This window comes from Pedobacter sp. UYP24 (assembly GCF_054057295.1).
On record NZ_JBSRZD010000002.1, the window covers coordinates 346,029 to 797,908 of the forward strand.

At 38.2% G+C, this 451,880-nt stretch carries 402 protein-coding genes, 2 tRNA genes, 4 pseudogenes and 3 riboswitches (1 of these 411 only partly in view); of the genes and pseudogenes, 170 read left to right on the top strand and 238 right to left on the bottom strand.

Features of this window, described 5'->3' with window-relative positions:
* The 8 genes from ACVWYN_RS06220 to ACVWYN_RS06255 all read right to left on the bottom strand — a co-directional run.
* Positions 1-187 carry the 5' end (the start) of an acyltransferase gene (locus tag ACVWYN_RS06220; protein WP_457287968.1) on the bottom strand. Its footprint begins 389 nt before the window's first position, so the window shows 187 of its 576 coding nt (coding positions 1-187); the start codon lies at positions 185-187; the stop codon falls past the left edge of the window.
* 2 nt (positions 188-189) lie between these two features.
* Positions 190-1,149, bottom strand: a complete 960-nt coding sequence (locus ACVWYN_RS06225; RefSeq protein ID WP_457287969.1) for a glycosyltransferase family 2 protein — start codon at positions 1,147-1,149, stop codon at positions 190-192.
* Positions 1,150-1,162: 13 nt separating this feature from the next.
* Positions 1,163-2,683 (bottom strand): lipopolysaccharide biosynthesis protein, encoded by a 1,521-nt coding sequence (locus tag ACVWYN_RS06230; RefSeq protein WP_457287970.1) that lies wholly within the window; start codon positions 2,681-2,683, stop codon positions 1,163-1,165.
* Positions 2,684-2,750: 67 nt separating this feature from the next.
* Complete coding sequence (locus ACVWYN_RS06235; RefSeq protein WP_457287971.1) at positions 2,751-3,971, bottom strand: glycosyltransferase; 1,221 nt, start codon at positions 3,969-3,971, stop codon at positions 2,751-2,753.
* Positions 3,971-5,413, bottom strand: a complete 1,443-nt coding sequence (locus ACVWYN_RS06240) for an O-antigen ligase family protein (protein ID WP_457287972.1) — start codon at positions 5,411-5,413, stop codon at positions 3,971-3,973. The genes ACVWYN_RS06235 and ACVWYN_RS06240 overlap by 1 nt, the downstream gene beginning before the upstream one ends.
* A 160-nt stretch (positions 5,414-5,573) precedes the next feature.
* On the bottom strand, positions 5,574-6,755 hold the full coding sequence (locus ACVWYN_RS06245) for a glycosyltransferase (protein ID WP_457287973.1): 1,182 nt from the start codon (positions 6,753-6,755) through the stop codon (positions 5,574-5,576).
* 2 nt (positions 6,756-6,757) lie between these two features.
* Complete coding sequence (locus ACVWYN_RS06250) at positions 6,758-8,911, bottom strand: GumC family protein (RefSeq protein WP_457287974.1); 2,154 nt, start codon at positions 8,909-8,911, stop codon at positions 6,758-6,760.
* A complete protein-coding gene (locus tag ACVWYN_RS06255; RefSeq protein ID WP_457287975.1) occupies positions 8,911-9,615 on the bottom strand; it encodes a TolC family protein in 705 nt (234 codons plus the stop codon). The genes ACVWYN_RS06250 and ACVWYN_RS06255 overlap by 1 nt, the downstream gene beginning before the upstream one ends.
* Positions 9,616-9,691: 76 nt before the next feature.
* Here ACVWYN_RS06255 and ACVWYN_RS06260 point away from each other — a divergent pair, with 76 nt between their 5' ends.
* The 4 genes from ACVWYN_RS06260 (at position 9,692) to ACVWYN_RS06275 (ending at position 19,968) form a co-directional block, all read left to right on the top strand.
* Positions 9,692-10,312, top strand: a complete 621-nt coding sequence (locus ACVWYN_RS06260; RefSeq protein ID WP_457287976.1) for an acyltransferase — start codon at positions 9,692-9,694, stop codon at positions 10,310-10,312.
* Positions 10,313-10,593: 281 nt separating this feature from the next.
* On the top strand, positions 10,594-16,902 hold the full coding sequence (locus ACVWYN_RS06265) for an Ig-like domain-containing protein (protein WP_457287977.1): 6,309 nt from the start codon (positions 10,594-10,596) through the stop codon (positions 16,900-16,902).
* Position 16,903: 1 nt separating this feature from the next.
* Positions 16,904-17,833 carry a PorP/SprF family type IX secretion system membrane protein gene (locus ACVWYN_RS06270; protein WP_457287978.1) on the top strand — a complete coding sequence of 310 codons (930 nt, stop codon included), beginning with the start codon at positions 16,904-16,906 and terminating at the stop codon, positions 17,831-17,833.
* Positions 17,834-17,835: 2 nt separating this feature from the next.
* The gene (locus ACVWYN_RS06275; RefSeq protein WP_457287979.1) at positions 17,836-19,968 is read left to right on the top strand and encodes an OmpA family protein; all 2,133 of its coding nucleotides are present in this window, start codon (positions 17,836-17,838) and stop codon (positions 19,966-19,968) included.
* Positions 19,969-19,975: 7 nt separating this feature from the next.
* Here the strand turns inward: ACVWYN_RS06275 and ACVWYN_RS06280 are convergent, their stop codons facing one another.
* The 15 genes from ACVWYN_RS06280 to ACVWYN_RS06350 all read right to left on the bottom strand — a co-directional run bounded on the left by ACVWYN_RS06280 (position 19,976) and on the right by ACVWYN_RS06350 (position 32,364).
* On the bottom strand, positions 19,976-21,058 hold the full coding sequence (locus tag ACVWYN_RS06280) for a sugar transferase (RefSeq protein WP_457287980.1): 1,083 nt from the start codon (positions 21,056-21,058) through the stop codon (positions 19,976-19,978).
* Positions 21,039-21,428, bottom strand: coding sequence for a response regulator (locus ACVWYN_RS06285; RefSeq protein ID WP_457287981.1), 390 nt, complete (start codon positions 21,426-21,428; stop codon positions 21,039-21,041). Before ACVWYN_RS06285 ends, ACVWYN_RS06280 begins: the two co-directional genes overlap by 20 nt.
* 163 nt (positions 21,429-21,591) lie before the next feature.
* Complete coding sequence (locus ACVWYN_RS06290; protein WP_457287982.1) at positions 21,592-22,071, bottom strand: membrane lipoprotein lipid attachment site-containing protein; 480 nt, start codon at positions 22,069-22,071, stop codon at positions 21,592-21,594.
* A 55-nt stretch (positions 22,072-22,126) separates the two neighbouring features.
* Positions 22,127-22,312 carry a hypothetical protein gene (locus ACVWYN_RS06295; RefSeq protein WP_457287983.1) on the bottom strand — a complete coding sequence of 62 codons (186 nt, stop codon included), beginning with the start codon at positions 22,310-22,312 and terminating at the stop codon, positions 22,127-22,129.
* Between the two features lie 107 nt (positions 22,313-22,419).
* Positions 22,420-23,745 (bottom strand): OmpA family protein, encoded by a 1,326-nt coding sequence (locus ACVWYN_RS06300; protein WP_457288368.1) that lies wholly within the window; start codon positions 23,743-23,745, stop codon positions 22,420-22,422.
* A gap of 211 nt (positions 23,746-23,956) precedes the next feature.
* A complete protein-coding gene (locus ACVWYN_RS06305; RefSeq protein WP_457287984.1) occupies positions 23,957-25,345 on the bottom strand; it encodes an MBL fold metallo-hydrolase in 1,389 nt (462 codons plus the stop codon).
* A gap of 59 nt (positions 25,346-25,404) precedes the next feature.
* On the bottom strand, positions 25,405-26,229 hold the full coding sequence (locus ACVWYN_RS06310) for an NAD-dependent epimerase/dehydratase family protein (RefSeq protein WP_457287985.1): 825 nt from the start codon (positions 26,227-26,229) through the stop codon (positions 25,405-25,407).
* A gap of 10 nt (positions 26,230-26,239) precedes the next feature.
* Positions 26,240-27,232, bottom strand: a complete 993-nt coding sequence (locus ACVWYN_RS06315) for a TerC/Alx family metal homeostasis membrane protein (protein WP_457287986.1) — start codon at positions 27,230-27,232, stop codon at positions 26,240-26,242.
* Between the two features lie 48 nt (positions 27,233-27,280).
* On the bottom strand, positions 27,281-28,243 hold the full coding sequence (locus ACVWYN_RS06320; RefSeq protein ID WP_457287987.1) for a hypothetical protein: 963 nt from the start codon (positions 28,241-28,243) through the stop codon (positions 27,281-27,283).
* A 9-nt stretch (positions 28,244-28,252) separates the two neighbouring features.
* Entirely contained in the window at positions 28,253-29,350 is a 1,098-nt protein-coding gene (locus ACVWYN_RS06325) for a toxic anion resistance protein (RefSeq protein WP_457287988.1), read from the bottom strand.
* A gap of 27 nt (positions 29,351-29,377) precedes the next feature.
* A complete protein-coding gene (locus tag ACVWYN_RS06330; protein ID WP_457287989.1) occupies positions 29,378-29,992 on the bottom strand; it encodes a TerD family protein in 615 nt (204 codons plus the stop codon).
* Positions 29,993-29,998: 6 nt separating this feature from the next.
* Positions 29,999-30,553, bottom strand: a complete 555-nt coding sequence (locus ACVWYN_RS06335) for a TerD family protein (RefSeq protein ID WP_457287990.1) — start codon at positions 30,551-30,553, stop codon at positions 29,999-30,001.
* A gap of 1 nt (position 30,554) precedes the next feature.
* Positions 30,555-31,391, bottom strand: coding sequence for a phosphoribosyltransferase family protein (locus ACVWYN_RS06340; RefSeq protein ID WP_457287991.1), 837 nt, complete (start codon positions 31,389-31,391; stop codon positions 30,555-30,557).
* Positions 31,388-32,104 carry an HAD family hydrolase gene (locus ACVWYN_RS06345; protein WP_457287992.1) on the bottom strand — a complete coding sequence of 239 codons (717 nt, stop codon included), beginning with the start codon at positions 32,102-32,104 and terminating at the stop codon, positions 31,388-31,390. Before ACVWYN_RS06345 ends, ACVWYN_RS06340 begins: the two co-directional genes overlap by 4 nt.
* Before the next feature lie 47 nt (positions 32,105-32,151).
* Positions 32,152-32,364, bottom strand: coding sequence for a heavy-metal-associated domain-containing protein (locus tag ACVWYN_RS06350; RefSeq protein ID WP_457287993.1), 213 nt, complete (start codon positions 32,362-32,364; stop codon positions 32,152-32,154).
* Positions 32,365-32,403: 39 nt separating this feature from the next.
* Here ACVWYN_RS06350 and ACVWYN_RS06355 point away from each other — a divergent pair, with 39 nt between their 5' ends.
* Positions 32,404-33,612, top strand: coding sequence for a multidrug effflux MFS transporter (locus ACVWYN_RS06355; RefSeq protein WP_457287994.1), 1,209 nt, complete (start codon positions 32,404-32,406; stop codon positions 33,610-33,612).
* 50 nt (positions 33,613-33,662) lie between these two features.
* Here the strand turns inward: ACVWYN_RS06355 and ACVWYN_RS06360 are convergent, their stop codons facing one another.
* The 11 genes from ACVWYN_RS06360 to ACVWYN_RS06410 form a co-directional block, all read right to left on the bottom strand.
* A complete protein-coding gene (locus ACVWYN_RS06360; protein WP_457287995.1) occupies positions 33,663-34,175 on the bottom strand; it encodes a hypothetical protein in 513 nt (170 codons plus the stop codon).
* Between the two features lie 47 nt (positions 34,176-34,222).
* Complete coding sequence (locus ACVWYN_RS06365) at positions 34,223-35,155, bottom strand: DMT family transporter (protein ID WP_457287996.1); 933 nt, start codon at positions 35,153-35,155, stop codon at positions 34,223-34,225.
* 26 nt (positions 35,156-35,181) lie between these two features.
* Complete coding sequence (locus ACVWYN_RS06370; protein WP_457287997.1) at positions 35,182-36,117, bottom strand: ROK family protein; 936 nt, start codon at positions 36,115-36,117, stop codon at positions 35,182-35,184.
* Positions 36,092-38,734, bottom strand: a complete 2,643-nt coding sequence (locus tag ACVWYN_RS06375) for a glycosyl hydrolase-related protein (protein ID WP_457287998.1) — start codon at positions 38,732-38,734, stop codon at positions 36,092-36,094. Before ACVWYN_RS06375 ends, ACVWYN_RS06370 begins: the two co-directional genes overlap by 26 nt.
* A 20-nt stretch (positions 38,735-38,754) precedes the next feature.
* The gene (locus ACVWYN_RS06380; protein WP_457287999.1) at positions 38,755-39,675 is read right to left on the bottom strand and encodes an SIS domain-containing protein; all 921 of its coding nucleotides are present in this window, start codon (positions 39,673-39,675) and stop codon (positions 38,755-38,757) included.
* Between the two features lie 105 nt (positions 39,676-39,780).
* A complete protein-coding gene (locus ACVWYN_RS06385; RefSeq protein ID WP_457288000.1) occupies positions 39,781-40,779 on the bottom strand; it encodes a hypothetical protein in 999 nt (332 codons plus the stop codon).
* 528 nt (positions 40,780-41,307) lie between these two features.
* On the bottom strand, positions 41,308-41,889 hold the full coding sequence (locus ACVWYN_RS06390; RefSeq protein WP_457288001.1) for a DUF6580 family putative transport protein: 582 nt from the start codon (positions 41,887-41,889) through the stop codon (positions 41,308-41,310).
* 54 nt (positions 41,890-41,943) lie between these two features.
* The gene (locus ACVWYN_RS06395) at positions 41,944-43,047 is read right to left on the bottom strand and encodes a cell surface protein (RefSeq protein WP_457288002.1); all 1,104 of its coding nucleotides are present in this window, start codon (positions 43,045-43,047) and stop codon (positions 41,944-41,946) included.
* 8 nt (positions 43,048-43,055) lie between these two features.
* Positions 43,056-44,174 carry a YncE family protein gene (locus ACVWYN_RS06400; protein WP_457288003.1) on the bottom strand — a complete coding sequence of 373 codons (1,119 nt, stop codon included), beginning with the start codon at positions 44,172-44,174 and terminating at the stop codon, positions 43,056-43,058.
* A 16-nt stretch (positions 44,175-44,190) separates the two neighbouring features.
* Complete coding sequence (locus tag ACVWYN_RS06405) at positions 44,191-45,333, bottom strand: YncE family protein (RefSeq protein WP_457288004.1); 1,143 nt, start codon at positions 45,331-45,333, stop codon at positions 44,191-44,193.
* Between the two features lies 1 nt (position 45,334).
* Positions 45,335-47,392 (bottom strand): TonB-dependent receptor, encoded by a 2,058-nt coding sequence (locus ACVWYN_RS06410; protein ID WP_457288005.1) that lies wholly within the window; start codon positions 47,390-47,392, stop codon positions 45,335-45,337.
* 98 nt (positions 47,393-47,490) lie between these two features.
* Positions 47,491-47,676, bottom strand: a riboswitch (cobalamin riboswitch).
* Positions 47,677-48,095: 419 nt separating this feature from the next.
* On the opposite strand from ACVWYN_RS06410, the gene ACVWYN_RS06415 reads away from it, so the two are divergent.
* Together ACVWYN_RS06415 and ACVWYN_RS06420 are read left to right on the top strand one after the other, a co-directional pair.
* A complete protein-coding gene (locus ACVWYN_RS06415; protein WP_457288006.1) occupies positions 48,096-50,543 on the top strand; it encodes a penicillin-binding protein 1A in 2,448 nt (815 codons plus the stop codon).
* A 56-nt stretch (positions 50,544-50,599) separates the two neighbouring features.
* A complete protein-coding gene (locus ACVWYN_RS06420) occupies positions 50,600-53,767 on the top strand; it encodes a basic secretory protein-like protein (RefSeq protein ID WP_457288007.1) in 3,168 nt (1,055 codons plus the stop codon).
* Between the two features lie 9 nt (positions 53,768-53,776).
* On the opposite strand, the gene ACVWYN_RS06425 is transcribed toward ACVWYN_RS06420, so the two are convergent.
* Positions 53,777-54,127 carry a GIY-YIG nuclease family protein gene (locus ACVWYN_RS06425; RefSeq protein WP_457288008.1) on the bottom strand — a complete coding sequence of 117 codons (351 nt, stop codon included), beginning with the start codon at positions 54,125-54,127 and terminating at the stop codon, positions 53,777-53,779.
* Positions 54,128-54,262: 135 nt separating this feature from the next.
* Here ACVWYN_RS06425 and ACVWYN_RS06430 point away from each other — a divergent pair, with 135 nt between their 5' ends.
* Genes ACVWYN_RS06430 through bioD form a run of 3 tightly spaced genes read left to right on the top strand, consistent with a single transcriptional unit; the run spans position 54,263 to position 56,804 of the window.
* Positions 54,263-55,039: an XRE family transcriptional regulator gene (locus ACVWYN_RS06430; protein WP_457288009.1), complete on the top strand. Its 777-nt coding sequence runs from the start codon at positions 54,263-54,265 to the stop codon at positions 55,037-55,039.
* 11 nt (positions 55,040-55,050) lie between these two features.
* The gene (locus ACVWYN_RS06435; RefSeq protein ID WP_457288010.1) at positions 55,051-56,178 is read left to right on the top strand and encodes an aminotransferase class I/II-fold pyridoxal phosphate-dependent enzyme; all 1,128 of its coding nucleotides are present in this window, start codon (positions 55,051-55,053) and stop codon (positions 56,176-56,178) included.
* A gap of 2 nt (positions 56,179-56,180) precedes the next feature.
* A complete protein-coding gene (bioD, locus tag ACVWYN_RS06440; RefSeq protein WP_457288011.1) occupies positions 56,181-56,804 on the top strand; it encodes a dethiobiotin synthase in 624 nt (207 codons plus the stop codon).
* 48 nt (positions 56,805-56,852) lie between these two features.
* Here the strand turns inward: bioD and rplT are convergent, their stop codons facing one another.
* The 8 genes from rplT to ACVWYN_RS06480 form a co-directional block, all read right to left on the bottom strand.
* Positions 56,853-57,197: a 50S ribosomal protein L20 gene (gene rplT / locus ACVWYN_RS06445; RefSeq protein WP_457288012.1), complete on the bottom strand. Its 345-nt coding sequence runs from the start codon at positions 57,195-57,197 to the stop codon at positions 56,853-56,855.
* A gap of 74 nt (positions 57,198-57,271) precedes the next feature.
* Positions 57,272-57,472 (bottom strand): 50S ribosomal protein L35, encoded by a 201-nt coding sequence (gene rpmI, locus ACVWYN_RS06450; RefSeq protein WP_410886921.1) that lies wholly within the window; start codon positions 57,470-57,472, stop codon positions 57,272-57,274.
* A gap of 27 nt (positions 57,473-57,499) precedes the next feature.
* Positions 57,500-58,069, bottom strand: a complete 570-nt coding sequence (infC, locus tag ACVWYN_RS06455; RefSeq protein WP_457288013.1) for a translation initiation factor IF-3 — start codon at positions 58,067-58,069, stop codon at positions 57,500-57,502.
* A 12-nt stretch (positions 58,070-58,081) separates the two neighbouring features.
* Entirely contained in the window at positions 58,082-60,007 is a 1,926-nt protein-coding gene (gene thrS / locus ACVWYN_RS06460; protein ID WP_457288014.1) for a threonine--tRNA ligase, read from the bottom strand.
* 73 nt (positions 60,008-60,080) lie between these two features.
* Positions 60,081-60,818: a (Fe-S)-binding protein gene (locus ACVWYN_RS06465; protein ID WP_457288015.1), complete on the bottom strand. Its 738-nt coding sequence runs from the start codon at positions 60,816-60,818 to the stop codon at positions 60,081-60,083.
* Positions 60,815-62,116: an MFS transporter gene (locus tag ACVWYN_RS06470; RefSeq protein ID WP_457288016.1), complete on the bottom strand. Its 1,302-nt coding sequence runs from the start codon at positions 62,114-62,116 to the stop codon at positions 60,815-60,817. Before ACVWYN_RS06470 ends, ACVWYN_RS06465 begins: the two co-directional genes overlap by 4 nt.
* Before the next feature lie 3 nt (positions 62,117-62,119).
* Positions 62,120-62,830, bottom strand: a complete 711-nt coding sequence (locus tag ACVWYN_RS06475; RefSeq protein ID WP_457288017.1) for a head GIN domain-containing protein — start codon at positions 62,828-62,830, stop codon at positions 62,120-62,122.
* A gap of 3 nt (positions 62,831-62,833) precedes the next feature.
* Positions 62,834-64,726 (bottom strand): RecQ family ATP-dependent DNA helicase, encoded by a 1,893-nt coding sequence (locus tag ACVWYN_RS06480; RefSeq protein WP_457288018.1) that lies wholly within the window; start codon positions 64,724-64,726, stop codon positions 62,834-62,836.
* A gap of 75 nt (positions 64,727-64,801) precedes the next feature.
* Here ACVWYN_RS06480 and ACVWYN_RS06485 point away from each other — a divergent pair, with 75 nt between their 5' ends.
* Positions 64,802-68,038, top strand: coding sequence for an amidohydrolase family protein (locus ACVWYN_RS06485; protein ID WP_457288019.1), 3,237 nt, complete (start codon positions 64,802-64,804; stop codon positions 68,036-68,038).
* On the opposite strand, the gene ACVWYN_RS06490 is transcribed toward ACVWYN_RS06485, so the two are convergent.
* Together ACVWYN_RS06490 and ACVWYN_RS06495 are read right to left on the bottom strand one after the other, a co-directional pair.
* Positions 68,035-68,166, bottom strand: coding sequence for a hypothetical protein (locus ACVWYN_RS06490; protein WP_457288020.1), 132 nt, complete (start codon positions 68,164-68,166; stop codon positions 68,035-68,037). The two genes, ACVWYN_RS06485 and ACVWYN_RS06490, sit on opposite strands and share 4 nt — an antisense overlap.
* Positions 68,167-69,154: 988 nt before the next feature.
* Positions 69,155-70,331: pseudogene (locus tag ACVWYN_RS06495) on the bottom strand (IS3 family transposase).
* 777 nt (positions 70,332-71,108) lie between these two features.
* On the opposite strand from ACVWYN_RS06495, the pseudogene ACVWYN_RS06500 reads away from it, so the two are divergent.
* Positions 71,109-71,684: pseudogene (locus tag ACVWYN_RS06500) on the top strand (recombinase family protein).
* Positions 71,685-71,834: 150 nt separating this feature from the next.
* Here the strand turns inward: ACVWYN_RS06500 and ACVWYN_RS06505 are convergent.
* Complete coding sequence (locus tag ACVWYN_RS06505; protein ID WP_457288021.1) at positions 71,835-72,650, bottom strand: abortive infection family protein; 816 nt, start codon at positions 72,648-72,650, stop codon at positions 71,835-71,837.
* Between the two features lie 346 nt (positions 72,651-72,996).
* Entirely contained in the window at positions 72,997-73,617 is a 621-nt protein-coding gene (locus ACVWYN_RS06510) for a hypothetical protein (protein ID WP_457288022.1), read from the bottom strand.
* Between the two features lie 478 nt (positions 73,618-74,095).
* Between ACVWYN_RS06510 and ACVWYN_RS06515 the strand changes: the two genes are divergently transcribed.
* On the top strand, positions 74,096-75,334 hold the full coding sequence (locus ACVWYN_RS06515) for a hypothetical protein (protein ID WP_457288023.1): 1,239 nt from the start codon (positions 74,096-74,098) through the stop codon (positions 75,332-75,334).
* Between the two features lie 1,245 nt (positions 75,335-76,579).
* On the opposite strand, the gene ACVWYN_RS06520 is transcribed toward ACVWYN_RS06515, so the two are convergent.
* Entirely contained in the window at positions 76,580-77,809 is a 1,230-nt protein-coding gene (locus ACVWYN_RS06520; protein ID WP_457288024.1) for an NAD(P)/FAD-dependent oxidoreductase, read from the bottom strand.
* A gap of 17 nt (positions 77,810-77,826) precedes the next feature.
* Here ACVWYN_RS06520 and ACVWYN_RS06525 point away from each other — a divergent pair, with 17 nt between their 5' ends.
* Together ACVWYN_RS06525 and purE are read left to right on the top strand one after the other, a co-directional pair.
* Positions 77,827-78,966: a 5-(carboxyamino)imidazole ribonucleotide synthase gene (locus tag ACVWYN_RS06525; RefSeq protein ID WP_457288025.1), complete on the top strand. Its 1,140-nt coding sequence runs from the start codon at positions 77,827-77,829 to the stop codon at positions 78,964-78,966.
* On the top strand, positions 78,966-79,454 hold the full coding sequence (gene purE, locus ACVWYN_RS06530; RefSeq protein WP_457288026.1) for a 5-(carboxyamino)imidazole ribonucleotide mutase: 489 nt from the start codon (positions 78,966-78,968) through the stop codon (positions 79,452-79,454). The genes ACVWYN_RS06525 and purE overlap by 1 nt, the downstream gene beginning before the upstream one ends.
* A 10-nt stretch (positions 79,455-79,464) precedes the next feature.
* Here purE and ACVWYN_RS06535 read toward each other — a convergent pair whose 3' ends face one another.
* Positions 79,465-80,028 carry a YqgE/AlgH family protein gene (locus ACVWYN_RS06535; protein WP_457288027.1) on the bottom strand — a complete coding sequence of 188 codons (564 nt, stop codon included), beginning with the start codon at positions 80,026-80,028 and terminating at the stop codon, positions 79,465-79,467.
* A gap of 48 nt (positions 80,029-80,076) precedes the next feature.
* On the opposite strand from ACVWYN_RS06535, the gene pdxH reads away from it, so the two are divergent.
* The 4 genes from pdxH (at position 80,077) to queG (ending at position 83,719) form a co-directional block, all read left to right on the top strand.
* Entirely contained in the window at positions 80,077-80,727 is a 651-nt protein-coding gene (gene pdxH / locus ACVWYN_RS06540; protein ID WP_457288369.1) for a pyridoxamine 5'-phosphate oxidase, read from the top strand.
* 7 nt (positions 80,728-80,734) lie between these two features.
* A complete protein-coding gene (locus tag ACVWYN_RS06545; RefSeq protein WP_457288370.1) occupies positions 80,735-81,622 on the top strand; it encodes a 3-hydroxyacyl-CoA dehydrogenase family protein in 888 nt (295 codons plus the stop codon).
* Positions 81,623-81,651: 29 nt separating this feature from the next.
* Positions 81,652-82,674: a Holliday junction branch migration DNA helicase RuvB gene (ruvB, locus tag ACVWYN_RS06550; protein ID WP_457288028.1), complete on the top strand. Its 1,023-nt coding sequence runs from the start codon at positions 81,652-81,654 to the stop codon at positions 82,672-82,674.
* A gap of 115 nt (positions 82,675-82,789) precedes the next feature.
* Positions 82,790-83,719, top strand: a complete 930-nt coding sequence (queG, locus tag ACVWYN_RS06555; RefSeq protein ID WP_457288029.1) for a tRNA epoxyqueuosine(34) reductase QueG — start codon at positions 82,790-82,792, stop codon at positions 83,717-83,719.
* A 2-nt stretch (positions 83,720-83,721) separates the two neighbouring features.
* Here queG and ACVWYN_RS06560 read toward each other — a convergent pair whose 3' ends face one another.
* Both ACVWYN_RS06560 and ACVWYN_RS06565 read right to left on the bottom strand, forming a co-directional pair.
* On the bottom strand, positions 83,722-85,581 hold the full coding sequence (locus tag ACVWYN_RS06560) for a M1 family metallopeptidase (protein ID WP_457288030.1): 1,860 nt from the start codon (positions 85,579-85,581) through the stop codon (positions 83,722-83,724).
* A gap of 23 nt (positions 85,582-85,604) precedes the next feature.
* The gene (locus tag ACVWYN_RS06565; protein ID WP_457288031.1) at positions 85,605-86,612 is read right to left on the bottom strand and encodes an exonuclease domain-containing protein; all 1,008 of its coding nucleotides are present in this window, start codon (positions 86,610-86,612) and stop codon (positions 85,605-85,607) included.
* A gap of 235 nt (positions 86,613-86,847) precedes the next feature.
* On the opposite strand from ACVWYN_RS06565, the gene ACVWYN_RS06570 reads away from it, so the two are divergent.
* Both ACVWYN_RS06570 and ACVWYN_RS06575 read left to right on the top strand, forming a co-directional pair.
* Entirely contained in the window at positions 86,848-88,689 is a 1,842-nt protein-coding gene (locus ACVWYN_RS06570; protein WP_457288032.1) for a DUF3857 domain-containing protein, read from the top strand.
* Between the two features lie 197 nt (positions 88,690-88,886).
* A complete protein-coding gene (locus tag ACVWYN_RS06575) occupies positions 88,887-90,857 on the top strand; it encodes a DUF3857 domain-containing protein (RefSeq protein WP_457288033.1) in 1,971 nt (656 codons plus the stop codon).
* Here ACVWYN_RS06575 and ACVWYN_RS06580 read toward each other — a convergent pair whose 3' ends face one another.
* From ACVWYN_RS06580 to ACVWYN_RS06605, 6 genes are all read right to left on the bottom strand, one after another.
* Positions 90,858-91,367, bottom strand: a complete 510-nt coding sequence (locus tag ACVWYN_RS06580) for a C40 family peptidase (RefSeq protein ID WP_457288034.1) — start codon at positions 91,365-91,367, stop codon at positions 90,858-90,860.
* A gap of 4 nt (positions 91,368-91,371) precedes the next feature.
* Complete coding sequence (gene mutS, locus ACVWYN_RS06585; RefSeq protein ID WP_457288035.1) at positions 91,372-93,981, bottom strand: DNA mismatch repair protein MutS; 2,610 nt, start codon at positions 93,979-93,981, stop codon at positions 91,372-91,374.
* 86 nt (positions 93,982-94,067) lie between these two features.
* The gene (locus tag ACVWYN_RS06590; RefSeq protein ID WP_457288036.1) at positions 94,068-94,793 is read right to left on the bottom strand and encodes a menaquinone biosynthetic enzyme MqnA/MqnD family protein; all 726 of its coding nucleotides are present in this window, start codon (positions 94,791-94,793) and stop codon (positions 94,068-94,070) included.
* A gap of 5 nt (positions 94,794-94,798) precedes the next feature.
* Positions 94,799-95,410, bottom strand: coding sequence for a histidine phosphatase family protein (locus ACVWYN_RS06595; protein ID WP_457288037.1), 612 nt, complete (start codon positions 95,408-95,410; stop codon positions 94,799-94,801).
* Positions 95,411-96,604, bottom strand: coding sequence for an aminofutalosine synthase MqnE (gene mqnE, locus ACVWYN_RS06600; RefSeq protein ID WP_457288038.1), 1,194 nt, complete (start codon positions 96,602-96,604; stop codon positions 95,411-95,413).
* A 105-nt stretch (positions 96,605-96,709) separates the two neighbouring features.
* Positions 96,710-97,198, bottom strand: coding sequence for a hypothetical protein (locus tag ACVWYN_RS06605; protein WP_457288039.1), 489 nt, complete (start codon positions 97,196-97,198; stop codon positions 96,710-96,712).
* Between the two features lie 116 nt (positions 97,199-97,314).
* Here ACVWYN_RS06605 and ACVWYN_RS06610 point away from each other — a divergent pair, with 116 nt between their 5' ends.
* The 4 genes from ACVWYN_RS06610 to ACVWYN_RS06625 all read left to right on the top strand — a co-directional run bounded on the left by ACVWYN_RS06610 (position 97,315) and on the right by ACVWYN_RS06625 (position 102,564).
* A complete protein-coding gene (locus ACVWYN_RS06610) occupies positions 97,315-98,433 on the top strand; it encodes a trans-sulfuration enzyme family protein (protein WP_457288040.1) in 1,119 nt (372 codons plus the stop codon).
* Between the two features lie 167 nt (positions 98,434-98,600).
* A riboswitch (SAM riboswitch) is annotated at positions 98,601-98,714 on the top strand.
* A 214-nt stretch (positions 98,715-98,928) separates the two neighbouring features.
* The gene (locus tag ACVWYN_RS06615; RefSeq protein WP_457288041.1) at positions 98,929-100,233 is read left to right on the top strand and encodes an O-acetylhomoserine aminocarboxypropyltransferase/cysteine synthase family protein; all 1,305 of its coding nucleotides are present in this window, start codon (positions 98,929-98,931) and stop codon (positions 100,231-100,233) included.
* 23 nt (positions 100,234-100,256) lie between these two features.
* Positions 100,257-101,315, top strand: coding sequence for a homoserine O-acetyltransferase family protein (locus tag ACVWYN_RS06620; protein ID WP_457288042.1), 1,059 nt, complete (start codon positions 100,257-100,259; stop codon positions 101,313-101,315).
* Positions 101,316-101,322: 7 nt separating this feature from the next.
* Positions 101,323-102,564 carry a homoserine dehydrogenase gene (locus ACVWYN_RS06625; protein WP_457288043.1) on the top strand — a complete coding sequence of 414 codons (1,242 nt, stop codon included), beginning with the start codon at positions 101,323-101,325 and terminating at the stop codon, positions 102,562-102,564.
* 65 nt (positions 102,565-102,629) lie between these two features.
* On the opposite strand, the gene ACVWYN_RS06630 is transcribed toward ACVWYN_RS06625, so the two are convergent.
* Genes ACVWYN_RS06630 through ACVWYN_RS06640 form a run of 3 tightly spaced genes read right to left on the bottom strand, consistent with a single transcriptional unit; the run spans position 102,630 to position 107,913 of the window.
* Positions 102,630-103,928 (bottom strand): dihydrolipoamide acetyltransferase family protein, encoded by a 1,299-nt coding sequence (locus ACVWYN_RS06630; protein WP_457288044.1) that lies wholly within the window; start codon positions 103,926-103,928, stop codon positions 102,630-102,632.
* 50 nt (positions 103,929-103,978) lie between these two features.
* A complete protein-coding gene (locus tag ACVWYN_RS06635; RefSeq protein ID WP_457288045.1) occupies positions 103,979-105,226 on the bottom strand; it encodes a competence/damage-inducible protein A in 1,248 nt (415 codons plus the stop codon).
* Between the two features lie 8 nt (positions 105,227-105,234).
* Complete coding sequence (locus ACVWYN_RS06640) at positions 105,235-107,913, bottom strand: putative LPS assembly protein LptD (RefSeq protein WP_457288046.1); 2,679 nt, start codon at positions 107,911-107,913, stop codon at positions 105,235-105,237.
* Positions 107,914-107,996: 83 nt separating this feature from the next.
* Between ACVWYN_RS06640 and ACVWYN_RS06645 the strand changes: the two genes are divergently transcribed.
* Genes ACVWYN_RS06645 through ACVWYN_RS06655 form a run of 3 tightly spaced genes read left to right on the top strand, consistent with a single transcriptional unit; the run spans position 107,997 to position 110,687 of the window.
* Positions 107,997-108,875, top strand: coding sequence for an N-acetylmuramoyl-L-alanine amidase family protein (locus ACVWYN_RS06645; RefSeq protein ID WP_457288047.1), 879 nt, complete (start codon positions 107,997-107,999; stop codon positions 108,873-108,875).
* A gap of 11 nt (positions 108,876-108,886) precedes the next feature.
* A complete protein-coding gene (locus tag ACVWYN_RS06650; protein ID WP_457288048.1) occupies positions 108,887-109,732 on the top strand; it encodes an N-acetylmuramoyl-L-alanine amidase family protein in 846 nt (281 codons plus the stop codon).
* 1 nt (position 109,733) lies between these two features.
* Positions 109,734-110,687, top strand: a complete 954-nt coding sequence (locus ACVWYN_RS06655; protein ID WP_457288049.1) for an MlaD family protein — start codon at positions 109,734-109,736, stop codon at positions 110,685-110,687.
* Here the strand turns inward: ACVWYN_RS06655 and ACVWYN_RS06660 are convergent, their stop codons facing one another.
* The 4 genes from ACVWYN_RS06660 to ACVWYN_RS06675 are packed head-to-tail and all read right to left on the bottom strand — an operon-like array spanning position 110,688 to position 113,957.
* Positions 110,688-111,599, bottom strand: coding sequence for a ribonuclease Z (locus ACVWYN_RS06660; protein ID WP_457288050.1), 912 nt, complete (start codon positions 111,597-111,599; stop codon positions 110,688-110,690).
* Positions 111,600-111,986 carry an STAS domain-containing protein gene (locus ACVWYN_RS06665; RefSeq protein ID WP_457288051.1) on the bottom strand — a complete coding sequence of 129 codons (387 nt, stop codon included), beginning with the start codon at positions 111,984-111,986 and terminating at the stop codon, positions 111,600-111,602.
* Between the two features lie 15 nt (positions 111,987-112,001).
* Positions 112,002-112,958, bottom strand: coding sequence for a phosphoribosylaminoimidazolesuccinocarboxamide synthase (locus tag ACVWYN_RS06670; RefSeq protein ID WP_457288052.1), 957 nt, complete (start codon positions 112,956-112,958; stop codon positions 112,002-112,004).
* Between the two features lie 27 nt (positions 112,959-112,985).
* Positions 112,986-113,957, bottom strand: a complete 972-nt coding sequence (locus ACVWYN_RS06675; RefSeq protein WP_457288053.1) for a PhoH family protein — start codon at positions 113,955-113,957, stop codon at positions 112,986-112,988.
* A 101-nt stretch (positions 113,958-114,058) separates the two neighbouring features.
* Here ACVWYN_RS06675 and ACVWYN_RS06680 point away from each other — a divergent pair, with 101 nt between their 5' ends.
* Positions 114,059-114,838 (top strand): SAM hydrolase/SAM-dependent halogenase family protein, encoded by a 780-nt coding sequence (locus tag ACVWYN_RS06680; protein ID WP_457288054.1) that lies wholly within the window; start codon positions 114,059-114,061, stop codon positions 114,836-114,838.
* Positions 114,839-114,887: 49 nt separating this feature from the next.
* Positions 114,888-115,415 (top strand): hypothetical protein, encoded by a 528-nt coding sequence (locus ACVWYN_RS06685; RefSeq protein ID WP_457288055.1) that lies wholly within the window; start codon positions 114,888-114,890, stop codon positions 115,413-115,415.
* 58 nt (positions 115,416-115,473) lie between these two features.
* On the opposite strand, the gene ACVWYN_RS06690 is transcribed toward ACVWYN_RS06685, so the two are convergent.
* From ACVWYN_RS06690 to rpsO, 6 genes are all read right to left on the bottom strand, one after another.
* A complete protein-coding gene (locus ACVWYN_RS06690) occupies positions 115,474-116,424 on the bottom strand; it encodes a D-2-hydroxyacid dehydrogenase (RefSeq protein ID WP_457288056.1) in 951 nt (316 codons plus the stop codon).
* An 11-nt stretch (positions 116,425-116,435) separates the two neighbouring features.
* Complete coding sequence (gene serC, locus ACVWYN_RS06695; RefSeq protein ID WP_457288057.1) at positions 116,436-117,500, bottom strand: 3-phosphoserine/phosphohydroxythreonine transaminase; 1,065 nt, start codon at positions 117,498-117,500, stop codon at positions 116,436-116,438.
* A 49-nt stretch (positions 117,501-117,549) separates the two neighbouring features.
* A complete protein-coding gene (locus tag ACVWYN_RS06700) occupies positions 117,550-119,946 on the bottom strand; it encodes a carboxypeptidase-like regulatory domain-containing protein (protein ID WP_457288058.1) in 2,397 nt (798 codons plus the stop codon).
* 4 nt (positions 119,947-119,950) lie between these two features.
* Positions 119,951-120,625, bottom strand: a complete 675-nt coding sequence (gene rpe, locus ACVWYN_RS06705; protein ID WP_457288059.1) for a ribulose-phosphate 3-epimerase — start codon at positions 120,623-120,625, stop codon at positions 119,951-119,953.
* 124 nt (positions 120,626-120,749) lie between these two features.
* The gene (pnp, locus tag ACVWYN_RS06710) at positions 120,750-122,891 is read right to left on the bottom strand and encodes a polyribonucleotide nucleotidyltransferase (protein WP_457288060.1); all 2,142 of its coding nucleotides are present in this window, start codon (positions 122,889-122,891) and stop codon (positions 120,750-120,752) included.
* Positions 122,892-123,008: 117 nt separating this feature from the next.
* A complete protein-coding gene (rpsO, locus tag ACVWYN_RS06715; protein WP_457288061.1) occupies positions 123,009-123,311 on the bottom strand; it encodes a 30S ribosomal protein S15 in 303 nt (100 codons plus the stop codon).
* A gap of 127 nt (positions 123,312-123,438) precedes the next feature.
* Here rpsO and ACVWYN_RS06720 point away from each other — a divergent pair, with 127 nt between their 5' ends.
* Positions 123,439-123,858 (top strand): acyl-CoA thioesterase, encoded by a 420-nt coding sequence (locus ACVWYN_RS06720; RefSeq protein ID WP_457288062.1) that lies wholly within the window; start codon positions 123,439-123,441, stop codon positions 123,856-123,858.
* Between the two features lie 8 nt (positions 123,859-123,866).
* Here the strand turns inward: ACVWYN_RS06720 and ACVWYN_RS06725 are convergent, their stop codons facing one another.
* The gene (locus ACVWYN_RS06725) at positions 123,867-125,420 is read right to left on the bottom strand and encodes a CotH kinase family protein (protein ID WP_457288063.1); all 1,554 of its coding nucleotides are present in this window, start codon (positions 125,418-125,420) and stop codon (positions 123,867-123,869) included.
* Positions 125,421-125,522: 102 nt separating this feature from the next.
* On the opposite strand from ACVWYN_RS06725, the gene ACVWYN_RS06730 reads away from it, so the two are divergent.
* The gene (locus tag ACVWYN_RS06730; protein WP_457288064.1) at positions 125,523-126,950 is read left to right on the top strand and encodes an MATE family efflux transporter; all 1,428 of its coding nucleotides are present in this window, start codon (positions 125,523-125,525) and stop codon (positions 126,948-126,950) included.
* On the opposite strand, the gene ACVWYN_RS06735 is transcribed toward ACVWYN_RS06730, so the two are convergent.
* Positions 126,940-127,347, bottom strand: coding sequence for a DUF983 domain-containing protein (locus ACVWYN_RS06735; protein WP_457288065.1), 408 nt, complete (start codon positions 127,345-127,347; stop codon positions 126,940-126,942). The two genes, ACVWYN_RS06730 and ACVWYN_RS06735, sit on opposite strands and share 11 nt — an antisense overlap.
* A 116-nt stretch (positions 127,348-127,463) precedes the next feature.
* Positions 127,464-128,045, bottom strand: coding sequence for a Crp/Fnr family transcriptional regulator (locus ACVWYN_RS06740; protein WP_457288066.1), 582 nt, complete (start codon positions 128,043-128,045; stop codon positions 127,464-127,466).
* 126 nt (positions 128,046-128,171) lie between these two features.
* On the opposite strand from ACVWYN_RS06740, the gene ACVWYN_RS06745 reads away from it, so the two are divergent.
* A complete protein-coding gene (locus tag ACVWYN_RS06745; RefSeq protein ID WP_457288067.1) occupies positions 128,172-128,927 on the top strand; it encodes a DUF3575 domain-containing protein in 756 nt (251 codons plus the stop codon).
* A gap of 14 nt (positions 128,928-128,941) precedes the next feature.
* Here ACVWYN_RS06745 and ACVWYN_RS06750 read toward each other — a convergent pair whose 3' ends face one another.
* A complete protein-coding gene (locus ACVWYN_RS06750) occupies positions 128,942-129,928 on the bottom strand; it encodes a D-alanine--D-alanine ligase (RefSeq protein WP_457288068.1) in 987 nt (328 codons plus the stop codon).
* Positions 129,929-130,029: 101 nt separating this feature from the next.
* Between ACVWYN_RS06750 and ACVWYN_RS06755 the strand changes: the two genes are divergently transcribed.
* From ACVWYN_RS06755 to ACVWYN_RS06775, 5 genes are all read left to right on the top strand, one after another.
* A complete protein-coding gene (locus tag ACVWYN_RS06755; RefSeq protein WP_457288069.1) occupies positions 130,030-130,800 on the top strand; it encodes a PASTA domain-containing protein in 771 nt (256 codons plus the stop codon).
* Positions 130,801-130,815: 15 nt separating this feature from the next.
* Positions 130,816-131,871 (top strand): endolytic transglycosylase MltG, encoded by a 1,056-nt coding sequence (mltG, locus tag ACVWYN_RS06760; protein ID WP_457288070.1) that lies wholly within the window; start codon positions 130,816-130,818, stop codon positions 131,869-131,871.
* Between the two features lies 1 nt (position 131,872).
* Positions 131,873-132,277, top strand: coding sequence for an acyl-CoA thioesterase (locus tag ACVWYN_RS06765; protein ID WP_457288071.1), 405 nt, complete (start codon positions 131,873-131,875; stop codon positions 132,275-132,277).
* Between the two features lie 9 nt (positions 132,278-132,286).
* Positions 132,287-133,282, top strand: a complete 996-nt coding sequence (locus ACVWYN_RS06770) for a YihY/virulence factor BrkB family protein (protein WP_457288072.1) — start codon at positions 132,287-132,289, stop codon at positions 133,280-133,282.
* A 98-nt stretch (positions 133,283-133,380) separates the two neighbouring features.
* Positions 133,381-133,467: transfer RNA gene (locus ACVWYN_RS06775), tRNA-Ser, on the top strand.
* A 333-nt stretch (positions 133,468-133,800) separates the two neighbouring features.
* Here the strand turns inward: ACVWYN_RS06775 and ACVWYN_RS06780 are convergent.
* The 4 genes and pseudogenes from ACVWYN_RS06780 to ACVWYN_RS06795 form a co-directional block, all read right to left on the bottom strand.
* Positions 133,801-133,950: pseudogene (locus ACVWYN_RS06780) on the bottom strand (DUF4411 family protein); the annotation flags it as partial.
* Between the two features lie 125 nt (positions 133,951-134,075).
* Positions 134,076-134,855, bottom strand: coding sequence for a DUF3800 domain-containing protein (locus tag ACVWYN_RS06785; protein ID WP_457288073.1), 780 nt, complete (start codon positions 134,853-134,855; stop codon positions 134,076-134,078).
* Positions 134,856-135,423: 568 nt separating this feature from the next.
* Positions 135,424-136,314, bottom strand: coding sequence for a sigma-54 interaction domain-containing protein (locus tag ACVWYN_RS06790; RefSeq protein ID WP_457288074.1), 891 nt, complete (start codon positions 136,312-136,314; stop codon positions 135,424-135,426).
* Positions 136,315-136,395: 81 nt separating this feature from the next.
* A complete protein-coding gene (locus tag ACVWYN_RS06795) occupies positions 136,396-136,749 on the bottom strand; it encodes a hypothetical protein (protein WP_457288075.1) in 354 nt (117 codons plus the stop codon).
* A gap of 91 nt (positions 136,750-136,840) precedes the next feature.
* Here ACVWYN_RS06795 and ACVWYN_RS06800 point away from each other — a divergent pair, with 91 nt between their 5' ends.
* From ACVWYN_RS06800 to ACVWYN_RS06815, 4 genes are all read left to right on the top strand, one after another.
* Positions 136,841-137,410, top strand: coding sequence for an OmpA family protein (locus tag ACVWYN_RS06800; protein ID WP_457288076.1), 570 nt, complete (start codon positions 136,841-136,843; stop codon positions 137,408-137,410).
* Positions 137,411-137,426: 16 nt separating this feature from the next.
* On the top strand, positions 137,427-137,942 hold the full coding sequence (locus ACVWYN_RS06805) for a PRC-barrel domain-containing protein (RefSeq protein WP_457288077.1): 516 nt from the start codon (positions 137,427-137,429) through the stop codon (positions 137,940-137,942).
* Between the two features lies 1 nt (position 137,943).
* Entirely contained in the window at positions 137,944-138,183 is a 240-nt protein-coding gene (locus tag ACVWYN_RS06810) for a hypothetical protein (protein WP_457288078.1), read from the top strand.
* Positions 138,184-139,274: 1,091 nt separating this feature from the next.
* Positions 139,275-140,450: a hypothetical protein gene (locus ACVWYN_RS06815; protein WP_457288079.1), complete on the top strand. Its 1,176-nt coding sequence runs from the start codon at positions 139,275-139,277 to the stop codon at positions 140,448-140,450.
* On the opposite strand, the gene ACVWYN_RS06820 is transcribed toward ACVWYN_RS06815, so the two are convergent.
* Entirely contained in the window at positions 140,409-143,651 is a 3,243-nt protein-coding gene (locus tag ACVWYN_RS06820) for a glycosyl hydrolase (protein ID WP_457288080.1), read from the bottom strand. The two genes, ACVWYN_RS06815 and ACVWYN_RS06820, sit on opposite strands and share 42 nt — an antisense overlap.
* Before the next feature lie 194 nt (positions 143,652-143,845).
* Here ACVWYN_RS06820 and ACVWYN_RS06825 point away from each other — a divergent pair, with 194 nt between their 5' ends.
* On the top strand, positions 143,846-146,683 hold the full coding sequence (locus ACVWYN_RS06825; protein ID WP_457288081.1) for an outer membrane beta-barrel protein: 2,838 nt from the start codon (positions 143,846-143,848) through the stop codon (positions 146,681-146,683).
* Between the two features lie 13 nt (positions 146,684-146,696).
* Here the strand turns inward: ACVWYN_RS06825 and ACVWYN_RS06830 are convergent, their stop codons facing one another.
* The 4 genes from ACVWYN_RS06830 to ACVWYN_RS06845 form a co-directional block, all read right to left on the bottom strand.
* Positions 146,697-148,778 (bottom strand): glycoside hydrolase domain-containing protein, encoded by a 2,082-nt coding sequence (locus ACVWYN_RS06830; protein WP_457288082.1) that lies wholly within the window; start codon positions 148,776-148,778, stop codon positions 146,697-146,699.
* Positions 148,778-149,770, bottom strand: a complete 993-nt coding sequence (locus ACVWYN_RS06835; RefSeq protein ID WP_457288083.1) for a glycoside hydrolase family 5 protein — start codon at positions 149,768-149,770, stop codon at positions 148,778-148,780. Before ACVWYN_RS06835 ends, ACVWYN_RS06830 begins: the two co-directional genes overlap by 1 nt.
* Position 149,771: 1 nt before the next feature.
* Positions 149,772-150,776, bottom strand: coding sequence for a hypothetical protein (locus ACVWYN_RS06840; RefSeq protein WP_457288084.1), 1,005 nt, complete (start codon positions 150,774-150,776; stop codon positions 149,772-149,774).
* Positions 150,777-150,874: 98 nt separating this feature from the next.
* Positions 150,875-151,477: a sterol desaturase family protein gene (locus tag ACVWYN_RS06845; protein WP_457288085.1), complete on the bottom strand. Its 603-nt coding sequence runs from the start codon at positions 151,475-151,477 to the stop codon at positions 150,875-150,877.
* Positions 151,478-151,622: 145 nt separating this feature from the next.
* Between ACVWYN_RS06845 and ACVWYN_RS06850 the strand changes: the two genes are divergently transcribed.
* Entirely contained in the window at positions 151,623-152,339 is a 717-nt protein-coding gene (locus tag ACVWYN_RS06850) for a pirin family protein (protein ID WP_457288086.1), read from the top strand.
* 1 nt (position 152,340) lies between these two features.
* The gene (locus ACVWYN_RS06855) at positions 152,341-152,643 is read left to right on the top strand and encodes a hypothetical protein (protein WP_457288087.1); all 303 of its coding nucleotides are present in this window, start codon (positions 152,341-152,343) and stop codon (positions 152,641-152,643) included.
* Between the two features lie 182 nt (positions 152,644-152,825).
* On the opposite strand, the gene ACVWYN_RS06860 is transcribed toward ACVWYN_RS06855, so the two are convergent.
* From ACVWYN_RS06860 to ACVWYN_RS06870, 3 genes are all read right to left on the bottom strand, one after another.
* Complete coding sequence (locus ACVWYN_RS06860) at positions 152,826-155,291, bottom strand: glutaminase domain-containing protein (RefSeq protein ID WP_457288088.1); 2,466 nt, start codon at positions 155,289-155,291, stop codon at positions 152,826-152,828.
* A gap of 103 nt (positions 155,292-155,394) precedes the next feature.
* Positions 155,395-156,546 carry a DUF5013 domain-containing protein gene (locus ACVWYN_RS06865; RefSeq protein ID WP_457288089.1) on the bottom strand — a complete coding sequence of 384 codons (1,152 nt, stop codon included), beginning with the start codon at positions 156,544-156,546 and terminating at the stop codon, positions 155,395-155,397.
* 261 nt (positions 156,547-156,807) lie between these two features.
* Positions 156,808-157,836: a PKD domain-containing protein gene (locus ACVWYN_RS06870; RefSeq protein ID WP_457288090.1), complete on the bottom strand. Its 1,029-nt coding sequence runs from the start codon at positions 157,834-157,836 to the stop codon at positions 156,808-156,810.
* Positions 157,837-158,323: 487 nt separating this feature from the next.
* Here ACVWYN_RS06870 and ACVWYN_RS06875 point away from each other — a divergent pair, with 487 nt between their 5' ends.
* Positions 158,324-161,491, top strand: coding sequence for a VCBS repeat-containing protein (locus ACVWYN_RS06875; RefSeq protein ID WP_457288091.1), 3,168 nt, complete (start codon positions 158,324-158,326; stop codon positions 161,489-161,491).
* A 72-nt stretch (positions 161,492-161,563) separates the two neighbouring features.
* Here ACVWYN_RS06875 and ACVWYN_RS06880 read toward each other — a convergent pair whose 3' ends face one another.
* The 11 genes from ACVWYN_RS06880 to ACVWYN_RS06930 form a co-directional block, all read right to left on the bottom strand.
* Entirely contained in the window at positions 161,564-162,592 is a 1,029-nt protein-coding gene (locus ACVWYN_RS06880) for a PKD domain-containing protein (RefSeq protein WP_457288092.1), read from the bottom strand.
* A 38-nt stretch (positions 162,593-162,630) separates the two neighbouring features.
* Positions 162,631-164,103 carry a hypothetical protein gene (locus ACVWYN_RS06885; protein WP_457288093.1) on the bottom strand — a complete coding sequence of 491 codons (1,473 nt, stop codon included), beginning with the start codon at positions 164,101-164,103 and terminating at the stop codon, positions 162,631-162,633.
* Positions 164,104-164,186: 83 nt separating this feature from the next.
* Positions 164,187-165,998: a DUF4983 domain-containing protein gene (locus ACVWYN_RS06890; RefSeq protein WP_457288094.1), complete on the bottom strand. Its 1,812-nt coding sequence runs from the start codon at positions 165,996-165,998 to the stop codon at positions 164,187-164,189.
* A gap of 50 nt (positions 165,999-166,048) precedes the next feature.
* The gene (locus ACVWYN_RS06895) at positions 166,049-167,662 is read right to left on the bottom strand and encodes a DUF5008 domain-containing protein (protein WP_457288095.1); all 1,614 of its coding nucleotides are present in this window, start codon (positions 167,660-167,662) and stop codon (positions 166,049-166,051) included.
* 73 nt (positions 167,663-167,735) lie between these two features.
* Positions 167,736-168,512 carry a hypothetical protein gene (locus ACVWYN_RS06900; protein WP_457288096.1) on the bottom strand — a complete coding sequence of 259 codons (777 nt, stop codon included), beginning with the start codon at positions 168,510-168,512 and terminating at the stop codon, positions 167,736-167,738.
* An 18-nt stretch (positions 168,513-168,530) separates the two neighbouring features.
* Complete coding sequence (locus ACVWYN_RS06905) at positions 168,531-170,150, bottom strand: RagB/SusD family nutrient uptake outer membrane protein (RefSeq protein WP_457288097.1); 1,620 nt, start codon at positions 170,148-170,150, stop codon at positions 168,531-168,533.
* Positions 170,151-170,174: 24 nt separating this feature from the next.
* Positions 170,175-173,339 carry a SusC/RagA family TonB-linked outer membrane protein gene (locus tag ACVWYN_RS06910; protein ID WP_457288098.1) on the bottom strand — a complete coding sequence of 1,055 codons (3,165 nt, stop codon included), beginning with the start codon at positions 173,337-173,339 and terminating at the stop codon, positions 170,175-170,177.
* A gap of 25 nt (positions 173,340-173,364) precedes the next feature.
* Positions 173,365-174,474 (bottom strand): DUF5007 domain-containing protein, encoded by a 1,110-nt coding sequence (locus tag ACVWYN_RS06915; RefSeq protein WP_457288099.1) that lies wholly within the window; start codon positions 174,472-174,474, stop codon positions 173,365-173,367.
* Between the two features lie 47 nt (positions 174,475-174,521).
* On the bottom strand, positions 174,522-175,742 hold the full coding sequence (locus ACVWYN_RS06920; RefSeq protein WP_457288100.1) for a hypothetical protein: 1,221 nt from the start codon (positions 175,740-175,742) through the stop codon (positions 174,522-174,524).
* A gap of 16 nt (positions 175,743-175,758) precedes the next feature.
* Positions 175,759-177,309 carry a RagB/SusD family nutrient uptake outer membrane protein gene (locus ACVWYN_RS06925; RefSeq protein ID WP_457288101.1) on the bottom strand — a complete coding sequence of 517 codons (1,551 nt, stop codon included), beginning with the start codon at positions 177,307-177,309 and terminating at the stop codon, positions 175,759-175,761.
* 48 nt (positions 177,310-177,357) lie between these two features.
* Positions 177,358-180,375: a SusC/RagA family TonB-linked outer membrane protein gene (locus ACVWYN_RS06930; protein WP_457288102.1), complete on the bottom strand. Its 3,018-nt coding sequence runs from the start codon at positions 180,373-180,375 to the stop codon at positions 177,358-177,360.
* Positions 180,376-181,032: 657 nt separating this feature from the next.
* Here ACVWYN_RS06930 and ACVWYN_RS06935 point away from each other — a divergent pair.
* The 4 genes from ACVWYN_RS06935 to pgl are packed head-to-tail and all read left to right on the top strand — an operon-like array spanning position 181,033 to position 185,466.
* The gene (locus ACVWYN_RS06935) at positions 181,033-181,794 is read left to right on the top strand and encodes an ROK family protein (RefSeq protein WP_457288103.1); all 762 of its coding nucleotides are present in this window, start codon (positions 181,033-181,035) and stop codon (positions 181,792-181,794) included.
* Between the two features lie 3 nt (positions 181,795-181,797).
* Positions 181,798-183,210, top strand: coding sequence for an NADP-dependent phosphogluconate dehydrogenase (gene gndA / locus ACVWYN_RS06940; RefSeq protein ID WP_457288104.1), 1,413 nt, complete (start codon positions 181,798-181,800; stop codon positions 183,208-183,210).
* 18 nt (positions 183,211-183,228) lie between these two features.
* Positions 183,229-184,740: a glucose-6-phosphate dehydrogenase gene (gene zwf, locus ACVWYN_RS06945; protein WP_457288105.1), complete on the top strand. Its 1,512-nt coding sequence runs from the start codon at positions 183,229-183,231 to the stop codon at positions 184,738-184,740.
* Positions 184,741-185,466: a 6-phosphogluconolactonase gene (gene pgl, locus ACVWYN_RS06950; protein WP_457288106.1), complete on the top strand. Its 726-nt coding sequence runs from the start codon at positions 184,741-184,743 to the stop codon at positions 185,464-185,466.
* A 407-nt stretch (positions 185,467-185,873) separates the two neighbouring features.
* On the opposite strand, the gene ACVWYN_RS06955 is transcribed toward pgl, so the two are convergent.
* Entirely contained in the window at positions 185,874-186,413 is a 540-nt protein-coding gene (locus ACVWYN_RS06955) for a DUF4833 domain-containing protein (protein WP_457288107.1), read from the bottom strand.
* A gap of 151 nt (positions 186,414-186,564) precedes the next feature.
* Here ACVWYN_RS06955 and ACVWYN_RS06960 point away from each other — a divergent pair, with 151 nt between their 5' ends.
* Genes ACVWYN_RS06960 through ACVWYN_RS06990 form a run of 7 tightly spaced genes read left to right on the top strand, consistent with a single transcriptional unit; the run spans position 186,565 to position 191,936 of the window.
* A complete protein-coding gene (locus ACVWYN_RS06960) occupies positions 186,565-187,692 on the top strand; it encodes an NAD(P)/FAD-dependent oxidoreductase (RefSeq protein WP_457288108.1) in 1,128 nt (375 codons plus the stop codon).
* Positions 187,692-188,405 (top strand): methyltransferase domain-containing protein, encoded by a 714-nt coding sequence (locus ACVWYN_RS06965; protein ID WP_457288109.1) that lies wholly within the window; start codon positions 187,692-187,694, stop codon positions 188,403-188,405. The genes ACVWYN_RS06960 and ACVWYN_RS06965 overlap by 1 nt, the downstream gene beginning before the upstream one ends.
* Positions 188,402-189,466 (top strand): type III polyketide synthase, encoded by a 1,065-nt coding sequence (locus ACVWYN_RS06970; protein ID WP_457288110.1) that lies wholly within the window; start codon positions 188,402-188,404, stop codon positions 189,464-189,466. Before ACVWYN_RS06965 ends, ACVWYN_RS06970 begins: the two co-directional genes overlap by 4 nt.
* A 51-nt stretch (positions 189,467-189,517) precedes the next feature.
* Positions 189,518-189,964 (top strand): 3-hydroxyacyl-ACP dehydratase FabZ family protein, encoded by a 447-nt coding sequence (locus ACVWYN_RS06975; RefSeq protein WP_457288111.1) that lies wholly within the window; start codon positions 189,518-189,520, stop codon positions 189,962-189,964.
* Entirely contained in the window at positions 189,957-191,228 is a 1,272-nt protein-coding gene (locus tag ACVWYN_RS06980; protein ID WP_457288112.1) for a beta-ketoacyl-[acyl-carrier-protein] synthase family protein, read from the top strand. The genes ACVWYN_RS06975 and ACVWYN_RS06980 overlap by 8 nt, the downstream gene beginning before the upstream one ends.
* Entirely contained in the window at positions 191,221-191,475 is a 255-nt protein-coding gene (locus ACVWYN_RS06985; protein WP_457288113.1) for an acyl carrier protein, read from the top strand. Before ACVWYN_RS06980 ends, ACVWYN_RS06985 begins: the two co-directional genes overlap by 8 nt.
* A complete protein-coding gene (locus tag ACVWYN_RS06990; RefSeq protein WP_457288114.1) occupies positions 191,472-191,936 on the top strand; it encodes a 4'-phosphopantetheinyl transferase family protein in 465 nt (154 codons plus the stop codon). The genes ACVWYN_RS06985 and ACVWYN_RS06990 overlap by 4 nt, the downstream gene beginning before the upstream one ends.
* Here ACVWYN_RS06990 and ACVWYN_RS06995 read toward each other — a convergent pair.
* The 3 genes from ACVWYN_RS06995 to ACVWYN_RS07005 form a co-directional block, all read right to left on the bottom strand.
* Positions 191,927-192,823 carry a Ppx/GppA phosphatase family protein gene (locus tag ACVWYN_RS06995; RefSeq protein WP_457288115.1) on the bottom strand — a complete coding sequence of 299 codons (897 nt, stop codon included), beginning with the start codon at positions 192,821-192,823 and terminating at the stop codon, positions 191,927-191,929. The two genes, ACVWYN_RS06990 and ACVWYN_RS06995, sit on opposite strands and share 10 nt — an antisense overlap.
* A gap of 5 nt (positions 192,824-192,828) precedes the next feature.
* Positions 192,829-194,886 (bottom strand): polyphosphate kinase 1, encoded by a 2,058-nt coding sequence (gene ppk1 / locus ACVWYN_RS07000; RefSeq protein ID WP_457288116.1) that lies wholly within the window; start codon positions 194,884-194,886, stop codon positions 192,829-192,831.
* Positions 194,887-194,988: 102 nt separating this feature from the next.
* Positions 194,989-195,573, bottom strand: a complete 585-nt coding sequence (locus tag ACVWYN_RS07005) for a hypothetical protein (RefSeq protein ID WP_457288117.1) — start codon at positions 195,571-195,573, stop codon at positions 194,989-194,991.
* Between the two features lie 91 nt (positions 195,574-195,664).
* Between ACVWYN_RS07005 and ACVWYN_RS07010 the strand changes: the two genes are divergently transcribed.
* Together ACVWYN_RS07010 and ACVWYN_RS07015 are read left to right on the top strand one after the other, a co-directional pair.
* Entirely contained in the window at positions 195,665-196,156 is a 492-nt protein-coding gene (locus ACVWYN_RS07010) for a YajQ family cyclic di-GMP-binding protein (RefSeq protein ID WP_457288118.1), read from the top strand.
* Positions 196,156-196,605, top strand: a complete 450-nt coding sequence (locus ACVWYN_RS07015; protein WP_457288119.1) for a GNAT family N-acetyltransferase — start codon at positions 196,156-196,158, stop codon at positions 196,603-196,605. The genes ACVWYN_RS07010 and ACVWYN_RS07015 overlap by 1 nt, the downstream gene beginning before the upstream one ends.
* On the opposite strand, the gene ACVWYN_RS07020 is transcribed toward ACVWYN_RS07015, so the two are convergent.
* A complete protein-coding gene (locus ACVWYN_RS07020) occupies positions 196,602-197,915 on the bottom strand; it encodes a nicotinamide mononucleotide adenylyltransferase (protein WP_457288120.1) in 1,314 nt (437 codons plus the stop codon). The two genes, ACVWYN_RS07015 and ACVWYN_RS07020, sit on opposite strands and share 4 nt — an antisense overlap.
* Before the next feature lie 59 nt (positions 197,916-197,974).
* On the opposite strand from ACVWYN_RS07020, the gene ACVWYN_RS07025 reads away from it, so the two are divergent.
* Entirely contained in the window at positions 197,975-199,693 is a 1,719-nt protein-coding gene (locus ACVWYN_RS07025; RefSeq protein WP_457288121.1) for an ABC transporter ATP-binding protein, read from the top strand.
* 4 nt (positions 199,694-199,697) lie between these two features.
* On the opposite strand, the gene ACVWYN_RS07030 is transcribed toward ACVWYN_RS07025, so the two are convergent.
* A complete protein-coding gene (locus ACVWYN_RS07030; protein ID WP_457288122.1) occupies positions 199,698-200,636 on the bottom strand; it encodes a mechanosensitive ion channel family protein in 939 nt (312 codons plus the stop codon).
* Positions 200,637-200,747: 111 nt separating this feature from the next.
* Here ACVWYN_RS07030 and rnr point away from each other — a divergent pair, with 111 nt between their 5' ends.
* Both rnr and ACVWYN_RS07040 read left to right on the top strand, forming a co-directional pair.
* Positions 200,748-202,880 carry a ribonuclease R gene (gene rnr / locus ACVWYN_RS07035; RefSeq protein WP_457288123.1) on the top strand — a complete coding sequence of 711 codons (2,133 nt, stop codon included), beginning with the start codon at positions 200,748-200,750 and terminating at the stop codon, positions 202,878-202,880.
* Between the two features lie 12 nt (positions 202,881-202,892).
* Positions 202,893-203,861, top strand: a complete 969-nt coding sequence (locus ACVWYN_RS07040) for a polyprenyl synthetase family protein (protein ID WP_457288124.1) — start codon at positions 202,893-202,895, stop codon at positions 203,859-203,861.
* A gap of 69 nt (positions 203,862-203,930) precedes the next feature.
* Here ACVWYN_RS07040 and rpmA read toward each other — a convergent pair whose 3' ends face one another.
* The 4 genes from rpmA to ACVWYN_RS07060 all read right to left on the bottom strand — a co-directional run bounded on the left by rpmA (position 203,931) and on the right by ACVWYN_RS07060 (position 206,733).
* Positions 203,931-204,368 carry a 50S ribosomal protein L27 gene (gene rpmA / locus ACVWYN_RS07045; protein WP_457288125.1) on the bottom strand — a complete coding sequence of 146 codons (438 nt, stop codon included), beginning with the start codon at positions 204,366-204,368 and terminating at the stop codon, positions 203,931-203,933.
* 49 nt (positions 204,369-204,417) lie between these two features.
* Complete coding sequence (gene rplU / locus ACVWYN_RS07050; RefSeq protein WP_457288126.1) at positions 204,418-204,729, bottom strand: 50S ribosomal protein L21; 312 nt, start codon at positions 204,727-204,729, stop codon at positions 204,418-204,420.
* An 86-nt stretch (positions 204,730-204,815) separates the two neighbouring features.
* Entirely contained in the window at positions 204,816-205,322 is a 507-nt protein-coding gene (locus ACVWYN_RS07055; protein WP_457288127.1) for a hypothetical protein, read from the bottom strand.
* A 25-nt stretch (positions 205,323-205,347) separates the two neighbouring features.
* Positions 205,348-206,733, bottom strand: coding sequence for a dicarboxylate/amino acid:cation symporter (locus ACVWYN_RS07060; RefSeq protein WP_457288128.1), 1,386 nt, complete (start codon positions 206,731-206,733; stop codon positions 205,348-205,350).
* A 143-nt stretch (positions 206,734-206,876) separates the two neighbouring features.
* Between ACVWYN_RS07060 and ACVWYN_RS07065 the strand changes: the two genes are divergently transcribed.
* The gene (locus ACVWYN_RS07065) at positions 206,877-207,374 is read left to right on the top strand and encodes an RNA polymerase sigma factor (RefSeq protein WP_457288129.1); all 498 of its coding nucleotides are present in this window, start codon (positions 206,877-206,879) and stop codon (positions 207,372-207,374) included.
* The gene (locus tag ACVWYN_RS07070; RefSeq protein WP_457288130.1) at positions 207,361-207,960 is read left to right on the top strand and encodes a hypothetical protein; all 600 of its coding nucleotides are present in this window, start codon (positions 207,361-207,363) and stop codon (positions 207,958-207,960) included. Before ACVWYN_RS07065 ends, ACVWYN_RS07070 begins: the two co-directional genes overlap by 14 nt.
* On the opposite strand, the gene ACVWYN_RS07075 is transcribed toward ACVWYN_RS07070, so the two are convergent.
* The 6 genes from ACVWYN_RS07075 to ACVWYN_RS07100 form a co-directional block, all read right to left on the bottom strand.
* A complete protein-coding gene (locus ACVWYN_RS07075) occupies positions 207,961-208,575 on the bottom strand; it encodes a hypothetical protein (protein ID WP_457288131.1) in 615 nt (204 codons plus the stop codon). It lies immediately after the preceding gene.
* Between the two features lie 8 nt (positions 208,576-208,583).
* Positions 208,584-210,491, bottom strand: coding sequence for a beta-N-acetylhexosaminidase (locus ACVWYN_RS07080; protein WP_457288132.1), 1,908 nt, complete (start codon positions 210,489-210,491; stop codon positions 208,584-208,586).
* 59 nt (positions 210,492-210,550) lie between these two features.
* Positions 210,551-211,513, bottom strand: a complete 963-nt coding sequence (gene trxB / locus ACVWYN_RS07085) for a thioredoxin-disulfide reductase (protein WP_457288133.1) — start codon at positions 211,511-211,513, stop codon at positions 210,551-210,553.
* 100 nt (positions 211,514-211,613) lie between these two features.
* On the bottom strand, positions 211,614-213,242 hold the full coding sequence (locus ACVWYN_RS07090; RefSeq protein ID WP_457288134.1) for an acyl-CoA carboxylase subunit beta: 1,629 nt from the start codon (positions 213,240-213,242) through the stop codon (positions 211,614-211,616).
* 93 nt (positions 213,243-213,335) lie between these two features.
* Positions 213,336-214,586: a beta-ketoacyl-ACP synthase II gene (gene fabF, locus ACVWYN_RS07095; protein ID WP_457288135.1), complete on the bottom strand. Its 1,251-nt coding sequence runs from the start codon at positions 214,584-214,586 to the stop codon at positions 213,336-213,338.
* Positions 214,587-214,701: 115 nt separating this feature from the next.
* Complete coding sequence (locus ACVWYN_RS07100; RefSeq protein ID WP_457288136.1) at positions 214,702-216,807, bottom strand: family 43 glycosylhydrolase; 2,106 nt, start codon at positions 216,805-216,807, stop codon at positions 214,702-214,704.
* Positions 216,808-216,913: 106 nt separating this feature from the next.
* Between ACVWYN_RS07100 and ACVWYN_RS07105 the strand changes: the two genes are divergently transcribed.
* On the top strand, positions 216,914-217,897 hold the full coding sequence (locus tag ACVWYN_RS07105; RefSeq protein WP_457288137.1) for a glycoside hydrolase family 43 protein: 984 nt from the start codon (positions 216,914-216,916) through the stop codon (positions 217,895-217,897).
* An 11-nt stretch (positions 217,898-217,908) separates the two neighbouring features.
* Here the strand turns inward: ACVWYN_RS07105 and ACVWYN_RS07110 are convergent, their stop codons facing one another.
* A complete protein-coding gene (locus ACVWYN_RS07110) occupies positions 217,909-219,168 on the bottom strand; it encodes a prephenate dehydrogenase/arogenate dehydrogenase family protein (RefSeq protein ID WP_457288138.1) in 1,260 nt (419 codons plus the stop codon).
* 308 nt (positions 219,169-219,476) lie between these two features.
* Here ACVWYN_RS07110 and ACVWYN_RS07115 point away from each other — a divergent pair, with 308 nt between their 5' ends.
* Together ACVWYN_RS07115 and ACVWYN_RS07120 are read left to right on the top strand one after the other, a co-directional pair.
* Positions 219,477-219,791 carry a hypothetical protein gene (locus ACVWYN_RS07115; RefSeq protein WP_457288139.1) on the top strand — a complete coding sequence of 105 codons (315 nt, stop codon included), beginning with the start codon at positions 219,477-219,479 and terminating at the stop codon, positions 219,789-219,791.
* A gap of 393 nt (positions 219,792-220,184) precedes the next feature.
* On the top strand, positions 220,185-220,892 hold the full coding sequence (locus ACVWYN_RS07120; protein ID WP_457288140.1) for a hypothetical protein: 708 nt from the start codon (positions 220,185-220,187) through the stop codon (positions 220,890-220,892).
* A gap of 1 nt (position 220,893) precedes the next feature.
* Here the strand turns inward: ACVWYN_RS07120 and ACVWYN_RS07125 are convergent, their stop codons facing one another.
* Together ACVWYN_RS07125 and guaB are read right to left on the bottom strand one after the other, a co-directional pair.
* Positions 220,894-221,478: an LOG family protein gene (locus ACVWYN_RS07125; protein WP_457288141.1), complete on the bottom strand. Its 585-nt coding sequence runs from the start codon at positions 221,476-221,478 to the stop codon at positions 220,894-220,896.
* A gap of 3 nt (positions 221,479-221,481) precedes the next feature.
* Entirely contained in the window at positions 221,482-222,951 is a 1,470-nt protein-coding gene (guaB, locus tag ACVWYN_RS07130) for an IMP dehydrogenase (RefSeq protein ID WP_457288142.1), read from the bottom strand.
* Between the two features lie 179 nt (positions 222,952-223,130).
* Between guaB and ACVWYN_RS07135 the strand changes: the two genes are divergently transcribed.
* Both ACVWYN_RS07135 and ACVWYN_RS07140 read left to right on the top strand, forming a co-directional pair.
* Complete coding sequence (locus tag ACVWYN_RS07135) at positions 223,131-225,134, top strand: DUF3857 domain-containing protein (protein WP_457288143.1); 2,004 nt, start codon at positions 223,131-223,133, stop codon at positions 225,132-225,134.
* Positions 225,135-225,139: 5 nt separating this feature from the next.
* A complete protein-coding gene (locus tag ACVWYN_RS07140) occupies positions 225,140-227,035 on the top strand; it encodes a DUF3857 domain-containing protein (protein ID WP_457288144.1) in 1,896 nt (631 codons plus the stop codon).
* A 10-nt stretch (positions 227,036-227,045) separates the two neighbouring features.
* Here ACVWYN_RS07140 and ACVWYN_RS07145 read toward each other — a convergent pair whose 3' ends face one another.
* Both ACVWYN_RS07145 and ACVWYN_RS07150 read right to left on the bottom strand, forming a co-directional pair.
* A complete protein-coding gene (locus ACVWYN_RS07145; protein WP_457288145.1) occupies positions 227,046-228,320 on the bottom strand; it encodes a M16 family metallopeptidase in 1,275 nt (424 codons plus the stop codon).
* Entirely contained in the window at positions 228,313-229,557 is a 1,245-nt protein-coding gene (locus ACVWYN_RS07150; RefSeq protein ID WP_457288146.1) for a M16 family metallopeptidase, read from the bottom strand. Before ACVWYN_RS07150 ends, ACVWYN_RS07145 begins: the two co-directional genes overlap by 8 nt.
* A 127-nt stretch (positions 229,558-229,684) precedes the next feature.
* Here ACVWYN_RS07150 and mqnC point away from each other — a divergent pair, with 127 nt between their 5' ends.
* Positions 229,685-230,809 (top strand): cyclic dehypoxanthinyl futalosine synthase, encoded by a 1,125-nt coding sequence (gene mqnC / locus ACVWYN_RS07155; protein WP_457288147.1) that lies wholly within the window; start codon positions 229,685-229,687, stop codon positions 230,807-230,809.
* An 82-nt stretch (positions 230,810-230,891) separates the two neighbouring features.
* Here mqnC and ACVWYN_RS07160 read toward each other — a convergent pair whose 3' ends face one another.
* On the bottom strand, positions 230,892-231,764 hold the full coding sequence (locus ACVWYN_RS07160; RefSeq protein ID WP_457288148.1) for a ferritin-like domain-containing protein: 873 nt from the start codon (positions 231,762-231,764) through the stop codon (positions 230,892-230,894).
* 10 nt (positions 231,765-231,774) lie between these two features.
* Complete coding sequence (locus ACVWYN_RS07165; RefSeq protein ID WP_457288149.1) at positions 231,775-232,485, bottom strand: ferritin-like domain-containing protein; 711 nt, start codon at positions 232,483-232,485, stop codon at positions 231,775-231,777.
* A 173-nt stretch (positions 232,486-232,658) separates the two neighbouring features.
* Here ACVWYN_RS07165 and ACVWYN_RS07170 point away from each other — a divergent pair, with 173 nt between their 5' ends.
* The 4 genes from ACVWYN_RS07170 (at position 232,659) to ACVWYN_RS07185 (ending at position 238,202) form a co-directional block, all read left to right on the top strand.
* Positions 232,659-233,441, top strand: coding sequence for a LytR/AlgR family response regulator transcription factor (locus ACVWYN_RS07170; RefSeq protein ID WP_457288150.1), 783 nt, complete (start codon positions 232,659-232,661; stop codon positions 233,439-233,441).
* Positions 233,431-236,376 (top strand): sensor histidine kinase, encoded by a 2,946-nt coding sequence (locus tag ACVWYN_RS07175; RefSeq protein ID WP_457288151.1) that lies wholly within the window; start codon positions 233,431-233,433, stop codon positions 236,374-236,376. Before ACVWYN_RS07170 ends, ACVWYN_RS07175 begins: the two co-directional genes overlap by 11 nt.
* A 447-nt stretch (positions 236,377-236,823) precedes the next feature.
* Entirely contained in the window at positions 236,824-237,012 is a 189-nt protein-coding gene (locus ACVWYN_RS07180) for a hypothetical protein (protein WP_457288152.1), read from the top strand.
* 68 nt (positions 237,013-237,080) lie between these two features.
* Positions 237,081-238,202, top strand: a complete 1,122-nt coding sequence (locus ACVWYN_RS07185; RefSeq protein WP_457288153.1) for a GNAT family N-acetyltransferase — start codon at positions 237,081-237,083, stop codon at positions 238,200-238,202.
* 4 nt (positions 238,203-238,206) lie between these two features.
* Here ACVWYN_RS07185 and ACVWYN_RS07190 read toward each other — a convergent pair whose 3' ends face one another.
* The 6 genes from ACVWYN_RS07190 to ACVWYN_RS07215 form a co-directional block, all read right to left on the bottom strand.
* The gene (locus tag ACVWYN_RS07190) at positions 238,207-238,536 is read right to left on the bottom strand and encodes a helix-turn-helix domain-containing protein (RefSeq protein ID WP_457288154.1); all 330 of its coding nucleotides are present in this window, start codon (positions 238,534-238,536) and stop codon (positions 238,207-238,209) included.
* Positions 238,537-238,562: 26 nt separating this feature from the next.
* Complete coding sequence (locus ACVWYN_RS07195; RefSeq protein WP_457288155.1) at positions 238,563-239,921, bottom strand: UDP-N-acetylmuramate--L-alanine ligase; 1,359 nt, start codon at positions 239,919-239,921, stop codon at positions 238,563-238,565.
* Positions 239,922-239,923: 2 nt separating this feature from the next.
* A complete protein-coding gene (prmA, locus tag ACVWYN_RS07200; RefSeq protein WP_457288156.1) occupies positions 239,924-240,763 on the bottom strand; it encodes a 50S ribosomal protein L11 methyltransferase in 840 nt (279 codons plus the stop codon).
* On the bottom strand, positions 240,763-241,524 hold the full coding sequence (tpiA, locus tag ACVWYN_RS07205) for a triose-phosphate isomerase (protein WP_457288157.1): 762 nt from the start codon (positions 241,522-241,524) through the stop codon (positions 240,763-240,765). Before tpiA ends, prmA begins: the two co-directional genes overlap by 1 nt.
* A 39-nt stretch (positions 241,525-241,563) precedes the next feature.
* Entirely contained in the window at positions 241,564-242,730 is a 1,167-nt protein-coding gene (locus tag ACVWYN_RS07210; RefSeq protein WP_457288158.1) for a GlmU family protein, read from the bottom strand.
* Positions 242,731-242,803: 73 nt separating this feature from the next.
* A complete protein-coding gene (locus tag ACVWYN_RS07215; RefSeq protein ID WP_457288159.1) occupies positions 242,804-243,052 on the bottom strand; it encodes a type B 50S ribosomal protein L31 in 249 nt (82 codons plus the stop codon).
* 494 nt (positions 243,053-243,546) lie between these two features.
* Between ACVWYN_RS07215 and ACVWYN_RS07220 the strand changes: the two genes are divergently transcribed.
* The 6 genes from ACVWYN_RS07220 to ACVWYN_RS07245 all read left to right on the top strand — a co-directional run bounded on the left by ACVWYN_RS07220 (position 243,547) and on the right by ACVWYN_RS07245 (position 249,657).
* Positions 243,547-244,758, top strand: coding sequence for an IscS subfamily cysteine desulfurase (locus tag ACVWYN_RS07220; protein ID WP_457288160.1), 1,212 nt, complete (start codon positions 243,547-243,549; stop codon positions 244,756-244,758).
* Positions 244,759-244,773: 15 nt separating this feature from the next.
* Positions 244,774-245,187, top strand: coding sequence for a Fe-S cluster assembly scaffold IscU (iscU, locus tag ACVWYN_RS07225; RefSeq protein ID WP_457288161.1), 414 nt, complete (start codon positions 244,774-244,776; stop codon positions 245,185-245,187).
* Positions 245,188-245,202: 15 nt separating this feature from the next.
* A complete protein-coding gene (locus tag ACVWYN_RS07230) occupies positions 245,203-245,529 on the top strand; it encodes a HesB/IscA family protein (protein WP_457288162.1) in 327 nt (108 codons plus the stop codon).
* A 93-nt stretch (positions 245,530-245,622) separates the two neighbouring features.
* A complete protein-coding gene (locus ACVWYN_RS07235; protein WP_457288163.1) occupies positions 245,623-247,536 on the top strand; it encodes an AMP-dependent synthetase/ligase in 1,914 nt (637 codons plus the stop codon).
* 97 nt (positions 247,537-247,633) lie between these two features.
* Positions 247,634-249,355, top strand: coding sequence for a lysine--tRNA ligase (gene lysS, locus ACVWYN_RS07240; protein ID WP_457288164.1), 1,722 nt, complete (start codon positions 247,634-247,636; stop codon positions 249,353-249,355).
* Positions 249,356-249,441: 86 nt separating this feature from the next.
* Complete coding sequence (locus tag ACVWYN_RS07245) at positions 249,442-249,657, top strand: hypothetical protein (RefSeq protein WP_457288165.1); 216 nt, start codon at positions 249,442-249,444, stop codon at positions 249,655-249,657.
* A 33-nt stretch (positions 249,658-249,690) separates the two neighbouring features.
* Here ACVWYN_RS07245 and ACVWYN_RS07250 read toward each other — a convergent pair whose 3' ends face one another.
* Positions 249,691-250,227 carry a DUF2892 domain-containing protein gene (locus ACVWYN_RS07250; protein ID WP_457288166.1) on the bottom strand — a complete coding sequence of 179 codons (537 nt, stop codon included), beginning with the start codon at positions 250,225-250,227 and terminating at the stop codon, positions 249,691-249,693.
* Between the two features lie 125 nt (positions 250,228-250,352).
* Between ACVWYN_RS07250 and ACVWYN_RS07255 the strand changes: the two genes are divergently transcribed.
* On the top strand, positions 250,353-250,826 hold the full coding sequence (locus ACVWYN_RS07255) for a thioredoxin family protein (protein WP_457288167.1): 474 nt from the start codon (positions 250,353-250,355) through the stop codon (positions 250,824-250,826).
* Entirely contained in the window at positions 250,826-251,503 is a 678-nt protein-coding gene (gene ung / locus ACVWYN_RS07260; protein WP_457288168.1) for a uracil-DNA glycosylase, read from the top strand. Before ACVWYN_RS07255 ends, ung begins: the two co-directional genes overlap by 1 nt.
* Here the strand turns inward: ung and ACVWYN_RS07265 are convergent.
* The gene (locus tag ACVWYN_RS07265) at positions 251,500-251,970 is read right to left on the bottom strand and encodes an Lrp/AsnC family transcriptional regulator (RefSeq protein WP_457288169.1); all 471 of its coding nucleotides are present in this window, start codon (positions 251,968-251,970) and stop codon (positions 251,500-251,502) included. The two genes, ung and ACVWYN_RS07265, sit on opposite strands and share 4 nt — an antisense overlap.
* Before the next feature lie 136 nt (positions 251,971-252,106).
* On the opposite strand from ACVWYN_RS07265, the gene ACVWYN_RS07270 reads away from it, so the two are divergent.
* The 3 genes from ACVWYN_RS07270 to smpB are packed head-to-tail and all read left to right on the top strand — an operon-like array spanning position 252,107 to position 255,105.
* Positions 252,107-252,760 (top strand): metal-dependent transcriptional regulator, encoded by a 654-nt coding sequence (locus ACVWYN_RS07270; RefSeq protein WP_457288170.1) that lies wholly within the window; start codon positions 252,107-252,109, stop codon positions 252,758-252,760.
* Positions 252,760-254,637, top strand: a complete 1,878-nt coding sequence (locus tag ACVWYN_RS07275; RefSeq protein WP_457288171.1) for an Nramp family divalent metal transporter — start codon at positions 252,760-252,762, stop codon at positions 254,635-254,637. The genes ACVWYN_RS07270 and ACVWYN_RS07275 overlap by 1 nt, the downstream gene beginning before the upstream one ends.
* 18 nt (positions 254,638-254,655) lie before the next feature.
* On the top strand, positions 254,656-255,105 hold the full coding sequence (gene smpB, locus ACVWYN_RS07280; RefSeq protein ID WP_457288172.1) for an SsrA-binding protein SmpB: 450 nt from the start codon (positions 254,656-254,658) through the stop codon (positions 255,103-255,105).
* A gap of 4 nt (positions 255,106-255,109) precedes the next feature.
* On the opposite strand, the gene ACVWYN_RS07285 is transcribed toward smpB, so the two are convergent.
* The 3 genes from ACVWYN_RS07285 to ACVWYN_RS07295 form a co-directional block, all read right to left on the bottom strand.
* Positions 255,110-255,766: a protein-L-isoaspartate(D-aspartate) O-methyltransferase gene (locus tag ACVWYN_RS07285; protein WP_457288173.1), complete on the bottom strand. Its 657-nt coding sequence runs from the start codon at positions 255,764-255,766 to the stop codon at positions 255,110-255,112.
* Between the two features lie 96 nt (positions 255,767-255,862).
* Positions 255,863-258,343 carry a replication restart helicase PriA gene (gene priA / locus ACVWYN_RS07290; RefSeq protein WP_457288174.1) on the bottom strand — a complete coding sequence of 827 codons (2,481 nt, stop codon included), beginning with the start codon at positions 258,341-258,343 and terminating at the stop codon, positions 255,863-255,865.
* Positions 258,336-258,722 carry a DUF423 domain-containing protein gene (locus ACVWYN_RS07295; protein WP_457288175.1) on the bottom strand — a complete coding sequence of 129 codons (387 nt, stop codon included), beginning with the start codon at positions 258,720-258,722 and terminating at the stop codon, positions 258,336-258,338. Before ACVWYN_RS07295 ends, priA begins: the two co-directional genes overlap by 8 nt.
* 92 nt (positions 258,723-258,814) lie before the next feature.
* Here ACVWYN_RS07295 and ACVWYN_RS07300 point away from each other — a divergent pair, with 92 nt between their 5' ends.
* Positions 258,815-260,395, top strand: a complete 1,581-nt coding sequence (locus ACVWYN_RS07300; RefSeq protein WP_457288176.1) for a hypothetical protein — start codon at positions 258,815-258,817, stop codon at positions 260,393-260,395.
* A gap of 41 nt (positions 260,396-260,436) precedes the next feature.
* Positions 260,437-261,852: a DUF5723 family protein gene (locus ACVWYN_RS07305; RefSeq protein ID WP_457288177.1), complete on the top strand. Its 1,416-nt coding sequence runs from the start codon at positions 260,437-260,439 to the stop codon at positions 261,850-261,852.
* Here ACVWYN_RS07305 and tsaB read toward each other — a convergent pair whose 3' ends face one another.
* From tsaB to ACVWYN_RS07340, 7 genes are all read right to left on the bottom strand, one after another.
* Positions 261,853-262,539: a tRNA (adenosine(37)-N6)-threonylcarbamoyltransferase complex dimerization subunit type 1 TsaB gene (gene tsaB, locus ACVWYN_RS07310; RefSeq protein ID WP_457288178.1), complete on the bottom strand. Its 687-nt coding sequence runs from the start codon at positions 262,537-262,539 to the stop codon at positions 261,853-261,855.
* Positions 262,540-262,559: 20 nt separating this feature from the next.
* Complete coding sequence (gene yidD / locus ACVWYN_RS07315) at positions 262,560-262,790, bottom strand: membrane protein insertion efficiency factor YidD (RefSeq protein ID WP_457288179.1); 231 nt, start codon at positions 262,788-262,790, stop codon at positions 262,560-262,562.
* Complete coding sequence (gene rnpA, locus ACVWYN_RS07320; RefSeq protein ID WP_457288180.1) at positions 262,777-263,172, bottom strand: ribonuclease P protein component; 396 nt, start codon at positions 263,170-263,172, stop codon at positions 262,777-262,779. Before rnpA ends, yidD begins: the two co-directional genes overlap by 14 nt.
* A gap of 62 nt (positions 263,173-263,234) precedes the next feature.
* Positions 263,235-263,393: a 50S ribosomal protein L34 gene (rpmH, locus tag ACVWYN_RS07325; RefSeq protein ID WP_457288181.1), complete on the bottom strand. Its 159-nt coding sequence runs from the start codon at positions 263,391-263,393 to the stop codon at positions 263,235-263,237.
* A gap of 88 nt (positions 263,394-263,481) precedes the next feature.
* The gene (locus ACVWYN_RS07330) at positions 263,482-264,222 is read right to left on the bottom strand and encodes a LytR/AlgR family response regulator transcription factor (protein WP_457288182.1); all 741 of its coding nucleotides are present in this window, start codon (positions 264,220-264,222) and stop codon (positions 263,482-263,484) included.
* Positions 264,200-265,261 carry a sensor histidine kinase gene (locus ACVWYN_RS07335; protein WP_457288183.1) on the bottom strand — a complete coding sequence of 354 codons (1,062 nt, stop codon included), beginning with the start codon at positions 265,259-265,261 and terminating at the stop codon, positions 264,200-264,202. The genes ACVWYN_RS07330 and ACVWYN_RS07335 overlap by 23 nt, the downstream gene beginning before the upstream one ends.
* 11 nt (positions 265,262-265,272) lie before the next feature.
* Entirely contained in the window at positions 265,273-266,043 is a 771-nt protein-coding gene (locus ACVWYN_RS07340) for a LiaF transmembrane domain-containing protein (protein ID WP_457288184.1), read from the bottom strand.
* Between the two features lie 189 nt (positions 266,044-266,232).
* Between ACVWYN_RS07340 and ACVWYN_RS07345 the strand changes: the two genes are divergently transcribed.
* Positions 266,233-267,096: a ChaN family lipoprotein gene (locus ACVWYN_RS07345; RefSeq protein ID WP_457288185.1), complete on the top strand. Its 864-nt coding sequence runs from the start codon at positions 266,233-266,235 to the stop codon at positions 267,094-267,096.
* Here ACVWYN_RS07345 and mscL read toward each other — a convergent pair.
* Positions 267,093-267,527: a large conductance mechanosensitive channel protein MscL gene (gene mscL, locus ACVWYN_RS07350; protein WP_457288186.1), complete on the bottom strand. Its 435-nt coding sequence runs from the start codon at positions 267,525-267,527 to the stop codon at positions 267,093-267,095. The genes ACVWYN_RS07345 and mscL overlap by 4 nt on opposite strands.
* A gap of 156 nt (positions 267,528-267,683) precedes the next feature.
* Between mscL and ACVWYN_RS07355 the strand changes: the two genes are divergently transcribed.
* Positions 267,684-268,082, top strand: coding sequence for a hypothetical protein (locus ACVWYN_RS07355; protein WP_457288187.1), 399 nt, complete (start codon positions 267,684-267,686; stop codon positions 268,080-268,082).
* Positions 268,083-268,092: 10 nt separating this feature from the next.
* Here the strand turns inward: ACVWYN_RS07355 and ACVWYN_RS07360 are convergent, their stop codons facing one another.
* Entirely contained in the window at positions 268,093-269,379 is a 1,287-nt protein-coding gene (locus tag ACVWYN_RS07360) for an SGNH/GDSL hydrolase family protein (RefSeq protein WP_457288188.1), read from the bottom strand.
* 318 nt (positions 269,380-269,697) lie between these two features.
* Here ACVWYN_RS07360 and ACVWYN_RS07365 point away from each other — a divergent pair, with 318 nt between their 5' ends.
* Positions 269,698-270,699: a phosphotransferase enzyme family protein gene (locus tag ACVWYN_RS07365; RefSeq protein ID WP_457288189.1), complete on the top strand. Its 1,002-nt coding sequence runs from the start codon at positions 269,698-269,700 to the stop codon at positions 270,697-270,699.
* Positions 270,700-270,735: 36 nt separating this feature from the next.
* Here the strand turns inward: ACVWYN_RS07365 and moeB are convergent, their stop codons facing one another.
* From moeB to thiS, 7 genes are read right to left on the bottom strand one after another with little or no spacing between them, the layout of a single operon-like run.
* Entirely contained in the window at positions 270,736-271,782 is a 1,047-nt protein-coding gene (gene moeB, locus ACVWYN_RS07370) for a molybdopterin-synthase adenylyltransferase MoeB (RefSeq protein WP_457288190.1), read from the bottom strand.
* A complete protein-coding gene (gene thiH / locus ACVWYN_RS07375; protein WP_457288191.1) occupies positions 271,776-272,900 on the bottom strand; it encodes a 2-iminoacetate synthase ThiH in 1,125 nt (374 codons plus the stop codon). Before thiH ends, moeB begins: the two co-directional genes overlap by 7 nt.
* A complete protein-coding gene (locus ACVWYN_RS07380; RefSeq protein WP_457288192.1) occupies positions 272,893-273,660 on the bottom strand; it encodes a thiazole synthase in 768 nt (255 codons plus the stop codon). Before ACVWYN_RS07380 ends, thiH begins: the two co-directional genes overlap by 8 nt.
* Positions 273,661-273,671: 11 nt before the next feature.
* Positions 273,672-274,319 (bottom strand): thiamine phosphate synthase, encoded by a 648-nt coding sequence (locus ACVWYN_RS07385; RefSeq protein WP_457288193.1) that lies wholly within the window; start codon positions 274,317-274,319, stop codon positions 273,672-273,674.
* Positions 274,320-274,329: 10 nt separating this feature from the next.
* Positions 274,330-274,932 carry a thiamine phosphate synthase gene (locus tag ACVWYN_RS07390; protein WP_457288194.1) on the bottom strand — a complete coding sequence of 201 codons (603 nt, stop codon included), beginning with the start codon at positions 274,930-274,932 and terminating at the stop codon, positions 274,330-274,332.
* A gap of 1 nt (position 274,933) precedes the next feature.
* Positions 274,934-276,817, bottom strand: coding sequence for a phosphomethylpyrimidine synthase ThiC (thiC, locus tag ACVWYN_RS07395; protein WP_457288195.1), 1,884 nt, complete (start codon positions 276,815-276,817; stop codon positions 274,934-274,936).
* Between the two features lie 16 nt (positions 276,818-276,833).
* Positions 276,834-277,037: a sulfur carrier protein ThiS gene (gene thiS / locus ACVWYN_RS07400; protein ID WP_457288196.1), complete on the bottom strand. Its 204-nt coding sequence runs from the start codon at positions 277,035-277,037 to the stop codon at positions 276,834-276,836.
* A 56-nt stretch (positions 277,038-277,093) separates the two neighbouring features.
* Positions 277,094-277,182: riboswitch (TPP riboswitch) on the bottom strand.
* Positions 277,183-277,374: 192 nt separating this feature from the next.
* Here thiS and ACVWYN_RS07405 point away from each other — a divergent pair.
* Entirely contained in the window at positions 277,375-277,920 is a 546-nt protein-coding gene (locus tag ACVWYN_RS07405) for a hypothetical protein (RefSeq protein WP_457288197.1), read from the top strand.
* 282 nt (positions 277,921-278,202) lie between these two features.
* Here the strand turns inward: ACVWYN_RS07405 and ACVWYN_RS07410 are convergent, their stop codons facing one another.
* The 5 genes from ACVWYN_RS07410 to ACVWYN_RS07430 all read right to left on the bottom strand — a co-directional run bounded on the left by ACVWYN_RS07410 (position 278,203) and on the right by ACVWYN_RS07430 (position 281,339).
* Complete coding sequence (locus ACVWYN_RS07410; RefSeq protein ID WP_457288198.1) at positions 278,203-278,871, bottom strand: hypothetical protein; 669 nt, start codon at positions 278,869-278,871, stop codon at positions 278,203-278,205.
* A gap of 2 nt (positions 278,872-278,873) precedes the next feature.
* Positions 278,874-279,707 carry a carboxypeptidase-like regulatory domain-containing protein gene (locus ACVWYN_RS07415; RefSeq protein WP_457288199.1) on the bottom strand — a complete coding sequence of 278 codons (834 nt, stop codon included), beginning with the start codon at positions 279,705-279,707 and terminating at the stop codon, positions 278,874-278,876.
* 85 nt (positions 279,708-279,792) lie between these two features.
* On the bottom strand, positions 279,793-280,074 hold the full coding sequence (locus ACVWYN_RS07420) for a Txe/YoeB family addiction module toxin (RefSeq protein WP_457288200.1): 282 nt from the start codon (positions 280,072-280,074) through the stop codon (positions 279,793-279,795).
* Positions 280,056-280,304, bottom strand: a complete 249-nt coding sequence (locus ACVWYN_RS07425; protein WP_457288201.1) for a DUF2683 family protein — start codon at positions 280,302-280,304, stop codon at positions 280,056-280,058. Before ACVWYN_RS07425 ends, ACVWYN_RS07420 begins: the two co-directional genes overlap by 19 nt.
* Positions 280,305-280,457: 153 nt before the next feature.
* Entirely contained in the window at positions 280,458-281,339 is an 882-nt protein-coding gene (locus tag ACVWYN_RS07430; RefSeq protein WP_457288202.1) for a hypothetical protein, read from the bottom strand.
* Positions 281,340-282,039: 700 nt separating this feature from the next.
* On the opposite strand from ACVWYN_RS07430, the gene ACVWYN_RS07435 reads away from it, so the two are divergent.
* From ACVWYN_RS07435 to ACVWYN_RS07465, 7 genes are all read left to right on the top strand, one after another.
* Positions 282,040-282,210, top strand: coding sequence for a hypothetical protein (locus ACVWYN_RS07435; RefSeq protein ID WP_457288203.1), 171 nt, complete (start codon positions 282,040-282,042; stop codon positions 282,208-282,210).
* Between the two features lie 206 nt (positions 282,211-282,416).
* On the top strand, positions 282,417-282,782 hold the full coding sequence (locus tag ACVWYN_RS07440; protein WP_457288204.1) for a BlaI/MecI/CopY family transcriptional regulator: 366 nt from the start codon (positions 282,417-282,419) through the stop codon (positions 282,780-282,782).
* A gap of 1 nt (position 282,783) precedes the next feature.
* Complete coding sequence (locus ACVWYN_RS07445) at positions 282,784-284,631, top strand: M56 family metallopeptidase (protein WP_457288205.1); 1,848 nt, start codon at positions 282,784-282,786, stop codon at positions 284,629-284,631.
* 6 nt (positions 284,632-284,637) lie between these two features.
* Positions 284,638-285,915 (top strand): carboxypeptidase-like regulatory domain-containing protein, encoded by a 1,278-nt coding sequence (locus ACVWYN_RS07450; protein ID WP_457288206.1) that lies wholly within the window; start codon positions 284,638-284,640, stop codon positions 285,913-285,915.
* 102 nt (positions 285,916-286,017) lie between these two features.
* Positions 286,018-287,214: a metallophosphoesterase gene (locus tag ACVWYN_RS07455; protein ID WP_457288207.1), complete on the top strand. Its 1,197-nt coding sequence runs from the start codon at positions 286,018-286,020 to the stop codon at positions 287,212-287,214.
* A gap of 48 nt (positions 287,215-287,262) precedes the next feature.
* Complete coding sequence (locus tag ACVWYN_RS07460) at positions 287,263-287,997, top strand: CDP-alcohol phosphatidyltransferase family protein (protein ID WP_457288208.1); 735 nt, start codon at positions 287,263-287,265, stop codon at positions 287,995-287,997.
* A 14-nt stretch (positions 287,998-288,011) separates the two neighbouring features.
* Positions 288,012-288,440: a GtrA family protein gene (locus tag ACVWYN_RS07465; RefSeq protein ID WP_457288209.1), complete on the top strand. Its 429-nt coding sequence runs from the start codon at positions 288,012-288,014 to the stop codon at positions 288,438-288,440.
* Positions 288,441-288,470: 30 nt separating this feature from the next.
* Here the strand turns inward: ACVWYN_RS07465 and ACVWYN_RS07470 are convergent, their stop codons facing one another.
* Genes ACVWYN_RS07470 through ACVWYN_RS07485 form a run of 4 tightly spaced genes read right to left on the bottom strand, consistent with a single transcriptional unit; the run spans position 288,471 to position 297,461 of the window.
* On the bottom strand, positions 288,471-290,468 hold the full coding sequence (locus tag ACVWYN_RS07470) for a sialate O-acetylesterase (protein WP_457288210.1): 1,998 nt from the start codon (positions 290,466-290,468) through the stop codon (positions 288,471-288,473).
* Positions 290,469-290,497: 29 nt separating this feature from the next.
* Positions 290,498-292,714 carry an alpha-galactosidase gene (locus ACVWYN_RS07475; protein WP_457288211.1) on the bottom strand — a complete coding sequence of 739 codons (2,217 nt, stop codon included), beginning with the start codon at positions 292,712-292,714 and terminating at the stop codon, positions 290,498-290,500.
* Positions 292,715-292,770: 56 nt separating this feature from the next.
* Positions 292,771-296,091 carry a DUF5107 domain-containing protein gene (locus ACVWYN_RS07480; RefSeq protein WP_457288212.1) on the bottom strand — a complete coding sequence of 1,107 codons (3,321 nt, stop codon included), beginning with the start codon at positions 296,089-296,091 and terminating at the stop codon, positions 292,771-292,773.
* A 17-nt stretch (positions 296,092-296,108) separates the two neighbouring features.
* Positions 296,109-297,461, bottom strand: a complete 1,353-nt coding sequence (locus ACVWYN_RS07485; protein ID WP_457288213.1) for a sugar porter family MFS transporter — start codon at positions 297,459-297,461, stop codon at positions 296,109-296,111.
* Positions 297,462-297,596: 135 nt separating this feature from the next.
* Between ACVWYN_RS07485 and ACVWYN_RS07490 the strand changes: the two genes are divergently transcribed.
* Positions 297,597-298,496 (top strand): AraC family transcriptional regulator, encoded by a 900-nt coding sequence (locus tag ACVWYN_RS07490; protein WP_457288214.1) that lies wholly within the window; start codon positions 297,597-297,599, stop codon positions 298,494-298,496.
* Position 298,497: 1 nt separating this feature from the next.
* On the opposite strand, the gene ACVWYN_RS07495 is transcribed toward ACVWYN_RS07490, so the two are convergent.
* From ACVWYN_RS07495 to ACVWYN_RS07525, 7 genes are all read right to left on the bottom strand, one after another.
* Positions 298,498-300,582: a hypothetical protein gene (locus ACVWYN_RS07495; protein WP_457288215.1), complete on the bottom strand. Its 2,085-nt coding sequence runs from the start codon at positions 300,580-300,582 to the stop codon at positions 298,498-298,500.
* A gap of 73 nt (positions 300,583-300,655) precedes the next feature.
* Positions 300,656-301,645, bottom strand: a complete 990-nt coding sequence (locus ACVWYN_RS07500; RefSeq protein WP_457288216.1) for a transglutaminase family protein — start codon at positions 301,643-301,645, stop codon at positions 300,656-300,658.
* Between the two features lie 10 nt (positions 301,646-301,655).
* The gene (locus ACVWYN_RS07505) at positions 301,656-302,591 is read right to left on the bottom strand and encodes an alpha-E domain-containing protein (RefSeq protein WP_457288217.1); all 936 of its coding nucleotides are present in this window, start codon (positions 302,589-302,591) and stop codon (positions 301,656-301,658) included.
* A 9-nt stretch (positions 302,592-302,600) separates the two neighbouring features.
* Positions 302,601-304,049 (bottom strand): circularly permuted type 2 ATP-grasp protein, encoded by a 1,449-nt coding sequence (locus tag ACVWYN_RS07510; RefSeq protein ID WP_457288218.1) that lies wholly within the window; start codon positions 304,047-304,049, stop codon positions 302,601-302,603.
* A gap of 119 nt (positions 304,050-304,168) precedes the next feature.
* Positions 304,169-304,639, bottom strand: a complete 471-nt coding sequence (locus tag ACVWYN_RS07515; RefSeq protein ID WP_457288219.1) for an FKBP-type peptidyl-prolyl cis-trans isomerase — start codon at positions 304,637-304,639, stop codon at positions 304,169-304,171.
* A 78-nt stretch (positions 304,640-304,717) separates the two neighbouring features.
* Complete coding sequence (locus ACVWYN_RS07520; RefSeq protein WP_457288220.1) at positions 304,718-305,554, bottom strand: SGNH/GDSL hydrolase family protein; 837 nt, start codon at positions 305,552-305,554, stop codon at positions 304,718-304,720.
* 149 nt (positions 305,555-305,703) lie between these two features.
* Positions 305,704-307,188, bottom strand: a complete 1,485-nt coding sequence (locus tag ACVWYN_RS07525; RefSeq protein ID WP_457288221.1) for a gluconokinase — start codon at positions 307,186-307,188, stop codon at positions 305,704-305,706.
* 164 nt (positions 307,189-307,352) lie between these two features.
* Between ACVWYN_RS07525 and ACVWYN_RS07530 the strand changes: the two genes are divergently transcribed.
* From ACVWYN_RS07530 to ACVWYN_RS07560, 7 genes are all read left to right on the top strand, one after another.
* Positions 307,353-307,724, top strand: a complete 372-nt coding sequence (locus ACVWYN_RS07530; protein ID WP_457288222.1) for a response regulator — start codon at positions 307,353-307,355, stop codon at positions 307,722-307,724.
* 193 nt (positions 307,725-307,917) lie between these two features.
* A complete protein-coding gene (locus tag ACVWYN_RS07535) occupies positions 307,918-308,604 on the top strand; it encodes a phosphatase PAP2 family protein (protein WP_457288223.1) in 687 nt (228 codons plus the stop codon).
* Positions 308,605-308,617: 13 nt separating this feature from the next.
* Positions 308,618-310,150 carry an ArnT family glycosyltransferase gene (locus tag ACVWYN_RS07540; RefSeq protein ID WP_457288224.1) on the top strand — a complete coding sequence of 511 codons (1,533 nt, stop codon included), beginning with the start codon at positions 308,618-308,620 and terminating at the stop codon, positions 310,148-310,150.
* A 77-nt stretch (positions 310,151-310,227) separates the two neighbouring features.
* Positions 310,228-312,948 carry a PAS domain S-box protein gene (locus ACVWYN_RS07545; RefSeq protein WP_457288225.1) on the top strand — a complete coding sequence of 907 codons (2,721 nt, stop codon included), beginning with the start codon at positions 310,228-310,230 and terminating at the stop codon, positions 312,946-312,948.
* On the top strand, positions 312,945-313,355 hold the full coding sequence (locus ACVWYN_RS07550; protein WP_457288226.1) for a response regulator: 411 nt from the start codon (positions 312,945-312,947) through the stop codon (positions 313,353-313,355). Before ACVWYN_RS07545 ends, ACVWYN_RS07550 begins: the two co-directional genes overlap by 4 nt.
* 141 nt (positions 313,356-313,496) lie before the next feature.
* Positions 313,497-314,597: a GDSL-type esterase/lipase family protein gene (locus tag ACVWYN_RS07555; protein ID WP_457288227.1), complete on the top strand. Its 1,101-nt coding sequence runs from the start codon at positions 313,497-313,499 to the stop codon at positions 314,595-314,597.
* Positions 314,598-314,991: 394 nt separating this feature from the next.
* Positions 314,992-316,533 carry a serine hydrolase domain-containing protein gene (locus ACVWYN_RS07560; RefSeq protein WP_457288228.1) on the top strand — a complete coding sequence of 514 codons (1,542 nt, stop codon included), beginning with the start codon at positions 314,992-314,994 and terminating at the stop codon, positions 316,531-316,533.
* On the opposite strand, the gene ACVWYN_RS07565 is transcribed toward ACVWYN_RS07560, so the two are convergent.
* The 3 genes from ACVWYN_RS07565 to ACVWYN_RS07575 form a co-directional block, all read right to left on the bottom strand.
* Positions 316,528-318,216 (bottom strand): two-component regulator propeller domain-containing protein, encoded by a 1,689-nt coding sequence (locus tag ACVWYN_RS07565; protein WP_457288229.1) that lies wholly within the window; start codon positions 318,214-318,216, stop codon positions 316,528-316,530. The two genes, ACVWYN_RS07560 and ACVWYN_RS07565, sit on opposite strands and share 6 nt — an antisense overlap.
* 202 nt (positions 318,217-318,418) lie before the next feature.
* Entirely contained in the window at positions 318,419-319,288 is an 870-nt protein-coding gene (locus tag ACVWYN_RS07570; RefSeq protein WP_457288230.1) for a Fic family protein, read from the bottom strand.
* A 26-nt stretch (positions 319,289-319,314) separates the two neighbouring features.
* Positions 319,315-320,550, bottom strand: a complete 1,236-nt coding sequence (locus ACVWYN_RS07575; RefSeq protein ID WP_457288231.1) for an endo-beta-N-acetylglucosaminidase H — start codon at positions 320,548-320,550, stop codon at positions 319,315-319,317.
* A gap of 306 nt (positions 320,551-320,856) precedes the next feature.
* On the opposite strand from ACVWYN_RS07575, the gene ACVWYN_RS07580 reads away from it, so the two are divergent.
* The 3 genes from ACVWYN_RS07580 (at position 320,857) to ACVWYN_RS07590 (ending at position 322,439) form a co-directional block, all read left to right on the top strand.
* Entirely contained in the window at positions 320,857-321,345 is a 489-nt protein-coding gene (locus ACVWYN_RS07580; protein ID WP_457288232.1) for an alpha/beta hydrolase family protein, read from the top strand.
* Positions 321,346-321,421: 76 nt separating this feature from the next.
* The gene (locus ACVWYN_RS07585; protein WP_457288233.1) at positions 321,422-321,940 is read left to right on the top strand and encodes a hypothetical protein; all 519 of its coding nucleotides are present in this window, start codon (positions 321,422-321,424) and stop codon (positions 321,938-321,940) included.
* 223 nt (positions 321,941-322,163) lie between these two features.
* On the top strand, positions 322,164-322,439 hold the full coding sequence (locus ACVWYN_RS07590; RefSeq protein WP_457288234.1) for a hypothetical protein: 276 nt from the start codon (positions 322,164-322,166) through the stop codon (positions 322,437-322,439).
* Positions 322,440-322,519: 80 nt separating this feature from the next.
* On the opposite strand, the gene ACVWYN_RS07595 is transcribed toward ACVWYN_RS07590, so the two are convergent.
* Entirely contained in the window at positions 322,520-323,050 is a 531-nt protein-coding gene (locus ACVWYN_RS07595) for a hypothetical protein (RefSeq protein WP_457288235.1), read from the bottom strand.
* Between the two features lie 596 nt (positions 323,051-323,646).
* Here ACVWYN_RS07595 and yhhA point away from each other — a divergent pair.
* The 4 genes from yhhA to ACVWYN_RS07615 are packed head-to-tail and all read left to right on the top strand — an operon-like array spanning position 323,647 to position 326,410.
* Positions 323,647-323,838 carry a YhhA family cyclophane-containing RiPP gene (yhhA, locus tag ACVWYN_RS07600; RefSeq protein ID WP_457288236.1) on the top strand — a complete coding sequence of 64 codons (192 nt, stop codon included), beginning with the start codon at positions 323,647-323,649 and terminating at the stop codon, positions 323,836-323,838.
* A 10-nt stretch (positions 323,839-323,848) separates the two neighbouring features.
* On the top strand, positions 323,849-324,997 hold the full coding sequence (gene yhhB / locus ACVWYN_RS07605) for a cyclophane-forming radical SAM/SPASM peptide maturase YhhB (protein ID WP_457288237.1): 1,149 nt from the start codon (positions 323,849-323,851) through the stop codon (positions 324,995-324,997).
* On the top strand, positions 324,990-325,577 hold the full coding sequence (gene yhhC / locus ACVWYN_RS07610; protein ID WP_457288238.1) for a cyclophane-containing peptide 2OG-Fe(II) oxygenase YhhC: 588 nt from the start codon (positions 324,990-324,992) through the stop codon (positions 325,575-325,577). Before yhhB ends, yhhC begins: the two co-directional genes overlap by 8 nt.
* 8 nt (positions 325,578-325,585) lie before the next feature.
* Complete coding sequence (locus ACVWYN_RS07615; RefSeq protein ID WP_457288239.1) at positions 325,586-326,410, top strand: aKG-HExxH-type peptide beta-hydroxylase; 825 nt, start codon at positions 325,586-325,588, stop codon at positions 326,408-326,410.
* Here ACVWYN_RS07615 and ACVWYN_RS07620 read toward each other — a convergent pair.
* The 11 genes from ACVWYN_RS07620 to ACVWYN_RS07670 all read right to left on the bottom strand — a co-directional run bounded on the left by ACVWYN_RS07620 (position 326,364) and on the right by ACVWYN_RS07670 (position 336,781).
* Entirely contained in the window at positions 326,364-327,125 is a 762-nt protein-coding gene (locus tag ACVWYN_RS07620; protein ID WP_457288240.1) for a hypothetical protein, read from the bottom strand. The two genes, ACVWYN_RS07615 and ACVWYN_RS07620, sit on opposite strands and share 47 nt — an antisense overlap.
* Positions 327,118-328,518 carry an AAA family ATPase gene (locus ACVWYN_RS07625; RefSeq protein ID WP_457288241.1) on the bottom strand — a complete coding sequence of 467 codons (1,401 nt, stop codon included), beginning with the start codon at positions 328,516-328,518 and terminating at the stop codon, positions 327,118-327,120. Before ACVWYN_RS07625 ends, ACVWYN_RS07620 begins: the two co-directional genes overlap by 8 nt.
* A gap of 503 nt (positions 328,519-329,021) precedes the next feature.
* A tRNA-Leu gene (locus ACVWYN_RS07630) sits at positions 329,022-329,101 on the bottom strand.
* Between the two features lie 44 nt (positions 329,102-329,145).
* The gene (locus tag ACVWYN_RS07635; protein WP_457288242.1) at positions 329,146-329,445 is read right to left on the bottom strand and encodes a DUF3817 domain-containing protein; all 300 of its coding nucleotides are present in this window, start codon (positions 329,443-329,445) and stop codon (positions 329,146-329,148) included.
* A 23-nt stretch (positions 329,446-329,468) separates the two neighbouring features.
* Positions 329,469-330,002 (bottom strand): Fe-S protein assembly co-chaperone HscB, encoded by a 534-nt coding sequence (gene hscB / locus ACVWYN_RS07640; protein WP_457288243.1) that lies wholly within the window; start codon positions 330,000-330,002, stop codon positions 329,469-329,471.
* Between the two features lie 2 nt (positions 330,003-330,004).
* On the bottom strand, positions 330,005-331,336 hold the full coding sequence (gene rseP, locus ACVWYN_RS07645; RefSeq protein WP_457288244.1) for an RIP metalloprotease RseP: 1,332 nt from the start codon (positions 331,334-331,336) through the stop codon (positions 330,005-330,007).
* A gap of 29 nt (positions 331,337-331,365) precedes the next feature.
* A complete protein-coding gene (locus tag ACVWYN_RS07650) occupies positions 331,366-332,526 on the bottom strand; it encodes a 1-deoxy-D-xylulose-5-phosphate reductoisomerase (RefSeq protein WP_457288245.1) in 1,161 nt (386 codons plus the stop codon).
* Positions 332,523-334,022: a GH3 auxin-responsive promoter family protein gene (locus ACVWYN_RS07655; protein WP_457288246.1), complete on the bottom strand. Its 1,500-nt coding sequence runs from the start codon at positions 334,020-334,022 to the stop codon at positions 332,523-332,525. Before ACVWYN_RS07655 ends, ACVWYN_RS07650 begins: the two co-directional genes overlap by 4 nt.
* A gap of 6 nt (positions 334,023-334,028) precedes the next feature.
* Positions 334,029-334,856 carry a hypothetical protein gene (locus ACVWYN_RS07660; RefSeq protein ID WP_457288247.1) on the bottom strand — a complete coding sequence of 276 codons (828 nt, stop codon included), beginning with the start codon at positions 334,854-334,856 and terminating at the stop codon, positions 334,029-334,031.
* Positions 334,853-335,821: a glycosyltransferase gene (locus tag ACVWYN_RS07665; protein ID WP_457288248.1), complete on the bottom strand. Its 969-nt coding sequence runs from the start codon at positions 335,819-335,821 to the stop codon at positions 334,853-334,855. The genes ACVWYN_RS07660 and ACVWYN_RS07665 overlap by 4 nt, the downstream gene beginning before the upstream one ends.
* 3 nt (positions 335,822-335,824) lie before the next feature.
* Positions 335,825-336,781: a glycosyltransferase family 2 protein gene (locus ACVWYN_RS07670; protein ID WP_457288371.1), complete on the bottom strand. Its 957-nt coding sequence runs from the start codon at positions 336,779-336,781 to the stop codon at positions 335,825-335,827.
* 84 nt (positions 336,782-336,865) lie between these two features.
* Here ACVWYN_RS07670 and ACVWYN_RS07675 point away from each other — a divergent pair, with 84 nt between their 5' ends.
* Positions 336,866-337,651, top strand: coding sequence for a 3-keto-disaccharide hydrolase (locus tag ACVWYN_RS07675; protein WP_457288249.1), 786 nt, complete (start codon positions 336,866-336,868; stop codon positions 337,649-337,651).
* Between the two features lie 73 nt (positions 337,652-337,724).
* On the opposite strand, the gene ACVWYN_RS07680 is transcribed toward ACVWYN_RS07675, so the two are convergent.
* From ACVWYN_RS07680 to ACVWYN_RS07700, 5 genes are read right to left on the bottom strand one after another with little or no spacing between them, the layout of a single operon-like run.
* Entirely contained in the window at positions 337,725-338,264 is a 540-nt protein-coding gene (locus ACVWYN_RS07680; protein WP_457288250.1) for a DUF4199 domain-containing protein, read from the bottom strand.
* A gap of 14 nt (positions 338,265-338,278) precedes the next feature.
* The gene (locus ACVWYN_RS07685; protein WP_457288251.1) at positions 338,279-338,950 is read right to left on the bottom strand and encodes a hypothetical protein; all 672 of its coding nucleotides are present in this window, start codon (positions 338,948-338,950) and stop codon (positions 338,279-338,281) included.
* On the bottom strand, positions 338,943-340,202 hold the full coding sequence (locus ACVWYN_RS07690; RefSeq protein ID WP_457288252.1) for a dihydroorotase: 1,260 nt from the start codon (positions 340,200-340,202) through the stop codon (positions 338,943-338,945). The genes ACVWYN_RS07685 and ACVWYN_RS07690 overlap by 8 nt, the downstream gene beginning before the upstream one ends.
* The gene (locus tag ACVWYN_RS07695) at positions 340,199-342,241 is read right to left on the bottom strand and encodes a BatA domain-containing protein (protein WP_457288253.1); all 2,043 of its coding nucleotides are present in this window, start codon (positions 342,239-342,241) and stop codon (positions 340,199-340,201) included. The genes ACVWYN_RS07690 and ACVWYN_RS07695 overlap by 4 nt, the downstream gene beginning before the upstream one ends.
* A gap of 21 nt (positions 342,242-342,262) precedes the next feature.
* Entirely contained in the window at positions 342,263-343,840 is a 1,578-nt protein-coding gene (locus tag ACVWYN_RS07700) for a L,D-transpeptidase family protein (RefSeq protein ID WP_457288254.1), read from the bottom strand.
* 449 nt (positions 343,841-344,289) lie between these two features.
* On the opposite strand from ACVWYN_RS07700, the gene hisG reads away from it, so the two are divergent.
* From hisG to ACVWYN_RS07750, 10 genes are all read left to right on the top strand, one after another.
* A complete protein-coding gene (gene hisG / locus ACVWYN_RS07705) occupies positions 344,290-345,141 on the top strand; it encodes an ATP phosphoribosyltransferase (RefSeq protein WP_457288255.1) in 852 nt (283 codons plus the stop codon).
* A gap of 4 nt (positions 345,142-345,145) precedes the next feature.
* Positions 345,146-346,444, top strand: coding sequence for a histidinol dehydrogenase (gene hisD, locus ACVWYN_RS07710; RefSeq protein ID WP_457288256.1), 1,299 nt, complete (start codon positions 345,146-345,148; stop codon positions 346,442-346,444).
* Positions 346,434-347,486, top strand: coding sequence for a histidinol-phosphate transaminase (hisC, locus tag ACVWYN_RS07715; protein WP_457288257.1), 1,053 nt, complete (start codon positions 346,434-346,436; stop codon positions 347,484-347,486). Before hisD ends, hisC begins: the two co-directional genes overlap by 11 nt.
* A gap of 3 nt (positions 347,487-347,489) precedes the next feature.
* Positions 347,490-348,623 (top strand): bifunctional histidinol-phosphatase/imidazoleglycerol-phosphate dehydratase HisB, encoded by a 1,134-nt coding sequence (gene hisB, locus ACVWYN_RS07720; RefSeq protein ID WP_457288258.1) that lies wholly within the window; start codon positions 347,490-347,492, stop codon positions 348,621-348,623.
* Positions 348,623-349,216, top strand: coding sequence for an imidazole glycerol phosphate synthase subunit HisH (hisH, locus tag ACVWYN_RS07725; protein ID WP_457288259.1), 594 nt, complete (start codon positions 348,623-348,625; stop codon positions 349,214-349,216). The genes hisB and hisH overlap by 1 nt, the downstream gene beginning before the upstream one ends.
* 1 nt (position 349,217) lies before the next feature.
* A complete protein-coding gene (gene hisA / locus ACVWYN_RS07730; RefSeq protein ID WP_457288260.1) occupies positions 349,218-349,967 on the top strand; it encodes a 1-(5-phosphoribosyl)-5-[(5-phosphoribosylamino)methylideneamino]imidazole-4-carboxamide isomerase in 750 nt (249 codons plus the stop codon).
* Positions 349,968-349,971: 4 nt separating this feature from the next.
* The gene (hisF, locus tag ACVWYN_RS07735) at positions 349,972-350,727 is read left to right on the top strand and encodes an imidazole glycerol phosphate synthase subunit HisF (RefSeq protein ID WP_457288261.1); all 756 of its coding nucleotides are present in this window, start codon (positions 349,972-349,974) and stop codon (positions 350,725-350,727) included.
* Complete coding sequence (gene hisIE / locus ACVWYN_RS07740; RefSeq protein WP_457288262.1) at positions 350,724-351,320, top strand: bifunctional phosphoribosyl-AMP cyclohydrolase/phosphoribosyl-ATP diphosphatase HisIE; 597 nt, start codon at positions 350,724-350,726, stop codon at positions 351,318-351,320. The genes hisF and hisIE overlap by 4 nt, the downstream gene beginning before the upstream one ends.
* Positions 351,321-352,220: a WD40 repeat domain-containing protein gene (locus tag ACVWYN_RS07745; RefSeq protein WP_457288263.1), complete on the top strand. Its 900-nt coding sequence runs from the start codon at positions 351,321-351,323 to the stop codon at positions 352,218-352,220. It abuts the gene before it with no gap.
* 76 nt (positions 352,221-352,296) lie between these two features.
* On the top strand, positions 352,297-352,773 hold the full coding sequence (locus tag ACVWYN_RS07750) for an OsmC family protein (protein ID WP_457288264.1): 477 nt from the start codon (positions 352,297-352,299) through the stop codon (positions 352,771-352,773).
* Positions 352,774-352,779: 6 nt separating this feature from the next.
* On the opposite strand, the gene ACVWYN_RS07755 is transcribed toward ACVWYN_RS07750, so the two are convergent.
* Together ACVWYN_RS07755 and ACVWYN_RS07760 are read right to left on the bottom strand one after the other, a co-directional pair.
* The gene (locus tag ACVWYN_RS07755) at positions 352,780-358,503 is read right to left on the bottom strand and encodes an alpha-2-macroglobulin family protein (protein WP_457288265.1); all 5,724 of its coding nucleotides are present in this window, start codon (positions 358,501-358,503) and stop codon (positions 352,780-352,782) included.
* A gap of 32 nt (positions 358,504-358,535) precedes the next feature.
* Positions 358,536-359,315: a C40 family peptidase gene (locus ACVWYN_RS07760; protein ID WP_457288266.1), complete on the bottom strand. Its 780-nt coding sequence runs from the start codon at positions 359,313-359,315 to the stop codon at positions 358,536-358,538.
* Between the two features lie 82 nt (positions 359,316-359,397).
* On the opposite strand from ACVWYN_RS07760, the gene ACVWYN_RS07765 reads away from it, so the two are divergent.
* Complete coding sequence (locus ACVWYN_RS07765; RefSeq protein WP_457288267.1) at positions 359,398-359,850, top strand: universal stress protein; 453 nt, start codon at positions 359,398-359,400, stop codon at positions 359,848-359,850.
* Between the two features lie 52 nt (positions 359,851-359,902).
* Here the strand turns inward: ACVWYN_RS07765 and ACVWYN_RS07770 are convergent, their stop codons facing one another.
* Positions 359,903-360,253: a 4Fe-4S binding protein gene (locus ACVWYN_RS07770; protein WP_457288268.1), complete on the bottom strand. Its 351-nt coding sequence runs from the start codon at positions 360,251-360,253 to the stop codon at positions 359,903-359,905.
* A gap of 77 nt (positions 360,254-360,330) precedes the next feature.
* Between ACVWYN_RS07770 and ACVWYN_RS07775 the strand changes: the two genes are divergently transcribed.
* From ACVWYN_RS07775 to ACVWYN_RS07805, 7 genes are all read left to right on the top strand, one after another.
* Entirely contained in the window at positions 360,331-361,350 is a 1,020-nt protein-coding gene (locus tag ACVWYN_RS07775) for an acyl-CoA reductase (RefSeq protein ID WP_457288269.1), read from the top strand.
* A 98-nt stretch (positions 361,351-361,448) separates the two neighbouring features.
* Positions 361,449-363,338: a T9SS type B sorting domain-containing protein gene (locus tag ACVWYN_RS07780; RefSeq protein WP_457288270.1), complete on the top strand. Its 1,890-nt coding sequence runs from the start codon at positions 361,449-361,451 to the stop codon at positions 363,336-363,338.
* A gap of 49 nt (positions 363,339-363,387) precedes the next feature.
* On the top strand, positions 363,388-363,591 hold the full coding sequence (locus ACVWYN_RS07785) for a fructose-6-phosphate aldolase (protein ID WP_457288271.1): 204 nt from the start codon (positions 363,388-363,390) through the stop codon (positions 363,589-363,591).
* Between the two features lie 2 nt (positions 363,592-363,593).
* Positions 363,594-364,274 carry a cell division ATP-binding protein FtsE gene (locus tag ACVWYN_RS07790; protein WP_457288272.1) on the top strand — a complete coding sequence of 227 codons (681 nt, stop codon included), beginning with the start codon at positions 363,594-363,596 and terminating at the stop codon, positions 364,272-364,274.
* 128 nt (positions 364,275-364,402) lie between these two features.
* A complete protein-coding gene (locus ACVWYN_RS07795) occupies positions 364,403-365,002 on the top strand; it encodes a nucleotide exchange factor GrpE (RefSeq protein WP_457288273.1) in 600 nt (199 codons plus the stop codon).
* A 2-nt stretch (positions 365,003-365,004) separates the two neighbouring features.
* Complete coding sequence (gene dnaJ, locus ACVWYN_RS07800; RefSeq protein ID WP_457288274.1) at positions 365,005-366,177, top strand: molecular chaperone DnaJ; 1,173 nt, start codon at positions 365,005-365,007, stop codon at positions 366,175-366,177.
* 101 nt (positions 366,178-366,278) lie between these two features.
* Positions 366,279-367,193, top strand: a complete 915-nt coding sequence (locus ACVWYN_RS07805) for a Ppx/GppA phosphatase family protein (protein WP_457288275.1) — start codon at positions 366,279-366,281, stop codon at positions 367,191-367,193.
* On the opposite strand, the gene ACVWYN_RS07810 is transcribed toward ACVWYN_RS07805, so the two are convergent.
* From ACVWYN_RS07810 to ACVWYN_RS07870, 13 genes are all read right to left on the bottom strand, one after another.
* Positions 367,182-367,751 carry a Maf family nucleotide pyrophosphatase gene (locus ACVWYN_RS07810; RefSeq protein ID WP_457288276.1) on the bottom strand — a complete coding sequence of 190 codons (570 nt, stop codon included), beginning with the start codon at positions 367,749-367,751 and terminating at the stop codon, positions 367,182-367,184. The two genes, ACVWYN_RS07805 and ACVWYN_RS07810, sit on opposite strands and share 12 nt — an antisense overlap.
* Positions 367,752-367,811: 60 nt before the next feature.
* Positions 367,812-368,228, bottom strand: coding sequence for a hypothetical protein (locus ACVWYN_RS07815; RefSeq protein ID WP_457288277.1), 417 nt, complete (start codon positions 368,226-368,228; stop codon positions 367,812-367,814).
* Positions 368,229-368,338: 110 nt separating this feature from the next.
* The gene (locus ACVWYN_RS07820) at positions 368,339-368,866 is read right to left on the bottom strand and encodes a KdsC family phosphatase (RefSeq protein ID WP_457288278.1); all 528 of its coding nucleotides are present in this window, start codon (positions 368,864-368,866) and stop codon (positions 368,339-368,341) included.
* Positions 368,867-368,868: 2 nt separating this feature from the next.
* Entirely contained in the window at positions 368,869-369,111 is a 243-nt protein-coding gene (gene iscX / locus ACVWYN_RS07825) for a Fe-S cluster assembly protein IscX (protein WP_457288279.1), read from the bottom strand.
* Positions 369,112-369,135: 24 nt separating this feature from the next.
* Positions 369,136-369,468: a 2Fe-2S iron-sulfur cluster-binding protein gene (locus ACVWYN_RS07830; protein ID WP_457288280.1), complete on the bottom strand. Its 333-nt coding sequence runs from the start codon at positions 369,466-369,468 to the stop codon at positions 369,136-369,138.
* A gap of 41 nt (positions 369,469-369,509) precedes the next feature.
* Positions 369,510-370,271 (bottom strand): Rossmann-like and DUF2520 domain-containing protein, encoded by a 762-nt coding sequence (locus tag ACVWYN_RS07835; protein ID WP_457288281.1) that lies wholly within the window; start codon positions 370,269-370,271, stop codon positions 369,510-369,512.
* On the bottom strand, positions 370,271-372,739 hold the full coding sequence (gene ccsA / locus ACVWYN_RS07840; protein ID WP_457288282.1) for a cytochrome c biogenesis protein CcsA: 2,469 nt from the start codon (positions 372,737-372,739) through the stop codon (positions 370,271-370,273). The genes ACVWYN_RS07835 and ccsA (ACVWYN_RS07840) overlap by 1 nt, the downstream gene beginning before the upstream one ends.
* Positions 372,740-372,744: 5 nt before the next feature.
* Positions 372,745-373,155 carry a cytochrome c maturation protein CcmE domain-containing protein gene (locus ACVWYN_RS07845; protein WP_457288283.1) on the bottom strand — a complete coding sequence of 137 codons (411 nt, stop codon included), beginning with the start codon at positions 373,153-373,155 and terminating at the stop codon, positions 372,745-372,747.
* 109 nt (positions 373,156-373,264) lie between these two features.
* Positions 373,265-373,933, bottom strand: a complete 669-nt coding sequence (gene msrA, locus ACVWYN_RS07850) for a peptide-methionine (S)-S-oxide reductase MsrA (protein WP_457288284.1) — start codon at positions 373,931-373,933, stop codon at positions 373,265-373,267.
* 117 nt (positions 373,934-374,050) lie between these two features.
* On the bottom strand, positions 374,051-375,472 hold the full coding sequence (locus ACVWYN_RS07855; protein WP_457288285.1) for a Glu/Leu/Phe/Val family dehydrogenase: 1,422 nt from the start codon (positions 375,470-375,472) through the stop codon (positions 374,051-374,053).
* A gap of 165 nt (positions 375,473-375,637) precedes the next feature.
* Positions 375,638-375,841: a CcmD family protein gene (locus ACVWYN_RS07860; RefSeq protein ID WP_457288286.1), complete on the bottom strand. Its 204-nt coding sequence runs from the start codon at positions 375,839-375,841 to the stop codon at positions 375,638-375,640.
* A 9-nt stretch (positions 375,842-375,850) separates the two neighbouring features.
* Positions 375,851-376,501, bottom strand: coding sequence for a cytochrome c biogenesis protein CcsA (ccsA, locus tag ACVWYN_RS07865; protein WP_457288287.1), 651 nt, complete (start codon positions 376,499-376,501; stop codon positions 375,851-375,853).
* Between the two features lie 67 nt (positions 376,502-376,568).
* Positions 376,569-377,231 carry a heme exporter protein CcmB gene (locus ACVWYN_RS07870; protein ID WP_457288288.1) on the bottom strand — a complete coding sequence of 221 codons (663 nt, stop codon included), beginning with the start codon at positions 377,229-377,231 and terminating at the stop codon, positions 376,569-376,571.
* Positions 377,232-377,324: 93 nt separating this feature from the next.
* On the opposite strand from ACVWYN_RS07870, the gene ACVWYN_RS07875 reads away from it, so the two are divergent.
* A complete protein-coding gene (locus tag ACVWYN_RS07875) occupies positions 377,325-377,810 on the top strand; it encodes a methylated-DNA--[protein]-cysteine S-methyltransferase (protein ID WP_457288289.1) in 486 nt (161 codons plus the stop codon).
* A gap of 2 nt (positions 377,811-377,812) precedes the next feature.
* Positions 377,813-378,328: a DUF421 domain-containing protein gene (locus tag ACVWYN_RS07880; protein WP_457288290.1), complete on the top strand. Its 516-nt coding sequence runs from the start codon at positions 377,813-377,815 to the stop codon at positions 378,326-378,328.
* Here the strand turns inward: ACVWYN_RS07880 and ACVWYN_RS07885 are convergent.
* Genes ACVWYN_RS07885 through ACVWYN_RS07900 form a run of 4 tightly spaced genes read right to left on the bottom strand, consistent with a single transcriptional unit; the run spans position 378,325 to position 380,673 of the window.
* Positions 378,325-378,720, bottom strand: a complete 396-nt coding sequence (locus ACVWYN_RS07885) for a hypothetical protein (RefSeq protein ID WP_457288291.1) — start codon at positions 378,718-378,720, stop codon at positions 378,325-378,327. The genes ACVWYN_RS07880 and ACVWYN_RS07885 overlap by 4 nt on opposite strands.
* Before the next feature lie 3 nt (positions 378,721-378,723).
* Positions 378,724-379,059 carry a gliding motility protein GldC gene (gldC, locus tag ACVWYN_RS07890; protein ID WP_457288292.1) on the bottom strand — a complete coding sequence of 112 codons (336 nt, stop codon included), beginning with the start codon at positions 379,057-379,059 and terminating at the stop codon, positions 378,724-378,726.
* On the bottom strand, positions 379,060-379,341 hold the full coding sequence (locus ACVWYN_RS07895; RefSeq protein ID WP_457288293.1) for a hypothetical protein: 282 nt from the start codon (positions 379,339-379,341) through the stop codon (positions 379,060-379,062).
* 9 nt (positions 379,342-379,350) lie between these two features.
* Positions 379,351-380,673, bottom strand: a complete 1,323-nt coding sequence (locus ACVWYN_RS07900) for a DEAD/DEAH box helicase (RefSeq protein ID WP_457288294.1) — start codon at positions 380,671-380,673, stop codon at positions 379,351-379,353.
* Positions 380,674-380,869: 196 nt separating this feature from the next.
* Here ACVWYN_RS07900 and ACVWYN_RS07905 point away from each other — a divergent pair, with 196 nt between their 5' ends.
* From ACVWYN_RS07905 to ACVWYN_RS07920, 4 genes are read left to right on the top strand one after another with little or no spacing between them, the layout of a single operon-like run.
* Positions 380,870-382,204, top strand: a complete 1,335-nt coding sequence (locus ACVWYN_RS07905; RefSeq protein ID WP_457288295.1) for a dihydroorotase — start codon at positions 380,870-380,872, stop codon at positions 382,202-382,204.
* Positions 382,204-383,271: a DUF3810 domain-containing protein gene (locus ACVWYN_RS07910; protein WP_457288296.1), complete on the top strand. Its 1,068-nt coding sequence runs from the start codon at positions 382,204-382,206 to the stop codon at positions 383,269-383,271. The genes ACVWYN_RS07905 and ACVWYN_RS07910 overlap by 1 nt, the downstream gene beginning before the upstream one ends.
* Before the next feature lie 12 nt (positions 383,272-383,283).
* Complete coding sequence (hscA, locus tag ACVWYN_RS07915) at positions 383,284-385,143, top strand: Fe-S protein assembly chaperone HscA (protein WP_457288297.1); 1,860 nt, start codon at positions 383,284-383,286, stop codon at positions 385,141-385,143.
* A gap of 2 nt (positions 385,144-385,145) precedes the next feature.
* The gene (locus tag ACVWYN_RS07920) at positions 385,146-386,012 is read left to right on the top strand and encodes a zinc dependent phospholipase C family protein (protein ID WP_457288298.1); all 867 of its coding nucleotides are present in this window, start codon (positions 385,146-385,148) and stop codon (positions 386,010-386,012) included.
* Here ACVWYN_RS07920 and ACVWYN_RS07925 read toward each other — a convergent pair.
* The 6 genes from ACVWYN_RS07925 to ACVWYN_RS07950 all read right to left on the bottom strand — a co-directional run bounded on the left by ACVWYN_RS07925 (position 386,009) and on the right by ACVWYN_RS07950 (position 391,579).
* Positions 386,009-386,674: a DedA family protein gene (locus tag ACVWYN_RS07925; RefSeq protein ID WP_457288299.1), complete on the bottom strand. Its 666-nt coding sequence runs from the start codon at positions 386,672-386,674 to the stop codon at positions 386,009-386,011. The two genes, ACVWYN_RS07920 and ACVWYN_RS07925, sit on opposite strands and share 4 nt — an antisense overlap.
* Before the next feature lie 73 nt (positions 386,675-386,747).
* The gene (locus ACVWYN_RS07930) at positions 386,748-387,401 is read right to left on the bottom strand and encodes a DUF4397 domain-containing protein (RefSeq protein WP_457288300.1); all 654 of its coding nucleotides are present in this window, start codon (positions 387,399-387,401) and stop codon (positions 386,748-386,750) included.
* Positions 387,402-387,491: 90 nt separating this feature from the next.
* Entirely contained in the window at positions 387,492-388,616 is a 1,125-nt protein-coding gene (gene dnaN, locus ACVWYN_RS07935; RefSeq protein WP_457288301.1) for a DNA polymerase III subunit beta, read from the bottom strand.
* A 34-nt stretch (positions 388,617-388,650) separates the two neighbouring features.
* The gene (gene gldG / locus ACVWYN_RS07940; RefSeq protein WP_457288302.1) at positions 388,651-390,333 is read right to left on the bottom strand and encodes a gliding motility-associated ABC transporter substrate-binding protein GldG; all 1,683 of its coding nucleotides are present in this window, start codon (positions 390,331-390,333) and stop codon (positions 388,651-388,653) included.
* Positions 390,327-391,055 (bottom strand): gliding motility-associated ABC transporter permease subunit GldF, encoded by a 729-nt coding sequence (gene gldF / locus ACVWYN_RS07945; protein ID WP_457288303.1) that lies wholly within the window; start codon positions 391,053-391,055, stop codon positions 390,327-390,329. Before gldF ends, gldG begins: the two co-directional genes overlap by 7 nt.
* Before the next feature lie 8 nt (positions 391,056-391,063).
* Positions 391,064-391,579 (bottom strand): hypothetical protein, encoded by a 516-nt coding sequence (locus tag ACVWYN_RS07950; RefSeq protein ID WP_457288304.1) that lies wholly within the window; start codon positions 391,577-391,579, stop codon positions 391,064-391,066.
* A 180-nt stretch (positions 391,580-391,759) separates the two neighbouring features.
* Between ACVWYN_RS07950 and ACVWYN_RS07955 the strand changes: the two genes are divergently transcribed.
* Together ACVWYN_RS07955 and ACVWYN_RS07960 are read left to right on the top strand one after the other, a co-directional pair.
* Positions 391,760-392,617 (top strand): SDR family oxidoreductase, encoded by an 858-nt coding sequence (locus ACVWYN_RS07955; RefSeq protein ID WP_457288305.1) that lies wholly within the window; start codon positions 391,760-391,762, stop codon positions 392,615-392,617.
* A gap of 64 nt (positions 392,618-392,681) precedes the next feature.
* The gene (locus tag ACVWYN_RS07960; protein WP_457288306.1) at positions 392,682-393,263 is read left to right on the top strand and encodes a Crp/Fnr family transcriptional regulator; all 582 of its coding nucleotides are present in this window, start codon (positions 392,682-392,684) and stop codon (positions 393,261-393,263) included.
* Between the two features lie 61 nt (positions 393,264-393,324).
* Here the strand turns inward: ACVWYN_RS07960 and ACVWYN_RS07965 are convergent, their stop codons facing one another.
* From ACVWYN_RS07965 to ACVWYN_RS07975, 3 genes are all read right to left on the bottom strand, one after another.
* The gene (locus tag ACVWYN_RS07965; RefSeq protein ID WP_457288307.1) at positions 393,325-393,882 is read right to left on the bottom strand and encodes an outer membrane beta-barrel protein; all 558 of its coding nucleotides are present in this window, start codon (positions 393,880-393,882) and stop codon (positions 393,325-393,327) included.
* A 169-nt stretch (positions 393,883-394,051) separates the two neighbouring features.
* Positions 394,052-394,759 carry an ATP-binding cassette domain-containing protein gene (locus tag ACVWYN_RS07970; RefSeq protein WP_457288308.1) on the bottom strand — a complete coding sequence of 236 codons (708 nt, stop codon included), beginning with the start codon at positions 394,757-394,759 and terminating at the stop codon, positions 394,052-394,054.
* On the bottom strand, positions 394,749-395,000 hold the full coding sequence (locus tag ACVWYN_RS07975; protein WP_457288309.1) for a hypothetical protein: 252 nt from the start codon (positions 394,998-395,000) through the stop codon (positions 394,749-394,751). The genes ACVWYN_RS07970 and ACVWYN_RS07975 overlap by 11 nt, the downstream gene beginning before the upstream one ends.
* Positions 395,001-395,094: 94 nt before the next feature.
* Between ACVWYN_RS07975 and ACVWYN_RS07980 the strand changes: the two genes are divergently transcribed.
* The 9 genes from ACVWYN_RS07980 to ACVWYN_RS08020 all read left to right on the top strand — a co-directional run bounded on the left by ACVWYN_RS07980 (position 395,095) and on the right by ACVWYN_RS08020 (position 407,274).
* Entirely contained in the window at positions 395,095-396,729 is a 1,635-nt protein-coding gene (locus tag ACVWYN_RS07980; protein ID WP_457288310.1) for a glycine--tRNA ligase, read from the top strand.
* Positions 396,730-397,176: 447 nt separating this feature from the next.
* Complete coding sequence (locus ACVWYN_RS07985; protein WP_457288311.1) at positions 397,177-397,818, top strand: DUF6266 family protein; 642 nt, start codon at positions 397,177-397,179, stop codon at positions 397,816-397,818.
* Between the two features lie 77 nt (positions 397,819-397,895).
* Positions 397,896-398,579 carry a CAP domain-containing protein gene (locus tag ACVWYN_RS07990; RefSeq protein ID WP_457288312.1) on the top strand — a complete coding sequence of 228 codons (684 nt, stop codon included), beginning with the start codon at positions 397,896-397,898 and terminating at the stop codon, positions 398,577-398,579.
* Positions 398,580-398,661: 82 nt separating this feature from the next.
* Positions 398,662-399,147 (top strand): GtrA family protein, encoded by a 486-nt coding sequence (locus tag ACVWYN_RS07995; RefSeq protein WP_457288313.1) that lies wholly within the window; start codon positions 398,662-398,664, stop codon positions 399,145-399,147.
* Positions 399,148-399,409: 262 nt separating this feature from the next.
* Positions 399,410-402,649, top strand: coding sequence for a TonB-dependent receptor (locus tag ACVWYN_RS08000; protein ID WP_457288314.1), 3,240 nt, complete (start codon positions 399,410-399,412; stop codon positions 402,647-402,649).
* 293 nt (positions 402,650-402,942) lie between these two features.
* Positions 402,943-404,073 (top strand): BamA/TamA family outer membrane protein, encoded by a 1,131-nt coding sequence (locus ACVWYN_RS08005; RefSeq protein ID WP_457288315.1) that lies wholly within the window; start codon positions 402,943-402,945, stop codon positions 404,071-404,073.
* A 108-nt stretch (positions 404,074-404,181) separates the two neighbouring features.
* Positions 404,182-405,969 (top strand): aromatic amino acid hydroxylase, encoded by a 1,788-nt coding sequence (locus ACVWYN_RS08010; RefSeq protein ID WP_457288316.1) that lies wholly within the window; start codon positions 404,182-404,184, stop codon positions 405,967-405,969.
* A complete protein-coding gene (locus tag ACVWYN_RS08015; protein ID WP_457288317.1) occupies positions 405,966-406,667 on the top strand; it encodes an SDR family oxidoreductase in 702 nt (233 codons plus the stop codon). Before ACVWYN_RS08010 ends, ACVWYN_RS08015 begins: the two co-directional genes overlap by 4 nt.
* A 58-nt stretch (positions 406,668-406,725) precedes the next feature.
* Entirely contained in the window at positions 406,726-407,274 is a 549-nt protein-coding gene (locus ACVWYN_RS08020; RefSeq protein WP_457288318.1) for a C40 family peptidase, read from the top strand.
* A 15-nt stretch (positions 407,275-407,289) separates the two neighbouring features.
* On the opposite strand, the gene ACVWYN_RS08025 is transcribed toward ACVWYN_RS08020, so the two are convergent.
* Complete coding sequence (locus ACVWYN_RS08025) at positions 407,290-408,177, bottom strand: flavin reductase family protein (RefSeq protein ID WP_457288319.1); 888 nt, start codon at positions 408,175-408,177, stop codon at positions 407,290-407,292.
* Between the two features lie 17 nt (positions 408,178-408,194).
* On the bottom strand, positions 408,195-409,190 hold the full coding sequence (locus ACVWYN_RS08030) for a fumarylacetoacetate hydrolase family protein (protein WP_457288320.1): 996 nt from the start codon (positions 409,188-409,190) through the stop codon (positions 408,195-408,197).
* Between the two features lie 328 nt (positions 409,191-409,518).
* Here ACVWYN_RS08030 and ACVWYN_RS08035 point away from each other — a divergent pair, with 328 nt between their 5' ends.
* The 4 genes from ACVWYN_RS08035 (at position 409,519) to ACVWYN_RS08050 (ending at position 412,891) form a co-directional block, all read left to right on the top strand.
* Entirely contained in the window at positions 409,519-410,427 is a 909-nt protein-coding gene (locus tag ACVWYN_RS08035; RefSeq protein ID WP_457288321.1) for a homogentisate 1,2-dioxygenase, read from the top strand.
* Positions 410,397-410,672, top strand: coding sequence for a homogentisate 1,2-dioxygenase domain-containing protein (locus tag ACVWYN_RS08040; RefSeq protein ID WP_457288372.1), 276 nt, complete (start codon positions 410,397-410,399; stop codon positions 410,670-410,672). Before ACVWYN_RS08035 ends, ACVWYN_RS08040 begins: the two co-directional genes overlap by 31 nt.
* Positions 410,673-410,702: 30 nt before the next feature.
* Positions 410,703-411,833: a 4-hydroxyphenylpyruvate dioxygenase gene (gene hppD / locus ACVWYN_RS08045; RefSeq protein ID WP_457288322.1), complete on the top strand. Its 1,131-nt coding sequence runs from the start codon at positions 410,703-410,705 to the stop codon at positions 411,831-411,833.
* Positions 411,834-411,970: 137 nt separating this feature from the next.
* Entirely contained in the window at positions 411,971-412,891 is a 921-nt protein-coding gene (locus ACVWYN_RS08050) for a YihY/virulence factor BrkB family protein (protein ID WP_457288323.1), read from the top strand.
* Here the strand turns inward: ACVWYN_RS08050 and ACVWYN_RS08055 are convergent.
* Both ACVWYN_RS08055 and ACVWYN_RS08060 read right to left on the bottom strand, forming a co-directional pair.
* A complete protein-coding gene (locus ACVWYN_RS08055; protein WP_457288324.1) occupies positions 412,888-413,169 on the bottom strand; it encodes a hypothetical protein in 282 nt (93 codons plus the stop codon). The genes ACVWYN_RS08050 and ACVWYN_RS08055 overlap by 4 nt on opposite strands.
* Positions 413,170-413,278: 109 nt before the next feature.
* Positions 413,279-413,866, bottom strand: coding sequence for a porin family protein (locus tag ACVWYN_RS08060; protein ID WP_457288325.1), 588 nt, complete (start codon positions 413,864-413,866; stop codon positions 413,279-413,281).
* Between the two features lie 148 nt (positions 413,867-414,014).
* Between ACVWYN_RS08060 and ACVWYN_RS08065 the strand changes: the two genes are divergently transcribed.
* Complete coding sequence (locus tag ACVWYN_RS08065) at positions 414,015-415,781, top strand: histidine kinase N-terminal 7TM domain-containing protein (RefSeq protein WP_457288326.1); 1,767 nt, start codon at positions 414,015-414,017, stop codon at positions 415,779-415,781.
* A 2-nt stretch (positions 415,782-415,783) separates the two neighbouring features.
* On the opposite strand, the gene ACVWYN_RS08070 is transcribed toward ACVWYN_RS08065, so the two are convergent.
* Entirely contained in the window at positions 415,784-416,083 is a 300-nt protein-coding gene (locus ACVWYN_RS08070) for a hypothetical protein (RefSeq protein ID WP_457288327.1), read from the bottom strand.
* 183 nt (positions 416,084-416,266) lie between these two features.
* Between ACVWYN_RS08070 and ACVWYN_RS08075 the strand changes: the two genes are divergently transcribed.
* Positions 416,267-417,412 (top strand): tetratricopeptide repeat protein, encoded by a 1,146-nt coding sequence (locus ACVWYN_RS08075; protein ID WP_457288328.1) that lies wholly within the window; start codon positions 416,267-416,269, stop codon positions 417,410-417,412.
* Here the strand turns inward: ACVWYN_RS08075 and ACVWYN_RS08080 are convergent, their stop codons facing one another.
* Together ACVWYN_RS08080 and ACVWYN_RS08085 are read right to left on the bottom strand one after the other, a co-directional pair.
* Complete coding sequence (locus ACVWYN_RS08080) at positions 417,413-417,997, bottom strand: riboflavin synthase (RefSeq protein WP_457288329.1); 585 nt, start codon at positions 417,995-417,997, stop codon at positions 417,413-417,415.
* Positions 417,998-418,104: 107 nt separating this feature from the next.
* Positions 418,105-419,130: a threonine aldolase family protein gene (locus tag ACVWYN_RS08085; protein ID WP_457288330.1), complete on the bottom strand. Its 1,026-nt coding sequence runs from the start codon at positions 419,128-419,130 to the stop codon at positions 418,105-418,107.
* A gap of 358 nt (positions 419,131-419,488) precedes the next feature.
* On the opposite strand from ACVWYN_RS08085, the gene ACVWYN_RS08090 reads away from it, so the two are divergent.
* Positions 419,489-420,346 (top strand): N-acetylglucosamine kinase, encoded by an 858-nt coding sequence (locus ACVWYN_RS08090; protein WP_457288331.1) that lies wholly within the window; start codon positions 419,489-419,491, stop codon positions 420,344-420,346.
* A gap of 57 nt (positions 420,347-420,403) precedes the next feature.
* On the opposite strand, the gene ACVWYN_RS08095 is transcribed toward ACVWYN_RS08090, so the two are convergent.
* A complete protein-coding gene (locus ACVWYN_RS08095; RefSeq protein ID WP_457288332.1) occupies positions 420,404-421,093 on the bottom strand; it encodes an NUDIX hydrolase in 690 nt (229 codons plus the stop codon).
* Between the two features lie 325 nt (positions 421,094-421,418).
* Here ACVWYN_RS08095 and pfkA point away from each other — a divergent pair, with 325 nt between their 5' ends.
* From pfkA to gap, 3 genes are read left to right on the top strand one after another with little or no spacing between them, the layout of a single operon-like run.
* A complete protein-coding gene (gene pfkA / locus ACVWYN_RS08100; protein ID WP_457288333.1) occupies positions 421,419-422,405 on the top strand; it encodes a 6-phosphofructokinase in 987 nt (328 codons plus the stop codon).
* Positions 422,406-422,410: 5 nt separating this feature from the next.
* Positions 422,411-423,253: a hypothetical protein gene (locus ACVWYN_RS08105; RefSeq protein WP_457288334.1), complete on the top strand. Its 843-nt coding sequence runs from the start codon at positions 422,411-422,413 to the stop codon at positions 423,251-423,253.
* A 4-nt stretch (positions 423,254-423,257) separates the two neighbouring features.
* A complete protein-coding gene (gap, locus tag ACVWYN_RS08110; RefSeq protein ID WP_457288335.1) occupies positions 423,258-424,256 on the top strand; it encodes a type I glyceraldehyde-3-phosphate dehydrogenase in 999 nt (332 codons plus the stop codon).
* 165 nt (positions 424,257-424,421) lie between these two features.
* Here gap and lspA read toward each other — a convergent pair whose 3' ends face one another.
* Positions 424,422-424,925, bottom strand: a complete 504-nt coding sequence (gene lspA, locus ACVWYN_RS08115) for a signal peptidase II (protein ID WP_457288336.1) — start codon at positions 424,923-424,925, stop codon at positions 424,422-424,424.
* Positions 424,926-425,100: 175 nt separating this feature from the next.
* On the opposite strand from lspA, the gene ACVWYN_RS08120 reads away from it, so the two are divergent.
* The 3 genes from ACVWYN_RS08120 (at position 425,101) to ACVWYN_RS08130 (ending at position 429,453) form a co-directional block, all read left to right on the top strand.
* Positions 425,101-427,737 carry an outer membrane beta-barrel protein gene (locus tag ACVWYN_RS08120; RefSeq protein WP_457288337.1) on the top strand — a complete coding sequence of 879 codons (2,637 nt, stop codon included), beginning with the start codon at positions 425,101-425,103 and terminating at the stop codon, positions 427,735-427,737.
* Positions 427,738-427,755: 18 nt separating this feature from the next.
* Positions 427,756-428,544 (top strand): hypothetical protein, encoded by a 789-nt coding sequence (locus tag ACVWYN_RS08125; protein ID WP_457288338.1) that lies wholly within the window; start codon positions 427,756-427,758, stop codon positions 428,542-428,544.
* A 99-nt stretch (positions 428,545-428,643) separates the two neighbouring features.
* Positions 428,644-429,453 carry a hypothetical protein gene (locus tag ACVWYN_RS08130; RefSeq protein WP_457288339.1) on the top strand — a complete coding sequence of 270 codons (810 nt, stop codon included), beginning with the start codon at positions 428,644-428,646 and terminating at the stop codon, positions 429,451-429,453.
* 33 nt (positions 429,454-429,486) lie between these two features.
* On the opposite strand, the gene ACVWYN_RS08135 is transcribed toward ACVWYN_RS08130, so the two are convergent.
* From ACVWYN_RS08135 to ACVWYN_RS08150, 4 genes are read right to left on the bottom strand one after another with little or no spacing between them, the layout of a single operon-like run.
* On the bottom strand, positions 429,487-431,433 hold the full coding sequence (locus ACVWYN_RS08135) for a heavy metal translocating P-type ATPase (RefSeq protein WP_457288340.1): 1,947 nt from the start codon (positions 431,431-431,433) through the stop codon (positions 429,487-429,489).
* Complete coding sequence (locus ACVWYN_RS08140) at positions 431,420-431,884, bottom strand: VOC family protein (protein ID WP_457288341.1); 465 nt, start codon at positions 431,882-431,884, stop codon at positions 431,420-431,422. Before ACVWYN_RS08140 ends, ACVWYN_RS08135 begins: the two co-directional genes overlap by 14 nt.
* Before the next feature lie 17 nt (positions 431,885-431,901).
* The gene (locus tag ACVWYN_RS08145) at positions 431,902-432,531 is read right to left on the bottom strand and encodes a class I SAM-dependent DNA methyltransferase (protein WP_457288342.1); all 630 of its coding nucleotides are present in this window, start codon (positions 432,529-432,531) and stop codon (positions 431,902-431,904) included.
* Between the two features lie 45 nt (positions 432,532-432,576).
* The gene (locus ACVWYN_RS08150) at positions 432,577-433,584 is read right to left on the bottom strand and encodes an LLM class flavin-dependent oxidoreductase (RefSeq protein ID WP_457288343.1); all 1,008 of its coding nucleotides are present in this window, start codon (positions 433,582-433,584) and stop codon (positions 432,577-432,579) included.
* A 113-nt stretch (positions 433,585-433,697) separates the two neighbouring features.
* On the opposite strand from ACVWYN_RS08150, the gene ACVWYN_RS08155 reads away from it, so the two are divergent.
* Entirely contained in the window at positions 433,698-435,212 is a 1,515-nt protein-coding gene (locus tag ACVWYN_RS08155; RefSeq protein WP_457288344.1) for a family 43 glycosylhydrolase, read from the top strand.
* Between the two features lie 15 nt (positions 435,213-435,227).
* Here the strand turns inward: ACVWYN_RS08155 and ACVWYN_RS08160 are convergent, their stop codons facing one another.
* The 7 genes from ACVWYN_RS08160 to ACVWYN_RS08190 all read right to left on the bottom strand — a co-directional run bounded on the left by ACVWYN_RS08160 (position 435,228) and on the right by ACVWYN_RS08190 (position 443,605).
* Positions 435,228-435,761 carry a hypothetical protein gene (locus ACVWYN_RS08160; protein WP_457288345.1) on the bottom strand — a complete coding sequence of 178 codons (534 nt, stop codon included), beginning with the start codon at positions 435,759-435,761 and terminating at the stop codon, positions 435,228-435,230.
* Between the two features lie 9 nt (positions 435,762-435,770).
* On the bottom strand, positions 435,771-437,678 hold the full coding sequence (gene glgB / locus ACVWYN_RS08165; RefSeq protein WP_457288346.1) for a 1,4-alpha-glucan branching protein GlgB: 1,908 nt from the start codon (positions 437,676-437,678) through the stop codon (positions 435,771-435,773).
* Positions 437,678-440,146, bottom strand: coding sequence for a glycoside hydrolase family 31 protein (locus tag ACVWYN_RS08170; protein WP_457288347.1), 2,469 nt, complete (start codon positions 440,144-440,146; stop codon positions 437,678-437,680). Before ACVWYN_RS08170 ends, glgB begins: the two co-directional genes overlap by 1 nt.
* A 330-nt stretch (positions 440,147-440,476) precedes the next feature.
* Positions 440,477-441,130, bottom strand: a complete 654-nt coding sequence (locus tag ACVWYN_RS08175) for a hypothetical protein (RefSeq protein WP_457288348.1) — start codon at positions 441,128-441,130, stop codon at positions 440,477-440,479.
* 410 nt (positions 441,131-441,540) lie between these two features.
* Positions 441,541-442,194: a hypothetical protein gene (locus ACVWYN_RS08180; protein WP_457288349.1), complete on the bottom strand. Its 654-nt coding sequence runs from the start codon at positions 442,192-442,194 to the stop codon at positions 441,541-441,543.
* Positions 442,195-442,279: 85 nt separating this feature from the next.
* On the bottom strand, positions 442,280-442,549 hold the full coding sequence (locus tag ACVWYN_RS08185) for a hypothetical protein (protein ID WP_457288350.1): 270 nt from the start codon (positions 442,547-442,549) through the stop codon (positions 442,280-442,282).
* Positions 442,550-443,245: 696 nt separating this feature from the next.
* Positions 443,246-443,605 (bottom strand): ORF6N domain-containing protein, encoded by a 360-nt coding sequence (locus tag ACVWYN_RS08190; RefSeq protein ID WP_457288351.1) that lies wholly within the window; start codon positions 443,603-443,605, stop codon positions 443,246-443,248.
* A 334-nt stretch (positions 443,606-443,939) separates the two neighbouring features.
* Between ACVWYN_RS08190 and ACVWYN_RS08195 the strand changes: the two are divergent.
* Positions 443,940-444,722 (top strand): annotated as a pseudogene (locus ACVWYN_RS08195) (IS5 family transposase); the annotation flags it as partial.
* Between the two features lie 108 nt (positions 444,723-444,830).
* On the opposite strand, the gene ACVWYN_RS08200 reads toward ACVWYN_RS08195, so the two are convergent.
* The 3 genes from ACVWYN_RS08200 to ACVWYN_RS08210 form a co-directional block, all read right to left on the bottom strand.
* Positions 444,831-445,454 carry a hypothetical protein gene (locus ACVWYN_RS08200; RefSeq protein WP_457288352.1) on the bottom strand — a complete coding sequence of 208 codons (624 nt, stop codon included), beginning with the start codon at positions 445,452-445,454 and terminating at the stop codon, positions 444,831-444,833.
* 334 nt (positions 445,455-445,788) lie between these two features.
* Positions 445,789-446,229: a hypothetical protein gene (locus ACVWYN_RS08205; protein ID WP_457288353.1), complete on the bottom strand. Its 441-nt coding sequence runs from the start codon at positions 446,227-446,229 to the stop codon at positions 445,789-445,791.
* A gap of 30 nt (positions 446,230-446,259) precedes the next feature.
* Positions 446,260-446,541 (bottom strand): hypothetical protein, encoded by a 282-nt coding sequence (locus tag ACVWYN_RS08210; RefSeq protein ID WP_457288354.1) that lies wholly within the window; start codon positions 446,539-446,541, stop codon positions 446,260-446,262.
* Positions 446,542-447,312: 771 nt separating this feature from the next.
* On the opposite strand from ACVWYN_RS08210, the gene ACVWYN_RS08215 reads away from it, so the two are divergent.
* The 4 genes from ACVWYN_RS08215 to ACVWYN_RS08230 all read left to right on the top strand — a co-directional run bounded on the left by ACVWYN_RS08215 (position 447,313) and on the right by ACVWYN_RS08230 (position 448,667).
* Positions 447,313-447,477 carry a hypothetical protein gene (locus tag ACVWYN_RS08215; protein WP_457288355.1) on the top strand — a complete coding sequence of 55 codons (165 nt, stop codon included), beginning with the start codon at positions 447,313-447,315 and terminating at the stop codon, positions 447,475-447,477.
* Between the two features lie 3 nt (positions 447,478-447,480).
* A complete protein-coding gene (locus ACVWYN_RS08220; RefSeq protein ID WP_457288356.1) occupies positions 447,481-447,963 on the top strand; it encodes a hypothetical protein in 483 nt (160 codons plus the stop codon).
* Between the two features lie 221 nt (positions 447,964-448,184).
* Positions 448,185-448,388: a hypothetical protein gene (locus tag ACVWYN_RS08225; protein WP_457288357.1), complete on the top strand. Its 204-nt coding sequence runs from the start codon at positions 448,185-448,187 to the stop codon at positions 448,386-448,388.
* Between the two features lie 90 nt (positions 448,389-448,478).
* Positions 448,479-448,667, top strand: coding sequence for a hypothetical protein (locus tag ACVWYN_RS08230; RefSeq protein ID WP_457288358.1), 189 nt, complete (start codon positions 448,479-448,481; stop codon positions 448,665-448,667).
* A 191-nt stretch (positions 448,668-448,858) separates the two neighbouring features.
* On the opposite strand, the gene ACVWYN_RS08235 is transcribed toward ACVWYN_RS08230, so the two are convergent.
* Together ACVWYN_RS08235 and ACVWYN_RS08240 are read right to left on the bottom strand one after the other, a co-directional pair.
* Positions 448,859-449,326: a nucleotidyltransferase gene (locus ACVWYN_RS08235; protein WP_457288359.1), complete on the bottom strand. Its 468-nt coding sequence runs from the start codon at positions 449,324-449,326 to the stop codon at positions 448,859-448,861.
* Positions 449,323-449,754 carry a hypothetical protein gene (locus tag ACVWYN_RS08240; protein WP_457288360.1) on the bottom strand — a complete coding sequence of 144 codons (432 nt, stop codon included), beginning with the start codon at positions 449,752-449,754 and terminating at the stop codon, positions 449,323-449,325. Before ACVWYN_RS08240 ends, ACVWYN_RS08235 begins: the two co-directional genes overlap by 4 nt.
* Positions 449,755-450,196: 442 nt before the next feature.
* Here ACVWYN_RS08240 and ACVWYN_RS08245 point away from each other — a divergent pair, with 442 nt between their 5' ends.
* Together ACVWYN_RS08245 and ACVWYN_RS08250 are read left to right on the top strand one after the other, a co-directional pair.
* Complete coding sequence (locus ACVWYN_RS08245) at positions 450,197-450,349, top strand: hypothetical protein (protein WP_457288361.1); 153 nt, start codon at positions 450,197-450,199, stop codon at positions 450,347-450,349.
* 173 nt (positions 450,350-450,522) lie between these two features.
* The gene (locus tag ACVWYN_RS08250; protein ID WP_457288362.1) at positions 450,523-450,792 is read left to right on the top strand and encodes a hypothetical protein; all 270 of its coding nucleotides are present in this window, start codon (positions 450,523-450,525) and stop codon (positions 450,790-450,792) included.
* A gap of 241 nt (positions 450,793-451,033) precedes the next feature.
* On the opposite strand, the gene ACVWYN_RS08255 is transcribed toward ACVWYN_RS08250, so the two are convergent.
* A complete protein-coding gene (locus ACVWYN_RS08255) occupies positions 451,034-451,525 on the bottom strand; it encodes a hypothetical protein (protein ID WP_457288363.1) in 492 nt (163 codons plus the stop codon).
* Positions 451,526-451,880 lie beyond the last annotated feature (355 nt).

Below are 451,880 nucleotides of genomic sequence, written 5' to 3' on the forward strand. Positions count from 1 at the left end.
ATCTACGCATTTCAACATTACTGCTTATTACTACGGTTGATTTGTTAGATACAGTTATACTTGGATATAATCCTATCCTAAAATCCTCCGCAATATGAATAGATGATCCATTTGGAAACACTCTGAATAAACCTAACTTCTTTAGAAGTATCTTTAAAACTCTCTTTAACCGAAACAAAATACCCATAATTAGTTTATAAGACGTTGTGCCTTAAATAGCAATTTGACCATAAGTAAAGAATGTTCTCTGAACTTTTTTAACACATTATAGCTTGCCCGACCATATATCGAAGGCAATATTATATTAAGATCTGCTAATACTTCGAGCGTTTTAACTATTTCTCCCATCCGAATTAATGAAAGAATGATTGAATGAATTTTTTTTTCAAATTTTTTGATGCTGCTGCGTGTATTCAAAATATTCCGATCAAAGTTTTTAACAAGTACATTAGCTTCCGCAATGAACATCTTCACACCATCATTAGAATAGTTATTATCATGTTTACGATAGTAAAAAAGATGCTCATTTATACCGTAAAAAATGGCTTTTGCTTTAGCCATTCGAAACCAATAGTCATAATCATCACAACCTTGAATTATTTTCCTTTCATCCCAAGGGCCAATTTCTTCGATTAATGATCGCTTTACCATAATAGACAACGTTGCAATATAATTCTCCTCCAATTGCTTCAAATACATCTCTTTACTGTTAAAAGCACCATATATAGTCCTATATTCAGTCAATTCTTCTAGGTTATTGTTAAAAAAAAACCACCCTCCGGAAAATATAACATTAAGGCTTGGGTTCGAAATCGAAACTTCAATTTGTTGTTCAAGCTTTCTCGCTTGCCATAAATCATCATGATCGAGAAATGCGACCCAGCTTCCAGAAGAAAGTTTATATCCATTATTCCTTGTAGCTCCTATACCCTGATTCTTCTGCTTTGAAAGCTTAATCCTAGGCTCAGTTTTAGAGATATCATCAACAATTGCAAAGGTATCATCAGACGATCCATCGTCGATTATAATCAACTCCCAATTTTGATAGGTTTGATCGATAACACTTCTGATAGACTCAACAATATGAACTCTCGAATTATATGCAGGCATCACTATAGATACCTTTGGGTTTTTTAAACTAATCTCCATTTCTTAAAATAGATTATCCCGCTCCTTTAGTAAACAATTTAGATTTTACATCTTTAATAAAACTCCAGTTATACCAAACCATAGGAATAGCAACTAGAATTGAAAATATCATTGAATATAACATTAAATAGAACCAACTTGAAATTTGTGAAAATATGTTTCTGAAAAGAAAAAATATAACTACATCAAAAATAGAGCAGAATAAAATGGGTTTCAATAATGAGATTAAATATTCTTTAATTGAAATTTTCATAAACTTACTAGTGAGATATGGCACATACCAAACTGAAGTTAGTAGTCCGGCAATTATAGTCCCAAACAAAACACCTTTCAAGCCCATCAATTTAGTTAGATATATGGATATACCGAGATTTAAAATTGCCTCCAAAATTGACATAAAAGAAAGTTGTTTGGCGATACCTGCACCGTTTAAACACATTGAACTAACATGTATAAAAGTTAGCTGAACAAGATAAAGGTAGCATATAAGAAAAACGAAATCTTGACCAGCGAAGAAGTTCTTACCTATCCAGAGATTTATAAATGGCGCCGTCATTATTGCTATAATCCAAAATGCTGTAGTAGACAAGGAAAGTGTAAGCCCCATTAATTTGTCATGTATCTTTCTAAAAGGATTAATCTCTGCTCCCTTTGAAAGCTCAACCATACCCGGAAAAGAATTGTCTGTAATTTTCCAGATCAATTGAGAGCTCATTTCTGGTAATTTCGAGGTAAGTGCGTAGACAGACACCGCTGATAATGACACTATAGAACCAATAACTACCCTGTCTGTTTGAAATACAATTTGCACAGCTACTCCAATAATAAATAAATAAAAGCCATACGAAAACATTTCCTTTAGCAAAGAAAATTCAAAGTCTTTTGTTGTGAATTTAACATATCCATAGTGTTTATTGAAGAAATATAAGGTCAGAATAGAATTAAATAAGAACACTAATACCTGAGCAAAAACAAAACTCCACAATTCATATCCAAGGTAAACGAAAAGTACAGTAAACAGTATGTTACTTATGTTTAAGGCAAATGACAAACTATTAGAAAGGAATTGCTTTTGATGAGCAAAGAAAATGCCTGACACGGCCCTTAATAAAAATTGAAAACCGACAAGGAACGACAAGGAAATAATTATGTAATGTACACTTTTACTGAACCCAGCAGGTATATCAAATATTTCAGCTGCAAAAGGCGCAAAGACACTTCCAATTACGACTACAATTAAGCCCATCAGCGCATATACAATGAACGAGGTAGATATAATCTTCTGAATTCTATTTTTTGATTCCTCGCTGTCCTCACGAGTTCCAGCAAGAAATCGCTCTACACCTGCTGTTAAACCAAAATCAAACATACCGAGATAAGTGGTTATTTGAAATATAATGATCGATAAACCATAAATAGAAGAGTTAAGGTGGTGAAGTATAAACGGTGTTGTTGCCAGATTTAACAGAATAGCACTGATTGTAAATACTTGAGAAGATATAGCTCCTATAAAGGCAGATTTAGTTCTGTTCATAATGTTTTAATCACAAATTGATCTTATTTTGGTAAAAGTCAATTACGTCATTAAATATCAATAAAATTTACTTTTCGACGCTATTTATTACTTTATAATTTTTTAGAATAGCAGAATATATTTCCCCAACGCTTGCTGCCCAAGTATGAGTGGCTGCAAATTGACGACGTTCTAAAGATTTTGAATGACTATCTTCATCCAAAGCTTGCTGGATCAGATTAACATATTGCATCTTTGTTTCTGCCAAATAAACATGGTCAGCAAAAACACTCATACTTTCTGTTTTTGTAGCGACTACGGGTTTACCAACCGCAAGATACTCGTCGATTTTTCTCGGATAATTTCCAACAGTTACTTCATTAATCTTTTGAGGATTTATACAAATATTAAATGAATTAATGTACGCGGGAAGTTGTTCAGGCATTTTGCTACCCAAAAAATGAACGTTTGATATATCGTGTAGCGCGCTGCCTAAAAATTCATCATCTTCTGGTCCTACTAGTACGATACTAAAATTTGGCAAGTGTTTTGAAATGTATCCAATTAGCTCAAGATCCAACCGTAATGATTGAAGAGCACCAACATATCCTATTATTGGTTTCTGAATAGTAAGAAGATCATCCGGAATAAAATTATTACTGACATTTTGAAACATATTTAATTCGCATCCTTGGCCTACATAATAAGAAAAAGGATTATAACGTTTACAATATTCTTTTAGATATAAAGAATTAGCAACGCATAAATCACTTTTTGCAATTAATTTAGGTTCTAAATCCTTCCCGTGATGCTTCCAATAATCTACTCCTAATAGATAATCTCGGGAATAATAAATACTTATGTCTGGTTTTAAATAATCTTTTAAATAAAAACTTCTGAAAATATCATTATCGTTGAACAAGATATAATCCTTAAATCCAATCCTTTTTAATGCTTTAAAAATAGATTTTGCAATCAATTTATTGTTTCGCTTATTTAGAAAATCGAATATCAATTTAACTTTAATCCAGTTAATTGACTCTATAATTACATCTGGATAATAAACCCAAAGATTGGGGTAAACCAATTCTAAACTCTCATTCTTTCCATCCAAAATATCTATTCGTTTCGCAATACTGGGATCAGATTTTCTTCTTAATTTTGTGATTCTATCTAGAGGAGAATTCACATAGAGCACCTTATTATTCTTACTAAATTCAAGAGCAATATTTTTACAATTACTACCTATTTCAGTATCCCATGGCTGTAATCCGACAACAATAATATGCTTACCTGTTATTAAACTCATTATTTCATATTATCGTTAACTAATTTCTTTCGACGATCAAGATAGTAAGTAACATGCAATAATGCTACAAATAAACTAAAATAAACACTGTGAGGAAACTGTACAATTGCTTCCTGCGGATAATTCCCAATATTTAAAGCGAAAATAACAAGAATCATTGCCAGACAATAATTTTTCAGCTCAGGGTCATGTATACGATAATAATTTCTGATCCCGTTGGCTAATATTACAAACATCAAGGTACAAAACAATAAAATGCCAAACCATCCTGTTTCTACTGCTACTCTAACATAACCACTATCAGGCGGAAACTTGGCAAGGTAAGAGTCAGGAGAAAAACGTTCTCCCCAAGTTCCGGTAGAACCTAGTCCACCTCCAAAAGGATGTTGCTGAATATAAGGTTGAATTCTTTTCTGATTAATTTTCCTAACATTAAACGATGCGTCCTCACTTGGCCTAAACGCCGATTGAAAACGCATAATCATAGGAGTATAAATCGGTGCAAAGATCAATCCAACAAGAAATAAAAAGGCTATTGACGAAAATATTAAAACTTTGTAATTTAATTTTAAAATAGCAAATAAAAACAGCGCTGCAGGATACAAAACATAAGCAGCTCTTGTTCCTGAATAAAGCATATTTACCAAAAAGAATATTACAAGAGCACCGAGGATCACCTTCATATACATTTTCTCTACATTGAGTATTAAAACTGTACAGAGGATAGAACAGGTAACCATATTGTAAGAAAATGCTACTGGATCTGAGAAAATGGAAAACTTTCGCCAATGTCCCATAATCAAGTATAAAGTAGAAAGATTAGGGTCTGAAGCCAACCATTGTTCTTCAAACCTAAAAAACCCAATATGTTCTTGTTTGAATGAGTACAAAGCAGCAAAAAAAGCCAGACCAATCCATACCTTTATGATTAGTCTAATAAATTCAATAGAATTAATTTGTCTAAGAAAAACAAAATACATAAGCATCACTACTGCTACAGACCTTATAGTATAGACCCAGGCTAACTGTGATTCAGCTGTAATATTAAAAAATTGTAGCAAATTGTATCCTACCCAAATCAAAACCAGCAAAGAAGTATAATTTTTTAATATTTTCCAATTTGGATTTATCTTTTGAGTTATACAAAATCCAATAATTAGCAGTAATTGTAGTCCATCCATCAAGGTTCCCACAGGAAAGTTAACCCCTAACCTGCTGGTGAACATAATAAGATAACTAGAAATCAATAATACTAAAATACCAAATTTAGGATAAACAATAACGCAAAATGCAAGCGGTAGTGCTACTAGGACAATTCCCGCCATCAACACCACTGAGAAACCGTATTTGCTAATTCCAAAAACAAACAAAATTGCCACTATCGATAAAACTAGTAAAAGTTTAAACGGTGATATTTTATCAGTTGATATCATGATATTCATTTCTCTATGCTTAAAGAAAAACTATCCTTATAAAGAAATAATAAGCTGAGCATGCGGATACAAGAAGTGCTAAATAGTAGCAAATTTTAGGGAGTAACTTCTCAAAATTTTCAATTCTACGTCTATCTTTCTTAGCGGGCTCAATCTTCATATACTATGGTTAAACTTCATCAATACCTTTATCTTGGTAATGGGTGGTCGCTACAGAATTCTTGTTGGCATTCCGGCTTTTCAATAATGATATTACCTGCAAATAAATAAATTTTGGAACTCCAAAGAGAGATCTATATGCACTTTTATTTGCGTTTGAATAGGCTAGTGATAAATAGAACCCTAAAATAAACAACAAGAAACTAGTTAACCAAATTACAAATATTGAAAAAAATGTAAACAAACTAATTGCCATAAATAAACCCGAGATCAAAATAAAAATAAATAATGGAGGCCTTAATAAAACTATCCCAAACAAAAATTGATTTTTATTCAAGTTCCTCATTCCATAGTAAGTGATTTTAAACCCGTTAGAAAAATATTTAAACCACGTATTGATCCATCGACTTCTTTGTTGGACTAGTTGGTCTGATTTTGAAGTTTTTTCATCAAAAACTATGGCATTTTCAGCAAATGCTATTCTATTACCACTACCAACTAACCATGATTGCAGAACCTTGTCAAACCCTGCTCCTGATACGGAGTTTTCTGCCAGAAATTGCTTGTATATTGGGTATGTAAAAGCCATTCCAGAGCCAGCGAGTGTAGCAGAAGAACCAAGCTCAAATAATAATTTACCATCATAAAAGTGATAATATATATCTCTTACAGAATCTAGTTCGGCTATATTGGTATTAATATTCTTTGCTTTTCTAACACCTTGCACAGCAATATATCCACAATTAAAAAAATAGTTTAGTTCTTTAAGATAGTTTGAATGAACCAAATTGTCGCTATCGATGATAGTTATATTATTATGTATGCGAGCGAAGTGGTTCAATGCATATTGATGAGATTTTGTATTGCTAGCTAAAACTATTTCTGGTCTAAGCAATATTATTCTCGAATCACTAAAATTCAAATCTGTCACGTCGCAATTATCTGCTACTATATATACCAAATAGTTATGATATTCCATTTTTATAATAGAATCAACAACTGCCTTCAGTGTATGAGTTTGTTGATATGCAGTTACAATAATTGCATAATCACTTTCTTCATCCTTTGACAAATCTTTAACTAAATCTGTTTTTGAAGTGAGTCGCCATGCTACAAAAAGAACAATGGGCAAAACCAAACTATAACCGAATAAAGCTTGTATAATAAACCAAATATATTCCAAGTAAATCATTGCTAATTTGAAGGTAGTTTATTAAAAACCCACCCTAAAAACAATCCAGTTCCCTTCAAATAAGTCAAGGCATTTTTTTCCTTTCTAAAAATAGTACTCCCATAATTAAATACAGCGATTATACCATCTGCGAAAGTAGACCATTCTTTTGATTGATTTAAGACATCTAAAGCAGAAGACTCTATTAATATGACATCATAGAATCCCCGTAACTGATCAAGCTTAATCTTAATTTGCTCAAAGCTGGTAATTTCTACCAAAGAAGAGTCTCCACCCCTATTTTTAAGTATAGAAAGCGAAGAATCACTTTGTGTTTGCTCAATAGAAATTAACCCGGTTAAGTAATCTTCTAAATAACCTAGTGAGGTACCAACCTGATTACTAATATTAGGGTTATTAAAATTACCATCAATTACTAGAACCCGCTTACCTGTCTTAATCCATGCAAAGGCAAGGCTCAGTGTAAGGAATGTTTTACCCTGATCTGCATTTAAACTGGAAATCAGCAAGATTTTCCCACTCAAGTCATTTTCTATCTCATACCTTATAGACCTTAATTGATTCTTTAATTTTAAAATCGACTCAGAATGATCTTTGTCAGTCCAAATCTGTCTTAAATCAATTGAAGATTCATCGGCTTTACGAATAATCCCCAATACCGGTAATTGAGTTTTGTTAGCCAATTGCTCACCTGAAAGAATTCTTCTATCCATTAAAAACACAACAAATAAAGCAATAAAAACAAAAATTGAGCTGATAATGCCACTCAAAATGACCAACAACATTTTCTTAGAGGGCTGAGGAAGTCCAGGCATTCCTGCTTGAATCATACTAATTTTAATAGGTATTGTTGACTCTAAACTGGACTGATTATACTTATTTAATATTTCGATATACTCCTTAGTTGCAATATTAATTTCCATTTCATAAGACTGTACCTCTGCTTCACGGGGAACAAGTTGATCAAATTGATTATTCAACTTACTAAGTTGTTGTTCTAACGCATTAATACTGTACCTATAAAGATCTAGCTTAATCTGAAGGTCTATCTTTTGCTGAACCAGCGCTTCTTTGGCCGCAAGCGGGTTGGATATATATTGATCTGAAGATTGCCCTATTTCATAACTCAACTTTAATTCAAGAGAATCTATGGAAACTTTATATTTATCTTCGAAATCACTCTTATAATAATGATCATACATTGCACTTAGCTCTTGCTTTGTACCAGTAATATCTTGATTGATTTTAGAGATTGTCGATTCCAGATATTTACGTTCATCCGGTGTGAACTTTCTATCAATTTCATTTAATGCACCAGCATATGAAGATGTATTTTGCACAGCCTCTTGTTTTTTTGCATCATAAGCATTAATACTTGTATAAAGCTGCTTAGATTGTTCATCCAAATTCAAAACTCTGTTCCTAATTTTGTACTCTTTTAACGCCGCCATTTTGTTGGCTAATGTATCACTCTTCTCTTTAAGCAATACACCTACAAATTCAGTGGCCTTAATCTTATTGGTTCTTACCAACGTTGAATAATATGAGATGAATTCTTGCACCAAGGTATTGACCACCATAGCGGATAATGTAGGATCTTCTGATTGAAACTGAATTGTAATAAAATCACTCGCGCCAGCTCTAAAAATAGTAAGTTTATCACTAATACTTTCACTATCATAATGCATAGACTTCAACACATTATAAATACCATTTTGATCTTTATCCCACAAATTTAAGGCGCTTTTTTTTGCAAAAAGCTCTCTATAAACCGCTATAGCATGGGCTCTAGCACTAGGATTTAGATCTCGAACAGCACCACTCGGCGTCCTGAATGGCTTTTCTGAAGTCAAATCATGTAATATTAATGTATAGGACACCTGATCGAGCATTTTTTTTATGCGCATTGTTGCCATTAGATTACTGAATTGCTGATTGATTTGATCATTCGGCAAAACACCAATTTGTCCTAGTGATTGTTGTTGATATTGTTGAGTTTCATCGACAATCCCAGTTGCCATATCCGCTTGAGATATATAAGTATCGGGCATATTCCTAACTAAGAAATAAGTAACAATTACTGTTAGTATCGGCACAACAATCAGTGCCAACAAATACTTTCTAAGGATATATATAAATTTCTTTATTTCGTCCATTACTTTATTTCCTCGAGTTTTTTAACTGTTAACTCTTCTAGTGCAGCCTTGGCCGTCAAATAGGTAGTTTCTGCCTGCAATTTAGATGCAAAAGTTTGATTGTAACTTATTGAGGCTGCATTATAATCTGCCAGCTTGACCTCTGCCTTCTGGAAAGCCAATTTAATAACTTTCAAATTATTCTCCGCATCTAATAGTGCGTCTGTTAGTGGCCTTAATGATTTTTGAGATTGCAGATATGCAAAATAACGAGTTTTGACTTCCGCCTCTAAACTTAAATCGTACTCTTCTTTACTATAGATAGCAACTTCTACTTGCTTTTTTGCTTTTTTTACAGTTGCAGGTTTGGAGAATAAAGATGCAGGATTAAACGATACACCAAATTGATATCCAGTTAAAACATCTTGAGTAGTGACTGTAACTAAATTAGTATTGGTTTGATTAGACCTTACAACATATTGAAAAGAAAATGGTTCAAGCCATGATGTTTTAGCAATACTAAGATCATTTTTCGCCGCTTCTACCTGGCTATTAAGCGATTTCACCCTTGGATAATTTTCCTTCGCTGTTGCAATGAGTTTTTCCATAAATAAATAAGATATCTCTGGGAGAATCGCAGGCTGTTGGGCCATTAGGAAATATCCATTTACACATAATACTAACGTTAAAGATAACGATAATAAGATTTTCTTATAGGATTTCATAAATTGAAGTAGTAATCGTCAAATATATATTTGTTGTAGAAAATATACTAATATTGTAGTTCATATACTTATTAACATGACTGGAGTAATCAACATTATTAAAGGCAATCCTACATTTAAAAAGATAGTACATAGATTATTGATTCCAAAGAATGAAGCACGCCCAAGAATTTGGGTAAAATGGTTCTTGAATCCGTTCTTCCATAATCGAGGGTCAGGAAGTAAAATAAGGTTTAATGTCAGATTGGATGTTCTGCCTTTTAATAAATTTACTCTGGGTTCGAATTCTGTGATTGAAGATTTTTGCACAATAAATAATGGTGTAGGAAATGTTTTTATTGGGAATGATTCATTAATAGGTATCGGAAATACAATAATTGGACCAGTCCACATCGGAAATAATATCATTATCGCACAAAATGTTGTAGTGAGTGGGCTTAATCATATTTATCTTGAAATAGACATACCGATTTCTAAACAACCTATTGTTTCAAAACAAATAATAATCGAAGATGATTGCTGGATTGCAGCTAATTCAGTGATTACTGCAGGGGTGACAATTGGAAAGCACTCAATAGTAGCAGCCGGATCAGTAGTTACAAAAGACGTCCCTCCCTATTCTGTAGTTGCTGGAAATCCTGCAACGCTCCTTAAAGCCTACAATTTTGAAACGAAAACTTGGGAAAGGATTTATTAATGGGGATTATTCTCAATAAAACGAGACTTAATTCCACGGCTTGATGTTAACTATAACAACATCTTGGTGAAAACATTATGAATATTCTGTATTTTTGAGTCTCTTAAAGTAATTAGAAATAAAAAATAGCTTTTAATGTTTGGTGGCTCTATTTTTGGTTAATATAGTATGCATATTAAAGCATTATCTCAAAACTACATATGATTAAACTTATACGTTATCTTGTACTTGTTCTAATATTACAATTTACGACTCTATCTGTTTTTGCCCAATTTCCTTATATGGAGAGTTTTAGAGCCGCAACTGCTCCTGGAGTTACTTTTGGTGGCGCACCTTCGGCGTTTTTAACTGCCTCTGGAAGCTCTGTTACAGGCGGCAATCCAATTGATCCCGTTGGACAGGGCTATTTACGCCTAACTAATAACATTAAAAATCAAAAAGGATATGTATTTAGCAATTCTAACTTTCCATCTAATAACGGCTTAAGAGTTGAGTTTGAATACTATATTTATGGTGGAACAGGTGCAGATGGCATTAGTTTTTTTCTTTTTGATGCAACAGCTGATCCTTTTACTATTGGCGGGTTTGGTGGATCACTCGGATACGCGCAGATTAATACTACTAACCCCATCTCACCTGGAGTTAGTAAAGGTTACCTGGCAATTGGTCTTGATGAGTTTGGTAATTTCTCTAATCCAAATGAAGGTAGGCAAGGTGGAACCGGTCAGTTTCCAGGATCAGTTACTTTGAGAGGAAAAGGAGATGGTTCCTCATTAACTCAAGATAATTATAAATTTTTAACTACATCTTTAGTTTCTAACTCAGGATTTTCGTTGGTTGGGGATGGAATTCAAAGACAATCGTTATCAAGTTCACCTGGATATAGAAAGGTTTTGATGGAAATGGAACCGAACCCAGCAGGTGGTTACAACATCACTGTCAAGATAACTAGAGGGGGCCAAACATTAACAACTGCTACTGTTATTAGTAATTATTATTACCCTGAGGCCGCTCCAGCCAACTTAAGATATGGTTTTGCATCTTCTACTGGAGACCAAACAAATTACCATGAGGTTAGGAACGTAGCGATTGAAGTTTACAATTCTAACTCACTGTTACCAGTAGTAGCAACAAATGATGTTTTTGCAGCATGTACAGGTAATATAGCCACGTTCGATGTATCTCTAAATGACCGAACAGACAATGCCGGAGCTGTGTTGATTAATAGCCAAATAGATTTAAATCCAAATATCAATGGCATACAAAATACCTTTCCTGTTAACGGAAAAGGCACTTTTGCCGTTGCGCAGAACGGAAATATAATTTTTACCCCTTCAGCAATATTTACTGGACCTGTAACAGCTAACTATACTATTAAAGATAGCTATGGTAAAGAATCAAATTCAGCGTCAATTACACTAAACTATTCAGATCCTACTGTTTATCCGGTTGCTGGACCAGATAAAATAGCAAATATCTCAACTAATCCTGCAAGTAGTTCCCTTGAAGGAAGTGAGCATGTTGGTTATACTGGCTCGTGGACGCAAGTTTCAGGCCCAAGTAATGCAACTTTCACGAACCCAACGAATAAAAACACATTTATCAATAACTTAATTGGTGGAATCTATGTTTTCCGTTGGACCATTCGAAACTCAAGTGGTTGCGAATCAAGCGATGATGTACAAATTACAGTTAATAACAGACCTGTCGCCGTTAATGAAAATATTAGCACCAACCTAAACACAGACATTACTATTCCTGTTTTAGACAACGATACTGATCTTGATGGAAATACTACTATTGATAAGGGCTCTCTAATAATAAAAACACAGCCTCAAAATGGCACATTGGTAGTAGATTTGGTAACAGGAAAAGTGATATATAGACCTAATAATGGGTATACTGGTTCTGACTCTTTTACCTATACCATCAAAGATAATTATGGTGCTGAGTCCAATATTGCTACCGTTGTGATTGGAGTAAGTTTGAAGCCTATTGGATTTAACGATAATGCCAACACCATTACGAATGCACCTATAACTATTAACGTACTTGCAAATGATCCAGATAAAAATGGTGCTACAGTAATTTCTGATACGAGTCCCTCACATGGTTCCATTATCATTAACAATGACGGGACTATTGTATACACACCAGCAACTGGATTTAGTGGCCGTGATGTATTTACTTATAAACTTAAAAATTCAGGCAATATTGAATCCGATCCAATTACAGTCACTGTAAGTGTTAAACCACTTGGTACGGTTGACTCTGGTACAACACTTACCAACCAACCTTTAACGATTGTGGTTAAAAACAATGATTTAAGTAGCGTTGGCACTTCTGTAATTGTAACTACAAATCCATTAAATGGTATAGTTACAACCAATTTAAATGGAGTTGTTTTATTTACCCCAAATCCTGGTTATTCAGGTAAGGATTCATTTACTTACTTTTTAAGGACTGCAGATGGCCTAGACTCTGATCCTATACTTGTGAGCTTAAATGTTAAACCAATTGGGACAAACGACAATATTATTACACCAATTAATGTTTCCGCAAGTGTAATAGTAAAGGATAACGATTTAAGTAAAGTGGGTACCACAGTTGGTATCAATACAAATCCGGTTAATGGAAATGTGATAGTCAATGCCAACAACGTCGCTGTTTATACGCCAAACTCAGGATTTTCAGGGCAGGATAGTTTTACCTATTTGCTTAAAACAACAGATGGAGTAAACTCTGATCCAATAACCGTAAATATCTCTATTAAACCTGTTGGGTCTCCTGATGAAGTAACCACGCCTACCAACACCGCGATACCAATAGCAGTGAAAGACAATGATGTGAGCAAGACCAACACTACTGTCATATTAAACAATCCACCGCTAAACGGAACGTTTTCCGTAAATGCATCTGGCGTGGTCACGTACACACCTAACGATGGTTTTTCAGGAAAAGATAATTTCAATTATATCTTAAGGACACTTGATGGATTTGAATCAGAACCGATAGCTGTAGTGGTAAACATTAAACCAGCAGGTACAACAGATAATGTTGGTGCTGTAAACACCATTCCAGTTAATATAGATGTGAAAATAAATGATGTCAGCAAAACGAACACCGTAGTTCAAATAAATAGTAACCCGACGAAAGGTTCTGTTACAGTAAATGCTTCTAACATCATCACATTCACTCCAAATCCAGGTTATACAGGAAATGATACTTTTACTTATGTACTAAAAACACCAGATGGATTAATTTCAGATCCAATTGTTGTAAACTTATCATCCAAGCCTGCTGGATCTCCAGATGTGATAAGCATTCCAGCAAACACGATTGTCACGATTCCTGTAAAAGACAATGACCAGAGTAAAATAGGAACAACTGTGGTTTTACAAGGTGTACCCGCCAATGGAACATTGACATTAAATGCTTCTGGAGATCCAGTTTATTCGCCAACAAGTACATTCGCCGGCATTATTCAATTTAATTATGTTTTAAGGGATGCAAATGGAACGGATTCAGATCCTATTCTGGTAACGGTAAATGTTAAACCAGTTGGAACCTCAGACAATATCTTTACCCCTGTTAATACCCCTGTAGCGATACCAGTGAAAGATAATGACCTCACTAAAATTGGAACAACTGTTATAGCAAATACTACCCCAACACATGGTACAATAGCTGTTAGTCCTGCAGGAGTTATAACTTACACCCCTGCAACAAATTATTCTGGTTCTGATAGTTTTACCTATCTATTGAAAACAGCTGATGGTACAAATTCAGATCCGATCACTGTTAATATAAGCACAAAACCACTTGGCAGCAACGATGAGGTAACAACGCTTTTAAATACACCAATAACTATACCTGTTAAGGCTAATGATCTTAGTCAGGCAGGGTCTACTGTAATATTAGGTGCTCAACCTTCTAACGGTACAGCATCTGTTAATGCAGGAGGAGATGTTTTATTTACTCCTGCAAATGGATTCTCTGGCAAGGTTATGTTTACCTATACTTTAAAAACAGCAGACAATTTTGATTCTGACCCAATAACAGTGTTAGTCAATGTTAAGCCAACAGGTATTACGGATAACATAGGAAATGTAACCGGAACAACCCCTATAGATGTTAAAAATAATGATCCAGCAAAACTGAATACTACAGTGGTAATTGCTACACCTCCTACCCAGGGAACGGTTGTGGTTGGTCCAAATGGAATAGTAACTTATACACCAAATTCAGGTTTTACGGGTACAGACTCATTTACGTACAAACTTAGGACTCCTGATGGTCTAGAATCTGATCCAATAACTGTAAACTTAACTTCCAAACCAAGTGGATCTCCTGATATCGCTAATACTACAGCAAATGTACCGGTTACTATCCCAGTAAAAGATAACGATCAAAGTAGTCCTGGAGCAACAGTGGTATTGGCAAGTAATCCAACTAATGGAACTGTAGTATTAAATAGTTCTGGTACACCTATATACACGCCTGCAAGTGCGTTTTCTGGAAAAGATACCTTCACCTATAAATTGCGTGACGTAAATGGTGTAGAGTCTGACCCTATTGTAGTCACTGTAAATGTTAAGCCTGTTGGGAGTACCGATAACGCTATAACAGTTTTAAATACAGCTGTAACGATTGTTGTTAAAGACAACGATTTGAGCAAAGCTGGGACAACGCCAATTTTAGTTTCAAATCCTGGACATGGTACAGTTGCTATAGATGCTTCAGGAAATGCTGTTTACGTACCTACAACAGGCTACCTGGGAACAGACATATTCACCTATAAACTAAGGACTAGTGATGGTATTGAGTCTGATCCAATTACAGTAAATGTTACAATCAGCGCAATAGTTCCTGCTCCAAACCTTACTATAACTGTCCCTACTAGTGCTCCTAATGTAATCGGTATACCTATTCCGACTGGAGGATCATATACAATCGTTACTCCACCTACTCATGGTACCATAACAACAGATCCGGTTACTGGTCGTCCTATTTACACACCTACTCCAGGGTATTCCGGACCAGATTCATTTGTTTATACGATAAAAGATCCTCAGGGTAATAGCTCAACTCCTGGCACAGTAACCATTACAGTTACTAAACCTGCAAAAGTGGGTCTTGCGAAAGCTTTAATATCTAATACTAGAAACGCTGACGGCAGTTACAAACTATCCTACTTATTTAGTGTAGTAAACTATGGCGATATAGCAATCAAAAATCTAAGCATCACCGACGATCTTGCTACAGCTTTCCCAGGAAAAGCTTTTACCATTACTAAACTGGCTGCCTCTGGAACACTAAGGGTGAATACCACATTTAATGGCGGAACAGTAAAAGAAATGTTGCTTGTTACAAGTACACTTAGCCCCAACTTTAAAGAACAAGTTGAACTTGATGTAATAATTGCAGCTGGACAAACTGGTGGAACGTTTAATAACACAGCCACAGCAACTGGTTTATCTACTGGCGATGGATCATCTACTACAGATGTTTCTACCAATGGTTTAACCCCTGACCCTATTACAGCAGGCGATGTTACACCTTCTACTCCAACTACAGCTACGATATTGATAGCACCATCAATTAATTTACCTGTAATAAAGGATAAACCAATTGTGGTTCCAATTTCCATTCCTACTGGAGGATCATATATAATTGGCACACCTCCAAAACATGGTACAATCACAACTGATCCTATTACTGGTCTCCCTATCTATACGCCGAATGTAGGATACAGTGGCCCGGACGATTTTACCTACATCATTAGAGATGCAAATGGGAATGAGTCTCTTCCAGCTACTGTAAATGCAACAATTTCTTCACCTGCAAAAATTGGTTTGGCTAAAGCGCTGATAAGTACAATTAGAAACTCTGATGGCACTTATAATTTGATCTATCGCTTTACTTTGGTCAATTACGGGGACGTAGCGATAAAAAATATAAGCTTAGGCGATAATTTAAGCTTGGCCTTTTCAGGTGCCACATATCAAATTATAAGCGTTACAACTTCTCCAACCAGTGGATTATTTATAAACCAAGGCTATAATGGAAATACTGCTTTAAACATGTTGTTATCTACAAGTTCAATGGCTCCAACGTCTAAACAAACGGTAGATATGGAGGTAAAAATTATCCTTGAAAAAGATGGTACTTATCTAAACTTTGCTACAACACAGGGTGCTTCTGCAAGCGACGGTACGGTAGTGAATGACCAATCTACAAATGGTTTCAATCCGGATCCAGTTGTTGCAGGTGACATTTCACCATCTGAACTTACCAGTGTAACCTTAACAAAAGGATTATTTAAAATCCCTGGGGGGTTCTCTCCTAACGGTGATGGTATTAACGATTTCTTCGTAATAGAGAATGCTTTAGGTAAGGCAATCAACCTGGAAGTATTTAATAGATGGGGCAACAGAGTTTACCATTCTAAAGACTATCAAAACAATTGGGATGGTAAAACAACAGAAGGTATTTACGTTGGTAACGAAGTTCCGGTTGGTACTTATTATTACGTGATCACTATAGATGGAGCAGATAGAAAAGTGGGTGTTCTTACAATCAACAGATAACATGAAACGAATACATAAAATCATACTTACTACCTGCCTTTTAGTTTCTTTCTTCGGAGCAAAAGCGCAGCAGGATGCCATGTACACCCAGTACATGTTCAATACGCTGGCAATTAACCCTGCGTATGCAGGAAGCAGGAACGTAACATCTGCAACTGCCCTATTTAGAAACCAGTGGACAGGTATTGATGGCGCACCTAAAACTGGCACACTTACTTTGGATGCTCCTATTTTAGACAAAAGGATTGGTGTTGGTTTACAGCTTTTTTCTGATAAACTGGGTGTAACTCAGACTACAGGTGCAGTGATTAGTGGTGCCTACAGGATCAGAATGGATCAGGGAACATTAGCGTTCGGACTTCAGGGTAACATTAATCAATTTCGTGCAGATTATAATAGCGTTAATTTGACCACGAATAACTTTGACCCCGCATTTGCCTATAATGTGAATAAGGTACTATTTAATTTTGGAACAGGTGTTTATTATAACTCTGATAAGTTTTTTATTGGCCTGTCTGTACAAGATCTTGTTAAGAACAGGCTTACTGATTATTCTTCCAATAATTCTGATTTCAGAAATACCCAGGCCATGCACGTTTTCTTCTCCAGCGGTTATGTGTTCGCATTAAGTGATGATTATAAGTTCAAACCTTCCTTTCTTATTAAAGGTGTAAAAGGTGCGCCAATTGAAGGAGATCTGAATGCCACACTGTGGATTAAAGATATTATAGGTATTGGTGCCCAATACCGTACCAGCGCTGATGTTGCAGGACTTATAGAAATTCAGGCTTCCCCTCAAATCAGGATTGGTTATAGCTATGATTATAGCACAACAGCATTAAGAAACTTTAATTCTGGTAGTCATGAAATTATGCTGAGGTACGAATTTGGCTTTAGTAGTGGTAAAATTTTATCTCCAAGATACTTCTAACTATGAGGAATTGCATAATCTATAAAGCGCTCACGCTTTCATTATTTTTAATTATAGCCATTGGCCCGGCTTTTTCTCAGACAAAGAAAGAAGCAGATCTAACTAAGGCTTCGGCAGAATTTAACGCCCTTCGTTATGTTTCTGCAATCAAAGAATTAAGCCCAATAGTAAATACGGATACCACGAATGTGAAGGCGCAAGAAATGATAGCTTATAGCTATAAGATGATTAAAAACTATGTGGAGGCTATGTATTGGTATGAAAAATTGACCAAACAAAGCAATCCTAAGCCAGACTGGTTTCTTTTCTACGCAGAAGCTCTTGCTAACAATCAGCAATATGAGAGATCTGAGGCAGCTTATAGAAAGTATTACACGTTAATTCCGACGGATAAACGTGCTGCTGCTTTTGCAAGTTCTAATCTTGGCCTGCTTAGCAAAAACATTGGAAACTGGAAAGTGGGTTTTACAAACTTGAACTCTCAGGGTTCTGATTACTCTCCTATTTATTATAAGGATGGTTTGTTATTTAGCAGCAATAGATCTACAAAAAAAATCGCTAGAAGGATTTTTCAGTGGGACAATACCCCATTCTCTAAATTGTATACCATTCCAACTCTTAAATCTATAAAGGTTGTTGATCCTGATAGCATTATGGCTATTGCTCAAAGTAGCAACAGTAAAAATTATCGCTTTAATGATGATGATACTGCCCCTACTAGTAATGACACTAAAACAATAGGAAATTACAGTACTTCCCTGGAACGTGACACCCTTGGTTTGATTCTTGAGAAAGATCTTAATCTGTCGTTATTAAAAGGGGCGCTTAACTCAAAATATCATGATGGTTCTGCAGCAGTATTCCCAGATGGTTCCATCATCTTTACGCGTAACAATTATTACAAAGGCACTACACGCACCAGCAAAGATGGGGTTAACAAATTAAAGATGTATACGGTATCAGGTAATGATTTAGGTAAAATCACCGAATTTCCATATAACGGAGATGAATTCTCTACCGGTCACCCTACTTTAAGTAAAGATGGAAACATATTGATATTTGCATCTGACCGACCTGGTAGTTATGGTGGTTCTGATTTGTATTACTGCGTAAAGTCTGGCAACGGTCAATGGACCAGACCTATAAATCTTGGTAAGAAGATCAATACTGAAGGCAACGAACTTTTTCCATTTTTAGATAATAATGATGATCTATTCTTTGCTTCTACAGGTCATGTTGGTTTAGGCGGACTTGATGTATTTGAAGTACAGTTAAAAGAAATGAAACCGGTTGGCGACGTTAAAAACATGGGTGCTCCAATTAATACTTCTAAGGATGATTTTGGCTTGATCAGAGCTACGGATGGAAAATCTGGATATTTGAGTTCCAACAGAAGAGGTAATGATGACATTTATAATTTTAAAAAATCGTCTAACGTCATCTTGCTTAAAGGAACGATCATGGATGGTAGAACCAAACTTCCTTTGGCTGGTAGTAGGTTGTTGATGCGCCATCTGGATGGAACTGACACCATACGTACAAATGCAAAAGCAGAGTTTTCCAGGGAATTACCAAGAGAAATGGACTATGAATTGATTGGACAAAAATTAGGGTATGTAAACCAGATTGGCTTCGTATCGTCTATTGGAATAGATAAAGATACTGTGATCAGAAAAGACATCTACCTGTTTAAAACTGAGAACATACAACAATATGTACTGAACAATTGCGATTCACTTAAACGTGTATTTGCAGTCCAAAACATTTACTACGATTTGGATAGGTCTGAGATTAGATCTGATGCCAGACCCGCACTTGATGAGCTGGTTGCATTAATGAATAAATACCCTGAAATAACTGTAATCACTTCAAGCCACTGCGATAGTCGTGCCTCTGAAGCTTACAACAGGAGCTTATCTTTAAGAAGAGCAGAATCATCTAAAGCCTATTTGGTTATGAGGGGTATCTCTTCTTCTCGTGTCAAAGTAGAATATTATGGTAAGACCCGATTAGTTAACAGATGCTACGATGGTGTGCCTTGTCCGGAAGAGTTACAACAATTGAATAGACGTACTGAGTTTGATGTTATTTTGAATGGTGTAAACATCACCAGACAGAATTGCAACGACAAATAGTGTTTTATTAAACCTTCTCCTTTTGTACTGCTGCCGGTAAGGTTTTCATTAAAATCTTAAGATCTAACCAGAAGGAATGGTTTTGGGCATAGAAATTATCTAAACGCTTACGCTCCCGCTCAGACATATCTGCTTTACCTCTTCTACTTACTTGCCATAGACCTGTTAAGCCTGCTGGTCCGAGAAAACGCATGGTCCACTCGTTGGAAGTAAGCATTTCTGCTTCATATAAAGGCAGTGGCCGATTACCAACTAAAGACATATCGCCTTTTAATACATTCAGCAACTGAGGCAATTCATCAATACTATAAGTTCTAATGAATTGTCCGAATTTGGTTACACGAGGGTCATTCTTAAGTTTAACAAATACGCTCTTTTCTGCATCCTCACCTTTATATTGATTGAGCTCGCTGAAGTTATTCAGCTCGGCGCTTGCTCCTATTCGCATGGAACGGAACTTATAAAAATCGAACACACGGTAACCGGTGCCTACACGTTTACTTTTAAAAAACACCGGGCCTCTTGACTCTACAGCGATAATAGCAGCTACAACGAGAAATAGCGGAGACAAAACTAGCAAAGCTGATCCTGAAACTACGATATCAAATGCGCGTTTAAACGTTGGAATTTTGTAACTATAATCAATTTGGGAAAGATCTGCAAGTTGCGGTTTGATCAGCTTAAACTTAACCAGGAAAACAATCCGCTCACAAAGATCCTTTACTGGAATAGGTGAAATGTAAAGATCATTTACTTTGTGTTGCATGGCGAGCTTCCTCACCTCTTGCTTTTTTTCTTTTGATAGTAATACGATAACCAATCCTTTCAATAAAGCATTTGCTTTCAGCATTCGTACAAATTCAAAACACCTGAGTTCCTCATCTACTTCAAGTAGGATAACATCAGGCAAACTAAACAGCGATTGTTCTTTTAAATAACTTTCCAACGAATTGACATTTGATTCTGAATGAACCATGAAAGTCGAATTTAACTGTGGTAGCAGTTCATGTTCAAACGTTGGTGAAGAAATGAGTAATGCTATAGAATGTTGATTGTTCTGCATGTTGTAGTTAGTTTCCAATGGACTCATATTTTTTGAAAACATTTGAAATAGCTTCTTTTAGCTGCACAGGATTGAATGGTTTGGGTATATAGGCATCAAGTGTAAAAGACATTTGAGAAACTCGTTCTTCCAAATTAGTGGCTCCTGATAAAATTATACAGGGCGTATCTCTGTAGAAACCACTGATCTTTAAGTTATGAATAAATGAACTTCCATCAAAGTAGGGCATCTCCAAATCTGACAGTATGAGTGCAGGAGAATTCCCCTCCTCTAACCATGTAAGTGCTTCTACGCCACTGTTTTTTATCACCAGATCATAATCATTAGACAGAACAAAATTCAACAGCTTTAGTATGCTTACTTCATCATCCACAACTAATATTTGCTTCTTAGCCATTTGAAATTTTTATTAGTCTTTTAGGGAACCATTTAATACCTAACGAACATACGAAATATTTCAACAATTCGTTTTGATAATTTAGAAATCATGCACTTTTGGCAAAAAAATAGAGCCATTTATTTTACTAAATGACTCTATACGAGAAATAAGGTAATTGAAATTAGTTTTGGGGTTGAACTCTACCTGATTTTCTGTCTTTATCACGACCAATCAGATAACCTGCTCCTGCTCCTACAAGACCTCCTACAATAGCGCCCCTACCATGTTTTTTATCGATTAACGCGCCACCTATTGCTCCTGCTCCAGCTCCTATTACTGTACCTTTTGCAGCGGAACTCCATCCTTTTTTCTTAGTTGTAATTTGAGTTTCACTATAATGTCTCGGTGCGGGTGCAGCGTCATTACGCTCTGCAAGCAATAATGTGCGTTTTTCTTCTCTTACTCTCGCAACTTCTTTTACTCTTGCAGCAACTTTTTCGTCTTCTACTTTAAGTGCTTCTACTCTTCTAAAACTATCTAATTTTAAACTGTCTTTAACAGCAACAACAGCCTGTTGTTTAACTAACTCCTGCTCTTTTGCATTATTACTACATGCTGATAGCATGATTGCGATCCCTAATACTGAAAATATCTTTTTCATGGTTTTTAGTTTATTGTGTACTATTTATAGTATAGAAAAAATGATGCCAAACTTGCTATTTCCCATCTAATGGTGAATATGCTTTATGATTGCTATTGCCTGAAATCTGGTCATTGTCATTGTTATAGCCTCCAGACTGCTCTTCGGATGATTGATCGGCATCCAAACCTAAATTTAAACATTCGTCTATCTTAATTTCCGGATGCTTAATTAGGTTATCTTTTGTCCTTTGCTTTGCCATGATCGTTTCTTTACTTCATTAACAAACCAATTACTTATTGGTTTGGCTTAAAAAAAAGAAGGCCACCATAAATGGCAGCCTTCTTCAATCGATATTATTTTTTACTACTAGAACAATGAGAACTCAACCCTACGGTTTTGTTGACGTCCTTCTGCAGTTTTGTTAGAAGCTATAGGTTGGTTTGGACCATATCCTGTTGCTTCAATTCTTGATGCATTTGCTCCTTGTGAAACCAGGTATGCTTTAACCGATTCTGCTCTATCTTTAGATAAACGAAGATTTAAAGCCATTGAACCCGTGTTATCAGTGTGACCAGCTAATTTTAAGCTAAAGTTTTTCTCTACCAATAATGCAGCTACTCTGTTTAAAGTTGCGTAAGAAGTAGAACGAATAGTTGCTTTTCCTAAATCAAACTCCAAGTTTCTGATGGCTTCATCAACAACTTTACGGTCTGCTTCTGTAATTACAATCTTTTCTCTTATTACTTGAGCAGGTGCTTTTAATGGGCATCCAGATCCATCAACTACAGTTCCAGCAGTTGTACCAGCACATTTATCAAATTTATTAGCTACTCCATCTGCATCATCATCTCCCAATTCCTGGGCATATTTTGCAGCTGCTGCTTCTCTATCTCTTCTAGCTGCATCTTCTGATGCCGCCAACGCTCTTCTTAGTTCTGCACTTTCTGCTGCACTTGCTTCACGTAATGCTGCAATTGCACTATAGTTTTGCAATTGGGAAGTTCCTTTACGCCCTAAAGCAATTTCTACTCCTGCATGTGCATAAGAGAACCTGTCATTAGCTCCTCCAATTACACCATCAAAGTTTTGTGCTTTCATAAAGTTTACAGTATAACCAAGGTCAATGTTGATGCCTTTAGATACACCTAATTTAAAACCGGCACCAACTGGCACAAACCAGTTCTGCTGATATGGAGTGTTAGCTGCATTTACTGTAGCATTAGTGTTTGCGCTTGACGACATATATCCTGCACCTATCTTAGCGTAAGGTGAAAGGATATTCCTTTTTTGATTAAGACTTAAGTTAGCAACAGTAAAAACTCCTGTTACAGCTGCAGACCATTCAATCTTTGATGTAAATGTAGCAGAACTTCCTGGGGTTGCATTCGGTCTTCCACCTCTAACTTTACCTGCAAGAAAGTCTGCCTGTAAGCCGAATCCCGGAACAATTTGTTTCTTAATGTAACCTCCGTATCCCCATTCTTCATAAGGAGTACTAAAGTCACCATTAGTTCTGTTATTAAATGGTGTGTAATGGGTTAACATACCACCATTAAGTCCGATAGACCAAGTACGGAAATCCTTTTTTGAAAACCTGTCTGCTGAACTTACGCTATCTTGTTGCGCAAATAGTTGCGACGACAATCCAACCAGGGAAAGTAAAAGTGCCGCTTTTGTAAATTTTGATTTCATCATTTTTATAGTTAGATATTATCTATTCAGTATATGATCTGAACAAAATAGTATGAGTAATAATCCTGCCAAACGCGATTATCCAACTATTTAATAAAAATAATATCTAATTATCAACACTTTAGTGTTGTTTTATGAAATGAATTGAGAATTGATGTATCTAAAATTAGCTTATTTTACCTGTCTACTATTTACTACAATTGACCAAATACTAAAGCTCGAATACTTGTCCGCGTTCAGGAATACTAACTTCATATCCCTCTTCTACCAAAGCTTCTTTTAGCAACTTCATGCTGTTGATTTCTCCATGAACTAAGAATACCTGAGTAATCTTTTTTTGATCTTGTTGCTTAACGGTATTAACCAAATCATTATGATCTCCATGACCACTCAACAAATCTGTTTGTTTGATACTTGCATAAACCATAAGTTCACGATTCCTCAGTCTAACTATAGGATCTCCCCTCAAAAGTCTATTACCTAATGTTCCTTTTGCACAATAGCCTATAAATAATATAGTACAGTAGTAGTTTTGAATATTATAATACAAATGATCCTGTATCCTACCCCCTTCCAGCATTCCTGCTGAAGATATAATGATACATGGCTCGTGGTAATTGGAAACCGACAGACTCTCTTTTTTATCTTGAACATAAGTCAACTCATCAAACTCGAACTCATCTCCTTTCTTCTTATAAAACTCCTGAGATTCTTCATTCAGTAAAGATTGATGCTTGCGATAGATGTCGGTAGCAAAACTGGCCAGCGGACTATCCACAAATATTTTGACAGGCGGCAACAAACCTTCGCTAAAGATTTTATTTAAACTGTAAACTAGCGATTGGGTACGCCCAATACTAAAGGCAGGAATAATAAGTCTACCAGGAAATTTTACGCAAACCTCATTTATGGTTTCTACCAATTTATCCTGCAAGGTGACATCTGTAGTATGCACCCTGCCCCCATAAGTTGATTCTGTTACCAGGTAATCTACCTGAGGAATTTGACCTGGATTAACAAGCACGGGATAATTCTGCCTGCCAATATCTCCTGTAAAGGCAATTTTCTTTGTTCCAACTGCTTCTTTTACGGTTAGTACTACAGCTGCAGCGCCAAGTAAATGACCAACTGGAATAAATTCTACCGAAACTTGCTCGTTAATACGAAAGTCTTTATGAAATGCAATTGTCACAAAACGCTCCATGGTTTCCATTACATGCTTTTGCAGGTATAATGGTTGCGGACCGGAAGTTCTGCGGTGTTTCCCCTTGGCGTGTTTATGTTGTTTACTGATAAAAATATTTACTGAATCCAGTAGCAGCAATTCGGCTAAATCCGCTGTTGGTGGCGTAGAAAGAACCTGACCTTCAAAACCCAAACGTACCAAGGTAGGGAGATTGCCAGAATGATCTATATGTGCATGAGTGAGAATAACAAGATCTATTGATGTGGGATCGAAAGGAAAATATTGATTTTCTTCCTGAAAGGTTTCCTTTTCATAATCTAAGCCGCAGTCTATCAGAATTCTATAATCTTCAAGCTCCAGCAGGTGCATACTTCCTGTTACTTGCTGTGCTGCCCCCCAAATCGTTAATTTCATAGCTTGTATTGTCGTATTGTAAAGCAAGTTAATATTTTAATCACTAGCTCAATCTCATTTTACAACTTATCCGCAGTCAAAAAATCAGACCATTTGTTTACCAGATACTTATAATTAAGCTGCCCTGTTACCAGGTTACCGTTAATTTTCTTCCATTTAGTTAGTTCCTCTAAAAAATCCGGTTTTAGCATGCCGCTGATTTCCGACACCAATGTGTAAAATTCTTTTCTTGAAGGATGATCTGGCGAACAGGCATTAAAAGTGAAGCCATATGAACCTGTATTAATGACATGAAGGCTCAGGGCTACGCAATCATCCAAATGTAGAAGGTTAACGGGCGCAAGTCCGTTCGTAATGTCTTTCTTATCGGCAAAAAACTTAGCCAGGTTCCTACCCGGACCAATTAATCCACCAAACCGCAGCAAAGTAACTTTGAACCCATTATAGCTTTGGATAATTTGCTCTGCTGCTACAATCGCTTTGCCAGACTCAGTGTCTGGATTTAAAGGGTCTGATTCATCAACTTCTCTATTCACATCACCATAAACTGAAGTAGAACTGATCATTAGTACGTTTTTAATACCTGCCTCTTCTACAGTCGCTGCTATTCTTTTGATCTTTTGTGGATATTCACTTTGCAAGGCAGCACTTCTTTGTGGTGGCAACGAAATAATCAGGGTATCACATTTAAAGAATTCTGGATCGAACTGCTCCTGCTCTGCTCCAAAATTTACTATATACCCATTAATACCAGCTTCTTCCAGAGTATTTAGTTTATCTCTACTAGTCGTTGAACCTTTAACAACCTGACCTAAATCTACCAGTTTTTTGCCTAGTGCCATTCCGTACCAGCCGCAACCTAGTATACTAATTGTGTCGTTCATCAACAATTATTTATTTATTTTCCGCTGTCTTGGGAACAAAAAGCAATGATGCAATTACCGCCAGAATTAATACCCCACCAACAATAGAAAGAGATAATGGTGAGGAAATTTCATAAATCGGCGCAATCACCATTTTAATACCGATAAAAGATAAAATTACTGCTAAACCATATTTCAAAAGGCTAAACATATGTATAAAATTCGCCAGCAGGAAGTATAATGCCCTGAGTCCAAGTATTGCAAAAATATTAGAGGTATAAAGAATCAATGGATCATCTGGTGCAATCGCAAAAATAGCAGGTATAGAATCCACAGCAAATAATATGTCGGTAAATTCAATAACGGCAACTACTACCAATAATGGGGTGGCTATTTTAATACCATTCTCAATGGTGAAGAAGTTACCTCCATCAAATTCCTTACTAACTTTAAATAATTTATATATCAATCTCGCACCAGCACTTTTACTAAAATCCTTTTCTTCGTCTTCGTCATCACTATCAATTCCAGATTTTATTCCAGCATAGATTAGGAATAAACCGAATATCATCATTACAATATTAATGCGCACCAAATGGCCAAGCACCATCATTTCAGGCAGGTAAGTTAGGTCAATTAAGCCTACACCTGCAAAAATAAATATTGCTCTAAAAATTAATGCGCCAATAATCCCCCAAAACAAAACCTTGTGATGCAACTCTTTAGGGACATTAAAAAAGCCGAAGACCAGAATAAACACAAAAAGATTATCTACTGAAAGCGCCTTCTCAATCCAATATGCCGACTGAAATTGAGTGAATTTCTCAAAACCAGACACATAATAAATCACACCACTAAATGCCATGGATAGCGAGATCCAAACTGCTGACCATATCGCCGCTTCTTTACTACTTACCGCATGTACTTTCTTGTTAAATACACCAAGATCCAGCAGTAGCATCACAAACACCAATACGGCAAATCCAACTATTACTCCAGGGTGGTTGATTAAATTATTATCCATTTATATTTTTGTTCTACTCGTTTGTATCTTAATTTTTGTCTAAAAATGCTAAAAAAGATCGGTTTTAAGCATCGCTTTTAAAATATTGGCCTGAACATCGTAATTGTTAAGGTGATCCATAAAGTTGATATCAGATATTTTATGGTAGTTCTCTTTAAGCAGGGCTACGATCTCCAGCGGTATATTTGTTTTTAATACCGCAGCACTGCTAGACAGCGTATCGTTCTTATAAGAAAGCTCTTGTATGATCCTTCCCTTTTCAGACCGGTTATTTGTAAAGTTAATTCCCTCAAGTTCTTTCAGTTCACAGAAAAGGAAAAGGTTCCTGCTGGGAAAGAAAAGAAAGTATTTTTCTTGATCAAGAAACTGATAAACCTCAATAATTAGCTGCCCAGATTTCAAACCGCAATAAAATGCAGTGCGAAAATCATATTTACACAACTGACCCATCAGCTTCTTTTGTATACTTGCATGGGTATTGACGTACATGTCTTTAGGTGCGAAATCAATCAGCTGACCCAACTGAGCAGAACTGATGTCATAATAGAAGTCTCCCGCGTAGCGGGAACTAAAGGAGTTGATGTGGTTAGAAAAAGGAAATTCTTCTGTTTGATCTGAAAGCACCTGGAACAACTTCCTGAGCGACAAGTTAATCTTGAGCGACTGCTGCTGCTTATCCAGGTTAAAATTCTTCTCATTAAATATCGAGCTGCCCACTTTTTCAATCAACTCTTTGTTGAGGCTAACCTCGTCGTAAATCAGGCTAACATTCTTTTCATTATTTTTCTTGATCTTCTTTAAAAGCTCGATCAAGCTGGCTGTAAATTGAATATGGAAAATCTCCAGTTTATCAATGTCCAGATCTTCATTGTTCTCGAACATCTGGTGGATCACCTGGCTGCGTAAAAATATCTTATAAAGCGCTTCTTCTTCAAAGAACACAGAGAGCAGCTGTAATCGGCTGATCTCTGTGCGTGATGCCTTTAATATATTTGCACGGCGTTCATCCATCTGTTAAAATTAATTAACGCGGGTAACGTTCTTTTTCAGTTCTGTTTCAAGGGTTTTAAGTTCGCCATCCAGTACCCTTCTGCTTTGCGCGCCAGCTTCATGGATCTGTTTAACCTCATTCAAGGTTTCAATTAGCGATTGTGTAGTCATCTTCAAAGTCTCAATTGAAACTACTGTTTTCTCATTTTCCCTGGCTACATCGATGCTATTTTGTTTCAGCATATCTGCATTCTTCTGCAAAATGGTATTCGTAGTATCCGATATCTTTTTCTGCATTTCTACATTGGCCTTTTGCCTTTGTAGTGCCACAGCAAGTGTTAACTGGTTCTTCCACACAGGAATTGTGGTGGATACTATGGATTGTGCCTTTTCTGCAATCGAAGTATTGTTATTTTGAACCACACGAATCTGTGCAAGTGATTGGATCATAATAAATCTAACAATCTTCATATCAGCCAATCGTTTGTCCAGCCTGCTTAGAAAATCCCGCAAGTCGGCAATCTCATAATCCTGGTAATCTGCGGGTCTGCCTTCCATTTCGGCAAGCTTTAAGCCAAGTTCATTATACTTAAGCTGACCTGAAATAATCAATTCTTCCATATCATGAATATAGCCCACATTACTATCAAACATCGTTTGTAATGAGCTGTTGTCTTTTATGGAATTTAAGCGGCCTGCTTTAACTTTGTTTGTGATCTTATCAACGTTATTGATTACCACATCATATTTTTGAAAAAGCTTCTTAACATCAACAAACAAATTCTTTAAAAAAGGGATCTTAGAAAGAAAACCTTTAATGCCAGTTTGTTCTAGCTCACCAACATCAATATAATTTAACTCCGTTAACAATTCATTAATCAAACCACCTACTTCACCACTATTGTAAGTACGCACTGATGAAAGAAAATCATTACTATATTTCTCCATAGAGTTCTGTGCATCAGATCCATAGTTCAATATAGAATTAACATCAGAAGGTTCTAGTGATTTCCCGATCTCTTTGTATTTAGTTTCCTCTTCCGGAGTAATTACCGTAAGATTTACATTTCCGTCCTTATCCAGTTTAACCGGAGTAATGGATTGGGTTTCATTTTGGTTGGTTTCCATAGTTTTATTTTGATCAGGAATTAGATCTTACAGATAAGTTTGTGTTACAGTTTTAACAGTTTCTTCCAATTTTTTGTCCTTGGTTGGCTCGCCAATTGCGTTAAATTTCCACTCGTCATTCTTTTTATAAAACACACCCAGTACCATCGAAACATGACCAGCAAAACCTGATCCATTGGCAATGTCGTATGTTGCGAACACTTCATTTACACGTTTTGGAGTTCCCTCATAAATCCTGATGGATGCAAAGGGAATAGTACCAAAATCCTGACCTCTAAAGCTATTCAATACAAATGCAACATAGTTTACACTACTGCTTAACCTCGAAAAATCTAGGGTGATCACCTCATTATCAAGACCATCATCACCACCCATATCACCCGTCAAGTCATCACCGCTATGTTTTATAGCTCCATCTTTAGAACCAAGGTTCCCAAAATAGACTACTTCTGTTAAATTTTTTGCTTCGCCATACAATGCACAGCTGGCATCAAGATCTACCGCTTCTTTTGTTTTACCAAAGCCAAATAAACCCTTCTTTTCTATAGCACCCCAGTTGATGCCTACACAAATGTTCTGAAGTTTACTTCCGTTTGTTTTCTCCAGACTGATGCGCTGTCCTTTTTGAAGATTAATTGCCATAATGTCTTATTGATATTTGTTTAAATAATCCTGAAGGCCACCCTTCATACCTACCCCAACTGCCTCAAACTTCCATTTCCCTTCGCGCTTATAAATTCTGCCAAATTCTACAGCAGTTTCAATAGAAAAATCTTCTTCCAGTTCATATTTCAATAGCACTTCGTTGGTAACCGAATCAAAAATACGCACATAAGAATTTCTAACCTGTCCAAAATTCTGTCTCCTGCTTTCTGCCTCATGGATGGTTACCACAACGCAGATTTCAGAAACGCGACCATCAGTTTTCGTCAAATCAACTTTGATCTGTTCATCATCTCCATCCCCGTCTCCGGTAAGGTTATCTCCAGTATGCTCCACAGCACCATCCGGGGATTTTAGGTTATTATAGAATACCAGATGCTCGTCAGACACCAGTTTTTTATTTTGATCCAACATGAAAACGGATGCGTCTAAATCGAATGCACTTCCAGTAGTTGAACTATTGGTATCCCAACCCAAACCTATGGTAAATTTAGGTGCATCTATGTTTTCGCGTTGCCCCTTTTGTAAGTTAATGGCCATGTTATATTAATTTATAGTTTTTATTAATAATATAGTTTTTTAAAAAATCAAAGTTCTCGTTATAGCTCTCTATCAAATGATAACTATTACCCAGGGAGAGGTTATATAAATCCTGTGCAAATTCATCATTCTGGCGACCCAGAAAGATTTTAAAGCTATTGAAATCGCAATTTAATATATATTTAACAATCCTGGTATTAAAACAGAAATTACCACTTTCAATCACCGCATCCAGATCAAACACACTTTTAATGCAGTGGTAATTTAAAAAATTCTCTATCTTCGGATGTATCTCGCTGTTCACAAGTTCTGCAAAATAAAGCATAAAAATATTGTTTTTCAGGCCATACTCTTTAGCCATTTTAAGGATCATTTTTTCGTGACTTCCGGTAATCTTAATATCATCCAGAAAGAAGAGTACTTTATCCTTCAGGAAATCCTTATCAATATGAAAAGAATCATTTCCAATCAACTTTAACCGGTCTTCTGCATTCAATTCACCATAGTCTTCTTTGTAAGTAATGGTCCGGTGGATTTTTGCTTCTTGTACCACCAGTCGGTTATTTTCTGCAAGCCAGTGGTTTAACTGATACACAAAATAGTTCTTCATGGCAAATGTGGCAGTTGGAATAAAGCAATAAGGACTGGATATCACCACAATTTGCTCATTAAGATTACTATCTTCCATGAAATCCTTGATGAATCCATTTGCCAGGTCTTTTCCAAATGATTTCGCTACTAAATCATCGCCAAATTTAAATCTGCTGTAATCGTCGGCATCGAAGCCAAAATTATTAGGGTTATCTATTTTATGGAGGGAATAGGTATAAGGTATCATAAAATAAGTTGACTTATGGTGAGATGATTCGAATTGATGATCAATGTTTTGATGCCTAATTTTTCTGCGCCTTTATGATCGGCTTCCACATTATCGCCCACATGTATAATCTCATGAAGTTTAATTTCGCGGTGCTTTTGGCGATCAATTGAATCCAGCATCAGCTGGAAAAACTGAGGATTTGGTTTAGACATCCTTACTTCGTCAGAATAAAGTTGAAAGTCCAGTAGATCAGCAATCCCCAGCTGATCTAATATTTTACGAAGGGTTCTTCCTTTAATAAAGCCAGTATTGCTGAGCAAGCTTGTGGTACTAACGCCATTTTCCCGAATTTGCTTTAGCACATTTAAACTATTGGAACAGTAAACATCAGGTAAATGATCCAGAACGAGATCTTCCATATCCTGGTAAAGTTGATCTACGTCAACATCAGAAAATACGGTAGCAAAACCGTTAATGATACTGATTACCATGAGGTACATTTCTTCTGCATCAATATTCTTTCCGGTCTTTTCATTAATGCTGTTCACCATCAAATCAACTTTCCTGAATACTGCGGTAACCTCTTCTAGAGATTTATCCGTATAATTAAATTTGCTATGAAAATACCTGGCCCGCTCCTTTTTAAAGGTAGGATTAGACTTGATTAAGGTTAGCCAAAGGTCAAAAGAATAGTGTTTATAAACCGGCATTATTTGAGCGTGCTTTTTCAATTATTGAAATCTCATCTATAGAGAAACCATATTCTTTACGTGCAAGATTATATTTTTTCTGCGTGATATCCTACCTGGTCTAACAGCATAATCACTTCTTTTGGATTTAAAGGTTCTTCAGTTTCAATGCTAAGCATCCGGTCAGGATCTTGAAGATCCACTTTCCAGGTATCAATAGTGCCTAAAGCATCTAAATATGGAGTTACTGTTGCGATACATGCATCGCATTTAATGTTTGTTTTAAATTTGAAAGTATGCATAGTGTAAAGCTAACGATTTCAAATCCTATCTTTGTGCTAATGACAAATAAAAAGTATCTCTCACTGATCCTTGTACTAGGCTCTTTGACCGCTCTTGCCCCTTTTTCAATTGACATGTACCTGCCTGGCTTCCCTGCAATTGCGAAGGACCTTGACACCAGTGTTGCTAAAGTAGCGCTATCGCTTTCCAGTTTTTTTATTGGCATATCTGCCGGACAGCTGTTGTATGGCCCACTCCTGGATCGTTTTGGTAGAAAAAAACCATTGTACGCAGGTTTGGTAATTTACATTATTGCTTCTGCAGGCTGCATGTTTGCCAGTACAATAGATGCATTAATTACATTGAGATTTATACAAGCTATAGGTAGTTGTGCGGCAACTGTAGCGGCAGTGGCGATGGTTAGAGATCTTTTCCCAGTAAAAGACAGCGCAAAAGTATTTGCACTCCTGATGCTTGTGCTGGGAGTCTCACCTATGATCGCGCCAACACTAGGCGGTTACATCACTGCAACCTTCGGCTGGCACACCATCTTTCTTATTCTGCTGGGGATAGGGGTATTTAACCTGATTGGAAGTTGGCTATGGCTTCCAGAGGTTTATAAACCAGATACATCGATGTCTTTAAAACCTAAACCCATTTTAAAGAACTTCATTGCAGTAATCCGTGAGCCTCAGTTTTACACTTATGCCTTTACAGGAGCTTTTGCATTTGCAGGTCTCTTTGCTTACATATCAGGATCACCACTGCTTTTTATGGATATTTTTAAGGTTAATGAAGAAACTTATGGGTGGATATTTGCCCTGCTTTCCATAGGCTTTATCGGATCCAGTCAGGTAAACACCTTACTACTAAGGAAATTCAAAAGCGAACAAATTATTATTTACGCCATGATTGCACAGGTAATCACTATTGTTTTTTTCCTTATCGGTGGTATTAATGGTTGGTTTGGTTTAGCTACCACGATATTCCTGTTGTTTGAGTTTTTATGTTGCCTTGGATTTGTTAGTCCGAATGCTTCGGCCCTGACACTCGCCCCATTTTCTAAAAATGCCGGCAGTGCTTCTGCACTAATGGGTGCCATACAAATGGGTCTTGGCGCACTGGCATCTGTAGGTATCGGATTATTTGATGTAAAATCAATCGTGCCCATGCTGGTCATTATGACTACCTGCTCTATTATTGCCTGCGCGATATTATTGATTGGCGGAAGAAAAATAAAGCAACTTAATGTATTGAATAACGGCTAATCTAAATGTAGAATAATACTCGCTCAGATACTTTATCACAATGAGGGGTATTATTCTTTTATCATAAGTTCATAATCTCCCATAGCGGTATCAACATCAGTCATATCGCGCGATTCCGTTACATAAAAGGATGCTGGTTTGCCAATACCGGCACCAATCGACTCGCCGTGCGGTACATTTTTAAGCATAGTAAAAAAACTGACTTGCGGGTCATTGTATTTTACCTTTAATGCTACAAAATCTGCTGCTGATACTTGGTTCTTCTTTACTTTTTCATTAAGCTCGTCCTTTAAGCATAATGCAATTACCAGATATAACGGCTTAGTTAGCGGCCCACCGCCTATCATATAAAAATCCTCGTTATCCGGATGTGTGCCAAATTCTTGAAAACCAATGCGGTTTACAGTTACGCTCATTATTTTATGCGGACCATAACCGTCGAGAGGGGTGTACAATACTTTACACTTTGTTTCACCCTCCGGCACTTCAAGGTCATGGCTACCAGGCGATAAACGGATGATGAGTTTTTTATCTTCGAGGCGCTGCATTAACTCCGCTGTCATCTCAAAAGGCTCTAGCCACAAGACCTTCTTCGGGTTATTTTCTAACATTATTCTGATTTTATTAATGACTTTGATTGACTTTCGGCTTCCTTCTTCTCGTAAGATAACGTTAAAGCCGCGGCAATGGCCAGTACAATACCAATAGATTCGATTAAATTTAATGACTCGGATAAAAATATAATCGCTAAAACAATAGTAAATACCGGCTGCAATGAGCCGGCAATTGTGGTAACTTTAGATGCCTTGCCCTTTGCACTATAGGCAGCAAAGCTTGCCAGTACACCCAATCCATTTAACATGCCGGCAATAGTACCTAAGGCCAGTGTTTTACCTGAAAAATTCAACTGTACGTTGCCACTAATAAAGAATAAGATGGTAAGAACTGTAGAAGAAACGATAAAACTAATGTATGACCATTCTGCAGAAACATAATTGGTAGTCACTTTTTGTGCCGCGCTAAACAGGCCCCAGAACACGAGCGCTAACATAGAGTATATTAACCAGGTATTAAATCCAATAGTCTTAAAAAAAGCACCAGGGTCTTTGAAAAGAAGCATCTCGCCGGATAACATAACTACGGCCGGTATTGCCAAAAGAATACCGATGACATTAACTATATTTATTTTCTCTTTCATAAATAATATAGCTACAAAAATGGTCACCAATGGATAAAGGTTGGTAACCGGTATAACAATTGCTGCCAAACCGCCACTGCTAAAGGCCTTATATACTGCAATATTTCCGGCAATAGCCAGTAAGCCGGCTATCAACCCCCAAATTATACCTTTTACATCGGGCTTAACTCCCCAAACTTTTTTAAGAACGAACGGAAGCGTAAACAACATACCTATGGTAAAAAGAAAATGGTTGGTAAAAGGGTTAACGTTGTCTGATATCAGTTTGGCAACCACTCCCCATATTCCCCAGAATAATGCCGCAGTTATTGAGTAATAAATCCATGCGTTTTGTTTAAATTTCATGTTCGGTGATATTTGTAGGTGTTAATTCAATTAAATAAAGCCGCGCTGCCCAAAATACCCGCCTCTTCCTCTAATAAGGAGATTGTTAGCCTGGTAGCATATTTCTTGTAAGGGCCCAGCAAGCCGGGGTTATAAAGCTTGTCCAAATCGTTTTTTAACCCTTTAGCAAGGCCGCCGCCTAGTATGACAACATCAGGAGCATAAATATTAACATAGTTATCAATACCCGTTTTTAGATACCCTATTAAATTATTTACAAGCCGCCCTGCATCATTATTTATTGTACGCTCTTTAAAAATATTTTCTGCAGTGAGCGGTATTTTGCTATACCTGGTTTCCCACAATATGTTTTTAGCGGCAGCGCAAAGCCCTGTTCCTGAAACCAACGCCTCTAAGCAACCATGTCGGCCACAATAACAATCGGTTTGAGCATCAGTTATGCTGATGTGACCAGCCATGTGCGCATAGGGCTGCGGCTCGTTTAATTTACCGTCGGCAACAAAGCCAATTCCAAGCCCAGTACCCAATGTCATGACTAAAACACGATCATCATTTTTACCTGCGCCATATAACGCTTCGCCTAAAGCCACCACTCGTGCATCGTTATCCAATTTACATGGTATTTTAAACTTGTCCTCAATAATTTTTTTCATTGGATAGTCTTCCATAAAGTCGATAAATCCATACGTTGAATCAATCACCCCGTTAGCAAAAATAAATCCAGGTATACCCAAACCAATTCCTGTAATCGTCTTCTTGCTTTTAAAGGCGGTGGTTGTAAATTGGTCTACAGCTTCTTTAAGCTGGTTATAAAAACGATGCTCATCCTTAGTTTCGGTAGGATAAATGAGTGTCTGAATAACCTTACCGCTTAACAGGTCAACCAAACCCACCTTAGTGCGCGTACCGCCAATATCAATTCCTATAGTAAGGTTTTTATTCATAGATTTTTTTCTGCTCATTTACCCGAAAGGTTTTGATCTGCTGCGGTTTTAAATCTGTTCGTAACAACCCAGCTGATGGCCGGAGCTGTTGTATATTCGTTTCAATGTGGGTTGTTTGCCACGCATTCCTAATACCTCCTGCAGTGCTAATGGCGACCTTTGTATCAAATGAATTAAGATTCCATAACCTTACAATAGTTCCCTTGCCAATCCCTTCTTCGGCCGGCTTCACAGCCCATAACAAAACACCGGGATCACTTACTTGTAATAGTGAATAAGAAACCCCGGTTTCAACAGCATCTCCACCGCTCACCTGACCCGTGCTTAATGGATTTTGGGTATCTAGAGAAAATTTCATCGCATCAACGGCAGAAAATGATTTTTGATGAGTAGTAAGGGCGAAATGATAACGAAAGTGGTTTTGGCCGAACTGATTTTTGATCCCCAAAATGCCATTATCTTCTTTTTTTGTATCAATTCTTCCGCCGGCCAGGGCATTGAGTTGGGCAGATTTTGTCCAAAGCGAATCTACAGTACTTTGGCCCAGCTTAAAAAAGCTACAGTCCATATTAGCAAGTGTTACACCATAATGATTGTTGCTCAAGTCGGCAAAATGATTAAACGTTTGCCAATCGTAACGGGCATTTTGATCGGCATAATTACCGCCATCTTTCTCCTTTTTCACTGTAAGGATGGCGCCCACCTCTTCGTGGCGTGTAACCTGGTCTTTCAGATCAAAGGAAAAGGCCCATGATTTATTATCAGCGAAATTGGTATCAATGCTATTTTCAATATCAATCCGCCTACTATTAGCAAACAACGTTAATCTTACGGTATGTAAAACCGGCACAGTCGAGATAGCCTTCAAAGTAACAGAAACCGGTCCTGCGTTTTCTATCTGTAAGGTTTGCCCGTCATTTAAATCTGTTACACCAAGGTCGTTAAGGTATTTCCCATTTGTTAATTTAACCAACTGCTTATTGGATGCTTTCTTATCATAAATTTCTGTAATAACACCACTCCGTTTTAGACGAATCTTATAATAGGAATTACTGATATACTCGCCATTAACAACGGCAGCCGGAAGTTCGGGTAAAGGCTGGCGCTGATGCAATTCATAGATTTTGTAACCAACAGAGGGCACACCTGTTGCCAATATGCGGATGTATTTTTGATTATTTTTGACGATGAACTGGCTTTTAACCTCGGTATGAGTTGCCAGATCAATTACGTTTACCGACCCTGAACCGCTGAAAGCAAAATCTGCAAAATCACTTCTTGTCCAACCCAGCGGATTAAAAACAAAAAATCTTTGCAACTTACCTGCCTTCAGCTGTTTGCCTAGTGCGCTGATGGATTTGGCATACAAAGAATCTACATATCCGGTTATATTGTTTTTTAATTCAACCTGCCAAGCTGCTCTTGCTTTAGTGGGCACGGGGCCATCGGCTGTCCAGTTATGCTCCCAATACAGGCCGAGTGCGTCCCAGGCCAAATCTCTGGCAGCAAGCAATTCATGACCAAATGCTGCATCTTTTTTTGTAACGATGGCTGCCAAGGCTTCTGCTGACCGCAATTTTTCAACTGCTCGTCTTACCTCCGCTGTGGTTTCATTCATGGATGCGCAAAGCAAATCCCATTCATTGCCAAAACTGACTGATTGTTTAGGGATTACGGTATAAGAACGCTCAATATCCTGAAAAAAATCTTCTTCATTAGATACACGGACTACGGTTGCGAAATTAGTTTTGTTTTGTGCCGCCCTTATAAACGGGCCCGAAACGAAGGTCTGCAGGTCATCGTGTCCAAAACCAAAAGCCCCGGCGACATTATATGGATATTTAGACCCGGAAGAAACTGTATCACAAAATGCAAACAAGTTGTTTATCACGCCGCCAATCTGCTTGGCAGTGTCTGAAGCTGGCCCCTTGATTTGCACACGGCATTCTGCATAACCGCCAAAAGAGCCTTTTTGTGCATACCATTTTGTCAATACAGATTGACCATCCATACCCTGGGCCCGATATAACTGATATTTCCTATTTGTCATACTTTCTTGCGATAGCTGACTACCGTAGCCCCCTACGCTTTTCCAGCTATATTTAGCCCCAGACCCCGCCCATAAAGAAGCAAGGCCAAGCGGCAGGGTATTGTTTTCCATCGCCGATGCCATAGTAAATTTCAAATCATACCGACGCTCTAGCTGCCCTGCATAATACATACCTCTTATTACCGCTTCTGCAGACTGGGCACCATATGTATTAACCACGCAATTGAGCTGGCTGCTGATATGCCCGGAGCGAAGGGCTGCCATTAACTGATTAAATTGGCTTGGCGAGCGATACTTAGCGTATGTTTTTAGCCAATAACTACCGTCGCAATTGAATCGATCCTGATAATTATCCGGATCTTTTTCGGTTGCTTTGATCCGCGCAAGATGAAAGTCAAGCATTTTAACAAAGGCGGAGTCATATTGCTCAACGTTACCTTCCCACATATAATCGGTATGATCATCATTAGCGATATACAGGCGTTTAACTGTCTGGGCATTTGCAAACAGGATATGCAAAGGCGTTGTTATTAATAAGATCAGTAAAAATTTTCTAATGTTGATGTTAAATTTATTGGTATGCATATATTATGATAATAAACCTATTAAAGTACTTCTGTAACCTTGCCGCCAACTGTAAAAGTATCCTCGATCTTGAGATGTTGTGCAAGATAATATGCCAAAAAGTTGAAGGGTATAATGTTATGTATAACAGAATAATATTCTTCGGCTTCGGGTTCTTCAACTACAAAAACATTTGCACCCGAAGCTGATATTTTATCTAACAGCTTTATACTCCGCTCATATGAACTCCCTTTTGAAATGATCTGGATAACAATAGAGTTCTTAGCTGTTTCTTTAGGCCCATGATCATATTGCGCCATTGCAAGCCCGTGAAAATTAATCTTTGTACTTTCACTCAAAATTAACGCAGCCTGCAACGCCGTAGCGATATTAGGGCCACTCCCTGTGATATATATGCCGTGGATTGCCTGTTTATTAAGAATACTAAAAATTTCATCAGCCATTTTTTTTCCGTAAGATTCATAAGCATGAAATTTTCTGACCAACAGATCCACCGCCGACCCGGCAGGAAGCCCAAAACCCTTAAACAGCACCAACAAGGTATTTAAATAAGTTTTGGATGAGGAAAACTGTTCATCTCCGGCTTGTATAGAAATCACCTGTGCGACGTTATCGTTTGTAGCTAAAGGACTTTCTAGGTAATTGACAATGGCGGTATACTTTTGAAACCGCCCGCTGCACCATAGTGCTTCTGAGCTTCTACCAGACTGTGACAAAATTACTCCGTCTGTGAGCAAACCTACGCTTAAAGGATAATTATAAAACTCAGACGCCAGTTCTGGGTAAATATGGAGCCCCATAAACTTAAATGCAAGCGGAGCGAAATAAGAGGAACCCATCCCTAAATACGGGACGTTAAGTGGCAATTTATATTCGGGGCTTTCATTCCAAAAACCCAATGCTTTTTCAGGCATTTCACTTATCTCAAAATATTGTTGCATATAAATAATTTAGTGTGTTCTTTATGCTTTTCTATTAAAAAACATCTGTTTATGTTTATTGATTATTTACTTCACAAAATCGCTTTTCTCAATTTTGCTGGCCAGTTAGTCTACAGGCTTTTTATTCTTCCATAATTTAAAATCGTCCCAGTATATCTGTAGAGTACTATTATGTGATTTAACAAATGAAACCACCTCTTTTGACGTGTACAACTTCATAGGATTATATCCTGTTAAGCCATTCGGTTTAGGGTCATTGGTGTTTTGTGTGAAATTCTTCACATCAAATACTACCTGCTTTTTACCATCTTCTGGTGTAATTGCCATGTAAAATCGGCCGGTATTCTTATCTCCCTCTTTGAAATAATAATCCATCGTAAACCACTTACCAATAGGCACCTTCACGTTCATATCATCCGCTTTCCACACTTGTTTTTGGCCCGGGTTTTCAGCGTTTAAAATAAAATACAGGTCGTCCTCACCGGCAATGTGTTTACCAATACCTAATGTAACCCTGAAACCATATTTTTCTGTTGCAACCCACCATTCATTATTCCAAAACTCAGATATGGTAAGCCAATTTATTTTATCTGGATATTTACGGAGCAAGCTAAAGTCGTCAGTTAAAAAAACCTTTACAGATTGGTAAAACTCTTTATAACCGGGTCTTATGCTATAAATATCAGCTTGTACACGCGCCTTTTGCTGATGCTCACTGGCAAGCCAAGAATCGTTTAACCAAAAATGAAGCACATGATTCGACGGATTACCGGGTTCGGCAATAATATCAACATAGCGTTTACTGATGTCTCCACCTGTATATTCTATTCTAAAATCTGCGCTCTGCTCCTTTTCAAGATCATTGACCCAATCATTTTTTTTCCTTAGCGACATGTCTTTACCGACAATGTCACTATTATTCCCTACCGCGATAACTTTACTGCCATTTTCAAAACTGGACTGAAATATCAGTCCGGTAGTATTGCGTCTATTTACAAACCCGTTGTCAGACACATTTTTTTTAGTAGAGCAAGCGGCTAACAGGGCCAGGATGGTGATTGCGCATTTCTTAGCTATTACAGCCGATCGATAATTGATTAACATTCGATATTGATTTTATTAGTTACCTATGGTAAATATCAGCAAATATTATGGGATCAAAACCCAACTCGCCAAAAGACACCTACATAATTGGTATTATAACTTAAACTCCTAAGAAAGCCATTAAGAGTACATCGCCAAGAAAAAAAATCCAGGTCGGAGAGGATCTGGCATGATATACGAATGCATGATTAATAGTTCTGGTACTATTTTACTCCTTAAGCTACAAAGTTTATGAGCTCGATTTTATTTCGGCTGGTATCTGGCTTCGGCCTAGGTAGTACCTGCCTTCGTCCTGGGTAGTACCGTCGGTTATCAATTCGGTATCCGTTGGCTATCCGTTCGGTATCCTTGGTATATCCCAAGGACGAATATATAACCTTCGATGGCAATTTAACAAATATAAAATATACGAAGCCGGGAGCCTTATATACCAAATCCAGGATAGATAACCCACGCTTAGCTACATGCCCCTCTAAAAAAAAACCGCCTCATGATATGAGACGGCCTGTTTTAATTGATGTAAAATAACTATGAAATCACTTTACCCGAAAGGCTAAAGAGTGGGTACTTGGCTTTTAGCATTTCGAATGAACCAAACATCAAAACACCATATATTAAGGACCCATATACAAAGTTTAATTCAAATGGGATAGCTGCAACCAGGCAAGCCAAATAACCTGCTAAAGTAGGTTCATATAAACCAGGAATATACATTGCACTAATGTCTGATACGATCCAATGGATTAATATCATGACAACATTTGCCAATACAAAGTTTTGTACGTTTACTCTTTTTAACATTACTTTACCGATAAACACCATCAGTATAAAGGCGATGTAAGTCCAGTACCATCCGCCATAAAAGAATCCGTATCCCGATGTTTTTGCAATAAAAACATCACTTAATAATAAGATCAGCAAAGGAAAACCAAATGCTTTGATGTTATTATTGAAATAAGCCCCACCAAATAACGCTATGGCGCCTATTGCAGAAAAATTAGCGATGTCTTTAAAATTATCACTAAAAGGTGCAGCGACACGGATTATGCTGACCAGTATTATAATCAACAAAAGGATTAGTGTACGGGGGTTAAATTTTGACTCAGACATTTTTAATGATTTATTTGCAAAGTTATGTTATTTCTAGCTATTAAAAAATTGGTGCTATTTGATCAAACTTAAATCTGCAATACCGGTAACTTCAGTACTTAGCTCACCAAAAAAGGCTAGATCTGCCATAATACCGGTCTGCACTTTTATGAAATCAATACCTTTCAAGACAACTTTTCTACCGTCTTTGTCAATGGCATTGGCAATATCTACCTTATCACCACCTGCTTTGTTATCTGCATAACCAAATCCTAGCGCCGCAGACACACTACCTTTGATACCTGTAGATGGAAGTAAAGTTCCCGTCCTTGTAAATTCATTGGATGTTATCCACAATGGGTAATGGTTCAGCTTATGGAAGCTTTGCTTAACTACACCACTACCTCCCTTATTGTCTTTCCAGGCTACACTTAATGATGGTGGTGTTGGACGGGTATAGGTTACTGAATAATTACGGATATATCCTTCTTTACCAAACTCACTGCCGGTAAGCTCATACCAGGTATCATCAGGTTTTCCATTACCGTTCTCATCCTGCATTACCCATACAACCCCTGGCTCAGAGAAATTGGCAAAGGCATTACCATAAACGATGATGTCATCATCGTCTGCTTTATTAATTACAGTATGGTCAAAACCGTATACCACATAACCGCCAAATGCGCCTAGACAAACACCGGGTGTGGCCTGCTTACCAACAATGGAGCTTCCACTTAACTCATTACCCCAGGTGGCTTCATTCATAAATTGACCCGCAGCAGGAGCAAATTCGAATAGTGTGGTCACAAATCTATTGCTTGCGCTTGAAACTGGAATTTCAGGTACCGCAACCTGCAGTACATATTGAAATTTGAAAACGCCTGCAGTGTTTGTGGCTTTATAATCAATGGTGTAGGTGCCAGATTTTGGTGCGGTAAACTCCAATAAACCTGTATTGCTTTTTACTTCTCCATTTACCTTCCATTCCTGGTCTATTTGATTACCCAGTTTATTATCAGCTTTAAGTGTTATTTTCTCATTTACCTTTGCACTAATAGCAGCAGTTTCGTTAGCCATTTTTATTGATGGGGAAACCACTACTTCTTCGTTGTCTTTTTTACATGCACCGAAGAGTGTAATGGTAAGTATTGCAATAAGGATTTGATTTTTGACCGTCATGTTGTTGTTTATTTGTTATAGCTATAATTAAAAACTGCAGATTGTGGCGCAATTCCAGTAGCAAATTCGAACTTTTTAACCCCGTTTGCGGAGAAACAGAAAAACCTTCCGTCACCTGTATAATCAGTGGCGTCCGCTACATATACGTCGTTATTTAATGGATTTATTGTAACACCATAGATACTTGAAGGATTTGTTGTATCGGTAATAAAATTATTACCAATTAATCCGGTGCTGATATTAAAAGTCTTCAAAGTAGCAGGATAATCATTTCCAATAACATATCCAGCATTGCCATTTATTGCTATAGCAGCGAGAGAATAGTTATAGCTTTGAATTTTAGTATCTGTTAAACTGCTTAATTTGTCAAGTGATGGTGTCAAAGCCGGGTTTCCATATGCACCTTGAACAATTGTAAAAAGATCTCCGCTAGTTGCGGCAGCTACTCTTACAGGATTAAAGTTTACAGGAATATCTTTTATTTTTGTAAACGAATTCAAATCAACGACTGAAACGGACGAATTATTATCACTGATAAAAAATGGATGATTTGAATTGGCAACATAGAGCTTACCGTTTACAATAGCCAATCCTTCAAGAGCACCTCCTACTTTTAATCTTGATTCAATGATAAGTGTAGCTGTATCAATTTTACTTATGTAACCATCATAACTGGAAACATATGCTTTGTTCTTATAAAATTCAACAAAACGAGGAAAATAATCTGAAGTTCCATTATAAAAAGGAATTCTCTTTACAGATTTACCCGTCGCGATATTGATTACTTCTAAATAGGAATCACCTGAAACGTTATCAGCGCCCGTTACAGTACAATACATTTTGCTTCCGTATTGCTTTAAATTATTTGCATTACTTCCTAAATTAATCCCGTTTTGTTGTTTGAAATAGTCTTTTATGAAAGTCTTTTTGGTAATGTCATAATAGGTAAGTGAACTATTGTTTACGGTACCATAAGCCCCTTCGCACAATACATAAACCCCTTGTGTTGATGTTGGAACACGGTCTATTAACTCTTGTAATTTTTCCTTTTTGCACGCGCTAAATAACGCTGTGCCGATAAGCAGGGTTGCTGCAAGTTTACTGTAGTTTGTAACTGTTTTATTCATGTTGTTTAATTTATTTCTATTTATATACAAATGCGAATTGGGCGGGGATGTCTCCTGTTTCTACAGACCACCTTTTCTTGCCTGAAGCGTCAAAGCAATAAAGCCTTCCTGGTGTAACATAGTCTGAGGCGTCGGTAACGAAAACATCTTTGGTTATTGGGTGAACGGCAATTCCGTATGGCACTTTGATCTCTTTATCAGTACCATCTGTAATAAATTTTCTACTCAGCAATGTTTCATCTTTAACATTAAGCATCGAATAGCTAACCGTTGTTTTTCCCGTGGTACTATTAAATTCTGAACTATAGACATAAGCCAGATCTCCATCTATTACCAGGTTGTCAGCGGCAATATCAAATACCTTTTTTATCTGTGCAGTCTGGGTGTTAATTACGTAAAGTTTTGATGGGATATCCAAATAATCCCCTCTTGAGGTTACGTATAAGTCGCCATATTGATCTGCTTTTAGCCTATGCAAGTTAATCCCTGTTTCTATTCTGCTTGTCTCTTTTAAAGTAGTTAGATCAACCACTGAAATTGTGTGTTCGTAGTTGGATGGTGTGTAACCTCCTGAATTTGCAACGTATAGCTTATTACCAACTACAGCCATTTCTTCTGGCTGCCGACCTACTTCTACTCTTCGGGTTTCTTTTAAAGTTGCGGTATCAATTTCTGCTACAATACCATTGGGTGCATTAGGGTCGCCCACTTGTCCGAAGTAGGCACTCACATATGCCTTACCGTTACTAAAGGTAATGTATCGGCAATTTAGCAGATCGATCTGTTGAATGCGTTTTCCTGTCTTAACACTCATTACTTCTATCTTATTAGAGCCATTTACCACTACGTATAACTTTGAGCCATATATACCAATATCATTCCCTACGTCGCCTAATCCTTTGGTCACCTCTGGATTAATTTGGTTGTAAATATTCCTTCTAAAATTTCCTGTAGTAAAATCTACATAATCTATTGAGGCCTTATTCATGAACATATTGCCTTCATTAACCAGGTAAAGTCCCTTAATTGAGGCGGCTGGCTCTGCGGGGAATAGTGTTTTTACTACCTCTTCCGGGCTGGGCACTAAGTCTTTGCGACAAGCGCTTAATCCTATTGCAAAAACAAGTAAAAGATAAAATGACTGTACTTTAAAATTCATATTAGTAGGCTACATTTAAGGTGAAACGATAGGAACGTCCTGGCATTGGGAAGTTGGCGATCACGTCATAATATTGATTAAATAGGTTATTGACCTCTGCAGTTAATTTAACTTCGCTGCTGTTTAAATGAGAAGCGAAGCGCATAGAAATATCATGGGTATACCAGGGCTCCACATAGTTGGCCACAATATTTGCTTTTTGGTTGTACCGCTCTCCTGTATAAATAAAGCTGTAATTCAGCGACAGCTTATCTACAACCACACCGGCAACCAAAGAACCACTGTGCCTCGGAATATAAGGTAGCTGTCGCCGGTAGCTAACTGCAGCTATTGGCGTAACATCTTTTGCATCCTGGTAGGTATAATTTATTCCGCTAGTAAGCGTCACCTGGTTTGCTTGCCATGTAGTTTGGACATTAATATCCAACCCCTTGATGTTTACATTACCTATGTTCTCAATACTCCAGCGCTGTGCATTATTGCCGGGAACAGCTACAATCTTGTCTTTCACTTTATTAAAATAGACGTCTGACTGGATAGACAATTGCTTTATTGTCTTATCGAACGTTCGGATATAAGTCATTCCTACATCATACTGCCTCGAATACTCTGGCCGCAGGTATGTCCGTCCAAAATCAGTGTAATAAAGATCATTAAAAGTGGGCAATCTGTAGGCTGTCTTATAGAAAGACCTCAGTCTAAATTCTTTACCGGAAAATGGCTGCCATGAAAGCATAAATGCGGGAGTAACTTTTTGACTCCTACCTGCCGGACTTCCATCTTTAACATGGTCCTGGACCATAGTACCAACGAGATTACCTTGTAAATCTAACCGATTGAGGTTAATGTGTGTTGCAAATGCAGTCAAAAAAGTGTTCCTAATGGGATAAGGGAATCTGTAGATATTAGCATACAATTTATTGAACTGATAGTCTGTAGCAAGCGCTATTGTCCATATTTTACTGATGCTATATTGGTGTGCCAAGGAAATATAAGCCTCCTGCTGCTTGTAAGTATTATCGAGAAAACCGCTCAATGAAACACTTTCCGGATCTAAGTAACGGTTGTAGTCATAGCCTATTTTAGCCGTAGCAAGCAGGGTATATCTTTCGGATATTTGCTTTTGGTAGGTAGATTGCAAGAAAGCATTTTTATTCCATGCCCTTTGCAGATAATTAAACTTGTTGCTTACAATCGCTCCCGGCAAACCCATTTCGTCTGCATATAAATACACTCTTGCTGATAGTGCACTGCTGTCTTTCCATGTGCCTTTTAATCCCATTTCTAATCGCATACGTTCAACATCACCATTGTTTCTGGTGGCTGTGGTATCAAAAACACCATTGGTATACCTGAATTTATATCGGCCATTTGCCTTCGTGTATTCTGAACTGATACTTGTTGATATGGTTTGTGATAGTCTATTTTGTAGAAGTATGGATGGGTTAAAGAGACCAAATGATCCTGACTTTATGGAAGCACTGATGTTCATGTTCGTATCATCAGTAAAAACAGGGTCTTTAGCTTTTAGATAAATGGTACTAGCCGATGTAAATGCTTTGGCCGATTGGAATATAGTACTTTTCTGACCACTGTACAGCTCGATCTCATCAATATTATCGAGGGAAAACTTACCAAGGTCAACCTGTCCGTTTTGTGCATTACCAAGTTCCACTCCGTCGTAAAATACGCCGGTATGATTAGTACCCAAACTCCTTATGTCAATTGTTTTTAGGCCACCAATACCTCCGTAGTCTTTGATTTGCACACCGGAAAAGTATTTCATGGCATCGGCTACAGATAGGCTGTTCAATTTTTGCAAGTCATTGCCGGAAAGGATCTGCAGAGGAGTGGAAGAAGTTTGCCTTTTACCTATTTTCTTATACCTAATTGCTACTTCTTTCAGTTCAATCTTCTGTTTTACAGAATCAGTGCTTAGCTCCGGACTTGAATCCTGGGCGCTTAATTTTAATGGCATAAGGATGCCTGTCCACAAAATGGCTATAGAAAAACTAATGATACAATTAGCGCCAAATAAAACGCTGTTGTTTTTTGTCATTTTGTTGTGAGTTTATCAACCCACAGCAAACAGTTAGATCAAGGAAATGAAATACAATAAATAAGCACTCACTCCAAGCTTCAATCCCCGAAAGCTATGAAATCATCATGCAAATGGCAGGTCTTCTGACTTACTTCCGGTGATCCTGCCTTCCCCTTCCTGCGGAAAAGTGGCGTGATTTGAATACCGTTATGAAGCTTACAGCTGCGGGACAGTTACGGAGTTACACCGTATTCCCTTTTAATCCCGATGAAACACCAGGAACCAAAAGCGGTGCAAATGTATTCAATTTATGCGACTTTAAACTCATTTCATCATACCAATAGGTACAATAAACTAGTAATGAATACAATAACATAAATAATTTAACATATAAGGGATTGTTAATGATTCATCAACGATAATTCCTATTTTGTGGACTTCAAAATAGTTAGGTTTCTTTTGTTGACGTGGTGCCGTTTAAGGATGCTGTTTATAACAATGATAAGCAACAATATAAAGCTATCTGTTAACCTTTTAGAAAAGGACTGGCAAAACAATATACAAGTATGAATTACTGGGTAAACTTAAAAAAACCTGTTTTTGCTAATTTTATATTTAAATATTTAGCTTAAAATTTTAGGAAATTATTTACGTTTATTTGCATTGCACTTTTAACACTATTTAACACAAACAGTTTAACGTTTTTTTGATCTTTATACCCATGTTTAAAGAAATCCGTAATAAATATATTCGTTACATCACCATATTCATTTATTCTATAATAATTTTCTTTTGTGCACTACAGGTCAACTTCTTATGGCTATTTGGCTACTCTCCTTCTTATAATGATATAAAACTACCTACACAACGTGTTGGATCAGAACTTTACACATCCGATGGGAAACTGATTGGTCGCTATTATAAAGAGAATCGCACCCCAGTAAATTTTGAAGAAATAACCCCAAGCGTTATAAATGCACTAGTTGCCACCGAGGATGTTCGTTTTTACAAGCACATGGGGATAGATTTCCGCTCCTTATTATCCAGCGGAATATCTACTGCCACAGGCGATAAACGGGGTGCCAGCACGATTACCCAGCAACTTGCCAAAAACCTTTACCGCACACGCTACAATAAGTCACAGGGTTTTTTAAGTCGCATACCCGTAGTGCGTACTATTGTTGCAAAACTGAAAGAATGGTCTACCGCTGTTAAGCTGGAATCTAATTATTCCAAGAACGATATCATAACCATGTACCTGAATACTGTTTCATTTGGTAACAATGCCTATGGAATTAAGACAGCTTCCCGTACCTATTTCGATAAAGAACCTGCTGATTTGGATGTACCTGAATCTGCTTTACTTGTAGGTATGCTAAAGGGAACAACTACATACAACCCCATTAAAAACCCTGAAAAGGCTTTGGAACGGAGAAATGTAGCGCTGTCTCAGATGAACAAATACAACTACATCAATGCTGCGCAACTTGATACTTTTAAGAATACTCCTATTACCTTAAAACAAGGAAGAGTGGATGCAGGGAGCGACGGTGATTCTTATTTGAGGGCCGCAGTAGATAAATACCTGGAAAAATGGTGTACAGATAACAATTATGACCTTTATGAGGATGGGTTAAAAATATATACCACCATTGATTCTAAACTGCAAAAATATGCTGAAGAAGCTGTGGCCGATCAGATGAAATCTTTGCAGCGCAGGTTCTATAGTGTTTGGGGCAATGAAGACCCATGGCAAGATTCTGAAAAGAAAAAAGTAGACTACCCAAACAGGGCTAAGAAGAATCTGCCAATTTACACGCTATTGGAGAAAAAGTTTAAAGACCATCCTGATTCTGTCGAAGCTTATTTCAACAAGAAAAAGAAGATGAAGATTTTTACCTGGAAGGGTGATAGAGATACCTTATTCTCTACAATGGACTCTATCCGTTATTACGGAAAGATCTTGAATACAGGAATGATGACACTGGATCCATTTAGTGGAAAGGTAAAAGTGTGGGTTGGTGGAATCGATCACAAATTCTTTAAATACGACCATGTTAACCAATCTAAACGTCAGGCTGGGTCTACATTTAAACCTTTTGCTTATCTGGCCGCACTTGAAAAGGGAATGAGTCCTTGTACCACATTTGTAGATAAACCTGTTCGAATTCCTTATCAGGAAAATGGGAAAACTGCATACTGGGAGCCTAAAAATGCCGATTGGAATAACAGTTACCGTGAAATGTCTCTTCGCTGGGCCATGGCTAAATCTGTAAATACAATAACTGCTCAGGTTACTGAAGCAGTAGGGCCAGAAAATGTAGTAAAATGGGCGCATAGTTGTGGAATAGATAGTCACCTTGCAGTTGTTCCTTCCGTAAGTTTGGGCCCCAATGATGTATCGGTTTATGAGATGGTGAAAGCTTACGGTACATTCTTAAACGGTGGAATGAAGACCGATCCTATCTTGGTAGAGAAGATCACAGACTTGGATGATAACATCATTGAAGAATTTAAAGCGAAGGCAACTCGCGTTCTTTCTGAGGAGATGTCATGGCTTATGCTTTATATGTTTAGAGGCGGCATGGATGAACCCGGCGGCACGTCTCGCGCACTATGGGAATGGGATCTTTGGAAAAAGAACAACCAGATTGGCGGAAAAACAGGTACCTCCTCTGATTATGTTGATGCTTGGTATATGGGTATTACAAAAGATTTGGTTACCGGTGTATGGGTTGGGTGTGATGAGAGAACGGCACATTTTAAAAATGGCGAAACCGGCGAAGGATCAAGAACCGCATTACCCATCTTTGCTAAGTTTATGGAAAAGGTTTATAAAGACCCCAATACGGGCTATACCATGGGGCCTTTTCCTAAGGCAAAAGTTAAGATCACGGTAGACATCAATTGTCCTAGTCCAGAGTATGCCGTTGATACTACATCTACAGATAGTCTGGCTGTGGATTCTACTGTATTTGAGGTGCCACCTCTTGAGGATCAGCAAACCATCCCTAAAGAAGAAGTTCAGCCGCAAAAACCTGAAGAAAATAAACCAGTAGAACCTGTTAAACAACCAGTGCCCGAAGCACAGCTGACTAAGAAAGAGGAACGCGAACTAAAACGCAAACAACGCCAGGAAGAGAAAGAAAAGAAGAAAAATGGTGAGTAGTAATGACTGTTCTGCAGGATTTTACGTAGATTTAATACGCTATAAAATAACTAAATATGATAATGACCTCTAAGTTCATGAGAAGATTTATTCCAATACTGATCCTTATATTTATATCTGTGGTTTCCGTTCAAGCTCAGTATTTTGGTCAGAATAAGGTGCGGTACAAGAATGAGAAATTTAAAGTGCTACAAACTCCTCATTTTGAGATCTACTATTATCTAAAGAATGAAAAGTTAGTTAGAAAACTAGCTGAAGATGCAGAAACATGGTATAAAATGCATCAAGAAGTTTTCAGGGATACTTTTTTAAGAAAAAATCCAATTATCCTTTATAGTAATCATCCTGATTTTCAGCAAACCACTGCATTGCAGGGCGAAATTGGAATAGGTACTGGTGGTGTTACAGAAGCCCTTAAGAATAGGGTTATCATGCCGGTAATGGAGCTTAACAATCAGACAAGACATGTATTGGGACATGAGTTAGTTCACGCCTTTCAATACCATATTTTACTAGAAAAAGATTCTGTTCGTATGGAGAACATCGGGCAGATTCCACTATGGATGATTGAGGGTATGGCAGAGTACTTATCCGTTGGTAAAACTGATGCATTTACTTCTATGTGGATGCGGGATGCCATGCTAAACAGAGACATCCCTTCTCTAAAAGACCTTACCAATTCAAACAAATATTTCCCCTATCGTTATGGACAGGCATTCTGGACTTTTGTGGGTTCCGTATACGGTGATACAACTATTGTTCCTTTATTTAAGGCAACAGCTAGGTTTGGTTATGAAAATGGCTTGAAATATACTTTTGGTTACGACGACAATACTTTATCAGGTTTATGGAAAAATGCTATTGAATCTCATTATCGTCCGATGTTAAAGGCAGATAGTTCACAGGTTAAAATTAGTGGCACCAAAATCGTAGATAATAAGAATGCCGGCAATATGAACGTTGCGCCTTCGATTAGTCCAGATGGCCAGTATCTCGCATTTCTTTCTGAAAAAGACCTTTTCGGCATTGATCTATTCCTTGCTGAGGCAAAGACAGGTAAAATTATTAGAAAACTAAGCAGTCAAATCTCCAATTCGCATATAGACGACTTTAACTTCTTAGAATCTGCAGGAACATGGTCGCCAGACAGTAAGCAATTTGCATTTAGTATTTTCAGCAAGGGTAAAAATGAGTTAATGATCATCGACGTAGCCAGTGGTAAACAATTGCTGAGTACTGATATGGGCCATGTTGAACAGTTCGGGAACTTAACATGGTCTCCAAATGGACAGGACATTGCATTTTCAGGAATGATAGAAGGTCAAAGTGATATTTTCTCTTATAACCTGAAAGACAAAAAAATAACACAGATAACTAATGATAATTTTTCAGACTATGCTCCGAATTATTCTAAAGACGGAAAGCTCATCGCTTTCTCTACGGATAGGGTATCTAGACTTAAAAATGGAACAAATGCAGTTCATCCAATCAACCTGAGCATATACAATATTGAAACTAAATCCATTTCAGATGTGCCAGTTTTTCCTGGTGCGAATAACCTGAATGCTCAGTTTTCTGGGGATAGTAAATCTTTATTTTTCTTATCTAACCGCGATGGATTCAGAAACTTATACCAATACAATTTGGCTGATAACTCAGTCAAGCAATTAACAGATTACTTTACAGGAATAAGCGGTATAACTGAGTTCTCCCCTGCCCTAACAGTTTCTAACAACGATGATATAATTTATAGTTATTACAGGTCTCAACGCTATACCCTCTATAACTCCGCTGTTAGCAATTTCAGATCTAAACCAGTAGACGCCAATGCTGTTAATTTTGATGCTGCGATTTTACCTCCAAAAGAGAGTACAGGTGTTGATGTGGTAAATTCCAATCTTGGTAATTTTGAAAGGTTTGAAAAAACCAGTGCAGATTCTATGCGCCTCGTACCTTACCGACCAAAATTTACTTTAGACTATTTGGCAAATAGTGGCGTAGGTGTCTCTACCAGTCGCTTTGGAACAGGAGTTCAAGGTGGTGTTGTTGGTATGTTTAGTGATATTCTTGGGAGGAACCAAATTATCGCAAATCTTTCCGTAAACGGAGAAATTTATGACTTTGGTGGCTTAATAGGTTATATTAACCAGCAAAAAAGAATTAACTGGGGAATTGCGCTTTCGCATCTCCCATACGTTACTGGTTATAGGGAAATTGTTGCAGATCAACTAAGTTATACAGATGGAACCAAGGTGGATGTAATTAACGACAGGACCAATTTGATTAGAACTTTTGAAGATCAGATTCAACTTTTCGGCTCTTATCCTTTCAATAAAGTACATCGATTTGAAGCCGGTGGTGCGCTTTCTTATTATAGTTATCGTGTAGACCGCATAAGTAATTATTATGATTATAATGGGCGCTACATCACTTCAGAAAAGAAAAAGATAAACACGAAAGATGCGACTACTGAATTTCGTACGCCGTTAAACGCTTTCAATATTTTTCAGGTGAATGCTTCATTTGTGGGCGACAATTCCATTAGTGGAATGACCTCACCTCTTGACGGTTTCCGTTATAGGATTGGAGCTGAGCAATATTTTGGAGATTATAAGTTCTCTGCAGTTACTGTAGATGCAAGAAAATATGTTCGTTTGAAACCAATAACGCTTGCCGCTAGAACCTATAATTATCTTCGAATTGGTAAGGATGGTGAAAATCTTTATCCACTTTATGTAGGATACCCATACTTTATTCGTGGTTATGAGGCAAATTCCCTTTACAATAGCAATTCCGGGTCGGGCTTTAACATCAATCAGTTATCTGGTAGTAAGATAGCAGTATTTAACTTTGAAGTGAGATTGCCTTTTACAGGGCCTAAAAAGCTAGCTCAAATCCCTTCTAAGTTCTTATTCAGTGACCTTAATTTGTTTTTTGATGCAGGATTAGCATGGAGTCAGGGATCAAAAGTTGTATTTAAAAGTCAGCCAACCTACAATACTGTAAACGTAAAGGATGAGAGTGGTAACGACGTTTTGGATAGCGGTGGAAATCCAGTAACTACACAATCAACTAATGAACGTGTACCAGCAATGAGCGTTGGTATATCACTGAGGGTAAATGTATTTGGTTATTTTGTAATAGAGCCTTATTACGCAATTCCATTTCAGCGTAAGGATGTTAAAGCAGGGGTATTTGGATTGACCTTTGCACCGGGTTGGTAAAATGCAAGATTAAGACATGATGGTAAAAGGCAAGTTAACTTGGTTAACAAGCTTTTTTGCCGACATGATGTGTTCAAAATCTAATCCTATCGTTAGGTCTATCCAGTCAGGATTGCAAGACCTTACTACACGTTCTTTTTGGGTTCTGGTATAACGGCTAATGAGTTTGAACCTACTTAATGCCTGTGCTTCAGTTTTAAATTCTTCAAAGTAAACCAAACGTGTTAGCTGCTGTCCACTATCGAAAAAAAGACAAGGCATCTGTTTGTAAAAATCTAAAGTCTTGATTAAATCAGAGCTCATACCAACGTGTAAGCTTGTGCGGTTCCTATCGGTAACAATGTAAACGAATTTCTTCATAGCCATTAGCAGTTATATGTGATAAACTAATTAAATTAGTTACTTATTGGATATTTAAATAAATATTACTAACTTTATTGGCACAATAATACTAACTATTTTAGTAAAAACAAATTTATTTTAAACTTTTATTTTATGTCAAATATTTCCTCCAATCTAAAGTACTTAAGAAAGAAAAAAGGCCATACACAGCAGCAATTCGCTGATGCCATGCAAATTAAAAGATCATTGATCGGTGCTTATGAAGAAGACAGGGCAGAGCCTAAATATGACTTACTAAAAAGAATAGCAGAATATTTCGACTTAACTATTGATGAATTCATCAATGAAAACATCAACGACACTTGGAAACCTAAACCTAAAAGCCAGGGCTCCAATCTTCGCATCCTAAGCATTACCGTTGACAAAGACGATAATGAAAATATTGAAATGGTTCCTGTTAAAGCGAGTGCGGGTTATTTGAATGGTTTTTCAGATCCTCAGTATGTACAGGACCTTCCAAAATTTCAACTACCCCTACCTTTCTTAAAGAATGGCACTTTCAGAGCTTTTGAAATAATCGGAGATTCTATGCTCCCTATTCAATCAGGCAGTATTATACTTGGTGAATACCTTGATAACTGGAATGACATTAAAGCAGGCGAAACTTATGTGATCATTAGCAAGAATGAGGGTGTTGTTTATAAAAGGGCAGGCAATCGTTTTAAAGAAAATAAAGAGCTTAAGCTAATCTCAGATAATAAGGTTTATGATTCCTATACAGTCTCGTCTGATGATATACTAGAAATATGGAAAGCAAAAGCTTATATATCTTCTATACTTCCTGACCCAATGCCTGAGCCAACTATTGAAACCTTGACCACCATGATGTCTCAGATGCAGAAATCTATCTCACAGCTTAATAAAAATTAAACTGCTTTCGTATGAACACAGCTGAAAAGTTCATAAAGCTAAAATTAGATGAACGTATAGAGAATGGTTCAATCAGGAAACTATCTACAAGCATACTACCATTAGATTTTTGCTCAAACGATTACCTTGGTTTTGCAAGATCCGATGAATTGAAGCAACACATTAATAATACACTACAAAGTTTTGCTGTTCATCAAAATGGATCAGGAGGCTCTAGGCTATTAAGCGGCAATCATCATTTTACCGAAGAAACAGAGCATTTAATCGCCCAATTTCATAATGCGGAAAGTGGCCTGATCTTCAATTCAGGCTATGATGCCAATATTGGTTTATTGTCTAGCATCGCTCAACGTGGCGACACGATAATCACTGACGAGTTTATTCATGCCAGCTTAATAGATGGCGCGAGACTAACTTATGCGAACCGTTTTACTTTTCGGCACAATGATACTATACAATTAGAAGCTAAGCTAAAGGTAGCTAAAGGGAATATTTATGTAGTCATTGAAAGTGTATATTCTATGGATGGCGACATTGCTCCTCTAAATGAAATCGTTCGGCTTTGTAAATTCTACCATGCAAATCTTATTGTAGATGAAGCTCATGCGCTAGGTATTATCGGTAACTACGGAAAAGGTTTAGTGCCATCCTTAGGCTTGGAAAAACAAGTCTTCGCAAGAATAATAACGTTTGGCAAGGCTCTTGGTTGCCATGGTGCAATTGTATTGGGCAGCATTAACCTTCGCCAATACCTCATAAACTTCGCAAGGTCTTTTATCTATACCACCGCCGCACCTCTACATAACATCGTAGCTATAAAATGCGCGTATCAGCGATTAACTGAAACTAATTATCTACCACTTATATTCGATAAGATCGCACTATACAACCAACAAATAAATGAGCATAACCTTTCCGAAAAAACGCCAACAGAAAGCACTATTAAAACTTTCCTATTCAACAGTAATAAACACGCCAAAGCTGCTGCAAACACCCTACAGAACAAAGGATATGACATTAGGGCAATCTTAAGTCCCACTGTACCTGAAGGCAAGGAACGCCTTAGAATTTGTTTACATTTGTTCAATTCAGATCAGCACATCATTGATTTGGTAAAAGAACTAAAAAACCTACAATAAACATGTCTAGCAAATACTTTGTTACAGGAATTGGAACAGGAATCGGCAAAACTATAGTCAGCGCAATTATTACCCAAAAACTTAAGGCAGACTATTGGAAGCCTATTCAGTCGGGAGATTTGGATCAAAGTGATAGTTTGATGGTCAGCAACCTGGTAAGTAATACTAAAACTAAAATCCATGAGGAAAGATTTCGGCTATCCCTTCCATTATCCCCTCATTTATCAGCAAAAATTGACGGTGTTGACCTTAAAATAGCCGACTTCCAAATTCCTATTACAGAAAATAACATCGTTATCGAAGGTGCAGGCGGTTTGATGGTACCGCTTAATGACAAAGAGCTGATGCTGGATTTAATAAAGGCACTAAACACAAAGGTGATAGTAGTTTCTAAAAATTATTTAGGAAGCATCAACCATACCTTACTTACTATTCAGATTCTAAAGTTCAACCAAATACCTGTAGAAGGAATTATATTCAATGGTGAAGAGAATTCGCATACCGAGCAATACATTGAACAGTATAGCAAACTTCCAATACTTGGTAGAATTCCTGAACTTACTAACCTAAATCAAGATACTATTAATAGCGCTGGCCGCTTTTTAAATCTAAATATCAGTCAATAAAAAAAGGGAAGCATAAACTTCCCTTTTCTTATTCACAATTTCTGATATTTATTTTACTGCATCAATTACCGCTTTAAAAGCGTCTGGATGGTTCATTGCTAAATCAGCTAAAACTTTACGGTTTAAACCGATATTTTTAGTGGCAAGCTTACCAATTAATTGAGAGTAAGATATACCGTGCTGACGTGCTCCTGCATTAATACGCTGAATCCACAATCCACGAAATTCTCTTTTCTTAACTTTACGGTCACGGTATGCATATTGCAAACCTTTTTCTACCGTATTTTTAGCAATGGTGAAAACCTTGCTTCTTGATCCCCAATAGCCTTTGGCTAAATTAAGAACTTTTTTCCTTCTTCTTCTCGAAGCTACTGCGTTTACCGAACGTGGCATGTTTTAATTGTTTTTGATAAAAGGTGTTGCGTATCACAGCAAACTTACTACCTGTTACCTGGTTAAAAATTTAATTATTTACCGATTGCAAGCATACGTTTAACGTTGCCCGTGTCAGCTGCTGACACCATTGAGGTGTGACCTAAATTACGCTTACGTTTAGTAGACATCTTTGTTAAAATGTGACTTTTGTATGCGTTCTTTCTAGCGATTTTACCTGTTCCAGTAAGCGAAAAACGCTTTTTAGCACTGGAATTGGTTTTCATTTTTGGCATAACCTTGTTTATTTATTTAATTTATTACTATTTCTTAACAACTTTCGGCGCAAGCGTTAAAAACATGCGCTTTCCTTCTAATTTAGGCAACAACTCTACCTTACCTATATCTTCAAGTGCTTGAGCAAATTTAAGTAACAAGATCTCGCCTTGCTCCTTATAAACAATTGCCCTTCCCTTAAAATGAACATAAGCCCTCACCTTCTCACCGTTTTCCAGGAAACTAACTGCATGTTTTAGTTTAAACTGAAAATCATGATCATTTGTATTAGGACCGAATCTAATCTCTTTAATAACAGTTTGCTTCGCATTGGACTTAATCTCCTTTTGCTTTTTCTTTTGCTCGTAAACAAACTTACTGTAGTCTATTATCCTGCAAACAGGAGGAACAGCATTTGGTGATATTTCAACCAGATCAAGTTCCAATTCATCGGCAAGGGTTAAAGCTTTTGCCAAAGGATAAATCCCCGGTTCAACATTATCACCAGCCAACCTTACCTCTTGGGCTCTGATAAACTGATTAATATTATGTTCTGCTTCTTTCTTCTTAAAAGGAGGACGTGGTCCCCTATTAAATCCTGGTCTGCCTAATGCCAAATTTGTATCCTGTTAAACTGTTATTTCTTTAATTAATAATTCACTAAATTCTTGCAACGTCATTGATCCTAAATCCCCCTCACCATGCTTTCTTACAGACAATTGACCATCGGCCATTTCTTTCTCACCTATAATCAGCATATAAGGAATTTTTTTAACCTCTGCGTCCCTAATCTTCCTTCCAATTTTCTCATCTCGAAAGTCAATCAGCCCGCGAATATCGGAATTATTTAGTTCATCTGAAACTTTTTTCGCATAATCTTCATACTTCTCAGAGATTGGAAGAATAATAAACTGCTCTGGCGACAACCATAAAGGGAAGTTACCGGCGCAATGTTCTATCAGTACTGCAATAAATCTTTCTAAAGATCCAAACGGAGCCCTATGAATCATTACCGGTCTGTGCTTCTGATTGTCACTTCCTGTGTATTCCAGTTCAAAGCGCTCAGGCAGGTTATAATCAACTTGAATCGTTCCAAGCTGCCATTTTCTACCCAAAGCATCTTTAACCATAAAGTCTAGCTTCGGACCGTAAAATGCGGCCTCACCATACTCTACAATGGTTGGTAACCCTTTTTCGGCAGCTGCTTCAATAATTGCTGATTCTGCTAAAAGCCAATTTTCATCACTTCCAATATATTTTGAGCTTTTCTCTTTATCTCTCAAAGACACCTGAGCAGTGTAATTATCAAAGCCCAGCGATTTGAAAACATATAGTACCAAGTCAATAACTTTTTTAAACTCCTCTTTAACCTGATCTGGTCGGCAGAATAAATGTGCATCATCCTGAGTAAAACCCCTTACTCTTGTCAATCCATGCAACTCACCGCTTTGTTCATAACGGTATACCGTTCCAAATTCAGCAAAGCGCAAAGGAAGATCTTTATAAGACCTTGGTTTAACTTTATAGATCTCGCAGTGATGCGGGCAATTCATTGGTTTAAGAAAAAATTCCTCTCCTTCTTGTGGAGTCTTTATCGGCTGAAAGCTATCCTTACCATACTTCTCATAGTGTCCAGAGGTAATGTATAAATTCTTATGTCCGATATGAGGAGTTATTACCTGCTCATAACCAGCTTTTCCTTGAGCCTTTGTTAAAAACTGCACCAGACGTTCACGCAAGGCAGCCCCTTTAGGCAACCAAAGTGGTAAGCCCATACCTACTTTCTCAGAGAAAGCAAACAATTCCAGTTCTTTACCAAGCTTCCTGTGATCTCTTTTTTTAGCTTCTTCAATCATATGAAGATACTCAGTCAACTCACTTGCCTTAGGGAAAGTAACACCATAAATACGTGTTAGCTGTTTTCTAGTCTCATCTCCTCTCCAGTATGCACCGGCAACATTCATCAGCTTTACAGCCTTGATGAAACCAGTGTTAGGGATATGGGGGCCGCGACACAAGTCAGTAAATTCACCCTGACTGTAGAACGTAATTTTACCATCTTCCAGACCTTCTAAAAGGTCTAATTTATACTCATCTCCTTTTTCATTGAAATATGCTATCGCATCTGATTTGGATACAGCCTTACGCTCAAATAATTCCTTCTTTTTGGCCAATTCCAGCATCTTAGTCTCAATTGCCTTGAAGTCGTCAGAAGAGAATTCTCGTTCGCCAAAATCTACATCGTAGTAAAACCCAGTCTCTATTGCTGGCCCAATACCGAACTTAGTACCAGGATATAAAGCTTCGAGAGCTTCAGCCATAATGTGAGCTGATGAATGCCAGAAAGTCGATTTACCTGCAGTATCATTCCAGGTTAACAACTTAACAGAAGAATCCGAATCAATTGGTCTTGAAGAATCCCATACCTCACCGTTAACTTCAGCGGCCAAAACATTTCGGGCCAGGCCCTCTGATATGGATAATGCAATTTGATGGGCAGTTGTGCCCTTTTCATACTGACGACTGGAGCCGTCAGGTAATGTAATATTAATCATCTACAACTATGATTTAAGAGTTAAAAAAATTATAATAAGATCACCTACAATGTGATCATCAATCCAAAGTTAACTAATATTCTGTACTTTCCAGCCAGCCATTTGCTAGCACATCTGCTAAGTGCATGGTTTTTAGGGGTATATTGTTCTTATCGATATACCCTTGTATATGCATTAAACAAGATAGATCTGTTGAGATAACGTATTCAGCTCCCTGCTCAAGTGCATTATTTACTTTTTGTTCTGCCATAGCCGATGAGATCGAGTCGAATTTAACGGCAAATGTGCCACCAAAACCACAGCACATATCTGTATCCCTCATTTCTACCATTTCCAAGCCATGAACTTTAGACAGCAACAATCTTGGTTCTTCCTTAATCTTACATTCGCGCAATCCGCTGCAGGAATCATGGTAAACAGCTTTCCCTTCAAGCTCCGCTCCAAAATAATCCTTCTTAAGAACATTAACCAGAAAATCCGATAACTCGAAAATATTACCCTGAATATTTCTGCATTTGTTATGAACAATCGTATTGGTAAATAAATCGTTAAAACCATTTTTTACCATTCCAACACATGACGCAGATGGTGCTACAATATAATCCGTTTCTGAAAAATCACTCAGAAATTTATTCCCAGTTTCTTTAGCCTGTTCCCAGTAACCAGCATTATAAGCGGGCTGTCCGCAACAAGTCTGCTCTGTATTATAAAAAACCTCACAGCCAGCCTTTTCAAGCAACTTTATTGTGTTAAATGCGGTTTCAGGATATAATTGATCAACAAAACATGGTACAAATAATTCTACTCTCATCTAATCTTCACTAATTTCTTTTCAACACCTCTAAGCAGCAGCAAAAATATCAATCCAATTATAAAAAACCCAGCTAAAATAACAATTGAATTGCGCATGTTGCCTGTCAATTCTTCAATCAGGGCAAAAGTAAACAAACCTATCACTATTGCTAGTTTTTCTGTAACATCATAAAAACTGAAGAATGAAGCAGAATCTGCAGTATCTTCAGGCAAATATTTGGAGTAAGTAGATCTGGATAAAGACTGGATACCACCCATAATCAAACCAACAAGTGCAGCTAAACCATAAAATTGGAACTCGTTAACCACAAAATAGCCACAAACACAAGCTATTATCCAAACAATAACAACGTACACAAGAACTTTAATGTTTCCCACCCTTTTTGCGAAATAAGACATCGCCATGGCTCCAAGAATAGCCACCAACTGAATAATTAGGATTACCGCAATTAATTTTGCCGTTCCCAGGTGCAATGTCTTCTCTCCAAAACCAGCCGCTGCAAGCATAATAGTTTGTACGGCCATAGAGTAAAAGAAAAATGCCAGCAGATAAAGTTTCATAAACTTCATACTTTTCAATTGCTTCCATACTTTAGCCAGTTCCTGAAAACCGCTTTTAGCTACGCTTTTACCTTCTCCCTTAAAATTCGGACTTCCTTTAGGTAAACTCTTAAAAGGAATCTGTGCAAAAGCGATCCACCATACCCCTACCAGTAAAAAAGAGAGACGAGCTGGAAATGATGCATCTGTGATGCCAAATAATTCTGGCTTCAAAACAAACACAAAGCAGATCAGTTGTAAAACTACACTACCAACATAACCATAAGCATAACCCTTGGCGCTAACAGTATCCTGGTTTTCTGGGCTGGCTATCTCTGGAAGATAAGAATTATTAAATAAAACACCTCCAATATAACCCATTGCTGCAATTACAAAGCAAATGATACCCCATTCCAGCGTTTCCAATTTAAAAAAGTACAATCCTATACACGCTATACCACCTACGTAAGTAAAGCCTTTCATAAATATCTTCTTATTCCCTCTATAGTCTGCAATAGATGATAATATAGGAAGGGCAATGGCCATTAATAAATAAGCAAATGACAAGGCATAATTAGACAATGCTGTATTGGTAAATGTTTTACCAAAAAAAACTACCTGATCACCATGTTCCTTTGTCGTAGTAATAATTGTATAGTAAGCAGGAAATATGGTAGAGGTAATAACCAGGTTGTAAGCAGAATTAGCCCAATCAAAGAAAGCCCATGACCTTATAATCTTTTTATCGTTCTTCATTGGTTAATTAACTTTCTCTAATTTAGCAGCACCGGTTTTCTTTTCATCTATACTGCTTGGGCTACCTTTATAATAGATTTCGCTGGACCCTTCGGTCTTAACTTTCAATTCGTTAAGCACATTGATGTTCGCTTTACCTGTTCCGGTGATGTGGATATCATAAACACCTGATGTAAAATCAAATGCTTCAACTTCGGCAGATCCTGTGGTTGTCAGTTTATGGGTTCCGGCTTGTCCGGATAATTTCAATTTCCCAACACCATCTATGGTTGTAATCAGGTTTGCTGCATTCAGCGTTATTGAAGCATTACTTGCCCCTGCTAAACCAAGCGAAACATCTTTGGCATATATAGCACCCTCACTTCTTATATCTACTGCTCCTGCCGCGCTTAATTTTTTTAATTCACCTATGCCTGCATAGATCACAATAGAATCAGTTCCACAATACTGGCCCTTCTTCATGCTCAAAGTTAGTTCAGACCCACTTACATTAGCTTTAATGTAATCCATTAAATTAGAATCAGCCTCAATTTTAATGGCGTAGGTGCTGTCTTGTTTTAGAACCAGCTTAATGGCCCCACTTACATCAATCTCATTAAAAGGCTTTACCGTAAGTGCTTTAGCAATATGATGACCTGAATCTTCGATACATCCTGAAGAACAACCTGCCAGTAAAACTGGGATGAAAAGTACAATGGCGAATATTTTTTTCATAGATTAAAGGTAATAATTTTTACTGTCTGTTTTAATTTTCCCTGCATCAAGCAGCACTCTTATTCTGTCTAAACGTTCCTGCTCTGTTCCTGCGGCAATTTGCGTAACCAGATCATCAAGCGCGTATGGCTGCGTTTGTAGTAATGTTGCTATTTCAAAATCAATCCGATCTTCCAGTTGTTCATAGTCATCAGCCTTTTTTTCTGCCAAACAGACATCGCATACACCACATTTCTCTGATCCGGCCTCATCAAAATAACTCAATAACTGAATGCTTCTACATTCATTATTTGCAGCATAGGCCAAAACTGCCTTGATTTGATCGGCCTGTACTTTCTTTCTCAACTCAATATATTTGGTATCAATGTCAAGATGTAGAAGGTCAACTCTCGCTCGTAAATATTGTATTTGGGGCTGATCTGTTTGCGGAAGATAGGATAACAAACCTTGTTCCTCAAAAAAGTTCAGGTGTCTTACCACATCCTTAAAAGACATGCTCGTTTTCTTCGCAATATCTGATTCCTGTATTTTAACATAAACATCAAATGCACCGCCATAAGAGCGAAGTATGGCTTTAATTAACTTATCATAACCAGCATTCTCAATCTGGAAACGATATACATCTTCATGTCCGACAAGAAACATAACCCTCGACTGCAGAAAAATATTCTCAGATAAGGTTAGATATCCATCATGTTCTAAAAACTTAAGCGCAGCCATCGCTTTAACAACACCAATATTAAATCGTTTACAAAAATCAGCAAGATCGAAATCAAAGTTCAATCCCTCCCCTGCATTATAAGCAAGTTGAAAAAAGCTTCCTAAATCATGGTAAACCTTTTTTATTTCCTCAACAGAGGGAAAGCTGTTGCTGTACTTGGCTTCCAGTGCCAGCTGATCAGATTTATTAGCCAGCAATACCGCATAAGACTTATTGCCGTCCCTACCAGCCCTGCCAGCTTCCTGGTAATAGGCCTCCAGACTTTCCGGCAGATCCAAATGCACCACAAAACGAACATCAGCTTTATCGATACCCATACCAAAGGCATTCGTAGCCACCATTACTTGTATTTTATTAGCCATCCAGTCAGCCTGCTTGGTAAACCGTTCGTCCCTTTCTATCCCCGCATGATAAAAATCGGCGGCTATTCCATTTCGTTTTAAAAACAAGGCCACTTCAGATGTTTCCCTTCTATTCCGAACGTACACCAGTCCGCTCCCCTTAACATTTTTAACAACCTTTATTAGCCTTCTATATTTGTCCTCGTCAGTAAGCACTACATAACTTAAATTTTTACGCGCAAAGCTTTTCACAAATACTTTTACCTCTTTGAGCTGCAGCTTATCTGCAATATCGTCTCTAACCCTTCTGGTAGCAGTGGCTGTAAGTGCCAAAATTGGCACATCAGGATGTATCTCCCTGAGCTCATTAATCTTTAAGTAAGGGGGCCTGAAATCATAGCCCCATTGAGATACACAGTGCGCCTCATCAACCGCAATTAGGTTTACATTCATGTAAGATATCCTTACCCTCACCAACTCAGAAAGTAGACGTTCGGGCGAAAGGTATAAAAACTTGATCTTTCCGTATACACAATTATCTAACAGGATATCAATTTCTCGCTTGCCCATACCGGAATAAATGGCTACTGCTTCAATTCCTTTGGCCTTTAGGTGCTCAACCTGATCCTTCATTAAAGCAATAAGTGGTGATACCACGATACAGATCCCTTCCTTAGCCAGGGCTGGTAATTGGAAACAAAGTGACTTACCTCCACCTGTAGGCATTAGGGCCAATGTATCGTTTCCATTTAATACTGAATGAATAATTTCATCCTGAAGTGGCCTGAAATTATCAAATCCCCAATAACGTTTTAATAGTTCGGCTTCATTCATAAACTGGTAGCGCCCAAAACTATAAAAATGAACCGATATTATTGTAAATTGCAGGCCGATAACTAACTTATTTATATGAGAAAATTTTTACTGTTAGCAGCACTTTTTTTATCTCAAATCTCTTTTGCTCAGGAAAAAATCTGGGATGTAGAAAAATATAAAGGACCTACCAAAAGCTTTACTATTAATACGGATGAGGGAACATGGATGAACCTTGACGTTAGTGCCGATGGAAAGGACATCGTATTCGATCTGCTTGGCGATATCTACACGATGCCTATTACGGGTGGAAACGCTACGCTTTTGAGTGGAGGTATTGCATTTGATGTACAGCCACGATTTAGTCCAAACGGTAAATACATATCATACACCAGCGATAAAAGCGGTGCTGATAATATCTGGATTATGAACCGGGATGGCTCCAATAAAAAACAGATTACCAAAGAAACCTTCCGTCTGCTAAATAATGCAACCTGGATGCCTAAGAGCGACTATATAATTGCCCGCAAGCATTTCACTGGTACGCGCTCCCTTGGCGCTGGAGAGATGTGGATGTACAGTATCTACGGCGGTAGTGGTGTACAGCTTACTCAAAGAAAAAATGACCAACAAGATGCAGGTGAACCGAATGTATCTCCTGATGGCAAGTATCTTTATTTTAGTGAAGATGTTTCTCCAGGCCCAAATTTCGAATATAGCAAGGACCCAAATGGCATGATCTATGCCATTAGACAGCTTGACCTGACCACTGGAAAACTAAACAACCTAATTGCTCAGGCTGGGGGTGCCGCTCGCCCCCAAATCTCCCCTGATGGCAAATTAATGGCTTATGTAAAACGGGTAAGGCTAAAATCGGTATTGTATGTTCAAAATATCGCTACCGCCGAAGAATGGCCTTTAACTGAAGACCTTTCCCACGATCAGCAAGAAACCTGGGCTATCTTTGGCGTTTATCCGAATTTTGCATGGACTCCAGACAATCTCAATATCGTTTTCTACGCAAAAGGCAAGATCAAAAAAATTGAACTGGCCTCTATGGTTACTGCAGATATACCTTTCAGCGTAAGCAGTAAACAGACCATACAAGAATCGCTTCATTTCCCCCACCAGGTATTTGAACAAGAATTTACTTCTAAAATGATCAGGCAGCTTACTACTTCTCCAGATGGAAAATTCGTGGTGTTCAACGCAGCAGGCTTATTATATAAAAAAGAATTACCTAACGGTAAACCTGAGCGCGTTACGGCAGGATTCGACTTTGAATTTGAACCGGATATTAGTCCGGATGGTAAATCTGTCATCTATTCGGCCTGGAGTGATGAGTTTAAAGGTGCCATAAAAAAAGCCGATCTTAAAACAGGAAAAACGGTAACACTTACAGACGAAAAAGGATTTTATTACTCTCCTTCTTATTCTTCTAAAGGAGATAGAATTGTATTTAGAAAGGGGTCTGGAAACGATGTTTTAGGATATACATATGGAAGAGGAACGGGTATTTTCACGATGTCTGCCAATGGTGGTGCTAAAACACTAATATCAGAAAACGGGATTAAACCTCAGTTTAATTCAGATGATAGCCGTATTTATTTCCAGGGAAATGAGGATGGGAAAAAGGCTTTTAAAAGCATGGACCTGAACGGTGGGGACCAGCGCACCCACTATACCTCCACCTATGCGACACAGTTTTGCCCAAGTCCGGATGGCAAGTGGATGGCATTTACTGAACTATTCAATGTATATATAACCCCAATGATTTCTGCAGGAACTGCGTTAGACTTATCTTCCGGCAACAGTTCTATCCCTTTAACTAGAGTTACAAAGGATGCCGGCACTTACCTGCATTGGAGTGGCGATAGCAATAAACTTTTCTGGACACTTGGCGAACAGTATTTCAGCAGAGAAATAAAGAACACTTTTAACTTTATTGAAGGTGCGCCGCAAAACATCCCGGCTCCAGACAGTACTGGAATTGCCATGGGCCTGACCCTTAAAACAGATGTACCAACTGGGTTAACGGCTTTAAAGGGTGCTCGTATCATTACCATGAAAGGTGATGATGTAATTGAAGAAGGAACGATCTTAATAGAAAACAATAAGATAATATCGGTTGGAAAGGCATCAGAGCTTATCATACCTACAAGTGCCAGGGTGATAGACGTTACCGGCAAAACGATTATGCCAGGTATGGTCGATGTTCATGCCCACTTGCGGACTAGTCCGGATGGTATTTCCCCGCAGCAGGACTGGTCTTACATGGCCAATCTCGCCTTTGGCGTAACTACATCTCATGACCCTTCCAGTAATACGGAAATGGTGTTTAGTCAATCGGAAATGATTAAAGCCGGCCGTATGGTTGGCCCGCGCCTATACTCTACCGGTTCCATATTATACGGTGCAGATGGCGACTTCAAGGTAGTTATCAACAGCCTGGACGATGCCCTATCTCATTTACGTCGCCTAAAAGCAGTTGGCGCATTTTCTGTTAAATCTTATAATCAGCCACGCAGGGATCAACGCCAGCAGATACTAGAAGCTGCAAGAATTCTTAAAATGGAAGTTGTACCAGAAGGGGGTTCTACATTTTTCACCAACATGAACATGGTTGCAGACGGCCATACAGGTATCGAGCATAGCATCCCTGTTGCTCCTGTGTATAAAGATGTGGTGTCATTCTGGAACAAGACAAATGTTGCCTACACACCAACCCTTATTGTAAGCTACGGAAGTCAGTGGGGAGAAAACTATTGGTACGATCGCACAAACGTTTGGGAAAACGAAAGATTGATGGCCTTTACCCCCCGCTCAATCATTGATTCCCGCTCAAGGCGAAGAACTACTTCAGAGTATGGAGATTATGGCCATATAGAAGTATCAAAAGCAGTCAAGCAAATTGCAGACGGCGGCACAAAAGTAAATCTTGGTGCTCATGGGCAAATACAAGGTCTTGGTGCACACTGGGAGCTTTGGATGCTGGTACAGGGTGGGATGACTTCTCTGCAGGCCATTAGAGCAGCTACCTTAAACGGCGCAACTTACCTTGGCATGAACAAAGAGATCGGCTCTTTGGAGGCCGGTAAACTGGCCGATTTAGTTATTATGGATGCTAATCCACTAGAGGACATCAGAAACTCTGAGAAAATTAAATATGTAATGATCAATGGCCGCCTATACGATAGCTTATCGATGAATGAAATTGGTGGTCGCGAAAAGCTAAGAGGCAAACTATGGTTTGAAAGCGGTAAAGGGATGATCTATAATTTTCCGGCTGGTGAATCTGAGACTTGGACCTATACCATTCCTCATTGCGATTAGCCATTTAAAATCATATCTTCTTTCATCTTAGCATAATCGGCTTCCCAAACATCCATTTTATCTGCAACTGGAATTGGATTAAGTATTTTCGGCAATCCATCCTTTGTAGCTTCGTATCGTTTTAACATTTCGATTATTAAAATTCCACCGTATCTTGATAATATCGAGCCTAGTGATTAAATCGAGCCTACGGGGTTAGACATACCTTCGTTCTTTAAGACAACATGTTATTTGGAAAACCAATAGCAATTTACGTATGCAAACGCTTAAAAGAGCACTAACAAAAAGAGACAAAATATGCTACTTTTTGACAAGAGATCTAACAAGGTGCCAACGGGGAGACTAGCTAACTCTAGCTTTTGTCAAGAATGTCATGAAAAAGAGATTTAAGCAAAAGAGCTAAAATTGATACAATCAATACGAAACCAAATATTCTGATCGATCTATAAAGACGTTTCTTTTCAAAACCGTACTTACGATTGTTATTCACAATTATAATTCCCGTAAAAAGGGCCGATGCGAAAAAAATTATCATATTATTGCTCATTGCATTCTAAAGTTACGGCAATTTCCTCTGGTTCCTATATTATACTGATGAGACCGATCAAATTTCATCTAGACATCTGAGTCCGCTACAGTCTTGGAGTTGAGATTCATACAGGCAAACCCAGACAATTACATCTGTTTAGCTAACTTGTGGAACTATAAAGGCAGCTTCCCGGACCTTTGGTTCATGGAACCGTTAAACAATCGGCTTTCTGCCTCTTTACGAAACACCAGTTTGGTAAAGAGTACTAAGAGTATCTTATGGACAGGAAAAATTTGATGCTAGGTACCAAAGCACCAGAGTTTGTACAAAACGATATGTCAGTAAACCCTATCAGCCTTTCCTCCTTTAAGGACAAATATGTATTGTTTAATTCTGGGCATCTTGGTGTGGCCCCTGCAAACCAGAAAGCTTTAAACTTGGAAAATTTTAATGATATAAAGGTAATAATTTTAGTATCTTAGGAATATCACTAGGCGCTGCTCCTATTACACTCGTTTAAAAATAAGGAGCAGGTAATCTAACCGTTCACAGTTGTCTGGAATTGCAACAATAAAATGGACACTCAGTTAAGCTGCAATATTTTGTTTATTTAATTTTTTACCAAATTCCTCTGGGGACAAATATCCGAGCGCTGAGTGCTGCCTTTTACGGTTGTACCAAGTCTCTATGTATTCAAAAACAACGATTGCTGCCTGCTCTTTGTGAGTGAACTTGTGCTGATATACGCACTCAGCTTTAAGTGTCTTAAAGAAGCTTTCAGCTACGGCGTTGTCCCAACAATTTCCTTTTCTGCTCATGCTTCTGATGATTAGTGGATTGTTTTCCAGCACAGACCTGAACTCATTGCAGGCATACTGTATTCCACGATCAGAATGAAAGATCAGTTCCTGAGTGATTGGCCTTGTCTTTTGTGCCATTTTGAATGCAGGTATCACCGTGTCCATTGCTTTCATAGTAACACTTAATGCCCAACCTATTATTTTTCTATCACCAAGATCAATAACCGTGGTCAGGTATAACCAGCCTTGCCGGGTCTTGATATAGGTAATATCAGTACCCATACTGCACCCAGCACACCTGGTTTAAAATCACGGTCCAGTATATTTTCCGGTACGGGAAATTTGTGTGTAGAATCTTTAGTTACCTTGAATTTTTTCTTCACAATACTCCTTAGTTTTGCCTTTGTCATCATCCTGGCCACTCTGACCCTTGATACTTTGATATTCTTTTTATGGAGTTCACGTGTAATCCGGGGACTGCCATAAGTCTTTTTACTGTTTACGAATGCTTCAAGTATTGCTATGTCAAGCTTCTGGTTTTCAACACTTCTGTTAGAAGGAACACCCTTCATCCAGGCGTAATAACCACCTCTGCTTACTCTAAATACTGAACACATCTTCTCGACTGGAAATAATTCTGTATGACCCTTTATGAACCTGAATATTTGTTGTCGCTCTTGGAGAAGATGCCCACAGCCTTTTTTAGTATGTCGCGCTCCATTTGTGTATCACGCAATTCTTTTCTTAGCCTTGCAAGCTCCTGTTCGGTTTCACTCAATATAACCTTCCCATTTCCAGGAAAGCTACTCCCTTGTTTTGCTGAATATTCTTTCCTCCAGCGGTATAATATTTGAGGCGTAATATCTAATTCCTTGGCTAAGGCCGGTAGATCAGATCTTGTGTTGCTCAGTTCAACGCTCATTAGCTTAAACTCCTTCGGATACGACTTTCTTTCTCGTGACATAATTTCTGTTAAGATATAATAAAACCCTTAACTGAGTGTCCAATCAAAGGTAGCAACTCCAGTCTGGCAAAAATAGAAATCTTGGTTTTTTGAGACTGACTCCACCCTTTATATTTTTAATTATTCCCTCGTTTTTTAAGATGTACTCATTAATTAGAATGTACCACCTTTACGGAAAAAAGAGAATTTCGCTTTTGAGACAATTCTTGGCTTGTGCCTGGTCCTTGTATCCTCCGTTATTCCACCGTTTTTTAATAAATTAAATTTTAAACAGTGAACTTGGTATTAGATAACACAGGACAAAAATTCTAACTTGAAATTCCTTTACAGAATTATTGAATCAAAAGAATTAATACCGTTGATATAACAATTCCTAAAACAAGTACTATCTTCCATTTTGGAAGTCGATTTATTGCAGGGGTATTTATAACAATACCCAAAACAACCATAATAAAGATAACTAGGGCTAATAGCAAAAGCACAGATTGACTCATTTTTCTTTGATTATTAAGCAATATAACGATAATGTATCAGAAACTAAATAATTATGGTGAATGTTACGATCAATCTATAACCACAAGGACGTAGTATAATATCATTATTCCCTCCTTATTAGATAATTTTTCTTGAGCATAAACCGATGCCTTTAAACAAATCAAACCTATCTCATTTAAGCTTAGAATATTTTTTCTCTTTTTGCCGATTATCATAAACCCATTCCATTAATCAAAATGTTTTTTCTATTTTTGATAATGAGTTTTTGATAATAAAAATAACATGAAAATAGGCTACGCAAGAGTAAGTACTGCAGACCAAAATTTAGATCTTCAATTCAATGCGCTGACAGATTATGCATCTACGAAAATATACTAGGAAAAGATTTCGGGAAAAAATACAGACAGACCCGAACTAAAAAATCTTTTGACGACGCTTCGTATGGGTGATCAGGTAGTCGTTTGGAAATTGGATCGTCTTGGACGTTCTCTTCGTGACCTGGTAGATCTGGTCGCGGTGTTCGATGAAAAAGGAGTTAATTTCGTTAGCCTGCATGATCACATTGATACTACAACGGCTACAGGTAGATTTACATTTAATATTTTTGCTTCATTAGCGGAGTTTGAAAGGGAAATTATCAGGGAACGTACTAAAGCGGGGCTTGTTGCAGCAAGAGCTAGAGGTAAAAAGGGAGGCCGTCCTTCAGGCTTATCCCCTGAAAAGCTTCAGTTGGCAATGACTGCTTTGGATCTTCATGATACTGGCAAATATTCAATTTTAGAAATATCTAAAAGGCTACAGATACCAATCGCCACCTGTTACCGATACATTAAAATTGTAAAAGAGATCAAGGTTTAAGCAATCTTAAAAAACGAAGCTTAATTTTGGGAATTAAGGTATAGGCTGCACTTTTATAGTATGTCGACCGCTTTCCTTCTTCTCTTTTAGCTGTAGATCTAATGGATCAAGTACGGCAAAGAAAAATACTATCTCATTTAAAAAAGGAAGTTAAAATTGCCCCCAATCCAAATCTACTTCTTCAACTTCCTTACTCTTATTCTTTGCTTCCATTGCTTGAATAAACTTAACCATAGAGGTAATATTACTGAATATCAGAACGCTTTCATCATAATTTAGTATTTGATTATCGTGTGCATAACTCCGATTATTACGGATGTCGTTAAAAGCATCCATAATTTGAAAACTAAATTGCACTATTTTCTCTGCCATTGCAGATTCTAGAAAACCCTTTTCCCTAATGGCTTTTATATATTTCCCAAACAGCGCGTTAACCGTTTCATCCTTAGTTAATGTAATCTTGTGAAGTTCACAAAGTTCCTTCAGGAACTTGATTGTGTAGGTGTGTAACCTGTCGAGCGCAGCTTCGGGCTCATTTTTTTCTATACTCTCTCGTATCAGTTTCGCTAGTGAATGAAAGTCTTTATCTTCGTTTGTAGCCTGGATGGCGTCGATATGTTCAATAACATTTCCGCCACTTATTAGACGGTCAAAGATTTTGGTATACAAGCTATAATAATTAAGGTCTCTTAATTTACCTTGTTGGTTATTGAAATTAACCAATTCTTCAAACATAGCTTTTAGCAAAAGTCCAACTGTATAGTCTGATTCTAGTTCAATAAATTTGAGTAAACGTTGCCCCTTTGATCCTGAGTTGTTCTCTGAATATTTCGGATCATCAGCATTCATTCCAGTGACATCGTATATGAAATCGCTAAAGCTAGGGTTTGAAAAGTTAAGAACATACCCAGCCTGAACAAGGTTATCCTTAATGATTTTCTTTTCCTGGTACGACAAGTTTGCCATGCGCAAATATACAAATAGTTATATACTCAAGCAATTACTCAAATTAGTCTTAAAGCGACTTCAAGCTTTAATGTCTTACACGAAGTATGGCAAAGAGACGAAAAGCTTTTTAGAAACTAAACTTATTGTTTCAGAGTAATCCATCACTCAGTCTCAGAAAAGGAATGAATCAATCCTAATTTTTTTCTTTTAGCTGTAAATCTAAGCGTATTAATTACGGCAAAGAGAAAAGTCTCTAAGAAAACGAGGGAATAATGAGAATATTTTTTTTTTTAAAGGCCCTGTTCTAGAAAAATAGATTCGACTAGCTACTCGTTATAGCTTCGAAAGGATTGCTTTGTATGGTTTATTTGTCATAGTTTGTTATTATTTCTTCCATATTATCCCAAATTTTTAATAGGGTATTTATATTCTCTGAAGCCCTTTTATAATCATTTTTTCCTTCAGAAGTCAGGTCATATTTATTCTGATTCTTAGTCACCAATCTATTTTTTGATAACCAATTAAGTGAGGATTGTATTTCTTGATGCGTTGGCACTGCATGATTAATTCCATCGGCAATCATAGAAATACCGCGGAAATCCGTTGGTGCAGTTTTTGAAGCGATAGCTACTGCCAAATAGATCCAAGAAATTGTTCTTTCCTCTTTCAAATTTTGAAGTGTGTAAATTTTAATTTTTTTTGGGACCCTATTTCTATGAATGAAACCTGAGATTTTCTTATCAGGTGCTAACTGGTTATATCTGTTTTTGATATATGGTCGCGCCCCATCTCCAGGGGAAAAATCAGTTTTTAAATATTCAACATCTTTTTCGTCCAATTTATTTACCGTCCCATCTTCCTCAACATAAACATATTCAAACCCCGTTTCTTTTGGTCTTAATGGGATGAAGTATCTTAAATAAACAAAAAGAGCAACAATCGCTATAAAGATTAAAGTACAGATTATGATATTGCTTGTTGTCATTTTTTTTGCTTTACAAATGTATATGCGTTATAGTATAGTGCAAGGGTTCCATTTCAATTCACCAAATCTATCATTAGATTTCAATTGTTGAAAATATCCGAGAGCTTTTATCAAACTAATGTGCTTAGTCATCTATAAAAACTAAAGTTGATACTAAGGTCAATTTATTCAAAAGAAGCAAAGGTTTACAAAGATGGTACATTATCAAAAAACGGTGGAATAATGGATGATACAAGGATCAGGCACAGGCTAGGAATTGTCTCAAAAGCGAAGATTCGCTTTTTGCGTTGACGCTGGTACAGGCTAATTAATGAGTACCATCTTTACAAAAGAAGGTATTATTGATAAATTGAATTTACAACGGTTTATTCATTGGAATTCCAATAAGCTACCACTACTTTAACGAACTTTAACCTCAAAGGCTTTTTTAAGTTAACTCTGATTGTCTATTTTTATCACTATTATCCACATAAGGTTTATGAAACATTTATACATATTGCTATGTCTATTATTGACGCATCAGATGATATTTGCGCAGCAATATATTAGTGACAGTAAAACTGGTTGCAAAGTATGGGACGCGGCTTATGCTTCAGATCATAGTATTTCCTGGGAAGGGAAATGTAAAAACGGATTAGCTACTGGAAATGGGGAGTTAACCCGGTTTGTTAAAGGTATTCAAGTTGTACGGTATAAAGGCGGGATGAATAAAGGAGTTCAAAACGGTTATGGTACTTCCCATTTTAACAATGGCGCCAGTAAAAAGGGATATTTTATTGATGGGGAGATAGTAGGACTGGACAGCGTTTACTTACGAAAACTAAAAAAAAATCAAATCAAGCTCGTAGATAGCACCCATATATTTGACAATTTTCTTCCTGACAAATCTCTATTTTACTATACACTCTCTCCAAAGGCAGCAGTAAATGGTGCGTTGGTGCTATTGCCAAGCACTTGGGAAAGACCAGAGAGCGTATTAAATAACAATAAAAAATTATGTCAACTCGCTTCAGACGATGGATTAATCATTATTGTGCCTTCAACCAATATGCACATTTGCCTGGATCAACCAGTTATCGTTTTTTTAAATAAAGTATTTGCTGATGCGATTTCGCGCTACCAGATCCCCAAAAACAAATTTGTAATAGGCGGCTATTCTTTGGGCGGTATTGTAAGCTTACGTTATGCGGAGCTAGCCTATGAAGATAACAAATCAACTGCAATTGTTCCTAGAGCAGTATATAGCGTAGATGGCCCGGTAGACTTTGCTAATATGTATGATCAGTTTGAAAGAGAGGTTGAAAAGAATGTATCGGCAACGGCGGTTAATGAAGCAAAATACTACCTAGACGGAATGCAAAAATATTTTGGTGGCTCTCCTTCGCAACATCCTGAAAAATATATCTATTACTCGATTTACTCCCGCTCCGAAAAGCAGGGAGGAAATGCAAAGTATTTGAAATCTGTCCCATTACGAATCTATTCAGATCCTGATGTGGATTGGGCGATAAAAAACAGGCAACGTGATCTATATGACATGAATGCACCGGATCAAACAGCATTAATTATTGAGCTAAATTTACAAGGCAACAAACAAGCAGAATTCATTAATGCATTGGGCAAAGGGTACCGTTTAGATGGTACAAGGCATCCACATTCCTGGAGTTTAGTTGATCCAGACAACTGTCTAGCTTGGATTAACAAAAGTTTGAAATAATATTTATCATTAAACGGTGTAATAATGATAATGCCTTTAGATTTTCTTGTAGGATAAACGGCAAGATACCGCTAAAGAAAAAAAGGCAAAACATTCATAAAGTTCACATCATGTAACACCACTGTCGAAGGTACACGTCAGGATAATACCAATATAGCTCCATTCCTCACAGGGGTGTTATAGCACTCAAACCACTTTTACAGGTACTTTGGAGGGGAAAAGGGTACCTCTAGTGCTCCAAGATACCTAGTAGCCTGCACGAAAGGCGCTCTAAGCGATGTAGGTGCTATGGTAAATATTAGAGAAATAATTATACCATTGTCTTGGAATCCTTCGCTGTTTAAAGGCAGCTCAAATGTAGATTAGTCGTGGTTTCATCTTGCATGAGGCACCTTGAGCTACAAAACCCGCGGCTAAAGCGCAAATAACGCATAAGTAAACCCGGAATGAAAGTGGATTTGGACAACTCAAAACTTGCCACCATTATTATCGGCAGCTGCAAAGATTTAATACGATGAGCAGGCGTTATTGAAATCGCCGATGTTCGATATTCTGCTACAAACCAACCTCTTTTGGCAACGAAATACAGTTAAAATTCTGAAAACTATATAGGTTAACTCAAGCGCTAATTATAGTACTTAAACAAGCGATAAATTCGGTACACAATGAGCCTTTTTAGGGATATCAAAAATGTGACCAAAGCACTGTAAATCAATGAGTTTAATTCGAGAAAATCCATTAATTTATTTGGAAATTCATACTATTTTACCTACCTTTGTACTTATAGTTAAACGAGCTTTTAATAAGCTTCAATGGTGCCAATTTATAGGGGATTCCGAACAATTGGTTTACATCTGGAATACCCTGCCAATGCTGATCAGCTAAAAATAATAGGCGTTGTTCCGGTTTCAATTTTTTAATTAGTCGACTAGTTAAATTTAAACTGCATGCTGCGATAGCAGGCAGCAATAGTTCCTTGACGTATTAAAAGCCGCTAAGGCTTTGCAGTAAAATCGTTTTTACAAAATATCTGGCACCTACCTTTCTCTTAAAAGGCTTACTAATTTGTTATAGGTTGGTTAGTCCTTGGTTAGTGGTTGATTAGTCCTTGATAGGTCCTCGATAAGTCCACAGACTAATCAAGGACTAATGTAGCACCTATCAACGCACAGTCAATTATTACCCAAGAAAGAATACGCCGCGAACGCACCTCAATAGATCACAAAAAAATAAAAGAAATTAAAATTAGATATTTTGTGCAATAACGAAGCCGCTTGCCCAGGCCCATTGAAAATTATACCCTCCAAGCCAACCGGTAACATCAACACATTCCCCGCCAAAATAAAGTCCGGGAATCCGTTTACATTCCATTGTTTTTGAAGACAGTTCATTGGTATCGATCCCGCCGCGCATCACTTCAGCTTTATCATAACCCTTGTCCCCTGCGGGCTTCACTTTAAATAGATGGATAACTTCCGATATATGATCAAGCTCAGCACGAGTGAGTGAGGCTACAGTCTTATCGGTCGGTAAAAATTTACTCAAAGCTTCAGTAAATTTCTTTGCGTAATGTCGGTTAAGCACAGTACTCAACATATTTTTACCATTGGTACTGCGCTCATCTTCTATAAGCTGTAAAATATCTTTCCCCGGAAGCAGATCTATATTAAAAACTTCTCCGGGTTTCCAATAAGAGGAAATTTGCAGAATTGCAGGACCACTTAAACCCCAATGTGTAAATAAAATATTTTCTTCAAATGAGATGCGATCGTTGCTCACCTGGCAAAATACCGTATTGCCAGAGAGTTGAGTGTACCACTCTTCGTCTTTGCCCGTAATGGTTAACGGCACTAAGGCTGGTGCAGTTTCTATGATATTTAGTTGTTGCTTTCGTGCAAAACGCAGGGCGAAGTCCGTTGCTCCCATTTTAGGAATTGGTAAACCACCTGTAGCGATTACCAGCTTTGGGGCCTTTAACATCTTAGTTTTTCCTTGAATCTGAAATTGCACCTGAAAAGCATCAGCTAAAATCTCAATATCAGATACCTCTGTATTGCACATTATTTGCTGACCTAAATCTTCACATAAATTTGTAAAAACCTCCACAACGTCTTTAGCATTTTTGCCATCTGGAAAAAGCTGTCCGAGTGTTTTCTCTTTACCTTCAATCCCGTAGGTTTCAAAAAAACTAATGGTATCTTCCACAGTCCATTGTTTGAAAGCAGATTTGAGGAAGTGTCTATTGTTGGAGATAAACTGTTCATCTGTTGCCATCAGATTAGTGTAGTTGCACCTGCCGCCACCTGAGATGAGAATTTTAGCACCAGGCTTATCACCTTTCTCCAGTAAAATTACCTTTTTACCAAGATAACCGGCCTGTACTGCACACATCAATCCACAAGCCCCGGCACCAATAATTATAGCATCTGCATCCATCAATCCGTTAATATTGTTATTTTTGTGCAAAATAAGCATAACTTTTTCATATAGATATGGCAAAACAAATAAGCGATTTAAAATTAGGAATACTGGGTGGTGGACAATTAGGCCGTATGTTGATTCAGGAGGCTATTAATTACAATCTCAATACTTTAGTTTTAGATCCAGATCCAGATGCTCCATGTAAACATATCGCCAATTATTTTGAATGCGGATCGATCACTGACTTTGATACTGTTTACAATTTTGGCAAAAAAGCCGATATCATCACCATTGAAATAGAGAAAGTAAATATTGAAGCACTAGATCAACTAGAGAAAGAAGGTAAACAGGTTTATCCGCAGGCTAGGGTAATTAGACTGATCCAGGATAAGGGTGTTCAAAAACAATTTTTTAAAGAAAATGACATTCCTACTGCCCCCTTTCAATTGGTAAATACAAAGGAAGACATCCGCAACAGTAATTTTTCTTTCCCCTATATACTAAAACAGCGCAAAGATGGTTACGATGGCAAAGGAGTATTGAAGATGAATAATATTGCCGATATTGACCAGGCTTTTGATGCACCATGTCTTATTGAAGAATTGATAGATTTTGAAAAGGAAATTGCTGTAATCGTATCCAGAAATTCAAAAGGAGAAGTAAAAACCTTCCCAATGGTTGAAATGGAATTCAATGCAGAAGCAAACTTGGTTGAGTTTCTGATCTCTCCTTCTACTTATCCCGAAGCTATTCAAGAAAAAGCAGAAGAAATAGCAAAACAAATCGCTTCATGTTTAAACATTACCGGCTTACTGGCCGTAGAAATGTTTATCACCAAAAGTGGAGAGATTCTGGTTAATGAACTGGCGCCCAGACCTCATAACAGCGGTCACCATACGATTGAGGGTAATTATGTTTCTCAGTTTGAGCAACATTTGCGTTCAATATTTAACTTGCCTCTGGGCGATACCAGAGCTATTAACAATGCCGTTATGATCAATTTATTGGGTGAAAAAGGACATAATGGTGTAGCTAAGTATGCCGGACTGGAAAAGGTAATGGCCATTGATGGCGTTTACGTTCATCTCTATGGTAAGAAATATACCAAGCCATTCCGCAAAATGGGCCACATCACTGTAGTTGATCAGAACAGGGAAAGTGCTATTGAAAAAGCAAACTATATTAAAAACACCTTAAAAGTTATATCATAATGGCTATAAAAGTTGGCATTATCATGGGCAGCAAGTCTGACCTACCCGTTATGCAGGATGCTGCAGATATTTTTAAAGATTTTGGTGTTGAGTTCGAGATGACTGTAGTCTCCGCCCACCGTACTCCTGAAAGGATGTTTGATTATGCAAAGAAAGCTGCTTCACGCGGTTTAAAGGTAATTATTGCTGGTGCGGGTGGCGCAGCCCACCTTCCGGGCATGGTAGCATCTATTACAGTCCTACCGGTAATTGGTGTACCTGTAAAGTCGTCAAATTCTATTGATGGATGGGATTCCATTCTTTCGATCCTTCAAATGCCAAATGGCATTCCTGTTGCTACTGTAGCATTAAATGCAGCTAAAAACGCAGGTTTACTTGCAGTACAAATTTTATCAACGGCAGATTCGTCTCTTGCAGATAAAATGCAAGCTTACAAAGATGATTTGCGCAAAAAAGTGGAAGAAACCGCAGCTGAACTCGAAGGTTAATAGCTGGGTTTTAGTTTAAACTTGGGTTTTGAGGAAAGTTACTAACGTGGGCATACTTTGGCCCAAGATTGATAATCACTTCTCTCCAAACCTCCTCTTCATTTGATGAGAATACCACATCGGGATGGTATTGATTGGACACGATCCAGGTATTTTCCTGAATTTCATTGTGGAGCTGTTCTTTCCCCCAGCCGGAATATCCAATGAAGAACTTGATTTCACTGGGGTCAATGCTATTGTTATTGATCAACACTTTTAGCGCTTCGAAATTACCTCCCCAATAAATTCCCTTGGCTATTTCCTGTCCGTCATTTATTTTATCATAGCATCTGTGTATAAAATGCACCGTATCCGTTGCTACCGGTCCGCCTATATATACTGGAAAATCGGCATTTGGCATTTCGGGTATGAGATCTTTAAGTAACAAAACACCCGGATGGTTGAGTATAAAACCAACTGTGCCTTCTTCCTCAAAATCGCTGATTAAAATAACTGAGCGTTTAAAATTTGGATCCATTAAGAATGGCTCTGATATTAACAATTTACCCAATGATGGTTCCAGTTGGCTTAACATGTTAAGAATTTAAGATTGAAATTAAATAAAGTAACCCTATTTTTGTTTATGGAGCTTACTAAAGAAAACTTACAAAACTTACGCCAAGATTACCGCGCTGCATCGCTCTCTGAGGCGGATGTTGATGGAAATCCTATTTTTCAGTTTAAAAAGTGGTTCTCTGAAGCGGTGGATTCGCACCTGTTTGAGCCTAACGTAATGACGCTGGCAACGGCCGACCATTATGGCAAGCCTTCTGCGAGAATTGTACTACTTAAGGGTTTTGATGAGGATGGCTTTGTATTCTTTACCAATTATGAAAGTAAAAAGGGCAAAGAATTACTGGAAAATCCACAAGCTGCAATCGTATTTTTTTGGGCAGAACTGGAACGTCAGGTGCGCATTGAGGGTATAGTAAGCAAAGTAGCCGACGAAGTTTCTTTAGATTATTTTCATTCGCGGCCAAAAGGCAGTCAGATTGGCGCCATAGCCTCTCCACAAAGCAGTGTGATTGCAGACCGCTCTGTTCTCGAAAAGAAAGTTGAAGATCTTATTATTGAATATGCAGATCAAGAAATACCAAGACCTGCCAATTGGGGCGGATATTTATTAGAACCGACCCTTATTGAGTTTTGGCAGGGAAGGAGCAGTAGGCTGCACGATAGAATTGTGTATCAACTGGTGGATGGCACCTGGGAAATCAATAGATTAGCACCTTAAACTTATTATCATGAAAATTGCTGTTATAGGTTCAGGAACTATGGGAAACGGTATTGCCCATACTTTTGCACAGTTTGGATATCAGGTAAATTTGATAGATGTTAACCAGATTGCTTTAGAAAAGGCTTTGAATATGATAGCCAAAAATCTGGACAGGCAGGTAGCCAAAGGCACCATTACAGAAAGTGATAAGGCAATAACTTTACAACATATCACTATATCGGCAGATCTTAAAATCGGCGTAGCCGAGGCAGACCTGGTTGTGGAAGCTGCTACGGAAAGTCTGGAACTGAAATTAAAAATCTTTAAAGACCTGGATAGTTTCGCTAAGCCTGATGCGATACTCGCGAGTAACACTTCTTCAATTTCTATTACTAAAATTGCCTCAGTTACGAATCGGGGTGATAAAGTTATTGGAATGCATTTTATGAACCCTGTTCCTATTATGAAATTAGTAGAGGTAATAAGGGGATATGCTACTAGTGATGATGTGACAGCGGCAGTGATGAGCCTGGCAAAAAAACTGGAAAAGGTTCCTGTTGAAGTGAATGATTATCCGGGATTTGTTGCCAATAGAATCTTAATGCCCATGATCAATGAAGCGATTTACACCTTATATGAAAACGTGGCAGGTGTTCTGGAAATTGATACCGTAATGAAACTTGGAATGGCTCATCCTATGGGACCGTTACAACTGGCAGATTTTATCGGACTTGATGTTTGTCTGGCGATTTTGCAGGTATTACATGACGGTTTTGGGAACCCAAAATATGCGCCCTGTCCGCTGTTGGTAAATATGGTTACGGCAGGCAAAAAAGGAGTAAAAACGGGAGAAGGATTTTACGACTATAGTGCCGGAATTAAAGATGCTGTTGTAGCTGCCAAGTTTTTATAATTGTAATTTTTAACAGTACTTTTGGAAGAATGAACGAAAATCTTGATCCATCATCAGAAAGCTTATCTCCCATTGAAAGAGACATAGAGAAAGTGCTTAGGCCGCAGGCTTTCGAAGACTTTACTGGTCAAGAAAAGGTGATGGAGAACTTAAAGATTTTTGTTCAGGCAGCCAAACTGAGAGGTGAACCACTGGATCACGTTTTACTCCATGGCCCTCCTGGACTGGGTAAAACTACGCTCTCCTATATTATTGCCAATGAGATGAATGTTGGCATAAAAGTAACTTCAGGACCAGTGCTGGACAAACCAGGGGATCTTGCGGGTTTACTCACAAATTTGGATACAGGAGATATACTTTTTATCGACGAGATACACAGGCTTAGTCCGCTGGTTGAAGAATATTTGTACTCTGCAATGGAGGATTTTAAGATAGATATTATGCTGGAAAGTGGCCCCAATGCCCGTTCTGTACAGATAACGCTTAATCCTTTTACATTAGTAGGTGCTACAACAAGATCAGGACTATTAACGGCTCCGCTTAGGGCTAGATTTGGGATCAATTCCAGACTCGCATATTACGATGCAAAGTTACTAACTACTATAGTTTTACGTTCCTCTCAAATTTTGAAGACGCCAATTACTGATGAAGGTGCATATGAGATTGCAAGAAGATCGAGAGGAACACCAAGAATTGCAAATGCATTACTAAGACGCACCAGGGATTTTGCGCAAATAAAAGGAACTGGAGAAATAGATACGGAGATTGCTCGCTATGCACTCAATGCGCTTAATGTTGATGAACATGGCCTAGATGAGATGGATAACAAGATTCTAATTACCATAATAGATAAATTTAAGGGTGGTCCCGTTGGTTTAAAAACTATTGCAACCGCCGTTGGAGATGATGAAGGAACAATTGAAGAAGTATACGAACCCTTCCTAATACAGGAAGGATTCTTAATGCGCACATCAAGGGGAAGGGAAGCTACCGAAGCCGCATATAAGCATCTGAAAAGAAATTATCCCACCCAAACTGGCAAGCTATTTTAGTTATCCAGGCAAAGGATGATTATTTTCTTATGATAAACCAATAAACCAACAGAATTAGTACGATGAGGTTGTATTAAATGTTTTGTTCCTAAAGTTTATCTTTGCAATAGAGATCATGAATAAGCAGCACTACAGCAAACTAATTAAAGATGAAGCACAAAGACTTGGCTTTATGCAATGCGGTATCGCAAAGGCTGATTTTTTAGAAGAAGAAGCACCTCGACTGGAACAATGGCTTAAAAATAGTTACCATGGCAAAATGGCTTACATGGAGAACAATTTTGACAAAAGGCTGGATCCTAGGTTGTTGGTTGATGGCGCAAAATCTGTTATTTCTCTAAGTCTCAATTACTTTCCAAATGAAATACAATCAGACCCAGATACACCTAAGATTTCTAAATATGCTTATGGCAATGACTATCATTTAGTGATTAAAGATAAACTTTTCCAACTGCTGGCGTTTATTGAACAGGAAATTGGTGAGGTAGCTGGCCGAGCATTTGTTGACTCTGCTCCCGTTTTAGACAGGGCATGGGCAAAGCGATCTGGTCTGGGTTGGATTGGCAAGAATAGCAATCTGATTAACAAGAAGAGTGGATCATTCTTTTTTCTAGCAGAACTGATTATTGATTTAGAATTGGAATATGATTCTCCCTTTTTTTCAGACCATTGTGGCACTTGCACTAAATGTATAGACTCATGCCCAACCGATGCAATCCTATCTCCAGCCGTAATAGATGCCACGAAATGTATTTCTTATCTGACTATTGAACTAAAAGAAGAAATACCAGAACAATTTAACGACAAGATGGACAACTGGATGTTTGGCTGCGATATATGCCAGGATGTTTGTCCCTGGAATAAGTTTTCAGTACCGCATCAAGTCCCTGAATTTGAGCCCAATGATTCATTAATTAAAATGAAAAGGAAAGATTGGGAAGATATAACAGAAGACGTATTTAGCAGAATATTTAAAAACTCTGCAGTAAAACGGACAAAATTTAAAGGCCTTACCAGGAATATAGATTTTATAAAGAAGGTTTAAAACTATAAGGTAAATGTATTGTCTGATTTGTCCTTATCAGGTGTATGAGGATCGCCCATAACAATCTTGATCAACTTTTTATCTGTTACTAGATTAATCTGAATGGTCAGATCACCTTTTTCCCAGACACCAATATTGCGATGTAATTTTTCAGTTGATCCATCAGCGAAAGAAAAATTAAGATCTATGGGGAGGGGCTTATTACTTTTATTCTGTATAGTAATTTGATAACCAGCAACTGTTTTAATTGTTGCCGTGATGCCCATATCTGTAATACCATCATCAAAAAACCAGCGCTTCCAGAACCAGTTGAGATTTTTACCAGAACCTTCATTCATGCTATAAAAAAAATCATAAGGGATAGGGTGCTTACCCTGCCATTGATCAATATAGTGATGAAGTGCTTTATGGAATAAATCGTCACCCAGATAATCCCACACATATAAATAGCCCATACCGGGTTTAGGATATGGATTTGTAAAAGTTGCTGCACCTTTGAGATCAGTGGTAAAAGTCATAATAGGCGTATCCTCCTTTTTACCGGAAGATGAAGCAGTTTGCTGCACTCCATAGGTATCCACCATGTTGGTATCTATACGTGGTCCGTTCAACCATTCGCCAATGGTTGCCCAGCCTTCGTCCATCCATGAATATTTGGTTTCATTGATCCCCATATAAAAAGGAAACATGGTATGGAATATTTCATGTACAGTTAGTGTTATTGCATCTTCCCTATTTTTAACTGGATTATCATTAACCATCATTGGATATTCCATTTGATCTAAACCGTCAAAAACTGTAATATGAGGATAAGGAAATGGCCATTTCGGAAAATCATAACTCATGGCATGAACAGATTTTTTAGCAAAATCAATCACATCATAATAATCCTTATGAGCGGGATTAAATGCTGCGTCAACACGTGTTCTCCTCCCCGATTTAGCGTCTACAATAAGGCTAGTTGATTTCCATAGGTAATGATTACTAGTCGCAAATACAAAATCTGTCACGTTTCTTGCATGAAACTTAAATACGTTCTGCGATTTTCCTGAGGTCACTAAATTTTGCTCCAAGTCTTCAGCGGTAATAACATTTACAACAGCGTCGGATTTTTCAGCTTGCAGAAGTCGGTCGTATATTTTGGGCTGTAGTACTACACTTCCGTTTAAAAGATCACCAGTTGCCCATACCATGTAGTTTTTTGGAACAGAGATTTCCGCAGTAAAATCACAAAAATCATTATAGAACTCCTCTTCCCCCGTGTAAGGATATTTATTCCAACCATCCACATCATCGTATACTGCTATGCGAGGGAAAAAGTAAGCAATAAAGTGAGCGCCTTTATCTACTTCTCCAGTTCTGAGATGAGAGCCTTTGTTTAAAGTATAGGAATAGTTTAATGAGACTTTTAAAGACTTACCTGGGGCTAGAGGCTGTACGTCCAGGTACATATTAGTTCCTTCAATTGTGTAATTGGAAGATTCGTAAACCCTACCCGATATTTTTAAAGAGGTAATTGATACACCATCGCCAAGATCTGCTGCTGCAATCTTACTTTTCTTAATTGCAGATTTAGTGTACAAATTTGGATATAGCTTAAACCAGATTTGCTTTAGTGTATCAGGACTATGATTTTCATAAACTATTTCCTCCGTTCCCTTAACGAGGCGAGTATTGGGATTAAAATCTGTTTTTAATATATAGCTAGCTTTATTTTGCCAATAATTTTTACCAGGTTTTCCAGAAACATCGCGAGTTTGATTCTTATAGGCTGGCTGCATTGATTGCAACATTGGAAGTTCCTGCGCTAAAAGTTGGCAACTAAAAAGAACTAAACCTAAAACTCCAAGGTATCTTTTCATTTAAGATCTCTATAAATAAAATACTATTTGCCGAATTTCATCTTTAACTGATCCAACATATCATTGGTAACGGCAGCGGCAGGTTTCTCTTTTTTAGGTAAGAAATGCGGCCTCGGTTGATTATTTACCGGAACAGCCTTATTCACATCAACAGGAACATCAGCCTGAGGATCTGCAACAGCTTTTTGTTTTTCATTCTGCTGCTTTAGCAATTTGTTTTGTTCCTTTTTTTTGTTCCAGCGTTCCCATACCTCGGTCAGCTTCTTTTTAGTGTACAAAGGAAAATCTCCTTGTTTCATCCAGGCATAATAGCTTGGCTCCAGGTCAAAAACCTGCTCTACGGTTTTACCTTTGTGCTTTCCGAAATTGAATATTTCCTGGTCCTGTTCATTAAATACCATTCTTCCGGCAAAATCTACCGGCTTATTCATATTGGTAAACAGATGAAGCGCATCTACGCTATTCTGGACTGGTTTACTAATATTGCCTTGCTTATCTTCAAAATCTACATCCTGGTAACGCTCCAATTGTGCAAGTAAAACATGGTAAGTTGCGGTAATATCTGCTTCTGCAGAGTGCGCATTGATGATGTCTTTATCGCAATAAAACTTATAAGCAGCACGTAAAGTACGCTGTTCCATTTGATGGAAAATGTTTTGAACATCAACAAATTTCCTATCATTCATATTAAAATCTACTCCCACTCTCAAGAACTCTTCAAGTATAACAGGTATATCAAACCTGTTGGAGTTATATCCCGCCAAATCTGCATCACCAATAAAATCTGCAATATCCTGCGCTACCATTTTAAACGTAGGTTCGTTAGCTATGTGCTCATCATAAATTCCATGTATCAGCGAAGACTGCAAAGGAATTGGCATTTCAGGATTAATCCTTAAGGTTTTAATAACCTCAGTACCATCAGGCATCGCCTTAAGAATTGCGATCTCAACTATCCTGTCAGCACCAACGTTAACACCAGTTGTTTCAAGATCAAAAAAAGCGAGAGGACGTATTAAATTTAATTTCATATTTAGGATTTTGTAGCCTTTCAAAAGTCGTAAAAATGATTCATTAATCATTAAATATGTTTTTTTATTTCAATACAAGAGTTATCTTGCGACAAGCAAACTTATAGTTAACCTCTATATGAAAAACTTTAATGCATCATTACAAAGTGGGCCTTATCTACAAAAATGCTTTGTGAGGAAATGTCTCTTACTAATTGTCTGCATTTTTATACTGGATAACGCCCAGGCTCAAAATATGCCAGAGCTAAATACTGACTTGATATCGTCTAATTTAAAGCAACGTGCTAACGCAGTGGTAAGAAGCGAAGTGACTATGGTAGATATGAGGGCGCCGGATAACGTTATATTAACGGTTAAGCAGGTAATTACAGTACTAAATAAAAATGCGGACAGGGCTGTGACTTTGGCTTTAAATTATGATAAAAATACAATTATTAAGAGTGTAAAGGGACAAATTCTAAATCCCTCAGGCGAACAAATGGGAAAATTTACACTCAGTAATTTCATCGACCAAAGTGCAGTGAGTGATTTCTCTTTATATGAAGACTCCAGAGTTAAATATTACACACCAAATATCAACTCCTATCCTTATACAATTGTCTATGACTATGAAATAAGATTTAAACAAAATCTGAATATCCCAGTGTGGTATGCTACACCAGACTTAAATGTTGCCGTGGAAAAAAGCACTTACACTTTTATAAACAGAAGTGACGACAGTGTTAGAATAAAACAATACAACTATAAAGGACAGCCAAAAATTGTTGAAAAGAATAAAGTAATAAGTCGGACCTGGGAAATTACAAACATCGCTGCATTGCGTACTGAACCATATGCCAGACAAAAAGATTATCTAACCTATGTGAAGATTGCACCAGAGAAGTTTACATATTATGGTCATTCAGGAACCTATAAGAATTGGGGAGAGCTTGGGAAATGGATATATGACGATTTAATTAAAGACCGGCAACAGCTCAGCGAAAAAACAGTTCAGCAAATTAGAAACCTGGTTAACGACGCGGCAAGCGAGAAAGAAAAAGTAAAAAGAATTTACAAATACGTTCAAAAGAAGACGAGATACATCAGTGTACAAGTGGGTATTGGTGGGTATCAGCCTTTTCCGGCTTCAGATGTTGACCAGTTATCTTATGGAGATTGTAAAGCATTAGTTAACTATGTTCAGAGTCTATTAAAGGCGGCCGATATAAACAGCTATTATTGCATAGTTAATGCCGGGGAGATTAAACAAAGCTTAGATCCCGAATTTGCCAGCATGGACCAGGCAAACCATATTATTTTATGTGTTCCACTTAAAAATGACACCACATGGCTGGAATGCACAAGTCAGGATATTCCTTTCGGTTATCTTGGTTCATTTACGGACGACAGACTGGTTCTTGCCTGTACCCCAGATGGAGGAAAATTGCTTAGAACACCTATTTTAAGTACTGAGAATAATCAACTTAATAGAGTTGCAGAATTAAGATTGAATAATGAGGGTAATATAACCGGTTCACTTAAAACCACTTTTTCAGGCTCCCAGTATGAGAACTATCAAGGCTTAATTAATAAACCATATACGGAACAAATTAAATTATTAAAAGACGAATACGACATCGACAACATAAATTTTACTGATTTAAAGTTGATACAGATTAAAGACGAAAAGCCAATTACAACTGAATCTGTTAGTTTCACGATTCAAAAATACGCGTCACAATCAAACAACCATGTTTATTTGTTCCCAAATGTTTTCAATAAGATATCATCTATTCCAGAACTGAGAGGTAGACAGTCGCCAATATATATAAACCGTGGATTTACAGATGAGGATATTTTAATTTACCAGCTTCCAGAAAGTTACAAGATCGAATTGAAACCTGAGAATAGAGAAGTTAGCTCTATTTTTGGTTCATATCATGTCTCCATTGAAATTAAGGACAAGAATTTAATATACAAGAGAAAAATGGTTTTAAAGAGCGGCCTATATCCTGCCTCAAATTATGAAGATTTAGCCAACTTTATTAATACAATTAGCGGGGCAGATAATAGTAAAATTATATTTAAAACAGACTAACTTAAAAATATAATCCCCAAAGTAATTCCAATGATCATGATTAAATACATCAAGATTTCTGTTGTAGCAAACCTCTTATACTTTGACCAAAAAGACCTACCTTTTTCTTCCATTTCACAAATATCGCAAAATAACCTATCAAAAAGTATGATAACCTCTGCTTTAATGAAACTAACTTAATCTATTTTTCGCTTCCCATGAGACATTTTTTTTCAGCATTACTAGTAATATTATTCTTTTCTTCTGAACCAATAGCTGCTCAGGACTTTGAATTTGGCAAAATAACAAGTGAAGATATTTCCTTGTCAAATAAGAAACTAGATAGCAATGCTAACGCAATGGTAATAAAGGAATACGGAACTGCCTTCATCAATTATTCCATGAGCACCTATTTTGTTGATTATTATTACCATGTTAAAATTAAGATTTTTAACAAAAATGGCTTCAATAAGGGCAATATAGAGATCCCATTAAGTTTTCATACAGATTTGGACGATGAAGTGAAGGAATTAAAGGCAGTTACCTTTACCAATGTAAACGGAGTAATAACAAAAATAGAATTGAACAAGAGCAATGTTTTTACTGACAAGGTTAATAAATATTATAAGCTAATGAAGTTTACCATGCCTAATTTGGGTGAGGGAAGTATTATTGAATACAGCTATAAAATGGCGATACCAAGAATTCAAAACTTTCATAGTTGGGATTTTCAATCTGACATACCTAAACTTCATAGTGAATACCAGGCCCGTATACCTGCCATGTTTGATTATAATGCGTCGCTAAGGGGTGGCAGGAAATTAACTTCTCAAACAAATGTTTTAGAAAAGGGATGTTTTATGATTGGCACAACAGGAATGGATTGTTCTAAGATTACCTACATCATGAAAGATGTTCCGGCTTTATTAGAAGAAGATTATATGACATCTCCATCTAACTATAGAGCGTCAATACGTTATGAACTGGCTGTTTATGAGACACCATTAGGAGAAAAAATCAACCTTAGAAAAGACTGGTCTGACATTGAAAAAGAATTAAATGTTGAAAAATCATTTGGAGCGCAAATAAGAAAACAGGATATATTTAAAGACCTACTTCCGGGAATTATCGGTAACTCAGCCGACGAACTTAGTAAAGCGAAAGCCATTTACTACTATATCAGTAAAAACATCAAAGCAAATGGTTTTAACGGCATATATAGTATGTCTACAATTAAGACTGCCTTAGAACATCATACAGGAAATATTGGCGATATAAACCTTGCTTTAATTGCTGGGCTCAAAGCTGCCGGCCTAGATGCAGAAGCTGTTCTAATATCTACAAGGGATAACGGCATTGTAAACGAACTTTTTCCTGTATTGAACAATTATAATTACTTAATTGTAAAACTTAATATAGGAGATGAGGTATATCTGCTAGATGGTTCTGATCCTTACCTTCCCTTTGGTCTGATACCATTATACTGTATTAATGGAAAGGCGAGAGTTATTGGTCAGAAAAAATCATACTGGTATGATGTTAAAGCAAATCAAAGAAAATCTACAATTTATCAGCTTACTGGCGAAATAAATCAGGAAGGAAAGTTAGAGGGTAGTCTAGTCATCTACTCATTAGGCTATGACGCACTAAATAAAAGGAAAGAAATACTTTCTGCCAGTTCAATAGAAGATTACGTTGAAAAATTAGATGAACGAATGACCCAGATTACCATTCTAAACCATAAGATTGATAATATAGATTCACTCGATAATTCATTAATCGAAACCTACGAAATTTCCATGAAGTTGTTTGAGGGGGCCAAAGTAGAACAACTCTTTTTTAATCCCTATTTCATAAGTCACATCACGAAAAACCCATTCAATTTAAACGAAAGATCTTACCCTGTAGATTTTGGGACTACAAGTAGTGAAAAAGTAATAATGAGAATAAAATTACCTGAAAAATTTGAGCTGGCAGAAAAGCCAAAAAACACAAGTGTATCTATGGAAGAAAATGGTGGAAAATATAGTTGTATAGCATCGTTTGAGAACAACACACTAGAATTTAACCAAAGTCTGCAATTTGGAAGGTCGGTTTACCTATCTGAGGAATACCTTGCATTGAAAGAATTTTTTAACCACATCATCCAATCGCAAAAATCAGATTTGATATTTAAGAAGCGCAAATAGCTAATTTTTAAAAATTCCAGCCTTAACCATAGCCTTTTGATATACAGGTAAATTCAAATCATCTACTACCACTCCTCTAGTGGTTGATGCATGAACAAAATAATTGTTATTGAGAAATACGCCAACGTGATCCACCTCTTTACCCCCAAAGGAAAAGAAAATAAGATCTCCTTCTTTTAGTTGCCCCAGACTCTTCTCCTTAATGGTCTCTGCCTGGTCTCTTGATCTGCGGGGCAAATCAACTCCATAAATATCTCTCTCCAACAAAAGTGCAAAACCTGAGCAGTCAATACCAGATTTATCCAGGCCACCAAGGCGGTATTTAACACCCGCCCAATCCGTAATAAAACGATATAAATTTTTAGTTTTAAGATTTGCCATTGCATTTGCAATATTTGCGGCAGAGGCAGTGGTATGAATAGCAGGCCTTCTGGAACTACAGGCAGACACGATGACCAACATTAGAAATAAGACAGGTAGTCGGCATGTTCTTGTTAAAGAATGGTTCATAGGCTTACTGTTTAATAATCCGTTGGATCTCGTCAAGTTTAATCAATGCTTCAACAGGCGTAAGTATATTTACATCTAGGTTATTAATGGAGTCTCTGATCTTCACCAAAACTGGATCTTCTACTGCAAACATTTGCAATTGGTAAGCTTGGTTTTGAACTTTTTTAATGCTATCCTTAATACTCTGACCCTCGGTTCTGTCAATCTCCAGTTTCTTTAAAATCTCGTTGGCACGGTTGATAAGCTTTGGAGGCATGCCAGCCATTTTTGCCACATGAATACCAAAACTATGCTCACTTCCACCAGGCACAAGCTTTCTTAAAAAGACCACTCGATTACCAACTTCTTTAATAGAAACATTGAAATTTTTAATACGTCCCATTGTATTAGCCAATTCATTGAGCTCGTGATAATGGGTAGCAAACAGGGTTTTAGGTTTGGCCGTTGGGTGCTGGTGGAGGAATTCTGCAATGGCCCAGGCAATAGAAATACCATCGTATGTACTGGTACCTCGACCGATCTCATCTAAAAGAATTAAGCTATTATCTGATATATTATTCAGAATACTTGCTGTTTCATTCATCTCTACCATAAAGGTACTTTCACCCGATGAAAGGTTATCTGACGCACCTACTCTGGTAAATATTTTATCAACCAAGCCGATGGATGCCGTTTTTGCAGGCACAAAACAGCCCATTTGAGCCATTAGGACAATTAAGCCTGTTTGCCTTAGTATAGCTGATTTACCTGACATGTTTGGCCCGGTAATGATGATAATCTGCTGGTTTTCGTTATCCAAAAATACATCATTGGTAATATACTCCTCACCTATTGGCAAACGCCGCTCTATAACAGGGTGTCTTCCTCCTTTAATATCCAGAGTTTTAAGGTTGTTAACTTCCGGTTTTATATAATGATTTTTAATAGCCAGCTGTGCAAAACATAACAATACATCCAACTGTGCTATTAAGAAAGCATTGAGTTGAATTTGTTTGATATAGGCAGAAACTTGATACATTAACTCATTGTATAACCTAATTTCAATAACCTGAATTTTCTCTTCTGCTCCAAGTATCTGCTCCTCATATTCTTTTAATTCAGGAGTAATATATCTTTCTGCACTAACCAGTGTTTGCTTTCTAATCCAATCTGCAGGAACTTTATCTTTATGCGTGTGTGTCACCTCCAGATAGTAACCAAAAACATTGTTAAATGCTACTTTCAGGGAGGGTATACCTGTGGATGCGGCTTCACGCTTTTGGATTTCTACTAAATAATCCTTACCGCCAAAAGCAATTTTACGGAGGCGGTCCAGATCCTCATCTATACCGTCTGCTATAACGTTTCCTTTTATTAACAAAGCTGGTGGGTCTTGCTGCAGTTCTCTTTCTAGCTTTTCCCGAATGGTTAAACAAGGATTAAGCTGGTCAGCAAGCACTGTTAGAAAAGGATTTTTCGTATCCTCTGCTAATTTTTTAACCGACTCTATATGATATAGTGCCTTCTTCAACTGACTAAGTTCACGGGGACCAACTTTCTGAAGACCAACTTTAGATATGAGCCTTTCCAGATCACCTATCTGCTTAATGTGGCTTAAAAAACCATCCAATAGCTCTTCTTCCTTAACAAGATACTCTACCATCCCTAATCGCTCTTTTATTGGCTTCAACTCCTTCAAAGGCATAATGATCCATTTATAGAGCAAACGGGCACCCATTGGGGTTGAGGTTTGATCTAGAACCTGAAATAGAGTAATGGCATTATCGTGAGGAGAGCTAACCAGTTCCAGGTTACGGATGGTAAACCTATCCAACCATACATAGGTATCTTCTTCCAACCTTGCAATCGAGCTGATGTGTTTAAGGTTGCGGTGCTCTGTATCATTTAAGTAATGTAAAACCACGCCCGCAGCAACAATTCCAGTTTGCAATTTATCTACACCGAAACCTTTTAAAGAATTGACCTCAAAATGCTTAATTAGAATCTCATTTGCATAATCATTTGTAAAAGCCCAGTCGTCCAAATGAAAGGTATAAAACTTGTCGCCAAATTGCTCAACAAACTCTTTGCGTTTACTTTTCTGATAAACCACTTCATTTGGTTTAAAACCCTGAAGCAGCTTATCGATGTACTCTGCATCCCCTTGGGCAACGAGGAACTCCCCTGTTGAGATGTCTACGAAAGAAACGCCAACAACATTTTTATCAAAATAAACGGCTGCCAGATAGTTATTGGACTTCTGGCTAAGAATATTATCGCTATACGCTACACCCGGAGTGACTAACTCTGTGACACCTCTTTTAACTATGGTTTTGGTAGCTTTTGGATCTTCCAGCTGATCGCAGATGGCAACACGCTGCCCAGCGCGGACAAGCTTGGAAAGATAAATATCTAGAGAATGATGTGGGAATCCTGCCAGCTCTAATGCACCATTTGGGCCAGTACCCCTCCTTGTCAGCACAATTCCCAAAATTTGCGAAGTTTTTATCGCATCTTCTCCAAAAGTTTCATAAAAATCACCAACTCTAAATAACAACAATGCGCCAGGATACTTTGCCTTGATGACATTGTATTGCTGCATTAAGGGTGTTTCCTTATAAGTATCTTTAGCCAAAGTATATCTGTTTACAAAATCGTAAATATACTACCTTGATCTGTAGGCTTTATGATTTGTGGAAAAGTTAAAAATTGTGAATAGGTCTAAAGTTTTGAAATGTACGACAAAAACAGCTGTAATGCCTCCTTCTTTTTATCAGTAAGTTCGAAATCTAGCTTATTAAACAGATAATCTTCCAAATCAAAACCTTGGTATACTGGCAGTTCTTTTAGTAATTCTTTGCGATAAGATAGCCCTAGTGCCAATGCTTTGTTAAACTCTGATATGAATTCATCAGGAATTGTCCTATTGGCAACCCATGCGGCATATACGAAAGGAAGACCAGTAAAATTCATCCATTCTTCACCCATATCATATGCAAAACTGTAGGAATCCTTTTTACCAAAAGTACGGTCTCCAATCAAAACGATTGCATCAGTTAACGTATCAATATCCGTAATATAATCAACATCATTTTGCCAGTAGAATTTCAGAAGAACTTTGGCCAGATTATTAGACGTTCGGGAATGACTGTCCAGCCTTAGTGTCTTAATTTCATGGACAGGCACATTGCTAAAAATAAAAACAGAATTAACGGCACCGACAGAGCCTATACAATAACTGGCAACAATATTTGCATTAGGAACGTTAGGTATTGCAGCAACGGGAATCAGACCTATATCCACTTGACCATCAATCAATTTCGCAGCACAATCAGAAGGGATATCCAAACTCAGTTCTATTTTACTGGCAATATCCGAATGTGATATACCATAAATGAAAGGCTTGGTGTTGGTGTAAGCAACAGCAGAAATTTTAAACTTATCCAAAAGAATTATTTTAAATGATCGGTGTTGTTGAATTCTACAATTTGAAAAAGACCATTTATAAAATTGACTTTGTAAAGCGTTGTATTGAGGTGAGGGAAATCGCCCATTTCTGACAATGGCTTATTAGTTAAAAGACATAACAGCAATCGCATTGCCCGCCCGTGCATACAAACTAACAACAGCTTTTCATCAGCTTTGCTGGAAATGATATCTATAGCTTCTTTAAGCCTTAAAAGGACTTGATTCGGGCTTTCACCGCCTTCAAAAGAAGCATCGTAATCTCCGCCCTGCCACTTGTCCATTATATTCTTGAAAGCAGTAATGGCATTTGCATCGTTGGGTTTTCCTTCCCAAATGCCCCATGCCAACTCATCCAAACCGGCCAGTTGTTCCCATGGGATACCAGCGTCAATAAAACCTTTAACGGTTTGATGTGTGCGAACCAGCTTAGAGGTGTATACCTTATCAAAAAGAACGTCTTTGTACTTGGCATAAAATGACTCAGCCTGTGTTCTACCCGCATCGTTTAAATCACTGTTAATACCCCTACCCTGTACTATTCCCTGTTTATTTAAATCTGTTTCACCATGCCTGATGATGTATATTTGTTTATCCATTTAGTTAATAACCGGCAACTTATAAAATTGAGGCTTTATGTCCTCATCAAAAACAACATCAGTAAAATCTGTTACCACATTGTATAAAGTATCACGTTCAATTGGCTTACGCCTCACTTGTTTAATCAGTGCAACAAGCTCCTTGGTACTCATCGCAGGATTTTGTTCTTCAGCTCCAGCCATCGAATAAATCTTGGTGGTATCGTCCAGCGTACCGTCTATGTCATCGACACCAAAATTTAAAGAAAGCTGTGCAGTTTGCCTGCTAATCATTGCCCAGTAAGCCTTGATATGGTCAAAATTATCCAGGTAAATGCGCGATATTGCATAATTTCGAAGATCTTCTATAACTGAGACCTCTGAAACATTTTCCATCTGGTTATTTTGATTCCTGAATTTAAGCGGTATAAACGTTTGAAAACCTCCTGTACGATCTTGAAGTTGGCGTAGCTGCTCCATATGATCTACCCGATGCTCAAACTTTTCGATGTGCCCATAAAGCATGGTGGCATTAGAACGCATTCCCAATTTATGCCACTCCTCATGAATTTGAAGCCATTGTTCTCCTGTGCATTTATCTTTTGCAATAACCTCTCGTACCTCAGGATGAAATATCTCTGCCCCGCCACCAGGAATAGATTCCAATCCTGCCTCTTTCATTAATCTCATACCAGTGGCATAATCAATTTTGGCTTTCTTAAAAATATAGTGGTACTCAACCGGAGTTAATGCCTTTACGTGTAATTCAGGGCGGTGTTTTTTTATCGCTGAAAATAACGTCGAATAAAATGCCACATCGTATTGCGGCAAAACTCCCCCTACAATGTGAACTTCTGTAACAGGATCTCCATCATATTTCCTCACTACGTCAAGCATTTCCTCAAGCGTTAATGCCCACCCTTCATCCTTTTGTTTAATTAAACGGGAATAGGAACAAAACTTACAATCGTATACACAAAGGTTGGTTGGTTCAAGATGAAAGTTCTTATTGAAATAAGTCTTATCGCCGTGTCTCTGCTCTCTTATGTAGTTCGCCAGAGTACCCAAATAACCGAGTTCTGCACTTTGATATAGATAAACTCCTTCGTTAAATGTAATTCTTTGCTGGCTTAATACTTTCTGCGCAATTAATCTATGTTGCTCAGGTATATCCTGATCAGTGATAATTACCGCTAATTTTGAAGTAGTTTCCATTAGTTATTGATATGGAACAAAAGTAAGATAAAAACGACTAACATAGTTCTATACCAAAAAAAAGGCGCCTTATAGACGCCCTCTTTACTTAAATTTTACATTAGCTTACTTTACTGCTTTTGTAAAGTTCAATACGATGTAAGCAGGAGATGTACCGTATTCTACAGGAGATTTAATTACAAGATTGTCCCCGTTCCCTGATGAAAGCATTAGACGATAGCCTGTTGTTACATTTTTAGCTTTATCCCCTTCAAAAATCTTTTTAAACTGGAAAGTTTGATCTGATGGAGAAGCTGACCAGTAAATAGACTGTGTTTTGGCTACACATTTACCACCACCAGGCAATGTGTATGTCCCATTACCACTATTTGTTAGGCTCCATGTACTTCCGATAAAACAAGTGTAAGATCCTTCATCAAACAAAGATTTTACGGCAGATTGAGGCACCCCTTCAAATGTAATGTCATTTAAAACCCAGTTACCGGTAATCTTACCTCTTGATACGTTGGTACTGGCTGCTCCCTTGGGTGAGCAACTTTGTAAAACCATCAATGAACTACATAAAATGGCTGCTATTAGGAATATTCTTTTCATATGAATGTTATTTTGCTATTCAATTACATAAATCTTGCCAAAACTTAAACGTAATATTCTATACCTTTATCATTACTTTATTTTAAACACAAATTTTAGCATTTAACATCTATATAATGAAGACTGAAACTCTAGCTATACACGCCGGAAACCTATTTAAAGCGAGCACAAATGATGTAATAAAACCGATCAGCTTGTCAACTACGTTTTTAAGAGATGAGGATGGTGGCTATTCTGGTGGACATGTTTACAGCAGGGTTAGTAATCCAAACAGATCGAATCTTGAGAAAACTCTTGCTGAATTGGAAAAGGGTGTGGATGCTTGTGCATTTTCTTCAGGCAACACGGCTGGCATGAGTCTTTTTCAAGCATTAAAGCCAGGCAGTCATATTATCGCACCCGACGATATGTACTGGGGATTTAAGAAACAATTGCAATCTATTTTTGCAGAAACACTGGAGTTCGATTTTATAGATCAAACAAATTTAGAGCTGATCAAATCTTATATTAAGCTTAATACTGTTTTAATTTGGACTGAGACCCCATCAAACCCGTTACTTAAAATAACAGATATTGAAGCTATTGCTGCAATTGCAAATGAAAACAATTTGGTATTGGCATGCGACAGTACGTTTGCTTCTCCATGCCTCCAAAATCCAATATTACTAGGTGCAGATATTGTAATGCATTCATCAACAAAATACATTGGAGGGCATAGCGATGTTTTAGGGGGTGTATTAATTACAGCCAAACAAGATGATCTGTGGCAGGCAGTACGCAATGTACAACAGATTGGCGGCGCTGTTCCCTCACCTTTCGATTGCTTTTTATTATTAAGAAGCATTAAAACCATGCCCTACCGAATGCGAGCACATAGTGAAAATGGGTTTGCGCTCGCTGAGTTTTTGGAAGCACATGATGCAGTGGAAAAAGTCTTTTATCCCGGCTTACCTTCTCACCCACAATACGAGATTGCAAGAAAACAGATGACTGCTTTCGGCGGAATGCTTTCCATTCTGGTTAAAGGTGGTGCTGATGAAGCCCGACGCGTAGTGAATGCCGTTAAAATATTTTCCCAGGCAACCAGCTTAGGGGGAGTGGAGAGCTTGATAGAACACCGTGCATCGGTAGAAGGGCCGGATACCAAAACCCCACAGAATTTAATTCGGATATCAGTAGGCCTGGAGCATATTGACGATCTAATTATGGATATTGACCAAGCTTTGCAGCAATAAACAGTGTAAATCTGTATAGATTAAGCTCGTGTTAAATAAATTATATTTTTAAAAATCAATTAGTTACAAAATATTCAGAATTATATTTTGGTTTTTGCAAACTACCCCATTACATTTGTACTAATATCTAGCGATAGCTAGAAAAGTCAATCCTATTTTACAGGTTTGATTTATAAAGAAGTGGCGAGAGACAGGCTCTATGACCCACTGGCAACCCTCCCAAAATGGAGAAGGTGCCAATTCCTGACCGAGAAGCATGGTGCTTATTGGAAAGATAAATTGGAACGAAATGAAAAATGAAAAATTCTCACCAGAGCAAATGAATTTTTTTATACCTCAGTGCGTATTGTGTATGTGCTGTTGCATATTATAATTTATAAATCTTCCATTTGCATTTCTCTATTCATTAGGAAGGCCCATAAAAAGGGTACGGAAAATATTGCGCTCCTCGGCGGGGTAAAATTCAGTTCTATCAATTCATTTAAATAAGAAAACATGTCAACTTCCTATAAATTCGAAACATTACAATTACATGCAGGTCAGGAAATCGATCCTACAACAGGATCAAGGGCGGTTCCTATTTACCAAACTACTTCATTTGGATTTAAAAATTCTGAGCACGGTGCAAACCTGTTTGCATTAAAAGAATTTGGAAATATTTACACACGCATCATGAATCCAACTACTGATGTGTTTGAAAAAAGGGTTGCTGCCTTAGAAGGAGGTGTTGCCGCTCTGGCGGTTGGCTCAGGACAAGCAGCCCAGTTTATTGCTTTAAACAACATTTTACAGGCTGGGGATAATTTTGTCTCTTCTTCTCATCTTTACGGGGGTTCTTACAATCAATTTAAAGTTGCCTTTAAACGCCTGGGAATAGAGGTAAGATTTGCCAACGGCGATGATGAGGACGATTTCGAAAGAAAGATAGATGCCAACACAAAGGCCATTTATTTGGAAACTATTGGAAACCCTGCTTTTAGCGTTGTTGATTTCGAAAAATTAGCCGCAATTGCCAATAAGCATGATCTGCCATTGATTGTAGACAATACTTTCGGCGCTGCAGGATACTTGTTTAGACCATTGGAACATGGTGCCCACATCGTTGTTCAATCCGCCACAAAATGGATTGGTGGACACGGAACCAGTATTGGTGGAGTAATTGTTGACGGCGGAAATTACAATTGGGGTAATGGAAAATTCCCTCAATTCAGTGAACCTTCTGAAGGTTACCACGGACTAGTTTTTAGTGATGTTTTTGGAGCCGCTGGGCCATTCGGCAATATCCAGTTCATCATTCGTGCAAGAGTTGAGGGATTAAGAGATTTTGGTCCTGCCATTTCACCATTTAATTCCTTTCAATTAATTCAGGGTCTGGAAACATTATCACTCAGAGTTCAGCGCCATGTAGATAATTCTTTGGAATTGGCCAAATGGCTGGAAGACCATGAGGCAGTAAAAAAAGTTAACTATCCGGGATTAAAAAGCAGTCCATATCATGAGAATGCCAAAAAATATCTTAAAAATGGATTTGGCGCAGTGTTGTCATTTGAACTAAACGGCGATCTCGAAAATGCTACCAAGCTGGTAGACAGCCTTAAGCTGATCAGCCACCTCGCAAACATGGGTGATGCGAAAACGCTGATTATCCAACCAGCGGCTACTACGCATCAGCAACTAAGTGCATCTGAACAATTAGCTGCTGGCGTAACTCCAAGTTTACTGAGAATATCTGTCGGAATTGAACATATAGATGACATCAAGGCTGATCTTGAACAGGCATTTGCCGCTATTTTTCACTAATATCCATTATCCCAATTAATTGAATGAGTACTATTTCTACCTATTTCCACAATGATATTTTCGAATTTGAAAGCGGCAAAACACTTGCAGGCCTTCAAATAGCTTATCAGACTTGGGGTAAATTAAATGCAGATAAGGACAACGTAATTTGGGTATGCCATGCTTTAACAGCTAATGCTGACGTATTAGACTGGTGGAAAGGTCTTTTTGGAGAGAATGATTTATTTAATCCAGCCGAACACTATATAATTTGTGCCAATGTATTGGGATCACATTATGGTACCAGCAATCCTTTGAGTACTAACGCGACTACTGGTTTACCTCACTATCTTGCTTTTCCGGAATTTACCATAAGAGACCTTGTGGCAGCTCACCGTTTGTTGGCCGTACACCTGGAAATTAAGAATATCAAAGTATTGATTGGTGGTTCATTAGGTGGCCAGCAGGCACTTGAATGGTCAATCATTGAAAATAGCAGAATAGAAAATTTAATATTACTAGCAACCAATGCTGTTCATTCACCCTGGGGCATCGCTTTCAATGAGAGTCAGCGTTTGGCAATTTCAACAGATAGGACTTTTTATTCACAACAACCCAAAGGGGGATTAAAAGGTCTTAAAACTGCCAGAAGTATCGCGCTTCTTTCCTATAGAACCTACGAAGCTTATGCTACGACCCAATTGGAAAGTGTGAATGAAAAGACAATGAATTTCAGAGCATCTTCATATCAAAACTATCAGGGCGAAAAGCTTTGCAATCGATTTAATGCTTATAGCTACTGGTTCTTAACAAAAGCTATGGATAGCCATAATGTAGGTAGGGGAAGAAAGAGTGTCAATGATGCATTAAAACTGGTAAATGCGAATACCCTGGTAATTGGGATTGAGAATGACGTGCTGTTTCCGCTCTCAGAGCAGGATTTTATAGGCAAGACCATTCAAAATGCTTCATTTAAGAGTATCATGTCTTCTTACGGGCATGATGGCTTTTTGATTGAAACAGATATGTTAACCAACATCATTGGCAATTTTCTAAAAGAAACTTCCAATAAAAAAATAATTAAACTACATAAAACAGCATAACACGTAGATGAGCAAAAAACTTAAAATAGGTCTGTTTGGTTTTGGGGTAGTTGGACAAGGATTGCATGATATCATTCGTGGCCAGGACCTCAACCTTGAAATCGTCAAGATCGCTATTAAGAATCCGGAAAAAACGAGGTCTCTTGATGCGCAGCTGTTTACCACGGATCACAACGAGATACTTGACAATCCCGAGATCAACACCATTGTGGAACTAATAGATGATGCCGCTGTCGCTTTCAACATTGTAAAGAAAGCATTAACAACTGGAAAGAACGTTGTATCTGCCAATAAGAAAATGATTGCTACACACCTGAGTGAACTGGTGGCCTTGCAAGAAGAGTATGGATCATCGTTGCTTTACGAAGGCGCAGTGTGTGGAAGTATCCCAATTATCAGAAATCTGGAAGAATACTACGACAATGAGTTGTTACATGGCATTAGCGGAATATTTAATGGTTCTTCCAATTATATTTTATCGAAAATATTTAATGAGAACCTGGAATACGGCCTAGCGCTTAAACAAGCTCAGGATCTGGGCTTCGCTGAAAGCAATCCAATACTTGATGTTGGAGGCTATGACCCGAAATTTAAACTGGCAATTGCAACAGCGCATGCTTACGGTCTTTTTATTGATCCTGATAAGATATTGAATATTGGAATACAGAATCTGAATGAAAATGACATCAGGTACGCAAGGGAAAAAAACTTTAAAATTAAATTAGTTCCCACAGCCAGAAAAATAAGCACCAAGCAAGTGGTTACTTATGTACTTCCAAAATTTGTAAAAGCTGATGATTTTCTCTTCAACGTAGAAAATGAATACAATGGAGTAACAGTACAGGCTGCGTTTGCAGACAAGCAGTTTTTCTTCGGAAAAGGTGCAGGTGGACATCCAACGGGAGCCGCGGTGCTTTCAGATATAGCTGCTTTAAGATATGACTATCGCTATGAGTATAAAAAATATCACCAGCAAAATGGGCTAATCCATACAGATAATGTCAACATTGAAGTTTACTTACGTTATGAGCATGAATACACGTTAGAAAAGCTAAAAATTGATCAAATCGTGGAACGCTTTTCAAGAAATGATTATAAATATGTAATTGGAAATGTAAGTTTGAAAAACCTACTTGCAAACCGGGAGTTGCTTGAACAAAAAGACGTGTTCATAGCACATACAGGAAGATATACTTATACAGAACATCAGATTAACGTGATTTCTGAAGAAGAGGTATTATTTAATTAGTTGTTTTTGTTTTGATAGCAAGCGGGTCTCAAATTGAGGCCCGCTTCATTTTACATATATCTATATTAGATTTCCCTGTTGATATCCCAATTCTCCAGATAATCTGCCACTCTTTTTACAAATGATCCACCCAGCGCCCCATCTACAACCCTATGATCATAAGATAAGGAAAGAAACATCATGTGTCTGATGGCAATCACATCTCCAAATTCTGTTTCCAAAACAGCAGGCTTCTTTTTAATGGCCCCTACAGCGAGTATGGCTACCTGAGGTTGGTTAATTATGGGTGTACCCATAATATTTCCAAACGAACCGACATTTGTTAAGGTAAAAGTTCCATTTTGGGTTTCATCTGGCTTTAATTTTGAATTCCTGGCGCGACTTGCAAGATCGTTAACTGACTTTGTTAAACCAACAAGGTTAAATTGATCTGCATTCCTAATAACAGGAACAATTAAGTTCCCGTTTGGAAGCGCAGCTGCCATACCAATATTTATGTCCCGCTTTTTAATAATTTGAGTTCCATTTACTGATACATTGATCATTGGAAAATCCCGGATAGCCTTAGCAACAGCCTCAATAAAAATAGGCGTAAAAGTGATCTTTTCATTTTCACGTTTCTCAAAAACTGTTTTTACCTTATCCCTCCACAGTACCATGTTGGTAACGTCAGCTTCTACAAATGATGTCACATGTGGCGATGTATTTACACTCATTACCATATGTTCAGAAATAAGTTTACGCATCCTATCCATTTCTATAATCTCATCTTCCCCACCAACATTGATTAAAGGTTTAGCTGTCACCGACTCAATTTTTTCAACAGGCCTGTTTAAAGTATTTACGGACGGGGCCTCTATTGAGTTTGGTGTCCCATTATTTTTAGAGATATGATTTAAAAGATCATCTTTAGTAAGGCGACCTTCCGCCCCGGTTCCGGATATTTTATCTAACTCGGCAACTGATATCTTTTCCTGGGTAGCGATATTTTTAACTAGCGGAGAATAAAAGCGATCGGATACAGGTAGCTGTTCAATACCAGGTATATTAGCCGATACCACACTTGCTTGTTGAATAAACTGAAACGGTTCAATAACATCAGGCTTCAATGTATCATCACCGCCTTCTGTTTCAATAATTGCAATTACATCACCAACCTGTGCCACATCATCCTCTTTAAATAATTGTTTAACAAGCTTTCCAGCAACAGGAGAAGGAACTTCAGAATCTACCTTATCCGTAGCGATCTCTAAAACAGTATCATCAAGTTTGATTTGATCTCCAACCTGCTTAGTCCATTTTATAACAGTCGCTTCCGCAACACTTTCCCCCATTTTAGGTAACAATAATTCGTAATGAGCCATTTTTTATTCTATAATTGGTGTTGGATGCAAAAGTAAAGTATTTTGAAGACTTAAACCTCATCGGCTTTAAGTTCATTAAGCAGCATCATCAAGGCTGACGAAGCAGACCGTTCAATATTTTGCATGCGCTTGTTGCCAAATTTAAACTCCTTTGCAATAGTTCTGCTTTTGCCAGCTACTGCAATCCATACAGTACCAACAGTCTTGCCCGGCATTTCGCCACCTGGCCCTGCTATACCAGTTACCGCAATTGCATAGTCAGTCTTAAATCTACTTAATGCTCCTTTAACCATTTCGGTTACAGTTTGTTCACTTACTGCTCCATAGTTTTCAATTGTCTTTAAAGATACGCCCAGACTAGATTCCTTTAACTCATTAGCATAAACTATTGCACCGCCTTTATAAACAGCTGATGAACCCGGATGCTTTGTAATCAGGTGAGCAATGTAACCTCCTGTGCAGCTTTCTGCAGTGGAAAGCGTTAAGCCTTTAGCTTCCATTACATTTAAAACGGCCTTTTCTAAAGCAATATCATCTTCTATAACTACATAAGGCTTGATCAGGGAAATGATCTTTTGTGCATACAATTCTACCTCCTGCTTCAATAACGCTTCATTTTCCCCTGTTCCGCTTAACCTTAATCTAACTTGGCCTAGCTTAGGAAGATAGGCTAATTTGATATACTCGGGTAAGCCATCTTCTACTGGTTCAATCTCAGCTGCCAAAAAAGACTCTCCAATATTAGCAGTCAAAATTGTTTTATGCACTATATAAGGGAGTTTTAATATTTTTTTTAATCTTGGAAGTATCTCTTCTTCCATCAGGTACATCATCTCAAAAGGTACACCAGGCATAGAAATGATGATATTATCATTTTGCTCAAACCACATGCAGGGAGCTGTACCATTTTTATTTTGTATAACGATACAACCGTTGGGCACATCAGCTTGCTTCCTATTGGATTCAATCATTGGTCTGCCCAGTCGTCCAAAAATTCCTTCAATATGCACTAAGGTTTCTTCGTCTCGTCTAAAGCCCATATTAAAATATTTAGCCAATGTAGTCTTGGTAATATCGTCTTTAGTCGGACCTAAACCACCAGTTATAAAAATTACCCTGGCACGCTTTTCTGCATACCCGAGTGCTTCTATAATGTGATTTGCATCATCAGAAACGGAAGTAATCTGCTTTACTTTTAGACCAATCAAGTTTAGCTGTTGGGCCATCCAGGCTGAATTTGTATCAACGATCTGGCCGATCAGGATCTCATCGCCGATGGTAATTATTTCTGCTAGCATATAAGTTATTAGAAACGGGTATAGTAATTTTTTCTCTTGCTTAGTTTTAAGTCCTGCAAAACCGCTGCCTTAACCTTAATGTCAACAGAATAGAATTGGTAGGCACCAAAAGGAATCCAGCTAACACTCATATCCCAGCAATGGAGGTCGCGGTAAATTGCTAATGAAGTCTGTGAAAAAGTACTAGCTTTGAAATCCCATCCAGAGTTAAACTGTACCTTCCAATTCCTGGTAATATTTGCATCGCCATTGAAGTTTAAGGTATTAGTAACACTGCTGGTTGTACCAGTGCGGTCGGTTGAATAATTAAAAGTGTAGCCAAAGGCGAAATTCCAGGGAATATTAAAGTCTACAAAGGCATTAGGATCTCTGCTTACCTTTGCCAGATCATCAGATTGCTCTTTAGTCATGGCACCTTTCTTAGTAAGATCGGTCCGAAGATCAGCTTCATTCAGATTCTTTCTTTTGAGGGCTTCTGGATTCAGGCTATAATCAAAGGAGAATCCAAAGCTGGTAAGCCTTGGTAGTTTACCATTTTGCCAGGTATACTTATCTTCCAAAAACCTGATAGGCAAACCATTTGGCCCTTTTACTACTTTATTATTTAAATCGAGACTATCCCTAACCTGATATGGATCTAAGGTTCCATAATAGTTGATCCCTAATTTATCCGTGAATTGAGACCTTCCATTAAAACCCAGTGTGGAAAGCTTGTAGCTCTTTGCCAGCAAATTGTAACTTCCACTAATTCCAAGCCCCTGTATAATTGGTAATTTCTTTTCTCCCTTACCTGTGGTATCTTTAGGAGATACAATTTTTGCCTCAACTGTATTGTCTACTCCAAATGAAATTGTAGCATTCCTACCTAAACCAGGCCCTCCATAAGCTGACCCTTCAAAAATTGAGTAAAGGATAGGTTTTCCATCAGGCCCAAGGGCTGAACTTCCGTCTGAATATTTTGCTTGCTTATAATATCCGCGTTTAAGGTCAGAAAAATCGGGGGTATATGTCAAACTAGCCCTAGGTGTCATCACATGCCTTAATGCTTTAAAATTCCCGAACTTAGTGAATTGAGCGGTACTGTAAATCTTTGTAGAAAGACCCATACCTACATTATATTCACCATTCCTTTTAAAACCAGGTATCGTATCAGTAATAACAACATCAGAACTATTTACAACCCTTAAATAGGTTTTCTCAATAGATTGAAAATACCAGCGTTCCTGATAAGAGGTATTTGCAGTAAAATTAAAGAAAAGAGCAGTAAAAGCCAAACTAACCGGTATTTGATGATTAATCCCATTCTTAAATTTCTTCAAGCTCTCCCGTTTAAACAATAAATCTTCCCTTGAGGTAATGGTATTACTTGCCTGCATAGAATAACCTACAGTTAGTTTTTGATACCATTTTTGTTCTCCCAATCTACTTTTAGAATCAAAAGGACTAAAAGTGGGAACTGATAAACTTATGTTAGGCAAAGTCAAACTCACAGAGCGCGTTTCCGTTTCCTGATAGCCGGAAAAATCTGTACCCAAGGTTATTCCATTATCGAAAACGCGCCCGTAGGCAATACTTGATCTTAAAGTGTTTTTTGCGAACTGATTAACATCGTAGCTGCTGCCTCCCGCCGTATTCTGATTGTAGGAACTTGTTCCCGCATCAACCAATGCCGAAAGAGTTGTACCCGGCTTAGCATTTGCATTCTGACTGTGCGTCCATTGTATGTTAAAATCCTTTTTTGGTGAGTATGCAGGCGTACCTTCCAGACCGTACCTGGCATTTGAATAACGTAGGTTAACGTTACCTGTATACTTATATCTTTTTACGTAATTGGAAAGCAATGAAGCGTCATAAGATCCACGGGTATATATCGTACCCGTCATTTTAGCATCCCAATAATCATTCAATCCCAAATAATAACCTCCATCACGCAGAAAAAATCCCCTGGTGTAATCTTCTCCCGGACTAGGAAGAATAAATCCAGACGTCTTTTTATTTGGCTTTGGGAAAAATGCAAATGGAAGTCCCAGAGGCAATGGGATATCTTCAATCTTTAAATAAACAGGTCCGGTAATAATTTGGTGCTCAGTTACAATACCTTTGGTGATATAAATACCAAAGTGCGGATGCGGCAAATTACAAGTACTATAGGTTTGACCTTTACTATGTATTTCGTCATCAGGTTGCTTCTTGGCTTTACCTCCTGAAAAGAACCCTCCCTCCTGCTCGGTAAAAACACCAAATATGTTACCTGCACCAGTTTTAATATTATAACGTAGAGAATCTGCCTTAGAGGTACCCTGACCTTCCATTTTCAATATAGGTCTACCAACATATTTCCCTTTGGAGTTGGTTCTGCCACGGGCAAAAACAAGGTTCGACTTTGTATTAAATTCGATATAGTCTGCATCTAGCTCAAAACCCTGATATATCACCCTGGCTTCCCCATATAGGTAAACAATATCTTTTTCTTTATTAACTCGGGTAGAATCTTTCGCTTTATATTCAACCTTTTCTGATGCTATCGTATCTTTTGGCTTACTTTGTGCGTTACTTGTTTGTGGTCTTGGCAGTATTGGTGTTTGCGTTTGCCTTCTTATACGATTACTTGGGTCTTGGCGGGCAGCAAATTTAGAACGAGCAGATACATTATTACCGGTAGAAACCAATAATAAAACTAAGTTCAAAAAAATGATATTCAGTAAAAGTTTCAAATTCGTGTGTGAATGTTATTTTTGCATTTGTGTTTAATCCAAAACGTTCAAAATTAATGAAAAATATACCATTGCTCAGGCCAAATGTAATTTTGATAGTATTTATTTCCATACTGATCAATACTATATCTAGTTATCAAGCCTTTACGCAAGAATATAAAATAAAAACTATTGTAATAGATGCCGGTCACGGCGGTCGTGACGGTAGCACCAGAGGCTTGTATTCCACAGAAAAAGACGTCGCCTTGAAGACGGCCCTTCATCTTGGCGCAGCTATTGAGGCTAACCTCAAAGATGTGAAAGTAATTTACACCCGCTCAGACGATACTTTTATCCCTCTTTATGAGCGCATTGCGATTGCCAACAATGCTAAGGCTGATCTTTTTATCTCCATACACTGTAATGATATGCCGCTTATAAGATCTACAGTTGTAACAGGCTACAAAAGGAACAGCAAAGGTAAAAAGATACCAAAAACTAGCAGTGTATACAGAAAAAGCACAAGCACCAGAGGTGTAGAAACATTTGTTTCTGGTATGGGCAGGGTAAACGAGCAGGACGAAGCAATAAAAAGAGAGAATGCTTCTATATTCCTGGAAGATAACTACAAGGAAAATTATGAAGGTTTTGACCCTAACAATCCTGAAAACTTTATCATCCTTTCCTTAATGAAAAATACTTTTAGAGCTCAAAGCTTAAGACTAGCTAAGTTAGTTCAAGATCAATATATCAATAATGGACGTATTGACCGGGGTGTTCAGGAAAAAAGCCTCGCTGTGTTAGCTCGCGCTGGAATGCCCGCTATTCTTACTGAGATTGGTTTTATCAGCAACCCTGAAGAAGAGAACTATATGAATTCGGAAGCAGGACAAAATGAAATCATAAACTGTTTATTAGAAGCTATTAAAAACTATAAAAAAGTTATAGAAGGATAATTGATTGTGGCATGATTAAAATAAAGAGCGTATTTCCAATCTTATTTATTCTAGTAACATTCCCATTTTTTTCATTCTCGCAAGGCTATAAGGTCCGCACTATAGTAATAGATGCTGGTCATGGAGGCAATAAACCCGGAGCACGCGGAAGCATTTCCCTTGAAAAAAATGTAGCACTGGAAGTTGCACTAAGGCTTGGGAAAAAGTTTGAGAAGGATATGCCTGAATTAAAAATACTCTATACCCGAAAAACGGATGTAGATGTTGACTTTTATAAAAGAGCAGCCCTGGCCAATGAAAATAATGCCGATATTTTCATTTCAATACATTGCAACTCCATGCCAGACAACAGGGTAATAACTGGTTACACCAAAACAAAAAGCGGCAAAAAAATCCCTCAATATGCATTTACTAAAAATAAAACAACAAGGGGCACTGAGACTTTTGTCGCCGGCTCCCACCGTTTGAACGAGCAGGATGCCGCAATAAGAGAAAACGAGGACATTAAACTGGAAAAGAACTACAAACAGAATTATAATGGTTATGATCCAAACGATCCCGAAACATTTATTATACTATCTTTGTTTAAGAATGTGTTCCGGGATAAAAGTTTGAAATTGGCGCGTCTTATACAGAAAAATTATACCAATGACAACAACCGGGTTAACAGAGGGGTTAAGGAACAAGGCCTGTTGATCCTTCAGAGGTGCGGAATGCCTGCAATTCTTACTGAGATTGGATTTATTTCCAATCCCGATGAAGAGCAGTATTTAAACTCTGAAAACGGTCAGGATGAAATTGTGAACTCCATTTTTAAAGCTATAAAAAGCTATAGACAAGAAACTGAAACAAATTAGAATGAAGATTGCAAACGAAACCAAAGTAGGCATTTTAGCTGCCTTTTCTATCGCCCTTTTAATCATTGGGTATAACTTTTTGAAAGGTAACGCCATATTTTCCAGCGAGACAATTCTATATGCAAAGTATTCGCATGTTGACGGTTTAGGCGTTTCAAAGCCGGTTCTTATTAATGGCTTTCAAATAGGTCGTGTAGATAAATTACAACTTCAGCCGGATGGATCTATTGTTGCCACACTTAAAATAAAAGGCAAATATGAGATCCCTAAAAATAGCATTGCAAAACTAGAAAGTACTGACCTTTTGGGAAGTAAAGCAATTGTAATGGCACTAGGAACAGGGAGTAATTTTGCTCAGGACGGTGATACCTTAAATGCAAATGTTGCCAAAGGTCTTTTGGAGACAGTAGAGCCGGTACAGAAAAAAGCCGAATTAATTATCGCTAAGATGGATTCCATCCTAACAAGTGTTAATACCATCCTAAATCCAAACTTCCAAAAGAACGTGGACAAGAGCTTTAATAGCATAGCATCTACCCTGGCATCATTAGAAGCTACTTCTAAGAAAGTAGATAATCTTGTTGGATCAGAAGGCTCAAGAATCTCCTCGATCCTATCCAATGTAGAAGCCATTTCCAACAATTTAAAACAAAACAATCAAAAGATCAATTCTATACTAAATAACGTTAGCACCATCACAGACCAGGTAGCAGCCGCTAACTTTAAAAAAACGATCGATAACGCCAATAAAGCCGTAGCAGATCTTCAAACAATTGTATCTAAAGTTAACAACGGCCAGGGCACGCTTGGTCAATTGGTAAATGACACCAAGATGTACGACAACCTCAACAATGCATCTAAAAATCTTGATAACTTAATGATCGATTTAAAAGAAAACCCTAAACGTTACGTACACTTCTCCGTATTTGGTGGAGGTAACAAGAAAGACAAATAGTTAGATTTCGTAGGTAATGCCTTCCAGGGCAAGTTCAGTATTTTCAAACAGGGTTCTGGCCTCTTCCAGCAAAGGAAGAAGTGCCTTGTAACGAGAAGAAAAGTGACCAATTAGCAGTTTCTTCGCATGTGTAATTTGAGCAACCTGAGCGGCCTGTAAAGCAGTAGTATGATGAGTTTGATTTGCTCTGTCCAACATTTCATTTAAAAATGTCGCTTCGTGGTAAAGTAGATCACAATTTTGAATACTATTAAAATACCGATCGTCAAATAAAGTATCAGAACAATAAGCATATACTTTTGGTTGAGTTGGATCGGTTGTATAATCTTTGTTTAATATCACTTTCCCGCCTGGCAGATTAAGATCTGCACCTCTTTTTAATAACGGATAGTATTCAATTCCTATATTTTCTTCCTCAAGCTTTTCAACAATGAGCTTACGCATCCTGGGCTTTTGGCTAAACTTAAAACCTGTACAGGGTATCCGGTGATTGAGCACAACAGTTTCAACCCTCAGATCGGCATTTTCATAAATTAATACCGATTCAATTGCTTCAATAGCAGTAAATTCAATTGGATACCTTAAAACTGTTTCTGAGTGTTTAAACTGCAAAGCCAATATTTCCTGCAAAGCGTAAGGCGCAAATATCTTAATCGGTTTAATCCTACCATTTAAATGCAAACTAGACAGTAAACCTATCAAGCCAAAATAATGGTCGCCATGCAAATGGCTAATAAAAATGTAATCTATTTTATTTGCTTTAAAACCAAATCTGATCAGTTGCTGCTGAGTACCCTCTCCACAATCAATCAGGTAAAACTTCTCATTGCAGTTGAGTAATTGAGAGGTAGGATTTCTATTGTAAACCGGGGTTGCAGAACTGCTACCCAGTATCGTAACCTCAAGCTTCATTTAATCCCTCTCTACTCCACCCAACAGTTCTTTCTCTATCTCGTCCATAAAGATCAGATCGGTGGCCTCATCCACCTTTGAAACAATAGTAAGCGATTGGTCCAGACTAGACATTTCCAATATCTTAGCTAGCACCGAATTTATACCTGTAACGATAAAAAGACCATTTGCGTTCTTACAAAGTCTGTTACCTACCAGTAAACTACTCAGATCCTGAGAGTCTTCACATTGCTTTACCGATGAAAGATCAAGCACAATATTACAGTACCCTTCTGCATTCAATAATATAAATTCAGATTTAAGCTTAGGGGTATTATCATTGGTAAATTTTGACTCCTTAAGCTTTATAACAACGTATTTTTCGTGTTTGTCTACTGAAAATTTCATAATATCAAGTATTAGTTATGAAAGCGAAAGTAACGAATTAATCACGTTAATAACGTTATTCTCTATTCTCTTTAAAACATCGGCAGACTCGTTTTTAACAAACTTGTCACCCGTAATCTGTTCATAAAGCTCAATATAACGTTCTGATATTGACTCCACTCTTACTTTATCCATAACCGGAACTGCCTGCCCGTCTTTACCCTGAAAACCGTTCTCAATCAACCATTTTCTAACAAATTCCTTAGACAATTGCTTTTGAGGTTCATCTGCATCCTGTCTTTCTTCATATCCATCGGCATAGAAATACCTAGAAGAATCTGGGGTATGTATCTCGTCAATCAAATAGATATCCTCACCAACCTTACCAAATTCATACTTGGTGTCAACTAGTATTAAACCTCGCTCAGCAGCCATTTCTGTCCCTCTTTTAAACAAAGCCTGGGTATAGTTTTCAAGCTGAGTATAATCAAGGATGGAAACTATCCCTTTCGCCATAATATCTTCCTTTGAAATATCCTCATCATGACCAATAGAAGCCTTTGTTGTTGGCGTTATAATCGGTTCAGGTAGCTTATCATTTTCTTTTAAGCCATCTGGTAAGGAAACACCACAAACGCTTCTTCGTCCTGCGCTGTACTCTCTCCAGGCATGTCCTGCAAGATATCCTCTGATCACCATCTCTACCTTAAAAGGCTCGCAAATCCTACCAATGGTCACCATCTCATCTGGAACATCCAAAACCCAGTTAGGCACGATATCTTTGGTGGAAGCCAGGAACTTAGCTGCAATCTGATTCAACACCTGTCCTTTAAATGGAATAGCTACGGGCAAAACCACATCAAATGCAGAGATCCTGTCTGTAACTACCATGGCCATATACTGGTCATTAATGGTGTATACATCCCTTACTTTACCTTTATAAAAATTAGATTGCTTGGGAAAGCTAAAATGTGTTTCTTTTATCGCTGTCATGTTAGTAGCAAAAGTTTTAATATTATATTATTGTATATCTCCGTAGGCCTTCAATATCCTTTTTACCAGTTTATGTCTCACCACATCTTCTCCGGTAAGGTAAATGATTTCGATGCCTGGTATATCGTCCAGTATCCGTAAGGCATTGTGCAGGCCAGACATTTGTTTTCTGGGAAGATCTATCTGGGTAACATCGCCGGTTATAATCATCTTTGCTGAAGGCCCCATTCTGGTCAGAAACATTTTTAACTGTAAATCGGTTGAATTTTGCGCCTCATCCAAAATCACATAACAATTATCTAAAGTCCTTCCACGCATAAATGCCAGCGGTGCAATTTCAATAGTCCTGTTTTCAATGTATAGCTTCAACTTTTCAGCAGGAATCATATCATCTAGTGCGTCATATAATGGGCGCAAATAAGGGTCCACCTTTTCTTTAAGGTCTCCCGGAAGAAAGCCAAGATTCTCACCGGCCTCAACAGCTGGTCGAGTTAAAATGATTCTTTTTATTTCTTTGTTTTTTAAGGCACGTACAGCAAGCGCAACTGCTGTATAGGTTTTACCCGTACCAGCCGGACCAATGGCAAATAAAACATCATTCTTAGTAATGCTATCCACCATTCTGCGTTGATTGGCTGTGCGGGCTTTAATCATCAATCCGTTTGTACCGAATACGATAACTTCACCACCCCCCCCCTGTCCTGCAGGCTTATCTGCAGTCCCAACATCCGCAACAGTCTTCGCCTTTTTGGCACTCAATATATCTTCTACATCATTGGCCGTAAGCGCACTATATTTTTCCAGGTGATTGGTAATCTGGTTGTATCTGTGTTCGAATAAACTAAGCTCCTGTTCCTCGCCAAGTACCTTAACCTCATTACCCCTTGCTACAATCTTCAATTTTGGAAAAGCATTTTTAATGATCTCGTAATGCTCGTTGTTAGCACCCCAAAATTGTACCGGATCTACCGATTCTAATGTTAGTTTTAGTTCGTTCAAAATATTGTTTTTTTTAAGAAGAGTATATTTTGATATAAAAGTTGAATATTTGTAAGCGGCTGACCGCATACGCAAGATTAAGAATAAATATTCAATTTTTAATGGCCATTATTACATTAACAACAGATTTAGGCTCGAAAGATTTCTATCAGGCTGCCCTTAAAGGCAGTATCCTGACCATTTTACCTACAGCCAACATTGTTGATGTAACACACGAAGTACCATCCTTTAATATCTCTTATGCTGCATTTGTATTAAAGAATGTCTATCCGTATTTTCCCAAAGGCACCGTACACCTGATTGGCATTGATTCTGTATTTAGTGAGCGTACTAAATACCTGGCTTTGAAATACAAAGATCATTTCTTTGTAGGTGCTGATAATGGAATCTTTTCCCTGCTTTTTGATGGTGAGCCGGAAGAAATTGTTGAACTTAATATCATGCAAGACCTGAAGTACCTTCATTTCCCGCTTGTGGATATTTTTGTCAAGGCTGCAGTTCATCTTTCTAAAGGTGCGAAATTAAAGGAGATAGGCGTACCTACTGAAAGTGTAGAACAACGTATGCTCCTCAACCCAGTTATAGAAAGAGACATCATCCGCGGAAGCGTGATCTACATCGATACGTTCTGTAATGTAATCACTAACATTACCAAAGATCTCTTTACCAAAATACAACGTAACAGAGATTTCACTCTGTACTTTAGAAAAAGCGAAACCATTACCCAGCTAAGCTGGCATTATAATGAAGTCCAGGAAGGCGAAAAGCTTTGTTTATTTGGTATCAGCAACCATCTTGAAATTGCGATTAACAAGGGCAAAGCAAGTGGATTGCTTGGATTACACCTCAATGATATTATTCGTGTGGAGTTTCATCCTTAAGGCATAGTGTTTGCTAGCTTCACTGCAGAATAAATCTAACAAAACTACAATGCCTTTAAAATCTCTAATATTATTCTTATTTCTCGCATTTGCGCTTCATGCAAATGCAATAACAATGCAAACAGACACCAGTGCTTATCAAACACAGCGCTTAAAAGTAAATGTCTTACTGAACCAACGCAGCATTAAATTCGGACAGTATGACCAAAGCCTCAGTTCAAGAACCGGCATATTTGGTCTTCAAACCAAAGGGGACATCATGAAATCAAATGAAATATTGAGGCAGATTGTATTGAACGACAATAATATTTTTAAGGAACTAAAAATCCTGATGGACTATAAGGATCAAGAAGTTAAAGCGGCTAAAAATACTGCTTCAACGGTAAATAGCAGAATGCTGAATTATATGCAGTCCATTAAAAAACTGCAGGATCAGAATGAAAGGCTAACTAAAGAAACTTCAAGTTCTACTATAGGCGGACTATCAAATATCATTATTATTTTACTAATTCTAGCCCTTGCTGGAATCTACTTTTTCTTTCAAAATAAGCTAAAGCATTCTAAATCCGTGCAATAAAAAAAGCGTATTCATTATGCCTTACACCAGCAGAATGAATACGCGCTAAATTTTACTATTATTTAGTGAAATGGTCTATAATCAGATTGGCAAGCTCAGTTCCAATTCTTTCCTGTGCTTCATTAGTAGCTGCGCCAATATGCGGCGTTAAAGAGATTTTAGGGTGTTGTAAAATTGCAGCCAATGGGGTTGGCTCATTGTCAAACACATCTAAACCTGCAAAAGCAAGCTTTCCACTATCAAGAGCAGCAATTAAAGCCTCTTCGTCAATCGTTCCGCCTCTTGAACAGTTCACAACACCAACTCCGTTCTTCATTTTAGCAAACTCGGCTGCGCCCAGAATAGGCCTATCAGAAAAAGGAGTATGCAAACTAAAGAAATCACTATTGCTGATCACCTCATCAAGAGAAACAGTTTTAACAGGAATATCAACCTTTATTCCTCCCTGAAGATTTAAAGTCAGGTTACCTTCAAAAGGATAAAGGTCATAAGCCAAAACATTCATTCCTAAACTCAAAGCTACAGTAGCGGTTTCTCTACCAATTCTACCAAACCCAATTATACCTATCGTTTTACCTCTAAGTTCAATTCCTTTAGCATAAGCTTTTTTAAGTGCATTAAATTTAGTTGCACCTTCAACAGGCATTTTCCTATTAGAATCCTGCAAAAATCTAACTCCTGTAAACAGGTGTGCAAAAACCAATTCTGCAACAGACAAAGATGATGCTGCAGGTGTATTTACCACAACAACACCCTTACTGCGGGCATAATCAACATCAATATTATCCATTCCTACACCACCCCTACCAATCAATTTGATATTTGGGCATTGGTCTATGGTTTCTTTACGAAGCTGAGTTGCACTTCTTACAGTGATCGCATCATAATTTTGTAGTGCTTCTACTAGTTTATCCTGAGGCACAGTCTCTGTATCCACAACAAAACCAGCCTGCTCTAATAAAGCTTTACCGATAGGATCTATCCCATCGTTTGCGAGTATCTTAATCATCAATTTATTTATTATTGGTGTTTTTCAGCAAAAATCTGCATTAATTCAATTAAGGCATGCACACTTGTTATAGGAAGTGCGTTGTATACAGAAGCCCTAAAGCCACCTACACTTCTATGTCCTTTAATACCTTCTATACCATTCTCTTCTGCATATTTTAAGAAAGGCTTTTCAAGCTCAGGATTCTCCATCACAAAACAGATGTTCATCTTAGACCTGTCTTCAACAGCACAAGTACCCCTAAATAATGGGTTCCTGTCAATCTCTGCATAAAGTGCGCGCGCCTTAGCAATATTTTCCTTCTCAATCTCAGCAACACCGCCCTTGGCTTTTAACCAGCGAAGGTTAAGCATTGCAGTATAAATTGAAAATACAGGAGGTGTATTGTACATAGATCCACCGTCAATCTGTACCTTATAATCTAGCATGGAAGGAATCTTTCTTCCACTCTTACCAAGGATTTCATCTTTAACGATGACAACAGTTAAACCTGCCGGACCAATGTTTTTCTGTGCACCTGCATAGATAAGATCAAATTGACTCACGTCAATTACCCTGCTCATAATATCGGACGACATATCGCAAACTACTGGTATTGAAGTTTTAGGAAGGTTAAAAATCTCCGTTCCATAAATGGTATTGTTGGATGTAAAATGGAAATAAGCACTATCCTCCGGGATAGTAAAGTCCTTAGGAATGAATGTAAAGTTATCGCTCTTGGAGGATGCTACAACATTTGCTTTCCCAAAAAAGGCAACTTCCTTAATTGCTTTATTTGCCCAAACACCTGTTTCCAGGTAACTCGCAGTCTGCCCTTCGGGCAATAAGTTCATAGGAACCATTGCAAATTGCAAACTTGCACCGCCTTGAAGTAAAAGAACAGAATAACCTTCTGGTACATTCATTAGTTCTTTAATTAATCTGGTAGTTTCTTCAACCACCTGCTCAAACTCTGGCGTACGGTGCGAAATTTCTAAAATGGATAAGCCGTCCTTAAAATCTAAAACTGCTTGTGATGCTTGTTTAAATACTTCCTGTGGTAAAATACAGGGGCCTGCGCCAAAATTATGTCTCATTTTAACTATTTGTTTATTAGCGGTAAATGTAACAGTTTTATATTATTTATCATTTGGAATTCTTGAACTTTATAATCAACTTAACGTTCAATTGTCTACCTGTAAGGTAATTTGGGATGGCATATTGTACGTTATTAATGTCCTTTAACCACAGATATGAGACGGTATTATCTATGTTTAGCAAATTAAATACTTCTGCATGTAAAGAAAACGAACTAAAATATTTATCAAGAAACTTTGCCCTACGCTTCACAGCATCATCCAAAAAGTCTTTGGAGAAACCTATGTCAATCCGCTTATACGAGGGGATACTGAAATCATCTGAATACCTTTGTAACAATGGAGCACCAACAGGTAGCCTTGAGCCATATAACATATTCAGGTGCACTTTGTAAGTCGGACTGTTCAACAGCCTGTCCTGAAAATATACAGAGAAATTAACCCGTTGATCTGTAGGCCGCTTTTGGTAACCAATACCGTCGCCCATAATGTCTTGATTGGATTTCATCAGGGAGATCCTAAAATAAGACAACAGGTCTTTAACAAACTCTCCGCCTATACTAAAATCTGCACCATAAGTATACCCCTTCGCCAAATCGTTGGCCAAATATTTTATCCGCACATTATCCATCATGTAGGGAATTAACCGATCCTGATATTTAAAATAAGCCTCTGAAGTAAACTTAAGTCGCGTACCCAACCCATCAAATGCATAATCAATTCCAAAGGAGGTATTGTAAGAACGTTGCGCTTTTTGCATTTTATTCAACGTGCCATCAAAGGCCCTGATACTTCTATAGTCTGGTGCTTGCTGATATACACCTGCAGTAAACCGGATGATCTTATTATTGCTCAATGGCCTGTACGCCAAAAGGAGCCGGGGACTTAACAACAATTCTTGGCTCAAACTATTGTAACTTGTCCTTACGCCCAATTGCAAGTCTGAATTTGCACTCACGGCGTAGCTATCCTGAATGTAGGCAGTCAGGTAATTAATCGATAAATTGTTTTCTACGCTTATGGCATTGTCTTGATAAAAGTTCTTAATCCCTTCTATAATATAACCGGCAGAGTCTATCAGGCTGTACTCATTTAAGTTGTCTACGTAATTTTTATGTTCAAAACGTCCTCCTAAGGAGAAGGTATGGTTGCTATAAACCTGATCCACTTTAATGCTAGAGCTGAAACTTTTTGAGGCAAGACTATTTCTTGCATAATTCATATAGCCACCGAGCCCGCGGTTAGTGCGGATGATCCCAAAATTTCCTCCCGAAAAGCTGTTGTTTAGCTCATCAAAAACGTACTGTCCCTCTATATCAATTTTCTCACTTTCCAGAATGCTGAAATAACTGTTGATCCATTTGATAACCAAATTGGATTTTGGGAAATAGGTAGCTGTAACCGCAGCTCCGGCAGTATTATAATCATCAATCTCCTTACCGCTATATTCTGTTTGTAAACGCAGGTGAGTACTTAAGGTGCCAAACTGGGTTTCCCTGCTCTCAGGGAGTAATTTGAATACCCCGCTATTGATACTTCCCAAAAAACTGAGGCTAAACTTGTCCGACAAGCTTTGGGAAAACACCAATTGAAAGTCCTTAAAGTTTGGCGTATAACTTCCTTTATTGTCCTGCGTATTTAAAATGCTGCCATTATTTTTGTATCGGATACCGGCTAAAAGATAATTATTTGCCCCAACGATTCTGGAACTGACAGATCCGCCCATCAACCCGATGTTAATGAGTTGCTGACTGCTATCAGGCCTATCGTACTTGACATCCAAAACGGAAGAGAGCTTGTCGCCATACCTGGATTCAAAGCCCCCGGCAGAGAACTTGGCGGAGCTTAACAAATCACTGTTGATAAAACTTAAGCCCTCCTGCTGTCCGTTCCTGATCAATACAGGTCTGCTAATCTCCACATCGTTTACATACATCAGGTTCTCGTCAAAGTTCCCGCCCCTTACGCTATATTGAGAACTCAATTCGTTATTGGTAGATACCCCTGGAAGCGTTTTCAATATCACCTCGAAATTTCCTGATACCGATGGCATGGAGGCAACTTCATTAACATTGATCAGGATACTATTGCTGAGCTGATTTTGCTTATTGGTAATGGTAACTTGTTCCAACTCGTTAATGTTGACCCCCATTACAATATTTTGAACTATCCTGCCTGCTTTATCTCTATTCACCTCAATCAAAATTGGCCGGTAACCAAGCAAGGCGTACTTAAGCGTAAAGGAAGTAGCTGTGGAATATATACTGTAATTGCCTTTATCGTCTGAAGTACTAAGCTGACTTTGCCCCAAAACCGTTATGGTAACCTTAGGTAAAGCAACATGTAAACTATCGGTTACCAAGCCTGTAACTTTTACCAATGGCTGTGCACTTACATAAGTAAGACCAAACAAAAGCGCCAATAGTAACAAGCGTAATTTAAGCATTGGCTTAAGTTGTGGTCAATATTCTGGCATCATGGTTTTTTAACTGGGCAATCATTTCCAAAGGAGATGGCGCAGCAAATACTGCATTACCGGCTACAAAGACATCTGCCCCTGCCCTAACTAATTCTCCAATATTGGTTAATCCAACACCACCGTCAACCTCTATCAATAATTCAGGGTTAATCAAAGCAGCTAAAGCTTTCAATTCTCTTACTTTGTTTAATGTATTGGGAATAAATTGCTGACCACCAAAGCCGGGATTAACGGACATGATCAACACCATATCTAAATCAATCAATATATCATTTAGCAACAAAACCGGCGTATGTGGATTTAAGGCTACGCATGCTTTACATCCCGCAGCATGAATATTTTGAACAATCCGGTGCAGGTGGGTACAAGCTTCATAATGCACAGTAATAACTGAAGCACCAGCTTCTGCAAAACGTTCAATGTATAATTCTGGCTTAACAATCATCAAATGTACATCCAGTGGCTTTTTTGCATGGGCTTTTAAAGCTACCATTACTGGAAAACCAAACGAGATATTGGGTACAAAAGTACCATCCATAATATCTACGTGAAACCAATCTGCCTCACTCGCGTTGATCATCTCAATATCGCGCTGCAGATTACCAAAATCAGCAGAAAGAACAGAAGGAGCTATTAAGTGTTTCATGACAGGTATTTTTTTCTATGTTATTGTGCAAGTAAATATAATTTATTAAACCCGCTTTAAATAAAAAACCCCGCAAAATGCGGGGTTTTTTATGTTTGGAAACCCTAATAAATCAGTTAAGGGCCTAATTTGCAGCAGGTGTATTTTCTGGTCTTGGTGGACGAGGCAATAATGCTTTTCTGGAAAGCTTCATTTTACCTTGTTTATCTATATCCAAAAGTTTAACCTGAATTTTATCACCTTCTTTAAGTACGCCATCCATAGTTTCTAAACGTTCCCATGCAATCTCAGAGATGTGCAATAGTCCGTCTTTACCTGGCATGATCTCTACAAATGCACCAAATGGCATAATAGATTTCACTTTACCATCATAAGTAGCACCTATATCCGGTTTAGCAGCAATTGCGTTGATACGCGTAACCGCAGCATCAATAGCAGCTTTATTATCAGCAAAGATCTCAACGATACCCTTGTTCCCAACCTCTTCAATAGAGATAGATGCACCAGTTTCACGTTGCATTTCTTGAATGATTTTACCGCCGGGCCCGATTACTGCACCAATAAATTCTTTATCAATACTTAATGATACAATGCGAGGCGCATGGTCTTTGTAATCTTCACGAGGCGCAGCCATCGTTTTCTTCATCTCACCTAAGATGTGTAAACGCGCTTCCTTAGCCTGGATAAGTGCATTGGTAAGCACTTCCCATTTCAAACCGTTAATTTTTAAGTCCATCTGACAAGCAACAATACCTTTTTCAGTACCTGTTACCTTAAAGTCCATATCTCCTAAATGATCTTCATCACCTAAAATATCTGAAAGGATTGCATATTTACCAGTTTTCTCATCAGTAATCAATCCCATTGCAATACCCGAAACCGGAGCTTTGATTTTGATACCTGCATCCATAAGTGCTAACGTACCCGCACAAACAGTTGCCATTGATGAAGATCCGTTTGATTCTAAAATATCAGAAACAATACGGATGGTATAAGGATTCTCTTCTAAACCAGGTAATACTTTCTTTAATGAACGCATTGCCAGGTTACCATGACCAATCTCACGGCGACCAGCTCCCCTATTCGGACGAACCTCTCCAGTGGAGAAACCAGGGAAATTATAGTGTAGTAAGAATTTGTTATAACCATTAACGAAAGCACCGTCAATCATCTGCTCATCATCTTTAGAACCTAAAGTAACAGTGGTTAGAGACTGAGTTTCACCTCGTGTAAATACTGCAGAACCGTGAGCTGAAGGCAAATAACCTACTTCACTCCAGATAGGACGTACCGTACGCACATCACGACCGTCTAAACGAATTCCTTCATCTAAAACAAGGTTACGGATGGCATCATATTGCACATCGTGGAAATATTTCTTAGAAAGGAAACCAGTTACATCATCAATACCTTCGCCTAAACTAGCAATGAAGTCCATCAATATCGCACCAAATGCATCACCACGCTCACCTTTACTGGTGTTACTTTTAGCAATTGCATATACTTTATCATAAGTAGCAGCATAAACCTTCTCTTTCAATTCAGGATTACTGTCTTCATGAGAATAAGTACGTTTCACTGTTTTACCAACCAATTCAGCCAGTTCTTTTTGTGCCTGAACCTGGATAACGATTGCTTTGTGTGCAAACTCAATCGCCTCAACCATTTCAGTTTCAGAGATCTCATCACATTCACCTTCAACCATTACAATGTCCTTTTCAGTACCTGCTACTAAAAACTCCATGTCGGCACGTTCTAAATCGCTCACATAAGGATTGATCACAAACTTACCATCAATTCTTGCAACACGAACTTCTGATATTGGCCCGTTAAAAGGAATATCAGAAACTGCAATAGCAGCCGAAGCAGCTAAACCAGCCAAACAGTCTGGCATTATATTTTTATCAGAAGAGATCAACGAGATCATTACCTGAGTATCAGAGTGATAATCTTCAGGGAACATCGGGCGTAAAGCGCGGTCTACCAAACGAGAGATCAATACCTCATAATCTGATAATCTTGCCTCGCGACGAAGGAAACCACCTGGAATACGGCCTGCGGCAGCATATTTCTCTTGGTAATCAACTGATAGTGGTAAAAAATCAACACCTGATTTTGCACCTACACTAGAAACAACAGTCGCCAAAAGCATGGTATCACCCATTCTAACTACTACAGAACCGTCAGCTTGTTTAGCCAACTTACCTGTTTCAATTTCAATTGTTCTTCCATCGCCTAGATCGAACGATTTTTTTATTACATTCATTTAAAATTTGTTGTGGTGTGTTTTCCTCTTTCTACACACCGGATTTATATATATTATTTTACTTTTCAAAGTAAAAAAGCCATCCCTAAAGAATGGCTTTTCTTGATATAAGTACGCTTATTTGCTGTCTTTTCTACCAACCGGCTTAATGATATCCCTTAAACCAAGGTTTTTGATGATGGCACGATAACGCTCAATATCTTTCTTAAATAGATAAGCCAAAATACCGCGGCGTTTACCTACTAATTTTTGTAGTGATAACTGGGTAGAGAAATCTTTACGATTTTTCTTTAAGTGTTCTGTTAAGTGCGCAATACGATATGTAAATAACGCTACCTGACCTTCTGCAGAACCCGTGTTAGTTTCTACTTCGCCGTGTTTTTGGAAGATTTCGGCTTTCTTTTCTTTACTTAAATACATTCTTGAATGATACTAAAGTGTTTATGGATTAATTAATTAGTGCAAAGATACTGTAAGTTTTAAAGATTAACAACACTGTATAGAACTGAATTTTATTTTAAGTTTGTAAGGATAACTCCCCTATTTTATGGAAAAGACCCAGTACAGCATATTTGAAAGTGAACTAAAGGTAAGGCCTGATGATATTGACATGTTTAACCATGTCCACAACAGCAAATATTTCGATTATGTACTTGCCGCCCGCTACGATCAAATGGCCCAGTTTTACAAAATGCCAATGGAATCGTTTTTAAACAGTGGCTTTGGCTGGGTAGTTCGCACTGCGCTGGTTGATTTTAAACGCCCGCTGAAACTTGGTGATGTGATTGCCATCCGCACAGGCATCTTAACCATCAACGAAAAGGGTTGCCGGGTTCAATTTGAAATTGAAAACAAACGAACCGGAAAGATAGCCGCAGACGGCTGGTTCGATTATGTGATGATAGACACCGCTACCGGCAAAGGCTCAAAAGTTAACGAAGAAATGATTCTCGCTTACAGCATTTAGGCTTTTAGCTACTGATATTCCGTCCCATTAAATTTGGTGTCCAGCCAATTGAGGTGACCGGTTAAGAAATCTTTCACATAACTTACTTCAGCAGCATAAGATCCGGCAATTTGCACCTCCCGATATACCTTGGTATTCAATATGTTCCATCTGGTAAAATTCCTTACTTGCGATACTGATAGTTTCTTTTCCAATAACGTTACTGCAGCAGGTAGATTTTGCATTTTAGGTTTCAGTTCATTCCACCTGAACCTGATCCTTTTTCGGAAAGCCGGGTCCTCCATTAGTCTTTGAATCCACATTTTAGGATCGAAACCAGCATTGAACATAAGCTTGTTGATGTTATTACCAAGGCGATCATCATTATTTGCACAGATATCAAAATCCCATACCGGGCCGGTATAAATTTTATCGTCGTTTGCTTTCTTATACATATAAGTACTCCAAAAGGTATCCGGATTGCCCATCACTTCATTTACGATATAATAGTTCACATAAGAATCAACATCAAAATACTTTCTATATCCGTTAACTGGATCAGTAAAGTTGGCAGCAAAAAGTGCATTTTCAAATTTTTGTACATGCCCTGTAATATACTCCTTTTGCACCGGTGTAATCTTCTCATCAGGGTATTTTATGGTAATGGGCATATTGTGCTGTGTACGGAAATACACGGGCTCACCATTTGCAAACCCATCCTCTTCTAACAAATACCCCCCATCTTCAACATCTACCTGGCTTTTACCTTCTTTAACCTGCTCGGTTATTAAATAATTACCATCATAACTGCCATTAAGATATATTTCCACAAACCTGGAACTTGGGGTAAAGGTGAGTCCTGAATTCCTAGAAGCCATTAAGGCAAGCTCATTGCGCATGAGGGACTTATCTGCATAATTAGCCAGAAGCACCCAATTCTTACTTTCGGACATGCCTAACAATCCGGCTTTTTTATCCAGCTTGATGCGGTAAGGCTTTTTAGGCATTCCCCAGGTGGAGTTACCCCTCCCTTTTATTTCCGTTTTACCATCAAAAACGGTCTCTTTAAAATTGCTAACGATCTTTATAGAACCAGTTACATAAACGTCTTTGCTATTAATTGCTGCGCCATTGGTATTAATATAAAATGCTGAGATGCCATTATCGCTCAGCTTTACCACATATTTTTTTGTGCTGTTATCTTCCGCAGTTACCTCATACGTTACCAACTTGGTAAAATCATTTACGGTCACATTTGTTACCTGATCTACAGCACCTACGACTATCTTTGACCCTTCGTAAGTAAATTCCGGTATTAATGCGCTCACATCGGTTCCGGCAAAAGCGCTCGCAAACACAGTATCACCAACTATTTCGCCCCTAACATCATTGACTAAAATTGGGTTTTTACTCGCCTTAAAAAGTAAAGTTTTGAGTTGTTTATCTGTCTTCAGTACAACCGGCTCAGGTATGATCGGTTCCTTTTTATCTTTTTTACAAGACACGCACACAGAAAAAACAAGCAAAATGCAGCAGAGATTATACCCTTTGTTGATCATATCCTTAAATATTTGGCTATCCAATGTAGCTAATATTTAATAAAATACAAATCCTTAAGGATCGTTATTAAAAGCTGCAAATAAATTAATAAAAATTAAGTTCAAGTAGTTACCTTTCATTATAAAATGGACATTAAACAACAAAACGCTTCGGGCACCTTCTCAAAATTATTTGAAATCATAAAACAATCCCTAAATGGTGCAGAACTTGATTTCACACAAGGCAGCATCCGCAGGGCAGTAATATTACTTGCCATCCCTATGATGCTGGAAATGGCAATGGAATCAGTCTTCGCGTTGGTAGATCTCTATTTCGTGGGTCACCTACCCAATAGCAGTGTAGCCATTCAAACTGTTGGGTTAACAGAATCGGTTCTTACCATCATTTATTCTTTAGCTATCGGGATGAGTATGGCAGCGACAGCGGTTGTGGCCAGAAGAATTGGCGAAAAAAACCCCACAAGAGCCGCTAAGGCAGGAATGCAGGCAATAATAGTAGCTATAGGGATTAACCTTATCCTTAGTTTAATTGCCTTTATCTATGCTCCAGACATCTTACTTTTAATGGGTGCCTCTGCACAAGCAGCCACAGAGGGTGTAATTTTTACCCGCATTATGATGGGCGGGAGTACAGTAATCGTGCTATTATTTCTAATCAACGGCATATTTAGAGGTGCAGGAAATGCAGCGATTGCGATGAAAAGTTTATGGATCGCAAATATCACCAATATCATTCTTTGTCCGATTTTCATCAATGGATTTGGACCCATACCTGCCTTTGGGTTAACGGGTGCGGCCATTGCAACAACCATCGGCAGAACCACAGGAGTGTTGTATCAGGTTTATCATTTGTATTCTGGCAAAGGATTGCTACAAATAAAGATCTCCTATTTCAAGCCGCAATGGGATCAGATCAAGGCCTTATTAAAAATAGCGACTCCTGGAATATTTCAATTTATAATTGCCTCCTGTAGCTGGATATTCCTCGCTCAGCTAGTGGCCACCACAGGTGGCGACCATGGATCTGCAGGGTATCAAACGGCACTTAGGTTAATGATGTTTTTTATGCTGCCGGCCTGGGGTATGAGTAATGCGGCAGCAACATTGGTTGGGCAGAATTTAGGTGCAAATAAGCTAGACCGTGCTGAAGCATCTGTATGGAAAACAGCAAAATATGTAGCCATTTACATGGGGATAGTTACTGCGTTAACCTTTGCATTTAGTCAATATTTTATCGCTTTTTTTACAAACGACCCTATAATTATTGAGGTGGCAAAAAAGGCTTTGCACATTATGAGTGCCGGCTATATCTTTTATGGCATCGGCATGGTGATGATTAGCACATTTAATGGTGCGGGCGATACCTGGACACCTACTAAAGTGAATTTATTTGGGTTTTGGCTATTTCAGATACCACTAGCATATGTATTGGCAAAGCACTTCAATTTAGGCCCTGAAGGAGTTTTTATTGCAATTCCTGTGGCAGAGCTGGGAATATCATTTGCAGGAATTATTTTATTTCGGCGCGGTAAATGGAAAACAATTAAGGTTTAGTAACCGCAGGTTTAATGCCAGGAACAAACTTTAACCCTGGAGTGAGCCAATGCAAGAGCATCACCCTGGAGTAGCGGTAATTTACAGGAGAAAATAAAACTACGCCAACCGCCAAAATACCTACATAAGCCCAGAGGTTCTCATACGTTAAAGCAACTCCAAATACGTAGGCTCCAATGCCTATAGCAATCATTTCTGTAACATTCATTCCATAGCTGATAAACATAGCTACATAAAAAAATCCCGGTTCCCGCTCAAAACGCAGGTTGCAATACCCACAATATTCGTTGGTAATCTGCCCTTTAAAAGAATAGATGGGACCTGAAAAAATAGCTCCGGTTCTGCATCTTGGGCATTTACATTGAACTATTGCTTGTAATTTCGATATATCTTTCATAACAATTGCTGTACTACTATCCTGGACTATCATGGTACAAAAATACAGCTAACTTATTTTCTATTTTATGATCCAGATCATACTTTGAAGTTTTTTAATCTAATTTGTATGTGGTGTTATTGCTTAACAATTTTGCCTTTTATCAATTTAAAAGAACTGCTACCAGATAATTTTTTAATTAACCTGATTACTGTTTCTACCCGCAAACCGCTCATGTCTGCCATCTGCTGGCGTGTTATTTTTAGTTCTGCACCCGCTTCAAGATCTTTTAAAAGGTACGTAAGTAAGGTATTTACACGATGATCGGCATGTTCATTGGCCAGTTCTTCCAACATCATGGACTTATAGAACAATCTGTTACTCAAAGTTTGGATAAGGCTTAAGCTAAAGTCGCTATCCGATTTCAGGAAATTAAAGAAGTCGTCCTTATAAACCGGAATGATCTCTGCGTCTTGAATCGCAATGGTATGGGCGAGATAAGGTTTGTTCAGGATCAGTGCTGGTTCTCCAAAATATTCATTCGTTCTAAAAATACCTTGTATAAATTCATCCCCCACGCTGTTTACGGTGACCATCTTTACCTTTCCCGACTTAATAAAATAAACCGCGACAGGCAAACTTTCAGGATGATAAATCACCTCCCCTTTGCGGTATTTCCTTATTTTGAACTGATGTTCTGTTAAGTATTTAATATTCATAACCAATGCACTACCCAAGATGACACAAGTTAAGTATCACATTGAAAAAATACCATTAATTGGGTATTTTTTCAATGCTATCTTTAATTAACTTTACATAAACCAAATACAACTAAAAATACAATTATGAAGACGAATTTCAGTAACTCATTGAAAGTATTGACTTTAATAGGATTTACTTTTTGCGCCAAAGTATCCATTGCACAAGATAGCGGATCAGGTACAGTTTTTAAAAATCAGGTTAAAATGAATGTTGCCGCATTGATTTTAAAGAATTTTTCTTTCCAGTATCAGCGTGCAGTTGCCAGTAAAATTGCCGTTGGATTAAGCGTGCGATTTGCACCAGAATCCACCCTACCTTTTCAGGGACAAATAGAAAGCTTAGTGAATGATGCCCAGGCTTACAAAAGGATCAGGAATTTTAAGACTGGTAACTTTGCTATAACGCCAGAGGTGAGATTCTATCTCGGCAAGCAAGCATTTAAAGGATTTTACCTTGCCCCTTTCGCCAGTTTTTCAAACTTTAATGCTTCAGGACCTTACTTGTTTCAAAGCTCTCAGGGAGATTTAGAGATACCACTAAGCGGTAATATTAAAACTGTTACAGGAGGTTTATACATAGGGTCTGAGTTCAATCTGGCCAAAAGAATTGGGCTAGATGTTTTCATCGGACCAAACTATGGATCTTTGATGGGAACTATAGCCGGCACAAAAACATTGAGCAATGACGAGCAAAATGGCTTAAGGAATGGCTTGAACGATTTGGGGAAAATCCCGATGATCAATACCAAATATACTGTTGATGGAAACGGCGCCAGTGTTGACCTTGATGGCAACTTCCCAGGTTTAAGGGGCGGTATCAGTGTATCCTATAAGTTTTAATTAAAAGAAAACGGTTAGCCTATCGTTTCCTTAATTAGCTTGGTATAAAAATCATTCAGTTTCATATCCATAGCAGCCACCTGCTGGGGTATGAAACTTGTAGCTGTTTGGCCTGGTATGGTATTGATTTCAATAAAATAGAAGTCGCCTTCATCGCCAGACAGGATAAAATCTATCCGCACTACTCCCCTGCAGTTCAATTTTAGGTATACCGCTTCGGCGATTGCCGCAACACGATTCCTGGTTTCCGACCTGATCTCTGCCGGTGTGGTTTCAATGGCAACTCCAGGTGTATATTTAGCTTCAAAATCAAAGAACTCTTTAGCAGTTGTCACTTCTGTGGAAGGCAATACGGTTATCTTACCATCCAGTTTAACTACCCCTATGGTAAACTCCCGACCAGATATAAACTCTTCAATCAATATCTGACTATCTTCCTCAAATGCCTTATCCACTGCCATTTCAAGATCATCTGCAAGGTTTACCTTGCTCATTCCTATACTACTACCGCCATTATTTGGCTTAACAAAATATGGAAGCTTTAAATCTGCTTTGATTTTTTCGAGATCAAAAGGCGTCTCTTTAAATATCTGGACAGATTTGGCGGTATGCAGATGCTGGATATCCTGAACTATAGCTTTAGTATACCCTTTATTCATGGTAATGGCAGAAGTGAGGGCATCACAAGTAGTATACGGAAGACCAATCATGTCAAAATACCCTTGTAGCTTCCCATCCTCACCAGGAGAACCGTGAATAGCTATAAATACCCCATCGAACTTTATTTTTCTGCCGCTTATGTGGAGCGAAAAATCATTACGATCTACCTCGATCTTTACTGAATCTGCTGGTTCATAAAACCAACCCTGTTGTGTTAACATGATCTTATAAACATCAAACTTATCATGATCCAGGTTATGAGCAATGGTAGCTGCACTTTTTACTGACACAACCCACTCTCCAGTAGTGCCGCCAGTTAATAATGCTATCGTTTTTTTCATATCGACAAATATAAATTAGTTGGCGCAGATGTTATTTTAATTCCATTAAAATATTTTTTTAGTCTAAATTTGAGCCTTACACCTTGAGAAAACAAAATACGATGGCCAAATTCATATCCTATCTTAAAACAAAATCCTTCAGGTCAAATCTAATAGCGGCAGTAATTACTGTTGCAGTGATTTTATTTGTTGCGTTTTTTAGTTTAAGATATTATACCAAACACGGCCAGGGGCTAAATGTACCTGTGTTAAAAGGCCTGGCATTTACAGAGGCAGTGAGCAAACTGGAAGCACTGGGTTTACGCTATGAGGTTGATTCTGTTTACATTATGGATACCCCTCCGGGCACGATAATAGACCAGGATCCAAATGCCAATACCTATGTAAAAGATAACCGTACAATTTATCTTACGGTTAGCATGAATAAGGCACCTGATGTAAAATTTCCTGATATTGAATCTAAACCGTTTAGTCAGGCGCGTGCCATTATAGAAAGTTTTGGGCTGAAACTTGGCGATACCACCTATAAATCTGATGTGGCCAGGGATGTGGTTTTACAGGTTTCCTTTGGCGGACAGCCCATCACTGTAGGTCAGGTAATTCCAAAAGGATCAAAAATAGATTTACTACTTGGAGACGGAAAAGGAAATGAAGAGGTTGAAATCCCTACCCTTATCGGGCTAACAAAGGACGAAGCTCTTTTTGCCTTGAGAAACGGCGCGATGCTCAACCTGGGAATGGTTACCTGGGAGGGTGTGATTACAGATTCAGCGGAGGCAGTTATTGTAAAACAAGAACCATTTGCTACAGACTCTGTTACGAAAGTTAAAATCGGCACACCTGTAAACATTACTTTATCAAACAAAAAATAATTACGCGCATATTTTATGGCAGAAGAGCAAAACAAAAGCAAGACTTCAAAAGGGAAAGTAATACTTGCCTTGCTAATGGCAATTTTAGTGGTTGGCGGATACTACGGCATGAAATTCTATTCCGTTTATTTTTCGCCAAACACAACAGGTAAAGAAAAGTACTTATATGTTAGAACAGGTTACAACATGGACGACCTGATCAAAGAGCTTGAATTGAAAGACATGCTAATAGATGTAGGAACATTTAAGCAGGCTTCTGCTAAAATGGGACTTTCTAATTCTTTAAAGCCAGGAAGATACGGCATTAAGAAAGGAATGAATAACCGCAGCCTGATTAACATGCTAAAGGCGGGAAACCAGGATGCTGTAAAACTGAAGTTCCATAACATCAGGAAGAAAGACAGTTTCGCCGGCTACCTGTCCAAAAGTTTAGAACCAGATTCACTTACATTTCTTAACCTGTTGGATTCAGCTGCGCTGATTGAAAAGTACGGATTTAACAAGGAGAACAGCTATGTCATGTTTATCCCTAACACTTATGAGATGTACTGGAATACATCAGCACCCGAGTTTTTTGAGCGGATGCATAAGGAATATGATAAATTTTGGAATGCTGAAAGGAAAGCCAAGGCTGCTGCCTTAAACCTTAACCCGATACAAGTCTCCATACTTGCCTCTATTGTTGATGCTGAGGCCCTATACGACAAAGAAATGCCCATCATTGCAGGATTATATCTTAATCGCTTAAACAAGGGAATTTTGCTTCAGGCAGATCCTACCGTAATTTTTGCCAATGGCGATTTTACTGTTAAAAGAGTAACCAATTCACTTTTAAGTGTTTCCTCTCCATACAACACCTATAAATATGCCGGTTTACCCCCTGGGCCCATTATGATGCCAAGCATAAATGCCATTGACGCTGTGTTGAATAAGAACAACAATAACTATATTTATATGTGCGCCAAAGAAGATTTTTCTGGCTACCATAATTTTGCTGTTACTGTTCAGGAGCATGAAAAGAATGCAAAGAAGTACAGAGAGGCGCTAAACAAGAGAAACATCTTTAAATAGCATGTATACAAGCAGCACAAAAATAAGGGTACGGTATGGCGAGACCGATCAGATGGGCTATATGTATTATGGCAATTATGCACAATACTATGAAGTTGGGCGGGTAGAAATGCTTAGAAGTTTAGGGATGGATTATGCCGCCATGGAAGCGAGTGGCATTATGCTCCCTGTATTGGAGCTGAACTGTAAATTTATCAAACCTGCGCTTTACGACCAGGAAATTACCGTAAAAACAACTGTAGCACAACTACCTAGTATAAGGATACACTTTAATTACGAGCTTTTTAATGCGGATGAAGAGTTAATCAACATTGGAAATACGAACTTGGTATTTGTTGACATGGCAAAGAACAAACCATGCTTACCTCCTGCAGAATTTATGGAAAAGCTAAAGCAATGGTTTTAATACGATAGTATGAATTGGGTACACAAACAACTCTTAAAGATAAAGCTATACGCGTTATTTATTGACTGGACAAAGGTTTGTATACTTCCCGGATTTAGTCCCCTACCGCTTTATACCGTTGCCACATTTTTTTTTAAAGAGATAGGGAAAGACTCGCTTGTGAACAAGGCTTCCTCCCTTGCCTACAATTTTATGCTGGCCATTTTTCCGGGTATTATCTTTTTGTTTACCCTAATTCCTTTTATACCCAAATGGGGTGGTATGAATTTCCAAAACAAGCTGATGGAACTTATCATTCTGATACTACCACAAGATGCCTACGGAGCTTTTAAAACGACACTGGAAGAGATTGTATTGAAGCAGAATGGGGGTTTACTTTCTTTTGGTTTTATCCTTGCCCTTTTCTTTTCTACCAATGGTGTTCATAATTTGATGATGGCATTTAACAAATCATCTTTAATTATTGAAACCAGAACTTGGTTTAAACAGCGACTTATTGCAATTGTGCTAACTATAATAATTACACTTTCTGTGATCGTTTGCATTATAGCAATGACCGTAGGTGAATTTGCATTGAATTACCTGAATTCAGAATTGAATATTAAAGATGGCCTGATCACCTTTGTAATACAATTAAGTAGATGGGCTTTATTGGGCACATTATATTTTGTAGCCATTTCAATTTTGTATCGCTACGGGCCAGCTCATGCTAAAAAATGGCGTTTCTTTAGTGCAGGATCATGGCTGGCAACAATTCTTGCCTTTTTAACCATCTGGGGCTTCTCATTTTACATCAATAACTTCAGCTCTTACAACAAAATTTACGGATCTATTGGAACTTTAATTGTTATTATGATCTGGTTGTACCTTAATTCGTTGATATTATTGGTAGGTTTTGAGCTCAATGCAAGTGTAGATTTGTCTAAGCGTAGTGTGAAAATCATCAAGCCAAACTTCAATTTGTTTAAAAAACCTGCTCCTGCAGAAGATAAGTTAGCGCACTAATAAAAATTTTCTAGCTCTGTTTTAAGTCTTTAACAACATTTTGTTAAAAAATCCATTACATTATTTGCAGAATAAAGGAGTATTTGTACTTTTGCGCCGGAGAGTTGGCAGAGTGGTCGATTGCGGCAGTCTTGAAAACTGTTGACTTGTTAAAGGGTCCGCGGGTTCGAATCCCCCACTCTCCGCACGTTTGTTTTAAGCAAACACAAAAAACAGCCCTTAGATTAATTTCTAGGGGCTTTTTCATTAAACACGAATATTTGTAGTGTAATTAGTAGTGCAAATTTGGATCAATGCCAAATGTTGTCGATTAGAAATACTTTTTTCTTTTTAGTCATAAGGTTGAGTTAACCTGTATAGGAAGAATTCTACATTTTTCAATCCTCTACACTGAGTTCTGAAAGCCTTTATTTTAGCGTTAAAGATTCTGCTGATGCATTTGTAGATCTGTTGTCAAAGTAGTTCAGTTTAGTTTGGCAATGATTTTGGATTGACCTTGAGGTGGTATTGAATGTTGTTCAGAATTGTTCACCCAAATATCTAAACATCTCTATCGTATTAACACAAATTATTCCAAATGGAGAACAAACATCTGGGATTTTAACTTTACTTTTTCTATTTGGCTCACTTGTTTCATGAGTAACTATTCTACTACCATTCGCAATGGAATAAGCAACTAATCATGCATATTTGTTCAATCAGCTGCTGCACGCATTTAAAGGACACTGGTTACTTACTATTCCGTTAAAAAGATAGACAAAATAAGTTTGCAAATAGTTGAACATAAGGTGCGTCAATGAATACAACCCAAATAAATTGTTCCAAAAGTACCGCTGGCCCAATCAACCAAATCAGTATCGCAGGTTTCAGATATGAAAAGACCGGCTTTACCGACAGTCATAACTGCATCCACAAACTCATCCCCGGTTTGTGGCTTGTTACTGCCTTCATTAAAAATGCAATACCTTAATGTGCCAAACATCTCAAAACTAAGTTCCATTTCCATGTCGGGGTCGTACCCGGAATTTCCACCAGCTTTTACCATTTTATTTATTAGCCCCATCGCTGATTTGAGTTGGATCGAAGCCATGTGAGCAATCAAATCTGCCAATTGAATACCCCTAATATGTCTTGAATCCTGTTCGGCGTAGAGTTTGGCGTCTTCGAATTTTAAGGCATTAAACATCGTATTGGCAACATTCAAGGACGAGAACATCCCTTGGTCCATAAAAATCGAAACAGATGTGCCAACCTGTGGGTTCACTTTAACAAACTGGTCGATCGCAAGTAGGCATTCCTGACCTACGTTCTCTCGCTTATCTCTTGGCAATACAACAATACCATACCTACAGCTCTGCTGGACTAATCCCTTTAGTTCCGATCTAAATTCAGCAAGTTCAGGTTGTTTTGAATAGTTAGCGGAACTTTTATATTCAAATTCATCGGGATCAAGTCCGCATGATTTCATTAAATCAACTAATTCCTGTTCAATTTCAGCAGAAGCATAAACGCAAGCACATAAAATAAATCCGGCGTGATCATGCACACTATCATCCACATAAAAATTTCCCATTATTGGTAGGTCTATATTGTTTGTAAAATTTGATTTTTGTAATATTAACTAAAGTTAATTAATTAAAAATCAGACAACCAACATCATAATTCATCTAGTAGAGTGTCTCAGAAATTCTCTACTAGGTAGTAACTCATTTATGATCTTCGGGTCTATCGTTGTCTAGTTGAATTGATTATTGGTTTATATGTCCTGCACAGAAAAAACTCTAGTTTCTGGGTCAAATCGGCCTTGTAGGGGTATGTTCTGGGTGAATACACCGAGCCAACACCCATCAGACACCGAGAACACAGCCATCAAACAGCCATTTTTCCTTATTCCATACCGAACAAAGCTCAATTCTGGATCCCGTTTACCTTGTACCTGGCTTCGTATATCTTACATCCATTAAAGGCACATCGACGGTTATTTAATCATCTTTTAGATATACCAAGGATGACGAACGGATATCGAACCGATACCGAATGGATAACCGACGTACGAAGCCGTACCGAAGGCAGGACGAAGCCAGGCCGAAGCCAGACACTTTATGAAACAAAAAAACCAGATATAAGGCGATCTACCTTAACTACCCTCCTGTAAATTTTCTGGTTATTCCCAGCCTCTTTATTTTTGAGTTGAGCGTGGTGGAAGGTACGCCCAGCAATTCTGCAGCGCCTCCAGGACCAGAAATCCGACCGTTGCACTTTTTAAGCACGCTTATTATATATTCTCTTTCGTTATCATCTATAGATTTTATCCTGTCGTCGGTATTGGAAGTGCCAGTCTCAGTTTTAACCAATGGCAGATGTATCCTTTCAATCACATTTCCACGGGTAAGCAGAACGTTGCGCTCAATCAGATGCTCAAGTTCCCGCACGTTGCCAGGCCAGTTATATGCAGAAAGGTCATTCAATGCCTGCGGAGATAGGGCGAGCTCTTTTTTCCCAACACGGTCCGCATACTTGAGCAGGAAAAACTCGGCGAGTTCGGCGATGTCTTCCTTGCGGTCTCTGAGTGCCGGGAGTACGATAGGAAAGATATTCAGGCGATAATACAAGTCTAGCCGGAACCTTCCCGCAGCCACCTCCTTTTCCAGATTGCAGTTGGTCGCGGCAATGATCCGCACATTGATTTTAACAGCTTCCTTTCCGCCCAACCTTTCTACTTCTTTTTCCTGCAATACCCTCAATAATTTGGATTGCGATTTTAAAGGCATTTCTCCTATTTCATCCAGGAAAATAGTGCCCCCAGACGCCTGTTCAAATTTACCCGTCCTGCGATCTGAAGCCCCGGTAAAAGCACCTTTTTCATGTCCGAAAAGTTCTGATTCTACCAGTTGTACCGGCAAAGCTGCACAATTAACTACGATAAAAGGCTTGTTGCTGCGGGCTGAGAGGGCTTGGATTGGTTTGGCAAATCTCTCTTTACCGGTCCCACTTTCTCCAAGTAGCAGTACAGAGGTTTCGGTTGGACCCACCAGTGATAGATGATCGAGGGCGGTTAGCAGAAGATGACTGCTGCCGGTAATACCTTCAAATCCATTTTTTGACAGCTCTGGTTAATAAGCCGGCGGGTTATGGGCTAAGTCAGGAAGATTTTTTATCCTGAACCTTACTTGCTCCACCGCGACAGGCATGGATCGCTGCAGCCTGCTAACCAGGTTAAGGTGACTTTTAACATAAACATTGCTTTTACGGCTGTAAAAAGAAAACATAAATCCAGGTCTATCTGGTACATTTAAGTACATGACCAGATTTGATTTCATGTTTGTAATTTCTTGTTGACAAAGGTTAGGGTCAGCAAAAAATGTGTCATTGTGTTGAGTAGGATTCTCTACTTCGCCAACTCCACCTAAACGACCACCGCGAATTGACCGGGAAACAATTTCCGGCAACGGCTGTTCTACCAGCAACTTCCTTAGAAGTCAATCAAATATTAACGAGAAAATTATGGCACATTTAGAAGTAGAACCAAAACCTTCAAGACCTTGGTGGGTCTGGTTATTGATTGTCTTACTGGTATTTTTGTTGGCCGGCATGCTGATCAGAAAATGTAGTGCAGATGGCGATACCAGCGCCCGTGATTCCATACCAACTGATACGAGTATGGTGATCGCGAAAACAACTCCGGACTGGAACAGTATTGATTTCAACTCAGCAGCTCAAACTGATGCTGACATTACTGACAGTGAGATCCAGACACGTAATGGCGGCAGTTACACCATTTACATGCTTGGGGAGAACATCCTATTTCCAACTGCGGGAAATGACCTAAGCGAGAAGGGCATCCAAAAATTACAGATGATTGCTGATGTACTGAACAAGCGTTTCCCGGAGGCAAGCATTGGGGTGTTCGGCAGTACCGACTCTACCGGCCCGGCGGATGAAAACAAAGAACTTGGACGCGAGCGTGCCACGGTAGTTAGAAACTGGCTTGCTGAGCACGAGAAAGTTGCTACAGATAACATCACTGTTCAGTCTCTGGGAGAAACGAAGCCAGTCGCAACCAATGAAACCAAATCGGGCAGGCAACAGAACCGCAATGTCTCCATTGTAGTTTTCCCTAAACAATAATTTTAAATCTAATATCATGGAACAAAACACATACAGATACCTGCAGGAACTCAGTGGCAGCGACTTTCAAATTGTTGATGAGGAACCCAATATTATTGGATGGGAGGTTAAGAACGAAAGCGGAACTTATATCGGCGAAGTAGAAGAGCTCTTATTCGATCCGCAAACCCGCGCCGTGCGCTATTTGGTAGTTGACCTGAAAAACAACGGCATGAACCTCGAACAAAAGAAAGTGATGATCCCTTTGGGGATCGCCCATCTGCATACTAGTAATGATGAAGTGGTATTGCCAGGTCTGCACCTGGATCAGTACAATGCACTTCCGGCCTATTACAAAGATCAGATCGGCCCTGAACTGGAAGTCCAAATCCGTTCAATTATTGGAAGTCCGGCCGCGCTAAGGATCGAGGAAACCATTACAGAATTTGATCAGACCCATTTTTACAATCATCATCACTTTGACAGAGGACGATTCTATAGCCGTGGAGGTATCCCTAAGCAAAGTATTGACCAACAAGATCATGAAAAATAATATGGAAAATAAAGCAACTAAGATCAGTGCCGACCTGCAAAAGTTCATTGAGAAATATGAACCCAATAAATTTAAGCTCATGGCTAAAGGCATTGAAATCCGCGGAATGAATGACATCCACAGGAGCATCACTTCAGCAAAAGAGCTGATTCAAAGAATGAAGCTTAAACTCACAGTAGTGCATACTGCCGATATGACCAGTTATGGGGGCTTTGAAGTCAACAATCTGCCCGCGGCATAACTAAAAATTCCGCACGTTAATCAGCTATTCACTTAGCAAAAACGCTACAGATGAAAAATGCATCTAAGCTTGTTGCTAATTGGCGTAATCGCGGTTATTGCGCCTTGGTTCATCACGCCCAGGATGTTTTACGAATCGATTATAATAATTCCTAAACCCTTTTTTTTAATAGAGCAGTTGCGAATAATTCAATCATACTAGGTGGTTGATACATGGTTGGAACATGGTTGGAACATAGTTGGAACATAGTTGGTACATCCACAGATGTAGCAACCATGTACTAACCATGTATTAACCACGTTTCATATAGCTTCTGAATATAAACTTGATCATTACAGAATTATTTGATTATTAGTAAAAGTTACGCTACTGCAGGTCGACTTCTTAAGTGCTCAAATCGCTTTCATCTTATGTGCTATGAAATAACAAATCACCTACTTTAGAAAAGGTTATTATTAACGGTAATAGAAAGAATGCTATATTTATTATTAATAAAAACCTCTTATGCTCCAAGTTCAATGCCCAAACTGTGAAAGTTATAATACCAAACACGTAACTCATAAATTTCGCTTAAGCTGTATAGTTATCATAATCATACTTCTGCTGATATCTTTTTCATTGGTATTATTTACTTCCGTCTATGTATTTGGTATCTTGGCATCAATAGTTTGTATTTTTGGGATATTATATAATGCATGTATGTATACGTTCTCCAAAAAGAACTACGCGAGATGTTACGACTGTAATAATCGTTGGAAGTTTTAAATCCAATTACTTGCCATGGTTACAACGACTACCCGACCCTACTACCTTTTATTTTATGAATTCAGCTAGCTTCCAAATTATTTTTAGCCTGCCGACATCCTTTATCTAACCATATTCCTTAGTTAATATCACCCAATTCATAAATCCAAAAAATTGTCAAATCACCAGTTACTATTCCATTATTGGCTCGAAATTCATCGTCATCCAGCTGGAAATCTAAAAATTAAATAACATTAGTGTCAATCTTTTTTAAAGTTCAGAAAGCATAGCGATTATCTGGTTTTTTACAACGATATTGCTACAGGTAATTAGTCTGGGGGAAGATAATGTTAGAACGCGTTAGTGAAAAAGAAAAAGCTGAACAGACTAACCTTCGTTTTGATTACGAAGTATATAAGTTTTTGCTTAAATGGGTGCATAAGCATCAGGATAAAACGTTATTACAGTTTGATCAGTCATTGAATGAATACGTGGTAAATGATGCCTTACGGGATTTTTTTTTAAACACAGAACATCCAATTCAGCAATTATTAAAACATCGTTTTATTGCCCGTCATTTGGGCAGGCGTTCCAAAAGAGTTTATTTTGATCCCATCACTGGTGATCCGCTACTTGCATTAACGGAGCAGCGAATTTATAACCTCGCCCGACGGATGGATAGTGAAAATATGCATATCCCATTCCGCTCAGTTCAACCTAACAAGCAAACCGACGCTGGAGATACTGCAGAAATCAATACCTATCCTTTAGAATCAGAAGAAATCCGTTATAACAGTGGCAACCACTTTACAAGCCGCCCTGCCAATGGAAATGTATTTGATGAAAATAGTAAACGTTGCAGATTAAAATCAATTGGTTCTTTACATGTGCTTTTTAAACGCGGATTTCTGGAAGATCGATTGCAAGACGTAAAAATACTTACCGCTGCATTACATGAGACTGGAGAAACGAATCCTCAATTCTTTTTAATTTATAGTAGGCATTCTCCAGAGGAAGGGCATTTTGGCGTATCTCTGTTAATGATGGACCCGGCAATCCCCAATTTTCCAAAGCGCATTCTGGTTTGCGATACGCTACTTAAGGAATTGCCGCATCACCCCCGCTGGTGGAATCACTTTATTAATGAATACACCAATGTATTTGGTTGCGCAGTGGCAGAGACCATTGAAGACCTTTCTCATCCACTTCAAAAAGTTAACATTAAAGGGGATAATCCATATCGACACGACTGGGATTGTCCCTATTACGCAGCTAGCATGGCAGATGCTCTCGCAGGATTAGTAAAAAGCAAACCTAATCTGTTGTTAAACGGAAAGGCAAATGATATTCACAATGCGATGAAAGATTTTATGCCGCATTACTACAAGCCCAACCGGGACATTAAAGACAGAAAAGGAATACAAAAGGCCAATCTTTTGAGGCGCTGGAAAAGCGGTCGCGAGGTAATTCACATGCTCGTTTCAGTTCAGCACATCAATTTTTACTGGTCCCAACAAGCCTGATTTTCTTAAGCCAGAATCTTTTCCGGGGCCCGATATTGTCCAGGTTTTACGCTTAGATTCAGGTTGTCCGGCATCATAAACAAGTCGGTTAAACCAGGTACTTGTAACCGCTACAGTTAGTGTATTCTTACCCTGTTTTACCAATTCTTTTAAGCTGACGCGATAAGGCGGCGCCCAAAGCTTCCTTAGTGCCTTGCCGTTTAAGGATACTTCCGCAGCCATATCAACGTTACCTAAATCTAATAGGTATTCCTTCCCAGCACTGAGATTATCGATATCAAACGTAGTAGTGTAGGATGCCGTTCCTGAAAATGACTTCCCCTCGGCTGAGATATCCAAATCCTTCCATGCTTTCAATTCTGTTAACGACAAGGCATCAGTCACGCCCCAACCTGCTGGAAAAGTGAGGATCCATGGGCTTGTAATCGCTATTGATTTAACTACTTTAGGTACATTAAGCAAAGCTGGCTTACCGCCATTTTTACGAAAAACGATAAAGCAGGAGGAAGATTTAACAAGATCAATTTCTACAAAGGTGCGGTTACCCACACGGCGACTTGAGACCACTCTGGACGTTCCGGTAACGGGATCCCATAATTCCACTGTTCCGCTGCTTCTAAAATTAAGTTCACCTGTAAAACCTTTCCCGCGCGGAGCGCTCACAAAATACCAATCGGCACCCTCAATCTGCCTGTGCGCCCATAGCGCATCTCCACCTAAAACATCAGGTGCTATCTTTAATGTAGTTATTGCCTCATCTATTGTAAGGCCTGATATCATGCTGCCTTTGCAAATCTTTCTAATTCCTTTGACGGTAGCAGCCCCCCAAATATTTTTGACAGCCGCATCAAAGCGCATTTTAGCCGCATCACCGCCGGTGAGGGTTGCCAATCCTATAGGCGCCTCTCCGACAATCGTAGCACCTTCGCGCAGCAAAGCATGTAATTTTTCTAATGTTTCTGGTAGCATATGCGGCGCATCTGGCAACCACAATAACCTGTAACTAATTCCTTCAGGAGTAACAAGCAGACCATTTTCTACCCTAAGTCTATTCAACAATACATCAGGATTGCAATAGTCGTATTTAAACCCTACCGGAAAAGGAGCATTCTGATTGGGTTTATGGTCTATCTCGTCGCCCAGGTACCAAAGCACGTCAGAAACCGGCCTACCTCTTTCCTGCATATAAGTACAGCGCGATAAGTAGTCTGTAAAATCAGGCATATAATTCCACCAGGTTTGTCCCCTTATAAAAGGGGTGCCAATTCCCGCTCCGAACGATGTACCAGGAGCAATAAAAGGCTCTTGTGGGTTAAGGGTATAGGTATGAAAGACAAAATGCGAAACCCCCTGTATGCTGTTCACATTGGCGACTTCTTTGAGCATATCAAGGTGTTCATCCCAGGATAGGTTCATAGAAGTAAATGCTTCCGTAGCAACTCGGGGCTTACCATACATCCGCGCTGCAGATGCCGTAGGTTTTATCGGTTTAAAATTTAAAGACCCTACAAATCCATCGCTCATCGGCTCCCAAAATTCACACATCGGTACATCTGCATATTTAAAATATTCCATTATATCAGCAGGAAAAACATCTCCTGCGGCCGTTTCATAGGTTACATATAACCCATTTTGATGGGCTTTTGAAGACATCTCACCATAATAGTTATGGGTCATCAGGTCATTAATCGTTTTACGCCAATCTGTTAAAAATCGGGAGGTAGTTTGGTGATCTTTAATGACGTAGCCGAGTAGTGCAGGTAGCCAGTTACGAAGGTCATATTTAGCAAAACGCTTAAACTCTTGTTCCATCGCTGGTGTCCAGCTCTGTGTATGACACTCCCAACTATCAATCAGCATCCCATTCAACAATCCTCCGGCAAGAGGGCCATTAGCGCCTGACAAACGGCCTATATAACCTGCAAAATGCGCGTCTGCGCCAGACTTAGCAAATTTATCTGCCTCCCAGCCTGTGCCTTCTATAGGCGCAGGACCATTTTGCTTACCTGAATTAACATGACCCAGGCGCAATATCGTCCATTTGCCTTTAGGTGCTTGCCAGGTCAATTTACCATCCTTATCCATTTTTCCAGAAAGATCAATGATTTGGTCTGTCTTTAGGAATGCCTCTGGCGATTGCACAGGATGCTGACCCGCACGTTCTAGACTGCGTAAAGTCCAGCCCGCTTCTGACTCCCAGCTATTCTTCCTTGCTGCAGAGAATAGCCTGAGCGACGATAAAGCCATATCATATTTATTAATTACAGTAATACGATATTTCTTTACGCCGGCAATTTCAGAACAGGCAAAAGTAATCGGCCTATCATCCTGCCAGTTGGATTGTGGCATATCTGCGGTTAGTATCTCTTTTATTTTACCATCTGGCAAAATAGCTTGTATCGCAATCTTAATTCCGGGTTCATAACTTTGGCCATGGTTAAAAGCTTGTACACTTGAAAACTCCAGGCTCCGTACCGGCACATCATTGGTAAACGTAACCTCTATCCAATTTGGCTGATCTGCAGTGGCAGGCGATAAGTGCAAAGATTCTTTGGCCTCACCAGCAAAATAAGGTCCCCATTTAAAACTGGTGTTGCTTTTTATAGATGCTGGAACAAGTGGTTTACCCGTATCGCCAATTGGGGTGGGAAAAGCCAACACCGTTATGTCATGGTAGTCGCGCCATGATTCAGTATGGGGCTCAGGAACAGGCAGTGTCTGATTGATCATCTTACCTCCTGTGATATCCGTACGGTTCCAAATCAGGTTACGCATGGCGTTTTCAGGTTCAATCCAGGGGCCACCAGATGTTGCCCAACCGGGACAATTGTTCATTGTAAACCGAATACCCAAACGGCGGCATTCCTGTGCAGTATGTTTTACAGCATCGTCCCAACTTGGACTAAGACTGGCTATTTGTGGTTGTACACCAGGCCATGGCCCACCAAATTGTCCATGAAAAAGCTGGATACCAGAAAAGCCTGCCTTTGCTACTGCTTCCAAATCCCTGGTAATTCCTGCTTTAGATACGTTGCCACCAATATAATGAAACCAGGTTTCGGGGTGGTATACTTTTGGGGGATGGAGAAAAGATACTTCATCATATTTACCAAAAGGACGGTTAAGTTCTTGTTTTGAAGGGAGAAAAGGAACCTTGGAAACTTGTGCGCTTAAAGAAGTGACAAAAACGACTAACATCATTAACAAAAACAATCCGGAAAAACGCGTACTATTCATTTCAGTTCTACATTTGGTTTATCGACAATATAGGTCGCTTGATTTACTAAACTGTTATGTACCATCATGTTTAACTATTTTTACAAAAGAATTTTCTTGTAGCGCTGTTTCAGTACTTAATATTGGAATAAAAATATAGATTTGCGTATTAACCTGATATGTTAGAAAAAATAAGCGCCCTCACCTTCTTATTGATTTGCTTCAATATTGCCAATTTACTGGCCCAAAACAACCGTAAGATCTCGGGATCAGTACTAGATTCCACTAAAACAGGAATCGAAAATGTTAAGGTATTGCTAATTGCTGGTAAAGATACTTTAAGTACTGAAACAGACAGTTATGGAGATTTTCGATTTTCAAAGGTAACCACCAATAGCTTTTCCATTCTGATAAGCGCTTTTGGATACATTGATCTGAAAGCGAATTTTTCCTTTAGTGAAAAAGAAAAGCATAAAAAACTGGGTTCATTTATCTTGAAAATATCAAGTGAAATGTTAAAGGAAGTAGAGATTACAGGAAAACCTAATCCTATAAAGTTCATGAAAGACACAGTGGAATATAATGCCGGTGCGTTTCAGGTAAATGAAGGTGATAATATGGCAGATCTACTAAGACAATTTCCGGGGATAGAAATTGACAAAGACTATAATACTACCACCATGGGCAAAAGCATGAAGGTAATCAAGGTAAACGGAAAGGAATTTTTCACTAGTGATATCAAAGATTTTATCGGAAAACTTCCCGCTGGTATCGTTTCAAAAATGCAGATAATTGATGATTTTGGTGATGAAGCAAATTTTACGGGAATTAAAATAGGAGAACCCAGGAAGATCCTTAATATCATAACCAAACCTGGAATGGACAATGGCGCGTTTGGAAACATTACTGGCACTGCCGGAACGAATAATATGATTGGCAGCCGCTTGGATATGAAACGTTGGGAAAAAAGCAAACAAAGCGCACTTGCATTAGGCGGCAACACTTCAAATAATGGTGTAGGTACTAACAATAAGATTGACGTAAATGCAAATCATAGCGACAAAATAAATGAGTTTATGGATGCCAGAGTTGGTTACAACTTTAATAACGATGGAAATGCTTTTTCAAAAGAGCAGGTAACGGAATCGCTAAATCCAGAAGAAAAATTTATTAACAATTCACAAAACCAGGGCAATAGCAATGTTTACAACCACAGACTGTCTGCCAGCACCAACTATAATAATAAAAAGGTATTTATACAAGGCAGTTTTGTTGGTGGCTTCACTAAATCAAGCAACGAGAATAACTCCCTTAATAACCAATACGGCATTTTGAGGCAAGACTTAAAGAGCAGAAACAGCTCCAGCAGTTCCTCGCCAAATTTCGGTGGCAACATGTCGTTTTCAAAAAAACTAAAGAACAATAAAAATTCCTTTTCAGGACACAGTTCGTTTTCATTATACAATAGATTCTCAGATCAGAATATCAGCAACAATACAATATATTACAACAAAAACAATGGCGCTTTACTAAAAGATTCGTTGTTGAAGAGAGATTTGAGCAGCAAAACATCGAACAAGAATTTATCATTTGGGTTCAATTACAGCTTGGGTTTAAAAAAGCCTAAAGACACCATAGCAAGACAAAGTTTGAATTTCTCTTATAATGTCTCGACAGGAAATGCAAGAAATGAGGTTTCAACATTTGTATTCAACAACAAAAACAATATCAGTTCATTTGTAGACTCACTAAGCACAGCCTTTAGTACCATAACACTCAACCAATCTTTTGGCACCAATTACAACTACGAATCCAACAAGGGAAGATATAATATTGGGTTAAATACAAGTTCCAACTTGCTCAACAATCAGGATCTAAGATCAAACCAAAACATAAAAACTTATAATCTAAATTTTTCGCCAAGTATAAACTACAGTAAAAACCTATCTCCAGGGAAAACCATATCGTTGTATTATCAAGTATATGCAAACAACCCAGGTATCTCACAGCTGCAATCCATTCATAATGCTCAAAATTTACAGAATATTATCATAGGAAATCCAAATCTCAAAGCATCACTGAACCATAATCTCAGTACAAACTTTAATATTGCTCAATTAAAAACTGGCAGATCATTACAACTGGGACTAAACTCTTCTTTAATACAAAGAGAGATCGTGAGCAATATATCGTTACTACCAGACACGTTAAACAGTCTTAAGCAAATTACGAGGTATGAAAACGTAAATGGCAACTATCAGGTTAATGGCAACTACCAGTTTTACATACCCCTCAAAAAAAATCAATATTCGATTTCGTATTCAGGTACAATGGGCTTTTCTAGTCGACCAGTTATCTTTAACAATGAAAAGTTATTTGGAAAAGGACTTAATTTCTCACAACAATTGCAGGGTAATTTTACAACAAAAAAAATTACTTTATATGCTCAGACAAGCTATTCTATAACCAATAAAAACAACTTAAATTCATTGTATGAGACATCATTCCAACCTCTCGTTATAGGCCAGATTTCTTCAATTACTTTTTTCAGAACCACCACCTTCGGTAACTATCTTAATGGAGATTTTAGATTTAAAAATTCATCATTCTCAACAAATATCTCCTATAATTTAAATAGAAATAGTGCAACTACAGATCAGCCCATTATAAATACCAGTAACTTAGATCTAAATGCAAGCGGTCGCGTGACCATAAAAAAAACCTACTACGTCAACTTTCGCATGTCAAAAAGCATCAATTATGGTTATGTATTGGCCAATACAAATCCATTTATTATCAATATTGGAATGGAGAAGAGATTTTTGAAAGATAAGTCTATGAGTTTGAGTATTTCGGGAAATGATTTATTAGCCCAGGGTAACAACACATACAGAATGGTTTCTGGGAATACCATTACCGATAGCCGCAGCAATCAGTTAACGCGGGTGTACTCTTTAAATTTGAGCTACAATTTATCCAAATTTGGTGGTAGAAATTTCAGAGTTGATCCAGATTAACGTTGCTATTAGGCTACTGCTCAATTGAACTTACCCAGTTTTCAGTTTCTCTGTCTTTTACAGGAGTTTTGGAGGCTAAAATTCTCAACACACCCCCATTCATAATGTCTTCTTGTGTAAGATAATTGCGTTTCAATAACTTCCCATTCAGATAAACACTTTCCATAAACTTATTTTGGAGACTAAAATTATCTACCTCAATTTTGAAAGTCTTGTTTTTAGGTAATTGATAAACAACAGATTTGAATAAAGGAACATTCAGGTAATATATTGGCCAGCCTACACACGCTGGAGAAAACCCGCTCGCCGTAAATACATACCAGGCAGACATGGCGCCTGCGTCATCATCCATGGTTCTTAAGTAAGCTTCTGGCTGATTTTGGTAGATCCTACCGATGTTAGATCCAATACCCCTGCTATTGTCGTTGAAATAATTCTGTATTACGGTGTCTGCGGCGAAACGATGCATCCAGTCTTGAGATTTCCAGGACTCTTTGCTCATGTTATACATTAGCGGAACTTGTAGGTCTGGCTCATTGGCATGGTTATACAAATCGCGCTCAAAGAATTCATCCAATTTGTTCACATAAGCTGCTTCGCCTCCATTTAGGGCAATTAAACCCTTAACATCATAAGGCACAAACCATCTGTATTGCCAAATGGTTCCCTGGTAAAGCCCTCTTGCCTGCATCTGGTCAACATCCCTCCTACTCATATCGCTAAAATCCTTTTGCCAGTAGGTTTTATATTCTAATGCCTTTTTTCTGTACTTTGCAGCCTGCTCTTTGTTTTTTAAAATGTCATAAATCTCAGACATGGCCCAGGCATCATAACTAGATTCCAATGCTTTATCTGGCGCTTTATAATCCAGCCGCTCAACCTCACTCATTAACGAATCGGCAATTTTTTTAAAGTCTACCTTATAGCCCTTGCGGTAAGCATCTAGCAAAACTACAATGGCATGTTCAGACCTAACGGTATTTGAAGGCTCTGTTTGGGTAGCATAATCCTTTTTGCCAGAATTGTAAAGATCCGCAAGTGAGGTAATCATTCCAGCATATTTATCTGGGGTAACTAATGACAAAAGCGGCAACTGGGTACGGTAATTGTCCCAAATGGCCCAACCATTATACCGCACGTCTTTGCTTTTTTCCAGCACTCCTTTTGTTGACCGGTATTGCCCGTCTGGCTCAGAAATCATATATGGCGACTGCATGGTTCGGTATAACAGCGAATAAAATAGTTTAGCATTATCTATATCCCCTTCAACAGCAACCTTTCCAAGCAATGCATTCCAATCTGCAGTAGTCTGATTTTTTAATTGATCGAAATTATCTTTGTTTATGGATGCCTTGGCAGCTTCAAGACTAACTGCTGAAACTGCTATGTTCAATTCGGCAGCAGTAGCATCATCACTCAGTGCAATATCCAGCTTGTGATTGGCCTGATCCTGCCAAATATGCTCGCCTGTTAGCTCCAGATAATAAAAAATCCTATATTTCCCTACACCACAGGTAGTTTTTGCGTCTATCCAGCCGCTAACCGAGCCTTTAGAAATCTTGTGCTCTTCTGCAATAAAACCACCAGAAAATGCGTGTGAAAGGTCAAGATAGAAACCTTTTTTACCTTTTGGAAATTGATAAACATGCTTTCCTGCATTTTTAAGGACAGTTAGTTTTGCGCTTATCTGATTGTCAAAGCCTACCGCGTAATAACCTGGACCGGCTTTTTCAGACACCTTTATTAAGGTAGACTTTGCAGGATCATCACCAAGAAAAGGTTTAATTAAAAGGAGTCCGCCGCTACCTGTACAGCCTACCCCTTCAAAACGGGTATGGGTAAATCCATCAAACTTTTTAGCCAGGTACTCATAGCCCATGTGGGTTGTAGGGTAGGTTTGCGGACCAATACTCAACATACCAAAAGGATAAGATGCAGCTGGCGACATCTGTCCGTGGTCTCCTGAAGATCCAAGAAACACATTTACCAAATTTGCCGGCTTGCCTGTTAATGAAGTATAGTTTTCCTGTTGTGCAATAACAGTTGTGCTAGTTAATGCAAATACGAGACATGCTAATGCTAAAATTCCTTTCATTATTTGTTTTTAGAGCTACCAGATGCGGAAAGCTGATTAAGTTTCTGCCTGATGTATTGCCCGGCCGGAGTTAAGTTTTTTGCAGACCAATTACCACCAACTGGTGCCCCGGGATTCAATAAAGCTGTCGTCTCTTTCTTATCAGTAACATTCCAATTGGCCCAGCTTAACTGCTGCCTTTCCATCCAATCCAACCATTTATTTGTTTTATCAAGATCGAAAATACCATTACCGTTTGATTCTCCCACCCCCCATTCTGTAACAAAAAGCGGAAGCTTGGCAGCAATAGCACTTTCTGCTTTGCGCATCAGTTTTTCCTGGTGATTGGGATCAGAGGCATAAAAATGAAAAGAGTAAGCAATATTATTAAAGCCCGTTATCGGATCTTTAGCGGTAATATCCACATCCTGATCCCAAACAGGACTACCCACAATAATTAAGTTTTTACTGTCATATTTTCTGATGGCTTCAATTACTGGAATTGCATAACTCTTAATGCTACTCCATGAAATGCGCTCAGGCTCATTAAAAACTTCATAGATTACATTAGGCTTTCCTGCGTACTTTTTAGCAATTGCAGCAAAAAACTGAACCGCCCTTTCCTGATGCTGATTGGCATGATGATCATGCCAATCTACAATAACGTAAATACCATTCTTTATTGCAGCATCTACAGCTGCGGTAATTAATGTAATCTGACCTGCTGAATCTAATAAATAGCCATGTTCGGGTTCCACTGCCATAGAAAGACGAATAACATTAGATTTGAAATCATTAACCAACCATTTGAACACATTATTATTATAGTACTTTCTACCTCCCCAAATACTCCAGGACATACTGATGCCACGCAATTGCGGCGCCTTTCCATTGAAGTCTACTACTACCCCATTAACTACTTGCAGCTGCCCATGCTGCACAACTGCATTTGATTGTGCATTGGCAAACACACAACCAAGAAATAATACCATAAGTAAATAAAGCTGTTTCATATTATTTAAGTTTCTTACTTCCACTGATGTTATATCGTAAACCAAAAGCCTGCTGACTATCTACTACCCCTTCAACAAAATGGAACGAAAGGTCAAGAATACCTTCTACGTTTTTAAATAGGATTGGTCGCCAGGTCAGGTCTGTTCTGTTGTAAACTTTTGCGGTATAAAAACGATCCCCAAAACGGATATGATGTCCTTCTCCATTGTAATAAGAATTGATAATCCCAAAGCGATGATAAGCTACATGAAACTCTAACAGTAAGCCTTTAGGCGTATTCCAACCACTTACAGAACGTAGACGTTCAAAAGACATGAGTCCACCTGCATTTATGGTTAAGGAATCCAAGCCGGTTTTACCCGTAAGATCCACTCCTGCTTTGATGGCCAGCGCACCATTGTCTTCAATATGATCGCCCACAATATTTACAGCCGGACCGGCATTGTGCAACATCATGGCATAATGGGATACAAAGAATACTCCACTTTTATAATTGCCCGAAAGTCCGAAAAGAAAATTCTCGCGGGCTGTAGCCGTTTGCCTGCTGGTCCAATCTATCCATACCGTTTGGCGCCAATGTTCATGCTCATATTTAACCAACATCCCCTCCACATTTGGCCGGTAATAATTCAATGTATCGGTTAAAATGGCTCGCGGATAATCGCTAAGTAGTTTATACCTCGGAAAAGCACCCATATAAAGATTCCAGTTTTGCTTAGTGAACTGGTAATAAACAACAGGGTCAATTTTATTGGTAAAATTTGGTGATCCAAATTCATGCAAAGCATTAAAACCTACCCGAATTCTGTGGGTACTATCAATCGACAACCCAATTTCCGGCGAAAGTCTGATGCCAAAAATAGTCTGAGGGTAGCGGTTAGATTTACCATACTCCCTATTATCAGCAAAAGAATGTAAGTTTAATGCACCCTCTAACTCCTGCGAAAACAGGAAATTGCTGGCACCAAGTATCAATGTAATAGTTAACAGGAATTTTATCTTCATAGAATGATGTTTAATGGCCTAAATATATGGCTTTTTGACGTATTGGAAATTTATTACAGGATCAATTTATAATTGCTTAAAAATAAGGATTAATTAGCCTATCTCGTTCTAAAAACCTTATCCCAGATATCAGATGTAACACCGTACTTTTTTGATGAATCATCATAATGATGAAGCATGTGCTGTTGCTTTAACTTCTTCCAGAAACCATTTTTAAACTGGACATGATGCAGCATATAGTGCGTCATGTCATAAAATAAATAGCCGAGCAGGAAGCCTGCGAAGAACCCATCCAGCATCAAAGATGTCAAAACCAAATTAAAAAGAATATAGAACATCAATGCAAGTGGGATACTTGCAGACGGCGGCATCACCAGCCTTTGTGCATCGTTTGGATAATCATGATGCACGCCGTGGAAAATAAAATGAATTCTCTTACCCCAATTTGTACTGGGATAAAAATGAAATATAAATCGGTGCATTATGTATTCAGTAAGCGTCCAAATAAATAGCCCTGCAAGTAAATAACCAGAGAAAATAATGGCTCCATTTTGCGCTAACGATTGCCAGCAAAAGAATATAATGACGGGTATAAAAACGATCAATGGCACAAAATAAGGCACCTTGGATAATCCTTCAAGCAGCGGACTTTTAAACATTCTTACAGACTCCTGAGAATTGGAAATAAAATTCTTCCTCATCGCTTTAGTTTTAAATTCAACGAAAGCTCAAAAATAAGGGTTTTATCTATCTTCTTTTATGATCAGTATGTCAATTTCTTAATCTATGTTAAGATTAATCGGGTTTACACCACCTACTTTTGTAGTAAATTAAAAAACAAGAGACATGGCTCAATCAATATTACATACCGCATCAAGCAGAGATCAATCTGATCATGGATGGCTTAAAAGCTTTCACACTTTTAGTTTCGGCGGAAATTATAACCCTGAACGCATCCAATTTGGTGCACTAAGGGTTTTGAACGACGACTGGGTAAGTGGTGGCGGAGGCTTCGGAGAGCATCCGCATGACAATATGGAAATTATATCCATCCCTCTGGCAGGTTCCTTACAGCATGAAGACAGCATGGGTAATGTTGCATTGATTGAATCTGGAGAGATCCAGATCATGAGCGCAGGTACAGGCATCTACCACAAAGAATTTAACAAAAATGGCGATGATCCAGTGCAGTTCCTACAGATTTGGTTATTTCCAAACCAAAGAAATGTAATACCAAGATACCAACAGAAACGGTACGAGGAATTACTTAAACCCAATCAATTTGCGCAAATATTATCACCAAACCCAGATGATGAAGGAGTATGGATTTATCAGGATGCATGGTTCTATATGGGTAAATTTGATAAATTAACCCAAACAGAATTTACATTTAAAAACACGGATAACGGCCTCTATGTATTTGTCCTAAAAGGCAACGCAACGGTAAATGAACAAACATTGAATGAACGGGATGGGTATGGAATCTGGGAAACAGAACGTATATTTATACAAGCTGTTGAAGGCAGCCAAATTTTGCTAATGGAAGTTCCGATGAAATATTAAAATGGAAAAAACAGAAATTCTTATCGTTTGCACCCATGAAGAAATCCTTAAAACAATTGCAAGGCTCATTAACTCAAATCCTCAAATGAATGCCACAGCTGCTGTATCACAAGAACAGGCCATCACACTATTCAGCTCAGGTTCCTTTGATTTGGTACTTATTGGTGCTGGATTAACTAATGAAGAAGAAACAGACTTAATCGCTAAAGTAGAAAGCTCAAGGGCAAAAGTACCGGTAATATCACATTATGGAGGTGGAAGCGGTCTTTTATTTACAGAGATTTACCAGGCACTTGGCAAATAAAACGTATCAAATCTGTTACTTGCTTATAGATAAATAATATATTAACTTTAAATCGGTTTATTTTAGCATCCCCCCAAATGGAACGATGCTTAGGGAGCTTGGGTGGTTCCGGCTCCCTTACTAAAAAAAGAACGGCTGCTTTGCAATTGCGAAGCAGCCGTTCTTTTTGCTTTAAAAATAATTTATTTTTTATTCCAATCGTAATTAAGCATCTTGATAAAAAACCCACCAACAACACTTCTTGCCTGGAATCCTACCATTTTTCCCGTTGTGGTTTCGTGCCAATCACTCAATGGCACACGCGAAGTAGTTTCAGTTGCATATTTATATACAGGGTCAATTAATGCCTGGAAATCTGCTTTGTTGTCAGCCAGTACTGATGTCCACAAAATCCAGTCAGATTTTGAATAGGTTTTGCGACTATCCAAAGGCAACCCAAAACTGTTTTGCTTAGTTAAATAATACTTTATCTCCTTTGCATAAACCTCTTTAGGAAATAAATTTAAACCAAGCAACTTATCCCATACCAGGTTATATTTCTGACTCCAGGTTCCTTTTTTATCAAAAGTTAACGCGTAATGATCACCATCATCAGCCATAGTCATCCATTTCAAAGCCATTTCTTTGGCCATGGTAGTATACTTTTTTGCTTCTGCAGTTTCACCAAGATTTTCGGCCAGCATGCCATAGGTACCCAGAGCTACAATAGCCTTAACAGATAAATTAGAGTTTCTGGCCAGGTGACCTGCAAAATCATCAGTACACAATTGGTTGCCCGGATCAAATCCTTCGCGACTCAAATATTCCGCCCAAACACCAAGTGTTTTCCAGTGTTTTCTGGCATATTCTGCATTTCCTTCCGCCTTTGCTATGGCTCCGGTAAGGATAATCATATTACCAGATTCTTCTACAGGCATGTCCTCGCCATACGTCTGACCATTAGCCAGTGGATAAGTACCCAAATCATGAGCCGCAAATGGCTTAGCCCACTTTCCGCTTTCACTATAAGCATAAATCCCATTCAACAAACCCTTAACCAGGTCTGGATTGTAGGCTAAAAACAAAGGTGCAGAAGGATAAGTAACGTCTACGGTATAAATTGAACCATTACTAAAGTTTTCTTTAGACATAAAAAGTAAGTCTCCAGATGGGCTTTTTACCAACTTATGCGCGGCAATAGATTGTCTATAACCTAAAACACAAAGCTTTGCGTACTTTTCGCCGCCTGCAGCCAAAGCATTTTTATACATAACAGCATCAAATGCATTTACCCTCTGGATCACTTTGCTGTAATCTGTATTTGCATTTATCAGTTCGCTAGCAAAAGTTTTGCTGCCATCGCTATTCCAATACGCCTTTAAATTCTGTCCGAAGTATTGAACAGCTTCCTGATCGTCATAACCAAGCATAATAAATTGTTGATGCTCTGCTGCTCCAATCTTGCCGAAGTTCAATACAGTACTTAAAGAAAGTTTAGTACCAGTCTGCGAAGTTGGTCTTGCAATTTTTAAGCCTTTCGTAAATTCAACAATGGCATTCTTTTGAGGAAGAATATATTGAACTGCCTTGTTATTCAACGAAGTAGCAACATACATATATCCCCAATCTATCCTTAGGTCATCCCCTTTTTTCTTCAATATAGGTTGCTCGGTAGTGCCTGCTTTAAGAATGGCAAGCGGACCAGTATTTGCTACGTCGGCTTTTACCTCTTGACCAGCTGTATTTGTGGCAATATTAGTAGAAGCGTTAAAAAGAACTTCAACACTATGAATTTTCTTATCGTTAGACCTTACTTTGTAAGTAATATAAGATATGGGTCTGGAAACCATATGAAGATCATCCAGCAACAAAGGCGAAGTGAATGTTAGGGCCAAATCGACGCCACCAGATTTAAACTCATACTTTGTTTGAGTTGCAGTGACATCCACACTCTTCTGCTGAGCAGCAGCTACTGGATTTCTATCAACCATTTTTGTTACCAGGCCGGCATCCAACCACGCACCACCTGCTGTATTGGCAATATGAATTGCCAGTATATTATTTTCCTTTTTCAAACCCTTTAAAACAGCTGCTTTAATAGGTACATAAATAAACTTGTTATTTGTCCAGCCTTCTGCAATGTAAATCAAGCTCCCATTCAAATAAACTTCAACATTGTCATCGTGGCTTAACTTCAAGGCCAGGTCATTTAACAAAGGATTTGCCAAATCAAATGATCTTCTTACCCAAAGGTCCTTAGTTTTCCATTCTGTTTTAGCAAATGTAGAAAGATCGCCGAAAGGAGCTGCACCCGTTTTCCAGGCACCAGCCGTGTAATCAGCAGATTTCCAATCTCCTGATGGAGCACTTTCTGTATAACTAAAATTGTAATCTTTATCATCTGAAGCTGGTAAAACAGCTGTAAAGCTCTGCTCCGTATCTCCCAGAAAACGGTATGATTTACCATCAACTTTAATTATACCAAGAAGGGATTGTTCTGTACCAGTCCAATGTTTGGTAACAGATTCATTCAATTTATCTGTATTAGACCAAATACTAAAATAAGCATCATGCGTTATTAATGGATAAGAAGGAGCTTTATTTTCTTGCGCAAAGGCGTAAGTGCTAAGCATAATTGCAAAAAGAAATAAGATTTTTGTTTTAATCATTTGTGGTTTAAGGATTGAAATTAACAGCTTTAAGAATTAATAGTTCACTAAAAACCCAGCTGCTTTGAGGCGGCTGGGTTTAAGCTTTTTAAAGAAATATAATTTATTTGTCTTGTCTGTATAACTTAACTTGGTAAAGTTTAAAGTTCTGTTCATTCTGCTGGAAGGTAGCTACGAAACCAAAGGTAACAGTTCTTTGCTCTGCCAGATTAAATGCCGTAGTATACGTAATTGGAGATCCTGGCGTTCCGCTGCTATTACTACCTGATATTTTAGTCCAACCCAGTACATTCGGATCCGTTTCAACGTTATTTGCATCAGGCAAACTAGTAGCCTTAGAAACAGCATTGTATAACTTATCCTTTACACTAAAGTCATGGAACCCTATTTGATAAAAATACTGTCCAGCAGGCAGCGGCGCTAAGGAAGTTTGTTGAATTTTTCCATCCACAATTTCGAATTCTCCACCACCCCATTTTTCCATAGACATCGTATTGCCTTCCCATTGATCCCAACTACCCATATTGCCTTCACGCTGTTTAACTGCAGCATTTACATTCCAGTCAGCCACTATACCCCATCTGCCACCTACACGTTGAGCAGCAATAAATGGAGGCCCATCATTAGCATTTGCATTTCCAGTATTCTTCAGGAATTGCTTAGTAACATCTTCCAGGGTTCCATTTGAGGAAACCAATTTCTTTACGTTTGCCTGCGCCCCGTTTTTAGTAGTCAACACTACCTTTGCGGTAAAGAGCTTACCAACTGCATAAGCCTTTGTTGGCTCAAGTTCTGTAGAAGTGGTACCATCACCAAAATCCCATTTCGCAGACTTAAGTTCCGCAGTAGTACTAATCTTGAATTTTACCGTATTGAGTGTTCCATTGGGCAAAGCAACTATTTTTGCCACTTTATCTGCCTGAATATCAACAATAATTAATTTTTTACCCTTGGCACCATCAAGAGACGTTGCAGTTAACACCACCTCATATTTACCATCTCTTGGAAACATGTGATTTGGAGAAACTTCGGTCGATAAACTATCATCACCAAATCGCCATTCTAAAGACTTGTAATTGGTTGACTTGTTATTGAAATCGAAGGTAAAAGGATCTGTTTTCGGTACGAATTCAAAATCTACAAATGGAAGTTTTGATGATACCGTACTTTCTACCGGTAAAATACGGTCTTTTTCGCAAGCTGCGAAACTCGCTGCGCAAAGTAAAAATAAAATCGGTTTAAGGATTTTTTTCATGGAGGAGAAATTTATATTTGGTTTAGATTAATAGTCCGCCCACCCTACTGTAGAGAACTAATATCTAAATATATGGATTATTATATTTAGCAACAAAAAAAAATGTAACAATTTTGTTGCTACTCCTGCTTCCTCGTAAATTCAATATTCCAAAGAGCGCGCTTACACCTACTATTATGCACATCGGTCATTTGTCATTATATAAATCGATTAGGTAAAAAATATTTTTTACCTAATCGATTTATATATTTTATTCTATTGTTATCTAAACAATCTGATCTCCGAAGCCTGGAAGTTATTTTCATTCCATGTTGCAGAAATTTTCCAGCGATAGAATACAAATGGTTTTGGATTGGCAATCGTGAAGTAGGATAACTGCTTGAACTTATTTCCGCTTAAAGTGTAAAGACTACTGGTCAATGTTCTTGAATCAAGTACAGTCCAGCTAACATCATCGTCAGAACCTTCTAGCGTCCATGTTTTTGGATCTCTTCCATCAGAGTCATTCGCATTTCCTATCGCATAAATTTTAACCGTTTGGGAAGAAGGAAACTGGAATTTAAAAGTTAATGGCAATGGGGGACCGCCTAAAAATATCTTAGTTTCAAGATCATTATCTACTAGTTTGGCTGCATTTTCATTGGTATTTCCATTGTCAGTTGAACCAACAAATGAAAGTGCACTGCTTGTAATATTATCGGCAATACCTTCTGTAGTAACATACTTATCCAGCACGATTACTGAGCCCTTATTCGTAGTAATCGTTACAGTAAAGTTGTTAAATGATCCTGATTCGTATTTTCTTGTCGGCGATAAGGCATCAGAAGTCACTCCTGGATCAATATCTTTAAATGTCCACTTAGCAGAAGCAATTTTCGCTTTACTGGTTAAGTTAAATTTTACTTCATTTTCAACACCTGTCTTTGTTGCAGTAACTTTTACAACACTATCAGGAATAATTTTAATGTCCACAAGCTTTTCTGTACTATTCTCTTCACCAGTGAAGGCTTTCAAATCAGCCTGAAAATTACCTGTAGTTAAGTAAACATGCGATGGGGATTCTGCAGTAGAAAGAGAATCATCTCCAAAGCGCCACTCCAGTCTTTTAAAACCAGTTGATTTGTTAACAAAATTAAAGGTGAACGGATCATCTCCGGGCACAACATCATAATTTACCGTAGGAAGTTTTTCAGATACAGTTTGGTCTTCTACCCGTATCTGATCCTTCTCGCAGGAAGTCATTACTGCTGTAATGAACAGCAATAGCATTGGTGCAAATATTTTTTTCATTTTCCTTGGGGGGATATTATGTTTAATAATAATGCGAAAATAGCAAATATTGCTCCATAAGCTAACTCTAACCTAGATGTAGCTAAGTTTTTACAATAATTCAAGCGATAGAAAGCCCACTTTTATTGTAATAATTATAGGAGCTCCTATAGCAATAGCAGAGCTCAAATAAAATGATATAAAACTTCAAATGGTATAGGACTTTTCAAAAAAAAATGTCACCTTGAGGGAGTACTCCATAAAACAACCAAATAAACCATCCATGAACGGACAGCCAAATGTGTCAACCTACCTTATGCGCAAACCAGCTTCAATAAATTTAAAATTACCCTTAAAGAATATTTGCAATACTGTCTTAAGTTTTCTTTGTCTAACATGCTTATTTTCATGTACACATAAAGGCGAGAAAGATTCCAATCATGCGTTACAGAAGCCCCTATTTGTACTACTTGATTCTTCGCGCACTAATATTTTATTTAATAATGTTGTGAAGGAAGACTTTAACAACAATACAGGTGGATTTTATCAGGGGTTTTATAGTGGCGGCGGTGTGGCAGCGGGCGATCTGAATAATGATGGTATAGATGAAATTTACTTTTCTGGAAATATGACCGGAAATAAATTGTATCGGAATAAGGGCAATATGAAGTTCGAAGACATTACAGACATAGCGGGTGTAGGAGGAAGAGCAAATAGTTGGAAAAATGGGGTGAATATGGTAGACGTAAATGGCGATGGATTACTCGACATATACGTTTGCTATGCGGGCAGGCAAGCAGGACCAGAAACAAGAAATCAACTATTTATTAATCAGGGAGTAAATGCAGCCGGGATACCTACGTTTCTTGATGAGGCCGCAAAATATGGTTTAGATGACCCATCCTATAGTACGCAATCTGTATTTTTTGATTTCGATAAGGATGGTGACCTAGATCTTCTTTTAATTGATGACAATGTGAAGGTGCTCAGCAATCTGGACGACATGACCATTAAAGAATTAAAAAAGCAAGAAGATCCGCTTGCCAGGTCAAAGTTGTTTAGAAATGACAACGGCCACTTTAAAGATGTTAGTAAAATGGCTGGATTAGATATGTCTACCCTATCTTACAGTCTTGCTGGTGGCGTTGCAGATATTAATGGTGATGGGTGGCCAGACATCTATTTATCCAACGACTATGCCATACCTGATCGAATGTATATCAATAATGGAGATGGGACATTTACAGATCAGGCGCAAAAAATGCTGGATCACATGTCGCTCTTTGCTATGGGAAATACGATTACAGATGTGAATAACGACGGACTTCCCGACATATTTACACTTGATATGCTTCCAGAAGACAATAGGCGTCAGAAATTGCTTGCTGGTCTGGATAATTACGAAGTCTATAATATAAATCTTCGAAATGGTTTCTTTTATCAGTATCAGCGCAATATGCTGCAAATCAATAATGGAGATGGAACCTTCAGTGAAGTTGGTCAGCTTGCCGGCATTTCAAATACCGACTGGAGTTGGGCACCATTGTTTGCAGATTACGACAATGATGGCTGGAAAGATTTATTTATCACCAACGGATTTATGCGCGACTTTACCAACATGGATGTGCTTAAATACAATGAACAGTACATGATGAGCAAAAATGGCGATATTTCGCCAACAGATTTAGTGTCCATGTTAAAAAAGGTACCATCCTCTAACGTAAAGAATTATATATTCAAAAATGAAGGAAACTCTACTTTTAAAAATAAAGGTGTTGATTGGGGAATAAATATTCCATCCAATAGTAATGGTGCAGCTTACAGTGACCTGGATAACGATGGTGATCTGGATCTTATTGTGAATAACATGAATAGAGCACCTTTTATTTATGAAAACAAGAGTGATTCCTTATCAAATTATCTGAAAATTAAGTTGAAAGGCTCTGGTAAAAATACTGATGGTCTAGGTGCGTTAATTACTCTTTTTAATAAAGGAAAACAGCAGTGCATTGAACAGATGCCATCTAAAGGATATTTATCAAGCGTTTCGCAAAACATTCATTTCGGTCTGGGTAAAGAAAAGATGGTTGATTCATTACGAATCATTTGGCCAAGTGGAAAGAAGCAGGTCATTACAAATGTAACCTCTAACAGGCAGTTGTTAGTCTCAGAAAAAGATGCTAAAGAAACCTATAATAGACCCCAAAAAGAAAAAGGATTATTTACAGAGATCAACTCACCTCTAGCATACGCACAGGTAAAAAATGAAATCAATGATTTTAAACGTCAGCCATTACTGGTTAATTCCCTTTCCTTTGACGGACCATGCATGGCTAAGGCAGATGTCAATGGCGATGGACTAGAAGACGTTTTTGTTGGCGGAGATGTTAACAAGGCCGGAGCTCTATTTATTCAACAGCGGAGTGGAAAATTCATTAAAGATGAGCATCCATTTTTAGCAGATGCAATGAGTGAAGATACGGAGGCGGTATTCTTTGACGCAAATGGAGACGGCTACCAGGATCTTTATGTAGTTAGTGGAGGTTATGGAAACTTTAAAGATGGTGACCCTCTCTTTGAGGATCGTCTTTACCTAAATGATGGAAAAGGCAAACTTACTAAATCTTTAAATGCAGTGCCAGAAATGCATGTGAGCAAGAGCTGCGCTAAGGTGGGTGATTTTAATGGAGATGGAAAACCAGATATATTTGTTGGAAGCCGTGTGATGCCTGGAAAATACCCGGAAGCACCAAAAAGCTTCCTATTGATAAATGACGGAAAAGGTCATTTTACAAATCAAATTAACAGAATAGCTCCTGATTTGGAATATATTGGAATGGTTACAGATGCAGCCGTATTAGATTTAAATGGCGACAAAAAAGATGACCTTATTTTAATAGGTGATTGGATGCCCATTAGTATTTATATAAATGAAGCTGGGAAACTAAAAAATAGGACAAAGAAATATTTCGAAAGGGACTATACCGGATGGTGGAATACCTTAAAAGTGGAAGATATGAATGGCGATGGAAAACCTGACTTAATCATTGGCAACCTGGGGTTAAATAGTCAATGTCACGCAAGTGAAAAAGAATCGGCCGAGCTGGTATATAAAGACTTTGATGATAATGGAGCAATAGACCCTATTCTATGTTTACCAATTATGGGGAAAAGCTATCCGTACCTAACAAGAGATGAGTTATTGGATCAATTGAGTGTTATGAGGCAACGTTTCCCTAGTTACACAAGTTTTGCTGATGCGGGATTGAACCAAATTTTCACTCCAGAAGAGCTCAAAGGTGCCAAAGTATTAAAAGCTAACTATTTAAAAACAGCTTATTTCGAGAATACTGGAAATGGAAAATTTAAAGAAAAACAGCTACCCATAGAAGCGCAATTTGCCCCAGTATTTACCATCACCTGCTTTGATGCAAACAATGACGGCAATAAGGATATATTACTGTGCGGAAATATCAATCAGTCGCGTATCCGGTTTGGAAAATATGATGCAAACCACGGCGTATTGCTAGCTGGTGATGGTAGAGGTTCTTTTAAAAATGTTACAAGAACCGGCCTTAACCTTAAGGGTGATGTAAGGAGTGTAATAAAGATAAACAACACCTTGTTATTTGGCATTAATCAACAAAAGATGAGGGCCTTTAAATTCGGGAGATAATTAACAGCATAATCAAATAAAAAAAAGGCGCCAGATTTGTAGTTCTGACGCCTTTTTCTCTATTTGTTAATTCTATCTAAACAATCTGATTTCAGATGCCTGGAAATTAGCACTTCCAGAATTTTTTGTGATGTTCCACCTATAAAATATAAAAGGCTTTGGATCAGAAATGGTGAAATAAGTCAATTGTTTATATTTATTTCCAGAAAGTGCATATAAGGTTGTTGTTAAAGACCTGGAGTCAACAATAGTCCAACTTTTCTCATCGTTTGAACCTTCAATAGTCCAAATTTTAGGATCTCTAGTTTCCGTGTCATTAGCATTTCCGATTGCATAAATCTTAACTGTTTGCGCCGAAGCAAACTTAAATTGAAAGATGATCGGAAAAGGAGGTCCACCTAAATATATTTTGGTCTCCACATTGTTGTCAACTAACTTAGCTGCGTTTTCATTGGTATTGCTATTGTCCCTTGAAGCAGTAAAGCCAATATTGTTTTGCGTAATGTTCTCTGCAAGACCTTCTGGAGTAACAAATTTACTTAAGTTTATAACAGACCCTTTTACTGTAGTAATCTTAACACTGAAAGAATTAAACGATCCGGCATTATAAGTTCTAATCGGCGATAGTTCTAAAGATTTTACTGCAGGAGTAACATCATTGAACATCCACTCAATAGATTTGATAGTTGCCTTTACATCAGCACTAAATTTTACCTGATTGGCTACACCCGTTTTTACGGCAGTAATTTTACCAACACTATCTGGTATAATGTTAATGTCAGTAAGTTTGCGTGTTACCGCACCGTCAGCTGAAAATGCTTTCAAATCTACCTGAAACTTACCTGTAGACAAATAAACATGCTTGGGATTATCCAAAAGTGATAAACTATCATCTCCAAATCTCCACTCTAACTTGGAATAATTTTTAGAGTTGTTTTTAAATTCGAATGAAAATGCATCATCTCCCTTTATAACATCATAACTGGAAAATGGATTTACAAGGGTGCCTGTATCTTCTATCTGTACAGGCTGGTCTTTTTCGCAGGAGGCTAATGCTCCCGCGAAAAATAACAGCGCTAATGGCTTAACTAATTTCTTCATGATATTGTGGTTTGGTTTATTTTAGTTTTGAGCTATATCTAGCTCTTCCTGGTGAAGATCCATCCACGTACATCGTAGCTCGGATCAATCATCAAGAATTTGAATATATGTCTCCCAGCAGGAAGTTGAACAGTAATGTAATTAGGTTGCTGATCTCCCCATTTTCCTGGAGTTGCTTTAGCAAATTTTTCACCAGAAATATCTATGTCATCAATAAATATTTTATATTTCCCGTTGTCACCGTTAGCACCGATTATAGAGTTCAGTTCGTAAGTACCGGCAGCTTCTACCTTTATTGTATATGTCAAATACTCACCATTATTTGTCCAGCCAACAACACTACGTGGATTATAATCACCAACGTCAACTTTGTCCGGTGCGCGGAAATCAGTACCATCTTTATTGTTGTCATCATGATAAGCAACACCTTCTCCACCCAAATCATAAAGGGCAGCATAAATAATTGGTGATGCTTGTCCAATATTTCCTGATATTACAAAAGGAGTACCATTGTACGGTCTGAAATAATCTGAATCAAAAACAACAACAATTGATTTCTTTTCAGTCTGACCAGCTACCTGGAATCTAGAGGGATTAGTAAGTTTTAAGCCAATTGCAAATTTCTTACCTTTTTGAGCAAGTATAGGGTTAACATTATTATTGATAGTCAACACTGCTGTATTCTTATTGTCAGCAAAAGTAACCTTGCCAATAGAATAATCACCCGCTCCTAATAAAACCGTGTTGGTCAAAGTACCATTATTGATCAAGGTGGTAACTGTATCAGGGAATGCGACAACATCAACCGTAAAAGCAGTTCCTGCAACGCCAGAGAGCGATAGCGGGATATTAAAGGTCATACCTTGAGAACTAAAAGCATAAGTTTTAGCTTGTATGCCAATCAAATCACCGGCAGTAGGTAATGCATACTGTGCATTGGTAGCACCTGCAAAAGATACATAGTGCACATCACCTGCAGCAATGGCTTCAGCAGTTTTGATGACCACTATAGCGGCAGACTTTCCAGACTCCAATGAATTACCTTTAGCTGGGTTGTTTAGCTTAACTGCAAGTGCAATGCTTTTTCCATATTTCTGTTCCAAAAAAGAACGACTTACTATTAAATTGAAAGTTGTACTGCTTACACCAATTGGCACATTAAGTACAGTAGGAATAGAATATACAGATGAAACAAGTGGCAACGTTCCTGGTGCCAAAGTACCTGCGGTAATCAATTGAGCAACAGTATCAACACTAGAGGAAAGTTGCACAGTGAATGCCCTGGTAGTTGGACCAGAAAAATTTACAGTTACAGGAATAGTAATTTCGGCACCCGTTAACGTAAAGTTACTACCTGTTCCAATCTCCATTTTTGCCGGCAATGAAATCCCAACATTCGCAAATGACTCAGTAGACAAGACATCAGCAAGCTTTTCCTTCGCACAGGAGGCTGTGAAAAGCGCAATCACTGCCAGAAGGCCTAACCGCGAGTAAGTAAAAATTTTTTTCATGTTTATTTTATTTATAGTAGGTAGTGTATGTAAACAAATATTTAGGAGGCTTGCAATATATACAAGCCTCCTGTATAAATTAATTAGTTAGAAATCCAAACCTTACCATCTAATCCCCATGCATCCTGGCGGGCAATATTAAACCAGCTAATAATCTGTGCAGGTAAATCAGAGTTTTTAGGAACTAAAGTACCTAAAGTGCCTATAGAAGGAGAACATAATAAATCTGAGAAAGATTCCCATGAATAGGTTCCTTGCAAAGTAAAATCTGCACCGAATGGACCACCTATATCTTTCATCGTTTTTCCAGTACCTTCATTTAATGGCCAATATCCCACAAGATAATCGTAGTAAGGATGACTTGAATCCATAGTAGGATCACAAGAATACTGCTTAATTACAGATTCAGGTAAAGCTGCTCTCCAGATTTTAAGTTCAGCCAGGTTGATATTGATACTACCAAAGTCACCATCACTTTCACCAGGACTATAACCCACACGCATCGGTGCGTTGTTGTCAAAATTTGGTTGACCAGTTAGTTTTACTTCTACGTTTACAGGCGCTGAAGGTGAGCCACCTGGACCAGCCCAGTCACGGTTACTACTAGCTTGACCATTTGTTACACCTTTTACACCGTCTGTATACATTCTCACATATCTTGCCCCATCAGCTTTTTTCTCAACCGTAAAGGTCAAATCATGCCAGGTATCACCACCAAAATCCAAACCGCCAATTTCCGTTCCAGTGTCAAAATTAGTACCACCTTGAGCAAATAAGCGCCATCCGTTATAGAATAAACACATATCCCAACCTGGATTATCATTACCCCATCCTGCCTGATTACGTTTTCCTAAGATGGAAGGCCATTGGTAAAAATAATCACCTTTTCCTGTATTTCTAGGTTTACCCTTTTTAATTTTAACCGAAACAGTAAAATCTTTATCTCCGAAATTAAAGTTAGGAGATAGCACACTATTTACCAAGCCTTGTGTTTTATCAGGATCACCTTTATAACGAACAGCAGCCCCAGAAAATGAGTTACCCAAGAAAGGCTTACCGATAAAGGTATTTTTGAACGCAGGGTTAGAAATCACTGTAAATACATTCGCATTCGTATTGCTAAATACAGTTTTATCATCCTGATTGGCAGGTAAAGTAAATTTACCACCTCTGTTCGAAGTAACGATAATCAACCAGTTTTCTTTCGCATAAGTAGGACGCGCTTTTACAGCTGATAATAACTCACCTACTTTGGCATCAAAAGCATTGATCGCAGCCTTGTAAGGTGCAAATGAATTGTCAAAGCCTGAAGCTTTACCAGCGATTTCTACACCTGAAAACTGACCCAACACCAATGAAGCAGTATCGGTTTTCAAGAAATCAACCATTCTTGATTTTACTGCATCATCATTTGCCAATGCTTCCGAAACATCTGCACCACCAGTTAACTGTGTTTTAAACACAGTAGAGGCAGCAAACGTTGCTATACGTATCTTTGGATTGACCGATTTGATGCGTTGAAAAATTGCAGGATACTGTGCCAAACGATTGCCGGTAAAGTCTTCTGAAACGACACCGTGCTTCTCTTTCTTTACACCTGTAATCATATCTGCCCAGTTGGTCGCATCAATTTTACTCGTGTCAGCCAATCCGTTCCATGTATAGATGGAATTTCCTATTAGTGACTTAATATTTACACTTTCTGCATCTCTCACAGAAGTACCTCTCGCACCATCAGCAATGATGTACAATACTTTAGGTACTTTAAAGTCTACACCAGTGTTTACTGGCGGTGCACCTGGAATCACTTTATCAAATTCACTTTTACACGAGGCACCAAGTGCCAGCACAAAGAGAGATGCACCAATAAAGGATTGGTATTTGAAATTTTTCATACTCTTTAGTTTATTTTTCAATTGGTTAGTTTTAAACTGATCTCTCATTATTACTCTATTGTTACCCTAATGATATTGGCGTAAGGCCTACTATCAAACATGTAGAAACTACCCATCAAAAGCAGGGCACGCTTTCCATCCTCTGATTGCATTTCCAAAATATCATTAAGTTTTTGTGCAGAACCTAAAACGTTACCAATAGTATTATAACCTTCTGCCAGTTCTCCTAATTTATTTACCATCAGGAAGCCAGTTCTCTGAACACCATCATAGGTCTTAAAGTCACCAGTTACCACAGATAAACCATCCGAAAGTTGTTTAACATAATATGGCTGACCACCAATAAACAATTTAGGTTTGAATGCAACATCAACAGAGCCATCATAATTCAATTGCACCATATTAATTGCAGAAACTCCGTTAAAAGTTTTAAATCTACCTACAACAACATATTTATTGGTCGTCGCATTAAAGCTCACGGAAGAAATGTTATCATCTGCTCCTGCACCACCGGGATTAAAAGTAGGATCAATCGTACCATCTGCATTTAATCTAACTATCCTGCCAACAGTAGCATCATCAAATTTTGGAAACTCACCATAGCACAATAATTTTCCATCAGTATGCATCAAAGAGAATAATCTTCCACTACCCCCTGGCAAACTTTTACCAAGTATTCCTTTATAACCAGGCGCATTTGGCAAAAATCTCCATGTTTTATCCAAAGTACCATTCGCATTGAAACGCACCAACTGACGAACATCAACACTATCAATCACCGTACTGTCTTTGTATTTATAGCTAGATTGATCGTAACGGCGAGACAAATAATAGTTAAAATCACCTGTAGCAATCAATTTGCCGTTAAAAGTATACAAACTGCGAATTACCCTGTCAACTCCACCGTTAAATGGCGAAACATATTTGGTTTTTTTCAGGTAGGTATCTACACCAATGGTATCAATTACACCAGTACTGTTAATCTGGGTAATATTACTAATCTCTCCGCCTCTTTGCGCGTATCCGCTAAAGTCTCCCGCTATGTAGTATTTCCCATTCAGTATTGCCATGTCATACAAAGCGCCGTTTGCACCAGCACCAGATTGTAATGTACGGTCCCATGTTCCGTCTTTTAAAATCCTCACTATTCTTCTAATTGGCTTAACATTACCCTTATTGTCATAATTTTGGAAATCTCCCAACAACATGATATTGTTATCAGGAAGCCTATATGCTTTTATTACGGTATTGTCAGCACCATTTACATTTTTCCAGGTTGGATCAACTTTTACCTTACCAGTAACCGTAAATATTGGACCAAACACCAACTGACCATTCACCTGGAAGGCGGTAACACCTGAACTTGCCCTTGGTGGTACTTTAACAGTAATTCCTGCTTCACTTACAGAAACAATCTCTGCCTTTTCTCCATTAAAAAGAAAAAGGAGGTCCTTTTCCAATGGTTTAAGTCCTGTTGCTGCTATGGTAACTACTGTACCTACCTCACCAATAGCAGGAACTGGAACTTGCTGGGCGTTAGTAACAATACCTAGCGGAGCTTTACCACCAAGGTAAGGATTCTCAAACGTTTTTGAGCTGTTCTTACATCCGCCAATCAGCAGGCCAGCTAACACAACTACTAAACTGGTATATTTAAATTTCATAATGCTTACTTTAATTTATTTACATTAATACTTTGATCAGACCTATTAAAATAATAGAATCTGATCCAATTCTTTATCGGTTTAAAATAACCTCTCTTGCAAAATCATCATTAAAACCAAAGGTATTAGCACCACTGGATGTGAAGCTCTCTCCTATAAGAGGTAAAAGATAAATAGCCAATGCATGAACTACCCCATTTTTTGGTTGAATATCGGACGAAGCAATTGCCGCCGGGATAAAATTACCAGGGTTTGCAGGATCCGGAATGTAAGAGATGGACAATTGACGAAACCCATTATAGGAAACACCAGCGGCAGAATTGTAAACCACACCTATATTAGCAAGGTCATTATTATAGCCAAGATAGAATCCGCCAGGATATAACGGTTTTAAATTAAAATCCAACTGAGGATAGTCTTTCAATACAAATTTACCTTTAAATATATAACGCATTAAATACTTTTTCCAGGTAGCTGAAGGAACATCCGCTAAAGTCTTGATGGTATCCTTACGTGCATCAAATAATCTTTGGTTTAATCCGCCCCTAGTTTCAAAAACAGAACCATTTACAATACCTATCGTCCTTCTGATTACCTCATCTGTAGGCGCAAAGAAAGTGATCTCCTCATTCGTGAACACATCTTCCATGCCAGCCAGTTTCACGATCTGTGCAATGGAATCGAATTTAGAATTGGATTGCAGGTATTGTAAAACACTTCCATTAAACTGTGCCTTTGCAGGACCACCATCAATGAAGTACTTGTCTTTAGAGCAAGAAGACACCACCATGATCAGTGCTACTGAACATATTGCAAGTGGTGTAAAATATCTTTTTATAAACTTTTTCATTTAATAATTTCAATTAGATTAAAGACCTGTACCTATCCAATATGAATTCAAAGTCATATACGGATTATTACTTAAAGCGGATGCATCAACTGGCCAAGCCCATCCACCTCTGTTAAATTTATCAGCAGTTAATGGATTGTCTGTATAGAGCTTGTTCAAAATCCTTTTGGTACGAACAAGATCATAATAATGGCTACCCTCTCCAAGTAATTCTTTAGAGCGTTCCCAGAAGATCGCATCCTTAATGTTTCCATCATTGGCACCTGCAGGATAAAGTACCGCTTTCGATCTTTGACGAACAATATTTAATGCCTCACCAGCTTCTGTATTCATTCCCAATTCCGCCAATGCTTCTGCTCTCAGTAGTATTGCATCAGAATACCTCATAATCAAATAAGTATTATCCGGATTAATATCCAAGTTTGGATTGTTCGCATCAACGAAAGTATTCACTGCAAATTTCTTCAACTGAAATGTTTCCGCATTTTGATCAAAGGGAGCGGTAAACCAGGTACTCAAACGATCATCCTGAAGATCCGGATACATTTTCTTCATATATTCATCTGTGAAAACTGAGAAACTATAACGGTGGGTATATTCCGGAACTTTATATGGAAAGTGAATAAAAGCATCTCCAAATGGCGAATAAGCATTCGCCTGTGCAAAAGGATTATTCAAATCCACATTGTAGTTCAATGTTCTGAATAACTCGAACAAACTTTCTTCAGAACGACCCTTTGCCACTGTAGACCATTCTGTCATTGGCAACAATCGGAAAGCATTACTCTTAATGATTTCATCACCCAAAGCAGCCGTTTCTGTATAATTTCTAGTCTTATTTGCAGGATCAAAACCAGCATTCCACATGTACATGTTCATCAAGAGACCAATAGCAGCTCCACGAGTTGCCCTTACACCTCTTAAAGATGGATCGTTCATTATTAATGGAAGATCATTCTTTGGTGCTTTCAAATCGTCTATACACTTGTTGATTACAGAAACCATATTCTCTCTTGGAAGCGCATCTTTTTCATAAGGTGTAGTATAATAAACTACATCTCCATACAACCTAACCATTTGAAAATAACACAGGCAACGGATAAATTTAGCCTCAGCAATGTATCTTTTAGTTTGCTCATCTGTTAAAGCAGGAATTCCTTCTTCCAGCTTACTCACTAAAATATTTGCTGCCTGGATAATTACATAATAAGGTTTCCAAATGGTTAAATCACGGAAATTGTATCCACGCCACTCACGAGTATTATCAATTGCCTCTAACAAAAGACGATCGTTAACTGTAGTTGTAGGAATAGTTTGTTTCGCAAGACTACCCTGGGCATCAGGAGTTTTCCTGGTATGACCACCAATTCTTCCAGAGCCTGCTCTTCCTTCACCCCCAAGGGCCGCAGGAATTACCTCACCCGACCTGAATTCACCGGTTGCACCGGCAAATGAGGTGGCTGTATATTTATCAAACAGCTTACCGTACATATCACTGATGTTACTTTCGATATCATCAGCACTTTTATAGAAGTTATTTCCTGTCAACTTATCAATTGGCGTTATACTCAGGAACTTCTTACAACTGTATTGCGAAGCGCTTACCACAATTAATAAGCAAATAATAATTTTTTTCATGTCTTATGTTTTTCGTGACTTCAATTAAAATGTTACGTTAAAACCTAGTGTAAATGTTCTTGGGTTAGGATAACCACTCGACAAATCTTTACCCAAACTGGTTACGTTCTCTGGGTTAGGTCCAGAATATGGAGAGAAAGTAATCAAGTTAGCAGAAGAAATGTAAGTACGGATACCATTTAAACCTACACGTTTAGCAGCTTTCTTAGTCAAACTATAAGCCAGCGTTGCCTGGTTAACTTTGAAATAACTACCATTCTCTTGCCATAAGGTCTGCTCGTATCTAAAGTTACCCATATAAGCCTCATGTGCATAATCAAATGCATTGGCATACCTTGCATTGGCATCACCAGGTCCTGTCCATATATTTAAACGATCAGCTGGTGGAACAGAATTGGTTCCAAAAGGATCGCTAAGTAATAACAAACGTTTTGACAATGCGTTGTTCAGTACAGAACGTTTAGCAGTAAATGATGCGTAAAAATTCAAAGAGAATTGTCCGTATTGAAAAGTATTAGTAAAACCACCGGTTATTAAAGGTTGTGTATTACCTGATACTTGCCTGTCCCTATTATCAATCACATAATCACCGTTAGCATCAAAGAACCTTGCGTCTCCACCCTGATAAGAGCCTAAAGTAGAATTACTAAAAAAAGACCTTAATCTTAAACCAGTAACCGGATCTACAGGAACATCTGAAGTACTTCCAAATACACCCTGATTAATATACAAATAATTTGACAATGAGTTTCTACCCACTCTGTTTGCGATAAACTGAAGTGTATTATCTTGAACTCTTAAATCAATGTACTGACCATTGTACTGTGCAGGCAATCTTAATAAAATATCCTGATTCCATGCACCATTTAATGAGATGGTCCATTGCAATTTACTTTCTTTAGATAAAGGACGACTCGTTAGTGACAACTCGTAACCATAATTGGCCAATGCTACACCATTACTTTGATAAACACCGAAGCCCAATGTGGTATTCAAATCATTTTTAAATAATTCATTGTCAACTTTCTTATAATAGGTATCAAAAATTACATCTAATTTACCATCAAATATTCCCATATCAAAACCAAAGTTGTACTGAATTACATTTTTAGCTTTCAAATAAGGATTTGGTATTTGATCTGTATTTATACCTACACGTGGAGAATTGTTATAAAATCCTGTTGGATCATAAGCTCCGTAGATATCTGTCAAACTTCCGTTTGGATAGATGTTTTGTCCTGCTGTTAACCTAAAATCACCATAAGATAACCATTTGGAATTTTTAAACCAGTTTTCTTTCTGAAAGTTCCATTTTAAACCTATTGAAGGGTTTCTTGAATAGGGATCCAATTGACCTGCAGCAGATGAACCATCAATACGGTAAGTCATGTCGATTACATATTTCTTCTTGTAATCGTAAGTAAACGCTGCTGCAATGGCGGCAGTTTTCAAATCGTAGAAACTGGTTAATATACCACCACCTCTTGAGAAGTAACCATCATATCCTAATGGACCTTCAAACTGATCGTTAGGAGATCTTTCCAGGCGGGTGATCCCAATTTGATTCTTTCTGATGTATAACTCACTAAATAAGTTGACGAAAAAATTGTGTTCTTCTTTAATAGACTTTACAAACGAAAGGCTATTCCTATTGTACAATTGTGAGCTATAACCGCTGTAATTGTACACTTGTGCAAACTGGCTATTTGCCGCTGCAGGAAGGAACGTATCTTTAGTTTCTGTAGTATAGTCATAATTGGCAGTAGTACTTGCACTTAATCCAGGAAGCAATTCATAGCTCGCATCCATTTGTGCATTGATGTTCCTTGGACCAGCACTTTCTCTAATCTTTAAAGTAGTCAACACATCACTGGTAGCTAGCAAGAATGAAGGGCCAGGAATTAGTGATGACCTGTTTGCGCTATTATCTACAACCTTTTGCAGCACACCAGTACCAGAACCAGATTTAACCTTACCCAATGAACCTCTTAATGATCCGTAAAAACGCAACCTGGTAGTTGGTTTAAACTCCATGTTCATATTTAAACTATAACGTTCAAAACCCGTGTTTTGAATGATACCATTTTGTGAATAATAACCAACGTTGGTCTTGTAGTTAAATTTTGTATCACCACCATCTAAAGCCACGTTATGTGTAGTATTGAATCTATTGCTATAAAAGATGTCTTGCCAATCTGTTGAATTGTTCCAGAATGCATTTAAACTATCTGAAAGAAATGGCGTGTTTGAAATTAGATATTTATCCTGGAATTTACCATAACGTTCAATTTGCGCAATTTTAAAGTTACGCTCATTGCTACCGCCATAAGTTTCACGCAGTTTAGGAACAGTAGAAACGAAATAGTTAGAAGTATAAACTACTCTTGGAATTTCTGACTGACCACGAACAGTCTGAATCAGGATAACACCATAAGCACCCCTTGAACCATATAGAGCAGTTGCTGTTGCATCTTTCAAAACCTCGATGCTCGCAATGTCTTCCTGAGGAATCAGTGAAAGCGGACTCACACCTGGACCCTGTTGGTCAAAACCAAACTCAGAAGCTTTATCTGCATCCATAGGTACACCATCAATTACGTATAAAGGTGATGTTGGCTGTAAAAACGCATTTTCACCAGTACCAGTTACTGAAATGGTAGAAAGACCACGAATATTGGTACTACCACGCATACCTGGAGCACCTGTGTTATTCTGGATATTCAAACCAGCAACCTTACCTTGTAATAATTGTTCAACGTTACCAACCGGAACATCTTGAACTTCTTTACCAGATACGATATAAGATGAACCTGTTGTAGTTTCACGTGTTCTTTTTACATAACCCCGAATTACTACTTCATCTTTTAGATCATTTCTCGTTTCTCTTAAAGTTACATTAATAATAAGCTTACCTGGAGTTACTTTAATAGATTGTGTATCGTAACTGATATAAGCAAAAACCAAAGTAGCACCTTCATCCACAGTTGCAGAATAACCACCATTTGCATTTACAGTACCAACTACCTTAAGTGGCGATCCAGTTGAAACGTACGCTCCAACCATCGGCTCCTTCGTGGCCGCATCAGTTACGGTTCCCCTAACGGTAACCTTTTTAGTTTGCGCTATCAAATCCACGCACATAAAAATGCAACTGAAAAAAATTGATAGCAAAATAATTTGTTTTCTCATTGTATTAATTTTTTATCATTAGGATTTAATCGTTCTCAAATTTCGGGTTAACTGTTTTGAAGTGGAATACAATCTCCCAATCTCCCTTTTCAAAGATCTTGAAATTGGTAGAGATCTTTCCGGTCTCCCTTACGTTACCAAAGCCTAGTCTTGAATAACTAAATTCTACATAAGCCTGGTCGCCACCTGTGGTGGCATTAATTCCACCAGCTGTATAGATACTCGGTATTCTAGCCAATGGAATTGGATAAGCTACATCGTACTTTACATAGGTTTTAGTCATATTCTTATTAAATCCATGAACCAACTGATCCCATTTTGTATCACCAAATTTAGCAGGATCAATAGCTACAGAATCTTTATCCAGGAACTTAAATCTTAATGAACTTCCATTTGCATCATCACCGGTGTACTTTCTGATGTACATATATACCAAACCAGTATTTGGATCTTGCGGACCATTAAAAGGAGTATTGGTTAAAGCACCTCTGATCCCTGAAATTGAAGGATAATTATGAACTAATGCCTTTCCTCCAGGAGTAGTAGTATTCGGTTTACCAGTAGTGGTATTGTAATCATTACTTGGCTCATATGGAACATCTATTTCTGGTGTTACTGAAAGATTTTTAATAATTCTTGAACCACCAGAATTGGTAATTCTCACATCAAAATACCTTATATTCTGAGGGTAAACGACCGAATCCCTTGGTGCAATGTCAGCTTTTGTAGCCGTATACCACATCACAAAATCTCCTGAACTTCTAAGTTCTACCATCGGACGATCTTCCAGATGTCTTTTTGCTTCGATTTCAGCAATACTCGTTTCTTTTCCAGTATATTCTGAATTCCAAACCAACGTTGGTTTAACCTTCAACATATCGCTGGCATCTCTACCATCACCGAACCTTGGATTAACAATCTCAAAAGTCATTGGAAAGCTGGAATTGTCGGCATTGAAAACATTAATGTTAATGTTAGTCCTACCTAACCTCGGATGAAAGTCTTTAGTAGTGAAGTCTGCCCTGGTGCTTAGATAATCCCGCTCATCAGGCAGGTTAAAAATCTTCCTGCAACCGGAGAAAGCAACAACTACTGTTAACAGTATCAAAGCCTTATATTTAATTGCGTTTTGCATAATAATCTTTTTGTTTTAAATCTCTCACTTGTTAATTAAAGGTCCTTTTATTGTTGATAATTCAACGACCATTCTGCCATTTGAAAAAGTCCATCACCATGATTACTTAGGATAGTAAGCCTATAATAACCATAAGCCACCGTATTTTTGAAACTAAAAATCTTAGTTTCAAAATAAGATGAGAAATCAATATCCTGACGTGTATCAAGCGGTACATAGGTTACTCCATCCAACGAACCTTCCAATTTCCAGCTTTTAGGATCTCTTCCATGCGCATCATTTGCTGAAGTTAATGTATATACATTGGCTATACTAGGGCCTTTAAATAGTTTGTAAGTAATTACTGTAGGTGCATTATTTCCATCCGTAAAACGAGCAATAAACTTAGTTAACACGTTATTATCAAATAACTTATCAATACGCTCTCCACTAGAAACCCCACCATCTTGATAATCGTTATTGAACTTAACACTATAAGGAGTGGTTGGTGGTTTTGGAATTGCCGAATTGTATGCCGCTATATCCAGCAAGGTCAAATTTGTTGGCGGCGGAACCAATGTTAAACGCCTAACAAATTCATCAAAACCGAATACGTGATCTGCTCTTAACAAGTGAATGATACCATTCTTGCTTTTGATGTTAACTGATGTGGTTGTCGTTTTCGACCAGTTTGGCACAAATACGCTTCTTTTAGTATTGGCGAATTCAATAACTTCTGAACCACCATTTTGCCATCCTTGTGCATCAGCATATAAACGCTGTCCATGCATAGGGTATGAGCTACGAACACTAGTAATGGTCTGTCCATCTCCTACTGAGAAATCTGATGATAAGAATTCTTTTCTGATGATGTACCTGCTGGTCATGGTATCAATATGCGCTAAATCAGCAGCCGCTTTAAGCTGGTCTTTAGCTAAAAGTGCCTTGCCAGATACGATGTCCTTCAAATAAACTGAAGGTTTACCCTGGGTTCTGCGAATTTCATTTAAGTTTTTAATGGCAATCTGAAAACTAAGATTAGAAGGTGCAAATAACGTAACAGTACTATCAGTCAATGTTGTTTGCAATCCTAACTTATCCACTAAAAATATTAATGAATCATAAACACCTGGTTTACTCTTTAAATATTCATATGTATTTAGTGAAGTAGTGTTGTTAACCGGTTCCGAATTTTTGTAGGTGTCCTCGGTTTTACATCCTACCTGAAACATTAGTGCAGATAACATTCCTGCAGCTAAAAATCTTCCGTAAAAATTTGATCTTTTCATGTCTATCTTTCCTTAATTACTTCCAATATGCGTTTTGAACCAATAGCGGGTTCTGATTGATAAGTTCACGAGAAATAGGCCAGTAAATTCCACCTGTATTGATCAGGTTCATGAACTTGGCATTGTTCTGTTTAATCTTATTGTATCTAACCTGATCATAGAAGTGCATTCCCTCTCCCATAAACTCCTTTTGTCTTTCTAAGAATATCGCGTCAAGTACAGGTCCGTTCTTAATAGGATTATATGCTATATAAGTACTTGAACTTTCGTTTAACTGTCCTTTATTATCTACGTTATACCTTAACTGTCTAACCGTATTTAAGTCATTGATCGCATTGGTAGTTTCTCCTAAAGCTGCATAAGCTTCAGCTCTCAGTAACGTAATGTCTTCCAATCTGGTCACTACAATAGAACTAGAATAGATTCTGAAGGTAGGGTCTGTAGAACCATCCTGCATTACTTTAATTTTACTAAAGATTGGATATCTACCCAAGAAGTTGGTAAAATAGGCTACGGAGTGCGTAGTACCAGTAGTATCAATGTTAAACCTGCCATCATTTGTTTCCTTGAAAATGTTAAGGATTGAATCCTTTGGTACAAACATATCCGGAATGGCTTTATTAACTACAGGCTCAGCAAGCGCCAATGATTCCATATTACCCACAAAGGTAGCATCCTGGTGACCGAAAATAAATCCAAAAGCCAATAAGTGCTCATTCCGTTTGTCATAGAAAAATCCATTTCTTTGCGTAAGGAAATTTGTAGAAGTATAGCCCATACCTGCCTTACCCCGGTCAGTGATTACGATATTTGCATATTTAATTACGTCCGTATATTTTCCCTGCCATGCAGAAACGCTACTCAACATACCATATGCAGTAAGTTTTCTAATCAACGCGCCATCCCACCTAAATCTATTTTCATTATAGTAGTCGCCAGGCTGCTGAATATCACCTACACTGTAACGGTATGGAAGTACCTGCGCAGCTGCTAACATTTCAGCTTGCACAAACTCAAGGATTGCATCTTTGCTTGATCTTGGGCGGTTCTCAAAAGAACCATCACGTGATGATGTAATAAAAGGAACATCACCCCAGATCCTAATCATGTAAAAATAAGCATAGGCTCTTAAAAACCGAACCTGTGCTACATCTACTTCCATATTGTTTTGGGTATATCTCGCGTCATTGGCTTTTACTTCAGGAATACGCTCCAAAAAGATATTAGCAGCATTGATGATCGCATAAAACCTGGTCCAGTTAGAAAGTTGATTCACTACCGGATAAGATGCATTTAAATCATTATTGATGATCGCTTTAAGATCTTGACGAATAGGGCTTTGAAAATTCCCCATACGTGCATCCCCATAAATCCAGTGGCCATTATTATCAGCCAACGCTGCTCTGGTTAATCCATACACACCCATGAGTGCCGCCCTGGAATCCTCTAGGGTATTCCAAAAGTTCGCTTCATTTACCACGCGGGTCGAGCTGATGTTGAGTGCTTTCTTACAACTTCCTGCAAGAAGGGCAACAAAGACAAGACTCAGCAAAATTATTTTTTTCATTTTCTCAATTTTAAATGGTACTCAATATTATTTGTCTACGTTCAGGAATTAAAAGTCCATTTTCACACCGATCGTGTACGTTCTTGGAATTTGCATTCCATAACCCGTATCGTAACCAGTAAAACCAGCCAGTTCAGGATCTTGTCCTGTATAGTTGGTCAATGTGAACACATTGTTCACGCTGCCATAAACATAAAACCTTTCAACATTTGGAGATTTCTTTTTGAACATACTGGTCAAATCGTAACCTACAGAAACTGTACGTAATTTTATAAATGATGCTTTTTCTAAGAAAAGATCTTGATTAACCTGGTAAGGTGAAACTGAACTCCAAGGATTGTAGATCGGATATTTTGAATAATCTCCTCTTTTTTCCCAGAAGGTAATTTCTCTCACTGAATTGATGCTGTTCAAACCTTCACGGTTTACAAAGTCAAACCTGTTGGCCATTTCCTGATTGATTAAATCGCGACCCAAGTTATAGTAGAAATTAAGACTTAAAGTCCAGTTCTTGTAACCGAAATCGTTTTTCCATCCACCTGAAACAACTGGTAATGCATGACCTTTTAATGTCCTATCGGCATCAGTAATGGCGTTATCACCATTTACATCTAACCATTTTGGATCACCTGCTTTTAAAGTAATGCCATTATAAGCCATTTTTCCACCTGCTCCATTAGAAGGAACTTCAGCATCAGAATTATATATACCTTGATTAGTCAATACCCAATAACTATCTACACCTTCACCAACTTTAAGTTGTCTGTCGCCAAGCACAATTTGATTTAAACCACCAGGTAATGCAGTAAGCTTATTTTTATTGTAGTTAACATTAATGGCTGAAGTCCAGGAAATAGTTTTTGTTTTAGGCATAATATCTGCGCTCAACACCAAATCAACTCCAGTATTGCGAATCGCCATACCATTTTTTATGATATTGGTATAACCGTATTCTGCAGCAGATGGCACACCCAATAACATGTTTTTATCATGTTTATAATAACCATCGATACTTGCATGAACACGATCATTCAAAAATGATGCATCTAAACCAAGATTAGCCTGATCTGTGTAAGCCCAGTCAAGACCGTAACCTACTCCACCCGCTGTATATGGACGAGTTAAAGAAGCGATACCGTTATATCCAGGAGCAATTAAGTTACCGGTAAAGCCGATGTAAGCAGTATATTGAGGGCCTTGAGCATAATTATCAAAATTCTCATATCTACCCATTCTACCTACGCTAGCACGTAAATTTAATTCAGAAAAGGTATCATCATTAGCAAAAAACTCCTTTTTCATATCCCATCCCGCTGAAATTACAGGAGAGTAGAACCAGCGACTGGTTGGTTGCTGATTTGAAGAAGCATCTGCGCGCAATAAAGCAGAAAAATTATATTTGTCTTTGTAGCTATAATCTGCTTTACCATAGAATGAAAGCTGGTTATTCTTGGTTCTGTCCAAGAATTTGTAAACCAGTTCTCTCCTAAATACGAAAGGCTCCAAGTAATCATTATTACCGTTTGCATCCTTATGATTTGGGTCAGATTGTAAAAGATTCAATTTGATAAAATCATTTGATCCTTTATAAGCATAAGCATAGCTATATCTATAGGTATCATATTGAATAGTATTACCAACACTGAAGTTAAATTTACTATCCTCATTCAAATCATAATCATAAGTGGCGATGTTGTCAACAGTTGCACGCTGATTGTAACCAAAATAATTAGAAGCAAAATTGGTAGTTTGTAATAAAGTACGTGCGTAGAAAATATCACGGTAACCTTCAAAATAGTCTAAACCTAAAGTAGTTACAAACTTGAATTTACCTAAGTCAATACCAACTTTTGCATAACCTTCAATAACATTGGACCTATTATTGTCAAATCCCTTATTGAATTGGCCAAGATACTGTGCGTACTTGTCTTTGTTCGGCGCAATAGGAGAACTTAAATCAGGAATATAGTTTACAGTAGCTAAGCGGTCACGTACATTTCTGTTGCGATCACGCTGAAGTCTGTTGGCATTAACCATTGCACTAAAAGTTAACCATTGAACAGGTTTCATGTTGATAATGAACCTTGTATCGTAACGATCTGCTTTAGTATCATCTGCAATACCACCACTACGAAGATTACCTACAGAAAAACGGAAATTAGCACGATCTGTACCGCCAGAGATGGCTGCGTTAATACCATACTGAAGTTGGCTTCCGTAATAATTATCTGTCCAGTTGGATTTACCGTAGAAATCATTGTTTAATGAATCACTTAAATACAATGGATATACATCATTGTCGCCATAAGCTCCATTTGCAGTATATTTATTGTAGAACTGTCTCCTGAAATCATTTTCGAACTTACCATTAACAGTAGTTACTGCTTGTGGAGTTGCCACACCAACATAACTATCGAAAGTGATTCTTCTTTTTGATGTCGGATCATTGGTAGTTAAAACAATAACTCCGTTTGCTCCTTTAGGACCATATATAGCTGTAGCATTTAATCCGGTCAAAACCTGAACGGATTTAATGTTTGCCATATTAATATTAGTTAGTGGATTAATTGCAGGACCGATCCTGTCAAATTTGAATTGCTGTATATCAAATGCAAAAGGATGCTCGCCAATAAGAGGAACACCATCTAATACAACAAGCGGCTGAGTTTGGAAAACTTCACGTTGTGACAACAACGGTTGTGAAGTTCCGTGGATAAACATGTTTTGAACCGTACCAGGCTCACTAGTTGGTTCAGTTGTATACAAACCAGCAGCCTCACCTTTTAAATATTGTTGCAGGGAGATCGCCGGAAATAACGACAGCTTCTTAGGATCCAGGTTACTGCCTTTGGATTCAAGCTTCTTCGCAATAGTTTTTGCAGCTTGCTTGATACCAACAGCAGCAGTATCCATTTTAGCGGTGTCCGACTTAGCCGTATCCGTCCGTTGGAAGCTTCGCACTAACGAGAAATGATTCGAAACACAGGCAGACCTAGCCGTATTACCGAAGGAGTATGTTGTTGTACACAGCACACCCAGAAAAGTTATAGTTGCAATAATGCGCATAACAGATAATTAAGTATTAACTGATTAAAAAACTGTTTATTGATTGTTTGACGTAATGGAAATATCGTAAACGACTAAAAATAACTCCTAGCCCCGGGAAATTTAAGGCTTGAAACTATTTGCGATTATTTAAGATATAGATTAAATCGTTTTAGCTTGTTAGGACTATAATTTATTAGTCATACGCAAAGCAGACTCAGCCAAGGCCGTTCTATTGTGCTTCTGATAATGATTGTAGTGCTGAAGTGAGACTTCACTCCCTGAATTTTTTGTAAAAGTTCGATTCATAGCTTGGTTTATAAAAATATATACTTGGTTTGTTAAATAGCCGATCATTCGTGCGAAATCAGATATTCCCTTAACAATGATACGAAAGAATAATCTAATTGCAAATATTTTATCCGATTTTTTTTTAACAAAATTTAACAGCCAAATCATTTCAACCCTTTTATTCCTTTAAGATCTAATTTTGATCTAAAAACTATACAACTCTAGAATTAATGACTGATAACCTGACTTTTATAGCGCACACTTCCTAAACTACTGTTACTTAACAGTAATTATTCCACATTATACAAAAATTACTTACCCTGTAATCGGACTAAAATTTGTTATTTTGAAATGTAATAACAACAGGCCATTTTACAAAACAACAATATGCCAGTTAACCCTAAAAAAAAGAGCAGCAACATTCTATCCATAGATATTGGCGGCACAAGCGTTAAAGCTTGTATTCTAACTGAAGAAGGCGAACTTCTTACTGATTTCAAAAAAATACCCACACCAAAGAAATCCACTCCTGAAAACATCATAGCGATTATTAAAGAACTCGTGTCTTCATTCGAAGATGATTTTGATAGGGTATCTGTAGGTTTTCCAGGATACGTAAAAAAGGGTGTAGTGGAAACCGCGCCAAACCTTGCTAAAAACAAATGGGCAAACATAGATCTTGCCCAACAGATCAGCAACCTGCTCCATCTTCCTGTCCGTTTAATTAATGATGCGGACCAGCAGGCATTGGGTATTGTTGAAGGTAAGGGATTTGAAATCGTATTCACCGTAGGAACCGGCTTCGGTACAGCACTTACGTATGACGGAGAACTCCTGCCCCACCTGGAGCTGGCCCACCTGCCCATCACCAGAAAAAAAGATTACGATGCCTATATAGGTACTGCAGCGTTCGACAAGATAGGTGAAGAAAAGTGGAATGAACGCCTTCAGCGCATCATTGAAATCTACAAAACTGTGTTCAATTATGACACCTTATATATAGGTGGCGGGAATTCCAAGCACATTAGCTTTGAACTAGAGCACAACATTCACCTGGTAACCAATAAGGACGGCATTAAAGGTGGTGCTAAGCTATGGCAGGCAGCAGAAAAATATCATGTATATACTATTCATCCTGATAAAAAATAAATAATGACTGATAAATACACCTTAGGAATGATTGGCCTTGGAACAATGGGCCGCAATTTGTTGCTCAACATGGCAGATCATGGTTTTCGGGTTACCGGATACGATAAGGATCCTAAAATGTTGAAAAAACTTGCTGAAGATGGTGCGGAACACCAGCTAAAAGGTTTTGAAGATTTAAATGATTTTATTAAAAGTCTGGAACTACCCAGAAGGATTATGCTGCTGGTACCCGCAGGTGCGATAGTCGACAGCGTCATCAACGAACTTGTTCCTTTATTAGATAAAGGCGACATGATTATTGATAGCGGTAATTCGCATTTTACGGATACGAGTCGCAGGGCTAAAGACCTTTCTGATCAAGGCATCCATTTCTTTGGAATGGGAATCTCCGGTGGTGAAGAAGGTGCACGTTTTGGACCAAGTATGATGCCTGGTGGCGACAAAGATGCCTACTTATCTGTAAAACCCATATTGGAAGCGGTTTCTGCCAAAGTTAACGGCGATCCATGCGTTGCCTATATTGGGCCCGGTGCTTCCGGCCATTTTGTAAAGATGGTACATAATGGTATTGAGTATGCCATGATGCAAATCCTTGCAGAAACTTACGATTTGCTGAAGAATGGATTGAAATACAATAATGAACAAATCTTTAGCCTGTTCGACAAGTGGAACAATGGCCGTTTGAAATCATTTTTGTTAGAAGTTACTAAAGACATTTTCAAAGTTAAAGATGAAAAAACCGGCGGAATGCTTATTGACTACATCAAAGACGAAGCGAAATCTAAAGGTACCGGCAAATGGACTACTCAGGTTTCTGTTGATTTGCAATTGCCTATACCTACCATAAATGAAGCAGTTAGCACCAGGGATTTATCTAAATTCAAATCATTAAGGGTAAATCTTGCAGATGCACTGCCACATCAGGCAATAACGATTGAAGATGCCGCTGCTTTTGAAGTTCAACTAGAACAAGCTTTGTATTTTGCAATGATAACCTCTTATGCCCAGGGATTACATTTACTGGAACAGGCTTCTACAGAATTCAAATATGAGCTTAACCTAAAAGAGATTTCTCAGATTTGGAGAGGCGGATGCATCATCAGAGCGGAACTATTGGAGGATATTTTTCAGGCTTATACAAAACAGCCTAAGCTGCCTCATTTATTTAGTGATCCTGGTATACAAAGTAAATTGAAAGACATTATTGTCGGTAGCAGACAAGTAATTATAGCTGCGATACAGAGTGGTATTGCTGTTCCTTGTTATGCCTCTGCAATAACTTATTTTGATTCTTTAAGAACTGCAAATTCACCCCTCAATTTAACCCAAGCGCAGCGAGACTTTTTCGGCGCACATACATTTGAACGTATTGATGAAGAAGGCATTTTCCATGCCAACTGGAATACAAATAATTAGCATTACAAAACTCAACAGATGAAAACTAGCATCAGTCTAAATCCCACAATAATTGTAATTTTTGGAGGTACAGGCGATTTAAATTTACGCAAATTAGCTCCGGCGCTTTATAATCTTTATGCAGATGGCTACATGCCAGAAAACTATGCCATAATAGGTACTGCAAGAAAGCCACTTAACGACGAAAAATTCCGCACAGCACTTATGGATGCGGTAAACAGTTTCTCCAGATCTGGTAAAGTAAAGGAGGATAAATGGTCTAAATTTGCGGAGCATCTTCATTACACTCCAGTAGATGTAGAGGCCCCGGAAACCTTTGGTAACCTTAAGAAAAACATTGAGAAATTCCAGAAAGAGTTTGGCCCAAAAACACAGGTACTTTATTACCTGGCTGTTGCCCCTAACTTGTTCCCTTTAATTGCACAATGTATTTCAAAATATGAAATGGCCGGCAATGAAGATAACTGTAGAATAGTTATTGAAAAACCTTTCGGTCGCGATTTACAAACAGCAAAAGATCTGAATTGCATACTGACCAGCATCTTTACTGAAAAACAAATCTACCGCATCGATCATTATCTGGGTAAAGAAACGGTTCAAAACATCATGGCTTTCCGCTTCGCCAACTCCTTCCTGGAACCGCTTTGGAACAGAACTTATATTGACCACATTCAGATTTCTGTTACCGAACAACTTGGTGTTGGAGATAGAGGAGGTTACTATGAGAGTGCGGGTGCATTAAGAGATATGATCCAAAACCATTTACTACAGCTGCTATGCTTAATTGGAATGGAAACGCCAGTAAATTTTGATGCAGACGAGATCCGAAACAAGAAAGTTGATGTACTAAAAGCCATGAGGCCATTTAGTTCTGAAGATATTCGTTTTAGCACCGTTCGCGGCCAATACACAAAAGGCTGGGTAGAAGGAAAAGAAGTTCCTGGTTACCGTCACGAAACTGGCGTAGATCCTGACTCCAATACAGAAACTTTTGCAGCCATAAAGTTTTTTGTAGACAATTGGAGGTGGCAGGGTGTTCCGTTTTATGTGAGAACGGGGAAACGATTATTTCAAACCTCATCTTTAATTACCATACAATTTAAAGACGTTCCGCACCATATTTTTCCGGCAGGTGTTTCAGAAAATTGGCAGCAAAACAGGCTAATCATCAGTATACAACCAGAAATGAGCATTCGTTTACAAGTACAGGGTAAAAGACCAGGATTAGATATGGTGCTAAACCCTGTTGATATGGTTTTTGATTACAAAGGGACGTATAGTACGGAGACTCCAGAAGCTTATGAAACCTTGTTACTGGATGTGATGACCGGAGATCAAACGCAGTTTATGCGCGCCGATCAGGTGGAAACTGCATGGGAACTATTAATGCCTGTGGTGAATGCCTGGGAGAATAAAAAATCTTTAAGTTTTCCAAATTATACAGCAGATTCATGGGGACCTGAAGACGCTGAGGCATTAATTGCACGTGATGGATTTCATTGGTTTACTTTACCATTAAATAAAGAATAAATGAACCTCCTGATCTACCATAATGAGCCAGAATTATTTAAAGATCTGGCAGATTACATTGTCAACATTGCCAGGGAATCCATCCTTGACAAAGACAGGTTTAATTTTGTTTTAACGGGCGGAAACTCTCCTAAAAAATTATATGAGCTACTGGCCACCACCTATAAGGATGAGCTAGACTGGACTAAAGTTTTCTTTTTCTTTGGAGACGAGCGGAACGTTCCGCAAAATCATGAAAGTTATAATGGCTTGATGGCTAAGAACAGCATTTTAGACCCTTTAAAAATTGCGGAAGATCATATTTTTTATGTCAACACTGCTCTGGAGCCAGAACGTGCCGCAATAGAATATACTAAAGCTATAGTAGATCATTTTAAGGGTTCAGACCTGTCTTTTGATTTAATTCTTTTAGGAATGGGTGATGATGCACATACAGCATCGTTATTTCCGGGCACACGAATTCTGGAAAATCATCAGGTAGAGGTTGATGCAGTTTTCGTGGATAAATTGGACACCTATCGCATCAGCTTTACGGCATCACTGATCAACAAAGCCAGGAACATTGCCTTCCTCGTTTTCGGAGAAGCCAAAGCCGTGGCCATCAAACATGTTTTGGATGATCAAACAAAAAATACATCCCTGTATCCTTCGCAACTCATCGCTCCGGTTAGCGGTAATATCACTTGGTTTATTGACAACCAGGCAGCCAGTTTGCTAGACAGTTAGAAATACGATAAATCTCAAACAAATCCCCACTTTATTCGTAAGGTGGGGATTTTTTTTGCGTTGACTATTCGTTACCTAGAATAGGTACCAAACTCTATACTCCTTCCCTAAAAATACTGATAAACAACTAGTAAATAACTGATAAAAAACAGGGTTGGAATATCCTTGCATTATCCTTGGAATATCCTTGAGCTATCCTTTCGATATCCTATTAGATATTGCAAGGATATTGCAACCATAACGGAAGGATAATATAAATAAGTTGTTTATCAGTTATTTACTAGTTATTTATAAGCTGTTATTAGGACTGTGTAGCGATTTCGTGCCACAGCATACCCCTGCCCAACCTATTTGTGATAGAAAGAGAAATGTTATTTAGACTATAAAAATGGCAATGGAGGATTTGGCTAAACCACTATGCGCTCGGTAACCAACGTATTGTTTTCCTGATTAACACCACGAAGTTCCACATACTTAACATTGGGTAGCCAAAAAGTACCGCCCTCTATCCTTACAAAGATGCGGTCCAGCAATAGCTTCTTCTTATTGATAGTTACATAAACATGATACTTTTTATCGTCGGCTGACTTAACAAGATACAATGCAAGCTTTTTATGGGATACAAATCTCAATTCGAACTGGTCTTTACCAAGCATTTTAGATTCTACGCCATAGGCGAATTTGCGTTGTACAAAAGAAAGATCCTTTTTCTCTCCACCATCGCCATAACGAATCCAATAGGCCAATATCGGCTCATCTTTATCCACCTCACCCGCTTTATCAATGTTGAGTGCATAAATGAGTGTATTCAAATTTGGATCCCTTTGTAGGTAGAACAATTGATTGGAAACACCCTGTGGCACAGGAAACTTTAAAGGTGATGGATTGCTTTTATCAGCCTGACTAAAAGTTAGAGACACCATGGATGTCATGAAAAGTCCGATCATAAGGACTCTGTTTAAAATTACAGTAATCATGGGCCAAAGGTAATAAGTTGAGACAAAAATTAAGATATTAAAAATAATACTGACAATTCAACTACCATGTTTGTTAAATAATTTATGCTTTATGGGGTTTAATTGCTATGTTCAATGTTAAATGACAATACCCAAAGAAGAGATCATCATTATTGGTGGCGGCCTTGCCGGATTGGTCTGCGCTATAGACCTGCTTCAGAGAGGAAAGTCGGTTATGCTAATTGAAAAAACGGTTTACCCGCAGCATAAAGTATGTGGCGAGTTTATTTCAAATGAGGTACGCTCCTACCTGGATTCATTGGCTATAAATATTAACGATCTGGCACCAGCAGAAATTTCAAAGTTTACGCTCTCTACGCCAAGCGGCACAACTATAAATTGTAATTTACCCTTAGGTGGCTTTGGCATTAGCAGGTTTACTTTAGACTATTTCCTTTACCAAAAAGCCCTGATTGCAGGCTGCAGAATCATTACAGATACGGTAGAAAACATAGTCTTCCTGGCCGGGCAATTTTCTGTCCAAACACAAAATAACGGCATTGTTAAAGCGCCCATTGCTATTGGTGCTTTTGGGAAAAGAACAGCAATTGATCAAAAATTAAAAAGACCATTTATTGCTAAAAAATCACCATGGCTGGCCATTAAAGGTCATTACAAAGGAACAGTGGCCGATGATCAAATTTCCTTACATCTTTTTAAAGGGGGGTATTGCGGGATTTCCAGGGTTGAAAAAGATATTATAAATGTTTGTTACCTAACGGAATATAAAGATTTTAAGGCTTGCAAAAACATAGCCGATTTCCAAAAGCAGGTGATGTCCAAAAATCCTCAACTTAAACACATCTTTGAAAACCTGCAACCTTTGTTTCCAGAACCGCTAAGCATTAGTCAGATCTCCTTTGCGGAAAAAGAACAGGTGCTGGATCACATACTAATGATTGGCGACACGGCCGGTTTAATCCATCCTTTATGCGGAAACGGAATGGCGATGGCCATTCACAGTGCTAAAATCTGCGCTGAACTATGCGATCAGTTCCTAATTGGCGAGATCAAAACGCGGGATGCATTTGAAAAGAAATATATAGTAGTTTGGAAATCGAAATTTCAGCATAGGCTACGTATGGGTAGAATTTTATCCACAATTATTAAAAAAGAAAAGTTATTTAACATTTTGTTACATCTATTGGCTAAATTTCCGCTCCTATTGCGAATGATTATTAAGAATACGCACGGAAAACCGAATATATAATGCCTGTAAATACCAAGTTTAGGAGTGATGCTTCCGAAATAATGGACGATTTTTCTTTGGAAGGAGAAGTCTTAAAAGATGCGTTAAACAAAATAGCCAATATCAACCGTTTTTTGGGTGGCAATAAGGTAACTATTGAGGGGGTTGAACTTTTGATTAAAGGCAAAAGCAAGGCGGCTGAAATCAGCATTCTTGATATAGGTTGTGGTAATGGTGATATGTTACGGGCACTGGCTGATTATGGCCTGGATAAAGGATTTAACTTTAAGCTGATTGGTATGGACGCCAATCAATATACCGTTAATCATGCCACAGCGCTTTCAACAAATTATCCAAACGTCAGTTTTATTTGTGCAGATATTTTTAATGAGCTTAAACAAGAACGGTATTTTGATGTTATCCTATGTACATTAACCCTGCATCATTTTAAAGATGATGAGATAATACAGTTAATTGACGGCTTTAGAAAGCAGGCAATAATGGGTATTGTAATTAATGATCTTCACAGAAGCAGGTTGGCTTATTATTTATTTATAATGGTATGCGGCGTTTTCAGACTGAATAGCATGTCTAGAGAAGATGGCCTGGTTTCTATTTTGAGGGGATTTAAAATGAACGACATTATGCACTATGCAGACCGTTTAGACATTGATAAACATATTTTGCGCTGGCGATGGGCATTCCGTTACCAGTGGATAATACCTACTATATGAGCCAAGGCATACCAGTAAAACTTAAAGCTGTTTCAAAAGTACTTCCTGAGTTTTCCAGAACAACGGAAGAAATACTACCCCTTCTGGATGTCTGGCTAGGTGGTCAGGACGACCGTTTCATAAGAAAAGTTAAAAAAATATTTGAGAATGCAGGCGTTAGCAAAAGATATTCTATTATGTCGCCAGCAGAAGTATTTACTAAATCTTCCTTTGAGGAACGCAATGACATATACATAAAAGAAGGACTAAAACTATCTGCCAAGTGTTTAAGTGATGGGCTGCAAAAGGCCAAGTGGAAGCCGGAAGATTTAGATTTTATTATTACGGTAAGTTGTACAGGAATTATGATTCCCTCTCTTGATGCATACCTGATTAACGCGTTGGGATTGAGACAAGACATCATGAGGTTACCTGTAACAGAAATGGGTTGCGTTGCTGGTGTATCCGGAATGATTTATGCGTTAAACTTTTTAAAATCAAACCCGGGTAAACGCGCTGCGGTAATTTCCTATGAATCGCCTACGGCGACTTTACAATTGGAAGATTTCTCTATGGCCAATATGGTAAGCACGGCTATTTTTGGAGACGGTGTAGCCTGTGTTATGTTAAGCGCTGATGCTAGTGACGAGGGACCTGAATTAATTGCCGGAGAAATGTATCACTTTAATAATACGGAACAGCTGATGGGCTTTAAGCTAACCAACTCCGGACTTAAAATGATATTGGATGTTGCAGTGCCTGATACTATTGAAAGCCATTTTGCTGCTATTATAAATCCCTTTTTAGCGAAAAACAACTTATCCATCACTGATATTGAACATTTGATTTTTCATCCCGGTGGTAAAAAAATAGTTCAGGTGGTAGAAGCACTTTTCGGCGCTTTAGGTAAAAACATCAACGATACTAAAGAGGTATTGAACCTTTATGGCAACATGTCTAGTGCAACTGTTTTCTACGTGTTGGAACGCATTATGGACAATAATCCAAAGAAAGGGGACTATGGCTTAATGTTAAGTTTTGGTCCGGGATTCTCTGCGCAACGGATATTGCTGAAATGGTAATTAAATTTGATGCACCACACTAGTGTGCGATTTTTAAAGAACACATAACCGATGAATAAAGACGAAGTTTTAGCACATTTACCCTATAGCAGCCCTTTTTTATTTGTGGACGAACTGCTGGAATTGGATGAAAATAAAGTAACCGGCACCTATATGTTTAGTCCGGATTTGGATTTTTACAAAGGTCATTTTAAAGATAATCCCGTTACTCCGGGCGTAATTTTAACAGAAACCATGGCGCAGATTGGATTGGTATGCCTGGGCATCTATCTTTCAGGAAGTGCCGAAAATGGATTGCCTGGTCATGTCATGTTGACTTCTACAGCAATAGATTTTTTGAAGCCGGTATTCCCTGGCGAGAAAGTAACCGTACAGGCAGAAAAAATATACTTCCGCTTTAAAAAACTCAATTGCCATGTACAGATGACCAACCAGGCTGGAGAAGTGGTCTGCAAAGGAACAATTGCCGGCATGGTTACCAATAAAATGAATGGCTAACCGGGTTGTAATAACAGGAATGGGTGTTGTGGCACCAAATGGCGTTGGTATTAGCGCCTTTACGGAGGCCATAAAAAATGGCCGGTCGGGCATTAGTCATGATCCGCAACTGGAAGCCCTTGGCTTCTCCTGCCAGATTGCCGGCAAACCTACCCTCAGTCCATTACAAATTAACTCCTGCTTTACAGAGTTGGAGTTAAGAAATTTCAATAGTAGCGGTATACTTTATGGGGTGATTGCGGGCATGGAGGCCTGGAATGATGCAGGCCTAGAACCTACAACTGGATTAGAACCCGATTGGTGTAGCGGAACTATTTTTGGTACGGGCACCTCGGGCATTGATAAATTTAGGGAGGCCATCTATAAAGTTGATGGATTAGCGGTTAGAAAATTAGGGAGCACTACGGTAATTCAAACCATGGCAAGCGGCATTAGCGCCTATATTGGTGGCAAGCTGGGCTTGGGCAATCAAGTAAGCACCAATTCATCGGCCTGTATCACTGGCACAGAGAGCATTTTAATGAGTTATGAGCGCATAAAAACAGGAGGAGCGAAGAGAATGCTTGCTGGAAGCACGAGCGATTCAGGGCCTTTTATTTGGGGCGGCTTTGATGCGATGAAGGTTTGTACTTATAAACACAACGATAACCCTGCGGCTGGATCACGACCTATGAGCGCATCTGCTAGTGGTTTTGTTCCAGGAAGTGGGGCTGGGGCCATGGTATTAGAATCACTGGAAAGCGCGCTGGCAAGAGGTGCAAAAATCTATGCGGAAATTATTGGCGGAAATATCAATTCGGGCGGGCAATTGGGCACAGGTAGCATGACGGCCCCAAACAACATAGCAGTGCAGCGTTGTATTACAAAGGCTTTAGAAAATTCGCGCATTAAAGCTTCAGCTATTGATGCGATAAATGGCCACCTGACGGCGACATCAAAGGATGCTGTGGAAATTGAAAACTGGAGCATTGCATTACAAAGAAAAGGCAAAGATTTCCCTTTAATAAACACTTTAAAATCTACCACAGGACACTGCCTGAGTGCGGCCGGAAGTATAGAATGTGTAGCAAGCGTGCTTCAATTAAAAGAGGGCTTTATATTTCCAAATATAAATTGTAACGACTTAAATCCTGAAATAACTAAAATTATTGATGCGGAAACCATCCCTCAGTTGTTAATAAGGAAAAACCTCAATATTATTGCAAAAGCAAACTTTGGATTTGGAGATGTAAATGCATGCATAATTTTAAAAAAATATGACTAACGAAGAACTTATTGCTAAACTGAAACCAATTGTAGCGAATTATGCGCAGGATAAAGTTGCACTGGAAAACATTGACAAAGACACAGATTTCATTAAAGACTTGAAAATAAATTCTGCAAATCTGGTAGATGTGGTGCTGGATGTTGAGGAAGAATTTGATATCGTTATTGACAATGCATCAATGGAAAAAATGCTGAGTTTGGGTGCTGCAATGGACATCATCAAAACCAAATTGCAGGAGAAATGATAGGCAATGATATTGTAGATCTGCAGCAGGCAGAACAGGATAGCAATTGGAAACGACCAGGCTACCTGGATAAACTATTTACTTCTGAAGAGCAATTTCTAATCGCTTCTGCAGTGCATCCGGATGTGATGGTTTGGTTATTATGGACTATGAAAGAATCTACTTATAAGATTGAGTCTAAAACCAATAAATTACATGAATTTGCACCAGTAAAGCTGATTTGCAATAACCTGATTATTCATGAAGATACGGCTACCGGAAATGTAACTTATGGCAATCAGGTTTACTTTACCAAAAGCATACTTTTAACGGAATATATTCATACCATTGCCGGTTTAACAAGCGAAGAACTGGATGCAGTTCGCATAGCTATTACTACACCAATAATAGAAAACTACCGGATCAATAATCCTTCTTCTATCAGCCATCATGGGAAGTATCTTGCCCTGGCTTATGAGTAACTTGCAGCAGTAAGGTTCTCCTCTATCAGTAAATTTATAATCCCATCAACCATACCTACTTTTGGTACGTAAATCTGTTTAATACCTGTCCATTTCATTAAGGTAATAAATATTTCAGAGGCAGGAATAATAACGTCTGCACGGTCTGGGTTTAAACCAAAAACAGTAATTCGTTCTTTCAGAGAATGGCTATTTAGGGAGTTGTATAAGCCCTTCAATTTTAAGTAAGGAAGCGGAGATCCTTCTTTTTCCTCAGACATCCTAAAGAGCTTATTGATGTTACCTCCAGTACCAATTCCGGCTACGTTTTTTAAGTCCTTGGTGTGCTCTTTTACCCAGTTCTTCATGTCATCCCAGGTCTCCTCTTTATCCTGGTTATCCAGCATTCGGATTGTTCCAATATCAAAAGATCTGGAAGCTACCGGCACTTTATTTACAAAGACAGAAAGCTCAGTACTACCGCCACCAACGTCTATATACAAATAGCTTTTTTTAACATCCAGGTTTTCTTCTATATGATTGGCATAGATGATGTTTGCCTCACGCTGCCCTTCAATAATTTCCAGATCAATGTTGGCATATTCCTTTACTTTCTTAATAATTTCGGCACCGTTATCTGCTTCCCGCATGGCTGATGTTGCACAGGCCAGGTACTTTGATACGCCATAAACATCCATTAGATTCTTAAACGCCAGCATGGTTTTTTGCAAATCAACCACCTTTTTGGCAGAGATGTGATGGTCAAGAAAAGCATCATCTCCGAGACGCAGCGGAACCCGTATTAAAGTATTCTTTTTAAAATTGAATCCTTCATCATCTTTTGAAATATCGGCAATCAGCAGCCTTACAGCATTTGAACCTATGTCTATTGCAGCGTATCTTAACATCTATTTTATTGGTGTTTGTTTTTAAGGTAATTATAGGTTTGAACCTGAGCCCTGATTTTATTGCTTATGCGGTTTCTATGGTATTTATTACTGTTGGTTTTGGTGATGTCTCTAGCCTTTACATTATCTTGCAACTGGAATTCTATAATGTCTCTTATTTCCTGTTGTACCTCTGCATCCAAAACAGGGAAACCAACCTCTACCCTATGCTCAAAATTACGGCTCATCAAATCGGCAGATGAAAGAAACATTTCTTCTTTCCCTCCATTACCGAAGATAAATACCCTGGCATGTTCCAGAAATTTATCTATGATACTAATTACTGTAATGTTTTCACTAAATCCTTCAATACCCGGCACCAAGGTGCAAATTCCTCTTACAATCAACTTAATCTTAACCCCTGCATTGCTGGCCTCATAAAGTTTCTCTACAATTCCCTCATCTGCCAAACTGTTTACTTTCAATATCATGTAAGCAGGCTTTCCTTGTTTCGCAATCTTTATTTCCCGTAAAATAAGACCATAAATTTTACTCCTGGATTCTAACGGAGAGACGATGAGGTGCTTAAAGCCTTTGGTTACCGTTTTCTTATTGAGCGCAGAGAAGAGCTTTATCAAATCATTGGTAATTTCTTTTTTTGCGGTGAATATGCTGTGGTCACAATACAGTTTTGCTGTTTTCTCATTGAAATTTCCTGTTGCCAGGTTGGCATAATACTTTGGTCTGCCTTTTTCCATTCTTTTAACCAGGCATATTTTAGAGTGGACTTTATAATCTGTGAGGCCGTAGTTTACCGCTATACCTTCTTCCAGTAACCTACTGGTCCAGAATATATTTGCCCGCTCATCAAACCTTGCCTTTAACTCTACCAGGCAATGTACTTTCTTGCCATTTTTAGCCGCATTGATCAATGCATTGATAACCCTGGAATTTTCTGCCAAACGGTACAAGGTGATGTGAATTTCTGTAACCTTTGGATCTATCGCAGCCTCTCTTAAAAAAAGGATGATATAATCGTAAGATTGATAAGGCAAATTGATCAGATAATCTCGCTCCTGCAACTTGTTGAAAATACTCTCAGTACGGTGCAGTCCCGAAACTTTCAAGGGAACGTTGGGTGGATATTCCAGTTCTTTACCACCTACATTTGGAAAGGCGATAAAATCACCAAATTTATGGTACCTATTACCGGGGATTAGACTTTCTGCCTCTATCTTCATTTTGGTAACCAGAACGGTAAGCATATCAAAAGGCATCTCCGTATCGTACAATAAACGCATGGGCTTACCTTTTTTCCGTTTATCCAAACTCGCCTTAAGTTCATCAACAAATTTATCGCTCACATTCTTATCGATGTCCAGCTCTGCATCCCTTGTTAATTGTATACTGAAGGCATCAAGAATGTCATAGTTAAACATGTAAAAAATATCATCAAGGCAGTACTTTATAATGTCTTCGGCAAGGATAATAAACTTTAAACCATTTGTTTCTGGTAAGACAAGAAAGCGCGGCAAATCGTTTGGCAACTCGATTAGGGCATACTTCTCATGTTTGCTTGAGGAAGACCTGGATAGCCGTACAAAAAAGTACAAATACCTATCCTTCAATTCAGGAAATGGCATATCCATATCTAGCATTATTGGGACCAGATTGGAAAGTATTTTATCCCTGAAATGGTTCCTTACAAACTCTCCTCTGGCAACGTTAAGTTGTGTTTCGTTAAGGATAAATATTCTGTTTTGTGCAAGCTCATTGATCAGTGTTGCCTGAAATAATTGCTCAAATTTACGCTCTTGTTTTACAACGATATTTTTGACCTCGTTGAGTACTCTTTTTGGATTGAAACCCAACAGTTCTTTAGCTTTATCATTGAGGTTAGCTAACCTATTCATTGTGGCAACGCGCACACGATAAAACTCCTCCAGGTTGGAAGAAAAAATTGATAAAAATTTAATGCGTTCTATTAAAGGGACGGTTTCATCCGCAGCTTCTTGTAAAACCCGGTCGTTGAAGTACAACCAACTAATTTCTCTGTTTAAAAAAGGTACTTTTTTTTTTGTCATTGATGAATTAAAGGTCAGTTAATCCTGTGCATCAAAACTGCGTTATTTAGTGTTAAGTAATTGTTAATTATTACCCAAATTAATACGTACACGTTTAGACTATTATTTTGTTTCTGTTTTAGATTTAGCAACCGGTTTTTTAACAGGTGTTGCTTTAACAGTTGCTGCTTTAGCTACCGGCTTAGCAGCCACTTTTTTCTCTACTTCAGTAACCAGCTCTTTGGCTTCTGCTACCACAGCCTTTTCAACTTTAGCAACAGTTGCAACTACCTTTTTTATTGGCTTTTCAATTGCTTTTGCGGCCTTTTCTTCTGTAGCAATGGCTTCAACCTTAATGCTTTGCACTACTGGCTTTGCCTTTTTAACAGCTTTCTTCACTATTTTCTTTGCATTCTTAGCACCCTTTAAGGCCGATTTCTTAACTGCCACTACCTTCTTTTCCAATATTGGTTTTGCCGTTACCTCTTCTATTTTATCTTCTACGGAGCCTTTAACTTCTTCAAATTTCTTAGCTAACTTCTTTGCAACAAACTTACTAACCATTTTAATTTCCTTCCCTACTTTTTCTGCATCCTGACCGAAATGTTTAACCACTTCGAATAACTTTGCGGTAAGGCTTTGTTCAAGCTCCTTTTTAACAGCTTTTTTCACGTCTTTTTTTTGTGCTTTAGGTTTATTGGTTTTCATATTTGTATATTTAAATGTTTTAAGTTACAAGACTTCTATTTGGATAAATTGTAGCTAAATCTAATATAATTTTTACCATAAAGCTATAATCATGCCCACTTTTGATATTGTAAGTAAAGTTGATGCGCAAACATTTGATAACGCGATGAATAACGCAAAAAAAGAAATCCTTAACCGTTATGATTTTAACACATCAAAAAGCACTATTGATCATGATAAAAAGACAAATCAGATTACCATTGTTACGGAAGATGACATGCGTTTAAAAGCCATCGAAGATGCTATAATTTCCAGGATGATTAAGCAGGGCCTTGATGCCAAATGTTTAGATTTTGGAAAGGAGCAATATGCATCAGGTAATATGATTAGAAAAGAGATTTCCATTAAAGAGGGATTGGATAAGGAAGCTGCAAAAAAGATCGTTGCAAAAATTAAAGCAAGTGGCTTAAAGGTACAAGCTTCTATGATGGATGATCAGGTTAGGGTTCAAAGCAAAAATATTGATGACCTGCAAGCTGTAATTTCCCTGTGTAAAAAGGAAGATTTCGGTCAGCCTTTGCAATACATTAATATGAGAAACTAATGGTTGAAATTTCCGACAATGGCTTTGTTTTTTCTGATGATAAGCAGAAATTAGATGCCGTTGCAATACACCATTACCTAAGTACCCAATCTTATTGGGCCGAGAATATACCGATAGAAACCGTAAAGCGTTCTATAGAAAATTCGCTTTGCTTTGGTATCTACAAAGACGCATTGCAGATTGGATTTGCCAGGTGGATAACCGATAAAGCAACGTTTGCATACCTGGCAGATGTGTATGTGGAAGAAATTTACCGTGGACAAGGGTTGTCAAAAAAGCTCATGTCACTGATGTTATTTCACCCCGAGCTTCAAGGATTAAGGCGGTATATGTTAGCCACAAAAGATGCACATGGATTGTATGCTCAATTTGGATTTAAAGCCATAGAACATCCGGATAAGTTAATGGGCATTGCAATAAAAGATATTTATAAAACTGAAAAGGATTAAACGGTTTTCACATCCTCATCGCTGTAATCTTTAATATCAGTTATGTAGCCGTTAATGATTAAGAAATCGAACAATGGTCTGGCATCTGGAGTTACCGGCATATTCGCAGTGGTGATCACCTCGTTTGTCTTTTTATCTAAAAAAGGATAGGCAAAAAGCTTAACGTTCTTGCTAAACATATCACTTACATAACTTAAAAGCTGGCTGGAATAATTTTCTCCAAAATTGCTGGAGTTAAAAACAAATTTAAGGTTGTTGATATTTGTTGATATGCCCACACTTTTAGGACGGCAACGATCCAGGTATTTAGCCAGCTTGTTGTGCCTCGCAAAGTTAGACACAATTACTGTATTCCCGGTATTACACATTTCCTCAGCTCGCTTTGCTACTGCCTCTACATCAATTTCTTCATGTAACTCATCATCATTAGAAAGTACGTTAGACATCAATACCTCAATTAGTACGCTAAGATTTTCTTTTTTAACATTTTCCGTACGTACAAACTGATCTACAGCTTTGTTGAGCATGCTAAAATTGGGGTTAGACTTTTGAAGGTATTTTGTACGCAATATCATGATATCCTTTTTGTACAATAAGTCTTTAGCAAGCCTTGGTTTACCACTTGCATCAAATATGGCTGCATCAGAGAAATCCTTCACAATCAGGTAAAGGTTCAATAAAATGTTATTGATATTTTTAAAAGCAGGACCGTTTACAGAGATCAGATCAATTTCTACAGAACCAATTGTTAAATTATCTGCTAAAGATTCAATCATCGTTTTAGGATCATTGTAATGGTAAAAAGCAGCGTAAACGAGGTTTACACCGATGATACCCAATATATTTTGTTGTAAAGTGGCATCCGTATCCAGCAACCTGACATGGAAAAATATCTCATTTGCTTCGCCTCCCGGCTCCACCTGAAACTTAAGTCCGATCCAGCCATGCGGATCATTAGATTTATTGTAATTCAGTGTAGTAACCGTATCAGCAAATGCAAAAAAGGTGTGCTTATCGTACTTTTCTCCATTTAGTCTTTCGTTAAGCAAACCAAATTCATGGTTTAACATCTTAAGTAAACGCGACTGACTCACATATCTTCCGGATTCTTCTACTCCGTAAATGGCATCACTGAATGTCATATCGTATGCCGACATGGTTTTAGCTACGGTACCCGAGGCTGCTCCTGCAGTAAAGAAATTACGAGCGACTTCCTGCCCTGCCCCTATCTCTGCAAAAGTCCCATATATTTTAGGATTCAGATTTATTTTGAGGGCTTTGCGCTTGGTATCAAGGATTTCTCTTTCCATGCCGCAAAAATAGGAAAAACGGCTGATATTATTGATCTGGATCGTATCTTAGTGTCTGAATGCTGGAAGTAAAAAATCTGAAGATACAATTCCTGAACAAAGAAGATCAATCGTGGACAACTGCTGTTAACGAAATAAGCTTCCATGTAGCGCAAGGAAAAGTACTGGGTATTGTAGGAGAATCCGGCTCTGGAAAGTCTGTTACTTCTTTTTCCATAATGAGGCTTCTTGATCCTTCAGCCGCTGATGTTAAAGGGAAAATTGAATTTGAAGACATTGATTTGCTGAGGATCTCGGCCGAAGAAATAAGGAAGTACAGGGGCAATAAAATAGCGATGATTTTCCAGGAACCTATGACTTCGCTTAACCCTGTTTTCACCTGTGGTGAGCAGGTAAAAGAAGCCATCACCCTGCACCAACGTGTTAACAAAGCAACAGCCATCCAAAAAACAATTTCTCTCTTTAATGAGGTACAACTACCCCGGCCGGAACAAATTTTCAAGAGCTACCCACATGAGTTGTCTGGCGGACAAAAGCAACGCGTAATGATAGCCATGGCTTTAAGCTGTAATCCAGAATTATTAATTGCAGATGAGCCAACCACAGCACTGGATGTAACGGTACAGAAAACCATACTCGACCTATTGTTGCGGTTGAAAAAAGAACGCGGCATGGCCATGATTTTTATCTCTCATGATCTTGGGGTAATCAATGAAATTGCGGATGAAGTAGCCGTCATGTACAAGGGCCAGATTGTAGAGTACGGGACTGCCGCTGCAATTTTTAAAGATCCTCAGCACCCCTACACAAAGGGACTACTTGCTTGCAGGCCATCACCGGAGAGACGACTGAAAAGACTGCCAGTTGTTGCAGATTTTTTAAATGAAAATAAAAGCCACTCTACAGCATACCTTTTAGCTGAAAATAGTTTTACAGACCATGAGATACATACACGAAGAGAAGAGATGTATTCGCTGAAACCGTTGCTAACAGTGGAAAATCTTTGCACCTGGTATCCAATTAGAAATGGTTTATTTGGCAAGACAAAAGATTATGTTAAAGCGGTAGACGATGTATCTTTTGATGTTTACCCAGGAGAAACTTTAGGTCTGGTTGGCGAATCAGGATGTGGCAAAACAACACTCGGCAGAAGTATATTACGACTTGCAACGCCTACTTCCGGTCGCCTTTTTTTTGAGAACAGGGATGTTTTATCGCTTAGCGACAGGGAATTGAAAGCCATGAGAAAAGATGTTCAAATTATCTTTCAGGATCCTTACTCATCTTTAAACCCCCGCCTCAGCATTGGCAGTGCATTGATGGAACCACTTCAGGTACATCACCTCTTTGAAAATGATCAGAAGAGAAAGGTAGTGATTTTAGATTTACTGGAAAGAGTGGGCCTGAATGCCGATCATTTTAACCGTTATCCGCATGAGTTTTCTGGCGGCCAGCGACAGCGTATTGTCATTGCCAGGGCACTGGCGCTGCAGCCTAAGTTGATCATATGCGATGAATCCGTTTCGGCACTGGATGTTTCGGTACAGGCACAGGTATTAAACCTGCTCAGAGCATTGCAAAAGGAACTCGGACTTACCTACATTTTCATCTCTCACGATCTCTCTGTAGTCAAACATATTTCAGACAGGATGATGGTGATGAATAAAGGTAAGATTGAAGAAATCGGCTTTCCTGAAGATATATATTATCACCCAAAAGCAGCATATACACAAAAACTAATTGCCGCAATACCCGGTTACACTAATCCAGTTATTTAATCCTTTATTTAGGTTTAGTACCATCGATATTCGTGTCTTTATGAGCCGTTTTTAAAGCAGCAGAAAGTCTGATTAGAGCTGTATTTATAGCGCGTCTTATTTCTCTTTCTTTTATCTTATCGTAATATTTTAGCAACACCATTGCCTTAAAAATTACCACATCTCTATTAATTTCTAACGCCTTAACAGTTAGGCCACCTGGTACAATATTAGCAGAATATGATTCTATTGCATTATTCAAATGGTTTTCTAAATACTCTGGTGTATAACCATTCTCCAGTGCCATATCAAACTCTACAGATAACTTTTTGGTGTTTTGCTTGGATTGATTGATGATCACAGAGCTAAAAGCTATGGAATTTGGAACAATAACCATATCACTATCCTCATTCTGAAGGATCATATTGATAAGCGTAATGTCCAGTATCTTTCCTTCGCTATCTCCAATTTTGATGTGATCTCCTAACGATAACCTATCAGAAAACATAATAATTAATCCGTTGATCATGTTAGTGATATACTCTTTAAAAGTTACCGCTATAGCTGCAGCAACGATAGATACACTAAAAATAAATTCTTTAGGATCAACATTAAAAAGTGTGATGAACGCAATGACCAGAAACACGGTATTAAATATGGACACGATTCTGTTTATGCCAAGAATAAAATTGTCTTTAATGCTACTCTTAAGATTGTGCTTACGGATGTACCAGTAAATTACAATCAATCTGACTGTTGAAACTGCCAAACTGGGGCCAAGAAAGACCATTAATGCTTTGACGATAATTTCAATCCTCGTTATTGCAATCTTCCCAAAGTCCGGGCTGGATTCATAAAATGCTTGCTGGTTGATATAAAAGAAAACCAGTAAGCCTAAGATTATTGCTTTCCCTGCAATCACGAGCAGTTCTTTTCCGGTCTTTCTCTCTCTTTCTTCTATCATTTATATTATCAGTATATAGTAAAATAAATTAGTGCTATGTATGGGCTAAGGTACAAAATACAACAATCTATCACTTCAATTTGTTACCTTCGAGTGATTCATATTTAAACTATGGCAAAAAACAAATCTTCTCATTTAGAAGTAGTGCTGACGCAATTGATCAGCGATGTTCTGGAGAAAAGCAATAATGAAGCCCTAAATTACAAACAGGTTTCAGCAAAATTAAATATTACCGACCCCGCATCGAGGGAAACTATATTAGAGGTACTTAAGGAACAAGCAAAAAAAGGTGTTTTTATAGAACCTGAAAAAGGAAAGTTCAAATTTAAAGACCTCAAAACATTTGTTACTGGTAAGGTTGATATGACTGCAGACGGATCTGCATTTGTTATACCGGACGATGAGTTTGAAAAAGACATATTTGTAAGCGCACGTAAACTACATAACGCCCTAAATGGCGATAAAGTAAAGGTCTATATTTTCGCTAAAAAAAGCGGACGGAAGAATGAAGGCGAAGTGATAGAAATTATTCAGCGTGCCAAAACAGATTTTATTGGCGTGATTAAGATCTCCGATAGGTTCGCTTTTGTCAATATAGACGACCGTAAAATGCTGCATGATATTTTTGTTCCGCTAAGCGACTTAAACGGCGCTAAAAACGGACAAAAAGTTCAGGTGAGTATTACCGACTGGCCAGAAGGTGCTAAAAATCCAATAGGAAAGGTATCTACAATTCTTGGTGAGCAAGGCGAGAACAACACGGAGATGAATGCTATTCTTGCTCAGTATGGGTTCCCATTAGAGTTTCCAAAAGAAGTAGAACGAGAAGCAGAAGAAATTCCTGAAAACATTACTGAAAAAGATATGGAAGGAAGGCGCGACTTTAGAAGGACCATTACCTTTACTATTGATCCTGCTGATGCTAAGGATTTTGATGACGCCATATCATTTAAAAAGCTTCCCAACGGAAATTATGAGATTGGCGTACACATTGCTGATGTATCTCATTATGTAACACCAAAAAGTAACCTGGATAAAGAAGCATATTCAAGGGCGACTTCAGTTTATCTGGTGGACAGGGTGATACCTATGTTACCTGAAAGATTGAGTAATGGTGTTTGCTCGTTAAGACCAAATGAAGACAAGTTATGTTTTGCTGCAGTTTTTGAGCTTGACGAACAGGCCAATATTGTAACTGAATGGTTTGGAAGAACTGCTATTCATTCTGACAGAAGATTTAGTTATGAAGAAGCGCAGGAGGTTATTGAAAATAAAGCAGGTGATCATGTTGATGAAATGCTTAAACTTAATGAATTGGCCTATATCCTAAGAGACAGAAAATTTAAGAATGGTGCTATTAGTTTTGAGAGCACAGAGGTTAAATTCAAATTGGATGAAAAAGGCAAACCTTTAGGCGTTTATGTTAAGGAGCGTAAGGATGCGCATAAGTTAATAGAAGATTTTATGTTGTTGGCCAACAGGCGCGTAGCAGAGTTTATTGCCAAAAAAAGCAAAGGCAAAAAGAAGCTTACTTTTGTATACCGTTCGCACGACTCCCCTAACCTGGAGAACCTGGGTAATTTTGCGCTTTTTGCAGCACGGTTCGGCTACAAGATCAACATGAAGACCGATAAGGATATTGCAAAATCATTGAATTACTTAATGGAAGATGTAGAGGGTAAAAAGGAACAAAATGTGCTTACCCAGCTGGCCATCAGATCAATGGCAAAAGCAATATATACCACTAAAAAAACCAGCCATTATGGACTGGCTTTTGATTATTACACGCATTTCACATCCCCAATCCGCCGCTATCCAGATGTAATGGTTCATCGCCTGCTGGCTGCGTACCTAAATAATGAAAAATCTGCTGATGAGGATGAATATGAAAATGCAGCGTCCCATTCCTCTGCTATGGAAAAAAGGGCTGCTGATGCAGAACGTGCTTCCATCAAATACAAACAGGCAGAATACCTGGAAGAAAATGTAGGTAATATTTTTATCGGCATCATCTCTGGTGTAACTGAATGGGGCATGTATGTGGAGATCATCGAAAACAAATGTGAAGGAATGATCAGGCTTAGAGACATAGCGGACGATTTCTACGTCCTTGATGAGAAGAACTATTGCATCGTTGGCCAACGCAAAAAGAAAAAGTACCAGTTGGGCGATGAAGTAAAAGTGAAAGTAAAAAAAGTAGACCTTGCCAAAAGACAAATAGATTTCACCTTAATACAAGATTAGTAACAGTAAAGAATGCATTCTCCTTCAGAGCTATTAAAGCGCATAGACGCGTCCATTAGTGAAATCCAATACCCAACATACCCTGCGTCTTTATATGAGCCTATAAGCTATATAATGAGCTTAGGCGGTAAACGCATCAGACCAACCATGCTACTAATGTCTGTTGACCTTTTTAGTGGCGACATTACAGCCGCCATTCCTGCCGCACTTGCCATTGAGACATTTCACAACTTTACACTGGTGCATGATGATATCATGGACAATGCACCCTTAAGAAGGGGTCAACAGACAGTTCATGAGAGGTGGGGTGCTAACACCGCCATTTTAAGTGGAGATGTGATGATGGTAGAAGCAAATAAGCACTTAACCAGAGTGGATGTGGGCATTTTGAAACCAGCACTGGATACATTTAATGCAACCGCGCAGGGAGTATGTGAAGGCCAACAACTGGATATGGAGTTTGAAAAACGGCATGACGTTAGCATACCCGAATATATTGATATGATTCGCTTAAAAACTGCTGTACTTCTGGGTGGAGCAATGAAACTAGGCGCTATCGTATCAAGAGCCAGCGAGGACCACGCAGATTTGATTTATCAATTTGGAGAAAACCTTGGTATTGCTTTTCAACTGCAAGACGACATTTTGGATGTTTATGGCGATCCGATCAAATTTGGCAAGCAGGTGGGTGGAGATATTATTTCAAATAAAAAAACCTTTTTAAGATTAAAGTTACAAGAACTGGCAACAGAAGATACTTTAACTGTTTTGCATCAAATGTCATCACATACAGACCAAACTGTTAAAGTAAGCCGTGTTACCGCGCTTTACGACCAATACAGTGTTAGAAAACAAGCTGAGGATATGATGAAGGACTATTTAGATAAGGCCTTCAAAGCAATGGATAAAATAAATGTTGAAGCGAGTCGCAAAACAGAGCTTATCGCTATCGCGAATTTATTGATGAACAGGGAATACTAAAAGAAAATATAAGCACAGAAAAAAGCCCTTAACATAAAATGTAAGGGCTTTTTTATAAGTTTATTTTAACTATTCTGCAGGTGCAGCTTCTGTTTCAGTCACTTCAGTTTCAGTAGCTTCAGCTTTCACAGCTTTCTTAGCAGGTGCTTTTTTTGCTGGTGCTTCTTCAGCAACTACAGGCTCAGCAACTTCTGCTTCAGCTTTAGCAGCTTTTACGGCAACTGGTTTCTCAGCAGCAACTTCTTTAGTTACAGTAGCAGGAAGAATAGATACATAAGATTTGTTATCTTGTTTCTTCTTGAAGATTACAGTTCCATCAACCAAAGCAAATAAAGTATGATCCTTACCAATACCTACTCCTTTATCAGGATGATGTTTTGTACCACGCTGACGTACTAAAATGTTTCCAGCGATAGCTTCTTGTCCACCAAAGATTTTGATACCTAAACGTTTGCTATGCGACTCGCGTCCGTTTCTCGAACTACCGGCTCCTTTTTTATGTGCCATGTTTTATATTTTATAAACTACCTTTTGGGTAACTTGTGTTTAACAATAATTATAAACTGATACCAGAGATCTGGATTTTAGTGAAGTACTGACGGTGTCCGTTTTTCTTCTTGTAACCTTTTCTACGTTTCTTTTTGAAAACGATCACTTTGTCACCTTTTAAATGAGACACGATCTTAGCTGATACTGTAGCACCTTTTAATAAAGGAGCGCCCACAGAAATGGTACCACCATCTTCAACCAACAATACATTGTCAAATTCAATACTAGCGCCTTCATCTCCTTGCAAACGGTGTACAAAAAGGTGCTGGTCTTTTGCAACTTTGAATTGCTGTCCTGCTATATTTACTATTGCGTACATTGTTAAATATTTATTATTTTAAATTGTTTATTTTTAACGAGGTGCAAATATAGAATTTACTTTCTAAATACACAAGCCAAATCTTATTATTTACCGTAGCGCTCTTCAGCATCATTAATACTCTGTGTAATCAGCTTTTGCATCTGTCCAGCAACATCTCTCAGTTTTGAGATATCACTGTAATCGGTCATATAGATCACCTTCTTTGATTTGCGTTTATAGTTAAACTGCATCTCATATCTCAGCACCTTGTCAGATTTCAAGTCTTCTCCCTCATTTGCTATCACGGTGGGAAAATTCCAGAGCCCCAACTCATTTGCCTTGTTATGCAAATAAATAATATCATTGTGCCGAAGTTTCACATTTGTTTTAACCAGCGAGTCTCTGTCGTCCAGGTATTGATAATTCCCTGTAGATGAATCATAGGTATTCTGCAGGTCTTTACCTACACCCCATTTAAACTGCAAAGAAACAAACTCATTAGATCTGAACTTTGCATTCCTAAGCATTGGCGTGTAATAAACCACGCAATAGATTAGAAACGGAACAACAATAGTTAGTATAAGAAAGATTTTTTTACCCTTAAAAGTCATTTGATAATTTATTATTTTGAAATATTTAATCGAGAGATTCAGTCAGTTCACCTTCCCACTTACTCACCACTGCTGTAGCAAGGCTGTTACCGATCACGTTTGTTGCAGATCTGCCCATATCCAATAGTGGATCTATTCCAATCAACAACGCCAATCCTGCTTCCGGGATATTAAAGGTTGCAATTGTTCCTGCAATTACTACAAGTGAGGCCCTTGGCACACCTGCAATTCCTTTACTGGTCAACATTAGTATCAAGAGCATTGTGATTTGCTGTTCAAAAGACAAGTGTATCCCGTACGATTGTGCAATAAACAGCGAAGCAAAAGTCATATAGAGCATGGATCCATCCAGGTTAAAGGAATAACCCAGCGGCAAAACAAAGCTTACAATTTTATCTTTACAACCAAATCGTTCCAACTGAAGCATGGTCTTTGGATAGGCGGCTTCACTGCTGGCGGTACTAAAAGCCAGCATCACTGGCTGTTTCATCCGGTTCATCAGTGTAAATACACGTCCTTTTAAAATCGTGAAGCCGATCATGATCAATAGTAGCCATAGCATTAGCATGGTAGAATAAAACTCTCCTATAAATAAAGCATAGGTTGATAGCACACTTAAACCCTGTTTAGCAACTATAGCAGCCATTGCCCCAAATACGGCAAATGGAGCAAAGTTCATTACATATCCGGTAACTTTTAAAATTACATGGGCAACACTGTCAAAAAAAGCAATAATAACTTGCCCTTTCTCTCCTACTGCGGCCGTGGCAACTCCAAAAAACAAAGAGAAAACCACAATCTGTAAAATTTCATTGGTAGCCATAGCCTCAGCCATGCTCTTTGGAAAAATATGGGCAATAAAGTCTTTAAGTGAAAGAGCAACTTTATGAATCCCAGTATCCACATTACTTGGTGGCAGCGGTAAATGCATGGCCTCACCGGGTTTAAAGATGTTTACCATTATCATCCCTAAAACGAGCGATAATAAGGACGCACTTAAAAACCAAAGCATGGTTTTACCGCCAATCCGGCCAACTGCTTTTATATCGCCTACTTTTGCTACACCAACTACCAAAGTGGTAAATACTAATGGCGCAACAATCATTTTTATCAAACGAAGAAATATATCGCTTAGCAACGTTAGTGGCTCAAGTTTCTTTTCCCGAAGCGACTCATTGTTCTTTCTTGTTTTTTGTACCTCAACTTTCTCAGCTTTCAACACTGAATAATTTACGGCATTGGTATCTGTCAGCTTTAAAAGCTGTCCGTCAATAATCTTTACCCTAAGGTCGGCACTTGCAATATTCTCATTATAAGTAGTAAAAGAACGGACATTTAAATAATACCCTAAAGCTACGCCAAGAACCAGTGCGAGGAAGATAAAGAACGTTAAACGGTTATTTTTCGACATCAATATTATTTAAGAATCTAACTACGGTGTAAAACTACAATAATTAAATTATTCTATAAAGTTTGTTGATAAAGCAATTAAATTTGCACCTTAGTCGTAACAAATATTCCTAAACAGCCTCTAAAAAGAACTAAGTATACCAAGTGGAAAATAAGGAAAAGCTATTTAAAGAAATTTTCGATACCAATTCTAAAAAGATCTACCACTTATGTTATGGTTATACAGGCGACGAAGATTCTGCTAATGATCTTTTACAGGAAACATTTTTGAAAGTATGGCAAAGCCTAGATAAATTCAGAAACAAGTCGCTCATCTCCACCTGGATCTATCGTATTGCTGTTAACACTTGTTTAACGTATCTCCGGTCGGAAAAAAGGCAAGCGAAAGATGAGCTGACAGACAACATCATAGAAAACCGTCCAGAAGAGTTCTCAGAAAAAAATGAACAGGTTGCATTGCTTTATCAATCCATTGCAAAACTGGAAGAAAATGATCGTTTGATCATCACTATGGTGCTGGATGAACTTCCTTACCATGAGATTGCTGAAATCTCTGGAATAAGCGAAGGAAATTTAAGAGTGCGCATACACCGTATTAAATCAAAACTTACCGAATTATACAATCAGCATGCAAGAATTTGATCACATACAATCACTTTGGCAATCTCATTCTGTTGAGGTAAAGATCTCAGCTGATGAAATGTTAGGGCAGGCGAAAAAAGAGGTATCGTCAATCAGGACAAAATCACGCCTTAATATTTTCGGCATGGTGCTTTCCTTAGTAGCCATTGCGGGCTTGCTGTTCTTTGCTCAATTTGCATCTTGGACTACCCCAACCGGCCTAAGTATTATTGTTCTGGCTGTAGCAGTTTCCACCTTTATACTATACAAAGACTATAAGCTAATTGCAAACAATGATTTTACCGATCATCCTAATGCTTTTCTAAGTAACCTTAAAACTTATCAGCTCAATAAACTCGTTATTTATAATAAAATGTACTGGTTTTACACCATAGCCATATCTTTAGGCTTTATCCTTTACTTTTATGAAATGCTGGACCACCTTACGTTACTTGTACAAGTAGGAATAGTTATTTTCACCATCTTCTGGATGGTATTTTGCGGCACTATACTTCGCCGCGCTTACATCAAAAGAGAAAAGGAAAGAATAGATCTTTTAATCGAAAAGTTCGAACGGATTAGCCAACAGTTTAAAGACATGCAATAATTATTCTTTTACTGCTGATGTAGAAAAGCTGTTTCCTGATAAATTGTATTTTATTTTTTTAATATCGCCTGCCTTTTCTGTGGTATCTCTTGGATTAACTATAGGAAAAGTACGGTAAAGATCTCCTTCTTTAATTACGTACTTATCATTACCCCCATAGATTTTTTTCATATTACTGCTTAACCCAGGAAAGGTGATTTTATTAAAACTACCACCAGAATACTCATACACATTCAAATCAGATACATTCTTCTTACTAAGCAATTGAATATAGATTTCAGGATTCCCATCATTATCCAAGTCCATATTCCAGGCATCGGTTATAATCCCTTCACGTTCATTGGAGAGGGACTTAAAATTGTTTTTCAATGAATCAGACAACAGCACAAGGTAACCCCCAACACTATCCACTCCTTTACCCCAGCTTACCACTTCAAAATTAAGCCCCGGACGGATTTGAATATCCTTGTAAAAAGAGAATTGATCCTTTTTAGCCGCCTGTGCAGACACATTACTGGCACTTAGCTTTTCTTTCACTCCGTCACCGCAAGAAGTTACAGCAATAGCCACCACTCCGATGAGGAGGGTTTTATTTAAATATTTTATCAGTTTCATATTAACTACTATTTCGTTTTTACATCTGCCGCACCATTATTCAAAATGGTTTCGGTTACTACACTAGTCCTGTTTGACGGGGTAATTACAATTGTCTTCAATACCCGCTTTTGTCCGGCCGGAACATTTATCTTTAAGGGGGCAGTAAAGAGCGTTCCATTTATAGATGGGCGTGATAAATCAAGTGTGTAATAAATCTTTGAGCCTGGTATTGGCGACTTATAATCCAAACTAAAAATCTCCCCGTTCATCACTTCGTCGCGCTGCCCAATCGGCGTAGGCACCCAGTAATTGGTATTTGTTTTATCCAACCTTGCCAAATGCAATGGCAACCTTTCTTCCCTGAAATTTTTAATATCCTTTCTAGCAACCGGACTCCATGCAATTTCAGCAAGTGCATACATCCTCGGTAACATCATGTACTCCACCTTCTCAGAGGTACCGATATATTCGGTCCATAAATTTGCCTGCACACCAATAATATGAGCCTGTTGTTCTGGCGTTAACTCTCTAGGAATAGGGTCATAAGCATAAGTCAACCAATAAGGAGCTAAGCCGCCAATGTTAGTAGGTTCATCCTTCGAATTAGATTGCTTATGATCTATATACATTCCAAGCGGTCCGCCCGGCGTCATGATCACATCGTGATTTTGCTTTGCAGCAGCTATCCCGCCTTCTATTCCGCGCCATGACATGACTGTAGCATTTGGTGCCAACCCACCTTCCAATATCTCATCCCAGCCAATAATAGACCTACCTTTTGAGTTGATGTATTTTTCAATTCTTTGTATAAAATAACTTTGCAACTCATGCTCATCTTTTAGGCCCAATTGCTTCATCAACTTCTGACAAAACTCACTTTCCTTCCAGAACTCCTTTGGACTTTCATCACCACCAATATGTATATATTTAGATGGAAACAAGGCAATCACTTCATCTAGTACATTTTCTAAGAATTTAAAGGTGTCTTCTGTTGGAACAAACACATCCTGAAAAACACCCCATTGCTGCTGCACTTGTTTGCCCTTTTTGGAACCGGCCCATGGTGTTCTATCGCTAATAAAAGTATCTCTGTCGGGAAAACAGCTCAACTCAGGATAAGCAGCTATGGCAGCAGAACTATGACCTGGAAGTTCAATTTCGGGAATCACATTAACAAACCTTGCAGTAGCATACGCAACAATTTCTTTTACTTCATCTTGCGTATAAAAGCCTTTATAAACAATTTCGTCGTTACCAACGCCAGGATAATTCCCTATAACCGTTCCATTTCTACTGGAACCTACACTGGTTAATTTAGGATATTTCTTTATCTCAATCCTCCAGCCCTGATCTTCTGTAAGGTGCCAATGAAAGTTATTCAACTTATATTGAGACATCATATCGATGTACTTCTTTACAAAAGCTACCGGAAAAAAATGTCTGCCTACATCCAAATGCAAGCCCCTGTATTTAAATCTTGGAAAGTCGTTGATCACTGCTACAGTAATTTGGATGCTGTTTCCTTTCTTTTCCGGCATCAGCTGCATGGCAGATTGAACACCATAGAACAGTCCGGCACCCTTACCTGTAATGGTAATTTTCCTGGCGGAGATATCAATCTTATATCCTTCAGCAGGAAGCTCATCTGCACCTTTAGACGTCAGAACAATCACTTTATCATTAGGATCTACTACCTTAGCCATGCGCAGGGCGAAACCAACTTTTGCGACAATAAAACCATTAAGAATATCTGCGCTACGCGCATTAGAAGCATCTGCTGATACCAGTACCACTGTTTTATCCAATAAGAAGCTGCCTGTTTTTTTAACTACAGAAACCGGAGCCGGGATAATACCCATATTTGCATCGGTCTGTCCAAAAACATTCAAAGAAACAACTGCAAGTAATGCAATAGGTATCAGTAGTTTTCTCATAGTAAAATTTCAGCTTAAGTTTAATTCAAGCCCAATATAAAGAAAACCTCGAAAATATACTATTGCGTTGCAATTACCTCATCTTCTTTCGCTGCCAGATAACGCTCCGCATCAAGAGCGGCCATACATCCCGATCCCGCAGCAGTGATCGCCTGTCTATAGTAATGATCCTGTACATCACCGCTGGCAAATACACCTTCCACATTCGTCTTGGTAGATCCGGGAATGGTTTTAAGGTAACCAGTTTCATCCATGTCCAGCCATCCTTTAAAAATGTCTGTATTAGGCTTATGACCAATGGCTACAAAGAAGCCTTCAACAGGAATATCAGATTCTATTCCAGTCTTGTTATTTAATACCTTAACAGCGGTAACATTCTTACCGTTACCAAGAATCTCTTTTGTTTCCGTATGATAAACCACTTCAATATTAGGAGTATTCAGCACACGGTGAACCATCGCTTTGGAAGCCCTGAATTCATCGCGTCTTACCAGCATGTATACTTTTTTACAAAGCTTGGCCAAATAGGTAGCTTCTTCAGCAGCAGTGTCTCCTGCACCTACAATAGCAACATCCTGTCCTTTAAAAAAGAAACCATCGCATACCGCACAGGCCGAAACGCCAAACCCATTGTATTTTTGCTCACTTGGCAAGCCCAGCCATTTTGCTGTAGCTCCTGTAGATATAATTACTGTATCGGCAGTTATGGTTTTTATCTCGTCTACTACTACTTTATGAGGCAATGATGTGAAGTCAACAGAACTTACGTAACCAAAACGGATATCTGTTCCAAAACGCTCCGCTTGTTTACGAAAATCTTCCATCATCTCCGGACCCATAACGCCACCTGGATAACCTGGAAAATTATCAACATCTGTTGTTTGTGTAAGCTGACCACCAGGCTCCATCCCTGTATACATAACAGGTTTTAGATCTGCGCGTGCAGCATATATTGCAGCAGTATAACCTGCCGGACCAGAACCAATGATTAAACACTGAACATGTTCTATTTCTTGTGACATATCTTTCATATTACACCGCAAAATTAAGGTTTATCCCTTTCTCAATCAAGCGGCAAATAGATTCCGCTACAACAATGTGATACAGCAATTATAAATCAAATTAGGTTTGAATGATACCTACGTTGAACTTCTTGGTAATGGGCGATTGGTTAGCCGCTTCTATTCCCATTGAAATCACTTTCCTAGTCTCCAGCGGATCAATAATTCCATCCACCCACAGTCTGGATGCTGCATAATAAGGAGTAGTCTGGCTATCGTAACGGTCAGTTACTTCCTTAAACATCTCTGCCGCTTTCTCTGGAGTAATGATTTCACCCTTTTCTTTTAAAGAGGCTTCCTGCATTTGAACCAGTACTTTGGCGGCTTGAGTACCACCCATCACCCCTATCTTAGCACTTGGCCAGGCATAAATCAATCTAGGATCATAGGCCTTTCCGCACATGGCATAATTACCGGCACCGTAAGAATTGCCGATTACAATAGTGAACTTAGGCACCACAGAGTTGGCAACAGCATTTACCATCTTGGCTCCATCTTTAATGATACCACCCTGCTCAGACCTGCTACCAACCATAAAGCCGGTAACATCCTGTAAAAAAACCAGAGGGATCTTTTTCTGGTTACAGTTCATGATAAAACGGGCAGCCTTATCAGCACTGTCAGAATAAATAACACCGCCAAACTGCATCTCGCCTTTTTTAGATTTAACTACTTTGCGCTGGTTGGCAACTATCCCAACAGCCCAGCCATCTATACGGCCCAGTCCGCAAATAATGCTTTGTCCGTATAGCTTTTTATATTCTTCAAAATCAGAGTCATCAACTAGACGGTGAATAATCTCCAGCATATCATACTGCTTCTCTCTACTTTCAGGAAGCAAACCGTAAATCTCTTCAGGATTTGCTTTTGGCAATGCCGATTTAATTCGACTGAAACCTGCATTTTCAGGAGCACCAATCATACTCATAATGTTGCGGATACTATCCAGACAAGCCTCATCATTGGGATGCTTATAATCAGTAACGCCAGAAATTTCAGAATGGGTAGATGCCCCTCCCAGTGTCTCGTTGTCTATATCTTCCCCAATGGCAGATTTAACAAGATACGAACCTGCTAAAAAAACAGATCCTGTACCCTCCACAATCATGGCTTCATCACTCATAATGGGCAAATACGCACCGCCGGCAACACAGGAACCCATTATTGCTGATATCTGTACAATACCTTTTGAAGACATGATCGCATTGTTCCTAAACATTCTACCAAAGTGCTCCTTATCAGGAAATACTTCATCCTGCATCGGCAAATATACACCAGCACTATCTACCAGATAGATGACCGGAAGCCTACTTTCCATAGCAATCTCCTGCGCACGCAGGTTCTTCTTAGCAGTCATAGGAAACCAGGCGCCTGCTTTAACCGTTGCATCATTAGCAACAATCATACATTGCCTTCCAGATACATAACCGATGCCACATACCACACCTGCAGAAGGGCAACCACCCTGATCTGCATACATGCCATCTGCGGCAAAAGCGCCGACCTCTAAAAATTGTGATTCTTTATCTATCAGGTAAGCTATCCGCTCTCGCGCCAATAGTTTACCTTTTGCCTTTTGCTTAGCTGCATTCTTCTCTCCCCCACCCTTGGATATGGTTTTAAGCTTTGTTTTTAACTCGTAAACAGATTGCTTGTTAACATCCTCATTCTTGTTAAATTCTATATCCATTGGGCCAAGTTAAATCATATTATTCAAGTAACAAAAGACCGCAACGGGCTTTGGTTCAATTTATTCTTTGCAACCCGCAGCCCGCAATAAAAATTACTTTGTGTACTTCTTAAAAATGGAAGTTGCCGTATGCCCACCAAAGCCAAAAGTATTGTTAAGTACGTAATTAACCGTCTTCTTTATTGACTTGCCCAGGATGATATTCAAACTAGCAGGAATTTCAGGATCAAGATTCTTTGTGTTGATAGTACCCGGAATGGTATCATTTACAATAGCCATGATACTAATCACACTCTCAATTGCACCTGCACCACCCAGTAAGTGACCAGTCATAGATTTTGTAGCGCTTATTGCAACAGGAAGATCACCAAAGATCTTCTTAATTCCATTCAGTTCGCCTACATCACCCAATCCGGTAGAGGTAGCATGGGCATTGATATAATCTATTTTTTCTGGACCTATCCCTGCATCCTTTAAAGCTTTAGATATACCCAATGATGCACCTAATCCATCTGGAGGTGTTCCAGTTAAGTGGTAAGCATCAGCAGCCATACCGCCACCAACCATCTCTGCATAGATATGCGCACCGCGTGCAAGAGCATGGTCCAGATCTTCTAATATCAAAGCACCTGCTCCTTCGCCGATTACAAAACCATCCCTGTCCACATCAAACGGACGTGAAGCAGTTTGTGGATCGTCATTTCTTTTAGAAAGTGCATGAGCAGAATTAAAACCACCAACAGACGACTCAGTAATGGCAGCTTCAGATCCACCGGCAACCATAATGGTTGCTTTTCCTAACCTGATGGTATCAAAGGCACTAATAATTGCAGTATTTGATGATGCACAAGCAGAAACCGTTGCATAATTGGGGCCATGTAGTTTGTTACGTATAGAGATCACTCCTGCAGCAATATCAACAATCATTTTAGGAATAAAGTATGGACTAAACCTTGGTGTTCCATCTCCCAAATGGTATTCTTTTAACTGCTGCTCAAACGTGCTAATTCCACCGTTACCAGATGCCCAGATCACACCAACTTCATAACGTTCCACTTCAGGCATGGTCTCAAAGTCTAAGCCCGAATCCTTTATAGCCTGATCACTGGCCGCAATTGCGTATTGGGTATAAAGATCATATTTCTTAATTTCTTTTTTGTCTACATAAACAGTAGCATCAAAATCTTTAACCTCAGCAGCAAAGTTGGTCTTAAACTTTGACGTATCGAATTTTGTAATTGCTGCAACACCACTCTTGCCGGCAACTATGTTTTCCCAGAATTCATTTACACTATTACCTAAAGGGGTCACGGCACCTAAACCTGTTATTACTACTCTTTTCATATTCACTATTTATTGATTAATCCTGCAAACAGGTTTCCTAATATTTTATAAAATTAAGGCTTTTTAATCAGAACATATAATTAACAATTGATTCTAACGTTGGTTACCGACCTGATTACTTCAATGTCAGCAATTTAAAACCTACAGCATCTGCTGTTAAAACATCCGGACCCGCTTCACTTTTCACAAACTTCAACCCTATATTTCCTGTTATTCTTGGTGAAACTTTTACGTCAGAATGATGTATGTGCATCACATACTGCATATTGCCGCTTAGATCCGTATACAAATCTCCGTGACCTGTTCCGTTAAAGCCAACATTTTTGCGACTAATTATCGGGTTGCCCGAAAATTTCTTCCAAGGGCCAAGTGGCGACTGAGACGTTGCATAGCCCACCGCATAATCTATATTTCTAAAATCATTGGCAGAGTAGATCAGGTAATATAAAGATTTGTGCTTTATCACCGTAGGCCCTTCGGTTACAGGCCAGTCTGTCTTCTGTGTATTTTCCCAATATTCCGCACCTGAAATGCATTCCTTTTCTGTACCCATAATTACGTCAGAAAGATCTGGTTTCATTTCTACAACAAAAATCCGGTTACCATTCTGGAGTTTTACATGGTACAAATACACCTTCCCAGTATCGTCAAAAAACAGGAATGGATCTATCTGTTTTCCTGTGCCAGACAATGCCTTTAATTCTTTTTGCTTAAATGGTCCTAGTGGACTATCACTGCTAGCGATGGCAATTTGTTCATCTGCAGTGTAGGCCATGTAATATTTACCGTCACGCTTAAATACCTGAGGCGCCCAAAATCCTCCGGCACCGAATGACTGGCCCTTGCTCAACACAAAGCCATTGTTTTTTCCCGCAGGTCCGGTCCACTTTTTAAGATCTGCCGATTGATACACCTCAAAACCTTTGTTGCTACTGGTACCATAAAGGTAAAATTTTCCCTTATCTGCAAAAATGGTAGGATCTGCCATAGCGATAGTCAAACTGTCAACTTGCTGATCTGCTACCAAATGACCTTTAATCATCCATATCCCTGTTCGACCACCATAAGCATTGGTACTGGTTAATGCGATAATGGTATCGTCATCTAAAACAGCTAAACTGTTCCATAAACAAGCTTTTCCTACGGGGATAATAAATGGCGCAGATTTACTGCCGAAATTCCTGGCCTCACTATCACCTACAACAACCTTCATATCTGCAAAATTCATTTGGTTTGCCCTACCTTCAGTACCCTGGTAAGAAAGTATGGTTTCGCCAGTGCTCAGTTGTCGCAAATAGGGCGCCCCAGCATAAATCTGATCTTCAATTTTGTCTGCAAGCGCATAAGTTCTATTCTTGCTATTCGGACCAACAGCCATTTTCCAATTTTCATCTAGGGTATTCCTGATGATATAAGGCTTAAAATTCTTAAAGCCATTGTCTTCAATTGCAAAAACTACTTCCTTATTATTTTTTAACAATAAAGGAACAGGCATCCCATCTCTGGATCCATTTCTAAAGCTAACTATTTCTGTTTTTTTTGTCCAATTCTTTCCCCCATCCTTAGATCGAAGCATAGAAATATTTTGCTCATTAGAACTCCGGTAATCAGATTCATTGGCGAAGAATACTTGCACCTCACCGCTTGGCAATTGCACAGCAGAAGGCTCCCAACATCCATTTTCAAACTTACTGTCTGCTTCGTAAAGGGTTTGACCGGGCGACCAGCTTTTGCCTCCATCTGCACTTCGAAGACAATTGATAGCAAACCTATCTTTTTCAGGTTCATCACGAGATCTTCTTGGCCTGGGGTTGTAAAAAACCAGAATGGTATGGTCTTTTAATTGCAGCACATCAGGAACAGACATATTTACATCACGCTGTTTTGCGGCAAGCAGCTCAGGCTCAGACCAGGTTTTCCCCAGGTCTTTACTTCTTATGTTCACAATTTCGCCAGCAGCTTCGTATACACAAAATAGAGATTTGTCATGCAGCTGAATCATTCTGGCATAACTGCAATAACGAGCTTCATTCTTGGTAGAAGAAATTTTGCTAAGCGTAGTCTGATCCCAAACAATGTGCTTACCTTTTTTACCAGGCATACTTTTAACACCGCTAAAACCAACACCTATGGGCGCAATTACAGCGGGCACAATGGTAAATGAAACCAAACAGCAGGAGGCTAGAAAGAAAACTACGCCTATTATTTTTTTATCAAACACGACCAAGGAATCTTTAAATTTTGGATGCAAGATAACAGAATTACATAAATAAAATGATACCTTCGAGATTGACATTACTGCACTTAAAACATAATTGAAGTACCTGATGAAGAAACTTAGCTTAATATTTACCCTTCCTTTTTTAGCCCTTTCGCTTTTTGCCCAAAAACCTGCACAGAAAAAAACCTCAGGAAACCCATTGTTTCCAGGTTGGTACGCAGATCCTGAAGGTGCAATATTTGGCAAAGAGTACTGGATTTATCCTACCTATTCTGCCAGATATGAAGAGCAAACTTATATGGATGCATTCAGCTCTAAAGATTTAGTAACCTGGACAAAGCATCCCAATGTACTGTTGAAAGAAAATATCAAATGGGCAAACAAAGCAATGTGGGCGCCATCTATTACAAAAAAAGGCAACAAGTATTATCTTTTCTTTGGTGCTAACGACATACAAAATGACAATGAACTCGGCGGCATTGGCGTAGCGGTGTCAGACAAGCCCAGCGGACCATTCATCGACCATATCGGCAAGCCACTAATTGACAAATTTCACAATAAGGCACAGCCGATAGATCAATATGTTTTTAAAGATAAAGACGGACAATACTACTTATATTATGGCGGTTGGGGCCATTGCAATGTGGTAAAACTAAGCGACGACTTTAAAAGCGTTGTTCCCTTTCCAGATGGAACTACCTATAAAGAAGTTACTCCAAAGGGTTATGTAGAGGGTCCATTTATGTTCATCAGGAATGGCAAATACTATTTCATGTGGTCTGAAGGTGGTTGGACTGGACCTGATTATTCCGTAGCTTATGCAATGGCAGATTCACCAATGGGACCATTTACCAGGATCGATAAGATCTTAAAACAAGATCCAGCTGTTGCCACAGGTGCTGGTCACCATTCCGTTGTTCAGAACCCAAAAACTAAAGAATACTACATCATTTATCACCGCAGGCCATTGAGCGAGACCAACGGCAACCATAGGGTGACCTGTATTGATAAAATGGAGTTTGATGAAAACGGTTTAATCAAACCGGTAAAGATCACCTTTGAAGGAGTAGCACCTAGTCCCATCAAATAAAATTAAGCAGCTTAAGCCAGATATAGCCTTCTGATGAGTTCAGTACTCTGCAACTTGCCATGGCTTAGCTTATCTTTAAAGAACTCTTTAGTGGCATCAAAATGCTGCTTGTATCCATTCATATCACCATAGCCGATTAGAGACGACCATTCCCGCACTGCGGAATGGAATTCCAAATCATCGGCACGGATGCTTTTATCAAATAATGCCGTTTCGATAGACTCTTCCAGCAGTTCCTCATTTTGGAACAGCAGCTCTGCAATGCCAAGGCGTAATTTGAATGGAGGTGTTTCGCAAATCAAATTGTGGTAAGGATTGATCCCAAGTTTACACCAGGCATCAACCATGCTCAATAGGCTTAAGTGCGAGTTGGGCTTTCTTATTCCCGCATCGGTCGCCAAAGAAAATTCTTGTATAATATCATTACTAAGCATGATCTGTTTGTTCTGATTATCAAAAACAAAATCCCTAGCCTTGTAAAGACGGGCACGAAACTCATCCGCTTCTTCCTTGATCATCAATTTAAACAACTCAGATTCAGATTGCGCATACTGTTTTACCTGAGCAGAAGCATAAGGATTTAAAATTGCCAGTCCGCCATAAATATGCGCCTTACTGCTAAATATCCTAAGGGTAGTTAATATCTTAATATTGTCTATACCACCGTTATAAGATTGGTTTTCCCATGGAAAAAAGCCTGCTTCTTTCCATGCCGTGCCCATACTTTCAAAACCGAAATGAGTTACCGCCTGTGTATCCGCAACAATTTTATCATGATAATGATAATCTGCAATTTCTACCAGTTCAGAATCAAGTGCAGAGAGCACAGTAATCATACGCTGGTAAGCCTCATCAGTAGTGCGGTGAGGAATTACAATTAATTTTTGTCCTTTGGTATCTATAACCGGGCCGTGTAGTGAATGGCATGGAATAATATGAACATCCTTAGGAAGATATTTTTCCATGGCTTCAATTTCTGGATGCTTTACAGAAGTTTGTCCTGCAACAATAGCCCCATATTTGGTAGAAGAACCATACTGTCTTACCACATCAGCTATTTTTTCTGCTTCAACAGAATAAAAAATCACATCACATTGGCGGGAAACCTCTTTCCCATCAGCCATTAACTCAATATCATAAGGAGCAAGTTTCTCTCTTAAAGCATCTAGCTGCTGAGGCAAATCGCAACCAAACACTTGGTAGCCAGCCTTTGCAAATGATATGGCATATAAGCAACCCATATCTCCCAGCCCAATCATTCCAATTTTCATTCTCTCGGTTAATAGTTCGAATCTAAAGATTGTAAATATACCGATATAAAAAAAGAAAGCGCTCATATTAAATAAGGCGCGCTTTGCAGATGAGATTCAAAGGGATATTTACAATGATCAAGTCATAAAATATGTTCCTTTATGCAACACATTGTGGAGATGTTCTACAACATATTTTGAGCACCAATACCTCAAATAACTGAAAATCAGTCGCGTGCCAAAAACTGTTTCCAATGGCATCATTATGATACCTACCCTAATCGTAATTGATAACAATTATTTAATTAATGAACACTAAAATAAAAATTATGAAAAAGATCATTTTATCAGCAGTATTTTTAGCATTAGCAGGATTAACTACAGTAAAAGCAAACGAAATCAAATCATCATATCTTATCGATACTGTAAAACAAGATAGTACTACAAAAACTCCGGTTGAGTTGAAAGACTTACCCGACTCAGTTAAAGCTACCCTGGCTACTGAGCCAGTTAAATTATGGATACCTACAGCGGCCTTCCTGATCACTAATCCGGATAAAACATCGTATTACCTGATCAATGTTAAAAAAGAAGAAGAAACCGGTTCTTTGAAAGTTAACAAAGACGGTAAAATTATTCAATAATCCCAATTGAAATATATAGTGACTAAAAGGCTGGAGCAATCCGGCCTTTTTCTTGATATAATTTTGCCTCTATTCAAAAATAGCATACATTTATCAGTAATCATTTCAATTAACTATTGATTAAACAAACTCGATAATGGCTCGGGTTATGCTCCTATTTGGGTTATAATTTATAGGGAGATAACAGGGAGGTAATAGGGACGTAACAGGGAGGTAACAGGGACAAAATCCCTTTTAGATCCCTATTATCTACGAGTTAATTATTTATCAGGTATTAGTTACCTAATTTGAAATACCTACTTCATCCCTAACTTGTCCTTAATTATTGTTGGCCATAACATTTAAAAATCAAGTATAAACTTTTAGCTTACTTTTTACGTTCTTAAATCAAGTATGAAAATAATTTCCCTTTTGTTATTTACGTTTTGCTTTCAAACCAGCTTTTCTCAAGGTATCATATACCCCAAAATGCTGCAGAAAAATAAGGCGGTAAAAAAATTAATCCCTCCACAATGGAAAGTTATAGATTCTGTTCGTGGTGATTTAAATGGCGACAATGCGGAAGATTTGGCTATGGTATTGGAATTTTACGCGGCCGTTAAAGAACCCAGAGCTTATGGAGATAATGAAACAGAACTGATTACCGAAATACAGCGACCCAGGATTCTTGCTATCTATTTCAAGTCTGGGAAAAACTATGAACTTGCTTCACAAAACAACAATTTCATACTGCGCTCTGAAGAAGGCGGAGGAATGGGAGATCCTTTAAGGCCAATGGCAATAAAGGACAATAAACTCAGTCTGAATTTTGAGGGTGGCAGCAACTGGAAATGGAAGTTGAGCTACAGTTTTAAATTTAATAACCAGGAATGGCAACTCGCCAATGCCAGAAACTATTCGTTTCATGACGGCACTGGAGAACTCAATGATAAGGTATACGATTTTATTAATAAAACCAGTAAAGTGGTTTCGGGAACAATTAGCAACAAAAAGAATGCAAACACGACCGTAAATCAGCCTATTAAGCTCAATAAACTTAAAACGTTTGCCAGTTTTAAAAAGCCCTGGACCTGGGAGATAAAACCTGGTGAGTTCCTGTAGACTAGGTTAAATTTCTATCTTTAAACCAAACCTCATCCGGTACAGCATCGAATTGCTTCATTTTCTCAATTAGTACTGCCGGGTCTGATTCATTAAATACCAAATCTTTATTAGCAGGTTTTAAGAAACGGTGGGCTACCATTACTTCCATCTGCGCAAATAGCGGATCATAGAAGCCGCCAATGTTTAATACGCCGATTGGCTTATTGTGTAAGCCAAGCTGTAACCAGGTAAGTACTTCAAAAAACTCTTCCAGCGTACCAAATCCTCCTGGGAGTACAATAAAACCATCACTCAAATCAGCCATCGCTTTCTTGCGCTCGTGCATGTTCTCGGTGATGATCATTTTAGTTAGGGATTTGTGCCCGACCTCTTTGTCCATCAAAAATTGAGGAATTACACCCGTAACAGCACCTCCTTTTAAAAGTATTTCATCTGCTATTACACCCATTATACCTACACTCCCACCTCCATAAATTAAGGTAATATCCTGATCAATGAATTGCTGGGCGAGGCTTTCAATGGCGGTCCGCATTTGGGGATCGCCATTGAAATTAGAGCCGCAATAAACACATATTGCCTTCATATCTTATCTTGAATAATTTGGTGCTTCTTTAGTAATCGAAATATCGTGCGGGTGACTCTCCCTCATTCCTGCCGCAGTAATGCGTACAAACTTCGCCTTTTGAAGATCAGCAATAGTAGCCGCACCGCAGTAGTGCATCCCTGCCCGCAAACCACCTACATATTGGTAGATGACTTCGGCCAGTGTACCTTTGTATGGAACGCGACCAACAATTCCTTCTGGAACCAACTTGGTTACCACATCTTCTTCATCCTGAAAATAACGGTCTTTTGAACCCAATTGCATGGCTTCTACGGAACCCATACCCCTGTATGACTTGAATTTACGACCTTCATAAATGATGGTCTCCCCAGGAGATTCTTCAACTCCAGCAAACAGTGAGCCTGCCATGATACAGCTGGCGCCGGCCGCAATAGCCTTTACAATATCGCCAGTTTGTTTGATACCACCATCGGCAATAACAGGTATGCCTGTACCGATTAATGCTTGCGCACACTCGAAAACAGCATACAGTTGCGGAACTCCAACGCCTGCAATAATTCTGGTGGTACAGATAGAACCCGGGCCAATACCTACTTTAACAGCATCAGCACCCGCAGCAGCTAAAGCTCTTGCAGCATCTGCTGTTGCGATATTTCCTGCAATAACCTGAAGATCAGGAAACCTTTCTTTTATGGCTTTAACCATATCAATAACTCCTTTAGAATGGCCATGGGCGGTATCAACAGTTACCACATCCACTCCTGCCTGAACCAAAGCGGCTACGCGTTCTATATTATCAGCAGCAACACCAACCGCAGCACCAACTCTTAATCGGCCTTTATCATCCTTACAAGCTTTTGGGTAATTTTTATATTTCTGGATATCCTTAAAAGTGATCAATCCGGCCAGCCTGCCATCTTTATCCACTACGGGAAGTTTTTCAATTTTATAATCCTGTAAAATTTCTTCAGCCTGCAATAAAGTAGTCCCTTCTGCTGCAGTGATCAGGTTTTCTTTAGTCATCACCTCAGAAACCGGGCGCTGCATATCTTTTTGAAAACGAAGATCGCGATTGGTTATAATCCCTACTAATTTACGATCTGCATCGACAATCGGTATTCCTCCAATTTTAAACTCTTTCATGATCTGGAATGCATCAGCAACCTTTGCACTTGCGCTTAGTGTTACCGGATCTTGAATCATACCACTTTCAGAACGCTTTACTTTACGCACCTCATCAGCCTGACGCTCTATGCTCATGTTCTTGTGCAGCATACCAATACCACCTGCCTGGGCAATAGCAATGGCTAAACCAGCTTCGGTAACGGTATCCATAGCAGCTGAGACTATAGGAACATTAAGTTTTATGGTTCTGGTAATGTAAGTTCCGGTATCTACGTCGCGTGGAAGAACTTCAGAGTAGGCTGGTACCAGTAATACGTCATCGTAAGTGAGACCTTCGGCAATAAATTTGTGGGGATCAAGTTGCATCGCAAATAATTTAGGAGTTACTATTTGCCGGGCAAAGATACGATTCTTTTCAGGATTAGGCAATAAAGTTAGTAAGATAGCTGCCAGAGGGGAAAAGATTACATTTATATTAAATTGTACAACTTTATTTCTTTCTTATCAAGATATACCTTATTATTGTTTTAACCAAAATAGCTCTAATGATTAACCTCAAATCTATGCTCTTTGGCCTGTTCATCTTAACAGGCCTGTCTGCCGTTGCTCAACAAAATAACCAAGTTGCTAAAAGAACATTCAAATTTGGTAAAATAGAACCCTCAGAATTTGAGACTAAAGTAAAAGGTGTGGATTCCGCTGCTGCTGCAGTGATACTTTTTGATGTAGGCAAGGGCCACTTTGAATTTGGTTCAAAGGGACTGGAATTTGTTTTTGAAAGGCACATTCGGTATAAAATATTTAGCAAATTAGGGTACGAATTTGCGAATATGCAATTGCGGTTCTATTCGACTGATGACGCTGAAGTCTACCTTGATGACATGGAGGGTGCCACCTATAATATGGAAGGCGGAAAAATGGTAGTTAGCAATATTGGCAAACAATCAAAATTCACAGAAAAGCAAGACAACAACTTTACCGTTAAAAAATTTGCCTTGCCAAACGTTAAAGAAGGTTGTATTATAGAATTTAAGTATACCACAAAATCCAACTTCTATCAAATGCTAACTCCATGGTATTTTGAAACCAGTATCCCTACCCTATACTCGGAATATGATGTTCGAATTCCTCCTTTTGCTAAGTATAGGGTAACCCAAAATGGTGCTTATAAACCCTCACCAAAAAAGGAATACATTAAACAAAACTTCATCTCCTACTACATGAACATGATAGATGCTCCGGTAGGCAAGAGCGTATATATTGCAGAAAACATACCAGCATTAAAGACGGAGAATTATGTTACCTCCATGGAAGATTACATTAGTAAGGTGGAGTTTGACCTGAATAGTTTCGACTTTGAAGGCAGTTCAATATTAAAAAACATAAGAAGCTGGCCCCAAATTGTAACCTCACTTGAAAAGCACCCATACTTTGGTGGTTACGTCAATAAAAGGGACTATTTAAAAACATTGCTTAAGCAAATAGTAAAAGACGGTATGCCAAAGGATACTATTCCATTTCTAATATTCGACTATGTAAAGAAGAATATAAAATGGAATGAGCAAAACAGTTTTATCACTTCAGAATCTGACCCAAAGAAAATCTTTGAAAAGAAACTAGGTAACGCCGCTGATATTAACTTAGCTATGCTGGCCCTATTTAAAGAAGCGAAACTGGAAGCCTGGCCAATACTAATTAGCACCAGAAGTAATGGAAAGCACCCGGGCACTCCTAGTACCGCCAAATTCAATAGCCTGGTAATTGATGTAAAGCTGGGAGAGCGACACATATTTTTTGATGCCACCAGCAAAAACCATACGGCAGATATCATTGCTTTTGATGATTTAAACCACGTTGGTTTTAAAGTAGATATGGATAAGAAATCTGGCGAGTGGATAAATACCGAAGAGGGAAAGATTAGTAAAAAGAATGTTAGTTATGTACTTACATTAAACAAAGAAAATAAGCTGGAAGGAAAATTATTTCTTTTGAGCACTGATTATGTGGCATTAAACCGTAGAAACGATTTTATAGCTTCGAATAACATGGATGATTTCTTGAAGAAGTATAAAAGCGATAAGCCGGGTTTAGGTATAAAAGAGTATGTAGCAGAAAATATGGATAACCCTGCAGAACCGCTTTCTGAATCTATGGATGTAGTGATTGATGATGCGGTAGAAGAAGGCGGGAACCTCTTGTACTTTACTCCACTGCTATTTGAACGAATGAAAGATAATCCATTTAAATTGGAAGACAGACAATTCCCAGTCGACTTTGGACATCCGAGAGAAGAAACCTACAAGTTTATTATTGATGTTCCAGCTGATTACCAATTGGATAAACTACCTACCAATGAAAATTTTAGTTTAATGGACAACAGCGCAACCTTCGCTTTTACTACCAAAAAAGACGGCAATAAGTTTGTGCTGACAAGTAAAATTTCCTTGAATAAATCTGTGTATTCACCAACAGAATACAGGCTTCTTAAAACGATGTATACCAAAATCATCAGTAAACAAGCCGAACAAATTGTGATCAAGAAAATCTAATTAACATGCTCAAAACGATAGTCACTTTAATAATAACAGTTATTTCGTTGGTAGGTTATGGCCAGGGGATATATGACGTAAGCAAGATACCCGCAGCGATGTCGGCAAATGCTGCTGTAGTTGTAAGAAATGAAGAGCAATTGTATGAGGTTAAAAACCCTGGCAGCGCCTATTATGAATATAAAATTGCGATTACCATTATGAATAGCAATGGTGAAGACGCGAGCAGAATGGTAGAATTTTATGACAAATTCTCTTCCATTTACAACCTCAAAGCTACCCTATATGCTGCCAATGGTGTTAAGATAAAGGACTTTAAATCTTCTGAGTTTGGAGACCACAGTGCGATTTCCAGTGGCTCTATTTACGAAGACAATAGGATAAAGTTCTTGAACATTATGCACACCAGTTTTCCATATACAATAGAATACAGTTATAGCATGGATTATACTGGAATAAAGTTTTACCCATCATGGCATCCAGTTGGAACTTGGGGTCATTCAGTGGAAAAGTCAAGCTTTACTTTTAAGATCCCAGAAAACATGACCTTTAAATACCTTAAAAGTAAGGGCATACAAACAGACTCGATGAAGGTAAAGGATAAAATGCAGTACAAATGGGCATGCCAGAATGTGCCTGCATTTGAATATGAGCCGTTAAGCACGGGTTTAACAGGCGTAACACCCTGGGTAAATCTGGCTCCCAATCAGTTTGAATACGACAATTCAAAAGCCAACATAGAGAACTGGGTTAGTCTTGGATCATGGTTGTATGGGCTTAGCAATGGCATGCAAGTTTTGCCAGCTACTACCAAAGCAAAGGTGCAGGAACTAATCAAAGATTTGAAGACAGATAAGGAAAAGATGAAGGTATTGTATCATTACCTGCAAGAAAATACAAGATATGTGGGAGTTCAGCTTGGAATTGGTGGTTACAAGCCAATTTCTGCAGAAAAGGTATCAGCTGTTAACTATAGCGACTGTAAAGGACTGTCGAACTATATGAAGGCCTTACTGCTGGAGGCGGGTATTCCGTCTAATCTTGTAGTGATCGGTAACGACATGCCTTCTTTGAACCCTAAATACGCAAGTTTAACCCAGGCAAACCACATGATTTTATGCGTACCCCTGGAAAAAGACACCACCTGGCTGGAATGTACCAGTCAATACGTACCGATGGGCTACATAGGTAATGGAAATTCAGATAAAACAATTTTGCTAATTACTGATAAGGGTGGGAAATTGGCGCAGACTCCTGTTTATACTCCAGAAAACAACTATCAAAAACGCATCACAAAAGTTGTGCTCGACGATGATGGTGCAGCTAAAATCAATATAGAAACCAAATATGGATATGCCCAGTATGAAGAGCATCTAGGCATGATGTTACAGCAACCTACAGACCAGCGTAAAAGGGTAATGAACATGATGAGCATCCCGAATATGCAAATAGAACAGCTAAGCTATAACCAGCCCAACAAAGAAACTGCCGTGATGGAAGAGAAGATAGCAATTAAAGCCTCACAATTGCTGACAAAAGGGGCCGACAAAATATTCTTAACTTTAAATTTGATAAACAGGCAGGGAGGTACAGCTTCAGTAGTAGAAAACCGTAAAACAGATTTTGCAGTAGATTATAGCTATAATGATGAAGATGAGATCATCTATACCCTCCCAAAGGGCTATAAAGTAGAGTTTCTACCTAAAGATGTGCTGATTGAGTCTGAGTTTGGAAAATATACCGCAAAAGTTATTGCGAAGGACAATACATTGGTCTATCACCGTAGTAAAACCATAATAAACAGAAAATACCCTGCTGAAAAATATGCCGACTATGTAGCCTTCTCCAAGAAAATATTTCAGGCAGATAAACAAAAAGGAATTTTAACAAAAGCAGAATAACCTGAAGCTGTTACTTTTTCCCGGCAATAACCTTAGTGAAATCAGCGCTGTTTAAATACAAGTGGGCTAGTTTCCTCAGTTCAACAGGAGCTATGGTACGTACCGTTTGGATATAACGGTCGTAATAGTCGTAATCAAGCCCAGAAAAATAGAGGTTCTTAAACTTATCAGCGTGAGAGAACGCGTTCTCAAGACTACCTAGTAAAGAGCCAAGCATATAACTGCGTACCAATTCCAGTTCCTGTTCTGGAATTTCAGTTGTCTTTAGCGTTTCTATTTCCTTATCAATTTCATTAAGTGCATCATTACATACGTCTGCCCCTACCTCTGTAGCGATGAATAAATAACCAGTGTCTTGCAAAGAAACTACGCCAGACCCTATACCGTAGGTGTAACCTTTGTCTTCCCTGATATTAGACATTAACCGGGAACCAAAATAACCACCTAGTACACAATTTAAAACCTGCAATCCGGCAAAATCTTTGTGAGTTCGGTTTATGGTTAGCGTTCCCATCCTAATTGCTGACTGCAAAGCATCGGGCTTTTCAATCAGAATTTGAGAACCTGGGGTTGCAGTAAAGACAAATTTATTATTTACAGATGGGCTATTGTTTGCCCAGCCTTTACCGATTATTGAATTTAATATGCTGTATTCCTTTTCTTCAAATTTGCCGGCTGCAATAATAGTGCAATTTTCAGGCTTGTATGCGGCTTTAAAATAAGCGATAAGATCGTCGCGCTTTATGGCATCGTAATCGTTCGCTCCGATATTTGACCCATAGGTTGTATCTCCAAAAAGCGTATTCGCAAATTGCTTTCTTGCTAAAAAATCATTCTTTTGAAGGCTTACCGATAAGGATTGTTTTTGATTTTGGATGAAGATCGCTAATTCCTGTTCTGGAAAAACACTGCCATTTAAAATATTATATAAGATTGGTAGTACAACAGCGAAGTGCTTGTTTAGGGTATATAATTTTACGCTGCATTGATCTGCGCCGTACTCTGTTTGTAAAAAGGCCCCATAGTAGTCAACCTTATCGGCAATCTCTTTTGCGGAAAGATCAGCAGTACCATTATTGATTAGATGACTAACTACTAAAGACTGCAGCGGTTTATTTTTATCCCAGTTTACATTTTGAAATAAAAATTCAATGCGTAGTAAATCTTGCTGACCAGCATTTATAGTAAACAAGGGTATCCCGTTATCTAACAGCTGTTTAACTGGTTTTATAAAATTTATATCCTGAACCTCCCTTGAATCTGGAGCTATGGTACGGTTAAGCATCTTGCTGGGTTAAGTAGTATAAAGTAGATGATTGATGTTTTTGAAAGGTTGCTTTAGCAGCATTTAAAATGCGTTGCGGAGTAACAGCAAGGTACTTTTCAATTTCAGTATTTAAGCTATCGGCGTCTTCAAGCAATTCATAGTAAGCCAGATTCATTGCCTTATCAAGCAAACTCATCTCGGCAAATACCATGATAGATTCTGATTTATTCTTCACTTTGGTAAGCTCATCCGCTGTTACTTCCTCTTGGGTAAGCTTAAAAAGCTCTTCCCATATAGCATCCTCAGCAGTTTCTACGGTTACTCCTTCTACCAACTTTCCTTCAATTACAAATAACCCTTCATCTATGCTGCTGGTAACATAGGCATGGATATCACTAAAAAGCTGCCTTTCCTTGAGTAAGCTATTGTACAATCTGGAAGATTGTCCCTGCGATAAAATATCTGCCAGAAGGTCGTAGCTCTGATATTCTGGATCCATCCGCTCCGGCATTTTAAATGCGATATATATGGCATTTAACGGCACAGCAGCAATAATATTTTCCTGGCGGGCTTCAGTTTGGATTTGTTCCTTAGGTAAATTCCTGTTGTATTTGTTTCCTGCAGGAATAGCGCCAAACCATTTTTCGGCCAATTCCTTTACATCGGCGGTTTTAATGTCTCCTCCAACAACCATAATTGCATTTTGAGGATTATAGTGCTTTGTGAAAAATGCTTTCACATCCTCCATTTTTGCATCTTCGATTTGCTTTAAGTCCTGACCGATGGTAGCCCACTGATAAGGGTGCTGCTTATAGGCAAGTGGCCTCAGCTTAAGCCAAACATCGCCGTAAGGCTGGTTCAAATAACGTTGCTTAAACTCCTCACAAACAACATTACGCTGCGTTTCAAGGCTCTTCTCAGAGAAAGCAAGGCTAAGCATCCTGTCGCTCTCCAACCAAAATGCGGTCTCAATATTTACCGCAGGCAGTGTAATGTAATAATTGGTGATATCATTACTGGTAAAAGCATTGTTCTCCCCGCCTACTCTTTGCAATGGCTCATCGTAACTTGGAATATTGACTGATCCGCCAAACATGAGGTGCTCAAAAAGATGCGCAAAGCCTGTTTTGCCAGCTTCTTCGTCCCGTGCGCCAACGTCGTATAAAATATTTAGAACAGCCATTGGCGTGGTATCATCTTCGTGTACAAGAACACGCAAACCATTAGAGAGCGTAAAGCGATTAAAATTTACCATATATTGAAGTAATTGCGCCAAATATAGGAAATCTGTTAAAGGCAATTGTGTTTAGTCTTTAATTTTTTATGACAGAGCGAAGATCGATTAGTTTGCTCTAGGGGGCAATTTTGTCTAAATTTGTATTATGGAAACCGCCACATTATTAGAAAAGGCTTTACACTTTGATTTTTTAACAAAAGAAGAGGGTGTTTTTTTATATGAAAATGCATCTACAGCCGAACTGGCTTTTGTTGCAAATGAACTTCGTAAAAAACAAGTACCCAGCGGAAAGGTTACCTGGCAGATAGATCGTAACGTTAATACGACTAATGTTTGCATAGCCAACTGCAAATTCTGTAACTTTTTTAGAAGGCCTGGCCATGATGAAAGTTACATTACCGACATGGAGACTTACAAGGTAAAGATTGAAGAAACCTTTAGACTGGGTGGCGATCAATTGCTATTACAGGGTGGGCATCATCCTGATCTTGGTTTGCAATTTTATGCTGATCTTTTTAGAAATCTTAAAGAATTATATCCTGATTTGAAGCTCCATGCTTTAGGTCCGCCTGAGATTGCACATGTTGCAAAGCTGGAAGGCATATCACATACTGAAGTACTTAAAGCGCTTAAAGCTGCTGGTATGGATTCTTTACCGGGTGCCGGAGCAGAGATCTTGAACGACCGCGTACGGCGCTTAATTTCAAAAGGTAAATGCGGCGGACAGGAATGGCTTGACGTAATGCGTGCCGCGCACCAGTTAGACATTACGACCTCCGCAACCATGATGTTTGGCCATGTAGAAACGATTGAAGAACGTTTTGAGCATTTGGTGTGGATCCGCGAGGTACAGAGTGAGAAGCCTGAACATGCTAAAGGATTTCTAGCATTTATACCATGGCCTTTTCAGGATGACGGTACTTTGCTTAAAAGGTTAAGAGGTATAAGTAATAATGTGTCTGGCGATGAATATATCAGGATGCTGGCCTTGAGCAGAATTATGCTTCCTAATGTAAAGAACATACAGGCTTCATGGCTAACAGTTGGTAAAAATGTGGCAGAGCTTTGTTTACATGCCGGAGCGAATGACTTCGGATCAATTATGATTGAAGAAAATGTGGTTTCTGCAGCCGGAGCACCGCATCGTTTTACGGCTAAGGGCATACAGGATGCAATAAGAGAGGCTGGCTTTGAGCCACAGCTTAGAGGGCAACAATACAACTACCGTGATCTTCCGGAACAATTGGAAGAACAGGTTATCAACTACTAATTACAATTGAAATTTTTTTGATATTAAAAAAGGAGGAAACCCTAAAGTTCCCTCCCTTAATATTATTGTTGAGCTGGGCTTATTATAATTTATAACCAGTTTTGATAAATTGATTAGCAATTGCTACAACTTCTGATTTTGTTAAAGGCTCATCGAAACATTCTGCTGCTGCCTTGGCTGTAACGCCTGTACTAATACCAGTGATGTTAATTCCAGCTTGGACAGTATTATTTTCAGGAGTTGCTCCTCCATAAACTGCATCAACTGCTGCGATACCTGTATCGTTAGACACACCACCAGCACCTAAACTGATCCATGGTTTTAATCCTGAAGCACCAGTTACATTTGCTGCAACCATTTGACGTAAATGTGAAGCATGACGTGCTTCTACAGAGTGAATTTGTAAAGCAACTGTTAGGTAATCATTACCCACTAGAACTCCGGCCTGACCTTTATAAGCTCTAACACCTGTATCTTCAAACGCCAAGGCAACTGCAAGGAAAGTTTGGTAATTGGTAAACACATCTGCAAAAGCTCCACCTGCAGTATAATCAAAGTTGTCATAAACCAAGACAGGTCTTGCATTGGCTGGTGTTAAAGCACCAGCTAACAATTTTACGTGTGCATCTTCATGGTTACGTATAGTAGTAATAGCAGTTAATGGTGCACCACCTGGAATTGGAGCTGGTACTGTTGCATTTAATGCATGGTTATAAAAGTGGTATTCCAAATACTCTAATGAAAGCGCAAAGTTCAAAACATCAGTAACTGCAGAAGGTGTTGACTGACCATAAGCTTTTGTGAACATTGAACCTAAAGCCAATGGTACAGCTGCTAAAGAAACCTTTTTGCCAACGTTAAAGAATTCTTTCATAGCTGCTCTTCTAGGATTCAGCCTTTCGTAGATATCGCCGTCTACTTTTTCTATTTGATCTAATATATTTAAGATATTCATGATTTCTGATTTATGGTTTAAGATTGATAACGTTAACTTTTGTTTTGATGTAAGCACCTGCAATTCCAAGAACCTTATCAGGAGTCATAGCCATATCTAATCCGTTGGCATCAACCTGAGGTGAACTAGCAAAACTACCTGGATTAATGATATCCCTGATATATGCGGCATGACGTGCCTCAACAGAAACAATCTTACCAGCAAGCAATAAATAATCTTTTGATGTTATCATTTTACCTGCACCATTATATGCAGCAACACCAAGGTCTTCAAACGCCATTGCAGCAGCCAATACACTTGATCTGCTTGTAAAATTAATGGCAGAAAAATTAACTTCTAAACTACCAATTGCTGCAGCACCTAATGCTTTTTTAAAGAATTCTCTGTGTGCAACTTCATGATATTGAATGTCCAGGAAATATGCTTTCTCTACAGGGCTAAAATCAGATGGAAGATTTGAGGCAACCTGAATGTAAAAAGCTGCTTCTAACTGCTCTAATGCATAAGCATAGTTTAAAACACCGAAATCGTCTTTAAAATCTAAAGTAACACCAGTCATTGAAGGAGTTGTTAATTCTCCACGGTCTTTAGAACATCCTGCTGCTACTAGTGCTACACCAGCTACACCAGCACCTGCATACTGCAGGAAAGAGCGACGTTGCAATGGAGCAGAAAGTATGCCCCTTTCTTCTTGCTCATCTAATTGTTGTAAGTTTTTCATAGTGATTGAGTTTTGATTTAATGGTTGAACTTGTTTACACAAGTTTTATTCTTTTAAAGTTTATGTCTATATACTGTCACATACGAGAGAAAAAAACTATCGGTTTTTTCAATTCGAAAGAAATTATTATCAATCAATCTTATTTTTAATAAATTCACCAGATAAAGCAGGTTATGGTACTTAATGCAATTATTGTTGATGATGAGGAATTTGCACGTTCTTCTTTGTATTTCCTCATTCAGGAGAACTGTGATAACATTCATGTTATAGGCATTGCCAAGTCTGTGGCTGAAGCAAGAACTATCCTTTTAAATAACAAAACAGACCTTGTTTTTCTTGATATTGCAATGCCAGGAGAGAATGGTTTTGAACTAATCAGTAATGTGCGGGAGAACAATGCGCATATAATATTCACAACAGCTTACGATCAATATGCACTTAAAGCAATTAAAGCAAACGCATTGGACTACCTGCTTAAGCCTATAGACATTGATGAACTTAAAGAAGCGGTAGACAGGGCTGCAAAATATATTGCATTAAGCAGGAAAGGTGATGAAAAGAACGACAATCTACTGAACCTTTCTCAGCAACTTTCTGATCGATCAGAGATTAAAAAGATTAGCCTGCCTAATGGGCAAGGTTATAGTTTAGTGAGTTTAGCAGATATTATTCATATTGAGGCAGACAGCAATTACTCTATTTTTTACCTTGCTGGAGGCGAAAAGATTACGGTATCAAAAGTCCTTAAAGAGTATGAAGAGTTACTTCCAGATCATCAATTTATAAGAATTCATAAATCAAGCATTGTAAATCTCGACTATTTAAATGAATACAATTCAAAAAATGGATTGGAAGTAACCTTAAAAAATGGCGACAGGATTGCCGTTTCAAGGAGGAGGGCTAGCGACTTTTTAGAAAAGGTAAAATCGTATACCAGTCTTGAAAATGAAAAGTAGTCTATTGAAGCTATCGTTAGTAGCAGCGTTTATGCTAACGATTGGATTTATTAATGCGGCGTATGCCCAGTCCATCTACCTCAAGCATTTTACAACGAAGGATGGACTGCCGAGTAACAATTGCTACTTTACCCTACAAGACTCAAAAGGATACATCTGGATAGCAACAGATGCCGGAGTTAGCAGGTTTGATGGAACGGTATTCGAGAATTTTTCCATAGATGATGGATTGCCTGACAATCAAATACTTCAGGTAAAAGAAGACCGAAGTGGTAAGATTTGGTTTCTTGCATTAAACGGACAGCTCAGCTATTTCTATAATGGCAAAATTTTCAATGAGACCAATAATGATCTCCTTAAACTTCTAAAGTTCAATGCGATAATTGTATCGTTTTTTCAGGACAAAAACGGCAGGATATGGTTTGGCACCAATAGAAACCTTCTGGTGATGTTGGATGGGAAATCGATTACTAAATTTATATCTGGAAATAAAGACCGGCAGTTTATCAATACTTTTATACACGAAGATAAGACCGGCAGAATTTGGGCTTATAGCAACCGGAGTGTACGCATGCTTGTTGGGAAAGACTTTAAGGTGACACCCCACAAATCGCTTCCTATATCCTACAAGATGTCTTTAACGCTTCCTGACAAAACATTGGCATTTATTGATAAAGATGGATTGAACCTAAGAGTTGGTGCTGCAGAAGTATTTAAAAAGGCCATTAACCCAAGCCTGCTAAACAACAATCCAGGGTATTTTTATATTGACGAACTCAATGGAATCTGGCTGAGCAATAATTCAGGAATCCATAACATTCAAACGGATGGTAGCACCATCAACTACCTAAGTGATATTTCTGCAAGTCAGGTTATTAAAGATGACAAAAACAACCTTTGGTTTACCACTACCAATGGCATTTATATGCTGCCAAGAAAAGATGAGCGCCTTTATGTGATAGATGAATCACAAGGATTAAGCAATCAATCCATCAGAAGTATTGCAAGAGACGGGAACAACAGGCTTTGGCTAGGGTTGGATGAAGCAACCATAAACATGATTGGAATTAAGGACCATAAAATAACTAAGCTCTTTTTACCAAACAGTCAAAAATACAGCAGCATTAGGCAATTGAACTATGATGCGAAGATCAATACCATGTATTTTGCAAGTGAATACGGACTGGGTAGAATTATAAATGCTGATGATGTTAATTCAAGGATTGATTACTTGAAAGAAACAAATAACTCCATGTTCGTAATTAAAAGTTTCAGCATTGCAAAAGATAAAAGCCTCTCAATTGCGCTTTCTTCAGGGGTAGTTATATTGCCTGATAGAAATAAGAAATTTGAGTTTAATTCTTTCTCTTTTAATACAGGAAATAATTTTTTCCCTGGCAGAGCTTACTGCGTTTTTTACGACGACAACCAGAAACTTTGGTTTTCTACCATAAGAGGACTTTCTGAATTATCTCTTAGCGAGGTATTTAATTACTACAAGGATAGCCCTTTACTTACGAAAAGAATAAACGACATCCAGCAACTTGAAGATGGAACAATAGTATTAGCTACTGACGGTTATGGCATTATTTGTATTAAGGATAATAAGATTAATAAATTGATCAGTCAGAAAGATGGTTTATCGGATAATATTTGCAAGAAGCTTTTTATTAGCAATGGACAAATATGGGTAGTGACTAACAATGGCATAAATAAGGTTTCTTTAAAAAATAAATCGACTTCAGTAGAAACATTTGAATATACTAACTCATTGCTGAGAGACGATGTAAATGCCTTATACATAGACAAAACGTATGCCTATTTTGCTACCAATAACGGTTTGGTATACTTCCCCATCAACCAGGTAAAACCCTTTAAGGAGGCGCCAAAGGTTTTTATAACTGAAATTGTAAATAATGAGAAAAAACTTAGCTTAAATTACCCAGATTACCTGCTGGATCCTCCGAATAACAACATCACTTTTCATTATAGCGCAATTGATTTTCAAAATAAAAATATTACCTATAGATATCGGTTAAAAGCAGAGGCAAACTGGACAGAAACAAAAAACAGGAGGCTTGAATTCAGCTCTTTAGAGGTTGGAAAATATACTTTCCAGCTGAGTGCAAAAAGTAACGATAGCAATTGGAGCAAGCCAACAATAATAAATTTTGAGCTCGAAAAGCATTTTTGGCAATCCCTCAGGTTTATAACCATTTTATTCATTCTTGCTATCCTTTTCATCTATAAAATAGCAGTTGTTGTAACTCGAAGACAGAAAAACAAGGAACAAGAGCAGCTGCTTTTAAAGAACAAAATACTAATGCTGGAACAACGAGCACTACAGGCCATGATGAATCCACATTTTGTGTTTAATGTGATGAACTCTATACAGCATTATATTAACACGAAAGACACAAGCTCTGCGAATAAAATCTTAACTGGATTTGCCAGATTGATCAGGAAAAACCTGGAAATTTGTACCAAGAGTTATATATCAGTTGAAGAGGAAATTGAATACCTCACGTTATATTTAAGTCTGGAGAAAAAGAGATTCGGGGATAAACTTAATTATAGCATACAAATTGCCCCTGAGATAGATCGGGAAGAAACAATGATACCCTCCATGATCTTGCAGCCATACATTGAAAATGCCATCTGGCATGGCATTATGCCTAAAGAAGATGGAGGAAATATAAATATTAGTATTGAACTTACTGAGCAATCACAATTAAGTATCCTGATCAAAGATAATGGCATTGGGATTACAAACTCTCTTGCTGAGAAAAAAGGTGAGCACATTAGCAAAGGCATGAGTCTTACTAAGGAAAGAATAAACTTGCTCAACCAAGTTGAAGTAAATCCTATAAAGATTGAGGTTAAACAAACAGGAATATCAGGAACATTAGTGTCCATTTTAATCCCTTTATCATAAATTTTACCGTTTACTCAATTATATATACCACTCACTAACTAATAAAAAATCATTTTAATAATTGCCTTAACATTGTTATAGATATTAAAACAAACCGAGTGTTTGTAGAAAGCGTTCTTATAGAATTGATCAAAGATATTTTACCTAACCTAAAACTATATCTCAATTCAGGTTTCATTTGTGTGTTAAAAAATGGTAAAGTTCAAGCTTTACCATTTTTTTTTCTCAAAAATCGACCCAAGCCGTTTTTTTCATAAACTGCGCTAATATTCAATAAATTGAGGATAGCTTTGAAAAAATCGGAAAATTTATAATTAATGTCTTCCTTAAACTATTTTTATTTTATTTTTGAGGCAACGAAAATCTTTATAAAACAGCTCCTACGATCTGAAACCTTTTTCGTAAATTTAAAAGATAAATGAAACCCTGGGTAACTTATTTTAATCAATGAAAGCGCCAAAGAAACCAATCAAAAAAAGTCCCTTAGTGGATCCAGAAGAAGAACTGGAAGATTCAAACGAAGAATCTACAAGTAAGAAGTTAGAGGATGAAGACGAGGATGATTTTGATATTCCCCTAGATGATCTGGACACATTTGATACCTATGGGGCTGACGATGAAGATGATGATTATTAAACCTTTACAGAATAAATTTTAAGCATCCTTAAGGGATGCTTTTTAGTTTACACAAACCTCAGTAGCACATGATCTTAGCACCTGTTAACGGCAAAGAAAAAAAGAAAGAATTTTTAGATGTTGCCAGGGTTATTTACAAAGATGACAAGAATTGGATTTGCCCACTAGATAATGACATTGAAGACATTTTTAATGAAAACAAGAATCCATTTTTTTTACATGGTAAATGCACGAGATGGATATTAAGCAATAATGAAGGTAAAGCAATCGGTAGGATAGCCGCATTTATTAATGAAAAAAAGGCATATCAATTTGATGTGCCTACTGGAGGTATTGGATTGTTTGAATGCATTAACGATCAGACTGCAGCAAATATGTTGTTTGATAAAGCTAAAAGTTGGCTTGAAGAACAAGGAATGAAAGCAATGGATGGGCCTATCAATTTTGGCGAGAATGACTCCTTCTGGGGATTGCTAGTTGAAGGCTTTACAAAGCCATCCTACAGCATGAATTACAATCCACAATACTATCTTGATCTTTTTGATAAATATGGATTTAAAAAGGTTTACGAACAAATCACGAATCACTTACAGGTTCGTAAACCATTTCCAGAACGATTTACTAAAATAGCTACCTGGGTTTCCAATAAGCCAGGGTATACTTTTGAGCATTTCTCTAAAAAAAATGCCGACAAATACGTTAATGATTTGATGGAAATTTATAACGATGCATGGAAAGATTTTGAAAATTTCGTACCCATTAAAAAGGAAACCCTGCTGGAAAGTTTCAAAAAAATGGAAATGATAATGGATGAGAAATTAATCTGGTTTGCCTACCTTAATGGTGAACCTGCTTCTTTTGTAGTGATCATACCTGATGCCAATCAAATGATAAAGGACTTCAATGGTAAACTGGGATTGTTAGAAAAAGTAAAATTTGTATACCGAAGATGGATTGGTGTTAGCAGGATGAGAGCAATTGTGATGGGTACTAAACAATCGTATCAAAAACATGGTTTAGAATCTGCGCTCTTTATAAAGCTTAAAGAATATGTTCTTCCTTTAAACCAGTACGATGAGCTGGAACTTTCCTGGGTAGGCGACTTTAACGACAAAATGTTATCCATACACGAAGCAACAGGTGCCACTTTTGGCAAGCGGCACCTAACCATGAGAAAGACTTTCAATTAGATGTCTATTTCTCTCTGATCTCTTCGTAAAGATCTATAACTTTCTTTTGAAGTTTAATGATCTCTTCTTCTCTTTGAGATAATCTTTCTTTTAATTTATTAATTTCCTCAAAGTTTAGCGACTGTGGATTTTCACCTTCTTTGGAAATAATATCCATGGTGGATACCTCAAAAAGACTAGCTATTTGCCCCAATCTTGAGATATTGATATCTGTGATACCTGTTTCTATTTTAGAAAATGCTGGTATAGAAATATTTAGACGCTTCGCCACTTCTCCCTGACTCCAGCCATTTTTTTGACGTAATTGTCTTATGTTTTTACCTATAGTATTCATAATTTAATTTTAAGGTGATACTTTGTTTAACCGGAAGTGTTCAACTCGCGTGCCAAATTAGCAAGATCTAAGCCGCTAAAGTTTCCTGAACTCATCATTAAAAGGTTTGATTTGTAATAATTCAATTCTAACAAGTGTGTTTTAAGCAATGCAATATTATCAAAAAACTTAATATTTGAATCGTTAAAGGCTATTTGAACATCTGATTCTGAAAATGGAATCATTTTTTTGTGTTCGAATGTTTTCTTATCAATAAAAACTATTGCACAATCAGCTTGTGACATAGTATCAGCATATTGAACAAGGAACTCTTTGTTTAAACTACTAAATGTATGCAACTCTATACAAGCAACTAGTTTTCTGACAGTAAATTGTTTCTTAACTGCGTCAATTGTCGCCTTTAATTTAGATGGGGAGTGTGCAAAATCTTTATAGACATTAGTTAAGTCCTTTTTACCAACAAGTTCCAATCGTTTTGAAGCACCTTTGAATGTTGAGATGGATTGATTGAAATCAATTTCAGAAATCCCCACTTGTTCACATACTAGTTTTGCAGCATTTAGATTCATCAAATTATGCTCACCAAAAATCTCCAGAGGTATATTTCCCGGCAGCAAATATGTTATTCCATCACGGATTTCATTTGCAGGAATATTGTAACCAATCTTTTTAACTGGCGCGTTTGATTGACCAGCAATCTGGTTAAGATCATGATCTGCTTGGCAGTAAATAAGAGTACCTCCATCTTGAATGGTCTCAATAAACACTTCAAATTGCTTAATATAATCCTGATAGGTGGGAAAAACATTGATGTGATCCCAGGCAATTCCACTTATAACAGCAACATTCGCTTTATAAAGATGAAACTTTGGTCGTCTATCTATTGGGGATGCCAGGTATTCATCACCCTCTATAACGATCATTGGTGCTGAATTGGTAATTTTAACCATGGTATCGAACCCCGTAAGCTGAGCGCCCACCAGGTAGTCAAAATCTTTATTAAAATAATTCAGAACATGAAGAATCATAGACGTTATGGTTGTTTTACCGTGACTTCCTCCTATGACTATCCTCAGCTTTTCCTTAGTTTGTTCGTAAACATATTCAGGATATGAATAGATCTTTAGGCCAAACTCCTGTGCTTTTAACAATTCAGGATTATCCTCTAACGCATGCATACCAAGTATCACTGCATCAAGATCCTTTGTGATCTGTCCTTCAAACCAACCCATCTGCTCTGGTAGCAATCCGTATTTGCTTAATCTGCTGCTAGAAGGTTCAAAAATTGCATCATCAGAACCGGTTACTTTGTACCCCTTTTTATGAAGCGCAATTGCCAGATTATGCATTGCACTTCCTCCTATAGCAATAAAATGTATACGCATAATTAATCTTTAATAAAATGAGCAGCTACCCAGTCGCCTATTTTTTTGTGATCTTGATATCTTATCCTTAATTTCTCACAAGCCTCTCTAATCATTTCTAGGTCTGGCGACTCATAAAAGCCGCTAAAATAGATTGCGCCATTTGAAATCAAAGCTTCATTGTAGGATGAAATCTGGTCTAAAAGAATGTTTCTATTAATATTAGCGAGAATAATGTCAAATTGTTGATTAGGAATCTGTTCTTTACTTCCACATAAGGTACTTAGATTTGTGATTTTATTTAATACAGCATTTTCTAATGTACTTTGATAGCATATATCGTCATTATCTATAGCAAAAAGCTCAGAAGCACCCAATTTGGCTGAAAGAATAGCAAGTATACCTGTACCACATCCCATATCTAAAATGGTTTTATTCTTAATATCTGCCTCAAGTAAATATTGCATCATCATTGTCGTGGTTTGATGATGCCCTGTTCCAAAAGCCATCTTAGGATCTATAATGATCTCGTATTCGAATTCTGGACGAGGCTTATGAAAAGTTGCCCTAACATAACATTTTGCGTTAATGATTAAAGGTTCAAAGTTCTTTTCCCATTCTTCATTCCAGTTTTCTGCCGCTATTTCAGTACTGACATAATTATACTTCAGTTTATCATCTAACTGGGCAGCAACAGTATTTAGTTTTTCGGCATCATAAGAGTCGAAATCTATAAATGCATCAAATCCGTCTTCTATATCTTCAAAAGTATTATAACCAATACTCGCCAAATCATCAATCAATAAATCCTTCTGATATTCCGCTATGGCTTCAAAATGAAATTTAACCTGGATATACTGCATTAAGAGTTGAAAGCTTTGATAATGTCAACAAAATCCCTTGATTTCAAGGAAGCTCCACCAATTAATCCTCCATCTATATCAGCTTGTGCAAAAAGTTCAGCAGCATTTTTTGGATTACAGCTTCCGCCATAAAGAATTGTTGTATCATCAGCTATAGTCGGGTTGTATTTAGCAGCAATTTCCTTACGGATAAATGCATGTACTTCCTGTGCTTGCTCAGAGCTTGCAGTTAATCCTGTTCCAATAGCCCATACAGGTTCGTAAGCAATAACTAGTTTAGAAAAATCGGTTTCAGATAGCCCAAAAATACCATTTACCAACTGAGATTTCAATACTTCAAAATAACTACCATTGTTACGCTCATCAAGGGTTTCACCTATGCAGAAAATAGGTGTTAAACTATTCTGCAAAGCAATTATTGTTTTATCAGCCAATAGCTCATCAGATTCAGCAAAATACTGGCGTCTTTCGGAGTGACCAATAATCACATATTCGCAACCAACTGATTTGACCATTTTTGCAGAGATCTCTCCTGTATATGCTCCACTTTCCTTTTGGTGACAGTTTTGCGCTCCGATAAATACAGTGCTACCACCAAGCAGTGCTAAACTGTTTAAATGAATATATGGTGCGCAAATGATGGCAATCTGTTCACCATTTTTTTCATCTTTAACCATGTTAACAATTTCTGAAAATAAAGATATGCCTTCAGCATATTCCAAATTCATTTTCCAGTTTCCTGCTACTATTTTCTTTCTCATAATATTCTTAGTTCTATTTATAATCTGATTAAAAAGACATTAAAAGTGTCTATATTTTTGGGTATCCTCAAAAACCTTAGTTAGGATATCTTTCTCCACCTCATCAAAGTCAAGATCTCTACGTTTATAGACCTTTGCTGCAGTCTCAAACATTTTCTTAATGCTGTATACTTCAAATCCCTGAGCCCCCCCCCAAGCAAAATCAGGCACAAAATTTCTGGGAAAACCGGATCCAAATATATTGGCACTCACCCCTGCAACAGTACCTGTGTTGAACATGGTGTTTATTGCGCATTTGGAATGATCTGCCATAATCAATCCACAAAACTGTAGTCCGGTTTTACGGAAACTCTCGGTATTATAATCCCAAAGCTTAACCTCTGCATAATTATTTTTAAGATTGGAGTTGTTACTGTCTGCACCAATATTACACCATTGTCCCATTACTGAGTTACCCAAATATCCCTCGTGCCCCTTAGATGAATACCCCCAAATTACTGAATTGTTGATTTCTCCACCTACCCTACTGAATGGCCCAACAGTAGTTTTTCCGTAGATTTTAGCTCCCATTTTCACTTGAGAATCGTTACACAATGCAAAAGAGCCCCTAATGTTACTTCCTTCCCAAATTTGGGCATTCTTACCTATATAAATTGGGCCTGATAAGCTGTTAAGCGTAGCGCATTCTACTTCTGCCCCTTCTTCTGCAAAAATATTTTCGCCCAAAAACGTATTAGTTATACTTAGCTTTTTTGAAGTACGTCCTTTAGTGATTAAGAGAAAATCAGCTTGCAATTCTACATCATTCAGTTTAAAAATATCTTCAGGATAAATTATTCTCACCAAATCAGATTCAAATACAACTGCTTTAAAACCACCATTACCTACTTCTGCAATTGTACTTGAGGCACATGCTATCAGTAATCCTTGTTTATAGAGTGCTTCACCGGGTTTTAGAGAGTAAACTGCATCGATTAAAGCTTCATTCGGACAAACAGACCCATTGATACACAATTCTGCGCCGGGTAATATTGGATATTTTACCTGAAGATAGGATGACGTGATGTAGCCAGCCTGCGCATTTAAGTGCCGTTCCCACTTTTGAGCGATTGTTAAAATACCGATGCGAAGGTCAGCAAGCGGACGTGTGAAAGTTAGTGGGAGCATTGTATGCCATGCACTGTCATCAAATAAATTGATTGTCATAAGCAACAAAAATAGAAAAAGTCCCGATGCATCAGCAAGGGGACTTTAAAATAATTTATAAAAAACTAAAGAATTACTTCTTAGCGTAGCGCGTTTTGAATTTATCGATACGACCAGCTGTATCAACTAACTTCATTTTTCCAGTATAAAAAGGGTGTGAAGTATGAGAAATTTCCAGCTTATAAAGAGGATAGTCTTTGCCGTCTTCCCAAGTAATACTCTCTTTAGTATCTACACAAGATTTAGTTAAAAAAGAGTATTCGTTTGACATATCTTTAAATACTACAAATCTATAGTTTGATGGATGCAAATCTTTTTTCATATTGTTATATACTTAATTGTCGCTTATTTTAAAGGATGCAAATATCGTAAATATATTTCTCAATAACAAGAGTCTGCTAAAAAAATCTGATGCCTTGATAAGATACGGGTTATACAACTATGGTTGATACATGGTTGATACATTGTTGACACATGGTTGATACATGGTTGGTACATCCATAGATGTGTCAACCATGTTTTAAATATGGACCAACGATGTCCTAACGTTATTGAATACACGAACTCGTAGTGCTTTATAAATAAAGAGAAAACCGTTATCTTGTTTTTCTTGTGCTATATTGGGTATAAAAATAGATCTGGTTATTACCAGTAACTAGCTGAAAGGTCCCTAGTGTGATCTATTTTCCTGATAATCTTGCAAACAGTTAATGGAATGTAAAAATGCAGGTTTTAGCTATACAGCTATAGGCATTAATTATAATTATTGGCATACTTTTTTAGTATCTTTGTTCATTATTAAGATAATAACAAATAATGGAACTTCCTATTTACTTAGATAACAATGCAACTACTCCTCTGGATCCCAGGGTACTTGAAGCAATGTTGCCATACTTCACAAATAAATTCGGTAATGCTGCAAGTCGTAACCATGCTTTTGGCTGGGTTGCAGAAGAAGGGGTTGATTACGCACGTGAGCAAGCTGCTAAATTAATTGGCTGTACTGAAAAAGAAATTATATTTACATCAGGTGCTACTGAGGCTGATAATCTTGGCATTAAGGGTGTATTCGAAATGTATCAGGAAAAAGGTAATCACATTATCACTGCTACGACAGAACATAAAGCTGTTCTTGACACCTGTAAACACCTTGAAAAACTTGGCGCTAAAATTACTTACCTAAAAGTAAAAGAAGATGGTTTGATCGATCTTCAGGAATTAGAGGCTGCCATGACAGAACAAACTATCCTTGTAACCATTATGTATGGAAACAATGAAATTGGTGTTGTACAGCCTGTTAAGGAAATATCAGCAATAGCTCATAAATACGGTGCACTATTCATGACTGATGCAACACAGGCGGTTGGTAAAATACCAGTTGATGTTAATGCTGATGGAATTGACCTTATGGCTTTTTCTGCTCATAAAATGTATGGGCCTAAAGGCGTTGGCGTACTTTATGTCCGCCGCAAAAATCCAAGGGTTAAAGTTACTGCGCAAATGGATGGTGGTGGACACGAACGTGGCATGCGCTCTGGAACTTTAAACGTTCCTGGCATCGTAGGACTTGGAAAAGCATGTGAACTTTGCCGTTTGGAGATGGAAAGCGAAGCAAAACGCTTATCAGGATTAAGAGACAAACTGGAAAGTGCCTTAACTGTGTTGGAAGAAAGTTATGTAAATGGTAATGTAGAGCACCGTTTGCCGCATGTCGCTAATATTTCTTTTAAGTATGTAGAAGGTGAGGGTTTAATGATGGCAATGAAAGACCTTGCAGTATCTTCAGGATCAGCATGTACTTCTGCATCATTGGAACCATCTTATGTATTAAAAAGCCTTGGCCTTTCTGATGATTTGGCACATTCTTCTATACGTTTCGGACTAGGCCGCTTTACAACTGAAGAAGAGATCGATTACGCAATTGAAAACACTAAAAAAGCAGTTAATCACTTAAGGGACCTTTCTCCTCTTTGGGAAATGTTTAAAGAAGGAATTGATTTGAGTAAAATAGAGTGGGCAGAACATTAATAACGAAAAAATAACATGGCATATTCAGAAAAAGTAATGGAACATTATACCAACCCAAGAAACGTTGGTACTTTAAATAAAGATAGCAAGTCTGTTGGAACTGGATTAGTTGGCGCACCTGAGTGTGGCGATGTAATGCGTTTGCAGATTGAGGTTGATGAAAATAATGTGATCACTGATGCAAAGTTTAAAACTTTTGGATGTGGTTCTGCAATTGCATCATCATCGCTAGCAACAGAATGGTTAAAAGGTAAAACAGTTGATGAAGCCTTGGAAATTGACAATATGGATATTGTAGAAGAATTGGCACTTCCACCAGTTAAGATTCACTGTTCGGTATTGGCTGAAGATGCTATCAAATCAGCGATTAACGATTATCGCGTTAAAAATGGCTTGGAGCCATTTGAGCTTGCCAAGTCTCATCACTAATTAAATTCTATTATTATGATCACAATAACGGATAAAGCAAAAAGCAAAATAGACCACCTAATGCAAGACGCGCATATGGATGAAAACTATTTTTTGCGTGTTTCGGTTAAAGGTGGTGGTTGCTCAGGCCTTTCTTATAACCTGGACTTTGATAATGAAGAGCAAAAAGGGGATCAGTTTTTTGAAGATAGGGGTATTAAAATTGCATTGGACATGAAATCTTTCTTGTATCTGGCAGGAACTGAACTTGATTTTTCAGATGGATTAAATGGGAAGGGTTTTAATTTTAATAACCCTAACGCAAGCCGCTCTTGTGGATGCGGCGAAAGTTTCTCCGTTTAACATTCTATTACTATATTTGAAAGGGCACTTCGGTGCCCTTTTTTTGTTATATAGATAACCTGGATATTTCTTAACGAGCTAATTACAATTTATATGGTATCATTTAATGAGTTCTCAACAGTTCCGAGCTTGCTCAGAAACGTAGTAGAAAACATTCATAGACCCGAAGAAACCTTCCTTATCCATAAAAAGGATACTGAGTGGGAAGAAATATCTTATCGTGAAACGCTGGAGAATGCAGATGCAGTTTCCGCATTCTGCCTTGAGAAAGGAATAGGTAAGAGTGACAGGATGGGACTTATGATTGAAAACTCTCCAGAATACGTTTATTATGATCAGGGCATTCAGCAGATCGGAGCTATTAATGTATCCATCTATCCAACACTTTCAGAACACGAAATACAATACATTATAAACGATTCTGGCATTAAGGCTATCTTAATAGGCAATACTTTCTTATATAAGAAAGTATTGAAGATCGCTAAAAATTGTAAGGAACTTTTATTTATCATTCCTGCATTTCAGGAATATATCAAAGTTGAACTACCTAAAGACCTTGTAGCGGAAGTATTATATTTTCAGGATATACTGGAAAATAAATCTGCTGTTACTGCTGAAATCATTAATAAAATTTCATCAATAAGAACCGCTCTAAGACCATCTGATACTTCCGGACTAATCTATACTTCCGGCACCACTGGAACCCCAAAAGGTGTAATGTTATCTCATCATAACTTTGTTAAAAATGTAGAGGTGTGCCTTCAGCAAATACCGGTTATTGATGAAACTGAGACTTTTCTTTCTTTTCTTCCATTATCTCATGTATTTGAACGTACCGCAACCTATCATGTATGCTGTGCTCAAGGTTGTAAAATTGCATTTGCACAGAGCTTGGAGCTCCTTGCAAAAAACATGGGTGAAGTTAGACCTACTGTAATGAACTGCGTACCCAGATTATTAGAGAAAATCCATGATAAGGCCATAAAAGCAGGAACATCAGCAGGGGGAATTAAAGCGAAAATCTTCTTATGGGCTTTGGAAATAGGGCAAAAATATAGAAAGAAAATAGAAGCTGGAGAACACCCGGGTTTATTACTTTCAGCAAAAAAGACTATTGCCGAAAAGCTCGTATTCAGTAAAATAAAGGAGAAGACTGGAGGAAGACTTAAATTCATGATTTCAGGTGGCGCCGCACTTCCAAAGAATGTGGGAGAATTTTTTGGAAATCTCGGCATTAAGATCCTGGAAGGATTTGGCTTAACTGAAACATCGCCTGTAATGGCTGTTACTGAATATCATAGACAAGTATACGGTACTGTAGGTCGAGTAATTCCAGGGATAGAGATTGGTATTCAGGATGTAGAGACCAAGGAAATGATCAATATCCAGACACATGAATCTTTTAGTGAAGATTTTACTTGTGATGAGGGTGAGATTATTGTGAGGGGACATTGTGTAATGCAGGGCTATTTTAACAAACCAGCAGAAACGGCCGAGGCAATCGATAGGGATCAGTGGTTTCATACAGGAGACATCGGTCGCTTTTTTAAGGGTAACCTACAGATTACAGATCGTTTAAAGAACATGATTGTTAACGCCTATGGTAAAAATGTATACCCTACTCCGGTAGAAAACATTTATTTAAAGAGCCCTAAAATAGATCAGCTTTTCCTGGTAGGTGATAAACAAGAATATCTTACTGCCATTGTAATTCCTAATCAAGAAAACCTTCAGGAGGAATTCAATCTTAATGCATCTTTTTTCCAAGAACCGGGTATTTTTATAGAGAATAAGGAAATTACTGATTGGATTGGTAAAGACATCAAAAAATTCTCTGGTGAGCTGTCGAAATTTGAGCGAATAAAAAACTTTAAAGTAAAGCGCAATCCTTTTAGTATGGAAGAGGGAGAAATAACTCCTACTCTTAAAATAAAAAGAAAGGTAGTAGAGAAGAAATATGCAGACACGATAGCGGAAATGTATACAGAATCTATAGAATCAGATTAATTGCTTCGCAGAAAAATACTTTTAAAACAGTTCAATTACCTATTTTTGCCAAAATATATACAAATAAAATTATTCGGCTTTGCCGCATATCATAAACATGAGTACAGGACTATCAGAACAAGAAGTATTTCGCCGCAGCTCACTTCAGCAGCTGCGTGAATTAGGTATTAACCCCTACCCTGCAGAAGCATTTGAAATTAACGCAAATGCAGCAGATATTACTGCAAACTACGAACGGGATAAAACAGCTTATAAAAATATAAGTATTGCCGGAAGGATCATGTCTCGCAGAATAATGGGCAGTGCGTCTTTTGTTGAATTGCAGGATTCGACCGGCAGGATACAAGTTTACCTTAAACGTGATGATCTTTGTCCGGATGAGGACAAATCCCTCTATAATATCGTTTTTAAGAAACTTATGGACCTTGGGGATTTTATAGGAATTAAGGGTTATGTATTTACTACGCAGACTGGCGAGATCTCTATTCATGTAACTTCACTTAAACTCCTGTCAAAGTCTTTAAAACCACTTCCTGTTGTTAAACGTGATGAGGAAGGAAATATATACGATGGTTTTACAGACCCAGAATTACGCTACAGACAGCGCTATGTGGATTTGACTGTCAATCCAGACTTTAAACAGATCTTCATCAACCGTTCAAAGGTAATAAACACCATGCGTGCTTATTTTGATAATCAAGGTTGGATGGAAGTTGAAACTCCCATCCTGCAACCAATCCATGGTGGTGCTGCTGCAAGGCCTTTTTCAACACATCATAATACACTGGATATGCCACTTTATCTGCGCATAGCCAATGAGCTATACTTGAAAAGACTTATCGTTGCCGGTTTCGACGGCGTTTACGAATTCGGGAAAATGTTCAGGAATGAAGGTATGGATAGAACACACAATCCAGAATACACTTCAATGGAAATCTATGTAGCCTACAAAGACTACATCTGGATGATGGAAATGGTAGAAGAATGCTTCGAAAAAATAGCCATCGCTATTCATGGTAAATCAACCGTTAAGGTTGGAGATTATGAAATAAACTTTGAAGGTCCGTATGAAAAATTAACTATGTACGAGTCGATTGAAAAGTACACCGGAATTGATGTATCTGCAATGACGGAAGCGCAACTTCAAGAAACATGTAAGGGTCTGAATATAGAAATTGATTCAAGTATGGGTCGCGGTAAGCTTGTTGATGAGATATTTAGTGAAAAGGTAGAGGCAGAACTAATTCAGCCAACCTATATTACTGATTACCCATTAGAGATGACCCCACTTGCAAAAAAACATCGCAGCAAAGAAGGTCTTGTTGAAAGATTTGAGCTTTTTGTGATGGGTAAGGAAATAGGAAACGCTTACTCAGAGCTTAATGATCCAATAGATCAGAGGGAACGCTTTGAAGATCAGTTGACGTTAGCTGCAAGAGGTGATGCAGAAGCAATGGCAATGGATGATGACTTTATACGCGCTTTGGAATATGGTATGCCTCCAACATCCGGTTTGGGTATTGGAATTGATCGTTTGGTGATGCTGATGACTAATCAGTCTACCATTCAGGAAGTATTATTCTTCCCTCAAATGCGTCCTGAAAAGAAATTAAAGGTTACTACTGATGAAGACTTTGTAAATGCAGGAGTAGCTGCAGAATGGGTTCAGGTAATTAGAAAGTTGGGAATCAATACCATTGAAGAATTAAAAGCAGCGAGCCCAAATAAGATTTTTAACGATCTGGGCGGTATGCGTAAAAAAATGAAATTAGAATTGACTATGCCTACAAAAGAAGAAGTAACTGCTTGGTTCTCTTAACAAAATCATAACAAAAGCTTAAAGCCCTACCGCATTTATTGTAGTGGGGCTTTGTTAATTTTAAGGCGTACAATAAATAAGATATTATGAATACTTCAAGCCTTGAAATAACAGAAAACGAATACTGCATAAAATTAAATAAAGACTCATTCGATCTTACATTGATAAGACAGCTGATTAAAAGAATTCAATCTGAGCAGCTATTCTTCAGCAAAAGAAACCAATACATGGACGAAGATTTGATCAGCAGAGCATCAGATTATGAAAGTGATGAGAATTTTGACAGATTAAGCGAAAAATAAAAAAGCCACATTTGCATGTAGCTTACAGTTGCATTACCTGTACCTGATTTGCTGTCTATCCATCAACACCATCTGATCTTTCATTTGCTTTATCTGATCGGCAAGTAATTTGTTCTTGTCGGCCTTCTTTGCCTCAGTAAGATACATCTGTGCTTCTCTTTTATTTCTTTTTCCCATTGCAATACCTGCTAAACTAAGTTTGGCTAATGCCATATTGTGGTCCATATGCAATCCTAGTGTAACAGCTTTCTTGAAATACTTCTCAGATTGCATTGGAGCCTTTCTTGATTCAATTAAACCAACAAGTAGGTTGTAATAACCATGTTGTACTCTAATTAATTGCTTCTCATAGTTGGTTATCCTTTTTAAAAAGACTTCAGCTTTTACCATGTTATCTTTTCTTAAAAACCATTGCGCCAGCAACATGTTCTCATTAAAGAAATACGTTACAAAAACCAGTATACTTATAAATACGCCTAATATGCCCCAGCCCCAAAAACTGAAGATCATAAGCGCAATAGATGCCCCCAGTATAACAAAACCTAAAATAAGACGAACAATATTTGACATATTCCTTTATATATTTTTTTTGCAAATATCGTGTTTAAATACTAAAAAATTAGATTTAAAATTATAATTTCAGCAAAAAAACAAATTGAAAGCAAGGATCAGCACTAATGATTATACTATTAGCCATGAACGTAAGCGAAGAAAAGATTAATAAGAAAATCGAAGATAAATTAAGGCATAAAACTGTCCTAATCAACAAGTGTTCCCGTGAAGGATTGACTTCATTTCCCGAATTCAAAGAGAGTTATGATACAGAATATCCAATCTATGAAGCAGATTCCATGACAATTGATTCCTTAAAGCCTTTACTGAATGATAAAAAAGTGACCATAGTTCTTGGTACCTGGTGTGGTGATAGCAAATTACAGATTCCTCATTTTTTTAAAGTAATAGATAGCTTAGGAGTATCTGAAAAAGATGTTACAATTATAGCAGTTGATGGCAGCAAAAAAGCAGAGGGAGATATACTGAATGGATTAAAGATAGAATTCGTACCAACAATCATCATTTATGAAAAAGACAAAGAATTAGGTCGTATTACTGAAAACCCACTTGAGACCCTAGAAAAAGACATGTTCAACATATTAGCAACTAAATAATGTCTGTAAATCTGGAAAAAAGCTGGCTAGCGGTATTGGAAGAAGAATTTGAGAAAGATTATATGATTAATCTTAAATTTTTCCTGGTTCAGGAAAAAGAAAATGGGTATACTGTTTATCCCAAAGGCATAGAAATATTTAATGCACTCAACCATACGCCTTTTGATCAAGTTAAAGTAGTAATATTAGGTCAGGATCCTTACCACGGCAGCGGACAGGCACATGGTCTTTCTTTCTCTGTTCCAAAAGGGATGGTCGTACCTCCATCACTTAAAAACATCTATAAAGAACTTGCTGATGATATTTCTGATTACCAGATTCCTTCTCATGGTAATTTAATCCAATGGGCAAATCAGGGAGTATTATTGCTAAATGCCATGTTAACAGTTAGGGCCCATGAAGCTGGCTCTCATCAAGGCAAAGGCTGGGAAATATTTACAGATAAAATTATCACTACGCTTTCTGAAAAACGAGAAGGAATAGTATTCCTTCTATGGGGTAAGTATGCACAAAACAAAGCTACCATGATAGATGAGCAGAAGCACACCATACTAAAAGCGGCACACCCCTCTCCTTTTTCTGCTTACAACGGCTTTTTAGGTTGCAAACATTTTTCTAAAGCAAATGCAATTTTAGAAAAAGAAGGGAAAACTATAATTAACTGGCAAATCACCTAATACTCCAATGGCACAATAGGCTCTTTCTTAGTTGTAGACATGATCATCATGGTTTGAAAGGTTTTAACAACTGAGATTTTACTAATTTTATCCATAATCAACCGCTCGTAAGCCTTAATATTATTTACGTACACCTTAAGCAGAAAATCAGCCTGACCTGTTACGTGATGGCATTCTGTAATTTCCTTTATTAGATTTACCTCATCCAAAAATATTTGTATGGTGTTATTTTTATGAAAATCAAGCTGAACTTGTATAAAAGTCTTAATTCCCAGACCAAGCTTTTCTTCGTCTACAAGGGCATGGTAACTCTTAATGTATCCAGACATTTCAAGCTTACGTACCCTTTCCAGTGTTGGTGCGGGCGATAACCCAATCTCTTGAGATAATAAAAGGTTAGTTATTCTACCATTTTCTTGCAATAATTTAAGAATTTTAAAGTCAGTTTTATCTAATTCCGCAGCCATATTCAATATTTTATCCAAATATAGAACAACAATGGTTTAAGTGCCAAATTTTATTCTATAATAATGAATAAAAAATATATTTTATTTGTCGCTATTTTTTTTAGATTTGTCTAAAATATAAGTTAGACTGCCATCAATGAGAACTTTTACAGAAGAGAATTATTTAAAAATTATCTACCATCTTTCTCTGGGTAATAGTGCATTAGTTCAAACAAATGCGATTGCAGAAAGGATTCAAACTAAAGCAGCATCAGTTACAGACATGATGCGTAAACTATCTGAAAAGAAACTGCTTAATTATCAAAAATATCAAGGAGTATCGCTTACTGAACAAGGAGAAACTGTTGCACTCGATATTGTAAGAAAACACCGCCTATGGGAAGTATTCCTGGTAGATAAACTAAAATTTAAATGGGATCAGGTTCATGAAATCGCAGAAGAACTGGAACATATCAATTCAGGCGAACTTATTGAACGTTTAGACGAATTCCTAAAATTCCCTACAAATGATCCGCATGGGGATCCAATTCCCGACAAGGATGGTAAGTTCAGCAATCTTGCTTTTATCAAATTAAATAAACTAGAAAAAGAGCAAACAGGAATTATTATGGGGGTTAGCGAACATTCACCTGAATTTTTACAGCATTTAGAAAGATTAAGCCTAACGTTAGGCCGGCAGATAGCTGTGATGGACATTATAGATTTCGATGGGTCATTGGAACTGGAAATAGAAGGAAAGAAAATTAATGTAAGTCGCGAAATAGCAAAACATCTACTTGTTAAAATATAATGAGCAACTCATCTAATCATAAACACTCCGATTCGCTTAGCGAAGTACACAACAGTGTAGACACGAGTAAAAGAACAGGATGGAAACGCATCATATCTTTTCTTGGTCCAGCATACCTGGTAAGCGTTGGTTACATGGACCCTGGTAACTGGGCCACTGATATTGCTGGTGGAAGTAAATTTGGTTACCAGCTAATCTGGATCTTATTAATGTCTAATTTAATTGCCTTATTATTACAGTCCCTTAGTGCGCGTTTAGGAATAGTAAGAGGATTAGATTTGGCCCAGGCCTCAAGAAATGCTTATCCTAAATGGGTGAACATACCACTGTTCGGACTTGCACAAACTGCTATTGTGGCCTGTGATCTGGCGGAAATTATTGGAATGGCAATTGGGCTTAACCTTTTGTTTGGACTACCACTAATATGGGGTATTAGCGTCACTATATTCGATACAGTATTGCTATTGTTTCTATTAAACAAAGGAATGCGTAAAATGGAGGTATTCATTGTTTCAATGGTATTTATTGTTGGGCTCTCCTTTTTAGTAGAGATGTTCATTGTAGAGCCATCCATTATCGAAATTGCTAAAGGCTTTAAGCCGGGTATGCTTTCCAGTCAGGCATTATATATCGCTATCGGGATAATAGGCGCTACAGTAATGCCTCATAACCTTTATCTTCATTCTTCACTGGTGCAAACCAGGAAAATAAAAAGAGACGACGCCGGAATTAAGGAAGCTATAAAATTCAATTTCATTGATACCGCAGTAGCGCTTAACCTCGCTTTTTTCGTTAACGCCGCTATTTTAATTCTTGCAGCGGCAGCATTCTATAAAAATGGACTTCATGAGGTTGCTGAAATTCAAGATGCCTACAAACTGCTGCAAAACATATTCGGTAATACAGCACCTACCCTATTTGCAATTGCGCTAATAGCTGCCGGACAGAGCTCTACAGTTACAGGAACCCTTGCTGGTCAGATTGTAATGGAGGGCCACTTAAAACTTCGCATACAGCCATGGCTTAGGAGATTAATCACCCGCCTATTGGCCATTATCCCAGCTTTTTTTACCATTCTTTATTTTGGTGATGACGCACTAGGAGGGTTACTTATCCTTAGTCAGGTAGTCTTAAGTCTGCAGCTTGGATTTGCAGTAATACCCCTAATACATTTCACATCAGATCGAAAAACAATGAAAATCTTTGCTATAAAACCTTGGGTAAAGGTTTTAGCCTGGGCAAGTTCAATCGTCATCGTTTCTCTAAATGTAAGGTTGGTTATAGAGGAAATCAGCATTTGGGGAGCCACAGGTGGATGGTACGTGTATTATTTAATAGTTCCGCTTGCTATTCTTGTTGGTGTATTCCTTCTTTATATTTTTATTTACCCATTGGTAAAACAGGCCAAGTCTGGTCAAAATATTGCTCCTCATGGCAATGCTCTTAATATCGAGGAGGTTGAGAAAATTCAATACAAAAGAATCGGGATAACTGTAGATTTCTCTAAGAACGATCGTACTACAATCCGCCATGCTTTAATACAAGGTGGTAATGAGGCTGATTATTACCTTATTCATGTAGTTGAGACAGCTGCCGCCAGATATCATGGAAATTCTGCAATGGATTATGAGACTCAAAGCGATGAGGAGAACCTGGAAAAATACAGGACAAATCTTGCAGAGCTGGGGTACACCTCAACGGCCCATATTGGCTACGGTGGCACAGTAAAGGCAATTGTGGAGATTAGCAACAAAAACAAGTTAGAATTATTGGTTATGGGTGCTCATGGTCACAAAGGCCTAAAAGATCTTATTCTTGGCACTACGGTTAACTCCGTAAGGCACAGGGTATCGATACCGGTATTAATTGTAAGATAATTTACGATATTTGCAGTAATGAAGAACGATATACAGATCAAGAATAAACGGGCCTATTTTGATTACCACATTATAGAAAAATATAATGCTGGACTCGCCCTACTTGGAACAGAAATCAAAGCCATCAGGCAGGGTAAGGCCAATATGTCTGATGCCTTCTGTATGTTCATCGGAAACACCCTGTACGTCAGAAATCTTCATATTTCAGAATACAGTCACAGCTCCTTTCATCATCACGATATCAAACGTGATAGGGTATTGCTTCTTCAAAAAAAGGAACTCCGCAAGCTGAAGGTAAAAGGCGAAGAGAAAGGATACACGATTGTGCCACTAAGAATTTTTACCAACGAAAGAGGGTTTGCTAAAATAGAGATCGCACTGGCACAAGGTAAAAAGGAATTTGATAAAAGAGACAGCATTAAGGATAGAGAATCTAAACGCGAAATGGACAGGGCAATGAAGGTTTAATCCTTTACCAGGCCTGATCGCCAACCAGCGGCACAAACCTGAATGTATCCAATTCAATTCTTTCAAAGTCAGATTCGCTCACGCGAATTACTGTTACCATTTTCTGAGTTCGCTCATCACCTACAGGGATAACCAGAATACCACCAATCTTCAATTGCTTCAATAAAATTTCAGGAACAAAAGGTGCCCCGGCAGTAACTATGATTTTAGCGTAAGGCGCATGGGCGGCAATACCTTTAGATCCGTCACCAAAAAAAAAGTGCGCATTATAACCCATACCCGGTAAAACCCTAATGGTATGGCGATAAATAGACTCCTGCCGTTCTATAGTATATACATTAGCACCTAACTCCATTAAAATACAGGTCTGATAACCAGATCCTGTACCGATTTCCAACACTTTATCCCCTCTTTTAATGTGGAGCAGTTCACTTTGATAAGCAACAGTATAGGGCTGAGAAATAGTTTGTCCGTCTCCAATTGGAAAGGCAATGTCCTTGTAGGCTTGATTCCAGAACGTCTCGTCAAAAAAGAAATGCCTCGGTACCTTGCCAATTGCTTTCAGTACATTTTTATCTTCAATTCCTCTGGATGCAAGGTGTGCCACTAGCTTTTTTCTTGCTCCCTGTTCTCTGTAATTGTCAATAAACTTATATGCCATTATATCAAAAATAGCTTTTTGAAAGATAATCCAGCTAATAATTAGCTGTGTCTATTCTAAAATAATTCTAATCCACACACAATCAATCCCAATAAATTAGTAAGGATCAACATCTACTTGGATATTCACCGCTCTGTATTCTTTTTCCGACTGGAATTGTAGCATCACTTCTTTCAATACAGATTTCACTTTTAACATGGAGGTATTTTTATCGCTTTTAATAATTACCTGTTTGATATAATAGTTTCTAATGCGCGATATCAGTGGTTGTTCCGGTCCAAGCACGCGGTATCCCAAATGAACTCTTAAGGCGGTAGCGAAAGCTTGTGAAGCCACGTTTAGTAAATCAGCATCCTTATGCTTCACATTTATAAAGATGAGCTTAGTAAATGGAGGATAGTTGAATTGCTTACGCTCTGCGAGTTCATTCTCATACATTTCCTGATATTTGTTATCTATTACCTGGTTAATGATTCTATGGTTGTCATCGTAAGCCTGGATAATTACTTTTCCTTGTTTGTCACGTCGGCCTGCCCTACCAGCCACCTGTGCAAGCAACTGATAACTGCGTTCAAATGCTCTAAAGTCAGGATAATTCAATAACGTGTCTGCATTGATTACACCAATCAGAGTAACATTCTCAAAATCCAGACCTTTAGCTACCATCTGAGTACCAATAAGAATGTCCGTCTTCTTTTCCTGAAACTCAGAGATAATTTGCTGCAAGCCATTCTTAGTCCTTGTACTATCAACATCCAATCGCGCAATCCTTGCCTCTGGAAAAATCAAACTTAATTCCTCTTCTATTCTTTCCGTACCAAATCCTTTTTGCTCGATATGTACAGAGCCACAAGCCGGACAAATATTTATACTGCTTTGGTGGTATCCACAATAATGACAATGCAACTTACCACTGGTTTTATGAAAGGTAAGACTAACATCACAGTTCACACATTTAGGGGCATATCCACAGGTAGCACAAATCAAAATGGTGGCATACCCCCTTCGATTTTGAAACAAAATCACCTGCTCTTTATGTTGAAGTGTTAGTTCAATCTCTTCTATAAGTTTACTGGAAAAGTAAGAAACCATCTTCTTTCGTTTAGTTTCCTCTGCAATACTAATCACCTCCTGTAAAGGAAGCTCCACACCACCAAAACGTTCATTTAATTTTACCAATCCATATTTACCAGTTGTAGCATTATAATAACTTTCTATAGATGGCGTTGCAGATCCCAACATAATTTTAGCACCATGCATATGACCCATATACACCGCCGCATCCCGTGCCTGATAACGCGGAGAGGGATCATGCTGCTTATAAGAAGATTCGTGCTCCTCATCAACTACAATGAGCTTTAATTCTTTAAAAGGAAGAAATACGGCAGATCTTGCACCAAGAACTACACGATATTGCCCGTTTAGCACCTTGTTCCAAATTTCCACACGCTCATTATTGTTAAACTTACTATGGTAAACACCAATTGCATCGCCAAAATACATTTGTATACGTTCAACTATTTGCGTGGTTAGGGCAATCTCAGGCAGTAAAAACAGTACCTGTCCCCCTTTTTCTATTGCTTGTTCTATTAATTTAATATAAACTTGAGTTTTCCCAGAAGCGGTCACTCCATGTAAAAGCACTACTTCCTTTTCAAGAAATGCATCCTGAATTTCATTTAATGCTTTATTCTGCGCCTCACTTAAAGTGAAATTTAGGATGAAGCCATCATTGTTATCCTCCAATCTGCTAACCGGCCTTTTATTAACCTTAAAAATTTCCTTATCACATAAAGACTTAAAGGTTGTTGCACCACAATGACTTTCCGTTAACAATTCATCTTTTGAAACAATCTGCTGCTGTCTTGCCAGTTTAAGATAAGCCAGTAGCGCATCTAACTGCTTCGGAGCACGCTCAAGAAGGGTAAATAATTGTTTTAGATTGTCTTCATCCTGGTAGAAACTGTTAAGCGATACAAAAGCTTTTAACAAAGGCCTATATTTTTCTATAACTTCCTCCGCAATGTAAATCATCCCTTTACTCAAAAGTGAGTTTATAATAGGGTAAACTGTCTTTTGTCCCAGCAAAGCCGATACATCATCAATAGTTAATCTCGCCCTGCTTCTAAAGGCATTGAGTATCAATTGTTCCTTTTCGCTAAATGCCTCCTCATCAATCAGTGCATCTTCTTTCAAAACAATAATAGTTTCACTGGCCAACTTCAATCCTGTAGGTAGCGCGGCCGACATGACATCTCCTTCATTGCACAAATAGTATCCTGTCATCCAATCCCATAATTGTAACTGTTGCTCAGTAATAATGGGGTGGCTATCAATTACATCAATAATATATTTGGCTTCATAAATCTCAGGAGCACTTTTTCTTATGCTTTTTACGAGTGCAGTGTAAATCTTATTCTTTCCAAACTGTACTACAACACGCTTGCCAACGGCAACTTCATCATTCAGATCAAAGGGAACCCGATATATGTAGTTTTTCGTCAAAGACAGCGGCAAAATCACCTCTATAAATAACGTTTCTCTTTCTACAAAATCAGGTTCATGAAGATCAAGCATTCTTAATTTTTAAAGCGTTTAAAAATAACATTAACCATCCTAATATTAACAATAATCCACCCAAAGGTGTGATCGGACCTACTGAATTCAGAAAACTGAAATTCGTAATAGATCTTGTTGCCAAAAGATATAAAGAGCCTGAGAAAAATACAATTCCAATGGTAAAGAACCAGTAAGCCAGACGAAGCTGTTTACCACCCTTTAACTGAGAAAGAAATAGCAAGGCAAAAGTATGATAAAACTGATATTCAACTCCCTTTGCCCATATAGTCAGTGCCTCCTCATCAATAACTTGCTTTAGTCCGTGCGCACCAAAAGCACCAAGTACTACAGCAAGGGCACCAAATAAGGAGGCGGTTAATACTATGCTTCTATTCATTGCAAAACGCTTTTTAGAAAACAAACTTATATAAAATTGTTAGGTAACAGGTATTAAAGACAAACAAATTCTCTAAGTTTGTTATAACACACATGAAAAGGATAGTAATCATAATTGCGGTGTTATTCATTGCCATCGTTACCATGGCCTATCTCTATTTCGGGGGCCTAATTACAGAGCAAAAGAATAACGATCATAGCTTGCAGGCTATTACCGGCATCACTCCGCTTATATTTTCTTTCGAAAACGATGAAAGCATTCTTGATATTTTAAGCGGTCAAGACCTTCTTCAGCAAATAATTGGACCACAAAAATTTACACAACTGCATTCTTTAGCAAATCACCTGCTCAAAATTCCTGCTGTTGGTCCTTTCTTTTCCAAACAAAATGTATATATAGGAATTTGTGCCGGTAAGGAAAAGAACCTTGATTTTTTATACACTACCCAAATTAGTAACAAGTATAACTTCCAGCAACTAGTACAGCGTTTAAAGTCGGCAAAGGTTAAAATCAGTCTAACTTCAAAAAATCCAGTAAAGATTGAACTGTCAGATAGCAGCGTCTTTTACGTTGGGAATAAAGATAATCTGCTATTACTTTCCAGCTCAGCAGAATTAGTAACTCTTGCATTAAAGAAAGAAAATGAAAAAGATAATAAGTTTGCAGATTTCATCAAAACAAATAGCAGGATCACAAAGAATAGTTTGGCCGAAGTGTATGTTAATTTTGAAAAGCTATCAGATATTTTAGAGAATACGATGCCTGGCTCACTTAATGGAGAGTTATCTCTGCTAAACAAACAGCCCGCGTACGCTGCATTAGTTTACAATTACAGCAAAGACAAAATACTTTTAACAGGCACTACAACGGTTGATAGTAAGGATACTTATTATAACTTATTCCTTAGCTCCAAACCCAATAAAACAACTATTAATAGCATTGTACCAGACATTACCGCTAACTATAGCACCTATTTTATCAGCAACTACCAAACTTACCATACGGGACTTAAAAACTGGTTTAGAATAAAAAAGGAAGAAAAGTCTATAGATGCTGCAATAAAAACAATGAGTAATGTTTATCACATAGATATGCAACAACTGCTTCCAAAGTATTTTAAAGACCAAATGATCACTTTCCAACTCAGCAATGGAGAGAAATTAGGCGCTATCAACCTAAGTAACGGCGATAAGTTGGCGCAACTGCTGATAGACCTTAGCAGTCCCTATAATGAAGACATTAAATTACTTAACGTAAATGATTTGCTTTACAGTTTCTTTGGCGAAGCTTTTAAGAAGTTTAAAAGACCGTATTACACCATTGTAGACAACTACCTCATTTTTTCTAATAGCGCAAGTGGATTAAGTGCTTACCTGGAAAGCTATAGATCCGGCAAACTGCTGATCAACAACAATAACTACACCAATACAATCAATCAACTTCCCAGCTCTGCTTCCATCAATTTCTATATAGATCTTGAAAATTCAACTCGAATTATACAAAAAAACATTTATCTGCCTTTTTTCCGTCATATTTATTCAGAAGATGGATTAAAAAGCTATTCTTCAATTGTCTATCAGCTCAGCAGCGACAATGGAAAATTTCTCAGCAATTTTTTGATGACTAAAAAACTTACCCGCCAAGCACCAGATTCTTTAATAATCCTTCACTAAAACACCATTTAAATATTAACTTTATTGTGTTAGTTTTAAATATGTTGAGAAAATTCGCATTACTAAGTATATTCCTTTTTTCTTTTAACAATATGAATGCTCAACAGTATGGGCTATTCAACACTAGGACCATGTTTGATGGCTTCGAAAACCCAGCTCAAAAAACGTTTTTATTAGACTACTCACGCAAGTTTAGCTCAAATTTCTTTCTACCAAATTTCGGATTAACCGCTTCTACAAAAGGGAATGACAAATTTATGCGCAATCTAATTAACGGACGTGTATACAATTCGAAAATACTGCCGCTTGGTAGAAATCAGAACAATACCATACTTGAAAACTCAAACATTTATTTAGCTACACTTAAAATTTTTCATTCCTATAAATATCAAAAGGAAATTGGCCTATCCTGGCAAGTAAAAACCGAAGCCCGTGCAGATTTCACAAATGAAACATTGGCATTGCTGGATACATATAAGAGATTTGATGAAAGCGGACTAACAAAATTTGACAATGCTTTCAATAATAAAGCACTTGCGCAAAGCTATCATCAATTTAGTCTTAGCTACCGCGAAAACTACAATAAAGAACTAGCCTTTGGTCTTAAACTTAGCTTACTGAGCGGCATAAGTTACAATAGGTTAAACATTACAGAATCTAATTTTAATCAAGATATTAATGGTGATATCACAGTAAAGCTTAAAGGGTATTACAAAGCAAGCTTTTTATATGTTGATGAACTACAGAAAAAAGACCTGGCCCCCCTTTTCAAAAACCCAGGTGCAGCTATAACATTCGGCACAACCTACACCGCAAAAAATGGAACCGTTATTATGGCCAATTTAAAAGATCTAGGTATTATTAGATGGGGTAAAAATTCTGCTTTCTCCAATTTTAATAAGACAGAGATTATTAACAGGCCAGATGCGTTAACTTCAAAAGATGTTGAGAACAAAATCACAGATGTGGTGCTATTAAACTCAGGCAGACAACATTTCTTTGCACTTACCAATGCCAAAATAGATTTTTTAGTCTCAAGACCTAACGGTTTTTACACTCCAAGCTTCATTATTTCTAAAAATGTATTCTACAAAGGTGGGGATGTTGCTTTTGTAAACAAGTTCGATTACAATGATTTTTCTTTAAGCGCAATACCTGCCTACAACTTAGATGGACTAATGCTTTTCGGATTACAGGGAATGTATAAGACGCCCAACTTCGAATTATTCCTGGGTTCTGATAACTTATTTAAAACTACCTCCCAAGTAAAAGGGATATTAAACAGAGATGAAACTATTGGAAACGGATACAATGGAGTTTCTTACTACATGGGAGTAGGCATTAAATTTGGAAATGTAGTTGAACATCCACAAAATAGCAGCACAATGCCGGGCATTAATGATAATCAATCCAGTTTCTTCAAAAGCATTTTCGGTATCTTCTCCAGAAAGAAATAACTACAACTTGGGTTTAGGTGTAGTCAACACAAAATCTTTCAGGTAAAACGGCTCGAGGTAAGCCAGGTTCTCAAAAGTGCTGCTTAAGAAAGAAGCATGTGTCAATTTACTCATGTTACCGGCAGAGTTAAAATTGTCGGATGAAAATGAGGCATGCAGACTAATGATCGAACTCCTACATTTTTCGGCTCCGTCACCAATAAATACCATATCCTGATTCTCTAAATAAGATGTAAAACTATTTTCGTCAATGATCTTAGCAGATATTTGTTCAACATAGTCCAAATCAGTATTATAAATAGCGGTAAAAACTTCCATCCTTCGGGCATCAATCATAGGACAGATCAGGCCCTTATAATCCGGGTTCTGCAACATAAAACCCTGGGCCATCATCTTAAGTGTATCAATAGCAATCAGCGGTTTATCCAGTGCAAAACAAAATCCTTTTGCTGTAGAAACTCCAATCCTTAATCCAGTATAAGAACCCGGCCCTTTGCTAACAGCGATAGCATCCAAATCTGAGAAGCTAGCCTGAGCCTGTTCCATCACGTCTTGAACAAACAGGGTTAAACTCCTTGCATGAATGTTATGTTCCTGAAGTTCTTTAATAGCGATAGTTTGCCCATCTTTCGATAAAGCGGCAGAACAAACCTGCGTAGCAGTTTCAATTTGAAGTATAAGCGACATATTGTAAATGTAATAGTTTATTAGGGAACCGGGTCATGACCATGATCACCCCATGGATTGCAGCGACCAATTCGTTTTAGTGTTAGCCACCCTCCTTTAAATGGTCCATATTTTTTTATAGCCTCAACACCGTACTGAGAACAAGTAGGCGTATAACGACAGCTTGCCCCAAGTAAAGGCGATAAAAGCCACTGGTAAAGCCTAATCAACCCTAAAAATAACCAACTAAATAGCAACTTAATTACATTCATCCGCCGAAATATTTAGCACCAGCTTTTTCATCACTAAAGCAAGTTTTTTCTCAAAAAAGGAAAAATCGTAGATTTGTTTACCAACAAACTGAATAGATAACAAGACCAGGGTGCCAGAAACAGAAATTGAAGTATAAAGCTGAAGTTCTTTTTGAAGTCGGTACGCCTCCCGAATGCGCCGTTTGATTAGATTACGGTCTACTGCCCGCTTATAACGTTTTTTAGACACATTAATCACAACTTGGACAGGATATTGGTGAGTAGCCCGTATGGGTAGGTATGAAATCCGAAAAGGATATAATAAAAAAGAAGAACCGTTCTTAAATAGCAAGTCTAATAACTTCTTGCTACATAACCGTTCTTCTTTAGTAAATGTGTTCATATTTTGATCGCAACCTTGCAGATGATCTGATCTGCTAACACCTAAAGTGCTGCAATCAAAAATTATGCTTTATGACGGCCTTCGCTTGAAACCGTTAATTTTTTTCTTCCTTTTGCACGACGTGAAGCTAATACCCTTCTACCGTTTGCTGTAGCCATTCTTTCGCGGAAGCCATGCTTGTTTCTTCTCTTTCTTTGCGAAGGTTGGAATGTTCTTTTCATAACTGTATTATATCTTAGACTATTTTTTTAATTAAGAGGTGCAAATATAGTGTGATTTTTTTCAAATTGCAAATAGAAATGGAATTTTCTACAAGCCAAGAGCTGCCTTCAATTTTACATATCCAGTTTTACTTACTGGAAGCCAAATATCTGATTTTAAAAGCACAATGTAGCTATCCTTCTCTTTAAGCTCTATTTTAGTTACCTGTGCCAAGTTGATGATGTAAGACCGATGGATCCTGATAAACTGCCCAGGGTCAAGCGTTTTTTCAAAAAAGCTCATCGTTTTATTCTTGTGAAATATCCCTTCCGTTGTACTCATCTTTACATAATCATCATCAGCCTCCAGGTAATGAATTTCAGAAACTGCAATGATCTTAATGATTCCATTTTTCTTAACCACCACCCTATTGTGCTGCGCTGGACTCATCGCTGCGGAATCCAATAGCTCCTGTGTTGTACTCTCATTTTCTGAATTTAACCTAAGCGGAAGCTTTTGTATTGCCAAATCAAAACGGCTTTTCTCAATTGGCTTCAGTAAATAATCAACGGCACTCACTTCAAAAGCTTTAATGGCATATTCATCAAATGCGGTCGTAAAAATAACTGCAGGTGGTTTCTCTACCAGCTCCAGCATTTCAAACCCATTAATCTTAGGCATCTGTATATCAAGAAAAATAAAATCCGGTTGATGCTGCGTGATGGCCTTCAGTCCTTCAAAACCATCACTGCATTCTGCAACAATCTCAATCTCGGGGAAACTGCTCAAATAATGTTTAACAATATCCCTGGCTAGTGATTCATCATCAATTAGTATTGTTCTTATCATTGTTTTGAGGTATTTTAAGCGTCGTTATAAATAAATTATCTTGTGTTGCATTCGTATGCAATAATTGTTCATTAGCAAATAACAGATATAATCTTCTTTTAATAGCCGTTAATCCAAAACCTGTTCCACCAGCAGCTTTCATTTCCGGATCATAAGGATTTTGAACCATTATTACCAGCAAACCATGTTCAACTTTTACATGTATTACAATTGTAATGGGTACAGAAGTATTATACAAGCCAAACTTTATAGCATTTTCTACAATAGGCTGTAACAATGTTCCTGGCAAGCACATGCTCAAGCTCTCCTCATCTATCTTTACATCAATATTTAACCTGTGGCTAAACCTTACCTTTTCAATATCCAGATAAAGCTGTATGTATTCCATCTCTTCTGCTACATTCACCCATACCTCATCATCACGTTTTAAGGTACCTCTTAAAAAAGAAGCCAATTTGGTAATCATGGTACCTGCCTCTTTGGGGTTCACAATAGTGAGCGCATAAACAGAGTTCAAACTATTAAACAGGAAATGCGGCTGTAACTGGTGCCTTAATTTATTTAATTCTGCTTCTTTCGATAAGTTCTGGGCAGTTAAAAGACGATCTTGCGTAGCAGATTGCTCTTCCAGCCTATACCATAAAATATTGGCTAAGGCACACCAGGCTAGAAATATAAACATGATGATAAACCTGATGATGATGGACAAGTCCAGAAAACTCAGGTACGTAGCGTCACCAGCAAACAACATATTTAATGACACTTTACTAACTACAGTTATAATCAACCCAAGCATCGATGTAAGTACCAACACAAAAAGGATGGTCTCATTCTTAGGTTGATAATAGCCCAGTAAGTTGCTCAGAATGATACAGCCAAGGGCCAATAGTCCATTGGTAATCAAACTGTCAGTAACTGACACAAGAAGGCTAAAATTGAGCGAGTAATAGAATAAAAAGATAAAAACTGCCACCCATACCAAAAATATAATGGCAGCAATTTGTTGTATCTTCCCTATTGATAACGGTCTTGTTGTCAACGCCTCTCCAATTAAAAATTTCTGATATCTACTCCGCCAAATAAGGCTACACCTTTGATAATCAATATTTTTGCAGCCGCATCTTCATTAGTAGTACCCACACCTCTTTTATCATCCATCCCACCAAATATTGCCGTAACTTCAGATTTGATTTGCCATCCAGAAGGCACAATGATCTTTACCCCACCAAATAACGCAACCACATCAAGTGTGATGGTATCTTCAAAATCTGCTTGAGTAAGATTAATGTCGCAGCCGCCGAAAATTGCAATCACATCACCACCTTTAAAATTTTTGGAGTAAACGTTCTGATGACTACCTCCAAATACGTTAACAGAATCCAGAATATCATTATCTTCCTTGTCTGTATTTACATATCCTGATCCCGCTTCCTCAAAAGTATTTAAATTACTAAAATCTGCCGTTTTATTCTTATCACACCTTTCTTTCCACCTTTTCTTATAGGTTCCTTTTGGCTTAAAAATTAACCAGATTCCTAAAATCATAAATCCCACTGCAACATAGTATTTTGAAAAATCATGATCCATTGCACTATCCAAAGTTAGGAAACCTCCAACCAATACCATAATCAACCATCCTATTCCATTAAAATTGCGCTTATAACCAACCAGCAGTCCGATAACTACAAATAACATTGGCCAGCTGATGATCCAGCTTGGGATAGCCAAACCTATATTTCTCAAAAAATAAACTAATCCTATTGCCAAAATGACCAACCCGGTCCATATCCTACTAGAGCTATTATTATTAAACTTTTCCATATCCTTGTTCTAAATATATTCTTTTATCCTCAATTTCTTTAATTGTTCAGATTATTTACCATTCTGAGCAATTGCTGTTTCAAATGTATTCATAAGTATAGGACCATCATACCATATCAATCTCTACAGCAGTTAATGGTCGGTAAACCACTCCATTTAATCGGTAAAAAAATTGCGTTAATTTGAATTATGAAAAAATTCTTGTTGGTGCTATTTACATTTCTTCCAATTTTGGCCATTGCCCAGGCAGATCATTATAAAATATACGATGTTAAGCAAGGCAAGACCATTACCCTACCTGATCTCATCAGCAGCATGAAAGATGTAGATGTACTCTTTTTTGGAGAAGAGCACAACGACTCCATAGGGCACTTACTGGAGGCAGACATATTCATGCAAATGCATGCAGCCTATACTAAAATCGGATTAACAATGGAAATGTTTCCTACAGATGTTCAGGGAATAGTAGATGAATACCTTGCGGGTTACATATCAGAAAAGAATTTCATTAAAGATGCAAGGGCATGGAACAACTATATAGATTACAAGCCATTGGTAGAATTTGCCAAAACCAACCACCTCAGTGTTATTGCTGCTAACGCCGCAACACGATATAGCAATATGGTTGCAAAAACAGGATTGACTGGCTTATCTGCGCTCCCTAAATCTTCAAAAACCTTCCTGCCTCCAATGCCTATAGATACTGCTTTAGGGTTATATTATCAAAAATTCATAGAATTAATAGGTGGCCATGGTATGGGCAACATGAAAATCTACCAAACACAAAACCTTTGGGATGCCACTATGGCCTGGTCTATCTCCAAATTCTTAAAAAGCAACAGGGGAATTAAAATACTACAGCTTAATGGCAGGTTTCACAGCGATAACCATTTGGGCATATTTGCCAGGCTACAATTACAACTACCAAAAATTAAGGCAGTAAATATATCGAGTTTTTATGCTGAGGATTTCTCGAATCCAGATTGGGAGAAATATAAAAGCCAGGGCGATTACATCATTGTAACCGACCCGGCTGTAAAAAGATCTTATTAGTTTTTTGCTTTTAATGCATCCCTAATCTCTGTTAACAGGATCTCTTCTTTAGTAGGTGCAGCTGGTATAGTTGGCGCAGCTGCTTCCTTACGTTTCATTGCATTAATACCCTTAACAAGCATAAATACAACCAAAGCAAGCAAAAAGAAATTAATTGAAACCGTAATGAAGTTACCATAAGCAAAAATGGCAGTTTCTGGTATTTCTTTCGCGGCAGCCAAGGTAGTCCCTTTTGGTACCGTCCCTTTTAATACCAAATATTTATCACTAAAGTCCTGCTGACCAATTACTGCAGATACAATAGGCATTACTAAATCTTTAACAACGCTATCAATAATTTTCCCAAATGCTGCTCCAATGATAACCCCAACAGCAAGGTCCATTACGTTACCTTTAACGGCAAACTCTTTGAATTCTTTTACAAAACCCATAATATTCTAATTTATGTATAATCTAAACTATGAAAATTATATGAAATCTATGAAACATTAGATTGAATTTAGTAGATGAAAGGTGTAGAATATATATGTCACTTTGATGTAGCGTTTGAAAAGAAACCTACGTTTCCTTGTAAAACTTTAATACTTATGAAAAACATAATATTTTTAATTGCTCTGACATTATTATTTAGCTGCAAAAAAGGTGAAATCAGCCCTGAAACTCTTAATGGAAGATGGGAAGTAAGGCATGTTTTGGGAGTACAGGTTGCCGGAGAACCATCGGAACTTGATAAAGGAAATGGTAGTATTATCGAATTTTCTGGTGAAAATTACAAGAAAATAGAGAACGGGGTGGTCATTACAAAAGGAACCTTTAAGATAACCAATGAATATGGAGAGGTAGATGGGAATAGGTATGAAAAAAGGATAATTTATGATGACGACACTGACTGGAGAGTTCTTATTAAAATCTCTGGAAATAAACTGATCATCTGCAACGGATCAATCGCTTCAGACGGCACAACTATGACTTACGAGAAGCTGTAACTACAACGGTTTATTTCAGCCATTTCACTACATTAGTACTCTGTGCCAGGTTAGTCAACTCATCTTTTAAAACGGTATGTTTACCGTCCAGTGGGGCATACAATTCCAAACTCGATTTAAGTACTTGATGATCATTTAATGCTTTTACTTCGCTTAAATTCATGCCCGATCGGTAAAACAACAAATTCTTAACGGAGAGCCCTCTACCCTTTTTATCACCAATATACAGCGCTTTAAACAAAAGCTTTTCAGAGGCATCTCCTTCTTTTATATTGTCGCAGTACAATATAGTTTCCCCGCGGGCATAATAATGTGTCAGCGTAACCTGATGCCACTTCCCGTCATCTATTTTAGTAATTCCTTCTATTTTGTGCTTCTGTGCCGAAATATATTCCAGGAAACCCTTTTTATTTACAGCTATACTGCCAGAATTTCCGCTACTATCTGTCAATTGCAATACCTGTCCTTTACCGTTAGTTTTAATAGTGATATTGGTGGTAAAGGCATGCAATGCATTGTCCGGTTTAAAATAAAGTAGGTCATGGTTATTTTTATCCCAAGTTAAATAAGAAGCATCTATAAATTTAGGTTGGGGCTTTCCATTGGCCATAGCATCAAATAAAGATGGCACTATTGCGTAACTCATTTCGGCATGACCAGCATCATTAGGATGCCCTTCGTTAAACCAATAATGTGGTGCCCATTTACCAGTTCCATCATCAATGGCGCCCAATAAATTTACAGATGGCACATCGAGTGCATTAATCCACAAATTTAATTGCTTCACATAATAATAGTCGGCCTCATTAAAGTCATTGCGTGTGTAGCAATTGGTTATTATGGGCACATAGCCACTGTCACGTGCCATCGCAATCAGCTTAGTCATATTACTCTTAAACTGATCTAATTTTGGCTTACCAGACTCATGAATTCCCTCATTACCTAATGATAAAGCAATAACCACATACCTGGCTTTTTGAGGAACCAGATCACGTTGCCACCTTGCCATAAGGCGCTCCGTGTTATCGCCACCTATAGATTTATTTACCGTTGTCCAAGCCTTACCTGTTCCATCTGCAGCGCGCTGTTTAAGCAGCCGGGTAAATATAGACGTATAACCAAAATCCTTGGTAGCACCAGTACCGTATGGCACAGATGAACCAAAGTACACGATTTTTAAAGTCTCTAAAGATTTATTGATCCTGCTTGTATCTGCAACGATTACGTTTGCGTGGGTATTAAGGCCTAGGCAACCTGTCAACCCGGCTATCAGGACAAAGGTTTTAAATGATCTCATATCAATAATGTATGTCGCAATATAATATTAATAAAAGAAGTGCAACCCTAAGACTGCACTTCTTGTCTAGGCCCTTTAATATTTGGAAGACCAGCCTTTAGCCTAACTGTGCTTCGCTTTGTGTTCACTTTTAACATGTTAAGCGCTTTTATTTCAGTAATCATGCTGTGATAATGCAAAATGATTAAAGACAATATTAAACTTGCCGAAATGTCACCCATAAAATTAAGCAAATAACAATACCTTTAATGATCGTTTATAGCACATAACTCTTTATCTAAAATAACATACCCTCACCTGTAACCCAATCTTGACCCCATGGAACAAATTCCCGTTATCAGTTCAACCCTGTCAGCCGATTGCCTGGGATTATTGGTAGCAAATAAATACGGTTTAGCGGGCTATGTAACTTGTAAATTATTAAAAACAGGCATTAATCACACCTACCTTATAGAGCATGCATCGAATAAGTTCGTTTTTAGGGTTTATAGTTTTAACTGGAGGAGCGATGTAGAGATCAATGAAGAAATCCGCTTACTTAATCTGCTTAAAGAAACTGGCATTTCAGTGTCCTTCCCTTTAAAGGATGCTGATAATAATTACATCCAATATCTGGAAGCACCGGAAGGGAGAAGACAGGGTGTATTGTTTTCATTTGCTGAAGGTGATAAACAACTCAACTTCTCTGCCGACCTACATTTTAAAGTAGGCGAGACAATGGCAAAGATCCATCAAGCTACATGTAACTTAATATTGGAAAGAGTAACCTATACGCCAAAAATAGTTTTAGAAGATTCACTTTTGCAACTGCGAAAGTTTCTTCCGGCAGACTCAGATGAGATGGCTTGGATGTTATCTGCACAGCAATATTTATTAGACGAAATTAATAAAGCAGATGTTACTCAATTGAGGAATGGGTCGATTCATTTAGACATCTGGTTTGACAATATGAATATTACCAAAGACGGAATGATAACGATCTTTGATTTTGACTTTTGCGGAAATGGATGGTTTTGTTACGATATTGCCTACTATATTTTGCAGTTGCACAGCACGGAGAAAGATCCTGAACAACGCGATTTAAAGGTAGAAAACTTTTTGAGGGGTTATGAATCGGTGACTAAAATAACTGATGAAGAAAAGCGCCTATTGCCAATACTTGGAGTTAGCCTCTATTTCTTTTACTTAGGTATACAATGTCAGCGATATGACAACTGGTCTAATGTATTTTTAAACGAAACTTATTTAAAACGATTTATTAACCTGCTGGTGAGGAAGTATTTTGAAGAAAACGTTTATGCAATGGCGTTTGACCTATAAATACTTAATACTATCGGGTATTTATCTTTAGTCATCTTAGATCAACCCATTTTTCAGACTGTACATTTCGCCTTTGTACAAAGCCTTTATCAATTGGATAGCCATTTTACTACGTTGGCCGGTATAGCAACAAAATATTAATTTTTTGCCTTGCGGCAATTCTGCTATACGGTCTGTCAATTCATATAAAGGGATGTTGACTCCACCCATATTATAATCTTCAAACTCATAAGTTTCACGCACATCAACCAGCAAAATCTCATCTGCAAATTCACTTACCCATGCATTCAGATCGTCAATTGTAAGCTCATCATGTCCAGAGGGAATAAGACTATTCATCTCTTTCGCTTGAACCTGTTTGTGCGTTTTCCCAATTTTAAAGATATTGGTGGTATTATCTAGGGCATTCATGGTCATCAATTTACCTGATAAGGTTTCGCCCATGCCACAAATGATCTTGATGGCTTCGTTAGCCATGTAAGTTCCTACAATACCTGGCAACACACCCAATACACCAATCTCGGCGCAATTTGGCACCTCATTCAACAATGGTGCTTCGGGAAATACATCCCGGTAATTTGGTCCATTCTGATAGTTGAACACCGATACCTGTCCCTCAAACTTATATATCGCACCAAACACCAACGGCTTGTTTAAAGCAACACAAGTATCGTTGATTAGGTATCGTGTCTCAAAATTATCAGAACCATCAATTACCAAGTCATAAACCCCGCAAATAGCAGTTGCATTATCCGATGTAAAGCGCGCTGTATAAGCCGTAATAAACGTGTGCGGATTCAGTAATTCGAGCTTTTCTTTAGCCAGGATGGCCTTAAAGCCTCCAATATCGTTTACGCCATATAATATTTGACGGTGCAGGTTGCTAATGTCTACAATATCATCATCTACAATGCCCAGTTCACCAATCCCGGATGCAACCAGATATTGTAATACCGGGCAGCCCAAACCACCAGCACCTATCATCAGCACTTTAGCATTCTTTAGCCTTTCCTGTCCTGTTATTCCTATCTCAGGCAAAATGATCTGCCTGCTGTACCGTTTTAGTTCTTCTTCTTTTAACATAATGAACCCGCTAAACTATTATCCCAATCTTTCCATACCGGCTCGTAACCTTGCGACCGGATGACATGGGCAATTTGTTCCGGACTGCGTTCGTCGCTAATCTCAAACTGTTCCAGCGATTCTGGCTCAACCGCATATCCGCCGGGGTTGGTTTTTGATCCTGCGCTGATATTTGTTATACCCAATTTTATAATGTTATCCCTGAAGTTTTCAGATTCTCGTGTGGACATGGAAAGTTCTACCTCCTCATTAAATATTCTGTACGCACAGATGAGTTGTACAAGTTCACGGTCGCTCATCTCCACCTTAGGTTCTAAACCTCCGCTAAAAGGCCTCAACCGTGGAAAAGATAGGCTATATTTAGTTTGCCAGTAATTTTTCTCCAGATAATTAAGGTGCAGCGCCGTAAAGAAACAATCTGTACGCCAGTCCTCCAAACCTATCAACACACCCAAACCAATTTTATGAATACCAGCCTTGCCCAGCCTATCAGGGGTTTCCAGTCGATACCTAAAATTAGATTTCTTTCCTTTGGGATGGTGTTTTTTATAGTCTCCCTGATGATAGGTCTCCTGGTATACCAGCACCGTGTTTAGGCCATAAGGTGTAAGTTGCTGATAATCTTCCAAATCCAATGGCTGTACTTCCATAGAGATATGCGCAAAGTGCGGACGGATCAAGTCGAGCACCTTTTTAAAGTAGTCCACATGAACAGTTTCATTATCTTCTCCGGTAACCAATAATACATGGTCATAGCCCATAGCTTTAATAACGCTAACTTCCTGCATAATCTCCATTGGCGAAAGCGTTTTACGCTTCACCTTATTGTCATAGCTGAAACCACAATAAGTGCAAATATTTTTACATTCATTCGAGAGGTAGAGCGGAACGTACATTTGTATCACTTTACCAAAACGCTTTAGGGTTAATTGTTGGCTCAGGGCCGCCATTTGCTCCAGGTATGGAGTGGCGGCGGGAGAAACCAACGCTTTAAAATCTTCCAGTGTTCTTTTGCTTGCAGCTAATGCCTGTTCCACATCAGCGCTTGTTTTGTTGTAGATACTGGCTTTAGTTTCGTCCCAATTATAGGTCTTGAAAATATCGCTGAAGTTATTCATCTAAAAAGGAGGTTAGGGGGCTGCTTGCCACAGCATGATTTAATGGCAGCGCCAGTTTAGCTTCAAAGGCTATTCGTCCGGCTTCAACAGCCATTTTAAACGCTATTGCCATTTGTACCGGATTGCCCGATACCGCTATCGCGGTATTTACCAATACGGCGTCGGCGCCTATCTCCATCGCCCAGGCGGCGTCCGAAGGCGATCCAATACCTGCGTCAACAATCACCGGCACATTACTCTGGCTAATAATGATCTCTAAAAAATCAATCGTTTTTAATCCCTTATTACTGCCTATCGGCGAACCTAAAGGCATTACGGCTGAAGTACCTGCGTCTTCCAGTCTTTTACATAAAACCGGGTCAGCATGAATATAAGGGAGCACAATAAATCCCAGTTTTGCCAGCTCTTCAGTTGCTTTTAAGGTTTCAATAGGATCGGGCATCAGATATTTCGGATCGGGATGTATCTCTAATTTGATCCAGTTCGTTTCTAATGCTTCCCTTGCCATTTGAGCCACGAAAACAGCTTCCTTGGCATTGCGTACACCTGACGTATTGGGCAGTAAGTTAATATGCGGATATTTTAGGCGCATCAACAGGTCATCCTGTTCATTATTTCTCATATCCACGCGTTTGAGGGCCACAGTAACCAGTTCTGATCCGGAAGCAAGCAACGCTTCTTCCATCAAAATTGAAGAACTGAATTTACCAGTACCCGTAAACAAACGGGAGTTAAAAAATTTATCAGCTACATTTAACATTGAAATTCTGTTTAAATAAGTTCATTGATGGATGGTGCATTTAACAATTGATAACTATAATTGACGGTTGCTTCAGGGTCTATGGCTTTTGCAATAGCCCCTGATATGGCTACACCGTAAAGACCTGCGCCCATGAGCATGGTAATGTCTTCAGGTAACACGCCGCCAATACCTATAATGGGAACAGTCATATTCGCATCCCGCATTTGTTTCACGATAGTTTTAAAGCCTTCCACCCCTAGAATGGGACTTAGCTTCTCTTTGGTTTTCGTGAACCGATAAGGGCCGCAACCGATGTAATCAACACCTTCATCAACTCTTTGTTGAATGTGCTGAAAGGTATTGGCAGTACCCCCGATGATCATATTTTGACCTACAATATGCCTCGCCAGTTTAACAGACATATCCTGCAAACCCAAATGAACACCAAAGGCACCTGCTTTTAGTGCAATTTCCGGGTGGTCATTTACAATCAACTTCGCCCCATACTGGTCGCATAATCTTTTCGCTTCGAGCGCATATTCCAGAATCACCTCCACTGGTTTATCTTTAACCCGAAGCTGCACCCATTTGCACCCGGCTTTCAGTGCCTTATTGATGGCCGTTAAGTGCGACTCGTTTTCAGTTTGTTGTGATATATAATGTAGTCTGTCTATCATGATATTTATGCTAATTAAATGGGTAGATTTTCTGCAATTGGTTAAAACTTTCTACGGCTTTATTGGGTTCATTCCAAAGCATCCCCAATATGGCGGCTCCATCAAACCCCATCTGTTTTATTTGTGGTAAATTGGACAACTTCAGCCCACCTAAAGCAATTACCTGAGGTTTTACATTAGCCTTATCCAGTTTAAAATCAACGGTTAACTTGCTTTGATAGCCGGGCTTTGAAATGCTATCAAACACAGGCCCATAAAAGACATAGTCAAAATGTGCCAAATCTGGAAGTATCGAAAGATCATGAATAGAAGTACTTAAAGTCATTCCTTCGGCAAGCCCACCCTGCCGTTGTGTAAGGATTGAAGCTTCCCTTGCCTTTTCAGTATAATGCAATCTATTAATCCCATAATCAGGTGCAATTTCATGAAACTGATGCAAGGCAATCCGCTTATAAAAGCGTGGCCTAATACCATTCAATAAATCTTTCACAGATTGCACATCGCTTTCTGGTTTTCTAAGATGAAAATATTTCATACCCGCCATAAATAGGTTGTTGAGGAGTATGCCCTCATCAGCTATTGCAGTAGGGCTCGAAATAACGATCAGTTCCATACTAGAAATAGATCTCGCTGCCTTTTTGTAAAAACTCTTTTGACTTTTCTTCCATGCCTTTGGCCAGTGCATCAGTTTCAGCCATAGCGTTTTCTTTTGCGTAGTCGCGTACATCCTGTGTAATCTTCATCGAGCAGAAATTAGGGCCACACATCGAGCAGAAATGGGCGATCTTAGCACCATCTGCAGGAAGGGTTTCATCATGGTATTCACGGGCAGTATCGGGGTCTAGCGACAAGTTGAACTGATCCTCCCAACGGAACTCAAAACGAGCCTTGCTTAAAGCATTGTCGCGATATTGTGCTCCAGGGTGCCCTTTAGCAAGATCGGCTGCATGTGCAGCAATTTTATAAGTAATCACGCCATCTTTAACATCTTTTTTGTTGGGAAGTCCTAGATGTTCTTTGGGGGTAACATAGCAAAGCATGGCTGTACCGAACCAGCCGATCATGGCGGCACCAATTGCCGAGGTAATATGATCATAACCCGGTGCAATATCTGTTGTTAAGGGACCTAAAGTATAAAATGGTGCTTCGCCACAGTGTGCCAATTGCTTATCCATGTTTTCCTTAATCATGTGCATAGGAATATGTCCTGGACCCTCAATTATCGTTTGTATGTCGTGCTTCCAGGCAATCTTAGTCAGTTCACCTAAAGTTTCCAGTTCACCAAACTGGGCGGCATCATTTGCATCAGCAATACAACCTGGCCTTAATCCATCACCTAAGGAGAATGCCACATCATAAGCTTTCATAATCTCGCAGATCTCTTCAAAATGAGTATAAAGGAAGTTCTCTTTATGATGGGCAAGGCACCACTTCGCCATGATAGAACCCCCACGAGAAACAATTCCTGTAATACGTTTGGCCGTAAGCGGCACATAACGTAACAATACGCCGGCATGGATGGTGAAATAATCTACACCTTGTTCCGCTTGCTCTATTAAAGTATCCCTAAAAATCTCCCAGGTAAGGTCTTCGGCCTTACCATTTACTTTTTCCAGGGCCTGATAAATCGGAACGGTACCAATTGGAACAGGTGAATTGCGGATAATCCATTCGCGGGTTTCATGAATGTTTTTACCGGTAGATAGATCCATGATCGTATCAGCACCCCAACGGCATGCCCATACTGTTTTTTCTACTTCTTCCTCAATACTGGAAGTAACTGCCGAGTTGCCGATGTTGGCATTGATCTTTACCAGAAAATTACGCCCGATGATCATAGGTTCGCTTTCAGGGTGGTTAATATTAGAAGGAATAACCGCTCTGCCACAGGCTACTTCCTGGCGTACAAATTCAGGGGTAATGAATCCTTTTGGTGTATTAGCGCCAAAACTTTGGCCGGGATGCTGATGCGACATCACCTCATATTGTCCGTCCAATTGTTCCTTTAGCAGCTCTATACGCTGATTTTCGCGAATAGCGATATACTCCATTTCAGGTGTAATGATCCCTTTTCTGGCATAATGCATCTGCGATACATTCATACCCGGCTTTGCTTTATAAGGTTTGCTGATGTGTGAAAACCTTAAAGTGTCCAGCTTTTCATCATTAGCCCGCAGGTTACCGTAATCTGAGGAAATTTCTTCCAATTGATTTACATCGCCACGATCAACTACCCATTGCTCACGCAGGCGCGGCAATCCTTGTTTAACATCAATTTCGATATCAGGGTCTGTAAAGGGTCCGCTGGTATCATAAATGGTTACAGGTGCGTTCGGTTCTGTCTCGCCAAATCTGCCGTGCAGTTTGGTTTCGCTCAGGAGTACTTCGCGCATAGCCACTTCAATGTTGTGGAGTTGTCCTTTAACATAGACTTTGCGTGATGCGGGAAACGGCGTCCGGCTGATCACTTGCTCATTTGGAGTTTTCTCAGATTTCATGTAGGGTTGTTTTATTTTATCCGCCTTGGGTGGCTTTGATGATGGTGAGGTTATCACCAGGTTTTAGGAAATAGTTGGGCCAATTACTTTTAGTAATGATCTCTTGGTTAACGGCTGTAGCTATGCCATTTAATGGCAATACAAGGACTACATCAATTATTTGCTGTAATGAGCAAACTTCGGCAACGGAATACTTTTGTTGATTTACGGTAATCTCCATCCTGTTTAAATTTTAAACTATAGGAATGGACCCATTGGAGGATAGTTAAACAACAAGAATGTTGTTCTACTTTTCCCTTCGGCAGTACTAACTGCATCAGGTTCAAAGGGTATTTCTCAGCACAAGGGCACCCCTAAAGTTTTTTGTAAATATATAATAAAATAAAGCTAAATAAAAAATGGTCGATTTAAATCTTATGTTAGCTACATAAATCTTCATCCTGTCCCCCACACATTATCACACATAGCAATTCCATCAATCTGGTGGTGAGCAAGTAGTTCGAAGAAAATAGTGCTGCAAATGAACTTTCACCCTAACAAATAACTACTTTAGTTAAATGAACGCTTACGTAAAAACCTTCCTCTTAGTAACCGCTGTGCTTATTGGAAATACAGCTAGATCTCAAGACAATCATAAAAAAGTCATCACCGATAATCTTTTGGGCACCTGGATAGGTTTTTTCGTTCAAAGCGGTGGTAAAGCAGGATTAAACCGGCACGCCCAGCTAGTTTGGAGAATCCATAGGATTGATTCCATTAAAAGTCAGGTTGAACTTACTGATATGGGTCAAAATTTTACGGATGGTGTAGAAATTAAAAAGCCAATAAAATTAAAATACAATGGCACGTCCAAGGACAGCACCTTTGTTATTGAGTTTGAAAATAAAGGAGCTTACAAGACTTTTGCTTTCAAATTTGTAAGGAAAAAAGAAAATGATATGTTTTTGCTTAATGGCATTACGGCAGAGGAGAACAATGGCAATCATATAAATACAAGTTATTACTTAGTAAAAATCAGCGATGACACTTCTAAATATGTAAGACCTAAAAAGGGAAAAGAAGTAGTAGTGGCTATCGCAAGCCCTCCTCCTATTAAACCTTAAGGCCTAACTACTACCGCTTCCATCTGCCAACGAGAAATACATTCAGAAATATAAGGTGGAACATCGCTATCATTACCGCAAACATCAAATCGCCAAATGTTACTGCCCTTTTCAATGGCACCAAAAAAGCCAATGAAATATAGACTGTTATTACGGCTATGTTAATGCCAAAGGTCTTTACCAAATACCTCCAATTGGGCGAAGTGATAATTACACCTATTGGAAAAATTAGCAGCAGAATTAAGAATATTGGAAGGACGAAAAACATAATTAATTTTTAGGTTAATTAACTAGCATATGTGCTGATATTGACAGGTCAGTCATATAAGGCAAATTATGCGTGTACAACATCCATTTATGCTCAGGCGTCATCACCCATGCATCCGAAGTATGCTTATTATTTTTTACCATACCAATAAAGGGTTGATAAATCCGGTCGGATACCACATCATGCGTACCTTGTGCAGATCGATCAGGGTCATCAGTCATATTTCGCTGATTCCGCAAGTTGAACAACCATTCAATTCCAACGAAAAACGTTTTCCCCGGAATGATGATTTTTTCCTTGCTAAGATCAATCTTGATTAATGAGTTCGAGCTATTTCTTATCGTTAAAGGCTCGCTAATTAAAGATGCACCAGGCGAACCTGTTAAACTATCCACATCATAAATCCTGACAAGAAAGGTAGTGCTATCAGGTTCATCTGCTGCGGCGAATCCATCACGAAACGGTAAAATTGCTCTATACAAATCTACTTGCTGTAGTATACTTCCATTCTTATCAACGCTAAATTTTTGTGCTGCCTGAAGATAATTAAATTGCTCGGTTATTTTTTGAAAGCCAATATAAAAACGCACGCTATCCTTCTGGATCCTGTTTAGGGTTACTTTTTTCTGACCAAATGAGCTATGGGCAAAAAATAAAAGGCAAGCTAATAATAGAATTTTCATAATTAATTAACTACAATATTTATAGCAGGAACAGAATCTACATTTTCCCAGGTTGACCCGGGTTCTAATGATAACCTCCATCCTTCGTTTTGCCTTGCATCTCTAAGGCTAAGATACGGCTGGTACATGACAGTATAATAGGAGCACAATTTCCGCACGCCCTCTATATCTTTTTTGACCCTATGTGGAAAATACCGCTCATTATAAGGAATAGGCAGGGTTTCAATAACCACAAAGAATGGAGAAGTTACAATAGATATGTTATACTTCGAAACATTAACCCTGATTTTGGCATTATCCAGATCAGTTACCTCTATGGTATCCAGACATATTTTCTTCCCAGGACCTCTCGTAGCAGGATCCTCGTCGTAAATGCTAATCCTAAACTTTGTTTCTGAAGATTGGAGGTATTCAAGCCTTCTCATAATAATAATCTCTTTCAAATATTGATAAGAAGTTGGCATTTGGAATCTTTTGGCGACTTGAACACCCCAATTCCCTAACGAAAAATTATTGCTGATATCAAAATTTCCAATCTGCAACTCCCTTCGTTTGTTACTAATGTTCACTTCTTTTAGTGTTTTTATCTCCTCTTCCAGGTAAACTTTAAAGTGGGAGTCAAAGTCAATTATAGCAATCTTAATTTGCTTATACCCAACTCCTGCTATAAGTAAAGTATCATTTACATCCTTATTATTTAATATCAGCTTGAAGACTCCTTTTGAATCGGCTGGAGCGGCCTTGTTAGTATTCAGAAAGCTCACTGTAGCAAATGGAATAGCTTCCCTTGTTCTCTTATTGAACACCCTACCCGTAATCGTCTTTTGGGCATACATGCCAGTAAAAGATAATTGGAGGAGTATAAATAAATACTGCTGCAATACTCGTAAGCACCGCTGCAATACTGGAACGCAAAACCCGCTATTTATCTCCATAATGCCCTTTAGCTGAAAGGACAGTTACATTAACTTCCAAATCATTAATTCTATAAATAAGTCTATCTTTTTGATTTATACGGCGTGACCAAAATCCAGATAATTCATATTTAAGTTGTTCAGGGTTTCCGCTTCCTGTCGTCGGGTGTAATTCCAGTTCGACAAAAATTGCTTCTACTTTCTTAATATCAGCCTTATTTCCTGATCTGTAAAGGTCGGATAATTGTTTTTTTGCTTTATTTTGAATATCTAAAGAATATCTGACCATATATTCTTAGCATCATTGATCCTTGTCACTTCTCCCCTTTCAGCTGATTTTGAGGCTTCTAATATTTTTTTTACAAATTCCGGGCTATATCCCTCATCTTCTACCGCCTCAATTGGAACTATTGCAAAAGCCCTGCCCTCGCCGCGATTAACGATTACCTTTTCAGTATTCGCTATATCTGCGTACTTTCTGATATTCTTTCTAAATTCGCTAACGGTTATTGTTTTCATAAGTCAAATATACGAAATATTATGTACATGTATACGTACATGCTTTGCAATATTCCTGTGCACCGCCGCTATCGGCTACGGTAAGGATGAGGTATGCTATCGGTAAAAAACACCTTCCCAACACGGTTGTAATTGACTTGATTTCACAAACCACTAATCCACTTGCGGCGTAATATTTCCTTCATCATTACCTTCTTCCTCTGCACTTGCATCAACAGGTGGCATTAAATCCATTTTCCTTACTATACCCCACTCCTTGCCATAACTAGCTCCATTTTCATTTCTTACCGGTGGATCTACAAAAACTCCAGGATTATAATTTGACCCGATTATACAAGCCGGACTAAATGACTGGCTGTTGTAGTCCGTTCTTAAATCATCTTGCTTGCTATAGTATCTTAAACCCAAAGACACGGTGCATAAACAATCTTCCAATACATCATAAACAAACTCCCTAGAAGCCGAAATTGTATCTGTACTCTGTATGGTAAAACGCTCACTGTATGCATTCCTGGTAGAACGGCCAATCAGCGCAATCTGACTAACGTAAATTACAAATTCACAAACTGAAGCTGATTGCGGAAATTTTAAAGCAGTTGCTACCGCGAATTCTGGTATCGTTACCTTAAGCTTGTTGTTTTCCAGCACAACTTCAGGCTTTGCGAAAAAGCTATTGATCAACAATGATTTTACATTGAATTCAAATCCAACCAATCGCTCAAAGCTATCTGCCTCAAAATTGTAAATGCCTGTTTCCTTATCAAAGCATAACCATAAAGAATCCCTAACCGGTGTATTAAAACGATTCACTAAACCTGAGTCGTGGTTACTCCCGCCGTAACAAGACCCCAATTGCACCCTGATTTCTTTAGCCAGTACACTGCCCTGTCCAAACACTTTGCCCGACTTTCTACTTCCTTTTGACTGCTTATATGGCCTTGGCGCTGTTTGCACGATTACCATACCATCTCTACCCATGCGTTGCACAATTGGCCCCACCAGGCCTATAATGTTTTTACCTTTGTATCTTCCCATTGTCTTTTTTATCTTTGGTTAATTACCAATTTATTGGCAATCCTTTAATTCCACCCAACCTTTATTATTTACCAGTAGCCATGCCCTCGATATGCAGTCGGTTCAGGTTTTGTATGCGTGCGCATTCTGCGTGCACTGTCTCCGCCCTGAGTCCGCCTTTTTATAGTAAAAAGGCGGACTCAGGGCGGACTCATAGCGGACTCACCGCGGACGCACTGTGAATCTGACCCTAATGCTTATCCACTAAAACCCTAATCCTCCTTAATTGAATTCCGCCTATTTACCTCTTCTGCTCGGTAACTCGCCACAGTTACAATCGTATTGTTTAAAGATAATTAATATTTTTTATTAGGATGATATTTATGCAGAATAAAGTGGAAATTATGGCACGTAGTGTTCCATTTAAAAGGAGTCGCTATCGAAACGATGGGAATAAAACTTCTTTGGTTAATTCGACCTACAAATTAAATCGTTAGGCGATTGTAGGATTATATCTAGCTCGACTTTGATAAATCGTATCATGACAGATACGTTTTTAGCGTAAAAACGTATTATCTGCGATACGTTTTTAGATTTATTAGTTCCTGACTACAGCAAGTATACTGCGAATCGCCAATTTTCTTTTGAAACCTGCTTCTCTCCCTTAGTGTTTATAGCGATGTGTTGAGACCTGCATAACGAAAATAAATTAAGCTTGCTTATGAATTCTGTTTTTTCTCCAGTAATTATAACCAATGGCAAATACCGCAGCGACTATAATGCAAGAAACCAAATTGATGAGAAACGATTCCCGCATAAACACAAACGCAGTCTGGGAATAACTATCATCTTGAAAAAGATGATTACCATAAAACCTTTTCGGGAATTGTAGTAAAGAAGAAATTATGACGAGGGCAAAAAATAAAAGCGCAAATATTTTCATAGGGGTAAGTTAATTATTAAAAACTTATTTCATCCTTATCTTCCATAAAAACAGAATAACCTAACAACACTACTTAATCAGTTAATATGCAAGCATTTAATAATAAAACTTATTTTTAAGTTGTATAACTTAAAAATAAGTTTTAACTTTATGGTATGGAAGAATTGACCAAATCAGAAGAGCGGATTATGCAGGTTATCTGGAAACTAGGTAAAGTATTTGTAAAGGACATTATTGAAGCTATAGCGGAAGACCCAAAACCTCCATACAACACCGTATCTTCTACCGTGCGCCTTCTTGAAAAGAAAGGTTATGTGAATTATAAGGCCTACGGTAAAACTTATGAATATTTTGCAGCAATAAGTAAAGAACAGTATACCAAGACTACCTTCAACAAATTATTTTCAGGTTATTTCGACAACTCTCCCACAAGCCTGCTTTCCTTTATGGTAAAGGAAAAAAACCTTAGTAAAAAAGACATAGAAGAACTGCAAAATCTAATAAACAAAAACGCTAAATAATATGGAATTACTTATTTATTTACTCAAGGTAAGTGCTTGTCTGGTGATATTTTATGGCTTTTATCACCTCTTTTTAAGAAAACTTACATTTTTTTCGGTCAACCGCATTTACCTGCTTGGCACATTAATCGTCAGTATGGTTATCCCTTCCATTGAGTTTCAAATACAGGGTTCAGGTTATCAGTCTGTACCACCCATAGAAACAAGTATATATGCAGGCAAATCTGATCAAGGTCAACAAGTTACAATTTCCAGTAATTCGATCAGTATCAATGTCGAGGAAGAAAAATTGTCAAATCTGCAAAACTGGGATTGGGAAAAAATAATCATTGGCATATACTGGGTAGTTGCTATCGGTATGGTTTTATCAATCCTGTTCCAGCTGCTGCGGGTTTTGTGGTATGCGAGGCATATAGACCAGAGAATGGGTAAGCTTCAAATTATTTATAAATCGGAAGGCTTTACCGATTGTTCATTTTGGAACTATGTATTTGTAGACCAACACGATAGGAGTGATGAAGAAATTTCTCAAATTATTAAGCATGAAAGTGTTCATGTCATGTGTGCTCACTCTGTAGACAAGCTCATTATCAGCTTATTCAAAGCCATGTTATGGTTTAATCCCATCATCTATTTTTATAATTATGCAATGGAACAGGCACATGAATATGAGGCCGATAAACGAACTTCTTCGGAAATTGGCAACACTGTGTATGCAAGCTTACTACTTTCTATGGCGGTTAAAAATAGTAATCCGGCAATGGTACATAGCTTTGTGAAACATCCAATTAAAGAAAGGATACAAATGCTTTTCTCTAATGAGTCAAAGAATATCAAAAAGCTAATGTATGTAGCTGTTTTACCTATTGCAATTGTACTTTTATGTACATTTTGCGTCCAGGTGGTTTATGCAAAAATGCCAGAGATTATACCTGCAGGGGTATTAGATTTGACAAAGGAGGACAATAATATTCTGGACCCTGCTTTACCACAAAATGAGATTAAAGTAAAAAAAGTATTGCTTAAGCAACATCCAACCGATTCATTGTTGATGATTGATTACGCTCCAATAGAGAAAGTATTGGAGGTAACTATCGATGGAAAAACTTATGATAAGGCTATTCTTTATAAAATAAGTCCGAGATGTGTGGATTACAATCAAACAATTTTTAGGGATGGAAAACTTATGCTTACTACAACCAATAAAGAGATTTTCAATGCAACAGAAATAGATCGGTATAATAAAATAACCTTCAATAAATCTGATGCTACAAGAAAATTCTATGTTCGAAGTACCTTAAAAAATCAAGATGGTAGCAACTATGATTGGATTCAAATAAAATTGAATGGGGTGAGCAAGAGCGGCGGTGGTGTAGCCTTGAAAAGGGGTGCGGAAGTAGTGTTAATAATTGACGGTAAACGCTATAACGAAAGTGTATTAAAGACCGTAGGAAATGAGAAATATGCTAAAGGTTATTGGATAAGTTTCTCGGGTGGTCCGGCTATTGCTGAGCAGTATGGAAAAAGATATGACTCAAAGATCGAGCTCAAAAGAGCAATCCCGCCTCGTCAGGATGCAGTAAATATGCCCCTATCTTTTATTGCGAGAGATTCTGTTACAACTTCATTCGACAAAACAATTGTTCACCTCTACGGCGCTGCAACGATAAAATATCAATACAACACAATTACAGCGGATGAAGTTGTGTATAATACAAAAGATATGACCGGCTTAGCGAAGGTAGCTTCAATGTCTAACGCTCAATCTGGCGCGAATAGTATGGTTGCAGATTCTATTAAATTTGATTTAAGGAACTTTAAATTCAATCTCTTCGGCTTAAAAAAATAACAAGGAATGGGTAAAAGGAACGATGTTAAGTGCTGCAACAATTCTTCTATGCGAGCATTAATAATTGCATTCTTGCTATTCCTGCATTCTTCAGAATTATTTGCACAGCAGCCGGAAATTCAAATATCAGGTGTGATAATAGATGCTCAGACCAAAAAAACACTACCGGGAGCAAGTGTATACATGGACCAAACTACAAAGGGCACAACTACTAATGAAAAAGGAGAATTTGTTTTAAACGTTCCTGCGGGCAACTATAAATTAGTGGTGTCTTACGTTGGTTATAAAGTTTTGGCGTTACCGCTTAGCGGGTCAAGCAACCCAGTATTGCGACTGGAATTGCAACCTTCGGAAAAATCCCTTGATGAGGTAACTATCACTGCAGATTCTAATTGGGAGGAATATTTTCTTCTTTTTAGAATATTCTTTTTAGGAAGAACTGGTACACAAAGCACAATTGTAAATCCAAAAGTATTGTCTTTTAAATACAGTAAGTCTTACGTATTAACTGCAGAAGCGAACAATACATTAATCATTGAAAATCAACTATTTGGATATAAAATTTATTACGATTTGACTTACTTTTCTCATCTCGCGGGAAGGACATCTTACACAGGCTACACGCGCTTCGAACAGATGGTTCCTAAAGACAAAAAGGAACAGGATAAATGGACTGCTAATAGAGAAAATGCTTACTACGGTTCTTTAGCGCATTTTTTGCAGGCATTAGCTAATCATCAGCTTAAACAGGAAGGTTATGTTGTAAAAATACTCGAAAAAACAGTAACGGCTCCCGCAAATCACCCTGTTTTAAAGCGCTGGCAGGGGGATGAACATAAGGCTCCTGATACTATAGTAACCATGAGGTGGAACGGAATGGACTACTCGCCGCAAGACACCACAGTACTGACAAATGAGGAGAAAAATAATACCAACAAATGGGGAACTAAAGCAGGATTTAATATATTATATCCAGGAGAGGCACCTTATAAATACATTCTGAAACCATCTCCATTTGAAGGCAATTCAATTATCTCTTTCCCTCACTCCTTGTTTATTACCTACAAGAAGAAAAAAAGTTTAACAGACTTCTGGGGTTATGGTGCTGCTTACAGGCCGTCATTTATTACTTCTATTATCACCATGTTAAAAACACAAACATTATTAGATGGTAATGGGAACCTATCAGATCCGAATTCTTTGATAAATGAAGGGTATTGGGCTGCATTTAGGGTAGCAAACCAATTGCCAGTAGATTATGTGCCAATTCATTTGAGCAATTAATCTTTTCGCCAACCATTCCGTTAACATCGCATTGTCAAATTGTATTGGCTCATAGCAACTTTGTAAAACCAACTGCTACTTTTGACCGATTTATAAAATCAAATGAAAAGAAGAATCAGTCTGTTACCGCTCCTCATTATATTATTGCTGTTTTTTGGAAATAATCAATACGTGTTATCCGGCCTGCAGGTCGTGGTACCAAATCCAATTGTTCCCTACCTATTTTGGATTTTTATAGCCATCGCAACAGGATTGCTTATTTACGGCATTCTTAGTATCCAGACGCGGGGGATGGGTAGACTGTTTAAATTTTCAACCCATTTATTCCTAATACTGTTTACTGCAGAAGTGGTGTTTGCCATAGTACTCTTATTGGGTGATGCATACCGGCTAATTATTGGAGCTCCAAGGAGCGCACTTTGGATTTATTTCGACTTGGTATTACTTGTATTAGTGGTGCTCACCTTTATTTATGGCATGGTAAGAGGTAAATATGCTTACAGGGTGATCAAACATACCTTATATTTTGACGACCTCCCTCCTGCTTTTGATGGCTTTACCATTACGCAAATCTCTGATATACATTCTGGCAGTTTCAGCAACCCAAAAGCGGTACAACGGGGCATAGACATGATTAAGGCTCAAAACTCTGATCTCTTTGTATTTACAGGCGATCTGGTAAACAACAAAGCGGAAGAAATAAAGCCCTGGATCAGTTATTTTAACCAGGTAAAAGCTCCTTTTGGACAGTACTCCATTTTAGGTAATCATGATTATGGCGATTATGTAAAGTGGGATAACGACCTGATAAAACGTGGCAATTTGCAACAGCTAAAGGCCTACCACGCAGAGTTAGGTTATAAATTGCTCTTGGATGAGCATGTGGAATTGCATAAAGACGGACAAAAGATCATACTGGCCGGGGTAGAGAACTGGGGACTAGGCTTTGGCGAGCGCGGCGATTTGCCAAAGGCGATGAAAGGAACTGATCCTGCAGATTTTAAGGTATTGCTTTCTCATGATCCTACCCATTGGGAGGCACAGGTTAAAAAATCTCCGTCAAAGATCCAGCTTACGCTTTCCGGTCATACGCATGGCATGCAGTTCGGCATTGAAGCCTTCGGAATTAAGTGGAGTCCGGTAAAATATCGCTATGCGCATTGGGCGGGTATAACTGGCACTGATGGCATTTATTTAAACATCAATAGGGGTTTTGGCTTTCTCGGTTTTTCTGGTCGCGTTGGTATATGGCCCGAAATAACTGTTATTGAATTGAAAACCACCGTTGGAATAAGTTAAAATACATACTTTTGTAACGCAGTTAAACAGCAGAACAGAAACATCAGAATGGAAGATAATATATTGAGCGATATTGGTGCAACCCCAGATGCTGATCATGGAACGATAACCAGAATATTTCAGGATAGAAAAAGAACAAATATTCTAAGTACTGTTGAACAGGCCACCATTTCTTATCTCGTTAAAAAAGTTCCTGATTATATTTCTTCAAATGCGCTGACTGTAATTGGCACCATAGGTTCCTTTATTGTATTGCTAAGCTTTATTCTGGCAACTTATTTAGACAGGTCTTACTTGCTATTGGGTGTAGCCGGCCTTGCTATAAACTGGCTGGGCGATTCTTTGGACGGCCGTATTGCTTATTTCAGAAACATCCCCAGAAAGTGGTTTGGGTTTTCTCTGGACATCATTATGGATTGGATTGGAACTGTCCTGATAGGTTTGGGCTATATGGTTTACGCGGGTAACCAGTATGAACTTATCGCTTTTGTATTTGTGGTGCTTTACGGTTGGGCAATGATCATCTCGCAGCTGCGCTACAAAATTACCGATATTTACAGCATAGATTCTGGCTTGGTAGGACCTACTGAAGTGAGGGTGATCCTGGCCATTATCATTACCATAGAAGCAATACATCCCCACCTGATAGAATATTTTGCAGCAGGCATGTGTATTACCCTGTTCATCATTAATATTTTAGACACCAGAAAGCTATTAAAGCTTGGGGATATCCGTGATGTAGCAGAGCGCGCAGAAAAATTAGCAAAGAAGAACAGCGCTTAAAAGCAACCTGCTTAATGAATAAGAATAACGCCATTTTTGTATTTATCAAAGCCCAGCTCTCTGCCTTTATAGGGGGGATTGTTGATTACAGCGTAATGATATTCTGCACAGAAATTCTTCACATCCATTACACCATTTCTATTGGTATTGGCGGCGTAATTGGTGCCATCCTTAATTTTTGCGTTAACCGTTACTGGACTTTCAATGCAGATAAAGCAAACAAGGCCCCTGTAGGAGCCCAACTTGTTAAATTCGTATTTGTAGTTGCCGGAAGCATTTTATTAAAGAGTTCTGGTACGTTTTTGTTTACCAGCTGGCTAAAGATCAATTACAAATTTAGCCGCATCATTGTTGATATTATTGTTTCTCTTGGTTTTAACTATACGCTTCAAACGTATTGGGTTTTCAAGAAAAAACCGCTAACAGATCTGTCAGCGGTTTAAGTACTTCTTCATTTTTGTTTACTAACTTCTTTATTTTTTTGGCGCAGTGCTATCAGGCCAGCCATCTGTTTTAAATGGTGATGCGGGAAGGTCTGCTCCGTCTACCAGGTTACATACCGGATTATTCGCCCATGCGTAACGTACAGATACTGGATTTGCAACATCCGGACTGCTTACTACAACCTGGTTACCCTTGATAGTAGCGGTTGCCCAATGGAACTTCTGATCTGCACCTGCGATAGCAAAGCCTGTTAAAGGACTCCCGCCTCTGGCTTTTAAGCCGCTTTCTATACCTGTAAAGTTCAATACCATAGTTTTACCCACCTTTACAGAAGATTTGTATACAGGGCCGCTATATGGGATTTTTAATCCATAGTTTTTAGCAAGGGCAATTAATGCTAACCTGCGACCAACCTCTTGTTTGTTTTTAGGGTGAATGTCTGGCCCCTCGCCAATGTCAATTGCCACTGCCATTCCAGTATTTGGTAACGACAAGGTTTGTCGTTGTGCGTCCCTTAGTTCAGCCCATGCAGATGGCACCGGCTCAGCTTCTACCTTCATAAAATTGGCCAGTTGTACAAAATAGAATGGAAAATTTGGTTGTTTCCAGCTTTTTCTCCAGTCTTCTATCATTTTAGGGAACAATGTGCGGTATTGATTGGCACGGTCTGCATTGCTCTCTCCCTGGTACCAGATGGCTCCTTTTATAGGGAAGTTTAAGTAAGGATTGATCATTGCATTGTAAAGAACAGTAGTGCGGTTAGGCCCTTCACTAGATGCTGGCATTGGCGCAACATCTTTAAAGTTAACACCAACGTTGTACTTCCAGGCTCCTGCTAAAGATTGGCTGTCTCCAGCTGCTGAAGAAACCGTAAGCACATTATCGCCACCATAAAGTCCACCACCACCGCCTGTATCAGTTACACGTATGGAAATGGTTAACGGCCCTTCTTTTACCTGCGCAGCAGGAACGGTATATACTCTTTTATTGCTGTAACCAATGGTTTCGCCCACTTTAACACCATTTACAAAAGTAATGTCGTTATCGTCAATTACGCCCAGGTTTAACTTTAACTCTTTACCTGCCCATGCAGCTGGTATGGTTATCGTTTTACGGAACCATACAATACCATCAAAATTTGGCAATCCGCTTTCTTCCCAACTTACTGGTAAGGTCATTGTTTTCCAGGAGGAATCATCCAAAGCGGCCGCCGACCAGCCTAGGCCTCCTGCTTTGAAACCTGCATCAGTTGCATTGACCATAGTATTCCAGGTAGCCATTTGTACTTCCATAGATAAACCGCCATTTCCTTTAGCTGCATTTTCTATTTTGTTAACCGCAGCCACAAAATCAGGCATGGTTTTCAGCGTAGCGGCACTTGTCCAGGCTTCGGCTATTGTACCGCCCCAGCTGGTGTGGATTAGACCTACAGGAATACCTGTTTTCTTAAATATCTCCCGCGCAAAGAAATAAGCCACAGACGAGAATTCAGGTATACTTTCTGGCGAACATACCTTCCAGCCACCTGCCCAAACCTTAGCTTCTGCCAATGGCGAATTGCTGGTTACTTTATCGCCTTGCAACAACCTGATTTTTGGATAATTTGCATTTTTAACCTCTTCTTGGTAGTTGTTGATCTTGCCCCATCCTGCAACTGACATTTCCATGTTAGACTGTCCAGAACATACCCATACCTCTCCTAAAAGGATGTTATTGAGGGTGGTTACATCTCCATCACTAATGGTTACGGTGTATGGTCCGCCGTAGGCGGGTGTTGGAATGGTTACCATAAATTTACCATCCGTACCAGCAACCGCTGATACTGCTGCTTTAGACCAGCTTGCCGTTACTTTTACAGTCTTTCCGGCATCAGTACTGCCCCATATACGGGCGGCAGATTTTTGCTGGAAGACCATATTGTCGCTAAAGATAGAAGGCAAGGTAACTTTGGCCTGCAAAGAACCGGCAAAAAATACCGATGCAAGCAGGAGCCCGCCTTTTAAACTTTTAATACTATTAATGTTCATACTTGTTATAATTTGTAATTATAAACTTACTATTTTATTTCGTCTATCTGCAATACCACGCTGGTTCTTCCAGAATTAACTTCAGGATTAAAGCCCACCGTCATCAGGAAATTACCACTATAGCTTTTTGAGCCATTAATAGAAGAATGTGAACCAGGCATCAAATTTATCTCTTTAAGCGTATATTTTTTAGCAGGATCAAGACCTTTAAGAAGTATAGGGAATTTACTACCCTCATCATACCTGTTGTTAACCAGGTAATTGAATATTACGCCATTGGTCTTTGCTTCATTAAGATACAAGATGGAAGCTACACTGCCTTCGCGAGGATTGGCCAAGCGGTATTGATCGCCCTGCCAAATAATAGGCTTTAATACATTGTAGTTCTTTATGGCATCCTGAACATATTTAAGGTCATTTTCAGGTAGTTTACTCACTACAATATCAAAACCCAGCTTACCCATCATTGCAACATCTGTACGGAATTTTATAGGCTGTTTACCCCAGTCGGTAACGTGGTTTGAACTGCTGATGGCCGGATAGAAGTAAGAATATTCCCACTGGATAAAAATACGTTCCAATGGCTCTGTATTATCGCTCGGCCAAAATTCAGTAAAGTATTTTAGGGCGGCATAATCAACCCTACCGCCACCGCCAGAGCATAGCATCATTGGCACAGTTGGGTATTTGGCACGAATCTTTTCCAACACTTTATACAAACCACGCATGTATTCAATATAAAAGTGATTCTGATTTTTTAAGTAAGAGGAATAGGCATTATAGATTACCGCATTACAATCCCACTTGATATAGGCTAATGAGGGGTTTTTAGTAAACAGATCATCAACCACGCCAAACACAAAGTCCTGTACTTTTGGATTGCTCAGATCAAGCACCAGTTGGTTTCTGAAATAATATTCTTCTCGCTTGTTCTCTTTAATCACCCAGTCTGGATGTTTCTCATACAACTCGCTTTTAGGATTAACCATTTCAGGCTCTATCCAGATACCAAACTTTACACCGTTGCTTTCCGCTTCTTTAACCAATGAAGAAATTCCATTAGGTAATTTAGTTTTGTTTTCTGCCCAATCGCCCAGTCCTGCTCCATCACCATTACGTGGATATTTGTTGGCAAACCATCCATCATCAAGAAGAAATAGGTCTACACCAAGTTTTTTGGTATCCTTCAATAGTTCGGCAAGTTTGCTTTCGTTGAAGTCAAAATAGGTTGATTCCCAGTTGTTCAATAAGTTTAACCTACTGCCTTTACCGTCAAGCAGCCTGTAGTTACGGGCCCAGGATTGTAGTTTCCTGCTGGCAGTACCTTTTCCTGTGGTAGAAAGCATGTATAAAAACGCAGGGGTAGTAAATTCTTCGTTAGGTTTTAAGCTATATTCAGATGCATAATTGTTAATCCCTGAAATGATCTTCAAGTTATTCTGGTAATCAAGTTCTATATCGGTTTTAAAGTTTCCGCTGTATTCTAGAGCGCCATAAAGTACTGTACCTTCATCTTCTGTAGCGGGTTTATCCATAGATATCATGATTACCGATGGCATAAAAAGATTGGCACGTGTACCTAGTTTGGTGTCTATCGTTTTAATGCCGTGGGTGATCTTACTTTCTTCTGGCTGCATCTCCTTAGCCCAGTCGCCATGGTACTGATTTAACCAGAAACCTCCGGAAGATTTTAGGTATAAATTCGCAGAAGCGTATTTTTTTAAGGCTATTTCACCTCTTTCTTTATGCTTAATTACACTCCATTGTTCTACTACATCTTCTTTTGCATATGTTTTATAGTATAGTGTTACCGTAAAATCGTATACAGGGTCCTTTAGAATAATGGCAGTAAGCGATACATTATCGTCTATCCGGGTTGTGTTGTGACTCACGTATTTTAAGTCGAGCGAGTTATTGCCATCCGCATGGGTTACTGAAATGGCGGGTTCCAGCAGGTTTCTTGAACCTGAAGTGGTATAGGCCGAGCTCAGCTGACCAGTATAATCGCTAGTTTGTTTATAGGTACCAGGAATTTGTCCATACTCTGCAGCATTGGCCAGCTTTTTACCGAAGTAAATGGTACCCAGATGTTTTGAGGCATCCGTTTGCAATACCAAAGCGTTGCTGCTGGTTTCAATAGGAATGTTTACTATTTGTGCCTGTACTCCGGTGGATACCAAGATAAGGCTTAAGGAAAAAGCAGACAGATAACTGATGCTTTTTAATAATGATCGTTCAAATTTCATTGTGGTTGTGCTTAGGCTAACTCCAAATTTAGGGTAATGACTTTACTTTTTATCTATCAATTTGGCATATTAATGTGGGTATTTGCCCCGACATGCTCGGGATCTAGCGACAATACCTCATTAAAAGCTGCAATTGCTTTTGTTGTGTTTTTTAACCCCAGGTATCCCAATCCTTGAATAAATTGGCAATGTGCTTTATTTCTTAGATTCAAATCGTCTTCAAAAATAAGCAGGTTGGGTAGCGATACTGCAAAATAATCAACAATGATTACATCATTTAGGTGCTGGATACCGTAGTTGACCAGTTTGTTAAAAATGGCTTCTGCTTGTTCTGGCCAACCTAATTCCTGATAGGCTAAACCCTGGTAAAAGATTTTGTCTGGCTGCTGATCGTTGTAAAACATGGCGGCAGATGGCTCGTCTAAACCTACGGTAGCCTGTTCAAAGTACAGCTTTGCTTTTTCAGGATCTTCTTTCGCTTGCCAGGCTTTGCCCAACCAGTATTGGATATCATTCTCCTGAGCGCCATAGAGTTTTCCTTCGCCAAGATTGTGCGGGTAAACCTGAGCTCGTTCCAGTAGGCCGATTGCTTCTTCAAATTCCTGATTTGCCAAATGTGCTTTAGCGATTTCGATAAGGCTAAATAGGTATTGCCCCGAAGCTTTGCCTTCCCCGCCTTCCCATGGATGGAATTGTCTGATGCTGATCCAGTCTAATGCTTGCTGGTAATTGCCGGTAAAGTTAAGCAGGGAAACGTACTCCAGGTACAGGTCATCTCGTTGCATCAAGGTATTCATATGCTTTTCCAGGAAGACTTTCCTTTCTTCCGGAGTTCTCAACAAGCGCTTATAAAGTTGATCCAGCTCCATCAGGATCCGGGCATCTGTATTATCCAACTCAAAGGCGGCTTCATAAAGTTGAAGCGCTTTATCTGCTGCTCCCTTTTTATTATAACAAGCAATACCCAGGTTTCTTAAGGCCGTTGGAAATTCAGGGTCCAGTTGCACAGCCATCTCCCAAAACTTAATGGCATCATCATACTGACGCTTGTCGTAATATATATTACCCAAATAATAAGGTGCTTTAGCATCCTCCGGATTTAACTTCATTGCCAGCATAAACAGCTTTATTTCTTCCAATCGGTTTGGAAAGCAAAGGTAAGACGGTGCTAATGCTGCCAGTTTAAAGTTTGTTAGCGCTTCTTCCTTTTCGCCAAGTTCTAATTGGAACCACCCTGCATAGTAATGTAAAAGCGGGTTGTTCGGATTTAAAAGGATTGCCTGATTGATTAGTCCGACTGCTTCCTCAAATAAACCCGAGGCTGCGTAATCATTCGCATAGGCGATGAAATTTTGCGCGTAGCCTCTTGACAGTTCTATTAACTGGTTCAAAGAGCCCTTGCTTTGCTCCTCATGACCAGCAGTATTATGCGTTAAGTGTAATTCGTATATTGCACCCAGGTTAAAAGGATCACGTTGCAGTGCATAGTTGGAAACTTCTACCGCTTTGTTTAGAAAACCTGAATGCCTTAATGCTACAGCTTTAACCACGTAAGCCTGGCTGTTGTTGGCATTATTGTCTATTGCCTGACCGATATGCTCCAGAGCGAGTTCATAATCGCCACGCGATAGGTCTATCTGTGCTACAGCAAAAAACCCACTGTCTTGATAGGCCCTTCCCCAGGTTGCCTTGTAAAATACTTTATAGGCTTCTTCCTGCTTGTCCTGATATTTTAAACAAAGCCCAAGATTGTAATAAACTTCGGTATCGCATGGATTGGGGTTACGCTGGGTAATGGTTTCAATCGCCCTGCGGAAATATTGCTCACTTTTAGCGAACTGACCTCTCCTTAAATACCATAAACCGAGCGCATTGTTACACCTGCAGTCTTTTGCATCACGCTTTAATGCTTCTTCATAATAAGGCACCGGACTATAAGTTGCATGGCGATATTGTTCCAGGTGCTGGGCAGTTAAAAAGAGTTGTTCATTGTTTTCGGTTTCCTGCGGACTAACAGCAGGCTTTGCCGCCACTGGCATTTCGTTTTGTTTGTTCTTTGCGGGCTCGTAACGGATCAGCTCTTTGCCATTAGCAGCATTAATGATCAGCAGCAGTTCATTTTCATTGATTTGATCATCGACCGTTAATTCTTTAACGAATACTTCTTTTGGATCAATGGTAATCTGTTGCGAGAACAGTTCTGTTCCTTTATAAGAAAGCTGGAGCTGCACATCTTTTTGAACCGAGGTGACATAAATTTTTAGCACCAGACTAAAAGCAGATTTATCTAACGCGATAAGGATATCCTTTGTGGCGTTTTTAATTACACCAAGCTCCTTATAGGGCATAAAATATTGCGTGAAAGACTTCTCCTCATTAGGCAACAGCCAGGTAAAATCAGGCTGATTATCGGTAAACATACCCGTCATCAGTTCAATATATGGTCCGTCTTCATCAGTCAGGTTCCTGTCCCACGCCTGTCCGAAATCGCTATGCCCCCAGGTCCACTGCTTTTTTCCTGGTGATACATGGTGATTGGCTACGTGTAGTAATCCGCCTTGTGTATCGTGCTCATACCCCCCCACAAAATCATATTCAGAATTGATGGCCATGTAGGAAGTAGGCACCGGGATATTTATATACCTAGAGATATCAGTACCCGGCGAATAATCAACCTTATAGTAAGTGCCCGTTGCGATTGGGAAGGTAGACACATCTCTTTTACCATGATCAAAAACGGCATTGACATCAGGCGGGAAGACCGACTGATAGTGATCATTCACTTTAACAGCTGGATTGGCCCACCATAAAAAGGTTTGAGGAAGACCAGACCTATTGAGCAGTTTGGCTTTGATTTCAATATAGGCTTTATCAGGGTATAAAGTAAAACCTGCCAGCCCTTTGGTATGAAACATTTGTTCAATTTCGTTTACCCAAATGGTCTTACTGCCGTCTGCATTCTCCTCTATTTTATAATCGATCGGATCAAATGTACTGGGACGGTGGTGCTGTGGCCAGTTGAATTCTATACCCCCAGAGATCCAGGGGCCAGTTAAACCAACTAATGCAGGTTTAATTACCTGGTTATAATAGATAAAATGCCTTTCTTTGATTTTGTCGTAAGCCATTTGAATGCGCCCGCCCAGTTCAGGCAGGATCATAATTTTCAGGTATTCATTTTCAAGAAAAAGAGCTTTGTATTCTTTTTCTTCCTTCTCGTCATATATTTTCTCTATGACTGGATGGGGATATACTACCCCACTGCTGCCCTGGTAGATCCTCTTTTCAAAAAACATCGGGTTTTTATCTGGCTTACCAATTCCGTATGTGGGGATCACTACTGTCTCTGCCCAAACGTTAACGTACGCTTTACTCATTTTACGGGGTATTATGATTAATGTCTTACCAGGTTATCTTCCAATTCTTCCAATGTTTTGCCTTTTGTTTCCTTCACTTTCCGCAGCACGAATAAAAAACCGAAGAAGCAAATTACCGCGTACAAGTAGAAAGGACCGTAAGTACCGAGCTTCTGTGCCAGTATTGGAAAAGTAAATACCAGAATGAAATACGCAGCCCAAAGTGATACGATGGCTACTGAAGAGGCTACGCCTCTGATCTTGTTAGGAAAGATTTCTGAGATCAACACCCAGGTTACTGGTGCAAGTGATATGGCATACATGCTGATTGCCAGCAACACAAATATGGAGACCATGCCTAGAGGGTAATGATTTTGAAGCATAAAGGCCAGGATTATATATACAATTGATAGACCCAATGATCCGATGAGCATTAAAGGCCTGCGGCCAAGCTTATCTACCTGCCACATGGCCAGGATGGTAAAGACCAGGTTGACTACACCGATAGTTACGGTTTCAAAAAGCTGCCTGTCCAGGTTCGCCCCTACAGATTCAAAGATGGTAGATGTATAATTGAATACCACATTTATACCGCAGAACTGTTGGAACACCGCAAGGGTAATGCCTACCATCACAGCAGGGCGCACGCTTTTTTCGAACACCGCTTTATAGGTTTGCTTTTTGTTGCCAACCAGTGATTTCTCAATGGCGATAAGGGTATTGTCGACAAAAGATTCTGATCCTATTTTATTAAGCACTTGTTTAGCCTTTTCCTTCTGACCGTCTTTTAACAACCAACGCGGACTTTCGGGCAGCCAGATTACACCAACAAGAAAGATGACTGAGGGTACAACGCCTAAACCGAACATCCACCTCCAGGCATCCGGACCAGTGTCTGCCAAAAAGTAATTAACCAGATTGGTTACCAAAATACCGATCACTACAGTAAGCTGATTAATAGCCACGTTACGGCCCCTTACTTTTGCAGGTGAAACTTCAGCAATATACATAGGACATAGCATGGAAGCCATGCCTACACCAATGCCTGCCGCAAAGCGCATCACTACAAAAAAGGATAAACCTGATGAAAATGCAATACCTATGGAGGAGATTGCAAAGATAATTGCCGCTAACATTAAGCCGGGTTTCCTTCCATACCTATCAGCTAGTTTACCTGCTAACAGGCAACCTACTATACAACCTAAAGCAAGGGAGCCTGTTAGAAAGCCTTCCCACCAGGCATCTAACATAAACTGGGTTCGCAAGAAAGGTAAGGCACCAGATATCACTGCAAAGTCGAATCCGAATAGGTAGCCACCCAATGCCGATATAAAAGATATACCAATGATATAAGCACTGTTAAAAGTTTCTGGTTGTTTGATCATCTCCATATTTGGTTAGTAGGTTGATGGTGTAAACTTATTGCATCTATACCCTTTTTTAAATGGATAAAGCGAATAAAAACATGGACTATTTTACCCAAAGGTAATTTAGCTATATTTACCGCACAAGCACTACGGAAAGCGATGGAAAACAATCTCCTTAATAAGAAGAAAGCAATAAAGGAAGGATTTGTAGGTCAGCGTATGATAGTACTTCCTCCTAACATTAAGCGAAAAATTACCACAAATCCCCTGAGCAGACATTTTTACCTAACGGCGATTGGTTACTATCCAAAAGCGGTGAATCACGATAGGATCAGGAAATCAGGAAGCAACCAATATATCCTAATTTATTGTGCTGAAGGAGCTGGCAAAATCCATTTAGGTGGTGAAACATTTGAACTATATCCTAACACTTATTTTATAATCCCTAAAAACACGCCCCATCGGTACCACAGCTCCGCAGAAAATCCATGGAGCATATACTGGCTTCATTATATGGGAGATTTGGCTGAAGTACTATTTGAGCGCTTTACAGAAAATGGCAAACCCAACGTACAAGGAGTTCCTTATGAAGAGCAACGCCTCTTATTGTTTGACCAAATCTATGCTTTACTGGAACATGGGGTTAGTGAGAAAGCACTTGAAAAAATGAACTTAAACCTGCTTCATTTTGTATCATCAATGATTTACCACAGAGAGGCTAACCCTGCTGTTTACAACATTGACCTGACAAGTAAAAGCATTACTTTTATGAAAAGCAATCTTGGCAAGAAATTGGAAATTGATGATTTCGCAAAACAGCAGTGTATTTCAGTTTCTCATTACTCCAGGCTTTTTAAGGAAAAGACTGGTTCATCACCTATCAATTACTTCAACCAGCTTAAGATTCAAAAGGCTTGTCAGCATTTGTATTTTACTGACAAAAGCATTAAAGAGATTTGTGTAGAACTGGGCTTTGATGACCAGTATTATTTCTCTAGGTTATTTAGCAAAATCATTGGCAGCTCACCCTCCGTATACAAAAAACGGCATAAGCGTTAGATTATTTGCTAATATAGAAAGTCTGACTGAAAGCACCATTTGCAGCAATGTCCCATGCTTCTACCCTTAACCATTTGCAACCAGCAAGTTTAGTTTTAAACTGAAATAGCTTGTCTCCAAATGCCTTAGTATCTTTCAGGTCAATTTGATCGCGGTATACTTTGGTACCATCTCCTGAAATCACTTCTATAAAATTTAATGGGAATGTCCAATTGAGTTTGATTTTTATATCAGCTGAACCTGAAGCATCCAGTTTTATAGTTTCTCCCGATGTCATACCATTTACAGTTAGCAGCGGCATCAAAACCTCTCCTGTAGTAGAGAAGAATTTTCCTTTTTGCATAGCGGTAAGTACAGGTTGCCAGCCATCTTTATAGTCTGGCAGCTTATCCATCATCAGGTAATTTACGTTGAGGTGGGCATACATCTCGTTTTCTGGCGTGATACTAAAAAGATCAGCCTCAGTAATTACTGTCTTTTTCTCTCCCCAATTGTTCATATCATCCAGCAGGTCCAATACCCTTTTCCCTAACCTTGGCTGCGAAAGATCGGCAGGCATGGCTTTCCAGGCAGCGCCCATGAAGCGGTCTGACTTAAAGAAGGCTTCTTCCTTGTAAACATCCGGTGCGTTAACTGATCCTTTGGTACGTGCATGGGCGGTCCATGCCAATCCAGCTTCCAGTTCCAGTAGTTTAAGCATGTCATTTTTATCACCAACATGGTAGATCTTACCATAAACCGGGTGGTTCTCTACCAGCGGCACGCCTTGTTTGCGCGACATGATCCAATATACTTCTTTAGGAAAAAACTCCAGCCAATGGCCTCCAAAGAATTCATTAGGTTCCTCACCAGGCAATAACAGAAACTGGTTATCCGAATATTTCCGGCACATTTCGAATAGCTTCTTAAGCTCCAATAAACGAATTTCATCTGGCCCTTGAGGGTGTGCAGTATAATGGAACTCTGCCAGGTGGACAATATCAATACCTGTGTTTTTGAAAACCTTTACAAAGTCAGGAACTGCTGGTAATTCCTTATTGGCCATCATTACCTTCATCACAAACTCATTATGAAAATGGCTGGACATCGTTTTATATCCCGGTAGTTTTACATAGCTATCGTTATGCGTAAATTTCTTGATCTCGGTAAATGTCTCAGAATCAATGCCTGCACCGAAGTAGCAAAAGAAATTTAGTCGTTGTTTGGTTTCAGGTGGCGCATTAAACCATGGAACGAAGCGGTTATCGCCCTTTAAGTCTTGACGTATCCCAATTCCATAACCATCAACCATTTTTCGGTACTGATTACCGCGCCAGGTGAACTTAAGATTGAAAGCCTCATCTAAAGGATAGAAATACTGATGTGGTGCAGGAAATATGGCCAGCGTACCCGCTGCTCCACTTGCAGCAATTGCACGATATTTTACCGCGATATTGGTAGCTGTATCAGCAGGATTGGCAGGATCAATCACAATTTCATTATCTGTATTGATCCAGGAGATATTTTTCCATCCTGATTTCTTATCTACCAGCCCTGCATCATAAACTATGGCAGTGGCATCCTCTGTTGTACTCACAACAGCCGCAACATTGAACATAGGGCTGCCATTATAAAATGTCAACTCTAAATTGCCTGCAAAACGATCGGCATGAAGGGATGATATGGTAACTACAGTTCTGCTACCGATAGACACTACCTTAGCCGCTGTTTTCTCTAATAGGATTGGAAAAGTTTTGAAAGGCTTTGATGGAACTTTGTCAAAAAATATGTTCCATCCATTCTGTGAGACCAGGTCGCGCTTACCAATGCTCAACAGAAATGTTGGGTCAATATTACTTGAAATAACTTTATACGCCGCTTTAGATCCTATTGAAATGGTTTGAAAAAGTGGCTGGCCGGCCTGCATGTTGAGTGAGACCTGTCCATAGCTACCATGACCAGCAGGCCATCTTAACTCGAGCACATTTCCTCTTGCAGTAAAACTAGCTTCACCTTTACGATTGAATTGTGCTGTATTGACTTTGACCTGGGCAGATAACATCCCTGAACACAAAAAGAACAGGATTGTAGGGAATAAATATTTCATACTTGGCTAATAAGAACCCCTAACATACAATTTTTTAGTAATTCTTAAAGCAATCAAAGTCAATAATTACTCATTACTGCTGTTGTTGTTGCTGCTGTTGTTCTGAAACCAACTCCATATAACGCTGATAACTGTTCTTTAAAGGCAAGTTTACATTTGGCTTTATATAATTAACCTCTTTTGGCTGGAAATAGGTTTCGGTTTCAAAATCATCATCATCCCCATATCCTACAGAAACATTGACTTCCAGCACATGACTTAAACCGCCTTTATAAACTCCTTTAACCGGAGAGCAATCACTAAAATCACGGCCAACCGCAAGTCTCACATGCTTCTCATTGGCGATGCAATTATTTGTAGGGTCAAGTCCCAACCATCCATAATCAGGAAGGTAGGCTTCTGCCCAGGCATGTGTTGCACCCTCACCACGCATCCCATCCTTATTCGGACAAATGTATCCACTTACATACCGTGCAGGAATACCAACAAATCGTAGCATAGTGGTTAATAAGTGTGCAAAATCCTGACACACGCCTGCTTTTAAACCAATAATCTCATCAATAGTAGAATCAACCGTAGTTACCCCCTTTATATAAGTGTAATGAGAAAATACATAACTACAGAATTTAACGGCCACTTTATACGGAGTATCTTCTTGATTCTTCATCTGTAGACAAGCATTCAGAAGGATTTCGGCACTATCAAACTGGCTTTGTTTTAGATAATCAAGAAAATCCACTTCATTTTTAACATTTTCAAGTATATTCCACTGCTCTTTAACAAAAATATCATCCTGTGGCAAAGGCTTGGCTATTGTTTCAACATAGATTTTTGAATAGATTTTAAGCTGTGTATGCGGCTCAGTTTGAGTAAAAACACCTACTTCATTACCATAGTAATCCAAAAAAATATCTACATCAGGAGTGTTTGAAATATTAAGATCATGCAGAATTACTTTCTGAAAATCATCTTTAATAGGAAAAAGTATGATCTGGTTTGCACTATCGCGAATAGGCGATTCGTACTTGTAATTTGTGATATGTTTAATTTTAAATACTGGCATTTCGGATTAGTTAAGATTTGGCAAAGTAATACTCATCAAGCAAATTTGCAATTCCATAAAGTTCATTTCTGATCTTTAACAAATAATTATGCAATCCTTCTGATTTCATGTTGTACACAGAATTATAGGTTACTGTACTATTTAACCGTCCTATATTAAAAGAGAGATTATTGTAATGCTGAATGTTCTTATCGCTCTTTAGTCGCTCAAAGTAACGCAAGATATTATTTACTGAATAGATAGCAGAACGGGGGAAGTCACGGTTAAGCATGACCAGCTCCAAAATATTATCTGCCGTAAAACCTTCGCGATAGGATTTAAGGTAAAGCTCATATCCGCCCAACGAAAGCAATAAATGCTTCCAATACGAGGTATCAGTTAATAGATCGGGATCTGAATTGATGGAGTTGAACTTGGTATCTAAAATATCTATAGTCTGGATACTTCGTTCCAGGTATTTACCAATGCTCATAAAGCTACGAATCTCTCCACGCTCCATCGTACTATCCGCAGTACCGTAATACAACATTACTTGTTTTACCAATATATCAAGCGCAGTTATGGGGTCGTCTTTTTGAACGTACCACAACAACTTTGGATCTTTAACGGTATGGTAGTAATCGTTAAGGCATTGCCAAAGATCTTTAGCAATATGTTCCTGTACACTTCTGGCATTTTCTCTTGCCATGGTGATGATGTTCAAGATAGAATTTGGATTGTTCCTATTAAAAAGCAGGTATTCGATAACAGAACGGCTGTCTGTCTTGATCTTTGAAATCTCTTCCTCATCACCACCACTAAAAAGACGGATAACAGGGTTCCAGGTAAATTCCTGAATGGTATCCTGTGAGGAGGCATAATTGATCTTTAACATTCTGAGGATCCCGTCGCTACGCTCTACATAACGGCTTAACCAGTATAAACTTGAAGCTACTCTACTTAGCATGTAATTAATTTAAGATGATAAAACCCATGTATCCTTACTTCCTCCGCCTTGCGAACTGTTAACAACCAAAGAACCTTCTTTGAGTGCTACCCTTGTTAATCCCCCGGGCACTATAGATATCCCATCAGGACCATACAAAGCGTAAGGTCTTAAGTCTACCCGTCTTGGTTGTAAAACGCCATCCATATAGCATGGCGCACTGGAAAGACTAATGGTTGGCTGGGCTATAAAATTTCTGGGGTCTTTCAGGATCTCTATCTTGTATTCTTCTATTTCTTGTTCTGTAGATGCATGACCCATTAACATGCCGTAACCACCGCTTCCATTTGTTTTCTTAATTACCATCTTATTTATATTGCCAAAAACATATTTCTGCTCGTCTGGATTACCCAAACTATAAGTAGGTACATTTTTAAGCAGTGGCTCTTCATTCAGATAATACTTGATCATGTCAGGAACATAGCTATAAATAGCTTTATCGTCCGCTACCCCATTACCAACTGCATTGATAATGGCTACATTTCCCTTCCTATAGGCACTCATTAAGCCTGCGACGCCAAGAACACTTGCAGGATTGAAGACCAAAGGATCAATAAAATCATCATCTACCCTTCGGTAGATCACATCTACTTGTTGTAAACCGGTGGTGGTTTTCATAAATACTTTATGGTCACGCACTACTAGATCTCTACCCTCTACCAATTCCACGCCCATTAACCTGGCAAGTGTGGTATGTTCATAATAAGCAGAATTGTACATACCAGGACTTAATAGGACAATAGTAGGGTTAGAAACTGCTCTGGGTGATAGTGATAATAGATTTTTATACAATATTGAAGGATATTCTGTAACGCTCCTTACTTTGCATTGCGGAATTAGATCTGGAAACAGCCTTTTCGTAATCTCCCTGTTTTCCAGCATATAGCTAACACCAGATGGCGTACGTAAATTATCTTCCAGTACATAGAAAGTGCCATCAAAATCCCTGATTAGATCTATACCAGCGATGTGCGTGTAAATATCATGAGGAACTTTAAGCTGGTACATTTCCCTAAGAAAATGCGGACAGGAATAAATAAGGGCAGCAGGTATTACACCGTCCTTTATGATAAACTGGTTGCTGTAAACATCCTTTAAAAATAAATTGAGCGCTTTTAACCTTTGTTTGATACCGCGTTCGATAAAGGACCACTCTAAGGATGTAATTACCCGGGGAATAATGTCAAAAGGGAAAATCTTTTCAATACCCTCTCCACTGTCGTACACAGTAAATGTAATACCTTGACTCATAAAAAGACTTCTAGCCAGCTCTTCTTTTTTATTCAGATCGCTCGCCGATTCCTTTTCAAGATAACTTATGATTTTATGATACTGTTCCCTTAGATTATTGTCAGAAATATACATTTCATCCCAAGTATCAGGAACATTTTGATAGTGATTTAGCTTAATTGTACTCATAGTCCCCAAAATATTCCTAATAATAAGATATTTTGAAACAATAAATCAATAAAACTTACAAAAATTATCAATAACCTGATTTTTTATGACTAAAAAGGCACAAAATGAATAAAACAACCTTATTGAACGTCAGTAAGCTCAATATTAAAGTCTAAAACCGAATTTGCCGGGATTGTACCAGTAGCAATATTACCGTAGGAATAGAAGGATGGAAGGAAAAGACGTATTTTGCCGCCTTTTTTTATCAACGGGATACCTGCCTGCCAACCCGTAATAGCTTCGTTTAAAGGAAAGGTAACAGGAGTAGTCTTTACGTCAAACTGTGCACCATTTAGTAGGTTGCCAGTATAAGTTACGCTAATTTTGCTTAACCCATTCACTTCGGCTCCAGCACCAGGCGCAAAAATCTGATAAAAAAATCCATATTTAGGCTCCTTTATTGCCGGGATATTATTGGCAGTAATATAAGCCCTTATCGCAGTAGTATCCTTTTTAAATTGACCTTCTACATCAAAATTCTCAATTCCAAGGTTCTTTTTACATGCAGCTAAACAGCCTGCAACGCAAATGAACAACAATATATACTTCATCTTTGCCATCATAATACAAATATAGGGTTTAAAAAGAATCTTGGAAATTTCTCTAAAAATTTAACAGTTGGCATTAAATTAACGCATGGTCTTTTTCAAAACCTTCGCCAGCATCTTTGCGATCATTTCATTTCCTTTGTCTGAGGGGTGAAGTCCGTCGTAGGCAATATTAACTGCTTCAATGGGATAAGGATATTCGTCAACAGCACTAAAGGGTATACTTGTGAATGCTGGATAAGTGTAATGTCTATACTTACCTGTTTCAGGATCCTTTAAGTTTTTAAACAAAACAAGATCCTTAAAAGACATGCCTTTTTTATGGTACAAATCTACTATACTAAAGTGTTCTGTCTTGGCGATATTGATAACAGCATCAGCAAAAGAAGCAAGCGATTGCCCATTTTTATCTTTATAGGATCCCCAAGCCGTGTTATTCTTGTCATTCAGGTAAACGAAATCCGACCTTTGCATTGGTGTTATTAATATAATTTTAGCTGTCGGATTAATATTTTTTATTTTATTGACAATTACCCTGAAAGCGCCATAAACAGTAGCTGTGCCCAGATCATCTTTATAATCATTTAGTGTGCCCAATGGTATGCCAGACCACCAGTCGTTAGTACCAAGAAAAACAGTATAAACATCTCCTTTCTGCACACCAAGTTTATCAAACTCTTTAGCAATGCCTACTGATGTCCAGCCATTATGGCCTTGATTATAATAAATAAGCTCCGGCATTTTTTCTTTTGTTCTCGTCAGATAGCCTTTAACTACCCTATTTCCAGTTTCATTGGCATGATCATTTAGATAGGTTATGGAATCACCTATGGCCACCCATATTATTTCCTTCCTGGTAAAGGATGTCAAACAACAGAACAATATTAACGCAATACATTTAATTACCGAATTTCTCATATCATATTTAAATAGGCTCAAGCTGAGTTAGTGCTGTATACAATTTATCAATTTCTGTTGGCTTTCTTAAAAAGCCGTTAAAGTAGGAATTATATTCCTCCTGATTTTCAGCGGTGATATCAGCAGTTAGTGCAAAAATCGGCGTGTAATCATTTCTGTTTCAACACATTTAGCTCATGCATAGAACAGGATAGATTCCGATAAAGTTTTTTATACAATGCAAAGTATTCCGAATACACCTCATACTTTATCTTGTCCGGCAATATCAATGCACAAGTTTCTATTGTCTTATCACTTAAAGGCATTCCTATAACCTTTCCTGCCAAAATGATTGCGCCTATAGCTGAAGCATCCTCCAACTGTACTTTGAGTACTTTTTTGCCGGTAATATTTGCTAACATTTGCATCCAAATCACAGATTTAACAAACCCTCCGCTCACATTAATCTGTAAAATGGGGTTACCTTGCGCTTCTACCGCCAATAAGACCTCATTTAGTGCATAACATATGCCTTCCAATACCGCATTTGATAAATGAGACTGGTCATGACCGTTCCTCAACCCAAAAAAAGTACCACAGCTTTCTTTATCCCATATTGGCGCACGTTCTCCCATCAAATAAGGAAGAAACAACAAACCGGCACTTCCTGGCTTTACGTCCTCAACCCTGTCAAATAACTCCTCATAATCAGCTTCTTTAAGGTTAACCTTACCAAATACATTAGTTAACAACCATTGCAAAGCGATGCCCCCATTATTTACCGGACCACCGCAGATGTAGATTTCCTTGTTGAGGATATAATTAAAAGTCATTGCCTCAAAATTCAGTATTGGTTTTTTTGCAGCAATTCTCACCGCACCACTTGTACCAATCGTTACCGCCGCAACCCCAATTTCAATTGCCGAACTACCAAGATTTGCAAGACAGCCATCACTGGCGCCAATTACGAATTTGGCATCCTTAAAAGCTATTAAAGAGGGGTCGATTAAGAATTTCCCTGCTTTCGTATAATCTGTGGGTACCGGTTCTGATAGACTGTGCTCATTAATTTTCGCTAACTGCAATGCTTCAACATGCCAATTCAGGGTCAATAGATTAAACATACCAGTGGCAGAGGCAATAGAATGATCCACCTTAAACTCCCCGAAAATATTATACCATATATACTCCTTAATAGAAATGAACTTATAAGTTTCTGCAAAAAGTGAAGGTTGATTTTCCTCAATCCAGATGATTTTAAAAAGAGGCGACATCCCATAAATAGGTGTCCCCGTTTCTTCGTAAAGGAGTTTACCCAACTGAGATGCTCTTATTTTTTCAGCTATAAAGCCACTTCTTGAATCAGCCCAAGTTAGCATTGGCCCCAACGCAGCACACTGACTATCAACTGGAATCAAACTATGCATTGCACTGCTCAAACCAATAGCTTCAGGTGCTCCAAGTTTATCATGGATCTCCAAAATAGCAGATTTAAAGGCTTGCCAAATAATTTCCGGGTCCTGCTCACTACAACCTGGCGCCTGAGACAACGTTGGATAATGATATTGTGCTACAGCTAAAACTTTATTATTAGCATTAACTGCAACTGCTTTAGTGCTTCCCGTTCCAATGTCTATACCCAGTATATACGCCATAACCCTAAGTTAGTGCAATTTTTTTAACTGTATGTTTTAAATTCCAAAAGCATTTCTGGACCAGAATTGATTTCATTGGTCTATTAGAATATTATCTTACATTTGATGTGGATCTTAAATTACTTGACAGCAACTCGTTTTCGCCGGTTCATTAATTGTTAACTATGGAAACGATAATTGTTCAGGAAACAGATTCGGCAGTAAGAGACGTACTCACTATCGCACTCCAGGAAGGAAACTATACAGTTTTTTCGGTGGCAGAATTCCAGGAAGACTTCATGGAAATGATTGAAGAATGCAGGCCACACGTTGTAATGTTGGATTTTAAGATTGACGGAAAAAAAAGCATAGCCATTTGTCATACCATCAAGGCGGTATATCCTCACCTGCCTGTAATTGCTATGAGCTGCAATAACAACATACATAATGTTTATGATAAATTTGGTTTTGATGCATACATCACTAAGCCATTTGATCTTGATCATCTTTATATGATCCTGCGAAAGTACATTCCAAAACTTCTAGAAGAAGGCTAAAACTTCCCAAGTCATCCTTCCCGATGCAATCAAAAACCGAACTTTTATTTTATTTATTTTAGACCTAATGCTCCTGGTTTCTTTAAATTGAGGTTAACATCATGTTAATTCGGTAAGTTTTATCCTGTAATCTTTATTGTTTTAGTAATTATTACATAACTTTTTGATAAGATGAGACTACTAATTTTACATCATGATGAAATCCTTAGTCAAAACATTAAAAGAAAGTAAGGTATTTTATTCATTATGTATTGCACTATTAATTGGAGTTGGACTACTTCTTTGCCTAGTTACAAAAGCAGAAAGTTTTATTGCAGTTAACCTGGTACATAACCGGTTATTTGATTATTTAATGGCTCTTTATACCAATTTAGGTGATGGAATCTTCTCTCTTCTTGTTTGTGTAGTTCTTTTATTTACTAAGCAAAAAAAACTTGCTGCATGCATACTCTTGGCTTATACAACATCGGGATGTTTTGCTCAATTTTTAAAACATATGGTTTTCGCTCCTCGCCCTAAAGTATTTTTTGAAACCTCACATATTTCTTTCTATATCGATTTTTTTAAGACAAGTCATACCGGAAATAATAGCTTCCCTTCTGGCCACACTACATCTGCATTTGCACTAGCTACAGTTTTAGCAAGCCACTTTAGGAAGCCGATTCAAGCTGCGCTACTTTTTTTGGGAGCTCTTTTAGTTGGTTACTCCAGAATTTATACAGGAGAACACTTCCCTTTAGATGTTTATACGGGTATTTGGATAGGCATTTTATTTGGGTTATCATCGGTTCTTTTGTTTAAATACAACACATTAAGTTTTCCTAAGTTTATAAGCAACAAATATCGCGGCAGACAATCGCAAGTTAACTTAGCTAAATAAGAGCTATATTAAAATGTCTGTAAAAAGAAAATTGCTATGGTTAATTGGGCTAGCAACAGTGATCAGAATTATTGCTGCTATTTCCATAGACCTTGGTAACGACGAGGTTTATTACCTTACTTATGCTCGCCATTTACAATGGAACTACTTTGATCACCCGCCAATGGTTGCGTTAATGATCAGACTGACTACCTTCAATCTGCATTTTACAAATGAATTTTTTGTCCGCCTGGGTCCAATCGTTCTTTCAGGGATAAATACTCTACTACTATTTAAACTGGCGGGCAGACTAAAAAATGAGCATGCTGGATTTATTGCTGCGCTACTCTTTACTGCCTCGCCTTATTGTAGCATAATTGGCGGAATATTTATCATGCCTGATGGACCACAGATTTTTTTCTGGATAATTAGCATTTATATTCTAGTTGATATTGTTTTAAAGAATAGTACCAAAGCTGAAATTAATAAAAAGCTCCTTCTATTCGGTGTTAGTGCCGGACTGTGTACCATGTCCAAGATCCACGGTATTTTTTTGTGGATTGGTTTTATCAGCTATGTTTTACTGTACGCTCCAAAATTTCTCTCGAACATTTATCTATATCTTTCCGCAGCCACCACTGCAGTTATTATCTCTCCAATCCTAATATGGAACATTCAAAACAACTTCATTACCTATAATTTCCATAGCAGCAGGATTACGCCTAATCATGAAATCCATTTATTAAGCTTTCTCAGAGAGTCTATTGGAGGTATGCTATACAACAACCCGATTTGCTACTTTCTCCTCATTATTGCACTGTTCTTAATAAATAAAGGAAGCCCTAGTATAGATAGAAAAGTAAAAAACCTCCTATTACTTTTGGGTTTCCCATTGATTCTGATCATACTATTTACTTCATTATTCAGAGATACACTACCACATTGGTCGGGACCGGGCTATATCCCGTTAATAATTCTTGCGGCTTGTAAATTAGAAGTCCCCAAAGCAGTTAGCCTGAGGCAACCTACGTATCTGAAACTAGCCTATTGCGCTAACTTGGTTCTTGCCTTCACAATTTTACTAGGAATTCTAATGGTTAACTTTTATCCAGGTACAATAGGAAAACAAAAAAATGACAAGTATGGCAATGGCGATTTTACGCTAGACATTTACGGTTGGAAGAAACTGAGGTATCAATTTGAAGAAGTACGAGAGATGAATGCTGCACTCGGGATTTCCAAAACCACTTTTATTATTAGCGATAAATGGTTTCCGGCTGCTCATATAGATAATTATGTTGCTCAACCACTCCAATTAAACTTTTTGGCTTTGGGAAATATTAATGACATCCATACCTATGCATGGATTAACCAATACAGAAAAATGATAGAAAAAGGCAATGATGCTTACTTTATCACCTTTTCTAATAATTTCAGTGATCCGCATATCGCTTTTAATAACCTCTTTAAGGAAATTTCAACACCTGTTATAATTACCCAAAATCGAAATGGTAAACTAGCCAGAAACGTATTGATTTATCTACTTAAAGATTACAAAGGTAAATAAGAATAAGCCATCGTCTATAACCAACCTAATTAAAGATATTTTTCTCCATATTAGTAGAAAGATTTAATTGAGCGAAGGTGAGTGTATCGAAGAAAAAGAATAGTGAAGCCGGCCGACTAAACGCCCTTCATAGTTATGCCATATTAAATTCCATTCCCGAAGAGGATTTCGACCGCATTACTAAACTTGCGTCGTTGATTTGTAATACCCCCATTTCCCTAATCTCATTGATTGATGAAGAAAGACAGTGGTTCAAATCAAATCTGGGGCTTGAGGTGACTGAAACACCGAAAGAACTCGCTTTTTGTCTGCACGCCATAGCCCATATTGGAATACTTGAGATTAAAGACGCTACAAAAGACGAACGTTTTAAAAATAATACCTTAGTAACCGGGAGCCCTGAAATCCGATTTTATGCTGGGTGCCCTCTGATCGACAACGATGGCTATGCATTAGGTACACTATGTGTAATAGACAGAAAACCACGGTCGCTGACCGAAAACCAAAGAGAAGCATTGACCATACTTTCAAAAGAAGTTATCACGCTGATTATCGAACGGAGAAAAAAACAGGAGCTTAAGCATTTTGACCGTTTATTCAGCTTGTCTGACGACCTGATCTGTATAGCGGATACAAAAGGATTTTTCAAAAAGATAAACCCTGCCTTTGAAAAAGTATTAGGCTGGGACAAAGATTTTCTCTTATCAACCTGCTCCTTAGATCTGGTTCACCCGGATGATCTGGAAATTACCGAAAAAAACCTTCAGGAATTAACAGATGGAAACGGCAGGCTATCCCCCATTTATCGCGTTCGTACAAAATCAGGAGAATATAAAACCATTCAGTGGCACATGACCCTTGAAGATTCTAGCGGTGAGTTCTTTTGTATTGGGCGCGATATTTCTATAGAAAAACTGAGGGAACATCAACTGAAAGAAAGTCAGGATAAACTCAGGGTATTTTTCGAGAACTCACAAGGTTTAATGTGCACCCACGATTTAGAGGGTAATTTTTTGTCGGTGAACAATGCTGGAGCTGCAATGTTAGGGTATACTTCAGAAGAGATTTTAAATTTCAGCCTTTTCAATATCGTACCAGACAACCATCATCCACAATTGAATGCTTACTTAACTGAAATTATAAAAACTGGGCATTCCAAAGGTCAGATGTTGACCAGACACAAAGATGGCTCAAACAGGATATGGTTATTTAATAACATACTTGAAAATCAACATTATGTGATCGGCAATGCAATAGATATAACCAAGCGGCATTTTCTTGAAAAAGACCTGAAACACTTAAAAGAAATACTGGAACAAACTAACAGAGTGGCCAAGGTAGGTGGGTGGGAATTTGAAGTTCAATCACAAAAAATACATTGGACCTCCGTAACCAAAGAGATCCATGGAGTAGGAATAGATTACGAGCCAGAACTGGCATCGGCAGTTAATTACTATAAAGAGGGAATTAGTAGAGATACCATAACGCAGGTGATGAATAAGGCCGTAAGCGAAGGCGGGGGATGGGATGAAGAATTACAGTTGATAGATGCAAACGGAAAAGAGATTTGGGTAAGAGCTATAGGTAATGTGGAATTGGAGGATGGTATTTGTAAAAGGATGTTCGGTACTTTCCAAAACATAGACGACTTTAAACTTACCCAAATTTCTTTACAAGTATCAATTGCTAAACAGGAAGAGTTAAATAAAGCGCTTAAGGAACAAATCGCCCTTGTTGAATTACAGGATCAAACCATTCAAAAAATTCAGGAGTTTAAATTTTTAGCAGACTCGATTCCGCAAATCATCTGGACATCTCAACCTGATGGTAATTTAGATTACTATAATCAGCATTGGTTTGATTACACTGGAATGACCTTAGAACAAACTCAAGGCTGGGGATGGGAACCCGTGCTACACCCGGAAGACTTGGATAGTTGCATCAAAGCTTGGACAGAATCTATTGAAACAGGAAAGCCTTATGAAGTAGAATATCGGTTTAAACGAGCAGCAGATGGCGCCTATCGCTGGCATTTAGGCCGTGCCCATCCTATGAAAAACGAAAAAGGTGAGATCGTTAAATGGTTTGGTTCCTGTACAGATATTGACGAATACAAAAGGGCGATTAACCTAGAGCGAAAAATCGGCCAGTTTGAAGATTTTAACCGTATTGTAGCCCACAATTTACGTGGTCCTGCTGGAAGCATGGGTATGATCATTAATATGCTGGAAACAACAGAAAAAGAAACAGACCGAGTAGAACTATTATCTATGCTGAAGCAGTCCAGCACAAGCTTAAACGAAACCCTTGAGGAATTAATGAAGGTTTTGGAGATACGGTTGAACAAAGGTATTCCTTTTGAGGAATGCGACCCTATATCCATATTGAACAGTGTAGAAAACATGCTGAAAGGCGAAATATTTTCAAAGGAAGCGGTTATTAAACTTAATCTGCAACTAACAAAAATTAATTACCCAAAGATATACCTGGAAAGCATTTTTTATAATATGATCAGCAATGCTTTAAAATACGCACAGCCAGATGTGGCGCCAGAAATTACGATAATGATTAAAAAGAATCAAGACAGTATCGAGCTAACATTTAAAGATAATGGACTTGGCATAGACCTAAAAAAGCACGGAAATAATATGTTCAAATTAAATAAGGTATTTCACAGGGGATTTAACAGTAAAGGGGTAGGACTTTTCATGACAAAGAACCAAATAGAAACATTTGGCGGGACTATAACGGTGGAAAGTGAACCCAATATAGGTACAGAATTTAAAATTATATTATGACGAGAAAGATTGCCTTAGTAAGTGTGATTGATGATGACCGGTTTTTTCAGTTCTCAACGAGGAAGATCATAGAGGCTACTGATCTGGTAGAGAATCTAATCGAGTTTCCTGATGGAGAAATAGCCATACAATATTTTCTGGAGTATAAAGATGAAGAGCATATGCTACCTGATCTCGTCTTTCTAGACCTGAATATGCCATACATGGACGGTTGGCAATTCTTGGAGGAGTTTACCGCCAATACTTTTAAAAAGGAATTGATCACGATCTATATTTCCACTTCTTCTGACAATAAATATGACCATGATAAATTTGAAACTTATCCTAAATTAAAAGGATACCTGATCAAGCCAATATCCAAGTTGCAATTCCAGGAAGTTTTGGAGAACGAATTGAGATTATTATAAGTCGATTTGACAAGCTTCACAAGTCAGGTTTCCTGTCGAAACAACGAAAGCCCTGCTGATAGAATCGAAGAGATAAGTAGGAAATACTAAAAGAAAAAACTATTCTTTATTATTGTAAAGTAACTAGATAGCAATGAAGTAATGAAAACCAGCATTCACACCTTATTTATCGTAATTTTATTCTCCGTTTTTGCTTTACCTACCCGAGCAACTAATCTAAGAGATACCTTAAACGCAAAAGAATTCAAACCATATGGAAGGTATCTGCTAAATAAGCAGGGTGAATGCGAGCTGATCAGTTCGGCAGCGCACTTTGGCTTAAGATTTAAAGATAATCAATGCGCTATATATTTTTCAAACGCAGTAAACAAAGGACGGAATTACATCCAATATGAGCTTGATGGCGTTTATCAAAAACGCATACTCGTTAGCAACAATGCTGATGAGCCTACTATTATAAAGACTAATACCACTGGCTGGCATACGGTATGGATTTACAAAGCTACTGAAGCTCACACTGGTCCTGTTATCATTTCAAAGGTTACGGCTAAGCAAATTACTTCATTAAAGACCAAGGAAGCGCCAGTAATTGAATTTATAGGAAATAGCATCACCTGCGGCGCGGCCTCGGATATAACAGACTATCCCTGTGGAACCGGCGAATACCAAGACCACCATAATGCTTATTTGGCATATGGACCAAGGATAGCCAGAGCATTGAGATTAAACTATATCATGAGCAGCGTTAGTGGTATTGGAATATACAGAACTTGGAATACCGAGGGACCTTCTATGCCACAAGTATATGAAAACATAGACTTTCAGTTAAACAGCCCTATCAAATGGAATTTCAGCAATTATAGTCCAAGAATTGTCAGTATTGCTTTAGGCACCAATGACCTGAGTAATGGCGATGGCAAAAAACCCAGACTACCATTTGATACCCTACAATTTATAAACGGCTATGTGAGTTTTATTAAGCTGGTGAAATCGAAATACCCGAAAGCGCAAATCGCCCTACTTAGCAGCCCTATGGTAGGTGGTGCTTCTGGCAAAATACTAGAAAAGTGTCTTTCAGATATCAAAGTTAAAGTAGATGGCATCTACCTTTCAGACAAGCCACTAGCCACATTCTTCTTTCCGAAAATGACTCCACATGGCTGCAGTGGGCATCCAAGTATAGAAGATCATGCAGTTCTTGCTCAGCAATTGATCCCATTCTATAAAAAGCTTTTAGAATAAAACCCCTGGTAAAACGCCACTATTGTTTTCATGATCTTTAAGCTCATTCCAATAACAGAATGTGCACTGGCTTCGGCAAGCACTTGCTAAACCCGATCCAGTAAAAGCAAAGCTTCTATATGAAATGCAGAAAAATCGGTGTTTAATGGGTGTGTTCTGGGTGTTTGATGGGTGTTGGCTCGGTGTATTCACCCAGAACATACCCCTAGAAGGCCGAAAACACCCAGAAATAGTACTTTTTTGTGTACAAGTCATATCGAAGAAATGAATCCTTTATATAGCAGATTTTAAAGTTTATCCTTGCCTGCCAGATCCAATTTTTAAAAAGATTTGCAATACCCGAAAATTCGTTAACTTCATTCCCTATAAAACTTACCGGCCTAATCTTAAAAATATGCTTTCTAATATCCGTTCTATCTGCGTGCTTCTAGTGTTCCAGGCAATTTGTAATTTCCCTGTTAATGCCCAGCATTTACCACTCAGTATTCCAGAGAAAGAAGGCGTTGACTCAAAAGGCATTCTGGATTTTGTAAACGCAACACGTACCAGCAAGACCGAGTTCCATAGCTTTATGCTATTGCGTCATGGAAAGGTGATTGCAGACGGTTGGTGGAATCCTTATGGCCCGGACCTCAGACATTCCTTATACTCTGGCAGCAAAAGCTTTACCGCCACTGCTATAGGTTTTGCCATCAATGAAAAGAAACTATCATTGGACAGCAAGGTGGTATCATTCTTCCCAGACCAAGTGCCTGCAAAGATTAGTCCCAATCTGGCACAGCTTTCCGTAAGAGACGCATTGATCATGTCCGACGGTCAGGATCCAGAGCCCAGCTATGTATCAGCTGATACCAATTGGGTAAAAAGTTTTTTAGCCGCGCCAATTGTCCATAAACCCGGTACCGTATTTTTATACAATTCATTGGGGACATACATGCTTTCGGCGATTATTCAAAAAGTAACTGGCGAGACCGTACTTCAGTATCTTACCCCAAGGTTGTTCAAACCCCTCGGCATTAAAAATATGGATTGGGAAACCGACCTGAAAGGCATCGATGCCGGAGGTTGGGGGCTGCGCCTAAAAACCGAGGATATGGCGAAATTTGCACAGCTATTTCTACAAAAAGGCAAATGGCAGGGCAAACAAATTTTACCATTAGGATGGGTGGAAGAAGCCAGTTCAGTAAAAATAATCCAGCATCCGGATATGCCGCAGGCGAAGCGGGATGGCAGTGATTGGGAACAAGGGTATGCTTACCAGATGTGGCGATGCAAGAACAATGCCTACCGGGGTGACGGGGCCTTTGGACAATACATGATCGTTATGCCTGATCAGGATGCTGTAATTGCCATTACCGCTGAAACTTCTGACATGCAGGGAGAGATTGATTTGGTATGGAAGTACTTATTACCTGCTATGCGTCAGGGAAAATTACCGGAAAATAAAGTGGGTGTAGCGCAATTACAAAAAACTATTAAGGAACTGGCTTTACCACCACTCGCAGAACATAGGAGCAAGCTTGCTGATGATATCAACGGAAAATCTTACGCACTTGTCGGTGATAAATCTAAATTCAGCAGCATAGCCATTAAATTTGGCAAGGATGGTACGTGTCATATCAACTTAAAAGGTGACACAGCTACTTATGACCTCAATTTTGGCGCGGGCAGCTGGTTATCAGGTTCAACTAACAAGCCCGGCCCTTCATTAACAGCAGGAGCGAAAGAGATCCGTACAATGCTGGCCCCGGCGAAAGTAGCAGGCAGTTACACCTGGATTGATGACCATCGTTTATCGCTTACCCTTAGGTATATTGAAAGTCCGCATACTGAAAAATTTGTGTGTGAATTTGAGGTGAACAACATCATCGTCCACCAGACCAACAGCGTTGAAAACGGAAAAGAAGTGCTGTATAAGGGAAGTCAAATTTTATAACACAACGCTATTTTTTTGGGCTACGATTTTCATAAAGAGTTTAACTTCGTCCGAAATAGTTAGGTCACCAGACTTATCAAAGAATTTTTCTGATCTATAATTGATACCCCAATCTGTCCGATCAATGATCAGCGTGCCATTCAGCACTACAGTTCCGTCCATTCCGTCCTTAAAATACATTTCGGCTGGAAAAGTAACTACCTTCGTGATCCCTTCAATGGTCAGGTTCCCTGTAACTTTTATACTGGCGACACCTTCAATGGTCATGTTCCCATTAACCCCTTCAATTTTTCCATCATTGACTATTTCCACCTTCTTAATTGTAAATGTAGAAACAGGGAATTTTTTGACATCGAAAAATTCAGGCAATTTATTGTGCGGACCTGGATGATCAAACTTTTGTTCAATTGTGTTCATGTCAACTTCAACTACACCACCAACTAGATGACGGTTTTCAATCAATAAATCTCCTTTTAATAGATCAACGTTCCCTCTTTTGGAACCATCACTAAGCAACATAGAACCTTCCCATGTACCAAGTAGCATAGAACCCTTCCATATGACAACACTTTGCTTCGTATCCAAGCTATATTTTTTCTGACCATCTTTACGATAAAAGTCCGTGATAATCTTTCCATCATAACGATACACCCCAGTCGCCGATCCAAACCAAATACTTCCATCTTCAGCTTCCAAAAGCCCCAAAAAAGCATCTCCCGACATCATTTGCGTTACCGTGGGCTTAGTGCTATACAAGGCCTTTACATCATAGCGGGAAAGTGCCCAAACCGCTACATGAGCAGTATTTACCGGACCAGTAGTCCAGATGTTTCCCTTTTTATCTTCAATTATAGCGTAAGCACCTCTTTGCGACACATTAGTAAAAGTACTACCGTCATATCGCCAAAGGCCATTGGTTACATCACCCAGCCAAATATTGCCCTTTCTATCCTCTACTATACTCCAAACATTGGTAAAAGGTTTGCCTTTATGGGTTAAAGCGGTAAATGTTTTTCCGTCAAAAACGAAGGCGGCGCCCCGTGTGCCAATCCATAATTTTCCGGTTTTATCTTCAACAATTGTAGTAATATCATTATTCCAGGTAAAATCATCATTCCAATTTCCTCCATTATAAACACGCGAGGGATTAGGATTCTTAAAATTTTGAAAAGATTTTCCATCATAACGACTTATTCCACCTCCGGTGCCGAACCAAATAATGCCGGCTTTATCTTCATAAACAGACATCACTCGATTATTGGCGAGTCCCTCCGCGGTAGTGAAATGTTTAATGGATTTCAAGCCTGCACTGAACGAAGCCGAAGTCTTGTAATAATATACGCCTGAATCAGTAGTAGTGAACCATATATTTCCTCGTCGATCTTCCAGGACATCCCAGAATCGGTGCGAACCTATTTTATTGGTAAGTTTAGTAAAAGATTTTCCCTGCTCTTCGGGCAGTCGGGCATCGTATCGAAAAACATCACCAAATGAGGAGTTGTTTGGGCCAGCAATCAAAATGGTGCCATTTCTGCCTTTTTTTATATTACGAACCATTATGTTAGGCCCTATGTCCTTAATTTCAGACTTGATGCTATCTTTTGATACGTTTGTGTGATCTTGTCCACAGGAAGTGAGAAGAATAGCCATTAAGGATAAAGCATAAACGTGTCTGTATTTCATAATTTCCTATTTATTGATCCAATTAAAATTGATACAGCAAACCTACTTTGATATTCTTCGGCGCGACGAATTTGGATTGTAAATAAAAATGTAAACTTTGTAAATAAATGTCAGATCAATAATTTTCAGGTAGCTAATTGCTCCTAATTATTCGTATTTGATGGCTTTTATAGGATCTAGATTGTAGTGTTCAGAAACCACACTAATCTACAGACCTTGGCAACATCAATAAAAATGGCAATGCCAAAGCATAATCCAATTCTAAATACTCTAGGCCAAGTCTTCGTATATTGGTATAATATAAATCGTGCTGATTATAGTAATATTTTTCACTAGGTAAATACCAGGCCTTTTCACCCAGTTTTTCCGCAAGGAACCACTTTTCAATAAGTCTTCCACTCCTACCATTACCATCATTCCATGGATGAATTTTCACAAAAACCAAATAAATCATTGCGGCATAATAAAACACTTCTTCCACAGATAAGGGAGCATTTATTAGCTGATCTAAGTCCTGATAAAATTTAGCCATTTCATCAGGAACCTGCGTAGGTAAGGCAGCTACATATTCGATTCTTCCATCCGGGGTTGAAACATACATATTGTGCATACGAAAGACTCCCTGAGACTGTTTATTTAGAATATGCTTGCTCAATAATTGATGTGCTTTAGCAATATTTAATTCGCTTATTATATTCTCTTGAGCAAAAGTGTAAGCACTATATAAATCATCAACCTTACGCGTGTAGTCAACCTGAAATGGAATACCGTCTCTTTTATATTTAATAAAAGAATCCAGTTCAATGTTTTCTCCTTCAATTTTGCTCGAAAATACAGAAGATACTGAAGTGTAAAAACTGAAGTTAGTAGTGGATAATTCGGCATCTTTCAAACTTTCAAATGATTGTGATAGATTAGCAGGTACCTGTTCCAGGTACTGCGCTAACAAATCATTTGGAATAATAACCAATTCAGGCGACATACTATTTTCCTTTGGTATACAAATTATAAAAATTTGTCTTAATAAATAAAAAAGCCCTCGATTTTCATCGAGGGCTAGTTCAATATTCAAAGATATTACTTTATCACAATGGAATACTATTGGATCTTAACTGATGTTACCAAGTCATTTGCATTGGGACTTAAAGTCGTAAAATTGGAGTTATTACTGTTCAGCACCCAGGAAGTCCCTGTGGAATTATTATCCGCGTACATCGTTACAGTCCATCCTGCCGGGATGCGGACTGAGGATGCCCAATCGTTTACGAATCCGTAGCTTTCCAATTGGGTAAGCGTATAGGTACCTTTCGGAATGCCATTGGTACTTACTCCACCATAATTGGCATGCTGATAAAAGTTTACACCTGTTGTTCCTTCCCCGCCCGAGTTATAGAGGGTGTTGGTATTGTAAAGCACATTAGATACGCTGGACAGATAGCTTTCCACATTGGAATTTGGCAGGTTATAATAAAGATAAACACCATAGTTGTTGTTTTTGGTTTGCGTAGCCAGGTTAGCTGCAGTACCACTGCTGGTAGCTTGAATGTCTATTGCAGCTGGCCCTAAATTACTTGCCGGAAGCCCCGGCACATTCGGAACAGCATAAGTTCCATAAAGCGCATTCCAGCTGTAATCTATCTTGGAACCGACGGTTACGCCATTAAAAGATAACCTTGAAGCAGCAGGACCATAATAGTAAAAGGAAATCAGCTTAGTAGGCATTAACTGCCTCAAGGCAGTCACCAGATAAACAAATGAACTGGAGTTGGGTTGCCCTGTTCCGTTAGCGCCATAATCCGAATACTCATCATCGAAATCGATCCCATCCAAACCATAAGTCGTTACGGCATTAGCCAATTGCTGCGCAAAAGCTTGTGCATCTGCCTGACTTGCCAGGTTACAGATCCCCATTCCCTGATGGTTACCCAAAATAGATAAGGTTACTTTAATACCCTTCGCTTGTAACGGTTCAATGTAGGTTGCTTTATTGTTCAGCACATTGGCGACGTTTGTGTTGAAATAAAGCTCTGCCTTGCCGGTACTTGCGTTACTATTAATATTGGCTGCAAAAATGATGGCCAAATCAAAAAGCCGCTTTCCGCCGGCATTTAAAGTGTACTTACCCACATTTCGAATGTCGGCATTGTTCACCTCCACATAACAGACTCCTAATGGACCATTTTTAATGTCTGGAATGGAAATCACAGATACTGCTTTGTTTGTAGGGATTTTTAATGCAGAAGACTCCTGCGTTACAGTTTCCTTTTTACAAGAAAACAAGGTGAGGCATATGACGATAACTGCCATAAAACCAGAGGGATGATTTTTGTTCATTAGCTTAAATATTTGGTTAATAATAACTAAGCTAACGAATTGTTATGATATTTTCAGCCCTGTTTCCAGCCCCGCCACAGAGAGCTTTCCGGTAATGTACTTACAGAAGAATACCTGCTAAAAGACTAGGCTATTAATGAGAAACGGCTAAAAGAGCAGGCTAACCCATTATGTATCCAATTGAATCGTCATTATACTCATATTTTTTCGACAAGATTTGAAAGCCATTAAACGCTTGACAAGTGGTTCCATATGACTTAAATAACTTCATAAAAATGTATATTCGAGTAAATTTATTTTGCATCGATGATAAAGTTCAATTTGGGTGTCATTTTCTGTATATTATTCTTTTCATGCAGTCATTCACATGGTGCTCGTTCACAAGAACCTACCAGTTTTCCATACAAGCAAGAAGAAGTATCGATCAATAACACCAAAGTAAAAATTCAATTAGCTGGTACTTTAACTATTCCATCAGATGTCAAAGTTTCAAAAATTGTTATTTTAATTACTGGGTCAGGGCCTCAAAATCGAAATGAAGAATTGCTTAATCATCGCCCTTTTCTGGTATTGAGCGATTGGTTAACCCGCAATGGAATTGCGGTATTAAGATATGATGATCGAGGTGTGGGAAAATCTACAGGAACATTCTCAACTTCTACCACTTTTGATTTTGCTGATGATGTAGAGGCGGCTATATCTTTTATACATTCAAGAAAGGACTTAAATAAATTATCGATCGGATTGATTGGACATAGTGAGGGCGGTTTAATCTATGGTAGCAAGCCGCGATAAAGATGTTAAGTTTATTGTTTTACTCGCTGGCCCTGGCATTCCCATGTACGAGGTGTCCCTTCAGGAAACAGTAGCCATGAGTCGCTTGGCAGGTGCACCAGACACATCAATTAATCAGAGGGTAGCATTTAATAGGAAATATTTTGAATTGATCATGCAAAGTTCCTATTTAACTAATCAGCAATTAAAAAATCAAGTTGACACATTGTTGTATTATTCGCGTCTAAATCAAAATTTAAATAAGGCAAAATTTGACGCTGTCAAACAACGGTATGAATCTCTTCTTACTCCATGGCTTAGGACAAGTATTAAATTAAACTCTGCAGATTATCTTGTAAAAGTAAAATGTCCGGTATTAGCGCTTAATGGAACAAAAGATATGCAGATCAACAGCCAAGCCAACCTTGCAGGAATTGCTAATGCTTTAAACCGAGGTGGTAATAAAAGATTCAAAGTTCTTCCTTTAGAAGGATTAAATCACCTTTTTCAAAAAGCTAATACTGGTAATACAACTGAATTTGCACAGATTTCGGAAACTGTAAATCCCATAGTATTGACAACCATATCTAATTGGGTTAATACTTTATCCCCTTAATTTTCATTTAAAAATCCAATTTAACGAGAAAGGTATTAAGCGTCCTAAGTAAATAACTGTTATTATAATACACGTAGAAAAAGTAATATTCTCCCTTTAGCAAGGTTATTACACAAACTCCACAATATCGATTGATTCGCTGAAATTTTCTGGAAATGATGAAGTACACTTGTTAGCAATTAACTTCGCTATGATAAATCGTTGTTCTTATCTTTAACATACGATGGAACAAAATCAGATTATCATTTATCAAACGCCAAATGGTGAAACTGCCATTGATGTAAAAATTGAGAAAGAGACAGTATGGCTTACGCAAGCACAGATTGTTGAACTATTTGAAAGAGATCAATCTGTAATTTCCAGACACATTAAAAATATTTTCAAAGAAAAGGAACTAGACGAAAAAGCAATATGCAAAATATGCATATTGCTAGTTCAGATAAACCCGGGAGATATTGCGATTACCCATTCAACGGGAATAGTTCAACTAGTTAATTAGGCAGATATAGTAACAAATCAAATAACCGTTAATCGAAGAGAATTGGAGGCGCATTCACCCGAACCTACTCACAAAGAGAATCAATTTTTGAAACGGCTACCTTTTAAAAATTGATCTAGTATTTTGAACACTTTGGGCTTGTTATCAATCTCATATTGAATTGTAATTACCAACAACTTATTATAAGACTTCGGCACACCATAACAAATTATATAACCAATTGGATCGTCTTTGAATTCAAAATTTTTAACCAAAACTTGATACCCTTCAAATTTTCGAACTTCAGTCGTGATAAATTTGTAGTAATTTAAAGCTGCTATTTTTCGTACATCAGATTCTTCACCTTGAAAAAGAAATTCATCTATTTTCTCTTTTTGAATATGCATTATCATTAGAACACCATCGGTTTCAAAGGTCTGACTTCCATCCCCATCATAAACTTTGATAAAGGGATGCTTAGCCCTTTGTAGATTTTTTTTATTATAAGTTGTTGAACTAACTTTCTTTAATTCTTTCGGAATCCCTAAACTTACTGATTGAGATACCTCCTGTTGAGCCATGCAACTTAGACCGCTTAAGGTCAAAATTGCAAATAATATCGTTATTTTCATTTATACCAGATAAACAATAAGTTACAAAAGAAAAAAGCTTAGGTATCTTAAACGACACAACTAGGGTAAAAGATTATGAGTCTTCTAGCCTAACCGTCCCTATATGAGGCAAAATGTGCTTTTCTGACTTACAGAAGCAATTTACGGACTATTTTTGAAATTGCAAAATTTTGCTCCGTTACGTATTTAGCGAGAAAATGAAATGACATCTACGCAGTTTGGTTTGATCGCCAGAAAGCTTGGCTATAAGATCATCACGACATTGAAGCCTATGCAGAGCGAACAATAGCAGTTGGTATCGGACAAAAAAGCGCTTACAGAAAAATTACAAAACCAAAACCGCTTGAAAGCAACACGAAGCGTTTCATTCAAAAATTCTATTTTTTCCAATAGTTTGATAACGCTGTTATTCTAAGGTTTGTATCTAATTAATTGTTTATCAATTAATTAAAATAAATTATTGATATTTTTTACTATTATGGCTTCATTTTGGCTGAAACGGAATTTAATTATAAAACATTTATAATCAACATGTTGATTATAATATCTAAAAACTCTATTTTTTTTAATATATCTTTATAAAAAATAGCAATATTATGGATTTCAACAATCAATCTCAAAGTGAATATTCAACCATTGACCATACTGTAAATCAGGAAAGTAATGTAATGGCTGTTAACGAAGTGCCAAATGCCGTTTTACGAAGATTAATGGCAGAAGTTAAAAATGATCAAGCTAACGATATGTTCAGCTACGACCGCGCGCATAATCGCCATAACCGTTCTTAACACGCCATAAATGGCTTTTGAAACACGATTTGATCCCGGTCTTGACACTGTTCTTGTAAAAGTAGCGAGTAGGTGCAACATCAACTGTACTTACTGCTATGTCTACAATATGGGCGATGATAACTGGGCGCACTTGGAGAAATTCATGACACCGGAAACTATCGATGCCTTGTGTATTTCATTAGCCGAGATCGTAGCCAGCCAAAGAAAGTGTTTTAGCATCGTTCTCCACGGAGGCGAACCTTTGTTATTGGGTGAAGCCAGGCTTCGTTTCTTATTAAGAAGCTTACGCATGGTCTTACCCCAGCATTATCCTATCAGCATTCAAACTAACGGTATGTTGATTTCAATACCTATTCTTAATATTTGTTCTGAATATAAAGTTAGTGTTGCAGTTAGCATAGATGGTCCAGAGGCTGTACATAATAAATATAGGGTAACACATAATGATAAAGGCACATTTGATCAGGTGGTCGCGGGAATAGATATCCTAAAATCTCATAATGATGCTCAATTCTTATATGCTGGATTATTAGCTGTAATTGATCCTCTTTCTGATCCCGTTGAAGTTTACCAATTCTTTAAAGATCTTGAGGCTCCAAGTGTTGACTTTTTATATAAGGATGGTAACCACACTAAATTACCACTCAATAAAGCGTCAATTTTTTCTGTCGAATACGGATCATGGATGGTGCGTTTGTTAGAGATTTACATCAACGACACGAATCCCATTAAAATACGGGTTTTAGATGACATGATTAAATCTTTGATGGGCGGTATTGTAACAAAGGAAGGTTTAGGCCTTACTGATTTTGCAATTGTGATCGTAGATACCGATGGCACGATCATGAAAAATGACACCTTAAAAAGCACTTACAACGGTGCTGATAAGTTCGATAAACCATTAAACGTTAAAGAAGCCAGTCTACTTGAATTCTTAGCCTCAGAAGAATTTGATGAATATAGGAAAATGCAAAGGCCAACCAATTCCAAATGTCTTAACTGCCCTGAATTACACGTTTGCGGTGGAGGAATGATCCTGAATCGATGGAGTAAAGAAAATGGCTTTGACAATCCATCTGTGTATTGCGCCGACCAGTTACATTTGGTTAAAGCAATTCGCAAAACACTTGCCAGTTATGATTTACAACATGCCTGAAACCACTTGCTTTGACCTTGAATCCGCTCAGGTCGAGCAATCGCCGTTTCCTCATTTTAACGCAAATTCAGCACTTCCTGATAATATTGTAGCTGGTATTTTTGAATGGTTTCAGGACACTCCAATCTGGAACTTAGTAGAAACCGATTTTTATGATCAGTATGAATTTAGCCTGCTTCATGTTGAACTTCCAGACCATCTAAAATGCCTCGTTTCGGGAGAAACGTTAACTTATATTGAACAAAAATATATTCAGCAATTTAAAATCAATGGCTTTACGCTTGTAGATATTGTTGCCCATAAATTGGTTAACGAACAGAAGATTGGCATTCACAATGACTTTATAAATGGAGAAGAAACCCATCGATTGGTACTACATATTAATCCTTATTGGAAGGAAGAAAATGGCGGATTGCTTCTTTTGTTCAAATCTTCTAGACCGGAGGACATGTTTAAAATTGTAAAGCCGGTTGATAACACCGTTTTCGGATTTGAAATATCCCGGAATTCTCACCATGCCGTTAGTAAGATTTACGATTACACCAGGTATACCATCGTCTATACCTTTAAGCAACTATAGCTTTGAACTTGACTGAGCAGGTAAGCGACTTTTTAAGCAGACCGATACCATTATGGGAAACCGATCTGACTTCACGGCTTGTTCTAAATAAATGGCAACAGCTTAATTTAACAGAAACTAACTACAGTATTGAAAACTGTGTGCTCGGGCTAGTAACAGCAAAGGCTGCGATTTTTGACATTCCGGGAACTGAAATGAAAATTGAGGCCTTTACCAACACATTGAATGGTTTTTACGATAGCCATGGACTGGAGCCTTTAAACGCATCATTGACTAACAACTTAGACGGTAATAGGAAAATCAGTGATTCCTTGATTATACTTCATTTGATTCCATCGATTTCAGACTTTTTGAATTGCATTGTTAAAACCGTCCAGATTATCAGGCCGGAAAATGAAGAGACCGATATTAGTTACAGCCACCCAGAGATACCATTTTCAATTTTTGTATCCGTTTGTGAAACATCATCTTTGCGTTCCACTTTGCGGGTTGCCGAATCAATATTACATGAAGCGATGCACCTAAAACTGACGCTCATTGAAAATGCTCTCCCTTTAATTCAACCTTTCAGCGGCAATGTTTTCTTTTCACCATGGCGTGACGAAAAACGCCCGGCTCGGGGAGTATTGCACGGTTTGTTTGTTTTCAGAGCTATATTGGATTATTTCACCGCAATAAAAGAAAGCTCTGAAATAAAAACAGAACACCACTATATTGAAAGTAGAATTGCTCAAATAAAAACTGATCTATCGCAATTAAAAGATTTTGCATCGTGCATAGACTTAACTAAAGATGGGGCCATCCTAACAGCAAATCTATTGCCATTGAACTGAATTCCGCTTCTGGCGTGATCGCATATCTTAAAGTGTTTATTAATCCTTGTACAGACGGATCATTTACATCTGTACCGCCACTGATCAATAGTTCGATAGCTGTTTTTAAATCATTTAACAAGATATACTTTGTTCGCCTTGCTTCATCGATTTGCGGGTTTCTTAAATCTAAAAAGGTGATATTCTTTTTCCCACGGGTTGTTCTTCCTACTATTTCTTCCTTTTTAAACCGGATATGATCTCTTGGATCTTCGATTCCGGGATCAATTAAAAGAGACGTTTCAATTTTTGTTTCAAGGTGTGTCCTGTTTCTCGTTACCCGGTTTGATAATGGGAAATAGTTCTTTTTAAAACTAACGTTTGTCTTTCCCTTAGCTAAAAAAAGATTAGACCATTCATACGCAAGCCAATAATATCCCGGATAGGAATACGGGCCTGTTGGATATGGGTCAACACGGCCTTTTGGCCTGAAATGTTCTACATGAAAATAATCATTCACAAATTTTGCTTCACAAAAACAGCATTTGTTAAATTGTACGGCGAGCAAGCCATTTTTAACGTCATCGGTTTTATAGGCATTCGTGAAAGTGAACGCCTTAGTGCCGTTTTTATACTGGGTGCGGTGTAATAAAAAGTCTGCCTTATTAGCGTCAGTTAGTGTTTTACCCTCTGCGATTAATGACGCAGGTGCCGGGCCCTTATCAATTTTAATCATTTAAGGACCCCTTTTGCTTTAACAATTCCGCCGCTTTACGAATTTGATTCAAAATCTGCTGATCTTCATCACTATCTATTATCAGAGGCAATTCTGCAAGTTCTTTGTCAATCTGGTCAAGTTTAATATCGTCGGCAGCGGTAGGATGATCCTTATCTAATATTTCTCTTCTGTTGTTTATTTCATCTTCTATTTCAGGGCTTCTATCACTTGGAACACCAAACAATTCACTAGTTGCAATTTGACCAATTCTCCAACCTTTAACAATATAAGGTTCATTTTCTATGCAAACATCCAATCCTTGCCTGCTCACTACACATAAATTTTCCATTTCCGACGATTGAGCCATAAAGGGGCTATGGGCAGTACAAATGAATTGGGTCGCTGGAAAATGATGGGTTAGTTTTTTGCGGATCATGCGCTGCCAAATAGGGTGTAAATGCAGGTCAACTTCGTCAACAATTACTATAGCCGGTTCTTTTAATGGTTCATCACTTTCTGGAAAACGCCATAACATCCTTACAGCCAAGTCAACAATCCAGGCCAGCATTGTTTTATAGCCCAAACTTAAATCGAATAATTTAACCTTGCCATCATCTGTTTGCACTTCTACTAAGTCCCTGTTTATTGAACCATCGTCATTTATCGGTGAATTAATTATAATATTGTTAGGATGTTTGATATCAGGAAGCAGATCTACTAAAATTTCTTTTACGCTAATCAATAGATCGGTTGCTTTGCCTTTTTTGCTCTGCCTGATTGAAGCGGTATCAAGCATGCTGAGTAGTTGTTCTGCGTCGTACAAGTCGCCAGATTCTGAGAATAAATTAGACGTGGGATCTTTTAGTTCGGAACTTTCAATATTCTTAAAGGCCAAATGTCTGCTCGCACTATAAGCAAAAAGATTAGGTGAGTTAAAATGTTTTAGTGTACCCAATTCCGGTGTAATGACTTCAAGTTTACCTCCTTTTTTCTCAAAATTCATTCCCAGGGAAACTAAGTTTTCGTCCGATGGTGCCACTTTTAATTCTACATCATTTGTTAAAACTACTCTTATGCTGGTTTTTATATTTTTTCCAATCCTGATCAGCTGTTCAAAATTTGCTTCGTCTAAATCGTCCATAAACGGCTTCAAAATGACTTTTTTATCATTTTTTGCCATTTCCTCCGTACCCTCTTGCTTTTGAGGAGGAGCTTCAACAGGAATCATCCATGATAAACATTTCAGTAACGATGTCTTTCCCACGCCGTTATCACCAAGTATTAAAGTCCATGCAGATATCGTTCCATCACTATTTTTCAAATCCAGGATTTGCTTTTTTTCGAAACTTTTTACATTCTCTATTTCCAAGGTACTGAAGTACATGGCCGGTCTATCTCTTTTTTTACTCATTAGTTCTGTTGTTCTTAGTAAAAAGCTTTAAAACATCAAAGTAACTAATAACTATCCACGGTCTGACATTTTAAGAAGATTTAATACTAATAAAAGATAACTTAACAACCATTTTCACCGATGTCCTCAAAATTTGGTCGGATAGTGATAGGTATTATTCCATCGTATTGAAAATAATTATAAAAAGGCTTAGCTATTTTAGATGATGGTCGGAGTCAAAGATTCTAAGTCTTCTACTTCATTCAAAACTTACTGGCTATTTACTTCGCAAATAAGTAATTTAGATCTCTTTCCATAATTTGAAATTACGTTGTTACTTATTTGTTACGTTTTAAATCGGAAACAAGAACATACCTTTTTGTCACATTTGGTTCGACCTTAGTACGGCTGGGTTGTTTCATATAACCTACCCGGAAATCGAACCGTTAAAATCCTCCATTTTTTAAGCAATAGGCAGGTTTTAAACTAAAAAACCCCTCTTTACTCTCGTAAAAAGGGGTTAGTACCCAGCGCCGGAGTCGAACCGGCACGGTTTCCCACAGGTGTTTGAGACCAGCGCGTCTACCAATTCCGCCAGCTGGGCATTTGCTATTAAGCGGGATGCAAATGTATCAATTGGATCGACAATTACCAAGATTTATTTGAATTATCTTCTTTCAATTTTTTGTCTACCCAAAATGGTGCAAAAGGAAGCAGCGAGGCACCCCCTATTATAAAAACTTTCTTAAAATTCCATTTATATTCCATCCATGCCATGATCAAAAAGATCATGTAAAGCACAAACAGCAAACCATGAGCCCAACCGGTATACTTCACTGCCAGCGGGATACCTGCCCAATACTTAAGGGGCATGGCAACAAATACCAATAAGACATAAGAAATTCCTTCTGCAACTGCTATTTTTCTAAAATTAGATAATGTGCTCATATCAACTAGTATGTGAAAAAATATTAACCTCTCTTGGCTTTAGCAAGGCTTTCTGCTATCCTTACCAGGTATTTTGCCCGGTAATACAGGTCTTTCACTTCAGCCAAAACTGCAGATTGATCGCCACCTTCTTCTGTTTTAAATGTCGCTGTAAGTGCTAACAGGTTTTTGTTAATGTTCTCTTTTATCGCTTCAACTTCTCCCTCCAGTGCCAATAAACGTTCTGGATCTGGATCAAATTGGAGGTCCATGAGCGACTCATTGACATCCATCATTTCCATCAGGAAATCTTGAGGGAGCACATAATGCTCCCCTTCAGTAAGCTGCCCCTTTAATTCCAGTACATATTGTAACCTTTTTTGAGGATCGGTCAACACCTGGTACGCTTTGTTGTTGATCGTACTTAGCTCAAGTACCTCAACCTGCTTTTCTTCACTTTCATTGATAAAGAAATCAGGATGATACTTTTTGCTCAGCTCGTAAAATTTCTGCTTAACGTAGGGTAAATCCGGATTAAAACTGACAGGTAAACCGTAAAAGGAAAAGTAATCGGTCATCCCTACTTATGAAAAAAGGCCTTAAAAATGTCATTACCAAGCACAAAGACCATAAGGGATAACAACATCACAAACCCAACAATCTGGGCACGTTCCATAAACTTATCTCCAAGTGGTTTCCCTTTGATCATTTCTATGAAAAGAAAAACCACATGGCCGCCATCAAGTGCAGGTATAGGCAAAAGGTTCATAAACGCAAGCGCAATTGAAATAAAGCCCGTAGAGGCCCAGAACCTTGACCAGATCCACTCACCTCCGAATATCTTACGTGCAATCTCTACAGGACCTGAAAATGCTTTGGTAGCCTTAACTTTACCCGTAAGTACTTTAAATATTCCTTTGCCATTATCCCTAAATACCTTCCAGGCTTGGTTTGCGCCAATTGGAAGTGATTCCATGAAACCGTATTTAATAGTTTCTTGCCCAATCTCTTTGAAGTTGAATTTAATACCTATTGTTCCTGCTGTATCTACAGGAACATTTAATGCAACCTGCTCAGTTCCTCTAAGTAAACCTAAGCTGATGGTTTGATTCTTATGTTTAACCAATTCTTCTTTGGCATCCATATCATTTCTTATCGGCAAGTTATTGATAGAAACAATTCGGTCTCCTCTTTTTACGCCGGCTTTATATGCAGCTCTTGATTCGGGAACGCTATCAACAGTGGTACTGATGAGTGGCACTCTGCTAATGAATTCTTCAATACCCAGATCGGATATTTTATTCAAGATATTTTCAGGCACTTTTACATCCATCGCCTTGCCATCACGCATAATGGTTAAGGTAGTATTATCAAGCAAGACTTTAGTACTGATTAGTTCATCAAAAGTGATCACTTTCTTACCATTTACAGCAACAACTTTGTCGCCTCTTTTTAAACCAATTTCCTTACCAATCACACCCGGATTAATACCCAGAACAGTACTATTGGGAATAATGGTTTCGCCATATTTAAAGGTAAGCATCCAGAAAATGAAAATACCCACTACGATATTTACAAATACACCACCTATCATCACAATCAAACGCTGCCATGCTGGTTTAGACCTGAATTCCCATGGTTGTGGCGGAAGCGCCATTTGTTCGGTATCCATAGATTCATCAATCATACCAGATATTTTCACATAGCCACCCAATGGTAACCATCCAATACCATACTCGCAATCTCCTCTTTTAAAACTAAATAATTTTACTCCCCATGCATCAAAGAACAGGTAAAACTTTTCTACTTTTATTCCAAAGGCACGTGCCGCAAGAAAGTGTCCCAATTCGTGTAAAATAACCAGTATCGATAATCCCAGAAGTAACTGGGCCGCCATAATCAGTCCGCTCATATATATTTATAGATATTTTAAATTTGATTCTATTTAAGTTGTTTTGTTACCAATTGGTGGGCAAATATACGTGTATGTTCATCTGTTTCTAAATAATTATCAAGACCCGGCTGAGCGATGAACTTCACTTCTTGCATGCAGCTTTCAATCACATCACTCATTTCCAAAAAGCCTATTTGATCTTTTAAGAATGCATTTACAACCACTTCATTTGCTGCATTAACAATGCAAGCCATGTTTCCACCTCTTCTCAATGCCTCGTAAGCCAGGTCAAGATTTCTGAAGGTCTTGCAATCTGCCTTAGAAAAAGTAAGCTCAGGATAATCCATGAAGTTGAAACGTTCAAATTCACTGCTTATTCTACCGGGGTAGGCAAAAGCATAGTGTATCGGCAACTTCATGTCTGGTAAGCCCATCTGTGCCTTCATGGACCCATCATTAAATTGCACCAAGGAGTGCACAATAGATTGGTGGTGCACAATGACATCAATTTGGTCTGCCTCCAGGCCAAACAGCCATTTTGCTTCAATCACTTCCAGCCCCTTGTTCATTAATGAAGCAGAGTCTATCGTAATTTTGGCACCCATTACCCAATTGGGATGTTTCAACGCTTCTGCTTTTGTAACTCCTGCAAGAAATTCCCTGTCTTTTCCGCGGAATGGTCCGCCAGATGCAGTGAGGTATATTTTTTCAATGGAACCATATTCTTCGCCAACAAGGCATTGGAATATTGCCGAGTGCTCGGAATCAACCGGGATAATCTTTACCCCATGTTTTTTAGCCAGTCGCGTTACCAGATCTCCAGCCACCACCAAAGTTTCTTTGTTGGCAAGCGCGATATTTTTCCCTGCTTCTATAGCTTTTATAGTAGGTTTTAATCCTACTGATCCAACAATTGCTGTGAGTACCAAATCTGCTTCAGATAAACTGGCAGCTTCGCACAAAGCTTCTAATCCCGCCGCAACCCGGATGTTTGTATGCGCCAAAGCTTTTTTAACTTCATCATAGCGACTTTCATCGCCAACTACTACCAGTTCTGGGAGGAACTCCAATGCCTGACTAATCAGCAAATCTGTATTCGTTTGTCCGGTTAGGGCCACTACTTTGTATAAATGTGGATTCGCCGATATAACGGATAGTGCCTGGGTTCCAATTGAACCCGTAGCGCCTAAAATGGATATTTTCTTCAAATTGTAAAACTACTTAAATCGTTAGCAATCTTCCTGTCGTTAGACAGGCGGGGTACTTTGTTCTGTCCGCCTAGCTTACCCTGTCCCCTCATATAGTTTACAAATGCATCTTTTTTCAAAGTTCTTATAATCAATGGCTGCAATATTTTACCCTCAATGAGGTCAAAATAGTAAATATTCTTCTTCTGCAATGCTTCATCTACTTTTTTACTGAAAGAAATGATATCTAAAGGAGGATTGGAGAACTCTATAAACCATTCGTGGTAAGGAAGCTCACCGGCAGCTGTTTCTACCTGGGGTGCCACCGTAAACTCTGTAATTCCAATATGCTCCTGATTGGCTATGCTTAATAAAGCATGTTCCACCTCTTCTCCTATTACATGTTCTCCAAAAGCAGAGATGAAATGTTTGATCCTTCCGGTTACAATAATCTTATAGGGATCTTTAGATACAAACTTTATGGTGTCTCCAATGCTGTAACCCCATAAACCTGCGCTGGTATTCAAGATCAAGGCATAATTTACACCAAGTTCTATATCCTGCAGACTTAGTCTTGTCGGGTTTTCGTTATAGAATTCATCAGCTGGTATAAACTCGTAAAACATTCCGGCTTTAACAAGAAGGAGTAAGCTTTTATCCTGCTGACTGTCCTGATAGGCAATAAAACCTTCTGAAGCAGGGTAAGTTTCAATCGTTGCAATCTTCCTGCCGATACTGTTTTCTATTTTAGCCCGGTATGGTTCATAATTGACCCCTCCGTAAACGAAAAGACTGAAATTTTTAAAGATGTCTTTAATCTTTTTTCCATCGGTCTTCTCTGTAAGTTTATCAAAATACATTTGCACCCAAGGCGGGATGCCTGAAATGAGTCGCATGTCTTCCTGCCAGGTTTCTTCCACAATGGCAGCTACTTTTTCTTCCCAATCTTCAATGCAATTGGCTTCATAGGAAGGCATTCTGTTTTTTTGAAGATAAGCCGGCACTAAATGGGCTACGATGCCCGAAAGCCGACCAATGTTTATCCCATTCTTTTTACTCAAAACCGGACTACCCTGCAGAAAGATCATTTTTCCATCTACAAAACTCGCATCGCCAGTTTCTGCTATATAAGTGAGCAGTGCATTTCTGGCTGCTTTTATATGCTCTGGCATGGATTCTTTAGAAATAGGAATGTATTTTATTCCAGATGTGGTACCTGATGTTTTCGCAAAATATTCGGGTTTGCCCTTCCACAATACATCCGCTTCCCCGGCAACTACCCGGTCAATATATGGTCGCAAATCCTCGTAATCACTTACAGGCACCAGTCTTTTAAAATCACTATAGTTTTTAATGCTTGCAAAATCGTGGTCTTTTCCAAAGGAGGTATACATTGCCGAATCTATCAGTAGCTGCAATGTTTCATTTTGTGCTGCTATTGCATTCCCTTTCCATTTATTGATACCTTTTAAAACAAAGGCAGCAAATGGCTTGCTCAATGCCGCTTTTAAACCCATAGTTTTTTAAATGAGGTTATGGATGATATCAGGCTCACTATCTCCTGTATATTCGGTCATCATTTTCCTGTAAGCAATCGTTAATGAAACGATCGATAATGGTACAATAATAAAAGAGCTCAAAATGTTTACAAAAAAGGCAATTATAGGCCATTGCATATAGCCAAGAAACCAATAAACCAGCTGAAAACCACCAAGTACTAATAACAGCAACAGGATTTTTGTAAAATTCCCTTTTGTTATAGCAAGACTAAATTTAATAGACCTAAAGGGGCTCTCATTCTTATCAATGATGAAGAACGGGAAAAACGAGATTCTCACAAAAGTTACAAAAATGGCTACAATGGCCATTCCCACACAAATATTGGTCACAATAGTGCCAGTTGTAGTAAAATCATCTACCCAGCCCAGGCTAACCAAAAACTTCAACAGCGGGTCTAGTATGAGCAATAGAGGGTAAAATATAATTCCTACAACAACTATGCAAAGCGAGAAATAGAAAGTAGCAATCAGAAACCTAATGATCTGTTGTCTGGTGGGTATGGTGCTTACAATACTCACATCGTGTTCTTCATCATCCAGCAAGTGAAAGATATAGCGAAAAAGGGAAAGACTGATGGTAAAGTAAATGACAATAAACATGGTAGCCATGAGCATACTCAAACCCCGACTCACATTATTTAAAAAGAACGCCATCATGTTTGATGCATTCGATGTCAGGAACATTAGAAAACAGAGTGTGGCAATAGAAAAGTAATTCCTTTTGGTTACTTGCCAGGCTTTACTTATTACCTCATTTACAGCAAATGTGCTTTCTTTTAAAAAATCTATCATGGTTGTTTAAATACTACTCTTTTTATGACATCCTGAATAAAACCCAACCCGTAAGCGCCCAATTGTATAAAAGCAGCAATTATACTCAAAAATGCAACTTTTAATGATTTGTTTGTATCCCAGGAGTGAAAAAATATCATCAAAAAATACACCAGCATTGCAAAATTGCAGATATAAGCCAAAGGTGCATAAAAACAATTCATTAATACCGTAAATACGACCGCACATACAAAAGCTGCTGGAAAGAAATGTACCAATTTTAGTTCGGCAGGAAAGTGCTTATAAATATTAATCCGGGCGCGACCAAAGAAATGAAGCTGTTTATAGAACTGGTAGAAACTGGTGCGCCTTTTATGATAAACCTTCGCTCCGGGTATCAATCCTATCTTAAATCCTTTTTCATGAATACGGATGCTATATTCTATATCTTCTCCAAGTCGTGTCAATATAAACCCCCCTACTTTCTCAAACACCTCGCGGGAAACACCCATATTGAAACTTCTGGGATGAAACTGCCCGATGTGCTTGGCATTACCTCTGATACCACCTGTTGTGAAAGGTGAGGTCATGGCATAGCTTATGGCCTTTTGTACTGGGGTAAAACTTTGATGGGCCGCATCCGGACCGCCATAAGCATCTAAATGGTGCTCAAACAAATAATCCTTTACAATCTCCAGGTAATCTTCCGGTATCAAACAATCTGAATCAAATATCACAAAGAAATCGCCCCTTGCACGCTCAAAACCATAGTTACGCGCAAAGCCTTGTCCGGCATTAGGCTTAACAAAATATTTGATATCCAGCAAGTTCGCATACTTATCGACTATCGATTTTGCATCTAAAGTAGAGCCGTCTTCAATAACCAAAACCTCAAATTGCAGGTAGGTTTGTTTGGTAAGACTGTTTAAAAGTTCGTCTATTTCTTGTGGGCGGTTGTAAAGGGGGATAATGATAGAAAAGAACATCGATTATATTAGCTCTTTCTCTATTAAATAGTTATTACGCTCGGGTGCACTACGTGACACCAGTTCTGCTACAAAACCTGTTAAAAACAACTGGGATCCTAAAATGATGGCAACCAGTGCTATGTAGAATAATGGCTGATCAGTCACATCTCTTTTAAGGGGAATACCCATCGATATGTCATACAGCTTTACGCCAATTAACCATATGGCGAGGAATGTGCCTATTAAAAAACTAAGTACACCCATGGTACCAAAAAAGTGCATTGGCCGCTTGCCAAACTTTCCCACAAAAAATATGGATAGCAGATCAAGCAAACCGTTTATAAAACGACTCATCCCAAACTTGGTCACCCCATATTTACGTGCACGATGTTCAACTATTTGTTCTTCTATTTTAGTAAATCCAGCCCATTTGGCAATGACAGGGATATAACGGTGCATTTCTCCGTACACCTCAATGTTTTTAACTACTTCCTTACGGTAAGCTTTTAATCCGCAGTTAAAATCATGCAGGTTATGTATGCCAGACATTCTACGGGTAGCGGCATTGTATATTTTGGTAGGTATTGTTTTGCTTAGCGGATCGTAGCGTTTGGCCTTCCAACCTGAGATCAGGTCCAGCTTTTCTTCTCTAATTCTACGGTAAAGCTCTGGTATCTCATCTGGACTGTCCTGAAGATCTGCATCCATAGTAATCACTACATCACCAACTGCAGCCTCGAAGGCCACATTCAATGCTGCAGATTTACCATAATTGCGCCTGAATTTAATTGCCCTAACGAATGGAAATTGTAATTTAAGGTCCTCTATTACTGCCCAGGAATTGTCTGTACTCCCATCATCAATAAAGAGTAGCTCATAACTGAAATTGTTAGTCTGCATTACTTTTGCAATCCATGAAGTCAGTTCAGGCAAAGATTCGTCTTCATTAAATAAAGGAATGACAACAGAGATATCCATATGCAGCACAAAGCTTAATTCGATCTGCAAACTTATATAGAATTTTTATAACTTTGAATATAACCATAAATTTAAAAACACATAATGATGAACTTTCCTAAAAGCTTATTTGTTGCTTCACTAATGATTGGAGGAATGAGCATGGCTAACGCACAAGAAAAAACTAAGCCTGAGCAAACTGAGGTTTACACACCAGTACCTCCGGTAGTAGTTACAAAAGAAGTAACTGTTGCACCTCCATCTGATGCGATTGTATTATTTGACGGAAAAGACCTGAGCAAATGGGTAATGACAGATGATAGAAACAAACCAGCATCATGGACTGTGGCCAACAATGTACTTACAGTAAACAAAAAAGGCGGTGGTAATATAGAAACCAAAGAATCCTTTGGCAACTACCAGTTGCATATTGAATGGCAGGTACCTGCTAACATAGAAGGTAAAGGACAAGGCAGAGGAAACAGTGGTTTATTCCTGGCATCAATTGGTAAAGGTGATGATGGCTATGAATTGCAAATTCTTGATTCTTACCAGAATGATACTTATACAAATGGCCAGGCTTCAAGTATTTACAAACAGCTTGTCCCTTTAGCGAATCCAACCCGTAAACCTGGTGATTGGCAAGCGTATGATGTGATCTGGACTGCTCCTACTTTTAACGCAGACAACACACTTAAAACCCCTGCAAGAGTAACCGTATTATTCAATGGTGTTCTTGTACAGAACAATGCTGAGTTAAAAGGACCTACTCAATACATTGGAGATCCTGGTTATAGAAAAGCACATGGTCCGGCTCCAATTAAATTACAGGCGCATGGCGATTCAAGTCTTCCGCTTAGCTTCCGTAATATCTGGATAAGAAACTTGTAGTATAACCTTTTAATAAAAAAAGGGCAGACCGTTTGATCTGCCCTTTTTTTTACGCGCTATTTTTAAATTCAGCTTAATACAATGGCTGCTCTTTTTTAACAAAGGCGGCACTGATTAAACTGATAATAAGTCCAAAAAAAGTATAGGATATTGCTGCGCCAAAGCCAATCATATAAACCATATATGGCCTCATCATTTCTACTCCTTTTATTGCCTTTTCATCATCACCTGCTTTAGCTAAAGAAGCATCCATGATCTGATTAAACGCTGTTGTATCGAATTTAAAATACACAATCATAATTATCGCTAATAGTGGACCTGTATAGGCTGCTACCCTAAAACCTGCAGTAAAAGCTTTACCAAAGCTTATAAATCCACCAAGTTCTTTTTTGAAAGTAGTTTGCACCCATACTATCGCCAAAATATACGGTATGTAGGTTACGACAGAATAAATGATTTTTTCTGCAATTGGCATATTAGGATCATTATTATCGATACCCAATAGCTTAAAAATGTAAATTAATGCTAAAAAAAATACAGCATAAGCAATGGCAGCTTTTGTTGCCAGCGCATTGGAACTCTTTTTAACTTCTACTATTTGTTGTTCTTCCATAATAATAAGTTTGGTTAATTGTTATTAAAATTAGCAATTAAAGTATAAACGGCAATGTCAAATTCTTTATTTGAACTAAAGTCTTCCAGTTCCTTAACAATTTGTACACTTACGTTTGGCTGATGGAAAAATACCATAAATGGAACAAAAAGCTCTTCCATTTCTTCGCCAAGGTCTATCATGCCAGTGTGACCGCAAATGTCTTCCACACTTGATTCTACCAGTTGCTGATTGCTGATCAAATCTTCATAAATATGATACTCATCCTGGAACTCATCTTCCTCAACTAGTAAAAATTCCTTTAAGAAATCACCAAGTTCAGGAGTAATTTGTTCGTCATGGCATTCGTTAATATATAGCAACAGATTTAGCAGCTCAGTACCCCTATCGATAGTTTCTTCTTCAATATTTGCCCACTCGTCTGACTCCAGGTAATCTTCCTCCAGCTTGTTGATGTCATTGGCAAAGAAATTAATCATCAGCAAATCAAAGAAAACTTCTCTCAAGTCTTCAAAGGCAGGATATTGGTCAAATGCTTCATCAAACTCTTCCACTTTTTCCATAAAGCCAAGATCTTTGCTAAACACCTCAACCAAGAGGTCTTCCAGCTTAATTGAGTCTGTACCAGAAATGGCGGCATACTTATCTAACGACGCGATTAGCGCAACTTTTACATGATTATCCATAAGATTGTAATTGCTTATTGTTATAAACCAGCTTTACTTTACCGGTCAATTTTTTATTTAGTAATGGTGTATTGTATGATTTAGAATAATTGTTCTCCCTGGTATACGTCCACTCTTCAGCAGGGTTATACACGGTAAAGTTTGCATCAGCACCTTCTTCCAGTCTTATTTCTTTGAGTTTAAGAATCCTTCTCGGGCCTGAACTTAGCTTTTCTGAGATCTGACTAGCTGTTAATCCTGCTTTAATCAACATAGGAAGTACAGTTTGCAACGCGATGATTCCAAATGCAGCAATCTCAAATTCAACATCTTTAAATTCGATCTCATGAGGCCGATGCTGTGAGCATATGGCATCAATTGTTCCATCTTTAAGTCCGGCAAGCAACGCTTTCACATCCGCCTTACCCCGCAATGGTGGCTTAACTTTATAATTGCTGTCGAAACTGTTTAGCAGCTCTTCGGTAAACACCAGGTGATGGGCAGCCACATCGCAGCTAATTTTAATGCCGTCTTTTTTAGCCTTTTTTATTAAGGCAACAGCGCCCGATGTAGAAATTTGGTTGATGTGAATCGCAGCATCATGATAAGTTGCCAAAAAAATATCCCTGCTGATTTGCATTTCTTCTGCTAAAGCAGGTAATCCTTTCATACCCAATAATACGCTCGTAGCACTTTCATTAACCTGCGATTTACCGGCTATTGACCTGCTTTCTGGATATAACATCAATAAGCCTTCAAAGCCCTTTGCATATTGAATTGCCCTGCTCATAAACCCATCATCTGAAATTGCTTTTCCACCATCAGAAAATGCTACCGCACCTGCTAGCTGCATATCATAAAGCTCTGCCATTTCCTTCCCCTCCAAATCCCTGCTTAAAGCACCTATCGGAAATACATCTACCAGATTATTTCTAGTCCTGTTAATGATATATTCTACCTCTCCTTTAGAGTGCATCACAGGTTTGGTATTGGGCATTACAGCAATGCCAGTAAAACCACCTGCCTTGGCTGCAGCAGTAGCTGTGTGTAGTTCTTCTCTGGTTTCAAACCCTGGATCTCCTACAACGCAACTCAGGTCAAAGAAACCCGGAGACAATACACAGCCATCAGCATTAAATACCTCTTCATTTTTAAGAGGTGATAGCTTGCCAATTGCAGTGACTTTCCCCTGTTCTACTCTTACATCACAATTTTGTTGATGGAACTGACTGTTGGAATCGGCAATAGTTACGCCCGTGATGAGAAGGTTCATGTTGTTTTTATATTTTTTGTATGATTAAAAAATCTGATCAGTAATATTTCGATAGCTAAAAAAACAATGGCTAAAATTATGCAAAGTTTCCATAATTCGGTACTGTTATCTTTAGCGCTGATCTGTAAAGATTGAGCATCCTTTTTTGAATTGAATACTTTTATATTTTGTTTACCAAAAAGTCGCTCGAGTGCTGCTTCATCTGCATAATGCATATCTGATTCTTTACGGTTATCGTTAAAAGCCAAAACAGACAATATGGAATCTCCCTTCTTAAGGTCATAAAAACCCGATTTCCTAACTTGGTCTGCCACGTAGAGCAAGGTTTTTCCGGGTGCCTGACGAACATCTGGTATCACTTCAACTTTATCGGAAACCAACCTAAGCGATTGATTTTTTAGCATTTCTATTTTTTGAGCCTCTAATACGTCACTGGTACCTGTGGTGTAGGACAAAGGAAAAGATCTTGCACTTACAAAGGCAATCCTTAACATCAAAGGCACAAACACAGGGTGGCGGGAAAGATTGCCATCTTTTGGATCAAGCGAGCTGCCAGATAAAAATATTTTCCCGCTTCCAATATTAAATCTGGCCAGCAAAAATCTGTTTAGCGGTAACTGCAATATATTTTCTTTTGCTGTTTCGTTGGAATTGGCATAACTGAAATAACGGTTAACGACAGGCAAATCAACATTTTTTGGCACCTCATCAAATACTCCGCTAAACAATTCATTTTTCAGATCTACAGTGCTTGAAACTGGATCTCCTGTATTGATTTGCAATACGGAAGGTAGTCCCAGGCTGTTTAAGAAAGAAGTATACACCTGTGTCCCTGCATCTAAGTTGGGAAATATGGCCAGGGTACCACCGTTCTTTACATACGCATTAAGTTGTTGTGCCAACCCTGAAGTTGGCGACTTTAATGAGGTTAAAACGATTAAGCTATAAGCGGAGAAAGATGAGTAATTGATATTTGATTCTGGTGCTTCAGTCAGCTTAAAATACCGATCTGATGCGAATAAAGAACTGACATATTTTTCTGCCGGATCGCCATATATGTTGAGCACCTTCATTTCATTACTCACCCTAAAGGCAAAATTAAGCGCATCATCAAAAGTTAGGGGATAGTCTTTAATACTAACCACACCCCGCTGTAACCCTCCGGTTAGTCCGCTAAAAGAAAGGGTATCAATGACAGATTTACCTGCCCCAACAGATAGATTGCTGATTGCTTTTTGTTGACCGTTCACCGCCAAATTAACTGCCACACGTGGTACATCTTCTGCTCCAAAATTTCTTAGTCTGACTACAAAACGCTCTACCTGATTGGGCTGGTGAACTGGCGATAAGCTCCATATACTATCAACACTGATATTGGGCAGATTATTTGAATTTAATTTAATGAAGTTGAGGTTTGAGCCATCTATAGTCTTAATCGGCTGAGTGCCTGCAAACGTCTTTTGAAAATCAGAAAGCAAGTAACCAATATGATTGTTGTGATCTACAATAGCCTGCAGCCTGTTGATCACCTGTTGAAGAGAACGGGAGGATGCCGATATTTTAACCTCTTCCAGTTGTTGCAGGAACTCTTCTTTATTGACCAACCGCTGATGCCGACCTTCAAAATCATTGGTAAGCAATTGAAATTGATCATTCAATCCATAACTCTCCACAATTTCCTTAGCCTTTCTCTTCGCCTCATCCATCAAACTCCCCTCTTTGTTAACAGCGTCCATACTATACGAATTATCGACATAGATACTTACTGCATTTCTTGAACCCGGTTTGTGGGTATTGGCAGAAGGAATAAACGGCCTGGCAAAAGCAAGAACAAGAAAAGTAATGGCCAGGATTCTGCTAAAGAGCACCAACAAATGTTTTAGTTTTTCTCTGGAAGAGTTTTGCTCCCTGGCTTCCTTTAGGAATTGTACATTGCTAAAATATACTTTCTTAAATTTCCTGAAATTAAATAGGTGGATTACAATAGGAATGGCTATTGCCAGAAGCGCAAAAAGAAAACCTGGATATAGGAAATTCATTAAAAATCAAAGTTAGAACTTTTAAAGGAATTTCCTCATAGCATCATACAAAGTTTCATCCAGATGATACACATCTGGTCTGAATTGTAAAACACCGTTCTCCGACCATGCGGTTAGATAATTAATAACAATTGGAATCTGCTTTTTAACGCCAAACCATTTCGGTTTAAGCTGAAAAAGATTTATAGTATCCCTTTTTTTGGCGAGCTTCCTCTTGTAAAATTGTCTTTTAGTAGTATCTAAAGGAGGTAAATTAACCTCCATTCTCAGCAAATCAAACTCGTCTTTATCTTTTACCAGATTCTCTGCAAACTCCAATGGGCGCTCAACACGAACACAACCGTGACTAATTGCCCTATTGCTGTACTTAAATGCTGTTTTATTATTGGTATCATGCAAATACACGCTGGAGTTATTGTCAAATATAAATTTGAATTTACCTAGTGCATTACCGTCTCCCGACCCCTGCTTAAACTGAAATGGCAACTTCTCCCTTGAATATTTATTCCAGTGTATCGTATCTGGATCCTGAACTTCCTTTTCCTTGTAGTAAACTTTAATATTATTATTAGAAAGATAATACGGGTCTTTCATCGCCATGTAATAAATCTCACTTCTTGCAATACTTACGGGTATATTCCAAACTGGGTTAACCTGAATCGCATTGAACTTACTATAAAGAATAGGTGTCTCGTGATTTTTAGGCTTGTCATCCAGATTCTTGGTTTCCAGGTATTTTTTAATCTTCGCAGCATAATCATCCTCCCTTTTTCCACCTACACATACGTTCATATGCGATAAGGTATCCCCCTTTTTAAACCATGTAAGAGAAAAATCGGGTATGTTTACCTCAACATACTCTTCTCCAAGTTCAGGTATCCTCCAGCGCTGACGCTCCATATTTACCAAAATGGTTTTTATTGCTTGCTGGTCTTTAACAGGTGCCTGCTCATAATTGATTAATTCTTTCTGAAGCGCGACGTAAGCTATTTTATTTGGTTGAATATCCTTTAACAGCCCTGCCAAATTTTTTGTATTTAAAACCTTTAGCGTGCTTGTACTATCGGGTCTTTTAACAGGGATATAATAACGCGTAAAGAGTTTACGTGGGTTTGTGCTTCCAAAGTAAATCAAATTATGATATTCAATTGCCGAGCTCACTGCAGTGAGCTCCAGCTCTGCAATGATTGGATATACTTCTTCAATTTTCTTTATCTTATTCTCATCCAACTTTACCAGTAAAGCAGTTAATTTTTCAGCACCAAACATTGTTGAGTTATAACCATGTTGCTTACTTCGGGATATATACTGTCGTAAACTATCTAAATCGCCATTTGCGTAAAATTTGCTCACAAATTCAGGACTTTGCTCATGATCTCGATAGAACGCTTTAATTAATTTAGGATTAGGTAGTCTAGTATAAATGGAATCAAAGTACTTGATAAAGACTTGATTGTAAACAGCGGTATCAAACCCCTTGTATAATTTGTTGTTGAAATGTTTCTCCAACATTAAGCCCAACTCAGGGGTTTTCCTAAACCAGGTACAAGATTGTAGTACAAGAATGGCAATACCAATAAGAATTAAAGATTTTTTCAAAGGGTGATTTTTCACAAAAATAGCAAATTAAGTGCCATTGATTGTCCTCGACGTAAGTTAGAGATCGAGTATAGGTTGGCAGGTCCTTGCTTAGTCCTTGGTTAGTCGTTGGTAGGTCCTTGATATATCCATAGACCTATCGATGATTTGCCAATGACTAATAAAAATGCTGTGAATATGAACTGGCATTTGACTTAATGCCTGATGCGTACATCATCATTCGAGGAAATTAATCTTTTTTGATTTTCAATATCTATTTATATATTTGCATCTCCTCAAGATGCTAGTCATTATTGGAAAGGAAATAAAAAAATAAAAATGATTACAAGTTTGAACCATCACTTACATTTGCACCATCGCCAATTGGCGATGTATATGTAATGTTTTGTACTTCAAAACTTGTTTCCGACCTATTTTCCTGTTCAATTCAATAATTCAAAAAGCACAAATTGAAAACACTTAAAATCGCTATCCAGAAATCGGGTAGGTTAAACGAAAAATCAGTAGAGATCCTTAAAAATTGTGGTCTATCTTTTGAAAACTATAAAAGCTCACTCATATCCAGCGTTACCAACTTTCCATTAGAAATTCTCTTTCTTAGGGATGATGATATACCTGAATATGTTCAGGATGGTATTGCCGACCTGGGTATTGTTGGTGAAAATGTTATTGTAGAAACCGGGGCGCAAGTTACCTACCTGCAAAAACTGGGCTTTGGTAAATGCACCTTAAAAATTGCAATTCCTAACGAAAGTCAGATTACCGAAGTTGCTCAGCTCGCAGGCAAAGCAATAGCAACTTCCTACCCCCTTATCCTTGAAAAATATCTTAAAGAAAACAATGTCGAAGCAGAGGTTCGCACCATTTCCGGATCTGTAGAGATTGGTCCGGGTCTTGGCCTGAGTGATGCAATATGCGACATTGTTTCTACCGGCGGAACCTTAAAAAGCAACGGACTAAAACCCTTCTCTGAAGTGATGAAATCTGAAGCTGTTCTAATTGGAAAAGAAGGTTCAGACCTACTACCTGAAGTTCAGGAATTACTGCAAAGAATCCGTTCTGTACTGCGGGCTAAAGAGACTAAATATGTGGTTTTAAACGTAGCAAAAAGTAACCTGAAAAATGTGGTTGATCTATTGCCTGGAGTTAAAAGTCCGACTGTAGTTCCACTGTTTGATGATGAATGGGTTGCTGTACATTCCGTAATTGCTGAGCATGATTTTTGGGAAAAAATAAATGCACTTAAGGCAGCTGGTGCTGAAGGAATTGTGGTAATGCCAATCGAGAAAATCATTTCTTAATACAATGAAAATCTACAGGTATAACGAACTATCTAAACAGGAGATTGAAGACCTCTGCTTAAGGCAGTTGGAAGATGATGACGTCATATCACAAAGTGTATCCACTATTGTAAATAAGGTAAAAGCTGAAGGTGATGTTGCCTTATTTGATTTTGCTTTAAAATTTGACAAGGTGCATCTTGAGCAGTTGTTTATAGCACAAGATGAGATTGAAGCAATTGCACTTACTATCCCCGATGAAGCAAAAAAAGCAATTGACGTTGCTTATGCTAACATAGAAAAATTCCATTCATCGCAGGTTATAAAGGAAGAAAAAGTAGAGACGATGACAGGTGTAAATTGTTGGCGGGAAACTAGGGCAATTGACAAAGTTGGACTCTATATTCCGGGTGGATCAGCCGTTTTGCCCAGCACTTTTTTAATGCTTGGAGTTCCGGCAAAACTTGCAGGTTGCAAAGAAATTATAGTATGCTCCCCTCCTCAAAAGGATGGCAAAACAAATTGCTATGTTGCGTATTGCGCCATGAAGTTAGGCGTCAAAAAAATATACCTGGTGGGCGGTGCACAAGCAGTAGCTGCAATGGCTTATGGTACCGAAACAGTACCTAAAGTGCATAAGATTTTTGGTCCGGGAAACCGTTACGTAACCCAAGCAAAACAATTGGTACAATCTACCGCTATGACTGCTATTGACATGCCTGCAGGACCTTCAGAAGTATTGGTAATTGCAGATGAAACTGCAAATCCTGCATTCGTAGCGTCCGACCTATTGGCCCAGGCAGAACATGGTGCGGATAGTCAGGCTATCCTGGTAGCAACTTCTTCATCGATTGTAGCGCAAGTGTTAGAACAACTTGATCAACAGCTGGAATTGTTGCCCAGAAAAGAGATTACTGCATTAGCAGTTGCCAATTCCTACGCTATTGTAGTGGATACCCTAGAAGAGGCGATGGAGTTTAGCAATGTTTATGCACCCGAACATCTGATTTTAGCTACAGAAAGTTACGGAATGCTTATTCCACTAATCAGCAACGCAGGCTCCGTATTTTTAGGAAACTTAACACCGGAAAGTGCAGGCGATTATGCTTCAGGAACAAACCACACTTTACCTACAAGCGGTTTCGCAAAAGCATATTCAGGTGTTTCCATGGATTCCTTTGTCAAGAAGATCACTTTTCAGCACATCAGTGATACCGGTTTAAAAAATATAGGTAATACAGTAGAAGTGCTGGCTGCGGCAGAAGGCCTGGACGCACACAAGAATGCAATAACTATTCGTTTAAAATCAAAAGATGGATATTAATAATTTACAACGAGAAAACATCAAAAACCTGAAGCCGTACTCAACTGCCAGGGATGAATATAAAGGACAAGCCAGCGTGTTTTTAGACGCCAATGAAAATAGCTACGGCTCGCCCCTCGGCAAAAACTACAACCGCTATCCTGACCCACTACAACTGGACCTTAAAGATGCCATCAGCAAAATTAAAGGAGTTCCTATTGAAAATACTTTTTTAGGCAATGGAAGTGATGAGGCTATAGACTTGCTTTACCGGGCATTTTGTGAGCCAGGAAAAGACAATGTGATCATTCTGCCCCCTACTTATGGCATGTATGAGGTTTCTGCAAACATCAATAATGTGGAAATAAGGAAGGTTAATTTGTTACCTACCTTTCAACTGGATTTGGATGGTATTGCTGAGGCTATTGATGAAAACACCAAACTCATCTTCATTTGCTCGCCAAACAATCCTACTGGTAATTCTATTGTTCGAACCGATATTGAGACCGTACTGGCTAATTTTAAAGGGTTGGTGGTTATTGATGAAGCCTACATCAATTATGCGAAACAACGTACATTCATTAACGAATTAACAGAGTATCCCAACCTGGTTGTCATGCAAACTTTTTCTAAAGCATGGGGACTCGCGGCGTTACGTTTGGGAATGGCTTTTGCTGCCAGACCGGTCATCGACATCTTGAATAAAGTTAAACCGCCATACAATATCAATCAAGCCACTCAAGATATCGCTTTAGAAGCATTGGGAAATATTGCACAGGTAAACGACTGGATAAAAATTACTGTTGAACAAAGGGAACAACTCAGTGTGGATTTGAGGGAGTTGAAAATGGTTAAAAAAGTATACCCATCTGATGCCAATTTTATATTGGTGGAAGTGGAGGAAGCTTTAAACACCTATAATGCACTTGTAGAAAATGGCATTATTTTGAGGGACAGATCTAAAGTTACGCTTTGCGAAGGTTGCCTGCGTATTACCATAGGTACGGAGAAAGAAAATGAAATATTGCTCCAGGCAATGAAATCCATTGAGAATAAAAAATAGTTTATGAAAAGAGTATTATTTATAGACCGTGACGGTACGCTTGACATTGAACCTGATGATGAGCAGGTAGATTCCTTTGCCAAGCTGAAGTTTTATCCAAAAGCATTGTACTATTTATCAAAAATAGCTGCTGAGCTAGATTATGAGCTGGTTATGGTGACCAATCAGGATGGATTAGGCACTCCTGCTAATCCAGAAGAAACCTTCTGGCCTATCCATAACTTTATCCTGGAGACTTTTGCTGGTGAAGGGGTGGTATTTAAGGAAGTGATCATTGACCGCACTTTTGCAAAAGACAATTCGCCAACGCGTAAACCGGGAACGGGACTATTACTCCATTACTTTAGTGATGATTACGACCTTAAGAATTCTTATGTAATTGGCGATAGGCTTAATGATGTTATTCTTGCTAAAAACTTAGGCGCAAAAGCCATCTGGCTACGTAATAACGATCTTCTTGGCGCCAATGAACTAATGGAGAAGGCCGACACACTCAGTGATGTTATCGCATTGCAAACCCAAAACTGGGTAGATATATACACCATGCTGAGGGCAGGTGCCAGGACCGTTTTGCATGAACGCAATACCAACGAAACAAAGATTAATATACAGATTGACCTGGATGGTACAGGAAAGGCAGAGATTTCGACAGGATTGAATTTCTTTGACCACATGCTGGACCAGATAGCCAGGCATGGCAGTATGGATTTGAAAATTGTAACTAAAGGTGATCTTCATATTGATGAACACCATACCATTGAAGATACAGGCATTGCCTTGGGAGAGGCTTTTGCAAAGGCAATTGGCAATAAATTGGGATTGGAACGTTACGGATTTTGCTTGCCAATGGACGATTGCCTGGCACAGGCTGCTATAGACTTTGGCGGTCGCGCATGGATTGTATGGGAAGCAGAGTTTAAACGCGAAAAGGTTGGCGACGTACCTACAGAAATGTTTTACCATTTCTTTAAATCTTTTAGTGATGCTGCAAAATGCAACCTGAACATTAAAGCCGAAGGCGACAACGAACACCACAAAATAGAAGCAATCTTTAAAGCATTTGCAAAAGCGATTAAGATGGCAATAAAAAGAGATGCAGAAAAACTGGTATTACCAAGCACTAAAGGAATGCTATAATGATTGGAATTGTAAACTACGGGGCAGGTAATATTTTCTCCTTAACATCAGCCCTTGAGCGACTAAATTTGCCTTATGGCATGATCAATGAGAAAGGCGATCTGGATAAATATAGCCACGTGATTATACCAGGAGTTGGCCATGCAGGTGCTGCAATGCAAAAACTGGAACAGACTGGACTAGTTGAACCTATAAAAACCCTTACAAAGCCTGTTCTGGGAATTTGTGTAGGGATGCAATTGATTACCGCTCACTCTGAAGAAGGCGATGCAAATATGATGGGAATTGTACCGGTAAAAACCAAGTTATTTAATAAAGATCTGGGCATAAAAATACCACATATGGGCTGGAACAATATCAGTCATCAAAACAGCTCTTTATTTGAAGGAATCGAGAATGGTTCACAATTTTACTTCGTTCATTCGTACTTTATTGAATATAACCCTACTTTTGACATCGCAACAGCAGACTATGGATTAACCTTCTCTGCGGGAGTGCAAAAAGGTAATTTTTATGGCGTACAGTTCCATCCGGAGAAATCTGGTGCAGCTGGAGAACGCCTGTTAAAGAATTTTTCAAACTTAAAAGAGTAAAATGTATATAATCCCTGCAATTGATATTTTAGATGGAAAAGTTGTTCGCTTAAGAGAAGGCGATTACGATCAGAAAACTGTGTACGACGTTTCCATTGCTGAAATGATAGAGACCTACCGTTCCAACGGTACTGAATTTATACATATCATTGATTTAAATGGCGCTAAAGGTGATTTTAGCAATCAGGCTGAGCTGTTTGAAATCATCCGAAAAACGGATATGCGTGTGCAGTATGGAGGTGGTATCAGGACGATTAAGCAAGTAACTGACCTATTAGATGCAGGCATACACCGTGTTATTGTAGGTACCCAAGCCATTACAAATCCAGACTTTTTACGTGAACTGAGTGAAGAGGTAGGAAAGAAGTATGACTATGCCAACCGTATTGTAGTTGCGATTGACGTATTGGATGAAGTGATAAAATACTCTGGATGGATGGAAAGCTCTCCCATCAAATTAATGGATTATGTTGATAAATGCCTGCAACTTGGATTCTTCAGGTTTTTGTGCACAGATATTAACAAAGATGGAAAACTGGGTGGTGCAGCGGTTGACCTTTATAGAAAACTTTTGGAACATTCTCCGTTTATAAAGCTGATTGCTTCGGGTGGTATCAGTTCCATGAAGGACATTGAGGAGTTGGCCGAATTTGACATACGCTCTGTTGTGGTTGGTAAAGCCATTTACGAAAATAGAATTTCCATTGATGAGATTAAAGAATGGAATTTACGGCAAATGACATCCCTTTAAACAAATGCTGAGCAAACGCATCATTCCTTGCTTAGACGTTAAGGATGGAAGAACAGTTAAAGGAGTAAACTTTGTTGATTTGCGTGATGCAGGTGATCCGGTTGAACTTGCTTGGCAATACGCACAACAGGGTGCCGATGAACTTGTCTTCCTGGACATTACCGCAACCCATGAGCGCCGCGGCACTACGATAGAAATGGTAAAGTCTGTAGCGCGTCAACTGAACATTCCTTTTACAATTGGTGGTGGAATTACCTCCGTTGCAGATGCAGAAGCACTATTAAACTCTGGTGCCGATAAAATAAGCATCAACTCTGCAGCAGTAAGAAACCCTGCACTAATTGAGGAACTGGCGAAAGCCTTCGGTGTACAGTTTGTAGTACTTGCTGTAGATACCAAACTGGTTGACGGACGGAACATGGTGCATTTGAATGGAGGCAGACTGATCACTGAGCTGGAAACGGCCGACTGGATCTTAAAAGCCGAAGGTTTGGGTGCAGGTGAGATACTGCTTACTTCGATGGATCATGATGGCACCAAGAATGGATTTGACTGTACGTTGCTTGATCAGGTTGCAAAATCAATTAATATACCCGTTATCGCCTCTGGTGGTGCGGGACAGGTAGCGCACTTTACCGACTTATTTTTGACTACAGGTGTTGATGCTGCCCTTGCCGCATCCGTATTTCATTATGGAGAGATCCCTATTCCCTATTTAAAAGAAGAATTAAAGAAACACAATATACCCGTGAGGTTATGACAATAGATTTCGATAAAACGCAAGGTTTGGTTCCTGTAATTATACAGGATGCACAAACGCTTGAAGTATTAATGCTGGGTTATATGAACCAGGAAGCACTGGATAAAACCGAAGCTGAAGGGAAGGTAACTTTCTTTTCCCGTACAAAGAATAGACTGTGGACCAAAGGTGAAGAAAGTGGAAACTTTCTTTTTGTAAAAGAAATGTATGTTGATTGTGATAACGATACGATTTTAATAAAGGCTAGTCCGGTAGGACCTACTTGCCATACAGGATCCCGCAGCTGCTTTAATACCAATTACAACCAGAACTTTATTTTTGAACTGGAGCAAATCATTGGCGATCGTTATGATAATCCTTCTGAAGAATCCTATGTTAATAAACTGCGTAAGAAGGGATTGAATAAAATTGCACAGAAAGTAGGTGAAGAGGGAGTTGAGACGGTAATAGCAGCCCTTGCAGAAACTGATGTTGATTTTATAAATGAAAGCTCAGATCTGATGTTCCATCTATTGGTATTACTAAAGGAAAAAGGTAAAACATTAGCTGATATAGGAACTAACCTGGAAGGCAGGCATCTTAAAAAATTATAAATGTTAAAACACTTGCACACTTTAAGCGGTCACCAAAACCCAATTTATGCCTTAGCTAACGGGATTGAAGAAAATACGTTTTATAGTGCGGGTAATGACAAAGGCGTTGTGGAATGGTCTCTTGACACCATGTCTTTTGTAAAAGTACTGGTGCCGGTACAAAGTTCGGTTTATGCACTTCACAGGCATGAGAATTTACTTTTCATCGCACAAAGAAGCGGACTGGTCTTAGTCTTTAACCTGCTGGAGCAAAAGATAGAAGCAACCCTAAACTTCCATAAAAAGGCTGTATTTGATCTTAAAACAATTAATTATAAACAAGAGCTGTTAAGTACTGGCGAAGATGGTGTAGTGGCAGTATGGTCTCTTAAGGATTATTCACTGTTATATAATTTTCCAGTAATCAATGACACCGTTCGTTGTATAGCAGTCAGCAACACCGAAACTGAAATTGCTTTGGGCTGTAAAGATAGTGTAGTTAGGATCTATAACTCTTCAGACTATAGCCTTATCCATGAATTGAAAGCCCACAAATTACCTGTTACCGCTTTGCAATACGGACCTGATGGAAAATTTTTGATATCTGGCGGTCGCGATGCACAGCTAAAAATCTGGAGCCTGCCTGATTATGAACTTACCAATAATATTGCTGCGCATATGTTTGGTATATATACCATTGCCTGGCATCCTACACAACACTACTTTGCCACTTGCAGTCAGGATAAAGGTATAAAGCTCTGGGACAGTGAAGATTTTAGACTTTACAAGATCATGAGCCTTGAAAAAAATACGGAAGGCCACTTCCATTCTATCAATAAACTGATCTGGAGTACCAATGGAAAATACCTGATCTCTACAGGAGATGATCGGCAGGTAATTATTTGGACGTTCAACCCTTAATTTTTATCATCTATTCATCTAAACCCCTAACTAAACCAAAGATTTTTCTTAGATTGTATTAACCAATTATAATATTATGTCTAAGGAACATCAGTACAAGACCAGCCTTACATGGACTGGAAATAAGGGCTCAGGAACAATGGATTACCGTTCTTACGAAAGAAGCTATGTGATTTCGGTGGAGTATAAACCGGATATAAATGGTTCATCAGACTCTGAATTTATGGGCGACAAAACCAAACATAATCCTGAAGATTTGTTGGTCTCCTCATTATCCTCCTGCCACATGCTATGGTATTTACATTTGTGTTCTCAAAATGCCATAGTGGTACTTGACTATAAAGATATGGCAGTTGGTAAGATGATAGAAGAAGTTAACGGCATTGGCCGTTTTACTGAAGTTACCCTCTATCCTGTAGTCACTATAACAAACGAAGCTCATATCGAGAAAGCGAACTCACTACATGAAGAAGCGCACAAAATGTGCTTTATAGCCAACTCATGTAATTTCCCTGTATTGCATGAAGCAAAATATATAATAGAGAAGTCTTAGCCCAAGTTAGTTTATAGCTACTTTCTTAATGCCTTCCCTTCCATAAAATGTAGGAAAATACATAAGCTCTGCCTTGGCAGGATTTACGGTATACTTACCCGTGTATCTCGGCATGAGCTGCACTTCAAAAACATATTTCCCTATCTTTAAACCTGCACAGAATACAGAAGTTTTGTTTTTGAAGTATTCTCTGTGGGTTTCAATACCACCATACTCCTGTTTTTTGGAATAATAAGAACATCCTGCGGGAATTGGTATTTCTACCATGACATAATTCGCATCTGCTTTCACCTCAACCTCTACCTCTAAGGTAGTAATCGCACCGGCCTTAAGTTGTGTTACCTTAACCCCATTTTGAAGGAATGATGTATTTACGGTAAAGTCCTGAGATACCTTCTTAGGTACTGGGTTTTGAAATTGCTGGTAAGCTGTGAAATAAATAGGGGCTTTACCTTTTTTATCAACAGTCAAACTTCCAGCACCTATGTTCTTCGTCAATGGAAAAGAATTGACTTTATCGGCTTTGTTTAGCACTAAACTTGTCTCATCCATATGAAGTCCTGATGCAAGTAGCTCTGGAAGGATGGTTTCCAATATCAAAGAAGACTCATAAGTATTTCTCCATTGTCCATCCCTCCTTTGTTCGAGAAAATATCTGGCTATTTGATCAAGCTCAGATTGATGATGCCCATCTGTCTTCAAGATCTTATAGGCCAATAAGCTATTTTGAATGCTGTTATCCCAAAATTTATTAGAAGGCTCGCCCCAATAGGAATTACCAAGCAAGGTCTTCCTTTTAATGCTCAGCAGCCAGTCTATCGCTACAGGCATCCCTAAAGATTGTTTCATCTCCATCAACTGGAGTTTTTCAATAAGCGATACCGCCTTATTGTTTTTCTGCCTATCTATGATTTCATTTTCAAAGTATGATACCCAATCCGATGCTTTACTGTAATTGCCTTTCAGTAATTTCAGCATTTTCAATGCATAAAATTGATCTGCTTGTTTTTTCTCGGCCATTCCCGCTAATATGGCACTTGTCATGTGAGCAGTATCTATCGATATTTTATAACCTTGGGCACCGGCTTTGAGCAGGGCTTGTATGGAATGTAAACTAATCCAATATTCGGGATTACTGTCCTGCCACCAACCCCATAAATTACTTGTAGTTGCAGCTGACTGTATTTTTTTTATGAGCACCTTTATTTGTCGTTCTTCTTTAAACGCGATATGTAGGGATGAGCTAATTTGACGTTCCAACAATAAGGCCTTCAATTTTGAAGCTAGTTGTTCGTTACAAAGATATTCATAACTGCTAATCTTTTCTATCTCGTCCAGGAGCACAGGAAATATGGATCGTTCTGCATGAAGAGTAACATTTCCCAAAGCAGGATCAAAGTTGTAGACCAAAGAGGTGTCTGCTAAAAGCACATCAAATTTACCAACAGATTCCTGGACTCCTGTTGAAAATACCGGTATTTTACGGAGTTCTCCGTCGAAATAACCGTTGGATTTTTCCATAGAATATTGAAAGGTTAGGCTGTCCGTATCCGTTCCATTCGCTACAACAGCAATTGTATCTATATTGGCATTTTTGAACTTAACCAATCCATTAATCAGCTCCTTTCCATTATAAGTGAATTTTCTAGTGGCCTGTTCTTCAGACAAACCATAATTCATTAGTTTCCCAATAACATAGATGGAATCTCCCTTTAATGCAAAAAGTGGTGCGGAAAAACTGGCGCTCAGTGTTTTAAAGGATTTAATTTCTGATTTATCGATACCAGATTGTTTATTCCCATTAATTGCCACAACACGGGTTGTCCAACTGGTGATATCATCAGGAAAAGTCACCTTAAAACTGGCTTTTCCATTTTCATCGGTGATTAGCCTGGGCTGCCAGAAGGCGTAATCAGAAAAATTATTTCGCATGGTTTGTTGCTGATAAATTCCATTAGCAGCGCCGCTCACATTTAGTGAAGTAATCACTATGACTCCATTGGCTCCAGCTGTGCCGTATAAGCTTATGGCTTCTTTATCTTTTAGCACTTCGATGGACTGAATATTATCTGCTGCTAAATCTGCGAATTTGCCATTAAACACTTTGCCATCCAATATGTAAAGGGGCTCTTCTCCTAAAGATCCATTTTGACTACCTGAGGACCCAGTTCCGCTAATTGTGCTTAATCCCCTGATATTTGTAGAACCACGCATTCCCGGAGCACCATTATTATTCGAATACCCACGGATAACTACCTCATCATATAAACCATCTCTACTTTCTTTCATTTTAATCAACAGGTTGTATGTTTGACGAATTCGGATGACTTGCTTATCGTAGGAAATATATGAAATTGTTAACTTACCCCTTTTTGGCACCATGATATCGAATTTACCATCCGTTTGGGCTACACCAATAACCTTAAGGACATTTCCTACCTGGACAGATATATATGCCCCTCCCATTGGCTCTCCCGTTGCCGCATCAACTACACTTCCAGCCATCCTGATTACTCTCAAACTTTTGTCTAGTGTAGTTATGTTTTCGGCTATTGTGGGTTGCTTTATGAAATCTTTAGGATAAGATTCGACAGTTCTTTCGCCCGCGGATTTAATTTCCCTATCCAATCCAATACTTATTTCATCAGGGCCTAGTACCTTAACATCCTTAATGTGGTAGTAATTTTGTCCATAGGCTTTAACCTCTATTCCATCTACCAAAATATAACGATTATCTTCCAATAGGAACAGCAACCTGTAATTTGCAGGTTTCAATGTAAATAGTGCTCCCCAATCCCCAGGCTGAATATACCTATACCCCTTATCTGAATCTGTATAGACAACTGTATTTTTGATATATGAAAGTTTTTTTAGGATGGAAGGGTCAATAACTACCTTAAGAACCCCGTAGTTTGTACCTGTAATCGAAGGGTTTTTAACCAGCGACTCAGAGCGACTACGTGAATTCAGGTAGTTATTCCATATGCTGTCAATTGCATTCTGTACCAATGGCTTTTGCTGGTAATCCCTGTTCTCATTCCCTTTACTCATACTAAAATATAAAGGGAATACCGGCTTAACTTCTCGTTTAATGATCCTGTCTGGCAGAAATCCATAAACATAACCATCTTCTTTATTGAAGCTCTGGTGAATTGGTCCGGAGTTAAACTTTAAACCTGTTGCCGCTAAAGGACCAATCAATAAATCATGTCTCTTATAGGGGTTAGGTGGTGGATTGACTAAAAGCGTTTGTGTGTTATCTGAAATAGTGGATTTAGCCCCTTCAAAATTATCATAGAGCAAAATCATGTATTTTGACAATTTGTCCCGTTCATCAACAGTAAGAAAAGGAGAAACATCTGTTACTTTGGCTTTAGTATTGTCCAAACTTGGTTTAATAGCTAATGTAATGCGTTCACCGCCATTAAAGTTACCGTTGTATGCAATTTCATGATCTATTGTCCGCAACCTAATTTGGTGGTTCCCCGGCTTTATTCTGAATGCATACCTTTTTAGCTGTTCTGACTGACTAAAATATACCGGAACATCATCAACATAAATGATATGAACTGGTTCAATCTCCCCTCCTTTGACCACAAAAGGAACTAGCACCGAAGCTGTGTCTTTAACAGATTCTTTAAAAACTTCAAGTTCTGACGCGTTGATAAATCTATAAAACGCCAGCGTATCCAATCCAAGTCGTTGGCCCCATTTATCCCATTCCAGCTGTTGCTGTCCTTCCAGCTGAACACGTTGTACGCTATTACTTTTTTGTTGCCTTATAAAAGTTTTCTCAAATATTGGCAAATACGGGTCTTGGCTTCCTCTAAATTTCGAAGTATGCGCATATGCGGTAATATCTGTTTTTGGTACCGGCTTGCCATTTACATCTGAAACCATTACTTCCATGTCAACAGTTTGCCCTGGATAAACCACTAAGGGCGTTTTTAACGAAACGCTCAGCGGGTGTAAGTCATAACTTGCCCTAAAGGATTTTTGGTCAATACCTCCTGCCCAATTATAATTCAAGACAACTTCAGCAGACTTCGAACTATTGAACTTAAAAACAGTGTCTAAATGATTTGAGTAGCCCTGAAGAACCACATCATTATTTGAAAAAACAGTGTACCAAAATGGAAGTCTGCCTTTATTGTCTACATGTATATTTAATGAATCTTTAGAAAGCACAGCGGTAGGCTTTAAACCGGAATTAAAATTCCACAGATACTGTTCATATACATTTCCATCAGAAAGTCGGATTTTGTACCTATTTACCCTACCGTCTATTGGTATCTTAACTGGCAAGTTAATATGACTTGAATCAGCCGTAGCATAGTCCGTATAAACCGCATATAATTTTGCCCGTTGCGGCTGACTTTTCCCGTTAACTTTAAAGTCTAAAAGCAGGCTATCTTTGTTTAAAATTAGCACTAACGCTCCTTCATGTAGTTTATAGGAAAAGTTGCTATTTGCCTCTATTCGCTCATTGTTGCTATTAAAAAAGACGACATTGACTTGTACATCTACATCTGCTTTGGGAAAAATGTTTTCAGGCAATACTAGCTTGGTTTCGCCCAATGGATCCAGAACCTTTTTTGTTGCGAATAACGTGTCCCTGACAAAAACATCATCAGCAGCAAAATTTGAAGGCGAAGAACTCCTTAGGGTAACTTCTATTCGGCCATCTGGCACAGCGAGGCCATTCTCATCTGTTGCTTTTACATACAGGGTTGCTGGCATTCCAGGGTAATAGGTTTGCTGATCTGTACGTATCGCAAGATTTGTTGCTTTTAATTCATAATCTTCAAACTTAAACGATCCCAAAACTACATCTCGCCATTCTCCATGGAGATTTTCCTTAAATGTTAAATTCTGTGTGTAGTCTAATTTCAATTTCAAACTGTCATTCAACACAAAACTACCTTCATATCCCCCATCGCGGTAAGGCACTAATGATGTAACAAATACTTCTTTTCCTTTAGTATTACCCACATAGACATGCAGCATCTTGCTTTTGATCGCTTTGCCTGATTTAGTCATTAAAAATGTTTTGAATTTAACGGTATCCCCTGGCCTGTATATAGGCTTGTTAAAAATTAAAGTTCCACGATACTTTTCCTCATCATCTTCTTCTGATCTACCACTTCTCACTGATTTTGCCTTAAATAATTTGCTAAAAAAAGAGATTTTCTTTACGCCTTCAGTCCCATCATAAAAACGGAAATAACTATTAACGCCCTGATAAGATATCGTAATAATAGGTTGCTTACCTTGATTTTTACCTGGGTAAGCATGTATTTGTTTATTAAACCTGGTTACCGAATTGTTAATGCGCGCTTCTGCATCATAAATTTGGTTTCCCTTAAGATCAGTTACTAAAAACTTGAAGTTCTTTCCGTCTTTTAAAAATTTAACATTTACGTTAGAAACGGAATAGAGTTGATAATGGAGCTTGCTTTTAATAGCATTTACCACTAAATAATTCCCATAAGACAGTTTCTTATACTTGATAAGCCCGCGTTCAATTTTGAAGGTATCAACTACGGTGTGTAAGAAACTGTCATTTATTTCCAGCTGTCTATTGCTTGCAATTTTAAATATTTCTGCATTGGTAAGTTTATAAACCAGGCTATATGAACTACCTGTGCTACTTTGGCTTAACGAGTTTTGTGCAAACGAACATTTGACGGTCGCCAATACAAAAAGAAGAGAGAGAAAAGGAAATTTCATTTGGTTATTTATTTATGAAAATACTAAAAAAATTAAACAAAGCGTTTAATAATTCTAAGCTTATGGGTGTAGCGATTTAGTTCATTACTGTAAATACCCTGACCATCTATAGGGTCTACTTTAACCTTCCCGGATGCATGAATGATCTCCGAAGAATTTAGCATGATACCAACATGTATGATCTTCCCTTCATCGTTATCAAAAAATGCAACATCTCCAGGCTGTACTTCCTGAAGGAAATCGACTATTAGGCCTTCTTCTGCTTGTTGCCATGCATCTCTTCTCAGTTTGATACCATTTAATTTAAAAACAATTTGCACAAATCCAGAACAATCTATACCAAAAAGACTTCGTCCACCCCATAGATATGGGGTATTTAGAAAAAACCGGGCGCTAGTTATCAGCTTCTCCAAATCAGTAAAAACAAATCTGGCAGGCGTGAATTCGACAATTAAGGACTTATCACCAATAAAGCAGATGCCATCTTTAAATAAAGGTAAGTTACACCCAGGACTAAGATAATAATTGCTACCATCAGCATCTGTTAAAATATTTAATGGATTGGCTGGAACAATATACTGGCAATCTGAATTAGCAGAAAATACGGCCTCGTTTATTGGCTCAAGTTGCTTGAAATCCATCCAGCCTTCGTAATCATCATAGGTACTTTTAATATGCCACCAATGACCCTTCTTTTCTATAATTTCTACCTGGTCCCCAAAAAGTAATTGTGAAGCAATTTCCGCTTTATCAGAAGGTGTTGATCGTAACGGCGCAATAGCCACCTTGCATATTCCATATATCTGATCCATAATCTATTTCAATGTTATAAAAGTAAACTTTTGAGAAGTTAATTTGTTATACATATTATAATAAAACTTAATTCTTACGAAGATGAACCTCAAAAAAATATTGATAGCTGTTGACAATAGTACATGCTCTGAAAAGGCGGCAAAGGCAGGTTACGAACTGGCTAAAACATTTGGATCTGAGGTTGCATTGGTTAACATTATAGAACCCGTGCCAGCCAATGTTAACCCTGACCTGACGCTTGCACCAGTTTTTTTGGATACTTACGACAATAGTGAGGAAAACAGTCACGTTTTGTTAAAAGAGATTGAAAACAAGTTTAGTAACGGAGTGCCTACAACTTATTTTAGCGTAATTGACAGTGCTGCACATGGCATCATCAGACAAGCGGAGGAATATGCGGCTGACCTAATTGTAATAGGTACCTATGGAAGGACGGGATTATATCATTTTCTAATGGGAAGTGTTGCAGAACATGTAGCCAGAAAATCAGCTTGTCCTGTTTTAATTATACCAAACAAGTTTGAAGATAAATAGTTTATAAAAAAAGGGCACCATTATGATGCCCTTTACTATTTTATTTTGGATATCAGCCTTCCTGATGTAACCAGGTTTTTTTAGCTAACAATTCCTCTACTGTTTCGCGTACATCTTCATCATCAATACAGCAATCAACCGGACATACAGCTGCGCATTGTGGCTCATCATGAAAACCTTTACACTCTGTACATTTGTCTGATACAATATAGTAAACCTCATCAGATACTGCATCTTGAGCAGCATCCGCTTCGATTTTCTTACCACCAAAATCAATAACACCATTTAAATTGGTACCATCAGAAAATCTCCAAGCCGTGCCTGCGTCATAAATTGCATTATTCGGGCATTCAGGCTCACATGCTCCGCAGTTAATACATTCGTCTGTTATTATAATAGCCATGTCTTCGTTTAATTCTATTTGCTAAGTTTACCTTTGCAACGCAAATATAACACTTAAACTTTAAAATTGTTGGAAATATGCCAATCCTTACCGCTGAACAATTAATTATTGCATTTAATAAACTTAGCACCTTTATCTCACAACCTACCGACGAGCTTGATGAGCTACTTTACAACGTAAGAAATAGCAACGCATGGTTTACACAGGAGGAGGTAAAAAAAGCGCTAAATGCTTTAGCTGAAATGCTTAATTCAGAGGATCTTAAAATCTGGTTTAAAGATATTGAGATAAGTTCATCCCCTAAGAAAATAGGTTTGATATTGGCTGGGAATATTCCGCTGGTGGGTTTTCACGATGTACTTTGTGTACTGGCAACGGGAAATATAGCAATGATTAAACTTTCCACTGCTGATGATAAGCTTTTGCCTGCAATGCTTTCTAAATTAGTTGAAATAGAACCTATGCTTTCCGCTCAAATCATCTATGCAGAACGATTAAAGGATTTTAATGCCATTATTGCAACAGGCAGTAATAATACATCCAGATATTTTGAACACTATTTTGGAAACGTACCTAATATTATAAGAAAAAACCGCACTAGTGTGGCTGTATTGACAGGCAATGAAACTCCTCATGATATTGAAGAGTTGGGGCACGATTTATTCGATTATTTTGGACTGGGTTGCAGAAATGTATCCAAGATTTATATTCCTGAAAATTACGATATTAAATTTTTCTTTGAACCGATTGAGAAATATAAAGACATCATCAATCATTTTAAATACAACAACAATTACGATTATAACAAATCCATTTACCTTGTAAACAATGCGACTCACTTTGATAATGGCTTTTTGCTATTAAAAGAAGATCAAGGGTTCTCATCACCACTTGCGGTTTTATATTTTGAGAAATACAATGACCTAAAAGATGTTGAACTTATTTTACAAGCAGCAGAAGAAAACCTGCAATGTATAGTGAGTGTTGCAAAATTGAATATTGAAGGTCTTGTGTCTAATTTTGGTGAAACTCAGCACCCAAAACTTTGGGATTATGCCGACAACGTAAATACCATAGACTTCATAAAAACGCTGTAAATAAAAAGTTGGGACGTTATCAATATTTAGAAGTATATTGATTAGAATAAACCTTACATGTGAAACTCAACTACCATCTTAAATTTTATTGTTATTTTTTGATATTTGCGTTCCTATTCTTTTCATTTGGAATAGCAAATGCTCAGGTATGCGAAGGATCATTGGGAGATCCCGTAGTAAATATAGATTTTGGAAGGGGGACTGCCAATTATGGTCCCAGCATTGGCTCTGCAACAGATTATCGCTTTGTAACTTTGAGGAGTCCAAACGGGGAGGGAGATTATACCGTTGTAAAAACTACTAATGGACTAAACGGAGGATGGTATAATATATTCAACCATACTCCAAATGATTTTGACGGCTATATGATGATCGTAAATGCTGCCCCGGCACCAGGTATCTTTTATGAGACTGAAGTCGATGATCTTTGTCCTAATACCACTTACGAGTTTGCAGCCTGGGTGTTCAATTTATTAAAGATAGACGGTATACAGCCAAACATCACCTTCTACATACTTTCTACAGATGGACAGGTGCTTGGCACTTACAATACTGGTGATCTGCCAAATAGGGACCCAAATTGGAGGCAGTATGGATTGAAGTTTACAACTACTTCTTCAAGCCAGATAAAAATCAGAATGATTAATAATGGATTAGGTGGTAATGGGAATGACATCGCATTGGATGACATAACTTTTAGGGCCTGCGGACCACTAATTATTCCTGAAATAGATGGCAAAACCAATACTCAAAAAAATATCTGTGAACAAACAGACGCTATTTTTAACCTCTCGGCCAATGTTTCTGGAGGCACCGGAATGAAATATCAATGGCAGCGCAACATTGGAAACGGATGGCTTGATATTGTAGGGGAAACAACTACCTCTACGAAAGTTACTTTTACAAATGCGATACCAGGAAAATATAGGTACAGATTAGCAGTTGGTACTATGCAAAACTTTAATGCAGTAAGTTGCAGAACCACTTCTCCAGAGCTTATAATCAATGTTAATACCTATCCTGTCCCAAAAGCAATAAGCAATGGAACAGTTTGCTTTGGCGATGCCATTATACTCGATGTAGTTGATGCCGTCGGCACCTATGAATGGCGAGACCCTGCCGGTAAGATATTTTCTACACAAAAATCCCCTATAATTCCAGATGCCAAGTACACAATGACGGGAACATATTCTGTAAAGGTGAATAGTTTGGGATGCGAAGCAAGTTCAAGCGTAGATGTGACAATATCAAAGCCACCCGTACCCCAAGTAGAAAAAACCAGTTTGGAAATTTGTGAGGGATCAACTGTAATGCTCAATGCAAGCGGAGGCACTACCTATAGCTGGCAACCAAGCCTGGGCTTGTCTGCTACAGATATCGCAAATCCAATAGCAAGCCCGACTAAAACAACTCTATACACTGTTTCCATTTCTAATGGCGCTTGTTTTAGGACGGCCCAGGTAAACGTAACTGTGTTTAACAATCCAAAGTCAAATGCAGGGGCAGATAAAGTTATGCTTTTGGGAAATAATGTATCGCTTCAGGGAACCGTTGGAGGAGATGATATTAGCTATCTGTGGTCGCCAGAGTTGGGGTTAGACGATCCGAGAAAGTTAAACCCAATTGCATCTCCTGCCATAAGCACTACTTATACACTTACTGTGATATCAGGTAATGGGTGTGTTAGTGCGACGGACCAAGTATTTGTAAGGGTCTATAACCAAGTTACTGTACCGCCAAGCTTTAGTCCTAACGGTGACGGGATAAATGACTTATGGAACATATCGGCGATAGAAACCTACGAAAAACCTAAGGTGAGCATACTTAATCGATATGGGGAAGTAGTATATGAAACATCAGAATATTTCCAAAAACCATGGAATGGAAAGCAAAACAATAAAGACGTACCTGTGGGCGTGTATTATTACATTATCAACTTAGATTCTAAATCTAAACCGCTTTCAGGTTCACTAACAGTCATCAGATAAAACGATCAAATCACTCAATTCTCAATTTGAAATACTATTTTTGACATAAATGTATATTATAAAAGTAAAAGGTATCGCGAAAATTCCTGATTATGTACAATTGAGGGATGATAAATTTACGCTGCTAGCTTACTTTAGGGTAGACAGACCAGATAAATCTCTGGAAAAACTGGGCCTGAGTGATAAGCTACATTTTATAATGGATTTTGTAAATGATTTACCTTTTGGAAAAATCGCTAAAATAGAAATTTAACAATGGCAGATACGGTTATAAGCCTAAGAAATGTAGATGTATTCCAGCAAAAACACCTTGTATTATCAAGTGTAAACCTGGACATCGAAAAGGGAGAGTTTGTTTTTTTAATTGGCCAGACAGGATCAGGAAAGAGCAGTTTGCTTAAAATTATATATGGAGACCTACATATTGGTAACGGAGATGGTCTAGTTGCAGGTTTTGATTTAAAAAATCTGGCAACAAAGGATGTCCCCTACTTACGTAGGAAACTTGGTATCGTGTTTCAAGACTTTCAATTGCTTACAGACAGAACAATTGAAAAGAACCTGGACTTTGTTCTTAAAGCAACCGGATGGACAGATAAAGCTTTGATTGATGAGCGAATTAAAGATGTACTGGAAAAGGTGGGCTTAAGATCCAAGTTTAGAAAAATGCCCCATGAGTTATCTGGCGGTGAACAACAACGCGTTGTAATTGCCCGTGCATTATTGAATAACCCTGAAATTATACTTGCAGATGAGCCAACGGGAAACCTTGATCCCGATACCTCTGAAGAAATTGTTATGTTGCTAAGACAAATCAGCCTTGGAGGTACAGCCGTGTTAATGGCAACCCACGATTATCATATTATCCGCACATTCCCTTCAAGAATTATCAAATGCGAGGGTGGTGTTGTTCATGAAGATGCACAAATTGTCTAATCAGTATAGCTGACAAAATTTTCCTTTTTAGTCATTATGGTCAGTTTAATAAATAAAAAACTGACAGCATGACTGATATATGGCATTGGCAACACATTTGAGTTTACATCAAAAAATTCTACTATACCATGTTTAGCAAGAAGAAAAAAAATATTAACGAAGATCAGACTGTGGAAGAGAAAGCGAACGAACAAACAAATACTAATGAAGAGCAGCTAAATACTGAGAGCACTCCAGAAGCTACTATTAATGAGGAGCATCAAAATATTCCTGAATTATCAGTTGAAGAAAAACTTCAGCAGGATAATGCAGCACTTAACGACAAATATCTTCGATTATTTGCAGAATTTGACAATTACAAACGTCGTACACAAAAAGAACGCGTTGAGCTTTTACAAACTGCAGGTAAGGAAGTAATCGTTTCATTGCTTTCTGTTCTTGATGATTTTGATCGTGCTGAAAAGGCCATGGATGGTGCTACAGATATTAATCCAATACGTGAGGGTATTAATCTGGTACATGCAAAACTTAAAAATATATTGGTTCAAAAAGGTTTGAAAGAAATGGAAAGTGTCAATAAGGTTTTTGATACTGATCATCACGAAGCGATAACCAAAATTCCTGCCCCTAATGATGATTTGAAAGGGAAAGTAATAGATGAGTTAGAAAAAGGCTATACTTTAAATGATAAGGTTATTCGCTTTGCTAAAGTTGTAGTGGGTAGTTAATTATGAGTAAGAGAGATTATTATGATGTACTAGGAGTTACCAAAAGTGCATCAGCTGAAGAGATTAAAAAGGCCTATAGAAAGATGGCTATCAAGCACCATCCTGATAAAAATCCAGGCGATAAGCAGGCAGAAGATAACTTCAAGGAAGCGGCAGAGGCATACGAGATACTTAGCAATGCTGAAAAAAAGCAACGTTATGACCATTATGGTCATGCAGGTGTTGGCGGCGCATCCGGTGGAGGCGGTTATGGAGGCGGCGGCATGAACATGGAAGATATATTTAGTCAGTTTGGCGATATCTTTGGTGGAGGTGGCGGCAGTCCTTTTGATAGCTTTTTTGGTGGTGGTGGTGGCCAACAATCCCGTGGCGGAAGACGTGTAGCAAAAGGATCTAACCTTCGCATAAAAGTAAAACTTACGCTAGAGGAAATTGCTAACGGTAGCGAAAAGAAAATAAAAGTAAATAAACAGATTACTTGCAAAACTTGTGATGGTACGGGAGCTAAAGATAAATCATCTGTAAGCACTTGTAATACATGTGGAGGAAGCGGAGCTGTAAGAAGAGTAACAAATACCATTCTTGGTCAAATGCAAACCAGTTCTACTTGCCCTAACTGTAATGGAAGTGGACAACAGATCACTGCGAAATGCACATCTTGTCATGGTGATGGGACAGTGCGTGGCGAGGAAACTATAACTATAAACATCCCAGCCGGCGTAAGTGATGGCATGCAGTTAAGTATGAGCGGCAAAGGTAATTCTGCTCCTAATGGCGGCATACCAGGAGACCTGATTATTCTGATTGAAGAAATTCCTCACGAATCATTAAAGCGCGAAGGAAACAATGTGGTATACGATCTTCATGTGTCTATTATAGACGCGGCCTTAGGTTACAGCGCTGAGGTTCCTACCATTGATGGAAAGGTTAAGATCAAAATTGAACCTGGAACACAAAGCGGTAAATTGCTTCGCTTAAAAGGAAAAGGCATCCCTGAAGTAAACTCTTACCATAGGGGCGATGAGATTATTCATGTAAATATTTGGACACCAAAAGCATTGAGTTCTGAAGAGCGTAATATGTTAGAGAAGCTAAGAGCATCTCCAAACTTTAAGCCACAGCCAAATAAGAACGACAAAAGCTTCTTCGAAAAAATGAAGGAATATTTTGAATAGTTATAAACCTTAAAATAAAAAAGCCATCATTTCAACTGATGGCTTTTTTTATGCCTTTTTAAGTTTATATGCTACTTTTAAAGATTACTAATCCTCCATACATGAAATCTGCAATAATAGATCTGGGAACAAATACTTTTCATTTAATCATAGCTGATATTAATGGAACTAATAAGAAAGTATTATATAAAACTAGTCTTCCTGTAAAGTTGGGCGAAGGCAGAATTAACGAAAACTTGATTATACCCGATGCCTTTAATCGTGGTATAGCTGCTTTGAAATCATTTAAAAAAGAAATAAACAATTACCAGGTAACTGTAGTAAAGGCTATTGCGACTTCTGCCATACGAAGTGCTGCAAATGGCGATGACTTTATCAAAGACGCTTTGCTAGAAACTGGAATAGAAATTACTGTAATTAGTGGCGATGAAGAAGCTGACTACATTTATAAAGGCGTAAAAGATACCGGAGTATTAACCCATATATCTTTAATAATGGACATCGGTGGAGGAAGTACTGAATTCATAATTTGTGATCAGCGAAGAATACTTTGGAAAAAAAGCTACAATATTGGCGCTGCAAGATTGCAACAAGCTTATTTTAAATCTGACCCTATAAGTCTGGAAAATCAACTGTCTATTCAAAATAGACTAGAATCCGAATTATTCGAACTGCAGGAAGCATGTAAACGATATAAACCTCAGCAATTAGTGGGCTCTGCCGGTGCATTTGAAACATTTTCAGGAATGATTAACCCAGATGTGGACATAAGATATATCAAATCCACAGAGATCGATATATCAGCTTATCACCTATTATCCAAGAAATTAATCAAATCCACCCACAACGAAAGACAAAATTTTGATAGATTAATTAAGCTAAGAGTGGATATGATTGTTATCGCTGCACTGATCACCAATTACGTATTTAAATTGAACAGTTTCCATCGCTTATTCCTCTCTACTTATGATTTAAAAATGGGTGTACTCTGCACACTCCAAGAATTAAATACTTAATAGCGCATGATATAGTTTTTCTGTTGGCAGTCCCATCACGTTAGTGTAAGACCCTATGATCTTCTGCACACCTATCAATCCTATCCAATCTTGAATACCGTATCCTCCTGCCTTATCAAAAGGATTACCGTTTGTGATATAGTAATCTATTTGTTCCGTTGTCAGCTCATTGAAGAAGACTTCAGTAACGTCAAAAAAAGAGGCAGTCTTTCCTTGGTGGGAAATACTTACCCCTGTGTATACCTGATGGTTAGTTCCAGATAAATTTTGCAATATTTCTTTGGCATGGGTAGCATCTATAGGCTTTCCCAATATTTGACTTTTATAAGCCACGATGGTATCTGCCGTGATTACGATATGATCAAAGCTTAGTTCCAGAAATGCAGCAGCTTTTTTTTCTGCAATATGAACTGCAATCTCAGCAGGAAGTAAATCTTCCGGATAACTTTCATCTACATCTTTTAATATAACCTCAAAATCAAGGTTCATGGCTTTGAGTAATTCCTGTCTGCGTGGCGATTTGGAAGCGAGGATAATTGGAAGTGTCTGTTGATACATACCGCTAAAATAATAAAAGCGACCATAAGTCGCTTTTATTATTTTCTAAGTTTAAACTATTTAGTTCCCCACTGGGCGACCACCGCCGTTTTCCATTCTTTTCTTCATCATTTCTTTACGTTCTTCCTTTAAAGCGGTGAACAGCTTTTTTTGATCATCGGTTAACAAAACTTCAATCTTAGAGTTGGTATCCTCATTTTGCTTAACCATAACTGCTCTAAAAGCATCCCTGTCATCACCTAATGAATCACGTAGTTTTCTCATCTTTGCATTTTGTTCCAGATAAATAGCAGTTACTTTAGTTTTCTGATCATCAGTTAACTTCAACTTCTCAGCAACCATTGCCACATTTCTTTTTGCTCTTTCTTCAGGAGTACCACCGCCTTGTCCACGTCCACCACTTTTTTGCGCATCCTGTGCATTTGCAAAAGTTACCACACTGAACAGCAGTCCGCAGATAATTAATAATTTTTTCATGCTTTTAGTTCTTTAAACGTTATTAAGGTCAATTGTTTTTATAATGTTTAGAGGAGCAACTCCGCAATAAGTTTAATCCGTTGTTGTAACATAGGCGTTGCAAATGAATTTTATTTACCGGAGTCGGACGCATCAGGTAGTTCATCAAACCACCTTTCTTGTACCCTCAACACTTTTTCAATGACATCTCTAACTGCAGTTTTACCTCCGGGGTATGGAGATATGTAGGATGATATCGCTTTAATTTTTGGTACAGCATCCGCAGGACAAGTAGGAACACCTACAAGCTTCATCACGTTAATATCAGGTATATCATCACCCATATACAACACATTTTCAGAAATGAGGTTGTATTTTATCAATAGATCATTATACACTAAAACTTTATCAGATACATTTAGATAAATTTCTTCAATACCTAATCCTTCGAAACGGCTTTGCATTGCAGCCCCTTTTCCACCAGAAATAATACATATCAAAAAGCCTCTTTTTACAGCTAATTGTAAGGCATAACCGTCTTTGATATTAAATGTTCGTAGGTACTCTCCTGAATCAGAGGCGAGGATACTACCATCGGTAAGTACGCCATCAACATCAAAGATAAGCGTATTGATGTGCTGTAGCTTTTGCAGGAACATGTCTAATCCTGGTTATCTCTCCACTCGTAAACCCAGGCAGATTGGATTTGCTCCAGGTGTCCTTCGGTACTTTCTTCTCTTTTACCTTCAAAATTAGGCAATGTAAGTACCCAATCAATCAGTTCCGTAAACCTGATCCTATAGATCTTAGCTTCGTTGAAATCATCACCAAACTTCTCGTATAGTTCCTGGGCAATATCTTCATGATCATTCCAGTATATCGGTAAAGCAAATTTATCTTGCATGTCTTCTTTTTATTTTGGTTTTAACTAGTGGCCTAAGAATTCGGATTGATCAGGAATGGTGATTTCAATGTCACCATTGATGATTACACACTGACAACCCAATCTGGATGTGATTCTTGGGCGTACCGCACGGTCTATAAAATCTTCTTCCTTATCTGAAATGTCCTGGATATTATCCATACCCTTAATCACATAGACGTGACAAGTACTACAACCGCAAACACCACCACAGTTGTGCTGAAGCTGAATATTGTTATCTAAACAAACGTCAAGAACATCTTCACCCCCAGCTATTGGTAGTTCAATTGATTCTTTCCCTTGTTCTTCAAAATTTATCTTTAATTTATAAATACTCATAATTATATCGCAAAAATAAGCACCAAAAACCGCAATTGTAACTATTGATTTGTTTTTTTAATGCTATCACTTAATATTTCGTAAATATTGGCCCGATCAGTACTATTTTCTAGCATCTTTAAATGGGCTGAAATTGTCATTTGATCCCCGCGAACAGCCGGTCCGGTCTGCACATTATTTGGAAGTTCATGTTGTACTTTTAATGCTGTTTCAAGAATAAGAGGCCGCAACATCTCAAATGAAATTCCTGATTCGTCTAGCAGCTTGTTTCCCAGTGAGTAAAGATGGTTTACAAAATTACATGCAAATACTGCCGATAGATGTAATACCCTCCTTTTCGCGCTATCAATAGGATAAACAGCACAACTTATCATATTTGCAATTCTCTCCAATTGATCTAATGACGCTTCATTACAAGCTTCTATACAAAGCGGAATAGTATTAAATTCAATGATCCTTGATTTAGAAAAGGTTTGGAGCGGATAGAGCACACCATATTCTTTCAATGATGAAAGCGCCTCGATACCAGTTGTACCTGATGTATGCACAACTAAGCCCTTAACACCTCCAATAGCATTAGCCACATCATTTATTGCATCATCCTTTACTGCAATAATATAAAGGTCTGCATTTTGATCAAGGGCTTTTATAGAAGAAACTGCTTCGCCTTCAACACTATTTGCCAATTGAGAAGAATTTTCAATATTAGGGCTCCAAATCTCAAACACATGTTCACCATGACTGTGAAAAGCGTTTGCCATTTGCGTGGCTACATTACCAGATCCAATAAAAACTATTTTCATTAAATAGCTTTAACCTCTTTTTGTCTTCTGAATATGGAGATCAGAAAGCCAATCACCATAACAATAGTACCTGCCCAGTATAAGTTAATGAATGGGAATTCAATTGATTTAAAAACTACCCAATCCTTCGCTTGCTGAGGTTTCTCATAAACTTGAAGTTCTACCTTACCTTGCTCAGGCAGTACTTTAGTAAACCTAACTCTTAAACCAAGATCGTCGATGTTACGTGCGAAATCAAATACGTTATTCCCTTTTACAAGAAATATTGGTTCTGCCTTGTAAATCTTACCACTAACATTAATTTCTACAGGCAAGCCAACAGCAAGATCTCCGTCAGCCAATACTAAATTCTTTGCAGAAGGCTTGGTATTTAAAGCCTTAACCGTTAAAATTCCACTGCTAACGTGAAGGGTATCCCCAACTTTAAGTGTTGCAATCCTTGGCGCCTTATAGTTTTCCTCTTCACTATGCCCTTCATGATCATCATGAATAGCAGCTTTCTCTACTGGAGCACTGGTTACATGGGTATAAATATCGTGGGTTAAGTAATGCTTAGTATCAGGAGAAGCAATAAGACCCATCTTTTCATTAGATTGTATATGTGGGTTCAAATCAAAGTCCTCTTTCAATACACCGCTCTTTTCATCATAAACCTTAAAGTTAAGTTTATAGAAAGTATTTGGAGCAATAATGGTATCACTCACATAAGTAACAGTATAGCGGCCCATCTTCTTAGGCTCATTTTTGTAAAGCACTATATTTTCACCTGGTTTATCTGCCTTTTCAAAATCCTTAACCGGTATAAAATTAGAAGCGTTTAAAGAGATTGGCTTGTTCGTAGCTGCAGCAACCAAAGCTCCTAACAGCAAAAGCGCAAATCCGATGTGTGCAACAGCGGCACCTACCAGTTTCTTTTTACCCCAAAACGCCAAACCAAGAATCTTGGCATTTGACATCACCGCAAATATACAGCTGAACGTTAAAAGTATAAAAATCAGATTTTTATAGACACCAGTTATGTAAACAAAACCTGCAGTGATCACTATAGAAAACAAAACAGAAGCAAGCAAGCTACTATAGAATTTTCTAGGATCAGTTCTCTTGTATTTCATGAACTGGGTAAAACCTGAAATGATCGTTACCAAAATAGCAAAAGGTGCCTGCCATTGGTTATAATATTTTACCGCATCAATTGGCGGCGCAAAATTGGTTCCAAAAGCTGCATTAAAAACGGGTACAGAGGTAACAAAAATAACCTGTATACACGCTATAGTGATAACTAATGAACCAATAAACATCCAGAATTCTCGGGAATATGTTTCTTCATCTTTATTTGTAATTGGCAGTTCCTTCCACCTCACGATTAGCAAAACCGTAGGTATAATTAAAAATACTACATTATACAAAATCAGGTGACCAAACATACCCAGATCCGTAAATGCATGCACTGATGTTTCCCCTAAAATACCACTCCTAGTCAAAAATGAAGCATAGAGCACTAAGATAAAACTCAAAAAAACCAATACAATTGCCGTAAAATAAGCGTGTCCGGTATTCTTAAATGCAATCATAACGTGTACTCCCGCTATCAAAGTAAGCCATGGAATAATAGAGGCATTCTCTACAGGATCCCATGCCCAGAAACCACCAAAGTTCAATGCTTCATAAGCCCAGAATGAACCCATGATAATTCCCGTTCCCAATACCATAACTGCGAAAAGTGCCCATGGCATTGCAGGTTTAATCCATTCCTTATATTTTTTCAACCATATTCCAGATACCGCATAAGCGAAAGGCACAACCATACTGGCAAAGCCCAAAAATAATGTTGGAGGATGTATGACCATCCAATAGTTTTGGAGTAAAGGGTTCAGTCCCCTACCATCAGTAATAAACTTCAAATAATTTTTAAAATTCTCAGGATCGGCAAATATTGGAGCCATTTCTTTCAAATTCACAGCGTCTCTCAATAGAATAAAGGGAGAACTACCTATGCGCTGACCAAAAATTTGAACGCCCAAAAGCATAGAAGTTAAAAAAACCTGCGAAAATGCAATAACCGTCATCACCCCATTTTCCCAAGACTTGGCCTTCCAGATCAGGATTGCACCAAGAAGCGATTGCCAAAATGCCCAAAGCCAAAAACTACCTTCCTGTCCCTCCCAGAATGCGGAAACGATATAATAAACAGGCAGCTCTTTTGAAGAATGATTATAAACGTAATAATATTCATTATAATGGTTAAGGATTAAGAAGAATAGCGTACTTCCTATACCTATAACACATAGCCAGTTGATCAAAAACCCAATCCTACCAAGAATAGCCCAGGACCGATCTTGAAGATCTTTATTTTTGGCAGCAAAATAATATGAAATAGTTGAAAGCAATGATGCTCCAAATGCAAGAACAATAAAGAACTGCCCGACTTTACCAGGAAGGAGGTTCTCTCCAATAAACTGAATATCCATTTAGATTAATTGTATTTTTCCACTTTTCCGTCTTGCTTTACCTCTACAAGATCATTATTATATTTTGACGGGCACTTCATGAGTATTTTAGAAGCATAGAATGTGCCTGATTTCATCTCACCAATGAGAACTAGTTTCTCTGATCTTTCAAAATCCTGAGGCTTGGTACCACTGTAAACTACTTTGTTTACAGCTCCCTTTTGATCCTTCATATAAAAAGCAAAATGATTTGCATCTTTCTGTGCATCATAATAGGTGCCTTTTTGCTTCTCCCAATATCCCATTACATGGAACTCCCTTGCGTCTCTTGCAGCTTCAGTAAATGTTGAGTAGCTACTGGTGTCCGCATTAAGGCTAATTAAAAAACCTACGCAAATCGCTATCGTTATTAGACCAATGATTGCACTCTTTTTCATCTTGGTAATTGGATTTTAGATCGCACAAAGATAAAAAATATAAGTGCCTATAATGTTTTAGGCAGATGCAATTCAGGACCATAGCTATTTATTGATAGTTCTCTGACAATTATTGGCTATATTCAGATTTAATCATATCAGGCACAGCTTTTCGAAACTTAAGGACCTTCGTTTTTGAAACGTTGCGTATGTAAAGTTCCCAGGGATTTTTTTTATAATAATCCTGATGGTAGGTCTCTGCAGGATAAAACTTGGAAAAAGAAGTTACTTCTGTTTCCACAGGCTTAACATTACTATTCTTTTTATTTAAATCAGAAATTAAACTATCTAAAACCATATGCTCACGCTCCGTTCTAAAAAACGCGATAGAACGGTAGTCAGAGCCAACATCCGGTCCTTGTCCGTTAACCTGCATCGGGTCATGGGCATGAAAAAAAGCATAGGCAAGCTTTTCAAAACTGATTATAGAGGGGTCATAATATACTTGAACCGTTTCTGCATGACCTGTTCCCTGACTTGTTACTTCCTCGTAGGTTGGATTTGCTTTTTCACCACCTGCATACCCACTTATAACTTTATCCACACCTTTAAGTTCTATCATACACTCCTGCATCGCCCAAAAACAGCCTCCAGAAAAGTTAGCCACAGCCTGCCCTTTCTTTAGCTTGGGAAGAACAGCAAAACCACCGGCACTCTCCAAATGCTGTCCATCGCGACAAGCCCCAAGGCCCAGCAAAAAAACTAAAAAGACTAAACAAATTACTTTAAGATCTCTCATTTACTTCATATACGCTAATGAACGTTATCAGATTTGACCATGCCCTTTAATAGCAAAAGTTTGACATAAAAAAACCGCAACACCTCCATGTTGCGGTATAGAATCAACTTCAAAGAACTATGGCCAAACGCCAAGGTTCATATAGGAGACAGCTATTTTATCTATAGAACCAACAAAAGCTGCTGTTCTTAACGTATTTACACCTGGCTTATTTAACAGGTTTTCCCTAATTTCATGATAAGAATGAATCATAGTATCTTCCAAACCCGAATTTACCAGTTCCATTTCAGACGCACCCTTAACAATCATGAGCCTATTCTCTGCTGGAATTTTCTTACCTGTTAAGCCTTCTAAAACATTAATTAGATTAGCGTTAGAGTTTTCCGCATATCGACTCTCCATTCGACCAAAAGCAACGTGTGAGAGATTTTTCAACCATTCAAAATAGGATACAGTAACTCCACCAGCATTACAATACATATCCGGGATGATGATACCCCCCATTTCAGTAAATAATTCTTCAGCCTCTGGAGTAGTCGGTCCGTTAGCACCCTCTGCAATGATTTTTGCTTTAATATTTTTAATGTTATCTACCGTCAACTGATTCTCTAGAGCTGCTGGAACCAGAATATCGCATGGTTGCTCTAATCCCTCCATAGAATTTTTGAAATCCTTAGCTCCAGGAAACCCAAGTATCGAACCTGTATTTTTACGATGGGCAAAAACCTCATCCACATTTAAGCCGTTTTCATTATAGATCGCTCCTTCAAATTCGCAAAGCCCCACAATAGTAGCACCAAACTCGGTAAGGAATTTAGCAGAATGATACCCCACATTACCAAGCCCTTGGACTATAACACGCTTATCACCCAACCCGGCTTTTAAACCGATCTTATGCATATCCTCTGCAACATTAACGCATTCCTTTACAGCATAAGCAACTCCTCTCCCTGTTGCTTCTTTACGACCATGAATACCATGTAATGCAATCGGCTTTCCTGTAACACAGCCCAATGCATCTAACTGTCCCGGATTCATCGTCATGTAAGTATCTGCAATCCAACTCATCTCACGCTCTCCTGATCCATAATCTGGTGCAGGCACGTCGATACCCGGGCCAATAAAGTTCTTTTTGATCAATTCAGTTGTATAGCGACGGGTGATTGTTTCAAGCTCTGCTACCGAATAGTTCTTAGGATTGATACAGATACCACCTTTTGCACCGCCAAAAGGAACATTTACAATGGCACATTTATAGGTCATCAATGCAGCAAGGGCCATTACTTCATCCTCATTTACCATGTCACTATATCGGATACCACCTTTAGTCGGACTCATATGGTGTGAATGTTCTACCCTCCAGGCATCGATTACCTCAAAACCATTACCTCTGCGTATTGGAAATTGAAAACGATAAACGCTGTTACAAGTTTTTATTTGGTTTAATAATCCTTCTGGGTGTGAAGTAAACCTAGCTGCACTGTCAAAATTCTTGCATACGTCTGCAAAAAAATTGCTCTCATTTGCTGTATTAGCCATCAGTTGTTTTTTATGAATTGAAATAAGTTAATTATTTACAACAGCAAAATTGCACTAAAAATTATGACTATTGCAAATGCAAATGCACTTAGTGTAAGCAGCACACTACCTTATAAAACAACTAAAAATGGCGATTACGCGCTGCAAACTAACTTTTTAACACGACTATTTTTTTTCTAACTTTTTTAATCTTTTATCTAACGAAAACAGATAAGACAGTAATCCTACAAGAATTATCACGATGCAGACTACTACAACATATATTTTACCATTGCTACGCATGGCATCTGCCATCTCAATTCCACCATCCTGAGCAAATACACTAACAGAACTGATGATTAGCAAAAATGCCATTAATAACTTTTTCATTTTAAGATTCTATTTGTTTTCTAAAGAACGGATTCTAAACCTAATTGTATAAATCCAATATCCAATAATTGACCAGCCAATAAACGCCGGGTAAAGCACGGCACGCATTCTGCTATCAAGATCGTAACTATTAAATCCGGGGTTACCTCCATTACCGGGATGCAGCGAATCTGACAGCCTAGGCAATACCATAATAAGCACGACCATCATAGGAAAGGCAAAAATATTATATATCGCAGATATTTTTGCACGCTTTTGCTGCTCGTCTATCGAATTTCTAAGTACCAGATAGGCAAAGTATAATAAAATAGCTATGGCCGTGAAGTTCTGCTTAACATCGAAGCTCCAAAACTGACCCCAGGTAAACTTGGCCCAAATTGCACCTGTCACCAATCCTAAAATACTAAATACAATACCTACATTAACACTTTCAACGGCTTTAAGGTCATCTTCATCCTTCGAATTCAGCAGGTATTTAATACTATAAAACACTGAAATGGAAAACAGGGTGATCATCCCAAACCACATCGGTACGTGGAAGTATAAGTTTCTAATGGTCTCGTTTAAAATAGCCAATCTTGGAACTCCCAGAAGCAGTCCCCCTATAGTTGTATAGATCACCAACAAGGAACCTAAAATTTTCCACCAGCTTTTATACATTCCTATCTAATTTAATCTTGGGTAAAGGTAATGAGAAATTTAGTATGGCGTACTTAAAATTCATAGTTTAGTCCCTCCACAAGTAAGGAAATAACAGCAAAGAGGCACAAACAGTAATAACGTTAATGAATATCAAGATCCCAATTTCATCTAAACTAACTGACCTATCAAGCCCATCTATCGCATTCTTGGAAAGTTTAATCAGGATAATCATCACCGGAATTATCAATGGAAAACTTAATATAGCCATAAGCATACCTCCATTACCAGCCTTAGCTGCAATTGCCGATACCATAGTAAATATAGTCGAGAAACTTAAACTACCTAGTATAACAGACACATAAAACATGGGAAGGTCTGAAGGCACATAATCGAAAATAACAATATAGACTACTAAAGCAATGGAAGTTAACATTGTCATCAGCAAAATATTGTAAATGGTTTTAGATAAAATGATGGCTCCAGGACTCGCTAGCACATACTGATAAAGTTGTCTGCCTTTGCTTTCCTGAAGAAAACTTTTCGATACACCATTGATGGATGCAAATAGCATAATTATCCAAAACAGAGCATTCCAGGTTAACTTATGCTCTATACTTTTGAAAGATAAAAAACAAACAAAAATGGTGGATACTACGTACAATAGAATACTGTTAATTGCATATTTAGAACGCCATTCTAACATCACCTCTTTGTATAATAGATGCTTAACTTCCTTTACAAATTGCATAAGTAGCAAAGATATATTTTTACTAAATTAACCAACTGTAAAATTGTTGTATTGTTGTAATATTGTATTGATCAACATTGCAACCTATTAAAAATGACAGCTTCCTTCTGCACAATTATTGATACGCCTATTGGACCCATTAGCATCTTTGCAGACGAGTACTTTATAACGGAAATCACATTTAAAGAGGTTGATAAAAAGGGGTTACCAGAAAATAGCTTAACCAAACTGGCAGCTCAAGAGTTAGGTGCCTATTTTATAGGTCTTTTAAAATCATTTTCATTTCCAATGAAGCAAACGGGAACAGATTTTCAGCAGGAAGTTTGGATCAATCTAATGAACATCGCCTACGGAGATACAATGTCATATGCCAAATTTTCCGCACACAAGCCATTAGCTATTAGAGCCATAGCAGCTGCCAACGGCAAAAACAAATTAGCGATAGTCGTACCCTGCCACCGCGTAATTGGTAGCAATGGAAAACTTGTGGGGTATGCAGGCGGCTTATGGAGAAAGAAATGGCTATTGCAGCACGAAAGTGAAATCAACCACAAGGGACAAACTGAACTTAAATTCTAATTATGAATGCTTATCTGGATATTGCTTTAAGGAGCACAGCTGTTTATTTTTTTATGCTGGTAGCGATAAGGTTGTCGGGCAAAAAGGAACTTTCTCAATTAAATGCTACTGATGTAGTTTTGATTTTACTAATAAGCAATGCAGTTCAAAATGCAATGGTTGGCCAAAATACTTCACTTTTAGGTGGTATTGTGGCAGCGGCTATACTTTTCCTGCTGAATTACATTCTTAAAAAGACTCTTTTTAAAAATAGGTGGCTTCGTGAGTTGATCAACGATAAGCCGCAAATTTTGATACACAATGGCAAACTTGATTTTACACTTTTAAGCAAGCTGGGAATCACTAACGATGAACTCCATGAGTCTATGAGAGAGCATGGTATTGATCATTTTCTGGACGTAAAACTTGCCATGCTTGAGGTAGATGGAAATATCAGTATCATTGGCAAAGATGAGCATTTTAAAAATATACAGATCAAGAAAAAAAGAAAGCACAAAACATTGGGCAACACGAACTAGTTGACTTTTATTACACTAGGTTTTCTTACTGTAATTAATATAAATGCTCCTGCAACAATAACATACCAGCCCCATTTATATTTTATCAGACCAGCAGCAAGATTAACCAGATTCTTGAAATGAAGAAAACTAAATGAATCGTGGGTTTTTAAATAAATACCAAACAAAGTAATAAGCACCAAAATTATAGCTCCATATCCTGCAAACCTGATTAGTTCTTGCTTTTTCGAAAAAGCACCAATCAAACCCAGTATTACAAGAATGTAAAATCCAATGGCAAGCCTCATATCTACATCAAAGTAGTTCCAGTCGCCAATTACCGGAATGTGAATCAGCGGACTCACACCTCCAACCGCCATTATAGCAGCACCTATAATTCCTTGCGTTCTCATTAATTACCTTTGCGTATTGATCCCCATCTTATCCGCAAAATGAGCGCAGTAATCGCGCAAATCTTCAACGATAAGCTTTTCTCCTGTTGCTTTAAGGAAACTATCCCCCATAGTTTGCAGTGTTTCATAAAAAAACCTTTTCATTTCATCTACAGGCATGTCTTTAGTCCACAAATCAATACGCATCGAGTTCTTATAGTTATGGTCCCATAATGCAAGCATCATTGATTTAACAGGCACTTTTTCCTGTGTTTCTGCATCTGTTGATTCCCAAAGAAGATTTTCCGGAACATTGTTATCATCCAGTTCTACTGTAATTTTTATTTCTGCTGTTTTCATCTAACGGGTACTTGTTCTTATTATAAATATTAAAATGATCATAAAGACGATGAGCACACCTTCTATAATCCATAACTTTTTTATGCTGGGCACAAATTTTCTAAATATCTGATCGGAAATAAAAGCGATAATACCGGCAAGTATGCTTAAACCGGCCATCAAATCTACAATACCGCTTGATGCCGTACTATTTCCCAATTCTTTTTTATCATAAAGCAAAAGTATGGCAGCAGTTAAACACACTGCAGATACAATATTTAATGGGGTTAACTTTATCTTCAACTGATGCGCTTACTTTTTAAACTTCTTCTTTTTCCAGTTAGGTTGCTTATTTGTCTTATTCCTGGCTGCTTCGGCTATTGCTGCTGCATGTTTCTTTTCATGAAACGCTCCTTTAAAATCAGGATCTTCCTTACGCTTCTGATCGTCAATAGCCCTGTTTATAGCCTGTCTTTCCTCATAAGGAGTTTCTTCAACAAACACTTCCTCCGGCAAAGGTACAACAGGAATCTGCTGTCTAATTAACTTTTCTATTTTCTGAATGTAATATTTCTCAGCGTCGGTGCATAACGTTAAGGCATCACCTTTCGCAAAGGCTCTTCCTGTTCTTCCAATACGATGTACGTAATCTTCTATTACTATTGGCACATCAAAATTGATTACGTGACTCACTTCAGAGACATCTATTCCTCTTGAGGCCACATCTGTAGCTACCAACACCCTAATATTCCCCTCTTTAAAGCTATTTATGGAATTAATTCTTGTGTTTTGTCCTTTATTGGCATGTATTACTCTAACCGCTTCTGGACCAAATCGCCTCTCTATAAAGCTGAAGATATTATCTGCTACTGTCTTCGTTTTACAGAATATGATTAGTCTGGTAAATTCTTCAACATTCTTTAAAAGGTGCTGTAGCAAGTTAATTTTCGTCTTAAAGTTAGGGACGTAATATAAAGCCTGCGTTACTGAAGCAGCTGGAGTAGCTTGCTGTGCAACTTCTATTACAGTTGGGTTCTTTAAAAAGTCTCCAGCAATTTTCTGCACTAAATCGCTCATAGTTGCAGAAAACAGCAGGTTCTGTCGTTTTCTAGGCACTATTTCTAATATCCTGTGGATAGAACCTATAAAGCCCATATCCATCATCTTATCTGCTTCGTCCAAAACCAAGAATTTCAGATACTGGGTATTGATGTGATTAGCCAGATAAATATCTAAAAATCTGCCTGGAGTAGCTACAATGATATCCACACCTGCTTTAATTTGCTCAATCTGAGTTTTAGGTCCTAAGCCGCCGTAAACCACTACAGTTCTCAGATCAGTGTATTTGGCAAACATCTTAACATGTTCTGTAATTTGCATGGCCAACTCTCTGGTTGGCGCAAGTATCAATGCTCGCGGCGCATCGCCCTGCGCATATTTTAAATTCATTAAAATAGGCAACACGTATGCAGCTGTTTTACCGGTTCCGGTTTCTGCAATACCAAAAATATCCTGGCCAGACAATATAGGGGCAATTGCTTTCTCCTGTATAGGGGTTGCAACCGTAAATCCAGCATCTGCTATCGCATTTTGCAATTGTCGATTAAGATTAAACGCTTCAAATTCTTTTGGCATTTTGCAAAAATAGTCAAAATTTATTTAGTGCCATTTGGCTGAGTGAACAATACACTTTCCGACTATCAATACGATGCATTGCCAATAGTTACTCTTCTTTAAAAAAAATCTATATCGCATGTACAGAAGGAATATTTTTTCTAAGTTTGAACTATTTAACACAGCTTATTAAACAGCAGCAATATCCTGATCAACCATGAAAACCATCCTTATAAAATCGGCTTCAATTGTAAACGAAGGTAAAATCATTGTGGCCGACCTCTTCATTAGAGATGGTCTTATCTCCAAGATCGCACCTGTAATTGATCAACCAGCAGACCAGGAGATCAATGCGGAAGGTTTGCACCTGTTTCCTGGAATGATAGACGATCAGGTACACTTTCGTGAACCCGGTTTAACGCATAAGGCAGACATATTTACTGAAAGTATGGCTGCTGTAGCTGGAGGAATTACCTCCTTCATGGAAATGCCTAATACAGTTCCCAATACGTTAACACAAGAACTTTTGGCTGATAAGTACGCAATTGCGTCAGAAATGTCGCTAGCTAACTATTCCTTTTTTATGGGTGCTTCCAATAACAATCTTGATGAGGTCTTAAAAACTGATCCAAAACAAGTATGCGGCATTAAGGTATTTATGGGTTCTTCAACCGGCAATATGTTGGTAGATAATCAAACTGTATTGGAAAACATCTTTAAAGAAGCACCGATGCTGGTGGCTACGCATTGTGAGGATGAGAAAACCATTCAACAAAACCTGGCTCATTTTAAAGCACAATATGGCGATGCGTTAACACCAGCCATGCATCCGTTGATCAGAAGCGAAGAAGCCTGCTACATTTCCTCCTCTATGGCTGTTGAGTTGGCTAAAAAACACAATACAAGGCTGCATATCTTGCATATTTCTACGGCAAAAGAGGTTGGCCTATTTGATAATTCCATTCCGCTTAAAGACAAACGCATTACTGCCGAAGCTTGTATCCATCACCTTTGGTTTGATGATAGCGATTATGCGCAAAAAGGCAACTGGATAAAATGGAATCCTGCTGTTAAGACTGCCGCAGATAAAGCTAGCATTCTTGAAGGGGTGCTTGATGATCATATTGATATCATAGCCACTGATCATGCCCCACATACTATTGAAGAGAAAGAGCAGCCCTATATACAGGCTCCTTCAGGCGGACCACTTGTACAGCATGCCATCTCTGCACTGTTGGAAATGCACCATCAGGGAAAAATAACACTGGAAAAGATTGCTGAAAAAACTGCACACAATGTTGCGACTTGTTTTAATCTGGATAAAAGAGGCTTTATACGCGAAGGATACTGGGCAGATCTTATTCTTGTAAACCTGAACGATCCTTATAAGGTAACCAGACAAAATGTATTGTATAAATGCGGTTGGTCGCCTTTCGAAGGACAAACCTTCCGTGCTGAGGTTACACACACCATCGTATCCGGCAACCTGGCCTATGTGAAAGGAAAATTTACCACTAACGAGACAGGCAAGCGACTAACCTTCAACAGGTAATGAACAGAGCGTTCAGAAAGCCTTTAAAAAAGCTTATTTTTCTTTCTCTAATTGCGCTGTTCATTTTCCTTCTGGGTCTAAATGATCAGTTGGTAGAGTATTTATATTCAGACAGATTTTACCTCTTTACATCCATTTTACAGCGATTCATAAGCTCAATATTGCCTTTTGCCATAGGCGATTTTCTATACCTGGCACTGGTTATTTATGTGCTTCGAAAAGTATATATCTTCTTTAGAAAGCTCTTCAAAAACTATTTGAAGAAAACAGATCGGGTAATTATACCAATTAAGGTCACCAATTTCTCCTTGTTGCTCTATCTCGTTTTTAAACTGGCATGGGGACTAAACTACTCCAGGCCATCCGTTGCTCAGCAGCTGGGCATCACTAATGAAAAATACAATACTCAACAGCTGGTTAAACTTGGCGAGTTCTTTGTAAAACGCCTTAATCAATTACAAGGCGTTAAAAAAACCAGGTTCAACATCAGCGAACTGAGAGAAATTTCCAGTCAGGGTTATCATGATATGGAGCAGAAAAACTCATTTTTCGGTTACCACATCCCCTCAGTAAAACCTGTACTTAACAGCTGGGTGATCACCAAAATAGGCATAGAAGGTTATTACAATCCACTATCAGGAGAAGCTAACGTAAACATGCTGTTACCCTCCGTTGCACTTCCATTTGTTGTTTGCCATGAAATTGCCCACCAACTTGGTATAGGGCGGGAAGACGAAGCCAACCTGATCGGTTATCTGGTAGCCAATAATAGCAAAAACGACTATTTTCGATACGCGGCATCTTATGCCATGCTAAAGAGTATTCTTTTTGAAATCCGTGTAAAATCACCAGAAGATTATGAACGCATATACGCAACAGTGAACAAAGGAACGGTTAAGGATTTTGAAGCAGATCGCGACTTTTGGCGTAAATACAACAACGAGATGTTTGGTTATCTTGATGTGGCGTTTGACCGCTTTTTAAAGCTAAACAATCAGCAAAAAGGCACAGACAGCTATCAGGATATAGTACTTTGGCTTTACAATATCCATAAAAAAGATTTGTAAATTTGCCGCACTATGGCAAAAATATCCATTAACCTGGCAACAGGTTCTTTCCAACAAGAAGAAATTATTGTGGGCATAGACCTTGGGACTACCAATAGCTTGGTGGCTTTCATTAATCCTGAAAAAAACGCACAGGTAATCAATGATACAGGCAAAGGGTTACTGGTTCCTTCAGTTGTGCACTTTAATGAACAAGGTGATGCACTGGTAGGTAATGAAGCCAAGGAATTCTTAATAACAGACCCATCCAATACTATATTTTCCGTAAAACGTCTATTAGGCAGGTCTTATAAAGACCTGGCCAGCCATCAGGATGTATTTTCTTACAAGATCATCGATGATGAAAATGATTCGTTGGTTAAAATTAAGGCGGGCGACCGCTTCTATACTCCCATCGAATTGTCTGCAGAGATTTTAAAAGAGCTAAAGGCGCGTGCAGAACATGCACTTAAAACACCTGTGAACAGGGCTGTTATAACAGTACCGGCATATTTTAATGACAGTCAGCGGCAGGCAACCCGAGATGCTGGCAAACTTGCAGGCCTTGATGTTTTACGGATTGTAAATGAACCAACCGCAGCCAGTTTGGCTTACGGTATAGGGCTTGATCCAACACAACAAAAAACAATAGCAGTGTATGATCTTGGTGGTGGCACATTTGATGTGTCCATTTTATCCATCCAAAACGGAATATTTGAAGTGCTTTCTACCAACGGGAATACCTTCCTTGGAGGCGATGATTTTGATCGTGCTATTGTACATTACTGGGTAGAGAAAAACAACATACAACAAGATCAGTTCAATGCTGATCCAGGCCTGATGCAGTCACTACGATTAAAAGCCGAGGAGGCCAAGAAAGCTTTAAGTACTCAGAACCTGTTTAATGAAAAAATAGGTGAGATCTGGTGTACCCTTGATAAACAAACATTTGAAAACCTGATTGCTGCTAAAGTAGCCGAAACTATTGAAGCCTGTAAAAATGCATTAAGTGATGCAAAGCTAGATATTACAGCTATTGATGAAGTGATCATGGTTGGCGGCTCCACCCGTACGCCATTTGTAAAACAGCAGGTAGAAGCATTCTTTGGTCGCAAACCACATGACCAGATCAACCCAGATGAAGTAGTTGCACTCGGTGCTGCCATCCAGGCCGACATCCTTGCTGGAAACCGCTCTGATATCCTATTGTTAGACGTTACCCCATTATCGTTAGGGATTGAAACCATCGGTGGACTGATGGATGTGATCATTCCACGAAATGCTAAAGTACCAACAAAGGCCGGAAGACAGTACACGACCTCTTTGGATGGCCAGGTTAACATGAAAATCTCTGTTTTTCAGGGAGAGCGTGATCTGGTATCTGAAAACAGGAAACTGGCAGAGTTTGAACTGAGGGGTATCCCCGCAATGCCCGCTGGCTTACCTAAGGTAGATATCAATTTCTTATTGAATGCCGATGGCATATTAACCGTTCAGGCCATTGAACTGCGATCGGGAGTAAAACAAGAAATAGATGTAAAACCAAGCTACGGACTAACAGACGACACAATCGAAAAAATGCTGATCGATAGCATCACCCATGCCAAAAGCGATGTAGAACAACGTATGCTCATAGAAGCCAGAAGCGAAGGAGAACAATTGGTTTATACCGCAGAGCGATTCTTAAATAAGCATGGAGAATTCTTAACCAAAGAAGAAATCACTGAAACCAACCAACATATCGAGGCACTTAAAACTGCCTTGTTAACTGCCATTAAAGATGATATTCTTAAAAAAGCCGATGAGCTTAATGAGTTTACCAGACCCTTTGCAGAGCGCGTAATGGATGTTGCGGTATCATCAGCCATGAAGGGAAAAAGCATAGATAAATAAACTTGAAACACTTTATTATTTCTGCATTTCTTATCTCCATTCTTGCTACCTGTTCTTCCTGGGGGTTCTTTGCCCATCAGGAAATCAACCGCCTTGCTGTCTTTACGCTTCCAAATGGCCTCATCCGTTTTTACAAAGCCAATATTGATTATTTAGCAGCGCATGCGGTAGACCCGGATAAAAGAAGGTATGCAGATACTGCCGAAGCGGCCAGGCATTACCTTGATGTGGAGCGCTACGAAAAAGACATAGATAGTATCCCAGAAAAATGGGACAAAGCCATTGAGAAATACGGAACAACCAAACTAAATAGCAATGGAATACTTCCATGGCAAATTCTAAAGAGCTATTATAAACTGGTCCAAGCTTTTAAAGACCGTGATTCTGCTAAAATACTAATCTATTCTGCCTATCTGGGCCATTACCTTGCCGATGCCCATGTACCTCTGCATACTACGGAAAACCACAATGGACAACTAACTGGTCAAACAGGTATCCATGCTTTTTGGGAGAGCAGGCTTCCTGAACTTTTTTCAAAGGAGTATAACTATGCCGTAGGCAAAGCAGTTTATATAGACCAACCCTTAAAGCAGTCGTGGGCCATTGTTAAACACACCCATGGTTTGGTAGATTCAGTTCTAAGCTGCGAAAAGGAGGTAAGTATGGAATTCCGCGCACATCAGAAGTCGGATTTCTCCAAACGGAAAAACCAATTGCTAAAGCAGTATTCCAAAGCGTACTCAAGAGCCTACCATACTAAAATGAATGCAATGGTAGAGCGACAAATGCGCGGTTCTATTCTACAAATAGGAAGTTATTGGTATTCTGCATGGGTAGATGCAGGTCAGCCTCTCTTGGAAGGTTTTTAGTTATTCTCTTCCATAATTTCTTTTTTCACAAACTTTGATCTCAAAGCTGCAAAAATAGCAGGAAGGAAAGTCACCAAAGCAATTACCACAATTACAACATCGAAGTTCTTTTTAACAATTGGGATTTGACCAAGCAGATAACCAGCCATCAATAAACTTGTTATCCAGGCTACTCCACCAATAACGTTAAACAAGGTAAACCTGCCGAAAGGCATCTTGGCTACACCTGCAACAAATGGCGCTATAGTCCTGAAAATTGGTAAAAAGCGACTAAATATGATTGCTTTACCACCATGTTTTTCAAAGAACATGTGCGATTGATGATAGTATTCCAGTTTCAATATCTTATTCTTCTCCTTAAATACCGTTACCCCCAGCAAACTACCAAGTTTATAGTTTAAAGAATTGCCAAGTATAGCAGCAATCATCAGCATAAACAGCATAATCCAAATGCTTAAACCTGTATTCCCTCCTGCAATTAAAGTTCCCATGGCGAAGAGTAAAGAATCGCCAGGTAAGAAAGGAGTTACCACAAAACCAGTTTCAGCAAAAATGATTAAAAAGAGAATAGCGTATGTCCAGCCCTGATAGTCTCTAATGATTTCCTCAAGGTGTTTATCGATGTGTAAAAGAAAGTCTAGGAGAAAGTTTAAAAATTCCAAATTTTATAGATTAAGCCCAAAAATAGAAATATCATGGCAATAAGCATGGTATTTTATGTCACAGGCGGTAAAATTAATTTTGAATAAGCGTGAAAGCATAAAGTTCAGTTGCTGCAGAACCGGTAAGTACGATAGTGTATATCTTTCCAGCTTGTACGTTGACGCTAATTTCAGGAGCAGTAGTTACCCCTGTAGCGGCTGGCTGGAATTTTGTACCAGGCGCTACCTCAAAATAAGCAGATGCGCTTCCAAAAACCAAAGCAGGGAATAATTCTGCACCATTAACCGCACTAACCCTTAAAGAGTTGTTTAAAGAGTTATTCAAATGCACAAATCTAACTCTTGCCTTTCCTGCAGCAGGTGCAGTCATGTCATCTTTAATGGCCCCCGCCACCAATGTTCCAGATAGGTTTTTATAATAGTACACGCTAGAGTTGGTGCCAATGTCTGTACCGTAGCTAATAATGGCATTAGAAACTAAAGTTCCTCCATCAGCAAAAGCAATCAGGTTAATGCCTGAAATCACTTTCGTGTAGGCCGTACTTTGGGCGTATCCAAGGCCCACAAGAGTTACCTGGTTATTGTTTACATACACATCCTGGCCTACAGAGCCTGGAACCGCATTAACAAATCTTAACTGTGCTTCACCTACAGGTGTATCATCTTTTTTAACACAACCAGACACTAAGATTAAAAGGCCAAGGCTTAAAAAAAGGATTCTTTTCATGATTCTTATTTAAATAGCAATAAAATAATACGCAAAAATAACAATGGCCTGGTTAACAACCAAGCCATTATAATACGTATAAATGTTAAATTAATTGTAATTGTTAAGCATTACTGGCATAACCAGCATCAGTACATCCTCATTCTCATCATTTGTCTGAGGAATTAGAAGACCTGCGCGGTTAGGTGTAGACAGCTCTAAAGTCACTTCTTCACCGCTTAAATTGCTCAGCATTTCTATTAAGAAACGTGCATTAAAGCCAATTTCAAGATCTTCACCTTCGTATTGGCAACTTAAACGCTCATGCGCTTCATTGGCAAAATCAAGATCTTCAGAGGAGATGTTCAATTCGCTACCATTGATTTTTAAACGAACCTGATGGGTTGTCTTATTGGCAAATATAACTACCCTTCTTAAAGTATTCAAAAATAAAGCCCTGTCAATAACCAGTTTATTGGGATTGTTAGCAGGAATAACTGCTTCGTAGTCAGGATAACGTTCATCTATCAGGCGACAAACCAGGTTAATGTTCTCAAATTTAAAGAAAGCACTAGTTGCATTGTAATCAATAGATACATTTACATCAGATGATGGAAGTGCTGCTTTTAATAACGTTAACGCTTTCTTTGGAAGGATAAAAGTTGAAGTCTTGTCTGCCTTGCTATCCAGACGTCTGTATCTTACCAATTTATGAGCATCGGTAGCAACAAAAGTAATGTGCTGATCAGAAAGCTGACAAAATACACCTGTCATTGCCGGGCGAAGTTCATCATTACTTACTGCAAAAATGGTTTTTGTAATGGCCTCTATTAATACAGAAGCCGGAAGGTTTACAGATGATGCATTTTCAACCACAGGTATCTTAGGGAAATCATCACCATTCTCTCCGCTTAATTTATATTTTCCATCACCTGCGCTAATTTCAATGGAAAAAGAAGCATCATCTATATTGAAAGAGACGGGCTGATCAGGAAGTGTTTTTAAGGTATCTAATAATATCCTTGCAGGCACAGCAACTTTACCACCCTCTTTAGATTCAACTGGTAAAGAAGTAGTCATGCTGGTCTGTAGATCTGTTGCCGAAATAGTTAAATTTCCGTCTTTAATCTCAAAGAGAAAGTTCTCCAGAATAGGCAAAACAGTACTGCTGCTTGAAGCACCATTTACAGTCTGCAAGTGTTTTAATAACGTTGATGTGGAAACAATAAATCTCATAGTTTGCTCTAGTCAGTTCTCAAAAATAGAAAAATTACCTTGCATACTTATGCTTGCGGTAATAATGTTGAAAAATCGCAAACAATATCAACATTGCTAGCGGAGTACCAATATTAATCAATTGCCATTGCAATTTTTCAGTTCTTAACTTTGCTTTATCCAGCAACCGGATTTTCACTTCTTTATTGCGCAAAACAATCAGATTATTGTCGTTAGCCAGGTAGTCTGCAAGATTCAGCAATAAGGATTTGTTTCCAAAAGTACGCTGTGAATATCGATCATAACCCAATGGAAAGACCGAACCGTCCTTACTGCTCACCTGATTTTTGAATATATCTCCATCTCCTATCACCACCATTTTACCCGGCTTGCTTTGTGCAGGAAGGGCATAGGGTTCTGTAATACCTGCAGGCACAGCCCTGTTAAGGAATACCGAAGGAAAACTACCTTCTATCAATACGCCTGCAACAAGTGGAACGCTTGCATAATCACGAGGGTCTGGTTGTTCTGAAACCATTTGCAACGACAGTAGTTTTGGCGTATTGTGTATCTTATTAAAGCCTGACGTATGTAATATTACCGTTTTTTTTAATCCCCGTACACCAATAGTATCCACGGTACTAACAAACTCCGATCTTACTCCATCTATGTTCTTTACAATCGTATTACTTGTATCCGGGATCAATAAAGGGTAATATACCCATGGGGCCATCTGGATCTGCCCTTGTGCACCGCCAGTACTTAAAGGAATCTCCGCACAATTGGCATCGGCTATCAGGTTATAATTTATCCTGGCACCATACATAAAAAGCATATCATCCAGGTTTAATTTCTTATTAAAAGCCAATTGCTCGCCTTTATTGCTCATGCTATCCAACTCTGCACTTACCTGATCAATGCTCCAGAGCACCCTGCCCCCATTCATTACAAAATAGTTCAGCTTATACTTTTCAGCCTCTGTAAATTCCCGCTGAGGCTTTGCAACAACAATCAGGTTTAAATTGTCCAATCCGCTTTTATTAATCACATCCAGGTTTACCCTGCCTATTTCGTAGGTATCAGCCAGGGTATTGATGGCATCACTAAGCTGTGCATCATTCAGCTCACCATTACCTTCTGTAAATCCGATACGTGGGTGCAACCCAGTAAGCACTTTTTGCACTGCAGCTGTAAAACTGTATTCCAGGTTCTCTATCGCACTATTAATCCGCTCCTCGTAGCTCAACCCAGGATCAAGATTTTGCAGTAACTTAACAGGAAAACCCAATCCATCACCCTCTACAAGCGCCATTGGGAACAAAGTTTTCTGTGCAAAACCATTGTCGTTCTTAATATCTATTGTAGTGGGATCAATCCCGAGTTTGTGCAAATGACTAAGCGTGCTATCCAGTTGGGCGCCTGATAAACCCGCTATCGGATCAACAAAATTCACCTTAATATTACTGCCCGCATAACCCTTATAATCGTTCAACAAATCAAATGTTGCATTTCTTAACCGTTTAAAAGCCGCAGGTAAATCCCCATCCAAAAACACAGTTATCGAAACTGGCTTTCGTGCATTCTTTAATAAAGAACGGGTTGCCGGGTTAAGTGTAAACCTTTTATCTTTTGTAAAATCTATCCTTGCATAAAAGTACTGTGCAAAAACATTGATCAAAATGATACCTATCAAAAGTCCAAAACCGTTAATTAGTTTCCTATTGCCAGACTTTACCATTTCCTACCTCCCAAAACCCACCTGGTTAATGCTAAAAAGAAAATCACAAAGGAGATAAAGTATACCAGATCTCGCGTATCCAACACCCCCCTGCTTATAGATTGGTAATGCTCATTAACACTTAAGCTTAACAATAAGCCTTCAAATGATCTTAGTCCGAATATCCTGCTCATGGCATCAAATCCATTATAAGCTATAAAGCATATAAATACAGAAACCGCAAAGGCGATAACTTGATTTTTAGTAACGGATGAAGCAAAAATACCTACCGCAGTAAAGGCAGCGCTCAATAGTAATAAACCAATATAAGAGCCTATCACAGCGCCAGTATCTACATTTCCTACCGGTAAGGCCAGCTTATAAATTGAAATATAATACACCAATGTTGGCAGCAACGAAAAGATGACCAGTACATAGCACGAAAAATATTTAGCCAGAATAATTTCCAAGTCGCTCAATGGCCTGGTGGCCAACAATACATAAGTACCTTCCCTTCTTTCTTCAGCAAAAGAACGCATGGTTAATGCGGGAATAAGGAAAAGGAACAAGAAAGGGGCAAGATTAAAGAAGCCCGATAACTCTGCATAACCGTAATCCAATATAGCCGTATCAGGAAAGAACCAAAGTAGCAATCCAGAAGCCAATAAAAAAACACCGATGGTGATATAAGCCATCAGCGAGTTCTGCAAGCTAAACAGTTCTCTTTTAAATACTGCGTACATCTATTAAATTAAAAATTGTAACCAGCCCTTAGTCCTATGAATGATCTGGCGCCACTACTTCTGGACCAACCCTCATACCTTACTCCCAAATCAATACTACCTTTATTACTTACTGGAAATTCTACACCCAATGTTGGCGCATAGGCGAAAGAAGTGCCACTGCCCGAGCCATTTGCAGAAGAAAAAGAAACGCCTGCCTCCCCGCCTCCATAAATATATTCACTAAAGAAATACCGTAATCCCACTTTTATAGGCACAAAACTTTCCCTGTATTTTACATTAAGAAATTCACCATCTCCATTAAATCTTAAATAAGCAACACTAAATGTATAATTAAGGCTTTTAGTGATGCCATTTTGGTAAACAATGGAAGGACCTGTTCCGTAATTGGCATGGTTACCAAAGTTGCTTTGCGGAAATGCGAAATCAAACCCGATACCCAATACAGGGCCACTTTTTTGTGCTTGGGCTGCAAATGATCCTAAAAGGCAAAACAGAACTAATGGCACTAAATATTTCTTCATTTAAAAAGGTATTATTAATGTTCAGCGATATTAGGAAATATAAGTGAGCGAAGCAATTATTCCGTTAACCACTCGTTGCCTTTCTTTAAAACACTTGATAAAAGTCAAGGATTTTCTTACTAAAAATCAATGTGCATCTCTTACTGACGAGGTAATTTTGACTAATCAAAAAAACATAAAATGTCAAAAACAATTTTTATAACAGGAACAAGTACAGGTTTTGGTAGGTTAACATCTATTACCTTGGCAAATGCAGGTCATACCGTTATTGCTGGTATGCGGGGAACAAATGGCAAAAATAAGGCGGCAGCTCAGGAACTGTCCGCACTGCCAAACATCGAAGTAGTTGAGGTGGATATTACAGATGACCAATCGGTAAAAACGGCTTTCGAATATACGTTAATCAAATACAGTCATATCGACGTGCTAATAAATAATGCAGCTGTTTCAGGCTACGGTGTGCTGGAAGGTTACTCACTTGATCAGATCAGGCAAATGTTTGAAGTGAACTTTTTCGGAACCCTCCGCACGATCTTCGCTGTACTGCCCGGTATGCGGGCGGCTAAAAACGGATTGATTATTAATATAACATCAGGTGCAAGCGGTCATACTTTACCATTCATGATTCCGTACCTGGCTTCAAAATTTGGTGTAGAAAGTATCACTGAAGGTCTGCAGGATGAACTTGCACAATACAATATTGAAAACGTGAGCATCCAGCCAGGGGTATATCCAACTGAAATGAATACAGGTGTAAAATCCGGTGTAAATGCTGACAAGCCGGATATTATAGCAGAATATGGGGAGACATCGGCTAAACATTTCGAAGCGATGGGTACTGCGTTGTTCAGTAAGATGGCAGAATTTAAAATGGATCCGCAAACCATTGCCGATGGAATCTTAAAGCTTGTCGAAATGGAAAAAGGCAGCCGTCCACTGCGTTTCCCGCTAGACGCTGTCGCTCAAGGCACTGATCAGGAATTTATCGATGCCCGTGCTGCCATTAAAACTAAATGGCTGGCTAAATACAGTGCATAGTTTCATTATAAAATATAGCTTTTGTTAAGCAAATATCCCTAAATAAAGGGATATTTGCTTAACTATGTTTGAAATATTTCAAAAATATATTAGCGAAAAAGCCGATTTAACGGATGCCGATTACGATAAAATAAAGGCTGTAGTCATCGTTAAAAAGCTTCGTAAAAGGCAGTATTTGTTACAGGAGGGAGATGTTTGGAAATACAATGCCTTCGTGATTAAAGGACTCGTAAGATTTTACAGTCTTGATCAAAACGGACGGGAAAACATTGTAAGTTTTGCAAAGGAGAACTGGTGGACGGGTGACCGCGCCAGCCTGCTTACCGGTGAGCCATCCAAAAACAACATAGATGCCATTGAAGATACCGAATTAATACTCATCACTAAAACAAATTTCGAATTGCTTTGTCGAGAGATACCCGCTTTTAACGATATGGTGAATGCGATTCTCAACAAAAGCTTTATTACCAGTCAAAGCAGAATTCATACTGCAATTGCGTATACTGCAGAACAAAAATACCTTGATTTTGTAGATAAATACCCTGATCTGTTAGTAAGGGCTCCCCAAGCTATGATAGCTTCCTATTTAGGCATTACACCAGAAACGCTTAGCCGTGTGAGAAAGGAAATAGTAAAGAAGCATTAAGTCAATAAAAAAGGCCATCTCAATATTTTGAGACAGCCTATTAATATGCTATACTAAATCCTTACAAACCGAAGTTATAAGCTAACCTTAAACCTACAAAATTCTTCACAGGTAAATAGGAGTTATTAGTTTTATTAGACCATCCTTCATAACGCGCTCCAAGGTCAATTGAACCTTTATTAGACACAGGAAACTCTACACCAACACTGGGTGCATAAGCGAAAGCAGTACCCGCACCGTCACTTGTTCCTATAGCAGCACCTAGCTCACCTCCTAAATAAACATTCTCTGCAACGAAATAACGCAGTCCTGCTTTCAAAGGCACAGCAGAAAAATCTTTGGCAGCTACAGTAACTGGGCCATAAGGATATTCTTTACCTTTAAAATTCAGATATCCCGCAGAGGCGGTAAAATTCAAACTATTAGCAATTGGTTTCTGAAATTGTAATGAACCCCCATAACCAAAATCATACGCATCGCCGCTATTACCCGTTGGAAAAGCAAACTCTGCACCTATACCCAGTTTAGCTCCATTCATTGCTGGATCCTTTTTTTGTGCATATGCACTGCTAAACCCTAAAATACCTACTATTGCTGTTGTTAATATTAATCTTTTCATGATTTTAAAAATTGAAATGTTTAAAATTTAATTTGATTGAACACACAATTACAAATTCCAGGCCAAGGAGATGCCAATATCGAATATCTGACTTTAAATGACTAATAGTCAGCACTATAATTTAAAACGACAAGTGTAGAGAAATTGGGGCATTTAACGATAATCTGAACTAGGCTGTAAATTTCCTGAAAATATCTTCCAATGATAAAGGAGCGTGCGCAGCCTTTAGCTCGGCCAAACTGGCATTAGCCACTATAACACCTTTACTGATCAGAATTACCTGATCACACAGTGCTTCAACCTCTTGCATAATATGAGTAGACAGAATTACTGTACGCTTTTTACCCAATTCTTTAATCAGCTCACGAATGTCTGTCAGCTGATTTGGGTCTAAACCTGATGTAGGCTCATCTAGTATCAATACCTGCGGATCATGAATAATAGCTTGGGCTAAGCCTACACGTTGCTTGTATCCTTTAGATAACATGCCGATCTTTTTATGCTGCTCAGATTCTAGTCCAACTTGTGCTATCGTTATTTCCACTTTCTTTGGAACATCCGTTAAACCGTATGTATTGGCTACAAATTGCAGAAACTCCTTAACATACATATCATTATACAAAGGCGTGTTTTCCGGTAAATAACCCAAAATCCTTTTTACATCAATGCCCTCCTGCACCACATCAAAGCCTCCAAGTTCGGCTGTTCCAGATGTAGGCTTAAGGTAGCCCGCAAGCATTTTCATAGTGGTGGATTTCCCAGCACCATTTGGCCCCAAAAAACCCAATATCTTACCCGGACCCGCTTCAAAGCTAATGGAATCCACAGCTTTCTGCTTATCGTAATGTTTAGAAAGGTTTTGTACTTTAATGCTCATTAAAACGCCATTTTGCAGTAGCCTTCTTATACGCATCCTCGTTAACAGTATCCAATTCTGAGGGCTCATTAACCATGCCCGTTAGTTCTGCTAATTGATAAGGTTTCAAGCTATCTACAATATCCTTACCGTTAGCACGGGTAAAGTAAGACAATTCCTGCTCCAACATAATTAGCGCATCTTCATCTGTAATGGAACCTATTTTATTAATTAGATTTGCTAGTCTTTGCTGTAGTGTCATGCTAACAAAAATACCAAATATTCCATTAATAATAAAAATGTCTAAAGCAGATCAAAGCTCTTTTGATTGATGAAACTTATATATTTGCACTATTATGGCAAAAAACACCAACGACGAGCAATTTAAAAATGTGATATCACATGCCAAGGAATATGGTTTCGTATTTCAGAGCAGTGAAATTTATGACGGACTAAGCGCAGTTTACGATTACGGGCAGCTTGGCGCTGAATTAAAGAACAACATTAAATCTTACTGGTGGAAAGCCATGGTGCAAATGCACGAAAATATTGTAGGGATAGACTCTGCTATTTTTATGCACCCAAAGATTTGGAAAGCAAGCGGTCACGTTGACGGCTTTAATGATCCAATGATTGATAATAAAGATTCTAAGAAACGCTACCGCGCTGATCAGTTGCTGGAAAACAAAATTGATGAATTGTATTCTGAATTAGCAAATTTCAATGAAGAGAATAAAGCGAAATTTGAAGTATTCAAGCACAATATGCTATCCTGGAGAGACGAGAGCCTGGCTGGCTGGTTGCCGGGTTTTAAAAGTTCAGAATATGGAAGTTCTGAGACTTTCACGGATGAACCAAGATGGAAATTCGTTAAGAAAGGCTTAACTCTAGAAGTAGAAATGAACCTAGCGCTTAAGTCTGAAAACTTATCTCAACTAAAAGACTTAATTGTAGACTATAAAATAATTTGTCCAATTTCTAAAACTTCCAACTGGACAGATGTACGCCAGTTTAACCTGATGTTCAGCACACAGTTTGGTGCCATGGCAGAAGGTTCTGAAGAGGTTTACCTCAGACCAGAAACTGCACAGGGTATCTTTGTAAACTTCCTTAACGTTCAAAAATCTGGCAGGATGAAGATCCCTTTCGGTATTGCACAGATAGGTAAAGCTTTTAGAAATGAAGTGATTGCGCGCCAGTTTATTATGCGCATGCGCGAGTTTGAACAAATGGAAATGCAATTCTTTGTTCGTCCCGGCGAAGACCAGAAATGGTTTGCCTACTGGAAAGAAGCCCGTTTACAATGGCACATGGCTTTAGGAACTCCCGCAGAGAAATACCGCTTTCACGATCACGTAAAACTAGCACACTATGCCAATGCCGCAACTGACATTGAATTTGAATTCCCATTCGGATTTAAAGAAGTGGAAGGTATCCATAGCCGAACAGATTTCGATCTTTCTCAGCATCAGGAATTCTCAGGTAAAAAAATGCAATACTTTGATTCTGAACTGAATGAAGATGGTAAGCCTTATGGAAACTATATTCCGTATGTTATTGAAACTTCCATTGGTTTAGACAGGATGTTCCTACTTACCATGATCAATGCCTTCGAAGAGGAAGATCTAAGCACGGAAGACAAACAAGATAGCAGAACTTTATTGCGTCTGCACCCTTGCCTGGCTCCCATCAAAGTTGCTATTTTCCCGCTTACTAAAAAAGATGGTTTGCCTGAAAAAGCCAGGGAGGTCATGAATAGCTTAAAGCTAGACTTGAACTGTATTTACGAAGAAAAAGATGCCATTGGAAAGCGTTACCGCCGACAAGATGCTATAGGTACCCCATTCTGCTTAACCATCGACCACCAAACACTCGAAGACGACACAGTTACTATTCGCCACCGCGATACCATGGAACAACAACGTATTGAAATTAAAGATTTGCAATCGTTAATTGAAAGCAAAACCAGCTGGAAAAATCTATTGAAATAGTATGATATGTTAACGTGCAGTGCTTTTTAAAAGCCTGTACTTAAAATACAATGCCCTCAAAAAGTAAGCTACTTTTTGAGGGCATTTTTTATTGATCAAACTTTCTTATTCTTAACTGGCACAAAACTAAAAACGGTTAGAACAATAGCGCCCAATACACACGCAAAACCAACCAAAGCTCAAGGTAGGTTACAGGATATGGCCAACTTAATATATGCTTCTTCACAGGTTATAGGCTTTTTCACACTTTGTTCACATCTCCTTCACACAAAAACCACAATCAGGTACTTTTTTGTGAAGAATATGTGAATAAGGTGTGGGTAAGGTGAGACGATGCATATAACATGATACCTATCAGTCTATACCTTGTCCCGACTCAAGTCCTATTTTGTAATATAGCAAAAAAGGACTATTTTAACAACCAATTTGAATTAACTCTTAGCACAATTGGGCAAGTATAAAAACGGAATATTAGGTGCCTTTTCAGGCAAAATAGGCGCTGTAATTGGCGCCTCATGGCGGGGTATAGACTACATGCGTAGTTTACCTAGAATATCAAATAAACCCGCGACAGAAAAACAACTGGCGCAACGGATGAAAATGATATTATTGAGGGGCTTTCTTTTAGGCATCGAAGAAATTATAGAGATCTGCTTTCAGAATTACGTTCAAACCTCAGCAATGAATGGGGCACTTTCATACAACATGACGCATAGCGTAACTGGCACCTATCCAGACATGTGCGTGGACTTTCCAAATCTCATTATCAGCAAAGGCGATTTACATGGCGCCTGGTCTCCAAGTGTAGTATCTACAGAAAGTAAATCGATAGATTTTAACTGGACAAACGGTCCTTTCAATAATTTGCGTGCCGCAACTGATCAAGTTTTGTTAGTGCTATATTGTCCTGAAGAAAAAGGATTTTTCCTACTAACTGATGGAGGTTTAAGAGAAGCCGGTACAATCAGGCTGATGGCACCGGAAGAATTCTGGGGTAAAAATGTTCATTGCTATATTAGTTTTTATTCGAAAGAATTGGAATTTGCTTCGACCAATGAATATTTAGGCGAGGTTACTATTATTGAGTAAACTTCATAAACATCATATTTATTTGCACCCATTCGTAAACTAAGGCCCGCATTTTGCGTTACTCCAATATGCGTGCAATGAGTTTAATCATTTTTTTTACTTTAACGGTTTTCATCTTTTCTATTGAAAAGGTAAATTCACAAACAGATGAAGCCTGGTCTAAAGACGAATTAAGGAATGCCAATACTGCCGGGGATGCTAAATACCTTACTGGTGAGGAAAAGGATGTAGTGATATACATGAACTTGGTACGTATGGATGGCGAAAAATTCTTTAACACCTATTTTCAGGATTTTGTAGACCAGCATAACAAACAAATGCAGCAATACAGCAATTATAATGAGCTGAAAATTTCCCGTACGGATAAATATTACAAGAGTTTAGAAAACGACTTAAAAGAAATAAAAGATTTACCAGCTTTTTGGCCGGATGAGGCCATGACCTGGGTTGCGGATCAACATGCCAAAGACATGAATAAGAACAATTATGCCACACATAATTCTTTGGATGGGCGTACAGTAAAGGATAGAATCGGTAAAATGTATCCCCGAAAAGCAAGTGGTGAAAATTTAGCATTTGGATACTCTAGTGGTTTGGCTAATATTTGCATGTTGTTGCTTGACAGGGGTGTTCCGGATCTGGGGCACAGAAAATTAATTATTAGTGATGATTATAAATTCAATTTTGTAGGGGTAAGTATTCAGCGGCATAAAGGTTATAAATATTGTTCTGTTACAGATTTTGTAGCCCTGCCTAGATAAACAACCCATTGTTCCTATAAATGATTTGTTACATGGTATTATAAAAGGTTCTGATAACTTTGCAGCAATATAAATGAGCTGAATGCGTAAAGCCTTATTAAAAATAATAGACTTTTTTTATCCACCCTTTTCACGCTGGTTACCCTTGCATACGTTCAGGTACATGGTATCTGGTGGAAGTACGGCGGCATCTGGTATCGTGAGTTTCTATTTGGCTTACAATTATATATTGCATCAACAAGATATTCATGTAAATATTCCATTAATTCCTAAGTTGGTTACTGCGCACGTTGCGGCGCTAGTCATGAGTACTTTTGTTGCATTTATTATAGGTTTTGTACTCAATAAATACCTAATTTTTACTCAATCCAACTTAAAAGGAAGGATACAGATGTTTAGGTATGCCGCAGTGTTGGGCATGAATTTAGTATTAAACTATGCGCTCATTAAATATCTGGTAGAAGGTCTAAATTTTTATCCATCTATTGCCCAAGCCCTTATCACCATAACGCTTTCCTTAATCAGCTACTTCCTGCAAAAGCACTTTACTTTTAGAGTTAGGAAGTAAGCCCAATCGATTTTACTGGGCTTACTTTTTATATGCTGAAATGAGCTGCACTATAAACTTCATCAAATCTTCATGTTTGTTAATGATGTTTGCAACAATTACTTCTTTACCCTACTCCTGCAAATACAACTGCATTAAGGAGATGTATCCTTATTATTCTTATTGTGTAAACATTATATTAAAATTATATTAAAATTAATTTGTTAGTAACATTAAATTAACATTAGGACTGTTGTTTTGTGTCAAAATAAATCAACAGAAAATGAAATCACGTTTAGTTTGCCTCTTCAGTATCTTCATGGTACTAATTACCACGGCGCATGCTCAGGTAACCACATCGAGTATCAATGGGAAGATTAAAGATGAAAAAGGAACCATTCCTGGCGCAACCATTACTATGGTACATGTACCCACTGGTACAATTATTAAAGCCTCATCAAATGAAACAGGTCTTTATCGTATCGGAAACTTAAATCCGGGTGGACCTTACAAAATCACTGTATCTTATGTAGGTTATAGTCCCATAGTTAAAGAAAACATTTTTTTAACCTTAGGTTCTGATCTAAAGTTAGATATCAATTTACAAGATCAAAGCAACCAACTTGCTGAAGTGACAGTTAGTGCGCAAAAAGGATCAACAAAATCTGGTGCTGGTACAAGAATTGGAGAATCACAGATTAAAACATTGCCTACTATGAATCGTAGTTTACAGGATGTAACTCGTATTACACCTCAGGGAAGTAAAGACAATACATTTGGCGGCACCAACTTTAGGTACAATAATGTAACAATCGATGGCGCAATTAATAACGATGCCATAGGTTTTAGCCCATCATTAGGTGGTCAAAGTGGTAGTTCTGGTATGCCGGGAAGCAGTACACGTACTAATCCGGTTTCCTTAGATGCCATTCAGGATGTAACGGTTTTACTTTCTCCTTATGATGTAAAGGTGGGTAACTTTTTGGGCGGAAGCATTAATGCGGTAACTCGTGGAGGTACCAATGATGTAACCGGTTCAGTTTATGGATATGGTCGTAATGCATCCCTAATTGGTAAAAATAAAATTGGGGATAACGCTAAAGAACCTTCCGCATTTTACGATTATCAAACAGGTTTCCGTGTTGGTTTCCCAATCATTAAAGATAAATTATTCTTTTTTACCAATGAGGAAATTACACGCCGACAGGATCCTATAATCCTGGCAGCTGGTTCTCCTGACATGAAACTGCTTACTTCATCTGAAGCACAGCAGATCTCAGACCACATGAAAACAGCTTATAGTGTAGACGCAGGTTCTTTTGATAATTACAATATTTATTCTCAGTCTAATAAGTTCTTTAACCGTTTAGATTGGAACATTAACGAGAATAATCAGTTAACTATCAGAAACAATACTATTTTATCAAAAGCTACAAATTTAGAGAGAGATCAATCTAATTTTAGATTTGGCAGTATCGATTTTAAACAAAACAACAACCAGTCATCTACTGTAGCTGATTTAAAAACCCGTTTTGAAAATTCGGCAACCAACAACCTAATTATCGGATACTCTACTGTTCATGATTTTCGTAACCCTACGTCTAATCCTGCTTTGCCACAAATCGAAATATCTTCAAACGGAGGAACATTGTTTTTGGGTACTGATCGTGAAGCCAGTATCTTTAACATGAAGCAAAATACTTTTGAATTTACGGACAACTATAGCTTTAGCAAGGGCAACCATACTTTTACCGTTGGTACACACAACGAGTTTTATAACATCGATTATGGTTTTGTAAACTCATGGAATGGTCGCGTAAATTATGGAAGCATTGCAGACTTCCTCGGTAACAGACCTAGTAGAGTTCGTACCAATTATAATTATGATGACAATAGTCGTGATAACATTATTGCAAATCCAACGGCAGCATTTAATGTTAATATGTACAGCGTTTATGGTCAGGATGAAATTAGAGTAGGCGATCGTTTAAAATTAACACCCGGCTTGCGGTTCGATATGGCTAATCTACCTCATATGCCTACGTTAAGTAGTAAAACAACAAATTCTCCTGTTGATCCTAATTATGGCACAACATATACCTATACTCAACCTTCAGCAATCTCAGGAAAGTTCTTAAATAAGGTACAAATCTCCCCTCGTTTAGGCTTTAATTTCGATGCCCTTAGTGATCAAAGTCTGATTGTACGCGGCGGAACAGGCCTATTTACTAGTCGTGTTCCTTTTGCCTGGATTGGTTATGCCTATTACAATAACGGTGTAAACTATGGTGCGTTTGATAAGAGTTATAATTATAAAAGTACCCCTCCGGTAGTACCCGTTGCAGGAACAGATCCAATTAAAGATGCTTTAACAGGTAATGGCGAAGCAGGTTTTGCTTCCAGTCAAGGCGTGAATGTTAATGATGCATCTGGCCCAACCCAGGTAGATTTAGTGGATAATAATTTTAAAATGCCAAAAGCATGGAGAAGTAATTTAGCTTTCGATTATAAAACAGACGATCAATGGAAGTTTACGGTAGAGGGAATTTTTAGTCAGACAATCAAGGATGTACAATTTCAACAAATTAATTATGTTGACAACCCAAAATACTTGGTTTATGATGTACAAAAACAACAACCAATTTATTCTGCAAAGATCAATCCTTTGTATACAAATGCCTACCTTTTATCAAATACAGACAAAGGTTACAAATACAGTTTAACTGCACAGATTAGCAAATCGCTTCCTATCGGATTAGATTTTATGGTAGCTTATACTTACGGAAAATCAAAAGATATCGCAAATGGGATCCGTAATTCAATGGAATCTAACTGGCAATTGAATCAAGCTTTAAATCCGAATAATCCAGGTATCGCGTATTCAAATTTTGATATCCGTAACCGAATTATCTCTACCATGAATTATAGGTTGGATTGGGCAAAGAATGGTAAGTACATATCTAACTTCTCCTTATTCTTTAGCGGACAATCTGGCTCTCCATATTCATTAGGATTAGTTAATACGAGGATCAATGGAACTGGACAAACTGTGAGTCTTCTATACATTCCTGCAGCCGGTGAAACAACCAAATTCTTTGCAAATACTGCAGATGGAATTGCACAGGCTTCAGCATTTGATGCTTACATTGATAGTGACAAATATTTAGCCGGCCGCCGTGGAGATTTCACAGCGAGAAATGGTGCGAGAACTCCATGGAATGTGCAGGCAGATTTCAGGTTCTCTCAAGACATTCAGACCTCTAAAGGGAAACATCCTCATGTATTGACTTTAACTTATGATATTGTAAATTTAACCAATTTGGTAAACAAGAACTGGGGAGTTCAGTATTTCTCTCCAAACACTTATAATTCAATGGCAAGTGTAGGTATAAAGGTCGCAACTGCTGGTACACCAACCGCTTATCCTGTTTACACCTTTGCACAGAAAGATGTTACATCGTACTCAAAGGATTTCTTTGCCTCTCGTTACCAGATGCAATTGGGCTTGAGATACAGTTTTTAAATAGCATTAACCCAGCATAATTAATATCCGCTTATAAAAGCACCGAATTTTTCGGTGCTTTTATATTTTATTATCAGAAATTTCTTAAGGGCTGTCAAGCCTGATCGTTTTAGTGTACACGACGACAAGTATAATTCCAGTATCGGAAATTTCATGAATCAATTGACTATGTTTGAATTCGATTTCTTTATAATATTGACGAGTAATATATACATCCCCATAAAAAACTACCCGTTACTGCAAATTTCTGTTACGCAGATATTCCAGGAGACGAAAAAGCAATATTTGTTTCCATGAAAAAAATGCTTTTTCTTCTGGTATTTGTTATTTGCTCCATCTCTTTAAAGGCTCAGATGAAGCTAATCAGGAAGCTGCTCAGCAATCAGGGAGATTCTGCAAGGGGTGCAAGTTTCATGCCCTTACCTGTATTTGGATATTCTCAGGAAAGTGGCTTTCAATTTGGTATGGGTGCATTATATTCTTTTTATGCCGATAAAACTGACACCCTAAACAGGAGTTCAAATTTTTCGGCAAACCTTTCTTATTCGACAAAGAAAACTTACAGTCTTAGTTTATATGGAGATGCCTGGAGTAAAGGAAACCGGTATCATGCTATGGTGGAGAGTAGGTTTAGGAAACTTCCATTCAGCTTTTATGGGATAGGTAACCGCACACGGCAAGCCGATGAAACACGTCTTGAAGAGCAGGCGATACAACTGCTATTTGATCTTGAACGGAGTTTTATAAAAGATACCTACACTGGGGTATCCCTTGGATTTGAGCATTACGCCTTTGATCATCATTGGAATAACTCGGCCTCAGGTTTTAGTCCCAGCATACAGGGCAACAGAGGAGGAAAAGTAGTTTTTCTTGGTGTATCCCAAAGTTATGATACACGAAACTCTAACAATTATCCTACAAAAGGTTTTTTTGGAAGGGCAACTTATCAGTATGCTCCCATTTTTTTTGGCAGAGAAAGTTTCACAGGAAGTAAGGTTACCTTAAACCTGAGAAACTTCACTTCTTTAGGAAGGAAACTGGTGTGGGGCACTCAGGGAATATTTCAAACTGTAGTGGGCAGCCATCTTCCCTTTTATATTCTGCCTCAATTGGGAAGCGATGAAATGATGCGTGGCTATTATACCGGAAGATTTCGGGACCAGCACCTAATTACTATGCAATCAGAACTACGTTACCGATATAGCAAACGACTAGGTAGTGTAATATTTTTAGGTACAGGTACGGTATGGGGCAAAAGAGACCTGGCTTGGAATAGACTAAAGCCCGACCTTGGCGCAGGCCTAAGATATTTTTATGATCCTGCTAAGGGGCTTAGCATGAGATTTGATTATGGCATAGGGGAAAAACGCCTTCATGAAGCCCGCCAAAAAGGATTTTATGTAAGTATTGCAGAAGCCTTTTGACAGTCTTTTTATCTTCAGTAAATTCCTTCAAAAGCACTTTACCATTACTATTAGCATTAGGAAGTAAAAAGTAACTAACTTTACTGAACTAACTTTCTATATTCAGAAATGAGCGATTTTAACGATTTTAATAATCCGCAGGTTGCTGCTTTGCCCAAGCATTTGAGGCAGTTTATTGTGGAGCAGCATTATGAAAAATATACGCCAGTAGATCAGGCAGTATGGCGATATGTAATGCGCCAGAACTACAGTTACCTTAAAAACGTTGCTTATTATCCTTATATAAAAGGACTTAATCGTGCTGGATTGAGCATAGAATATATTCCTAACCTGCAAACCATGAATGATAGTCTCGGTAAAATTGGCTGGGGTGCGGTTACCGTTGATGGTTTTATCCCGCCCGCAGCCTTTATGGAATACCAGGCTTACCGTGTGTTGGTTATTGCGGCAGACATCCGGCAGATCAATCATATCGAATACACACCTGCACCTGACATTATACATGAATCTGCTGGTCACGCTCCTATCATTGCTGATGCAGATTACAACAGTTATTTAAGTTATTTCGGTTCTATAGGCGCAAAGGCAATGTTCTCCGCCAAAGATTTTGAGCTTTATGAAGCCATACGAACGCTGTCTATTTTAAAGGAAGCGATGGATACACCGGCGACGGCGATTTCAAAAGCAGAAAAACAATTACAGCGGATAGCGGAAGATATGGGCGATCCTTCTGAAATGGCATTGCTCGGCAGGTTACATTGGTGGACGGTAGAATATGGTTTAATTGGGACTTTAGAAGACCCTAAAATATATGGTGCGGGTTTACTTTCGTCAATTGGCGAGAGTGCCAGCTGCATGCAGCAAAAAGTTAAAAAGCTGTGGTACAACGAAAATACCGTAGATTATAGTTACGACATTACTAAAACACAGCCCCAGTTATTTGTTACGGAAACCTTCCAAAACCTAATTGATGTATTAGAGGGATTTGCGAATACGATGGCATTCCGCACCGGTGGTGCTGATGGCATGTTGAAAGCAGTGGACTGTAAAAACCCTGCTACTGCGGTGTATAGTTCTGGTTTACAGGTTACCGGTGTGTTTACTGATTTGGGCTTGACTAAAGATGATGAACTTACTTTTATTAAAACTACTGGCCCATCTGCCTTATCTACAAACAACATCCAGCTATCGGATCATGGTAAGGATCACCATAAAGATGGGTTTTCATCGCCTGTTGGCAAACTTTTGGGCCATGCTACTCCTATTGAAGAGATGTCTGTGCAGGAATTAGCTGCATGCGGGATAGGCCTTATGCTTAATGCGGAGTTGGAATTTGAAAGTGGCATTACGATTACGGGGGTCATTAAGGTAATTCATAAGAACGGCGAGAAGACCTGCTTAATTACCATGGACAATTGTACGGTAAAGGAAAAGAATGGCAACATTTTGTTTAAGCCGGAATGGGGTAATTATGATATGGCTATTGGGGAAAAGATAGTCTCTGTATTTAATGGTGCGGCAGATAAGGATGCATATGAAGAACTCACTTATGTGAGTAAGCAACAGACACATTCGCTGGTTTATGATGAGAAAATGCTTAACCTACATGAGATTTATAAAAAAGTACGCAAAATTCGGCAGGGCGAAGAAAGTGATGTATTTTTACCAGAACTATTTAAAAGCTTAAAAACAGGACACCGGCATGATTGGCTGGCTTCGATGGAGATCTTAGAAATTTTGCACCATAATGCAATACAGAGCGACCTGGCAAAGGAAGTAAAGATTTACCTGGAGATGAAGGCTTTAAATGAAAAGGATCACCAAAAATTGATTAATGATGGCTTGCATGTTATCGCAAATCCTGTTAGTCAACTGATAACAATAGAAGACGAATGAACATTATTATTACAGGAGCAAGCAGCGGGATAGGTTTTGAAACTGCCTTAGAGTTTACATTGAATAAAGAAAACAAGGTGGTGTGCATTGCGCGTACCGCTGATAAACTGCGTAATCTTTTAGAGATAGCTAAAGGCATAACACCAGATTGCACCCTGCTTCCAGTAGAGTTTGATATTGTAAATGATGATTATGCAGCATTGCTACCCTTTTTAAAAGAAAGACTGGGCACGGTAGACATCCTGATTAACAATGCCGGGTCTTTAGTTAACAAACCATTTTTGGAAACTACACCTGCTGATATGTGGCAGATGCTGGAAAGCAATGTGATGGGACATTTTAATATGATTCAAAATGTATTGCCTTTGATGGGTTCTGGTGGTCATATCCTAAATATTGGCAGTATGGGTGGTTTCCAGGGAAGCGTAAAGTTTCCGGGCCTTTCTGCTTATTCTTCCAGCAAATCTGCATTACATACTTTAACTGAATGTTTGGCTCAGGAACTTGTTGAAACCGGCATTAAGATCAATTGTTTGGCGCTGGGATCTGCGCAAACAGAAATGCTGGAACTGGCTTTCCCGGGTTACCAATCGCCGGTTATGGCTTTTGAAATGGGCAAGTACGTAGCTGATTTTGCAAGAACTGGCCATCGTTTCTTTAATGGTAAAACTTTACCTGTAGCAGTTACTACCCCTTAACAAGTTTTCCACATTATACCTGTCCGAAGATATTTATCTATATATTGGACTTATTGATATGAGGAAAACTTTTATACTTTTCAGTTTAATTTGTTTTAGTGTGTCGGTTGCAAAGTCGCAGACTACTATTCCAATTGAATACCAGCTGATGGTTAACAAGCTGATCAACAAGCTTCCTGAACAGAAGGAAAAGGAAACTACCAGCAAAAGCACCAATCCAAGCTCACTTCTTGACTTTGCAAAATCTATGCTGGGCATTCGTTATAGGGTAGCATCAAGCAGCCCCACACGTGGCTTTGATTGTTCTGGCTTTGTAAACTATGTATTCAGCAATTTTGGGTTTAAAGTACCACGTTCCTCAAGGGATTTCGCTGCAAGCAGTGAAGGTAAAAAAATTGAAGATGCAAAGATTGGAGATGTGATCTTATTTACCGGAACCGACAGCAGGTCTCGTACTCCAGGCCATGTTGGTATTGTTTATTCTATTAATGGTGATGAAGTAAAGTTTATACATTCTTCTTCAGGTAATGCACGCGGGGTTACCATTTCCAGTTTAGACGAAGGTTTCTATAAAAAGCGTTTCATCAAAGTGATCAGTATTCTTTAAGAGCTACCTTATCAATTACATCAATACAATCTTCAATGCCCCCCCAATATTTCCTTCTTTAATAAATCTTTGTGCAAGTTCATGTAGTTCCCGGTCGCGGGTTGATGGGTCTCCTATTGTAGCATCCATAATTTCCTTTACCTGTGGCAATCGCATCATAGCATCTATCTCTTCCTGAGTTGGCAGCATTTCATTGTTCCCTAGCAAACCAAGATCGTTTCCAGTCAATACCATAGATTGACGTACGTCTTTGGGTAGTGCATCTACCCCTATTCCTAAAGTAGTAAGCGGTTTAGGTACTTTAAAAAGATTATCTGCAGTAACGCGACAGTACCAATCTCCCCCTAATCTTGCCACCAAATCTATCTTTTCCTGATCAATCTTACCATCGGAATCCAAAATCTCTTCGTTAATGTGGATGAGCTTAATCTCTGCAAGAATAAGATTTCCAGCACCGGGATTTTCGCCAAAGCTTATCACCTCATTGATGATACACTCCATCTGCACAGGAGACTCCTTTACCCTTGGCGGTTTAACCAGTTGTGAACTGAGCATGGTAAAACCGGCCTTTTCAAATTCGTTAACACCTTTGGCATATTCTGTACTGGCCAGACTCATTTGCTGTACCATTGGGTAATTAACAATATTGATTACACATTCCTTTACTTCCAGCACATTGTCTAAAGTATGCTTGGTGGTATTATCCCTTACCCTTCTGGCTGGCGAAAAGATGCACAGCGGCGGGTTGGTACTGAACATGTTAAAGAAACTAAAAGGGCTGAGGTTGATGTTACCTGCCTTATCTATTGTTGTAGCAAAACAAATTGGTCGCGGCGCAATGGCATAATGAAGGTAGTTTTGCAATTGCGCCGCACTAAGATCTGAAGTTTTTATTGTTAACATTGGTACTAATTAGGAGACTATTTTTTTAGCGCAAGAATAGAGAAATCAGTATCCACCTTTTCAATGATACTACTTAACCGACCTAAACCCGTTATCTCCATTTCTACGATATCACCAGGTTGAAGCCATTGTGTTTTATAAGCAGGATCGTTTAACAAGCCAGTTCCGTTTAGTTCCAATAAGCATCCTGTGCCTACTGTGCCTGAACCTATTACATCGCCAGGCAGAAGATCAACGCCATAAGCACAACGTTCTATGATTTCTGCAAATGTCCAATCCATATCAGCCATGTTGCCTTCAGACAATTGAACACCATTAACAGTACAGGTCATTTTAAGATCGTATGCATTACCAGTATGGCCGTCTTTTGCTTTCGTTTTATAAGGTTCCAATTCCTCTGGAGTAACCAGCCATGGACCAATTACAGTAGAGAAATCCTTCCCTTTTGCAGGCCCAAGGTTTAACAGCATTTCTTCCATTTGCAGGGTTCTTGCGCTCATATCATTCATCACCATATAACCGGCAATATAACTATCGGCCTCTGCAGCGGTAACATTGCGCCCCTGCTTTCCAATTACTATGGCGACTTCAAGCTCATAGTCCAGCTTATCAAAATGATCGGGCATGCAGGCTATTTCTCCCGGACCTTGTATGGCATTATGGTTGGTGAAATAAAAGATGGGATACTGATCAAACTGCGGGATCATCTCCGCTTTACGATTTTTACGGGCGGCAGCAACATGCTGTCTAAATGCGTAACCATCTCTGCAAGACGTAGGATGCGGCACGGGCGCTAGCAGTTCAAAGAAAACTTCTTCTTTAGGCTCAATCTCTTTAGAGTTGATTTGCGCATTTACCTTTTTAGCGCGCTCCATTAATACTTCACCACCTTTTAAAAATTCTGCCATGTTATCAGGCAGTTGTTTATCGCAGGAGTTCAGGTTATAAATATGACCGTTTACAAAAACACCAAGGTGTTCTATGTCCTCCGTTTTATAAGATACCAGCTTCATATATGATTTAAATTAGGTTACTCAAAGCTATATAAAAATAGCCCAAAGGTGGTTATAAAACTAGCTATCCATTTAATAAATTATACAGCGTTTGCACTATGTGATATTAATTACCTAATTTAGCAGAATAATTAGATGACAAACTACGAAATCACATATCAGGATCAAATTGCAAGACAGGCACTGTCTTCTTTCAGGTATGCGATGTTGTCTAAGCTTATCTTCGCTCAGTATTCCTTTTCATAAGCCTAATTTCCGGCACTTCCTGTAAAACGTTATAGACGTTTTAATTGCTATTAATTTCTTATTAAAACTAATTACCTCAACTATGCCTGTTTATCATACGTTAGGAAACATACCTGCCAAGCGCCATACTATTTTTCGTAAACCTGATGGCAAGCTATATGCAGAGGAGCTCGTATCAACAGAAGGTTTTTCCAGTCTCTATTCGCTGGTTTATCATTGTTATCCGCCAACGATTGTCAAGTCTCTTGGGGAGCCCTATAGTGTTGAACCAAAGATTGCGCGGGAGAAACACTTGAAGCATACCAGCTTAATTGGTTTTAATATTAAACCAGAAGATGATTACCTGGAAAGTAGGAAGCCGGTATTGGTGAACAGCGACCTGCACATTTCATTAGCTGCACCAAAAAAATCTATGACTGATTACTTTTACAAGAACAGTCAGGCTGATGAGGTGATTTTCATTCATGAGGGTACAGGAACATTGAAGACTGGTTTCGGGAAGATTACTTTTAAATATGGCGATTACCTGGTAATACCACGTGGAACGATCTATCAGCTGCAATTTGACAATAAGCAGAACAGGCTTTTTATTGTGGAGAGCTTTAGTCCGATACGGACACCTAAGCGCTACCGCAATGAATACGGGCAGTTAATGGAACACTCGCCGTATTGTGAGCGCGACATCAGGAAACCAAAGGATTTGGAAACCATTGATGCGCATGGAGATTTTAAGGTATTGATTAAAAAACAAGGCTTGATCTATCCTTATATATACGGCACTCATCCATTTGATTTTGTGGGTTGGGATGGATTTCATTACCCATGGGCTTTCTCTATACACGACTTTGAACCCATAACCGGAAGGCTACATCAGCCACCTCCTGTACACCAAACCTTTGAGGGACATAATTTTGTAATCTGCTCGTTTGTACCCCGTAAGTACGACTACCATCCACTATTATCCCTGCTCCATATAACCACAGTAACGTAGACAGCGATGAGGTACTTTATTATGTAGACGGCGATTTTATGAGTCGCAAAAGTGTGGTAAAAGGCCAGATTACGCTACATCCGGGAGGCATACCCCATGGTCCGCATCCTGGCTCTGTAGAGAAATCTATAGGGAAGGAAAGCACAGATGAGCTTGCAGTAATGATAGACCCTTTTAGGCCATTAATGCTTACAGAATATGCGGTAAGCATTGAGGACGAAGACTATTATAAGAGCTGGCAATAAGAAACTAAACTGATCATAAAGAACGAAATAATGTCAACACAAACATTTGCAGAGAAAATTGCTAAAGCGCAAGATTTCCTTCCAATAAATGGGACGGATTATATTGAATTTTATGTAGGTAATGCCAAACAGGCTGCCCATTATTACAAAACAGCTTTTGGGTTTCAATCACTAGCCTATGCTGGGCCAGAAACAGGAATTCGTGATCGATCGTCCTATGTGCTTCAACAAGGGAAGATCAGGCTGGTATTAACATCTGGCCTTAAATCTGACAGTCCTATAGCTGCACATTCTTTAAAGCATGGGGATGGAGTTAAGATACTGGCACTTTGGGTAGATGATGCTTATAGCGCATTTGAAGAAACTACCAAAAGGGGCGCAAAGCCTTATGTAGCACCCTATACCCAGAAAGATGAACACGGAGAAGTGAGGATATCAGGCATATATACTTACGGAGAAACCGTGCACCTATTTATAGAAAGAAAGAATTATACAGGTACATTTTTACCCGGATATCAGGATTGGAACAGCAATTATAATCCTACAGATGCCGGCCTATTGTATATAGACCATTGTGTAGGAAATGTAGGATGGCATAGAATGGATGAAACTGTGAAGTGGTATGAAGAGGTGATGGGCTTTGTAAACATCCTATCATTTGATGATAAGCAGATCAATACAGAATACTCTGCCCTAATGAGTAAGGTAATGAGTAATGGCAACGGGTTTTCTAAATTCCCGATCAATGAGCCTGCGGAAGGAAAGAAGAAATCTCAGATTGAAGAGTATCTGGAATATCATGAAGGCGAAGGGGTGCAGCATATTGCGGTAGCAACTAAGGATATCCTTAGCACCGTTAGAACTTTAAAAGCTCGAGGGGTTGAGTTTTTAAGTGCACCCCCAGAAGCCTATTATAACATGATGCCAATAAGGGTGGGTGAAATTGATGAGGAAATAGCACAATTAAAAGAATTGGGTATACTGGTAGATTGCGACGAGGAAGGCTACCTGTTACAAATATTTACAAAACCTGTGGAAGACAGGCCAACATTATTTTTTGAGATCATCCAGCGAAAGGGAGCACAATCTTTTGGCGCAGGGAATTTCAAAGCGCTGTTCGAATCTTTAGAACGCGAGCAAGAGTTAAGGGGTAATTTATAAGATCTCTTATTCATTTGAAAACTGGGGAGGGCAGCTGTTGAATCGGCTGTCCTCTTTTTTATGGCTAGCTTTACTGTCTTAAATTACGCAGCCTAAAAAATAATTTGCTATTTTCGGGCTGTGATATCAAGGTGGGAATGACGAAAAACAACCTTAGCAGGACAAAAATTCTTTTTAGTAGACTTAAGATTGCCTTCGCGCTGTTTCAAAAAAATGACCCGTTACGCCTTGCTGGTGCTACGGCATTCTTCGCCAATTTTGCCTTACCGCCTATATTACTGATATTGATTAGGTTGTTTGGCTTTTTTATAGATAGGAAAATTTTGGCTTCCAGGTTATTTGAGCGGCTTGCAGATATTTTGGATGCTAGCAGTACACTGCAAATTAGGCAAACACTTAAAAACATTAGAGGTATAGACCATAAATGGTATGCCACACTGATCAGTTTTGTATTTTTTCTGTTTGTTGCCACCACCCTATTTAATGTAATTAAAAACTCCATGGACCAGATCTGGTCTATCGGTACCAGCGCCCAGTCTGGATTTCTGTTTAAGTTAAAGCTGCGGGCAAGGTCTATGGTGATCATTTTACTGGCCGGCATGTTATTTATAACAGGGTTTATGACAGACAGTATGCAGGCCTTTATTGGTGGATACATTAATAATGCATCTCCTACATTTGGCAGGATATTTCTATTAGCGCTGAATCAACTTTTATTTATAGCCATTGTGACAACCTGGTTTACCGTTTTGTTTAGGTACCTAACTAATGGCAGACCTACTTGGATAACTGCATTACGTGGAGGAATACTTACAGGAATACTATTCACCATAGGTAAATATATATTAAGAATCATGTTGCCACTGAGTGGCATTGGCAATATCTATGGAACTTCAGGTTCAATTGTACTGATTATGCTGTTCGTGTTTTATTCGTCCTTTATATTTTACTTTGGTGCTTGCTATGTAAAAATCCTGAGTGATTCAAGAGAAACACCAATACAGCCAATAAAAGGTACCTATAATTACGAGATCAAGGAAATCCCTAAAGAGTCTTAAGCAACTTTAGGTTGGTTGATCTGCTCAAATCCCTGCATTTCAAAAACTGCCAATTTGTTTAACAAGTTATAGTGAAGCGTACCAAAGAAATTGATAATACCTTGCTGGTTTCTACCTTCAATACAAATACTTTCTTTAACGATTTCGCGATGTCCAAGATTTTGGTCACTAAGGATAATGTCCTCGTCTTGTATTTTGACGTTGGCAGCATCAATTGAGAATTGTTTAAGCATTTCAAGGAAGCTTTGTCCATTTAGCAATAGTTCTTTGATTTTCATAACGGTTTAGGTTGAGTTAGTACAGAGCAATTATCAATTTTAAGACCAAAAAAAAGGGTAAACACCGAATGTTTACCCTTTTGAAAAAAATGTTGAAAACTTGTTTTTACTAGAATAATCTATACGCTAACCCAATAGTAAACAACTTTAGTTTTGTGTTGTTATAGCCGTTTTCTCCGATTTTAGAAAGGCCTTGCTCATACCGCACATCAAAACCTAATTTACTGATATCCACTCCTGCACCAAACTGCCATGCAAAATTCTGTCCTTTAAAGTTACCTGAGAATGCATTACCGGCTGCTTGTCCCAAAGACTGGTCATCACTTAATATAAAGGACACAACCGGACCTGTATTTAACCTTAGGCCAACACCCGCAGCACCAATCTTGGTACCAACCAATATAGGTAGATCTAAACTGGTAAACTTAACTTTGTTCTCTAAACCATTGGCGTCTTTAAGGGTGGTGTTTTTTCCACTCAAATACAATTCAGGCTGCAGGTGAATACCAGCCGCACCTATGCGTGTCCATACACCTACATAATACCCTGCTCGGTTGTCACTGCTGAAGGTATTGTCAGTACTTAGTTTTGACAGATTTGTTCCGGCTTTAATACCCATTTGAAAGCTTGGAAGGATCTGGCTTGAGGCTGCAAACCCGGCGCAAAGTAGTAATGTTGATAAAATAATTCTTTTCATATTATAGAGTTTAGTGCTCATTGGTTATTTATTTAAGTAAAAATAGGAATATTTTGAATTTAAAACTAATTGCTTACTTTTATATATCAAAGATGAATATTGATGTTTTTGTTTTAAATATACCTCTTATTCGAAATCAGGACTTGTAATGGATTTGAAATTTAATATCTACGCCCTCGTCCTGATCTTTTTCGGCAGTCTTACGCTCTTTTTATCCTATTATGTATATAGAAAAGAAGGCGGTGCGGTAAGGATATTTGGAATAATGATGTTAACGAACGCGATCTGGTCAATAGCCTATGGATTTGAGCTGGCCAGTTCTACGCTCAGTCAGATTAAATTCTTTATCAACATAGAATATATCGGCATTACCACGCTTCCCCTAATCTGGTTCTTATTCTGCCTGAATCTTGTAGGTAAGGAATGCTGGTACAAAAAACCACTAAATATTGGCCCTCTTGTGTTTGTGACGTTGCTGACTATAATATTGGTTTGGACTAACCAATACCATCATTTTTTTTACAACAGCCTTACCATGGATTATTCGGGCTATTTCCCGACAGTTAAGATCGGACCAGGAACTGGATACCATTTTTTTACCATTTACTTTTATGTGCTACTGGCTCTTGGCAACTATTTACTATTCGCTAAATTTAGAAAGGCAGACCCCATTTACAGGAATCAGAACTACCTGATCATAATTTCCTCACTTATTCCTTGGATAGCCAATATTTTCTATCTTATTGGTTTAAGGCCCATGGGGAATTTGGACATCACACCTTTTGCCTTTGCAGCCACTATCTTTTTGATTGCCATAGCCATATATAGATTTAAACTTTTTGATATTGTACCAGTTGCACGCGAAAAAGTTATGGACCTCATGCAGGACGGCTTTGTTATTCTGGATAACAAAAACCGGGTGATTGACTACAACCATGCTTTTAAAAAATACCTTACCTATATAAAAGAAAGCAATATCATTGGCACAAACATTAATGAATTGCTACCAGGCCAGCCTGACTTTTTAGGTTTTATAGAAGCGCACAAATCTGGTAAGCTAGAGCTAAAGGTAGAAAGCCAGGGAAACATCTATGATCTGGAAGCGGATATCGGCTATTTGAATGAAAACAAACTGAACAGTGAGGCCATTATCATTAAAATGCAGGACCTTACCCTACTGAGGCAGGATGCATTAAAATCTCAGCATCAAGCAGAAGAACTCAAAAGATTGAACCAGTTGAAAGACCGCATATTCTCCATCATTGCGCATGATTTGAGGGCTCCGCTGGTTAATTTGTCTGAAGTGCTGAAAATGATTTCTAACGACTTGATCACGCTGGAAGAGTTTAAAGAATTATCCCCCGTACTGAGTAAAGACATTTTATATACAACTGATCTCTTAGAGAACATCCTGCACTGGTCTAGAAGTCAGCTTAAAGGTTATGGCATTAATAAGGAGTTTTTTGATTTGAAAGGGCTGATTGTAAATGAGGTACACTACCACCTACCATCCGCGGAAGCGAAAAAGATCAATATTGTTCAGGACGTTTTTCCAGGTGAAATGGTTTACGCAGACAGGTTAATGATTCAGATCGTGATTAGAAATATCATTAACAACGCCATTAAATTCTGTAAGGAAGGTTGTGAGATCAATATATCTGCAGTTTACAGTAAAGCGCACATGATTAAGCTCTGTATTGAGGACAATGGCGTGGGGATGCCCACTGAGGTACTTGATAAACTTTTTAGCGGAGAGAACCTCTCTACAAGAGGCACAATGAATGAAAAGGGTACTGGCTTAGGATTGGTGGTTTGCAAAGAATTTATGGAAAGGAACGATGGCAATATCACAGTTACCAGTGAAAAAGGAAAAGGTGCAAAATTTTGTCTGCACCTTCCCGTTGATTCAAATTAATATTAATGACCAGTAACTTCGTCAATTGCTTGTTGCTCTTTTAAAGCATCAACATTATTTTTAGATCCAAATTTATCGGTTTTCTCTGCGAAATACTCTAAAATACTTTTGATGGTATCCAGGTTATCAGCAACACGCTGATGCATATCAGGAAGATCTTTATCAAGTTTCTTATCACTTAACTCAATATTATCTACTTCTATTTTACCTATCTTTTGTATGATTGCCTGCTGTGAATGTTGTAAGTCTTCCAGTTCTCTTACAATTTTTTCCATCAGCTCAAACTTCTTTAAAGTATCCATATTTTTGTTTTTAGTTAGATTATCAATTAATTACTTGAACAGTTAACCAATTACCTTGCCAAATCTTTTAATTAGGAGAATGGCCTGCATATTGTTAGTTTGTGAATAAGAGATAAAACAAAACACTAAAATTTGGAATAACAACAAATAACTAATATTTTAGTTATTTGTAATCTGTCTGCTATGAAAAAATTACTCCTCATTATAATAGCCTTTACTTTTTTTAATGCGTTTGCGCTTCAGGCACAGACGGCGACGAACAATGAGAAACTATTAGAGCTATATCAAACCCAAAAATATGGCGAAGCGGCTGCCTACCTGCAAAGTATTTATAAGGAAGATACTCAAGACCCAAAAGAACTGGCACAGCTGGCTTATGCAAATATGATGGCAGGCAGGCTACCTGATGCTGAAAAAAACTATTTAAAGTTGTATGCACTACAGCCTTCAAGTCTGGGCACACTATTTAGCTTAGCAAACATCAATATTAGAAGAGGGAATGATGAGAAAGCCAAAGGTTATTATACGGAAGCATTAAAACTGGACAGCGCAAACTTTAATGCTTATAAGCAATTGGCCATGCTGGAGAAAGGAGATAATACTACAACTAAGATCAGCTACCTAAAAAAAGCAAATGCGCTTAACCCCACAGATGCTGAAGTAACTTTTGAGCTTTGTGAACTTTATTTTAAAATGAACTTTTTTACTGAAGCCAGTAAAATCCTTGAGCCTGCATTAAAGGCAGATACCACGAACCTGCAGCTGCTGAAGATGAAAATGCCAATTAGCATGGCAAATAAGAAATACGATGAATCAATTGCCACCGGACTTAAACTACTGAGCTATAGTGACAGTGCTACTTTTGTTCTAAATAACCTTGCTAAGTCGTATTTCCTGCTGCTGGATTACAAAAATGCTTTAAAATATTTCCTCCTCATTAAGGATAAATCTTTCGATAATGAAGGTCTTTTATACAATATTGGATTAAGTTACCGCGGCATCAAAGACTATAAAAATGCAGCTCCTTATTTTGAAAAGGCCATAAAAGAAGGTATATCAAACAAAATAGCTTCGTACTACGGAATACTTGGAGACTCTTTTGAAGAGATTGGCAAGAATGAAGATGCCAACGTGGCTTATAAGCGGGGGTTGTTATTTGAAAACAATGGCAGCTTACTTTATAACATTGCTTTGGTGTATGAAACCAAACTTAATGATAAGAAAAATGCAATAAGTTATTATGACCAATACCTTAAAACGATTAATGAAAAAGAGCAACCAAAGCTTATCATTTTTATAAAGAATAAGATTGCTGATCTAAAAAAGTAGTTATCGTTTTATCAATCTGGCAACATATTTTCCTATGATATCAAATTCGATATTCACAATGTCGTTCACCTGTACATCCTGAAGATTAGTATGTTCAAAAGTATAAGGGATAATAAAAACAGAGAACGCATCATCTGCTGATGAAACAACAGTGAGACTGATTCCGTTTATGCAAATAGAGCCTTTCTCTACAGTAACGTTATCTTTAGCTGTGTCATACTGAAAGCGGTATTCCCAGCTTCCGTCCAGTTCAGTTCTTTTAATACAAACCGCAGTTTGATCAACGTGACCTTGTACGATATGTCCGTCTAATCTGCCGTTCATTTGCATACACCTTTCCAGGTTAACTTTACTCCCTGTATTTAAACTGCTCAGATTTGACTTTTGAAGTGTTTCATCAATAGCAGTCACGGTGTGACTATTCTCATCCAACCTAACTACGGTAAGACAAACACCATTGTGGGCAACACTTTGGTCTACCTTTAGCGCTGAACTTATTGCAGAAGAAATTGTATAGTGCACATTGGTACCATCTTTAACGATTTCGGTAACGTGGCCAAGAGTCTCAATTATACCTGTAAACATATTATTATTAAAATTTGAGCTTGTTGCTGTATCACAAATTTCCCAAATTTAAGTATGGTTTTAATACCTGCAATGTCATATTCATCAATCGTCCATTAGGATGATTTTCATTTTAAGCTTTTAATGATGGCTATAGCCCTATCGATCAATGAAGATGAAATGCCCAAATGAGTAACCATTCTGATGGTTTTGTTGCTCGTGGTATTGCAGGCCAACCCTTTAGTTGCAAGAAGCTCCACAATTTCAGTAGCTTTAAAATTGGATGATACTTCAAAAATCACGATATTAGTTTCAACCGGCATCACATCTACTACATAACTAGTATCCAACAAAGCAGCTGCAAGAGCCTTTGCGTGCTGATGATCGATAGCCAATCGATCAATATGATGGTCTAATGCATAAATGCCTGCTGCTGCCAGAAAACCGGCCTGCCTCATTCCCCCACCGAACACCTTTCTGATCTTAGTAGCTCTTTTTATGGTTTCTTTAGATCCTAATAATACTGAGCCCACTGGAGCACCAAGCCCTTTAGAAAGACATACAGAAATGCCATCAAAATATTGTCCGTAGTCTCTTGCCTGATCTCCGGTTGCAATGAGTGCATTAAATATCCTTGCACCATCTAGGTGTAACTTCAGGCCTTCAGCTTTACAAAGTGTACTGATGAGCTCTATTTGGGAGCGTTTATAACATGAGCCACCCCCTTTATTTACCGTATTTTCCAATACCACCAGCGTAGAATCAGGATAGTGGATATTGGGTTCGTTAATTTCGGGTGCTATCATTTGGGGAGTAAGTATCCCACGCGGACCGTTGAGTAATCGAACGGAAGACAAAGAATGGTAAGCAATTCCTCCGCCCTCATAACGGTAAACATGCGCTGTTTGGTCGCATATTACTTCATCCATTGGCTTTGTAAAGCACTTAATAGCAATCTGATTGGTCATAGTGCCCGAAGGGCAGAATAGACCAGCCTCCATATTGAATATACCAGAAAGTTTTGCCTCTAATGCCGTTACTGTTTCATCTTCTCCAAACACATCATCACCAACTTTTGCAGCCATCATTGCATCCAGCATTCCTGCTGTTGGCTTTGTAACCGTATCACTTCTTAAATCAACCAATATTTCCATAAAATTCAATGAATACAAATATTCATTTTTTTTGTTTTAATAAGGTCAGGTTAAAATAAAAAGGAAAGATAAGAATCCTTTTTCACTGTCTTAACAGCAATATCTGATACTTTTTTAAACTGTAAAAAGGAAGAGAAAATTTTTAATTTGGAAATTAAAATAACAAGTGTATTTTAGCTTAGTGTTTATTTAACAATATGGTAACACAAAAACTACGAGCATTGTGGTAAAAAACGGCTTTTTTAGCATTTTTAGCGCATAAAAACTTTAAACAACCAAAACTAAAAGACAAAATTTATGAAAGAAAACCAGGTACAGGCAGTCGGATTGTTTACTTTTATTCTAAATTCTAAGTAAAATGATAGTTATTGCAGATGGTGGTTCAACCAAGACCAATTGGTGTTTAATTAACGAGGCGGGAAGAAAAATCCTTTTTAACACGGAAGGCTATAACCCTTATTTTTCAAGTGAAGAATACATTGTGGAATCTTTAAACAATTCTTTACCAGATCACTTAGAAAAAGAAAAACTTACAGAAGTTCATTATTATGGCGCGGGCTGTTCTACGGATGCAAAACGTAAAATAGTTTACGACGCAATGAAGCAGGTTTTTACAGGCGCTGATGTTCGCATTGGGCATGATTTATTAGCATCTTGTCGCGCATTGCTTGGAGATGAGCCGGGCTTTGCTGCTATTTTAGGCACAGGCACAAACTCTTGTCTTTATGACGGCACAGACATTAGCCTGAACATCGACTCTTTAGGTTACTTTTTAGGTGATGAAGGAAGCGGATGTTATATCGGCAAGAGAATCCTTTCTGACTATATGAAGGGTTACATGCCTAAAGGACTGAGAGAGAGCTTTTATGATAATTTTGCACTTACAAACGAAGACATATTCGACAATATCTACAACAAACCATTACCTAACCGTTTTTGCGCGAACTTCAGTAAATTCCTTTACGACTTCAAAGACAGTTATGAAGATTATACCTATAACACGATTGTTCATGCATTTACAGCGTTCTTTGAGAACCTGGTAATTCATTATCCAAACTATAAAGACTACAAACTAAATTGTGTGGGCTCTGTTGGATACAGCTTTAGAGACATTCTAAGTGTTGTTGCTGATAAATATGAAATGGGAATTGGAAAGATCATCAGATCCCCTATAGATGATTTGGTAGATTACCATTTGCGTATTGCAAACAAATAAAAACTAAAAAGCCCTGAACTATTGTTCCGGGCTTTTTAGTTTTTATTGATGCCAAAATTAAAATGATATCTCTTTACCGAATAATTTGGCATATTTCTTCTTATCGAACTTGTACAAGGTTGCTGCCCTGAAAGAAACACCTTGCTGCTTTTCTTCAAGATCTTTTAAAACGCCAAAACTGAGCATCTTCTTTCTAAAATTACGCTTATCTAATTTTTTACTTAGAATCACTTCGTAAACGTTCTGCAATTGGGTTAGCGTAAATTTCTCGGGCAATAGTTCAAATGCTATTGGCTGATGCTTAATCCTTCTTTTTATCTTTTCCAATCCAGTTTCAAAAATCTCCTTATGATCGAAAGCTAGTTTGGGTAAGTCTTTGACATCTATCCAGTTTGCTTTTTTAGCATAAGTACTGATTGGTTTAACTGCTTTATCACCACCCAATCTTAAAAGGGCATAATAAGCAATACTAACCACCCGCCCCTGTGGGTGACGGTTTACATCTCCGAAAGTATAACACTGCTCCATATAAATGTTAGACAAACCTGTTAGTTCGTTTAATATCCTGGCTGCTGATTGATCTAAACTTTCCTGTTCTCCAACAATGTTACCCGGCAAAGCCCACCAGTCTTTAAATGGTTCTTCATTTCTTTCGATCAAAAGAATTTTCAATTCTCCACCATCAAACCCGAATACAACGCAGTCGATGGAGAAAGTGGAATCAAATTTTGGTAAAATTTCGCTCAAAATATTTATTGTTTATTGAATCATTAATTTATTGTATCGTTTGAAAGCCCTATTCTGCAAATATATATTGATTCTCATGAACCGAATAAGGAATAATTCAGAAAAATAGGAATTTTAAACCGAAAATAACAAAATGATTATTTTAAAGGATTAAGCGGATTTAAAAGCCGCTTTTTATTTAGTAACAAGATAGGTACTATAAACTAAAACTTTAAAAGCGATCTTTAAAATATAAACCCAATTTAATGCACTTGCTCCTAATTACATAAAAAATACAAATAAAATTACTTAGTGTAAAAATTACACCTTATATTCGTGTATAATTATGAAACCAAATATCAAAAATATTGCTGTACTTACATCAGGCGGCGATGCTCCAGGAATGAATGCCTGCATTAGAGCAGTTGTTCGTACGGGAATATACAATGGTGTAAATATGTTTGGCGTTTTGCAGGGTTACCAGGGATTAATAAATGATAATATTATTCCAATGGATGCAAGGTCCGTAAGTAATACGATACACATGGGCGGCACCATATTAAAAACTGCCCGCTGTTTAGAATTCAAAACCGATGAAGGGATGGAAATTGCCTTCAAAAATCTTCAGGCCCGTGATATTGACGGACTCGTTGTTATAGGTGGTGATGGTACTTTTACCGGTGCTCAGCGTTTTGGCAAAAAGTTTGGCGTGCGTGTTATGGGTGTGCCTGGTACAATAGACAATGACCTTTACGGTTCTGATTTTACATTAGGATACGATACTGCAATAAATACAGTAATTGAAGCCATTGATAAGATTAGGGACACAGCAGATTCTCATGATCGACTCTTCTTTATAGAAGTAATGGGTAGGGACTCTGGCTGTATAGCATTGAGAAGCGGCATAGCAAGTGGCGCAGAAGCTGTTCTGTTACCTGAAAAAGAAACCAGCCTGGATGAGCTTATTGTCCAACTGGAATCTGGAGCATCGACTAAAAAATCTTCAAGTATCGTTATCGTATCTGAAGGTAATAAATTTGGTGGGGCTTACGATATTGCAAAGAAGGTTAAAGAACGTTTTAACCATTATGATACAAAAGTGACTATCTTAGGGCACCTGCAACGCGGAGGTAGTCCGAGTAGTTTTGATAGGATATTGGGGAGCAGACTCGGTTTCGCTGCAGTAAACGAGCTTTTAAAAGGCAATACCATGCATATGGTTGGGCTAAGGGGTAACAACATTGAAACAACAAGTATTGAGGAAGCACTTACTAGGCATTTCTTTAAATTGGAAAGTGACTTATTAGAAATGACAAAAGTATTGTCAATATAAAAAAAATGGTAGCAGTAGTATACAGCGGTTCTAAAACTGCTTTCTGGAAAATTGCCAGAGATGGAAAAACCATCGCTGACTGTACTATGCCCGGCATTAACCCTTGCTTTAACGATCAAAAGACCATCCTTCAGTTTCTAAATAAAAAAACCACTTTAATCAATCACGCAGAAAGCATTAAAAAGATCTATGTTTTTGCTGCCGGGGCATCTTCAAAAGAAAGAAGAGAAGAACTAGCACAGACTTTGGGGCTGTTTTTTAAAAACAGCAAAATTAAAGTGCGTGACGATGTTTATGGAGCTGCAATTTCTGCATGTTACAATCATGGTGGAATTGTTGGGATCCTAGGTAGCGGGGCCAATTGTGCCTATTTTGATGGCAAAAAGCTAGAGAAGAACAATTTTGGACTAGGCTTTGTACTCGGCGATGAGGGGTCTGCAAATTATCTCGGCAAAATCGTATTAAAGAAATTCATTCAACATAAACTACCGAAGGAGCTGCAAGCTGAATTCTCGGCAAAGTACAACTTAGACAGGCCTCAAGTTCTGGATAGGATTTATAAGAAACCGATGGTGCAGCAATTTCTGAGTTCCTTTTTTGATTTCTTCCTGGAGCACAGAGATCATCCTTTTATAATGAACATCTTAGAAAACGCCTTCGAGAACTATTTTACTACATACCTTTTGCCAACTATAAAGTTACATCCAGAAAAAGAGATACATTTTGTAGGCATTGTGGCAGGAAACTTCCAGCAAGAGTTGCGCGCGATAGCAAAAAAACATGGTCTGGAAATTACATCAATTACTAAAGAACCCATATACAATCTATTAAACTACTATTCAAATTAATAAAATGAGCAAAATTGGAATAAACGGCTTTGGCCGTATCGGCAGACTGGTATTTAGAGCTGCTTTGAAAAGAGGATTAGACGTCGTTGCAATTAACGATCTTGTTGAGCCAGAATACATGGCTTATATGTTGAAATATGACTCTACTCATGGTCGTTTTGATGGCACAATTGCTGTTGAGAACGGACATCTAGTGGTAAACGGCAAAACAATCCGTATCACTGCTGAAAGAGACCCTTCTAACTTGAAATGGGATGAAGTAGGTGTTGAAACAGTAATCGAATCTACTGGTTTATTCTTAACTCAGGTAGATGGGCAAAAGCATATTGATGCCGGCGCAAAAAGAGTAGTATTCTCTGCACCAGCAAAAGATGATACCCCTACTTATGTAATGGGCGTAAATCATGAAAAATTAACTGCAGATCAAACTATCGTTTCAAATGCATCTTGTACTACAAATTGTTTAGCTCCTATTGCTAAGGTATTGAATGATAATTTTGGTATTGTTGAAGGTTTAATGAGCACAATCCATGCTGTAACTGCAACTCAAAAAACAGTTGATAGTCCATCGGCTAAAGATTGGAGAGGTGGTCGCGGTGGTTTCTCAAACATCATCCCTTCATCAACCGGCGCTGCAAAAGCTGTTGGCTTGGTTCTTCCTGAATTAAAAGGTAAATTAACAGGCATGTCTTTCCGCGTACCGGTATCTGACGTTTCTGTTGTCGATTTAACTGTTCGTTTGGAAAAACCTGCTACTTATGAAGACATTAAAAAAGCGATGAAAGACGCCTCTGAAGGTGCTTTGAAAGGTGTATTGGCATATACTGAAGATGAAGTTGTTTCATCTGATTTTATCGGAGATCCACATGCTTCAATTTTTGATGCAAAGGCTGGTATCTCATTAAGTGATCACTTCGTGAAAGTGGTTTCATGGTACGATAACGAATGGGGTTATTCAAATGCACTTGCAAAATTCGTTGAATATTACGGAACCTTAAAATAAAAACCATTTAGGTCTATATTTTATCTTAAATAAAAAGGGATGCTATTTGATTGTAGTATCCCTTTTTATTTAAGGTAAATATTCATAAAGGCAACCGATCTGCTGGTGATGACAACCAGAAAGACTACTGTCAGAACATATTTCATTAAGCCCGTATTTGGTAAACTAACTACTAAAAACTACAATTTTATTTTTGTAAATGGTTATTGCAATCAACAACATTCCCATCATGATGGCCATGTCTGCCACGTTAAATATTCCAGTTTTAAAGATAACAAAGTCAATATGTAGGAAATCAGTTACTGATCCAAAAACTACCCTGTCAAACAGATTTCCAATACCACCGCCTATAATAAATGCAACGCCTATAACAACTGCTTTTGGCAGCTTACTATTAATCATGATATAATATAATCCTAAAAGTAACACAACGCAAGGCAGCGCAATCAACAAAATAAACTTTACAGAAGCTGGCAGAAAGCTCCCAACACTTAAAAAAGCTCCCGTGTTCTCTACTTTAGTTAAAGTGATATTGTCTATTCCAAGTTTTATACGCTCATTAAAGTTCACCTCAGTCCTGACAATATTTTTAGAAATCTGATCACAACCTACTATTGCCAGTACAATCATCAGGATCGCAACGCGGGTGATATTTTTAGTTACCTTCATCTGTTTTCTATCATTTACAAGGTAGACACAATTACTAACATATTAAAGATTATTCAAATCAGGGCGAATAACTGATCCATAATGACACAATCAAACAGGTTTTCTATGTAACATATCAATTACGCTAAATTCCTTTAATAAAGGTTGTTGTACTTTTATGCCACACACACAACAAATGAGCCTTTTTACTAAATTAACATTATCATGCCTTCTGGTTACGGGCAGCTTTTTCTATGGAAAAGCACAGACTTATACCGTTAAGGGTGCAGTACTTGACACTGCTGGCTTACCATTGCCCGGTGCCATAGTTAGAGTCAACTGGGTTAAAGACAGCCTTGCAATTTCAACCAATACCACAGGAGATTTTAATCTTGCTAAAGTGAAATCTGCACAATTTACATTGACAGCAGCTTATTTGGGTTTCCAGACTTTCAAAAAAGACTACCAGATTACCCAAGGAAATACATTAATAATACCATCAATTAAATTACTACCCATATCTAATACTCTTGATGGGGTGACCATATCGGGTACACCGCCTATTAGAATAACTGAAGACACGGTCAGTTTTAATGCAGCAGCCTTTCCTGTTAGGGAGGGGGATGCGGTAGATGAAGTTTTGAAAAAACTACCAGGCATTGTAGTTGATAAAGATGGAAACGTAACCAACCAAGGTGTACCCATTACCAAAATCAAGGTAAATGGAAAAGACTTCTACGGAACGGATGTGGCTACTGCCATAAAAAATATGCCTGCAGATATCATTAAAAACATCCAGTTAATTGACGATTATGGCGATCAGGCTAAGCTTACAGGAATTAAAACCGGAGAGCCTGAAAAGGTGCTTAACCTCACGATCGCTGAGGATAAGAAAAAGGGATATTTTGCCAGGGCATCAGGAGGTGTTGGAAGTTCAGACCGATATAACACAAGTTTACGCGGTAACTTAATGAAGGGAGAACGCCAAATCTCATTTGATGGTACGGTAGCAAATGCGAATTTTAGAAATGGCAATGGTGATGGCGTAAATACAAAGAATGGCGGAGGTATTAATTACCGGAATGAATGGAGCCCTAAACTGTCTGCAGATGCGAACTACAATTTTGACAACACAAAAAACAACACCATTAGTTCTGCATTCACCAGGAGTTCGCTGCAGGATTCAGCACATTCTTTTACCAGGTTAGAGAATGCTGATAATAACAATTCTAGCAACCACTTTAATCATAATTTTTCTGCAAACTTAGAATATAAGGCAGATACCATGAATTATTTAAAGATTTCGCCGGGACTTTCTTACAATAACAACGAGGGCAATAATAGTGGTGCCTCAATAATTACCCAAGAATCTTTAAAGACCAATAGGTTAAGCACAAACTTCAATACATCCAATTCGCTAAACTTTAGAACCAACCTTTTTTTCAATCATAAATTTTCTAAACATGGCAGAAACCTAAGCATGTGGGGAAATGTAAACTATTCTGATGGTAACAATTTCAGAAACTCTGTAAATGATTACATCATTACCAATATTGGCTTAGACTCTACAAGGTACCAGAACCAGTTAAATGACCAGACCAATTCAAATTTAGGAACCTATACTGGCGTATCTTACATGGAACCTTTTGGCAAAAAAACATTTGTAGAGTTCAATTACAATTTCGGCAGGTCTGCAACTTCCAATGAAAAAAAGCTAAGGGATGTAATTGGAGGAGAGGAGGTTTACAATAATGACTTAAGTAATAACTACGATTTCCAGTTTGTAACCAATAAGGTTGGTGTAAATTACCGGTTTATCGACGAGAAACTAAACTATACCATCGGGGTCAACGCACAACCGGCTATACTAAGAGGTCAAAACGTAAGTAAAAATGTGAATACAATGCAAAGAACATTTAATGTTACTCCTTCTGCAAGATTTGTTTATAAGTTTACTAAACAGGAAACGGTAGAACTGAACTACTGGGCAAGGAATAATCAGCCAGGATTTTACCAGTTACAGCCGATATCAGACAACTCCAATCTTCAGAACATTGTTACCGGAAATCCGAATTTGAAACCCGAATTTGTTAACAGTGTAAACGCGCACTACAAACAATCCGACTGGAACCTTGGTCACTTATTTGACGCAAGCGTTTCCTATAATCAAACTCAAAACAAAATTGTAACCACTAAAGTATTGGTGCCGGGCACCATAAACCAGTTTACAACGTATACCAATACAGACGGATTTTATGACCTGAATGGCAATTATGGTTACACTAAACCTTTTACAGGTAAAAAGTTCACAATAAATTATGGTGGTTGGGGTTCGATGCAGAACAATGTTTCTTTTGTTGATAGAAATAGAAACAACGCAAAAAGATTAAACTGGGGACAAAGTTTAGGATTAAGAGTTGATCTAGAAGACATTACTAACCTGGAACTAGAAACATCCTATTCAGAAAGTAAGATAGACAACTCCTTGCCTTCATCACAAGACAGAAAGACAGGGAGACTAGAATATGGAATAAACGGACGTAATTACTTCTTTAAGGTGCTTACTGTAGGTTATGACTTTTCAAAAGTGGTCAACTCAGGCTACAACTCTTCTTTTATAAATAACCCAACCATTTTAAGGTTATTTATGGAATATAAATTCCTTAAAAAAGACATGGGTGTTCTTCGTTTGGATGGGTTTGATCTTTTTAACCAAAACTCCGGAGTTACTACAGATGCTTATGATAACGTTATTGTAGACAGGAGAGTGAACAGGCTTGGCAGGTACTTTATGTGTTCCTTTATATTTAAAGTTCGGAACTTTGGCGGATAATGCGTAATTTGATTTTCCATGAGGAAGATCATTTACCTTTTTATCATTTCTTTTTTATTATTAAGCTGTACTGAAAAGGAAATTGAAAAAACATATCCTACCAGAATGATCAGTGAAGGGGAAACTTTTAACGATTATCCTGCCGAAAACGACAGCACTATAACGTTCAATCCAAAGACAGAAAAGGACGGAAATCAATATGGAGCAAATCCTAAAGCATGGTACCAGATCAAGTTTGGTGATACTATTGTGCGTATTCAAACCGACAAAAACAATCCGGCAGCATTTAACGGCAAATTCATTCGTGGTAAATTTATGAATACCCAAAAAACTTGTCTGTTAGCACAGGTTGCGGATAGTTTAGGCTTAAAAGCAAAATTTTACCTCATCGCATTAAAAAACCACCAACTCAACATTTCAGAATTAACCCGTCTATCAGCATCTCCCGGGGATAAAAAATATATAGGATTAATAGATCTGGGTAGCGAGGGGTTTCTAATCAACAATGAATTCCTAATCGGCTTTGTCAATGCAAAAGTCTACTTTTTAAAACGTCAAAATGCCGATGAGCCAATACAGGGGCAATATGTGATGAGCTCGGCAGACAAATCAACTCTTGTATTCCTGCAAACTTCTTCCTTGTACCAGGTAAATTACCCAACAGAAGAATCGCTCACATTACCCTTAAAGGTTGATGCAAGACAGGCGGGGATATTCATGCACATTCATGAAAACTATGTCTGGAAAACAAATCGCAAGGGCATTCTTTTTCTTATGGAAGACAAAAATACGCTTGCAACAAATTAAATACGGTATATAATAGTTTTGGATATGTCGCCACATCATTTAACTTTGAAAGAAATTAACCTAATAAAATATACACCCCTAAATCAAATATAAAATTCAATGAGAAAATTAATCTATGTATTCGCAGTAGCCATCCTCTTCGCCAGCTGCAAAGGCAAAAATGAATCTGTTTACGTTCCAAGAGTATTAAATGATACTGAACGTTTCAACACCTACCAGGAAGGCGATGCTTTGTTCATTGTTAAGTTTGGTACTGACGAGCGACTTGCAGAAGATAAAAATGCAGAGGGAGAATTTAGTGTAAAATTTAGAGACACGTTGATTACCATCCAGACTAACCCGTCTGACAAGGCTGCTGTTGCTAATAAGTTTTCTTTCGCACAATACGTGAACACCCAAAAAACTTCTATCCTTGTCCAAATTGCAGACAAATCTGGTTTAGCTGCGCCATGTTACATCATTAACTTGAATGAAAATAAAATTGATGTAGTAAGTTTATACCGTGCATCATCAGGTCCAAACGATAAAGAATTTACCAAGGGAATGATTAAAGTTGCAAAGTCTGGTTACTTAATCAATAACGACTTCTTTATCACCAACGTAAATGCTAAGGCGTATATGCTCAAGAGACAGAAACCAGAAGAACGCATACAAGGTGACTACTTTATATTATCTCACGATAAGCAAACGCTGGTATTCTTAACCAAAACCAGCCTTTATCAAGTTCATTATGCTACTAATGAAGCTTTAAATGTAGTACTGCCTCAACAAGCGGGTATAACATCAGAGCAGATAGCCCTTTTTATACAAAACAACTATAAATGGGTTAATGTAAATAACATTGCTTTCCTTCAAAAGATTAACAAAGATGGTAACGATAAAGTAGTGGATATTTCAACATTTAAATAACCATATTTATTATATTAAAAGAGCTGGTTTTAATCAAGCCGGCTTTTTTAATAATTTCATATTTTGAATTCTTACGGCATTTAATATGGCGAGTAAAGCTACCCCTACATCCGCTATTACAGCTTCCCATAATGTAGCAATACCACCAGCACCTAAAGCTAAAACAACTATTTTAACAGCCATAGCCAATGCTATATTTTGCCAAACAATTTGTCTGGTTATCCTTCCAATTTTAATGGCGGTAAGCAGCTTTCCTGGTTGGTCATTCTGAATCACAATATCAGCTGTTTCAATGGTCGCATCGCTACCAAGTCCACCCATAGCAATACCAGCATCTGCAAGCGCCACCACTGGTGCATCATTCACTCCATCGCCCATAAATGCGATGATCCTTCCTTGCGCTTTAAGCTCTTCTAACTTTTTAACTTTATCTTCAGGCAATAGCGCGCCGTATGCTTTGTCAATCCCAAGCTCCTTAGCTATTTTAGTTACCACCGCCTGTTTGTCGCCGCTTAGCATCACCGTTTGAATATTAAGGGCATTGATGCCTTTTATGGCATCAATTGCATCTTCTTTAAGCTCATCTGCAATAAGAATGTAGCCTGCATACTTTCCTTCAATAGCAACAACAACTATAGTATCTTCTATCTCCTCTATTTTCTTATCATAATCAATATTGAACTTACTGAGCAACTTTGCATTACCGGTCAGGACTAACCTACCCTCCACATTTCCTTTTAAGCCATGTCCTGCAATTTCTTCCGCGTCCGTAACGCTCAGGTGTTCAAAATCCTTTGCATAGGATTTTATAGCTGTAGCAATTGGATGGGTAGATTTGGATTCGAGAGCGGCCGCATAACGCAACAATTCATCGCGCGCATCCTCTGTGGCAACCACTTCCTGAACATTAAAAACACCTTTAGTAAGCGTACCTGTTTTATCCATCACAACGGTATTGATCTTTGTCATGACGTCTAAAAAGTTAGATCCTTTAAATAATATCCCATTTTTAGAAGCCAGGCCTATTCCTCCAAAATAGCCCAGGGGGATAGAAACTACCAATGCACACGGACAGCTGATGACCAGGAATACCAAGCCTCTATATACCCATTCTTTAAATTGATAATCGTTTACAAAAAAATATGGGAGTCCGACAACAAGTACAGCAAGAAAGAAAACAATTGGTGTGTAGATTCGTGCGAAACGAGAAATAAACAGGTGTGTCTGTGATTTTCTGGCGGTTGCATCTTGTACCATTTCCAGGATTCTGCTTAATTTACTGTCTTTAAATAATGAGGTCACTTTAACTTCAGCTAACTGATTTAAATTGATCATTCCTGCAAAAACTGGCTGCCCCTTCTCCTTTTTATCGGGTCTGCTTTCTCCGGTAAGTGCTGCAGTGTTAAAAGTTGCAGAATCAGAGTTTAACACTCCATCCAGCGCTACTTTCTCTCCTGGTTTCACTTGAATGATCTCTTCCAGCTGAACCTCCGATGGACTAACCTCCGTTATCTTTCCATCCCTGATCACTTCAACACGATCCGGCCGTACATCAAGCAATGCTTTTATGCTTCTTTTGGCTTTATCTACTGCTGAATCCTGGAACCACTCTCCTATGGAGTAAAATACCATTACTGCTACACCTTCGCTAAATGAGCCTATAGCAAATGCTCCAATGGTAGCCACACTCATTAAAAAGAACTCATTAAAAAAATCTAAATGGAGTGCTTTTTTAAAAGCGAGATTCAAAACTTGGAATCCGGCAAGCAAATAAGCGGCAATGTAAATGGACAGATTAATTGGAAGCGCCATTTTAATCTTAAACCCATGTTCAAGAACCTGCATGAGCAGCAAAATGACAAGAGCAGTAATTAGTGGCCAATGACCAATCCATCCTTCTCCACCGCCATGATCGTGGTCATGGTCATCATGGTCGTGATCAGCATGGGCATGACTAATATTACCGTTATTTTGCGTCATTCACTTCTAACCAATGTCCGTCTGGGTCCTTAAAGTATATTTGTTTAACGCCATCTACTCTCGTGGTGACGGTATTTGCTTTACCCGGCCAATCTTCAAAATTGATTTTAAGGGTGTTCAAATTTTTTACGAAAGCGTCTACTGAAGGAACGCTAAAACAGAGGTGTCCATTTTTGTCGTACACCAGCCCAGTTTTAGCACCCTGTATCAAATGTAGCTGACCAGCCGGTCCCAATGTAAACCAGGTATGCCTATCGTCTTTAAATGGCTCAGGTATTTGTTCCAGACCAAATACTGTTTTATAGAAATCAGTAGCTATTTTCAAATCTGCCACATAAACCGCAATGTGGTTTAATACTACAGGTTGATGCTTCTTTTCAGTTTGAGCCATGACTTTCTTTAATGGAGAAAAAACGGATAGGGTTAATAAAATTAGAACAAATGCTTTCATAAATGGATTTGAATGGTTTAAGACTTTTTAAGCAATATCGTTAAAATCCTTGGGATTTGACTTCGATCATTGTCGTCAAAATACTCTTCCAATCCTACCAGTGTTAGTCCGTGTTTTTTGCCTGCGTTAATGAAATCAGAAACATTGTGATTAAAACTTTCCACTACCTGCTGTTCGCCCCCGGCAACATCAAATCTTGCTTTTGTACCGCTATATTGCATAAATGGATGAAGCTCCCCGATGTAAACATAGCCGCCTGCATTTAAAGATTTGCCAACCTCATTAAATACATAATCGAGATTTTCTATATGTTCCAGAATTAGGCTAAAGGTTAAAAGGTCATATAATCCATCTCTAAAGTTCCATTTATGGGTGATATCTGCCTGCTTAAATTGTACCTTGTTGGAAGTAAATTTATCTTTAGCTCGTGCCAGCATCTGATCGGAAAGATCCACTGCAGTAATCTGTACCGCTTTATCTATCAACCATTCTGTATTTTTTCCGGTTCCGCATCCAATCTCCAAAACTTTATTAAAGGAAATACTGGCCAGTGATAACTTAAGAGCCAACCCTTCCAGATCTCTCGTCTTATTGTCGTTCGTATCGTATTGTGCGGCCCAAATATTATAGGCTTGTTTAGTATTCATAATGCATCAAAAATACTTCAATTATAAACAATCCGTATAAAAAAACTAATTCTTGGCAAACACTTCTGAAAAAAGCTCATAAGAACGCAATCTAGCCTGATGGTCAAAGATGTGCGAAGTAGCCATCACCTCATCTACCTGGGTTTGATCTATAAAACTTCGAAGATCCTGTGCCAGGGTTTCCTTGTTGCCAATAAATGTACAAGCTAACATTTGATTGGCCTGCGCTTCTTCATAAACATCCCAAACATCATTCATATCATCAACAGGTGGTTGCAACAGTTGGCGCTTACCGGTAACAATCCCTCTAAACAACTGGAAAAGAGAGGTAGCCAGCTTATTGGCCTCTACATCGGTATCCGCAGCAACAACGTTAATACAAGACAGCACATACGGCTTATCCAGCTGCGCTGATGGTTTAAAGTTTTTCCTGTAAATATCTATTGCCGTTAAAAATTGAGCCGGCGCAAAATGACTTGCAAATGCATAAGGTAATCCTAAAGCAGCAGCCAGGTGTGCACTATCCGTACTGGAGCCCAATATCCAAATTGGAATATCCAGTCCTTCTCCGGGTATTGCCCTTACGCTGCTGGTGCTGTTTGCCGCAGAAAAATACTGTTGCAATTTCAGCACATCTTTAGGGAAATCATTCGCTGCACTAAAGCGCTCACCACGGATGGCCATTGCAGTCACCTGATCTGTACCGGGAGCCCTGCCCAAGCCCAAATCTATCCTGTTTGGAAACAACGAAGCCAGTGTACCAAATTGTTCTGCTATCACCAATGGCGAATGGTTAGGCAATATAATCCCACCAGATCCAACTCTTAAAGTTTTGGTTCCAGCAGCAATATGTCCGATAACCACCGATGTGGCAGAACTGGCTACGCTGATCATGTTGTGGTGTTCAGCCAGCCAATACCGGGTAAATCCCCAACCTTCAACGTGTCTTGCTAAATCTAAACTGTTTTTAAATGTATCTGCAGGTGTTTTACCTTGTATAACGGTGGCAAGATCCAATACAGAATACGGCGTATTACTCAATTGTTTTTTCATGTATTGCTAAGGGTGATCAAAATTGCTGCCTAATTGTATTAAACCGATTTCACTGGAAGGGATATGACTTTAAATCCACTTTTTCCTATCTTGCCGCCATCAAAAGAATTAAAATGAGATCACTTTTCAAATACCTGTTATTTCTTGCTGCCTTTTTGCCAGCCATTTCGCCTTCCATAGCTCAGCAGCAAAAAGCGGTTATTGCCGGAGATTTTGCAGATCCTTCCATCATTAGAAAAGGAAATCAATATTTCGCAGTAGGCACCTCATCAGAGTGGGCGCCGCATTTTCCTATCTATACCTCTACTAATTTGACCGACTGGAAACAGACCGGATATGTATTTGACAAAGCACCGGAGTGGACATCAGGTTCTTTCTGGGCTCCTGAATATTATTTTAATAAAGGAATATATTTTATCTATTATACCGCCAGAAGGAAAAAAGACGGGGTATCCTACATCGGAGTAGCAACATCCCCCTATCCAGACAAAGGCTTTAAAGACCATGGTGTAATTATTGAGCATGGTAAGGAAGCCATAGATGCATTTGTTTACAATGACAATGGCCAACTCTATATCACTTTTAAAGCATACGGACTTGACAAACGACCTATTGAAATTTTAGGAAGTAAACTTTCGGCAGACGGACTGAAGTTAGAGGGTGAAACTTTCTCCCTCTTGAAAGATGAAAAAGGTATAGGACTGGAAGGACAAAGCATTTTGAAACAGGGTGATTATTTCTACCTATTCTATTCTGCCGGTAATTGCTGCGGACTACAATGTGATTATAACGTAAGGGTAGCGAGGTCTAAATCTTTAACGGCTCCTTTTGAAAACTATCAAAACAATCCTATTCTGGCAGAAACTCAAGATTGGAAATGTCCCGGGCATGGTACTTTTGTAAATACACCAGCCGGAAAAACCTATTATCTTTACCATTCTTACAATAAAAAAAGTGATGTTTTTACCGGCAGGCAAGGTATGTTAGCAGAGCTAAACTGGAACAACCAAACTGGATGGCCGGTGTTGAAACCCGGAGTACTGGCTACCACTATTAATTCCAGTCCAAACTTTAAGGATACCTTTGATGGAAAAAAAGTTGACCTGGCCTGGCAGTGGGATTTTCGCAATTCAGATCCTGTTATTAAACAAAGCAATGGCAGCTTAATCCTATCAGGTGCTATCAAGACAGGAAATAGTGCAGGGATTGTATTAACATTACGACCAGTTGCTACCAGTTTTGAAATGACCACTACAGTTACCAATCACAATACTGCACTTAAAGGACTCGCTTTTTATGGTGATGCCAACATGGCAATGGGCCTTGGCGTTGCAGGAAATAAAGTGGAATACTGGGTGGTTAAAGACAATAAACGGGAAGTAATCGCAACTGAATCACTATTCTCAGCCACAAAACCAGTCCATTTAAAACTGGTAGCACGTCCAGACCTAACCTGCAAAGTTTACTATAGCCAGGAGCCGGGTAAATGGATGGAATTAAAAGCTGAAAAAGATTACTCCTATCAATTTCTGCCGCAATGGGATAGAAGTCCGAGGGTGGGTTTAAACTTTAAAGGCAGCCCAGATCAGCAGGCCATGTTCTCTTCCTTTGCCCTAACTTATCAATAACAGAAAGAGTTCGCGCTATTTTAGTTTACTGATCAACTCTTGTGATTGCGGATAATTGGCCGTTCCCTGTGGAATTTTATGGAGCCATTTAACGGCTTCCACATTGTTTCCCTCTTTAACAAAGCTCAACCCAATAAAATAGGCTGCATCATATTTAAAAACAGAATTGCCATTGAAAAGATTTACAAGAACTGTCCTCGCCTCATAAGCCTGCGAGGTTTCTATTAACGTGATAGAGAAATAATAGGACAACAGCGGATTTTGAGGATTCAACATATATTCTGCCTGCAATATTTTTCTGGCACCCTCAAAATCTCCTTTGTTGTAAAGCACGGCACCCGCCGCAATGTTATTTTGTTGAGCAGCACCACGTTCAGCAACAGACATTTCTTTGCTGATGCGGTACTTTTCATATAAACTGCCAGACCACGGTGCCCACACCATGATACCAATAATCAGTACAGCAGCAATGCTTAAATATTTGATATAAGACTTTACTGATATCCCTTCCCTCTTATTACTTGCTGGCTGCACTTTTATTTGGCTCAATTATCTTTATTACTTTACGGATTTTAAAACTACGGCGCTCAAAGGCGGGATATTTAACGAAATAGAATATTCCCTACCCATGCATTCCTCTTCCATAGGCATTAAAACCTCTGTATTCGCTATTCCGCTACCAAAGAACTCAGTCGCATCCGTATTAAATATTTCTTTCCATTTGGCTTTAAACGGCAGACCTACCAGGTAATTATCCCATAAAACAGGCGTAAGATTTAATATCACAATTAAGGTATCCTTAGCCTTTTTCCCTTTTCGGATATAGATATAGACAGATCTTTGCGTATCATCCGCATTGATCCACTCAAAACCTTCCGGAGAAAAACTGTGCTCATAAAGCGCGGGTTCAGCTCTGTAAAGTTTATTTATGGCACGTACCGTTTTCTGCATTCCTAAATGAGGTGGGTGCTTCAGCAGGTGCCAGTCCAGCGAATTTTTAAAATCCCATTCGTGGGTTTGTGCAAACTCATTACCCATAAACAACAACTTGGTGCCTGGCTGTGTAAACATATAAGCATACAGCACGCGCAGATTGGCGAACTTTTGCCATTCATCCCCAGGCATTTTATAGATCATGGAAGATTTACCATGAACCACCTCATCATGAGAAAAAGGCAGCATAAAATTCTCACTAAAAGCATAAGTAATGCTAAAAGTTAGCTGATGGTGGTGGTGCTTCCTATTGATGGGATCATTCTTAAAATACTTTAGCGTATCATTCATCCAGCCCATCATCCATTTCATCCCAAAGCCCAGTCCGCCTGCATGCACCGGATGCGTAACACCCGGATATGTACTGCTTTCTTCAGCAATGGTATGTACGCCCTCGTAATTGGCGTAAACAGCAGCATTCATGTCCTTCAGAAACTGTACTGCTCCCAGGTTCTCACTACCGCCGAACTCGTTTGTACCCGACTCCTCAGGAGTTCTTGAAAAATCAAAATAGAGCATAGAAGCAACTGCATCCACCCGTAAACCATCCACATGAAATTGATCAAACCAATACAGTGCGTTGCTGATCAGGAAAGAGCGTACCTCATTCCTATCGTAGTTAAAAATATAAGATTTCCAATCGGGGTGAAAACCCTTTCTCATATCCGCATGCTCGTACAGGTGCGTGCCATCAAAATTATAAAGACCGTGCGCATCCCCCGGAAAGTGAGAAGGCACCCAATCCATAATTACCCCAATATTATTTTTATGCAGTTCCTCAATCAGGTACATCAATTCCTGAGGAGTACCATGCCTGGAGCTGGCCGCAAAATATCCGGTGATCTGATATCCCCATGAAGGATAATATGGATATTCCATTAATGGCATAAACTCCACATGCGTAAAACCCATATCCAGGATATAAGGTACCAGACTGACTGCAATTTCCTTATAAGTAAGCACACGCTTAGGCTCACTTGGATCACGTTGCCAGGAGCCCAGGTGCAGTTCGTAAACAGACAATGGCTGATTGAGGGCATTTAATTTAGGACGTTTATTTAACCAGGATTTATCCTTCCAGGTATATTCATTATCCCAAACTATAGAAGCAGTTCTTGGAGGATGCTCCCAACGCTTTCCAAAAGGATCACCTTTTTCCAGCTCATCACCATGAAAACCTTTAATTGCGTATTTGTAAACATCACCCTTTGTAACACCCGCAATAAACCCTTCCCAAATACCAGATTCGTCCTCTCTTCTATTCAGGTAGTGGGCAGATTTGTCCCAATTGTTAAAATCGCCAATTACCCTAACTTCCTGCGCATTTGGTGCCCAAACGGCAAAATAAGTACCGGCAGTTTTATCTACCTTAATCAGATGAGCACCTAACTTTTCATACAGCCTGAAATGCTTACCTGAAATAAACAATGCGACATCAAAATCGGTCAATAAGCTAAAGGCGAGTACTCCCATTAATTGTATAATTTAATTATGGTGAAATTCTTATTTGATTTAAAGCGAACACAGTTACGCTCATCTAACGTAAAATCCTTCACTTCTTTGTCATCAACTGTAATTTTACTAACCTTAAAAGGCACACCCACTACATTATAATTGTAAAGCTCATAATTAGGTGTATACAAACCTGTTGTGCTTTGTTCTATAACCAGGTTGCTATCCGTACCCTTTACGCTAAATTTCTTTTCAGAGTAAATATCTTGCTCATAAGCAAAGGTATCGCCGTGATCTTCGAAAAGGAATGAGTTCACCTCATAATCTGCAAAATAAACATTAAGCATCACCTCATCCACATCTTTCTCGCCTACATACTGCATCACAGGATACTCAGGAATAACAGAACCTGCCCTTACAAACAATGGCATATGATCTAACTCTGCGGCTATATTGTGCTCACTTTCGCCAATAAGCAGGTCATGCGTCCAGAAATTATACCACATGCCTTTTGGCAGATAGACCGTTCTCGACACCGCTCCCTGTTCCAATACCGGACAAACCAAAATCTTATCGCCAAAAGTAAATTCATCCTGGCGGAAGTTATTGCTTAGGTTTTCCTGCTCCAACATCACCAGGGGCCTTAAAATAGGGAAACCATAACGGTGGTGTTCCCAGAATACAGAGTACAAATAAGGCATTAACCGATACCTTAACTCAATATAGGTTCTGTTGATGCTGGTGTAAGGTTCACCAAAACTCCATGGCTCTCTTTCAGCAGTATCACCTGCAGAGTGTGCGCGCATAAATGGAGAGAAAGTTCCCAGCTGGATCCACCTGGTAAATAATTCTGCATCCGGCTCACCACTAAAGCCACCAATATCAGTTCCAACAAACGGAACACCAGAAATAGACATGCGCTGGCATTGGATGTTCCCCAATTTTAAATGCTCCCATGTAGCCACATTATCACCGGTCCACACGCAACCATAACGTTGCATACCAGAATACCCTGCACGGGTTATGGTAAAAGGACGCTTATTGCGCATCAATTTTTTAAGACCGTCGTAAGTAGAACGCACCATTTGCATCCCGTATATATTATGTGCTTTACGGTGCGAACCCCTAAAGCCATCATAGTTATGCCTTACATCATTAGGGAATGTGCCCGAGCCAAACACAGCGGGCTCATTCATATCATTCCAAACACCGGCTACACCCATATCAACCAGTTCCTTGTACAGGTTACCCCACCATTCCCTAACTGCAGGATTGGTGAAATCCGGAAACTGGCACCTGCCTGGCCATACATGACCTTCCATAAAATAATCGTCGCTACGGCGACAAAAGAAATTGTTTTCCTTACCTTCTTTAAATACCCAGTAATTGTCGTCCACTTTAATCCCTGGATCAATCATTACTACGGTTTTGAAGCCATCATTTGCCAGTTCTTTAATCATACGTCTCGGATCAGGAAAATGCGTTTTGTTCCAGGTAAAGCAACGGTAACCGTCCATATAATCGATGTCCAGATAAATGGCATCACATGGAATATTACGGGACCTGAAACCCTCAGCTATTTCTTTCACCTTCTTTTCAGGGTAATAGCTCCAGCGACACTGATGGTAACCCAAAGCCCATTTTGGTGGCATTGGGTGTGTACCTGTTAATGTTTGATATCTTTTTACCACGTCCATGATATGCGGACCATGAATGTAGTAGTATTGCAGTTCGCCCCCATCTGCCCAGAAACTCGTCTTTTCATTATCTTCCTTTCCGAAATCGAAATAAGAGCGGAAGGTATTGTCGAAAAATATACCATAAGCCGCTTTATCATGTACCCCAATGTAGAAAGGAATGGTACGATATAGCGGATCCTGATCCCAGCCAAAAGAATACGCATCGGTATTCCAGTTCTGAAAATGACGACCCCTAAGGTTCATGTTACCAGACTTATCACCAAGGCCAAAGAAGTTCTCTTCAGTTTGGCATTTTTTGGTTGCATAAACATAATAACCTCCAAACTCTACATTCTCTTCCCAGTGCATTGGTACAGCATCTTCGCTCATTACCATTTGACTTTGGTTCTCTACAAAAGAGATATGGAAATCGCTTTTTCTCACCTTACAGGTGATGGTATTGGTAGAAACAGCATAATGATCTTCCAGGTCCTCACACCTAAATGTGGTTACCTTTTGATCTACAACCGGCACCGCATAAGAAAAGTCGTCCAAAAAAACACTGTGCGGTGCTAAGCGAACACGGATAATCTCGTCGCTCACTACCCTTATTTCTACCCTTGCACTATCATCGCCAAAATAGAACCTATTGCCATCTGCAATAACTTTTTGTACCGTACTAAGGTATTTTTTAGCAATTGGTTTTAAGTCGGTAACCGGATTATTTAAGTGCTGAATTACCTCATCAACTGCATCCTGTTTATTTATAATTGAGTTATTGTCTGTATTTGGATCTGTAATTTCTTCCATGAAAATCTTTAAATATAATTTGCTCCCCTTTTAGATCGTCTAATTTATACATCTAAAGTGTTAAAATTTATACGAAATGCAAAAGAATGTGGAGAGATTCTCTTTTAAAAGGTGTTAATTAAGTTATACTTATATTGAATGATTGCAAATTCAAACTATTGGTATGAAAAAAATGAACTCAATTTTTCGTCTGCCATTTGAATGAGAAAATGTGTAGTTCCTTAAATTCGTCTGAAAATAATTCTCAGCATCTGCATTCCATTTAGCATTCCAACTTATCGATACCAGTTTACTTATGAATAACGTTGAATCCACTATAAAGCTAGCTTCTTATTTTGATATATAAGGGAACCATGGGGTTAGGCCTTTATTAAATGTACAAGGGTTGTAACTGATCACCTTTGTTATAAAAATTGTCCAAATTTTCGCAGACTTCATATTAACGGCATCAAAATCAATATCTAATTTAAACCGGTTTTCGGAAGTGTTTTCTACTGGAGAAACTTGAGCTTCGCCCCTAAAATAAACACATTTATATAAAAATTTATCCGAACCTGTAATTTCAAAATATGGAGACGAAGTCCTTATGTCTCTAAAAAGACACAAAGCCTCTGAAATATCGATGTGCTTTTTGCTTAATTTATTAAGATTTTCCTGCACACGGTTCGTTGTTGGAATATAAAAAATAGTATCCTGCCTGAACCCACTATAGTTTTTAATTTGGCTGAGAAAATTTTCTAAGCTTGCCAGTTTTTTGTCACCAATCTCGAATGGGATAAAGAACGTATCAGTCTCTAAATCCGTTAACATTGTAAACGATTCACCCCGCTGTTTTCTAACTTCTTGCTTGTATAAATTAATAATTTCTGCTTTCTTATACCTTATCACATAGTAACCACTTAAGTTAATGGTTGTATCTAATATATCGCTTTTAGATATATATGAAATAAGCATAAGAACGATTACGCATGTTATCTTTCTCATGAATTTATTATTGAGCACGTTTATCGCCGAGTATGAATATAACACTTTGCCAGTCAATAGCAAAAACTTAACACCTTTGTAAATTCACATAGCTTTAAAATGATACCATGGAAAAATCCGCTCTGCAAAAATGGCCTCTATCTTTACTCCATTGAGAGTTGAATCTTTTATCCTATAACTACAAATAAAAGTATTATTCTCTTTAGCCTGAGCAACCGACCAACTTACCTGAGGTCCCGGATTTTTTAGAACATGAAATTTACAAGAAATCAATACAATACTAATTATCAAAAATAGAATACTACGGATTAATAACCGTTCCATTTCATTTTGCTTTTTAATTACAATTACACCTGCTGCTAATCTTTTTTAGTCCGCATTTGCGATAATTATTGATTTTCTACCCTAAGTTATTTATTTCCAACAACCGAAAGACTTATCTCAGCGGGCTTGTTGACATTGATGCTGATCCAAACTTTTTTCGAATACAGTTGAGAGAATGCTTCGAAAAGCAGTAGTTTTGCTTTTTTCTTAATAAATTTCAGATCTTCTGTTTGGGTGCTGTAAGTAATGTACTTTAGATAATCGAAATAGCTTTCCGGCTTTACTGGATTTAAGTCGAAATCTTCGGCAATATCTTCAGTAAAAAAAAGTCCGCTGATATATTTTATTTCTCTTCTGCCATTTATTGCAATCAGGTAAAATTCACCGGGCAAATCGGCGGGACCATTTTTATCAAGACTAAATGCATAATCTTTATCTTCAAATTTACCAGTATGATATTTATAACGCAGACCGGGCATCTCAATCTTAAATAACGTGTAGCCTTTCACTGGATAATGCCAATCCACCTTTTCAATTTTCATATCCATTTTGTAACCAAAATCAGGCATGATGATGTCAAAAAAATCAAAAATCCCTCTTGATGATAGAAGTCCATTTTCGTCCAGATTTTTTTTTGCTTTGGAATAAGAATAGAAGCCAGCGATATTTTTGTAAACTCTATTGTAGATATAGTATTCTACTGCGATCTCTGAATTCTGCGCATTTATGTTTTTTTGCAAATAGTAAAAGTAAAAGGACTAAAATTTTTGCTTTCATAAGATGATTAACAATTGTTTTAACCTGGTAAACCATGGCATCTATTTATCACACGGTAATGTAATAATAAAAAAACAGGTTAGCACGTGTAGTAACAATAAACGTAAAATTACAAGCTTGGAAGAAAATATATTGGAATGAAATAAAGTCTTTTCCGCACGACGATCCTTTGGCAGACTGAGGATGCTCGAGATGTACCAACGATGTTTTAAACATAATCGAAATCGAGATTACAGCTCCACGTTTGTGGAACCTGCTGAATTTAGTCATGTGCTGAATTGCATTATGTATAGCTGCATCAGCACCGCTAGTTGTCATTACTTGTGATTTTACAGCTACACATCACTGCTAGCCCTAATAAAATCACTACCGAATAAATTGTGTCTTCCATAAACCCTAACTAATAACTTGGTTTGCCTTTTATGTAGTCTTTCTTTTCCGATTTATTTGCTTCGTCAGGTCCAAGACGGTAAAGTATGTAAAGTGGGCCTTATGATAAGGAGCGTAAAGGGGATTAGCTAAAAGCTCATCTTTTTTATTGATATCCAAATCTGAAGCCACAAATCTTCGTAAGTCTCTAGCCAATAATATTTAGAACAAAAAATAGAGATAACTTTTTTTCTCCACGTCCAAACTTGTATCCCCAAGGAATCAAAATCATAAACATTTTGATTTTGCCCCCTTCCATTAACTAAAATATAGATATTTTCGACCTGATTTGGACAAGCGGGGTGTTAATGAAAGAGCACCAGGGTCGCTGTCCAGCCACTTTCTATCAGGATCAGTAAATCTTATGGGATTATTGAAACCGTAAACGGAAAGTAATAATTCTGTCCTCCAGATTTGCTCTTTCCTTTGGAGGCGATTGCCAGTCGAATTTTATAACATTCGTTTCCAATCGATGTCCCTTGCCTAAGATCTTATGCAAGGCCGTCCAACAGGATTGAAAATTGTGTTTTGAGAGAAGGGTACTTCTTTGCAAGTTTCTTAATTTAATCAGCGGAAATCTGGGGCCTACAACTCTATGTACAGGAAAGGTGTGTTCAATACCATACAATGGTGTAACTTTGTCCCTTCTACTTCCAACCGGAGTTCGGTATGCTCGCTCAGCATCTGCCTGATACGGGTAAAAGTTCTGATAATCTGTATATTTACATCTATGGCTGTTTCGCTGTTGAGCACACTTGACAACATCGCCACGCCCTGTTCAGTAAAAACATTCGGTGGCTTCCTTAAACCCATCTTTTCTTTATTGGATATCACATTCTGTGATTTCCAATCCGTTAGTTCCTCATTGGTCATCTTGAACATAAAGTCGCTCGCAAAGCGTTTTTCATTCCGTTTTATAGCCTGGTTCAGTACACGGGTTTTCACTCCGTAATTTCTGCAAGATCCCTATCAAGCATTACTTTATGACCTCTAACTAGGTATATTTTATTAATGATGATTTCTTCGGAAACGACTATGGTATTGCTCTTGGTACAAATATATTTATTATTGTTATTTCAAGGAATGGTATTTGTTCAAAGCACCTTTCAAATCTTCCAGATTGGCGACTTGGTAACGCCCATACTTGTGGCTGGTTATAATTAGCCTAGCCCTAAAAATCACATAATTCATTATTAATCAGTAATTTAAGTTAATATTTTCTTGCTTTTATCTACCGGATTCTGTATTTTTACGATAGAAACCTTGCAAATTGAACGGCATGCTAGCAAAGCAAAAGACATCAAACCAATCCAGTTTTTTCTTCTCATTATGAGATGCCCTTAATTCCAAACACCCGCTATATTTTTTGCATAACGGACGTCCGGCCAAGCCAATCCGTTTGATGGTGGGCCTGTTGATCTTAAAGCATATTCGCAACATCTCTGATGAGAGCGTGGTAGAACAATGGTCTGAGAATTTGTATTACCAATATTTTTGTGGTTTTCAAGAGTTCGTTGCTTCAGCGCCTTGCGAGGCTTCAGAATTGGTCCATTTCCGCAAGCGAATCGGGGAGTCAGGTATTGAACTGATCTTTAAAGAAAGCATCCGAATCAATGGTGATGACAGTAATGACTAGGACGTTAATACCGGTACAACGGTTCAGGAGAAAAATATTACGTTTCCAACGGATGCTAAATTGCATAAAAAGATCATTGACAAGACACTGAAAATCGTACAGGATGAACAATTACCGATCCGCCAGCGTTACACCCGTACGCTAAAAAAACTCAGTATTGCCCAACGCTTCCGCAACCATCCCAAGAACAAATCCAAGGCAAGAAAGGCGGACAAGAAAGTAAAGGCCATTGCAGGCAGATTGGTCCGGGAACTGGAACGTACCCTATCGCCAGATTCAATACACCAAAAAACAATCCTATTCTTCAAACAGGTACTTGTCCAGACCCGGAGTAGTAAAAATAAAATATACTCGCTACATGAGCCCGATACACTATGCATCTCCAAAGGCAAGGAGCATAAGAAGTATGAGTTTGGCAACAAGGTATTTGGGTATTTTGGAGGGAAAAACAAAAGTAATCTTTAACGACGATTTCAAAATGTCTGACAAGGAATTGCTGGGATGAATATCATTCTTTAATCCCTCGTCACCATATTAATTTTCACACTTCAGCTTTGGGAAATCCTGAAATTCATAAGCATTAGAACTGATAATGCGTTTAAATTTTGTTAAATCGTTACGACAAAAGTAATAATAAACGCCCTTATACGATTTTGTGTCGAAAATTTCAGGTACAGTAAACATACCACCTTTACTATCAAAGACCAAATTATATTTTTGTAAAATATTCAATGTTTTGTCAGTCAGGGGATAATTCAAATCAGACCAAATGAAAAGTTTATTTTGAATTTCCATATACCTAGATGGTAGTTTACCTTGATTGTAAGCCAGGCCTAATTTACTCATCGGGAACTGGTTATCTTGTACCGTAATTCCAACAAAAATTCCTTCAAATAATTTCACTGCATGATATCTATAGATTCCATCACTATCTGGTGCATTGTTTAACCCAAGTCTAAACAAGCTATCTTCAATAGAAACACGAAATACCTTCGCTTTATCGAATATCCTGCTTTTATTGACATAGTTTTGGATTGCCTTTTCGATCACAGTCTGCTTTTTATCGATTGATTGCGCCTGAGTTGAATTCTCAAAACTATTGGCAATAATAAAAATTAAAGAGATCAATAATACTGAAATGAGTTTATTGTTTTTCATTAGTCAATTCGTTTAAACAGGTAATCTTATCCAAAACTGTTGAGTTAGCTTACATTAGAATCATAATGAAATAACATTTCCACAACTAGATTTAATTTTTGGTATATAAGGCCTTTCTTACTTGATTAAAATTTAATGCCCCAGCTGCACAATCCAAACCAACTGACCCCTCGCCGCCAATTTCAAAACCCAAGATAACAACTTGATTTCAAAGGGCAAAAGGGGTCAGTTTAAATTTGGCGAAAGGGGACCATCTGGTGTGGTTCATCCACTAGTCGTCATAAATATAGCAAAACCCACTTTCGTCGGGTTTGCTTTAATAAAACGTTGTCAATTATTTCAATAAACCTAATTTCAGAATACCAGGAGTTGTAGTGTTTAACTTAATACTAATTTTACGATTTAATTCTTCAGAAAAAGCTGAAAAGTACAGCAAGTTCTTCTGCCTTTTTAGGAAGGCTATCTCTCTAGTTTTATAAGTGAATGTTCTAAATTTCAAATACAAGAGATAGGATTTAGGGTCCGCATTATCCAATCTAAAATCTTTAGTAATATCATTAACGAAATAGTTTCCACTTACAAACTTGATTTCATTTAGAGGGTTAACGCACAATAAGTAATAATTTGAGGGTGGGGCATCAAATGGACCATCAAATACTTGAGCTGATTTATTCTTTCCATAAGATTCACTTGTAAATCTTAACCCATCGAGTTTTACTTGATAAACAATATAACCACTTATTGGATATTTAAAATCAAGCTCGTTGATTTGCATCTCTAACTTATATCCATGATTGGGTAAGGCTTAGTCAAAAAAATAACTATCCATGCCTTGCTCAAGAAATCCATTTTCATTCAAATCCTTCTTTCTATCTAGTTGATAACCGATATAGAAAGCCGTTATATTCTTATAAACTCTATTATAAATATATTCCTTAACCTTTAGACTATCTGTTTGTCCATTGGCCACATTACCAATTAGGAAAAGCAGAGACAATAAAGCAATACGCTTAATTTTATTAATAGTTTTTATGAAACATCGGTCGTGTTCTATCGGCTTTATCACCAGTCGAATTTCCTTTATCATTGGCATTAATTTATTCTATGGTAAAAATTAAGATACTGTCTTTCGCTTCAAAGTGAAACTAACATGATCTATTTCTCAAGCCAAGGTACAAGTAAGACTCTTTTTGCGCAAATGACTATCAAGCGTTATTTTTCCACCTTTTAAATCAATCCTATCATTTGCTGGGGGTTTTGGTTATAGTCATCATAAGCGTTCTTAGCGATAAACTATTAGCGATTAATATAATATTCTAAGGTAGTTGGTACATGGTTGGTACATAGTTGATACATGGTTGGTACATAGTTGGTTCGTCCATGGATGTACCAACCATGTTTTAAACATGTATCAAGTATGTTTTAAACATATAATCGATACATATGTAATTCATTATTTATGAGGGAAATTGACTTTAACAGTACAGTAATCGGAAAAGTTGGCAAACTGCCAGCTATATACTTAACGGTAAAATGTAATCGTATAGTTTCCAGACTTTTATCTATTAAAGTTCATTGGCTACGACTACACTTTTTGTTTTACTCATTGTTCACAAATATATTTTTACTGGAGATTATTTCAAAAGAACGCTCTGTTGAACTTCCGTAACGAAGTCCAGTCATATATTGAACCGTTCTAATTTCTTTTTCCTTTTAGCAAGCTTTCAATAATAATCTCGAGATTTTAGGCAAAAAATAATGTTTGCAATGAACAACAATTTGAAAAAGTTACGGAATCAATAAGCAAAAACCTTAACGCTTTTTTTTTGTAAATTTGACAGTGCTTCAAAATGATACTATGCAAAAAGTAAATCATACATTCGATCAAGCGGAACTGGATCTCTTAAAAGAAGGTTTAAAACGCAGCTATAAAGAACGGTTTGAAATGGCTACCCGTTTATTTAAAATACATCAAACGATGAGTAAAGCTGTAATTACACACAAACCATTTATAAGCAAATAGTTCGTGGACATCTTTGACGAAGAAATTTTAAAGTTTTGGCGAGCGCTTCAAGAGTATGGCGTTAAATACATTATGGTTGGCGGTTATGCCACAAACCTTCATCGTTATCAGCGCTTTACCGGAGATTTAGACATTTGGCTGTATGATACGGTGGAAAACAGGCAGAAACTTCGTAAAACTTTTATTAAATGTGAAATGGGAGATTATCTTATGATCGATTACATGCAATTTGTTCCTGGCTGGACTGATTTTCATTTAAATAATGGGTTAAGGCTGGATATACTTATTGATATGAAAGGGCTGGAGAATTATACTTTCGAAGAGTGCTTAAATATGGCATCCATTGCAGATATTGAAGACGTAAATATTCCATTTCTTCATATTAATCAATTAATTGAGAACAAAAGAGTGGTTAATATGCCTAAAGATCAGATTGACGTATCTGCGCTTGAACAGATTCGTAAATTACGAGAACTTGGTAATTAGTTTATTAAACTGTAATTACGCACAAACTATTTCCTAAAATAGCCATTTAGTTTATATTTTTGGCGTTCACTAACGTAAACCTTATATCCTTCCGGAACTTTCATTACTACATGGGCACCACCAGTAGGAATATGGTCAGCATATAAATTATTATCATACCTGGTAATAGAATGTCTGTTAAATAATTCATATGTATCAGTCTGCTCAATGCAGCCTGTAAGTTGAAACCTATTGATCCCGAAGCTAAAAAGCTGCTTGCATCAGCTAAAGATTGCCTTGTTGAAGTAATCCGGGAAATTCACACTACCTACGCGCAATCCGCCAGGCAGGACATATTTTTGGCCGACCTGCTTTTTGCTGAAAAGGTAAATTATCAAGATGAACTACAGGAAACTGGCAAACCGTTTCCAAGACAGAAAGATTGATGCGGAGCTCGAGCAGATTATCCTATATCCAATGATGGAGGCCACGCAACGAAAGCGCAATACGTATAGGAAATCAATTACTTATTAACCTTGCAGCAGGAAATTACGGAGTTATTGGATGGTGATATAAATTTACAGATGAACCTGCTGGTGCAACTGCTGATCAGTATGAATTTTAACAATCAGAAATTTATTGACTTTTGTATCAGGGGTATAAAGGCCGATCTTGATTCCATGACAGATGTAGATTTACGTTTCAGAAGCTTTTGCAGTCAATGAAGAAAGTTAATAAACAGGCTAGCTGCTGAAGCAGCTCCTCCTGGCACGGGCACAATGCACCTGCTGCCATTCTCTTTTGATAGCAACAAAATTTCATTTAATGGCAAAAAAAAGAATACTAAATAGTCGCAGCAATTCTTGTCAACTTGTTAAGTTGTACTGATCCTTTTGATAGTATATTAATCTGGCAACTACCTTTTTTTAGATTTTATTACCTTTTGTAATGTCTTAACATCGGCGATGTCCTGACTACGGCCGGAGACTTGTTTATTTTTCACGAGATCATTAAGACCGATATAGTTGATGACAAGATCATTCTCGAGTTCTACCTTTTCCATATTTAAAATCGCCTCGCTAAACTTAACTCCATCAATAGTATTCAGCACATCAATCCGTAATGGTGGATATCCAATCTGGCTAATTGATCCTTCAGTTAAAAAATCCTCCTTTTGGAACCCAAGAGATTGCAACCCAAAATCATTAACAACTTTGAGCATTCGAATTGCATTTTCTTCAGATACATTGATCCAAATATCGAGGTCACCTGTGTGACGAGGCTTACCATGAAATGCCAGTGCATAACCTCCCACAACCATGTACTCAACATCATAATGATTTAACAATTTAACAAAATCTTCAAAATCTTCGGCTAACGTCATGCGTACATTCCTTTCTTCACCAGCTTAGTTTTATCCATTCTTTGTCCCTTTGTTAAAGATTGAGAAATGATGTAAGTAACAGCTGCAGCACGCTCTTTTACCGGCCGGCCCAACCAATATTTCAGGTCATGTTGTTCATCATTAGCATCTTTCATCATCACCCTTCTTAGTACAGGTGCTATTTTTCTAATTCGGGGTTCAGAATTAGGCTTAGGCTTTAAAATAATATTTTTACGTTCTATTCGTATTTCCTGATTTTCATAAGCGACTTTAGCCTTACTCAAATAATTACTTATAGTGTTGTAATTAAACTGTGAATAGCTTAAACAAAAGTTCTTTAGATTGGAGAATACTTCAAAAGGATTCTCTGTATTATTTTTCCAAAAAACTACGACTACTCTTTTTTCTTGAATACTTAGCCTTTCCATATGTCAAATATAACAAACATCATAACAATATTAGTCACATTAATTAGATTTAATGGATCACATATCCTATCCATCAGATCTTTCGTCCGATGTTTTTCCTGTTCGCATTCTTAAAAGGCTGTCAACGCTATCACATTCTTCCTGTCCTGCAGGCTTCATCTGGATATTCAACATTTTCGTGCCCAAATCTTAATTAGCTTCATTTTGATTTGCTCATTGTTCACAAATATATTTTTATTGCTGATTATTGCAAGGGAACGCTCTGTTGAACTTCAGTAACGATGTCCAGTTATACATTGAACCGTTCTAATTTCATTTTCCTTTTAGCAAGCTTTCAATAATAACCTCACTTTTTTATGCCAAAATAAAAATGTTTGCAATGGACAACAATTTGAAAAAGTTACGGAATCAATAAGCAAAAACCTTAACACTTTTTGTAAATTTGAAAGAGCTTCAAAATGATACCATGGAAAAAGTAAATCATACATTCGATCAAGCGGAACTGGATCTCTTAAAGGAAGGTTTAAAACGCAGCTATAAAGAACGGTTTGAAATGGCTACCCGTTTATTTAAAATACATCAAACGATGAGTTAAGCTCTAATTACACACAAACCATTTATAAGCAAATAAATGCAACAAACCTTCATGGTTATCAACGCTTTACCGGAGATCTAGATATTTGGCTAAATGATACGGTAGAAAACAGGCAGAAACTTCGTAAAGTTTTTATTAAATGCGGAATAGGAGATTATCCTATGATCAATTATATGCAGTTTGTCCCCAGCTGGACTGATTTTCATTTAAATAACGGATTAGGGCTAAATATACTTATTGACATGAAAGGACTAGACGATTATACTTTCGAAGAATGCTTAAATATGGCATCCAATGCAGATATTGAAGACGTAACTGTGCCATTTTTGCACATTAATCAATTAATGCAAAACAAGAGAGTGGTTAATAGGCCAAAAGATCAGATTGACGTATCTGCACTTGAACAAATTCGTAAATTAAGAGACTTGGGTAATTGGGACTGACACAGTTCGCGTTACACTCCCGGCAAAAATGTTTTATTTATAAATTATTCATGCACGCAAAGTTAAATCCTGATACTTAGCTTCACAATATGTGCTCAGTAGGGCAGATACGTTTGACCTGTATAACTATTGTAATATCCAACCGACTAACTCGCCTGTTTCCTTGAATCCTGCTGAATAAATCTGTCAAGATGAGGTGCTATTTTGAGCTTACATTGGCATTCCCCGAAATCCAGCCTAGCTAATACTTTTCGGTTTCATCTGGTTTATTCAAATCGTCAGGGAAATTTTTTATAACCTCGTCTTCTATTGTGTTTTCAAAACCTAGATAAAGTATGCTATTGTCAACCTCACAAAAAGCTGCAATTTTATTGCAGCGACTAAGCAATATACCTCCGGTATAGGAAAAGTGGTCTTCATCTGAAAGGGATATAAATTCTTTCATACTAGGAATATTGAAAAACTCAATACATGAGTGCCTGCTGAAGTTTTTTGTTCTATAGTCCTTTTCATGCATTATAGGCATAATAATTAACCCCGGGCTATGAGTATAATCTAACAAATTAAAGAAGGGAACTACATTATGTTCTTCGAGCAAATAGCGGTTTTCAATTAGCTTTAGCTTCCAATTATCTGGTTTGAGGGTTATTTTTGAATTTTCTGAATAGAAATTATGAAATATATTATTACATAATTCCCAGTCCTTCTCAGTCATTTTTCTTCTTTCGTACATATTCTATTTAAAAAATGCGGACATATTCATACCTTGTGTCATAGTTGTAATAGTATCGTAACCTTTATATCCTCATGAATTTGATCCTCTGAATAGACCTGTCAACCTCTAAAATTCGTAACTCTTAAGTGAGATGGCGATGTTAGTTAAGGGTTCTTTAAATTAACCAAGAACTTAATCACCTGCACCACTTTGTCTAGCTATTAATTTAGAGCTTGGCTCATATTTAAATCACACAAAAAACTTTATAAAAACAATAATAACCTGAGTTCGATTTAAAAAAGTGTTATTTGTGTTGAAGCATCAGTTTGATATTTGATTGCTGGTTTTTTCGGAAAGAAGCTATAGGCGATTA

Excerpts from the sequence above, each read along its gene's own strand:
- ACVWYN_RS06225 (WP_457287969.1), bottom strand. The coding sequence starts at position 1,149 with ATGGAGATTAGTTTAAAAAACCCAAAGGTATCTATAGTGATGCCTGCA.
- ACVWYN_RS06230 (WP_457287970.1), bottom strand. The coding sequence starts at position 2,683 with ATGAACAGAACTAAATCTGCCTTTATAGGAGCTATATCTTCTCAAGTA.
- ACVWYN_RS06235 (WP_457287971.1), bottom strand. The coding sequence starts at position 3,971 with ATGAGTTTAATAACAGGTAAGCATATTATTGTTGTCGGATTACAGCCA.
- ACVWYN_RS06240 (WP_457287972.1), bottom strand. The coding sequence starts at position 5,413 with ATGAATATCATGATATCAACTGATAAAATATCACCGTTTAAACTTTTA.
- ACVWYN_RS06245 (WP_457287973.1), bottom strand. The coding sequence starts at position 6,755 with ATGATTTACTTGGAATATATTTGGTTTATTATACAAGCTTTATTCGGT.
- ACVWYN_RS06250 (WP_457287974.1), bottom strand. The coding sequence starts at position 8,911 with ATGGACGAAATAAAGAAATTTATATATATCCTTAGAAAGTATTTGTTG.
- ACVWYN_RS06255 (WP_457287975.1), bottom strand. The coding sequence starts at position 9,615 with ATGAAATCCTATAAGAAAATCTTATTATCGTTATCTTTAACGTTAGTA.
- ACVWYN_RS06260 (WP_457287976.1), top strand. The coding sequence starts at position 9,692 with ATGACTGGAGTAATCAACATTATTAAAGGCAATCCTACATTTAAAAAG.
- ACVWYN_RS06265 (WP_457287977.1), top strand. The coding sequence starts at position 10,594 with ATGGAGAGTTTTAGAGCCGCAACTGCTCCTGGAGTTACTTTTGGTGGC.
- ACVWYN_RS06270 (WP_457287978.1), top strand. The coding sequence starts at position 16,904 with ATGAAACGAATACATAAAATCATACTTACTACCTGCCTTTTAGTTTCT.
- ACVWYN_RS06275 (WP_457287979.1), top strand. The coding sequence starts at position 17,836 with ATGAGGAATTGCATAATCTATAAAGCGCTCACGCTTTCATTATTTTTA.
- ACVWYN_RS06280 (WP_457287980.1), bottom strand. The coding sequence starts at position 21,058 with ATGAGTCCATTGGAAACTAACTACAACATGCAGAACAATCAACATTCT.
- ACVWYN_RS06285 (WP_457287981.1), bottom strand. The coding sequence starts at position 21,428 with ATGGCTAAGAAGCAAATATTAGTTGTGGATGATGAAGTAAGCATACTA.
- ACVWYN_RS06290 (WP_457287982.1), bottom strand. The coding sequence starts at position 22,071 with ATGAAAAAGATATTTTCAGTATTAGGGATCGCAATCATGCTATCAGCA.
- ACVWYN_RS06295 (WP_457287983.1), bottom strand. The coding sequence starts at position 22,312 with ATGGCAAAGCAAAGGACAAAAGATAACCTAATTAAGCATCCGGAAATT.
- ACVWYN_RS06300 (WP_457288368.1), bottom strand. The coding sequence starts at position 23,745 with ATGAAATCAAAATTTACAAAAGCGGCACTTTTACTTTCCCTGGTTGGA.
- ACVWYN_RS06305 (WP_457287984.1), bottom strand. The coding sequence starts at position 25,345 with ATGAAATTAACGATTTGGGGGGCAGCACAGCAAGTAACAGGAAGTATG.
- ACVWYN_RS06310 (WP_457287985.1), bottom strand. The coding sequence starts at position 26,229 with ATGAACGACACAATTAGTATACTAGGTTGCGGCTGGTACGGAATGGCA.
- ACVWYN_RS06315 (WP_457287986.1), bottom strand. The coding sequence starts at position 27,232 with ATGGATAATAATTTAATCAACCACCCTGGAGTAATAGTTGGATTTGCC.
- ACVWYN_RS06320 (WP_457287987.1), bottom strand. The coding sequence starts at position 28,243 with ATGGATGAACGCCGTGCAAATATATTAAAGGCATCACGCACAGAGATC.
- ACVWYN_RS06325 (WP_457287988.1), bottom strand. The coding sequence starts at position 29,350 with ATGGAAACCAACCAAAATGAAACCCAATCCATTACTCCGGTTAAACTG.
- ACVWYN_RS06330 (WP_457287989.1), bottom strand. The coding sequence starts at position 29,992 with ATGGCAATTAATCTTCAAAAAGGACAGCGCATCAGTCTGGAGAAAACA.
- ACVWYN_RS06335 (WP_457287990.1), bottom strand. The coding sequence starts at position 30,553 with ATGGCCATTAACTTACAAAAGGGGCAACGCGAAAACATAGATGCACCT.
- ACVWYN_RS06340 (WP_457287991.1), bottom strand. The coding sequence starts at position 31,391 with ATGATACCTTATACCTATTCCCTCCATAAAATAGATAACCCTAATAAT.
- ACVWYN_RS06350 (WP_457287993.1), bottom strand. The coding sequence starts at position 32,364 with ATGCATACTTTCAAATTTAAAACAAACATTAAATGCGATGCATGTATC.
- ACVWYN_RS06355 (WP_457287994.1), top strand. The coding sequence starts at position 32,404 with ATGACAAATAAAAAGTATCTCTCACTGATCCTTGTACTAGGCTCTTTG.
- ACVWYN_RS06360 (WP_457287995.1), bottom strand. The coding sequence starts at position 34,175 with ATGACAGCGGAGTTAATGCAGCGCCTCGAAGATAAAAAACTCATCATC.
- ACVWYN_RS06365 (WP_457287996.1), bottom strand. The coding sequence starts at position 35,155 with ATGAAATTTAAACAAAACGCATGGATTTATTACTCAATAACTGCGGCA.
- ACVWYN_RS06370 (WP_457287997.1), bottom strand. The coding sequence starts at position 36,117 with ATGAGCAGAAAAAAATCTATGAATAAAAACCTTACTATAGGAATTGAT.
- ACVWYN_RS06375 (WP_457287998.1), bottom strand. The coding sequence starts at position 38,734 with ATGCATACCAATAAATTTAACATCAACATTAGAAAATTTTTACTGATC.
- ACVWYN_RS06380 (WP_457287999.1), bottom strand. The coding sequence starts at position 39,675 with ATGCAACAATATTTTGAGATAAGTGAAATGCCTGAAAAAGCATTGGGT.
- ACVWYN_RS06385 (WP_457288000.1), bottom strand. The coding sequence starts at position 40,779 with ATGTTAATCAATTATCGATCGGCTGTAATAGCTAAGAAATGCGCAATC.
- ACVWYN_RS06390 (WP_457288001.1), bottom strand. The coding sequence starts at position 41,889 with ATGTCTGAGTCAAAATTTAACCCCCGTACACTAATCCTTTTGTTGATT.
- ACVWYN_RS06395 (WP_457288002.1), bottom strand. The coding sequence starts at position 43,047 with ATGACGGTCAAAAATCAAATCCTTATTGCAATACTTACCATTACACTC.
- ACVWYN_RS06400 (WP_457288003.1), bottom strand. The coding sequence starts at position 44,174 with ATGAATAAAACAGTTACAAACTACAGTAAACTTGCAGCAACCCTGCTT.
- ACVWYN_RS06405 (WP_457288004.1), bottom strand. The coding sequence starts at position 45,333 with ATGAATTTTAAAGTACAGTCATTTTATCTTTTACTTGTTTTTGCAATA.
- ACVWYN_RS06410 (WP_457288005.1), bottom strand. The coding sequence starts at position 47,392 with ATGACAAAAAACAACAGCGTTTTATTTGGCGCTAATTGTATCATTAGT.
- ACVWYN_RS06415 (WP_457288006.1), top strand. The coding sequence starts at position 48,096 with ATGTTTAAAGAAATCCGTAATAAATATATTCGTTACATCACCATATTC.
- ACVWYN_RS06420 (WP_457288007.1), top strand. The coding sequence starts at position 50,600 with ATGATAATGACCTCTAAGTTCATGAGAAGATTTATTCCAATACTGATC.
- ACVWYN_RS06425 (WP_457288008.1), bottom strand. The coding sequence starts at position 54,127 with ATGAAGAAATTCGTTTACATTGTTACCGATAGGAACCGCACAAGCTTA.
- ACVWYN_RS06430 (WP_457288009.1), top strand. The coding sequence starts at position 54,263 with ATGTCAAATATTTCCTCCAATCTAAAGTACTTAAGAAAGAAAAAAGGC.
- ACVWYN_RS06435 (WP_457288010.1), top strand. The coding sequence starts at position 55,051 with ATGAACACAGCTGAAAAGTTCATAAAGCTAAAATTAGATGAACGTATA.
- bioD (WP_457288011.1), top strand. The coding sequence starts at position 56,181 with ATGTCTAGCAAATACTTTGTTACAGGAATTGGAACAGGAATCGGCAAA.
- rplT (WP_457288012.1), bottom strand. The coding sequence starts at position 57,197 with ATGCCACGTTCGGTAAACGCAGTAGCTTCGAGAAGAAGAAGGAAAAAA.
- rpmI (WP_410886921.1), bottom strand. The coding sequence starts at position 57,472 with ATGCCAAAAATGAAAACCAATTCCAGTGCTAAAAAGCGTTTTTCGCTT.
- thrS (WP_457288014.1), bottom strand. The coding sequence starts at position 60,007 with ATGATTAATATTACATTACCTGACGGCTCCAGTCGTCAGTATGAAAAG.
- ACVWYN_RS06465 (WP_457288015.1), bottom strand. The coding sequence starts at position 60,818 with ATGAGAGTAGAATTATTTGTACCATGTTTTGTTGATCAATTATATCCT.
- ACVWYN_RS06470 (WP_457288016.1), bottom strand. The coding sequence starts at position 62,116 with ATGAAGAACGATAAAAAGATTATAAGGTCATGGGCTTTCTTTGATTGG.
- ACVWYN_RS06475 (WP_457288017.1), bottom strand. The coding sequence starts at position 62,830 with ATGAAAAAAATATTCGCCATTGTACTTTTCATCCCAGTTTTACTGGCA.
- ACVWYN_RS06480 (WP_457288018.1), bottom strand. The coding sequence starts at position 64,726 with ATGAATGAAGCCGAACTATTAAAACGTTATTGGGGATTTGATAATTTC.
- ACVWYN_RS06485 (WP_457288019.1), top strand. The coding sequence starts at position 64,802 with ATGAGAAAATTTTTACTGTTAGCAGCACTTTTTTTATCTCAAATCTCT.
- ACVWYN_RS06490 (WP_457288020.1), bottom strand. The coding sequence starts at position 68,166 with ATGTTAAAACGATACGAAGCTACAAAGGATGGATTGCCGAAAATACTT.
- ACVWYN_RS06505 (WP_457288021.1), bottom strand. The coding sequence starts at position 72,650 with ATGGCAAACTTGTCGTACCAGGAAAAGAAAATCATTAAGGATAACCTT.
- ACVWYN_RS06510 (WP_457288022.1), bottom strand. The coding sequence starts at position 73,617 with ATGACAACAAGCAATATCATAATCTGTACTTTAATCTTTATAGCGATT.
- ACVWYN_RS06515 (WP_457288023.1), top strand. The coding sequence starts at position 74,096 with ATGAAACATTTATACATATTGCTATGTCTATTATTGACGCATCAGATG.
- ACVWYN_RS06520 (WP_457288024.1), bottom strand. The coding sequence starts at position 77,809 with ATGCTTATTTTGCACAAAAATAACAATATTAACGGATTGATGGATGCA.
- ACVWYN_RS06525 (WP_457288025.1), top strand. The coding sequence starts at position 77,827 with ATGGCAAAACAAATAAGCGATTTAAAATTAGGAATACTGGGTGGTGGA.
- purE (WP_457288026.1), top strand. The coding sequence starts at position 78,966 with ATGGCTATAAAAGTTGGCATTATCATGGGCAGCAAGTCTGACCTACCC.
- ACVWYN_RS06535 (WP_457288027.1), bottom strand. The coding sequence starts at position 80,028 with ATGTTAAGCCAACTGGAACCATCATTGGGTAAATTGTTAATATCAGAG.
- pdxH (WP_457288369.1), top strand. The coding sequence starts at position 80,077 with ATGGAGCTTACTAAAGAAAACTTACAAAACTTACGCCAAGATTACCGC.
- ruvB (WP_457288028.1), top strand. The coding sequence starts at position 81,652 with ATGAACGAAAATCTTGATCCATCATCAGAAAGCTTATCTCCCATTGAA.
- queG (WP_457288029.1), top strand. The coding sequence starts at position 82,790 with ATGAATAAGCAGCACTACAGCAAACTAATTAAAGATGAAGCACAAAGA.
- ACVWYN_RS06560 (WP_457288030.1), bottom strand. The coding sequence starts at position 85,581 with ATGAAAAGATACCTTGGAGTTTTAGGTTTAGTTCTTTTTAGTTGCCAA.
- ACVWYN_RS06565 (WP_457288031.1), bottom strand. The coding sequence starts at position 86,612 with ATGAAATTAAATTTAATACGTCCTCTCGCTTTTTTTGATCTTGAAACA.
- ACVWYN_RS06570 (WP_457288032.1), top strand. The coding sequence starts at position 86,848 with ATGCCAGAGCTAAATACTGACTTGATATCGTCTAATTTAAAGCAACGT.
- ACVWYN_RS06575 (WP_457288033.1), top strand. The coding sequence starts at position 88,887 with ATGAGACATTTTTTTTCAGCATTACTAGTAATATTATTCTTTTCTTCT.
- ACVWYN_RS06580 (WP_457288034.1), bottom strand. The coding sequence starts at position 91,367 with ATGAACCATTCTTTAACAAGAACATGCCGACTACCTGTCTTATTTCTA.
- ACVWYN_RS06595 (WP_457288037.1), bottom strand. The coding sequence starts at position 95,410 with ATGGATAAACAAATATACATCATCAGGCATGGTGAAACAGATTTAAAT.
- mqnE (WP_457288038.1), bottom strand. The coding sequence starts at position 96,604 with ATGGAAACTACTTCAAAATTAGCGGTAATTATCACTGATCAGGATATA.
- ACVWYN_RS06605 (WP_457288039.1), bottom strand. The coding sequence starts at position 97,198 with ATGAAAAGAATATTCCTAATAGCAGCCATTTTATGTAGTTCATTGATG.
- ACVWYN_RS06610 (WP_457288040.1), top strand. The coding sequence starts at position 97,315 with ATGAAGACTGAAACTCTAGCTATACACGCCGGAAACCTATTTAAAGCG.
- ACVWYN_RS06615 (WP_457288041.1), top strand. The coding sequence starts at position 98,929 with ATGTCAACTTCCTATAAATTCGAAACATTACAATTACATGCAGGTCAG.
- ACVWYN_RS06620 (WP_457288042.1), top strand. The coding sequence starts at position 100,257 with ATGAGTACTATTTCTACCTATTTCCACAATGATATTTTCGAATTTGAA.
- ACVWYN_RS06625 (WP_457288043.1), top strand. The coding sequence starts at position 101,323 with ATGAGCAAAAAACTTAAAATAGGTCTGTTTGGTTTTGGGGTAGTTGGA.
- ACVWYN_RS06630 (WP_457288044.1), bottom strand. The coding sequence starts at position 103,928 with ATGGCTCATTACGAATTATTGTTACCTAAAATGGGGGAAAGTGTTGCG.
- ACVWYN_RS06635 (WP_457288045.1), bottom strand. The coding sequence starts at position 105,226 with ATGCTAGCAGAAATAATTACCATCGGCGATGAGATCCTGATCGGCCAG.
- ACVWYN_RS06645 (WP_457288047.1), top strand. The coding sequence starts at position 107,997 with ATGAAAAATATACCATTGCTCAGGCCAAATGTAATTTTGATAGTATTT.
- ACVWYN_RS06650 (WP_457288048.1), top strand. The coding sequence starts at position 108,887 with ATGATTAAAATAAAGAGCGTATTTCCAATCTTATTTATTCTAGTAACA.
- ACVWYN_RS06655 (WP_457288049.1), top strand. The coding sequence starts at position 109,734 with ATGAAGATTGCAAACGAAACCAAAGTAGGCATTTTAGCTGCCTTTTCT.
- ACVWYN_RS06660 (WP_457288050.1), bottom strand. The coding sequence starts at position 111,599 with ATGAAGCTTGAGGTTACGATACTGGGTAGCAGTTCTGCAACCCCGGTT.
- ACVWYN_RS06665 (WP_457288051.1), bottom strand. The coding sequence starts at position 111,986 with ATGAAATTTTCAGTAGACAAACACGAAAAATACGTTGTTATAAAGCTT.
- ACVWYN_RS06670 (WP_457288052.1), bottom strand. The coding sequence starts at position 112,958 with ATGACAGCGATAAAAGAAACACATTTTAGCTTTCCCAAGCAATCTAAT.
- ACVWYN_RS06680 (WP_457288054.1), top strand. The coding sequence starts at position 114,059 with ATGGCCATTATTACATTAACAACAGATTTAGGCTCGAAAGATTTCTAT.
- ACVWYN_RS06685 (WP_457288055.1), top strand. The coding sequence starts at position 114,888 with ATGCCTTTAAAATCTCTAATATTATTCTTATTTCTCGCATTTGCGCTT.
- ACVWYN_RS06690 (WP_457288056.1), bottom strand. The coding sequence starts at position 116,424 with ATGATTAAGATACTCGCAAACGATGGGATAGATCCTATCGGTAAAGCT.
- serC (WP_457288057.1), bottom strand. The coding sequence starts at position 117,500 with ATGAGACATAATTTTGGCGCAGGCCCCTGTATTTTACCACAGGAAGTA.
- ACVWYN_RS06700 (WP_457288058.1), bottom strand. The coding sequence starts at position 119,946 with ATGCTTAAATTACGCTTGTTACTATTGGCGCTTTTGTTTGGTCTTACT.
- rpe (WP_457288059.1), bottom strand. The coding sequence starts at position 120,625 with ATGAAACACTTAATAGCTCCTTCTGTTCTTTCTGCTGATTTTGGTAAT.
- pnp (WP_457288060.1), bottom strand. The coding sequence starts at position 122,891 with ATGAATGTAATAAAAAAATCGTTCGATCTAGGCGATGGAAGAACAATT.
- rpsO (WP_457288061.1), bottom strand. The coding sequence starts at position 123,311 with ATGTATTTAAGTAAAGAAAAGAAAGCCGAAATCTTCCAAAAACACGGC.
- ACVWYN_RS06720 (WP_457288062.1), top strand. The coding sequence starts at position 123,439 with ATGGAAAAGACCCAGTACAGCATATTTGAAAGTGAACTAAAGGTAAGG.
- ACVWYN_RS06730 (WP_457288064.1), top strand. The coding sequence starts at position 125,523 with ATGGACATTAAACAACAAAACGCTTCGGGCACCTTCTCAAAATTATTT.
- ACVWYN_RS06735 (WP_457288065.1), bottom strand. The coding sequence starts at position 127,347 with ATGAAAGATATATCGAAATTACAAGCAATAGTTCAATGTAAATGCCCA.
- ACVWYN_RS06740 (WP_457288066.1), bottom strand. The coding sequence starts at position 128,045 with ATGAATATTAAATACTTAACAGAACATCAGTTCAAAATAAGGAAATAC.
- ACVWYN_RS06745 (WP_457288067.1), top strand. The coding sequence starts at position 128,172 with ATGAAGACGAATTTCAGTAACTCATTGAAAGTATTGACTTTAATAGGA.
- ACVWYN_RS06750 (WP_457288068.1), bottom strand. The coding sequence starts at position 129,928 with ATGAAAAAAACGATAGCATTATTAACTGGCGGCACTACTGGAGAGTGG.
- ACVWYN_RS06755 (WP_457288069.1), top strand. The coding sequence starts at position 130,030 with ATGGCCAAATTCATATCCTATCTTAAAACAAAATCCTTCAGGTCAAAT.
- mltG (WP_457288070.1), top strand. The coding sequence starts at position 130,816 with ATGGCAGAAGAGCAAAACAAAAGCAAGACTTCAAAAGGGAAAGTAATA.
- ACVWYN_RS06765 (WP_457288071.1), top strand. The coding sequence starts at position 131,873 with ATGTATACAAGCAGCACAAAAATAAGGGTACGGTATGGCGAGACCGAT.
- ACVWYN_RS06770 (WP_457288072.1), top strand. The coding sequence starts at position 132,287 with ATGAATTGGGTACACAAACAACTCTTAAAGATAAAGCTATACGCGTTA.
- ACVWYN_RS06785 (WP_457288073.1), bottom strand. The coding sequence starts at position 134,855 with ATGGGAAATTTTTATGTGGATGATAGTGTGCATGATCACGCCGGATTT.
- ACVWYN_RS06805 (WP_457288077.1), top strand. The coding sequence starts at position 137,427 with ATGGAACAAAACACATACAGATACCTGCAGGAACTCAGTGGCAGCGAC.
- ACVWYN_RS06810 (WP_457288078.1), top strand. The coding sequence starts at position 137,944 with ATGGAAAATAAAGCAACTAAGATCAGTGCCGACCTGCAAAAGTTCATT.
- ACVWYN_RS06815 (WP_457288079.1), top strand. The coding sequence starts at position 139,275 with ATGTTAGAACGCGTTAGTGAAAAAGAAAAAGCTGAACAGACTAACCTT.
- ACVWYN_RS06820 (WP_457288080.1), bottom strand. The coding sequence starts at position 143,651 with ATGATGTTAGTCGTTTTTGTCACTTCTTTAAGCGCACAAGTTTCCAAG.
- ACVWYN_RS06825 (WP_457288081.1), top strand. The coding sequence starts at position 143,846 with ATGTTAGAAAAAATAAGCGCCCTCACCTTCTTATTGATTTGCTTCAAT.
- ACVWYN_RS06830 (WP_457288082.1), bottom strand. The coding sequence starts at position 148,778 with ATGAAAGGAATTTTAGCATTAGCATGTCTCGTATTTGCATTAACTAGC.
- ACVWYN_RS06835 (WP_457288083.1), bottom strand. The coding sequence starts at position 149,770 with ATGAAACAGCTTTATTTACTTATGGTATTATTTCTTGGTTGTGTGTTT.
- ACVWYN_RS06840 (WP_457288084.1), bottom strand. The coding sequence starts at position 150,776 with ATGAAGATAAAATTCCTGTTAACTATTACATTGATACTTGGTGCCAGC.
- ACVWYN_RS06845 (WP_457288085.1), bottom strand. The coding sequence starts at position 151,477 with ATGAGGAAGAATTTTATTTCCAATTCTCAGGAGTCTGTAAGAATGTTT.
- ACVWYN_RS06850 (WP_457288086.1), top strand. The coding sequence starts at position 151,623 with ATGGCTCAATCAATATTACATACCGCATCAAGCAGAGATCAATCTGAT.
- ACVWYN_RS06855 (WP_457288087.1), top strand. The coding sequence starts at position 152,341 with ATGGAAAAAACAGAAATTCTTATCGTTTGCACCCATGAAGAAATCCTT.
- ACVWYN_RS06860 (WP_457288088.1), bottom strand. The coding sequence starts at position 155,291 with ATGATTAAAACAAAAATCTTATTTCTTTTTGCAATTATGCTTAGCACT.
- ACVWYN_RS06865 (WP_457288089.1), bottom strand. The coding sequence starts at position 156,546 with ATGAAAAAAATCCTTAAACCGATTTTATTTTTACTTTGCGCAGCGAGT.
- ACVWYN_RS06870 (WP_457288090.1), bottom strand. The coding sequence starts at position 157,836 with ATGAAAAAAATATTTGCACCAATGCTATTGCTGTTCATTACAGCAGTA.
- ACVWYN_RS06880 (WP_457288092.1), bottom strand. The coding sequence starts at position 162,592 with ATGAAGAAATTAGTTAAGCCATTAGCGCTGTTATTTTTCGCGGGAGCA.
- ACVWYN_RS06885 (WP_457288093.1), bottom strand. The coding sequence starts at position 164,103 with ATGAAAAAAATTTTTACTTACTCGCGGTTAGGCCTTCTGGCAGTGATT.
- ACVWYN_RS06890 (WP_457288094.1), bottom strand. The coding sequence starts at position 165,998 with ATGAAAAATTTCAAATACCAATCCTTTATTGGTGCATCTCTCTTTGTG.
- ACVWYN_RS06895 (WP_457288095.1), bottom strand. The coding sequence starts at position 167,662 with ATGAAATTTAAATATACCAGTTTAGTAGTTGTGTTAGCTGGCCTGCTG.
- ACVWYN_RS06900 (WP_457288096.1), bottom strand. The coding sequence starts at position 168,512 with ATGAAAAAGTTTATAAAAAGATATTTTACACCACTTGCAATATGTTCA.
- ACVWYN_RS06905 (WP_457288097.1), bottom strand. The coding sequence starts at position 170,150 with ATGAAAAAAATTATTATTTGCTTATTAATTGTGGTAAGCGCTTCGCAA.
- ACVWYN_RS06910 (WP_457288098.1), bottom strand. The coding sequence starts at position 173,339 with ATGAGAAAACAAATTATTTTGCTATCAATTTTTTTCAGTTGCATTTTT.
- ACVWYN_RS06915 (WP_457288099.1), bottom strand. The coding sequence starts at position 174,474 with ATGCAAAACGCAATTAAATATAAGGCTTTGATACTGTTAACAGTAGTT.
- ACVWYN_RS06920 (WP_457288100.1), bottom strand. The coding sequence starts at position 175,742 with ATGAAAAGATCAAATTTTTACGGAAGATTTTTAGCTGCAGGAATGTTA.
- ACVWYN_RS06925 (WP_457288101.1), bottom strand. The coding sequence starts at position 177,309 with ATGAAAAAAATAATTTTGCTGAGTCTTGTCTTTGTTGCCCTTCTTGCA.
- ACVWYN_RS06930 (WP_457288102.1), bottom strand. The coding sequence starts at position 180,375 with ATGCGCATTATTGCAACTATAACTTTTCTGGGTGTGCTGTGTACAACA.
- ACVWYN_RS06935 (WP_457288103.1), top strand. The coding sequence starts at position 181,033 with ATGCCAGTTAACCCTAAAAAAAAGAGCAGCAACATTCTATCCATAGAT.
- gndA (WP_457288104.1), top strand. The coding sequence starts at position 181,798 with ATGACTGATAAATACACCTTAGGAATGATTGGCCTTGGAACAATGGGC.
- zwf (WP_457288105.1), top strand. The coding sequence starts at position 183,229 with ATGAAAACTAGCATCAGTCTAAATCCCACAATAATTGTAATTTTTGGA.
- pgl (WP_457288106.1), top strand. The coding sequence starts at position 184,741 with ATGAACCTCCTGATCTACCATAATGAGCCAGAATTATTTAAAGATCTG.
- ACVWYN_RS06955 (WP_457288107.1), bottom strand. The coding sequence starts at position 186,413 with ATGATCGGACTTTTCATGACATCCATGGTGTCTCTAACTTTTAGTCAG.
- ACVWYN_RS06960 (WP_457288108.1), top strand. The coding sequence starts at position 186,565 with ATGACAATACCCAAAGAAGAGATCATCATTATTGGTGGCGGCCTTGCC.
- ACVWYN_RS06965 (WP_457288109.1), top strand. The coding sequence starts at position 187,692 with ATGCCTGTAAATACCAAGTTTAGGAGTGATGCTTCCGAAATAATGGAC.
- ACVWYN_RS06970 (WP_457288110.1), top strand. The coding sequence starts at position 188,402 with ATGAGCCAAGGCATACCAGTAAAACTTAAAGCTGTTTCAAAAGTACTT.
- ACVWYN_RS06975 (WP_457288111.1), top strand. The coding sequence starts at position 189,518 with ATGAATAAAGACGAAGTTTTAGCACATTTACCCTATAGCAGCCCTTTT.
- ACVWYN_RS06980 (WP_457288112.1), top strand. The coding sequence starts at position 189,957 with ATGGCTAACCGGGTTGTAATAACAGGAATGGGTGTTGTGGCACCAAAT.
- ACVWYN_RS06985 (WP_457288113.1), top strand. The coding sequence starts at position 191,221 with ATGACTAACGAAGAACTTATTGCTAAACTGAAACCAATTGTAGCGAAT.
- ACVWYN_RS06990 (WP_457288114.1), top strand. The coding sequence starts at position 191,472 with ATGATAGGCAATGATATTGTAGATCTGCAGCAGGCAGAACAGGATAGC.
- ACVWYN_RS06995 (WP_457288115.1), bottom strand. The coding sequence starts at position 192,823 with ATGTTAAGATACGCTGCAATAGACATAGGTTCAAATGCTGTAAGGCTG.
- ppk1 (WP_457288116.1), bottom strand. The coding sequence starts at position 194,886 with ATGACAAAAAAAAAAGTACCTTTTTTAAACAGAGAAATTAGTTGGTTG.
- ACVWYN_RS07005 (WP_457288117.1), bottom strand. The coding sequence starts at position 195,573 with ATGAAAACCAATAAACCTAAAGCACAAAAAAAAGACGTGAAAAAAGCT.
- ACVWYN_RS07010 (WP_457288118.1), top strand. The coding sequence starts at position 195,665 with ATGCCCACTTTTGATATTGTAAGTAAAGTTGATGCGCAAACATTTGAT.
- ACVWYN_RS07015 (WP_457288119.1), top strand. The coding sequence starts at position 196,156 with ATGGTTGAAATTTCCGACAATGGCTTTGTTTTTTCTGATGATAAGCAG.
- ACVWYN_RS07020 (WP_457288120.1), bottom strand. The coding sequence starts at position 197,915 with ATGGAAAGAGAAATCCTTGATACCAAGCGCAAAGCCCTCAAAATAAAT.
- ACVWYN_RS07025 (WP_457288121.1), top strand. The coding sequence starts at position 197,975 with ATGCTGGAAGTAAAAAATCTGAAGATACAATTCCTGAACAAAGAAGAT.
- ACVWYN_RS07030 (WP_457288122.1), bottom strand. The coding sequence starts at position 200,636 with ATGATAGAAGAAAGAGAGAGAAAGACCGGAAAAGAACTGCTCGTGATT.
- rnr (WP_457288123.1), top strand. The coding sequence starts at position 200,748 with ATGGCAAAAAACAAATCTTCTCATTTAGAAGTAGTGCTGACGCAATTG.
- ACVWYN_RS07040 (WP_457288124.1), top strand. The coding sequence starts at position 202,893 with ATGCATTCTCCTTCAGAGCTATTAAAGCGCATAGACGCGTCCATTAGT.
- rpmA (WP_457288125.1), bottom strand. The coding sequence starts at position 204,368 with ATGGCACATAAAAAAGGAGCCGGTAGTTCGAGAAACGGACGCGAGTCG.
- rplU (WP_457288126.1), bottom strand. The coding sequence starts at position 204,729 with ATGTACGCAATAGTAAATATAGCAGGACAGCAATTCAAAGTTGCAAAA.
- ACVWYN_RS07055 (WP_457288127.1), bottom strand. The coding sequence starts at position 205,322 with ATGACTTTTAAGGGTAAAAAAATCTTTCTTATACTAACTATTGTTGTT.
- ACVWYN_RS07060 (WP_457288128.1), bottom strand. The coding sequence starts at position 206,733 with ATGTCGAAAAATAACCGTTTAACGTTCTTTATCTTCCTCGCACTGGTT.
- ACVWYN_RS07070 (WP_457288130.1), top strand. The coding sequence starts at position 207,361 with ATGCAAGAATTTGATCACATACAATCACTTTGGCAATCTCATTCTGTT.
- ACVWYN_RS07075 (WP_457288131.1), bottom strand. The coding sequence starts at position 208,575 with ATGAAACTGATAAAATATTTAAATAAAACCCTCCTCATCGGAGTGGTG.
- ACVWYN_RS07080 (WP_457288132.1), bottom strand. The coding sequence starts at position 210,491 with ATGAGAAAACTACTGATACCTATTGCATTACTTGCAGTTGTTTCTTTG.
- trxB (WP_457288133.1), bottom strand. The coding sequence starts at position 211,513 with ATGTCACAAGAAATAGAACATGTTCAGTGTTTAATCATTGGTTCTGGT.
- ACVWYN_RS07090 (WP_457288134.1), bottom strand. The coding sequence starts at position 213,242 with ATGGATATAGAATTTAACAAGAATGAGGATGTTAACAAGCAATCTGTT.
- fabF (WP_457288135.1), bottom strand. The coding sequence starts at position 214,586 with ATGAAAAGAGTAGTAATAACAGGTTTAGGTGCCGTGACCCCTTTAGGT.
- ACVWYN_RS07105 (WP_457288137.1), top strand. The coding sequence starts at position 216,914 with ATGAAGAAACTTAGCTTAATATTTACCCTTCCTTTTTTAGCCCTTTCG.
- ACVWYN_RS07110 (WP_457288138.1), bottom strand. The coding sequence starts at position 219,168 with ATGAAAATTGGAATGATTGGGCTGGGAGATATGGGTTGCTTATATGCC.
- ACVWYN_RS07115 (WP_457288139.1), top strand. The coding sequence starts at position 219,477 with ATGAAAAAGATCATTTTATCAGCAGTATTTTTAGCATTAGCAGGATTA.
- ACVWYN_RS07120 (WP_457288140.1), top strand. The coding sequence starts at position 220,185 with ATGAAAATAATTTCCCTTTTGTTATTTACGTTTTGCTTTCAAACCAGC.
- ACVWYN_RS07125 (WP_457288141.1), bottom strand. The coding sequence starts at position 221,478 with ATGAAGGCAATATGTGTTTATTGCGGCTCTAATTTCAATGGCGATCCC.
- guaB (WP_457288142.1), bottom strand. The coding sequence starts at position 222,951 with ATGCAACTTGATCCCCACAAATTTATTGCCGAAGGTCTCACTTACGAT.
- ACVWYN_RS07135 (WP_457288143.1), top strand. The coding sequence starts at position 223,131 with ATGATTAACCTCAAATCTATGCTCTTTGGCCTGTTCATCTTAACAGGC.
- ACVWYN_RS07140 (WP_457288144.1), top strand. The coding sequence starts at position 225,140 with ATGCTCAAAACGATAGTCACTTTAATAATAACAGTTATTTCGTTGGTA.
- ACVWYN_RS07145 (WP_457288145.1), bottom strand. The coding sequence starts at position 228,320 with ATGCTTAACCGTACCATAGCTCCAGATTCAAGGGAGGTTCAGGATATA.
- ACVWYN_RS07150 (WP_457288146.1), bottom strand. The coding sequence starts at position 229,557 with ATGGTAAATTTTAATCGCTTTACGCTCTCTAATGGTTTGCGTGTTCTT.
- mqnC (WP_457288147.1), top strand. The coding sequence starts at position 229,685 with ATGGAAACCGCCACATTATTAGAAAAGGCTTTACACTTTGATTTTTTA.
- ACVWYN_RS07160 (WP_457288148.1), bottom strand. The coding sequence starts at position 231,764 with ATGAATATCTTAAATATATTAGATCAAATAGAAAAAGTAGACGGCGAT.
- ACVWYN_RS07165 (WP_457288149.1), bottom strand. The coding sequence starts at position 232,485 with ATGAAAAACTTACAACAATTAGATGAGCAAGAAGAAAGGGGCATACTT.
- ACVWYN_RS07170 (WP_457288150.1), top strand. The coding sequence starts at position 232,659 with ATGGTACTTAATGCAATTATTGTTGATGATGAGGAATTTGCACGTTCT.
- ACVWYN_RS07175 (WP_457288151.1), top strand. The coding sequence starts at position 233,431 with ATGAAAAGTAGTCTATTGAAGCTATCGTTAGTAGCAGCGTTTATGCTA.
- ACVWYN_RS07180 (WP_457288152.1), top strand. The coding sequence starts at position 236,824 with ATGAAAGCGCCAAAGAAACCAATCAAAAAAAGTCCCTTAGTGGATCCA.
- ACVWYN_RS07185 (WP_457288153.1), top strand. The coding sequence starts at position 237,081 with ATGATCTTAGCACCTGTTAACGGCAAAGAAAAAAAGAAAGAATTTTTA.
- ACVWYN_RS07190 (WP_457288154.1), bottom strand. The coding sequence starts at position 238,536 with ATGAATACTATAGGTAAAAACATAAGACAATTACGTCAAAAAAATGGC.
- ACVWYN_RS07195 (WP_457288155.1), bottom strand. The coding sequence starts at position 239,921 with ATGCGTATACATTTTATTGCTATAGGAGGAAGTGCAATGCATAATCTG.
- prmA (WP_457288156.1), bottom strand. The coding sequence starts at position 240,763 with ATGCAGTATATCCAGGTTAAATTTCATTTTGAAGCCATAGCGGAATAT.
- tpiA (WP_457288157.1), bottom strand. The coding sequence starts at position 241,524 with ATGAGAAAGAAAATAGTAGCAGGAAACTGGAAAATGAATTTGGAATAT.
- ACVWYN_RS07210 (WP_457288158.1), bottom strand. The coding sequence starts at position 242,730 with ATGACAATCAATTTATTTGATGACAGTGCATGGCATACAATGCTCCCA.
- ACVWYN_RS07215 (WP_457288159.1), bottom strand. The coding sequence starts at position 243,052 with ATGAAAAAAGATTTGCATCCATCAAACTATAGATTTGTAGTATTTAAA.
- ACVWYN_RS07220 (WP_457288160.1), top strand. The coding sequence starts at position 243,547 with ATGGAACTTCCTATTTACTTAGATAACAATGCAACTACTCCTCTGGAT.
- iscU (WP_457288161.1), top strand. The coding sequence starts at position 244,774 with ATGGCATATTCAGAAAAAGTAATGGAACATTATACCAACCCAAGAAAC.
- ACVWYN_RS07230 (WP_457288162.1), top strand. The coding sequence starts at position 245,203 with ATGATCACAATAACGGATAAAGCAAAAAGCAAAATAGACCACCTAATG.
- ACVWYN_RS07235 (WP_457288163.1), top strand. The coding sequence starts at position 245,623 with ATGGTATCATTTAATGAGTTCTCAACAGTTCCGAGCTTGCTCAGAAAC.
- lysS (WP_457288164.1), top strand. The coding sequence starts at position 247,634 with ATGAGTACAGGACTATCAGAACAAGAAGTATTTCGCCGCAGCTCACTT.
- ACVWYN_RS07245 (WP_457288165.1), top strand. The coding sequence starts at position 249,442 with ATGAATACTTCAAGCCTTGAAATAACAGAAAACGAATACTGCATAAAA.
- ACVWYN_RS07250 (WP_457288166.1), bottom strand. The coding sequence starts at position 250,227 with ATGTCAAATATTGTTCGTCTTATTTTAGGTTTTGTTATACTGGGGGCA.
- ACVWYN_RS07255 (WP_457288167.1), top strand. The coding sequence starts at position 250,353 with ATGAACGTAAGCGAAGAAAAGATTAATAAGAAAATCGAAGATAAATTA.
- ung (WP_457288168.1), top strand. The coding sequence starts at position 250,826 with ATGTCTGTAAATCTGGAAAAAAGCTGGCTAGCGGTATTGGAAGAAGAA.
- ACVWYN_RS07265 (WP_457288169.1), bottom strand. The coding sequence starts at position 251,970 with ATGGCTGCGGAATTAGATAAAACTGACTTTAAAATTCTTAAATTATTG.
- ACVWYN_RS07270 (WP_457288170.1), top strand. The coding sequence starts at position 252,107 with ATGAGAACTTTTACAGAAGAGAATTATTTAAAAATTATCTACCATCTT.
- ACVWYN_RS07275 (WP_457288171.1), top strand. The coding sequence starts at position 252,760 with ATGAGCAACTCATCTAATCATAAACACTCCGATTCGCTTAGCGAAGTA.
- smpB (WP_457288172.1), top strand. The coding sequence starts at position 254,656 with ATGAAGAACGATATACAGATCAAGAATAAACGGGCCTATTTTGATTAC.
- ACVWYN_RS07285 (WP_457288173.1), bottom strand. The coding sequence starts at position 255,766 with ATGGCATATAAGTTTATTGACAATTACAGAGAACAGGGAGCAAGAAAA.
- priA (WP_457288174.1), bottom strand. The coding sequence starts at position 258,343 with ATGCTTGATCTTCATGAACCTGATTTTGTAGAAAGAGAAACGTTATTT.
- ACVWYN_RS07295 (WP_457288175.1), bottom strand. The coding sequence starts at position 258,722 with ATGAATAGAAGCATAGTATTAACCGCCTCCTTATTTGGTGCCCTTGCT.
- ACVWYN_RS07300 (WP_457288176.1), top strand. The coding sequence starts at position 258,815 with ATGAAAAGGATAGTAATCATAATTGCGGTGTTATTCATTGCCATCGTT.
- ACVWYN_RS07305 (WP_457288177.1), top strand. The coding sequence starts at position 260,437 with ATGTTGAGAAAATTCGCATTACTAAGTATATTCCTTTTTTCTTTTAAC.
- tsaB (WP_457288178.1), bottom strand. The coding sequence starts at position 262,539 with ATGTCGCTTATACTTCAAATTGAAACTGCTACGCAGGTTTGTTCTGCC.
- yidD (WP_457288179.1), bottom strand. The coding sequence starts at position 262,790 with ATGAATGTAATTAAGTTGCTATTTAGTTGGTTATTTTTAGGGTTGATT.
- rnpA (WP_457288180.1), bottom strand. The coding sequence starts at position 263,172 with ATGAACACATTTACTAAAGAAGAACGGTTATGTAGCAAGAAGTTATTA.
- rpmH (WP_457288181.1), bottom strand. The coding sequence starts at position 263,393 with ATGAAAAGAACATTCCAACCTTCGCAAAGAAAGAGAAGAAACAAGCAT.
- ACVWYN_RS07330 (WP_457288182.1), bottom strand. The coding sequence starts at position 264,222 with ATGATAAGAACAATACTAATTGATGATGAATCACTAGCCAGGGATATT.
- ACVWYN_RS07340 (WP_457288184.1), bottom strand. The coding sequence starts at position 266,043 with ATGGAAAAGTTTAATAATAATAGCTCTAGTAGGATATGGACCGGGTTG.
- ACVWYN_RS07345 (WP_457288185.1), top strand. The coding sequence starts at position 266,233 with ATGAAAAAATTCTTGTTGGTGCTATTTACATTTCTTCCAATTTTGGCC.
- mscL (WP_457288186.1), bottom strand. The coding sequence starts at position 267,527 with ATGGGTTTTGTAAAAGAATTCAAAGAGTTTGCCGTTAAAGGTAACGTA.
- ACVWYN_RS07355 (WP_457288187.1), top strand. The coding sequence starts at position 267,684 with ATGAAAAACATAATATTTTTAATTGCTCTGACATTATTATTTAGCTGC.
- ACVWYN_RS07360 (WP_457288188.1), bottom strand. The coding sequence starts at position 269,379 with ATGAGATCATTTAAAACCTTTGTCCTGATAGCCGGGTTGACAGGTTGC.
- ACVWYN_RS07365 (WP_457288189.1), top strand. The coding sequence starts at position 269,698 with ATGGAACAAATTCCCGTTATCAGTTCAACCCTGTCAGCCGATTGCCTG.
- moeB (WP_457288190.1), bottom strand. The coding sequence starts at position 271,782 with ATGTTAAAAGAAGAAGAACTAAAACGGTACAGCAGGCAGATCATTTTG.
- thiH (WP_457288191.1), bottom strand. The coding sequence starts at position 272,900 with ATGAATAACTTCAGCGATATTTTCAAGACCTATAATTGGGACGAAACT.
- ACVWYN_RS07380 (WP_457288192.1), bottom strand. The coding sequence starts at position 273,660 with ATGTTAAATGTAGCTGATAAATTTTTTAACTCCCGTTTGTTTACGGGT.
- ACVWYN_RS07385 (WP_457288193.1), bottom strand. The coding sequence starts at position 274,319 with ATGATAGACAGACTACATTATATATCACAACAAACTGAAAACGAGTCG.
- ACVWYN_RS07390 (WP_457288194.1), bottom strand. The coding sequence starts at position 274,932 with ATGGAACTGATCGTTATTTCGAGCCCTACTGCAATAGCTGATGAGGGC.
- thiC (WP_457288195.1), bottom strand. The coding sequence starts at position 276,817 with ATGAAATCTGAGAAAACTCCAAATGAGCAAGTGATCAGCCGGACGCCG.
- thiS (WP_457288196.1), bottom strand. The coding sequence starts at position 277,037 with ATGGAGATTACCGTAAATCAACAAAAGTATTCCGTTGCCGAAGTTTGC.
- ACVWYN_RS07405 (WP_457288197.1), top strand. The coding sequence starts at position 277,375 with ATGAACGCTTACGTAAAAACCTTCCTCTTAGTAACCGCTGTGCTTATT.
- ACVWYN_RS07410 (WP_457288198.1), bottom strand. The coding sequence starts at position 278,871 with ATGAAAATTCTATTATTAGCTTGCCTTTTATTTTTTGCCCATAGCTCA.
- ACVWYN_RS07415 (WP_457288199.1), bottom strand. The coding sequence starts at position 279,707 with ATGTATGCCCAAAAGACGATTACGGGTAGGGTGTTCAATAAGAGAACA.
- ACVWYN_RS07420 (WP_457288200.1), bottom strand. The coding sequence starts at position 280,074 with ATGGTCAGATATTCTTTAGATATTCAAAATAAAGCAAAAAAACAATTA.
- ACVWYN_RS07425 (WP_457288201.1), bottom strand. The coding sequence starts at position 280,304 with ATGAAAACAATAACCGTTAGCGAATTTAGAAAGAATATCAGAAAGTAC.
- ACVWYN_RS07430 (WP_457288202.1), bottom strand. The coding sequence starts at position 281,339 with ATGGGAAGATACAAAGGTAAAAACATTATAGGCCTGGTGGGGCCAATT.
- ACVWYN_RS07435 (WP_457288203.1), top strand. The coding sequence starts at position 282,040 with ATGAATTCTGTTTTTTCTCCAGTAATTATAACCAATGGCAAATACCGC.
- ACVWYN_RS07440 (WP_457288204.1), top strand. The coding sequence starts at position 282,417 with ATGGAAGAATTGACCAAATCAGAAGAGCGGATTATGCAGGTTATCTGG.
- ACVWYN_RS07445 (WP_457288205.1), top strand. The coding sequence starts at position 282,784 with ATGGAATTACTTATTTATTTACTCAAGGTAAGTGCTTGTCTGGTGATA.
- ACVWYN_RS07450 (WP_457288206.1), top strand. The coding sequence starts at position 284,638 with ATGGGTAAAAGGAACGATGTTAAGTGCTGCAACAATTCTTCTATGCGA.
- ACVWYN_RS07455 (WP_457288207.1), top strand. The coding sequence starts at position 286,018 with ATGAAAAGAAGAATCAGTCTGTTACCGCTCCTCATTATATTATTGCTG.
- ACVWYN_RS07460 (WP_457288208.1), top strand. The coding sequence starts at position 287,263 with ATGGAAGATAATATATTGAGCGATATTGGTGCAACCCCAGATGCTGAT.
- ACVWYN_RS07465 (WP_457288209.1), top strand. The coding sequence starts at position 288,012 with ATGAATAAGAATAACGCCATTTTTGTATTTATCAAAGCCCAGCTCTCT.
- ACVWYN_RS07470 (WP_457288210.1), bottom strand. The coding sequence starts at position 290,468 with ATGAACATTAATAGTATTAAAAGTTTAAAAGGCGGGCTCCTGCTTGCA.
- ACVWYN_RS07475 (WP_457288211.1), bottom strand. The coding sequence starts at position 292,714 with ATGAAATTTGAACGATCATTATTAAAAAGCATCAGTTATCTGTCTGCT.
- ACVWYN_RS07480 (WP_457288212.1), bottom strand. The coding sequence starts at position 296,091 with ATGAGTAAAGCGTACGTTAACGTTTGGGCAGAGACAGTAGTGATCCCC.
- ACVWYN_RS07485 (WP_457288213.1), bottom strand. The coding sequence starts at position 297,461 with ATGGAGATGATCAAACAACCAGAAACTTTTAACAGTGCTTATATCATT.
- ACVWYN_RS07490 (WP_457288214.1), top strand. The coding sequence starts at position 297,597 with ATGGAAAACAATCTCCTTAATAAGAAGAAAGCAATAAAGGAAGGATTT.
- ACVWYN_RS07495 (WP_457288215.1), bottom strand. The coding sequence starts at position 300,582 with ATGAAATATTTATTCCCTACAATCCTGTTCTTTTTGTGTTCAGGGATG.
- ACVWYN_RS07500 (WP_457288216.1), bottom strand. The coding sequence starts at position 301,645 with ATGCCAGTATTTAAAATTAAACATATCACAAATTACAAGTACGAATCG.
- ACVWYN_RS07505 (WP_457288217.1), bottom strand. The coding sequence starts at position 302,591 with ATGCTAAGTAGAGTAGCTTCAAGTTTATACTGGTTAAGCCGTTATGTA.
- ACVWYN_RS07510 (WP_457288218.1), bottom strand. The coding sequence starts at position 304,049 with ATGAGTACAATTAAGCTAAATCACTATCAAAATGTTCCTGATACTTGG.
- ACVWYN_RS07515 (WP_457288219.1), bottom strand. The coding sequence starts at position 304,639 with ATGAAGTATATATTGTTGTTCATTTGCGTTGCAGGCTGTTTAGCTGCA.
- ACVWYN_RS07520 (WP_457288220.1), bottom strand. The coding sequence starts at position 305,554 with ATGAGAAATTCGGTAATTAAATGTATTGCGTTAATATTGTTCTGTTGT.
- ACVWYN_RS07525 (WP_457288221.1), bottom strand. The coding sequence starts at position 307,188 with ATGGCGTATATACTGGGTATAGACATTGGAACGGGAAGCACTAAAGCA.
- ACVWYN_RS07530 (WP_457288222.1), top strand. The coding sequence starts at position 307,353 with ATGGAAACGATAATTGTTCAGGAAACAGATTCGGCAGTAAGAGACGTA.
- ACVWYN_RS07535 (WP_457288223.1), top strand. The coding sequence starts at position 307,918 with ATGATGAAATCCTTAGTCAAAACATTAAAAGAAAGTAAGGTATTTTAT.
- ACVWYN_RS07540 (WP_457288224.1), top strand. The coding sequence starts at position 308,618 with ATGTCTGTAAAAAGAAAATTGCTATGGTTAATTGGGCTAGCAACAGTG.
- ACVWYN_RS07550 (WP_457288226.1), top strand. The coding sequence starts at position 312,945 with ATGACGAGAAAGATTGCCTTAGTAAGTGTGATTGATGATGACCGGTTT.
- ACVWYN_RS07555 (WP_457288227.1), top strand. The coding sequence starts at position 313,497 with ATGAAAACCAGCATTCACACCTTATTTATCGTAATTTTATTCTCCGTT.
- ACVWYN_RS07560 (WP_457288228.1), top strand. The coding sequence starts at position 314,992 with ATGCTTTCTAATATCCGTTCTATCTGCGTGCTTCTAGTGTTCCAGGCA.
- ACVWYN_RS07565 (WP_457288229.1), bottom strand. The coding sequence starts at position 318,216 with ATGAAATACAGACACGTTTATGCTTTATCCTTAATGGCTATTCTTCTC.
- ACVWYN_RS07575 (WP_457288231.1), bottom strand. The coding sequence starts at position 320,550 with ATGAACAAAAATCATCCCTCTGGTTTTATGGCAGTTATCGTCATATGC.
- ACVWYN_RS07580 (WP_457288232.1), top strand. The coding sequence starts at position 320,857 with ATGATAAAGTTCAATTTGGGTGTCATTTTCTGTATATTATTCTTTTCA.
- ACVWYN_RS07585 (WP_457288233.1), top strand. The coding sequence starts at position 321,422 with ATGAGTCGCTTGGCAGGTGCACCAGACACATCAATTAATCAGAGGGTA.
- ACVWYN_RS07590 (WP_457288234.1), top strand. The coding sequence starts at position 322,164 with ATGGAACAAAATCAGATTATCATTTATCAAACGCCAAATGGTGAAACT.
- ACVWYN_RS07595 (WP_457288235.1), bottom strand. The coding sequence starts at position 323,050 with ATGAAAATAACGATATTATTTGCAATTTTGACCTTAAGCGGTCTAAGT.
- yhhA (WP_457288236.1), top strand. The coding sequence starts at position 323,647 with ATGGATTTCAACAATCAATCTCAAAGTGAATATTCAACCATTGACCAT.
- yhhB (WP_457288237.1), top strand. The coding sequence starts at position 323,849 with ATGGCTTTTGAAACACGATTTGATCCCGGTCTTGACACTGTTCTTGTA.
- yhhC (WP_457288238.1), top strand. The coding sequence starts at position 324,990 with ATGCCTGAAACCACTTGCTTTGACCTTGAATCCGCTCAGGTCGAGCAA.
- ACVWYN_RS07620 (WP_457288240.1), bottom strand. The coding sequence starts at position 327,125 with ATGATTAAAATTGATAAGGGCCCGGCACCTGCGTCATTAATCGCAGAG.
- ACVWYN_RS07625 (WP_457288241.1), bottom strand. The coding sequence starts at position 328,518 with ATGAGTAAAAAAAGAGATAGACCGGCCATGTACTTCAGTACCTTGGAA.
- ACVWYN_RS07635 (WP_457288242.1), bottom strand. The coding sequence starts at position 329,445 with ATGAGCACATTATCTAATTTTAGAAAAATAGCAGTTGCAGAAGGAATT.
- hscB (WP_457288243.1), bottom strand. The coding sequence starts at position 330,002 with ATGACCGATTACTTTTCCTTTTACGGTTTACCTGTCAGTTTTAATCCG.
- rseP (WP_457288244.1), bottom strand. The coding sequence starts at position 331,336 with ATGAGCGGACTGATTATGGCGGCCCAGTTACTTCTGGGATTATCGATA.
- ACVWYN_RS07655 (WP_457288246.1), bottom strand. The coding sequence starts at position 334,022 with ATGGGTTTAAAAGCGGCATTGAGCAAGCCATTTGCTGCCTTTGTTTTA.
- ACVWYN_RS07660 (WP_457288247.1), bottom strand. The coding sequence starts at position 334,856 with ATGATAGATTTTTTAAAAGAAAGCACATTTGCTGTAAATGAGGTAATA.
- ACVWYN_RS07665 (WP_457288248.1), bottom strand. The coding sequence starts at position 335,821 with ATGTTCTTTTCTATCATTATCCCCCTTTACAACCGCCCACAAGAAATA.
- ACVWYN_RS07670 (WP_457288371.1), bottom strand. The coding sequence starts at position 336,781 with ATGGATATCTCTGTTGTCATTCCTTTATTTAATGAAGACGAATCTTTG.
- ACVWYN_RS07675 (WP_457288249.1), top strand. The coding sequence starts at position 336,866 with ATGATGAACTTTCCTAAAAGCTTATTTGTTGCTTCACTAATGATTGGA.
- ACVWYN_RS07680 (WP_457288250.1), bottom strand. The coding sequence starts at position 338,264 with ATGGAAGAACAACAAATAGTAGAAGTTAAAAAGAGTTCCAATGCGCTG.
- ACVWYN_RS07685 (WP_457288251.1), bottom strand. The coding sequence starts at position 338,950 with ATGGATAATCATGTAAAAGTTGCGCTAATCGCGTCGTTAGATAAGTAT.
- ACVWYN_RS07690 (WP_457288252.1), bottom strand. The coding sequence starts at position 340,202 with ATGAACCTTCTCATCACGGGCGTAACTATTGCCGATTCCAACAGTCAG.
- ACVWYN_RS07695 (WP_457288253.1), bottom strand. The coding sequence starts at position 342,241 with ATGAATTTCCTATATCCAGGTTTTCTTTTTGCGCTTCTGGCAATAGCC.
- hisD (WP_457288256.1), top strand. The coding sequence starts at position 345,146 with ATGAAAATCTACAGGTATAACGAACTATCTAAACAGGAGATTGAAGAC.
- hisC (WP_457288257.1), top strand. The coding sequence starts at position 346,434 with ATGGATATTAATAATTTACAACGAGAAAACATCAAAAACCTGAAGCCG.
- hisB (WP_457288258.1), top strand. The coding sequence starts at position 347,490 with ATGAAAAGAGTATTATTTATAGACCGTGACGGTACGCTTGACATTGAA.
- hisH (WP_457288259.1), top strand. The coding sequence starts at position 348,623 with ATGATTGGAATTGTAAACTACGGGGCAGGTAATATTTTCTCCTTAACA.
- hisA (WP_457288260.1), top strand. The coding sequence starts at position 349,218 with ATGTATATAATCCCTGCAATTGATATTTTAGATGGAAAAGTTGTTCGC.
- hisF (WP_457288261.1), top strand. The coding sequence starts at position 349,972 with ATGCTGAGCAAACGCATCATTCCTTGCTTAGACGTTAAGGATGGAAGA.
- hisIE (WP_457288262.1), top strand. The coding sequence starts at position 350,724 with ATGACAATAGATTTCGATAAAACGCAAGGTTTGGTTCCTGTAATTATA.
- ACVWYN_RS07745 (WP_457288263.1), top strand. The coding sequence starts at position 351,321 with ATGTTAAAACACTTGCACACTTTAAGCGGTCACCAAAACCCAATTTAT.
- ACVWYN_RS07750 (WP_457288264.1), top strand. The coding sequence starts at position 352,297 with ATGTCTAAGGAACATCAGTACAAGACCAGCCTTACATGGACTGGAAAT.
- ACVWYN_RS07755 (WP_457288265.1), bottom strand. The coding sequence starts at position 358,503 with ATGAAATTTCCTTTTCTCTCTCTTCTTTTTGTATTGGCGACCGTCAAA.
- ACVWYN_RS07760 (WP_457288266.1), bottom strand. The coding sequence starts at position 359,315 with ATGGATCAGATATATGGAATATGCAAGGTGGCTATTGCGCCGTTACGA.
- ACVWYN_RS07765 (WP_457288267.1), top strand. The coding sequence starts at position 359,398 with ATGAACCTCAAAAAAATATTGATAGCTGTTGACAATAGTACATGCTCT.
- ACVWYN_RS07770 (WP_457288268.1), bottom strand. The coding sequence starts at position 360,253 with ATGGCTATTATAATAACAGACGAATGTATTAACTGCGGAGCATGTGAG.
- ACVWYN_RS07775 (WP_457288269.1), top strand. The coding sequence starts at position 360,331 with ATGCCAATCCTTACCGCTGAACAATTAATTATTGCATTTAATAAACTT.
- ACVWYN_RS07785 (WP_457288271.1), top strand. The coding sequence starts at position 363,388 with ATGTATATTATAAAAGTAAAAGGTATCGCGAAAATTCCTGATTATGTA.
- ACVWYN_RS07790 (WP_457288272.1), top strand. The coding sequence starts at position 363,594 with ATGGCAGATACGGTTATAAGCCTAAGAAATGTAGATGTATTCCAGCAA.
- ACVWYN_RS07795 (WP_457288273.1), top strand. The coding sequence starts at position 364,403 with ATGTTTAGCAAGAAGAAAAAAAATATTAACGAAGATCAGACTGTGGAA.
- dnaJ (WP_457288274.1), top strand. The coding sequence starts at position 365,005 with ATGAGTAAGAGAGATTATTATGATGTACTAGGAGTTACCAAAAGTGCA.
- ACVWYN_RS07805 (WP_457288275.1), top strand. The coding sequence starts at position 366,279 with ATGAAATCTGCAATAATAGATCTGGGAACAAATACTTTTCATTTAATC.
- ACVWYN_RS07810 (WP_457288276.1), bottom strand. The coding sequence starts at position 367,751 with ATGTATCAACAGACACTTCCAATTATCCTCGCTTCCAAATCGCCACGC.
- ACVWYN_RS07815 (WP_457288277.1), bottom strand. The coding sequence starts at position 368,228 with ATGAAAAAATTATTAATTATCTGCGGACTGCTGTTCAGTGTGGTAACT.
- ACVWYN_RS07820 (WP_457288278.1), bottom strand. The coding sequence starts at position 368,866 with ATGTTCCTGCAAAAGCTACAGCACATCAATACGCTTATCTTTGATGTT.
- iscX (WP_457288279.1), bottom strand. The coding sequence starts at position 369,111 with ATGCAAGATAAATTTGCTTTACCGATATACTGGAATGATCATGAAGAT.
- ACVWYN_RS07830 (WP_457288280.1), bottom strand. The coding sequence starts at position 369,468 with ATGAGTATTTATAAATTAAAGATAAATTTTGAAGAACAAGGGAAAGAA.
- ACVWYN_RS07835 (WP_457288281.1), bottom strand. The coding sequence starts at position 370,271 with ATGAAAATAGTTTTTATTGGATCTGGTAATGTAGCCACGCAAATGGCA.
- ccsA (WP_457288282.1), bottom strand. The coding sequence starts at position 372,739 with ATGGATATTCAGTTTATTGGAGAGAACCTCCTTCCTGGTAAAGTCGGG.
- ACVWYN_RS07845 (WP_457288283.1), bottom strand. The coding sequence starts at position 373,155 with ATGAAAAAGAGTGCAATCATTGGTCTAATAACGATAGCGATTTGCGTA.
- msrA (WP_457288284.1), bottom strand. The coding sequence starts at position 373,933 with ATGAGAGATCTTAAAGTAATTTGTTTAGTCTTTTTAGTTTTTTTGCTG.
- ACVWYN_RS07855 (WP_457288285.1), bottom strand. The coding sequence starts at position 375,472 with ATGGCTAATACAGCAAATGAGAGCAATTTTTTTGCAGACGTATGCAAG.
- ACVWYN_RS07860 (WP_457288286.1), bottom strand. The coding sequence starts at position 375,841 with ATGAAAAAGTTATTAATGGCATTTTTGCTAATCATCAGTTCTGTTAGT.
- ccsA (WP_457288287.1), bottom strand. The coding sequence starts at position 376,501 with ATGTATAAAAGCTGGTGGAAAATTTTAGGTTCCTTGTTGGTGATCTAT.
- ACVWYN_RS07870 (WP_457288288.1), bottom strand. The coding sequence starts at position 377,231 with ATGCAATTTGTAAAGGAAGTTAAGCATCTATTATACAAAGAGGTGATG.
- ACVWYN_RS07875 (WP_457288289.1), top strand. The coding sequence starts at position 377,325 with ATGACAGCTTCCTTCTGCACAATTATTGATACGCCTATTGGACCCATT.
- ACVWYN_RS07880 (WP_457288290.1), top strand. The coding sequence starts at position 377,813 with ATGAATGCTTATCTGGATATTGCTTTAAGGAGCACAGCTGTTTATTTT.
- ACVWYN_RS07885 (WP_457288291.1), bottom strand. The coding sequence starts at position 378,720 with ATGAGAACGCAAGGAATTATAGGTGCTGCTATAATGGCGGTTGGAGGT.
- gldC (WP_457288292.1), bottom strand. The coding sequence starts at position 379,059 with ATGAAAACAGCAGAAATAAAAATTACAGTAGAACTGGATGATAACAAT.
- ACVWYN_RS07900 (WP_457288294.1), bottom strand. The coding sequence starts at position 380,673 with ATGCCAAAAGAATTTGAAGCGTTTAATCTTAATCGACAATTGCAAAAT.
- ACVWYN_RS07905 (WP_457288295.1), top strand. The coding sequence starts at position 380,870 with ATGAAAACCATCCTTATAAAATCGGCTTCAATTGTAAACGAAGGTAAA.
- ACVWYN_RS07910 (WP_457288296.1), top strand. The coding sequence starts at position 382,204 with ATGAACAGAGCGTTCAGAAAGCCTTTAAAAAAGCTTATTTTTCTTTCT.
- hscA (WP_457288297.1), top strand. The coding sequence starts at position 383,284 with ATGGCAAAAATATCCATTAACCTGGCAACAGGTTCTTTCCAACAAGAA.
- ACVWYN_RS07930 (WP_457288300.1), bottom strand. The coding sequence starts at position 387,401 with ATGAAAAGAATCCTTTTTTTAAGCCTTGGCCTTTTAATCTTAGTGTCT.
- dnaN (WP_457288301.1), bottom strand. The coding sequence starts at position 388,616 with ATGAGATTTATTGTTTCCACATCAACGTTATTAAAACACTTGCAGACT.
- gldG (WP_457288302.1), bottom strand. The coding sequence starts at position 390,333 with ATGGTAAAGTCTGGCAATAGGAAACTAATTAACGGTTTTGGACTTTTG.
- gldF (WP_457288303.1), bottom strand. The coding sequence starts at position 391,055 with ATGTACGCAGTATTTAAAAGAGAACTGTTTAGCTTGCAGAACTCGCTG.
- ACVWYN_RS07950 (WP_457288304.1), bottom strand. The coding sequence starts at position 391,579 with ATGAAGAAATATTTAGTGCCATTAGTTCTGTTTTGCCTTTTAGGATCA.
- ACVWYN_RS07955 (WP_457288305.1), top strand. The coding sequence starts at position 391,760 with ATGTCAAAAACAATTTTTATAACAGGAACAAGTACAGGTTTTGGTAGG.
- ACVWYN_RS07960 (WP_457288306.1), top strand. The coding sequence starts at position 392,682 with ATGTTTGAAATATTTCAAAAATATATTAGCGAAAAAGCCGATTTAACG.
- ACVWYN_RS07965 (WP_457288307.1), bottom strand. The coding sequence starts at position 393,882 with ATGAAAAGATTAATATTAACAACAGCAATAGTAGGTATTTTAGGGTTT.
- ACVWYN_RS07970 (WP_457288308.1), bottom strand. The coding sequence starts at position 394,759 with ATGAGCATTAAAGTACAAAACCTTTCTAAACATTACGATAAGCAGAAA.
- ACVWYN_RS07975 (WP_457288309.1), bottom strand. The coding sequence starts at position 395,000 with ATGACACTACAGCAAAGACTAGCAAATCTAATTAATAAAATAGGTTCC.
- ACVWYN_RS07980 (WP_457288310.1), top strand. The coding sequence starts at position 395,095 with ATGGCAAAAAACACCAACGACGAGCAATTTAAAAATGTGATATCACAT.
- ACVWYN_RS07990 (WP_457288312.1), top strand. The coding sequence starts at position 397,896 with ATGAGTTTAATCATTTTTTTTACTTTAACGGTTTTCATCTTTTCTATT.
- ACVWYN_RS07995 (WP_457288313.1), top strand. The coding sequence starts at position 398,662 with ATGCGTAAAGCCTTATTAAAAATAATAGACTTTTTTTATCCACCCTTT.
- ACVWYN_RS08000 (WP_457288314.1), top strand. The coding sequence starts at position 399,410 with ATGAAATCACGTTTAGTTTGCCTCTTCAGTATCTTCATGGTACTAATT.
- ACVWYN_RS08005 (WP_457288315.1), top strand. The coding sequence starts at position 402,943 with ATGAAAAAAATGCTTTTTCTTCTGGTATTTGTTATTTGCTCCATCTCT.
- ACVWYN_RS08010 (WP_457288316.1), top strand. The coding sequence starts at position 404,182 with ATGAGCGATTTTAACGATTTTAATAATCCGCAGGTTGCTGCTTTGCCC.
- ACVWYN_RS08015 (WP_457288317.1), top strand. The coding sequence starts at position 405,966 with ATGAACATTATTATTACAGGAGCAAGCAGCGGGATAGGTTTTGAAACT.
- ACVWYN_RS08020 (WP_457288318.1), top strand. The coding sequence starts at position 406,726 with ATGAGGAAAACTTTTATACTTTTCAGTTTAATTTGTTTTAGTGTGTCG.
- ACVWYN_RS08025 (WP_457288319.1), bottom strand. The coding sequence starts at position 408,177 with ATGTTAACAATAAAAACTTCAGATCTTAGTGCGGCGCAATTGCAAAAC.
- ACVWYN_RS08030 (WP_457288320.1), bottom strand. The coding sequence starts at position 409,190 with ATGAAGCTGGTATCTTATAAAACGGAGGACATAGAACACCTTGGTGTT.
- ACVWYN_RS08035 (WP_457288321.1), top strand. The coding sequence starts at position 409,519 with ATGCCTGTTTATCATACGTTAGGAAACATACCTGCCAAGCGCCATACT.
- hppD (WP_457288322.1), top strand. The coding sequence starts at position 410,703 with ATGTCAACACAAACATTTGCAGAGAAAATTGCTAAAGCGCAAGATTTC.
- ACVWYN_RS08050 (WP_457288323.1), top strand. The coding sequence starts at position 411,971 with ATGACGAAAAACAACCTTAGCAGGACAAAAATTCTTTTTAGTAGACTT.
- ACVWYN_RS08055 (WP_457288324.1), bottom strand. The coding sequence starts at position 413,169 with ATGAAAATCAAAGAACTATTGCTAAATGGACAAAGCTTCCTTGAAATG.
- ACVWYN_RS08060 (WP_457288325.1), bottom strand. The coding sequence starts at position 413,866 with ATGAAAAGAATTATTTTATCAACATTACTACTTTGCGCCGGGTTTGCA.
- ACVWYN_RS08065 (WP_457288326.1), top strand. The coding sequence starts at position 414,015 with ATGGATTTGAAATTTAATATCTACGCCCTCGTCCTGATCTTTTTCGGC.
- ACVWYN_RS08070 (WP_457288327.1), bottom strand. The coding sequence starts at position 416,083 with ATGGATACTTTAAAGAAGTTTGAGCTGATGGAAAAAATTGTAAGAGAA.
- ACVWYN_RS08075 (WP_457288328.1), top strand. The coding sequence starts at position 416,267 with ATGAAAAAATTACTCCTCATTATAATAGCCTTTACTTTTTTTAATGCG.
- ACVWYN_RS08080 (WP_457288329.1), bottom strand. The coding sequence starts at position 417,997 with ATGTTTACAGGTATAATTGAGACTCTTGGCCACGTTACCGAAATCGTT.
- ACVWYN_RS08085 (WP_457288330.1), bottom strand. The coding sequence starts at position 419,130 with ATGGAAATATTGGTTGATTTAAGAAGTGATACGGTTACAAAGCCAACA.
- ACVWYN_RS08090 (WP_457288331.1), top strand. The coding sequence starts at position 419,489 with ATGATAGTTATTGCAGATGGTGGTTCAACCAAGACCAATTGGTGTTTA.
- pfkA (WP_457288333.1), top strand. The coding sequence starts at position 421,419 with ATGAAACCAAATATCAAAAATATTGCTGTACTTACATCAGGCGGCGAT.
- ACVWYN_RS08105 (WP_457288334.1), top strand. The coding sequence starts at position 422,411 with ATGGTAGCAGTAGTATACAGCGGTTCTAAAACTGCTTTCTGGAAAATT.
- gap (WP_457288335.1), top strand. The coding sequence starts at position 423,258 with ATGAGCAAAATTGGAATAAACGGCTTTGGCCGTATCGGCAGACTGGTA.
- lspA (WP_457288336.1), bottom strand. The coding sequence starts at position 424,925 with ATGAAGGTAACTAAAAATATCACCCGCGTTGCGATCCTGATGATTGTA.
- ACVWYN_RS08120 (WP_457288337.1), top strand. The coding sequence starts at position 425,101 with ATGAGCCTTTTTACTAAATTAACATTATCATGCCTTCTGGTTACGGGC.
- ACVWYN_RS08125 (WP_457288338.1), top strand. The coding sequence starts at position 427,756 with ATGAGGAAGATCATTTACCTTTTTATCATTTCTTTTTTATTATTAAGC.
- ACVWYN_RS08130 (WP_457288339.1), top strand. The coding sequence starts at position 428,644 with ATGAGAAAATTAATCTATGTATTCGCAGTAGCCATCCTCTTCGCCAGC.
- ACVWYN_RS08135 (WP_457288340.1), bottom strand. The coding sequence starts at position 431,433 with ATGACGCAAAATAACGGTAATATTAGTCATGCCCATGCTGATCACGAC.
- ACVWYN_RS08140 (WP_457288341.1), bottom strand. The coding sequence starts at position 431,884 with ATGAAAGCATTTGTTCTAATTTTATTAACCCTATCCGTTTTTTCTCCA.
- ACVWYN_RS08145 (WP_457288342.1), bottom strand. The coding sequence starts at position 432,531 with ATGAATACTAAACAAGCCTATAATATTTGGGCCGCACAATACGATACG.
- ACVWYN_RS08150 (WP_457288343.1), bottom strand. The coding sequence starts at position 433,584 with ATGAAAAAACAATTGAGTAATACGCCGTATTCTGTATTGGATCTTGCC.
- ACVWYN_RS08155 (WP_457288344.1), top strand. The coding sequence starts at position 433,698 with ATGAGATCACTTTTCAAATACCTGTTATTTCTTGCTGCCTTTTTGCCA.
- glgB (WP_457288346.1), bottom strand. The coding sequence starts at position 437,678 with ATGGGAGTACTCGCCTTTAGCTTATTGACCGATTTTGATGTCGCATTG.
- ACVWYN_RS08170 (WP_457288347.1), bottom strand. The coding sequence starts at position 440,146 with ATGGAAGAAATTACAGATCCAAATACAGACAATAACTCAATTATAAAT.
- ACVWYN_RS08175 (WP_457288348.1), bottom strand. The coding sequence starts at position 441,130 with ATGAGAAAGATAACATGCGTAATCGTTCTTATGCTTATTTCATATATA.
- ACVWYN_RS08185 (WP_457288350.1), bottom strand. The coding sequence starts at position 442,549 with ATGACAACTAGCGGTGCTGATGCAGCTATACATAATGCAATTCAGCAC.
- ACVWYN_RS08200 (WP_457288352.1), bottom strand. The coding sequence starts at position 445,454 with ATGAAAAACAATAAACTCATTTCAGTATTATTGATCTCTTTAATTTTT.
- ACVWYN_RS08205 (WP_457288353.1), bottom strand. The coding sequence starts at position 446,229 with ATGCAAATCAACGAGCTTGATTTTAAATATCCAATAAGTGGTTATATT.
- ACVWYN_RS08210 (WP_457288354.1), bottom strand. The coding sequence starts at position 446,541 with ATGATAAAGGAAATTCGACTGGTGATAAAGCCGATAGAACACGACCGA.
- ACVWYN_RS08215 (WP_457288355.1), top strand. The coding sequence starts at position 447,313 with ATGCAAAAAGTAAATCATACATTCGATCAAGCGGAACTGGATCTCTTA.
- ACVWYN_RS08235 (WP_457288359.1), bottom strand. The coding sequence starts at position 449,326 with ATGACGTTAGCCGAAGATTTTGAAGATTTTGTTAAATTGTTAAATCAT.
- ACVWYN_RS08240 (WP_457288360.1), bottom strand. The coding sequence starts at position 449,754 with ATGGAAAGGCTAAGTATTCAAGAAAAAAGAGTAGTCGTAGTTTTTTGG.
- ACVWYN_RS08250 (WP_457288362.1), top strand. The coding sequence starts at position 450,523 with ATGCAGTTTGTCCCCAGCTGGACTGATTTTCATTTAAATAACGGATTA.
- ACVWYN_RS08255 (WP_457288363.1), bottom strand. The coding sequence starts at position 451,525 with ATGTACGAAAGAAGAAAAATGACTGAGAAGGACTGGGAATTATGTAAT.